The organism is Shimia isoporae, from assembly GCF_004346865.1.
Classification (GTDB): Bacteria; Pseudomonadota; Alphaproteobacteria; order Rhodobacterales; family Rhodobacteraceae; genus Shimia; species Shimia isoporae.
Genome location: NZ_SMGR01000001.1, coordinates 1,481,343 through 1,934,196, shown reverse-complemented (window position 1 = coordinate 1,934,196; position 452,854 = coordinate 1,481,343). Strand labels below are relative to the sequence as shown.

Annotated in this window: 447 protein-coding genes, 11 tRNA genes, 1 other RNA gene and 1 pseudogene (2 of these 460 only partly in view); 243 read left to right on the top strand and 217 right to left on the bottom strand. The window is 56.2% G+C overall.

The features are described from left to right. Positions 1-4,504, top strand: the 3' portion of a protein-coding gene (locus tag BXY66_RS09505; protein ID WP_165929140.1) for a PKD domain-containing protein. It extends 365 nt beyond the left edge of the window; 4,504 of the gene's 4,869 nt are visible here — the last part of the coding sequence; its start codon lies beyond the left edge, outside the window; the stop codon is at positions 4,502-4,504. Then, complete coding sequence (locus tag BXY66_RS09500; protein WP_132859874.1) at positions 4,504-6,237, top strand: adenylate/guanylate cyclase domain-containing protein; 1,734 nt, start codon at positions 4,504-4,506, stop codon at positions 6,235-6,237. The genes BXY66_RS09505 and BXY66_RS09500 overlap by 1 nt, the downstream gene beginning before the upstream one ends. Before the next feature lie 15 nt (positions 6,238-6,252). On the opposite strand, the gene BXY66_RS09495 is transcribed toward BXY66_RS09500, so the two are convergent. Next, positions 6,253-6,549, bottom strand: coding sequence for a DUF6476 family protein (locus BXY66_RS09495; protein ID WP_132859873.1), 297 nt, complete (start codon positions 6,547-6,549; stop codon positions 6,253-6,255). Between BXY66_RS09495 and BXY66_RS09490 the strand changes: the two genes are divergently transcribed. The 4 genes from BXY66_RS09490 (at position 6,548) to BXY66_RS09475 (ending at position 10,678) form a co-directional block, all read left to right on the top strand. Continuing rightward, positions 6,548-7,582 carry an RluA family pseudouridine synthase gene (locus BXY66_RS09490; protein WP_132859872.1) on the top strand — a complete coding sequence of 345 codons (1,035 nt, stop codon included), beginning with the start codon at positions 6,548-6,550 and terminating at the stop codon, positions 7,580-7,582. The genes BXY66_RS09495 and BXY66_RS09490 overlap by 2 nt on opposite strands. 170 nt (positions 7,583-7,752) lie before the next feature. Next, a complete protein-coding gene (gene rpoH, locus BXY66_RS09485; RefSeq protein WP_132859871.1) occupies positions 7,753-8,649 on the top strand; it encodes an RNA polymerase sigma factor RpoH in 897 nt (298 codons plus the stop codon). An 81-nt stretch (positions 8,650-8,730) separates the two neighbouring features. Continuing rightward, positions 8,731-9,705 carry a capsular polysaccharide export protein, LipB/KpsS family gene (locus BXY66_RS09480; RefSeq protein ID WP_132859870.1) on the top strand — a complete coding sequence of 325 codons (975 nt, stop codon included), beginning with the start codon at positions 8,731-8,733 and terminating at the stop codon, positions 9,703-9,705. Between the two features lie 10 nt (positions 9,706-9,715). Then, entirely contained in the window at positions 9,716-10,678 is a 963-nt protein-coding gene (locus BXY66_RS09475) for a Gfo/Idh/MocA family protein (RefSeq protein ID WP_132859869.1), read from the top strand. 17 nt (positions 10,679-10,695) lie between these two features. On the opposite strand, the gene BXY66_RS09470 is transcribed toward BXY66_RS09475, so the two are convergent. Continuing rightward, the gene (locus BXY66_RS09470) at positions 10,696-11,868 is read right to left on the bottom strand and encodes a dipeptidase (RefSeq protein WP_132859868.1); all 1,173 of its coding nucleotides are present in this window, start codon (positions 11,866-11,868) and stop codon (positions 10,696-10,698) included. Positions 11,869-12,006: 138 nt separating this feature from the next. Between BXY66_RS09470 and BXY66_RS09465 the strand changes: the two genes are divergently transcribed. Both BXY66_RS09465 and BXY66_RS09460 read left to right on the top strand, forming a co-directional pair. Continuing rightward, positions 12,007-12,276 carry a DksA/TraR family C4-type zinc finger protein gene (locus BXY66_RS09465; RefSeq protein ID WP_132859867.1) on the top strand — a complete coding sequence of 90 codons (270 nt, stop codon included), beginning with the start codon at positions 12,007-12,009 and terminating at the stop codon, positions 12,274-12,276. After that, complete coding sequence (locus BXY66_RS09460; RefSeq protein WP_132859866.1) at positions 12,273-12,755, top strand: flavodoxin family protein; 483 nt, start codon at positions 12,273-12,275, stop codon at positions 12,753-12,755. The genes BXY66_RS09465 and BXY66_RS09460 overlap by 4 nt, the downstream gene beginning before the upstream one ends. An 18-nt stretch (positions 12,756-12,773) precedes the next feature. On the opposite strand, the gene BXY66_RS09455 is transcribed toward BXY66_RS09460, so the two are convergent. Both BXY66_RS09455 and BXY66_RS09450 read right to left on the bottom strand, forming a co-directional pair. Beyond that, the gene (locus BXY66_RS09455) at positions 12,774-13,214 is read right to left on the bottom strand and encodes a hypothetical protein (RefSeq protein ID WP_132859865.1); all 441 of its coding nucleotides are present in this window, start codon (positions 13,212-13,214) and stop codon (positions 12,774-12,776) included. Between the two features lie 117 nt (positions 13,215-13,331). Next, positions 13,332-15,149: a M3 family oligoendopeptidase gene (locus tag BXY66_RS09450; RefSeq protein WP_132859864.1), complete on the bottom strand. Its 1,818-nt coding sequence runs from the start codon at positions 15,147-15,149 to the stop codon at positions 13,332-13,334. A 124-nt stretch (positions 15,150-15,273) separates the two neighbouring features. Between BXY66_RS09450 and BXY66_RS09445 the strand changes: the two genes are divergently transcribed. From BXY66_RS09445 to BXY66_RS09275, 35 genes are all read left to right on the top strand, one after another. Continuing rightward, on the top strand, positions 15,274-16,104 hold the full coding sequence (locus tag BXY66_RS09445) for a fumarylacetoacetate hydrolase family protein (protein WP_132859863.1): 831 nt from the start codon (positions 15,274-15,276) through the stop codon (positions 16,102-16,104). Between the two features lie 158 nt (positions 16,105-16,262). Further along, positions 16,263-17,426 carry an isovaleryl-CoA dehydrogenase gene (locus BXY66_RS09440; RefSeq protein ID WP_132859862.1) on the top strand — a complete coding sequence of 388 codons (1,164 nt, stop codon included), beginning with the start codon at positions 16,263-16,265 and terminating at the stop codon, positions 17,424-17,426. Between the two features lie 79 nt (positions 17,427-17,505). Beyond that, on the top strand, positions 17,506-18,009 hold the full coding sequence (locus BXY66_RS09435; RefSeq protein ID WP_132859861.1) for a lysozyme inhibitor LprI family protein: 504 nt from the start codon (positions 17,506-17,508) through the stop codon (positions 18,007-18,009). A gap of 4 nt (positions 18,010-18,013) precedes the next feature. Then, on the top strand, positions 18,014-18,490 hold the full coding sequence (locus tag BXY66_RS09430; protein ID WP_165929139.1) for a lysozyme inhibitor LprI family protein: 477 nt from the start codon (positions 18,014-18,016) through the stop codon (positions 18,488-18,490). 16 nt (positions 18,491-18,506) lie between these two features. Next, positions 18,507-20,114, top strand: a complete 1,608-nt coding sequence (locus BXY66_RS09425; protein WP_132859859.1) for a carboxyl transferase domain-containing protein — start codon at positions 18,507-18,509, stop codon at positions 20,112-20,114. A 72-nt stretch (positions 20,115-20,186) separates the two neighbouring features. Continuing rightward, entirely contained in the window at positions 20,187-22,139 is a 1,953-nt protein-coding gene (locus BXY66_RS09420) for an acetyl/propionyl/methylcrotonyl-CoA carboxylase subunit alpha (protein ID WP_132859858.1), read from the top strand. Then, positions 22,139-22,804 (top strand): glutathione S-transferase family protein, encoded by a 666-nt coding sequence (locus BXY66_RS09415; protein ID WP_132859857.1) that lies wholly within the window; start codon positions 22,139-22,141, stop codon positions 22,802-22,804. The genes BXY66_RS09420 and BXY66_RS09415 overlap by 1 nt, the downstream gene beginning before the upstream one ends. A gap of 2 nt (positions 22,805-22,806) precedes the next feature. Next, complete coding sequence (locus BXY66_RS09410; RefSeq protein WP_132859856.1) at positions 22,807-23,676, top strand: hydroxymethylglutaryl-CoA lyase; 870 nt, start codon at positions 22,807-22,809, stop codon at positions 23,674-23,676. Further along, entirely contained in the window at positions 23,669-24,454 is a 786-nt protein-coding gene (locus BXY66_RS09405) for a crotonase/enoyl-CoA hydratase family protein (RefSeq protein ID WP_132860405.1), read from the top strand. The genes BXY66_RS09410 and BXY66_RS09405 overlap by 8 nt, the downstream gene beginning before the upstream one ends. Before the next feature lie 372 nt (positions 24,455-24,826). Beyond that, positions 24,827-25,192: an NADH-quinone oxidoreductase subunit A gene (locus BXY66_RS09400; RefSeq protein WP_093319385.1), complete on the top strand. Its 366-nt coding sequence runs from the start codon at positions 24,827-24,829 to the stop codon at positions 25,190-25,192. After that, complete coding sequence (locus BXY66_RS09395; protein ID WP_170846646.1) at positions 25,183-25,716, top strand: NuoB/complex I 20 kDa subunit family protein; 534 nt, start codon at positions 25,183-25,185, stop codon at positions 25,714-25,716. Before BXY66_RS09400 ends, BXY66_RS09395 begins: the two co-directional genes overlap by 10 nt. Before the next feature lie 16 nt (positions 25,717-25,732). Next, a complete protein-coding gene (locus tag BXY66_RS09390) occupies positions 25,733-26,338 on the top strand; it encodes an NADH-quinone oxidoreductase subunit C (RefSeq protein WP_132859855.1) in 606 nt (201 codons plus the stop codon). Further along, positions 26,338-27,561, top strand: a complete 1,224-nt coding sequence (locus BXY66_RS09385; protein ID WP_207911322.1) for an NADH-quinone oxidoreductase subunit D — start codon at positions 26,338-26,340, stop codon at positions 27,559-27,561. Before BXY66_RS09390 ends, BXY66_RS09385 begins: the two co-directional genes overlap by 1 nt. Beyond that, positions 27,561-27,833 carry a hypothetical protein gene (locus BXY66_RS09380; RefSeq protein ID WP_132859853.1) on the top strand — a complete coding sequence of 91 codons (273 nt, stop codon included), beginning with the start codon at positions 27,561-27,563 and terminating at the stop codon, positions 27,831-27,833. Before BXY66_RS09385 ends, BXY66_RS09380 begins: the two co-directional genes overlap by 1 nt. After that, a complete protein-coding gene (locus BXY66_RS09375) occupies positions 27,833-28,201 on the top strand; it encodes a hypothetical protein (protein ID WP_132859852.1) in 369 nt (122 codons plus the stop codon). The genes BXY66_RS09380 and BXY66_RS09375 overlap by 1 nt, the downstream gene beginning before the upstream one ends. 1 nt (position 28,202) lies before the next feature. Then, on the top strand, positions 28,203-29,384 hold the full coding sequence (locus tag BXY66_RS09370) for an NADH-quinone oxidoreductase subunit E (RefSeq protein WP_132859851.1): 1,182 nt from the start codon (positions 28,203-28,205) through the stop codon (positions 29,382-29,384). Between the two features lie 32 nt (positions 29,385-29,416). Beyond that, a complete protein-coding gene (locus tag BXY66_RS20545; RefSeq protein ID WP_207911298.1) occupies positions 29,417-30,103 on the top strand; it encodes an endonuclease in 687 nt (228 codons plus the stop codon). Positions 30,104-30,106: 3 nt separating this feature from the next. Then, a complete protein-coding gene (locus BXY66_RS09360) occupies positions 30,107-30,334 on the top strand; it encodes a DUF5337 family protein (RefSeq protein WP_132859850.1) in 228 nt (75 codons plus the stop codon). A gap of 4 nt (positions 30,335-30,338) precedes the next feature. Beyond that, a complete protein-coding gene (gene nuoF, locus BXY66_RS09355) occupies positions 30,339-31,637 on the top strand; it encodes an NADH-quinone oxidoreductase subunit NuoF (RefSeq protein WP_132859849.1) in 1,299 nt (432 codons plus the stop codon). 6 nt (positions 31,638-31,643) lie between these two features. Beyond that, the gene (locus BXY66_RS09350; RefSeq protein ID WP_132859848.1) at positions 31,644-31,979 is read left to right on the top strand and encodes a hypothetical protein; all 336 of its coding nucleotides are present in this window, start codon (positions 31,644-31,646) and stop codon (positions 31,977-31,979) included. A gap of 103 nt (positions 31,980-32,082) precedes the next feature. Beyond that, entirely contained in the window at positions 32,083-32,484 is a 402-nt protein-coding gene (locus tag BXY66_RS09345) for a DUF5333 domain-containing protein (RefSeq protein WP_243694334.1), read from the top strand. 3 nt (positions 32,485-32,487) lie between these two features. Continuing rightward, complete coding sequence (gene nuoG, locus BXY66_RS09340; protein WP_132859847.1) at positions 32,488-34,500, top strand: NADH-quinone oxidoreductase subunit NuoG; 2,013 nt, start codon at positions 32,488-32,490, stop codon at positions 34,498-34,500. A gap of 6 nt (positions 34,501-34,506) precedes the next feature. Continuing rightward, positions 34,507-34,923, top strand: coding sequence for a hypothetical protein (locus BXY66_RS09335; protein WP_165929138.1), 417 nt, complete (start codon positions 34,507-34,509; stop codon positions 34,921-34,923). Positions 34,924-34,929: 6 nt separating this feature from the next. Then, entirely contained in the window at positions 34,930-35,970 is a 1,041-nt protein-coding gene (gene nuoH / locus BXY66_RS09330; protein ID WP_132859846.1) for an NADH-quinone oxidoreductase subunit NuoH, read from the top strand. A 1-nt stretch (position 35,971) separates the two neighbouring features. Then, the gene (gene nuoI / locus BXY66_RS09325; RefSeq protein ID WP_132859845.1) at positions 35,972-36,466 is read left to right on the top strand and encodes an NADH-quinone oxidoreductase subunit NuoI; all 495 of its coding nucleotides are present in this window, start codon (positions 35,972-35,974) and stop codon (positions 36,464-36,466) included. Then, the gene (locus BXY66_RS09320; protein ID WP_132859844.1) at positions 36,463-36,870 is read left to right on the top strand and encodes a carboxymuconolactone decarboxylase family protein; all 408 of its coding nucleotides are present in this window, start codon (positions 36,463-36,465) and stop codon (positions 36,868-36,870) included. The genes nuoI and BXY66_RS09320 overlap by 4 nt, the downstream gene beginning before the upstream one ends. Then, positions 36,867-37,481, top strand: coding sequence for an NADH-quinone oxidoreductase subunit J (locus BXY66_RS09315; RefSeq protein ID WP_132859843.1), 615 nt, complete (start codon positions 36,867-36,869; stop codon positions 37,479-37,481). Before BXY66_RS09320 ends, BXY66_RS09315 begins: the two co-directional genes overlap by 4 nt. Positions 37,482-37,518: 37 nt before the next feature. Beyond that, the gene (nuoK, locus tag BXY66_RS09310; RefSeq protein WP_054001749.1) at positions 37,519-37,824 is read left to right on the top strand and encodes an NADH-quinone oxidoreductase subunit NuoK; all 306 of its coding nucleotides are present in this window, start codon (positions 37,519-37,521) and stop codon (positions 37,822-37,824) included. Between the two features lie 7 nt (positions 37,825-37,831). After that, positions 37,832-39,961: an NADH-quinone oxidoreductase subunit L gene (gene nuoL, locus BXY66_RS09305; protein ID WP_132860402.1), complete on the top strand. Its 2,130-nt coding sequence runs from the start codon at positions 37,832-37,834 to the stop codon at positions 39,959-39,961. Further along, entirely contained in the window at positions 39,931-41,508 is a 1,578-nt protein-coding gene (locus BXY66_RS09300; protein ID WP_132859842.1) for an NADH-quinone oxidoreductase subunit M, read from the top strand. The genes nuoL and BXY66_RS09300 overlap by 31 nt, the downstream gene beginning before the upstream one ends. A gap of 14 nt (positions 41,509-41,522) precedes the next feature. Further along, on the top strand, positions 41,523-42,962 hold the full coding sequence (gene nuoN / locus BXY66_RS09295) for an NADH-quinone oxidoreductase subunit NuoN (RefSeq protein WP_132859841.1): 1,440 nt from the start codon (positions 41,523-41,525) through the stop codon (positions 42,960-42,962). A 203-nt stretch (positions 42,963-43,165) separates the two neighbouring features. Next, a complete protein-coding gene (locus tag BXY66_RS09290; protein ID WP_132859840.1) occupies positions 43,166-43,918 on the top strand; it encodes a biotin--[acetyl-CoA-carboxylase] ligase in 753 nt (250 codons plus the stop codon). 23 nt (positions 43,919-43,941) lie between these two features. After that, on the top strand, positions 43,942-44,718 hold the full coding sequence (locus BXY66_RS09285) for a type III pantothenate kinase (protein WP_132859839.1): 777 nt from the start codon (positions 43,942-43,944) through the stop codon (positions 44,716-44,718). Next, positions 44,715-46,379, top strand: coding sequence for a ribonuclease J (locus BXY66_RS09280; RefSeq protein ID WP_132859838.1), 1,665 nt, complete (start codon positions 44,715-44,717; stop codon positions 46,377-46,379). The genes BXY66_RS09285 and BXY66_RS09280 overlap by 4 nt, the downstream gene beginning before the upstream one ends. Positions 46,380-46,483: 104 nt before the next feature. Next, positions 46,484-47,320 carry a HalD/BesD family halogenase gene (locus BXY66_RS09275; RefSeq protein ID WP_132859837.1) on the top strand — a complete coding sequence of 279 codons (837 nt, stop codon included), beginning with the start codon at positions 46,484-46,486 and terminating at the stop codon, positions 47,318-47,320. Positions 47,321-47,323: 3 nt separating this feature from the next. On the opposite strand, the gene BXY66_RS09270 is transcribed toward BXY66_RS09275, so the two are convergent. From BXY66_RS09270 to BXY66_RS09250, 5 genes are all read right to left on the bottom strand, one after another. Further along, a complete protein-coding gene (locus BXY66_RS09270) occupies positions 47,324-48,709 on the bottom strand; it encodes a DEAD/DEAH box helicase (RefSeq protein WP_132859836.1) in 1,386 nt (461 codons plus the stop codon). A 172-nt stretch (positions 48,710-48,881) separates the two neighbouring features. Next, positions 48,882-49,844: a glycosyltransferase family 2 protein gene (locus BXY66_RS09265; protein WP_132859835.1), complete on the bottom strand. Its 963-nt coding sequence runs from the start codon at positions 49,842-49,844 to the stop codon at positions 48,882-48,884. Continuing rightward, positions 49,841-50,596 (bottom strand): hypothetical protein, encoded by a 756-nt coding sequence (locus tag BXY66_RS09260; protein ID WP_132859834.1) that lies wholly within the window; start codon positions 50,594-50,596, stop codon positions 49,841-49,843. Before BXY66_RS09260 ends, BXY66_RS09265 begins: the two co-directional genes overlap by 4 nt. Before the next feature lie 48 nt (positions 50,597-50,644). After that, entirely contained in the window at positions 50,645-52,249 is a 1,605-nt protein-coding gene (locus BXY66_RS09255) for a peptide chain release factor 3 (protein WP_132859833.1), read from the bottom strand. 48 nt (positions 52,250-52,297) lie between these two features. Beyond that, a complete protein-coding gene (locus BXY66_RS09250) occupies positions 52,298-53,317 on the bottom strand; it encodes a Hint domain-containing protein (protein ID WP_132859832.1) in 1,020 nt (339 codons plus the stop codon). Between the two features lie 161 nt (positions 53,318-53,478). On the opposite strand from BXY66_RS09250, the gene BXY66_RS09245 reads away from it, so the two are divergent. From BXY66_RS09245 to BXY66_RS09230, 4 genes are all read left to right on the top strand, one after another. Then, positions 53,479-54,258, top strand: a complete 780-nt coding sequence (locus BXY66_RS09245) for an SDR family oxidoreductase (protein WP_132859831.1) — start codon at positions 53,479-53,481, stop codon at positions 54,256-54,258. Between the two features lie 48 nt (positions 54,259-54,306). Then, positions 54,307-55,425, top strand: coding sequence for a hypothetical protein (locus BXY66_RS09240; RefSeq protein WP_341785799.1), 1,119 nt, complete (start codon positions 54,307-54,309; stop codon positions 55,423-55,425). 92 nt (positions 55,426-55,517) lie between these two features. After that, positions 55,518-56,903: an SLC5/6 family protein gene (locus BXY66_RS09235; protein WP_132859830.1), complete on the top strand. Its 1,386-nt coding sequence runs from the start codon at positions 55,518-55,520 to the stop codon at positions 56,901-56,903. A gap of 84 nt (positions 56,904-56,987) precedes the next feature. Next, a complete protein-coding gene (locus BXY66_RS09230; protein WP_132860400.1) occupies positions 56,988-58,052 on the top strand; it encodes an ABC transporter ATP-binding protein in 1,065 nt (354 codons plus the stop codon). On the opposite strand, the gene BXY66_RS09225 is transcribed toward BXY66_RS09230, so the two are convergent. Then, positions 58,049-58,723 carry a helix-turn-helix transcriptional regulator gene (locus BXY66_RS09225; RefSeq protein WP_132859829.1) on the bottom strand — a complete coding sequence of 225 codons (675 nt, stop codon included), beginning with the start codon at positions 58,721-58,723 and terminating at the stop codon, positions 58,049-58,051. The genes BXY66_RS09230 and BXY66_RS09225 overlap by 4 nt on opposite strands. Positions 58,724-58,905: 182 nt before the next feature. Here BXY66_RS09225 and BXY66_RS09220 point away from each other — a divergent pair, with 182 nt between their 5' ends. The 4 genes from BXY66_RS09220 to BXY66_RS09205 all read left to right on the top strand — a co-directional run bounded on the left by BXY66_RS09220 (position 58,906) and on the right by BXY66_RS09205 (position 61,538). Then, complete coding sequence (locus BXY66_RS09220; RefSeq protein WP_132859828.1) at positions 58,906-59,124, top strand: twin-arginine translocase TatA/TatE family subunit; 219 nt, start codon at positions 58,906-58,908, stop codon at positions 59,122-59,124. A gap of 16 nt (positions 59,125-59,140) precedes the next feature. Continuing rightward, a complete protein-coding gene (gene tatB / locus BXY66_RS09215) occupies positions 59,141-59,644 on the top strand; it encodes a Sec-independent protein translocase protein TatB (RefSeq protein ID WP_132859827.1) in 504 nt (167 codons plus the stop codon). Continuing rightward, on the top strand, positions 59,641-60,582 hold the full coding sequence (tatC, locus tag BXY66_RS09210) for a twin-arginine translocase subunit TatC (RefSeq protein ID WP_132859826.1): 942 nt from the start codon (positions 59,641-59,643) through the stop codon (positions 60,580-60,582). The genes tatB and tatC overlap by 4 nt, the downstream gene beginning before the upstream one ends. Positions 60,583-60,692: 110 nt before the next feature. Next, entirely contained in the window at positions 60,693-61,538 is an 846-nt protein-coding gene (locus BXY66_RS09205) for an ATP-binding protein (RefSeq protein WP_132859825.1), read from the top strand. Positions 61,539-61,548: 10 nt separating this feature from the next. Here the strand turns inward: BXY66_RS09205 and BXY66_RS09200 are convergent, their stop codons facing one another. The 20 genes from BXY66_RS09200 to BXY66_RS09105 all read right to left on the bottom strand — a co-directional run bounded on the left by BXY66_RS09200 (position 61,549) and on the right by BXY66_RS09105 (position 80,160). After that, positions 61,549-62,709, bottom strand: coding sequence for a LysM peptidoglycan-binding domain-containing M23 family metallopeptidase (locus tag BXY66_RS09200; protein ID WP_132859824.1), 1,161 nt, complete (start codon positions 62,707-62,709; stop codon positions 61,549-61,551). 132 nt (positions 62,710-62,841) lie between these two features. Continuing rightward, positions 62,842-63,498, bottom strand: a complete 657-nt coding sequence (locus BXY66_RS09195; RefSeq protein WP_132859823.1) for a protein-L-isoaspartate(D-aspartate) O-methyltransferase — start codon at positions 63,496-63,498, stop codon at positions 62,842-62,844. Next, positions 63,495-64,277 (bottom strand): 5'/3'-nucleotidase SurE, encoded by a 783-nt coding sequence (gene surE, locus BXY66_RS09190; RefSeq protein WP_132859822.1) that lies wholly within the window; start codon positions 64,275-64,277, stop codon positions 63,495-63,497. Before surE ends, BXY66_RS09195 begins: the two co-directional genes overlap by 4 nt. Positions 64,278-64,400: 123 nt before the next feature. Further along, positions 64,401-65,045: an SDR family NAD(P)-dependent oxidoreductase gene (locus BXY66_RS09185; RefSeq protein WP_132859821.1), complete on the bottom strand. Its 645-nt coding sequence runs from the start codon at positions 65,043-65,045 to the stop codon at positions 64,401-64,403. A gap of 57 nt (positions 65,046-65,102) precedes the next feature. Continuing rightward, positions 65,103-65,360 (bottom strand): pilus assembly protein PilZ, encoded by a 258-nt coding sequence (locus BXY66_RS09180; RefSeq protein WP_132859820.1) that lies wholly within the window; start codon positions 65,358-65,360, stop codon positions 65,103-65,105. A gap of 134 nt (positions 65,361-65,494) precedes the next feature. Next, the gene (locus BXY66_RS09175; protein ID WP_132859819.1) at positions 65,495-66,055 is read right to left on the bottom strand and encodes a DUF2199 domain-containing protein; all 561 of its coding nucleotides are present in this window, start codon (positions 66,053-66,055) and stop codon (positions 65,495-65,497) included. Positions 66,056-66,057: 2 nt separating this feature from the next. After that, positions 66,058-67,587: an amidophosphoribosyltransferase gene (gene purF / locus BXY66_RS09170; RefSeq protein WP_132859818.1), complete on the bottom strand. Its 1,530-nt coding sequence runs from the start codon at positions 67,585-67,587 to the stop codon at positions 66,058-66,060. A gap of 385 nt (positions 67,588-67,972) precedes the next feature. Further along, positions 67,973-68,242, bottom strand: coding sequence for a GlsB/YeaQ/YmgE family stress response membrane protein (locus BXY66_RS09165; protein WP_132859817.1), 270 nt, complete (start codon positions 68,240-68,242; stop codon positions 67,973-67,975). Positions 68,243-68,281: 39 nt separating this feature from the next. After that, positions 68,282-69,544 (bottom strand): TAXI family TRAP transporter solute-binding subunit, encoded by a 1,263-nt coding sequence (locus BXY66_RS09160; RefSeq protein ID WP_165929137.1) that lies wholly within the window; start codon positions 69,542-69,544, stop codon positions 68,282-68,284. A 121-nt stretch (positions 69,545-69,665) separates the two neighbouring features. Beyond that, positions 69,666-70,220 carry a CvpA family protein gene (locus tag BXY66_RS09155; RefSeq protein WP_132859815.1) on the bottom strand — a complete coding sequence of 185 codons (555 nt, stop codon included), beginning with the start codon at positions 70,218-70,220 and terminating at the stop codon, positions 69,666-69,668. A 30-nt stretch (positions 70,221-70,250) separates the two neighbouring features. Continuing rightward, a complete protein-coding gene (gene radA / locus BXY66_RS09150; RefSeq protein WP_132859814.1) occupies positions 70,251-71,633 on the bottom strand; it encodes a DNA repair protein RadA in 1,383 nt (460 codons plus the stop codon). 17 nt (positions 71,634-71,650) lie between these two features. After that, entirely contained in the window at positions 71,651-72,085 is a 435-nt protein-coding gene (locus BXY66_RS09145) for a paraquat-inducible protein A (protein WP_132859813.1), read from the bottom strand. 176 nt (positions 72,086-72,261) lie between these two features. After that, positions 72,262-72,651 carry a hypothetical protein gene (locus BXY66_RS09140; protein ID WP_132859812.1) on the bottom strand — a complete coding sequence of 130 codons (390 nt, stop codon included), beginning with the start codon at positions 72,649-72,651 and terminating at the stop codon, positions 72,262-72,264. A 323-nt stretch (positions 72,652-72,974) separates the two neighbouring features. Continuing rightward, positions 72,975-73,721, bottom strand: coding sequence for an ABC transporter ATP-binding protein (locus tag BXY66_RS09135; protein WP_132859811.1), 747 nt, complete (start codon positions 73,719-73,721; stop codon positions 72,975-72,977). Further along, the gene (locus tag BXY66_RS09130; protein WP_132859810.1) at positions 73,718-74,503 is read right to left on the bottom strand and encodes an MlaE family ABC transporter permease; all 786 of its coding nucleotides are present in this window, start codon (positions 74,501-74,503) and stop codon (positions 73,718-73,720) included. Before BXY66_RS09130 ends, BXY66_RS09135 begins: the two co-directional genes overlap by 4 nt. Next, positions 74,500-75,537 (bottom strand): alanine racemase, encoded by a 1,038-nt coding sequence (gene alr / locus BXY66_RS09125; RefSeq protein ID WP_132859809.1) that lies wholly within the window; start codon positions 75,535-75,537, stop codon positions 74,500-74,502. The genes BXY66_RS09130 and alr overlap by 4 nt, the downstream gene beginning before the upstream one ends. A 134-nt stretch (positions 75,538-75,671) precedes the next feature. Beyond that, positions 75,672-77,165 (bottom strand): replicative DNA helicase, encoded by a 1,494-nt coding sequence (locus BXY66_RS09120; protein ID WP_132859808.1) that lies wholly within the window; start codon positions 77,163-77,165, stop codon positions 75,672-75,674. A 239-nt stretch (positions 77,166-77,404) separates the two neighbouring features. Further along, the gene (locus tag BXY66_RS09115) at positions 77,405-78,085 is read right to left on the bottom strand and encodes an orotate phosphoribosyltransferase (RefSeq protein WP_132859807.1); all 681 of its coding nucleotides are present in this window, start codon (positions 78,083-78,085) and stop codon (positions 77,405-77,407) included. A 27-nt stretch (positions 78,086-78,112) separates the two neighbouring features. Next, entirely contained in the window at positions 78,113-79,156 is a 1,044-nt protein-coding gene (gene pyrC, locus BXY66_RS09110) for a dihydroorotase (RefSeq protein ID WP_132859806.1), read from the bottom strand. A gap of 59 nt (positions 79,157-79,215) precedes the next feature. After that, the gene (locus BXY66_RS09105) at positions 79,216-80,160 is read right to left on the bottom strand and encodes a phosphoadenosine phosphosulfate reductase (RefSeq protein ID WP_132859805.1); all 945 of its coding nucleotides are present in this window, start codon (positions 80,158-80,160) and stop codon (positions 79,216-79,218) included. Between the two features lie 189 nt (positions 80,161-80,349). Between BXY66_RS09105 and BXY66_RS09100 the strand changes: the two genes are divergently transcribed. From BXY66_RS09100 to BXY66_RS09070, 7 genes are all read left to right on the top strand, one after another. Beyond that, positions 80,350-81,258, top strand: a complete 909-nt coding sequence (locus BXY66_RS09100; protein ID WP_132859804.1) for an AAA family ATPase — start codon at positions 80,350-80,352, stop codon at positions 81,256-81,258. Between the two features lie 59 nt (positions 81,259-81,317). Then, positions 81,318-82,577: a vWA domain-containing protein gene (locus BXY66_RS09095; protein ID WP_132859803.1), complete on the top strand. Its 1,260-nt coding sequence runs from the start codon at positions 81,318-81,320 to the stop codon at positions 82,575-82,577. A 93-nt stretch (positions 82,578-82,670) separates the two neighbouring features. Continuing rightward, positions 82,671-83,639, top strand: a complete 969-nt coding sequence (locus tag BXY66_RS09090) for an XdhC family protein (protein WP_132859802.1) — start codon at positions 82,671-82,673, stop codon at positions 83,637-83,639. Further along, on the top strand, positions 83,636-84,622 hold the full coding sequence (locus BXY66_RS09085; RefSeq protein WP_132859801.1) for a molybdopterin-binding protein: 987 nt from the start codon (positions 83,636-83,638) through the stop codon (positions 84,620-84,622). Before BXY66_RS09090 ends, BXY66_RS09085 begins: the two co-directional genes overlap by 4 nt. A gap of 166 nt (positions 84,623-84,788) precedes the next feature. Next, complete coding sequence (locus BXY66_RS09080; protein ID WP_132859800.1) at positions 84,789-85,274, top strand: (2Fe-2S)-binding protein; 486 nt, start codon at positions 84,789-84,791, stop codon at positions 85,272-85,274. Between the two features lie 121 nt (positions 85,275-85,395). Beyond that, on the top strand, positions 85,396-87,774 hold the full coding sequence (locus BXY66_RS09075) for a xanthine dehydrogenase family protein molybdopterin-binding subunit (protein WP_132859799.1): 2,379 nt from the start codon (positions 85,396-85,398) through the stop codon (positions 87,772-87,774). 13 nt (positions 87,775-87,787) lie between these two features. Continuing rightward, positions 87,788-88,576: an FAD binding domain-containing protein gene (locus tag BXY66_RS09070; RefSeq protein ID WP_132859798.1), complete on the top strand. Its 789-nt coding sequence runs from the start codon at positions 87,788-87,790 to the stop codon at positions 88,574-88,576. A gap of 86 nt (positions 88,577-88,662) precedes the next feature. Here BXY66_RS09070 and BXY66_RS09065 read toward each other — a convergent pair whose 3' ends face one another. Beyond that, positions 88,663-89,199, bottom strand: coding sequence for a hypothetical protein (locus BXY66_RS09065; protein WP_132859797.1), 537 nt, complete (start codon positions 89,197-89,199; stop codon positions 88,663-88,665). Positions 89,200-89,337: 138 nt separating this feature from the next. Here BXY66_RS09065 and BXY66_RS09060 point away from each other — a divergent pair, with 138 nt between their 5' ends. Beyond that, positions 89,338-89,733, top strand: coding sequence for a hypothetical protein (locus BXY66_RS09060; protein ID WP_132859796.1), 396 nt, complete (start codon positions 89,338-89,340; stop codon positions 89,731-89,733). Between the two features lie 116 nt (positions 89,734-89,849). Here BXY66_RS09060 and BXY66_RS09055 read toward each other — a convergent pair whose 3' ends face one another. Further along, a complete protein-coding gene (locus tag BXY66_RS09055; RefSeq protein WP_132859795.1) occupies positions 89,850-90,452 on the bottom strand; it encodes an SAM-dependent methyltransferase in 603 nt (200 codons plus the stop codon). Positions 90,453-90,517: 65 nt separating this feature from the next. Then, entirely contained in the window at positions 90,518-91,063 is a 546-nt protein-coding gene (infC, locus tag BXY66_RS09050; RefSeq protein ID WP_132859794.1) for a translation initiation factor IF-3, read from the bottom strand. Positions 91,064-91,260: 197 nt separating this feature from the next. Here infC and BXY66_RS09045 point away from each other — a divergent pair, with 197 nt between their 5' ends. Next, the gene (locus tag BXY66_RS09045) at positions 91,261-91,929 is read left to right on the top strand and encodes a hypothetical protein (RefSeq protein WP_132859793.1); all 669 of its coding nucleotides are present in this window, start codon (positions 91,261-91,263) and stop codon (positions 91,927-91,929) included. Between the two features lie 293 nt (positions 91,930-92,222). Here BXY66_RS09045 and BXY66_RS09040 read toward each other — a convergent pair whose 3' ends face one another. The 6 genes from BXY66_RS09040 to BXY66_RS09015 all read right to left on the bottom strand — a co-directional run bounded on the left by BXY66_RS09040 (position 92,223) and on the right by BXY66_RS09015 (position 98,009). After that, on the bottom strand, positions 92,223-93,539 hold the full coding sequence (locus BXY66_RS09040; RefSeq protein ID WP_165929136.1) for a metal-dependent hydrolase family protein: 1,317 nt from the start codon (positions 93,537-93,539) through the stop codon (positions 92,223-92,225). Between the two features lie 209 nt (positions 93,540-93,748). Beyond that, on the bottom strand, positions 93,749-94,597 hold the full coding sequence (locus BXY66_RS09035; RefSeq protein ID WP_132859791.1) for a ferredoxin--NADP reductase: 849 nt from the start codon (positions 94,595-94,597) through the stop codon (positions 93,749-93,751). A gap of 120 nt (positions 94,598-94,717) precedes the next feature. Further along, positions 94,718-95,125, bottom strand: a complete 408-nt coding sequence (locus BXY66_RS09030) for a DUF934 domain-containing protein (protein WP_132859790.1) — start codon at positions 95,123-95,125, stop codon at positions 94,718-94,720. Continuing rightward, positions 95,122-95,916 (bottom strand): phosphoadenylyl-sulfate reductase, encoded by a 795-nt coding sequence (locus BXY66_RS09025; RefSeq protein WP_132859789.1) that lies wholly within the window; start codon positions 95,914-95,916, stop codon positions 95,122-95,124. Before BXY66_RS09025 ends, BXY66_RS09030 begins: the two co-directional genes overlap by 4 nt. A 90-nt stretch (positions 95,917-96,006) precedes the next feature. Then, positions 96,007-97,674: a nitrite/sulfite reductase gene (locus tag BXY66_RS09020; RefSeq protein ID WP_132859788.1), complete on the bottom strand. Its 1,668-nt coding sequence runs from the start codon at positions 97,672-97,674 to the stop codon at positions 96,007-96,009. Between the two features lie 32 nt (positions 97,675-97,706). After that, positions 97,707-98,009 (bottom strand): DUF2849 domain-containing protein, encoded by a 303-nt coding sequence (locus BXY66_RS09015; RefSeq protein ID WP_132859787.1) that lies wholly within the window; start codon positions 98,007-98,009, stop codon positions 97,707-97,709. A gap of 140 nt (positions 98,010-98,149) precedes the next feature. Here BXY66_RS09015 and BXY66_RS09010 point away from each other — a divergent pair, with 140 nt between their 5' ends. Next, positions 98,150-98,611 carry an Lrp/AsnC family transcriptional regulator gene (locus BXY66_RS09010; protein WP_132859786.1) on the top strand — a complete coding sequence of 154 codons (462 nt, stop codon included), beginning with the start codon at positions 98,150-98,152 and terminating at the stop codon, positions 98,609-98,611. A 53-nt stretch (positions 98,612-98,664) separates the two neighbouring features. On the opposite strand, the gene BXY66_RS09005 is transcribed toward BXY66_RS09010, so the two are convergent. Beyond that, a complete protein-coding gene (locus BXY66_RS09005) occupies positions 98,665-99,846 on the bottom strand; it encodes a cytochrome P450 (RefSeq protein WP_132859785.1) in 1,182 nt (393 codons plus the stop codon). Between the two features lie 120 nt (positions 99,847-99,966). Between BXY66_RS09005 and BXY66_RS09000 the strand changes: the two genes are divergently transcribed. From BXY66_RS09000 to BXY66_RS08985, 4 genes are all read left to right on the top strand, one after another. Further along, positions 99,967-101,730, top strand: coding sequence for a sensor histidine kinase (locus BXY66_RS09000; protein WP_132859784.1), 1,764 nt, complete (start codon positions 99,967-99,969; stop codon positions 101,728-101,730). Then, positions 101,727-102,953, top strand: coding sequence for a sigma-54-dependent transcriptional regulator (locus BXY66_RS08995; protein WP_132859783.1), 1,227 nt, complete (start codon positions 101,727-101,729; stop codon positions 102,951-102,953). Before BXY66_RS09000 ends, BXY66_RS08995 begins: the two co-directional genes overlap by 4 nt. A gap of 7 nt (positions 102,954-102,960) precedes the next feature. Next, positions 102,961-103,377, top strand: coding sequence for an ACT domain-containing protein (locus tag BXY66_RS08990; protein ID WP_207911296.1), 417 nt, complete (start codon positions 102,961-102,963; stop codon positions 103,375-103,377). Between the two features lie 91 nt (positions 103,378-103,468). Next, on the top strand, positions 103,469-104,632 hold the full coding sequence (locus tag BXY66_RS08985) for an MFS transporter (RefSeq protein ID WP_243694332.1): 1,164 nt from the start codon (positions 103,469-103,471) through the stop codon (positions 104,630-104,632). Here the strand turns inward: BXY66_RS08985 and BXY66_RS08980 are convergent. Beyond that, positions 104,595-105,713, bottom strand: a complete 1,119-nt coding sequence (locus tag BXY66_RS08980) for a fatty acid desaturase (RefSeq protein ID WP_165929135.1) — start codon at positions 105,711-105,713, stop codon at positions 104,595-104,597. The genes BXY66_RS08985 and BXY66_RS08980 overlap by 38 nt on opposite strands. Positions 105,714-106,068: 355 nt before the next feature. On the opposite strand from BXY66_RS08980, the gene BXY66_RS08975 reads away from it, so the two are divergent. From BXY66_RS08975 to BXY66_RS08960, 4 genes are all read left to right on the top strand, one after another. Further along, complete coding sequence (locus tag BXY66_RS08975) at positions 106,069-107,073, top strand: DctP family TRAP transporter solute-binding subunit (RefSeq protein ID WP_132859781.1); 1,005 nt, start codon at positions 106,069-106,071, stop codon at positions 107,071-107,073. 99 nt (positions 107,074-107,172) lie between these two features. Beyond that, the gene (locus BXY66_RS08970; RefSeq protein ID WP_132859780.1) at positions 107,173-107,838 is read left to right on the top strand and encodes a TRAP transporter small permease; all 666 of its coding nucleotides are present in this window, start codon (positions 107,173-107,175) and stop codon (positions 107,836-107,838) included. Continuing rightward, the gene (locus BXY66_RS08965; protein WP_132859779.1) at positions 107,838-109,217 is read left to right on the top strand and encodes a TRAP transporter large permease; all 1,380 of its coding nucleotides are present in this window, start codon (positions 107,838-107,840) and stop codon (positions 109,215-109,217) included. The genes BXY66_RS08970 and BXY66_RS08965 overlap by 1 nt, the downstream gene beginning before the upstream one ends. 209 nt (positions 109,218-109,426) lie before the next feature. After that, positions 109,427-109,852, top strand: a complete 426-nt coding sequence (locus BXY66_RS08960) for a hypothetical protein (protein ID WP_132859778.1) — start codon at positions 109,427-109,429, stop codon at positions 109,850-109,852. Here the strand turns inward: BXY66_RS08960 and BXY66_RS08955 are convergent. Together BXY66_RS08955 and tpiA are read right to left on the bottom strand one after the other, a co-directional pair. Further along, positions 109,849-110,460, bottom strand: a complete 612-nt coding sequence (locus tag BXY66_RS08955; RefSeq protein ID WP_132859777.1) for a class I SAM-dependent methyltransferase — start codon at positions 110,458-110,460, stop codon at positions 109,849-109,851. The two genes, BXY66_RS08960 and BXY66_RS08955, sit on opposite strands and share 4 nt — an antisense overlap. A 3-nt stretch (positions 110,461-110,463) precedes the next feature. After that, positions 110,464-111,213 (bottom strand): triose-phosphate isomerase, encoded by a 750-nt coding sequence (gene tpiA, locus BXY66_RS08950; RefSeq protein ID WP_132859776.1) that lies wholly within the window; start codon positions 111,211-111,213, stop codon positions 110,464-110,466. A 121-nt stretch (positions 111,214-111,334) separates the two neighbouring features. On the opposite strand from tpiA, the gene BXY66_RS08945 reads away from it, so the two are divergent. Then, positions 111,335-112,243, top strand: a complete 909-nt coding sequence (locus BXY66_RS08945) for an isopenicillin N synthase family dioxygenase (RefSeq protein ID WP_132859775.1) — start codon at positions 111,335-111,337, stop codon at positions 112,241-112,243. Here BXY66_RS08945 and BXY66_RS08940 read toward each other — a convergent pair. From BXY66_RS08940 to BXY66_RS08925, 4 genes are all read right to left on the bottom strand, one after another. Further along, a complete protein-coding gene (locus BXY66_RS08940) occupies positions 112,240-112,635 on the bottom strand; it encodes a HesB/IscA family protein (RefSeq protein ID WP_132860397.1) in 396 nt (131 codons plus the stop codon). The two genes, BXY66_RS08945 and BXY66_RS08940, sit on opposite strands and share 4 nt — an antisense overlap. A gap of 28 nt (positions 112,636-112,663) precedes the next feature. Further along, positions 112,664-113,038, bottom strand: a complete 375-nt coding sequence (locus BXY66_RS08935) for an SUF system Fe-S cluster assembly protein (protein ID WP_132859774.1) — start codon at positions 113,036-113,038, stop codon at positions 112,664-112,666. Between the two features lie 204 nt (positions 113,039-113,242). Further along, positions 113,243-113,518 (bottom strand): NfeD family protein, encoded by a 276-nt coding sequence (locus BXY66_RS08930; RefSeq protein ID WP_132859773.1) that lies wholly within the window; start codon positions 113,516-113,518, stop codon positions 113,243-113,245. Beyond that, the gene (locus BXY66_RS08925) at positions 113,518-114,405 is read right to left on the bottom strand and encodes an SPFH domain-containing protein (RefSeq protein ID WP_132859772.1); all 888 of its coding nucleotides are present in this window, start codon (positions 114,403-114,405) and stop codon (positions 113,518-113,520) included. Before BXY66_RS08925 ends, BXY66_RS08930 begins: the two co-directional genes overlap by 1 nt. A gap of 176 nt (positions 114,406-114,581) precedes the next feature. Here BXY66_RS08925 and tgt point away from each other — a divergent pair, with 176 nt between their 5' ends. Next, complete coding sequence (gene tgt / locus BXY66_RS08920) at positions 114,582-115,712, top strand: tRNA guanosine(34) transglycosylase Tgt (RefSeq protein ID WP_132859771.1); 1,131 nt, start codon at positions 114,582-114,584, stop codon at positions 115,710-115,712. Positions 115,713-116,185: 473 nt separating this feature from the next. Then, the gene (gene lon, locus BXY66_RS08915) at positions 116,186-118,588 is read left to right on the top strand and encodes an endopeptidase La (RefSeq protein ID WP_132859770.1); all 2,403 of its coding nucleotides are present in this window, start codon (positions 116,186-116,188) and stop codon (positions 118,586-118,588) included. Between the two features lie 138 nt (positions 118,589-118,726). Here lon and BXY66_RS08910 read toward each other — a convergent pair whose 3' ends face one another. Beyond that, positions 118,727-119,008 (bottom strand): hypothetical protein, encoded by a 282-nt coding sequence (locus BXY66_RS08910; RefSeq protein WP_132859769.1) that lies wholly within the window; start codon positions 119,006-119,008, stop codon positions 118,727-118,729. On the opposite strand from BXY66_RS08910, the gene BXY66_RS08905 reads away from it, so the two are divergent. The 3 genes from BXY66_RS08905 (at position 119,007) to BXY66_RS08895 (ending at position 119,642) form a co-directional block, all read left to right on the top strand. Further along, entirely contained in the window at positions 119,007-119,309 is a 303-nt protein-coding gene (locus BXY66_RS08905) for an HU family DNA-binding protein (protein WP_243694331.1), read from the top strand. The two genes, BXY66_RS08910 and BXY66_RS08905, sit on opposite strands and share 2 nt — an antisense overlap. A 19-nt stretch (positions 119,310-119,328) precedes the next feature. Next, a tRNA-Val gene (locus BXY66_RS08900) sits at positions 119,329-119,403 on the top strand. A gap of 163 nt (positions 119,404-119,566) precedes the next feature. Then, positions 119,567-119,642, top strand: a tRNA-Val gene (locus tag BXY66_RS08895). Positions 119,643-119,800: 158 nt separating this feature from the next. On the opposite strand, the gene BXY66_RS08890 is transcribed toward BXY66_RS08895, so the two are convergent. Further along, the gene (locus BXY66_RS08890; protein WP_132859768.1) at positions 119,801-119,983 is read right to left on the bottom strand and encodes a hypothetical protein; all 183 of its coding nucleotides are present in this window, start codon (positions 119,981-119,983) and stop codon (positions 119,801-119,803) included. Between the two features lie 222 nt (positions 119,984-120,205). Here BXY66_RS08890 and BXY66_RS08885 point away from each other — a divergent pair. Both BXY66_RS08885 and BXY66_RS08880 read left to right on the top strand, forming a co-directional pair. After that, positions 120,206-120,282: transfer RNA gene (locus BXY66_RS08885), tRNA-Asp, on the top strand. 51 nt (positions 120,283-120,333) lie between these two features. Next, positions 120,334-120,410: transfer RNA gene (locus BXY66_RS08880), tRNA-Asp, on the top strand. Positions 120,411-120,443: 33 nt separating this feature from the next. Here BXY66_RS08880 and BXY66_RS08875 read toward each other — a convergent pair. Both BXY66_RS08875 and BXY66_RS08870 read right to left on the bottom strand, forming a co-directional pair. Beyond that, positions 120,444-121,316, bottom strand: a complete 873-nt coding sequence (locus BXY66_RS08875) for an alpha/beta fold hydrolase (RefSeq protein WP_132859767.1) — start codon at positions 121,314-121,316, stop codon at positions 120,444-120,446. Positions 121,317-121,365: 49 nt separating this feature from the next. Further along, a complete protein-coding gene (locus BXY66_RS08870) occupies positions 121,366-122,739 on the bottom strand; it encodes a M20/M25/M40 family metallo-hydrolase (RefSeq protein WP_132859766.1) in 1,374 nt (457 codons plus the stop codon). 259 nt (positions 122,740-122,998) lie between these two features. Between BXY66_RS08870 and hemA the strand changes: the two genes are divergently transcribed. From hemA to ispG, 3 genes are all read left to right on the top strand, one after another. Beyond that, complete coding sequence (gene hemA, locus BXY66_RS08865; protein WP_132859765.1) at positions 122,999-124,234, top strand: 5-aminolevulinate synthase; 1,236 nt, start codon at positions 122,999-123,001, stop codon at positions 124,232-124,234. Between the two features lie 96 nt (positions 124,235-124,330). Next, positions 124,331-125,539 carry a helix-turn-helix domain-containing protein gene (locus BXY66_RS08860; RefSeq protein WP_341785796.1) on the top strand — a complete coding sequence of 403 codons (1,209 nt, stop codon included), beginning with the start codon at positions 124,331-124,333 and terminating at the stop codon, positions 125,537-125,539. An 83-nt stretch (positions 125,540-125,622) separates the two neighbouring features. Next, a complete protein-coding gene (gene ispG / locus BXY66_RS08855; protein ID WP_132859763.1) occupies positions 125,623-126,753 on the top strand; it encodes a flavodoxin-dependent (E)-4-hydroxy-3-methylbut-2-enyl-diphosphate synthase in 1,131 nt (376 codons plus the stop codon). 151 nt (positions 126,754-126,904) lie between these two features. Here the strand turns inward: ispG and BXY66_RS08850 are convergent, their stop codons facing one another. Both BXY66_RS08850 and BXY66_RS08845 read right to left on the bottom strand, forming a co-directional pair. Beyond that, positions 126,905-127,651: a DsbA family protein gene (locus tag BXY66_RS08850; protein WP_132859762.1), complete on the bottom strand. Its 747-nt coding sequence runs from the start codon at positions 127,649-127,651 to the stop codon at positions 126,905-126,907. 12 nt (positions 127,652-127,663) lie between these two features. Then, the gene (locus BXY66_RS08845) at positions 127,664-128,998 is read right to left on the bottom strand and encodes a M48 family metalloprotease (protein WP_243694330.1); all 1,335 of its coding nucleotides are present in this window, start codon (positions 128,996-128,998) and stop codon (positions 127,664-127,666) included. 56 nt (positions 128,999-129,054) lie between these two features. Between BXY66_RS08845 and BXY66_RS08840 the strand changes: the two genes are divergently transcribed. After that, on the top strand, positions 129,055-130,200 hold the full coding sequence (locus BXY66_RS08840) for a pyridoxal phosphate-dependent aminotransferase (protein ID WP_132859760.1): 1,146 nt from the start codon (positions 129,055-129,057) through the stop codon (positions 130,198-130,200). A 7-nt stretch (positions 130,201-130,207) separates the two neighbouring features. On the opposite strand, the gene BXY66_RS08835 is transcribed toward BXY66_RS08840, so the two are convergent. The 3 genes from BXY66_RS08835 to BXY66_RS08825 all read right to left on the bottom strand — a co-directional run bounded on the left by BXY66_RS08835 (position 130,208) and on the right by BXY66_RS08825 (position 135,866). Further along, on the bottom strand, positions 130,208-132,022 hold the full coding sequence (locus BXY66_RS08835) for a GGDEF domain-containing protein (RefSeq protein ID WP_165929134.1): 1,815 nt from the start codon (positions 132,020-132,022) through the stop codon (positions 130,208-130,210). 85 nt (positions 132,023-132,107) lie between these two features. Next, positions 132,108-133,931: a sensor domain-containing diguanylate cyclase gene (locus BXY66_RS08830; RefSeq protein ID WP_132859758.1), complete on the bottom strand. Its 1,824-nt coding sequence runs from the start codon at positions 133,929-133,931 to the stop codon at positions 132,108-132,110. 93 nt (positions 133,932-134,024) lie between these two features. Beyond that, positions 134,025-135,866, bottom strand: coding sequence for a sensor domain-containing diguanylate cyclase (locus BXY66_RS08825; protein ID WP_132859757.1), 1,842 nt, complete (start codon positions 135,864-135,866; stop codon positions 134,025-134,027). 166 nt (positions 135,867-136,032) lie between these two features. Here BXY66_RS08825 and BXY66_RS08820 point away from each other — a divergent pair, with 166 nt between their 5' ends. The 5 genes from BXY66_RS08820 (at position 136,033) to BXY66_RS08800 (ending at position 141,189) form a co-directional block, all read left to right on the top strand. Next, positions 136,033-137,253 (top strand): N-acetylmuramoyl-L-alanine amidase, encoded by a 1,221-nt coding sequence (locus BXY66_RS08820; RefSeq protein WP_132859756.1) that lies wholly within the window; start codon positions 136,033-136,035, stop codon positions 137,251-137,253. 62 nt (positions 137,254-137,315) lie between these two features. After that, positions 137,316-137,753 carry an NUDIX domain-containing protein gene (locus tag BXY66_RS08815; RefSeq protein ID WP_132859755.1) on the top strand — a complete coding sequence of 146 codons (438 nt, stop codon included), beginning with the start codon at positions 137,316-137,318 and terminating at the stop codon, positions 137,751-137,753. A gap of 54 nt (positions 137,754-137,807) precedes the next feature. Continuing rightward, positions 137,808-138,113 (top strand): hypothetical protein, encoded by a 306-nt coding sequence (locus tag BXY66_RS08810; protein WP_132859754.1) that lies wholly within the window; start codon positions 137,808-137,810, stop codon positions 138,111-138,113. A 105-nt stretch (positions 138,114-138,218) separates the two neighbouring features. Next, a complete protein-coding gene (locus tag BXY66_RS08805; protein ID WP_165929133.1) occupies positions 138,219-138,527 on the top strand; it encodes a hypothetical protein in 309 nt (102 codons plus the stop codon). Positions 138,528-138,639: 112 nt separating this feature from the next. Then, positions 138,640-141,189, top strand: a complete 2,550-nt coding sequence (locus BXY66_RS08800) for a penicillin-binding protein 1A (RefSeq protein ID WP_132859752.1) — start codon at positions 138,640-138,642, stop codon at positions 141,187-141,189. 72 nt (positions 141,190-141,261) lie between these two features. Here BXY66_RS08800 and BXY66_RS08795 read toward each other — a convergent pair whose 3' ends face one another. Beyond that, the gene (locus tag BXY66_RS08795) at positions 141,262-141,507 is read right to left on the bottom strand and encodes a linear amide C-N hydrolase (protein ID WP_132859751.1); all 246 of its coding nucleotides are present in this window, start codon (positions 141,505-141,507) and stop codon (positions 141,262-141,264) included. A gap of 45 nt (positions 141,508-141,552) precedes the next feature. Here BXY66_RS08795 and BXY66_RS08790 point away from each other — a divergent pair, with 45 nt between their 5' ends. From BXY66_RS08790 to BXY66_RS08775, 5 genes are all read left to right on the top strand, one after another. Then, complete coding sequence (locus BXY66_RS08790) at positions 141,553-142,137, top strand: amidohydrolase family protein (RefSeq protein WP_132859750.1); 585 nt, start codon at positions 141,553-141,555, stop codon at positions 142,135-142,137. A gap of 55 nt (positions 142,138-142,192) precedes the next feature. Continuing rightward, on the top strand, positions 142,193-142,363 hold the full coding sequence (locus BXY66_RS20455) for a hypothetical protein (protein WP_165929132.1): 171 nt from the start codon (positions 142,193-142,195) through the stop codon (positions 142,361-142,363). Between the two features lie 22 nt (positions 142,364-142,385). Further along, complete coding sequence (prfB, locus tag BXY66_RS08785; RefSeq protein WP_132859749.1) at positions 142,386-143,510, top strand: peptide chain release factor 2; 1,125 nt, start codon at positions 142,386-142,388, stop codon at positions 143,508-143,510. An 89-nt stretch (positions 143,511-143,599) separates the two neighbouring features. Then, entirely contained in the window at positions 143,600-145,009 is a 1,410-nt protein-coding gene (locus BXY66_RS08780; RefSeq protein WP_132859748.1) for an amidase, read from the top strand. Positions 145,010-145,107: 98 nt separating this feature from the next. Continuing rightward, a complete protein-coding gene (locus tag BXY66_RS08775) occupies positions 145,108-145,920 on the top strand; it encodes a DUF2189 domain-containing protein (RefSeq protein WP_243694329.1) in 813 nt (270 codons plus the stop codon). A 3-nt stretch (positions 145,921-145,923) separates the two neighbouring features. Here BXY66_RS08775 and BXY66_RS08770 read toward each other — a convergent pair whose 3' ends face one another. The 3 genes from BXY66_RS08770 to BXY66_RS08760 form a co-directional block, all read right to left on the bottom strand. Beyond that, positions 145,924-146,136, bottom strand: coding sequence for a hypothetical protein (locus BXY66_RS08770; protein WP_132859747.1), 213 nt, complete (start codon positions 146,134-146,136; stop codon positions 145,924-145,926). Next, on the bottom strand, positions 146,133-147,296 hold the full coding sequence (locus BXY66_RS08765; RefSeq protein ID WP_132859746.1) for an aromatic ring-hydroxylating oxygenase subunit alpha: 1,164 nt from the start codon (positions 147,294-147,296) through the stop codon (positions 146,133-146,135). Before BXY66_RS08765 ends, BXY66_RS08770 begins: the two co-directional genes overlap by 4 nt. Positions 147,297-147,391: 95 nt before the next feature. Continuing rightward, entirely contained in the window at positions 147,392-148,207 is an 816-nt protein-coding gene (locus BXY66_RS08760) for a helix-turn-helix domain-containing protein (protein ID WP_341785795.1), read from the bottom strand. A gap of 225 nt (positions 148,208-148,432) precedes the next feature. Here BXY66_RS08760 and BXY66_RS08755 point away from each other — a divergent pair, with 225 nt between their 5' ends. After that, positions 148,433-148,813 carry a hypothetical protein gene (locus BXY66_RS08755; protein WP_132859745.1) on the top strand — a complete coding sequence of 127 codons (381 nt, stop codon included), beginning with the start codon at positions 148,433-148,435 and terminating at the stop codon, positions 148,811-148,813. Between the two features lie 69 nt (positions 148,814-148,882). On the opposite strand, the gene ilvN is transcribed toward BXY66_RS08755, so the two are convergent. Further along, positions 148,883-149,446 (bottom strand): acetolactate synthase small subunit, encoded by a 564-nt coding sequence (gene ilvN / locus BXY66_RS08750; RefSeq protein WP_132859744.1) that lies wholly within the window; start codon positions 149,444-149,446, stop codon positions 148,883-148,885. 11 nt (positions 149,447-149,457) lie between these two features. Beyond that, complete coding sequence (locus tag BXY66_RS08745; protein ID WP_132859743.1) at positions 149,458-151,212, bottom strand: acetolactate synthase 3 large subunit; 1,755 nt, start codon at positions 151,210-151,212, stop codon at positions 149,458-149,460. A 303-nt stretch (positions 151,213-151,515) separates the two neighbouring features. On the opposite strand from BXY66_RS08745, the gene BXY66_RS08740 reads away from it, so the two are divergent. Continuing rightward, positions 151,516-151,887 (top strand): bleomycin resistance protein, encoded by a 372-nt coding sequence (locus BXY66_RS08740; protein WP_132859742.1) that lies wholly within the window; start codon positions 151,516-151,518, stop codon positions 151,885-151,887. 13 nt (positions 151,888-151,900) lie between these two features. Here BXY66_RS08740 and BXY66_RS08735 read toward each other — a convergent pair whose 3' ends face one another. After that, the gene (locus tag BXY66_RS08735; RefSeq protein WP_132859741.1) at positions 151,901-152,560 is read right to left on the bottom strand and encodes a response regulator transcription factor; all 660 of its coding nucleotides are present in this window, start codon (positions 152,558-152,560) and stop codon (positions 151,901-151,903) included. Next, positions 152,557-153,990: a cache domain-containing protein gene (locus BXY66_RS08730; protein WP_132859740.1), complete on the bottom strand. Its 1,434-nt coding sequence runs from the start codon at positions 153,988-153,990 to the stop codon at positions 152,557-152,559. The genes BXY66_RS08735 and BXY66_RS08730 overlap by 4 nt, the downstream gene beginning before the upstream one ends. A 248-nt stretch (positions 153,991-154,238) precedes the next feature. Here BXY66_RS08730 and BXY66_RS08725 point away from each other — a divergent pair, with 248 nt between their 5' ends. The 3 genes from BXY66_RS08725 (at position 154,239) to BXY66_RS08715 (ending at position 158,728) form a co-directional block, all read left to right on the top strand. Further along, complete coding sequence (locus tag BXY66_RS08725; RefSeq protein ID WP_132859739.1) at positions 154,239-155,321, top strand: TRAP transporter substrate-binding protein; 1,083 nt, start codon at positions 154,239-154,241, stop codon at positions 155,319-155,321. Positions 155,322-155,441: 120 nt separating this feature from the next. After that, a complete protein-coding gene (locus tag BXY66_RS08720; protein ID WP_132859738.1) occupies positions 155,442-156,356 on the top strand; it encodes a TRAP transporter small permease subunit in 915 nt (304 codons plus the stop codon). 17 nt (positions 156,357-156,373) lie between these two features. Beyond that, a complete protein-coding gene (locus tag BXY66_RS08715) occupies positions 156,374-158,728 on the top strand; it encodes a TRAP transporter large permease (RefSeq protein ID WP_132859737.1) in 2,355 nt (784 codons plus the stop codon). 54 nt (positions 158,729-158,782) lie between these two features. Here BXY66_RS08715 and BXY66_RS08710 read toward each other — a convergent pair whose 3' ends face one another. The 4 genes from BXY66_RS08710 to BXY66_RS08695 form a co-directional block, all read right to left on the bottom strand. Beyond that, on the bottom strand, positions 158,783-159,172 hold the full coding sequence (locus tag BXY66_RS08710) for a VOC family protein (protein WP_132859736.1): 390 nt from the start codon (positions 159,170-159,172) through the stop codon (positions 158,783-158,785). A 1-nt stretch (position 159,173) separates the two neighbouring features. Then, positions 159,174-159,995 carry an arginyltransferase gene (locus tag BXY66_RS08705; RefSeq protein WP_132859735.1) on the bottom strand — a complete coding sequence of 274 codons (822 nt, stop codon included), beginning with the start codon at positions 159,993-159,995 and terminating at the stop codon, positions 159,174-159,176. A gap of 107 nt (positions 159,996-160,102) precedes the next feature. Next, entirely contained in the window at positions 160,103-160,552 is a 450-nt protein-coding gene (locus tag BXY66_RS08700) for an RDD family protein (RefSeq protein ID WP_132859734.1), read from the bottom strand. An 80-nt stretch (positions 160,553-160,632) separates the two neighbouring features. Continuing rightward, entirely contained in the window at positions 160,633-161,061 is a 429-nt protein-coding gene (locus tag BXY66_RS08695) for a DUF2852 domain-containing protein (protein ID WP_132859733.1), read from the bottom strand. A 319-nt stretch (positions 161,062-161,380) separates the two neighbouring features. Here BXY66_RS08695 and BXY66_RS08690 point away from each other — a divergent pair, with 319 nt between their 5' ends. The 6 genes from BXY66_RS08690 (at position 161,381) to BXY66_RS08665 (ending at position 167,505) form a co-directional block, all read left to right on the top strand. Beyond that, on the top strand, positions 161,381-161,767 hold the full coding sequence (locus tag BXY66_RS08690) for a nuclear transport factor 2 family protein (RefSeq protein WP_132859732.1): 387 nt from the start codon (positions 161,381-161,383) through the stop codon (positions 161,765-161,767). An 86-nt stretch (positions 161,768-161,853) separates the two neighbouring features. Continuing rightward, positions 161,854-164,640 (top strand): [protein-PII] uridylyltransferase family protein, encoded by a 2,787-nt coding sequence (locus BXY66_RS08685; protein ID WP_132859731.1) that lies wholly within the window; start codon positions 161,854-161,856, stop codon positions 164,638-164,640. A gap of 25 nt (positions 164,641-164,665) precedes the next feature. After that, positions 164,666-164,935, top strand: coding sequence for a hypothetical protein (locus tag BXY66_RS08680; protein WP_132859730.1), 270 nt, complete (start codon positions 164,666-164,668; stop codon positions 164,933-164,935). 135 nt (positions 164,936-165,070) lie between these two features. Next, positions 165,071-165,727: a DUF6778 family protein gene (locus tag BXY66_RS08675; RefSeq protein ID WP_132859729.1), complete on the top strand. Its 657-nt coding sequence runs from the start codon at positions 165,071-165,073 to the stop codon at positions 165,725-165,727. Between the two features lie 42 nt (positions 165,728-165,769). Continuing rightward, positions 165,770-166,969 carry an RSP_2647 family RNA methyltransferase gene (locus BXY66_RS08670; protein WP_132859728.1) on the top strand — a complete coding sequence of 400 codons (1,200 nt, stop codon included), beginning with the start codon at positions 165,770-165,772 and terminating at the stop codon, positions 166,967-166,969. Then, entirely contained in the window at positions 166,966-167,505 is a 540-nt protein-coding gene (locus BXY66_RS08665; protein WP_132859727.1) for an RSP_2648 family PIN domain-containing protein, read from the top strand. The genes BXY66_RS08670 and BXY66_RS08665 overlap by 4 nt, the downstream gene beginning before the upstream one ends. Before the next feature lie 30 nt (positions 167,506-167,535). Here the strand turns inward: BXY66_RS08665 and BXY66_RS08660 are convergent, their stop codons facing one another. Then, positions 167,536-168,228 (bottom strand): M48 family metallopeptidase, encoded by a 693-nt coding sequence (locus BXY66_RS08660; RefSeq protein WP_132859726.1) that lies wholly within the window; start codon positions 168,226-168,228, stop codon positions 167,536-167,538. 176 nt (positions 168,229-168,404) lie between these two features. Here BXY66_RS08660 and BXY66_RS08655 point away from each other — a divergent pair, with 176 nt between their 5' ends. Next, entirely contained in the window at positions 168,405-168,866 is a 462-nt protein-coding gene (locus tag BXY66_RS08655; protein WP_132859725.1) for a hypothetical protein, read from the top strand. Here the strand turns inward: BXY66_RS08655 and BXY66_RS08650 are convergent. The 5 genes from BXY66_RS08650 to BXY66_RS08635 all read right to left on the bottom strand — a co-directional run bounded on the left by BXY66_RS08650 (position 168,863) and on the right by BXY66_RS08635 (position 173,015). Beyond that, positions 168,863-170,047 carry a vWA domain-containing protein gene (locus tag BXY66_RS08650; protein ID WP_132859724.1) on the bottom strand — a complete coding sequence of 395 codons (1,185 nt, stop codon included), beginning with the start codon at positions 170,045-170,047 and terminating at the stop codon, positions 168,863-168,865. The two genes, BXY66_RS08655 and BXY66_RS08650, sit on opposite strands and share 4 nt — an antisense overlap. A gap of 3 nt (positions 170,048-170,050) precedes the next feature. Next, complete coding sequence (locus BXY66_RS20450) at positions 170,051-170,218, bottom strand: hypothetical protein (protein WP_165929131.1); 168 nt, start codon at positions 170,216-170,218, stop codon at positions 170,051-170,053. Between the two features lie 6 nt (positions 170,219-170,224). Then, positions 170,225-171,487: a DUF2927 domain-containing protein gene (locus tag BXY66_RS08645; protein ID WP_341785805.1), complete on the bottom strand. Its 1,263-nt coding sequence runs from the start codon at positions 171,485-171,487 to the stop codon at positions 170,225-170,227. A 101-nt stretch (positions 171,488-171,588) separates the two neighbouring features. After that, a complete protein-coding gene (locus tag BXY66_RS08640; RefSeq protein ID WP_132859723.1) occupies positions 171,589-172,044 on the bottom strand; it encodes a GNAT family N-acetyltransferase in 456 nt (151 codons plus the stop codon). A gap of 131 nt (positions 172,045-172,175) precedes the next feature. Continuing rightward, positions 172,176-173,015, bottom strand: a complete 840-nt coding sequence (locus tag BXY66_RS08635; RefSeq protein ID WP_132859722.1) for an AAA family ATPase — start codon at positions 173,013-173,015, stop codon at positions 172,176-172,178. A 182-nt stretch (positions 173,016-173,197) separates the two neighbouring features. Here BXY66_RS08635 and dksA point away from each other — a divergent pair, with 182 nt between their 5' ends. Both dksA and BXY66_RS08625 read left to right on the top strand, forming a co-directional pair. Beyond that, on the top strand, positions 173,198-173,620 hold the full coding sequence (gene dksA / locus BXY66_RS08630; RefSeq protein ID WP_132860392.1) for an RNA polymerase-binding protein DksA: 423 nt from the start codon (positions 173,198-173,200) through the stop codon (positions 173,618-173,620). 102 nt (positions 173,621-173,722) lie between these two features. After that, a complete protein-coding gene (locus tag BXY66_RS08625) occupies positions 173,723-174,898 on the top strand; it encodes an FAD-dependent monooxygenase (RefSeq protein ID WP_132859721.1) in 1,176 nt (391 codons plus the stop codon). Here the strand turns inward: BXY66_RS08625 and xth are convergent. Then, the gene (gene xth / locus BXY66_RS08620; protein WP_132859720.1) at positions 174,895-175,674 is read right to left on the bottom strand and encodes an exodeoxyribonuclease III; all 780 of its coding nucleotides are present in this window, start codon (positions 175,672-175,674) and stop codon (positions 174,895-174,897) included. The two genes, BXY66_RS08625 and xth, sit on opposite strands and share 4 nt — an antisense overlap. Positions 175,675-176,046: 372 nt before the next feature. On the opposite strand from xth, the gene BXY66_RS08615 reads away from it, so the two are divergent. The 3 genes from BXY66_RS08615 to BXY66_RS08605 are packed head-to-tail and all read left to right on the top strand — an operon-like array spanning position 176,047 to position 178,331. Next, on the top strand, positions 176,047-176,304 hold the full coding sequence (locus BXY66_RS08615) for a DUF6749 family protein (RefSeq protein WP_132859719.1): 258 nt from the start codon (positions 176,047-176,049) through the stop codon (positions 176,302-176,304). 54 nt (positions 176,305-176,358) lie between these two features. Further along, positions 176,359-177,450: a DUF6902 family protein gene (locus BXY66_RS08610; RefSeq protein WP_132859718.1), complete on the top strand. Its 1,092-nt coding sequence runs from the start codon at positions 176,359-176,361 to the stop codon at positions 177,448-177,450. Next, positions 177,450-178,331, top strand: a complete 882-nt coding sequence (locus BXY66_RS08605; protein WP_132859717.1) for a DMT family transporter — start codon at positions 177,450-177,452, stop codon at positions 178,329-178,331. Before BXY66_RS08610 ends, BXY66_RS08605 begins: the two co-directional genes overlap by 1 nt. Here the strand turns inward: BXY66_RS08605 and BXY66_RS08600 are convergent. After that, entirely contained in the window at positions 178,324-178,647 is a 324-nt protein-coding gene (locus BXY66_RS08600; RefSeq protein ID WP_132859716.1) for a HesB/IscA family protein, read from the bottom strand. The genes BXY66_RS08605 and BXY66_RS08600 overlap by 8 nt on opposite strands. A 93-nt stretch (positions 178,648-178,740) precedes the next feature. On the opposite strand from BXY66_RS08600, the gene BXY66_RS08595 reads away from it, so the two are divergent. From BXY66_RS08595 to BXY66_RS08565, 7 genes are all read left to right on the top strand, one after another. Further along, positions 178,741-179,889, top strand: coding sequence for a deoxyguanosinetriphosphate triphosphohydrolase (locus BXY66_RS08595; RefSeq protein WP_132859715.1), 1,149 nt, complete (start codon positions 178,741-178,743; stop codon positions 179,887-179,889). A 62-nt stretch (positions 179,890-179,951) separates the two neighbouring features. After that, positions 179,952-181,694, top strand: a complete 1,743-nt coding sequence (gene argS / locus BXY66_RS08590; RefSeq protein ID WP_132859714.1) for an arginine--tRNA ligase — start codon at positions 179,952-179,954, stop codon at positions 181,692-181,694. Positions 181,695-181,776: 82 nt separating this feature from the next. After that, positions 181,777-182,784 carry an SPOR domain-containing protein gene (locus BXY66_RS08585; protein ID WP_132859713.1) on the top strand — a complete coding sequence of 336 codons (1,008 nt, stop codon included), beginning with the start codon at positions 181,777-181,779 and terminating at the stop codon, positions 182,782-182,784. A 7-nt stretch (positions 182,785-182,791) separates the two neighbouring features. Next, positions 182,792-183,775 carry a beta-N-acetylhexosaminidase gene (nagZ, locus tag BXY66_RS08580; RefSeq protein WP_132859712.1) on the top strand — a complete coding sequence of 328 codons (984 nt, stop codon included), beginning with the start codon at positions 182,792-182,794 and terminating at the stop codon, positions 183,773-183,775. A 12-nt stretch (positions 183,776-183,787) separates the two neighbouring features. Continuing rightward, positions 183,788-184,612: a segregation and condensation protein A gene (locus BXY66_RS08575; protein WP_132859711.1), complete on the top strand. Its 825-nt coding sequence runs from the start codon at positions 183,788-183,790 to the stop codon at positions 184,610-184,612. Continuing rightward, complete coding sequence (gene scpB, locus BXY66_RS08570) at positions 184,605-185,294, top strand: SMC-Scp complex subunit ScpB (RefSeq protein WP_132859710.1); 690 nt, start codon at positions 184,605-184,607, stop codon at positions 185,292-185,294. The genes BXY66_RS08575 and scpB overlap by 8 nt, the downstream gene beginning before the upstream one ends. Before the next feature lie 88 nt (positions 185,295-185,382). Further along, a complete protein-coding gene (locus BXY66_RS08565) occupies positions 185,383-185,601 on the top strand; it encodes a hypothetical protein (protein WP_132859709.1) in 219 nt (72 codons plus the stop codon). 6 nt (positions 185,602-185,607) lie between these two features. Here the strand turns inward: BXY66_RS08565 and BXY66_RS08560 are convergent, their stop codons facing one another. From BXY66_RS08560 to BXY66_RS08525, 8 genes are all read right to left on the bottom strand, one after another. Then, positions 185,608-186,684 (bottom strand): 2'-deoxycytidine 5'-triphosphate deaminase, encoded by a 1,077-nt coding sequence (locus tag BXY66_RS08560; RefSeq protein ID WP_132859708.1) that lies wholly within the window; start codon positions 186,682-186,684, stop codon positions 185,608-185,610. A gap of 58 nt (positions 186,685-186,742) precedes the next feature. Further along, positions 186,743-186,819 (bottom strand) — tRNA-Pro (locus BXY66_RS08555). 59 nt (positions 186,820-186,878) lie between these two features. After that, entirely contained in the window at positions 186,879-187,655 is a 777-nt protein-coding gene (locus BXY66_RS20590; RefSeq protein ID WP_243694328.1) for a MerR family transcriptional regulator, read from the bottom strand. A 27-nt stretch (positions 187,656-187,682) separates the two neighbouring features. Further along, positions 187,683-187,985 carry an integration host factor subunit alpha gene (gene ihfA / locus BXY66_RS08545; protein WP_093319729.1) on the bottom strand — a complete coding sequence of 101 codons (303 nt, stop codon included), beginning with the start codon at positions 187,983-187,985 and terminating at the stop codon, positions 187,683-187,685. A gap of 153 nt (positions 187,986-188,138) precedes the next feature. Further along, the gene (locus tag BXY66_RS08540) at positions 188,139-189,113 is read right to left on the bottom strand and encodes a beta-ketoacyl-ACP synthase III (RefSeq protein WP_132859707.1); all 975 of its coding nucleotides are present in this window, start codon (positions 189,111-189,113) and stop codon (positions 188,139-188,141) included. Positions 189,114-189,134: 21 nt separating this feature from the next. Beyond that, positions 189,135-190,235 carry a phosphate acyltransferase PlsX gene (gene plsX, locus BXY66_RS08535; protein ID WP_132859706.1) on the bottom strand — a complete coding sequence of 367 codons (1,101 nt, stop codon included), beginning with the start codon at positions 190,233-190,235 and terminating at the stop codon, positions 189,135-189,137. A gap of 21 nt (positions 190,236-190,256) precedes the next feature. After that, complete coding sequence (gene rpmF, locus BXY66_RS08530) at positions 190,257-190,463, bottom strand: 50S ribosomal protein L32 (RefSeq protein ID WP_093319737.1); 207 nt, start codon at positions 190,461-190,463, stop codon at positions 190,257-190,259. Between the two features lie 138 nt (positions 190,464-190,601). Further along, on the bottom strand, positions 190,602-191,159 hold the full coding sequence (locus BXY66_RS08525; protein ID WP_132859705.1) for a YceD family protein: 558 nt from the start codon (positions 191,157-191,159) through the stop codon (positions 190,602-190,604). A gap of 79 nt (positions 191,160-191,238) precedes the next feature. On the opposite strand from BXY66_RS08525, the gene BXY66_RS08520 reads away from it, so the two are divergent. The 5 genes from BXY66_RS08520 to BXY66_RS08500 all read left to right on the top strand — a co-directional run bounded on the left by BXY66_RS08520 (position 191,239) and on the right by BXY66_RS08500 (position 197,148). Then, positions 191,239-191,697, top strand: a complete 459-nt coding sequence (locus BXY66_RS08520; RefSeq protein WP_132859704.1) for an outer membrane protein assembly factor BamE — start codon at positions 191,239-191,241, stop codon at positions 191,695-191,697. A gap of 79 nt (positions 191,698-191,776) precedes the next feature. After that, the gene (locus BXY66_RS08515; RefSeq protein WP_243694327.1) at positions 191,777-192,532 is read left to right on the top strand and encodes a GNAT family N-acetyltransferase; all 756 of its coding nucleotides are present in this window, start codon (positions 191,777-191,779) and stop codon (positions 192,530-192,532) included. 50 nt (positions 192,533-192,582) lie between these two features. Then, entirely contained in the window at positions 192,583-194,391 is a 1,809-nt protein-coding gene (locus BXY66_RS08510) for an ABC-F family ATP-binding cassette domain-containing protein (protein ID WP_132859703.1), read from the top strand. A 119-nt stretch (positions 194,392-194,510) separates the two neighbouring features. Further along, on the top strand, positions 194,511-195,485 hold the full coding sequence (locus BXY66_RS08505; RefSeq protein WP_132859702.1) for a DUF808 domain-containing protein: 975 nt from the start codon (positions 194,511-194,513) through the stop codon (positions 195,483-195,485). Between the two features lie 70 nt (positions 195,486-195,555). Continuing rightward, positions 195,556-197,148: a right-handed parallel beta-helix repeat-containing protein gene (locus tag BXY66_RS08500; RefSeq protein WP_132859701.1), complete on the top strand. Its 1,593-nt coding sequence runs from the start codon at positions 195,556-195,558 to the stop codon at positions 197,146-197,148. On the opposite strand, the gene BXY66_RS08495 is transcribed toward BXY66_RS08500, so the two are convergent. From BXY66_RS08495 to tkt, 3 genes are all read right to left on the bottom strand, one after another. Beyond that, a complete protein-coding gene (locus BXY66_RS08495) occupies positions 197,134-197,886 on the bottom strand; it encodes a lysophospholipid acyltransferase family protein (RefSeq protein WP_132859700.1) in 753 nt (250 codons plus the stop codon). The genes BXY66_RS08500 and BXY66_RS08495 overlap by 15 nt on opposite strands. 150 nt (positions 197,887-198,036) lie before the next feature. Beyond that, positions 198,037-199,224, bottom strand: a complete 1,188-nt coding sequence (locus tag BXY66_RS08490; RefSeq protein WP_132859699.1) for a BamA/TamA family outer membrane protein — start codon at positions 199,222-199,224, stop codon at positions 198,037-198,039. 120 nt (positions 199,225-199,344) lie between these two features. Beyond that, positions 199,345-201,366, bottom strand: coding sequence for a transketolase (tkt, locus tag BXY66_RS08485; protein WP_132859698.1), 2,022 nt, complete (start codon positions 201,364-201,366; stop codon positions 199,345-199,347). 268 nt (positions 201,367-201,634) lie between these two features. Here tkt and BXY66_RS08480 point away from each other — a divergent pair, with 268 nt between their 5' ends. From BXY66_RS08480 to BXY66_RS20445, 3 genes are all read left to right on the top strand, one after another. Then, positions 201,635-202,408, top strand: coding sequence for a coiled-coil domain-containing protein (locus tag BXY66_RS08480; protein ID WP_132859697.1), 774 nt, complete (start codon positions 201,635-201,637; stop codon positions 202,406-202,408). Next, a complete protein-coding gene (locus tag BXY66_RS08475; protein ID WP_132859696.1) occupies positions 202,408-202,791 on the top strand; it encodes a cell division protein ZapA in 384 nt (127 codons plus the stop codon). The genes BXY66_RS08480 and BXY66_RS08475 overlap by 1 nt, the downstream gene beginning before the upstream one ends. A gap of 149 nt (positions 202,792-202,940) precedes the next feature. Next, positions 202,941-203,105, top strand: coding sequence for a hypothetical protein (locus BXY66_RS20445; RefSeq protein ID WP_165929130.1), 165 nt, complete (start codon positions 202,941-202,943; stop codon positions 203,103-203,105). A gap of 1 nt (position 203,106) precedes the next feature. Here the strand turns inward: BXY66_RS20445 and grxD are convergent, their stop codons facing one another. From grxD to BXY66_RS08435, 8 genes are all read right to left on the bottom strand, one after another. Next, positions 203,107-203,469 (bottom strand): Grx4 family monothiol glutaredoxin, encoded by a 363-nt coding sequence (gene grxD, locus BXY66_RS08470; RefSeq protein ID WP_132859695.1) that lies wholly within the window; start codon positions 203,467-203,469, stop codon positions 203,107-203,109. Positions 203,470-203,576: 107 nt separating this feature from the next. After that, on the bottom strand, positions 203,577-203,807 hold the full coding sequence (locus BXY66_RS08465; protein ID WP_243694326.1) for a hypothetical protein: 231 nt from the start codon (positions 203,805-203,807) through the stop codon (positions 203,577-203,579). A 114-nt stretch (positions 203,808-203,921) separates the two neighbouring features. Beyond that, complete coding sequence (locus BXY66_RS08460; RefSeq protein ID WP_132859694.1) at positions 203,922-204,158, bottom strand: BolA/IbaG family iron-sulfur metabolism protein; 237 nt, start codon at positions 204,156-204,158, stop codon at positions 203,922-203,924. A gap of 67 nt (positions 204,159-204,225) precedes the next feature. After that, a complete protein-coding gene (locus BXY66_RS08455; RefSeq protein ID WP_132859693.1) occupies positions 204,226-204,759 on the bottom strand; it encodes a hypothetical protein in 534 nt (177 codons plus the stop codon). 3 nt (positions 204,760-204,762) lie between these two features. Then, on the bottom strand, positions 204,763-206,922 hold the full coding sequence (gene purL / locus BXY66_RS08450; RefSeq protein ID WP_132859692.1) for a phosphoribosylformylglycinamidine synthase subunit PurL: 2,160 nt from the start codon (positions 206,920-206,922) through the stop codon (positions 204,763-204,765). Between the two features lie 84 nt (positions 206,923-207,006). Further along, on the bottom strand, positions 207,007-208,128 hold the full coding sequence (locus tag BXY66_RS08445) for a BamA/TamA family outer membrane protein (protein ID WP_132859691.1): 1,122 nt from the start codon (positions 208,126-208,128) through the stop codon (positions 207,007-207,009). Positions 208,129-208,133: 5 nt separating this feature from the next. Next, entirely contained in the window at positions 208,134-210,422 is a 2,289-nt protein-coding gene (locus BXY66_RS08440; protein ID WP_243694325.1) for a mechanosensitive ion channel family protein, read from the bottom strand. A gap of 298 nt (positions 210,423-210,720) precedes the next feature. Further along, on the bottom strand, positions 210,721-211,626 hold the full coding sequence (locus BXY66_RS08435) for a LysR family transcriptional regulator (protein ID WP_132859690.1): 906 nt from the start codon (positions 211,624-211,626) through the stop codon (positions 210,721-210,723). Between the two features lie 183 nt (positions 211,627-211,809). On the opposite strand from BXY66_RS08435, the gene BXY66_RS08430 reads away from it, so the two are divergent. From BXY66_RS08430 to BXY66_RS08385, 10 genes are all read left to right on the top strand, one after another. Continuing rightward, positions 211,810-215,223, top strand: a complete 3,414-nt coding sequence (locus BXY66_RS08430) for an indolepyruvate ferredoxin oxidoreductase family protein (protein WP_132859689.1) — start codon at positions 211,810-211,812, stop codon at positions 215,221-215,223. Positions 215,224-215,391: 168 nt separating this feature from the next. Next, the gene (locus BXY66_RS08425; protein WP_132859688.1) at positions 215,392-216,270 is read left to right on the top strand and encodes a lysophospholipid acyltransferase family protein; all 879 of its coding nucleotides are present in this window, start codon (positions 215,392-215,394) and stop codon (positions 216,268-216,270) included. A gap of 15 nt (positions 216,271-216,285) precedes the next feature. Further along, positions 216,286-217,098: a glutamate racemase gene (locus tag BXY66_RS08420; RefSeq protein WP_132859687.1), complete on the top strand. Its 813-nt coding sequence runs from the start codon at positions 216,286-216,288 to the stop codon at positions 217,096-217,098. A 103-nt stretch (positions 217,099-217,201) separates the two neighbouring features. Beyond that, positions 217,202-218,230: an N-acetyl-gamma-glutamyl-phosphate reductase gene (gene argC / locus BXY66_RS08415; RefSeq protein ID WP_132859686.1), complete on the top strand. Its 1,029-nt coding sequence runs from the start codon at positions 217,202-217,204 to the stop codon at positions 218,228-218,230. Positions 218,231-218,259: 29 nt separating this feature from the next. Beyond that, complete coding sequence (gene ccmE / locus BXY66_RS08410) at positions 218,260-218,709, top strand: cytochrome c maturation protein CcmE (RefSeq protein ID WP_132859685.1); 450 nt, start codon at positions 218,260-218,262, stop codon at positions 218,707-218,709. Positions 218,710-218,847: 138 nt separating this feature from the next. Continuing rightward, the gene (locus tag BXY66_RS08405) at positions 218,848-219,459 is read left to right on the top strand and encodes a holin-associated N-acetylmuramidase (RefSeq protein WP_132859684.1); all 612 of its coding nucleotides are present in this window, start codon (positions 218,848-218,850) and stop codon (positions 219,457-219,459) included. Beyond that, positions 219,450-219,971: a holin family protein gene (locus tag BXY66_RS08400; RefSeq protein ID WP_207911295.1), complete on the top strand. Its 522-nt coding sequence runs from the start codon at positions 219,450-219,452 to the stop codon at positions 219,969-219,971. The genes BXY66_RS08405 and BXY66_RS08400 overlap by 10 nt, the downstream gene beginning before the upstream one ends. Before the next feature lie 79 nt (positions 219,972-220,050). Then, positions 220,051-222,024 (top strand): heme lyase CcmF/NrfE family subunit, encoded by a 1,974-nt coding sequence (locus BXY66_RS08395; RefSeq protein ID WP_132859683.1) that lies wholly within the window; start codon positions 220,051-220,053, stop codon positions 222,022-222,024. Beyond that, entirely contained in the window at positions 222,021-222,485 is a 465-nt protein-coding gene (locus BXY66_RS08390) for a cytochrome c-type biogenesis protein (RefSeq protein WP_132859682.1), read from the top strand. The genes BXY66_RS08395 and BXY66_RS08390 overlap by 4 nt, the downstream gene beginning before the upstream one ends. A gap of 63 nt (positions 222,486-222,548) precedes the next feature. Further along, positions 222,549-223,325 carry an enoyl-CoA hydratase-related protein gene (locus tag BXY66_RS08385; protein WP_132860387.1) on the top strand — a complete coding sequence of 259 codons (777 nt, stop codon included), beginning with the start codon at positions 222,549-222,551 and terminating at the stop codon, positions 223,323-223,325. Positions 223,326-223,332: 7 nt separating this feature from the next. Here the strand turns inward: BXY66_RS08385 and BXY66_RS08380 are convergent, their stop codons facing one another. After that, positions 223,333-223,839: a DUF2087 domain-containing protein gene (locus BXY66_RS08380; protein ID WP_132859681.1), complete on the bottom strand. Its 507-nt coding sequence runs from the start codon at positions 223,837-223,839 to the stop codon at positions 223,333-223,335. Positions 223,840-224,260: 421 nt separating this feature from the next. Continuing rightward, complete coding sequence (gene gltA / locus BXY66_RS08375; RefSeq protein ID WP_132859680.1) at positions 224,261-225,556, bottom strand: citrate synthase; 1,296 nt, start codon at positions 225,554-225,556, stop codon at positions 224,261-224,263. Positions 225,557-226,303: 747 nt separating this feature from the next. Between gltA and BXY66_RS08370 the strand changes: the two genes are divergently transcribed. Next, complete coding sequence (locus BXY66_RS08370; RefSeq protein WP_132859679.1) at positions 226,304-228,352, top strand: ComEC/Rec2 family competence protein; 2,049 nt, start codon at positions 226,304-226,306, stop codon at positions 228,350-228,352. On the opposite strand, the gene lexA is transcribed toward BXY66_RS08370, so the two are convergent. The 7 genes from lexA to BXY66_RS08335 all read right to left on the bottom strand — a co-directional run bounded on the left by lexA (position 228,346) and on the right by BXY66_RS08335 (position 233,987). Then, on the bottom strand, positions 228,346-229,053 hold the full coding sequence (gene lexA / locus BXY66_RS08365; RefSeq protein WP_132859678.1) for a transcriptional repressor LexA: 708 nt from the start codon (positions 229,051-229,053) through the stop codon (positions 228,346-228,348). The two genes, BXY66_RS08370 and lexA, sit on opposite strands and share 7 nt — an antisense overlap. Before the next feature lie 190 nt (positions 229,054-229,243). Continuing rightward, complete coding sequence (locus BXY66_RS08360) at positions 229,244-230,419, bottom strand: molybdopterin molybdotransferase MoeA (protein ID WP_132859677.1); 1,176 nt, start codon at positions 230,417-230,419, stop codon at positions 229,244-229,246. Next, entirely contained in the window at positions 230,416-230,892 is a 477-nt protein-coding gene (gene moaC / locus BXY66_RS08355) for a cyclic pyranopterin monophosphate synthase MoaC (protein ID WP_132859676.1), read from the bottom strand. The genes BXY66_RS08360 and moaC overlap by 4 nt, the downstream gene beginning before the upstream one ends. Beyond that, positions 230,892-231,704, bottom strand: a complete 813-nt coding sequence (gene trpC / locus BXY66_RS08350; protein WP_132859675.1) for an indole-3-glycerol phosphate synthase TrpC — start codon at positions 231,702-231,704, stop codon at positions 230,892-230,894. The genes moaC and trpC overlap by 1 nt, the downstream gene beginning before the upstream one ends. Continuing rightward, complete coding sequence (locus BXY66_RS08345) at positions 231,701-232,381, bottom strand: uracil-DNA glycosylase (RefSeq protein WP_132859674.1); 681 nt, start codon at positions 232,379-232,381, stop codon at positions 231,701-231,703. Before BXY66_RS08345 ends, trpC begins: the two co-directional genes overlap by 4 nt. After that, positions 232,378-233,397 carry an anthranilate phosphoribosyltransferase gene (trpD, locus tag BXY66_RS08340; RefSeq protein WP_132859673.1) on the bottom strand — a complete coding sequence of 340 codons (1,020 nt, stop codon included), beginning with the start codon at positions 233,395-233,397 and terminating at the stop codon, positions 232,378-232,380. The genes BXY66_RS08345 and trpD overlap by 4 nt, the downstream gene beginning before the upstream one ends. Next, on the bottom strand, positions 233,394-233,987 hold the full coding sequence (locus BXY66_RS08335) for an anthranilate synthase component II (RefSeq protein ID WP_132859672.1): 594 nt from the start codon (positions 233,985-233,987) through the stop codon (positions 233,394-233,396). The genes trpD and BXY66_RS08335 overlap by 4 nt, the downstream gene beginning before the upstream one ends. Positions 233,988-234,155: 168 nt before the next feature. Between BXY66_RS08335 and BXY66_RS08330 the strand changes: the two genes are divergently transcribed. Continuing rightward, the gene (locus BXY66_RS08330) at positions 234,156-235,532 is read left to right on the top strand and encodes a divergent polysaccharide deacetylase family protein (RefSeq protein WP_132859671.1); all 1,377 of its coding nucleotides are present in this window, start codon (positions 234,156-234,158) and stop codon (positions 235,530-235,532) included. A 149-nt stretch (positions 235,533-235,681) separates the two neighbouring features. After that, on the top strand, positions 235,682-236,488 hold the full coding sequence (locus BXY66_RS08325) for an alpha/beta fold hydrolase (RefSeq protein WP_132859670.1): 807 nt from the start codon (positions 235,682-235,684) through the stop codon (positions 236,486-236,488). Here BXY66_RS08325 and BXY66_RS08320 read toward each other — a convergent pair. Then, positions 236,485-237,636 (bottom strand): lytic murein transglycosylase, encoded by a 1,152-nt coding sequence (locus tag BXY66_RS08320; protein ID WP_132859669.1) that lies wholly within the window; start codon positions 237,634-237,636, stop codon positions 236,485-236,487. The two genes, BXY66_RS08325 and BXY66_RS08320, sit on opposite strands and share 4 nt — an antisense overlap. Positions 237,637-237,772: 136 nt before the next feature. After that, positions 237,773-239,734 (bottom strand): bifunctional 2',3'-cyclic-nucleotide 2'-phosphodiesterase/3'-nucleotidase, encoded by a 1,962-nt coding sequence (locus tag BXY66_RS08315; RefSeq protein ID WP_132859668.1) that lies wholly within the window; start codon positions 239,732-239,734, stop codon positions 237,773-237,775. Between the two features lie 143 nt (positions 239,735-239,877). Between BXY66_RS08315 and BXY66_RS08310 the strand changes: the two genes are divergently transcribed. Beyond that, positions 239,878-240,120: a hypothetical protein gene (locus BXY66_RS08310; protein WP_341785792.1), complete on the top strand. Its 243-nt coding sequence runs from the start codon at positions 239,878-239,880 to the stop codon at positions 240,118-240,120. A gap of 18 nt (positions 240,121-240,138) precedes the next feature. Here the strand turns inward: BXY66_RS08310 and trpE are convergent, their stop codons facing one another. The 6 genes from trpE to fabI form a co-directional block, all read right to left on the bottom strand. Then, positions 240,139-241,650, bottom strand: coding sequence for an anthranilate synthase component I (gene trpE / locus BXY66_RS08305; RefSeq protein WP_132859666.1), 1,512 nt, complete (start codon positions 241,648-241,650; stop codon positions 240,139-240,141). Positions 241,651-241,665: 15 nt separating this feature from the next. After that, positions 241,666-243,522 carry a peptidylprolyl isomerase gene (locus BXY66_RS08300; RefSeq protein ID WP_132859665.1) on the bottom strand — a complete coding sequence of 619 codons (1,857 nt, stop codon included), beginning with the start codon at positions 243,520-243,522 and terminating at the stop codon, positions 241,666-241,668. 84 nt (positions 243,523-243,606) lie between these two features. Then, positions 243,607-244,794: an aminotransferase gene (locus tag BXY66_RS08295; protein ID WP_132859664.1), complete on the bottom strand. Its 1,188-nt coding sequence runs from the start codon at positions 244,792-244,794 to the stop codon at positions 243,607-243,609. Between the two features lie 149 nt (positions 244,795-244,943). Beyond that, on the bottom strand, positions 244,944-245,462 hold the full coding sequence (gpt, locus tag BXY66_RS08290) for a xanthine phosphoribosyltransferase (RefSeq protein WP_132859663.1): 519 nt from the start codon (positions 245,460-245,462) through the stop codon (positions 244,944-244,946). A gap of 299 nt (positions 245,463-245,761) precedes the next feature. Then, the gene (locus tag BXY66_RS08285; protein ID WP_132859662.1) at positions 245,762-246,376 is read right to left on the bottom strand and encodes a LysE family translocator; all 615 of its coding nucleotides are present in this window, start codon (positions 246,374-246,376) and stop codon (positions 245,762-245,764) included. A 15-nt stretch (positions 246,377-246,391) separates the two neighbouring features. Further along, the gene (gene fabI / locus BXY66_RS08280; RefSeq protein WP_132859661.1) at positions 246,392-247,210 is read right to left on the bottom strand and encodes an enoyl-ACP reductase FabI; all 819 of its coding nucleotides are present in this window, start codon (positions 247,208-247,210) and stop codon (positions 246,392-246,394) included. A gap of 112 nt (positions 247,211-247,322) precedes the next feature. Here fabI and pdxH point away from each other — a divergent pair, with 112 nt between their 5' ends. From pdxH to BXY66_RS08250, 6 genes are all read left to right on the top strand, one after another. Continuing rightward, positions 247,323-247,928 (top strand): pyridoxamine 5'-phosphate oxidase, encoded by a 606-nt coding sequence (pdxH, locus tag BXY66_RS08275; protein WP_132859660.1) that lies wholly within the window; start codon positions 247,323-247,325, stop codon positions 247,926-247,928. Positions 247,929-248,024: 96 nt separating this feature from the next. Further along, a complete protein-coding gene (locus tag BXY66_RS08270) occupies positions 248,025-248,582 on the top strand; it encodes a cold-shock protein (protein WP_132860386.1) in 558 nt (185 codons plus the stop codon). Beyond that, positions 248,552-249,061 (top strand): DUF192 domain-containing protein, encoded by a 510-nt coding sequence (locus tag BXY66_RS08265; RefSeq protein WP_425057063.1) that lies wholly within the window; start codon positions 248,552-248,554, stop codon positions 249,059-249,061. Before BXY66_RS08270 ends, BXY66_RS08265 begins: the two co-directional genes overlap by 31 nt. A gap of 51 nt (positions 249,062-249,112) precedes the next feature. After that, positions 249,113-249,189 (top strand) — tRNA-Pro (locus BXY66_RS08260). A gap of 123 nt (positions 249,190-249,312) precedes the next feature. Next, positions 249,313-249,639: a hypothetical protein gene (locus BXY66_RS08255; protein ID WP_132859659.1), complete on the top strand. Its 327-nt coding sequence runs from the start codon at positions 249,313-249,315 to the stop codon at positions 249,637-249,639. Between the two features lie 925 nt (positions 249,640-250,564). Then, a complete protein-coding gene (locus BXY66_RS08250) occupies positions 250,565-254,245 on the top strand; it encodes a vitamin B12-dependent ribonucleotide reductase (RefSeq protein ID WP_132859658.1) in 3,681 nt (1,226 codons plus the stop codon). A gap of 198 nt (positions 254,246-254,443) precedes the next feature. Here BXY66_RS08250 and BXY66_RS08245 read toward each other — a convergent pair whose 3' ends face one another. The 3 genes from BXY66_RS08245 to soxR form a co-directional block, all read right to left on the bottom strand. Further along, positions 254,444-255,982, bottom strand: a complete 1,539-nt coding sequence (locus BXY66_RS08245) for a trimethylamine methyltransferase family protein (RefSeq protein WP_132859657.1) — start codon at positions 255,980-255,982, stop codon at positions 254,444-254,446. Positions 255,983-256,199: 217 nt separating this feature from the next. Then, positions 256,200-257,375 (bottom strand): pyridoxal phosphate-dependent aminotransferase, encoded by a 1,176-nt coding sequence (locus tag BXY66_RS08240; protein ID WP_132859656.1) that lies wholly within the window; start codon positions 257,373-257,375, stop codon positions 256,200-256,202. Positions 257,376-257,552: 177 nt separating this feature from the next. Further along, entirely contained in the window at positions 257,553-258,023 is a 471-nt protein-coding gene (gene soxR / locus BXY66_RS08235; protein ID WP_132859655.1) for a redox-sensitive transcriptional activator SoxR, read from the bottom strand. Between the two features lie 95 nt (positions 258,024-258,118). Between soxR and BXY66_RS08230 the strand changes: the two genes are divergently transcribed. Together BXY66_RS08230 and BXY66_RS08225 are read left to right on the top strand one after the other, a co-directional pair. Then, on the top strand, positions 258,119-258,493 hold the full coding sequence (locus BXY66_RS08230) for a VOC family protein (protein ID WP_132859654.1): 375 nt from the start codon (positions 258,119-258,121) through the stop codon (positions 258,491-258,493). Beyond that, the gene (locus tag BXY66_RS08225) at positions 258,486-259,514 is read left to right on the top strand and encodes a DMT family transporter (RefSeq protein WP_165929129.1); all 1,029 of its coding nucleotides are present in this window, start codon (positions 258,486-258,488) and stop codon (positions 259,512-259,514) included. Before BXY66_RS08230 ends, BXY66_RS08225 begins: the two co-directional genes overlap by 8 nt. Here the strand turns inward: BXY66_RS08225 and BXY66_RS08220 are convergent. Beyond that, a complete protein-coding gene (locus BXY66_RS08220) occupies positions 259,464-259,811 on the bottom strand; it encodes an MmcQ/YjbR family DNA-binding protein (RefSeq protein ID WP_132859652.1) in 348 nt (115 codons plus the stop codon). The two genes, BXY66_RS08225 and BXY66_RS08220, sit on opposite strands and share 51 nt — an antisense overlap. Before the next feature lie 237 nt (positions 259,812-260,048). Here BXY66_RS08220 and cysS point away from each other — a divergent pair, with 237 nt between their 5' ends. The 5 genes from cysS to BXY66_RS08195 are packed head-to-tail and all read left to right on the top strand — an operon-like array spanning position 260,049 to position 265,519. Next, positions 260,049-261,413, top strand: coding sequence for a cysteine--tRNA ligase (cysS, locus tag BXY66_RS08215; RefSeq protein ID WP_132859651.1), 1,365 nt, complete (start codon positions 260,049-260,051; stop codon positions 261,411-261,413). Beyond that, positions 261,410-263,041: a citramalate synthase gene (gene cimA / locus BXY66_RS08210; protein ID WP_132859650.1), complete on the top strand. Its 1,632-nt coding sequence runs from the start codon at positions 261,410-261,412 to the stop codon at positions 263,039-263,041. The genes cysS and cimA overlap by 4 nt, the downstream gene beginning before the upstream one ends. Next, entirely contained in the window at positions 263,041-263,748 is a 708-nt protein-coding gene (locus BXY66_RS08205; RefSeq protein ID WP_132859649.1) for a class I SAM-dependent methyltransferase, read from the top strand. The genes cimA and BXY66_RS08205 overlap by 1 nt, the downstream gene beginning before the upstream one ends. A gap of 27 nt (positions 263,749-263,775) precedes the next feature. Beyond that, positions 263,776-264,759 (top strand): alpha/beta hydrolase, encoded by a 984-nt coding sequence (locus tag BXY66_RS08200; protein ID WP_132859648.1) that lies wholly within the window; start codon positions 263,776-263,778, stop codon positions 264,757-264,759. Continuing rightward, positions 264,743-265,519, top strand: coding sequence for a squalene/phytoene synthase family protein (locus BXY66_RS08195; RefSeq protein WP_132859647.1), 777 nt, complete (start codon positions 264,743-264,745; stop codon positions 265,517-265,519). Before BXY66_RS08200 ends, BXY66_RS08195 begins: the two co-directional genes overlap by 17 nt. Before the next feature lie 18 nt (positions 265,520-265,537). On the opposite strand, the gene BXY66_RS08190 is transcribed toward BXY66_RS08195, so the two are convergent. Next, on the bottom strand, positions 265,538-266,761 hold the full coding sequence (locus tag BXY66_RS08190) for an MFS transporter (protein WP_132859646.1): 1,224 nt from the start codon (positions 266,759-266,761) through the stop codon (positions 265,538-265,540). A 96-nt stretch (positions 266,762-266,857) separates the two neighbouring features. Here BXY66_RS08190 and BXY66_RS08185 point away from each other — a divergent pair, with 96 nt between their 5' ends. The 6 genes from BXY66_RS08185 (at position 266,858) to BXY66_RS08160 (ending at position 271,801) form a co-directional block, all read left to right on the top strand. After that, entirely contained in the window at positions 266,858-267,496 is a 639-nt protein-coding gene (locus BXY66_RS08185) for a DNA-3-methyladenine glycosylase family protein (RefSeq protein WP_132859645.1), read from the top strand. Between the two features lie 87 nt (positions 267,497-267,583). Further along, positions 267,584-268,051 carry a GNAT family N-acetyltransferase gene (locus BXY66_RS08180; protein WP_132860384.1) on the top strand — a complete coding sequence of 156 codons (468 nt, stop codon included), beginning with the start codon at positions 267,584-267,586 and terminating at the stop codon, positions 268,049-268,051. Positions 268,052-268,064: 13 nt separating this feature from the next. Continuing rightward, positions 268,065-268,481, top strand: coding sequence for a VOC family protein (locus tag BXY66_RS08175; RefSeq protein ID WP_132859644.1), 417 nt, complete (start codon positions 268,065-268,067; stop codon positions 268,479-268,481). A gap of 74 nt (positions 268,482-268,555) precedes the next feature. Beyond that, positions 268,556-269,221, top strand: a complete 666-nt coding sequence (locus BXY66_RS08170) for an alpha/beta hydrolase (RefSeq protein WP_132859643.1) — start codon at positions 268,556-268,558, stop codon at positions 269,219-269,221. Between the two features lie 126 nt (positions 269,222-269,347). After that, on the top strand, positions 269,348-270,970 hold the full coding sequence (locus BXY66_RS08165; protein WP_132859642.1) for a hypothetical protein: 1,623 nt from the start codon (positions 269,348-269,350) through the stop codon (positions 270,968-270,970). A gap of 246 nt (positions 270,971-271,216) precedes the next feature. Next, the gene (locus BXY66_RS08160) at positions 271,217-271,801 is read left to right on the top strand and encodes an HNH endonuclease (protein WP_132859641.1); all 585 of its coding nucleotides are present in this window, start codon (positions 271,217-271,219) and stop codon (positions 271,799-271,801) included. A 44-nt stretch (positions 271,802-271,845) separates the two neighbouring features. Here the strand turns inward: BXY66_RS08160 and BXY66_RS08155 are convergent, their stop codons facing one another. Both BXY66_RS08155 and rocF read right to left on the bottom strand, forming a co-directional pair. Next, positions 271,846-272,892, bottom strand: a complete 1,047-nt coding sequence (locus BXY66_RS08155) for an ornithine cyclodeaminase (RefSeq protein WP_132859640.1) — start codon at positions 272,890-272,892, stop codon at positions 271,846-271,848. Between the two features lie 16 nt (positions 272,893-272,908). After that, positions 272,909-273,832 (bottom strand): arginase, encoded by a 924-nt coding sequence (gene rocF, locus BXY66_RS08150; protein ID WP_132859639.1) that lies wholly within the window; start codon positions 273,830-273,832, stop codon positions 272,909-272,911. Positions 273,833-273,951: 119 nt separating this feature from the next. Here rocF and BXY66_RS08145 point away from each other — a divergent pair, with 119 nt between their 5' ends. Next, positions 273,952-274,377, top strand: a complete 426-nt coding sequence (locus BXY66_RS08145; RefSeq protein WP_132859638.1) for an Lrp/AsnC family transcriptional regulator — start codon at positions 273,952-273,954, stop codon at positions 274,375-274,377. Between the two features lie 25 nt (positions 274,378-274,402). Here BXY66_RS08145 and BXY66_RS08140 read toward each other — a convergent pair whose 3' ends face one another. Both BXY66_RS08140 and BXY66_RS08135 read right to left on the bottom strand, forming a co-directional pair. Continuing rightward, entirely contained in the window at positions 274,403-274,885 is a 483-nt protein-coding gene (locus BXY66_RS08140; RefSeq protein WP_132859637.1) for a disulfide bond formation protein B, read from the bottom strand. Continuing rightward, positions 274,882-275,457 (bottom strand): YqaA family protein, encoded by a 576-nt coding sequence (locus BXY66_RS08135; protein ID WP_132859636.1) that lies wholly within the window; start codon positions 275,455-275,457, stop codon positions 274,882-274,884. Before BXY66_RS08135 ends, BXY66_RS08140 begins: the two co-directional genes overlap by 4 nt. Before the next feature lie 164 nt (positions 275,458-275,621). Between BXY66_RS08135 and BXY66_RS08130 the strand changes: the two genes are divergently transcribed. Beyond that, positions 275,622-275,707, top strand: a tRNA-Leu gene (locus tag BXY66_RS08130). A gap of 57 nt (positions 275,708-275,764) precedes the next feature. Here BXY66_RS08130 and BXY66_RS08125 read toward each other — a convergent pair. The 3 genes from BXY66_RS08125 to BXY66_RS08115 all read right to left on the bottom strand — a co-directional run bounded on the left by BXY66_RS08125 (position 275,765) and on the right by BXY66_RS08115 (position 280,508). Continuing rightward, a complete protein-coding gene (locus BXY66_RS08125) occupies positions 275,765-277,372 on the bottom strand; it encodes a hypothetical protein (protein WP_132859635.1) in 1,608 nt (535 codons plus the stop codon). Positions 277,373-277,458: 86 nt separating this feature from the next. After that, complete coding sequence (locus BXY66_RS08120; protein ID WP_132859634.1) at positions 277,459-278,067, bottom strand: nucleotidyltransferase family protein; 609 nt, start codon at positions 278,065-278,067, stop codon at positions 277,459-277,461. Positions 278,068-278,090: 23 nt separating this feature from the next. After that, positions 278,091-280,508 (bottom strand): GcvT family protein, encoded by a 2,418-nt coding sequence (locus tag BXY66_RS08115; RefSeq protein WP_132859633.1) that lies wholly within the window; start codon positions 280,506-280,508, stop codon positions 278,091-278,093. Between the two features lie 145 nt (positions 280,509-280,653). On the opposite strand from BXY66_RS08115, the gene BXY66_RS08110 reads away from it, so the two are divergent. Further along, positions 280,654-283,074, top strand: a complete 2,421-nt coding sequence (locus tag BXY66_RS08110; RefSeq protein ID WP_132859632.1) for a GcvT family protein — start codon at positions 280,654-280,656, stop codon at positions 283,072-283,074. A 6-nt stretch (positions 283,075-283,080) separates the two neighbouring features. On the opposite strand, the gene BXY66_RS08105 is transcribed toward BXY66_RS08110, so the two are convergent. Continuing rightward, on the bottom strand, positions 283,081-283,491 hold the full coding sequence (locus BXY66_RS08105; RefSeq protein WP_132860383.1) for a Fur family transcriptional regulator: 411 nt from the start codon (positions 283,489-283,491) through the stop codon (positions 283,081-283,083). A 229-nt stretch (positions 283,492-283,720) separates the two neighbouring features. Between BXY66_RS08105 and BXY66_RS08100 the strand changes: the two genes are divergently transcribed. Next, positions 283,721-285,082, top strand: a complete 1,362-nt coding sequence (locus BXY66_RS08100; RefSeq protein WP_132859631.1) for a DEAD/DEAH box helicase — start codon at positions 283,721-283,723, stop codon at positions 285,080-285,082. Positions 285,083-285,092: 10 nt separating this feature from the next. Here the strand turns inward: BXY66_RS08100 and BXY66_RS08095 are convergent, their stop codons facing one another. The 7 genes from BXY66_RS08095 to mazG form a co-directional block, all read right to left on the bottom strand. Further along, the gene (locus BXY66_RS08095; RefSeq protein ID WP_132859630.1) at positions 285,093-285,935 is read right to left on the bottom strand and encodes a PhzF family phenazine biosynthesis protein; all 843 of its coding nucleotides are present in this window, start codon (positions 285,933-285,935) and stop codon (positions 285,093-285,095) included. Further along, positions 285,935-286,639 (bottom strand): endonuclease/exonuclease/phosphatase family protein, encoded by a 705-nt coding sequence (locus BXY66_RS08090; protein ID WP_132859629.1) that lies wholly within the window; start codon positions 286,637-286,639, stop codon positions 285,935-285,937. Before BXY66_RS08090 ends, BXY66_RS08095 begins: the two co-directional genes overlap by 1 nt. 3 nt (positions 286,640-286,642) lie before the next feature. Beyond that, complete coding sequence (locus tag BXY66_RS08085) at positions 286,643-288,049, bottom strand: protein adenylyltransferase SelO (RefSeq protein WP_132859628.1); 1,407 nt, start codon at positions 288,047-288,049, stop codon at positions 286,643-286,645. A gap of 57 nt (positions 288,050-288,106) precedes the next feature. Further along, positions 288,107-288,559 (bottom strand): GNAT family N-acetyltransferase, encoded by a 453-nt coding sequence (locus tag BXY66_RS08080; protein ID WP_132859627.1) that lies wholly within the window; start codon positions 288,557-288,559, stop codon positions 288,107-288,109. Then, the gene (locus BXY66_RS08075; RefSeq protein WP_132859626.1) at positions 288,556-289,497 is read right to left on the bottom strand and encodes a nucleoside hydrolase; all 942 of its coding nucleotides are present in this window, start codon (positions 289,495-289,497) and stop codon (positions 288,556-288,558) included. Before BXY66_RS08075 ends, BXY66_RS08080 begins: the two co-directional genes overlap by 4 nt. Before the next feature lie 238 nt (positions 289,498-289,735). Further along, positions 289,736-290,749: a Fe(3+) ABC transporter substrate-binding protein gene (locus tag BXY66_RS08070; RefSeq protein ID WP_132859625.1), complete on the bottom strand. Its 1,014-nt coding sequence runs from the start codon at positions 290,747-290,749 to the stop codon at positions 289,736-289,738. 114 nt (positions 290,750-290,863) lie between these two features. After that, positions 290,864-291,682: a nucleoside triphosphate pyrophosphohydrolase gene (gene mazG, locus BXY66_RS08065; RefSeq protein ID WP_132859624.1), complete on the bottom strand. Its 819-nt coding sequence runs from the start codon at positions 291,680-291,682 to the stop codon at positions 290,864-290,866. A gap of 64 nt (positions 291,683-291,746) precedes the next feature. Between mazG and BXY66_RS08060 the strand changes: the two genes are divergently transcribed. The 6 genes from BXY66_RS08060 to BXY66_RS08035 all read left to right on the top strand — a co-directional run bounded on the left by BXY66_RS08060 (position 291,747) and on the right by BXY66_RS08035 (position 296,530). Next, the gene (locus BXY66_RS08060) at positions 291,747-292,910 is read left to right on the top strand and encodes a M20 aminoacylase family protein (RefSeq protein ID WP_132859623.1); all 1,164 of its coding nucleotides are present in this window, start codon (positions 291,747-291,749) and stop codon (positions 292,908-292,910) included. Between the two features lie 238 nt (positions 292,911-293,148). Beyond that, positions 293,149-293,553 carry a DUF1499 domain-containing protein gene (locus BXY66_RS08055; RefSeq protein WP_243694324.1) on the top strand — a complete coding sequence of 135 codons (405 nt, stop codon included), beginning with the start codon at positions 293,149-293,151 and terminating at the stop codon, positions 293,551-293,553. A gap of 63 nt (positions 293,554-293,616) precedes the next feature. Further along, positions 293,617-293,754 (top strand): hypothetical protein, encoded by a 138-nt coding sequence (locus BXY66_RS20755; RefSeq protein WP_165929128.1) that lies wholly within the window; start codon positions 293,617-293,619, stop codon positions 293,752-293,754. Positions 293,755-293,845: 91 nt separating this feature from the next. Next, positions 293,846-294,895, top strand: coding sequence for a peptide chain release factor 1 (prfA, locus tag BXY66_RS08045; RefSeq protein ID WP_132859620.1), 1,050 nt, complete (start codon positions 293,846-293,848; stop codon positions 294,893-294,895). Positions 294,896-294,897: 2 nt separating this feature from the next. Continuing rightward, complete coding sequence (gene prmC, locus BXY66_RS08040) at positions 294,898-295,728, top strand: peptide chain release factor N(5)-glutamine methyltransferase (protein ID WP_132860382.1); 831 nt, start codon at positions 294,898-294,900, stop codon at positions 295,726-295,728. A 226-nt stretch (positions 295,729-295,954) separates the two neighbouring features. Beyond that, positions 295,955-296,530, top strand: coding sequence for a DUF4167 domain-containing protein (locus tag BXY66_RS08035; RefSeq protein ID WP_132859619.1), 576 nt, complete (start codon positions 295,955-295,957; stop codon positions 296,528-296,530). A 71-nt stretch (positions 296,531-296,601) separates the two neighbouring features. Here the strand turns inward: BXY66_RS08035 and rsmA are convergent, their stop codons facing one another. Genes rsmA through lptF form a run of 6 tightly spaced genes read right to left on the bottom strand, consistent with a single transcriptional unit; the run spans position 296,602 to position 304,106 of the window. Then, a complete protein-coding gene (gene rsmA / locus BXY66_RS08030; RefSeq protein WP_132859618.1) occupies positions 296,602-297,441 on the bottom strand; it encodes a 16S rRNA (adenine(1518)-N(6)/adenine(1519)-N(6))-dimethyltransferase RsmA in 840 nt (279 codons plus the stop codon). Positions 297,442-297,501: 60 nt separating this feature from the next. Continuing rightward, entirely contained in the window at positions 297,502-298,467 is a 966-nt protein-coding gene (gene pdxA, locus BXY66_RS08025; protein ID WP_132859617.1) for a 4-hydroxythreonine-4-phosphate dehydrogenase PdxA, read from the bottom strand. Continuing rightward, entirely contained in the window at positions 298,464-299,696 is a 1,233-nt protein-coding gene (locus BXY66_RS08020; protein ID WP_132859616.1) for a peptidylprolyl isomerase, read from the bottom strand. The genes pdxA and BXY66_RS08020 overlap by 4 nt, the downstream gene beginning before the upstream one ends. 23 nt (positions 299,697-299,719) lie before the next feature. Beyond that, a complete protein-coding gene (locus tag BXY66_RS08015) occupies positions 299,720-301,900 on the bottom strand; it encodes an LPS-assembly protein LptD (protein WP_132859615.1) in 2,181 nt (726 codons plus the stop codon). Then, the gene (gene lptG, locus BXY66_RS08010; RefSeq protein ID WP_132859614.1) at positions 301,897-302,994 is read right to left on the bottom strand and encodes an LPS export ABC transporter permease LptG; all 1,098 of its coding nucleotides are present in this window, start codon (positions 302,992-302,994) and stop codon (positions 301,897-301,899) included. The genes BXY66_RS08015 and lptG overlap by 4 nt, the downstream gene beginning before the upstream one ends. Beyond that, positions 302,991-304,106 (bottom strand): LPS export ABC transporter permease LptF, encoded by a 1,116-nt coding sequence (lptF, locus tag BXY66_RS08005; RefSeq protein WP_132859613.1) that lies wholly within the window; start codon positions 304,104-304,106, stop codon positions 302,991-302,993. The genes lptG and lptF overlap by 4 nt, the downstream gene beginning before the upstream one ends. Positions 304,107-304,232: 126 nt before the next feature. Between lptF and BXY66_RS08000 the strand changes: the two genes are divergently transcribed. After that, the gene (locus BXY66_RS08000) at positions 304,233-305,714 is read left to right on the top strand and encodes a leucyl aminopeptidase (RefSeq protein WP_132860381.1); all 1,482 of its coding nucleotides are present in this window, start codon (positions 304,233-304,235) and stop codon (positions 305,712-305,714) included. Between the two features lie 5 nt (positions 305,715-305,719). Beyond that, the gene (locus BXY66_RS07995) at positions 305,720-306,187 is read left to right on the top strand and encodes a DNA polymerase III subunit chi (protein WP_132859612.1); all 468 of its coding nucleotides are present in this window, start codon (positions 305,720-305,722) and stop codon (positions 306,185-306,187) included. Positions 306,188-306,256: 69 nt separating this feature from the next. On the opposite strand, the gene BXY66_RS07990 is transcribed toward BXY66_RS07995, so the two are convergent. From BXY66_RS07990 to BXY66_RS07980, 3 genes are read right to left on the bottom strand one after another with little or no spacing between them, the layout of a single operon-like run. Continuing rightward, positions 306,257-306,838 (bottom strand): retropepsin-like aspartic protease family protein, encoded by a 582-nt coding sequence (locus BXY66_RS07990; RefSeq protein ID WP_132859611.1) that lies wholly within the window; start codon positions 306,836-306,838, stop codon positions 306,257-306,259. Between the two features lie 47 nt (positions 306,839-306,885). Further along, positions 306,886-307,515 (bottom strand): MarC family protein, encoded by a 630-nt coding sequence (locus BXY66_RS07985; RefSeq protein ID WP_132859610.1) that lies wholly within the window; start codon positions 307,513-307,515, stop codon positions 306,886-306,888. A 34-nt stretch (positions 307,516-307,549) separates the two neighbouring features. Beyond that, positions 307,550-309,400 (bottom strand): ABC-F family ATP-binding cassette domain-containing protein, encoded by a 1,851-nt coding sequence (locus BXY66_RS07980; RefSeq protein ID WP_132860380.1) that lies wholly within the window; start codon positions 309,398-309,400, stop codon positions 307,550-307,552. Positions 309,401-309,532: 132 nt separating this feature from the next. On the opposite strand from BXY66_RS07980, the gene ndk reads away from it, so the two are divergent. Further along, a complete protein-coding gene (gene ndk / locus BXY66_RS07975) occupies positions 309,533-309,955 on the top strand; it encodes a nucleoside-diphosphate kinase (RefSeq protein ID WP_132859609.1) in 423 nt (140 codons plus the stop codon). Between the two features lie 75 nt (positions 309,956-310,030). Here ndk and BXY66_RS07970 read toward each other — a convergent pair whose 3' ends face one another. Then, on the bottom strand, positions 310,031-310,360 hold the full coding sequence (locus BXY66_RS07970) for a TfoX/Sxy family DNA transformation protein (protein WP_132859608.1): 330 nt from the start codon (positions 310,358-310,360) through the stop codon (positions 310,031-310,033). A 434-nt stretch (positions 310,361-310,794) separates the two neighbouring features. Between BXY66_RS07970 and BXY66_RS07965 the strand changes: the two genes are divergently transcribed. The 3 genes from BXY66_RS07965 to BXY66_RS07955 are packed head-to-tail and all read left to right on the top strand — an operon-like array spanning position 310,795 to position 312,611. Further along, positions 310,795-311,892 (top strand): AI-2E family transporter, encoded by a 1,098-nt coding sequence (locus BXY66_RS07965; protein WP_132859607.1) that lies wholly within the window; start codon positions 310,795-310,797, stop codon positions 311,890-311,892. After that, on the top strand, positions 311,892-312,137 hold the full coding sequence (locus BXY66_RS07960; protein ID WP_132859606.1) for a hypothetical protein: 246 nt from the start codon (positions 311,892-311,894) through the stop codon (positions 312,135-312,137). Before BXY66_RS07965 ends, BXY66_RS07960 begins: the two co-directional genes overlap by 1 nt. A gap of 9 nt (positions 312,138-312,146) precedes the next feature. Further along, a complete protein-coding gene (locus tag BXY66_RS07955) occupies positions 312,147-312,611 on the top strand; it encodes a phage holin family protein (protein ID WP_132859605.1) in 465 nt (154 codons plus the stop codon). Positions 312,612-312,614: 3 nt separating this feature from the next. Here BXY66_RS07955 and rnd read toward each other — a convergent pair whose 3' ends face one another. The 4 genes from rnd to BXY66_RS07935 form a co-directional block, all read right to left on the bottom strand. Beyond that, on the bottom strand, positions 312,615-313,772 hold the full coding sequence (gene rnd, locus BXY66_RS07950) for a ribonuclease D (protein WP_132859604.1): 1,158 nt from the start codon (positions 313,770-313,772) through the stop codon (positions 312,615-312,617). Between the two features lie 84 nt (positions 313,773-313,856). After that, positions 313,857-314,450: a phosphoribosylglycinamide formyltransferase gene (gene purN, locus BXY66_RS07945; protein WP_132859603.1), complete on the bottom strand. Its 594-nt coding sequence runs from the start codon at positions 314,448-314,450 to the stop codon at positions 313,857-313,859. After that, a complete protein-coding gene (gene purM / locus BXY66_RS07940) occupies positions 314,447-315,496 on the bottom strand; it encodes a phosphoribosylformylglycinamidine cyclo-ligase (protein ID WP_132859602.1) in 1,050 nt (349 codons plus the stop codon). Before purM ends, purN begins: the two co-directional genes overlap by 4 nt. Before the next feature lie 110 nt (positions 315,497-315,606). Further along, positions 315,607-316,572, bottom strand: coding sequence for an MBL fold metallo-hydrolase (locus tag BXY66_RS07935; protein WP_132859601.1), 966 nt, complete (start codon positions 316,570-316,572; stop codon positions 315,607-315,609). Positions 316,573-316,697: 125 nt separating this feature from the next. Between BXY66_RS07935 and BXY66_RS07930 the strand changes: the two genes are divergently transcribed. Both BXY66_RS07930 and BXY66_RS07925 read left to right on the top strand, forming a co-directional pair. Beyond that, positions 316,698-317,621 carry a LysR family transcriptional regulator gene (locus BXY66_RS07930; protein WP_132859600.1) on the top strand — a complete coding sequence of 308 codons (924 nt, stop codon included), beginning with the start codon at positions 316,698-316,700 and terminating at the stop codon, positions 317,619-317,621. Between the two features lie 43 nt (positions 317,622-317,664). Beyond that, a tRNA-Ile gene (locus BXY66_RS07925) sits at positions 317,665-317,740 on the top strand. Between the two features lie 22 nt (positions 317,741-317,762). Here BXY66_RS07925 and BXY66_RS07920 read toward each other — a convergent pair. Next, positions 317,763-318,473 (bottom strand): GGDEF domain-containing protein, encoded by a 711-nt coding sequence (locus BXY66_RS07920; protein WP_132859599.1) that lies wholly within the window; start codon positions 318,471-318,473, stop codon positions 317,763-317,765. A 74-nt stretch (positions 318,474-318,547) separates the two neighbouring features. Further along, positions 318,548-319,708: an ATP-binding protein gene (locus BXY66_RS07915; RefSeq protein WP_341785791.1), complete on the bottom strand. Its 1,161-nt coding sequence runs from the start codon at positions 319,706-319,708 to the stop codon at positions 318,548-318,550. 183 nt (positions 319,709-319,891) lie between these two features. On the opposite strand from BXY66_RS07915, the gene BXY66_RS07910 reads away from it, so the two are divergent. Together BXY66_RS07910 and BXY66_RS07905 are read left to right on the top strand one after the other, a co-directional pair. Continuing rightward, positions 319,892-320,806, top strand: coding sequence for an MBL fold metallo-hydrolase (locus BXY66_RS07910; RefSeq protein ID WP_132859597.1), 915 nt, complete (start codon positions 319,892-319,894; stop codon positions 320,804-320,806). Between the two features lie 112 nt (positions 320,807-320,918). Next, positions 320,919-320,993 (top strand) — tRNA-Asn (locus BXY66_RS07905). A gap of 885 nt (positions 320,994-321,878) precedes the next feature. Here BXY66_RS07905 and BXY66_RS07900 read toward each other — a convergent pair. Next, complete coding sequence (locus BXY66_RS07900) at positions 321,879-322,877, bottom strand: helix-turn-helix domain-containing protein (RefSeq protein WP_132859596.1); 999 nt, start codon at positions 322,875-322,877, stop codon at positions 321,879-321,881. A 103-nt stretch (positions 322,878-322,980) separates the two neighbouring features. On the opposite strand from BXY66_RS07900, the gene BXY66_RS07895 reads away from it, so the two are divergent. The 5 genes from BXY66_RS07895 (at position 322,981) to BXY66_RS07875 (ending at position 329,192) form a co-directional block, all read left to right on the top strand. Continuing rightward, positions 322,981-324,468: a DUF1214 domain-containing protein gene (locus BXY66_RS07895; RefSeq protein ID WP_132859595.1), complete on the top strand. Its 1,488-nt coding sequence runs from the start codon at positions 322,981-322,983 to the stop codon at positions 324,466-324,468. Then, positions 324,465-325,985, top strand: a complete 1,521-nt coding sequence (locus BXY66_RS07890; RefSeq protein ID WP_243694323.1) for a DUF1254 domain-containing protein — start codon at positions 324,465-324,467, stop codon at positions 325,983-325,985. Before BXY66_RS07895 ends, BXY66_RS07890 begins: the two co-directional genes overlap by 4 nt. 88 nt (positions 325,986-326,073) lie before the next feature. Then, on the top strand, positions 326,074-326,406 hold the full coding sequence (locus BXY66_RS07885) for a hypothetical protein (RefSeq protein WP_132859593.1): 333 nt from the start codon (positions 326,074-326,076) through the stop codon (positions 326,404-326,406). Further along, on the top strand, positions 326,403-327,617 hold the full coding sequence (locus BXY66_RS07880) for an HlyD family secretion protein (protein WP_132859592.1): 1,215 nt from the start codon (positions 326,403-326,405) through the stop codon (positions 327,615-327,617). Before BXY66_RS07885 ends, BXY66_RS07880 begins: the two co-directional genes overlap by 4 nt. Positions 327,618-328,169: 552 nt before the next feature. Beyond that, complete coding sequence (locus BXY66_RS07875; RefSeq protein ID WP_132859591.1) at positions 328,170-329,192, top strand: patatin-like phospholipase family protein; 1,023 nt, start codon at positions 328,170-328,172, stop codon at positions 329,190-329,192. Positions 329,193-329,241: 49 nt separating this feature from the next. Here BXY66_RS07875 and BXY66_RS07870 read toward each other — a convergent pair whose 3' ends face one another. Further along, positions 329,242-332,310 carry an efflux RND transporter permease subunit gene (locus BXY66_RS07870; protein ID WP_132859590.1) on the bottom strand — a complete coding sequence of 1,023 codons (3,069 nt, stop codon included), beginning with the start codon at positions 332,308-332,310 and terminating at the stop codon, positions 329,242-329,244. A 3-nt stretch (positions 332,311-332,313) separates the two neighbouring features. Beyond that, positions 332,314-333,570 carry an efflux RND transporter periplasmic adaptor subunit gene (locus BXY66_RS07865; RefSeq protein ID WP_132859589.1) on the bottom strand — a complete coding sequence of 419 codons (1,257 nt, stop codon included), beginning with the start codon at positions 333,568-333,570 and terminating at the stop codon, positions 332,314-332,316. Between the two features lie 395 nt (positions 333,571-333,965). Here BXY66_RS07865 and BXY66_RS07860 point away from each other — a divergent pair, with 395 nt between their 5' ends. Further along, on the top strand, positions 333,966-335,225 hold the full coding sequence (locus BXY66_RS07860; RefSeq protein ID WP_132859588.1) for an MFS transporter: 1,260 nt from the start codon (positions 333,966-333,968) through the stop codon (positions 335,223-335,225). Between the two features lie 93 nt (positions 335,226-335,318). Continuing rightward, on the top strand, positions 335,319-337,139 hold the full coding sequence (locus BXY66_RS07855) for an SLC13 family permease (RefSeq protein WP_279432488.1): 1,821 nt from the start codon (positions 335,319-335,321) through the stop codon (positions 337,137-337,139). A gap of 354 nt (positions 337,140-337,493) precedes the next feature. On the opposite strand, the gene BXY66_RS07850 is transcribed toward BXY66_RS07855, so the two are convergent. Further along, positions 337,494-338,126 (bottom strand): tyrosine-type recombinase/integrase, encoded by a 633-nt coding sequence (locus BXY66_RS07850; protein ID WP_132859586.1) that lies wholly within the window; start codon positions 338,124-338,126, stop codon positions 337,494-337,496. A 165-nt stretch (positions 338,127-338,291) separates the two neighbouring features. Next, positions 338,292-339,440 carry an aromatic ring-hydroxylating oxygenase subunit alpha gene (locus BXY66_RS07845; RefSeq protein WP_132859585.1) on the bottom strand — a complete coding sequence of 383 codons (1,149 nt, stop codon included), beginning with the start codon at positions 339,438-339,440 and terminating at the stop codon, positions 338,292-338,294. 65 nt (positions 339,441-339,505) lie between these two features. On the opposite strand from BXY66_RS07845, the gene BXY66_RS07840 reads away from it, so the two are divergent. Then, a complete protein-coding gene (locus BXY66_RS07840) occupies positions 339,506-340,132 on the top strand; it encodes a TetR/AcrR family transcriptional regulator (RefSeq protein WP_132859584.1) in 627 nt (208 codons plus the stop codon). A gap of 487 nt (positions 340,133-340,619) precedes the next feature. Here BXY66_RS07840 and BXY66_RS20435 read toward each other — a convergent pair whose 3' ends face one another. The 12 genes from BXY66_RS20435 to BXY66_RS07790 form a co-directional block, all read right to left on the bottom strand. After that, positions 340,620-340,796 carry a hypothetical protein gene (locus BXY66_RS20435; RefSeq protein WP_165929126.1) on the bottom strand — a complete coding sequence of 59 codons (177 nt, stop codon included), beginning with the start codon at positions 340,794-340,796 and terminating at the stop codon, positions 340,620-340,622. Between the two features lie 52 nt (positions 340,797-340,848). Then, positions 340,849-341,451 (bottom strand): helix-turn-helix domain-containing protein, encoded by a 603-nt coding sequence (locus BXY66_RS07835; RefSeq protein ID WP_132859583.1) that lies wholly within the window; start codon positions 341,449-341,451, stop codon positions 340,849-340,851. Continuing rightward, positions 341,448-341,783 carry a hypothetical protein gene (locus BXY66_RS07830; RefSeq protein ID WP_132859582.1) on the bottom strand — a complete coding sequence of 112 codons (336 nt, stop codon included), beginning with the start codon at positions 341,781-341,783 and terminating at the stop codon, positions 341,448-341,450. The genes BXY66_RS07835 and BXY66_RS07830 overlap by 4 nt, the downstream gene beginning before the upstream one ends. A 107-nt stretch (positions 341,784-341,890) precedes the next feature. Beyond that, on the bottom strand, positions 341,891-342,454 hold the full coding sequence (locus tag BXY66_RS20750; protein WP_425057067.1) for a ProQ/FINO family protein: 564 nt from the start codon (positions 342,452-342,454) through the stop codon (positions 341,891-341,893). A 23-nt stretch (positions 342,455-342,477) separates the two neighbouring features. Further along, positions 342,478-343,083: a TRM11 family methyltransferase gene (locus tag BXY66_RS20425; protein ID WP_165929124.1), complete on the bottom strand. Its 606-nt coding sequence runs from the start codon at positions 343,081-343,083 to the stop codon at positions 342,478-342,480. Next, the gene (locus tag BXY66_RS07820) at positions 343,080-343,406 is read right to left on the bottom strand and encodes a hypothetical protein (RefSeq protein WP_132859580.1); all 327 of its coding nucleotides are present in this window, start codon (positions 343,404-343,406) and stop codon (positions 343,080-343,082) included. Before BXY66_RS07820 ends, BXY66_RS20425 begins: the two co-directional genes overlap by 4 nt. A 319-nt stretch (positions 343,407-343,725) precedes the next feature. Next, positions 343,726-345,066, bottom strand: coding sequence for an AAA family ATPase (locus tag BXY66_RS07815; protein ID WP_165929123.1), 1,341 nt, complete (start codon positions 345,064-345,066; stop codon positions 343,726-343,728). After that, positions 345,063-345,950 carry a DUF7146 domain-containing protein gene (locus tag BXY66_RS07810; protein ID WP_132859578.1) on the bottom strand — a complete coding sequence of 296 codons (888 nt, stop codon included), beginning with the start codon at positions 345,948-345,950 and terminating at the stop codon, positions 345,063-345,065. The genes BXY66_RS07815 and BXY66_RS07810 overlap by 4 nt, the downstream gene beginning before the upstream one ends. Then, complete coding sequence (locus tag BXY66_RS07805; protein WP_132859577.1) at positions 345,950-346,231, bottom strand: hypothetical protein; 282 nt, start codon at positions 346,229-346,231, stop codon at positions 345,950-345,952. Before BXY66_RS07805 ends, BXY66_RS07810 begins: the two co-directional genes overlap by 1 nt. Before the next feature lie 174 nt (positions 346,232-346,405). Beyond that, positions 346,406-346,819, bottom strand: a complete 414-nt coding sequence (locus BXY66_RS07800) for a hypothetical protein (RefSeq protein ID WP_165929122.1) — start codon at positions 346,817-346,819, stop codon at positions 346,406-346,408. A 169-nt stretch (positions 346,820-346,988) separates the two neighbouring features. Next, the gene (locus BXY66_RS07795; RefSeq protein ID WP_132859575.1) at positions 346,989-348,287 is read right to left on the bottom strand and encodes a tyrosine-type recombinase/integrase; all 1,299 of its coding nucleotides are present in this window, start codon (positions 348,285-348,287) and stop codon (positions 346,989-346,991) included. Further along, entirely contained in the window at positions 348,288-348,710 is a 423-nt protein-coding gene (locus BXY66_RS07790; RefSeq protein ID WP_132859574.1) for a DUF6998 domain-containing protein, read from the bottom strand. A gap of 455 nt (positions 348,711-349,165) precedes the next feature. Between BXY66_RS07790 and BXY66_RS07785 the strand changes: the two genes are divergently transcribed. Continuing rightward, entirely contained in the window at positions 349,166-350,941 is a 1,776-nt protein-coding gene (locus BXY66_RS07785) for a carboxyl transferase domain-containing protein (RefSeq protein WP_132859573.1), read from the top strand. A 24-nt stretch (positions 350,942-350,965) separates the two neighbouring features. Here BXY66_RS07785 and BXY66_RS07780 read toward each other — a convergent pair whose 3' ends face one another. Next, the gene (locus BXY66_RS07780; RefSeq protein WP_132859572.1) at positions 350,966-351,487 is read right to left on the bottom strand and encodes a hypothetical protein; all 522 of its coding nucleotides are present in this window, start codon (positions 351,485-351,487) and stop codon (positions 350,966-350,968) included. Positions 351,488-351,612: 125 nt separating this feature from the next. Between BXY66_RS07780 and BXY66_RS07775 the strand changes: the two genes are divergently transcribed. Next, positions 351,613-352,023 (top strand): SufE family protein, encoded by a 411-nt coding sequence (locus BXY66_RS07775; protein WP_132859571.1) that lies wholly within the window; start codon positions 351,613-351,615, stop codon positions 352,021-352,023. A 23-nt stretch (positions 352,024-352,046) separates the two neighbouring features. On the opposite strand, the gene BXY66_RS07770 is transcribed toward BXY66_RS07775, so the two are convergent. From BXY66_RS07770 to BXY66_RS07755, 4 genes are all read right to left on the bottom strand, one after another. Further along, a complete protein-coding gene (locus tag BXY66_RS07770; protein ID WP_132859570.1) occupies positions 352,047-352,271 on the bottom strand; it encodes a ribbon-helix-helix domain-containing protein in 225 nt (74 codons plus the stop codon). Further along, a complete protein-coding gene (locus BXY66_RS07765; RefSeq protein ID WP_132859569.1) occupies positions 352,268-352,438 on the bottom strand; it encodes a DUF4169 family protein in 171 nt (56 codons plus the stop codon). Before BXY66_RS07765 ends, BXY66_RS07770 begins: the two co-directional genes overlap by 4 nt. An 84-nt stretch (positions 352,439-352,522) precedes the next feature. After that, positions 352,523-353,917: a class II fumarate hydratase gene (gene fumC, locus BXY66_RS07760; RefSeq protein ID WP_132859568.1), complete on the bottom strand. Its 1,395-nt coding sequence runs from the start codon at positions 353,915-353,917 to the stop codon at positions 352,523-352,525. Positions 353,918-354,048: 131 nt separating this feature from the next. After that, positions 354,049-354,519 (bottom strand): SRPBCC family protein, encoded by a 471-nt coding sequence (locus BXY66_RS07755; RefSeq protein WP_132859567.1) that lies wholly within the window; start codon positions 354,517-354,519, stop codon positions 354,049-354,051. A gap of 104 nt (positions 354,520-354,623) precedes the next feature. Here BXY66_RS07755 and BXY66_RS07750 point away from each other — a divergent pair, with 104 nt between their 5' ends. Further along, positions 354,624-355,520, top strand: a complete 897-nt coding sequence (locus BXY66_RS07750) for a LysR family transcriptional regulator (RefSeq protein WP_132859566.1) — start codon at positions 354,624-354,626, stop codon at positions 355,518-355,520. Positions 355,521-355,541: 21 nt separating this feature from the next. Here the strand turns inward: BXY66_RS07750 and BXY66_RS07745 are convergent, their stop codons facing one another. From BXY66_RS07745 to BXY66_RS07725, 5 genes are all read right to left on the bottom strand, one after another. Beyond that, positions 355,542-356,015: an SspB family protein gene (locus tag BXY66_RS07745; protein ID WP_132859565.1), complete on the bottom strand. Its 474-nt coding sequence runs from the start codon at positions 356,013-356,015 to the stop codon at positions 355,542-355,544. Positions 356,016-356,094: 79 nt separating this feature from the next. Further along, complete coding sequence (gene chrA, locus BXY66_RS07740) at positions 356,095-357,345, bottom strand: chromate efflux transporter (protein WP_132859564.1); 1,251 nt, start codon at positions 357,343-357,345, stop codon at positions 356,095-356,097. 48 nt (positions 357,346-357,393) lie between these two features. Continuing rightward, positions 357,394-357,825: an ester cyclase gene (locus tag BXY66_RS07735; protein WP_132859563.1), complete on the bottom strand. Its 432-nt coding sequence runs from the start codon at positions 357,823-357,825 to the stop codon at positions 357,394-357,396. A 171-nt stretch (positions 357,826-357,996) separates the two neighbouring features. Beyond that, positions 357,997-358,346, bottom strand: a transfer-messenger RNA (tmRNA) gene (gene ssrA / locus BXY66_RS07730). 241 nt (positions 358,347-358,587) lie between these two features. Next, positions 358,588-359,319, bottom strand: a complete 732-nt coding sequence (locus BXY66_RS07725; protein ID WP_132859562.1) for a FadR/GntR family transcriptional regulator — start codon at positions 359,317-359,319, stop codon at positions 358,588-358,590. A 94-nt stretch (positions 359,320-359,413) separates the two neighbouring features. On the opposite strand from BXY66_RS07725, the gene BXY66_RS07720 reads away from it, so the two are divergent. The 6 genes from BXY66_RS07720 to BXY66_RS07695 all read left to right on the top strand — a co-directional run bounded on the left by BXY66_RS07720 (position 359,414) and on the right by BXY66_RS07695 (position 364,067). Beyond that, the gene (locus tag BXY66_RS07720; RefSeq protein ID WP_132859561.1) at positions 359,414-360,217 is read left to right on the top strand and encodes a DUF2182 domain-containing protein; all 804 of its coding nucleotides are present in this window, start codon (positions 359,414-359,416) and stop codon (positions 360,215-360,217) included. 2 nt (positions 360,218-360,219) lie between these two features. Beyond that, entirely contained in the window at positions 360,220-360,924 is a 705-nt protein-coding gene (locus BXY66_RS07715; protein WP_132859560.1) for a DUF1326 domain-containing protein, read from the top strand. Then, the gene (locus BXY66_RS07710) at positions 360,924-361,442 is read left to right on the top strand and encodes a DinB family protein (protein ID WP_243694321.1); all 519 of its coding nucleotides are present in this window, start codon (positions 360,924-360,926) and stop codon (positions 361,440-361,442) included. The genes BXY66_RS07715 and BXY66_RS07710 overlap by 1 nt, the downstream gene beginning before the upstream one ends. Next, positions 361,433-362,536, top strand: a complete 1,104-nt coding sequence (locus BXY66_RS07705) for a dimethylsulfoniopropionate demethylase (protein ID WP_132859559.1) — start codon at positions 361,433-361,435, stop codon at positions 362,534-362,536. Before BXY66_RS07710 ends, BXY66_RS07705 begins: the two co-directional genes overlap by 10 nt. Before the next feature lie 46 nt (positions 362,537-362,582). Further along, complete coding sequence (gene acuI, locus BXY66_RS07700) at positions 362,583-363,575, top strand: acryloyl-CoA reductase (RefSeq protein WP_132859558.1); 993 nt, start codon at positions 362,583-362,585, stop codon at positions 363,573-363,575. A 75-nt stretch (positions 363,576-363,650) separates the two neighbouring features. Next, positions 363,651-364,067, top strand: a complete 417-nt coding sequence (locus tag BXY66_RS07695; protein ID WP_132859557.1) for an HIT family protein — start codon at positions 363,651-363,653, stop codon at positions 364,065-364,067. A gap of 51 nt (positions 364,068-364,118) precedes the next feature. Here BXY66_RS07695 and BXY66_RS07690 read toward each other — a convergent pair whose 3' ends face one another. After that, complete coding sequence (locus tag BXY66_RS07690) at positions 364,119-364,862, bottom strand: hypothetical protein (RefSeq protein ID WP_132859556.1); 744 nt, start codon at positions 364,860-364,862, stop codon at positions 364,119-364,121. A 201-nt stretch (positions 364,863-365,063) separates the two neighbouring features. Between BXY66_RS07690 and BXY66_RS07685 the strand changes: the two genes are divergently transcribed. The 13 genes from BXY66_RS07685 to BXY66_RS07625 all read left to right on the top strand — a co-directional run bounded on the left by BXY66_RS07685 (position 365,064) and on the right by BXY66_RS07625 (position 378,303). After that, positions 365,064-366,284 (top strand): aminotransferase class V-fold PLP-dependent enzyme, encoded by a 1,221-nt coding sequence (locus tag BXY66_RS07685; RefSeq protein ID WP_132859555.1) that lies wholly within the window; start codon positions 365,064-365,066, stop codon positions 366,282-366,284. Between the two features lie 46 nt (positions 366,285-366,330). Next, positions 366,331-367,752: a cryptochrome/photolyase family protein gene (locus BXY66_RS07680; RefSeq protein ID WP_132859554.1), complete on the top strand. Its 1,422-nt coding sequence runs from the start codon at positions 366,331-366,333 to the stop codon at positions 367,750-367,752. Positions 367,753-367,817: 65 nt separating this feature from the next. Continuing rightward, a complete protein-coding gene (locus BXY66_RS07675; RefSeq protein ID WP_132859553.1) occupies positions 367,818-369,026 on the top strand; it encodes an SAM-dependent methyltransferase in 1,209 nt (402 codons plus the stop codon). After that, positions 369,026-369,460 carry a TrgA family protein gene (locus BXY66_RS07670; protein WP_132859552.1) on the top strand — a complete coding sequence of 145 codons (435 nt, stop codon included), beginning with the start codon at positions 369,026-369,028 and terminating at the stop codon, positions 369,458-369,460. The genes BXY66_RS07675 and BXY66_RS07670 overlap by 1 nt, the downstream gene beginning before the upstream one ends. 3 nt (positions 369,461-369,463) lie before the next feature. Beyond that, complete coding sequence (locus BXY66_RS07665) at positions 369,464-370,588, top strand: NUDIX domain-containing protein (protein ID WP_132859551.1); 1,125 nt, start codon at positions 369,464-369,466, stop codon at positions 370,586-370,588. A 59-nt stretch (positions 370,589-370,647) separates the two neighbouring features. After that, positions 370,648-371,685: a cysteine synthase A gene (locus tag BXY66_RS07660; protein ID WP_132859550.1), complete on the top strand. Its 1,038-nt coding sequence runs from the start codon at positions 370,648-370,650 to the stop codon at positions 371,683-371,685. Positions 371,686-371,699: 14 nt separating this feature from the next. Further along, positions 371,700-374,141, top strand: coding sequence for a DUF3772 domain-containing protein (locus BXY66_RS07655; RefSeq protein ID WP_132859549.1), 2,442 nt, complete (start codon positions 371,700-371,702; stop codon positions 374,139-374,141). After that, positions 374,138-374,857, top strand: a complete 720-nt coding sequence (locus BXY66_RS07650) for an alanyl-tRNA editing protein (RefSeq protein WP_132859548.1) — start codon at positions 374,138-374,140, stop codon at positions 374,855-374,857. The genes BXY66_RS07655 and BXY66_RS07650 overlap by 4 nt, the downstream gene beginning before the upstream one ends. Positions 374,858-374,945: 88 nt before the next feature. Then, positions 374,946-375,035, top strand: a tRNA-Ser gene (locus BXY66_RS07645). A gap of 128 nt (positions 375,036-375,163) precedes the next feature. Then, positions 375,164-375,994, top strand: a complete 831-nt coding sequence (locus BXY66_RS07640) for a type II CAAX endopeptidase family protein (RefSeq protein WP_132859547.1) — start codon at positions 375,164-375,166, stop codon at positions 375,992-375,994. Between the two features lie 155 nt (positions 375,995-376,149). After that, positions 376,150-376,950 carry a hypothetical protein gene (locus BXY66_RS07635; protein ID WP_132859546.1) on the top strand — a complete coding sequence of 267 codons (801 nt, stop codon included), beginning with the start codon at positions 376,150-376,152 and terminating at the stop codon, positions 376,948-376,950. Between the two features lie 55 nt (positions 376,951-377,005). Then, the gene (locus tag BXY66_RS07630) at positions 377,006-377,836 is read left to right on the top strand and encodes an MORN repeat-containing protein (RefSeq protein WP_165929121.1); all 831 of its coding nucleotides are present in this window, start codon (positions 377,006-377,008) and stop codon (positions 377,834-377,836) included. Then, positions 377,833-378,303, top strand: coding sequence for a peptidoglycan-binding domain-containing protein (locus tag BXY66_RS07625; RefSeq protein WP_207911294.1), 471 nt, complete (start codon positions 377,833-377,835; stop codon positions 378,301-378,303). Before BXY66_RS07630 ends, BXY66_RS07625 begins: the two co-directional genes overlap by 4 nt. A 67-nt stretch (positions 378,304-378,370) precedes the next feature. Here BXY66_RS07625 and nqrF read toward each other — a convergent pair whose 3' ends face one another. Genes nqrF through BXY66_RS07595 form a run of 6 tightly spaced genes read right to left on the bottom strand, consistent with a single transcriptional unit; the run spans position 378,371 to position 384,208 of the window. After that, a complete protein-coding gene (gene nqrF, locus BXY66_RS07620) occupies positions 378,371-379,594 on the bottom strand; it encodes an NADH:ubiquinone reductase (Na(+)-transporting) subunit F (protein WP_132859544.1) in 1,224 nt (407 codons plus the stop codon). A gap of 12 nt (positions 379,595-379,606) precedes the next feature. Beyond that, positions 379,607-380,215: an NADH:ubiquinone reductase (Na(+)-transporting) subunit E gene (gene nqrE / locus BXY66_RS07615; protein WP_132859543.1), complete on the bottom strand. Its 609-nt coding sequence runs from the start codon at positions 380,213-380,215 to the stop codon at positions 379,607-379,609. Then, entirely contained in the window at positions 380,215-380,868 is a 654-nt protein-coding gene (locus BXY66_RS07610; protein ID WP_132859542.1) for an NADH:ubiquinone reductase (Na(+)-transporting) subunit D, read from the bottom strand. Before BXY66_RS07610 ends, nqrE begins: the two co-directional genes overlap by 1 nt. Further along, positions 380,868-381,677: a Na(+)-translocating NADH-quinone reductase subunit C gene (locus BXY66_RS07605; RefSeq protein ID WP_132859541.1), complete on the bottom strand. Its 810-nt coding sequence runs from the start codon at positions 381,675-381,677 to the stop codon at positions 380,868-380,870. The genes BXY66_RS07610 and BXY66_RS07605 overlap by 1 nt, the downstream gene beginning before the upstream one ends. Beyond that, complete coding sequence (locus tag BXY66_RS07600) at positions 381,670-382,869, bottom strand: NADH:ubiquinone reductase (Na(+)-transporting) subunit B (protein WP_132859540.1); 1,200 nt, start codon at positions 382,867-382,869, stop codon at positions 381,670-381,672. The genes BXY66_RS07605 and BXY66_RS07600 overlap by 8 nt, the downstream gene beginning before the upstream one ends. Before the next feature lies 1 nt (position 382,870). Further along, positions 382,871-384,208: a Na(+)-translocating NADH-quinone reductase subunit A gene (locus BXY66_RS07595; RefSeq protein WP_132859539.1), complete on the bottom strand. Its 1,338-nt coding sequence runs from the start codon at positions 384,206-384,208 to the stop codon at positions 382,871-382,873. Positions 384,209-384,432: 224 nt separating this feature from the next. Here BXY66_RS07595 and BXY66_RS07590 point away from each other — a divergent pair, with 224 nt between their 5' ends. The 3 genes from BXY66_RS07590 (at position 384,433) to BXY66_RS07575 (ending at position 386,515) form a co-directional block, all read left to right on the top strand. Further along, entirely contained in the window at positions 384,433-385,452 is a 1,020-nt protein-coding gene (locus BXY66_RS07590; RefSeq protein WP_132859538.1) for an FAD:protein FMN transferase, read from the top strand. A gap of 11 nt (positions 385,453-385,463) precedes the next feature. Beyond that, positions 385,464-385,703: a (Na+)-NQR maturation NqrM gene (gene nqrM, locus BXY66_RS07585; RefSeq protein ID WP_132859537.1), complete on the top strand. Its 240-nt coding sequence runs from the start codon at positions 385,464-385,466 to the stop codon at positions 385,701-385,703. Between the two features lie 290 nt (positions 385,704-385,993). Then, on the top strand, positions 385,994-386,515 hold the full coding sequence (locus BXY66_RS07575) for a CBS domain-containing protein (protein WP_132859535.1): 522 nt from the start codon (positions 385,994-385,996) through the stop codon (positions 386,513-386,515). Positions 386,516-386,545: 30 nt separating this feature from the next. Here BXY66_RS07575 and BXY66_RS07570 read toward each other — a convergent pair whose 3' ends face one another. Beyond that, positions 386,546-387,658: a CaiB/BaiF CoA transferase family protein gene (locus tag BXY66_RS07570; RefSeq protein WP_132859534.1), complete on the bottom strand. Its 1,113-nt coding sequence runs from the start codon at positions 387,656-387,658 to the stop codon at positions 386,546-386,548. Between the two features lie 184 nt (positions 387,659-387,842). Here BXY66_RS07570 and BXY66_RS07565 point away from each other — a divergent pair, with 184 nt between their 5' ends. Further along, positions 387,843-389,057 (top strand): acyl-CoA dehydrogenase, encoded by a 1,215-nt coding sequence (locus BXY66_RS07565; protein ID WP_132859533.1) that lies wholly within the window; start codon positions 387,843-387,845, stop codon positions 389,055-389,057. Here the strand turns inward: BXY66_RS07565 and BXY66_RS07560 are convergent. Next, the gene (locus tag BXY66_RS07560) at positions 389,054-389,875 is read right to left on the bottom strand and encodes a copper chaperone PCu(A)C (RefSeq protein WP_165929120.1); all 822 of its coding nucleotides are present in this window, start codon (positions 389,873-389,875) and stop codon (positions 389,054-389,056) included. The two genes, BXY66_RS07565 and BXY66_RS07560, sit on opposite strands and share 4 nt — an antisense overlap. On the opposite strand from BXY66_RS07560, the gene BXY66_RS07555 reads away from it, so the two are divergent. The 6 genes from BXY66_RS07555 (at position 389,779) to BXY66_RS07530 (ending at position 396,060) form a co-directional block, all read left to right on the top strand. Beyond that, the gene (locus tag BXY66_RS07555; protein ID WP_243694320.1) at positions 389,779-391,353 is read left to right on the top strand and encodes a hypothetical protein; all 1,575 of its coding nucleotides are present in this window, start codon (positions 389,779-389,781) and stop codon (positions 391,351-391,353) included. The two genes, BXY66_RS07560 and BXY66_RS07555, sit on opposite strands and share 97 nt — an antisense overlap. A gap of 93 nt (positions 391,354-391,446) precedes the next feature. Then, the gene (locus tag BXY66_RS07550; protein ID WP_132859531.1) at positions 391,447-392,739 is read left to right on the top strand and encodes an ABC transporter substrate-binding protein; all 1,293 of its coding nucleotides are present in this window, start codon (positions 391,447-391,449) and stop codon (positions 392,737-392,739) included. A 50-nt stretch (positions 392,740-392,789) separates the two neighbouring features. Continuing rightward, complete coding sequence (locus BXY66_RS07545) at positions 392,790-393,722, top strand: branched-chain amino acid ABC transporter permease (protein WP_132859530.1); 933 nt, start codon at positions 392,790-392,792, stop codon at positions 393,720-393,722. Next, on the top strand, positions 393,715-394,659 hold the full coding sequence (locus BXY66_RS07540) for a branched-chain amino acid ABC transporter permease (RefSeq protein WP_132859529.1): 945 nt from the start codon (positions 393,715-393,717) through the stop codon (positions 394,657-394,659). The genes BXY66_RS07545 and BXY66_RS07540 overlap by 8 nt, the downstream gene beginning before the upstream one ends. Then, positions 394,656-395,378 (top strand): ABC transporter ATP-binding protein, encoded by a 723-nt coding sequence (locus BXY66_RS07535; protein WP_132859528.1) that lies wholly within the window; start codon positions 394,656-394,658, stop codon positions 395,376-395,378. The genes BXY66_RS07540 and BXY66_RS07535 overlap by 4 nt, the downstream gene beginning before the upstream one ends. Continuing rightward, complete coding sequence (locus BXY66_RS07530) at positions 395,365-396,060, top strand: ABC transporter ATP-binding protein (protein WP_132859527.1); 696 nt, start codon at positions 395,365-395,367, stop codon at positions 396,058-396,060. Before BXY66_RS07535 ends, BXY66_RS07530 begins: the two co-directional genes overlap by 14 nt. A gap of 52 nt (positions 396,061-396,112) precedes the next feature. On the opposite strand, the gene BXY66_RS07525 is transcribed toward BXY66_RS07530, so the two are convergent. Then, positions 396,113-396,538 (bottom strand): MarR family winged helix-turn-helix transcriptional regulator, encoded by a 426-nt coding sequence (locus tag BXY66_RS07525; RefSeq protein ID WP_132859526.1) that lies wholly within the window; start codon positions 396,536-396,538, stop codon positions 396,113-396,115. 107 nt (positions 396,539-396,645) lie between these two features. Here BXY66_RS07525 and BXY66_RS07520 point away from each other — a divergent pair, with 107 nt between their 5' ends. Then, positions 396,646-397,485, top strand: coding sequence for an FAD binding domain-containing protein (locus BXY66_RS07520; RefSeq protein ID WP_132859525.1), 840 nt, complete (start codon positions 396,646-396,648; stop codon positions 397,483-397,485). Next, positions 397,482-400,184 carry a molybdopterin-dependent oxidoreductase gene (locus BXY66_RS07515; RefSeq protein WP_132859524.1) on the top strand — a complete coding sequence of 901 codons (2,703 nt, stop codon included), beginning with the start codon at positions 397,482-397,484 and terminating at the stop codon, positions 400,182-400,184. Before BXY66_RS07520 ends, BXY66_RS07515 begins: the two co-directional genes overlap by 4 nt. Here the strand turns inward: BXY66_RS07515 and BXY66_RS07510 are convergent. Further along, positions 400,181-400,903 (bottom strand): hypothetical protein, encoded by a 723-nt coding sequence (locus BXY66_RS07510; RefSeq protein WP_132859523.1) that lies wholly within the window; start codon positions 400,901-400,903, stop codon positions 400,181-400,183. The genes BXY66_RS07515 and BXY66_RS07510 overlap by 4 nt on opposite strands. 504 nt (positions 400,904-401,407) lie before the next feature. On the opposite strand from BXY66_RS07510, the gene BXY66_RS07505 reads away from it, so the two are divergent. Beyond that, positions 401,408-402,232, top strand: coding sequence for a YihY/virulence factor BrkB family protein (locus BXY66_RS07505; protein WP_165929119.1), 825 nt, complete (start codon positions 401,408-401,410; stop codon positions 402,230-402,232). On the opposite strand, the gene cls is transcribed toward BXY66_RS07505, so the two are convergent. After that, positions 402,229-403,638: a cardiolipin synthase gene (gene cls, locus BXY66_RS07500; protein WP_132859521.1), complete on the bottom strand. Its 1,410-nt coding sequence runs from the start codon at positions 403,636-403,638 to the stop codon at positions 402,229-402,231. The two genes, BXY66_RS07505 and cls, sit on opposite strands and share 4 nt — an antisense overlap. A 99-nt stretch (positions 403,639-403,737) precedes the next feature. Here cls and BXY66_RS07495 point away from each other — a divergent pair, with 99 nt between their 5' ends. Further along, positions 403,738-405,336, top strand: a complete 1,599-nt coding sequence (locus tag BXY66_RS07495; RefSeq protein WP_165929118.1) for an AMP-binding protein — start codon at positions 403,738-403,740, stop codon at positions 405,334-405,336. 273 nt (positions 405,337-405,609) lie between these two features. Continuing rightward, positions 405,610-405,771 (top strand): annotated as a pseudogene (locus tag BXY66_RS07490) (hypothetical protein); the annotation flags it as partial. Between the two features lie 47 nt (positions 405,772-405,818). Here the strand turns inward: BXY66_RS07490 and BXY66_RS07485 are convergent. The 3 genes from BXY66_RS07485 to BXY66_RS07475 are packed head-to-tail and all read right to left on the bottom strand — an operon-like array spanning position 405,819 to position 408,151. Further along, entirely contained in the window at positions 405,819-406,892 is a 1,074-nt protein-coding gene (locus tag BXY66_RS07485; protein ID WP_132859518.1) for a methyltetrahydrofolate cobalamin methyltransferase, read from the bottom strand. A 9-nt stretch (positions 406,893-406,901) separates the two neighbouring features. Continuing rightward, positions 406,902-407,828 (bottom strand): methylenetetrahydrofolate reductase, encoded by a 927-nt coding sequence (locus BXY66_RS07480; RefSeq protein ID WP_132860376.1) that lies wholly within the window; start codon positions 407,826-407,828, stop codon positions 406,902-406,904. Between the two features lie 26 nt (positions 407,829-407,854). Beyond that, entirely contained in the window at positions 407,855-408,151 is a 297-nt protein-coding gene (locus tag BXY66_RS07475) for a virulence factor (RefSeq protein WP_132859517.1), read from the bottom strand. Between the two features lie 247 nt (positions 408,152-408,398). On the opposite strand from BXY66_RS07475, the gene BXY66_RS07470 reads away from it, so the two are divergent. Further along, entirely contained in the window at positions 408,399-409,511 is a 1,113-nt protein-coding gene (locus BXY66_RS07470; RefSeq protein ID WP_132859516.1) for a Ppx/GppA phosphatase family protein, read from the top strand. Between the two features lie 38 nt (positions 409,512-409,549). Further along, entirely contained in the window at positions 409,550-410,266 is a 717-nt protein-coding gene (locus BXY66_RS07465) for an RlmE family RNA methyltransferase (RefSeq protein ID WP_132859515.1), read from the top strand. 10 nt (positions 410,267-410,276) lie between these two features. Here the strand turns inward: BXY66_RS07465 and BXY66_RS07460 are convergent, their stop codons facing one another. Both BXY66_RS07460 and BXY66_RS07455 read right to left on the bottom strand, forming a co-directional pair. Further along, positions 410,277-410,456 carry a hypothetical protein gene (locus BXY66_RS07460; RefSeq protein WP_132859514.1) on the bottom strand — a complete coding sequence of 60 codons (180 nt, stop codon included), beginning with the start codon at positions 410,454-410,456 and terminating at the stop codon, positions 410,277-410,279. Between the two features lie 97 nt (positions 410,457-410,553). Then, positions 410,554-411,534 carry a lysophospholipid acyltransferase family protein gene (locus tag BXY66_RS07455; RefSeq protein ID WP_132859513.1) on the bottom strand — a complete coding sequence of 327 codons (981 nt, stop codon included), beginning with the start codon at positions 411,532-411,534 and terminating at the stop codon, positions 410,554-410,556. 164 nt (positions 411,535-411,698) lie between these two features. On the opposite strand from BXY66_RS07455, the gene BXY66_RS07450 reads away from it, so the two are divergent. The 4 genes from BXY66_RS07450 to BXY66_RS07435 are packed head-to-tail and all read left to right on the top strand — an operon-like array spanning position 411,699 to position 415,037. After that, positions 411,699-412,607 carry a hypothetical protein gene (locus BXY66_RS07450; RefSeq protein ID WP_132859512.1) on the top strand — a complete coding sequence of 303 codons (909 nt, stop codon included), beginning with the start codon at positions 411,699-411,701 and terminating at the stop codon, positions 412,605-412,607. Further along, positions 412,604-413,314, top strand: a complete 711-nt coding sequence (locus BXY66_RS07445) for an acylneuraminate cytidylyltransferase family protein (protein ID WP_132859511.1) — start codon at positions 412,604-412,606, stop codon at positions 413,312-413,314. Before BXY66_RS07450 ends, BXY66_RS07445 begins: the two co-directional genes overlap by 4 nt. Before the next feature lie 2 nt (positions 413,315-413,316). Beyond that, positions 413,317-414,108, top strand: coding sequence for an SDR family NAD(P)-dependent oxidoreductase (locus tag BXY66_RS07440; protein ID WP_132859510.1), 792 nt, complete (start codon positions 413,317-413,319; stop codon positions 414,106-414,108). Then, positions 414,102-415,037 carry a Gfo/Idh/MocA family protein gene (locus tag BXY66_RS07435; RefSeq protein WP_132859509.1) on the top strand — a complete coding sequence of 312 codons (936 nt, stop codon included), beginning with the start codon at positions 414,102-414,104 and terminating at the stop codon, positions 415,035-415,037. Before BXY66_RS07440 ends, BXY66_RS07435 begins: the two co-directional genes overlap by 7 nt. A 3-nt stretch (positions 415,038-415,040) precedes the next feature. Here BXY66_RS07435 and BXY66_RS07430 read toward each other — a convergent pair whose 3' ends face one another. From BXY66_RS07430 to BXY66_RS07390, 9 genes are all read right to left on the bottom strand, one after another. Beyond that, positions 415,041-416,348: a 3-deoxy-D-manno-octulosonic acid transferase gene (locus BXY66_RS07430; protein WP_132859508.1), complete on the bottom strand. Its 1,308-nt coding sequence runs from the start codon at positions 416,346-416,348 to the stop codon at positions 415,041-415,043. After that, positions 416,345-417,598 carry a 3-deoxy-D-manno-octulosonic acid transferase gene (locus BXY66_RS07425; protein ID WP_165929117.1) on the bottom strand — a complete coding sequence of 418 codons (1,254 nt, stop codon included), beginning with the start codon at positions 417,596-417,598 and terminating at the stop codon, positions 416,345-416,347. Before BXY66_RS07425 ends, BXY66_RS07430 begins: the two co-directional genes overlap by 4 nt. Before the next feature lie 16 nt (positions 417,599-417,614). After that, positions 417,615-418,736 (bottom strand): UDP-N-acetylglucosamine 2-epimerase, encoded by a 1,122-nt coding sequence (gene neuC / locus BXY66_RS07420; protein ID WP_132859506.1) that lies wholly within the window; start codon positions 418,734-418,736, stop codon positions 417,615-417,617. A 139-nt stretch (positions 418,737-418,875) separates the two neighbouring features. After that, a complete protein-coding gene (locus BXY66_RS07415) occupies positions 418,876-419,982 on the bottom strand; it encodes a rhamnan synthesis F family protein (RefSeq protein ID WP_132859505.1) in 1,107 nt (368 codons plus the stop codon). A gap of 44 nt (positions 419,983-420,026) precedes the next feature. Beyond that, positions 420,027-420,698 carry a sulfotransferase family 2 domain-containing protein gene (locus BXY66_RS07410; RefSeq protein ID WP_132859504.1) on the bottom strand — a complete coding sequence of 224 codons (672 nt, stop codon included), beginning with the start codon at positions 420,696-420,698 and terminating at the stop codon, positions 420,027-420,029. A 3-nt stretch (positions 420,699-420,701) separates the two neighbouring features. Beyond that, positions 420,702-421,730 carry an N-acetylneuraminate synthase family protein gene (locus tag BXY66_RS07405; RefSeq protein ID WP_132859503.1) on the bottom strand — a complete coding sequence of 343 codons (1,029 nt, stop codon included), beginning with the start codon at positions 421,728-421,730 and terminating at the stop codon, positions 420,702-420,704. Positions 421,731-421,868: 138 nt separating this feature from the next. Continuing rightward, the gene (locus tag BXY66_RS07400) at positions 421,869-422,693 is read right to left on the bottom strand and encodes a hypothetical protein (RefSeq protein ID WP_207911293.1); all 825 of its coding nucleotides are present in this window, start codon (positions 422,691-422,693) and stop codon (positions 421,869-421,871) included. A 135-nt stretch (positions 422,694-422,828) separates the two neighbouring features. After that, positions 422,829-423,779, bottom strand: coding sequence for a DUF5692 family protein (locus BXY66_RS07395; protein WP_132859501.1), 951 nt, complete (start codon positions 423,777-423,779; stop codon positions 422,829-422,831). 328 nt (positions 423,780-424,107) lie between these two features. Further along, positions 424,108-424,197: transfer RNA gene (locus tag BXY66_RS07390), tRNA-Ser, on the bottom strand. A 99-nt stretch (positions 424,198-424,296) separates the two neighbouring features. Between BXY66_RS07390 and BXY66_RS07385 the strand changes: the two genes are divergently transcribed. From BXY66_RS07385 to BXY66_RS07350, 8 genes are all read left to right on the top strand, one after another. Further along, positions 424,297-425,178: a DUF2059 domain-containing protein gene (locus tag BXY66_RS07385; protein WP_243694318.1), complete on the top strand. Its 882-nt coding sequence runs from the start codon at positions 424,297-424,299 to the stop codon at positions 425,176-425,178. A 215-nt stretch (positions 425,179-425,393) separates the two neighbouring features. Then, positions 425,394-426,002 (top strand): 50S ribosomal protein L21, encoded by a 609-nt coding sequence (locus BXY66_RS07380; protein WP_132859500.1) that lies wholly within the window; start codon positions 425,394-425,396, stop codon positions 426,000-426,002. Positions 426,003-426,025: 23 nt separating this feature from the next. Then, entirely contained in the window at positions 426,026-426,295 is a 270-nt protein-coding gene (gene rpmA, locus BXY66_RS07375; RefSeq protein ID WP_132859499.1) for a 50S ribosomal protein L27, read from the top strand. A gap of 83 nt (positions 426,296-426,378) precedes the next feature. Further along, positions 426,379-426,972 (top strand): LysE family translocator, encoded by a 594-nt coding sequence (locus tag BXY66_RS07370; RefSeq protein ID WP_132859498.1) that lies wholly within the window; start codon positions 426,379-426,381, stop codon positions 426,970-426,972. Positions 426,973-426,984: 12 nt separating this feature from the next. Continuing rightward, positions 426,985-427,524, top strand: a complete 540-nt coding sequence (locus tag BXY66_RS07365) for a GNAT family N-acetyltransferase (protein WP_132859497.1) — start codon at positions 426,985-426,987, stop codon at positions 427,522-427,524. A 53-nt stretch (positions 427,525-427,577) separates the two neighbouring features. After that, positions 427,578-428,624, top strand: coding sequence for a GTPase ObgE (gene obgE / locus BXY66_RS07360; protein ID WP_132859496.1), 1,047 nt, complete (start codon positions 427,578-427,580; stop codon positions 428,622-428,624). Then, positions 428,612-429,718 carry a glutamate 5-kinase gene (gene proB / locus BXY66_RS07355; RefSeq protein WP_132859495.1) on the top strand — a complete coding sequence of 369 codons (1,107 nt, stop codon included), beginning with the start codon at positions 428,612-428,614 and terminating at the stop codon, positions 429,716-429,718. Before obgE ends, proB begins: the two co-directional genes overlap by 13 nt. 58 nt (positions 429,719-429,776) lie before the next feature. Next, positions 429,777-431,042, top strand: coding sequence for a glutamate-5-semialdehyde dehydrogenase (locus BXY66_RS07350; protein WP_132859494.1), 1,266 nt, complete (start codon positions 429,777-429,779; stop codon positions 431,040-431,042). Between the two features lie 6 nt (positions 431,043-431,048). Here the strand turns inward: BXY66_RS07350 and BXY66_RS07345 are convergent, their stop codons facing one another. Then, on the bottom strand, positions 431,049-431,645 hold the full coding sequence (locus BXY66_RS07345) for a histidine phosphotransferase family protein (RefSeq protein ID WP_243694317.1): 597 nt from the start codon (positions 431,643-431,645) through the stop codon (positions 431,049-431,051). 29 nt (positions 431,646-431,674) lie between these two features. Between BXY66_RS07345 and BXY66_RS07340 the strand changes: the two genes are divergently transcribed. From BXY66_RS07340 to olsA, 3 genes are all read left to right on the top strand, one after another. Further along, on the top strand, positions 431,675-431,857 hold the full coding sequence (locus BXY66_RS07340) for a DUF3553 domain-containing protein (protein WP_132859492.1): 183 nt from the start codon (positions 431,675-431,677) through the stop codon (positions 431,855-431,857). 134 nt (positions 431,858-431,991) lie between these two features. Further along, the gene (gene olsB / locus BXY66_RS07335) at positions 431,992-432,771 is read left to right on the top strand and encodes an L-ornithine N(alpha)-acyltransferase (protein WP_132859491.1); all 780 of its coding nucleotides are present in this window, start codon (positions 431,992-431,994) and stop codon (positions 432,769-432,771) included. Further along, entirely contained in the window at positions 432,768-433,586 is an 819-nt protein-coding gene (gene olsA, locus BXY66_RS07330; protein WP_132859490.1) for a lyso-ornithine lipid O-acyltransferase, read from the top strand. Before olsB ends, olsA begins: the two co-directional genes overlap by 4 nt. A gap of 4 nt (positions 433,587-433,590) precedes the next feature. Here olsA and BXY66_RS07325 read toward each other — a convergent pair whose 3' ends face one another. Beyond that, positions 433,591-434,199 (bottom strand): glutathione S-transferase family protein, encoded by a 609-nt coding sequence (locus BXY66_RS07325; RefSeq protein WP_132859489.1) that lies wholly within the window; start codon positions 434,197-434,199, stop codon positions 433,591-433,593. Positions 434,200-434,479: 280 nt separating this feature from the next. Between BXY66_RS07325 and rpsB the strand changes: the two genes are divergently transcribed. Next, positions 434,480-435,274 carry a 30S ribosomal protein S2 gene (gene rpsB, locus BXY66_RS07320; protein WP_132859488.1) on the top strand — a complete coding sequence of 265 codons (795 nt, stop codon included), beginning with the start codon at positions 434,480-434,482 and terminating at the stop codon, positions 435,272-435,274. 66 nt (positions 435,275-435,340) lie between these two features. Continuing rightward, positions 435,341-436,216: a translation elongation factor Ts gene (tsf, locus tag BXY66_RS07315; RefSeq protein WP_132859487.1), complete on the top strand. Its 876-nt coding sequence runs from the start codon at positions 435,341-435,343 to the stop codon at positions 436,214-436,216. 364 nt (positions 436,217-436,580) lie between these two features. Here tsf and BXY66_RS07310 read toward each other — a convergent pair whose 3' ends face one another. The 11 genes from BXY66_RS07310 to BXY66_RS07260 all read right to left on the bottom strand — a co-directional run bounded on the left by BXY66_RS07310 (position 436,581) and on the right by BXY66_RS07260 (position 447,029). After that, positions 436,581-437,345, bottom strand: a complete 765-nt coding sequence (locus BXY66_RS07310; protein ID WP_132859486.1) for a LuxR family transcriptional regulator — start codon at positions 437,343-437,345, stop codon at positions 436,581-436,583. Between the two features lie 266 nt (positions 437,346-437,611). Further along, positions 437,612-438,301 (bottom strand): phosphate regulon transcriptional regulator PhoB, encoded by a 690-nt coding sequence (gene phoB / locus BXY66_RS07305; protein ID WP_132859485.1) that lies wholly within the window; start codon positions 438,299-438,301, stop codon positions 437,612-437,614. Positions 438,302-438,319: 18 nt separating this feature from the next. After that, a complete protein-coding gene (phoU, locus tag BXY66_RS07300) occupies positions 438,320-439,018 on the bottom strand; it encodes a phosphate signaling complex protein PhoU (protein WP_132859484.1) in 699 nt (232 codons plus the stop codon). Between the two features lie 14 nt (positions 439,019-439,032). Next, positions 439,033-439,830 (bottom strand): phosphate ABC transporter ATP-binding protein PstB, encoded by a 798-nt coding sequence (gene pstB / locus BXY66_RS07295; protein ID WP_132859483.1) that lies wholly within the window; start codon positions 439,828-439,830, stop codon positions 439,033-439,035. 17 nt (positions 439,831-439,847) lie between these two features. Further along, a complete protein-coding gene (gene pstA, locus BXY66_RS07290; protein WP_132859482.1) occupies positions 439,848-441,176 on the bottom strand; it encodes a phosphate ABC transporter permease PstA in 1,329 nt (442 codons plus the stop codon). Next, on the bottom strand, positions 441,173-442,633 hold the full coding sequence (gene pstC, locus BXY66_RS07285; protein ID WP_132859481.1) for a phosphate ABC transporter permease subunit PstC: 1,461 nt from the start codon (positions 442,631-442,633) through the stop codon (positions 441,173-441,175). The genes pstA and pstC overlap by 4 nt, the downstream gene beginning before the upstream one ends. 79 nt (positions 442,634-442,712) lie before the next feature. Continuing rightward, positions 442,713-443,723: a substrate-binding domain-containing protein gene (locus BXY66_RS07280; RefSeq protein ID WP_132859480.1), complete on the bottom strand. Its 1,011-nt coding sequence runs from the start codon at positions 443,721-443,723 to the stop codon at positions 442,713-442,715. A 126-nt stretch (positions 443,724-443,849) separates the two neighbouring features. Further along, positions 443,850-444,878 carry a sensor histidine kinase gene (locus tag BXY66_RS07275; RefSeq protein ID WP_132859479.1) on the bottom strand — a complete coding sequence of 343 codons (1,029 nt, stop codon included), beginning with the start codon at positions 444,876-444,878 and terminating at the stop codon, positions 443,850-443,852. 75 nt (positions 444,879-444,953) lie between these two features. Continuing rightward, positions 444,954-445,493: a gamma carbonic anhydrase family protein gene (locus BXY66_RS07270; protein WP_132859478.1), complete on the bottom strand. Its 540-nt coding sequence runs from the start codon at positions 445,491-445,493 to the stop codon at positions 444,954-444,956. After that, complete coding sequence (gmk, locus tag BXY66_RS07265) at positions 445,493-446,134, bottom strand: guanylate kinase (protein WP_132859477.1); 642 nt, start codon at positions 446,132-446,134, stop codon at positions 445,493-445,495. Before gmk ends, BXY66_RS07270 begins: the two co-directional genes overlap by 1 nt. A 4-nt stretch (positions 446,135-446,138) precedes the next feature. After that, positions 446,139-447,029 (bottom strand): YicC/YloC family endoribonuclease, encoded by an 891-nt coding sequence (locus BXY66_RS07260; protein WP_132859476.1) that lies wholly within the window; start codon positions 447,027-447,029, stop codon positions 446,139-446,141. A 212-nt stretch (positions 447,030-447,241) separates the two neighbouring features. Between BXY66_RS07260 and BXY66_RS07255 the strand changes: the two genes are divergently transcribed. Beyond that, complete coding sequence (locus BXY66_RS07255) at positions 447,242-447,913, top strand: PAS domain-containing protein (protein WP_132859475.1); 672 nt, start codon at positions 447,242-447,244, stop codon at positions 447,911-447,913. Between the two features lie 148 nt (positions 447,914-448,061). Here BXY66_RS07255 and BXY66_RS07250 read toward each other — a convergent pair whose 3' ends face one another. Then, the gene (locus tag BXY66_RS07250) at positions 448,062-449,429 is read right to left on the bottom strand and encodes a class II 3-deoxy-7-phosphoheptulonate synthase (RefSeq protein WP_132859474.1); all 1,368 of its coding nucleotides are present in this window, start codon (positions 449,427-449,429) and stop codon (positions 448,062-448,064) included. Positions 449,430-449,593: 164 nt separating this feature from the next. Between BXY66_RS07250 and BXY66_RS07245 the strand changes: the two genes are divergently transcribed. Then, entirely contained in the window at positions 449,594-450,595 is a 1,002-nt protein-coding gene (locus tag BXY66_RS07245) for a GlxA family transcriptional regulator (RefSeq protein ID WP_132859473.1), read from the top strand. Here BXY66_RS07245 and BXY66_RS07240 read toward each other — a convergent pair whose 3' ends face one another. Then, positions 450,596-451,015: a hypothetical protein gene (locus BXY66_RS07240; protein WP_132859472.1), complete on the bottom strand. Its 420-nt coding sequence runs from the start codon at positions 451,013-451,015 to the stop codon at positions 450,596-450,598. 34 nt (positions 451,016-451,049) lie between these two features. Next, on the bottom strand, positions 451,050-452,156 hold the full coding sequence (locus BXY66_RS07235; RefSeq protein ID WP_132859471.1) for a PQQ-dependent sugar dehydrogenase: 1,107 nt from the start codon (positions 452,154-452,156) through the stop codon (positions 451,050-451,052). Positions 452,157-452,310: 154 nt separating this feature from the next. Here BXY66_RS07235 and BXY66_RS07230 point away from each other — a divergent pair, with 154 nt between their 5' ends. Further along, positions 452,311-452,854 carry the 5' end (the start) of an ABC transporter substrate-binding protein gene (locus BXY66_RS07230; protein ID WP_132859470.1) on the top strand. The gene runs 644 nt beyond the window's last position, so the window shows 544 of its 1,188 coding nt (coding positions 1-544); it begins with the start codon at positions 452,311-452,313; its stop codon lies beyond the right edge, outside the window.

The window sequence follows — 452,854 nt, the reverse complement described above, 5'->3', positions numbered from 1 at the left end:
GCGGGCAGACGTACTGGCGGCTCGTTCCGGAGAGACCTTGCGAGAAACCACATTTGCGGCCGATCCGCAGACTGACGGGCAGTGGGTTTCGATCGGGGCGGTGCGTGCGCGGCAGGGTGAAATCATCGGAGACCGCGCGTGGTTCCGGCTGGATGTTGTGGGCGCGGACGGGGACGACGGCAACGGCTTCAACGTCGATGTCAGCCTCGCCAGAGATGTGCACAGGCGTCCGGAAGGCTTGGTGATGGAAGCTTACCAACCCACCATTCGCTGGCCGGGAGGATTGATCGGAACGCGTGTCGAATTGCTAAATCCCTCCCAAGGCCCGCTGATCGTTCAAAACTTTGACGGCGCGGCCGGAGATTTGCGGTTGAACCAGATGTATTCGGACATTCGCTTGCAGGCCTCCGGTCAAAACGTCTGGGTCTCTGAAGAGGTGGATACAAAAGAGGCGCTTCTGGCTCTGACCCTCCGCGGAGGTTTTGAAACGCCCAACGATGTGACGCTCTCGGTGTTCGACCAAACGGGGCAGGCCTTGCCGATCCTCATGCCGCCTCGGTTGGCACCCGTCCCCGAGAGGCCTGAGGCGATCCCCCGCGCGCGGGAACTGGCGGACTGTCGTTCGGTCGCATTCGACGGCAGCCACGAAGGCGCGGATGCCCTGTTGGCTTACATGTGGGACTATGGTGACGGAGCTGATGGCGAAGAGCCAGTTAGCGCGCATAGCTATACAATGACCGGGAACCTGGAGGCGCGGTTGCGTGTACTGCTGCCCGGGTCGCGCGCTGCGCGGGGGGCTGAGGCCACTGTGCCCGTGCACATCCGAAACGCACCTGTCGCGGACGCAGGGCTGGACCTGATCGTAGCGCCCGGAGACGTTGTGGCGTTTGATGGCAGTAATTCGGTGCCAAGCGACAGTCCGATCACACGGTATATCTGGTCCTTTGGGGACGGTGAGGCCGAGGAAGGGGCGACCGCCGAACACGTCTACGGTCAACCCGGAGCCTATAGGTCGGTTTTGCGGGTTTCGGATGCAAGCAGCCACCCCTGCAACTTCGGAGTTGCCACGCGTTTGGTGACTGTGAACGCATCGCCCGTGGCAGAAGCAGGCACCGACCAAAGCACAATCGTCGGTCGGGCCATCACTCTGGATGGTGCGGCCAGCTATGATGTGGACGGAGAGATCGGCACACACAGCTGGGACATGGGGGATGGAACTGTTCTTGAGGGTGCGCGTGTCACCCATGTTTATGACGCACCCGGGATTTACGCTGTAGCGCTATCCGTGACCGATGACAGCGGCGTCAGCAATGCCACTTCTTCTGACCGGCTGACCATTCGGGTCAATGCACCGCCAGTGCCTGTGATCGAAGGTCCTGTCGAACCAGTGGCTGTTGGCGAAGCCGTGGTGCTTGATGGCAGCAAGTCTTCGGATGCGGACGGAGTCATCTTGAGCCACTTGTGGGAGTTTGGTGACGGATCAATCGGCGAAGGCGAGATGGCGGAATATGCTTGGGCAAAGCCGGGGGTGTACAACGTTGTCCTGAGCGTGACCGATAATTCCGGAACAACATCCGCCACGCAACGGGTGTCCTATGAGGTGGTGGTCAACACGCGCCCAGTGGCGGATGCCGGTCCGGACCAGTTCGTAACCGCGTCAGACGTTCAGTTTGACGGCAGCGCATCCCGGGACATTGATGGTCAGATATCGGGTTTTGTTTGGGATTTTGGTGACGGGCGGAGCGGCAGCGGACCGCGTCCGATGCACTCTTTTGCCCGCCCCGGAACCTATGAAGTGGCATTGACGGTTCAGGACGACAGCGGAGCCCCCCAATCCACCCACCGCGACACCATGACCGTCGTGGTGAACGCGGCGCCGATCGCCGATGCGGGACCGGCCCTAACGGTCGCGCCGGGGGAACTTTTTCTGTTGGATGCCGGCGCATCGGTAGATCCGGATGGCCGGGTCGTGGACCATGTTTGGACATTTGGCGATGGGGGTCTCAAGTCCGGCGTGCGCGTAGAGCACAGCTTTGATGCACCAGGTTTGTATCGCGTTCAGTTGGCGGTTACCGATGATTTCCAGGGCGGTGGGGCGCAGGATGAGAGTGAGGTGTTGATCACCGTCAACGATCAGCCTGTTGCCGTGGCCGGACCGGACCTTCGCATCGCGCCGGACGAAAGTGCGGTGTTCGACGCTGCTGGATCGTTTGATCGCGACGGTTCCATAGGCAGCTACAGTTGGGAATTTGACGATCTGCAGACACCACTTGAGGCAGCCAGAGTTGAACGGGCATGGCCCACGGCAGGCGTGTACAACGTACGCCTGATTGTGCGCGATGACAGTGGTGTCGCAAACGCCACGGCGCAGGACAGCCTTGTTGTGCAAGTCAATCACCGTCCGGAAGCAGAGGCGGGGGCGGTCATCGATACTGACCGGTTGCTTGTGAAACTCGATGCAGGTGGGTCAAGCGACGCGGACGGAGACAATCTGGTGTACACGTGGGACTTTGGCGACGGGTCTCCGCCGGTCTTCGGGCGGGAGGTGGCGCATGTTTTTCCGAGGGCCGGACAGTTTCCCGTCACCCTTTGGGTTGATGACGGGTCGGGTCTCAGCAATGCGCGCGATGTGGATGCCACAACGGTCATCATCAATGCGCAACCTGTGGCCGACGCGGGCGGCAATCGGGATGTGTGTTCCGGCGAGTCGATCCTGTTTGATGCGTCGGGAAGTTCCGATGCCGACGGTGACCTGCTGCGCTATGTGTGGGACTTCGGGGATGGCAGCCGGTCCGACATCATAAATCCGACGCATACCTACGAAATGCCGGGCACCTATCCTGTGACCCTTTCGGTAGCGGACGAGAGCGGGTCCGCCAGAGGCACGGATCGGGACAGGGTTGCCGTGATCGTGCAGGAAGGCCCGATCGCTGATGCGGGTCCTGACATGACCGTCTGCGTCAATCAGGAAGTGCGCATGGACGGCAGCGGATCAACGGATGCAGACGGATCCGTAAACGGCTTTGAGTGGACATTCGGTGATGGCAGCCGCGCCAGCGGCGCGACACCGGTCAAAAGCTTCGAACGGGCAGGTACCTATTCGGTGACTTTGACGATAACGGGCGATGCGGTTGGACAGTGCAGCCCTCTGGATACGGATACGGTCACTGTGGAGGTTTTGCCGGCCAAAACCCAAGAGATCGTGGCGGTGGAGCGGGCGCCGGTCGGGTCTGCGGTTTCTTTCACCGCACAGCTGGGGGATGAAGCCGGAACGGGAGACCCGGTGGCCTTCGACTGGAGTTTTTCGGACGGAGGAGAGGCCAGCGGCCAGACGGCCAGCTATACTTTTGCCCAACCGGGCGAATACCTCGTGACTCTGACGACAACGCTGGAAGGCGGAACGCAAGATTGCGGGCAACTGCTCAGCCGCCATAAGATTGTTGTGAATGCTGCGCCGGAGCCTCTGATCGACGGGCCGGACAGCGTTGCCACCGGCGCGTTGGTAAGCTTTGATGCGGGGCTTTCGCTTGATGTCGACGGTGTCATCACCAACTATCTTTGGGACTTTGGCGACGGCACGACCACAACGGGTGTGGTCGGCAATCACCGCTACCAGAAGGCGGGAACATATACGCTTCGTCTGGAGGTGACAGATGATGCTGACGTCGCCAATTCAGTGGTCGTTGCCGAACGCCAGATCACTGTTAACCCAGTGCCAATAGCCGGACTGGACACGCCGCCTGCGCTTTGCGTGAATACCCCGCGCAATTGGCAGGTGGCCGCCGCCGAGGGAGTGATTGTGGATTGGGCATTCGGTGATGGGCAAACCGCAAGCGGCCTGGCCGTTGAACACGCCTTTTCGAAACCGGGTTTGTATCCGGTGGCTGTCACGACGGACGACGGCCGAGGGCTGGCGAATTCAGTCTACCGAGAAGAAGTCTACGCGCGCGTTAACGCGGTGCCTCAGGCCGATGCCGGACCCGACCGAACTGTATGTCCCGGCGAAGAAGTTGCTTTCACGGCAGGCGCCTATGACGCGGACGGCGCCATCACGGACTACATCTGGACATTCTCCGACGGTGTGGAGTTGCGTGGCGCAGACGTAGTGCGCGGCTTTGAGGCTTCGGGACCCGTGGAAGTGACCCTGAGTGTGGTCGATGACAGCGGGGCCACCTGCAATACCGGACAGGATACGGCTTTGATACTGGTGAATACTCCGCCATCCGTGGATGCCGGAGCAGATCAGAGCACACCTGTCGGCGCTGCCCACGACGTCTTGCGCTTTGACGCCAGCACCGCCTCGGACCCCGACGGGCAGGGGGTTCTGATTTCATGGGACTTCGGCGACGGTACCAGCTTGTCCGGTGCGGTCGCGCGGCATCGGTATGCCAGTGCCGGAGACTACACCGTGACGGTAACAGCGCGCGACAGTAGCGGGCTGGCCTGCGGCGTTTCTACAGATACCGCGCTGGTGTCGGCCACGGCACGTGAGGGCGGCAATTGATGCGTTTCCCTCTACCGCTCAAATTCTTTCTTTTCGCTGCGCTGGTCGCGGTGGTGCCGTTGGCACTGGTCGGTGACAACCTTGTGCGGATCGCGCGGGATGAACTGAAGAGCGCTGTAAACGAGGACCTGACCGGCGTGGCCGCACAGGTGCGTAGCGAGTTCGACAGTATGTATCAGGGGCGATGGTTGGCGCCGTTGATGGTGATCCGCTCCGGCGTGGACAATCCCGACCTGGACGTTGCGCAAAAAGTCTCCCTGCTGACACAGGGTATGGAGCAGCTTGAGGATGTGGTGGCCCTGCAATTGAGCGTCGAGGGTTCGGACATTCCAGTTCTGGTCAGCGATCAGAGCTTTAGCGAGGCACTCACGTCTGCCGGACTAGATCCTGTGGCAACACTCGCGGCGTCACCCGATCTGATTGCCAATATCAAGGGAACGGGACAGTTCGGTCGTCCTTTGATTAGCCAATTGCCGGAAACCGGTGACTGGCTGGCGACGCTTGCCCTTCCGATGGAAAGCCAGATTGCGGGCCGTTCTTTGACCTTGGCGGCGCGGATCAATCTTGGAACGTTGCGACGCACCGTGTCCCGGCATCCGTTTAACCAGCGCGGAGACATTACGATTGTTGATCACGCCGGACGGACTGCGCTTGTTGATGATCCCGAAGTGATGAACGAACGGGCGATCGTGGCTTCCGCGATGCCATTGATTGTTGCAGGCGCGCGCGCGGATGCGTTGCAGGCCTACACCAGACCCGACGGCAGCGCGATGCTTGGCGCCTATGCCTTTCCGGACTGGTTTCCCTGGGCGGTGATCACCGAGCTGAGTGAAGAGAGCGCCTATGCAGTGATTGCGGAAATGATGCGGCGCATCATCATGGTAGGGGCGCTGGGCTTTGCTGCGGCATCCGTTGCAGCCCTGATTTTTTCCAAACGCCTGACGGGGCCGATCCTGAAAATTGGTCGTGTGGCCGACGCCATTGGCGAAGGTGATTTTGGCGCTCGGGTGGAAAAGGTGCGTAGCCGTGACGAAATCGGCGATTTGGCCGGACGAATTAATGTCATGGCAGGTCAGTTGAGCGAGCGTATGGAATTGATGAAGTTCGTCAGTCAGGAAACGGTCAGCGCCATTCAGGCCCGCGAGGGGGAAGGGATGAAGCGCGGCGGGGAACGGCGGGATGTCACGATGCTGTTTTCCGACATTCGCGGCTACACTGCCTTTTCTGAAACCGTAACGCCCGAGGAGGTGATCGAGGTCCTGAACCGCTATTTCGAAATCCAGTCAGCCATCGTCGAACGCCATGGCGGCGACATCGACAAGTTTGTGGGCGATGAGTTGATGGCGATGTTTGTCGGCGAGGACAAGGAAGACCGAGCGGTGCGTTGTGGTGTGGAAATCAAGGAAGCCCTGGCAGAGAGCTTTGGCGCGCAGACTGGACGGGAGCTTGCGGTCGGCGTTGGCATTGCCTCTGGTGCCGTTGTACTCGGCGCGATGGGCGCAAGAGAACGAATGGATTTTACGGTGCTGGGCTCCACCGTAAACCTTGCAGCGAGGCTTTGCTCCAAAGCAGGGCCGTGGGAAGTTCTGGTCGACAAGGAGACCAGCGAAGTGGTTGATATCGACCTCGACATGGAAGCGCAGCCCGCAGTCATGCTGAAAGGGTATACTGACCCCGTTCCGGTTTACCGCGCGAGCTTTAACGAAGCACGGGAGTCAGAACCAGCGCAGTGAAAATGGTCGTGTAGATCACTGACCCAGGATGACTTCCTGCCGCAGGGCGCCGGTGATGCGGTCATAGATCAGGATACGACCGTCATCGGTCACAAGCGCATACCATCCGTCGCCGGTGGTCACGGCCTGTACGGTGACGCCCTCAGGCAAAGTGATCTCTTCGGGCAGGATCGGGCCATCGTCACGGAAGCGCATGACAATCAGTGCAACCACCGTTACAAGCCCGACAATCATTACCGTCGTCAATCCTGTGACAAGCAGCCTCAGAAACCGAAGGTTGGCTGGCTCGATCGGGTCCGGAGCATCTGTCATGGCTGAAGCCCTTGTTACTTTCGTGATCGCGGAAAACCCGCCCAAGCGCCTTGATAAGGCGCTTTCGCTGAATGTGCCAGTAGAGGCGAGCCTGTCCCGAACCCGTTTGGCCAAATTGCTGGCAGAAGGCGCGGTAAAAGTTGACGGTATCGTCGTGTCTGACCCCAAAGCCAAAGTATCTGGTGGCGAAGCAGTAGAGATTGCTGTGCCTCAGGCTGAAGAGAGCCACATAGGACCGGAAGACATTCCGCTGGACGTGATCTGGGAAGACGACGATCTGATCGTGATCAACAAGCCTGCGGGCATGGTCGTACATCCGGCGCCCGGCACACCAAATGGCACCTTGGTCAACGCGCTGCTGCATCATTGCGGAGATACGCTTTCGGGTGTTGGTGGCATGAAGCGCCCCGGCATCGTGCATCGCATCGACAAGGAAACCAGCGGTTTGCTGGTCGTCGCCAAGTCCGACGCGGCCCACCAGGGTTTGGCTGATCAGTTTGCCGCGCACACCGTCGAACGGTACTACCGCGCGGTCTGTTATGGTGTGCCTGATGCCAACGACCCGCGATTGCGCGGGGTGCGCGGTGTGAACTTCGAACCCGGAAACATTATGAAGATCACGACCCATCTGGCGCGCCACAAAACCGATCGTCAAAAACAGGCAGTCTTGTTTGAGGGCGGGCGTCACGCGGTGACACGGGTGCGCATCGTCGAGCCGTTTGGCTCACCGGCTGTGGCAGCCATGGTGGAATGCTGGTTGGAAACCGGTCGCACCCACCAGATTCGTGTGCATATGGCGCATGCCGGGCATGGGCTGGTCGGCGACCCGGTATATGGCGGCCGCCGGAAGCTTGCCGAAAAAGCCATTGGCGCAGCCGGAATCGAAGCCGCGAAAACCTTCCCGCGTCAGGCGCTTCACGCTGCAGTTTTGGGGTTCGAGCATCCTCTCAGCGGCGAAATGCTGCGGTTTGAGGCCGAAATTCCTGCCGACATGGCTGCGCTGATTGCCGCGCTGGGCAGCAAATCCGGATAACCGGCAACAAACAGCACATGCGCGTGAATGCGCAGAGTTGCCTATGGTGCGCGCGCAGAAAAAATCTTAACGTTTTGAAGAGAAATTGCCTTCGGGGGCATTGAAAGCTCGTTAGCGCTCACTAAATCCATGTTAACGAGATAAACATTGAAGACGGAGGGAGCACAATCATGGCCAATTATGCAAATTTGCCTGCACCGACACCGGAAGGCGGTCTGAACCGCTATCTGCAGGAGATCCGTAAGTTCCCCCTATTGGAGCCGGAAGAAGAGTACATGCTCGCCAAACGTTGGGTGGAGGAGCAAGACGCTGAAGCCGCTCATAAAATGGTGACATCCCACTTGCGACTCGCAGCGAAGATCGCGATGGGGTATCGCGGCTATGGCCTGCCGCAGGCGGAAGTGATCTCAGAAGCCAACGTCGGTTTGATGCAGGCCGTGAAACGGTTTGACCCTGAAAAAGGCTTCCGACTGGCGACCTACGCGATGTGGTGGATCCGGGCGAGCATTCAGGAATACGTCCTACGCAGCTGGTCGATGGTGAAGCTTGGCACCACATCGGCGCAGAAGAAGCTGTTCTTCAACCTGCGCAAGGCCAAGGCCCGCATTGGCGCGCTGGAAGAGGGGGACCTACGTCCTGAAAACGTGGCGCGCATCGCCAACGACCTTGGTGTGACCGAGGAAGAGGTGGTCTCAATGAACCGCCGCATGTCCGGTGGGGATGCCTCGCTGAACGCACAGGTCGGCACCGAGTCCGAAGGCACGATGGAGTGGCAGGACTGGCTTGAGGATGAAGACGCCGATCAGGCTGGCGACTATGAGGCCCGCAACGAACTTGAGGCGCGCCGCGAATTGCTGGCCGAGGCGATGGACGTGCTCAACGACCGCGAAAAGGACATCCTCACGCAGCGCCGTCTGGCGGATCAGGTTGTGACGCTCGAAGACCTGAGCGGGCAATATGACGTCAGCCGCGAACGCATTCGTCAGATCGAAGTACGGGCGTTTGAAAAATTGCAGAAGCGGATGCGCGAATTGGCAGCATCCAAGGGCATGATGGCGTCTCATTGACGCACAAGCTCTTGGCGAGCCAAGCTAAACATATTAACCTCTTCCGTGCGAACGGGAGAGGCTTTTTTATGAGCAGAATCAATGGCTGAGCGCGGAGTTGTCCTGCACGTGCCCGAGGATTGGCTGTCTCCGGACAGCGATGCTGTGCTGCCGTTTTACAGAAAACTCACAGCGGGATTTGACGAAATCGGCGTGGCGTGGCGCATGGAGGCCATAAATCGAGATGCGGCCCAAGAGCGTGTCGCGGAAGACGACTGGTTCCACATCTATAACCACGGTCAGGTGCAACATGAACGCGCGATGAACGCGGGCATTGCCTACGTATATCCGTTCTGGAATGTCGACCCTATGGGGATACGTGCGCAGTCCTCGATTGCCGACAAACGTTTTCTGGCGGGGCAGGTGGATGACGAAAAAGCCCGCAAGTTCTTTGGCAAGTTGCGGCGGCGGCTGATGGATCAACGCACGTCGCGGTATGCCCAGCCCGAAGAACATACAACCATTCCCGATGACTCGATTGCAGTGTTTTTCCAAAGTGAGGAGCATCGCGGCGTCGAGGAGACATGCTACATGGACCGCTGGACCATGCTGGAGACAGTGCTCAAAAACTGGGAAGGCTCGGTTGTGGTCAAGCCACATCCCAAGGACCACGATCCAATGATGGGCGCGCGTCTTGACGAGATGCAGAAGATCAACCCCGACCTGCACGTGGTCACTGGGAATATTCACGATATCATCGCGCAATGTCAGAGAGTTGTCACGATCAACTCGGCAGTGGGGATCGAAGCCTATATGCACCGGAAACCGGTGATCCTATGCGGACAGGCCGACTTCCATCACGTCGCAGATGTGGCAAAAACACCGGAGATGCTCGAGGTTTTGCTCGAGCAGGAACCCCGCGGTCGCGTTTATGCGAAGTATCTCTATTGGTATTTTGGTCTTCAGTGTCTGGACGCAAGCCGCCGCGACAAGGTGCTCGCGCGACAGGTCGTACGTCGTATGGCGGCTCAAGGCTATGATGTGAAAGCGTCCGGCAAAAAGCTGGCCGCGGAATAGGAGGCTCCTCATGAGCATTGTCAAATGGGGCATTTTGGGCGCCTCCAACTTTGCGCTGGATAAGATGGGGCCAGCGATCCACGCCGCCAAAGGGGCAGAATTGGTGGCACTAGGGACTTCCAGCGCGGCCAAAGCCGCGCCTTTTCAGGCCTTCGCGCCAGGAATGCGTGTGCACGAAAACTATGAGGATCTGCTGTCTGATCCCGACATTGATGCGATCTACATTCCGTTGCCCAACCATCTGCACGTTGAGTGGTCGATCAAGGCTCTTGAAGCAGGCAAGGCGGTTCTTTGTGAAAAGCCGGTCGGGATGAATACGGCAGAGATTGACCGGCTTATTGCGGCGCGCGATGCCAGTGGACTGCTTTGTGCCGAGGCTTACATGATCGTACACCACCCTCAGTGGCAGCGTGCGCAGGCGCTCCTGAAGGAAGGCGCGATCGGCGAACTCCGTCATGTGAACGCAGCCTTCTCGTTTTTTAACGATGACATGGGCAACATTCGCAATCAGGCGCAGGCGGGCGGCGGAGGCTTGCGCGACATTGGTGTTTACGTGATGGGCGCAGCCCGGTTTGCAACCGGTCAGGAGCCTCTTCGGCTGGACTATGCGCGGGCCGAGATGGATCAGGGGATCGATCTTTTTGCCGACATGGGATTTGCCTTTGAAGGCTTTTCATATCAGGCCTTTACGTCGATCCGCATGGCTCCGCGACAAGAGGTGCATTTCCACGGTGAACAGGCGGTGATGTCGCTCACCTGTCCGTTCAATGCCGGTATTTTCGATCAGGCCGAAATCCACATCAGCCGACCGGATCAATCGGTCACGATCGAACGCTTCCCGCGCGTCAACCAATACGTCCTGCAAGTAGAAGCCTTTGGCCGCTCACTGAAGGAGGGTGCGCCCTACGACTGGACGCTTGAGGATGCCCGCGGCACGCAGGCGATGATGGATCAGGTGTTTGCAGCGGTATAACCGCAACCTCTTTCGGCCTATGGCAGCCGTTCACGAAGCACGCGCACCATGTTCTCGCCCATGACTTTCCTGATTTGTGCGTCTGTCAGGTCCTCGGCGATGAGCGCCTGCGTCACTGCGGCCAGCTCTGACGTGTCAAACACAGTCGGCACGGATCCGTCAAAATCCGACCCCAAAGACACGTGATCTTCCCCAAGTAGATCAATCGCGGCGCGGATGGTCTTTGCGACGCCTTCGGGGCTGTCGTCGCAGGTTACATCCGCCCAATAACCAATGCCAACGACCCCACCGGTCGCAGCGATTTCACGCATCAGGTCATCCTGAAAGTTACGCACCACAGGGCAGTTGGAATAGATCCCCGTGTGGCTGACAACCAGTGGCATGTCGGTCATCCCAAGTACGTCGCGCGCGACCTGAGGACTGGAATGCGCAAGATCCAATACAAGGTTCCGATCCTGAATGGCCGTGACCACTGCGCGGCCGAAATCGGTGAGCCCCTGATCGCCAATCCCGTGCAGGGAGCCGCCCAGTTCATTGTCGAAGAAATGGTGAAGCCCGATCACGCGATATCCGACGTCCTCCAGTCCCTGCAGATTGTCAAAGTTTCCCTCCAGCGCGTGTGCGCCTTCAATGCCGAGCAAGCCCCCGGATACCCTTTGGCCAGCCGCGCGGTCCGCCAAAAGCTGATCCAGATCTGCCTTGCTGGTAATCACCCGTAACTGGCCATCGGAATTATTGGCGGCCTTGTGAAGACGTTCGGCCTGATACCGTGCGCGTTCATACAGTGAATCCCATGTTGCCACGGGCCAGAGTTGCCCGATGGCCAACAGAGTGATGTTGTCCTGCGCGTCTGCGGAGTTTTCTTCGTAGTTCTGTCCGGCAGGCGATTTGGTGACAGCCGCAAAAACCTGCAAAGCGACGTTGCCTTCTTGCATTCGGGGCACGTCCACATGCCCGCGATCTGCCCGCTTTAGAGGGTCGCGCTTCCACAATAGCGTGTCAGCGTGCCAATCGCCGATGACCAGACTGTCGTGCAGCGTCTGCGCGTCAGGGCTGATATCGAAAGGGGAGTGTTCGGCCACAACATTACGTGATTTTTCTACAAATCCCGGTGCAATCACAAAAAAACCCGCAACCGCCAGAACCACCATGAGCAACAACCGCCCCAGCCATTTCCCGAATGTACGCATGAATTCCCCCATTTTGGTCGCGTTTTGGTTGAGTCGCACGGTAGGCTGCCGTGCTGCGAAATCAAGGGAAACGCTTGGGCCGTTGTGTTCCACGGGGCAGGGCGGTTAAGCTGTTGCTCTGTCCGGCGGAGGAGAACAATGGCAGGCGGTTGGGCGCGCGATGGCGCGGTAAGCGAACAGATTGAAGCCAGCATCAGCGATGAATTGGCCCGCATGAAGGCGCAGCAACAGCCTGTGGGCGAAAGCTTGCGGTTCTGCGCGGAATGCGAAGAGGAAATACCTGAGGCGCGGCGGTTGGCCAGACCCGGCGTGAAACTCTGCATCGACTGCCAGCAAGACCGCGATGGCGCGTTCAAGGCCCGCGCGGGCATCAACCGGCGCGGCAGCAAGGACAGTCAGCTGAAATGAGCCTTCTGATCGTTTGGCATTCCCGCACAGGTGGCAGCCGTCAAATGGCACAGGCCGCTTATGACGGCGCATCATCCGAGGGGCCGGTGGTGATGCTATCAGCTGAGGAGGCGGGGCCGGAGGACGTGCTCGCCGCCAGCGGCTACATCTTCTGCGCGCCTGAAAATCTGGCGTCGCTGTCGGGCATGATGAAAGAGTTCTTCGACCGCTGTTACTATCCGGTTCTAGGCAAACTAAACGGGCGCCCTTATGCGCAAATGATCTGTGCCGGATCTGATGGTGAAGGCGCAGCGCGGCAGGTGGCACGGATAGCAAAAGGCTGGCGGCTCAGGGAAGTGCAGCCGCCGATCATCGTGAACACTTCGTCGCAATCGCCGGAGGCTATTCTCGCTCTCAAAACGATCGAAACGGACGATCTGACGCGCTGCGCCGAACTCGGAGCGGCACTGGGTGCCGGTCTCGCGCTTGGTATGTTCTGATTTTCTGGTCGGCAGACGCTACCTGAAACACGTCAGGCTCTCGCCGTTTGCGCTCATCACCAGTTCCGAATTTGTAAGCCTGTCCACGCGATAGGTTTCTTCGCTACTCATCAGCAAATAGTCCACCAATTCGCGGGCTTCCGGGAGGTCTTTGATGTCGAAACCATCAGCGGTCAGAGACAAAAGCGTGGTGTCCGTCGGCCGGTCTCTCAAAATGCCAGCAGGCAGGTATTCATAGCGGCTGAGGGCCGTCAGTTCCGCAACTATTTCTGCGCCTTCTTCCTCGAATTTCAGGAGCACCTCGGATTTGAGAGTTCCTTCGGGCGAAAACGACATAGACATTTGCATTTCTCCCTCCGGTGATTTGTCTGCGCAGGTCCAGTCGCCGTGAAGCGTTTGGGAATACACACCGGTCGCCCATAGGGCTGTAAAAGCGGCAAAGAAAATAGTGTTACTCACAAATGTACCTCTGCTGGAAGAAAATGCCTTCAAGAATGTAGCCAAGGCCAAAATAGCAAAAAGAAAAAGGGGACCAAAGGACCCCCTTCAAGTGATGTCTCACCAACTAGGAGCTTGTCACTCCATCGCTTCCAACTCGTCGATCATATCGGAGATCATGCTGAGACCTTTGTCCCAGAACTTCGGGTCGGATGCATCCAGCCCAAACGGCGCGAGCAGTTCCTTGTGATGCTTCGATCCACCCGCTTTGAGCATGTCGAAATACTTGTCCTCAAAGCCTTCGCCGCCTTCGGCGTAAACCGCATACAGCGCATTCACCAAGCCGTCGCCAAAGGCATAGGCATAGACATAAAACGGCGAGTGCACGAAGTGCGGGATGTAGGCCCAGAAGGTTTCGTAGCCCTCCATATACTCGAAGGCATCGCCGAGGCTTTCTGCCTGTACCGACATCCAAAGTGCGTTGATATCTTCGGGAGTAAGTTCGCTTTCGCGGCGCGCTGCGTGCAGTTTACACTCAAAATCGTAGAACGCGATCTGACGCACCACGGTGTTGATCATGTCCTCAACTTTGCCCGCCAGCAGAATTTTACGCTGCTCTTGGGTTTCAGCTTTGTCCAGCAAGGCACGGAAAGTCAGCATCTCGCCAAATACGGAAGCGGTTTCTGCCAGCGTGAGCGGTGTGGAGGACAACATTTCGCCCTGCTCGGCTGCCAGCACCTGATGCACACCGTGGCCCAATTCGTGAGCCAGAGTCATGACGTCGCGCGGTTTGCCGAGGTAGTTCAGCATCACATAGGGGTGCACATTGGTGACCGTGGGGTGGGCGAACGCGCCGGGCGCCTTGCCGGGTTTGACACCTGCGTCGATCCAACCCTTTGTGAAGAAGGGTTCCGCGATTTCGCCCATGCGCGGGTCAAAAGCATTATAGGCATCCATCACTGTCTGCTGTGCCGTCGCCCAATCCACGGTGCTCGGGTCTTCCATCGGCAGGGGAGCATTGCGGTCCCAGACCTGCATTTTGTCCAGCCCAAGCCACTTGCGCTTGAGCTCATAGTAGCGGTGGCTGAGTTTCGGATAGGCCGCGACAACTGCATCGCGCAACGCCTCGACCACTTCCGGTTCTACGTCGTTGGACAAGTGCCGTCCGGTTTGGGCTGTCGGCATGTTGCGCCAGCGGTCGATAACCTCTTTTTCCTTGGCTGCGGTGTTATGCACCCGAGAAAAAATCTTGATGTTCTCGTTAAAAACATTCGCCAGCTCTCGCGCTGCCGCCTCACGTTTGCTTCGGTCCGGATCGGTCAGGAAATTCAGCGTGCCTTCGATGTTCAGCTCTTCGCCGTTTACGCTAAAGGTCAGGCCAGCGATGGTTTCGTCAAACAGGCGTTCCCAGGCGTCTCCGACGACGCCAAGATCGTGCAGGAATTTTTCCAGCTCATCCGACAACTGGTGCGGCTTCATTGCGCGAATACGGCGGAAGACAGGCTCATAGCGTGCCAGCTCGGTGTTTTCTGCAAAGGCTGCGGACAGGGCGTCATCGTCGATACGGTTCAGTTCCAGCGTGAAAAACACCAATGGCGTCGAGAAATTCGTCAGCTTTTCCTGCATATTGGCCATGAACTGGGCGCGTTCGGCGTCAGTGGTCAGTTGATAATACCGCAGCCCCGCATACGACATGATGCGGCCCGAAACCTGAGAAATCTTTTCGTTGCGCTGGACGCATTCGAGCAGACCTGCCGCGTCAAGATCGGCCAGTTTACCTTCGTAGTCGGCAGCAAAAGCTGCGCATTCGCCTTCAAGCCAGTCCAGATCTTTCAGCAATTCGGGCGCGTCGTCGCCTGCGTAGAGGTCAGAAAGATCCCATTCGGGCAAGTCCCCGAAATCGCCGGAAGCGGCGCTGGCATTGGCATCAAAAACGGGGAAGGGCAGGTTCAACATCATGCATCCTTTGAACGGTAAATCGTGTTGGGCAACAGATAGGCAGAGAGGGTGGGGGCCTGCAAGGGGCGGTTGCGATTGGCGTCGTGCGCTATAGCATGGTGCCCATAGAAAGAGAGGGACCATGCGGTATCTGAGATTTGGCGAGGTCGGGCAGGAGAAGCCCGGAGTATTGGACAGCGCCGGCGGCATTCGTGACTTGAGCGGTATTGTGGACGACATCGCGGGGGATGTGCTTGGGGCTTTGCCAAGGGTTGATCCGGAGAGCCTGCCGTTGGTGGAGGATCATCCACGTATCGGCGCGCCCGTCGGGCAGGTGGGTAAGATGCTGTGCATCGGGCTGAACTACAGTGATCACGCCGAAGAGGCAGGTATGCCCATTCCTGATGAACCTATCCTTTTTATGAAAGCCACCAGCGCCATTGTGGGTCCGGATGATCCCGTCATCCTGCCGCGCGGCTCCGAAAAGTCCGACTGGGAGGTGGAGCTTGGCGTGATTATCGGCAAGGCCGCGAAATACGTTTCCGAGACCGATGCGCTGTCGCATGTGGCGGGATATTGCGTCGCCAATGACGTAAGCGAACGCGCCTATCAGATTGAACGCGGTGGACAGTGGACCAAAGGCAAAAGCTGCGACACTTTCGGGCCGTTGGGCCCATGGTTGGTGACGCCGGACGAAGTTGGGGATCCACAATCGCTAGACCTGTACCTCGATGTAAATGGCGAGCGGATGCAGACAGGTAACACCGCGTCGATGATCTTTGGCGTTGCGCATGTGATCAGCTATCTCAGCCACATGATGACGCTGCATCCGGGAGATGTGATTGTGACCGGCACGCCTCCGGGTGTGGGCATGGGCATGTCGCCGCAGCGTTTTCTGAAAGCAGGGGACGTGATGGAACTGGGTATCACGGGCCTTGGAAAACAAAGGCAGAGAGTGATGCAGGACGGCTGATTTCTTGCCAAATGCAGAGAGAAAAACGCGCGGTTTCTGCCGCGCGTTTCGCGTTTGACGTCAGTGATGGACCCCGCGTCACAACAATTCATCTTGATCCGTTTCCCGACTCGCCGTAATTATATGAACAACTGTTCAATAACGGGAGGTGCGGACAGATGTTCATGCACTCGATGAATTTCGATCTTGGTGAAGATATCAACGCGCTGCGCGACATGGTGCACCGCTTTGCGCAAGAGCGCATCAAGCCCATGGCGGCGGAGATTGACCAGAAAAACGAATTTCCCAACGAGCTTTGGAAAGAATTCGGCGATCTCGGTATCCTGGGTGTGACGGTTCCCGAGGAATTCGGCGGCGCGGATATGTCTTATCTGGCGCATGTGATTGTCTGCGAAGAAATTGCCCGCGCCTCCGCCTCAGTGGCGCTCTCGTATGGTGCGCACTCCAACCTTTGCGTCAACCAGATCAAGCTGAACGGCAATCAGGCGCAGAAAGAGAAATACCTGCCACGCCTTTTGTCCGGCGAACACGTTGGCGCCTTGGCAATGTCCGAGCCTTCTGCCGGCTCCGACGTTGTGTCGATGAAGCTGCGAGCCGACAAGAAAAACGACCGCTTCGTGCTGAACGGCAACAAATACTGGATCACAAACGGGCCTGACGCCGATACTCTCGTGGTCTATGCCAAGACCGATATGGACGCCGGATCGCGTGGGATCACTGCCTTTCTTATCGAAAAAGAGATGAAGGGCTTCTCCACCAGCCCGCACTTTGACAAACTGGGCATGCGCGGCTCCAACACTGCCGAGCTGATCTTTGAAGACGTCGAGGTGCCGTTTGAAAACGTCCTCGGCGAAGAGGGCAACGGCGTCGCTGTTCTGATGTCGGGCCTCGACTATGAGCGCGTGGTTCTTGCGGGTCTCGGTACCGGCATCATGGCCGCCTGTCTGGACGAAGTCATGCCCTACATGGTGGAGCGCAAACAGTTCGGTCAGCCAATCGGGAACTTCCAGCTGATGCAGGGCAAGATCGCGGACATGTACACTGCGATGAACTCCGCACGCGCCTATGTTTATGAATGTGCCAAAGCCTGCGATCAGGGCCGTATCACCCGTCAGGACGCCGCTGCTTGCTGTCTTTACGCGTCCGAAATCGCCATGACACAGGCGCATCAGGCTGTGCAGGCCTTTGGCGGCGCGGGTTATCTTTCCGACAACCCAGTGGGCCGGATTTTCCGCGATGCCAAATTGATGGAAATCGGTGCGGGCACCAGCGAAATCCGCCGGATGCTGATCGGCCGAGAGCTGATGGTGGCGCAAAGCTGAGTTTGAATTGGTTTTGAGGGTAGGGGCGCGGGTCCCTCGCGTTTAAGCTGCCCTCAAAATTGATTTGGAGCGTTTTGACATGTGGAAATTTCTGACAACATCGATGTTTGTGGCGGCGGGGGCGACGGCCTCTGCACAGGATGTGACGTTTTCGATGGACGCCACGCTCGCCTGCCTGTCCGGCATGTCGGAAAATCAGAACCCGCGCAGCTGTTTCGAAGCCTCCGCCAACGCCTGTATGGAGGCCACGCCGGGCGGCTGGTCCACCGTGGGCATGGGTGCATGTCTCAACAAAGAGTACGAATACTGGGACGCGCGCCTGAACAAAGCCTACGTCAAAGTGCGCGACATGCGCCGTAAGACGGACAAGGAACTCGGCGATATCGGTTCTTCCGCACCGAAACAGGCCGACGCGCTTTTGGCTATGCAACGCGCTTGGATCACCTACCGCGACGCCACATGTGACTACGAGCGCTCTCACTGGGGCGGCGGTACCGGGGGCGGGCCCGCCACGCTCAGTTGTCTTGTCACCCTGACCGCCGAGCAAACGCTCTACCTCGAAGCAGATGCGATTGTGGAGTGACTTGATGCGTTTGTTCCCCATCTTGCTTGCCCTCTGCGTAAGCACAGCAGCATACGCGCAAGACGCCTTTTCGCCTTCTGCGACGGAATCCTGTCTCGCAGGCCTCGATCGCAAAACCGACCGCCGCATCTGTGTTGGCGCATCTGCGCGGGAATGCGGCGAGGAAACCGACGAAGCCATCTGCATGGCCGCCGAAATCACTTATTGGGACACGCGCCTTGACGTGGCCTTTGCATTGGTGCTGGACCGCGCCAAGGGCAAGGACGATGACGCCAAGCATCTGAAGCTCAAGGCCCGTGATCAGGCTGGAGCGTTGGCAAAAGCGCAGGAAAGCTGGCTGCAATACCGCGCAGATGCCTGTGCCTTTGAACAGACGCTCTGGGGCTCCGGTCAACCCGACGCGCCAGAAGTGCAGGCCTGTCACCTCTTTCTGACTGCGGAACAGGTCTTTTACCTCGAAGCTGTCGCTTTGATTGAATGAGAAACGGAAAGTAACGATGAGCAAAATCCAGTCCAAGGTCATCACGGGCTCTGACGATTTCGCGGCCAACCGCGCGGCGCATCTCGGCATGATCGAGACCGTGCGCGAGGCCGCGCAGGCAGCCGCCCAGGGCGGCGGCGAGAAATCCCGAGCGCGTCACCTGAGCCGTGGCAAAATGCTGCCGCGTGACCGCGTGGCTGGCCTGCTCGATCCCGGCTCGCCCTTCCTTGAAGTCGGCGCAACGGCGGCGCATGGCATGTATGAGGGTGCGGCCCCTTGCGCGGGCGCTGTCGCCGGCATCGGTCAGGTGCACGGCCAGGAGGTCATGGTGGTCTGCAACGATGCCACGGTCAAAGGCGGCACCTACTACCCGATGACCGTCAAAAAACACCTGCGGGCGCAAGAGATTGCTGAGGAAAACAACCTGCCTTGCGTCTATCTGGTAGACAGCGGCGGCGCGAACCTGCCGCAGCAGGATGAGGTGTTCCCCGACCGCGATCACTTTGGCCGCATCTTTTATAACCAAGCCAATATGTCCGCCAAAGGCATACCGCAGATTGCCGTGGTCATGGGCTCCTGCACCGCAGGCGGCGCCTATGTGCCCGCCATGTCTGACGTGACCATCATCGTCAAAGAGCAGGGCACCATCTTCCTCGCAGGCCCGCCGTTGGTGAAAGCAGCAACCGGTGAAGTTGTATCCGCCGAAGATCTTGGCGGCGGTGACGTGCACACGCGCCTGTCTGGCGTGGCTGACTATCTCGCGGATGACGATGCCCACGCACTTGCACTGGCCCGTGATGCCCTGCGCCACCTCAACCGCACCAAACCGCAAACCGTGGACTGGCAGTCCCCCGAAGAGCCTGCCTACGACCCCGAGGAAATCCTCGGCGTGGTACCGGGCGGCTTGCGCACGCCTTATGACATCCGCGAGGTCATTGCGCGGGTTGTGGACGGCTCCCGCTTTGATGAATTCAAAAAGCGTTTCGGTGAAACGCTGGTCTGCGGCTTTGCGCACGTCAAAGGCTGCCCCGTCGGCATCATCGCCAACAACGGCGTGCTCTACTCCGAAAGCGCCGCCAAGGGCGCGCATTTCGTAGAACTCTGTTCCCAACGCGGCATCCCGCTGGTGTTCCTGCAAAACATCACCGGCTTCATGGTGGGCCGCAAATACGAGGCCGAGGGCATCGCGCGCCACGGCGCAAAAATGGTGACCGCCGTGGCCACCACCAAAGTGCCGAAAATCACCATGCTGGTCGGCGGCTCATTCGGTGCAGGCAACTACGGCATGGCCGGCCGCGCCTATAGCCCGCGTTTCTTGTGGACATGGCCCAACTCGCGCATCTCCGTGATGGGCGGCGAGCAGGCCGCAGGCGTTCTTGCCACCGTGAAACGCGACGCCATTGAACGCCAGGGCGGCGAATGGTCCGCGGAAGAAGAGGCCGCCTTCAAACAGCCCACGCTGGATATGTTTGAAGAACAAAGTCACCCGCTTTATGCCTCCGCCCGCCTGTGGGACGATGGCATCGTAGACCCGCGCAAAACCCGCGACGTGCTGCACCTGAGCTTGTCTGCCTCGCTGAACGCGCCCATTGAAGAAACCAAGTTTGGTGTCTTCCGGATGTGATTACGTGGGGACTGGCCCCAAAATTCCGGAGCATTTCCGGCAAGATGAATATAAAGGTCGGGAGGCCACGAAATGTTCGAAAAAATCCTGATAGCCAACCGCGGTGAAATCGCCTGCCGTGTGATCGAAAGCGCCCGCGAGATGGGTGTGAAAACCGTCGCCGTCTACTCCGACGCGGACGCCACCGCGAAACACGTTTCGCTCGCGGATCAGGCCGTGCACATCGGCGGCGCGGCCCCTGCCGAAAGCTACCTCAAGGGCGACGTGATCATCCAAGCCGCGCTCGAAACAGGCGCTCAGGGCATCCACCCGGGGTATGGCTTTCTTTCGGAAAATCCCGAGTTTGTGGAAGCGGTCGAGGCCGCTGGCCTGACCTTCATCGGTCCGTCCGCCAAAGCGATCCGCGCCATGGGCCTCAAAGACGCCGCAAAGGCGCTGATGGAAGAGGCCAATGTGCCGGTTGTTCCGGGATATCATGGCGCCAACCAAGACGGGGCGTTCTTGGCCGAACAGGCCGAGCAGATCGGCTATCCCGTGTTGATCAAGGCCGTGGCTGGCGGCGGCGGCAAGGGCATGCGCCTTGTCGAGAAGGCCTCGGATTTCGCTGACGCGCTTGCCAGCGCGCAAGGTGAAGCGACCACGGCTTTCGGCAACCCTGATGTGCTGATCGAGAAATACGTCACCAGCCCGCGCCACATCGAGGTGCAGGTCTTTGGCGACGGCACCAACGCCGTGCATCTCTTTGAGCGCGACTGCTCGCTGCAGCGCCGCCACCAGAAGGTGATCGAAGAAGCCCCAGCGCCGGGCATGACCGCCGAGATGCGCGCCGCCATGGGCGACGCCGCTGTGCGTGCAGCCGAGGCGATCAACTACAAAGGTGCGGGCACCATCGAATTCATCGTGGACGGCTCTGACGGTCTTCGCCCCGACGGGTTCTGGTTTATGGAGATGAACACACGCTTGCAGGTGGAACACCCTGTGACCGAGTTGATCACGGGTGTTGATCTTGTGGAGTGGCAGTTGCGAGTCGCCTCTGGCGAGCCGCTGCCAAAACAGCAGGACGAGCTGACCATCACCGGCCATGCCTTTGAGGCGCGCATTTACGCCGAAGACGTGCCCAAAGGCTTCCTGCCTGCGACCGGCACCCTGTCCCATCTTGAATTCCCCGCCGAGGCCCGCATCGACAGCGGTGTCCGCGCGGGGGACACGATCAGCCCTTGGTACGATCCTATGATTGCGAAGCTGATCGTGCATGGTCCAACCCGCGACGTGGCACTGAAACAGCTGGAACGCGCCCTGCGCTTTACCGATGTGGGCGGCACCGTGACCAACGTGAGCTTCCTGGCGCTTCTGGCCGCACAGCCCGACTTTGTCGCGGGCGACGTTGACACCGGTCTGATCGAACGCCACATCGACGCGCTCGCAGCGCAACCCGTGGCCTGTACCAAAGCGCGTTCCGTGGCAGCGCTGACCGCGATGGGCCTGATGGAGATGGTCAACGGCGCGCCCAAGCCCATTCTGGTGCTCTGGTCGCCCATGACCCACGTAATTGATCTGACCCATAATGATGAGGCGATCACCGCCCGCGTCACTGTTCATGACACGGCAGATTTCACCGTTGATCTCGGCGAGGTGCAGCACCGCGTGACCTACAAAGGTGGCGCATGGTGGGTGGACGCGACCAAAGTGCTCGCCCGCACCGCGCGCAATGGCGATGAGCTGACCGTTTTCTGGGGCAACGGCTACCGCTTCCACGTTGTCGACCCGCTGGTGCGCGAGGACGCCGAAGGGGCAGGGGGCAACGTGATCGCTGCGCCGATGCCGGGGTTGGTCAAAGCCGTGTTTGCGGAGGCTGGACAGGGCGTGAGCAAAGGCGATCGACTGGCCATTCTGGAAGCCATGAAAATGGAACATGCGCTTTTGGCGCCGCGTGATGGTGTCGTGGCCGAAGTTTTGTCCACCGAAGGCGCTCAGGTTGAGGATGGCGCAGCCCTCGTGCGTCTGGAAGACGAGGAAGAGGCCTGATGGCTGCGATCCTGCATTCGATTGCCGGCAGTCGGTCCTTTCGGGTGAACTGGCTGCTCCACGAGCTTGGCGAAAAGGTCGAGATCGTGCCTTACGCCATTATGGACGGGTCGCTGCAGCATCCCGAGTTCAAGGCCAAGTCGCCGGCGCGACGTGTGCCTGCGCTCGAGCTTGATGGCCGTGTGCTCTATGAAAGTGGCGCGATTGTCCAATACCTGTGTGAAACACGCACCGGCCACAGCCTCATGCCTGCAATTGACAGCGATGAACGCTCTGGCTGGCTGCAGTGGATTCACTATGCGGAAACCATCGGTGCCGGGGTGCAGAACCTTAACATGCAGCACCTTTTTCTGCCGAAGGAATGGATGAAATCTCCTACCGTTATGGGGATCGAAACCAAGCGTCTGGCGATTGCGCTAAAGGCTGTAGAAACTGCTTTGCAGGACGGACGCAGCTATTTGCTGGCAAGCGGGTTCTCCGCGGCCGACGTGATGATGGGGTTCACACTGGAGAGCGCGTCACGCTACGTGCGCTTTGACGGGTATCCGCAAACCTCTCAGTACCTCGCGCGCATCAAGGCGCGGGCAGCCTATCAAGCTGCAGAGGCCGCCGAGGGCCCTCAGCAATTCTATACTCAGGACTTTTACGAGTTGCCGGAGGCGTGACCATGTCCAAGTTTGTCGAGATCTTCGAAATGGGGCCGCGTGACGGTCTTCAGAACGAAAAGCGCCAGATTCCGACGTCCGAAAAAATCGCTCTGGTGAACTGTTTGAGCACAGCCGGCTTCAAGCGGATTGAAGTGGCGAGTTTCGTGAGCCCGAAATGGGTTCCGCAAATGGCGGACAGCGCGGAAGTTCTAGCAGGCATTACCCGCGCAGCAGGAGTGCGTTACGCGGCCTTAACGCCGAACATGCGAGGCTTTGAAGGAGCCGTGGCTGCACAAGCCGACGAAATTGCGATTTTCGGTTCCGCGAGCGAGGGCTTTTCCAAGGCGAATATCAACGCAACCATCGCCGAAAGCCTGGAACGTTTCGCGCCTGTCGTGGAGGCGGCAAAAGCGGCCGGGCTGCCAGTGCGTGGCTATGTCAGTTGCGTCACGGATTGCCCCTATGACGGTCCGACGCCACCGGAAAAGGTCGCCGAAGTTGCAAAGCACCTATTTGACGCCGGCTGCTATGAAATCAGCTTGGGCGATACCATCGGACAGGGGACGCCAGAAACGATCACCGCGATGCTGAATGCAGTGCTGGAAACTGTTCCAGCCGAAAAAATCGCGGGCCATTATCACGACACCTCCGGCCGTGCGCTTATCAACATCGAAGCCTCTCTCGATCTTGGCGTTCGCGTTTTTGATGCGGCCGTGGGCGGATTGGGCGGCTGCCCTTATGCACCGGGTGCCAAGGGCAATGTGGCCACCGAGGCCGTTGACTCACGGCTCAAAGAGTTGGGCTACGAGACGGGACTGAACACGAATGTGCTTGTAGAAGCCGCAAGCATGGTGCGGGCAATGCGCGCAGAAGGAAAGAATGATGTTTGAAACGCTGACCATCGAAATTGACGCGCGCGGGGTGGCGACGCTGACGCTGAACCGACCCGAGAAACACAACGCGATGTCTGGCGCAATGATTGCTGAACTCAGGGAAGCCGCCGAAGCTCTCGGCGCGAATGATGATGTGCGCGTCGTTGTCCTGACTGGTGCGGGCAAGAGTTTCTGTGCGGGCGGCGATTTGGGCTGGATGCAAGCGCAAATGGCGGCGGACAGCGAAACCCGCTTTGTGGAGGCGCGCAAGTTGGCAGAAGCTCTTCAGGCCCTCAATACAATGCCCAAACCGTTGATCGGCAAGTTGCAAGGCAATGCCTTTGGTGGCGGCGTCGGCATGGCAAGTGTCTGCGACGTGGCAATTGGGGTGGAAACCCTGACAATGGGGCTGACAGAAACCAAGCTTGGCCTAATCCCCGCCACGATCGGTCCTTACGTTCTGTCACGTATGGGCGAGGCCATGGCTCGCCGTGTCTTTATGTCGGCCCGTTTGTTCAAGGCATCAGAAGCTGTCACGCTTGGGCTGCTCGCAAAGGCCGTTCCCGCTGAAGAACTGGATGCTGCGGTGGAAGCCGAAGTTGCGCCCTATCTTGCTTGTGCGCCAGGTGCGGTGGCTCGCGCAAAAGCACTGACCAGAAAACTCGGGCCAACCATCGATGACGCCGTGATCGACCACACAATTGGTGAACTTGTTGCCTGCTGGGAAGGGCAGGAGGCCAAAGACGGCATTACCGCGTTTTTTGCCAAGGAAAAGGCCCCCTGGGTCAAAGGCTGATTTTTCCACTATCGCGCAATTAGCAGGCCGGCTGTCGCAGTCCGGCCTGTTTTCGTTTGCCTGCCTTATGGGCGGCAGAATTCCTGCATCGGTTTAGTCGAGGGAATCTGTTGGGAAAGCCAATGTTGGAATCAAAGCGCGCAGGGGAGGAACTTCAAGAGGTAGGCCGTAAAAAATCGTCGCAGGCAGATCGGCCCGGACGGGTTCCGAACCTGAAAAAACGCCTGAAAACTAAAGAAAATCGTTGTTTCGACCCGGATCGCGGTAACTCCCCTGCTTATTGACCCCGACATGGCCCAAGGGTAAACCCCGACAGAGACCTAATACAGCCAGCTGACTGCACCACGCTCGCGTGCATGAAAGGAGCTACCATTGGAAGAGATGCTTCGGGAGTACTTCCCCATTATCATCTTTTTGGCCGTCGCAATCGCACTTGGCCTTGTTTTCATTCTTGCCGCAGTTGTTTTGGCCGTACGTAACCCCGATCCCGAGAAGGTGAGTGCGTATGAATGTGGTTTCAACGCCTTTGATGACGCCCGGATGAAGTTTGACGTGCGCTTTTACCTCGTCTCCATCCTGTTCATCATCTTCGATCTGGAAATTGCCTTCCTGTTCCCATGGGCCGTCGGGTTCAAGGACATCTCGATGGTTGGGTTCTGGTCGATGATGGTGTTCCTTGCGGTGCTGACCATTGGCTTTGCCTACGAATGGAAGAAGGGAGCTCTGGAATGGGAGTGATGACAGGCGCGAACACCGCTGGTGTCGATCGTGAAGTGGTCACTCAGGCCATCAATACCGAGCTTCAAGACAAGGGTTTTCTGCTCACAAACGCAGAGGACCTCATCAACTGGGGCCGCACCGGTTCGCTGCACTGGATGACTTTTGGTCTTGCCTGTTGCGCGGTTGAAATGATGCACACCTCCATGCCGCGCTACGACGCCGAACGCTTTGGCATTGCCCCGCGCGCATCTCCGCGCCAGTCCGACGTCATGATCGTTGCCGGCACGTTGACCAACAAGATGGCGCCCGCTTTGCGTAAGGTTTACGACCAGATGCCGGAGCCGCGCTATGTGATTTCTATGGGCTCGTGCGCCAACGGCGGCGGTTATTATCACTACAGCTATTCCGTTGTGCGCGGATGTGATCGCATCGTGCCCGTCGACATCTACGTGCCAGGTTGTCCGCCGACCGCTGAAGCCTTGCTTTACGGTCTGTTGCAGCTGCAACGCAAAATCCGCCGTACCGGCACTATCGAACGCTAACGGGGGCGCGTGAGACATGAGTGACGCACTGAATGAACTGGGCGCCCACATCGAGCTCAAAAGGCCCGATTGTGTGCTGTCTTGGGACGTCGCCTACGGTGAACTCAACATTGATGTCACGCCGACGAACATTGCCGGCTTCATCGAGTTTCTGAAAGCTGATCCCAATTGCCGCTTTTCCACACTCGTGGACGTGACTGCGGTGGATTACCCAGAACGCGCGAAGCGCTTCGACGTGGTCTATCACCTGCTCAGCATGTACCAGAACCAGCGGGTCCGTTTGCGCGTGGCTGTCCGCGAGGATGAAATGGTGCCGTCGATCACCGAGGTTCACCCTTCCGCGAACTGGTTCGAGCGTGAAGTGTTCGACATGTTCGGGATCATCTTCTCCGATCACCCGGACCTGCGTCGCCTGCTGACGGACTATGGCTTCCGTGGCCACCCGCTGCGCAAGGACTTCCCGACAACCGGCTACACCGAGGTTCGGTATGATGAAGCCCAGAAGCGCGTGGTTTACGAGCCTGTGCAGCTGACGCAGGACTACCGCCAGTTTGATTTCATGTCGCCTTGGGAGGGTGCAAATTACATCCTGCCCGGTGACGAGAAGGGGGACGCGAAATGATGGACGGCTCCAAGTTTGACGACGGCAGCGTGGACGCGCTGAGCGGCGAACAGAAAATCCGCAATTTCAACATCAACTTCGGCCCGCAGCACCCTGCGGCCCACGGCGTGCTGCGCCTCGTGCTTGAACTCGACGGCGAGATCGTTGAGCGCTGCGACCCGCATGTGGGTCTCTTGCACCGTGGCACCGAAAAACTGATGGAAAGCCGCACCTACTTGCAGAACCTGCCTTATTTGGACCGCCTCGACTACGTGGCGCCAATGAACCAGGAGCATGCATGGTGCTTGGCCATCGAAAAACTGACTGGCACCGAAGTGCCACGCCGTGCACAGCTGATCCGCGTTTTGTTCTGCGAAATCGGCCGCATCCTGAACCACCTGATGAACATCACCACACAAGCGATGGACGTCGGCGCGCTGACCCCGCCGCTCTGGGGTTTTGAAGAACGTGAAAAACTCATGATCTTCTACGAACGGGCCTGTGGCGCGCGTCTGCATGCGAACTACTTCCGCCCGGGTGGCGTACATCAGGATCTGCCCGACGAGTTGATCGACGACATCGAAGAATGGTGCATAGAGTTCCCGAATGTCATTCAGGACATTGACGACCTGCTGACAGAAAACCGTATTTTCAAACAGCGGAACGTCGATATTGGCGTCGTGAACGAAGAAGAAGTTCTTCAATACGGCATGTCCGGCGTTATGGCCCGTTCGGCTGGCCTCGCTTGGGACCTGCGCCGTGCGCAGCCATACGAGTGTTACGATGAATTCGAATTCCAGATTCCGGTTGGCAAGAATGGCGACTGCTATGATCGTTACCTGATGCGTATGGAAGAGATGCGCCAGTCGCTCTCGATCATGCGTCAGGCGATCCACAAGCTGCGCGAAGCCACCGGTGATGTGCTGTCGCGTGGCAAACTGACCCCGCCGAAACGCGGCGATATGAAGACGTCCATGGAGAGCTTGATCCATCACTTCAAGCTTTATACCGAAGGGTTCCATGTGCCGGCAGGAGAGGTTTATGCCGCCGTTGAAGCCCCAAAGGGGGAGTTTGGCGTTTACATGGTCGCGGACGGCACGAACAAACCTTATCGCGCCAAGCTGCGCGCGCCGGGTTATTTGCACCTTCAGGCGATGGATCACATCGCGACAGGCCATCAACTTGCAGACGTCGCGGCGATCATCGGCACCATGGACATCGTGTTCGGGGAGATCGACCGCTGATGCGCCTTCTTGCCGCCACAGCTGCGCTTGTGATTGCCGCACCCGTTTGGGCTGCGGACGAAGCGCCTGTGTCGCAAGACATGCTCGACCTGATTATTCAGGTGGGAGAGGCCAACGACTGCCTCATCACCCGTGATCTGGCCAAGGCAGAACTGCTGCCGGCGGGCTTTACAGGCCGTACGTTCGAGAAGTCGCTGCGCTACCTGCAAAAGCAGGGCAAAGGCCAGATCGACAGTGGCACCTTCAAACTGGCGACGGAGACCTGCGGCTGATGGATATGGGCACGCTGACCATTCTGCTCTGCCTCGGAGGCACTGTTGTGACTGGCATTCTTGCCTTCACTTTCTGGCGCGATCCGGAAGCCGGTATGAAGTCCGCCACTCATCGCCTTGAACAATTGCCGCAAGTGATGACAGACCGCTATGTCGCGTTCGTTTTTTTGTCTCTCGCAGCGGCCTGGCACGGCGACGCGGGCGTGATCGCCGTGTTGTTCACAGCCTTTGCATTCATGGGTTTCGCGGACGGGGTGATCTATGCCCGCGCGGGACACCCGCATATCAAACACACCGCTGCCGGTGTGGCTGCTGCTCTTGTAGCCGCCGTCGCAGCGTGGACCGAACTAAGTAACGGAGCCGTCTGAGATGCTACGTCGTCTGTATCATGAACAGCCAGAGAGCTTTGCTTTCACCGCCGCGAACGAGACGTGGGCGGAGGCGCAGATCACCAAGTATCCCGAAGGCCGGCAGGCCTCGGCCGTGATCCCGCTGTTGTGGCGCGCGCAGGAACAGGAAGGCTGGCTGTCCAAACCCGCGATTGAATATGTGGCCGATATGCTTGGCATGGCCTATATTCGCGTGCTCGAGGTCGCCTCATTCTATTTCATGTTCCAGCTGCAACCTGTCGGCAAAGTTGCGCACATTCAGATTTGTGGCACGACCTCCTGCATGATCTGCGGCGCGGAAGATCTGATTGCGGTCTGCCGCGAGAAGATCGCGGACAAGCCGCATATGCTGTCCGCCGACGGCAAATTCAGCTGGGAAGAAGTTGAGTGCCTCGGTGCCTGCACAAATGCGCCGATGGCGCAGATCGGCAAGGATTACTACGAAGACCTGACTGCGGAGGGCTTCGCAAAAATGCTTGATGATATGGCTGCGGGCAATTTGCCGCTGCCGGGTCCGCAAAATGGCCGCTATGCGTCAGAACCTCTGAGTGGTCTGACAAGCCTCAAGGAATTTGACAGCGGTCATACGCAATACAATGCGTCGGTGCAGCTTGCTTCGGATCTGGGCGACACAATCAAACGCATCGACGGCAGTGAAGTGCCAATCCTGACACCTTGGGTCGGCAAGGATGGCAAAGTTGCAGGCCGCGAGGCCGAAGCCAACCCGCCTGCACCGGCGCCTGCGCCAAAACCTGCGGTCAAGCAGGCGGAAGATGCGAAGAAAGCCAAGGCTGACGACAAGCCCAAGGCGGAAGAACAGCCCAAGAAGACTGCGAAAAAGGCAGCGGCCAAAGCTGAAAAACCAAAGGCCGAGAAGAAGCCTGCCGCCAAGAAGGCTGCACCTAAAAAGACCGCAAAAGCGGCTGCAGATGATCTCAAACTGCTCAAGGGCGTCGGCCCTGCGCTGGAGAAAAAGCTGCATGACAACGGCATAACCAGCTTTGCTCAGATTGCGGCTTGGGGGTCGGAAGACATCGCGGACATGGATGACAAGCTGTCATTCAAAGGTCGCATCGCTCGTGACAACTGGGTCGAACAGGCAAAACTGTTGGCCGAAGGCGGAGAAACAGAATTCTCCAAACGCGCAAAGGACGCAAAATAAACTAGGAAGACCAACATAGGGAAGAACGCAAAATGTCCACTGAAAACAATAATATGACTTGCACAATTGTGTGCTGGGTGATCGCCGCGATAGTCGGTGTGATCGCCTTTATGGTGCTGAATGGCATCCTGTGGGGCTTTCTTGCGTTCATCCTTGGTGCGGTTGTGGCGGTTCTTCTGGGCATGTGGATGGTGAAAACCTTTTGCGCGGCCGCCGAAGCACCTGCTTCGATCCCGGCGTCGACACCTGCACCAGCGGCGACGACGGCACCCGCAGCGCCTGCAGCTGAAGAGACTGCTGCTGCCGAGGCTGCTGCGGATGAAGCTGCTGCAAACGCGAATGCGGCCATGGCCGATGAAGCGCCCGCAGAGGACAGCGCAGAACCATTGGTCAAGCCGAGCACCGAATTGCCCGGTCAAAAAGAACTGGCCGAGCGCAAAGGCACGTGGAAATACGAAAAGCCCACTGACGATACGGCCGCAGCCCCCGAAGCTGCGCCTGCAGCGCCGGCGGCAGGTGGCGCGGATGATCTCAAAGTGCTGAAGGGCGTCGGACCCGCGCTGGAGAAGAAACTTCACGCCAACGGCGTCACAACCTTCGCACAGATCGCCGCATGGGGACCTGAAGACATCGCCGACATGGACGACAAGCTGTCGTTCAAAGGCCGCATCGAGCGTGACGGATGGGTGGAACAAGCCAAGAAGCTCGCAGAGGGCTGAGGCATGAGTGGAGAGGGCAAGATCCAAAAGCAAAGGCGTCAGGGACGGTTCGCTGCGATAACTATCGCGGGAACGGGCGTCTATTGGATTTTGGCTATCGCCGCTGGCAATTTCTGGGACCTGTCAGACAGGACCAAAGGGTTGCTCGACCTAATCGCCTTGGCGGGCTTCGTGTTCGCCTTGGTGCAAATTTTTAGAATGGCGATGGATCGCCGTGAAACCAAAGGGTAACGGGATGCTCAAGGATCAGGACCGTATCTTTACCAACCTCTATGGCATGCATGACCGCACGCTGGCTGGGGCCAAAGCACGCGGCCATTGGGATGGCACCGCCAAGCTTATCCAGATGGGGCGTGAGCAGATCGTCGAACACATGAAGGCCTCCGGTCTGCGTGGACGCGGCGGTGCAGGCTTTCCGACCGGGCTGAAATGGTCCTTTATGCCCAAAGAGAGCGACGGTCGCCCGGCTTATCTCGTAATCAACGCGGACGAATCCGAACCCGGCACCTGTAAGGACCGCGAGATCATGCGTCATGATCCGCATACCCTGATCGAAGGCGCTCTGATCGCGTCCTTCGCCATGAACGCCCACACATCATACATCTACATCCGAGGCGAATACATCCGGGAGCGGGAAGCGCTACAGGCCGCCATCGACGAATGCTATGACGCTGGCTTGCTTGGCAAAAACGCCGCTGGCTCCGGCTGGGATTTCGACCTCTTCCTGCACCACGGCGCAGGGGCCTATATCTGTGGCGAAGAAACCGCTCTGATCGAAAGCCTCGAGGGCAAAAAGGGCATGCCACGCATGAAACCGCCGTTCCCTGCGGGCGCGGGTCTCTATGGCTGCCCGACGACGGTGAACAACGTGGAATCCATCGCCGTTGTGCCAACAATCCTGCGGCGCGGCGCAGAATGGTTTGCCGGTTTTGGCCGCCCCAACAACGCAGGCACCAAACTCTTTGGTATTTCCGGTCACGTGAACACGCCTTGTGTTGTCGAAGAAGAGATGTCGATCTCTTTCGAGGAACTGATCGAAAAACACTGTGGGGGCATTCGTGGCGGTTGGGACAACCTTCTTGCTGTGATCCCGGGCGGGTCTTCTGTGCCGTGCGTACGTGGCGAAGATATGAAAGACGCCATCATGGACTTTGATTACCTGCGCGGCGAACTCGGCTCTGGCCTTGGCACCGCTGCGGTGATCGTCATGGACAAGCAGACCGACATCATCAAAGCGATCTGGCGTCTGTCCAAGTTCTACAAGCACGAGAGCTGTGGCCAATGCACGCCTTGCCGCGAGGGTACCGGTTGGATGATGCGTGTGATGGACCGCCTTGTGCGCGGAGAAGCTGAAGTCGAAGAAATCGATATGCTGTTTGACGTAACCAAACAGGTGGAAGGCCATACAATTTGTGCTCTTGGCGACGCGGCTGCTTGGCCGATTCAGGGTCTGATCAAGAACTTCCGCGAAGAGATCGAAGACCGGATCAAGGCTCAGAAAACCGGGCGCATGGGCGCCATGGCGGCGGAGTAATTGGCCATGGTAGCTCGCACTCTTACACTTCTGCTGTGTGCGTCTTTTGCGCTGACTGCTTGTGATCGCAGGAAGGACGACCAGTTCGCCTTCAATGGCATCTATTTCAAATCAACATCGGATCAGGTGTCGAAAGAGGTGCGCGAGCATTTTGAGGTCAATGTCAAAGGGGCCAATCAGGATCTGAAGGCCGCCCGCGAGGCCGGCCGGTACGAGGGTACGCGTTACTGCATCAAGGAATACGGCACCTCCCGCATCGATTGGGTTGTGGGTCCGGAAAACGAGGCCGTCGTGCCTGTCGACGACGTGCTGCGTCTCGAAGGGATTTGCCGCCCGACATGATGATGCGTGTCGCATATCCCGGCTGTTCTTGCCTGACTGGTGGCTTTCGCGCCTCCCATTGCCTTGCGGGCACTTCGCTCGCTTGGACGAAGGGAGTGATGGCATGAAACATCTCGCAATGACGACCTTGATAGCGTCACTGGCGGCGGGTGCCGCGTTGGCAAAGCCGCCGCTGCGTGAGGTCAAGGAGATCGACGACCAGATTTTCTGGGGGATACTGGCCTACGAGATTTCCGAGCAGTGCGCGTCGCTTGATGCGCGCAAGTTCAAGGCGGTATCCGACCTCTGGTCGCTGGCCAGCAAGGCGCAATCCATGGGCTACAGCCGCGACGAAATCAAAACCTACATCCGCTCCGACGAGGAAAAGGCCCGCATGCGCACGCGTGGCGAGGCTTATCTGGCGAGCAGGGGGGTGTCTTATGAGACACCTGAAACCTTCTGCACCTTCGGGAAAGCGGAAATCGAACGAAACAGCGCGATCGGCGCGTATCTGAGGGCGAAATAGGCGATGTCTGACCTACGCAAGATCATCATCGACGAGACTGAGGTCGAAGTAGAGGGCGCAATGACCCTCATTCAGGCCTGTGAAGAGGCGGGCGTGGAAATCCCGCGCTTCTGTTATCACGAGCGCCTTTCCATTGCGGGCAACTGTCGCATGTGCCTTGTCGAAGTTGTAGGCGGCCCGCCCAAACCTGCAGCTTCCTGCGCCATGCAGGTGCGCGACCTGCGGCCCGGTCCCGAAGGCCAACCGCCGGTTGTTAAAACAAACTCGCCGATGGTCAAGAAAGCCCGCGAAGGTGTGATGGAGTTTCTGCTCATCAACCACCCGCTGGATTGCCCGATCTGTGATCAGGGGGGGGAATGTGACCTTCAAGACCAGGCTGTCGCCTACGGTGTTGATTTCTCCCGCTTCCGCGAACCCAAACGCGCTGTAGACGACCTGAACCTTGGCCCGCTAGTCGGGACCGCGATGACCCGCTGTATTTCCTGTACCCGTTGTGTGCGCTTTACCACCGAAGTGGCGGGCATCACCCAGATGGGCCAGACCGGTCGTGGCGAGGACGCCGAGATCACCAGCTACCTCAATGAGACCCTCGACAGCAATCTACAGGGCAACATCATTGATTTGTGTCCCGTCGGTGCATTGACGTCTAAGCCTTACAGCTTCACCGCGCGTCCGTGGGAATTGACCAAAACCGAAACCATCGACGTGATGGACGGAATGGGTGCAAGCATCCGTGTGGACACAAAGGGTCGCGAAGTTATGCGCATCATGCCGCGCAACCACGACGGCGTGAACGAAGAATGGATTTCGGACAAAACCCGTTTTGTCTGGGACGGCCTACGTCGCCAGCGTCTCGACAAGCCTTACGTGCGTGTCGATGGCAAGCTCAAGCCTGCAACTTGGGGTGAAGCGCTCGCCGCCGCTGCAGGCGCGATGAAAGGCAAAAAAGTTGCCGCTCTTGTCGGTGATCTGGCTCCGACCGAGGCTGTTTTTGCGCTCAAACAGATCGTTGACGGCCTGGAAGGCAACATCGAATGCCGCACAAACGGCGCAGTGCTTCCGGCTGGCAACCGGTCAGCCTACGTCGGCAACGCCTCGATCGAAGATATTGATACCGCAAAGGAAATCTACCTGATTGGGACGAACCCAAGGCTTGAGGCGCCGGTGTTGAATGCGCGTATCCGCAAGGCTTGGTCCAAAGGCGCGAACGTCACCGTTGCGGGTCCAAAAAACATGGACCTGACCTATGACTTCAACTTCATGGGGCCGGGTCGCCTGATGCTGAACCGTGCCGTGGCTGAAGCCAAGCCCTCGGAGAACGCGATCGTGATCGTGGGGCAGGGTGCCATTGCGGAGGGCGACGGTGTCGCTGTCCTCGGTCAGGCGATGGCGCTGGCCGAAAAGCTCGGCGGCAAGATGATGGTTCTGCACACCGCTGCAAGCCGCGTTGGCGCAATGGACGTGGGTGCCGTCACTGAAGGCGGTGTTGATGCCGCTCTCGAGGGCGCCGAAGTGGTTTTCAATCTCGGCGCGGACGAAGTCGACATCGCCGAAGGCCCGTTTGTGATCTATCAGGGCTCCCACGGCGATCGAGGCGCACACCGCGCGGATGTGATCCTGCCAGCGGCGGCCTATACAGAAGAAAACGGCCTGTTTGTGAACACAGAAGGCCGCCCCCAACTGGCGATGCGCGCCGGTTTCGCTCCTGGTGACGCCAAGGAGAACTGGGCCATACTGCGCGCCCTGAGCGCCGAATTGGAAGCGACGCTTGGATATGACAGCCTAGCGCAACTGCGTCAGGCTCTGGTCGCTGAAGTGCCCCATCTTGCAAAGGTGGATCAGGTCATCGACAACGGCTGGACGCCGCTGGAAGTCAAAGAACTCGGCAAGGGCGCTTTTGGCAATGCCATTTCCGATTTCTATCTGACCAACCCAATTGCCCGCGCGAGCGAGTTGATGGCGGAGCTTTCAGCCAACGCCAAGGAACGCAACAGCAAGAAGATCGCGGCGGAGTAGACGAGAGTGATCACCCGGACACATATCCTTGGCCTTAGTCTGGCGGTCTTCGCCGGGCTCGCGGCTTGCACGCCTCAGACCGACGGGTCTGTGGCGCGTCAGGATGTTGTGTTCGATCCCATCTATGGCGGCGTCGACACGCGCCTTCTGGAGGGGGATCTGGTGAATTTCCACGTCGAGATGGCTGGCGCACGCAATGAACAGGACGTGCACCGCTACGCAGAATGTGCAGCGGCACAATATGCACTGATCCGTGGCTTCGGCTTTGCCCGCCATGTGCGCACAACCACTGACAAATCCGAAGAGAACTGGACCGGTGACGCGGTTTATGTGATCTCCGCAGCCCTGCCGAAAGGGCTAAAGACAATTGACGCAGAGGTCATCGTGGCCGACTGCGAAGACAATGGCATACCGACGGTGTGAGGCCCCATGACTGAATTCTTTACCAACACAAACCTCGGGATTTTACTGACTGTCGTCGGTCAGGTCCTGCTGGTCGTTGTTCCGCTCTTGGTGGCGCTGGCGTTTCTACTTTACGCCGACCGCAAGATCTGGGCGGCCGTGCAGCTGCGCCGCGGCCCCAACGTTGTGGGCGTTTTTGGCCTGCTGCAAAGCTTTGCCGACTTCATCAAATACGCGGTGAAGGAGATCGTTTATCCGGCCGGTGCAGACAAGGCTGTCTTCCTTCTGGCCCCGATGATCACTCTTTGTATGGCGTTGATTGCCTGGGCTGTGATTCCGTTTGGAGACGGCCTGGTTGTGTCCGATCTGAACGTGGCGATCCTCTATGTGTTCGCGGTTTCCTCGCTTGAGGTCTACGGCGTGATTATGGGGGGCTGGGCATCCAACTCGAAATATCCGTTCCTTGGTTCGCTCCGCTCCGCAGCACAGATGATCTCGTATGAGGTGTCGATTGGCCTGATCATCATCGGCATCATCATCTCGACGGGCTCCATGAACTTCGGCGACATCGTGAACGCACAGGACGGAAAGTACGGCATCTTCAGCTGGTACTGGTTGCCCCATTTCCCGATGCTGTTCCTTTTCCTGATCTCTGCACTGGCTGAAACGAACCGTCCGCCATTCGACCTTCCGGAAGCTGAATCCGAACTGGTTGCGGGCTATCAGGTGGAATACAGCTCAACACCATTCCTGCTCTTCATGATCGGCGAATACGTGGCGATCGTGCTGATGTGCGCGCTGGTATCGCTTCTGTTCCTTGGCGGTTGGCTGTCGCCGATCCCGGGGCTGCCAGACGGCATTCTTTGGATGCTTTTGAAAATCTGTTTTGTCTTCTTCATCTTCTCGATGGTGAAGGCGATCACCCCGCGCTACCGCTACGACCAGCTGATGCGCATCGGTTGGAAGGTCTTCCTGCCGCTGTCGCTCTTCTGGGTTGTTCTGGTGGCGTTCCTCGCGAAATTCGAACTCTTCGGCGGTGCCTATGCCCGCTGGGCCATCGGAGGCTGATATGACGGCAATCGACTACAAACGCGCCGCCGGCTATTTCCTGCTGAAAGACTTCATCGGCGGCTTCCGCCTTGGCATGAAGTATTTCTTCAAGCCCAAAGCCACGGTGAACTACCCGCACGAAAAAGGCCCGCTTTCCCCGCGCTTTCGCGGTGAACACGCCCTGCGCCGGTATCCCAACGGCGAAGAGCGCTGCATCGCCTGCAAACTCTGCGAGGCGATCTGCCCTGCGCAGGCAATCACCATCGATGCGGAACCTCGGGAAGACGGCTCGCGCCGTACCACGCGCTATGACATTGACATGACCAAGTGCATCTATTGCGGTTTCTGCCAGGAAGCCTGCCCAGTGGACGCAATTGTCGAAGGCCCGAATTTCGAATTTGCCACCGAGACCCGCGAAGAGCTGTTCTACGACAAGGCAAAACTGCTTGAGAACGGTGAGCGCTGGGAAGCGGAAATCGCCAAAAACCTCGAAATCGACGCGCCGTACCGATGACCGATCCGAAGAACCCATATCAGGCGATGTTCGCCCAGTATCAGGAGATGGCCAAGGCCTTCAATCCTGCGCTGGAGTCATTCACGCCCAAAGGGTTCGAGGCGCTCTGGCCGACAATGCCCAAGGACGTGATGGAAATGTTCTTCGGCAATACGATCAATCAGGGCGGGCTTGATGCCAAGACCCGCCTCTTGCTGACCCTTGGCGCGCTCACAATGCTGGGCGCACAGGCAGACGCGCAAATTCGGCTCACCGTCCGCCATCTGGTGGAAGCAGGAGCCACGAAACAGGAAATTGTGGAGACCATCGGCCAGATGTCGATGTTCGCCGGTATTCCCGCAACCACCCGTGCCATGGAACTGGTGCAAGAGGTGCTCGCGGAACAAGAGGGAAGTGATACATGACCATCGCGGCATTAGCATTCTGGCTGTTTGCGATCTGCGTGATCGCTGGCGGGCTATTCACCGTCATCAGCCGCAATCCGGTGCACTCCGTGCTCTGGCTCATTCTGGCCTTTCTCAGCTCCGCGGGGCTCTTTGTCCTGCTGGGAGCAGAGTTTGTGGCCATGCTGCTGATCATCGTCTACGTGGGCGCGGTTGCCGTGCTCTTCCTCTTTGTGGTGATGATGCTGGACGTGGACTTTGCCGAGCTTAAGGCAGGTATGGCGCAATACATGCCACTTGCCTTGCTGATCGGTGTTGTTCTCCTGATGCAACTTGGCATGGCCTTTGGCGTCTGGCAGTTCGCGGACACAGCCGAGGCAGCCCGCGCAGCCGTGGCACCGGCGCCTGAGGAGATGCACAACACCGCAGCTCTGGGTGTCATCCTCTACGACCAATATTTCCTGCTCTTCCAACTGGCTGGCCTGATCCTGCTGGTTGCCATGATCGGGGCCATCGTACTGACCCTGCGCCACCGCAAGGACATCAAACGCCAGAACGTTCTGGAACAGATGTGGCGCGATCCGGCAGATTCCATGGAACTCAAAGACGTAAAACCGGGGCAGGGGCTTTAAGCCCGCCGGATAAGAAAAAAGAACCGAGGGACCACACATGATTGGTTTGGAACATTATCTGGGCGTGGCGGCGACGCTGTTCGTCATCGGCATCTTCGGCCTCTTCCTGAACCGGAAGAATATCATCATCCTGTTGATGTCGATCGAACTCATTCTGCTGTCGGTCAACATCAACCTGGTGGCATTCTCCAGCTTTTTGGGCGATCTGGTCGGGCAGGTCTTTACGCTCTTCGTGCTGACCGTGGCCGCAGCAGAGGCCGCCATCGGCCTTGCGATCCTCGTATCATTCTTCCGCAACCGCGGCTCGATCGCGGTGGAAGATGTCAACGTGATGAAAGGCTGATCAGATGATCTACAAGACTATCCTGTTTGCGCCTTTGATCGGCGCCATCATCGCAGGCTTCGGCTGGCGCATGATTGGCGAGAAAGCGGCGCAAGTTGTCACCACTTCGCTTTTGTTCCTCGCCTGTCTGCTCAGCTGGATCGTGTTCCTGCAAGGCGCACAGGAAGACGAGGCCGTGCACATCATGACCTTCATCCAGTCGGGCCTTCTGGACACCAGCTGGTCAATTCGTGTGGATCGACTGACGACGATCATGCTGATCGTTGTAACGTCGGTTTCCGCGCTCGTGCACCTGTACAGCTTCGGTTACATGGCGCACGATGAAAACTGGAAAGACGGCGAGCACTACAAGGCACGTTTCTTTGCCTATCTGTCGTTCTTTACCTTTGCCATGCTGATGCTGGTGACCTCTGACAACCTCGTTCAGATGTTCTTCGGCTGGGAAGGTGTGGGCGTGGCCTCCTATCTGTTGATTGGGTTCTACTACAAGAAACCTTCTGCCAATGCCGCAGCCATCAAGGCCTTCGTGGTCAACCGCGTCGGCGATTTCGGCTTTGCCCTCGGGATCTTCGGCCTCTTCATGCTGACTGACAGCATTCAGTTTGACGTGATCTTCGCGCAAGCCCCAGCGCTTGCCGAAACAAACCTGCATTTCCTGTGGCGCGAATGGAACGCGGCGAACTTGCTGGCCTTCCTGTTGTTCGTCGGGGCCATGGGCAAGTCTGCGCAGCTTTTCCTGCACACCTGGTTGCCGGACGCGATGGAAGGTCCGACACCGGTGTCCGCGCTGATCCACGCAGCAACCATGGTGACGGCGGGTGTTTTCCTTGTCTGCCGCATGTCGCCTTTGATGGAATACGCGCCTGAAGCCATGGCATTCGTGGTGTTTATCGGCGCATCGACCGCCTTTGTTGCGGCCACCATCGGCCTCGTGCAGAACGATATTAAACGCGTGATCGCCTATTCGACCATGTCCCAGCTGGGGTATATGTTCGTGGCCGCAGGCGTTGGCGTCTACTCGGCTGCCATGTTCCACCTGTTCACACACGCTTTCTTCAAGGCCATGCTCTTCCTTGGGGCCGGTTCCGTGATCCACGCGATGCATCACGAGCAGGACATGCGCAATTACGGCGGTCTGCGCAAAAAGATCCCTTACACGTTCTGGGCCATGATGATCGGTACGCTGGCCATCACCGGTGTTGGCATTCCGCTGACCCACTACGGGTTCGCAGGCTTCCTTTCCAAAGATGCGATCATCGAAAGCGCATGGGCCGGTACGATGGGTGGCTACGGTTTCTGGATGTTGGTCGTCGCGGCGCTCTTCACCAGTTTCTATAGCTGGCGCCTGATGTTCCTCACCTTCTATGGTGAACCGCGCGGCAACAAACACACGCATGACCACGCGCATGAAAGCCCGACCATCATGCTGATCCCACTGGGCGCGCTGGCTCTTGGCGCGATCTTCGCGGGGATGATCTGGTTCAACGGCTTCTTCGGCGACCACTCCAGCGTGAACAAGTTCTTTGGTATCCCTGATCATCACGCCGAGGCGAGCGAAGGCCATGGCGACCATGCCGACGATCATGCCAAGGACGACCATGGTGATGACCATGCCGACGATCACGCAAAAACCGAAGATGGCGAGGGCGAAGCTCATGCCGACGGTCATGCGATGGCGAAAGCGCCCGAAGGCGCGATCTTCATGCACCCCGACAACCATGTGCTGGACGAGGCGCACCATGCCCCGAAATGGGTGAAAGTCAGCCCGTTCATCGCTATGGTCATCGGTCTTCTGACGGCGCTTTGGTTCTATATCTGGAACCCGTCCATGCCGGCGAAGCTGGCGGCGAGCCAACGACCGCTGTACCTGTTCCTGCTCAACAAGTGGTACTTTGACGAGCTGTATGACGTTGTCTTTGTGCGCCCGGCGAGCGCAATCGGCCGCTTCTTGTGGAAGAAAGGCGACGGCAACGTGATTGACGGCACCATTAATGGGATCGCCATGGGCTTCATCCCGTGGGTCACACGTCTCGCTGGCAAGGCGCAGTCCGGCTACATCTTCACATACGCACTCGCCATGGTGCTCGGCATCGTGGCTCTGATCACATGGATGACGCTCAGCGGAGGAGCGCACTAATGAACGACAGTCTGCTCTCCCTTGTGACCTTCATTCCTGCGCTGGCGGCGGCGATCCTCGCCATCTTCCTGCGTGGTGAAGAGGCCGCGGCGCAACGAAATGCCAAATGGGTGGCACTCGTGGCCACCGTGATCACCTTCCTGGTGTCGTTGTTCATTCTGGCCGGATTTGATCCGTCCGATACAAACATGCAGTTTGTGGAAGAACGCGCTTGGCTGATGGGCCTGAAGTACAAGATGGGTGTCGATGGCATCTCTATCCTGTTTGTCATGCTCACGACCTTCATGATGCCCTTGGTGATCTGGTCCAGCTGGGACGTCACACACCGCGTCAAGGAATACATGATCGCCTTCCTGCTGCTCGAAACGCTGATGCTCGGCGTGTTCATGGCGCTGGATCTGATCCTTTTCTACCTGTTCTTCGAAGCCGGCCTGATCCCGATGTTCCTGATCATCGGAATCTGGGGTGGTGCAAATCGCATCTATGCCAGCTTTAAGTTCTTTCTCTACACCTTCCTCGGCTCGGTGCTGATGCTGGTGGCAATGGTGGCGATGTACTCTCAGGCGCAAACCACAGACATCGTGGCCCTGATGAACTTCGAATTCGGTTCGGAAACCATGTCCGTGCTCGGCATCACCGTTGTTGGCGGTATGCAGACGCTCATGTTCCTTGCCTTCTTCGCCAGCTTCGCCGTGAAGATGCCGATGTGGCCGGTCCACACCTGGTTGCCGGATGCCCACGTTCAGGCTCCGACAGCGGGCTCGGTGGTTCTTGCAGCCATTCTGCTCAAGATGGGCGGGTACGGTTTCCTGCGTTTCTCGCTGCCGATGTTCCCGATCGGTGCCGAGGTCATGACGCCGCTGATCCTGTGGATGTCGGCTATTGCGATTGTCTATACATCGCTGGTCGCGCTTGTGCAGGAAGACATGAAGAAGCTGATCGCTTACTCGTCTGTGGCGCACATGGGCTATGTGACGATGGGTATCTTCGCTGCCAACCAGCAGGGGATTGACGGTGCCATCTTCCAGATGATCAGCCACGGGTTCATTTCCGGTGCGCTCTTCCTCTGCGTTGGCGTAATCTATGACCGCATGCACACTCGAGAGATCGATGCTTATGGTGGCCTCGTGAACCGCATGCCGGCCTACGCGCTGATCTTCATGTTCTTCACGATGGCCAACGTCGGCCTGCCCGGCACCTCGGGTTTTGTCGGTGAGTTCCTGACACTGATGGGTATTTTCAAGGTCAACACATGGGTGGCGCTGGTCGCAACGTCCGGTGTGATCCTTTCTGCGGCTTACGCGCTGTGGCTCTACCGCCGCGTTGTGCTTGGTGATCTGATCAAGGAAAGCCTGAAAACCATCAGCGACATGACCGCCCGCGAGAAGTGGATCTTCGCACCTCTGGTGGCCATGACGCTCATTCTGGGTGTTTGCCCGTGGCTGGTGACCGACATCATCGGCCCGTCGGTCGAGAACCTTGTTTCCAACTATCAAACCGCACTGGGCGCGGGCGCTGACGCCGCCGGCCAGACGGCATCGCATTAAGGAGAGCTTGAGACATGATCCAGGCTGATCTGAATATTATCCTGCCGGAGATCCTGCTGTCGGTTTACGCGATGGTGGCGCTTGTTGCTGCCGTCTACACCGGCAAGGACAAGCTTGCGCCGATGCTCACTTGGCTGACTGCTGCCGTGTTCCTTTTGATCGGAGCATGGATCGGCATGGGCGGTGAGGGGGCCAACGTTGCCTTTGGCGGCATGTTCATCGACGACGCATTTTCGCGCTTTGCCAAAGTCGCGATCTTGCTGTCCGCCGGCGCTGTTCTCGTGATGGGACAGGAGTACATGCAGCGACGGGGTATGCTGCGCTTTGAGTATCCCTTGCTGGTTGCGCTTGCCGCTGTAGGTATGATGATGATGGTTTCCGCAGGTGACCTGATGGCGCTCTACATGGGGCTCGAGCTGCAATCGCTTTCGCTTTATGTGGTGGCATCTATGCGCCGTGACAGCGTCAAGTCGACCGAAGCGGGTATGAAGTACTTTGTACTGGGAGCGCTGAGTTCCGGTTTGCTTCTTTATGGTGCGTCTCTGGTTTACGGTTTCGCGGGTACAACAAAATTTGTTGGTATCATCGAGGCGGCTGGCCATGACCATACTCCGATCGGTCTGTTGATCGGTTTGACCTTTGTAACCGCCGGTCTGGCGTTCAAAGTTTCCGCGGTGCCGTTCCATATGTGGACACCGGATGTTTATGAAGGCGCCCCGACGCCGATAACGGCGTTCTTTGCAACAGCTCCGAAAATTGCGGCAATGGGTCTGTTCGCGCGCGTGCTTCACGACGCGTTTGGTGGAGTGGTCGGCGACTGGCAACAAATTGTCGCGCTTCTGTCGGTGCTTTCCATGTTCCTTGGCGCGGTTGCGGCCATCGGTCAGACCAACATCAAGCGACTGATGGCGTACTCGTCCATTGCTCATATGGGATATGCGCTGATGGGTCTTGCTGCTGGCACGGCGTTTGGCGTCGAGGCGATGCTGGTTTACATGGCGATTTATGTGACCATGAACATCGGTACCTTCGCCTTTATTCTGTCGATGGAGAAAGACGGTCAGCCCGTTGTGGATATTGCCTCGCTCAACATGTTTGCGAAGCGGGATCCGGTGAAAGCGCTGGCAGTGTTGCTGCTGATGTTCTCTCTGGCGGGGGTACCGCCGCTCGTGGGTTTCTTTGGTAAGTTCTACGTTCTGCGTGCTGCTTATGACGCCGGACTTGCTTGGCTCGCGGTTCTGGGCGTGATCGCCTCTGTGATTGGCGCCTTCTACTATCTTCGGATCGTCTACTTCATGTACTTCGGTGAAGAGACTGATGCGCTGGATCGTAACCGCGCGCCGGTCCTGCATGTCTTTGTTGTTGTCGCAGCCGCTGTCATGCTGCTGGGAGTGGTGAACCTCTTTGGTGTGGATGGCGCGGCACAGGCTGCTTCTGCGGCCCTGCTGAACTGATTTGCATCAAGAGCGAAGTGATACAACGGCGCGTCCTATCAGGACGCGCCGTTTCTTTTGGCGGTGCTGCGAACAATACCGACGTTATGCCGACGCGAAGCCGACGCTTTGCAGACAGTAAAAATCGCGGCAAATACTGGCCCTTGCCCGCCCGCCGGACTACAAAACCCATTGACCTGTAGAAGTGAACGAAAGCAGACACCATGACCTCATGGCCCGAAGGATACGGTCGCCGCGTGCTGGCCAAAGTCGACAGCACCAATGCAGAAGCCGCAAGAATTGCCGGGGAATTGGCAGGTCCCGAATGGATTTTGGGTTTGCGTCAAACCGCCGGTCGCGGTCGCAGAGGACGGGCATGGAATGATCCCGTTGGTAATTTTGCCGGTACACTGGTCATGCGCCCCGCAGAAGCTCCAGATCAGGTCGCGCTTCGCTCTTTCGTGGCCTCTCTGGCGCTCTTTGACGCCTTTGTGCAAGCCACCGGGCGCCCGGATGGGTTAAGCCTGAAATGGCCTAACGACGTGTTGCTCAACGGTGGCAAAGTGGCTGGCATTCTTCTGGAAAGCGCTGGGTTTTCAGGTGGTTCCGTAAGCCATATCGCCATCGGAATTGGTGTGAACCTGACCCATGCCCCCGGCTCGGAAAGCGTAGAGGAAGGGGCAACACGACCGGTGTCTCTGTTGTCTGAAACCGGCGCGAACGTCGATCCCGAGACTTTTCTGGACCTCCTTGCCGGCGCATACGCCCACTGGGAGTTGCAATTCGTGACATACGGTTTCGAGCCGATCCGTACTGCATGGCTCGCCCGTGCTGCGCGATTGGGGGACGTGATAACTGCACGCACGACCCGTGACGAAACGACAGGAACCTTCGAGACGGTGGACACGCAAGGCAATCTGGTGTTGAACACCGCGAAAGGCCGCGTGGCAATCCCCGCTGCCGATATTTTTTTCTGACCCTCAAAAGGGGATTGAGGCTCATGCTTCTGGCCATAGACTGCGGCAATACAAATACCGTCTTCTCAATTTGGGATGGCGAGAAATTTCTCTGCACCCTCAGGACATCGACCCACCATGCCCGCACGGCGGATGCCTATTTCACCTGGTACTCCACGCTGATCAATCACTACGGCATCAAGGCTGATATCACCGATGTGATCATCTCCTCCACAGTACCGCGAGTGGTTTTTAACCTGCGTGTTTTTGCTGATCGTTTCTTTGGTTGCCGGCCGCTCGTAGTTGGAAAACCCGAGTGCAAGTTGCCGGTTGCTCCGCGAGTTGACGAAGGAACACAACCGGGACCGGACAGGCTTGCCAATGCAGTTGCTGCGTTTGACCGTCACGGAGGTAACGTTGTTGTTGTGGATTTCGGAACCGCGACCAACTTTGACGTTGTGGCCGAAGACGGCGCCTATGTCGGAGGCGTAATCGCCCCAGGTGTGAATCTTAGCCTCGAGGCTCTTCATTCTGGCGCCGCCGCGCTTCCACATGTCGACATTTCGCAGCCGGAGAAAGTGATCGGGACCAACACCGTAGGCTGCATCCAATCGGGCGTCTTCTGGGGATATACTGGCCTGATCGAAGGCATTATCGCCCGAGTCAAAGCAGAATACGGTTCTCCGATGAAGGTTGTCGGCACCGGCGGCCTCGCGCCGCTGTTTGAACAAGGCGATCATCTGTTTGACACTATCGAAGACGATTTGACGATGCACGGTTTGACCGTCATTCACGACTACAACAAGGAGCAGGGCGCATGAGCGACCGCTTGATCTATCTACCTTTGGGCGGTTCCGGTGAAATCGGCATGAACGCCTACGTTTATGGCTATGGGCCGCAAGACAAGGAGCGCTTGATCCTTGTCGACATTGGCGTCGCCTTTTCCGATATGGACACCAGCCCCGGAGTTGACCTGATCTTCGCGGACATCCGCTGGTTGGAGGAAAACAAGGACCGCCTTGAGGCGGTTTTCATAACCCACGGGCACGAAGATCACATCGGCGCGGTCGGGCATTACTGGGCAAAGCTGGGCGTGCCCGTCTATGCTCGTGCATTCACAGCAAATCTTGCGCGCCATAAGTTGGCGGACAGGGGGCAGCCTGAAGAAGTCGTGCGAACTGTATCAGCATGGCCAGAGGTCACGGAGGCCGGGCCGTTCAACGTCGGTTTTCTTCCTGTCAGCCACTCTATTCCGGAAAGCGCGGCGCTGGTCATCGACAGCCCGGCTGGGCGCGTGATCCACTCTGGTGACTTCAAGCTGGATGAAACGCCTCTCGTGGGCGAACCCTTTGATCCTGAACTTTGGAAGGATGTTTCCAAGGACGGCGTAAAGGCGTTGATCTGTGACAGCACCAACGTGTTTTCGCCGCATGAGGGTCGGTCCGAAGCCTCTGTTGGCCCCGAGATTGAAGCCCTGGTGGCCGCCGCACCTCATATGGTCGTCGCCACAACTTTCGCCTCCAATGTGGCGCGGGTAAAAACATTGGCAGAAGCCGGACAGAGGGCAGGGCGGTCGATCTGCCTCATGGGACGTGCGATGCGCCGCATGATCGAAGCGGCCATCACAACCGGAGTCCTTTCGGATTTCCCCAAGGTCGTCAGCCCGGAAGACGCTGCCACGATCCCTCGCGAAAACCTTATGCTTTTGGTGACCGGCTCGCAGGGTGAGCACCGGGCGGCGAGCGCCCAGCTTGCGCGCGGGAAATACAACGGAATCACATTGAAGGATGGCGATCTTTTTCTGTTCAGTTCCAAAACCATTCCCGGGAACGAAAAGGGCGTCATTCGCATAATCAACCAGTTTTCCGAAATGGGTGTGGATGTTGTCGACGACAGCTCCGGTAAGTACCATGTTTCTGGTCACGCTAACCGTCCGGACCTGCAACGCCTTCATGACATCGTGAACCCACAGATGGTGATTCCAAACCACGGCGAGCACCGTCATTTGCGAGAGCATGCCAAACTGGCAAACGAGAGTGGGCGCGCATCGATAGTCGCGGTGAATGGCACGATGCTCGACCTGACGGGCAATGAGCCCAAGGTGACGGGATACGTTGAAACGGGGCGTGTTTATCTGGACGGGGCGGTACAGATTGGTGCGCTTGACGGGATTGTTCGCGACCGGTTGCGCATGGCGATGAATGGCCATGTGACGGTCAACGTGCTTCTCGATGAAGATGACGAGCCTCTTGGCGACGCTTGGGTGGAACTCAAGGGCTTGCCGGAGATAGGCCGCTCTGACGCCCCGTTGGTTGACGTGCTCGAAGAGGACCTGACTCAGTTCTTAGGCCGAGCGGGCGAAAAGACGTTGCGCGACGATGATAAGATTGAAGGGGAATTGCGCCGCATCGCGCGCAACACAGCGCGTGATGAGATAGGCAAAAAGCCGGAAGTTACAATAATCGTTTCGCGTCTGAGTTGATCAACGCAATTTTGCGACGTTGTCACGGCGGAAACTGAATAGACGAAGACCATGCGACTGGCTCTCTGTGTAGCTGACCTTTGGTTGGCAGATGGGGAGCGTGCATGGCGGGACTGATCAACTACGACGCATATCCGATTGACGAAACGGGTAGTAAGAGGGACAGCATTGTTCAAAGCGTGCGGAAGTCTTTGCGACAAGATGGCTGTGCTGTCCTACGCGGTTTCCTGACGCAAGAGGCTTTGGAAAGCATCACTCAAGAGGTGGATTTGGTAGCCGATCGTGGTCACCGCAGCTTCAACAAAACCAACCCATATTTCACGGCTGACGATCCGTCCCTTCCCGAAAATCACCCAAAACGGCGGTTTTTCGAACGTTCAAACTGTTTCATACCCGCCGACAATTTTCACAAAACCGGCTCACTCCGCCAGGTTCACGACAGTCCGGGATTTGATCGCTTCATTCAGGATTGTCTGGAAGAGCCCGACCATTGCTTTTTCAGATACGCAGACCCGTTGGCGGATGTGATTGTGAATGCGGCGCAAGAAGGTAACGGCTTTCCTTGGCACTTTGATACCAACAATTTCACAGTGACACTGGCTATTCAGAACGCCAACGCGGGCGGTGCTTTCGAGTATGCACCAAATATCCGAAGCATCGACGAAAACTTTGAAGAGGTAGGCCGAGTGCTTGATGGTTCGTCCGACAAGGTCGTGTCATTGGAGTTGCAACCTGGCGACCTGCAGTTGTTCAAAGGGCGCTACAGTCTGCATCGCGTTGCTCCGCTCGTGGGCGAGCGGCCACGTTACGTTGCCATTTTCAGTTACGTGGAAGAGCCCAATATGGTTGGCGCGCCGGAACGTACCAGACAGCTTTACGGCCGCGTTCTGCCCATTCATCTGGAACGGGCAGGCATGCGATCTGACAGTTTTATCGATTAGACTTCAGCCTGCACGCCGTTCGTCAAAGCTTAGCGCAATGAAGCTTGGTAGATGGTCACCCATTCCCACCACTTTGCCGTCGTCATTTCGGTCGTTTCTACCGCGGCCACCGCGCGAACGAGACCGTGACGACTTGGCACGAGGCTCCTCTTTGGGCGGTTCCGCCGTCACCTCAGGAGCCTCTACAGTTTCCGCTGGAGCGTCTTCTTTGGCTTTCGAACGCGTTTTGCGCGGCTCTTTCTTGACCGGGTTTTCGACTCGGGTGATCTCTTTCTGGATCAGCGTTTCAACGGCATCGAAGGCTTTCTCGTCGCGTGGTGAGCAGATGGTAAATGCTTTGCCCTCACGCCCTGCACGACCAGTGCGCCCGATGCGGTGAACGTAGTCCTCGGCGTGGCCGGGGACATCAAAATTGAATACGTGGCTCACGCTTGGCACATCCAAACCACGAGCTGCCACGTCAGACGCCACAAGAATACGCAGTTCGCCGTTACGGAAACTTTCCAGTGTTTTTGTGCGCTGAGACTGATCCAGATCGCCGTGAATGGCCGCCGCGTCATAACCGTATTTTTTCAACGATTTCGCGCAGATATCTACGTCCGTCTTGCGATTGCAGAAAATAATCGCGTTCGTGCAGGCTTCGCCCTCACCATCGATCAGCGCACGCAAAACTCTACGTTTCTCGCTGCCTTCCCGGTCTCGGCGGCTGGCTTTGAACATCACTACGCCTTGCTCGATCGTCTCAGACGCAGTGGCTTGTCGTGCAACTTCGATACGCTCCGGGTTGGACAGGAATGTGTTCGTGATCCGTTCAATTTCCGGAGCCATCGTAGCCGAGAAGAAAAGGGTCTGGCGTGTGAACGGAGTCAAACCGAAAATGCGCTCGATATCAGGAATGAAACCCATATCCAGCATCCGATCGGCTTCGTCCACTACCATGACTTTTACATCCGACAGGATCAGTTTGCCGCGTTCGAAATGGTCCAGAAGTCGGCCCGGAGTCGCAATCAGAACATCAACACCCTTATCGATGATTGCTTCCTGTTCCTTGAAGCTGACACCGCCAATCAACAATGCCTTGGTCAGTTTGAGATACTTTGAGTAGGCGTCGAAGTTTTCGGCAACCTGGGCTGCCAATTCTCGTGTTGGGCAAAGTACAAGACTGCGCGGCATGCGTGCGCGTGCTCGACCACGTGCCAGAAGTGAGAGCATTGGCAGTGTAAAAGACGCAGTTTTGCCAGTGCCTGTTTGTGCAATACCAAGAACATCCCGGCCCTCAAGTGCAGGGGGAATCGCGCCAGCTTGGATCGGAGTGGGCGTTTCATAGCCCGCATCGTTGATGGCTTTCAGCACCTTCGTATTGAGGTTCAGATCAGAAAATTTTGTCATGTGTATCCGTGTTTTACGGACACTCTTGGCCCGTAGCGGCTGATTTAGATCAGGCCCGGATGGCCCCGCACACTGTTGGCGTATTGATCCACGGCGCCTTGTAGCTTACGCGGGCCGACTGGTCAACAAAGCCGAGGTTTCCCGCGAGATTTGTTGCTAGATCAGAAACAATTCAACGGAATGCCGGAAAGTGTTTTTGCCGCTTTTCATCCAATCCGAGGTGAAAAACGCGAAGTAAACCGTGTTTGTTGAGTTTATCTATTAGCTCTGGTCGCGCGAGACAAAGCTCTTCAAAGAACTCTTTCACAGCCTCTTCTCCCCCTTCGGATTGAAGGAAGCTGAAGATTTCGTGCAGAGACATGCCCCCAGCTTCTGCCTTACGCGTCGGTTTGAGTTCCGCTCGGTAAGAGCCCTTTTGCATGCGAAATTCCAAGACGGACTTCAGGTGATCCCAACTGGTTATGTGTCGATGACAAAGTGGAATTGAAGGCAGGACTTTGGTTGGTCGAAGCTCCTCACCGTTTTGGAAAGCCCGGTGGATGCGAAACGATACGTCGCTTATACCTGTGCGCAGGAATAATTTCCCGACATGGTGACTGACAAACCCGCCGCGCAAGTACCCACCGTATTTGGGGTATAAATCTTCCTCTACTGAACGGCGGTCATACCCAGTTTCCATCCATGCCTTGCAGTAGGTCGCGGCCGGGTCCAATCCTGTGATCCCGTCGGTTGAAAGAGCTTCCGCCGGTCGCAATCGGGCGCCTGGATTTTCCAAAGAAATCGATTCAAGTGCATCGCGTATGTCTCTGTCAGGGCAAAGAAATTCGTCAACGTCTATGTGGCAAATCCAATCTAGACCGAGGCCGCTTGCTAAGCCATATGCATGGGTTGCATTAACTGTTTGCCTACCTTGATGTTTTGGAGGTTTTCTCCCGTTTTCGCGCGTCCAGTACTCGCTGTCGGTATGCTGGACCGTCACTTTGGGATGTGGTTGCAAGGCTTCGAGGGCGCGCGGCGTGCGTTGATCAAGATAGATAAATATGTGATCCGCGCCCAGATCCAAATGATAGGCGACGAAGTTGAGCACGTCCAAAGGTTTGGCCTTGATCGTGGCCACAACACCCCAACGCGTCATTTGCGTGTCTCTTGCCGCAGGCGTTTCTGACGCATCCGATCAATCCTTCGGAACACGCCGCCGCTTTCTCGATTGAGTTCTTCCATCAACGCGTTTGCAAGTGGCGCCATGACGGTGTCAGTCAATGCCAAATCCCAGACCGGTGCGAGTAAGTTTATGTCCAAACCACCGGATTTCAGTGCGAATGGTTCCATATCCAGAGGCAAACGCGTGCGCTTTCGCTTCCCGAAACCAAACTCCTGTTTTGGTCCTAACCCGCTGAAGGTGCGTTCAAATTCGTAGAGCTTCATAATCCCGAACAGCATTCGTAATCCTTGCCCTGCTTCGCGTTGAGCCGGGGTATTACCATGCTCAGCAAAGGTTTGGAGAGTACTGACAAGCCATCGCAGCGAAAGGACTTCGATCAGATGACCACTTTCTTCGGCCCAAATACGTTGAAAAAGCTCAGGGGTGTGCGGCGGGAATTCGCGCTTGCGCAAGTTAGAAATAAGTTGCGCATTCAGAAAAGCCAGTTGCGAGTTGCCGACAAACTCTTCTGCGATTTCGCGGCGTTTTCGCGCCCAGCTAGTTTTTGGGTCGTTTGGCGTCTTGACGGCAGCAGAGTTCGGCACAGTTTGCGTCTTGAGGGCTGCTAAATCGGTATCCAAAGGGGGCAAGTTTTCGGGACCAAAGTCAAAGGGCACACGGCGTCCCTCATAGCGGTCCATCATGGCTGCAAGGCCGCCGGGGTACGTTAGGCGCTCATCACTCATGCGGTGCAGTTTGCACGGGCAGTAAGGCCCGTGCAATTGCTGATTGCATCAGACCATCATTTCCTTCGTCGCAGTCAATTTAACATCCGGAAAATCGCGCTCTACACGATCGATGTCCCACTGAAGGCGAGTAAGGTAAACAACGTCTCCATCGTGGTCATAGCTGATGTGCTGTTTGTTGGTTTCTGCAAATTTTTCAACGGCCTGCCTCTCGCCGTTTACCCATCTTGCCGAGGTAAATTGGCTCTGCTCAAAACGCACGGGAAGACCGTATTCCATCTCGATCCGGCTTGCCAGAACTTCGAACTGAAGCTGACCAACAACGCCAACGATGAAGCCTGAACCAATCATCGGTTTGAAGACCTTCGCGGCGCCTTCTTCGGCAAATTGCATCAGAGCTTTCTCAAGATGTTTTGCCTTTAGCGGGTCGCCGGCGCGAATACCCTGGAGAAGTTCAGGTGCAAAACTTGGAATGCCGGTCACACGCAAAGCTTCGCCTTCGGTGAGGGTGTCGCCGATACGAAGCTGACCGTGGTTTGGAATGCCAATAATGTCGCCGGCCCATGCTTCCTCCGCCAACTCGCGATCTGACGCGAGGAACAGGACCGGATTGGAGATTGCCATCGGCTTTTTGGTGCGGACATGCGTCAACTTCATACCGCGTTTGAAATGACCGGAAGCCATGCGAACGAATGCGACGCGATCTCGGTGTTTCGGGTCCATATTTGCCTGAACCTTGAAGACAAAACCCGACACTTTGTTTTCTTCGGGCGCAATTTCTCTGGGTTGCGCCGATTGGACTTGTGGCTCAGGTCCGTAAGAGCCAATTCCGTCCATCAACTCTTTCACTCCGAAAGAGTTGATGGCTGAGCCAAACCAGATTGGCGTCATATGGCCTTCCAGCACGGCCTGCGGGTCCAGGCGCGGCAATAGTTCTTTCGCCATTTCGACTTCTTCGCGCAATTGTTCGAGCAATTCGGCGGGAATCAAGACATCCAATCTCGGATCTTCCAAACCGTCGATTTTTACGCTTTCTGCAACGACGTTCCTGTCGGCCCGGTCCATCAGTTCGAGGCGGTCGTTAAGCATGTCGTAGCATCCAAGGAAGTCCCGACCCATGCCAATCGGCCAACTCGCCGGCGTCACATCGATTGCGAGGTTTTCTTGGATTTCGTCAATAATATCGAAAGTATCGCGGCTATCTCGGTCCATTTTGTTACAAAATGTCAAGATTGGCAGGTCACGCAATCGGCATACTTCGAAGAGTTTCTGGGTTTGACTTTCGACACCTTTTGCTCCGTCGATCACCATCACAGCCGCGTCAACTGCTGTTAGTGTTCGGTACGTATCCTCAGAAAAGTCGCTGTGGCCGGGCGTGTCTACAAGATTGAACCGGAAGTTGTTGAAATCAAAAGACATTGCAGAGGCGGAGACTGAAATGCCGCGATCTTTCTCCATTTGCATGAAATCAGAGCGCGTACGTCGTGCTTCGCCTTTTGCCCGCACCTGTCCCGCCATTTGAATAGCGCCGCCATATAACAGAAATTTTTCCGTCAGCGTCGTTTTGCCGGCGTCGGGATGCGAGATGATCGCAAAGGTCCGGCGGCGGGAAATCTCAGGTGGCAGGTCGGGTCGATTTGTTGTGTCCAGCATAATCGCGCGTATAGGTCGCGGTGGGGAAGATCGCAAGAAAAAGCAGCGCTATTTCGAAGACGCGCGTTTAAGCAGTGCAGCGGCGTCCGGTCGCTTCAGCAAACTTTCGTGGACCTCAAATTGGGAAGCGGCGCTTCGACCTTCACCCCCCGATTCACGCATTTGTTCTTTTACTTCGTCAGGCAGAACAGATTGCGTCCGAGTGTCAATCTGCATGGTCTCAGCAGAAATCCCTTCGGCAAAAATGATTTGGTGATCGTCAAACATGATCTGGAAGTAATCAACAAAGCCGCCTTCCTGAGCATAAACAGTTGTGTCGTTCACCAGATGGCGCGCTTTGATCAAAAGCTCGGAACGGCCTACGCCAAGGCGGTCTTCGCGTTGGTAAATAAACAAGCGGTGATCGGGGCTTACCCGTAGGTCATCGGTGTTGTTCAGCGTTCCTGCCGTGATGACAATTGGCGCAAATTCGCCGGTTGCGCGATGAATGGAGTGTCCGATCCACCGCACGGGCTGTGGGCCATCGTCGCGTGTCAGCACGCGGTCTCCGACGTTAATGTCCTCGATCAACTTTTGTTCACCGGTGGCAAGCGTGATACGCGTTCCTGCAGTGAAACTCACACAAGCAAGCTGGGCCAAACGCACGGCGGCTGTGTCACGGTCGTAGCCAACCAGAACGTAGTCTGTTTTTGGCGTCATTGGCGCAAGCGGCGCGCCAAATATCTCGACAACGCCGCCTTCGTCGTCGACTTCCACAAGAACCAGGACTTCGATGGTGTCGCCGCTTGGAGGCATGAAAGTTGCTACGCAATCAAGGAAAATACGTGCATTAGGCGTGCCAAGGGAACTGTCCTCGGCGACGAAATGTGCACCATCTATATCTGTGCGCAGCGACAGGCTTTGCTCGTCTGCTCTGGCTGAAAGTGTATAAACGTCGTCTGGCACCAGCTCTTCCGAGAAGGAAAGCGCGTCACCCAAATTTGCGCCGTTGCTCACCACAAGAGCTTCTGCCGGATATACCGGAAGACGCTGCGAGGGCAGGGCGTTGTCATAGGGCGACTTAGTCATTTTTTTTTACCTTCTTGCGTGGCCGGCGCGCACTCTACCGCCACATGCTTGCGCTATGGTTAACAAAGAATTGTGGCAGCAGCGCGCCGGCGCTCCGGCAATATACTGGCATCTCCCTGTAAATGTGTATTTGCTGTGCTTCAAACAACGGGGAGAATCAAATGGAACTCGGATTGACCGGCAAGCGCGCTCTGGTTTGCGCATCTTCGAAGGGGCTTGGCTTAGGATGCGCGCGCGCTTTGGCAGAGGCGGGCGTTAACCTTATCATGAACGCGCGCGGTGCTGAGGCGTTAGAAGCCAGTGCAGCGGCAATACGTGAAGAGTTCGGCGTTGAGGTGGTTACTCTGGCTTGTGACGTCACAACAGAGGACGGGCAGGCGAAGCTGATAGAAGCGGCTCAAGGCGTTGATATTCTAGTCAATAACGCTGGCGGGCCTCCGCCCGGTATGTGGACCGACTGGAACCGTGACGACTTTGTTGCAGCCCTCGACGCCAACATGTTGGCGCCGATCGCGCTAATTAAAGCGCTGGTTCCAGGAATGATGGAGCGCGGCTGGGGGCGGGTCGTCAATATTACTTCGGTTTCGGTAAAATCGCCGATTCCGGTGCTGGGGCTTTCAAACGCGGCACGAGCGGGTTTGACCGGGTACGTCGCAGGTACTGCACGACAGGTGGCTGGCTCCGGCGTGACAATTAACAACCTTTTGCCAGGTATTCACGCAACGGACCGCGCTGTCTCTCTGGACAAAGGAATGAGCGAACAACAGGGGATTTCCATGGAGGAAGCTAAAGCGCGCCGGGCAGCGACGATCCCTGCAGGACGCTATGGTACTTCTGACGAGTTCGGCGCGACATGTGCGTTCCTCTGCTCCAAGCATGCTGGTTTCATTGTGGGGCAGAACGTTCTGCTCGACGGGGGCGCCTTTGCCTCCGCCATGTGAGAAATGAGTTAGATGGCAAGGGGTGTTGGTGTGTCTCAAGGGTTTTCATTGAAAGATCAGCTATTTAACGCGGATTCTTTACGTGATTTAGCCAGTGAGTATCAGAGAGGTCTCCCCGACTTTGACGCTGACCAATTCCATACGGAAGCGGTCGCAGGCCTGCCTGGACGAGAGCTCTTGGAGCGACTTGAGTGGATCGCAGACTGTGTTGAAGCTCAATTGGCTCCAGAATTCCCTGAGATGGCGCAGCAGTTGGAGGCAGCAATGCCTCCGGCACTTGATCCAACTCTGTCAGACAACGATTTCGGGCGGTTCATCCACGCCGTTCCGGGTATTCTGGCGGTCCGGCACGGGTTGGACAACCATCGAGAGCGCGCCTTGGTTCTATTGCACAATGCAACCAAGCGATTTTCGATGGAATTCTATATTCGCCCCTTCCTGAATCGGTGGCCGGACGAGACATTTGAAGTTCTGTTGGAATGGGCCGAGGACAGCAATTATCATGTCCGCCGGCTTGTCAGTGAGGGCACGCGCCCAAAGCTTCCTTGGGCCAAAAAAGTTGAAATCGATCCGCTTTCGCCGCTGCCTTTGCTAGAAAAACTACATGCCGATCCGACGAGATACGTGACACGGTCAGTTGCTAACCATTTGAATGACATATCAAAAATTGACACGTCTGTTGTAACGAAAACGTTGAAAGGTTGGCATGATCTTGCGCAACAAGAGCCGAAAGAACTGAATTGGATGACCCGCCATGCCTTGAGGACCGCCGTCAAGAAGGGCGACGCGGACGCGCTGGCTCTACAGGGGTTTCACGCAGATGCACCCGTTCATTTGACGGAGCTTTCGGTGTCTGAAAGCAAGGTGGCTATTGGTGACGCGCTTGAGTTCAACCTTTCCCTGAAAACAGATAGCAAGACGCCAGTTCCAGTTCTTGTGGATTATGAGATGCGCTTCCATCGGCCGAACGGTCGAGAAGGTCGGAAGGTTTTCAAATTGAAGCAAACGGAAATTCCAGCTTTGGGAAGTGTTCGGTTGTCGAAGAGGCATGTTCTCAAGGGCAATGCGACCACGTTTACTTTATATCCAGGGCGTCACACGTTGGCTGTTCAAGTCAACGGGCGCGTGCAAGGCGAGATCTCTTTTGAGCTGGTGAACCCTACGTAACCTACTGACATCGCTTCACGTTTCCGTGCTTGGGGTGTCGTGGCATGTTCTGCATTGCTAAGCGGTCAAAAAACGAAACCGAGGACCCCTCAATGCAAGCCACAGTGATTGCCGCTTTGTTCGGCCTGATCCTGATCGTCAGTTTTCTGGCCGCGCCTCGACGCGTGTCCGTGGGAAGCTTCTTCGAGGGCACAACGTCACATGGCAAGCAGCCCGAACTTTGGACGCTCGTCTTCAGCCAAGTAACGACCTGGATCTTCGCAAGATCGCTGATGAACGCCGCCATACTCGGATTCTACTACGGTTTCGCAGGTGTGTTGGCGTACGCAGCGTACTACGGCAGCTTCCTGACAGGAGCTTTTGTTGTAGGTCGCATGCGGGAAAGCGGAGCCATTTCAGTACAGGACTGGTTGACGGGGCGCTTTGGAGCTGTTGGAACCAGTTGCTACAATGTTGTGATTGTGCTGCGCCTGTTGTCGGAAGTCTTCGCAAACCTGATTGTTGTGGGGCTGATATTCGGAGCAGTCCTGCCGGAATTCGGCCACGCCAAAGAGGTCTCCATAGTTGTGGTCGGCATAGTGGCGCTTGCCTATTCTGCGTGGGGAGGGTTGTCCGCGGCTCTGCGAACAGACGTTGTGCAAATGTCGATCTTCTTGGTCGTTTTTGGCGCAGCTTTTGGAGCTCTTCTGCTTCGGCCCGACTTTGATCTAGCCGCGATTGCGTCAGCAGGTGGGGCATCAGGATCCCATAATGGATGGGTCTTGTTGGTCGTTGCCTGTCTACAGGTGTTTTCCTATCCGGTTCATGATCCGGTAATGATGGACCGTGGTTTTATTGTTGATCGATCAACCACAAAAAAGAGTTTCCTGCATGCATTCTGGATTTCGGTTTTGTGCATTGTCGCGTTTGGAATGTTCGGAGTTCAGGCATCGATTGAAGGCGCCGCATATGAAACCCAATTGATCGGGACGTGGGCCAATATGTTCCCGCCTTGGGTCTTTCTTGCGCTTATGACTTCCCTGCTTGTCTCAGCATTGTCGACATTGGATTCGGCACTGAGCTCGGCCGCCCGTCTCGTAGTCGTGGAATTTGGACTTTTGCCGCAATCCCTGACAGGGGGACGCATAGCAATGCTGGCGTTCGCCGTCATCGGCGGAGTTTTGACCTTTTGGGGCAATCAGACGCTGTTTGATGCTGTTGCTGTTTCCGGCACGGCGTCGATGTTTCTCACGCCTGTATTGGTCGCCACTTTGGTTTTTCGGTGTGACGTCGCGATTTGGGCGTATCTGGTGGCGTTTGGGACGTCGCTCATTGGTGCTTTTTCCTATGCCTTCCGAGACAGCCCGCTTTTGCAAGCCGTGCTCTACGAGGGCCACAAATACGAACAGCTTTTGCAGATTTGCGTAGTTGTTTTGGTTGTCGGGTTCGCTGCGGTGATGATGGGGGCACGCAGGGTTGAAGCACAGGTAGGCGGCTGATACATCTCGCAAAACCCGAGCCTTTCGCTCGGGCTATGAACGAGGCAAGGCGTGCAGCTGCAAACCAACATTGAAAGTCCCAGGTTGGAAATCCGGAGCCTTCGAAAGCGGTTCGGAAACCGACAGGTGGTCGACAACGTATCTCTGTCTGTTCAGCCGGGCCAAGTAACCTGTCTATTGGGGCCTTCAGGTTGCGGAAAATCGACCACGTTGCGCATGATCGCTGGTGTGGAAATGCAGGATAGCGGCGAAATCTACGTGGACGGTGAGCTGATTTGTGACACTGTTTTTCGTATCCCGCCAGAGCGTCGTCAAATCGGCCTGATGTTTCAGGATTTCGCGCTGTTTCCGCATATGAGCGTGGCTGATAACGTGGCTTTCGGCTTAAAGGGAGCAGCAGGGGAAAAAAGGCGGCGGGTCGAAGAGTTGCTTGCCAAAGTGAACCTGAGTTGGGCTATAGACAAATTCCCGCATGTCTTGTCGGGCGGGGAGCAACAGCGGGTGGCGCTGGCGCGTGCTTTGGCGCCTCGTCCGCGCATTATGCTGATGGATGAGCCTTTTTCTGGTCTGGACAATCGTCTTAGGGATGGCATCCGCGACGAGACTTTGGCCGTGCTCAAAGAGGAAGACACCGCGGTTTTACTCGTGACGCATGAGCCTGAGGAAGCCATGCGGATGGCCGATGAAATTGCACTGATGCGTGATGGAGAGATCGTGCAGCAGGGTGCGCCTTACAACATTTACAATGCGCCAGTGGACAAGCAGGCGGTTGCGTTTTTCAGCGACATAAACGTCTTTCGAAGCCGTTCAAATGGCGCCTTGACCGAGACGCCGTTTGGTCAGTTTCTAACGCCAGGCTTCGGCGATGGGGAAGCCGTCGAGATCGTGATCCGACCACAACATATCAAACTCGACTTTGATCGAGAGGGGCGCGGGCCCTTACCGACTCCCACTGATGGCGTCGCGGCGCGTGGAATCGTCAAAAGGGCGCGGTTTATGGGCAATGAGAGCCTTGTGGAATTCGTAATGGATCACGATGGCTCGGAGCTGCATGTCACTGTTCCGAATGTGTTTTTGCCCAAAATAGGAACACCACTTTGGCTGACAATCCGTCGCGATCGTTGTTTTGTTTTCCGCGCGGAAAGTTAGCGGTTCTGAAAGTCCTGCAACCGTTTCCCAGGTTCGTCAACGAACAACCCTGGCAGCAATGCCATGTTTCCGATGCGATCCACCCGGATCTGGGCGAATTCATTGTCTGTTTCGCTCCAAACAAGCAGCGACCAAATCCGCCCCCAATAGTCTATTTTCAAGGGGCGCACATTTAGAGTTCTGTCGTCCTTGAGGTCCAGTGCGAGCTTTTGGCGTGAGCGTATTGCAGAGCGAAGTGGCTCAAGATGTTGCAGACCTGCTGCGGCGTCCGCAAAAGGATAGACTGCAAATCCGAAGCTTTGCCCGATGCTGCTTGCATCTTCTGGAAGTACGGAGTCAATCTTTGCGCTCAGGCTTTCAGCGGCTTCTCTCAACTCACCTTCCATCCCATTACCTACGACTGCAAGACCGATGTGCAGCGCCTCCAGTTCGGCGTTCGTTAAGTTCAGCGGAGGGAGAGATACGTTTGCGGAGGCGCGGTATCCCGCACCACGTTCACCTTCAATCGGGACGCCACTTGCGATGAGGGTTTCCATATCGCGATAGATGGTACGCAATGACACCTCAAGGCGGCTTGCCAAGTCTTCTGCGCGGTGCAGAGCGCCATCTTTGAGTATGTCCACCAGGGAATACAGCCGTTCAGAACGTTTGGAAGGAAGCTTGGTGGGCATGAGTCGCGGCAAATCCTGACAAAATACTGGCAACTGACAGAATAATGACAAATCAGGTGGCGAAAACCTCTATTTTTGCGAATTTCCAATAGGATTGCGGCTTTTTCGGTGGCTGTGCAGGCGGTAGGAATGGGGCAGATCATGAAATCAGGTGCGGACGCATCTTAGACTGGAGAAAACACATGGGTATTGGAAACATCGGCCTTCCGGGCATTCTGCTGATTGCGGTTGTGGTTCTGGTTCTGTTTGGCCGTGGCAAGATCAGCGGTCTGATGGGAGAAGTCGGCAAAGGCATCACTTCGTTCAAAAAGGGCATCAACGAAGGGCAGCAGGAGCTTGAAAACGAAGCTGCTGAGGTCGCAAAAGACGTGACCCCCGAAGATGAAAAAGACAAAGCCTGATTGGGGCTGACGAAACATGTTTGATTTGGGGTTGCCAGAGCTTCTGGTGATTGGCGTTGTTGCGTTGATCGTCGTGGGGCCCAAAGATTTGCCAGTTATGTTCCGCGCCGTTGGCCGTTTCGTGGGCAAGGCAAAGGGTATGGCGCGGGAGTTTTCCAGTGCCATGAACCAAGCGGCGGATCAGGCTGGCGTCAAAGATGTCACTGACGGTCTCAAAAGCGCGACAGACGGATTGAACAAAGTCTCTAATCCGATGAAAGCGGCGTCGGATGCACTGAAGGAAACAACCGACGACTTCAAGAAGTCGATGAGTTTTGATCCTGACAGCGAAACCGGCAAGCTGGCTGCAGAACGCGCCGAAGCTGTTGAAAAAATTCGTAAGCGAACGCAGGAAGTTGGCCAAGCCAAGCTGGATGCAGAGGCAAAGGCGCGGGAAGAAGAGATGCAGGAAGCGGCCAAAGAAGTGCGCGCGAAACGCGAAGCAGAGGCAGTTGACCCTGTGAAAAAGGACGACGCATGAGCCAGACGGACGAGATTGAAGACACTTCCGCACCGCTGATCGAGCACCTCGCTGAATTGCGGACGCGGCTTATCCGGTCCGGTTTGGCCTTCGTCATTGCGATCAGCTTTTTCTTTGTACCGATTGGTGGACAGTTCATCGCAGAGCACGTTTTGCATTTCCTCGTTTCTCCAATTGTGGAAGTGCTGCGTTCTTTGGGCGATCCAGCCCCGACCTTGCAATTTACCTCACCGCAGGAATACCTGTTTACGCTTTTCCGGATTTCGATGGTCGGCGGATTTGCCTTGGCCTTTCCAGTCATCGGGTTCCAGATGTGGCGGTTCGTGGCTCCGGGGCTCTACAAGAATGAGCGGGGCGCGTTCCTGCCATTCATGATTGCCTCCCCGTTCATGTTCTTGCTGGGCGCGACCTTTGCCCAGTTGGTAGTGACGCCACTTGCGATGCAGTTCTTCCTTGGTTTTGCCGATGTGGCGTCTGTGTTCGCCAATTTGCTTGCGCCTGCTGCTGAAAATGTTCCGGGTGATGTTGCACCTGTCGTTCCGCAAACGGAGCAGGGGGTTCAGATCACCTTCTTTGGTAAAGTCAACGAAAGCTTGGATATTACGCTTAAGTTCATCATGGCGTTTGGGCTTTGTTTCCAGCTTCCAGTTTTGTTGACTTTGATGGGCAAGGCTGGGCTGGTCAGTGCAAAAGGGCTTGGATCGGTACGCAAGTATGCGATGGTTGGCATCCTTGTTTTGGCAGCGTTGGTCACCCCTCCGGATGTCGTCACGCAGCTTATTTTGTTTTCAGTTGTGTATGGTCTCTACGAAGTGTCTATCCTTCTTGTTGGCCGAGTGGAAAAGAAGCGCATTGCTCAGATGAAGGCTGACGGCACTTGGTTTGAAGATGATGAAGAAGAGGACGACCTCGCAGAACACGAGGCGGAACAGAAGTAATCTGACTTTTCGTGGAATTGAAAGGCGCGCTCTTTTTGAGCGCGTTTTTTCATGGCTGGTCATTGCAAGACGTTCATGATTTTTTGCGACCTGCACGACAGGAGAGCGCCATGAGCAATACCGAATTGACCCGCATCGCAGAAGCGCTTGAACGCATGGCGCCCGCACCGGCGCCTGCACCAGAGTTTGAAGCTTCAGACGGGTTCGTCTGGCATGTGGAGCCAGACAGGCTTGAACCTGTGGCTGAGATCAGTCGCGTAGAAATTGGTTTGCTAGTCGGTGTGGACCGATCACGCGACACTCTTTTACAAAACACGCGTCAGTTCGCAGCTGGGCTACCAGCCAACAACGCCTTGCTGTGGGGCGCACGTGGGATGGGGAAGTCTTCTTTGGTGAAGGCAGTACACGCGCAGATATTGTCAGAGGGTCTGAACCTGAAAATTGTTGAACTGCAGCGTGAGGATTTGCCGTCCGTAGCGCGATTGCTCAACCTTCTACGTGGTCGGGAAGAGCGTTTTTTGTTGTTCTGTGACGACCTGAGCTTCAGCCACGATGATCAACATTACAAGTCGCTCAAAGCTGTTCTTGATGGTGGGATTGAAGGACGGCCAGAGAACGTGGTGTTTTATGCGACCTCCAACCGTCGTCACCTGATGCCGAGGGACATGATCGAAAACGAGCGGTCGAGTTCCATCAACCCATCCGAGGCGGTTGAGGAGAAAGTTTCTTTGTCAGATCGTTTTGGTCTCTGGCTTGGCTTTCATCCATGCACTCAGGATGAATACCTCGCCATGATCCGAGGCTATTGCAATGCGCATGGCGTGGACATCGATGAAGACACACTTTGGGCGGAGGCGATTGAATGGCAAGCCACCCGCGGCGCTCGCTCAGGGCGCGTGGCCTGGCAGTACTTTGTTGATTTGGCCGGGCGCAGAGGTGTCGCAATAAAAGCCTGAAATCAATAGGCTATTTCAGGTAGGGCATGGGATCAACGCTGTCAAATCCCTTGCGGACCTCGAAGTGTACAAAGCTGTCTTTGGCGGGCAGTGACGCCATTGTTTGTCCGCGTTTTACGCTGGCACCCTTGGCGACTTTCACGTCATCTACGTTGTAATACACAGTCATCAAGTTATCTGGATGACGCACGACAAGAATTTTGACGTTGTCCCCGTCTGTGGTGATTGCCGCCACGGTGCCGCTTGCGGCGGCCTTTACGGGGGCTCCGGCCTTCGCTGCAATGTCGATGCCGTTGTTTTTGCCTTTAGAATACGGGCGCACAATTTTGCCATCCACAGGGAAACTCATCGCGGCTTTCGAAGCGCTCTGCGAGCTGCCGAGATTGTTCTCTGGAGGCTTGGCTGCTGCAGCTGAAGTGTCTTTGGGTAAAGGCTTGGTTGAGCTGGGTGGGGTTGGTGTTGGAGAACCCTGTCCGGGTTGTGTAAACACAGCGCCAGCAGCCACCGCTGCTGCGTTTTTTGAGCTTTCCGGATCGGTTGGCGGGATCAACAGAACCTGGTTCTCACGAATTGTGAAATCGCTGTCCAAACCGTTCCAGTCTGCCAGAGCGCGGACAGAAACGTTGTAAAGCCGTGATATCGTGAAAGCGGTTTCACCGCGCTTGACCTTGTGCTGAATGGGCTCGACGCCGGTTTGGGGAGCTGCTGCAGCCGGAGCGCTCTCCAGTGTTTCGGTTTCAACGTCGGGTTGGGCGCGATCAATGGCTCCGCCAGCCAAAGAGGCAATATCCACACCGCCGTTTGTGGCCGCAGACGGTTCTGCCACGCGGGTTGGCAAAGCCAGAACTTCGCCTGCTCGCAGCGCGGTGTCGGGTTTTATTCCGTTGTAGACGCCCAGCTGGTTTGCATCGACTCCAATCCGCGTGGCGACGTCATTCAGTGTGTCGCCTTGTTTTGCGACGACGACTTGATAGCTTGGGTAAGAGATCACGCCACGAGCGTCCGGTTGCGGGCGCTTGGCTGCGGCTCCTTGGGCTGCGTTGGTGGTGTCTAGCCCCCCTCCCAGATCGCTGCGCAGGTCGATATCAAACCCGTCTGAACAGCCGGCGACTATCGCAAGTGCAAGGCATGCGCCTGTCGTGCGGAATGTCAGCGAAGGAAAGTTGCCCATCTCGATGCCCTCGTAAGCAGCCTGTTTCGTCGGTCTTGCGCCGTAGCTGCGTGTATCGTCTACCCGTTCCGGCCGGGTTTGTTGTCACATGGCCCCTGCGGTGCAGATTGCCAAGGGGATATCCGTGCAAATTTATTCAGTTTCCCGCGCAATGCCTTCAACAAGAGGCACAAATCGCACGGATCGTAATTCGTCGTAGTCAAACCCGGCCTCGGTTCTGCGTACGCGGATCAGGCTTTGAACCGCGTCAGATTGCCCAACGGGCACCACCATGATACCGCCGATCTTGAGTTGCGCCAAGAGGGGGCCCGGAGGATCCTCGGCGGCGGCAGTTACAATGATGCGATCAAACGGCGCTTGATCTGGCAAACCGAAACTGCCGTCTGAAATGAAAGACGTAACATTGACCAACCCAAGCGCGTCGAAGATTTGTTTGGATTCACGTACGAGGCGGCGGTGACGTTCTACCGTGTAAACGCGGCGTGCGAGTTGGCTGAGAATAGCGGCCTGATAACCCGAGCCGGTTCCGACTTCCAGCACGCTGTCGCGCGGCGATATTTCTAGTGCTTGCGTCATAAGGCCGACCACAGAAGGCTGTGAAATCGTCTGACCACACGCGATGGGAAGCGGTGTATCTTCGTAAGCGCGATCAGCAAAAAGCCCGCGAACAAAAGGGCCACGATCGACTTTCTCCATCGCAGTCAAAACTGCCGGATCGGTCACGCCCTTAGAGCGTAGCGCAAAGAGAAACTGCATCTTGCGTTCGGCGAGAGCGTCCTGATCTGTCATTCGATGCCTTTCAGCGCGTCCAGGACATCATGGGCCGTAAAATCGGCCCGCATAGGCGTGACTGAAATATAGCCCTCAAGGTTCAGCGCCGCATCGGAACCGGGTGCGGTGGCGACCTGTTGATTGCCACCTCTGGCCCAAAGGAAGCGACGCCCGGACGGGGAGTTGTGCGGTTCCACAGAAAACCGTGTGCCTTCACGAAGACCTTGAGTTGCGACGCGGATCCCTTTGACATCAGCCGCCAGAACCGGGGGGACATTGACATTATAAAACAAGTGATAGGCTGCGTCGTTGGCCGGGGCGACGTCGAGAATTTTTCGCACCACGTCCGCACCGTAGGCTGCTGAAGCCTCGAATGGATCGTCGGCTGTGTAGTTTGCCGGACCGAGAAATTGAGAGATTGCAATCGAAGGAATGCCTTGAAGCGCACCTTCAATGGCCGCGCCTAAAGTGCCGGAATAAAGCGCGTTCTCGGCTGAATTGTTGCCGCGATTCACGCCGGACAGAATTAGGTCCGGTGGTGTGTCTTTCATCACGTCATGCACGCCGGCAAGAACACAATCTGCGGGGCTTCCTTCGGCGGCAAAGCGGCGCGTGCCCATCTTTGCGATCATTGTCGGGTGCGTGTAGCTGATGCAGTGACCAACACCGGATTGTTCAAAGGCGGGGGCGACAATCCAGACTTCGCCTTCGGGTCCTGCAACGTCATGAGCGATCTGCTCCAGAACCTTGAGTCCAGGGGCGTTGATACCGTCGTCATTGGTCACCAGAATGCGCATGTTTGCCTGCCCTTTTGCCGTCCTGCCTCTGTCTAGTTGAGGCTGCGAGATGGGGCAAGCATTGGCTTCAAACCCTTGGCAAATCTAGGTTCATGTTGCGGATTACGCGCAAGTGGCGAGCGCTTAGAGCCCTAGTTCCTCAAGCAGACGCCTGGCTTCGTCATGTGCGCTAACCAGTGTCTCGCGAGGCTCTCCCGGGAAGAAGCGGGCGCGGGTTCCAGTTGGCATTCCCTGTGGGTTCAGGATGGTCACCCTGGGGCCCGTGGACACTGTCTCGGCCTGCCAACTACGGGCCAGGGCGATCTGCGCCGCTTTTGTAGCACCGTACGACCCGAAGAATTTTTGGCCGCCACGAGGGTCATCGAAGAAAATGGCATGGCCCTCCTCGCCGAGAAGAGGCGTCAGGAACGGGATCAGGCGTCCAGTGGCGTCGAGGTTGATCGAAACGGACTTCGCCCAGTCCTTTGGGTCGATGTGGCCGGTCGGTGTCAGCGGCGCGCCATGAATGGCTGTGTGCACCCAGAGATCAACCTTGCCCCAACGGTCATGAATGGACCGGCACAGTTGCGCCATGGCGTCACCGTTGGTGACATCCATGGGCGCCAATGTGGCTGTACCGCCTTTGGCTTGAATGCGATCATCAAGCTCCTCCAGCGCGCCTGTGGTGCGCGCGACGGCTACGATATGGTGTTTTTGACAAAGGGCTTCTGCGAAAGCGGCGCCAAGGCCACGTGAAGCTCCGGTAATGAGGGCAATCTTCTGTGTCATCCGCCTCATGTGCGGAAATTAGGCCACAAGGTCAAGGGACAAGCGGTCGCGGAACTTCTAGCGCGGTATTTCCAGCGTGGTTGTGCGTCCGCCACCCTGCAGGACAATTGTGTCGGTGCCGATGGCCGCGACTTTGCCGCCCGGTGTGTTGTCCCCCAGCTTGACCTTGATCGTCCTGCCGGAGGTTGTCATCAGAAGGGCGCGTGGCGATGTGGGAGTGCCCATTACGCCAATCAGCGTCAAACGCTGGCGCTGTTTCATTACGCCCTTATGCGTGGCTGTGTCGGCCACATGTTTGGGGGTTTTGTTAGACATCGGGTACTCGCTACTGACGGTTCTCGCCGCTCATCCGTGGAGGCGGCACGGCTGGGTAACTCCCAACTGGGTGATTGCCAAACCGAATGTCATGAATTGGCGAAAAAACGCTTAATTTGTTGGTGAATCAGGCCTTAACCATTCAGGTGCGGACGGACGTCGTTGCCTGTATGCGCATATATGTCGAGCAGTTGGTCAAAGGAAATTCCGTTGCTTTGCGCGGACTTAAGCGGGCCATCCAGCGCAGTGAGGCGAGGGCGCTGACCCTCCGCGCCAGGGATCAATTGGCAAGCGATAGGATCGTCAGACTCGAAGCCAGGAAGGTCATTCATCAAAAATGCAATCCCGCCAACGAATCCCTCCGATGCGCCGGTTGCCACATCGACGTATGCATAAAACAACTCGGCTTCGACTGCAGCCCATGGACCGAAGTTGAAAACCTCGTCGCTACCCTTGATGGCTAGCGGCAGGACGCAATGCACAAAACGAGTGCCATCTAATCGGCAGAGATCGGCTGAAAGCTTGTCGTCCCCAACCTCGACCTCGGACGCATCGGCTTCGCGCGGTACCGCATGTGGCCATATGTCCGGCGCGTCGTATCCGATGTCAAATACACCGGTAAAGCTCTTGCCTGATTGTGAGACATAGTCGGGGTCGTTGAAACGACGCCAGCGGCTATCCAGTGCCAGCAACATGGTCAGGAGGTGGGTTCTGCGAGGCGTGCGCCGTTCCAGCTTGCACCGGGCGTCGGCGCCTCTTCGATCTTTTTGCTGACACGGCTGCTTGTTTCGAGGTTGGCGAGGTATTCGGGTGTCACGCCACCGGTAATGTAGTTGCCGTCAAAGCAGGAACAATCAAACTGCTCGATATCAGGATTGCCTTCCTTGGCTGCCCACACGAGGTCTTCGAGTTTTTGATAAAACAGGGCGTCCGCTCCAAGTTCCTGCCGGATTTCCTCGATAGAAAGGCCGTTGGCAATCAGTTCGTGTTTGGTAGGCATATCAATGCCGTATACGTTCGGATAGGCCACGGGCGGAGATGCAGAAGCGATGTAAACTTTCTTTGCGCCAGCCTCGCGGCACATTTGAACGATCTTTTTGATGGTGTTTCCACGTACAATAGAGTCGTCGATCAGGAGAATGTTCTTGCCATCCATTTCGCGGGGAATAGCGTTGAGTTTTCGCCTGACAGACTTCTGACGTTCAGCCTGTCCTGGCATGATAAAAGTGCGGCCCACATAACGGTTTTTAACAAGAGCCTCTCGGTACCGAATACCGGTGATGTTGGACACTTCCAACGCAACCGGGCGGGCGCTGTCCGGGACAGGGATTACAGCATCGATTTCGAGGCCGCTTTTCTCGATCTGCTTGGCCAGCGTTTTTCCCATGCGGATCTGGGATTGGTAAACGGACACGCCGTCCAACACGCTGTCCGGGCGCGCAAGGTAGACATATTCGAAGATGCAGGGCGTCAATCGACCCTCGACTGCTTGGAATTCATGCAGGTTTCCATCCAGATCGACCAGCAAAGCCTCACCGGGCTTCACGTCGCGGAGTTTGTCGAATCCGTTGATTCCAAATGCAACATCTTCCGATGCAAAAGCGTAATCGTCGCCCTCACCGTCAGCTTGACGTTTGGCGACCGAAAGCGGGCGGATACCGTGCGGGTCTCGGAATGCGAGCATTCCGACGCCTGCAACAAGACAGATGACCGAGTAGGCGCCCTGTACACGTTCCATCGTCATTTTCACGCCAGCAAAAATATTTCGGATTGCATCGCTGCTACCGTTGACCTTGATCGCATCCGCGACCTTGTCAGCTAGCACGTTTAGCAGAATTTCACTGTCCGATGTGGTGCGCAGGTGGCGGCTGTATTTGCCGGTGACCTTCTCGCGTTGCGCTTCGGTATTGGTGATATTTCCGTTGTGTACAAGATAGATGCCATAAGGCGCGTTCACAAAGAAAGGCTGCGCCTCGGAGGCGGACAGCGAGCCTGCCGTAGGATAGCGGACATGTCCCATTCCGACGCGGCCGGTCAGTGTTTCTGCGTCTGTTGGCTGGAATACGTCCTTTACCAGACCGTTGGCTTTGCGTTCGCGGAAGAAGCCGCCGGTGTAGGTCACGACGCCGGATGCGTCCTGGCCACGGTGCTGGAGCATCAAGAGCCCGTCATAAATCTCGGCAAAGACGTCATCATTGCGATTGGCGATCCCCAGAATTCCGCACATCCGCAGGCTCCTTTGTCAGACTAGGCAATATTGTTGGCGTTTCGACATGCACGTTTTTTCGGGCTGCGAAACATTAGTCGCTCGGGATGGGCTGTGCGTGGAGGTTCCGCCGTTGGCGGGTAGAGTCTGGGCATGTTTTGCGCCGCTATCCACGTGGCTGGCTCCGAATCCCTGAGTCGTGCTGCGCCCGTCTTAAGGGCTTGTTCGCAGTATGTCACGAAAGGATCACAAACGACGTAGCGAAGTTGCGCTCAGCTTGAAATTCAAGGCTGAAAGCTGACTTTTCGGTCAAATAAAATACCAGATCTCAATCTGCTTGGGGATGTTGAGTGAGAACCACCCTGTCGGCATTTAGTTAAATCACAAGAAGTGCACCGTGCGGTGCCTAGACTTGTTTGACCAGCCGTATGATGATCAGGACAACAGCCGCACCAAGCATTGCGGAAATCACAGAGCCCAAGAAGCCTGAACCAAAGCCGAGACCAATGAGTGGCAAGGCAAAATTGGCCAAAAAGGCCCCCCCGATTCCAAGAATGACGTTTCCGATGAGCCCAAAGCCGCCTCCACGGACCAGTTTGCCGGCTAGCCAACCCGCAAGGCCACCTATGACGATGGCAGAGAAGAGGCTGGAAAAGAGGGCTGTTTCGGCTTCCATGGCGAGGTCCTTTGGCTACTTTCGTTGTCTGCGTTGGCGTTAGGTGACGTTAACTTGGCGGTCGTGTATGCGCTTGCGGACAAGATCAATGTGCATTCGGGCGTGATATGCAGCCTGACGATAGGCCGCGGGTAGGCCAAGACGCGCAATACGTTCGTCCATTTCAACCAGTTGCCGGTCCATCTCTGCAAGCTCTTCCGGGCTGGGTTGCAGCGCCAGTTCATCTTCAATCTGGCGGATGAGCGGATAGTGCTGCCAGACCCGCCATCCCATAAAGTAGGCATACAGGGAGGGGAGGACACGGAACAGCGGAACTACAAAAAGTAGGATCGGCAGAGTTAGAAGCAGCAAGCGATTGACCTGCGCGGCCATCCAGTAGGGCAGAAGATCATGCCAGGTGGAAGGGCCTTCCTGGATGAGTTGTCGGGATACCGAGTTCACCGACATACCGGTGCCTTCGATTGTCGGGAAAAAATGTCGACCAGTAATGATATCGCGTTTTGCGTGGAGTTCCTTGGCGGCCATGGTCAATCGATTAATCAGTGCAGGGTGCAGATCGGGCACCATAGCTAACCGGGCTTCGAGAGCCAGGACCTTTTGCGGCGCCGGTGGGATGACGCTCTCTAGCGAAATCGCGCCACTGGGGACCGTGGCGATGGTCGTGTAGTCTAGCCGTCGAGAGATGGCATCCAGATAGACCAGAGGCAAGAAGGACAGATCCGGCGCTTTAAACGCCTGTTCCAAATAAGGAGCATCAACCGTGGTTACGAATACGGCGACATCAACGGTGCCTTCGCGCAGTGCGCTCACAGCGTCCGTGTAGGGAAGGGACAAGATTTCGTTGTCGTCCGGGGTTAGTTCAACTGCTTCCTGAAAGTCGGCGAAGGCTGCGGCCGTACCGGAACCCGGTTGACCGGCGGTAATGCGAAGGCCTTTCCAGTGGGCAGGATTCCGCGGTACGTCGGTCTGAGCACGGACCAAAAACAGCATGGGTTCATAAAACAATCCCCCAATTGCTTCGGCGGTGTCTTTGGAAATCGGAATGCCTCCTTGAAGCAGGGCAACGTCGACCTCGCCGTTCTCAAGTAAATCCCTGTTGTCGACGGAGCCATTCGTGTAGCGAATGTCCAACTCAATTCCGTCTCGAGCCAGAATTTCCTTATACAGCGCTGCCACGCGGGCGTAGGCGCCGTTTTCCGGTCCGGCGGCCATTACAAGGGCTTTCGGGGGGAGTAGCAAAAGAAACACCAACCCCAATGCCAAAAGAAATGTTGCCGCGACCAGTGTTAGCCACAAACGCATCGACGTTGTCCTCATTTCTATCCCGATGAAAACGCTAGCCCTGCGGCCTAAGCGGGACAAGAGCGGGAATAAAAAAAGCCCGCCGTCGGGCGGGCTTTTCTGAATCTATCTACCAAGCGGCCTAGTTCGCGCAATGCGCGCTAAGCTCTCCCAGTTTGTCTTCGAGCCAGACCATTGCCTCCGCTGGATCACGGTCATCAACCTGCGCGGTCAGACGGCCGAAAACTTCTGCTGAACGGCTGTCGTCAACCATGGCGAAGCTCTGCGAGGTAAACATGGTTTCGTAAACAAAAAACGCCACAGCAACGAGCAATGCGCCGCGGGCAGCGCCAAACAAAAAGCCAAGCGCCTGATCCACACCGCCAAGTGCAGAGCGTTGCACGATAGAGGAAAACACCGGCGTAAAGAATGAAACAACGATAAGGGCCAAGGCAAAAACACCGAAGAACGCCGCGCCTAGGGCCATTTCGCAGTTGTCACCGATCACGTCTTTCAGGATCGGGATTTCCTTGACCAAAGGCTGCGCTTGCGCAGCAAACATGTAGGCCAGAATCGCGGCCGCGACCCAGCCGGCAATGGCCATCGCTTCGCGGACGATGCCACGGCTATAGGCCAACAAGGCCGAAATGATGATGACGCCGGCCACGACGCCGTCAATGATGGTGAAGCCTTCCATTAGTCCCAGTTCCCTTTCGACCGCCCCCGGTCAATTGTTGGCGTCTCCGCCTGCTCCGAATACGTCTCCCACAAAGCTTGCGAGGTCTCCAACACGGTTCAGGGCGATGCCGTCGACTGTGGGTGCCTTGCCGCCTTTCGGAGCGATTGCCGTTGTGAAACCAAGTTTTTGGGCTTCTTTCAACCTATTTTCGGTCTGGGCGACCGCTCTTAACGCGCCGGAAAGGCTGATTTCGCCAAAAATTACGGTGTCTGCGGGCAGTGCGGCGTCTTCCCGCGCAGATACGAGTGCGGCGGCCACGGCGAGGTCGGCAGCTGGTTCGGAGACTTTCATGCCGCCAGCGACGTTCAGGTAAACGTCCAGACCGGCGAAGGGAACCCCGCAGCGCGACTCAAGGACGGCAAGAATCATCGCCAGACGTCCGCTGTCCCAGCCGACAACCGTGCGGCGGGCTTGCGGATTGGGACTTGGGGCCACCAACGCCTGAAACTCGACGAGAACTGGGCGTGTACCCTCAATACCGGCAAAAACGACGCTGCCAGGACTGGGTTTGCCGCGATCCGAGAGAAAGAGGGCTGATGGATTACCGACTTCGGCTAGACCGCGACCGGTCATTTCGAAGACACCTATTTCGTCCGCTGGACCGAAGCGGTTTTTGACGGCACGCAACACGCGGAATTGGTGCCCGCGTTCTCCCTCGAAATACAGCACTGTGTCGACCATGTGTTCCACAACGCGCGGGCCGGCTATCTGACCTTCCTTGGTGACATGGCCCACAAGAATGATTGCAATACCTTTGCGTTTGGCAAAGGCGGTCAACTCATGTGCGGCTGCACGCACCTGCGACACAGAACCTGGCGCAGACGTCACAGTGTCGGACCACATCGTCTGGATCGAGTCGATGATCGCCAGCTGAGGTCGTTCGGCTTCCAGCGTTGTCAGGATATCACGCAGGTTGGTTTCCGCAGCGAGCATAACCGGAGACTGTGTGAGACCGAGGCGTTGGGCACGCATACGCACTTGGGCCGCCGCCTCTTCGCCGCTCACGTAGATGGTTTTTACACCTTGACGGGCAAAGCGAGCTGCCGCCTGCAAAAGAAGGGTGGACTTGCCGATACCAGGGTCTCCGCCAACCAATATGGCAGAGGCAGGCACTAGTCCGCCGCCGAGAACCCTGTCGAGTTCCTTGACGCCGGAAACCGTGCGAGGTGTCGGGCGATCTTCGGTGCTGAGGTCGCTGAGTTCGATGGTACGGCCCTTGGCAGAACCAAGCGACGATCCTGCGGGGCCCGCGCCGAAAGGAGCCTCTTCGACGATGGTGTTCCATTCGCCGCAAGCTTCGCAACGGCCCGACCATTTGGAGGAGGTTGCACCGCAGGCAGTGCAAGTGAACTGGGTTTTGCTTTTTGCCATGTTCCCGTTTTGGACCACTACCGCTTGCGGGTCAAATGGCTAATTGCGAGCGACGCCAGAATGCAGGCTGTGAAGAGGTAAAGTCCCCATCCGGTTTCAACTTTGACGTAGCCTGCGCCTTTGACGATGACGATATAAAGCGCGATCAGAAAGACATCCGCCATGGCGAGCTTGCCGAGAATCTCCAATGCTGGGAGGACCTTGCGGCGCATCAGGCCAAATTGGATCAAGGCAATTCCGATAACCTTAAGGTAAGGTGCAAAGATCGCGAAGAAGGTCACGAGAAGCGCGAGGGCGACATCAGTTTTCCAGAGCGACTGCAAGCCCGAAATGACGGAAATTTCGGAAAGGCCAAAGATTGGCAATACGCCTGCGCGCATTAGCGGGGCGAACCAAGCGATGGGGAAGAGGATCACAAGCGAGAGGTTGGCGAGGCGCAGGGTGTTGGTCATACGCATAGAGCTATGGCGTTTCGGGTGCGCCCGCAAGTTTTGCAGCCGGATCGAGGTTAACTTTCTGGAATTAAGAGGATTTTGGCTGTCTGCAAAACGTCGGCATCACGTCGGCATTGCGTCGGTGTTGTTTTGGCTTCGGGGAGTTTTTAACGAGGTGTGCGGTGGCAAGGCGATTAGATCGAATAGCTTAGTTGCGACAGAGCCAAGAGCGCTAAAGCCGTGAAGCCCCAAAAAACGGCGGCGGTGATTGTCGTCCATTTCCGGCCCAGACCTTCGGGCCAGCGCAGCCAACTGGAGCTGTGAAGGGCGAACAGCAGGCAGGCAACGATGAGTGTGATCGTTTCGGAGTACGCACCCGAAGGCATCCACGGCAGGTCCGGTAATTCGAGACCCAGATCATATCTGAATTCAAACAGCAGGATTGTGAGCAGACCAACGATCAAGACCAGCATGACGGATGCCAGCACAGGACGCGCTTTGAGCAGAACCAGTGCCGTCAGAAAAGTTGCGAGGGCCGCGATGACCGGGCCCAAAAGGCTAAAGAACGCTATGAGCAGGAACATGATCTCTCCGTTTTCCGGAGGCTAACATGGAGCCTTATTGGATGCGCCCCGTTTGTGTCACTGGAGTGAAGGTCAAGTTGCTTTAACCTTGATGGCCGAAAGTGCGTGCGGCTTCGAACTTCGGGGAGCCTGCCGATCCGTTTGACTTCTTGTTAGCTCGCGATTTTTCGATGTAGGTGAAGATGATCAAAGGATAGAAAACCGGCTGGCGAGGCAGAAGCATTTTGAAGCCGGCTTAAAACGATAACATTCGATCTTGGCAGATGCGCCGCGCATTTGACCGGCTGAGACAGTGCTTACTAGGCATGCGCAATAAACGAGCGTTAGCGCACCGCCTCAATCGGACCGTCGGCGCTGCCGGAGATGAACTGTTCAAGATACGGATCTCCCGAGCGGTCCATTTCCGCCACTGGTCCGGTCCATTGGATCACCCCGCCGTGCAGCATGGCGACGTTGTCGGAAATAGCGCGCACGGACGTCATGTCATGCGTGATTGTCATCGCGGTAGCGCCCATTTCGGTCACGATCTCGCGGATCAGATCGTTGATGACGCCGGACATGATCGGATCAAGGCCGGTTGTGGGTTCGTCAAAGAATATGATCTCGGGCTCGGCCGCAATGGCGCGGGCGAGGCCGACGCGTTTTTGCATGCCGCCCGAAAGCTCGGACGGGAAAAGGTCGGCGACATCCGAGGTCAGACCCACTCGACGGAGTTTCTCTACGGCGATTTCGCGGGCCTCGGCCTTGGGGCGTTTGAGGCTGCCGCGCAGCAGGCGGAAGGCGACATTTTGCCAGACCGGCATTGAGTCAAACAGGGCGCCGCCCTGAAAGAGCATACCAAAGCGCGCAAGAAACGCGTCGTGGTCACCTTGCGTGGCGTCTTTGCCGTCCACAAGGATCGTGCCGCGCTCGGGCGTCACGAGGCCAAGAACGGACTTCAGTAGGACGGATTTGCCAGTACCTGAGCCGCCGATGATCACCATCGACGTGCCCTTCGCGATCTCAAGATTCACGCCTTGCAGCACCTTCTTGGGGCCGAACGATTTATGAACGTTGTCAAAGGTGATCATGAGGCAAAAAACAGCGAAGTGAGCAGGAAGTTTGCAGCCAGGATCAGTACGGCAGCAGCTTGAACCGAGCCCTTAGTTGCCTGGCCGACGCCTTGCGCACCGCGACCTGAGTGCATTCCAAAATAGCACCCCATCAAGGCTGCGATACCGCCGAAGACCGCGCCTTTGACCAATGAAGACAGGATATCGTTGAACTGCAGGAAATCAGCGGTGTTGCGGATATAGGTTGCCGGATTGAAGCCGAGCTGCTCTGTGGCAACTGCAAAGCCACCATAGATCCCGATGATATCCCCGATGCCGACGAGAACGGGCACGACGAGAATGGCGGCGATAAATCGCGGCACTACGAGGTATTTTAGCGGATCCGTCGAGAGCGTGGTCAGCGCGTCGATCTGCTCCGTGACTTTCATCGTGGCGATTTCTGCGGCGATAGAGCTTGTGACGCGGGCGGCAACCATCAGACCCACAAGCACAGGGCCAAGTTCGCGCACCATCCCGATCGCTACAATCTGTGGAACGACGCTTTCAACTGAGAAGCGGGAGGATCCGTCGTAAATCTGGAGCGCGAGCGCACCGCCTGTGAAAATTGCCGTCATGCCCACGACCGGAAGCGAGAGCCAGCCGATGGTGAACATGGCAGTCAAAAACTCGCGCGCGTAGAATGGTGGTCGCACCATATGGCTCAGCGTCTGAGCAAAGAAAATTGAAAAGCGCCCCACCATCGACAGGAGCGCCAGTGTCTGTCGGCCAATCAGTGAAAAGGGGGCGAGGAGCGCGGTCATGCGCTCTTGTAGCGCCTGTAGTAACGCGCGCCAAGCGAGGTCAGGATTTCATATCCGATGGTTCCTGCCGCCTCTGCGACGGTATCGACCGACTGGTGAAGGCCGAGCAGCTCGACAGATTTGGGGTCTTGTTCCACGTCGGTGACGTCCACAGTGATCAGGTCCATGGACACACGGCCAATGACAGGGCAGCGAATTTCGTCGGCAAAGACTGACACGTTGGAGCCCATTGCTCGGATCAGACCATCCGCATAGCCGGCAGAAATCGTCGCGACGCGGCTGTCGCGTTCGGCAATCCATGTGTTGGAGTATCCGACGCTTTCGCCAGCAGCCACTTCACGCACCTGCACAACCGGTATCGACAGGCCTGTGACCGGTGCGGCTTCGACAAACGGCATGCCACCGTAAAGGCCCACGCCTGGTCGAGTGAGATCGAAATGATAGCCGCTGCCGAGCAGAATGCCGCCAGTCGCGGCGAGGCTTCGGGGCACGGAAATTCCGTCGGTCAGGCGTTTGAACGTGGCCAATTGCTGAGGGTTCATCGGGTGTTCGGGTTCGTCCGCGCACGCGAGATGAGACATCACCAGTGTCGGGCTGCGGGTTAGAACGGTTTGGGCCACGGCGGCCCATTCGGCCTCTTCAAGCCCCAACCGGTTCATACCGGTGTCAAGCTGCACACCGAACGGATGGTTTGGCAGTGCTTCGAAATGGCGGACAATCTGGTTTACCGAGTTGAGCATCGGCGTAAGCATCATGTCGGAAATCATGTCGGTGTCGCCAGCCATATGGCCGCCAAAAACGTTGATTTCCGGTTTTGGACCAACGGCTTGTCGCAAGGCGGCGCCTTCCTCGGCGACGGCAACAAAGAAGCGATTTACACCGACGCGCATCAAAGCGCGGGCGACGCGATCAGCGCCAAGGCCGTAGCCGTCGGCCTTTACCACAGCGGCGGTTTGCGCCTCGGTCAGAGCATCAAGAGCGCGCCAGTTCGAAATCAGCGCATCGAGGTCAATCGTTAAAGTCGCAGTAGCCATGGCAGCGTTTTTTGTCGTTCAGGAAAAAAGGGTCAAGGGAAATCGGCGGGGCTCTCTATCGCGACACCCAGTTTCAGCGCAATTTCTCCGGTGGTGCGCAAGGCGAGCGAAATGAGGACATTCAAGATGGCGTTTTAGAACTCGCCGTCCTCACCGTCGTTCTGCCATGGCTGGACAAGGTTGCCAAAGCGTGTGAACCGACCCTCGAAGCTGAGGTCCACGGTTCCGATCGGGCCGTGACGCTGTTTGCCAAGGATGACTTCGGCACGACCGTGCAGGCGTTCCATACGTTCCTGCCACGCGGCCATCTCGTCGAGACGGTCGTCGGAGGGTTTCTCCCGCTCTGCGTAGTATTCCTCGCGGAAAACAAACATTACCACGTCGGCATCCTGTTCGATCGAGCCCGATTCACGCAGGTCCGAAAGCTGAGGGCGTTTGTCGTCTCGGCTTTCGACAGTACGCGAGAGCTGTGACAGGGCGATAACGGGGATGTTGAGTTCTTTTGCGATGGCCTTCATGCCCATCGAGATTTCAGCGATTTCCTGAACGCGGTTATCGGCGGTGCCGCGACAAAGCTGAAGATAGTCGATGATCAGAACATCCAGACCATGTGTCCGCTTCAGGCGGCGAGCGCGAGCGGCGAGCTGGGCGATCGGGAGCGCGGGCGTGTCGTCGATAAAGAGGGGGCAGGCTTCAAGGGATTTCGCGGCTTCGACGAAGCGGCGGAATTCGGCCTCCGTCATGTCACCCTTGCGGATCTGTTCGGAAGGAATCTCGGCCGCCTCGGAAAGAATTCGCGCTGCGAGCTGTTCGGCGCTCATTTCGAGCGAATAGAAACCGACCACGCCGCCTTCGACCGCGCCTTCTGTGCCGTCCGGTTTGGTGCCCTTCTTGTAGGCTTTGGCGACGTTGAACGCGATGTTGGTGGCCAGAGAGGTTTTGCCCATCGAAGGACGACCTGCAAGGATCAAAAGGTCTGACGGGTGCAGGCCCCCGAGTTTCTTGTCGAGATCGATCAGGCCGGTAGAGATGCCGGCAAGACCGCCGTCGCGCTGATAAGCAGCATTGGCGGTGTTGACCGCTTCGGTCACGGCTTTCAGGAAGGACACAAAACCGCGTTCTGTCTGACCTTGCTCGGACAGCTTGTAAAGCGCCTGTTCGGCTTCAACGATCTGCTCTTTTGGCTCCAGCTTCACGTCGGCTTTGCGCGCCTTGGTGGAGATGTTGTCGCCAAGGCCGATGAGCTCCCGACGGATCGCCATATCATAGATCATCTGCGCATAGTCACGAGCAGCGAAGGCCGAGATTGCCGCACCGGCCAGTCGGGCGAGGTAAGCCGGGCCACCGAGTTCCTTTAGGCCTTCGTCGTCCTCCAGAAAGGCTTTGAGCGTGACAGGAGACGCAAGGTTGTTCTTGGCGATGCGGGCGGCGGCTACTTCATAGATCCGCGCGTGAACCGGGTCGTAGAAATGTTCAGATGTGATGACCGAAGCCACGCGGTCGAAGATGTCGTTGTTGGTCAGGATCGCGCCTAGAAGCTGCTGTTCGGCCTCAATGGAATGAGGCATCGGGTCCGCTTCGGCTGCCTCGGGGGCAGGGGCGGCATTCATCGGTGCGATTTCGTTCATGTCTGTCCCTGAGCCGGGCGTTGAAGCGCCCGTGATCTGAATCGGTTCTTGCCTGCAAAGTGATGCAGAGCGTTCTACGACAAGGCCCGCGACGAGGGCAAATTGTATGTTTGTGTGGAACGCCTGTGGATAACTTTGCCCGCCCTGATTTTGTCAGAGCGGGCAGGGATGCGTCAACATCTTGTGTCTATCCGGTCAAACGTACCGGACTAGGCAGGGCAGATTTTTTGCTGGACGGGTCAAGAACCCTTGCGCGCTTCCTGCCATGCCCGCGGGTCGTTGAGGAAGTTTTCCACTTCGGCGAGTGTTTCTGCAGAAAAGGCTTGTTGAGCCTTTGCTTCAGCAAGCACATCCCACCACGTACAAAGGTAGTGCAGGGCAACGCCGTGGTCTCCGAGAGTTTTTTCGGTTTCCGGAAAGATGTCGTAATAGAAAATTACGGCCGTGTTGCCGCAGGTCGCTCCGGTTTCACGGATCGCGTCGACAAAAGACAGTTTTGAACCGCCGTCGGTGGTGAGATCTTCGACCAACAGCACGCGTTCGCCTTCACTCATGGCGCCTTCGATGCGGGCGTTTTTACCATAGCCTTTGGGTTTCTTACGCACATAGGTCATCGGCAGTGCCATGCGTTCTGCCACAAGAGCCGCGAACGGAATGCCTGCGGTTTCACCTCCGGCGATGTTGTCGAACGCCTCAAAGCCCGCTTCGCGCATCACGGTCACGGTCATGAAGTCCATCAGCGTCGCGCGGATGCGCGGGAAGGAGATCAGCTTGCGGCAGTCAATGTAGCTTGGGGAAGGTAGGCCGGAGGCCAGTGTGTAGGGCTCGTCGGTGTTGAAATTCACAGCGCCAATTTCCAGCAGCATACGGGCGGTCAGGCGGGCGATTTCTTCTTTCGGCGGGAAGGCGGTTGGGATCATGAACGTGTCCTTTGAGTAAGAAGGGCGTTAACGGGCGACGGACCAGTGGATCGGGTAGCCCGGATCAAAGACGGTTACGGGGCCGTTTTCGGTGACGATTTTTTCAGGGAACACTGTCGCGACATCCGATTTGACCAGAGTCAGTCGCGTGTCGTTTACGGGCAATTTGTAAAACGCCGGACCATTCAAGGACGCGAACCCCTCGAGTTTGTCGAGTGCGCCGTCTTCTTCAAACACGTGTGCCAGAAGAGGCATGGTGTTTGTGGCGGTGAAACAGCCGGCACATCCGCAGGCGGCGAGCTTGTCACCATCCAGGTGCGGCGCGCTGTCGGTACCAAGGAAAAAGCGCTTGTCGCCTGAGGTCGCAGCAGCGCGCAGGGCGATGCGATGCTCTTCGCGCTTGGCCACTGGCAGGCAGTAGTAGTGCGGTTTGATTCCGCCGACCAGAATGTGGTTGCGGTTGATAATCAGGTGGTGCGTGGTGATTGTCGCAGCAAGGTCATTGTCCTGAGACTTCACATACTCAGCAGCGTTGCCTGTCGTGATGTGTTCCATAACGACGCGGAGGCCGGGCGTTGACCGACGGATCGGGTCAAGCACACGGTCAATAAACACCGCTTCGCGGTCGAAAATGTCGATGTCATGGTCGGTCACTTCGCCATGTGTGCAAAGCGTAAGGCCGATCTCGGCCATTTTTTCCAGGACACCGCGCACTTTGTCGAAGTCAGTAACGCCGGAAGCGGAATTGGTGGTCGCACCCGCCGGATAGAGCTTTACGGCTTTCACAAGACCGGAGGCATGGGCTGCGGCAACATCCTCTGGATCTGTGTCCTCGGTGAGGTAGAGCGTCATCAATGGGACAAAGTCCGCGTCGTCAGGAAGAGCGGTTAGAATGCGATCGCGGTAGGCCGCAGCCTGCGCGCCGGTGACAACCGGTGGCACGAGATTCGGCATGATGATCGCGCGGCCAAAGTCTCGCGCGGTTTCGGGCAGAACAGCGGCCAACATCGCGCCGTCGCGCAGATGCAGGTGCCAATCGTCGGGGCGGGCAATCGTCAGGCTTTGGGTCATAGGGGCCGCTTACACAAAAGCGGCCGCGCAATCCAGCCCTGTCGGGGCTGGAAAACGGATTAGCTGGCCAGTCGTCCGGCGTCCGCGGCCTGAACCAATAGATCGAGCTTCCGCATATAGCGGGGCTCGTGCAGGCGGCGGGCGACGTTCGCACAGAGCAGTGCCTTGATATACGGGCGCTTTTTGGCCTCGATATCGGCCAGAAGACGATTCAGGTAGCGCAGGTGGTTGCGCCGTGCGCGGTAGAGTTTGTAAAACGCCTGCCGATCAAGTTTGCCGGCGCCGGCTTTGGCCAGAATGCGGAAAAGAATTTGCATTTCTAGAAGTTGCGGTTCAAGCAAGCTCCCCATGCGCGGCACCGGAAGCAATTCGACATTGCGGCGGCGATATAGCGCCGCGTGCATAGCATCTAGGTCTTCCAGCGGGTCATAGATGACGAAAGCTTTCTCGGCGCCTCCCAGCATGTCCGGGGCATAGCCGTACCGGCCGGAAAAGGACCGCCGGCGCGCAGCAGGGAAGCGGTGGTCCCAAGAAGCCATGTCGGGTGCCAGTGTGGCCTGTGGCTTGACGGCGATTACGGTTGCGCCCGGGGCCGCCAAAGAGAAAGCTGCTGCCGCGTATCCACAGGTACCGGCCCCATAGAAAATCACCTGATCGAATTCGTCAAAGAAGCCGTCGTCGGTCAAGCGATCGAAATAGGCGATCACCTCGGGTTCGCGATACCACGTATTACCGTCACAGAGGATGCACAAATGTGACCAGCCCAGCTCGCGTACCAGTTCCCAGCCAAGCGGCTGTCCTGTGTCTCCGCGCTTCTGGATGCCCTGCATGGTTTCAAAGGTCACAAGAAGAATAGGCTTGTCTTCGATGAGAGTGGCGCAGTGGCGCTCTCCTAGCGGCTGGAAGTGACCGTGTTCTTCGGCAACTTCTTCCAGTTTGGCCAGCCAGGCGGCCCGTTTCAAACCCAGCATCGGCACGTCAAAGCCGTTTGGGGAATCCTGCATTTGCTCAATCCTTGTACCCTGCGTCGTCCCGATCGGGCGCGCGGTCACTTGTTATTGGTAACGAAGCTAGTGGCCATTTGCGGCAAAAATTGGGAAGCGGGCAGCTTTTCTACAACTTTTGTCGCGGGCGGTGCGTATTGACCTTTGAGAAGCGTCATGTGCAGCCTGACGCCCAAAGGGGAGGTCGCGATGAGCGAAGTGAGCAGCATTGATCATGTGCAGGAACTGCTGGCCGGCGAAGGCTATGTTTGCGGGCGCGATCTTGCGACGGTGACATTTCTGGCATTGCGGCTGGGGCGACCGATTTTCCTCGAAGGGGAAGCTGGCGTCGGCAAGACCGAGATCGCAAAGGCCATCGCAAGCGCCTTGGGGCGCGATCTGATCCGACTGCAATGCTACGAGGGTCTGGACGCGGCGAGCGCTGTCTATGAATGGAATTTCGCGGCGCAGATGGTTGCGATCCGCACGGCAGAGGCCAGTGGCGGAGCTGACAGAGCCGCATTGCAGGAGGAGCTCTTCGGCCCGGACTACCTCGTAGAGCGACCGCTTTTGCAAGCGATGCGCCCGCACAACGGAGGTGCGCCGGTTTTGTTGATCGACGAACTGGACCGCACGGATGAGCCATTTGAAGCCTTCTTGCTTGAAGCCTTGAGCGATTTTCAGGTGACCATTCCGGAAATCGGCACCATCAAGGCTCCGGAGCCGCCAATTGTGATTGTCACCTCTAACCGGACACGCGAGGTCCACGATGCGCTGAAGCGGCGGTGTCTTTACCATTGGGTGGATTACCCCGATTTCGCGCGTGAAATGGAAATCCTTACATCTCGTGCGCCAGAGGCGGCGGAAGCCCTAAGTAGAGAGGTCGTCGCTTTTGTGCAGCGGTTGCGTACCGAAGACCTGTTCAAAAAACCTGGCGTTGCCGAAACGATTGACTGGGCCAAATGCCTGCTCGCGCTGGACGTGCTGACGCTGAGCCCCGAAGTGATTGCGGACACGCTGGGAGCGGTTCTGAAGTATCAGGATGACATTGCCAAACTTCAGGGCTCTGAGGCCAAACGGTTGCTTGATGAGGCGCGGGCGACGCTGGAGCCTGCATGATGCCTCATGCGGCTGTAGAAAACAGGGAAGGGCCCCAAACTGGCCCTTTGTTGCTTTGAATGCCTGAATACCTGCCTCTTGAAATCCCCGATGATCCCAAGCTGACCCAGAACATCACCTGGTTTGCGCGCTCCCTGCGCAAGGCGGGGCTCCCGATTGGTCCCGGGCGCGTGATCGACGCGATCCGGGCAGTCGAAGCGGCGGGCTTTACCTCCAAGCAGGATTTCTTCTGGACGCTGCACGCCTGTTTCGTTTCGCGTCCGGAACACCGCACCGTGTTCGCTCAGGTTTTCCGGCTGTATTGGCGCGACCCGCGATACCTCGAGCACATGATGTCGATGATGTTGCCCGCAGTACGTGGCGTTCAGGAAGAACGCGCGGGGCAAGCCGGCGAAAAGCGCGCGGCGGAGGCCTTGCTGGACGGGGCTAATCAGGATGTGCCTGAAGGGCTGTCCGATGAGGAGGAAGGTACAGAGATAGAAATCGATGCATCGATGACAATCTCGACCGAAGAAAAGCTTCGCACGCTGGATTTTGAACAGATGAGCACCGAGGAGATCGCTCAGGCAAAACGTATGCTGTCTCGCATGGCCTTGCCGGTTCAGCCGATCAAATCGCGGCGGATGAAAGCGGATGCGCTGGGCTGGCGGCCGGACTGGCGCGCTACTATGCGCAATTCCATGCGCCAAGGTGGTGAACTGCAGATGCCGGCGAAGAAAAGCCGCCGAATACGCTGGCCCAATTTGGTGGTGATTTGCGATATTTCAGGGTCTATGAGCCAATACAGCCGGATGGTTTTGCATTTTCTCCACGCCGTTGCGAATACAAAGGGCGCCGGTTGGGCCAAGGTGCATGGCTTTACCTTCGGCACGCGGCTGACAAACATCACCCGTCATCTTGCAACCAAAGACGTTGATGCGGCGTTGGCGGCCGCAGGTGCCGAGGCGCAGGACTGGGAGGGCGGCACGCGTATTGGCGAGTGCCTGCATTCCTTCAATCGGGACTGGTCGCGGCGGGTCATGGGACAAGGTGCGGTGGTTCTTCTGATCTCGGATGGTCTTGATCGCGGGGACCCTGAGGCTTTGGCAATAGAGATGCAGCGACTGCAGCTGTCCAGCAAAAGGCTGATCTGGCTCAATCCGCTGCTGCGCTGGGAAGGTTTTGCGGCCAAGGCGCAAGGGATCAAGGCGATGTTGCCGTATGTGCACAGCTTTCGGGCAGGGCATTCCATTGCCACGCTGGAAGAACTGGCGGAGGCAATCTCGAGGCCGGATGATCTGGGTGAGAAGGCGCGACTGATGGCGGGTATGGATGCGTGACGACGGGTTGGTCCGGAAGATGGCAGTGGCGTAGACGGTTGTCCTCCGGAGCGAAGCGGACCATCGTTGTGGGACTGAAAATGGAGAATGCACATGGCTGAGCTTTTGCAAGGCGCGCCGGAATTGGCACTTGAGTGGCATCGTGCGGGACGCGGAGCGGCTTTGGCCACGGTGGTCCAGACATGGGGTAGCGCGCCAAGGCGCGTTGGTGCGCAGATGGTGGTGTCTGGTGATGGCCAACTTGAGGGGTCTGTTTCGGGTGGCTGCGTCGAAGGTGCCGTAATGCTTGAAGCGATGGACAGTCTCGAGACGGGCAAGGGAATCTTATTAGAGTTCGGCGTCAGCGACGGAGATGCTTTTGCCGTGGGGCTGGCCTGTGGCGGGACGATCAAGGTTCTTGTGGAGCCAGTTGGTTCCGTGCTGAGCGAAGAAGTTCTGGCAGAGCTTGTGTCGGCGCGGGCGGAGCGCAAGGCCGTTGCCTATGTTTGTGATGCCGAGACAGGTGGCGGGAGGCTAACGTCCGATGGCTTCGAGGAACGCTTCCGCATGGACCGTTCCGGTGTCGAGGAAGACGGGCGCTTTGTAGCTATTCACAACCCGCCTTTGCGACTTGCCATTGTCGGGGCCGTACATATTGCTCAGGCCTTGGTTCCAATGGCCCGGATCGCCGGGTTTGATCCTGTGCTAGTTGACCCACGCAGCGCTTTTGGATCCGAGGCACGTTTTCCCGGTGAAACTATCATTGACGAATGGCCCGATGAGGCGATGCAAAGAATTGGTTTGGACGCGCGTACCGCGCTGGTTTTGCTGACGCATGATCCGAAGCTGGATGATCCCGCGTTGCACATAGCGTTGAAGTCGCCAGCTTTCTACGTTGGCGCCTTGGGCAGCTCTCGCACCCACGCGAAACGGGTTGAGAGGTTGAAGGGGGCCGGGTTTTCGGCGGAAGAAATCGATCGCATCCACGGACCTATTGGACTGGATATTGGAGCGGCGTCGCCATCAGAGATTGCCGTTTCAATCATGGGCGAGATGTTGCGTGTATTGAGGAAGGGCGCATGAAGTTCGGGCCCGTTCCGGTCAACGAGGCGGAGGGCGCGGTGCTCGCGCATTCTTTGGTTGCCGATAAGCGAATACCTAAAGGCACTCTGCTGGAAGCAAGCCATGTGCAGGCGTTGAAAGCCGCAGGCTTTGAGACCGTCACCGTGGCGCGTCTGCAAGCAGGTGATGTGGCTGAAGACGCCGCAGCGGCACGATTGGCGGAGGCAGTCCTCGACGGCGCAAACGGCTTGCGTGCCACGGGAGCAGGTGCAGGTCGCGTGAACCTTTACGCGCAAGGCTGCGGTCTGATCCGAATAGATGCAGGTGTCATCCACAAGATAAATGCCGTGGATCCAATGATTACCATAGCAACGGTACCTGACCATCATCGCGTCGACGCAGACGGGATGATCGCGACCATCAAGATCATTTCCTATGCGGTGAGTGACGATGCACTTGAAGCAGCTTGTTCGGTGGCTTCGGGAAGTGTGACCCTGTTGCCCCCGGTTTACAAAACCGCGACGCTGATCGAGACGACCATCGGTAAAGTGCTTCCAGACAAAGGTTGGCGTGCCATGGCCGGTCGGGTGGAACGCATGGGCATGGGTATGACGGAACGGGCACTGGTGAGCCATGAGATTGCACCGCTTGCGCAAGCCATGAAGGACGCGCCGGGGGAAGTCGTGTTCGTTTTGACCGCATCTGCGACTTCAGACGTTCTTGACGTCGCGCCTCAAGCTGTGCGCGCGGCCGGGGGTACAATAGAGCGGTTTGGCATGCCCGTAGACCCTGGAAATCTTTTGTTCCTTGGAACGCTGGGAGAGAAGCCGGTGATCGGTCTCCCGGGATGTGCGCGCTCTCCTGCTCTGAACGGAGCGGACTGGGTTTTGGAGCGGGTGATTTGCGGGCTTGAAGTGACTCACTCGGATATCTCGGGCATGGGTGTGGGCGGATTGCTCAAGGAAATTCCGATCCGACCGATGCCGCGTGAAACGATTGTTTGAGCGGCGCGCGCTCGGCGCCGTCTGCAACTTCGACAACTTCTCTGCGTGCGCAGCTACGACCAATGTCTACACCCCGATATGGAAATGTCACAAAATCCTGCTTCCCCTGTGGCGGAGCGACTGCTTTACTCTTGCCCAATGACAATAGCTAAATCGGGAGGAGCCAATGTCACAGGTCACAATGACCGTGAATGGCAAGGAAATGTCCGGAGACGCCGAAGGACGCACCTTGCTGAGCCAATTTCTACGGGAAACTCTGGGGATGACAGGCACGCACGTCGGCTGTGATACCAGTCAGTGCGGCGCCTGTGTTGTGCATGTGGATGGTGTCGCTGTTAAGTCCTGCACCATGCTGGCCATGGAAGCGGATGGCGCGTCGGTTGACACCATTGAGGGTCAGGCTGCGCCGGACGGCACGCTGAACGCGTTGCAGCAGGCCTTTCAGGACCATCACGGGCTTCAGTGCGGGTTTTGTACCCCAGGTATGATCATGTCCGCTGCGGACCTGCTCAAAACCAACCCAAAGCCGACCGAAGCGGAAGTACGCCATCACCTCGAGGGCAATATCTGTCGCTGCACGGGCTACCACAATATCGTTAAGGCGATCATGGCAGCCAGCGGTCAGGACGTGAGCAGCATCGCGGCGGAGTAACGCCCGAGACTGACAGCAAGCCTGTGCGGAAGAGGAGCCGCGCGGGAGAGCAATTTTCGGACGACCCGGCCATGCGGATGACATCCCGGCCTGTGGAGTCCGACCTAATGGGAGGAAAGACATGCCAAAGGATCTCGAAGAAAAGAGCAGCGGCATCGGCGCCAGCCCCAAGCGGCGCGAAGACGTCCGGTTCCTGAGTGGGACCGGTAATTACACAGACGACATTCAGGTCAATGGACAGGCCTATGTGCATTTCCTGCGCTCGGATGTGGCGCATGCCAACATCAAGGGGATCAACCTTGATGCAGCAAATGCCATGCCGGGTGTGATCCGGATTTTCACTGGTGCCGATTTTGAAGGCGTAGGTGGCATTCCATGCGGCTGGCAGGTGACGGACAAACACGGCGAACCTATGCAGGAACCGGCGCACCCTGTGCTGGCTCAGGGTAAGGTCCGTTATGTGGGTGATCAGATTGCCGCCGTCGTCGCGGAAACTCTGGAGCAGGCGCGGGATGCCGCAGAAGCCATTGAAGTGGACCTTGAAGAACTGCCGGCCGTCGTCGACATGAAGGCAGCTCTGGCTGCGGATGCGCCTAAGGTGCACGACGATCTGACCAGCAACCTTTGCTACGACTGGGGGTTCGTTGAAGAGAACAAACCGGCGGTAGATGCCGCGTTTGAAGCGGCGGCGCATGTGACCACGCTCGAGCTGCGCAACAACCGTTTGGTTGCGAACCCGATGGAGCCGCGCGTCGCCATTGGTGATTTCAACCGCGCCACGGGCGATAGCACCCTTTATACGACAAGCCAGAACCCGCATGTGATCCGCCTTTTGATGGGCGCGTTTGTTTTGGGCATTCCGGAGCACAAGCTGCGGGTTGTCGCGCCGGATGTCGGTGGCGGTTTTGGTGCCAAGATCTTCCACTACGCTGAAGAGGCCTTCTGTACCTTCGCAGCCAAGGCAATCAACCGTCCTGTCAAATGGACGTCGACACGTTCCGAGGCGTTTATCTCGGATGCGCATGGTCGCGACCATGTGACCAAGATCGAACTGGCGCTGGACGCGGACAACAACTTCACCGCGATCCGTACGGACACGCACGCGAACATGGGTGCTTATCTGTCGACCTTTGCGCCGTCGGTGCCGACTTGGTTACATGGCACTCTGATGGCCGGTAACTATAAGACGCCGGTTATCTATGTGAACGTGAAGGCGGTCTTCACCAACACTGTGCCGGTTGACGCATACCGAGGCGCTGGGCGTCCGGAAGCGACTTATCAGCTGGAGCGTGTGATTGACAAAGCTGCGCTGGAACTCGGCGTTGACCCGATTGCGTTGCGTCGACAGAACTTCATCACTGAGTTCCCCTACGAAACTCCGGTGGCCGTTGCCTATGACACGGGTGACTACCACGGCACTATGGACGTGCTGGAGAAGATGGCAGACCTGAGTGGCTTTGAAGCGCGTCGCAAAGAGAGCGAAGCAAAAGGTAAGCTGCGCGGGCTTGGCGTAAACTGCTATATCGAGGCTTGCGGCATCGCGCCGTCCAATCTTGTTGGACAGCTCGGCGCACGTGCCGGTCTTTATGAAAGTGCTACTGTGCGGGTGAATGCCACAGGCGGTGTCGTGGTCATGACGGGTTCGCACAGCCACGGGCAGGGGCACGAGACGTCCTTCCCGCAGGTGATTGCAGAGATGATCGGCATCGACGAAAGCATGGTCGAAATCGAACACGGCGATACCGACAAGACACCGATGGGCATGGGTACTTACGGCTCACGTTCTATCGCGGTTGGTGGCTCTGCTATGGTTCGTGCAACCGAGAAGATCATCGCCAAGGCCAAGAAAATCGCGGCTCACCTGCTTGAAGCGGCTGAGGCCGATATTGAGCTGAAGGATGGCGCGTTCTCTGTGGCTGGCACAGACAAGTCTGTAGCCTGGGGAGATGTGACGCTTGCGGCCTATGTGCCTCACAACTATCCGTTGGAGGATATCGAGCCCGGACTGGAAGAAACCGCGTTCTATGATCCTGCCAACTTCACCTATCCGTCGGGCGCCTATGCCTGCGAGGTGGAAGTGGATCCGGAGACTGGCAAAGTCACTATTGAGCGTTTCAATGCCGCAGATGACTTTGGCAATATCATCAACCCGATGATTGTTGACGGTCAGGTGCATGGCGGTATCGGTCAAGGCATTGGTCAGGCGTTGCTTGAAAACGCGGCCTATGACGAGAACGGTCAGCTCTTGAGCGCGTCCTATATGGATTACGCCATGCCACGAGCCTCTGATGTGCCATTCTACGGCGTGGACCATTCCAGCCAGACGCCATGTACGCATAACCCGTTGGGCGTTAAAGGTTGCGGTGAGGCCGGTGCAATCGGATCTCCGCCCGCTGTTGTGAATGCTGTCGTGAACGCGCTGCGTTCGGGCGGTCACGACATTACTCATATCGACATGCCGGTTTCGCCATCGCGCGTCTGGCAGGCCATGAACGGCTGAGGGAGGAACAGCTATGTACAACTTCGAGTTTGAGAAACCCTCGACCATCGCCGATGCGGTTGCCGCATTGGGAGATGAAGACGCAACTGCGCTGGGCGGGGGGCAAACGCTTCTCCCGACCATGAAACAGCGCCTTGCGAGCCCGTCCAAGGTGGTAAGCCTGAAAGGTATTGCCGAAATGCAGGGCGTCTGCATCGGTGACGACGGCGCGGTTTGTATCGGGGGGGCGACCTCCCACGCAACCGTCGCGTCTGAGGCCGCTGCTAGCTATCCTGCCTTGGCCGCTCTTGCAGGAGGTATCGGCGACCCTGCGGTCCGTGCACGAGGCACCGTCGGCGGTTCGTTGGCCAACAATGATCCGGCAGCGTGTTACCCTGCTGGCGCACTGGGTTCCGGGGCGACCATCGTCACCAATGCGCGCGAAATTGCGGCAGACGACTACTTTCAAGGTATGTTCACCACCGCCCTCGACGAAGGTGAGATCATCACCGAGGTGCGTTTCCCGGTGCCGGAGGCGGCGAATTACCAGAAGTTCGAACAGCCTGCGTCGCGCTTTGCGCTGGTTGGTGTTTATGTTGCCAAATACGCGGACGGTGTGCGCGTGGCGGTGACAGGTGCGTCTGAGGAAGGCGTGCATCGCTGGACGGCGGCGGAAGAGGCGCTGTCGGCGAACTTCTCGCCGGATGCGGTGCCTGCGGCGCCAAGCGCGGACGGCATGATTGCCGATCTGCACGGCACAGCGGCCTACCGCGCGCATCTGGTGGCAGTACTGACCAAACGCGCCGTCGCGGCTGCGGGGTAAGTCTATAGATTGCCTTGAGACAGGCAGTCACAAAAAAGGGCGGCGCCAAGGCGTCGCCCTATTTTTTGCACTAGAAGGAGACCGGTTTAGAAGGTTTCCATGCAGTCCTGTGCTCGGTTGATGGCGTTCTGCGGCGTCTTGAGCTTCACCGTTACCGTGCTGGCTGTGTCGTCAAAGGCAATGAACTCGCGCGCTTCGACCAAGTCCGAAACGAAGCGGGGATTATCAAAGACGATGTATCCGCCCTTCAAGTCGCCGGACAGAGTGCGCGACACAGTAGTGGAACTGCCAACATACATGTTGCCGTTCAACGAGATGGCAATGTCGTGTTCGCCTTCGGCAGGTTCATAGCCTTTCACAAATGCGCCGAGGTAAGCGGAGCCCTGTGTTTGCGTGAGACCGGCTTGGACGACGCTGTTTTCGCTGCGCCATTCAATGAAGCAGGACTGGCGTGAGTTGTTTTTGAAGATCGTCCAAAATTTGGATTTCCAGAAAGTCTCGATGTTGTCGCCCTTGGTTGGAAGAACGTTTTGGTCTGCAGTGAAGCCTGCTGACGCTGCAAAGACCATGGCGCCGACTGCGGCGCCTCTGAGAAGTGACGGAATTAGATTAGTTTTGCTCATTGATGTGACGTGCCTCCGTAATTGTCTGTTTGTCCGACGATTTTGATCGGTTGTGACTTTGGTGGTCGTGGGGGCAGGCTAGGGGATGCGCGGCAGTTAGTCTATTGTGTGCTGTTAATGCGGAAGGTGGAGAGGCCGATGGTTGGAGAGATTTGGCGCAGTTTTCAGCGGCTCCCGCTGTGGGTGCGGCTTTGGATGGTTCTGGTGCTCGCCCCGGTGAACATAGCGCCGGTGTTCTTTCTTGATGCGCATCCGTCTGCGCTCTGGGTGGCGGCGCTGAGCATGGCAGGCATGGCGTTCAATCTGCCGATCTTGCTGCGGGACCGTGGGTTTTCTGCGGCTCTGGCCTTTCCGCATCTGGTGTTCTGGACGCCTTTGGTTGTGTTGCTGATCCTGCGGCCTGCGATGTTTGACGAGGTGCAGGGAAGTTATGCGACTTTGCTTGTGGTTTTGTTGGTTGTGAACGTCGTGTCGCTGGCGTTTGACGGGTTTGAGGCGGTGAAGTGGGTCAAAGGTGAGAGGGGGATTTCTTAGGGTTGGACCTATAGGTTGCTCGCTCACTGTCGTTGGGGGACTTGCTTTCACGATCGGGGCGGAAAGAGCAGGTCTTTAGCAGTTCCACCAAACCGGCCAAGACAGGAGGCACCTCATCAAGTTTTCGGCTTCCTCGCCACAAAATCGATCAGGGCGGACATGCCGGAGTGGCCGCGGCCTTCCTGGACTTCGCGCTCGTAGGCGCGGCACTCAAGGATCTCCCAGCCGACGAAGGCGGCGCGCAGGATGACGTCGGTGTACATGTTTTCGCGGAAAGGCGGTCCGCCGGTGCCGTGGTCGAGCTGTTCTGGCGTGTAGCCGTGCAGCATGACAAGCCCACCTGGTTTTGTGGTCTCTTTCATGCGCTGGAACTGGATGCGTCGTCCGTCAGGGCCGACGAACTGGATGAAGATGCCAGCGACAATATCGTAGGTTTCGTTCGGCCAGTCGTCGCGCAGCACATCTGTTTGCCGGATGTCGAGGGTTACGCCATTGGCTTCGGCCAAGGCATGGGCGCGGGCGATGGCGGTGGGGGCAAATTCGAGTGCCGTGACGCTTAGGCCCTTTTTTGCCATGTGCACTGAATTGCGGCCTTCGCCGTCAGCGACGGCAAGGGCTGTGTGGCCGGAGGTCAGGTATTGGTCGTGGTCCAGAAGAAACCGGGCGGGATCGGTGCCGAAGACGTAATCATCGGACCCGGAATAACGCTCTTCCCACATGGGGGCCTCAAATCAATTCAGACAAAGAAAAACCCCCGCCGAAATGGGCGGGGGCTTGGGAATGTTTATTTCGGAAGCGGGCCGATCATCATAATCATCTGGCGGCCTTCCATCTTGGGCATGTTTTCCACCTTGCCCAATTCCTTGATGTCTTCCGCCACGCGTTCCAGCAGCTCGCGACCCAGGTTCTGGTGGGCCATTTCGCGGCCCCGGAAGCGCAGGGTGACTTTCACCTTGTCGCCATTCTCCAAGAATTTGAACACGTTGCGCATTTTCACGTCGTAGTCGTGCTTGTCCGTGTTTGGGCGGAACTTAACCTCTTTGACCTCGATCGTCTTCTGCTTCTTGCGGGCTTCGGACTCACGCTTCTGCTGTTCGTATTTGAACTTGCCGAAGTCCATGATCTTACAAACGGGCGGTGTCGCGTTCGGAGAAATCTCTACGAGGTCGAGTCCGGCGTCAGCGGCCATGTTCATGGCTTGAGCGGGTGACACGACGCCGACGTTTTCGCCTTCTGCACCGATCAACCGGATTTCCGGGGCGCGGATACGCTCGTTTACTCGAGGGCCGGTATCGCGCTGGGGCGGTGCGTTGTGGGGTCTGCGGGCTATGGTTTTGTTCCTTCGATAGCGGATGTGTATGGGGCGGTAATTTATTCGCGGTTTCCTGCCGTTACAACCGCCGATTTGCGCGAGATTGAGCCATTTATCGCCAATTTCCCCCTAGAGACTCGTCAGAAAGCTGTCGCATGTGAAGACTAGGAAAGCCGGGAAGGTTTAACCGGACAGGAAGCAAGGGAGTTTTGCTTATGAAGAATCTGATTGTTGTAATCGTATTGGTGGCGGCTGCGGCTGTCGGCTACTTTGTTATTTCCGGTCAGGGCGGCGAGGATGCCGCGGCCATGAGGGACGATGCGACGAGCGAGGCTGCGTCCACAACAGAAGCTGCAAAGGACGAAGCTGCGGAAGCGGTAGAAGAGGCGAAAGACGCTGTCTCTGAGGCGATGGAAGCCGTTGGTGCTGCGGCGGAAAGCGTCGTTGAAGAGGCAACCGAGGCCGCGAGCGAAGCTGTAGATGCGGCGACGGAAGCTGCCACAGAGGCTGCAAATCAAGCCGTCGAGGATGTTGCAGACGCGGCAACCGAGGCAGCTGATGCGGCGACGGAAACGGTGACCGAAGCCACCGAAGCGGCTGGCGAGGCCGCGGACGCAGCCACTGAGATGGCATCCGAGGCAGCAGAAAATGCGTCGCAGGTGGCCACCGAAGCTGCGGAAGGCGCCGCAGACAGTGCGTCTGAAATGCTGACCCTGTTGACGCCCGAAGGCTTTGACTTCGACAAAGTCATGGCAATGGTGGATGGCTCCGAACTCGACCCGCTTCAGAAAACAACGCTCAAAACCACGTTGGAGAGCGCAAAAGACAATCCTGAAGTGCTGACAAAGGTTCTTGACCAGATCAAAGCTGCTTTGGGTCTGTAAGTCACATCCATCAAATGAGCGCGCCCCTGACCGAGAGGTTGGGGGCGTTTTTTCGTGGGGCAGGTGTCCTGCGAGAATACGCAATAAATTGAGTTCGGTTTGATTGCGGACGACCGTGTCGGGCCTAACGTCTAAATTAGGGTGGCTGCCTTGCGGAGAGAATGGCGGCTACGAGCCCAATGTGTTCTATGCTGTGCTTGCAACGGAATGCTCAAATGGTTGAGCCGAGGCCAGCCCGGCGCATACCGTGAGTGCGCCAGGCGCGCGCGCACAAACCCAAATCAGCCGAAGCACTAGAGCTCGTTTCGGTAGATCACACCGTCTTTCATGACCAGATCAATCCCCGTCTCCCATTCAGAAAACACCGCAACATCTTGTGTCGGGTCGCCTTCAACAAGGATGATGTCCGCATAGGCACCGGGTTCAATGACCGCGAGAGGCCCATCTTTGTAGGGGTTTCGCTCGCCTGTCATTGCAATCAACTCAGCGTTGTTCGCGAACATTTGCTCAAGGATTTTGTCATTGCTGAAATACTCTTTCCGAACGAGCATAGCGTCGCTGTTGTAGCGATACCCCTCAAGTGAACCGAAACTGTCTACACCATATCCGCTGCGAATGTTTAGATCATTGATGTATCCGAATGACGCAATACCACCTTCTTGAAGGTTACAGGCTTTGGCCTTTGTTGCCGCGGTGTTGAACAGTGGGTTGTCGCAAAGTGTTGGAACCACACCAACTTGCGAACTGACAACGGCACCGATTTCAGCAAGGCGCTCGAAGGTTTCGCGACCCGCGAGGTGCATATGTTCAAACGTCACCATCCCGGCGTCCATTCCAAGGTTCAGACTGACGTCCGTGTATGCATGCGCAGTGACGTAAGTGCCCCATCGTGCAGTCTCATCGACAGCGGCTTCAATTTCTTCTTTCGACATAGTCGTGACGTCGAGTGGGTCGTACCGGCTGGAAAGTCCTCCACCGATCATGATCTTGATGAAGCTGGCCCCCTTGCGCATTTCCTCTCGGATTGCCAGCCGCACTTCATCGGGGCCGTCCGCGATCCGAACCATCCCGATCCGCTCCATGTTCGTCTGCCCTTTGACTGATGTATCCGTCATAAAATCAGCATGGCTTGACCATCCACCAATGCAGGCACCAGCCGAAACAATACGCGGGCCGGGAATGACACCGGCGTTGATGGCCCTCCGCATCCCATGAGTGTTGCCACAAAGGTCGCGGACAGTCGTAAAACCACGCATAAGCATATCTTCCGCAGCAACAGCACCGCGGATGGCCGCCTCCTGACCCGGCATTTGTTCCATGTCGACGGCAGCCGCAACAATATGAAGGTGTGTGTGAGTATCAGTAAGCCCTGGAGTAAGCGTCCTTCCACCGCCGTCTATGACTGTGGCCAACGGAGCATCAATTGCTTCGGTGGACACCTGTTTTATCAGGTTACCCTCTACAAGAACGTTGGCACCCATCATCAACTCTGGTGTCACACCGTCGTAGACATTCACATTTGTAAAAAGAGTTTGTGGTAGTCGATCATCTTCCGCGATTGCAGTGGTTACGGCAAAGGACGCGGCTAAAGCAAAACAAATTAGTTTCATATTTACCTCCCTATTCCTTGCTAAACCTAGATCAACTTCCGGAGCGGACAAAGGAATTGTTCTCATCGGCAGCTCCGTCCCGCAGAGCAGACCTTGTTTTGAGACTTGCAGTGTCGGTTCGGCGCCAACTTGAGCATGCTTCACCGTCTTCCCAAAACAAAACGCCCCCGATCTGGGATCGAGGGCGCTTAAAAAATGTTGTTTAAGCCTCAGTCGAGGAAGGCTTTTTCCACCACGTATTGCGCGGGTTTGGAGTTGGCGCCTTCCTCAAGTCCAGCGGCCTCCAGCATGTCTTTGAGTTCGAGGTTGAACGCCAGATTTCCGCAGATCATTGCGCGGTCGTTGTCAGGGTTGAGTGGTTCCACACCCAGATCCTTGTAGGCTTCGCCCGAGTTGATCAGGTCGGTGATCCGCCCCATTTTGGCGCTCTCCTCGCGCGTGGTGGTTGGGTAGTACTTGATCTTTTTCCAGAAGCCCTCGCCGATCACGTCGTTCAGCAACTCGTCTTCCTTGAGTGACTCGATGATGTTGCGGCCGTAGATCAGTTCGTCTGCCTCGCGGCAAGTATGTGTGATAATGACTTCGTCGTAGTCTTCATAGGTCTGAGGCTCGCGCAGCAGAGACGCAAAAGGGGCAAAGCCGGTGCCGGTTGCGAAGAACCAGATGCGCTTGCCGGGGATCAATGCATCATGCACGAGAGTCCCAACAGGCTTGGGCTTGAGGAAGATCTCGTCGCCCGGTTTGATGTGCTGCAGCTTGGAGGTCAGCGGACCGTCCTGCACCTTGATCGAATAGAATTCCAATTCTTCGTCCCAGCTCGGGGAGGCGATGGAATAGGCGCGCAGCAGTGGTACCTGTTTGCCCGTCTTGGGATTCACGTCGCCCATCAGGCCGATCATGACAAACTCGCCGGACCGGAAACGCAGCGACGCAGGGCGCGTGCATTTGAAGGAGAACAAACGGTCGGTGTAGTGCTTCACCTCTGTCACGGTCTCGGTGTTCGGCAGTTTCGGGGCCTTGGCGGCGGGTGCGGTTGTCACGGGTGTTTGCTCGTTCATGTCACATCTCGGGCGGGATTGACCCTTGCCCCTCATCTAGCAGTTTCAGGTGTTTTTTAAAGGCATATCGGCGATGCGGCTTTGACATAACGCAAGGTCGCATCGCGATTTTTGTATGTGTTAGCCGCGCATTCGCGACTGATAATCGTTGGCCTTCCAGTCGGCGCGGAATTTCCATTCACCTTCCGGTTGGCGCTTGGCCTGTTCATCAGAGATTTCCACCTCGTCAAAGCCGACGCGCCGCGCCATTGCGTATTGGTCCGAGATGACGTGGCCTTTGGCACGCAGTCTGCCGGTGTAGCCATTCAGGCGCAAATGCCGAGCGATCGTGAAGCCACGCCCATCGGCAAAAGAGGGAAAATCGACGCGGATCATCTCGACCCCAGCCAATTTCGTTGCCAGCTCCGCGGGATCGGTGTCTGAAGGCACATCCAGCGCGATCACGTCGTTTGCGGCTTCGTCCAATGGCACAAATCCACCGGTCCAGTCATCTCGGCCAAATCCAGCGTCGGTTACAATTACACTCATTTCGTCTCTCCTGTTCGCACCATTTTTCCGTTCACAAAATGGATGCCACATTCGTCTTTGTCCTCACCCCGCCAGCGGCCGGATCGGGGGTCCTCGCCTTCCGCCACCTTGGATGTGCAGGGCGCACATCCAATGGAGGGATAGCCTTGAGCCACCAAGGGGTGCCTGGGCAGGCGATTTTCAATCATATAGTCGCGCACATTCTCGGGCGTCCAGTGGGCCAAAGGGTTGACCTTGATGCGTCCGGTGAAGTCTTCAACTTCAAAGAAATCAAGGGCGGCACGCGTGCCGGACTGGAACCTTTTTCTGCCGGTGATCCAGCCGTCAAAGCCGCGCAGGGCTTTTTGCAGTGGACGTGTCTTGCGCAGCGAGCAGCAGGCATCTGTATCGCGCTGGTGCAGAGTGCCATCGGCATCTTCTGCTGCAATGCTGGCTTCTGATGCGCGGATCACCTCAACATTCTCAAGATGCAGACGCTCAGCCAGTTCTTGTTGATAAGCCAAGGTTTCGGTAAACAACATTTCCGTATCCACGAAGAGCACCGGTATGGAGCGGTCGACCACCGCGGCCATGTGCAGCAACACGACGGACTCGGCTCCAAATGAGGATACAAGTGCCAGCTTGCCAGCCTGTGGATCCTTCAGCGCGGCCTCCATCACCGAGGTCGCAGAGTGGTGACGGTAGCGGGTGTTGAGAGCATCAACCTTTGCCTGGAGCGGGTCCAGTGGACCGTCCGGGTTCAGCCCCGTGTTTAGCGGGGATTTGAGAAGAGAAAAGCCGTTATGTTGCATATGCCTGTACCTCGTCAGTCCTGACGTGGGGCGGTTGCGGACGCCCGGAATTGGACGCCCATGGCCAGCTTTTGAATGAAGGGTGCGAGATCAGGCCGCATTGGCCTGAGTCTCCGGATACAGATGGGGTTTGAAGGCCGACAATCCAAGACGTTTGTAGGTCTGAAGGAAAGTTTCTTCAGGGCCTTCGCGCATCTCCAGGTAGCCGTTCACCAGCCGTTCGATCGCCGGAACAATTTCGTCATAGGCAAATCCCGGTCCGGCGCGCTCTCCGATGGCCGCATCCCAAGTAGCATCGCCACCAAGCGTGATCTGGTAGTTTTCGACGCCAGCGCGATCCAGTCCCAGAATGCCGATGTGACCGACATGGTGGTGACCACAAGCGTTGATGCATCCGGAAATCTTTATCTGCAGATGTCCGATGTCATGCTCTAGCTTAAGCTCTTCGAAACGCTCGGCAATCTGCTGAGCGACCGGAATGGAACGCGCCGTTGCCAGCGCGCAGTAATCCATGCCGGGGCAGGCGATGATGTCGCTGATCAGGCCGATGTTGGCGGTGTGCAGGTCTGCTTCGCGCAGTGCGGCGTAGACTGCGGGCAGGTCGGATTTGTGCACATGTGGCAGGATCACGTTTTGCTCGTGGCTGATGCGCAGCTCGTCGTAACCGAAGTCCCGTGCAATCTGCGCCAGCACACGCATCTGCTCGGATGTGGCGTCGCCCGGCGTTTCGCCGTGTTTTTTCAACGAAACAGTGACGATGGAGTAACCGTCCACGCGATGCTCAGACAGGTTGGTGTCGGCCCAGCTGCGGAACATCGGGTTGGTGTCATACGCGCTGTCAAACTCTACAACCGGTGCGTTGCGGAAAGCGGGCGGCGCGAAATGGTCTTTGATATCCGCAAACAGGGCCTGATCAACGCCTGTAAAAGTCGGACGGATCTGTGCAAAACGCTCATCTACGCGGGCACGGATGTCTTCTAGACCATGTTCGTGCACGGTGATCTTGATACGCGCTTTATATTTGTTGTCACGGCGGCCGATCTGGTTCCAGACCGAGACCGTCGCTTCAATGAAGGGCAGCAGGTCTTCGCGAGGCAGGAAGTCGTGAAGAATTTTGCCGATCATCGGCGTCCGGCCCAGGCCGCCACCAACAAGCATTTGATAACCGACTTCGCCGGCTTCGTTTTGCACAATGCGCACTGCCAGATCGTGTGCCTTTAGAACCGCGCGATCCTGAGAACCGGCGCTGACAGCGATCTTGAACTTTCGCCCCATGAATTGGAATTCAGGGTGATCGGTAGACCATTGACGGATCAGTTCTGCAACGGGGCGGGGGTCTTCGATCTCGTCGGCAGCCGCCCCCGCGAAGTGATCGGCAGTCACATTTCGGATCGTGTTTCCGGAAGTCTGGATGGCGTGCATGCCAACCTCGCCCAGAGCATCGAGCATGTCCGGAACATCAGTGAGTTTCGGCCAGTTGTATTGGATGTTCTGACGGGTGGTGAAGTGACCGTAGCCTTTGTCCCACTTGTCCGCCAACAGCGCCAGCGTATCCATTTGGGCGGACGACAGGGTGCCATAAGGGATAGCTACACGCAGCATGTAGGCGTGGAGTTGAAGGTAAAGGCCGTTCATCAGGCGAAGCGGCTTGAATTCGTCTTCGGTCAGGTTGCCCGCGACGCGACGTTCCACTTGAGCACGGAACTGGCGATTGCGCTCTGCGAGGAAAGCTTTGTCGAAGTCGTTATAGTGATACATGGGTGCGCTCCTGCGTGCCTTGCGGCTTCGTATTATTGGCCGACGGCCTGTTTGCCGTGGAAATAGTTGGACGGGCCGGTGCGGCGAAAGTCCTCGCGGAAGTGGGTCGGCTCAGGGCCGGCGTTGCCTGCCTGTGCATCTGCGAGGTAAGCGCCAACCACTTCGCCCGGCTGTTGCTCCGCCTCCAGGAGGCGAAGCTGTGCGTGGGCTTCGTCGGTGAGCAGTTCCGCCTCGGCAAGATCACGTGTCCAGCTGTTGTCAGCGGACAAATAGATCACGTCTCCCTCGATCAGGGCGTTGGCAGTGACAACTTTGGGTGTGAATGCGCGTGGCATCGTCTCTCTCCCGGAATAAAACTTGAGAGATATATAGGAAATATTCCCGCATATGCGCCAGATGTGTTGAAAAATAGAAACGCTTGTTCTTGGCGAGTGGGCGTGGTAGGCCGGAATTCCAAAAATACGAAGGAAACGGGATGGCATTGCGCATCGACGACATGGATCGGAAAATTCTTGGCGAATTGCAGCGGGATGCGGCGCAATCGCTGGACGAAATCGCCAAGCGGGTGGGGTCATCCAAAACGCCTGTTTGGAACCGGATTCGCAAGTTGCGCGAGGCAGGTGTGATCAAGCAGCAAACCGTTCTCCTTGATGCCGAAGCGCTTGGTTTTGAAGCTTGTTTCTTTGTTTTGATCCGTACCAGCGAACATGAGGCGGACTGGCAGGCGAAGTTCCTGACCGCGCTGCGGGAGCGTCCTGAAGTGCAAGAAGCACACAGGCTTGCCGGTGACATCGACTACATCCTGAAAGTGCAGGTCCAGAACGCACGGGCCTATGACACTTTTTATCAGGCCCTCATTTCCGAGGTGAAGGTCCACAACGTGACCGCACTGCTGTCGATGGAAGAGATCAAGTCCACGGCGATGCTGCCCCTTTAGGGCTGCATCACGTCGGTTTTACGTCGGTAAAACGCCGGTCTGGCAGTCCGCGTTCAAAGGGTGACTTCGAGTCGCTCCAAACCATGAAAATGATAGGCGTTTGCGTATTTCGGTGTGCCGACGAGGGAGAGATCCGGGCAGCGGTCAAATAGAATCGGCAGGGCGATTTTCATTTCCAGTCGCGCCAAAGGTGCGCCGACGCAAAAATGCAATCCACCGCCAAATGCCGTGTTGGTTTTGATCTTGCGGGTCGGATCAAACCGGTTCGGATTTTCCCATCCCGCGGGATCACGGTTCGCCGCCCCGAGCATGAGGGCAATTTGGTCTCCGCGTTTGAAGGTGTGCCCCGCAACTTCGATGTCTTCGTAGGCATATCGCGTGAACATGTGCAGGGGTGGATCGTAGCGAAGGATTTCTTCAACAGTTTGGTCAATGGCATCAGGTGCAAGCCAGTTGGTTTGCAGTCCGGTTTCGAGCAGGGTTTTCACACCATTGCCCATGCTGTGAACGGTTGCTTCGTGACCGGCGTTCAAAAGCAGAACGCAAGTGGTGATAAGCTCCTCGGTGGAGAGTTTCTCGCCCTCTTCTTCGGCTGCGATCAGGCGAGAAATCAGATCGTCGCTTGGTGTCTGGCGGCGCTGATCAATATAGCCGGTGAGATACTCGATAAATTCACGTGCAGCGGTGTTCGCGGCTTCTTCGTCCGCGCGGGTGCGTCCGGCCGTGTACATGGTGACCATCGCATGCGACCAAGCCAGGAATTGTGGGGCCATTTCATCAGGCACACCAAGCAGCCGCGCGATCGTGATGATCGGTACTTGCGTGCAATATGCCTCGAGCAAGTCAAACGGGCCTTCGGGGAAAGTGTCGATTAGTTCGTGGCAAAGGGCATCAATTTCCTCTTCCAGCGCCGCAATCGAACGGGTCGTGAAAGCCCGCAATACCAGAGAGCGCAGTCGCGTGTGGCGGGGTGGCTCAAGTTCCAGCATGGAATGAGCCTCAACCGCGTAGAAGTCTTTGACATGGTCCGGAATTACCGGCGCCATTTCTTCAGGCACCTCACGCCCAAATTTCCGGTTCTTGAAGATCGCACTCACCAAGTCGAGGGACATTGCCGCTGGCATGTCGTAGTCCTGCCAGAAAACCAGCGGACCAGCGTCGCGAGCGGCTTCGTAAAACGGATAGGGGTTCTGGACAAAGTCCGGAGCGGTGGCGGATTGGGAAAGCGTCTTCATGCCTGAAGCTTTTTACCAATTGGACAGAAATGACAAGATGCCGGATCATGCAAATTGCAGTGACTGGTTGGTATCGCCAGTGACTCGCGGCGTATTTCAAACTTCGCTACGTTGGCGGTCATGACGACTTGGATCAGGCACCGTGCGGCGATTCTGCTGTTTTCCCTGCTGGCGATTTCTGCGGTGGCGGGGGGCGTCTGGCACTATGGCTATGGTCAGGCGCTGGACCAGTTGCAAAGGCGAGGTGAAGCGGACCTTGCGCTCGCGTCGGACCGACTGACAGCACAGTTGCAACGATATCAGGAACTCGCCGTATTCCTGGCTGAGCATCCGGAGCTGCTTGCCCTGGCCGAAGGGCGCGGTGATGCGGCAGCTGCGCAGGCGCTTTTGCTAGAAGCGGCGGACAAAACGACCGCGCTTGATCTGATTTATGCAGACACGGAGGGAACTGTTCTGGCATCGGCGCGAGCCGCTGATGTCACACAGACATCCGTTGCCGGAGCACAGCATTTCGAACGCGCTTTGCATGGTGCTTTGGGTGCGCACCACGCTGTGGATGACACTTATGGGACACGCGCATTCTATTTCGCAGCGCCTACTTTCGGGGCGGATCGTAAGGTGCGCGGCGCGCTTGTTGTCGTGGTCGACGTGGTCGTTGTGGAGGAAAACTGGCGCGGCGATGGGCCGGCCGTGGTGTTTTCCGATGAAGGCGGGTTGGTGTTTATTTCCAACCGGTCGGAGCTGTTGTTCTGGAGCCGCGAGGCAGGTGAGGTGGGGTTGCGTCCACCGGAAGGCGATGCCCCGCCGTTTAGTTCCTATTGGCGGAGCGGATTTGAAATCTGGCGCTTGAACTGGGGGCCGTATCTGCCTGAGCGCGGATTGCATATCGTGCAAGATTTGCCTGTTATCGACATGCTGGGCGAGGCCATTGTGGATGTGGCACCCGCACGCAGATTGGCTGGTTTGCAGGCTGGATTTGTCGCTGCAGTGGCATTGGCTTTCGGCCTGATCTTGTGGCTTGCGATGGAGCGGCGGCGGGTTCTTTCGGAAGCCAATGTCGAACTTGAAGCGCGTGTGGATGCGCGCACCAAGGCCTTGCGTCAGACCAACGCTGCCTTGCGACGTGAGGTCGTTGAACGGGAAGAAGCGGAAGCCGCGTTGAAACAGGCGCAGGCTGATCTTGTTCAGGCGGGTAAACTGAGTGCTTTGGGTCAAATGAGTGCGGGCATCAGTCACGAACTCAACCAGCCATTGATGGCGATCCAGACATTCGCGGACAATGGAGAACGCTTTCTGGCGCGCGGAAATGCCGAAAAGGCAGGCGAGAACCTTGGGCGGATCGGGCAAATGGCAACGCGTATGGCCCGGATTATCAAGAATTTGCGTGCATTTGCCCGCAACGAAAGCGAGCCGATGGGCAAGGTGGACCTTGTGTCTGTTATTGATCAGGCGGTCGAACTGACGGGCTCAAGATTGCGGCAGGATGGGGTGACGCTTGGATGGTCTGGCGGAGCGCCGGTCTATGCGCTTGGCGGCGAGGTGCGTTTGGGGCAGGTGTTTGTAAACCTTATCAATAACGCTGCTGACGCGATGGCAGATCGCGCAGACAAACACATTGAAATCGTGCTGGCAACGGAGCCGAGACTGGCGGTACAGGTGATGGACAGCGGGCCCGGTATTGACGAGCCCGACCGGATTTTTGACCCGTTTTATACCACGAAGGAAGTTGGCAGTTCGGAGGGTATGGGGCTGGGGCTCTCCATCAGCTACGGCCTTGTGCAAAGTTTTGGCGGCAACATCCGTGGCGCCAACCGGCCCGAAGGCGGTGCGGTTTTCACCGTGGAGTTGGATCGCTGGGAAGAGACAGAGGAGAGCGCGGCATGATGGCGCCGGTGTTGGTGGTGGATGACGATCCGGTGGTGCGCGAAGCGCTTGGTCAGACGCTGGAGCTCGAAGAAATCCCCGTCATTTCCACGGGCAGCTTTGTGGAAGCCAAGGACCACATTGCTCCGGGCTTCAGTGGTGTCATCCTTTCGGACATGCGCATGCCGGGACGGGACGGGTTTCACCTGTTGGACTATGCCCGAGGTGTGGACGCGGAATTGCCGGTGATCCTGTTGACGGGTGAGGGCGACATTCCGATGGCAGTAAAAGCAATGGCCCGGGGCGCGTTTGGATTTCTGGAGAAACCCTGCGCACCTGCCGAACTTGTTGCCGTGATCGAGCGCGCGCAAAAAGCGCGCGGAATGGCGTTGGAAAACCGACGGCTGAAGGCGCAGCTTGAAACCGGCGATGCGGCTGCTCGATGGCTGTTTGGCACATCGGAACGCGCGGAAGCACTGCGTCAGCAGGTGCGCCACGTCGCGCGGATCGGGGCCGAAGTGTTGGTCACCGGCGCGCCCGGCACCGGAATTTCCAAGGTGGCGGAGGTGATTCATCTGTGCTCACCATTGAGCGAAGGGCCGTTCGGCAAACACACGGGTGCGGGTATGGATGTGGCGCGCCTTGAGCAGGCGTTGGGTGATGCCAGCGGAGGCAGTCTTTTTCTCGACGAAATACAGTCGATGCCAATGGAGACGCAATTCTCCCTTATGGGGGCAATGGAGCGCGGCGGGCACCCGAGATTGATTTTTGGCAGCGCGGCCAAGCTCGATCAGGCGGTAGAGGCGGGTCAACTGCATGCGGATCTGTTCTACCGCCTTGACGCGTTGCAAGTCCGCATTCCGTCTTTGGCTGAGCGACCGGAGGACATACCGGTGCTGTTTCGTCACTACGTGGCCCAGGCTGCCGAGCAGGCCGGCGTGTCTGCGCCAGACGTCACACCGGATGTTCTGTCAGGTCTGATGGCGCGGGAGTGGCCGGGAAATGCACGGGCCCTGATGAGTGTTGCTATGCGTTTTGCTTTGGGGTTACCCGGCGAAGAGGCGCGAGACGAAGGCTTGGGGCTCGCCGAGCAGATGGCGCAAGTTGAACGAACCTTGCTGAGCGAAGCATTGCGCAAACATGGCGGCAAGGCGGCTGCGGTGGCGGATGCGCTTAAACTGTCGCGACGTACGCTTTACGACAAACTAGAGAAGTATGGGCTGAGGCCCGAAGAGTTCAGGTGAGTGTGCTATGAAGACTTTGGCAACATCCGCAAAAGAGATGATTTCAGGCATGAAACCTCACTTGCAGAGTGACGTCTATGTCTTTGTAACAAAAGCACATCCCTGCATCACGGAAAGATTTGTATCTGACGCGCTATGCATCTTTGAGGAAGACGAGGGCGTGTCGATGATCATGTCTGTCGCTAATGCTGAACGACGTGGTTTTGCAACAGATCAGCGCATGAGGTGCATCACGCTCAAGGTGTTTTCTTCGCTTGAAGGCGTGGGGCTAACGGCGGCGGTTTCGAGTGCGCTGGCGGCGAAGGGCATTGCGTGCAACGTGGTGGCGGCGTTCCATCATGACCACCTGTTTGTGCCAGAGGCGCGCGCGCAAGAGGCCATGGGTATTCTCAAAGAGCTGCAGCGTCAGGCCAACAATGCTTGAGGCGGTTCGTTAGCGATAACATCAAGGGCTGGACTTTGGAGCGGTTTCTGGTGAAAACAAGCGCTGAGCCGAGAGCGACAGGACCAATCCGATGACTCAGGAAATGAAAGAGCCAACCGCGAAAGCGCGCGGCACGCACTGGCGTGCCGTGGCCTCGATGTTTGCGCTTAATGGCGCGTTGTTTGGTGTCTGGGCCTCGCGAATTCCGGCGGTCAAAGACCTTCACAACCTGAGCCACTCGGCACTTGGCGGCCTTCTTCTTTTGATGGCGGCGGGGGCGATTGTCGCCTTTCCGATAGCTGGTTGGCTGAGCGACAAGCGTGGGGCAGCACAGGTGACACGGATCATCGGGGTGTTGAATGCACTGGCTTTGTTTGGTCTGGCGATGGCACCGGGGCCGTTTACCCTGGGGCTGATTTTGTTGGCATTCGGGGCCTTTCACGGCGGCATGGATGTGGCCATGAATGGTTGGGCAGCAGAGGTGGAGCGCTGGTCAAAACGGGCACAGATGTCGACTTACCACGCGATGTGGTCCTTGGGCGCGGGAATTGGCGCAGGTACGGGGTATCTCGCAATCACATTTGGATTTGGGCTGTTTTGGCACTTTCTGCTTGCTGGTGGTGGTCTCTTGTTTGTGGCGCTTTTGTTTTCGCAGGACGGCTGGGTTTCCAAGATCAATACTGAGGCGCGCAACGCAGTATTTTCGCTTCCGAAGGGCGCTTTGGTGCTTGTTGGCTTGTTGGCGATGTGCGCTTCGATGGGCGAAGGCGCGATGGCGGACTGGAGCGCGATATATTTGCGCGACGAAGTGGGGGTTCGGCCCGAATGGGCGCCGATTGGCTTCGCCATCTTTTCGATCGCCATGGTTGCAACGCGCCTGTCGGGGGGATGGATCAACCGCCTGGCCCCACCTCACAAAGTGGCGCGGGTCGCTGGCTTGGTGGGAAGCTCCGGTATGGTGTTGGCAATTTTGAGCCCGGCTGTTCCGGGAACTTTGGCAGGTTTCGTTCTTTTTGGAATGGGGCTGGCTCTGATGTTCCCGTTGGCGTTTAGTCGTGCTGCCAACGATCCGGATATCCCTCAAGGGCAGGCGCTTGCCGGTGTGGCAACTCTCGGATACGGCGGCATTCTACTGGGGCCGCCAATCATGGGGTTCATCGCCTCGGCCACTTCTTTGACGGTGAGTTTTGCCGTGCTGGCAGGAATGGCTTTGATGATTACCGTTCTGTCCGGAGCGCTGAAGGTTCCTGAATAGACAGGTTGCCTTCGCAGCGTGGAAGTTGATCCTCTTTGTGAAGTGCGAGGTTCCGGCTTGGTGTGAAGCCACCGCGCACGTGATCCCACCAAGCGGCGATGTAAGACTTTTCGCATTCGGCGTGAAACACCTCTGGTGCGATTTGGCGCAGTTTCGGCAGTCGGGTCCAGGCAACGTTCGGGAAGCTGTGATGCTCGTTGTGGTAGCCGGTATTAAACAGAATCCAGTTGATCGGCCCGTAGTGGGAGCGGGTGGGATTCACGTCATCATCGCCCGGATGTTCAGTCAGGGATTGGCCAAGATTGGTAATTCCGAGCTTTCCGAGAAACAAGGATAGCGACCAGATGTGGTAGAGCAACGCCCACGGGCCGAGCAACGCCAGCATCAACAGGTTTGAGGCAAGGCTGACCAGGACATAGGGCCGGGCTTCTGCGGCAGATGGGCTTGTCCCGGTGAACCTTGGAACCGGGTCGCGGTTCGGGCGGCCGGAAAGCCGACGGTAGACACGTGGCATAACCTGACCGGCAAGGAAGACAGAGCCGAGGGGCAGGGCGTGGATCAGCAAGGTCAGGGCGGTCAGAGCCGGCTGCCATTTGGGGTGGTCGCGAAAAACGGATTGCCTTGCCTGAAGCGCGCATATGTCTTCGTGTTCGTAGTCATTGTCATAGTCGCCGACAAATGGATGATGACTCGTGATGTGCTGATGCTGGTAGGTCAATTGTTTGCCGTAACTCGTGAGGATGAACTCGAGCGCCAGATCAAAAGCCAGCTTTGGAGCTGCATCCTTGAAGACGAGCTTGTGGCAGGTTTCGTGAATAAGAGAACTGGCAGAGTGATACACCAGCTGGCCGACAAAAAACGCGGCTATGCCGATGACCCAAACGGGTTGATCCGAAACAAGCCACGCGAAGCTCCAGTGAACGGCAAGAAGCAAAGGAAGCGCCAAGGCGGTAAATGGCTGAGGACCGGACAAGGACGCGAGTTCCGGGTGGGTTGCCAACGCTTCCTTGCGCATCTCGTTGTGCCGCCGCGATTGCGGTGAGATGCCTTTGGGGCGCGAAGGGATTTCGGTGTCGGTCATGAAATTCGGTAGGTTTGAACGTGTCGGAGTAAGAGTAGCGCCGTGTGGAAGCGGGTCAATGAGGCGTCGTGTGATTCTTGCGTGGATCAGAAACATGTAACGGAACCAGTTGTGCGAGATTTCGCACAAGCATGTCATGAAGCTGTGCGGGAAATCGCACGAGTTGAGGAAGGTATCATTTCGAGAAAATTAGGCTTGATGGGTATCCCGCTGATTAATTTGATAAAAAACCATTTCATCCATTGCTGTTAACAAAAAGTTGAGCGGCGCGGTCTGGAAAGTCACAATTCTGCACATAAGGCGCTGGGAGGCGTCTGACTGACTATGACTACCAACACTCTGGGAGGAGACATTCATGAAATTCCTGACCACCGCCGCAACCGCGCTGGCGCTGACCGTCACAGGTGCATCTCTGGCATCGGCCGCATGTGACGATGGCGAGATCGTCGTCAAATTCAGCCACGTTACAAACACTGACAAGCACCCCAAGGGCATCGCGGCCACATTGCTTGAGCAGCGCGTAAACGACGAGATGAACGGCACGATGTGCATGGAGGTCTTCCCGAACTCCACGCTCTATAACGACAACAAAGTGCTGGAAGCGATGCTGCAGGGCGACGTGCAGCTGGCAGCGCCGTCTCTGTCAAAATTTGAAAAGTTTACCAAGCAGTTCCGGATCTTCGACCTGCCGTTCATGTTCAAGGACGTCGACGCGGTTGATGCTTTCCAAGCATCCGAGACCGGTCAGGATTTGCTGGACAGCATGCAGCGCCGCGGTTTGCAGGGGCTGGCTTACTGGCACAACGGCATGAAGCAGATGTCTGCCAACGTGCCGCTGGTATCGCCGACCGATGCAAACGGCCTGAAATTCCGGGTTCAGTCCTCTGATGTTCTGGTTGCCCAAATGGAAGCCATCGGTGGCTCTCCGCAGAAGATGGCCTTCTCCGAAGTGTATGGCGCGCTTCAGCAGGGCGTTGTGGACGGACAGGAGAACACCTGGTCCAACATCTATGGCAAGAAATTCTTCGAAGTGCAGGACGGTGTGACCGAAACCAACCACGGCATCATCGACTATCTGGTGGTGACTTCGGTTGACTGGCTCGACAGCCTTGATCCGGCTGTCCGCGACCAGTTCCTGACCATTCTGTCCGAAGTGACCGAGATGCGGAACAAAGAGTCCACTGCGGTGAACGAAGCGGCCAAAGCGTCGATCATCGAAGCTGGCGGTACCATCCGTTCGTTGAGCGCGGAGCAGCGTCAGGAATGGGTCGAAACCATGAAGCCTGTCTGGGACAAGTTCTCGGATGACGTGGGGCAGGAAAACATCGACGCAGCGCAAGCGATCAACGCGAAGATGTAAGGCCAACTGCCTGATCTGAAATACCTATTCAGGACGGGCGCGTCGTGAAGGCGCGCCCGTTTTGCAAGAAAATCACTCAAAACCGGTGGGATGCGGGACATGCAACACAAACACAGTTTTGTGGACCGGATCGAGGAAACGCTGATTGCGCTTCTTCTTGGGCTGATGACGGCAATCACATTTGCCAACGTCATTGCCCGGTTCGGCTTTAACTCAAATATTCTCTGGGCTCTGGAAGCGACCGTATTCCTTTTTGCCTGGCTGGTGCTTCTGGGCGCCTCGTATGCGGTCAAGAAACATAGTCACCTCGGGGTGGACGCGATTATCAACATCCTTCCAGCGCCAGTAACGCGTCTTGTGGGGTTGTTCGCAGCGGGCTGCTGTTTGCTGTTTTCACTTCTGATGTTGAAGGGCGCTTATGACTATTGGGCCGTGTTTGCCGATCTGCCGCCCACATCGGGCCGTTGGTTCCCGACAGGCTTTGCAGAGAAGTTCCGCAGCCAGTCTTTCTACGAAGTGCAGGATATCCCGATGCTGGGTATCTTCGCTTTCCTTGAAGACCTGATCAACTACGGCGACGAGTACGAAAAGCTGCCTAAGGTGGTGCCTTACATCGTGTTGCCGATTTCCATGTTGTTGCTGGTGTACCGCTTTGCGCAAGCATCGTTGGCGATCTGGAAAGGTGACGCGGATCGACTTGTGGCAAGCCACGAGGTTGAGGACGAAATAGAAGAAGTTCGGGCATTGCAGGGGGAGCATGACTGATGGAAGTGGTACTTCTCTTTGCGATGGTGATTGGCCTGTTGCTGATCGGGGTGCCGATTGCGGTATCGCTTGGTCTCAGTTCGATCTTGTTCCTCCTGTTTTTCTCGGACGCCACGTTGGCGTCGGTGGCGGGAACGCTTTTTGAAGCCTTTGAAGGGCACTTTACCCTGCTGGCGATCCCGTTCTTCATTCTCGCATCGTCGTTTATGACAACGGGCGGCGTGGCGCGGCGGATCATTCGGTTCTCGATTGCCTGCGTGGGGCATTTGCCCGGCGGTCTGGCGATTGCGGGCGTGTTTGCCTGTATGATGTTTGCGGCGCTGTCCGGGTCGTCTCCGGCGACGGTTGTGGCCATTGGCTCCATCGTGATCGCAGGCATGCGTCAGGTGGGCTACTCCAAGGAGTTCGCTGCCGGTGTGATCTGTAACGCTGGCACGTTGGGCATCCTGATCCCGCCGTCTATCGTGATGGTGGTCTATGCGGCGGCTGTGGAAGTGTCCGTAGGTCGGATGTTCCTTGCCGGGGTTATTCCGGGCCTGATGGCCGGGCTGATGCTGATGGTCACCATCTATGTGATGGCGAAGGTCAAGAACCTGCCGAAAGGCGAGTGGAAAGGCTTTGGCGAGATCGTGGAAAGCGGAATGGAAGCAGGCTGGGGTCTGTTCCTGATCGTGATTATTCTGGGTGGCATCTATGGCGGGGTGTTCACCCCGACAGAGGCGGCGGCGGTTGCAGCGGTTTATGCGTTCTTCATCGCCTGCTTTGTCTACAAGGACATGGGGCCTCTGTCAGCGGACAACAACGGCGGCGAAAAAATCTCGCTATTCAAGAAGCCACAGGCTTTGTTGACGTCTTTCTTTCATGGCGACACAAAACACACGCTTTTTGAGGCTGGCAAGCTGACCGTAACGCTGCTGTTCGTGATCGCTAATGCCTTGATCCTTAAGCATGTTCTGACCGAACAGCAGGTGCCGCAGCATATTGCGGGCGCGATGCTGAATGCGGGCTTCGGGCCGGTTATGTTCCTGATCGTGGTGAATGTGATCCTGTTGATTGGCGGTCAGTTCATGGAACCCTCGGGCTTGCTGGTGATTGTGGCGCCACTGGTGTTCCCGATTGCCATCGAACTGGGCATTGATCCAATCCATCTGGGCATCATCATGGTGGTGAATATGGAGATCGGGATGATCACGCCGCCGGTTGGGTTGAACCTCTTTGTAACCTCCGGGGTGGCAGGCATGCCGATGATGGGTGTTGTGCGGGCGGCGCTGCCGTTCCTTGCGGTACTTTTCGTCTTCCTGATCATGGTGACCTACATTCCGTGGATTTCAACAGTGCTGCCGAACGCAGTAATGGGACCGGAAATCATAACGAAATAGTAGGTGCATGACGCGCCGATTGAGGTGCAGACCTATCAGCAAAAAGTGGCGACGCTCCAGAAGGGGCGTCGCCAAATTTTTGTCCGTCTGCTGGGACCCGCAGCTCGCTTGACAGTCCGCGGTTCAGCCGATGGAGTTGCCATATATCAAAGCAATGGGCGAGTTTTGAGCCTAGATTTTTAGAAAAGCAGTTTGCGGGAGGTCCGGTCATGTGGACGCGACGGTTATTTCTGGGGGGGGGTGCTGCGGTTTTGGCCGCGAAACAGGGTTGGGCTTTTTCCGGCTCCGAGGCGCGTGAGGGGCCTTTGAAGGACATTAAAATTACGGTCAGCGCCGAGCCAGCGGTCGACGGGCTGGAGCCCATTGTTATCGATAGCGAGCACGGCAAAGCGCTTGTGAAGATGGGGCCGGTGCAGGCCGGGCAGTTCATGGCAAATATCTTGTCGCCGCGCCTTGAACAGATGACGGGAATTGATGCGCGGAGTTGGCATTGGGTTTTGACGGAACATCTGACAGGGCCAGCCGTGCAGCGCGTCTTTGAGGGGGGCGGAACCGGGCTTCAGGGCATGCAGTTTTCGGATGACAACGGACGAGTGACTTGGGGGGTGACGTTGGTCGGAACCCGCAACGATTAGGCGCGGCGGGCTATATAGCCGCAGCTTGTCCGGCTAGGCGGTCCCTTTTCAAACTTCACGGTTTTTATGTCTGTGAATCCGTGATCTTCAAGCATGGATCGCATGGTGTCCGGCGAAAAGGATTTGTGGCCCCACCGCCATCTCACCAACGCAGTGCACCAATGGGGTTTGCTGACTGACAACGCGATCAATCCGCCTGGACGGAGAAGCTGTGCGAACCATTTCAACCCAGCTTGCGGCTCCTCGAGATGTTCAATCACATGTGCCGACAGCAACAGATCGACAGATGCAGAGGACAGCCCTGCGTTTCCGAGAGGCCCGCATTTGAATTCGGTATTTGGAAGGTGGCCGAGCGTGACGCGCGCCTGATCCAGCATCTCAGGGGATTTATCGAGTAAAATCAGGCGCTCATAGGACACATCTCGTGATGCCCAGGCCTGTGCCAGAGCGCCAGAGCCGGTTCCCGCATCCAAGACTGTTTGTGCCGGAGTCTTTGGCAAGGCTGCGCACAGGCGGTCGTAGGCGTCGGGATAGCCAAGCCGCGAGATGTCCCCGTGCCAACGATTGGCGAAGCGCGCGTACAGATTGTCCAGCGCGCTCTCGCTCATCGATCAGGACGCAGCGAGGGCATCGATGATGCCCTGAAAATCTGCCGCCTTCAGGCTGGCGCCGCCGACAAGCGCTCCGTCGACGTTTGACACAGAAAAGATTTCTACGGCGTTGGATGGTTTAACGGAGCCGCCATAGAGGATTGGAACAGTGCGACCGATGCCTTCACCAAACCGGCGCTCAAGGCGCATCCGGACAAAGTCGTGGACATCTCCGATCTGGCTGAGTGTGGGCACTTTTCCGGTGCCGATCGCCCAAACCGGTTCATAGGCAACAACAAGGTTTTCGCCGGTCGCAGCGTCCGGAATTGAACCGGCCAGTTGGCCGCCAATTATGTCGAGCGTGTTTTCGGCTTCGCGTTCGGAGAGAGTTTCGCCCACGCAGATGACGGTAATGAGGCCGGCTTCCCACGCTGTGGCGGCCTTGGTGCGCACAACCTCGTTGGTTTCACCGTGGTCTTCGCGACGTTCAGAATGGCCGAGAATGACATGTGATGCGCCGGCATCGTGCAGCATGTCCGCTGCAACATCACCTGTATGCGCGCCAGAGTTTGCGGCGTGACAGTCCTGGCCTCCGATCTGGATGTGACTGTTTTCGGCAACATGTGATGCGCGGGAGATCAACGTCGCGGGCGGACAAATGAGCACGTCTGTTTCAGCAGGGGGAGCGGCTTTTGCCAGCGTTTCCAACTCGGCCAGCGCTGCCGAAGTTCCGTTCATTTTCCAGTTTCCGGCAGCCAGTTTGCGACGCATCTCATACCTCAGTGTAAATCGTTGGGCCTGTTGTCGACACTCAGCCCCGTAACGTCAAGTCCTGCTTGCCATTGCTGTCTTGGATGCGCATGGAGGGAAGCAGGTATTGGAGACACGATTCATGGTGCCAGTGTTGGATGCGGCGGCAATTGCGCGGCGGGACGTAGACGCCTTGGCGGCGCTTAGAAAGGCCGTTGAGGACGACGGGTTTCTGGTGGTGCAGAACACGGCAATAACACCCGCGCGGGTACTGGAAGTTATCGCGGCCTATCGCGCTTTCTTCCAGTTGCCAGAGAGCGCCAAGGCTGCCGTGGATATGGCCACAACCGGCAGCAACCGCGGTTGGGGCGCTGGCGGGTCGGAGCAGGTCGATCCCAGTGCGAATCCGGATTACAAACAGGTGTTTGACTGTGGCTTTGAACTGGCTGCGGAGGATCCGCTGCGATCCAGTGGGCTATCCGTATATGCTGACAATCTTTGGCCGGATGTGGCTGATTTTCGCGAAACGGTTCAGGCCTATTATGCGGATACGTTGGGTGTTTGCCTGGCGCTTTTGCAAGGAATCGCTGCGGCGATTGGACAGCCGGAAGACTATTTTGAAGCTGCATTTTCGCGGCCAATGGCTCTGTTGCGTGGAAACTATTATCCCGAGCGACCGGACTGGGCGACCGAAAAGGATTTTGGCATCGCCGCGCACACAGACTACGGCTGTCTGACACTTTTGGCGACGGATGGTGTGCCGGGACTTGAGGCTCAGACGCGGAGCGGGGACTGGATACCGGTGCAGGCCGCCCCTGGTGCGTTCATTATCAACTTTGGCGAAATGCTGGAGATGTGGACCGGTGGGGCCGTAAGAGCGACGCCGCACCGCGTGGTCGGATCAAGCAAAGAGCGGATTTCGGTGCCGATGTTCTTTAATCCGAACCACGACACAAATGTTGCTCCGATTGGTTCGGGGCAGGTGATCTTGGCCGGGGACCATCTTAAGAAGCGGTTTGATGAAACCTATCTGCACCTGCAGAACGGTTAGACCAGCTTGGGCGCGCCGTTGGGATGTTCAGCGGCGAGTTCTTCCACATCCTTGAATTTGATCGACTCACCGCAGCCACAAGCGTCGGCCACATTGGGGTTGTTGAACTTGAAGCCGCTCTCGAGGAGCGACACCTCGTAGTCGATCTCTGTGCCGAACAGGAACATCTGCGCCATCGGGGCAATCATTACAACGGCCCCGTCCTGTTCCACCACTTCGTCGTGTTCGTTTGTCTCGTCCACGTAATCCATGGTGTATTCCATGCCTGCGCAGCCGCCTTTTTTGACGCCAATTCGAAGTCCGGTATGGCCCTCGCGCTGCATCAGCTTCGAGATTTGAGCGGCCGCAGCCGGTGTCATGGAGACAGCTTGCTTTCCGGGAATGCCAAACATCAGCTTTCCTTCCCAACCCATTGTGAAATCACATAAAGCCCAGCTCTAGACGGGCCTCATCACTCATCATTTCCATGCCCCAAGGGGGTTCCCAGACCAGAGCTACGTCGATGTTTCTCACACCACCGACCCCGGCAACGGCTTCATGAACCCAGCCTGGCATTTCGCCTGCAACCGGACAACCCGGAGCAGTCAGAGTCATGATCACATTCACGTCGTTCTCAGCGTTTATCTCGATGGTATAGATCAATCCGAGGTCGTAGATATTCACCGGGATTTCCGGGTCATAAACGCTGCGGCAGGCTTCCACGATCTGCTCGTGCAGCGGGTGATCGACGCTGGAGGGCGCGATCAAGGGGGTGCCTTCAACGGGGGCAACGGAGGGATCGGGGGCCTGTGTCATGCTCTGTCCATCAAATTTCCTGAGTTTTTCATATAGGAAAATTGGAAGGCGAGGTCCAGTGGGGGCGATATGACAAAAACATGAGCAATCCCACAGAGTTGGCATTTCTTGCCAGAATCGGCCGTAGAAAAGAAAAGACCCAAACCTGTGACAAGCTTGGGTCTGGACGGCCTGCTTTGCAGGTATGCGATGAAAGCGCGGATATCAGTCGTTGATGTCGTGTTCGAAGGTTTTGACTTGGCCCGTGGGCAGAGCAAATACGCGGCGCAATATTAGCCATGCAACCAAGGACAAGGCGGCGAAGACCAGAAGGATCATCGGAACCGAAAGCAGCTGCATCGGGCCCAGAAGCGCAACCCCTACCACCGCCGCGCCTATGGCAAAGCCGAGAAACACAAAGCCGGGGGCCAGAACTTCGAGGATGGCAAGTACGAGCGCACTGGCCATCCAGACCCACCAAGTTGTTGCAAAGTCGGCCATCACGATCCTCCCTTGAGCATTTTAAAGGCATCACCGAAAGCTTCCAGCGCGGCAGCCGGTACAACAATTGTTTGCTTGCCGTCGCCGTTGCCCAAAGCATTGAGGGCTTCGACCTGCTTGAGCGCGACTTGGTACTGGGCTGCCTGAATGCCGTTTTCACGGATCGCCTTTGCGACGACTTCGGTTGCATAAGCTTCGGCTTCGGCTCCGATCCGGCGCGCCTTGGCGGTTTGTTCTGCCGCATAAAGCTCTGCGTCGGCTGCGAGTTCCACGGCACGGCGTTGGCCTTCGGCCTCGGTCACTTGCGCGCGGCGGGCGCGTTCGGCGTTCAGCTGTTGCAGCATCGCATCGCGGGTCGCCTGATCGAGATTCACATCGAGAATTTCGGCGCGGGTGACTTCGATGCCCCAATCATCAACCGCGGTTTCCACCGAAGCCTGAATGGAGGCGATCAGGTTTGCGCGATTGGATTGAACCTCGTCGAGGTCCATCTTGCCGATTTCGGCGCGCACAATCCCTGCCACGGTCGTCGCAATTGCGCCGTCGACGTCACGGATTCGATACACAGTCTTTTCCGGCTCCAGAATGCGGTAAAACACCGAGGTGTCGATCTGTACCAGCACGTTGTCCTTGGTGATTGCATCCTGAGTCGCATTGGGCAGTTGGCGTTCCAGAATGGAAATCTGGTGGCGTACAACGTCCAGAAACGGCACGACAAAGTTGATGCCCGGCCCGAGCACCGAGTGCAGCCGCCCAAAGCGTTCAACGACGTGCTTTTCTGATTGTGGCACAATGCGCACGCCCTTGAGAATGACGACGACCAGAAAGACGGCCGCCAGAATGAGGACGATGTTTTCCGAAAGGAGTCCGATCACGAGATCTTCCATGTGCTTTCTCTGCTCCCTTTAAAATCTTCTTGTGTTTTCATGGCTTAGAATGTGGTCAATGGCCAGCGTTTTACAAGATCGCATGGGTGGCGTAAGGAGGGGGAAACCTGACCGGAAATCCCCTTGAATGCTGGGTTTTTTCGTTTTTCCGCCCTGAAGAGTTGCAGTTAACGCCGATGACCGAGAGATTTTCCTTTGCCCTGAACGCCACCGACGGAAAGGCCCGCACGGGCGTGATTTCCACGCCGCGGGGCGAAATTCGCACGCCGGCATTCATGCCTGTTGGAACGGCCGCTACGGTAAAGGCAATGATGCCAGAAAGTGTGCGCCAAACAGGCGCCGACATTCTTTTGGGAAACACATATCACCTGATGTTGCGTCCGACCGCTGAACGCATTGACCGGTTGGGCGGATTGCACAAATTCATGAACTGGGAACGTCCGATCCTCACCGACTCGGGTGGTTTTCAGGTGATGAGCTTGGCGGGGTTGCGCAAACTTACCGAGCGGGGCGTGACATTCAAAAGCCACATCGATGGATCCAAGCACGAGTTGACGCCTGAGCGATCGATGGAAATCCAGAAACTTTTGGGCAGCGACATTGTCATGTGTTTTGACGAATGCCCCGCCTTGCCGGCAGATCGTGATCGAATTGCAGAAAGCATGCGCTTGTCGATGCGTTGGGCGGACCGGTCCAAGCAAGCATTCGGGGATCGTCCTGGGCATGCTTTGTTTGGGATTCAACAAGGTGGCCTTGAACAGGATTTTCGCGAAGAGTCGGCGGAAGCGTTGAGAGAGATCGGGTTTGACGGATACGCCGTTGGCGGACTTGCCGTAGGCGAGGGGCAGGAAGCGATGTTCGGGTGTCTCGACTTTGCGCCGGACATGCTTCCCGTCGACAGGCCGCGTTATTTGATGGGCGTGGGTAAACCTGACGACATCGTTGGCGCAGTTAAGCGCGGCATTGACATGATGGACTGCGTTTTGCCGTCTCGCAGTGGACGAACCGGGCAGGTGTTCACACGCCATGGGGTCGTAAACATCAAGAATGCCCGCCATCAGGATGACCCTCGGCCTTTGGATGAACAATGTAGCTGCCCGGCATGTCAGAACTATTCCCGCGCCTATTTGCATCATGTGTTCCGATCAAACGAGATGATTTCAGGGATGCTGCTCACTTGGCACAATCTCCACTACTTTCAGGAGATTATGCAGGGGATGCGTGATGCAATCGCTGCGGGGAGTTTTGACGTTTGGGAAACGGAATTCCATGCGCAGCGCGCGCAAGGGGACATTGAACCCATCTGACTTGAGCACCTGCGTGAGTGTCGACACTGTCGGGAAGCGGAAGCGTTGCCTTTCGGCTGCCAGCAAGCGGAAAATGCAGCTCATGATCTTCGGAGAATCGCACCGCGCAGTTGTCATCGCGGCGCGGGCCGTCGGATCGGGAAGCTGAACCAGTTTCGACAAAACCGCCTCTTTGTTTCGCATCTGGAAACAGTAGAGGCCAGAATATGTTGTTAAAAACATGACTCCGCGGCAGGGATTCCGTTGTATCCGGCTCCAGCGGCGAAATTAAGCAAATCGCTTAAAAGTACGGTTGGATGGTCTTTCTCGCCTTGTGACCCGCGGCGGGTAGGGGCATTGTAGCTGCCAACATAGAAAATGCGGTTGAATCGGTGGGGGCAGGCCCCCATTTCAGTAAGCCGAGGAAACAGAAAGTAGACGAGTGGTTGCCTAGAAGAGGGACCCGGGCTGCTTTGCTAGAACAAGGAAAACTCATGTTAGAGCCTCTTAATCCTTCTTACCCAGTCCTGCCGCTGCGCGACATTGTGGTGTTCCCACATATGATCGTGCCGCTGTTCGTAGGGCGGGACAAATCGGTCCGCGCGCTTGAAGAGGTGATGGCCGACGACAAGCAGATCCTGCTGTCCAGTCAGGTCGACCCCGCCGAGGATGATCCGGGTCACGACGGAATTTACCGCACAGGTGTATTGGCCAACGTATTGCAACTCCTGAAGTTGCCCGACGGAACCGTGAAGGTGCTGGTCGAGGGCCAGAGCCGTGTGAAGATCGTTGATTTCATCGACAACGATGACTTTTTTGAAGCGCGCGCCGAGCGTCTGGAAGAGATGCCTGGTGATCTTGCCACCATCGAAGCGCTGTTGCGTTCTGTTGGAGACGAATTCGAGCGCTATGCGAAGGTCAAAAAGAACATTCCGGAAGAAGCGCTGAGCGCCGTTGAAGATGCGGAAGAACCGGCGCGGCTGGCTGATCTTGTGGCCGGACATCTGGGCATCGAAGTTGATCAGAAGCAGGACCTTCTCGAAACCCTGTCCGTGAGCGAGCGCCTAGAGAAGGTGTTTGGCCTGATGCAGGGCGAAATGAGCGTTCTCCAAGTTGAGAAAAAGATCAAGACGCGTGTCAAAACGCAAATGGAGAAGACACAGCGCGAGTACTATTTGAATGAGCAGATGAAGGCCATTCAGAAGGAACTTGGCGACGGAGAAGAGGGCGAAGGCGAGATTGCCGAGCTTGAGGAAAAGATTTCCAAGACCAAGTTGTCCAAGGAAGCCAAGGAAAAGGCCGAGGGCGAGCTGAAGAAGCTCAAGAACATGAGCCCGATGTCTGCCGAAGCGACCGTCGTGCGCAACTATCTCGACTGGATGCTGTCCATCCCGTGGGGCAAGCGCGGTCGTGTGAAAAAGGACCTGAACGCGGCGCAAGGTGTGCTGGACAAGGACCACTATGGTCTTGAGAAGGTCAAAGAGCGCATCGTCGAGTACCTCGCTGTGCAACAACGTTCGGCCAAGCTCAAAGGGCCGATTCTTTGCCTTGTAGGCCCTCCCGGCGTTGGTAAGACCTCGCTTGGCAAATCCGTTGCAAAGGCGACTGGTCGCGAGTTCATCCGTATTTCGCTCGGCGGCGTGCGCGACGAGAGCGAAATCCGCGGCCACCGCCGGACTTATATCGGCTCCATGCCTGGCAAGATCATTCAGGCTCTGAAGAAGGCAAAGACCACCAACCCGTTGATCCTGCTCGATGAAATCGACAAGATGGGTCAGGATTTCCGAGGTGATCCGGCGTCTGCGATGCTTGAGGTGCTTGATCCGGAGCAAAACGGTACTTTCGTGGATCACTACCTTGAAGTGGAATACGATCTTTCGAACGTGATGTTCCTGACAACCGCGAACTCCTACAACATGCCCGGACCGCTTCTGGACCGGATGGAGATCATTTCGCTGGCGGGTTACACCGAGGACGAGAAGCGCGAAATTGCACGTCAGCACCTGATCGACAAGCAGATCAAGAACCATGGTTTGAAGAGTGGTGAATTCGAAGTGTCGGATGAAGCCATTCAGGAAATCGTGCGCACCTATACCCGTGAAGCGGGTGTGCGGAACCTTGAGCGCGAGTTGGCCAAGCTGACACGAAAGGCTGTCACGAAGATCGTCAAGGGCGATGCCGAAACCGTGTCAGTCACACCTGAAAATCTGGATGATTTCCTTGGTGTGAAGAAGTTCCGTTACGGCTTGGCTGAGGAAGAGAACCAGGTTGGTGTTGTGACCGGACTTGCGTGGACAAGCGTGGGCGGTGACCTGCTGCATATCGAGGGTCTGAAGCTGCCTGGCAAGGGACGCATGAAGACTACCGGTAAGCTTGGCGACGTGATGAAAGAGTCGATCGATGCGGCTTCGTCCTATGTGAGGTCCATCAGCCCGCAAATCGGCGTTAAACCACCGGTCTTCGACAAGATCGACATCCACGTGCACGTGCCCGATGGCGCAACGCCAAAGGACGGCCCGTCTGCTGGTTTGGCAATGGTCACGTCGATCGTGTCGGTGCTGACAGGCATTCCGGTGCGCAAAGATATCGCGATGACAGGTGAGGTGTCCTTGCGCGGCAACGCGATGCCGATTGGCGGCTTAAAGGAGAAACTCCTCGCGGCACTGCGTGGCGGCATCAAGACGGTTCTGATCCCTCAGGAAAACGAGAAGGATCTGGCGGACATCCCAGACAACGTCAAGGACGGACTGGAAATCATCCCGGTCAAGCACGTGTCCGAAGTTCTGAAGCTGGCGCTTGTTGAAGAGCCGGAAGCCATCGAGTGGGATGAAGCAGCGGAAGAAGCCGCCGCGGCCGCACTCAAGGCGGAGCAGGGGGCAAGCGCCACCGCGCACTGATTGTCAGACGGAAAAAGGCACAAACGCGCTCTCTTATCAGGGGGCGCGTTTTCTATTTTGGTTTGGCTTATCTTGTGTCTGAGGTGGGGTGAACCTGCAAGAAATAGTAATTCCTATGGTTTTTTCCGCGGTTGGCTGTTAGGGTCGGGGTGAGCAGTTCAGCGAGGACACAATGGCAAAAACACCCTCCACCAGCAGCACTCGCAAGAGTTCATCCGCTCGGAGTCGGGCCACGACGACGTCCCGATCCAGCAAAACCACCAGTAGCCGGAGCAAAACCACCACTAAGGCGACGGTGTCCGGCAAGACCGCGAGTTCCACCAAGGCGACAGCGACGCCATTGCCGCAGACAACAACGCGGGCAACCACCCGCAAGGTACCGTCAGATGTGGTAGTGACGCCCGAACTAGACAATTCCATGCAGCCGGACTTGCGGAAGAAAGAGTTGGTTGATTTGGCAGTTGATCGTTCCGGCGTGAAGAAACGGGACGCCAAACCCGCGATCGAGGCTGCGCTGGCAATTCTTGGTGAGGCGCTGGAGGCGGGACGCTCTTTGCAACTGCCGCCGCTGGGGCGGGTAAAAGTGCAGAGGTCCAAGGAATTGGACGACGGTCAGGTGATCGTTGCCAAGGTGCGTCGCAAGGGTGTGAGCGATGACGATGAGCCTTCGGAAAGCAATTCAAAAACAGATGGCGAGGGCCTTGCGAAGGCTGCGGAGTGAAGCTAGACAGCGCGACGCCGGGTGATTAGCTCAGTGGTAGAGCGCTTCGTTCACATCGAAGATGTCAGGAGTTCAAATCTCTTATCACCCACCATGTTTTGACGCGGGCGCTCCCTGAAAAAGGTCGAGCGCCCGTTGTTGATTTCGGCCACGGGTTTGGAATTTCCAGTGTGCGTCCAACAAAAATCCGCCGGAACGAATTTTTCTCAAAAAGGCTCTTGCGCTCCCCGTTTGGGAGGTTTAAACGCTGCTCCACCGGGTCGTTAGCTCAGTTGGTAGAGCGCTTCGTTTACACCGAAGATGTCGGGAGTTCGAGCCTCTCACGACCCACCATTCCCCTTCTCAGTACCGGCAAAACGCCTTTGGCTCGATCGTATCTGTCTGCCGTGCGTTGCGTTCGTGTTCAGGCGCTCTCTGAGTTTCTGAAGTGCTGAAAAAGGAAAAGGCGCCCCCAAATAGGGACGCCCAGAAGAATCGAGAGATTCTATGCCTTAGGTTGCAGGCGCACAGGCAACCGAACCGGCTTCTGTTGTTACCAGCGCGTAGCCCGCGTCACAGCTGGCGTTGCCAGCTTTGTCAAAGTTCGGCTGCAGGTAGACTGGCTCGGGCTCAGGCTGGGAGCACGCGGCGAGGGTCAGACCGGCGACGCAGAGGGCAGCATAGAGAGGTTTCATAGTTGAATTTCCTTTGAAAAGTGACTCGTTGCAGTGCCGATATCTAAACACATCATTAACAGTTCGCAAAGCCGTGAGCAGTAGATCGCTGATGTGCGGTAAACGCTTGGCGGGGCTTTGCGAAATTTCTTTGAATTCGGAGCGGATATGCGCTTGACGTGCCAGAGCGGTCAGCATAAACCACGCCTCACGCTGACGGGCACTGCCCTGACGCGGCAGCGAGCGGTTGTAGCTCAGTTGGTTAGAGTACCGGCCTGTCACGCCGGGGGTCGCGGGTTCGAGCCCCGTCAACCGCGCCACCGCTGCCAGCCTTGGTCCCCGGCAAAAGGGACACGCCGAAAGGCAAAAGCGCGGTTGTAGCTCAGTTGGTTAGAGTACCGGCCTGTCACGCCGGGGGTCGCGGGTTCGAGCCCCGTCAACCGCGCCACTTTCTCCTCAATTCCCGATGGAAAATGGTGCCTTAGAGCGCTTTGTTGAGGAACGCCCGCAATGCCGCAACCGTTTCCTGAGGATGCTGGTCAATGAAGAAGTGACCACCAGGCATGGCTTTGGCAGTCATATTCTCAAACCGGTTTTCCCAGGTGGCCGGTACATCATAAAATCTGTCCATAACGCCGTCCTGACCCCAAAGAACCAATGTCGGGCAGGTCACCCTTCGACCGAGGTCGGCAGAGTCGTGCTCATAGTCCAGATTCAGGGTCGCGCGATAGTCGTCGCACATTGCGCGTGTGGTTTCCGGATGCCTCCAGGCCGTGCGGTAAGCCGAGAGTTGGTCGGGATCAAAGTCTTCCGCTGTCGCATGTCCCCAGCCTGTGAGGCAGCTTAGGTAGTAACTGTCGGGGTCGGCTAGAATCATGCGCTCTGGTGCTGGTTCCGGCTGGGTTAGGAAGAACCAATGATAATAGGCAGCGGCCACCTCTTTGCGGAGATTGCTTAAGATATGATGGGTCGGGACGATGTCCATCACCGTCAGGCTTTCAATGCGGTCCGGAGCGTCCAGGGCCATGCGGTGGGCAGCGCGCGCACCACGGTCATGTCCGACCAGATGAAATCGCTCGAACCCCAAGGACGACATAAGGGCCAGTTGATCTTTGCCCATCTCACGAAACGTGTAGTTTTCGTAGCCTTCGGGTTTGGAGCTGTCTCCGTAGCCGCGCAAGTCTGCAAGAACGAGGCTGAATTCCGCCTTGAGCAGGTTGGCGACGTTTTTCCAAAGCGCATGGGTTTGAGGGTAGCCGTGCAGCATCAGGACGGGAGGACCTTCGCCCAGAGTGCGGTAGGCGATGAGCTGTCCATTGACTTCGGCAAATGCGGTTTCTGTGGTGTCGAACATACGCGCGCTCCAAAGAAAAGGGCGCGGGAAGTACCCGCGCCACTTAATGTCAGTTGGAGAGTGCGTCTAGAATGCGCGCCCAGGACCGAATGCCTTTGTGGAAACTCTCAAGATCGTATTTCTCGTTCGGAGAGTGGATTTGATCGTCGTCCTTTCCAAAGCCGATCAACATGGCGTCGACGCCGAGCAGGTCCTTGAAGAAACCTGCGATCGGAATGGAACCGCCGCATCCGACATAGGCTGCCGGACGGGGCCACTCATCGGAAAGCGCTTTGCGAGCTTTCTCGAAGGCCGGGTCTTCTATGGACATCTGCGACGCCGCAGAGCCTTTTTCCGTGCGGTAGTCGACGGTGAAGCCTTCAGGCAGATAGCTTTCGAGGTGATTGCGGAAACTTTCGCGAATCTTGTCGGGGTCCTGTTGCCCAACCAACCGGAAAGATACTTTGGCGGATGCTTCTGAAGGTAAAACGGTTTTAAAGCCGTCGCCGGTGTAGCCACCCCAAATGCCGTTCACATCGCAGGTTGGTCGCGACCAGATTTGCTCGAGAGGCGTGCGATCCTGTTCACCTGCCGGTGATTTCAGGCCCACGTCGCCAAGGTAGGTTTCGTGATCAAAACCGAGACCCTGCCATTGTGCGCGGACTTCGTCCGGCAGTTCAGGCACGTCGTCGTAAAACCCGTCAAGCGTCACTGCGCCGGTTTCATCGTGCAACGCGCCCAAGGCTTTGGTGAGAACACGGATCGGGTTCATAGCGATTCCGCCGTACATGCCGGAATGCAGGTCACGAGACGGACCAGTGATTGTGAAGTCTTCGGCCAGAAGACCACGCAACATAGTGGTGATGGCGGGCACAGCGCTTTCAAATAGGCCGGTGTCGCAGATCAGGGCAATGTCGGTTGTCAGTTCTTCGGCGTTTTCTTTCATGAATGGCACCAGAGAAGGCGACCCGCTTTCCTCTTCGCCCTCAAAGAAAAAGGTGATTTTGCAGGGGAGGGTGCCGTGAATGGCTTTCCACGCGCGACAGGCTTCGACGAAGGTCATCAGCTGGCCTTTGTCATCGGAAGAGCCGCGGGCCCGGATGACTTTGCCGGAAGGCGTGTCTTGCAATTCGGGATCAAACGGGTCGCGGTCCCACAGTTCGATAGGGTCAATCGGCTGAACGTCATAGTGACCGTAGAACAGCAAGTGCGGACCATTGCCTTCGACGTGCCCGACCACCATTGGGTGGCCCGGGGTAACGCGTTTTTCCGCTGTGGCGCCAATGCTTTTCAGATCAGCAACAAGCCAGTCAGCCGCCGCATCGCAGTGATCTTTGTAAGCTGGATCGGTGGAAACGGAGGGAATCCGCAACAGTTCGAACAGGCGGTCGATGGCTTCGGGCATATCCTGATCGATTCTAGCAAGTATTGCGTCAAGCGACATGGCGGTCTCCTTCTGAGGTTTTTTACGCACCGTTAACGCGCTGGTGCGACGATTTGCGGGGAGCCTAGCACCGGTTTTTGGACTGTCCAGCCTCGCAAAACCGCAATTTGATCGATATCAAAGCCGGTAATCAGCGCGTTAATCATTTTGTTGAGAAACAATTGGTGCGTCGCTAGACTGGTGACATTAGCACCAGCAATTTATAACGGCGTCCTAAAGAACGGACACCATCCGTTTAGACAGCGAAGGGGAGCCCTCTGTGGAGCGATCTGTAGATTTTTCGGCGCAGCTGGATAAGGCTTTGAACGACCTTCATGAAGAGGGTCGTTACAGAACCTTTATTGATATCGAGCGCCAGCAGGGCAACTTTCCACATGCGAATTGGACGCGTCCGGATGGCACCCAGCAGCCTATCACCGTTTGGTGCGGCAACGACTATCTTGGCATGGGGCAGCACCCTGTCGTTATGGGAGCGATGCACGACGCTATTGAAGCCGCGGGGGCGGGGTCCGGCGGAACGCGCAATATCTCTGGCACCACTGTGTTTCACAAAAAGCTTGAGGCAGAACTGGCGGATTTGCACGGCAAGGAATCAGCTCTGCTGTTTACCAGCGCTTACATCGCGAATGATGCGACTCTGAGCACGCTGCCGAAATTGTTTCCGGGACTGATCATCTACTCCGACGCACTTAACCATGCGTCGATGATCGAAGGTGTTCGCCGGAACGGCGGCGCCAAGCGCATTTTCCGTCACAATGATGTGGCCCATCTGCGTGAATTGCTGGAAGCAGACGATCCCAAGGCTCCAAAGTTGATCGCGTTTGAATCGGTTTACTCGATGGATGGCGATTTCGGGCCAATCGCGGAGATTTGCGATTTGGCGGATGAATTCGGCGCACTGACATATATCGACGAAGTTCATGCGGTTGGCATGTACGGCCCGCGTGGTGGCGGTGTCACCGAGCGCGACAACCTGGCGCATCGCATCGACATTATTAATGGCACGCTTGCCAAAGCCTATGGCGTGATGGGCGGCTATATCGCTGCATCAGAGAAAATGTGTGATGCTGTAAGGTCTTATGCGCCGGGCTTCATCTTTACGACGTCGCTTCCGCCGGCCATTGCAGCCGGGGCAGCAGCGTCGGTTGCGCATCTCAAAGAAGATCAAGACCTGCGTGACCAGCACCAGACACAGGCGAAGATTCTGAAATTGCGCCTGAAAGGGCTTGGATTGCCCATCATTGACCACGGAAGCCATATTGTTCCCGTGATTGTGGGGGATCCGATCCACACCAAGGTTCTGTCGGACCACCTGCTGTCGGATTATGGAATTTACGTCCAACCCATTAACTTTCCGACCGTCCCAAGGGGCACTGAGCGGCTGAGATTCACCCCGTCGCCCGTGCATGGCCCGGAAGAAATGGACAGGCTTATCAAAGGCATGGACGCCTTGTGGAGCCACTGTGCGCTGAATCGTGCCGATATTGCGGGCTGATTTACCCTAAGCTGTGATTTTCCTTATTTTCTGTTAGGATCGTGATAACAAAAGGGATCGGTCCGAATCGGGGAATGGCAGAGGACCGGCATCACGATGGGGCGAATTGGCATGATCGGGCGCAAGGCGAAGCGCAAATCCGAAGAAGTAGATACACGGCCTAAGGGCTATGACGACTTCGACGTGCGTCTTGGTGATATGATGCGCGGAGAACGTGCAACGATGGGCAAGTCCCTGTTGGATGTTCAGCGAGAGTTGAGAATTCGCGCCGCCTACATCTCCGCCATTGAAAACTGCGACCCCTCAGCATTTGAAACTCCAGGTTTTATTGCCGGATACGTGCGTTCATATGCGCGCTATCTGGAAATGGACCCGGAAATGGCATTCGAGAAATTTTGCGAGGAGAGCGGATTCTCCACCGCGCACGGTATGTCGGCGGAAGCGTCTACCATGCGCAAACGCGATAAGGTTCTGGCTGGAGTGTCCTCCGATCCATTCGCTGCGCCCAATACTCCATTTGCTCCCGCACAAGATTCGATTTTGTCGCGCGTTGAGCCGCGCGCAATTGGCAGTTCGCTGGTTTTGCTAGCGCTGATTGCCGGCATTGGGTACGGCGGCTGGAGTGTTCTCAATGAGATACAGCGTGTCACACTGGCGCCGGTAGAGCAGGCGCCTGTGGTGTTGGCCGATCTTGATCCGGTTAGCTCGGCGATTTCTGTATCTGACGAACCGGAAGATGCCACACAGGCGGCTGGCCTGTTCACGCCGCCGGCTGAGGCTTTGGATCGCCTGTATCGTCCGCAGGCGTTGGATGTTCCAGTTCTGGTGGCGCGCGATGCGCCCATTTCCCAATTGAGCCCCGACAATCTCGGACTGTTCACACCGGATACACCGTTGTTCGCCGAAGCGGCACCTGAGTTGGGCGACCTTCCAGTGCCAAAGGTGATCGAAGACGGTGCACCAGAAGTGGTCATCATGGCAGTACGGCCTGCTTGGGTGCGAGTGCGCTCCTCCGAAGGCACAGTTTTGTTCGAAAAGATCCTCGATGCCGGCGAAGAATACGTCCTTCCAGCAACGGAGGAGGCGCCCACCTTACGCGCCGGTATGTCTGGTTCGGTGTACTTCAAGCTGAACGGTGAAATTTACGGTCCGGCTGGCGAAGGTACCGGGACAGTCAGAGATTTGGCTTTGGACGTCAATGGCTTGCGAGACGGATTTGAAGTTGCGGACCTGGACAGCGATCCCGAGCTCGCCCGTATCGTTGCGCTGGCAGCTGCGCAGAATGTGGTCGTGGAGGACGAGTGACAACAGCGTGACCACCCTACGCATTGCGCCTTTGGGCGCGACGGATTAGACAAGCCCCAAACCTAGCGGTGAGGGGCTTTTTCATGTCCATGAATCACATTCGACCCTGGCGGAACATCGAGCGGCGGAAATCGCGTCAGATCATGGTGGGGAATGTCCCTGTCGGTGGCGATGCGCCGATTGCGGTGCAGACGATGACCAACACGGATAGCGGGGACGTCAAAGCCACGCTGGGGCAAGTTCTAGCGGCGGCAGAAGCCGGTGCGGACATTGTGCGGATCTCGGCGCCCGATGTGGCAGCGACGACTGCGCTGAAGGAAATCTGCAAAGAAAGCCCTGTGCCGATCGTTGCGGACATCCACTTCCACTACAAACGCGCGATTGAAGCCGCAGAGGCGGGGGCGGCCTGTCTGAGGATAAACCCAGGAAACATCGGCGACGAGAAGCGGGTCAAGGAAGTTATCAAGGCGGCACGTGATCACGGATGTTCGATCCGGATCGGTGTAAATGCGGGTTCGCTCGAGAAGCATCTGCTCGAGAAATACGGTGAGCCGTGTCCCGATGCGATGGTTGAAAGCGGTCTTGAGCACATCAAGATATTGCAGGACAACGACTTTCACGAGTTCAAAATCTCGGTGAAGGCCAGCGATGTGTTTATGTCAGCTGCGGCCTACCAGATGCTCGCGGACGCGACTGATGCGCCGATCCACCTAGGTATCACGGAGGCCGGAGGATTTGTCAGTGGAACGATCAAATCCGCGATCGGCCTTGGTCAACTTCTGTGGATGGGGATTGGCGACACACTGCGTGTTAGCTTGAGTGCTGATCCGGTTGAAGAAGTGAAGGTTGGTTTCGAAATTCTGAAGAGTTTGGGGCTGCGTCACCGCGGTGTGAACATAATCAGCTGTCCAAGCTGTGCCCGACAGGGTTTTGACGTGATCAAGACGGTGGAAACACTGGAACAAAGGCTTGCTCACATACACACCCCAATGAGCCTTTCGATCATTGGCTGCGTTGTAAACGGACCGGGTGAGGCGTTGATGACCGACGTTGGTTTCACCGGAGGTGGGGCCGGATCGGGCATGGTGTATCTGGCTGGTAAGCAAAGCCATAAGCTGAGCAACGATGATATGGTTGAACATATCGTGGAGCAGGTTGAGGCCAAGGCGGCCGCGATCGAAGCGGCAAAGGCTGCTGAAGAGGCTGCAGAGTAGTCAGTCAAGTCTGACCGGATTATCTGAAGCCGGCTCTCAGACCGCCTGCCACGCATCGGTATTGCGTCTGTGTCGACCTGTGGATTTTCAATCCACCGTCAAGGCGTTGCCCGGGGCAGCGTTCGCATTTGCCCCGAGCGTTGTCTTGTTGTTAACCGCGCTTGTCTGCGACCATGGATTTCATGGCCTCAAGCGGCAGATATCCGCGCAGCAGTTCGTCTTTCATCACGAATGTCGGTGTGCCTGAAATCTGTAGCGCGCGCGCCAATTGTTGCGTGGCACGCAGTTCGGACGTGACATCTTCGCTTTGCATGCGCGCGAGGATTTCATCGCCGTCATAACCGAAGCTGGAGGCAAGCTTGGACAGCACTTTTTCGCTCGGGTCTTTCCGCATGGTGATCAGGGCGTCGTGGGCCAGCTTGTAGGCTTCGTCGCCGTGAAGCTGTTTTATAGCGATCGCGAAACGGGAAGAGGCAACTGAGGCTTCGCCGAGGATTGGAAATTCTTTGACGATCAGTTTGATGTTGCCGTCCGACTTTACCAGTTCGGCCACTTCGTCATGGGCCTTGCGGCAGTAACCGCAGCGATAGTCTACGAACTCCACCAGGGTGATGTCGCCGTCTGGATTGCCACCAACCCATGAAAATCCGTCGTTAAAGATTGCTTCGGCATGTGCCGCAATCATTGCGTCGTCATTGGCGGCCTGTGCGTTGGCCTGGCGCTCTTCGAGAACGGCGACGGCTTCCATGATAATTTCGGGGTTATCAAGCAAGTAGGCGCGAACCTCAGCACGGAACGCTGCGCGTTCCTCGTCTGACATGCTGTCAAGATCCAGCGCCGAGAGCGGGGCAGTTGTCAGGCTGAGAGCCAGTGCGGAAGTGGCGAGAATGCGTTTCATTGGAAAGCTCCGTTATCGTTTTTTGCGGTTGGCACGCTTTGCGGCGGCCAGAATGTCTTGGGCACGGCGATACGCGCTAGAGCCGCGTGGGAGAAGACCCAAAGCGCGTTGGGCGTGAATTTCGGCGTCTTGGAGCCGACCGGCGAGCGCGTAGCGTTCGGCGGTAGAGACAGAGGCCATGCCGTTGTTGCCCACTTGGGCATAGGCCGAGCCAAGATCGCGCAGTACGCGCATATTTCGAAAATCGAGGCTGCGGGACTTTTCAAGATACTGCAGGGCCTCTTTGGGACGATCAATTGTCAAGAGAGCCCGGCCGAGGTTCCCGAGGATCAAGGGATCGCGCGGCGCGAAGTCGGCGGCGGTTCGGTAGGCCGTCACTGCGCTCTGAAACTGGCGGCCCTGAAGAAGGATCTGGCCCTTGAGATCATAATATTGGGCGTCGTTTGGACGCAGTTCGATGGCTTTGCCGATATGGTCGAGCGCTTTGCTGCGTTCCTGCTGGCGGTGGTGCGCCACGGCCAGTCGCATGTGTTGAACATCCTTGGCGGGACTCTCCCGGTATCGCTGAAAGGTCCATTTGGGAGGGCGTTGAAAAGCCGTCGCTTTGGCACGGGCGCGGTCATACCAGTAGTCGAGTTCCGGTTGCGCGCGCGCACTGCCGGAATAGGCCGAAACAAAGCGTTCCATCGCGCGGATGCGGTCCCGTGTCAGAGGGTGGCTGCGCATGTACGGATCTTGGCGGGTAACGTTGAGATGTTCTTGCCCTTCGAAAAGTTGTTGTACCTCGAGCATACCAACGGGGTCGATTCCAGCCGTTGCCATATATCGCACGCCCGATTGATCAGCGGAGGCTTCTTCTGCCCGCGTATGCGCAAAGAACTGACGTTGGGCGGAGGTTTGTGTGCCAAGTGCAAGTGCTCCCGCAACATCGCCACGGCCGGTGGCAGCAGCGGCTGCGAGAGCCAGCGCGAGGCCAAGGCCTGCGGCGGTCCGAGCGCTGTCAAGATTGGTCATACGGCGGGTGATGTGCCCGTTGGCAATGTGCGCGGCTTCGTGGGCAATCACACCTTGGAGTTTCTCCGGAGTGTCCAACCGCATCAGCAAGCCTGTGTGGATGTAAATATGACCTGAATCGACGACGAATGCGTTGAGGCTGGGATCATCGATCAAGAGAAGGCGGACGGTGCCACCAAGACCCGAAGCCTGCAAAATCGGGGCGGCAAGCCGCGCCAGCGCATTCTCTACATCGCTGTCGCGGATCAGGGTGGCTGCGCGGGCAGGGGCGGTTGCCCAGACCAGAAGAAGGGCAGCAACCAGAAAGGTCCCAAAAGCAGGCAGAGAGCGCATTGACGGCGCCTGATTTTTTCGATGAAACCTCATGTGGGCCAATAGGGAACAAAACGATGCGGAACTCAAGGCGTGGGGCGGTTGATCCCTTCATTGTGATGGATGTAATGGAGGCCGCGCGTCAGGCAGAAGCAGACGGGCGCCACATCATTCACATGGAAGTTGGTCAACCGGGGACCGCGGCGCCAAAGGGCGCACAAGAGGCGCTGGCCAAAGCAATGCAAGAAGATGCGCTCGGGTACACGGTGGCGTTGGGTATTCCGGAGTTGCGCGCCAAAATCGCAGAGCTTTACGGTGAATGGTACAATATCGACCTCGATCCGGGCCGGGTGGTCGTGACCTCAGGCAGCAGCGGGGCGTTCCTTCTGGCTTTCACAACGCTGTTTGAGGCCGGTGAGCGGGTTGCTATCGGTGCCCCCGGGTATCCGAGCTATCGCCAAATCCTCAAGGCCTTGAGCCTTCGGCCACTGGACGTGCCCAGTGCGCCGGAAAATCGCCTCCAACCTGTGCCGGACGATTTGCGAGCGATGGATTTTGAAGGATTGATGGTCGCTTCTCCGGCCAATCCGACGGGTACGATGCTAGATAGGGGCGCGATGAAGGCGCTGATCGACCTTTGTCACGACAAAAACGCCGCATTTATCAGCGATGAGATTTATCACGGCATCGAATACGAGGCGAAAGCCGTGACGGCGTTGGAGCTGACGGACGACTGCTATGTGATCAATTCCTTCAGCAAGTATTTCAGCATGACCGGCTGGAGAGTGGGCTGGATGGTGGTGCCCGAAGATCACGTGCGCAAGGTAGAGCGGTTGGCCCAGAATATGTTCATATGCGCGCCTCACGCCAGTCAGGTCGCTGCGCTGGCGGCGATGGATTGTCGCGATGAGCTTGAGGCGAACATGGCAGTTTACCGGGCGAACCGGAAACTCATGGCAGACGGGTTGCCGAAAGCCGGATTTGACAAGTTTGCGCCGCCTGATGGCGCGTTCTATTTCTATGTTGATGTAAGTGAGCACACGGAAGATAGCCGCGCATTTGCGCGGGAGATTCTGCATGAAGCGGGCGTCGCTGTGACACCCGGATTGGATTTTGACCCGGTGAGAGGCGCGGGAACGCTGCGGTTTTCCTATGCGCGGGCAACTGAGGACATCGCGGAGGGACTCGCGCGGCTTGAGGCCTTTATGGCGAAGCGAGGGTAAGCGGTGCTCAGGCTGCCTGAATGAAGGGTTTGTCCGGCCAGTTTACACGGTTGCGCCCCTGCGATTTTGCGTCGTAAAGCGCTGCATCTGCCGCTGCGAGCAACTCTTCGGGCGTCGCTGCATCGGTCATGTTTGTGGCGCAGACACCAAAGCTACAGGTGATTGACAGGCGCGGGGCGTCCTGCAGGATCGGTGCTTCGGAGATCAGGTTGCACATGTGTTCCGCCAAACCAACGGCTTCGGCCTGTGTTGTGTCCGGCAGGATCAGGGCAAACTCTTCGCCGCCATACCGGCACAGCCGGTCCGGTTCGCGCAGGGAAACTGAAGCGAGACGGTTTGCCAGGCTTTGGAGCACGAGGTCACCAACCGGATGGCCATGGGTGTCGTTGATCGCCTTGAAGTGGTCGATATCGAAAATAACGACGGCGGTCGGGCGGGTTTCCGCCACGCCTTCGGCAAAACTGTTGGCCAATTGCCAGTCGAAAGACTGTCGATTGAGCAGGCCGGTCAGGTGGTCGTGTCGAGACTTGTGCAGCGCGTCGGAGTGTTGTCGGCGCAGTTCAGCGCGTTCGTTTTCTAACTCGCGAGCGCGCGAGAGCGCCGCGGTAGCGCGACGGCTGACAACCTGACCATAGACAGACACGAGAATTATGACGGCGACAGGAACGATATTGAATTCGTATCCTATGGTCTGGGATGAAACCACGTCATGCACAGCAGAGAAGGCGCAGAAACACCCGGCAAGAACGAGCCCGCCTACGCCTTCCACACGGTTTCTCAAGCTGTGGGTGAGGTGCAGGATAGCAGGTGTGAAAGACACAAATACATAGGCCTGTGCCACAATCAGGGCTGAGTAAAGATAGTCCGTTGGCAGCACCAGAATTCCAAGGGTGAGCGATAGACCCAGACCATGGACAGGGCCGTGTACAGGAAAGGGGAACCGACGCGGTAACAGAACCTGGTGAAGGCCGAGCGCGACCGAGCACAAAACCGGGATCAGGCCTATCTCGAGGCGCATGCGCAGGCTGTGCCATTCCGGGCCGAACAGGGTTTCGATCATGTCAGTGGCCGCGAAGGCGCGGAGGGTTGCGCCAAGTGCAAGCAAAGTCAGGAGACGCGCTGCGCGGTCTCGTGGGAAGGCGCGCAGCAAGAGCAGGTTTTTGACGCAAACCAGCAACATAGCGCCAATGGCCATGCCGGTCAGAAGGCTTTCGATCAAAAACGCCGATTTGGCGGCGCGAGCCGTGGTGATGATTGGGGTGAGGTTTATCCCACCCCATGACATCAGTTCTTTGCGCACGTGCACCAGAAGCAAACCTTCCCCAGTGAAGGGCAACGGCAGTGTCAGGTTCTGGACGGCCGGAACAAGGTCGCCTTTCAGCGTGCCTTGCTGGGTCAACAGGCGAGCGTTTTCAGGCTCGTTGAGCGGCACCCAGATCAATCGATATGCGTCGCGGATTACAGGTACTGTCAGTACCAGATCATTGCGTGCCACAGCGGGCAGCGAGATATGTGCGACGTACGTGGCCTTACCATGCGCGAAAGGGTTTTCGCGGGACCTAGGGGCCTTGTCGACCCAATTTCCCGGCACGTCTATCGATTTTAGTTCGCCGTTTTGGAAAGCCTGTATCGCGGCTTCGGGTTCTAGGTGAGTATCGAAGGCAAAGGCCCAGACACCGTCCAGATTGACCGGATCAAAATCACCAGTCTGAGGCGATTGCACATGAAAATGGTCCGCCGAGTTCGCAGAAGCACCTATTGGCGCAAATAAGGCAAAGATCGCACAAAACCAGATTTTCAAAAGTGAGGACAATTGAGACATCCATTGGCTCATTGGGGAGATACTTGCTTAAGCAAGAATGTTTAGGAGGGCGTTAATTTCTGGGTCTGAGCACCGTTTTTCGGGTTTATGCGGCTTCCTCCGAAGCTATGTTGTGTGACGCACGCACACAGTTTCGACCGTGGGCTTTGGCTTGATAGAGAGCTGTGTCAGCGGAAACCAGAAGATGGTCGGCGGAAGGGCTTTGAGTTTGGTCGGATCCCGCGACCCCAAAACTGCAGGTGACACGCAACTCGGTGTTCTCTTCGAGAAGGGGCGTTTCGACTACGGCGGCGCGCAGACGATCAGCAAGCGCTATCGCGTCTGCTTGGGGAGTGTTGGGCAGAATCAGCACGAATTCTTCGCCTCCATATCGGCAAAGGCGATCCGATTTACGCAGGTCAAATTCCGAAAGGCGAACAGCGAGCGATTTCAGGACTTCGTCGCCCGCCACATGACCCAGGGAGTCGTTGATGCGTTTGAAGTGGTCGATGTCAAAGAGCATGATCGACAGAGGCGATTTTTCCTCGCAGTGATCCAACCAACTCTCAGCCCAAAGGTAGTCAAAAGACTGACGGTTGAGCAGGCCTGTAAGGTGATCGTGCCGGGCCATCCGTACGGCATCTGTATGTGCGCGGCTCAGCTGCTCTTTTTCCTGCTCGAGCCGGGCTGCTCGCTGGATGGCTTCCGAGATGCGTTTTGTGATTGTGTGGCTGTAGTAGATCATGATGAGCAGGGTCGCGTACTCGGCGATCATCACGTCATATCCATCAGTGTTTCCGGCCACAACGTCGTGCACCCCTGCGAGCATTGCGCAGAGAGTGACCAGCACAAGCCCGTAAATTCCGGGTTCCCTGCGACGGACAGCCAGGGCGGTGCAGACTCCACTAAGGGCAAAAACGAGTATCATCTGGGTTTGATACAGGGGCACAAGAACAGTGACCCACTCTCGCGATACCAAAAGCGCAAAGGCCAGAACGATTGCTGATGAGAAATAAACCGTCTGCCGCAAGCGTCGCCACATGAATTTGTTGAAAAGCGTCTGGTTGAGCGCCACTAGGAGGGCGCCCAAAAGAGGCATGGTCGCGAGCTCCAGTCGCAAGCGCAATGGGTGGATCGCAGTGCCGAACAAAAGCTCGAAAATTCCGGCAACCGCCACGACGCGAAACAGAACAAGGCAAGTTGCGGCAAAGAGAATAAGGGCGGCGTTGGTTTGTCGTGCCGCGGGCCAGAACGTCAAGAGACGCACGGCGATCAGGAGAAGAACACCGACGATCAGACCGTTCTTGAGATTGTCTTTGCGCACCTGCATGTTGCTGTCTTTTGCACGTTGGATTTCCGGCGCGTTGCGCGGGCCGCCTTCGGAAAAGATCGTCTTTCGGACATGAACGATAAACAATCCGTCGCCAGAAACGGGAAAAGGAAATGTCAAGTTTCGCAGCGCGGATAGTTCGGGACCCGACAGGTTGCCTTCCTCGGCGATCACAACGGCTTGCTCAGGCGTGTTCAATGGCATCCACGTGATGCGATAGGCATCCTGAATTGCTCCGACGACCAGCATCAGATCTGTTGGCGCGTTTTCGGGCAAAGACAGGCGTGCAATGTAGGTCGCTGTTCCGTGGTGATGCGGGTTCTCGTCGAATTTCGGCAGGTAGGTTTCCCAGCGGGCCGGCATCGGGACTTTGGGTAGGGTGCCCTTGTCATAGAGAACTTGAGCCTCCGCGGGGGAAAGAAACTCGTTCCACGCGAAATACCACTCCCCCTCCAGCTTGAAGGAGCGGGTGAAATCCGCGTCATCACCCGCTGGTGCAAAATCCGGTCCGGCGGTCTGGGCCTGTAGCGCGGCGACCTGCAACACCAGCAGGAGCGCGGACAAGGCAGCGCGAAGTAGGGACAGGGAGATTTTGTGCATAGGAAGAGGGCCGAATCTTTGCCGTTTGTTGGTTTCGGATTCCTAAATCAAAGTCTTTAGAAGCCGGTTAATCCTGACCAACGCACTCTCCCATTAGGCTGCAGCTTTCTGAGATGCACCTCGAGGGCTGAAAACGCAGTTCCGTCCGTTTGCCTTGGCGGCATAGAGCGCCTCATCCGCACGGGTCAAAAGGCCCTCGGCGGACTTCTCGTTGCAAAGATCTGTGCTGGCAACGCCGAAGCTGCAGGTCACAGTGATCTCCGGGTCAGAGGCATGCAATGGATTTGCGGCGATGGCTTTGCGCAGACGTTCAGCCATGGCTTCTCCATCCCGTTGGGTGCTGTTTGGCAGGATCAATGCGAATTCTTCGCCGCCGTAACGGCACAAACGGTCCGATTTGCGCAAATTGCAGGACGTAAGGCGCTCTGCCAGCGATTTGAGAACCGCATCGCCAATCGGGTGGCCGTGATTGTCGTTGATTGATTTGAAATGGTCGATGTCAAAAAGGACGACAGTCAGCGGTGTTTGGTTTTCGATCGAGTCGAGCCAGCTTTGTGCCCAGTAATGGTCAAAGGACTGACGGTTCAAAAGACCCGTGAGATGGTCGTGACGGGCCATGTGAACTGCGTCGTCGTGTGCTCGCTCGAGTTGTTCTTTTTCCTGTTCCAGCAGGTCTGACCTCGCGATTGCCAAAGCTGCGCGGTTACCGATGACTTGGCTCAGGAACATGACCAAAACCACAACACTGACCGGAATGAGATGCACGTTGTAGTTATCGCTGTTGGACGCGTAGATGTCGTTCAGCCCCGCTGCCAGACAAAGCGCGGCGGAGATTGCCAGCAGGCGCGCCTCGTTGGAGTGTGTTCGAAGTGCGCTCACGATATGCACACCGCCCGGGATAAAGCTGATCAGGGCGATGATTTGCGCCAGAATGAGCATGTCCGACACGTTGTGTAGCGGCACAAGCAGCGTTGCAAGGCCGATCAAGTGCGCGCCGATGTGAATGGGCAGCCGGACAATTTGCGGCATGGGACGCGGAAAGAGGACTTCGAGCATGCGGAACGTCCAAGAGGACATCACGGCGACCAAGCCGACCTCTATGCGCATCCGGGTCGCATGCCATTGCGTGCCGAAGAGCATTTCAACCATGTTTTCCACGGCAACTGCGCGAACGATGATCATCATGGTGATCATGGCGAGAACACCTGCCGCCACGTCGCGCAGACCGGACAGGTACAACATACCGTTGCGCAGCATGATGAGCAGGAGTGCACCAATGGTGATTCCGCCGATCATGCTTTTGACGTAAAAGGCAAAACCTTCCTTGTCGGCGGTGGCCACATATGGAGCAAGCGTGATCCCACCCCAGTCAAACATAGATTTGCGCACATGGACGAGCAGCAGACCATCGCCGGAAAAGGGCAGGGAGTGACGCAGATTGCGGTGCGCAACCAGTTCTGGTCCCGCTAGGTTTCCGCGGGTTGCAATTTCGACGGCATCTTCGGGGGCATCAAGAGGCACCCAAATCAGGCGATAGGCATCGTGAATTTCGCCAACGTGCAGAACCAGATCGGAATTTGGTATCTCGGGCAGCGTCAGCGGCGCGACATAGGAAGCAATGCCGTGGTCATGGGGATTGTCTTCGGCACTCGGTACAGTGCCAAACCAGTTCGACGGAACGGCTTTGGAAGGCAATGACTGCTCCTTGAAGGCTGTGACGGCTTCTTCAGGTGTCAGGAACCGATCCCACGCAAACATCCAATCGCCCTTCAAAGGGTAGCGGTAGATGTCTTCTTCCAGAATTGCGCCAGCATCAAAGCTGCTGTACTCGGCCTGCGTGGTTTCGGCCCACGACAACAAGGCGCAAAAAAGCGCTGCGCACCAAATCCAAATATGTTTTCCGGTCACTTGCAAAGCCTGAGTCCCAATTGACATTTCGGGCCGGACATAGCGCCCAGAGTTTAGGTGTAGGTTAATGCCAGCAGATTTTTGCCAAACGGTCAGGGATTTTTCGGAGCAACACTTCGTGATGTGGTCTCATTCTGTCAGGTGGTGTAAGGTTCGGCGCAATGACCCCGCTAGAGGGAACGAGAGAGGGAACATGGGCAGGCTTCTTGGATTGATTGCGGCTCTTTTCGTCGCTGGCGCGGCAATGGCGCAGGAATTCACCGCTTTGGCGCGTCTGGATCCCGCAACCAGTGGATTACACGAAGGGCGCCGAGGCGCGGTTGAGTTGCATCTTGATTTGAGTCAGGGCGTTCCTTGGCGTCTGTTCCATTTGGATGAGCCACGGCGTTTGGTGATCGACTTCCGCGAAGTCGATTGGGGTAGTGCGAAGACAGAGGATTTCGGGCGCGTTGATGGTGTGGAGGGGCTGCGGTTCGGTGGATATCGCCAGGGATGGAGCCGGATGGTTCTGGATCTGGCTAAGCCGATGATCGTTGACACCGCCGAAATGTCAGTCGACTCAGGGGCAGGGGCTGCGCGTCTGAAAGTGGTGCTGACACCGGTTGAAGCAGCGGCTTTCGCGGCGTCTTCGGGCGCACCACACGATCCGCGTTGGGATTTGCCGGAACCTGAAGTAATCGGAGTTGCACGCGAACAAAAACCTGAATGGGCGCCGACCGTGGTTCTCCTTGATCCGGGGCATGGCGGTATCGATCCCGGCGCCGAGCGTGGTGATGTTCAAGAAAAACAGCTTATGCTGAGTTTTTCGCGTGAACTGCGCGACACGTTGCGCCGCGCCGGCGGTTTCGAGGTGCATATGACACGGGATGCGGATGTGTTTGTGTCCCTTGAGGGGCGGGTTGCAATGGCGCATCAACTTGGGGCAGATGTGTTCATTTCCTTACATGCGGACAGTTTGAGCCAGGGGCATGCGCAGGGCGCGGCCATATACACGTTGTCTGAAGAAGCATCGGATGCGGCTTCGGCTTTGCTGGCAGAGCGGCACGATCGCGCGGATATTCTGTCCGGCGTGGATCTCTCGGGCGCGGACGACGAAGTCACCGACGTGCTGCTTGATCTGGCGAGGCAGGAAACCGAACCGCGAACAGAGGTGCTCGCCAATGTCATGGTCAATTCCATCCGTGCCGCGACAGGATCTGTGAACAAAAAGCCGCGTCGAGAGGGCGCGTTTTCGGTTCTGAAGGCGGCTGATGTGCCTTCCATCCTGATCGAGCTGGGGTTCATGTCATCGGAGCGTGATCTTGCAAATCTACAGGATGCGGGATGGCGTGCGTCGATGGCTTCCGGCATTCGGGACGGTCTGAACGCTTGGGTGATTGAGGACAAGGCCAACAAAGCTCTTGTGCGCCAGTAGACATCCGTACTGATGACGCCCGAGTTGGAAACGGAGTTCTGATGGAGGCGAGTAAGGGGTAAATGCGCGAGTTCAGCGATTTTGACGGGGCAAAGGTCGCTATCCTCAAAGGGGATCGCGTTGTGACCATTTTGCGTGATGACCGTCCCGACATTGTATTTCCAAATATGTGGGATTTGCCTGGAGGTGGGCGGGAAAACGGCGAATCCGCCGAAGCGTGCGTATTGCGCGAATTGCTTGAGGAGTTGTCGCTGACATTGCTGCCCACGCAACTCAATTGGAAAAGGCGGTATTCCGAAGGGCGACAAGGCGAGCGTGTCACGTGGTTTTTTGTGGCCGAGGTGCCGGACCTTGACGATGGCTGTATGCGTCTTGGCAATGAGGGACAGGCTTGGCGCCTGATCGATGTTGAGCGGTTTTTGCGCATGGACAACGCTGTGCCGCATCTGAAATCGCGGTTGGCGGAGTATCTTGAAATCCGCAAAACAGCCAAGGGTTGATGTTTCGCGCAGAAATATCGCCAAATGGTCGAATATTCTTGAGGAGTATTTGGGATGTGGCGGATTTTTGCCGGTATAGTTGTTTTGCTGGGGGCCTGTACGCCGGTTGATTATGACGCGGTGACTAAGGGCAGTTTTGAAGGTGTCGTGCGTCTTTACTGGATCAGCGGCGGCGCGGGGTCAGCCGTTGGCGATGGCAAATTCCTCTACTATGAGGATGAGTTGCAGCCGCTCAGGTTTTTACGTGATGACGCGAATGCGCCGTCTGGCGAGAGCGGCGTCATAACCCCAAATTCATTCTTCACTGATGGCGGCTCGGTTCCCCGGGTTGTACAAAGCGTGCCTGGCTTCAATGCTTGAGCCTTTGGGCCTGCTTATGTGATCCACGATTGGGTCTTTGTAGCCCGTAGGTGCCTGAATTATGAGAAAGAAACGGGCAAACCGGATAAAGACATCACAGAAGAGATGCGCCGGATTTCCCACATGCGTTTTGGTGAAAGCGCTCGAGTGTTGGCGGAAGGCATCAAAACGCTGTTGAACGACAGCACCTCGGGAGGCCCCGGAGGCGTCATTTCGTCGTTTACAGCTGGACCGATCAGCCACGCGAAATGGGAACAGCGCACCAAGTGCTCAGAGATGTTGCCTCCACGAGAAATGCTGGATGAAATCGCTGGCCGAAGCCGTGAGAAAGGGTTGAGCGATCCCAATGCGCCGCCCGTTACGTTGGATAGTGGTCAACAAATCCGTTTGATCAGTAGCTTCGTTGTTCCCTAGTCCGGTCTCGCGAAATGGACTGCTGAGACTGTGACGCGCGGTATCGTGTTTTGATCCGCGCGTGCCTAAGCTATATAGAGGCTTCAAAGACGCTCTATTGGGGTTCGCGCGCGTGCTGAGATTCATCGCTTCGTTCTTCGGGACGATTTTCACCTTTGTCACAATGGGCCTTTTCGTCATTGCGCTGACGATTGGTGGTATCTTCTGGCTGTATGGTCAGGAGCTTCCGAGTCACGAGAACCTTGCCCAATACAAGCCTCCCACGATCAGCCGGATTTACTCTGGCGAAGGCGAAATTATCGACGAATTTGCCAAAGAGCGGCGCTTGTTCGTGCCTGCGGACGAAATTCCGGATCTAGTGAAGCAGGCGTTCATTTCGGCGGAAGACAAGAACTTCTACGAGCACTCGGGCTTTGATGCGCGAGGTATCGCGGCGGCGGCTTATGAGGCTGTCGCGACACGTGGCGAGAGCGTGCGGGGGGCATCGACGATCACGCAGCAGGTTATGAAAAACTTCCTCTTGTCTGGTGACCGTAAGGTGGAGCGCAAGATCAAGGAAATCATACTGGCGACGCGGGTCGAGGAAACGCTCACCAAGGACCAGATTCTCGAGCTCTACATGAACGAGATTTTCCTCGGTCAGAACTCATATGGTGTAGCTGCTGCTGCGCAAACATATTTCAACAAAAATCTGGACCAGTTGGAGCCCCATGAGGCTGCGACACTGGCTTCAATGCCCAAAGCTCCGGGCCGGTTCCATCCGGTGCGCAACATGGAGAGAGTTCTGGCGCGTCGGAATTTTGTTCTGAAAGAGATGTCGGAAAACGGCTACATCAGCGAGGAGGTGTATCTCTCCGAAAAGGACCTGCCTCTGAAATCCGTGCAGAATGGCGACTACGAAAGCTACAAGACGGCGCTGCCGCCTCGCGATTACTTCACCGATGAAATCCGCCGCCAACTGAGCCGGGATTTTGGCGAAGAAGAGTTCTTCTCTGGGGGTATGACCGTGCGTGCGACAGCCGATCCGGAAATGCAGGAGATTGCGGCAAAGGCTCTGCGTCGTGCCTTAGAGAAATACGACCGCTCTCGCGGCGTTTGGCGCGGCACAAAATTCACCCTGCCAGACGAAGTTCTCGAGGATGAGGTCGCGTGGCGCGAAGCTCTGGCAGCCGTTGAAGTCCCTCGTGATGTAGACCTCGAAGGCCAATGGCATCCGGCTGTGGTTTTGGCGGTTGGCAACAATGACGCTCGCGTTGGCATCGAAGGAATTGACGAGGACGAGGACGGCCATTGGATTCCGGCAAAAGACGCGCAATGGGCGCGCAAGCAGCTTGAAGACGGCTCGCTTGGACGAAAGGCCAAGGTGGCCGGCGATCTGGTCTCCAAGGGCGACGTTGTTCTGGTGCGTGCTATCACCAAAGACGACGGTGGTGAGTTCGTGCGCTGGTCTTTGCGTCAGGTGCCTGAAGTGCAGGGTGGTTTCATGGCGATGGACGTCAACAACGGACGTGTGATCGCCATGCAGGGTGGCTTCAGTTATCAGGACACGGTGTTTAACCGCGCAACACAGGCGAAGCGTCAGCCAGGCTCCAGTTTTAAACCGTTTGTATATGCCTCTGCGTTGGACAGCGGGTATTCGCCTGCAACGATCGTGATCGATGCGCCCATCGAGATCGACACCCCGCAGGGTGTGTGGCGGCCGAAAAATTCGACGAATAAGTTTTATGGTCCGACGCCCATGCGCACCGGCATCGAGATGAGCCGGAACCTGATGACCATCCGTCTCGCGCAGGAAGTCGGTATGAATACCGTCGCCCGTTACGCGGAACGGTTCGGTGTATACGAGAACATGGGTCAGTTCCTCGCCAATTCACTGGGTGCGGACGAAACCACACTTTACCAGATGGTCGCTGCCTATGCGATGTTCGCCAACGGCGGCGAACGGGTTGAGCCGACGCTGGTGGACCGTGTTCAGGATCGCTACGGCAAGACGATCTATCGTCATGATCAACGTGATTGTACCGATTGTGCTGATCCGGCGATTCCGGAGAGCCGCAGCCCGCGTATTGTCACCAACCGCGAACGGGTTATGGACCCTGTAACTGCCTATCAGCTGACTTCGATGATGGAAGGTGTTGTGACACGCGGGACTGCGTCGAGCCAGATCAAGCTGCCTGTTCCGGTTGCTGGCAAGACCGGTACCACGAACGAGGCAAAGGATGTCTGGTTTGTCGGTTTTACCTCCAATATCGCGGCGGGATGCTATATCGGCCACGACCGTCCGCGTCCTCTCGGTCGAGGCGCATATGGTGGCACCACGTGCGGCCCGGTGTTCCAGGAGTTCATGGAAGAAGCGATAAAGAAGTACGGGGGTGGCAAGTTCCGCGTGCCTCCGGGTGGTCATTTTATCAAGATCGACCGCTACACTGGCGCGCGTCTCGACAATGACGCAAGCGGGGCTCATGTGGTTGCCGAGTACTTCCGTGACGGTGAGGAACCGGTCTTTGGTATCACCTATGATGGTGGTTTCGGAATGGGGGCCAACTTGCCACTGTTTGACGAAGTTAGTCAGGGCCGTGAGGTGACGACGTCTTCGGGACGTGAGGTGATTGTGGGACCCAAGGCGGACTTTGGCACAGTCAGTTCGGGCGGGTTGTATTAATCTCATCAGTTGCTGGAGATCTGACAACAAAACTTGCGCTGCGCGCCCGTTTTTGGTTTTTGGCCGGTCGGTTTAGTCGCCGAAGTCAAATTCCTGATACTCTGGTGCTTCAGAGAAGGCGCCAACGCAGACCACGCCCTCGGTGTTGAAGTTTACATCGGACAGGGTGATTTTCTGGATGTTGTAGTTGTCATATGTGCGCACGTAGTAGACGCCATTGTTTACGTCAGCCACCGTCAGGTAAGAGGAGAACTGCGGGTCGTCGTTGACCCAGCGCCAGTACTGGCAACGATGTCCGCCTGACCGGCAATAGACCATGCGCGGGTGACGGCGGCCTCGTCAGTGGGGACGGAGGGCTGCGTCGTGTTGAACGCCCAAATGCAGGTGTTCACTCAAGTCGTGAATGTATCTCCTGAATATACACTGAGTGGCATCGAAGAGTGGTTCCCGCGGTTTGCGGAATTGAACGTGGTTTACGATAGCTCAGGCGCTTGTATGAGCTATGATCCGAACTTGTCTGCGCCTTCTGATTTGCGGTTAGGCAAAGCTCGGGTTCAAGAAATGGTCCCCATGCAAATGATCGCCGAGAAGGGTGGGCGGGTGTCACTCGGTTCGGACTGGCCGGTGTCCGGGTGGATTTCCGAGTACCGCCCCTTGGTTGCCATCGCAACTGCAATGACCCGTACGATTGACGGCCGCAAACACATTGATCCGCTTGGAGGAGCCGGCGCAGGAGTGGATGTCGATGTTGCAATACGGGCAGCAACAATCAATGCCGCCTGGAACCTGAACATGGATGACGAGATTGGAAGCCTGGAGGTCGGGAAAAAAGCCGAAATCGTCGTGCTGGACAAGGATTTGTATGAAATTGACCCTAATGACATTTCCGAAGTCGATGTTCTGTTCACGATGATGGGGGGAGAGGTGGTCTACGACCATCGAGAGTGAGCGCTGTGTAAGACCGTATAGCCACCGGACTGCTTCATCGAGCGCAGGAGAGGCTGTGGCCCGGACTATTGTGAACCTTAACACACGAGCAGGCATCGTTCGCGCGATGCCTGTAAATGAGGATCGCGAAGCGGAAGCGGTGTTTCTAAGGAATGAAAGCGTCGGCAAGGAAATGGGTTGGTCCAACTTGCCCCCTCCTGCCTGCTGGTTTATCACCCATGTCTGAACCGTAAGAAGCAGGATTGACCATGCGCGCTGAAGCACAGAACCTTGTTGCAGATATCGAAAAATCCCTGGAGCTGTTGCGTCAGCGGATGGGATTTGAAACTGCAGCTTTCCGTTTGGAAGAGTTCAACGCGCGGGTGGAGGACCCTGACCTGTGGAATGATCCGGCAGCGGCTCAAAAGCTGATGCGCGAGCGCCAGATGCTTGTTGATGCACTGGATACCGTCAAAGCCATCGAAACCGAGATGCGTGACAATGTCGAACTCATTGAACTGGGCGAGATGGAAGAAGACGAAGAGGTCGTGGAAGAAGCCGAGACAGCCTTGGCCGCGCTCAAAGAAAAGGCGGCGAAGAAGGAGCTTGAAGCGCTTCTGAACGGCGAAACAGATGGGAATGACGCCTTTCTTGAAATCAAATCCGGCGCAGGCGGAACAGAAGCTTGCGACTGGGCCAGCATGCTGGCGCGTATGTATGTGCGATGGGCTGAAAGCCGCGGTTTTTCTGTTGAGTTGCAGGAAGAGCAGGCAGGTACGGAAGCTGGAATCAAATCTGCGACCTATCAGATCAAGGGCCACAATGCTTACGGTTGGTTGAAGTCAGAAAGTGGTACGCACCGTTTGGTGCGGATTTCCCCCTTTGGCAAAGGCACACGGGAGACATCATTTGCAGCCGTTGGCGCTTATCCTGTGATTGACGACAACATCGAGGTGGAAGTGAACCCAGCCGATATTCGGATCGATACCTATCGGTCGTCCGGTGCAGGTGGGCAGCACGTGAACACCACCGACTCGGCGGTGCGGATCACGCACCACCCGACGGGTATCGTTGTTACCAGCTCGGAAAAATCGCAGCACCAGAACCGTGATATCGCGATGAAAGCGCTGAAATCGCGGCTTTACCAACTCGAACTTGATCGCCGTAGCGCTGAGGTGAATGCTCTGCACGAAGCTAAAGGTGATGCTGGTTGGGGCGCGCAAATCCGTTCGTATGTGATGCAGCCATATCAGATGGTCAAAGACCTTCGTACGAACTATGAAACCGCGGATACCAAAGGCGTACTGGACGGCGACCTTGACGGGTTCATGGCGGCGACACTGGCGATGAACGTGGCTGGAAAGAGCCGGGCGGACGCGCAGAGCGAGGAATAACGCGACCGCGCAAATTGCGCTCGTTGTATTCCGGGCCTTGTGTTCCTGCCGCTCTGATGTAGCGTTTCTTCTATTCTGGGGAGACGGACATGAGCGAATTTCTTGATTGGGATGCAGTCGACTTGATTGCGGCGCTGCGGGGCGGGCGCCTGAGTGCGGAAACCGTGATGCAAGCGACATTGGCGCGGATTGCTGAGCGTAATCCGGCAGTGAATGCGATTGTCGATTTGCGGGCAGATGAGGAATTGCTGGCGGAGGCGCGGGCGGCGGACGCGGTGCCTGAGAATGAGCGCGGCAAGCTGCATGGGCTGCCAATTGCGATCAAGGCGTTGGCGGACGTTAAGGGCACGCGCAATACGCAAGGCTCATCTTTGTTTGCCGACAATATCTCCGCCCAAGACAGCCGGTTTGTGGCGCTGATGCGCGAGGAAGGCGCTATTTTTATTGGCAAAACCAATGTGCCGGAGTTCGGGCTGGGCAGCCACAGCTACAACCCTGTGCATGGGGTGACGCGCAATCCGTATGACCATAGCCGCACGGCTGGCGGCAGTTCCGGTGGCGCTGCGGTTGCGCTGGCCACGGGCATGGTGGCGCTGGCGGATGGCAGCGACATGATGGGCAGCCTGCGCAATCCAGCGGCGTGGAACAATGTGTATGGGTTCCGGCCAAGCTGGGGCGTGGTGCCGCGGGAGCCGGGCAGCGAAAGTTTTTGGCAGCAGTTGAGCACAATCGGCCCGATGGCGCGCAGCCCGCGCGATATGGCTGTGATGTTAGACGTTATTGCGCAACCCGAGGGACAAGTGCCTTTCAACATGCCCGCTCAGGATTGGGAATTGCCGGAGGAAGGGGCTGCTTCAGGTCGACGGATCGGCTGGTTAGGTGACTGGGGTGGGGCGATGCCCATGGAAGGCGGAGTGCTGGAGCTCTGCAGGAGAGGGTTCGAAGTCCTTGATGGCCTGGGCGCTGAACTGTGCGATCTGGCCCCGCCGTTCGAAGCCGAAGACATGTTCCAGAGTTGGGCGGATTTGCGGTCTTTTGCGTTGGCTGGCGAATTGGCGCCACTCTATGCGGACGACACCAAGCGAGACCGGCTTAAGCCTGAGGCTCAGTGGGAAGTCAAACGTGGCATGGATATGCCTGCGATGGACCTGCATCGGGCCACCAAAGTTCGTTCCGATTGGTTCGCGGCCGCGGCGAGAATGTTTGACACTGTTGATGCGGTGGTGCTGCCCGTGGCTCAGTGTTGGCCGTTTCCCGCGGAGTGGGATTGGCCAAAGGAAATCTCAGGGGCGGCAATGGATACCTACCACCGCTGGATGCAAGTGATGGTGCCTGCCAGCCTTTTGGGGCTGCCGGTCGTCAGTGTGCCCGTAGGATTTAGCGCGCAGGGCCTGCCGATGGGGATGCAGATCATCGGCGCTAAAGGCGCTGACAGGACGGTTCTGGAGATTGCTCAGGCCTATCACAAGGCAACGAACTGGCCGGAGAAACGACCATAGTTGTGAGCGCCTCGGGAAATACCGGTTTATCAATAGCTTGATTGGGTGTGCGAAAGCGGCTTTGATCCTTTGAGAGGAGACGAAAGGGAGAAGCGCGCATGACGCAGGAGGCGGCAGCACCAACGGACACCGGCATTTCGCCGGAAATGGGAGTTCCGCCTCTGGGTGCGGCCGAATTTCCGATGTTGAAGGAAGCGCTGCGTCGCGGAGCGCGGGATTTCGTCAAAAAGCCACTTTATGGAATCGCCTTCTCTCTGTTTTACGTGATCGGAGGCTGGGCCATGTTGTGGCTGACGTGGGTCAGTGGGCAGAGTTACTGGCTGACCTTTGCGGCGATTGGTTTTCCTTTGATCGGTCCATTTGCCGCCGTTGGTCTTTATGAGGTTAGCCGCCGACTGGAAAACAAAAGTCCAATGACATGGGGAGATATCACCGGCGTGGTGATACGACAAAGCAAACGGCAGCTACCGTCAATCTGTGCGGTTATTATCATCGTGTTCTTGTTCTGGTTTTTCTTGGCACACATGATTTTCGCGCTTTTTTTGGGACTCTCTACAATGACGAACGTGTCGAGCTCGCTCGATATCTATTTTACGATCAACGGATTGCAGATGCTGGCAATGGGGACTGTGGTCGGAGCGGGTTTTGCGCTGCTGCTTTACATGATTACCGTTGTAAGCTTGCCACTGTTGTTGGATCGCGAGGTGGATTTTGTCACCGCGATGATTTCGAGCTTCAAATTCGTGCAAGACAATTTCAAGGTCATGTTCGCTTGGGGCGCATTGCTGGCTGTTGTGACCTTCCTTTCGATGATGCCAGGCTTTTTGGGTCTTTTTGTTTCACTGCCGATTCTGGGCCACGCAAGTTGGCATTTGTATGCGCAGTTGAAGGCTGCAGGCGCTCAAGGATAGGGGTTAGTCTCGCCCCATACCTTTGAGTATTTCGTGCAGCTTGGCTGCACGTTGGTCGCCGGTTTCCAAAGCGAAAACATAGGCGTGGGTGAGATAGAAACCTCTCGTCTTGTCGTCAGCCGCGCTTTCGGCCGCCTCGGCATAGAGCGACACCAAAGCGAATTTGTCGCCTGCCGCATGTGCAGCGAGCAGGCGCGCGTCCAATGTGTCGCTCATTCGGCGGCGTTGGAATTTGACGCGCGGTGCATTTGCAACCGCTGAGCAACCCAATCGTGGAAACAGTGGGTTGGTCCATCCATTGCGGGTGAAAAACGTCCACCGTCAAAGCCCGGCGCATGTCGCCCACGCTGCATGCCTTCGACAACAAATACGTCTTCCTCGAAAACTTCTTTCCATTGCGCAGTGTTTCTGGCGCGCAGTTCTGCGTCGGTTTCTTCGGTCGCGTAATAAAGGTGGATGTGTTCCACCGTGTTTTCCGTATCAACGGGTTCAAGCACAATTGCGAAGGCATGGTCGCGTTGCGCGCCGAGCAACACGTTGGGATAGACGGCAATATATTCGGCACCTTCGTTCCAGAAGTCGGACAGCCCTGCAAAGTCAGGGAAGGTAGCGCCATTTTCGCCTGTGAGTTGCCTGTAAACGTTGGTGCCTTGTCCCGAATAGCGTCCCAATTCATTGATATTGTAGTGGTCTTCGAGACGAGAATAGCTGTTCAGGCCAGGATGGACCCACGGCAGGTGATAGCTTTCGCAGTAATTTTCGACGGCAAGTTTCCAATTGGTTTTGACGCGCAACTCAAATCGGCTGTCCGGCCCACCGTGGTGATGTGGCTGATCGAATTCTTTCCAGCGATCAAGAAGGTCTTCGTGCACATCCTCAAAAGCGGGCGCATCGCCAGAGATATTGACGAAAACAACGTCGCGCCAGATGTGGGTTCGGACCTCAATCAGGCCAAGATCCTCACGCTTCATGGCGTCGTGCTTGTTTTGACCTGGACCGCCAACGTGAGGGGTTGTGACCAGACGACCATCAGTTGCGTAGCACCAAGAATGATAGGGGCAGCGAATTGCGCCTTCGATCTTTCGTGGCTCTTCGACGAGGATCATGCCTCGGTGACGACAAGTGTTGTTGAACACGCGCACGATGCCTTCACGATCCCGGAGAAGCAAAAGCGGCATTCCCAGAAACGAGATTGGCTTTGCGTCGCCGGCTTCCGGAACATCCGCTGCGACGGCGAGACCAGCCCAAGTCGATAGAAGCGCTGCCTGTGTTTCCTCGGCAAAGACGGCTGCGTCCGTGTAGTGCGGGTTTGGCAGGCCTTTGGCCTTTTCAACAGGACGGCGGACGGCGTCGAGGTCGGTCGGGGTGCTGGTCATGGCGATTCTCCGCAGTGGCTTTCAAAAGCCTAGGCGCGGGCAGGGGCGCTTCACTTGTCCAAGAGCGACTTGCAGTGACGCAGAGCGGCATGCCGTCACGCAAAGGGACGGCCCAGTTGCAACAGCTTTCGGTGGTAGGGAGGTAGGTCTTCGGGACGCCGGAACCCGACAGTGCGGGCGACCTTCAAAGCTGTAGAGATGTCCCGTCCCAGATGTTCGTAAACCAGGCGCGCCGCGCGTCGTCCGGTGACTGTTTCGCGCACCGTGCGCGTGGCGTATCCAATCCAGTAGTGGTTTTGGAAGCTGGCCACGCGGCTGAGATAGTTGAAGGACGTCGCCATTGTACGGCGGTGACTCAAAACGGCTGCAACGCCGTCTTCCTGTGGCAGGACAACGCCGCGAAACTCACGGGTCTCCGCATCTGTAGGTAAGCCCTGCTCCTCCATTGCCTTTTTGGCTTCATAGGCGCGGATGAAGCAGTGATTGTCTTTCCGGAATACATAGACAAGCCCAGTGATGATGAGCTCGCTTTCGATGAAACTGCGACGAGAGAAGTGGTAAAATCCGTCCGGAAATACATCCTGCGGAATGTCTGTGGCACCAGATCCCACGTAGTCAGCCAAATAAGGATGATTGAGAATGCCGTTGTCAGGCTCGATGTTGTCGATGGGTTCCAGAAGGATGCGAGCATCTGTGCCGAAAAACTCGCAGATCCGATAAAGCACATCGGGGCGCGGAAAGCTCTCGCCGGCCAAGTAGCGATTGAACTGGGTGCGGTTAATGCCAAGGTCTCGGCACAGTTTAGAAACCGAAGGGTATTCACGGGCAAGCGTGCGCAAATTGTGACCGAACATCTGGCGCAATTCGGCTGGAGATTTGCCATTGCCGTGGGTCCAGAGCGCCTCAGCCAAAATTCACCTCCTCCGAGTAATTCACTTTAATATTTCCCGCTTGGGTTTTGCTTGATCCAAAATAGGTCTTGCATTGACGCTAACTGGCGTCATCGTGACGCAATTTCGCGCCGAAGCCAAGGGTAATCGACACAATTTCGTTGGTTTCCTGATCCAATTAACCATGTTCGACACGAAATACATTTGTGACACTTGGGATACGGGGGAAAAGGAGAGACAGATCAAATGCTTGGTGTCGTTTTGTGGCATGACAAGAAGCGAAACAGGGCGGTGATTTGGTGCGAAGATCACGGAAAACTGGCCTATTTCAACGGAAATGAAGCCTTGCAAGGCTGCGATTCCAACACACTTGGAGAAGGCGATCTGGTGCGCTTTGACGTCAGTGAAGAACGGACTCTGAGATACGCGAGAAATCCCACGACAGTGCAGCGCGGAGTCGGCTACGGTCTGCCCGCGATCGTGCGGGCATCGGGTGTGCAGAACGGAGACCGGCATCAGACAGCGAAATCACCGAAACAACGAAAACCAATCCGCGGGGCCACGCATCAGCACAGCAACGTGCTGAATTTTCGACCCAGATCGGACAAGTTGGCGGTCGTTGAATAGCGTCCTTGGGTGACCAAAAAATGAGGCCGCCGAAGCGACCTCTGACAACATAAATTGTCTGATTTGTAACTACTCTGCGCCGCGCGACAGCGCAGCAACGCCGGTACGGGCTACTTCAATCAGTCCAAGGGGGCGCATAAGATCCGCGAAGGCGTCGATTTTCTCTGGAGCGCCCGTAAGTTCAAACACAAAGCTCTCCAATGTGCTATCAACTGCATTCGCGCGGAAGATATCGGCAAGGCGCAAAGCCTCAACGCGTTTGTCCCCGGTACCGGCCACTTTGAAGAGCGCAAGTTCACGCTCTACAGATGCGCCTTCGACGGTGAGGTCGTGCACAGCATGAACTGGTACGATCCGGCCAAGTTGGGCCTTGATCTGTTCAATGACCTGCGGCGTGCCGGTGGTTACGACGGTGATCCGCGAGAGGTGGCCAGTGTGATCAACTTCGGCCACCGTCAGGCTTTCGATGTTGTAGCCGCGGCCGGAAAACAACCCGATCACGCGGGCCAAGACACCAGGTTCGTTGTCCACCAGCACGGCCAACGTGTGGGTTTCCGGCTCGTCCGAGAAAGTCGGGCGCAGGTTGTAGGCGGAGTGGCTCGTGGAGCCTTTTTTGATTTTTAGAGCAGACATTCTTTCTCTCCTTACACCAATACCGCGCCGCCGGACTGGATGACGCCCTGCGTGTTGGCCTCGCCCAAAAGCATTTCGTTGTGCGGTTTGCCTGACGGGATCATCGGGAAGCAGTTCTCGTGTTTCTCGACCAGACAGTCGAAGATCACCGGGCCATCATGATTGATCATTTCCATGATCGCGTCGTCCAGATCGTCAGGGTCCGAGCAAAGTATGCCTTTGGCGCCAAAGGCCTCGGCGAGTTTCACGAAGTCGGGCAGGGCTTCGGACCAGCTGTGGCTGTAGCGTTCGCCATGCAGCAGTTCCTGCCACTGACGCACCATGCCGAGGCGCTCGTTGTTAAGAATGAACTGTTTCACCGGCAGGCGGAATTGCACTGCGGTGCCCATTTCCTGCATGTTCATCAACCAACTGGCTTCGCCCGCAACGTTGATCACGAGGCTATCGGGATGTGCCATCTGCACACCGATAGACGCAGGAAAACCGTAACCCATAGTGCCGAGACCACCGGAGGTCATCCAACGGTTGGGATCTTCAAAGCCGAGGTATTGTGCGGCCCACATCTGGTGTTGGCCGACTTCGGTGGTGACATAGCGATCCATGTCTTTGGTCAACGCCTCAAGGCGAGCCAGCGCATATTGCGGTTTGATCGTTTTGCCTTCCTGTACATATTTGAGGCATTCGACTTTGCGCCAGTCGTTGATTTGATCGTGCCACTTGGCGATGGCGTCCTTGTTGGTGCGTTTGCCTTGCGCCTTAAAGACTTTCAAGAGATCGGTCAGCACAGAGGTCACGTCGCCAACGATCGGAATATCGGCTTTGATCACTTTGTTGATCGAAGACGGATCAATATCGATGTGCGCCTTCTTAGACCCGGGCGAGAAGGCAGAGATCAGACCGGTGATCCGGTCGTCAAAACGGGCACCAATGTTGATCATCAGATCACAGTCATGCATCGCCATGTTGGCCTCATACAGGCCGTGCATACCCAGCATGCCCAGCCAGTTGGGGCCAGATGCGGGGTAGGCGCCCAGTCCCATCAAGGTAGACGTGATCGGGATGTTGGTTGCCTCAACCAACTCACGCAGCAGTTTGGACGCCTGCGGACCGGAACTGATAACACCGCCGCCTGTGTAGAAAACCGGGCGTTCGGCCACAGCGATGGCCTCGACCAATTCGTTGATGGCTTCGATGTCGCCCTTGGTTTGCGGCTGATAGATTGTGGTGTCCGACTTCTCTGGAGCTGTGTAATTGCCGTTGGCGAACTGTACATCCTTCGGGATGTCGATCAGCACCGGGCCGGGGCGACCTGAGCGGGCCACGTGAAACGCCTGATGCAGTGTTTCCGCAAGTGTATCGGTATCCTTGGCGAGCCAGTTGTGTTTGGTGCACGGGCGAGTGATGCCTACGGTGTCAGCCTCCTGAAAGGCGTCCGAACCGATCATAAAGGTTGGGACCTGACCTGTCAGGACAACGATCGGAATCGAGTCCAGCAGCGCGTCCGTCAGGCCGGTGACAGCGTTTGTCGCACCTGGGCCCGAGGTAACAAGTGCCACACCTACCTTGCCAGTTGATCGAGCATAGCCTTCTGCAGCGTGAACGGCGCCTTGTTCGTGGCGCACCAGAATATGGCGAATGTCGTTCTGCTGAAAGATCTCGTCATAAATTGGAAGGACGGCGCCTCCGGGGTAGCCAAAGACTGTGTCCACACCCTGATCCTTCAGGGCTTGAACCACCATTTTCGCTCCGGTCATTTGACGTGTCATCCGAGTTCTCCGCTTATCGACGTCGTCTATTTCACGTTCCACAAAAAAGCCCCCGCTGTTGGGCGAGGGCGCATGGGGTACCGTAATGGTGTCCGTTACCGGCCCATGCGCCATTTTCCTACAATTACGACTAGCCTGTGCATCGTCGAGGTCCTTTAATGGGTTCGGACCGGACCTTATGGGCGCTGCATCGCGGCGTCAACAGCGAAACCGATGCAAAAGCATGGTTTTGCGCACATTTTCTTTGCGAAAGTTGCGCGACGTGGGGTTGTTTGTGAAATTTGACGAAATATTGAGGGTGAAATGCAGCTTCAACAGATCACGCCATTCGTGCCCTGCAGCAATTTGGAGCGCCAGATCGGGTTCTATCGGGATGTTTTAGGGTTCGAAGTCGGTTTCCAAGCCGACAACTACGCGTTCCTGCGGCGGGATTGCGTTGCTGTACGGTTGGTTGAAGTTTTTCCAGAGGTAGATCTCGGTCATCCAGAACGTGAAGGCAGCTTTTACATCGATGTAGCAGACCTCGACGCGCTTTATGCGGAAATGAAAGCCCAGTTAGACAAGTTGCCCAGGGAGCGGGTGCGTGCTCCATTTAATCAGGACTATGGCCAGCGGGAATTTCACGTCGCGGACGAGGATTGCACTCTGGTGTTTTTTGGTCAGTCGCTGGCTTGATCCTTCGGTGGTCTCAAAGACCAACGCCAGTACCTTGCAGAACGCCGTGTTCCATCGCGTAACGGGTGAGGCCGGCGGTGCTGCTGATGCCCAGCTTTCGCTTGATGTTCTTGCGGTGGGTTTCCACAGTCCGCACGGAGATATCCAGTTCAATAGCCACTTCTTTGTTGGATTTGCCCTGTGCAAGCTGGAGAAGCACGGTTTGCTCGCGACTTGTCAGCGGTTCGCGCTCTCCACCGTCGGTCGGTTCGAGCGAACCTTTGGCGCCGGTACAGAGATATCGGTTGCCCTGCATAACTTCATCGATCGCGGTTTTGATCTCTTCGGTTTGAACGTCCTTGAGGACATATCCCATTGCGCCGTGGCTAAGGGCTGTCGAGATATATTCGGGGCTGTCGTGCATGGACAGGATGAGAACACGCAGATCAGGATCCAGTTCCAGAAGCATTTCGGTCGCCGTCAGGCCGCCGATTTCCGGCATATTCAAATCCATAAGCACAACGTCCGGGCGCAGAACCGGTAGCCGGTCCACGGCTTCGCGACCATTTGTGAGTGTGCCGACCACAGAGATGTCGTCGTAACTTTCCAATATGGATTGGATGCCTTCGGCAACCATGGGGTGGTCGTCAACGATAGCGACCCGAATGGGGGAGGCTTGGGCATCGAGTGTCATGCGCTGGCCTTTCTTGATTTGTCTGAGCCGTCCGACTCGGGCTTCAGTATATGGCTCAGCGGGACTTCTGCCACGATCACTGTGCCACTACGAGAGGAGAATATCCGCAGCGTGCCGTCGAGCTGTTCTACCCGTTCCTGCATGTTGCGCAAACCAAGACCACCAGTGCTTCGACGGCTGTCTTGTGTATCTTGTGGCAGACCCTGTCCATTGTCTGCAATCCGCATGGTCGCGCCCTTTTTGTGGCCGCGCACGTCGATGGTGACCCGCGTCGCCTTTGCGTGACGCTCGATGTTGGTGAGCGCCTCCTGTGCAATGCGATAAAGCGCGATCTTACTTTCCTGATCGAGGCGGTTGCGGAACACGACGGTGTTGAATTCAGTTTCAATACCCGTGCGTTCGCCAAAATCGTCAGTCAGCGCTTTCAGGGCAGGGCCGAGGCCAAGATCATCGAGCACGCCCGGACGCAGATCACGAGAAATACGGCGTACTTCTTGAATGGCTCCGGAAAGGTGGTCGATCCCCTTGTCTAGGCTGTCGAGTCCTCTGGCATCACCTGTTTTCAGGCGGCGGCGCGCGCTGTCTAACGCATAACGCACACCTACCAAAAGCTGCGAGATACCATCGTGTAGTTCTCGGGCAACGCGTCCGCGTTCTTCTTCCTGCGCGTCAAATACACGTTGGGTAAGTGCTTTGAGCTTGGCATCGGCGAGGCGGCGCTCGCGGACCGTGATGACAAAGCCGGACAAAAACACGAGGGTGAGCGCAGCGACTGTGATTACAAGTATGTAGAACGATGTGCGCTGGACACGTTCTTCCACATCGGCGCGCGCGGTGGCGACGGTTTCGAGGACATCATCGATAAATATTCCCGTTCCGACCGCCCATTTCCAATCCTGAAGGCCGACCACGTAAGTCACCATTCGCGCGGTTTCTCGGGTGCTGGGCTTGGTCCAGTCGAAACTGTGATAACCACCGCCTTCGCGGGCGATTTCGATTAAGGGGTCGGTGATTGCCACACCGTTTAGATCGTGCAAACCGCGCCAGTTTTTTCCGATCAAATAGGTCTGCCGTGGGCTAACCAGGTTGTTGCCGTCATAGTCGAAAACAAAGAAGTAGCCATCTTGCCCATAGAGCATCGACGACAGAATCTGAGTGACTGCGAGTTTTGCTTCTTCGTCATCAGGTGCCGCACGCCCGTAGATATTCACGAAAGCGGTTCGCGCGATTGAGATATAGTTTTTGAGCTCGGCCTTCTTGGCTTCGATCAATTGTTCCTCAAGGGCGCGAATTTCCCGATCCGCCAATTGGCGGGACTGATTGGCCACCAGCACGGAGATGGCCGCCACCGCAAGCAAAAGCGGGACGGTGGCCAGCAAAAACAGCTTTTGCCCATAAGACAGGCCCAGATGCGGAAGAAAACGGCGCATAGCGATTCGTTACGTAAGATTTTAGACGAATCAAAGGCTCGAATCGCTAAAACCCGAAATTGTGAGCGCTAACTACGCAGTTCTACGGAGCAAATTGGTCTGATTTTCTACCCAGGTGACGGGTTTCTACGCGGTAGTGGGTATTCCATGACGTCGGGTCGGAAGTTAGGGTTTGGGCACTGAAACGATCCGCCCGGACTCTCTGGAGGGAGAGCCCCGGGCTGAACAATTCTGGGAGGAATACTTTTATGGATCGTCGTTCTTTTCTTAAAACAACTGCACTTGGTGGTTCCGCCGCAGCAGCTACCACTCTGGCAGCTCCGGCATACGCACAGGGCAAGCGCACTCTGACCATGGTGACCTCTTGGGGTCGTGGTCTGGCAGGTGTGTTTGACGCGGCACAGCACGCTGCAGACACCATCAACGCAATGTCTGACGGTCAGCTGACCGTGGACATCAAAGCAGCCGGCGAGCTGGTTGGTGCGTTCGAAGTGTTTGACGCCGTGACCGCAGGTCAGGCCGATATGTATCACGCCGCTGACTACTACTTTGTGAGCCAGCACCCAGGCTATGCCTACTTCACTGCTGTTCCTTTCGGCATGACCGCGCAGGAACTGGTGAACTGGTACTACCATGGTGAAGGCATGGGCCTGCACGACGAGCTGGGCGAAATTTTCGGCTTGAAATCGTTCATTGCAGGTAACACAGGTGCACAGGCTGGTGGCTGGTTCTCCAAAGAAATCAATGGTCCGGAAGACTTCCAAGGTCTGAAGTTCCGTATGCCTGGCCTCGGCGGTCAAGCACTGGGCAAAATGGGCGCGTCCGTTCAGAACCTTCCTGGTTCCGAAGTGTATCAGGCGCTGGCGTCCGGCGCGATCGACGGTACCGAGTGGATCGGTCCGTGGGCAGACGAAAAGGCTGGTTTCCAGGAAATCACCAAGTTCTACTACACCGCTGGTTTCCACGAGCCGGGCGCTGCACTGACCCTCGCGACCAACCGCGAAGTGTTCGACAGCCTGTCTCCTGCACACCAGAAGATCATCGAAACCGCAGCTGCAGCCACCCACCAGTGGAACCTCGCGCAGTTCCTGAACAACAACGGTGCAGCTCTGCAGCGTCTGCAGGCCGGTGGCGTGAAAACTCTGGAATTCCCGGACAGCGTTTGGGACGCAATGGGCGCAGCCGCGAAAGAAACCATGGACGGCTACATGGACGACGAACTGTTCGCCAAGATCCGTGCGTCCGTTGAAGAAAGCATGCGCGCGTCTTCCGGCTGGCTGGTTAAGTCCGAAGGGACCTACCGTGCCCAGCGTGACCGCGTAATGGGCTAAGGCCTTGCGCTGAAAAGAATAATGTGGCCCTCCGGAGATTTCGGGGGGCCATATTCCTAAAGGGAACCAGTGCACGAACGACGCGGTTCCGCAAAAACTCAATAAGGGGATGTGGGGACAATGCTGGACGCAATCGTCTGGTTCTTTTCCAACATCGGCCAGGCTTTCATCAATACAGGGTATGCGATCTCGCACCCGGGCCAATGGCTGAGCTGGATTGGCGGTCTTGAGACCACCGAGGACAAGCAAGCACTCATGCGCTTCGTCTACTATGGCGGCTCGACAGAATTCTTTTTCGTGGTCTTTACGACCTTCCTGATCATCACGGCGATCGGCCTGTGGCGAAACTCCTTCATGTGGGGGTGTGTCCGGGTGCTGGAAGGCTTTGCCAACACGGTTGGACGCTTCTTTGCCTGGGCAGGCCTGCTCATGGTTCTGCAGCAGATCATGATCATTTTCATGCAGCGTATCTTCACCGTGGCGGAGATTTCGCTGATCTTTGGCGTGGATTGGCTCACAAAGGACGTCAGCTGGTGGGCCGAAGAACTGAAGCTCTACAACGCCATGATTGTGAGCCTGTGTGCGACCTACACATTCGTTCAAGGCGGCCACGTTCGAGTGGACCTTGTATATTCAGCCATCAGCTATCGTGCCAAGCGCTCGGTCGACATGTTCGGGGCGCTGGTCTTCATGATGCCTGCTGCTGTACTGACGTGGATGTATGGCTGGTACTTCCTATGGCGTCACCTCGTGACACCGAAGGTATCCGCTTCCGACAAGCTCGAACTGCTTATGAAAAAGGCGCGTATCCTCAAGTGGAACGTGGAAACAATCGGCTTTTCGCCGAACGGGTTCAACGCCTATTTCCTTTTCAAAATCCTACTGGTGGCTTTCGCAGGCATGGTGTTCCTGCAATCCATCGCCTTCTTCTATCGCTCCTATCTCGAGCGCAAGGAAGGTCCGGAGAGCGAGGGCAAGTATCTTGACCGCGACTCGCTGGGCGAAGGCGAAGAAGCCTATGAAGGCACGCACTAATCTAAGGGGCAGAAACAATGCTATTTGGACTTGATGGGGTCGAAATCGGCCTGATTATCGTCTTTCTCTGCCTCTTCGGAGGCATTCTCTCGGGCTTTCCAGTGGCGTTTGCCATCGGTGGCGCAGGTGTAATCTCGTTTGGTATTATTGCCGCGCTCGATAGCGCTGGTATTCTCGTGCACCAGGCCATTGACACGGGCTCGGCCATGTACGCCGATTTGATCGCGCAAGGGATCAAGGCGGATACGATCTCGATATTCAGGTATCCGGATTTGCCGACTTATGCGGAGCCTGTTTTCAAAGGCGGTTGGGAAACCGCCATGGATCGCAACATTTCGTTCATCGTGAACCGTATGAACGAACGTGTGTTGGCGGGTCAGTCAATCGAAACCCTCCTGGCGGTTGTGATGTTTGTCCTTATGGGCATCACACTGGAACGCTCTAAAATTGCAAACGACCTTCTGACAACGATGGCGCGCGTCTTTGGTCCGCTGCCTGGTGGTTTGGCTGTGTCGGTTGTGGTTGTGGGTGCGTTCCTTGCGGCCTCCACGGGTATTGTGGGCGCTACAGTGGTGACCATGGGCCTGCTGTCGCTGCCAACCATGCTTAAGCACGGTTACAACCCTAAGCTGGCAACCGGCGTGATTGCGGCTTCCGGTACGCTGGGCCAGATCATTCCGCCGTCTATCGTGATCGTTCTTTTGGGAACACTGGCGGGCGACCTCTATTCGGCGGCACAGGAAACACGTGCTCAGGTGGCTGGTTGTTCCGACGCGTTGACCTATCTGGGTGAGCCGGCGGTTGTCTCGGTTGGTACGTTGTTCCAGGCGGCTTTGTTGCCGGGTATTATGCTCGCAGTGCTGTATGGCCTCTATGCCTTCGGTTACGCGCTGATTAATCCGAAGGAAGCCCCCGCGGTTGAGTTCGGCGAAAGCAGCGGCGAAGCGGTGACAAAGCGCGAGAGCATGACTTGGTTCCTCTTCGTGCCTGCTGCTCTGATCGGTGGTGTGATCCTGATGGGTCAGGTCAACTTGATTGGCAACCAGCACATCGTTGTGGACAGCTTCTCGGATGCCGGCAAAACAGCGAGCTTGCGTACCAACGTAAGCGAAGAGTGTTCGGCGTCTATGATTGATCTGCATGGTGAAGAGGCGTGGAATACTGCTCTGGCTGAACAAGCCGCAATTGACGAAGCCGGGGGCGTGGCTCAGGCCCGTGCGTTGACCGATGAGGAGCGTCAGGAACGCTTCGCTGAGAAGGTCGCCGCTGCCGCTCCGATTGGTTCCGGAATTGCGATTGGTTTCCTTCTGTTGGGTCTGGTTTTGACCACGGCTCGCGGCGTGGCCCCGAGTAAGGATCCAAAACCGCTCTTGATTGGTGGGGCTGGCGTTCTGCTGGCTATTCTGGTGGACATCCTGTTCATCCGGCCGACCACCACACCGGGCTGGACCCTGATCTATCTGGCGGTGCCGCTGGCGTTGACACTCTATGGGTGTCGTGAGGCGACCCGTCGTCTGGGACAGAACGAACTCTTACGCGTTGTGTTCCCGCCGCTGGTTTTGATTGTTGCCGTGCTTGGTTCCATTTTGGGTGGCATCACCAATCCGACGCCTGCTGCGGCGTTGGGTGCGGGCGGTGCGATCCTGCTGGCGGCCTATCGCAAGCTGCACGATCAAGGCAAATCCGGTGGGCTGATCATCTGGGCGACTTTTGCGATCATCATCATGATCCTTGTCGGGGTGAATTTTGATCTGCGCATCAACCAGGAAGATGTGGCGCTTGAAAACCTGATCGCCTTCGCGGTGGCCAAGATTGCATATCTCTTTGCAATGTTTGGTTTCCTTTATGGCTGTTGGGTTCTGATGCGCGGCAAGGTGCTGACACCTATTGTTCGGGAAACCGCGAAGGTGACCTCGATGGTGTTCACCATCCTGATCGGTTCACAGCTTCTGAACCTTGTTGTGATCAGTTTCGGTGGCGAGCACTACATTCAGCAGTTCCTGCGTTCGTTTGACAACGAATTGACGGTCTTCCTGATTGTGATGCTTGTGCTCTTCATTCTCGGCTTCGTGCTCGACTTCCTTGAGATCATCTACATCGTAATTCCGATCGTTGGTCCGGTGATCTACGGCGGTACATTTGATCCTAAATGGGTGACGATCATGATTGCCGTGAACTTGCAGACGTCGTTCCTGACGCCTCCGTTTGGATTTGCACTCTTCTACCTCAGAGGGGTTGCTCCAAAAGAGGTCACAACCGGCCACATCTACAAGGGCATCATTCCCTTCGTGCTGATCCAGGTCGTTGGTTTGGGGATCCTTTGGTACTTCCCGAGTATCGTGACGATCCTGCCGGCCCTGATCGGGAACTGATCCTAGATATTGAGAAAGAGCGGGGGCCTACGGGCCCCCGTCCCAATTTGTGGACTATGTCAGTTGCAGAAGGTCCCAACGGTTACCAAAGGGATCGCGCCAGACAGCGACCAAGCCGTATTCCTCTTGGCGGGGGGACTCTTCAAACTGCACACCACCATCGAGCATCGCGGCATGATCGCGGGCGAAGTCGTCAGTGTGGAGAAAGAGGCCAACCCGTCCACCAAATTGTCTTCCAACTATGGCGCGCTGCTCACACGTGGCGGCACGTGCCAAAAGAATGGTCGTTTGGCTGCGCGTGTCAGGAGCGATAACAACCCAGCGTTTCTCAGAGGTAACCCGTCGATCCTCGCGCAAGACAAAGCCGAGCTTTCCAACATAGAATGACAGCGCCTCGTCGTAGTCGGGGACAACGATCGCGACAGCGTGCAGGTGGCGCGTCATATTACTTTCGGGTACCGAGAATGTCGGGGAGCTGGATATTGGCAACCTGTTCGGCGATCGGGTCGGCGTTCAGCGGATGCTGTGTATCCTCGAAGCGCGTCGGATCACCGATGGGCTGCCATTCGCCGCCATGATAAACTTCGAGGCCCGAGAACCGGGACTTGTAGTGCATCTTCTCGCTGCCTGGCACCCAATAGCCGAGATATACATAAGGCAGGCCAGCTTCGCGCGCGATTTCGATGTGATCGAGGATCAGATATGTTCCGAGCGACTGCTGTTGACGATCCGGCGTGTAGAACGAGTAGACCATCGACAAGCCGTCCTCCAGCACATCGGTCAGCGATACGCCGATCAGATCCCGACTCTGGCTGTCCGTGTATTCTACGACGCGCGACCGGATCGGTGTCTCTTCGATCATCGCGGCAAACTCGAACACATCCATATCCGCCATGCCGCCATCGGCATGACGCCGATCAAGATATGAGCGGAAAAGCTCGTACTGCTCTTCGGTGGCCCAAGGCGAGGTTGCGCGGCGTTGGAGCCCAAGGTTTCGGCGCATGGTGCGGCGCTGACTTTTGTTGGGCTTGAACTTGGAAACGTCGATCCGCGCCGACAGGCAGGCTGCACAATCGGTGCATGACGGACGGTAGAGCACGTTCTGGGACCGGCGGAAGCCTTGATGGCTGAGGGCGTCGTTCAACGCTCCGGCGCTGTCTCCCTGCAGCGCCGTGAACAGTTTACGTTCCATCCGCCCGGCCAAGTAAGGACAAGGTTGTGGGGCCGTCACGTAAAACTGGGGCGTTAATGGTAAGGTGTGGCGCATTGCGCTCCGGAAAATAGGGTCACTTTCCACGATAGCAATAGGTTGTTGGAGCGCCAAGCCCCGGATTCTGCTCCGTTGGTTAACATCTTTGTGGTTAACGAGGGGCTTCAGTAACGTGCGGCACGGTTGATCGCGACGGTGCCGAGCAGATGATCTGTTAGGCCTTGGGCGCGGGCGGTCGTCATCATCAGAACGATTGAAACAACCTGAATGATAAAGAACGTAAAGCTGATGTGGTAGCCCAGCGTGTGCAGGAACGCCGTTCCCAGATCAAAGCGATTGCCATCCATGCGGCGCATTTCGATGGATGTGAGCCGCATACCCCACGTAGCCGAATTGTTGGCCAGCGTGATGGCGCGGTAAGCGAACCCCACAACGAGAAGCAGGAAACCAAAGAAGAAAATACCTGTGAAGGCTGTGAGCGGAACAATCAGAACACAAACTACCGTGACAAGTATTGTGTCGATGATCCAAGCCATGAAGCGCTTGAATGGAACGTCGGCATAGAACTCCGATTGGAGCTCAGGATCAGGCAGGGTGAAGCTGCGTTGCGACATGGAGTTTTCTTCCTAAGATACTGGAAAACAGAAAAAGGAGCGGCGGTTGCGCCGCTCCAGTCATCATAGCACAGGCGGACTTAGGCGTCCTCGGTCTCCGGTTCTCTCGGTTCGGCGGCCTTTTTGGCGCGCTCGTCCATGAACTGGTCGAATTCGGCTTTGTCCTTGGCCTCGCGCAGACGCTGCAGGAAGTCTTCAAAGCTGCGCTGCTCGTCTTCGAGGCGACGCAGTGTTTCGTCGCGGTAGCTGTCAAAGGCGGTGTTGCCGGACGATTGCATCATATGCATGCGACGGGACCGGCCGCAGCTGCGGTGGCTTTTCTTGAACATTTCCTTGCTCCAGATCATGTAGAACAGAAGGGCCAGACCAACGGGCCAGAAGAAGACAAAACCAAGGACCATGGCAGCGATCCAGGCGCCTTTGCCTTTGCTGTCGAGCCAGGCCTCGGACTTGCCAAGCCAGCTCATGTGCTGGGTGTCGGCATGTTGGGCGGTAGCGGCAGGTGTCATTTGTATCTCCGGTGTTCGGTGTGACGTTGAATGTAAATCGTGTTTACATATCCAAGATTGTCATTGTTTGAGAGCAATGCAAGAGGGTATGTGAATGTTTTTTACATTTTTGTGTTTCGCCTTTTAATAATTGATGTTTTTTAAGGGTTTCCTGGTTCTGTTTTGCGTCGGCAATACGTCGGTATTGCGACTGTGCATGCCGGCGATGATCTCAAAAGTTAAAGCAAAGTTCGTTTCGTGAGCGAATTTTTTGGTGGTTTCGAACGAGGGATTCGGCCTTTGCATTGCCTTTCACGAGGGAAGAGTTGAAGGTTCTCGAATGACTGACCGAGTTCTTGCACTGTCCGAGTTGCTGAAGTTGGAAACCCGCGTTTGGGGCGCACTAGTCACGGGGGACAGCAGCTCTGACGCCGCATTGTTGTCTGAAGATTTCGTCGGCGTTTACCCCGATGGCTTCGCAGGCAAAGACGCGCATGTCGGTCAACTCGACGGCGGCGGTACGGTGGCGCAGTACAAGTTGAGTGATGTGCAAATTCGGTATCTGGGCGAAACGGCCTCGATCTTGATCTATCGGGCGGACTATCTGCGGGTTGGGAACCACGAATGGGAGACGATGCTTGTCAGTTCTTTGTGGGAGCGTCGAGCTGGCGCGTGGATCAATACGTTCAGTCAGGATACGCCTTTGACCGGTGAGACAGTTGTTTAGGCGTCGTGTGCCATGCGCCGTCGTTTTGTGCCAGTGCGGCGGTCGGGCCGATTGACCTCATTGGCAGTCCTGCGCAAAGTCGCGCCATGACATTTGCCAGCCGCATAACCCGCCTCCCAATTGCTTTTGATCCCGACCTAGGTGCAGAGGCTGCCGCTCTGGTACCTGCGCTCTCCGGTGACCTTAAAAAGCTGGTTGCGGGTGCTGCAGGAAGTTCCCCATACCTCAAGGGGTTGGTTGCACGCGAAGCGGACTGGCTACCGTCAGGGCTGCACGCGCCCGAAACGGCGCTGGCCGAGGTGTTTGCTGATTTGAGGGCGGTTGCGCCGGATCAAATGCCTGCGGCTCTGCGACAGGGTAAGCGGCGGATCGCGTTGCTGACTGCATTGGCCGACCTGAGCGGTGTCTGGGCATTGGAAAACGTCACGGGGGCCCTAACCGACTTTGCCGACCTGGCGAGCCAGCTGGCGCTTGAAACCACGATCGGAGCTGAAATCAGGCGCGGCAAGTTGCCGGGCGCGACCGTAGATGACATTCCGAGTGCGGGTGGCATGGTGTCGATTGCGATGGGCAAAATGGGGGCGCATGAACTGAACTACAGTTCTGACATCGATCTCATCTGCCTCTTCGATGAGACGCGCTTTGACCCCGACGACTATCATGACGCGCGCGCTAGTTTCATTCGTGCGACGCGCAAGATGGCGGCGATGCTGAGCGACATTACCGGCGACGGGTATGTGTTCCGTACCGATCTGAGGTTGCGCCCCGATCCGTCCGTGACGCCGGTCTGTATCGCGATGGAGACCGCGGAGCGGTATTACGAAAGTCTAGGGCGTACTTGGGAACGGGCAGCCTACATCAAGGCGCGCCCTTCCGCTGGAGATCTCGCGGCAGGGCAAAAGTTTCTGGATACTTTGAAACCGTTTGTGTGGCGAAAGCATCTGGATTTCGCGGCAATACAGGACGCCCACGACATGCGGCTGCGCATTCGAGAACACAAAGGCCTCGGTGGGCCGATCACGCTTGACGGGCATGACATGAAGCTGGGCCGCGGTGGCATTCGCGAGATCGAGTTTTTCACGCAGACGCGCCAGATCATTGCAGGGGGGCGTGATCGGGACCTGCGAGATCGGCGGACTGTGCCGGCGCTGGGACATCTGGCAGAGAAGGGCTGGGTGCCCGAAGGCGCGGCAGCCACTTTGTCAAATCACTACCGGTTCCACCGCGAGGTCGAGCACAGGGTTCAGATGGTCAACGATGCACAAACGCACCGCTTGCCGAAGACGCCTGATGGATGGGCGCGGGTGGCAGGATTAATGGGGCGAAATGTGGCGGAGCTTCAGGAGGACTTGCAGGAAAGGCTGACTGAAGTGCACGAGTTGACCGAAGGCTTCTTTGCACCAGATGCCGGTACGTCAGAACCTGAGTCCAGCGAGGCTCTGGACCAAGCGGTCATCGACCGCTGGGCCACTTATCCCGCATTGCGCAGTCCACGGGCGGTGGAAATATTCGAGCGTGTGAAGCCGGAAATATTGCGACGCCTCGCAGACACTGCACGACCTGACGAAGCCTTGCTGGCTTTGGACGGGTTTCTGAAGGGGCTACCAGCAGGTGTGCAGTTGTTTTCTCTGTTTGAGGCAAACACGCATCTGATTGACCTTTTGGCTGACATTGTCGGGACGGCTCCCGCCTTGGCGCAGCATCTGTCGCGAAATTCAGGCGTTTTTGATGCTGTGATCGGTGGGGCGTTCTTTACGGACTGGCCGGGTGTTGGCGGATTGTCGGATGAGCTTAACCTACGTTTGCAAGCAGAGGTGGACTATGAGCATTCGCTGGACGCTGCACGGCGGTGGGGCAAGGAGTGGCAGTTCCGTATTGGCGTGCATTTGTTGCGGGGGCTAATCGATGCGCAAGAAGCAGGTGCGCAGTATGCCGATCTTGCACAGGCGGTTGTGGCTGGTGTGTGGCCGTCGGTGGCGGCGCAGTTCGCGGAGAAACATGGCCCACAACCGGGGCGAGGCGCGATGGTGCTCGGGATGGGCAGTTTGGGTGCGCGGAGGCTGAATGCAACGTCAGACCTGGACCTCATAGTGATCTATGATGCGGACGGCGTTGAGTTTTCTGACGGACGACGCCCATTGGCCGCTCGAGCGTATTACGCGCGTCTGACGCAGGCCCTTGTGACGGCATTGTCTGCGCCGATGGCGCAGGGACGGCTTTATGAGGTGGACATGCGGTTGCGACCCTCGGGTACACAGGGGCCGGTCGCAACCTCTTTGGCCTCGTTCAAGAACTATCAGATCAACGAGGCATGGACTTGGGAGCATCTCGCGTTGACGCGTGCGCGGCCTATCGCCGGAGAAGACTCGCTGATGCAAGAAGTCGAGGCATTCCGCTGTGAAGTTCTGGCCAGGCCGCGCGATGAAGCGCAGGTGCGGATCGACGTCTCTGAGATGCGCGCGAGGATTGCGGCTGCGAAACATCCTGACGGGCCCTGGGATGCCAAGATCGGCGCCGGGCGACTGCAAGATATTGAACTTGTTTCCCAGGCGGGGGCACTGTTGGCAGGTCATGCCAGACGCGCTGTTTCCGAGGGGTTACAGGCCGGTGTCGCAATTGAATGGATGAGCGCCGCAGAAGCGGCAGAGCTTGAGGCCGCATACGCGCTTTGCTGGCAGGTACAATTGGCGTCAAAGCTGCTAAGTGGATCGACGATTGATCCAGAAGCGATTGGGGCCGGTGGAACAGCGTTTTTGTTGCGGGAAACAGGTCATGAAGACATTGAAGGGTTGCTCGCCGACATGGACGCGGGGTCGACACGGGCAGCGGAGATCATTTCAGATGCTCTGGCGCGCGCGCCGAGGACAAGCTGAACCGGGGCTGGCGAGGAGACTGAAGTTGGGCAAAGACAGATTTGATCCGAAGGGTTTGATCGCGGAAAGCTACAAGATCGAAGGCATCGGTGCTCCGGAGTGCCGTTCGATTTTCCTGGACTGGGCGTTGAGCCTTGGGGGAGACATTGACCCGAAGGATGCGCTTCCGACGCTGATTTCCGCCTATGCGCGGAGTGAGCCTGACCACCCGATGAGCGCCGTTCTTGAGCAAGGTTTGGTCCAGATGCAGGCGCCCAAGCGTCGTGGAGGATGGCGCGCTCGCCAGCGCAACTAAAAGCAAAACAAGGGTTTTTAGGGTTAACGAAGCGTTAAATTCCCCTGAATCGTCCGGCCAGTGACGCATTCCCGCCCCATTTCAAAGCGATTCTCCTTGCATGACAGCAGAGGCCGAAGGCCCGAGGAGATGGACATGAAACGTGTTCGACTGATTGCAGCGATGGTTTTGGGAATGAGCGCGGCGGCATGCAGCTCGGTAGATACCGCGACCCGGAACGCACCGTATGAAAACACCCCGTCACAAGTGACGGCCCCGGCGCCGTCGTTCCAGCTGGTTGGCATGAACGTGGCTGTGCCCACGACCCTGACTGTGTCCGAGCGCAACAGCTATTACCCGGGCGGGGACATCGTCTGGCGCGGTGACGCTTATGGTAACCGCTACGAGCAAGTCAAAGCGATCTTTGAAGATGCAGTTGAGCTTGGTGGCGGTTTGGCGCAGGGCGAGATCCCGGTTGTGGTGAACATCGAACTCAAGCGCTTCCATGCCCTGACCGAGAAAACCCGCTACAGTGTTGGCGGTATTCACTCGATCGATTTCGTGATGACCATCTCTGATCCGGTCACCGGCGCCGTTCTGCGAGGCCCGAAAGAAATCAATGCGAACCTTGTTGGCTACGGCGGCGAGAAAGCTCTGCAAGCCGAGGCGCGGGGCCTGACCCAGAAGTACCGCATTACACAACACCTCGCTCGCGTCGTTCTGGAAGAGATGACCACTGCGACAGGTTTTGTGCCTCCCAAAGGTGGCGTGACTGCGCAGGTCGTACCGCTGACCGCGGTGAAGCCGCTCTGATCGGACCTTTTCAGCGACAGCATAATTGATTAGGAGGGCGGCATGAATATGCCGTCCTCTTTGCCTGTTGTGCGCCTTAAACCCAAAGCCAATGCCCGCGCGATCCGTCATGGTTTCCCGTGGGTTTATGACAATGAACTGGTGACTGACCGACGTACCAAGGGGTTGGCCCCCGGCACGTTGGCCGTTCTGGAAGACGACAAACGGCAGCCAATGGGCCTCGTCGCGACAAATAGCAAAAGCCGGATTTTCTGCCGAATGCTGGACCGGAACGTCGGTGCGTCGATTGATCAGACTTGGTTTGCCGCGAAATTTACAAAAGCATTGCAAATGCGGGAACGGCTATACGAAACGCCGTTTTATCGGTTGATCCATGCTGAGGCGGATGGGCTGCCTGGGGTGGTTGTGGACCGGTTTGGCGCGACAGCTGTGGTGCAGCCCAACGCGGCATGGGCCGACGCGTTGCTTGAACCGATGGTGGCAGCTCTGGTCGAGGTCACAGGTGTTTCCAATGTGATCAAGAACGGCTCGGGACGTGCGCGGGGATTGGAAGGTCTGGAGGAAGACAGCGCTGTACTGATTGGCACAGCTCCGGCGGCACCTGTGCCGGTTGTGATGAACGGCGCGACCTATATGGCGGATTTGACCGGCGGACAGAAGACCGGGCTGTTCTATGACCAAAGACCAAACCACGGGTTTGCCGCGTCGCTTTGCAAAGATGCAAAGGTGCTCGATGTTTTTAGCCATGTTGGGGGCTTCAGTCTTGCAGCTTTGGCTGGGGGCGCGGCAGAAGCGACCGCGGTAGACGGTTCTGCAGCCGCTTTGGAATTGGCTTTTTCCGGTGCGGCGGCCGCCGGTGTCGAAGATCGGTTCTCCACTCGCAAGGGCGATGCTTTTGATGTTTTGACCGCCTTGAATGAGGAAGGAGCGCGATTTGACGTTGTGATCTGCGACCCTCCCGCGTTCGCACCGAGCAAGCCCGCGTTGGAAAAAGGTCTGCGCGCGTATGAGCGGGTTGCGCGATTGGCGGCGCCCTTGGTGACCGAAGGCGGGTATTTGGGACTTTGTTCCTGTTCCCATGCGGCGGATGTGACGCGGTTCCGCGGCGCAAGCTTGCGCGGCATCGGACGGGCAGGGCGGCAGGCTCAATTGATCCACACCGGTTATGCCGGTCCGGATCATCCGCTGATGCCGCAACTTGCAGAAAGCGGTTATCTCAAGTCGCTGTTTTTCCGGCTGTGAGGCTGTTGCTTGATACCTGTGTTCTGTATCCGACGGTGATGCGGGAAGTTCTGTTGGGCGTGGCCAAGACAGGCGCGTTTGAACCGCAATGGTCGGCACGCATTCTGGAAGAATGGGCGCGGGCAGCACGAAAAATCGGCCCGACTGGAGAAGCGCAGGCACGGGGCGAGATCGCGCTGGTTCAGGCTGCTTGGCCAAAGGCGGAAGTTACCTGGAATCCTTCGCTTGAAGACCGGCTTTACTTGCCAGACGCCAATGACGTACACGTTTTGGCCGCCGCGGTCAGCGGATCAGCCGACGCTATCGTAACGGTGAATGCCAAAGACTTTCCAAGGCATTTGTTGGCCGAAGAAGGGCTCGAGCGGATGGAACCTGACGGCTTGCTTCATAGGATTTGGCTTGAAAACCCGCTTGCTGTGGAATCCGTGTGCGAGAAGGTTCGCCAAGAAGCGGAGCGTCTGAGTGGCCGAGAATGGGCTATGCGAAGTTTGCTAAAGAAAGCGCGATTGCCAAGACTGGCGAAGGCGGTTGGTTAGATGAACCGACCATGACGCCTGAACTTCGACCTAGTTTGATGCAATTCCCCAGTCGTTTTCCAGCTTTTCAATTGCCTTGACCCGCTCCTCAGGTTTCGGGTGGCTCAACAGCCACGCCGGTGTTGTTGCGCCATGCGCCCCCGTGATGTGAGGCAGGCGTTCCAACAGACTCTTCTGGGCGCTGGTTCCGATGCCGGATTTGACAAGCAGGGCGGAGGCGTATGCATCCGCTTCGTATTCGTCCACGCGCGACAGGCGGGCCATGAGCAGACTCATGACGGAATTGGCGATGATCAACCCAACACCGGGTAGGAAACGGTTCAACACCATCGCCAGTGCTGTACGAACCGCATTCTGTCCCGAGAAATCAATCATGCGGCGGCGCGTGTGGCCCAAAGCCACGTGCCCAAGCTCGTGGGCAATGACTGAAGCCAGTTCCGACGGCGTGACCTGACCGGCCTCGTAGCGGTCGATAAAACCGCGAGTTAGGAAAATGCGGCCATCCGGAGCCGCAAGTCCGTTGATCGGCTCAATTTCGTAGACATGGACTTTGATGCGGGGCAGGTCGAGGGCATTCGCCATCTTGTTGATCAGCCTGTTCAGATGCGGATCATCCAACGTGGTTGAGTTGTCGTCCAGCGATCGCGCAGTACGCCACGCCGAAAAGCGGACCATCAGAACACCGTAGAGTAAGGCAATGAGAATAGGCGCGAATTTGATCATGTGATCAATATGGTTGGCTTCAAAAAAAGAACAATACCGGATGCTGTGATAAGACTGGACCTTTTCCCGCGACGGTGGCAGGTATTTTTCCCGATACTGCCCCAGTTCGGACGTAATTGGGCGGAAGATGAAAATTAAGAACTCAATTTCTATTTCTAGTAGATAGGTTAATTAATATGCACTTTTGGATCTATCTCAGCTATCGGGGGATGCTGCGGGCTTTGGGTGGGTTTTCTGCCCTCATGGTTTTGGTCACGATGCCGGGTTTGTTGGCGCGTTTGTCCATCGGGGCGCTGCCTCATGCCACGATTTTTTACCTTTTGCTGACGTTGTCCGGCTGTGCACTTATCTTCAAAGGATTGCGTCCCAAATGGGTTGATCGGCCTCTGGGCTTTCAGCAGGGGTTGCTGATTTTTTTGACTCTTGTGGTTGTCGGTTTCGGTGCGGGCGAACTTTCCGCCAAAGCCGTTATGATGTCAGACATGAAACTCGCGACGGCTCAGAGAATGACAATCGCGCTGTGGTCCGTGGCCATGTCGCTTGGCACAGTAGCGGGGATCACAGGAATTATAGTGTGCTTTTTCAAGGATGTATCCGGGAGTCGCGCCGTATTCGGGCAAAGTTCCCGCGGGATCTAGCGCACCAGCTCTCGCATGCCTTGTTCGAGGCCTGCCAATGTCATTGGCACCATGCGGTTTTCGAAAATCTCGCGGATCATCTGAATCGAATGCGTGTATTGCCAATGGCTCTCTGGTGTTGGGTTGATCCAGAGGTTTGAGCTCCACTGTTCCCGAGCACGTTCGAGCCAAATCTGACCCGGCTCCGCATTCCAGTGTTCGTTGGCGCCGCCCGCATAAGCGATTTCGTAAGGCGACATCGACGCGTCCCCAACAAAGATGCATTTGTAGTCCGGGCCGTAGGTGCGCATCACTTCGTGCGTGGAAGTCTGGTCGTTCCAGCGGCGTTTGTTGTCGCGCCAAACACCTTCATAGAGGCAATTGTGGAAGTAATAATACTCGAGATGTTTAAATTCGGCGCGAGCTGCTGAAAAGAGTTCTTCTACAACTTTAACGTGAGGGTCCATTGAGCCGCCAACATCAAGAAAGAGGAGAACTTTCACAGCATTGTGACGCTCCGGGCGGGTTTTCACGTCAAGATAGCCGTTTTCCGCAGTGGAGCGAATTGTACCGGACAAATCCAGTTCTTCTGCGGCCCCTTCGCGTGCCCAGCGGCGCAAACGTTTGAGGGCGACCTTGATATTGCGGGTGCCGAGCTCCACGCCGTCGTCCAAATTGCGGAATTCCCGTTTGTCCCAGACTTTGGTGGCTTTTTGGTGCCTGCTTTCTTTTTGGCCGATGCGGACACCTTCCGGATTGTAGCCGTAGGCGCCGAACGGAGAGGTGCCGGCGGTGCCGATCCACTTGTTGCCACCCTGGTGACGACCTTCTTGCTCCTTGAGGCGCTCTTTGAGCGTCTCCATCAGCTTGTCAAAGCCTCCAAGCGCTTCGATCTCTGCCATTTCCTCAGCGCTGAGGTGTTTCTCCGCCATTTTGCGAAGCCATTCTTCAGGTATGTCGACCGCGTCCAGCACATCCTGAGCGGAGATTTCCGCGAGGCCGTCAAATGTCATGGCAAATGCGCGATCGTACTTGTCGATATTGCGCTCGTCTTTGACCATGATCGTGCGACCGAGGTAGTAGAAGGCGTCGATGTCATATGTCGACAGACCTGCTTTGAGCGCCTCCAGAAAGCCGAGAAATTCCCGCAGCGAAACGGGCACGCGAGCGGCACGGAGGTTTTCAAAGAAGCGTAGAAACATGGATCAGATAGACAGACGGTGGATCGTGAGCGTTGCGAACAGCCCGAGGATGGCAAAAATCATGGCGTAAATCACTGCATATTGCAGAATATCCAGTCTTTTGCCGCCACGTCTTTTGGCTAGAAAACCGCCAGAGATTGCCCCGACGATGGCTCCCAGAATTACGATCATGGTTTCTTACGAGCTCCCTTTCAGCGGGCTGAGCGAAGAGATGTCGCGCAATTTTTCACGCACGGCCCAGTCCGGTCCGAACCCGTATCGCGCCCAGCCGAGACTGTCCAGTCGCAGCTCTCCGGCCTCTTGCTGGCGTCCTTCGAGTTCCAGCGCTTCTGCTTGAAGAAGCATGAGGTTGGAAAGCAAGACAGCGTTTTCATAGCGCGCGGCAGTCGCAAGATGCGGGGAGGTCAGGTTTATGGCTTCTTGTCCACGGCCCGAGGCAACGGCATGAGCCGCCAGCCGCACGGAAACATGGGCCCGATGTGGGCCATAATTTGGGAAGCGGGCAAAAACCTGATCTGCATACAGAAAGTGAGTGTGCGCCGTATTTACGTCGCTGGGCAGCATTATGCGGCCAAGCGCGTAGTGGGAAAACCCAAGGCGATGATCTTCCCAGCCTTCTTGAAGTGCAATTTGCAGGGCACGGGTGGCGGCGCGGCGCCGGCCATCGGCGCTGGTGCCGGGGCCAAGTGCAACCTGAATTGCGTCGATCCAGGTACGTGGTGTCGCCTTGAGATATCTTGGAGACAAGCGTTCGCCGCGCGGATTGATGCGCGCCAAGATCGCAGGAAGTCGGGCAGCAACTTCTTCGCGCGTCATGCCGCTCTTGAGGGATGGATCGTAGTACGCGCGCAGCACGGTCATGTCGAAACCGGTCAGAACCGCATGAACATCATCGTCGTTAAATACGCTGTCGGGCAGTCGGTAGAGGTCGTTGAGTGGACCAAGCGCTTGTGCCAGTTCTTCATGCAGGCAATCGCGCGTTTCCTGGGGGGTGGTGTCGTTGGGAACGAAAATCGCGATCTTCTCGCGCTTTTGCAGATCCGCCCAGTTGGCGGCGCCGCTGCGCCGTGCGCCTTTGTATTCACGCAGAGCTGTGATGTTGGGAACGACGAAACATGCGGCTTGCGGCAGCGTCCGGCGTATGTCGCGGCGGGTAACTGCCTCGATTGTGATATTGGCGTCCGCGCTGTTGGTCAGTTTGATGTTGATCCGGGCTTCGTTGCGCAGACGGGTAAGAAGGCTGTTCAGATCGGCCATCAAGTTGGCTGGCGGTTTGCCGGTGACACGCACGGTGATGGGGCCCTCAAAGCGCGTGAAATAGGGCAGGGCACGTCCACTTTCGAGGGCGAAACTCAGGTCGAGAAAATCCCGGGTGATTTCGCGGTTTGATCTTGCGGGCGGTGTTGGGCGCGGTGTCGCAAAGCTTTTGACAGGAGGCAGCGTGGTATCGCTGATTGCTGCTCGCGTGGGTGTGCTCGAGTGCTGGACGGGGCCGCAAGCGGACAAGGCTAATGCAATTGGAAGAAGGAACCGGAACATCATTATGGACGCTGATATTTGATAAAGGGTGTTTTGGCTGCAACGCGGTCGTAAAGCTGACGCGCTGTCGTATTGAAATCCTGAGTAAGCCAATAAACTGTAGGTGAACCCGCGGCATCTGCGGCGGCGTATACTGCCTCGATCAGGGCGCGGCCAATGCCCTTGCCCCTGACGTCAGGGTCAGCAAACAGATCTTGCAGGTAGCAGACGTTTTCGACTTTCCACGCATGGCGGTGAAAGAGGTAGTGCGTCAGGCCCACGGGTTTTCCCTCCACCTCGGCAATCAGACAGGTGTAGTCTTGGGGGTCGTCCCCAAGCAGGCGTTCAAATGTGGATCGGTACACTTCTTCCGTTACTGAAGACTCATAGAAAGTGAGATAGTCCGTCCAGAGACGGCGCCAGTCGGTTTCATCCGAGGCGGTCAACGGGCGTACCGTTACAGTCGAGTTCTGCGTCATGCGGCCTCCCTATGGTGCCTCTGCCGGGCGCGGGCCTATACTGGGCTTGGATGCTAGCATTCTGCCCTGTAATTGGGGCAAGAATTCGCAGGCATCAGGCCGGTTTTCAGGTGACCGTGGTTTTTTGGTCTTCAGCGGCCTGAGCGCGCCATGAAGGCCAGCCGTTCAAACAGATGCACGTCCTGCTCGTTCTTCAGAAGTGCTCCGTGCAGTTTCGGGAGCGCGCTAGCGCCGTCGCGCTTGAGGTCTTCTGGTGAGAGGTCTTCTGCGAGAAGCAGTTTCAACCAGTCAATCACTTCGGATGTTGACGGTTTCTTCTTGAGGCCGGGTGTATCGCGGATTTCGTAAAACTGGGTCAACGCGGTGGTGAGAAGCGATTCCTTGATTCCGGGATGGTGGACCTCGACAATCTGTTTCAAAGTGTCGATTTCCGGGAAGCGGATGTAGTGGAAGAAGCAGCGTCGCAGGAAGGCGTCGGGAAGCTCCTTCTCATTGTTCGACGTGATAATGATGATCGGTCGGTGTTTGGCCGAAACGGTCTCACCAGTTTCGTAGACGTGGAACGCCATCTTGTCGAGTTCCTGCAGCAGGTCGTTTGGAAACTCGACATCTGCCTTGTCGATTTCATCAATCAGCAGGACGACACGCTCGTCGGAATCGAAGGCCTCCCAGAGTTTGCCGCGCTTGATGTAGTTGCCGATGTCATGCACGCGTTCGTCGCCCAACTGACTGTCACGTAAGCGAGAAACAGCATCGTATTCGTACAGACCCTGCTGCGCTTTCGTTGTGGATTTGATGTTCCACTCAATCATACGAAGGCCCAGGGACTGCGCCACTTGAAGAGCAAGTTCGGTCTTGCCGGTGCCAGGCTCGCCTTTGACGAGCAGCGGGCGTTCCAGTGCCACGGCGGCGTTGACCGCGACAGTCAGATCGTCTGTGGCGACATAGTCTTTGGTGCCTGCAAATTTCATAAAATTGTCCTGAACGTTCCCTGTTTCGGCGGCGACCCTAGCGTGAACATAATTTGTCCGCAATGCAGTGCTAGGGGTGGTGGACATTACGTCACGAAGGGGTTATCTGCAGGCCAGTAAAGGGGGGTTACATGTCTGACTTAACTACCACGGTGGACGTGACCCACGATAAGGGAGCAGAAATGAAGGCCGAGACTTTCCTGCCCGACGACTACCGTCCCGCAGAAGATGAGCCGTTCATGAATGAGCGGCAGACCGAATACTTCCGACGCAAACTGATCAACTGGAAAAACGAGCTGTTGGCCGAGAGCCGCGACACCATCGAGGGTCTGCAGGACAGCACGCGTAATATTCCGGATGTGGCTGACCGGGCCAGTGAGGAGACTGACCGGGCGCTGGAGCTTCGGACGCGTGATCGCCAGCGCAAGCTGGTGCTCAAGATCGACAGTGCGCTGCGTCGCATTGACGAAGGCGAATATGGATATTGTGAAGTGACCGGCGAACCGATTTCACTCAAACGGCTTGATGCCCGTCCTATCGCAACCATGAGCCTTGAGGCCCAAGAGCGCCATGAGCGCCGTGAAAAGGTCCACCGTGACGATTGATCCCTGTGATCAAGTAACATAGAGACGCCGGGCTGCCACAGCCCGGCGTTTTTTTATGCGTCAACCGTGGGTTTGCCGAAGGCAACGGGATATAGAGACAGAATGGATCTGAACGGATTGAAAGTCACCGTAATTGGCGCGGGGATCGGAGGCCTGACTGCGGCGCTGGTTCTGCGTCAACGCGGCGCCAGCGTAACTGTGCTGGAACAGGCTGAAGCCATCACGGAAGTAGGTGCTGGCCTGCAGGTGTCACCCAACGGGATGGTGGTATTGAGAGCGCTTGGATTGGAGTCCGAGCTGCAGGCCAACGCGGTTCGGGGCACGGCTGTGGAACTGCGGGACTATGCCCGAGGAAGATTGGTCTCACGGCTTGATCTTACAACGCTTGGACCGGATGCGCCTTACCATTTCATTCATAGGGCGGATCTGATCAATGTTCTGGCCGATGCGGTTCGGGCCGCGGGGGTCAAAATCCTGTTGCTGCAAAAAGTAGAAGATATCGAGCCAGGCGAACGCCCCCGGATTGTGCTGGCACACGGACAGAGCGCGAAAGCTGATCTTGTTGTCGGTGCAGACGGGCTCCATTCGCAGCTGAGATCGGTTTTGAATGGCACTGTTGCACCATTTTTCACACGGCAAGTGGCTTGGCGGGCGACAGTGCCAAACACGATCAACCATCCACCTGTGGCAAAGGTTCATATGGGTCCGCACAGGCACGTGGTGAGCTATCCATTGCGAGATGGTAAGTTGGTCAACATCGTGGCGGTTCAAGAGCGCACCGGTTGGCACGAAGAAGGGTGGCATATAGCCGACAACCCAGAAAACCTTCGGTCTTACTTTTCGGATTTTCAAGGTGAAACCAAAGACTTGTTGGCCGAAATTCAGGATGTCCGCAAGTGGGGGCTGTTCCGACATCCTGTGGCACCGACGTGGTACAGAGACAATACTGTCCTGCTCGGTGATGCAGCGCACCCCACGCTTCCATTCATGGCGCAGGGCGCGGTTATGGCGATGGAAGACGCTTGGGTGCTCGGGGATGCACTGGTCAAGGCAGATGACATAAATACCGGCCTCTCGGCCTATCAGGCCCGACGTCATGATCGAGTTAGACGCGTGGTGGATACGGCTTCGAAAAATGCCGGTCGATATCATCTAAGCGCTGCGCCGGTGCGTCTGGCGGCGCACTTCGGGTTGTCTTTGGCCTCGATGCTGGCTCCCAAGTCGATGATGTCTCACTTTGACTGGATATATCGCTACGACGTCACCAAAGAGCTTTAGGCGGCCAGATCGACCCAGATCGGGACATGATCAGAGGGTTTGGAGCGGCCGCGTTCCTCTTTGTCAATTTGTACGTCCTGTAACAGGTCAGCGCACTGCGGGCTAAGGAGGAAGTGGTCGATGCGAATGCCATCGTCTTTGTTCCACGCTCCGGCCTGATAGTCCCAAAAAGTGAATTGGCCAGATGCGGAATTTCTAGCGCGGAAAGCCTCGGTCAGACCAAGGTTGAGCAACCTGCGAAACGCAGCGCGGCTTTCGGGGCGGGCAAGGGCGTCCTCTTGCCAAACTTCCGGTCGTTTCGCGTCTTCGTCCTGCGGAATAACATTGTAGTCGCCTGCCATAAGGAAAGGTTCTTCGGCCGAGAGAAGTTCTACGGCGCGTGATTCAAGCCGTTTCATCCATGCGAGCTTGTAATCATACTTTGGGCCGGGCGTGGGGTTGCCGTTGGGCAGATAGAGGCCGCACACACGGATCGGGACTTCGCCCATGACCGTCGCCTCAATGTATCTGGCTTGTTCGTCTTCGTCGTCGCCGGGAAGGCCTCGGGTGACGTCCTCCAGTGGTAGTTTGGAGAGGATCGCAACGCCGTTGAAACTCTTCTGGCCGTGCGTTTCTACTCTGTATCCTCGTTCTTCGAAAATTTCGCGCGGGAAGTTTTCGTCGACGGACTTAATTTCTTGTAGCAACGCAACATCCGGTTGCGCCTCATCAAGCCAACGCGGCAGGGTTTCGATGCGGGCTTTGACGCCGTTGATGTTGAAACTTGCGATTTTCATGTCTGCCGTCCGATCCAATTGGTGCGGCCATCTAGGCAGCAATTACTCGCAGGAGCAAGCTGCTTTGACCTGAATCGACGCCGAGATTTGCGCGCGTTTGAGCCTTCTTTTCTCTTGGTCTTGAAGAGTTGATTCGCAGTTTTCTGCGCGGTTTTCCCGCTTTTGCGAGACAAGACACACAGAAAATATCAGAAAAATATGTCCTGACCTTTGAATGGGAAAGTTCGCTTTGTTCAGAGAGTTAACGGGCGTTCGGCACTGAACTTAAAGGCGAGTGGCTTGGAGAAAAACACCTATAAGTAGAGTTGAGGTTTAGCAAAACACGTTTTGCGGGTATGCTCTTCGAACTGTAACCTAAAAGGGAGAGACCCAATGTTTGCTTACAAAACCACCGAAACAATTAATGACTTCTTAACCTCCGAGGCGCCTTCAGATCCGTTCGTTGGCGAGGGCGTTGCTCTGTTCTCGTCGGGTCTAGAAGCCCGCAGCACCGATGCGTTCTCGGGCGATGGCGCTGAGCTGTTTTCCAGCGGATTGGTACAGCTGTTTTCAAGCGGCCTTTCTCCAAAAGCCTCTGGCCTTCGCATAGTAGAAGGCGATGGCGTCGAGATGTTCTCCTCCGGCCTCTGATCGAGGCTCGAGAACTGGAGCAGCCGGATGGGCTGCAGTTTCAAGGGGGGGACCATGTCCAACGTCATCACTCTGGCTGCTCCGAAGTGGCGTGCCGCGTATCTCGCGCGCACGTCCTCCGCGACTGAGCGGCTTGCGAATACATTTTCTAACGAACGTCGCGGGATCAATGATGTCTTTTGGCTCAAGGAGAACGCCGAGTTTCTCAACGTCGTGCACACATCGCTGCCGGAAACCTCTGATGTGGCGCCAGCGTATGAGGCTTTTTACGAGACCGTAGAGTCCCGGATCGAGTTTTTTCCGCAGTACTACCGCTTTATTTTGTCAATCTGTCTGGACTTTGAAGACCTGAGCGGGGTCTCGGAAAAGGGAGAGCGCCTCGTCGACTGGGCGCGTCAAAAGGGACTTGCTGAGGCAGAATTGTCGGATTTGCAAAGGCTTGAGGCACTCCGGCTGTTTGCCCGTCGCAGGCGCGTCCGGCAAAAGAGGAATGCCGCATTGCTTGATCGTGTGCGGCGCTTTATGGCCTTGTCTGCGCAGTTTGCTTTGCCAAATAAAAAGATCGCTTACGAACTTACGCATGCGATTTTCTATTTGTCAGATTATGGACGTGTTGATCCGGATCTCGACCGAGGTGCTCGCAAATCTCTCGAATTTTTGGGTCTATGGGCCTTTGTCGAACAGAATGCCGACCTGTTGTCAGAGGTTTGCGTGGCGATGCGCTTTGCGCGGATGCGTCCACCTGAAATTTGGCGACAATGGTTGAGGCGTCACACGGATCGGTTTTCCGTCGAACCTAACTCTATGGGGGTCGCTGCCGATGACTATCATGAGTTTTTGATGTGCCAATGGGCGCGTTTGATCGTCGAGGGGGCGGAGGGAATTGACCGCTTGCCGCCGATGGGGGGCGCGACGACATTTAAGAGACCCAAACCCATGTGCGCGCCGCTGCGCGAGCTTTCAGAAACAATCTACAACATGGCGAGCGCACGCACAGCGAACTGGCGCGACATGCGACCGGCCATTGTGTCGAAAGTGTCTGATGGCGCCAAGGATAAGCTCGCTCTGGCAGAGGCCTCTTCGCCGCGGTTTGGCGAATTCTTCTCGCATTTCGCGCGAGTTGACTTGCGTTGGGAGTGGGCGTGATGAACGGGCGTAGAGAGACCCTTTGGGGTGTCGTTTTGATCGTTGCGTACTCGGCAGCGATTTCTGCGGCAGACGCGATCACCAAACATGTCGCTACAGGTTATGCAGCTCCGCAGCTATTTGGTTTATCCGGCCTTTTGGTCGGAGGTTTCTGCTTTTTGATGTCTCGCCCAGCTGGCGTAGTACCGAAGACGGACTATGTCGGGGTTACAGCGGCGCGATGCGCGTTGGGTATCGCGGGTTCGTTGGCGTTTTTCCTTTCATTCAGGTTGCTGCCGATGGCTGAAGTTTTCTTGTTCATTGCTTTGATGCCAATCCTTTCGGCGGCTTTGTCTGGCAAAGTGCTGGGTGAACCTGTGAAATCGGGAACCTGGGCGGCGTTGGGGCTTGGCTGTGTCGGCTTACTCGTTCTGTTTCCAAACGGTCTGTCAGACGTCGGTTCAGGACACGTTATTGCTCTTGCGGCTGCAGTAATAGGCTCGTTGTCTCTTGTTTTGGCGCGATATTTGTCAAACCGGGGGGAGGGGGCGTTGGGGCAGGTGTTCTATCCCAATTTGTCTCTCGGGATCGTGATGTGTTTGGCTTTGCCATTTGTCTGGCAACCCATGAGTTGGGCGGACATTGCGCTTGTTGTGGCTTATTCGGTGGCCCTGTTTGCCGCACGCTGGTTGTGTATGGCCGCGCTCAGGCTGTTGCCCGTACATGTGGCGACAATGTTCATGAGTTTGCAATTTCTCTGGGCAGTCTGGTTGGGGGGGCATTTCTTTGACGAGACGCCCGTACCACAAGTGTTCGCCGGAGCTGCGATTATGATCGCGGCGAGCTTTGTTCTTGTGTGGCAGCGGATTGCTCCGCGTACCCGGCAAATGGCTGTTACATAGAGAAGCTGGTGCCGCAGCCGCAGGAGCTGGTCGCGTTCGGGTTGTTGATTACAAACCGGGCGCCGATGAGCTCTTCCGTAAAGTCGATTACTGCATCTGCAAGGAAGGGAAGGGAGATGCTGTCGACCAGCACCTTTTCGCCGGCGCCTTCGAGCACGAGGTCGTCGTCCTTTGGAGTGTCCAGTTTGATTTCATACTGGAAACCCGAGCATCCGCCGCCTTCGACCGCAACACGAAGGGCCTGACCATTGTCGGATGCTCCGATTTCGGCAAGACGTTCAAAGGCACGTTCGGTTACTTTTGGAGGCAGTTGCATAGTGTCACCTGAAAAGTCGCTCAATTGGCCGGTTCAATCCGGCGCGTGAGTGCAATATAGAAAGGCAAAGAACAGGCTACAAGGACCATCGCCATGCGAGCGCCCTATGCCTCTGATCCAATGACTGCCAGGGGACGGCTGTTTGCGGAAGAAGAGAGCGGGTTTCGTTCCAGCTTTCAGCGGGACCGGGACCGGATAATTCACGCCAGCGCCTTTAGGCGCTTGAAACACAAAACGCAGGTTTTTGTGGAGCATGAGGGCGACTATTTTCGCACGCGCCTGACACATTCCATTGAAGTCGCGCAGGTTGCGCGCACGATTGCCGGCGCGTTGGGGCTCAATCAGGAACTTACTGAAGGCGTTGCTTTGGCGCATGACCTTGGTCACACGCCTTTCGGGCATACCGGCGAGGATGCTCTGGACTTGTTGATGCAGCCTTATGGTGGCTTTGATCACAATGCGCAGGCGGTTCGGATTGTCACCTCTCTGGAACGACACTACGCCGAGTTTGACGGGTTGAACCTCACTTGGGAAACCCTTGAAGGTATTGCGAAACATAACGGTCCGGTGCTTGGTGAACTGCCTTATGCGCTGGCAGACTACAACGCCGCGCATGATCTGGAACTGCACACTCATGCAAGCGCCGAAGCACAGGTGGCTGCGCTCAGTGATGACATCGCCTACAACAACCATGATTTGCACGACGGTCTTCGCGCCGGGTTGTTTGACGAGGACGCGATTTGTGAATTGCCGATCGTCGGTGACTGCTTTGCGCGCGTAGATGAGAAGTACCCCGGGCTTGATCTGATCCGGCGCCGGCACGAAGCGCTGCGGCGGGTTTTTGGCGTCATGGTCGGTGACGTGATCGATACATCGACTGCTTTGCTGTCGGAGTCAGGAGCGGAGTCTGTAGAAGAAATCCGGCACAATGGCACGCCAGTGATCCGGTTCAGCGATGCAATCTGGGGCGATCTGAAGGTGATACGTGCGTTTCTTTTCACGCGGATGTACCGCGCGCCCTCGGTAGTGGAGATGCGCGAGAAAGTGACAGTCGTGGTAAACGATCTTTTTCCACTATTTATGTCTGATCCGACTCTTTTGCCCGACCGCTGGCACGCAGACCTGGCGGCTTGCCGCGACGAGACTGCTATTGCCCGAATTGTATCGGATTACATTTCGGGCATGACGGATCGCTATGCCCTTCAGGTACACGCGAGACTTCTTGGCAAGGGTTCCGAGTAAGTGTCATTGACGTGGCAGCGATTGGTGGTAAACCCCACTCAAACCTATAAAGGACAGGTCTGATGAACCTATTCACCGAGATGCGCGGGCTGGTGATCGACGCGCTGACAGCGATGCAAGCCGAAGGCGTTCTGCCCGAGGGACTGGATTTCAAAAACGTGGCCGTCGAGCCGCCGCGTGATGCGCTGCACGGTGATATGGCCACCAACGCGGCGATGGTGCTGGCAAAGCCCGCGAAAATGAAGCCGCGGGACATAGCAGACGTACTTGCCGGCAAGCTTGCCGAAGACACCCGTGTGGAAATTGCAGAGGTCGCAGGGCCGGGCTTTTTGAACATGCGGTTGTCGGCAGCTCTTTGGCAGGGCGTAGTCAAAGCGGCTTTGGAAGCGGGCAACGATTTTGGTCGTTCCGATATGGGAACGGGCAAGAAAGTGAATGTGGAATATGTGTCTGCGAACCCGACCGGGCCGCTGCACGTTGGACACACCCGCGGCGCGGTGTTTGGAGATGCGCTCGCGTCTTTGCTGGATTTTGTCGGTTATGATGTGACGCGCGAATATTACATCAATGACGGCGGTGCGCAGGTGGATGTGCTCGCGCGTTCGGTTTATTTGCGGTATCTTGAAGCGCACGGTCAAGATGTTGCATTCGAGGACGGCACTTATCCGGGTGACTATCTGATCCCGGTCGGAGAAGCGCTGAAGGACAAGGTTGGCGAAGCCTATGTCGGGCAGGACGAAAGCGTTTGGCTAGTCGATGTGCGCGAGTTTTCCACCGCGGCTATGATGGACTTGATCCGAGAGGACCTGAAAGCTCTGGGCGTCGAGATGGACCTCTTTTTCTCCGAAAAGTCGCTGTACGGCACCGGTCGGATTGAGAGCGCCCTGGAATCCTTGCAGAGCAAGGGGTTGATTTACGAAGGTGTTCTGGAACCGCCGAAAGGCAAAAAGCCCGAAGACTGGGAACCGCGTGAACAGACCCTATTCCGCTCGACCGATCACGGAGACGACGTGGACCGTCCGGTGAAGAAATCCGATGGAAGCTGGACCTATTTCGCGCCGGACATCGCTTATCATTATGATAAGGTTTCCAGAGGCTTCGACGAGCTTATTGATGTGTTTGGTGCGGACCATGGCGGCTATGTCAAACGTATGAAAGCAGCCGTTTCGGCGCTGTCAGATGGACAGGTCCCGTTGGATATCAAGCTCACGCAGTTGGTGAAGTTGTACAAAAACGGGGAGCCGTTCAAAATGTCCAAACGCGCAGGCACGTTTGTGACTTTGCGCGATGTTGTGGATCAGGTCGGTTCTGATGTGACGCGTTTCGTCATGCTGACCCGGAAAAATGACGCGCCTCTGGATTTCGACTTTGACAAAGTCCTAGAGCAATCGAAGGACAATCCGGTCTTCTACGTGCAATATGCCCATGCGCGTGTGTGCTCGGTGATCCGCAAGGCGGAAGAGGCCGGTATTGCAGCGGCAGACGAGGTTCTGGCACGCGCGGACATTGCGCAGTTGGATCATGACGCGGAAATCACTGTTGCCAGAAAGCTGGCGGAATGGCCGCGTCTGGTGGAAATTGCGGGCCGAACAAATGAACCGCACCGCGTCGCATTCTATCTGTATGAGCTGGCAAGCGAGCTTCACGGTCTCTGGAACAAGGGCAATGAAGACACGTCTCTTCGGTTCATTCAGGACAATGTGGCGACTTCGCAAGCCAAAATTGCGCTCGCGCGGTCCGTGGCCGTTGTTATTTCTGCAGGTCTTGGTATTCTGGGCGTAACTCCGGCGCAGGAGATGCGGTAGTCAAGCTGCACGTCGCCGGTTTTTGAGGAACTAGGCAAGACGACCCCGCCGGCAAAGCATCGGCGTGGGCAGTGAGGCGAACATGGCAGACTATCCCGTGGATGGCATGATCAGGCGCGAAGTTGCGCGGCCTGTTGATGCGGCGTACGAAGCGCCCGCAAGCGGCAATGGTGCGACTAATCTGGTAAACCGGGCCGGTGGCCTTCTTTCAATTGGCCTTGTGGTCGGTGCGTGCGTTTGGGGTTATCAAATCCTGTCGCGAGATGTGAGCGGCGTTCCGGTGGTGCGTGCTTTGGAAGGACCAATGCGCGTTCAGCCTGAAGACCCAGGTGGAAGTCAGGCGGATCACCAAGGTCTCGCTGTCAACGATGTGGCAGCAGTCGGTTCAGCTGCCAAACCGGCCGACAGGCTGGTTGTTGCGCCGCCTCCGATTTCGATTGATAGCGAAACGCCACGTGCGCGCAGTACAGTTGTGCCAAATGTCCGGTCCGATGATCTTCAGGAAGTCGAGGTATCAGCCGCAGCGCCCATTGTCGCTCCGGAACCGATAGACACGAGCAAGCCCTTGAGCGTTGAAGAATTGGCCGCGCAGCTTGCAGCCGGAGCAAAACCTTTGAGCCGGGAAGAGGTTGCGGAAGCAAAGCCAGTCCAAGTGTCTTTGTCTGCCGTGGATGAAGCAGTCAAGGAAGCGGCGCAAGCGCCAAAGCAGGAGATCGTCGGTGGCCTGAAGCGTTCTCTGCGTCCGAAACTGCGTCCTGCGGATCTTTCGACCCGTACGGCCTCGGCTTCGCCGACGATTGACGTGGCTCCAAAGACAATGGATGCAGCGGATATTCCAGCAGGAACCCGTATGGTGCAACTGGGGGCCTTTGCGAGCCCGGAGATTGCTGCAAAGGAATGGGACAAACTGCTGGGACGGTTTGATGCCTATTTGAGCGACAAAACGCGTGTCATCCAGAAAGCCAGCAGCGGCGGTCGCACGTTCTATCGTTTGCGGGCAATGGGGTTTGCTGATGTGTCCGATTCACGCCGCCTGTGTTCTGCTTTGAAGGCGGAAAATGCGGATTGTATTCCGGTGACGACACGGTGACTCAGGCATGAGCCCATTCGGCGCAACGATTTTTGGCTGTGAAGGACTGCGTCTAAGCGCAGGTGAGCGCGCGTTCTTCCGAAACGCGCGCCCATTCGGATTTATTCTTTTCGCGCGTAATATTGAAACCGCAGATCAGGTTCGGGCTTTGTGCGCCGAATTGCGATCCTGTGTTGATCATCACGCCCCGATCCTGATCGATCAGGAGGGCGGGCGGGTGCAACGGTTCCGTGCGCCGTTGGCCACTGAGTTCGTTCCACCACTTGAGGAGGTTGAACGGGCTGGTGCGAATGCATCACGTGCAATGTATCTGCGAGGTCGCATCATCGCGCATGAACTGCATGGCATGGGGGTCGATGCAAATTGCGCGCCGATGCTGGATGTGGCCCGAGACGGCACGCATCCGTTCTTGAAGAACCGGTGCTATGGTACTGATCCAGAAGAAATTTCTTCTATTGGTCGTGCAATGGCAGACGGGTTGTCGGATGGCGGTGTTCTGCCAGTCATGAAGCATATGCCAGGCCATGGCCGCGCCGTGGTGGATAGCCATTTTGACCTGCCGACAGTAACCGCAGCCGAAGCAGAACTGGCTGCAGATTTCGCGCCGTTCAAAGCATTGAATGACCTGCCAATGGGGATGACCGCACATCTGGTCTACACCGCATTCGATAATCGACCTGCAACGACGTCGCCGAAGATGATGCAACTCATTCGAGAGCACATTGGCTTTGACGGTTTGGTCATGACGGACGACATATCCATGAAAGCACTAACGGCGCCTCTGGCAGAAAAATCCGCTGCCAGTATTGCTGCGGGATGTGATGTTGTTTTGCACTGCAACGGCGACCTTGCAGAAATGCGGGAGGTTGCGCAGGCTTGTGGCTTGATGACAGTTGCGGCGCAAGCGCGCGCGGAGGCGGCTCTGGCGGCGCGCAAAACGCCTGATACTGTTGACATTGAAGCGCTCACTGCGGAACTTAAGACGTTCTGAACAGGCGAGCATATGGCCGAAAACCTCTTTGATGACACGGCACCGGAAGGTGCGGACACGCTGGTGGGCGGAGTCTCTGTGGCTGATCGCCTTGCGGCGGAAGCCTTGATCGTTGATGTCGACGGATTTGAGGGGCCTTTGGATCTTTTGTTGACGTTGTCCCGTACGCAAAAGGTGGACCTGCGCAAGATCTCCATTTTACATCTCGCGCAGCAGTATCTGGCGTTTGTCGAGAAAGCGAAGGCGCTCCGACTGGAACTGGCGGCAGACTATCTTGTGATGGCGGCATGGCTGGCGTTTTTGAAATCCAGGTTGCTTCTCCCCCCTGATCCCAGTGAAGAAGGGCCGTCCGGCGAAGAGTTGGCAGCACACCTTGCGTTTCAGTTGGAACGCTTGCAGGCCATGCGCGATGCGGCTGCCAAGTTGATGGCGCGTGACCGATTGGGGCGGGATTTTTTTGCGCGCGGAATTCCGGAGAGCGTTGAACGCGTACGTCGCGTGACCTATTCCGCGACGCTGCTTGATTTAATGCAGGGCTATGCGCGGTTGCGGACACGTGACGAATTCAGGCCTTTCGTGATGGACCGAGAGTCGGTGTTTACCATGGAGGAAGCGCTTGAGCGGATGCGCGGCCTGATTGGTTTTGCTGGCACGTGGACAGACATCATGAGTTATCTGCCGCAAGGATGGGAGAATGATCCCGTGAAACGCCGGTCAGCGACCGCCGCCACCTTTGCTGCCTCGCTTGAGCTCGCCAAGGAAGGCAAGGTGCTTATCCGGCAATCAGACACATTCGCGCCGATCCAAGTGCGACGACGGGAAGACAGAGATGATTGAAGAAAACGACGAAAAGATAGAGGCACAAGTATCTGAAGAAAAAGAAGAAAGCCTGTTCGAGGCGCCGCCAATGGGCGAGCAGGAACGGATGTGCGAAGCCATCCTTTTTGCTTCGGCTGAGCCTGTAACAATCAAGGATATGAACGCGCGGATGCCGCACGGATGCGACGCGGCAGAGGCGTTGGTACACCTAAGAAAGCGTTATGAAGGGCGCGGTGTTCAACTGGTAAAAGTCGGCGACTCCTGGGCGATGCGCACGGCAGGCGATCTTGGCTTTCTTATGCAAAAAGAAACAGTAGAGACGCGGAAACTCTCGCGGGCTGCGATCGAAACATTGGCCATCATTGCCTATCATCAACCGGTCACGCGTGCAGAAATCGAAGAGATCCGCGGCGTAAGTGTTAGCCGAGGCACCGTCGACCAATTGCTGGAAATGGAATGGATCCGGTTCGGGCGACGCAAAATGACTCCAGGTCGTCCTGTGACGTTTGTCGTGACATCCGAATTTCTGGACCACTTCGGTTTGGCCAGTGCGCGAGACTTGCCAGGGCTCAAGGAACTGCGCGCCGCCGGTTTGCTAGAGAACCGCCCACCGCCCGGAACGATGCCGCTGGGTCAGCCAGAGGACGACGAAGAGGACGACGAGGTCATTGAGGGACAGTCGGAAATGTTCGAGGATTGAGAACAATCCTTCGTTTTCCGGCGTGTGAGCCTTAAATTCGGCACAATTGCCACTTATGTTTTCGCATGAGCAGACTGGGAGCGAAGGCATGAACCTCGACCGTATCATCAACATGATTATCCGGCAGATCACGCGCCGTGCGGTAAATGGCGGCATCAACGCCGGCATGAACGCAGTATCTGGCAAAGGTCAGAAGCAGGCGCGCAACGGTAACGGGCAGGGCGGTCAAAGCCGCCCTCAGGGTCAGAACAGCGCGAAACAGGCGAAACAGGCGATGCGCGTGATGCGCCGCATGAACAAATTCTGAGGATTGTCAGGCGCTTTTGAAGTGCTTGGACAATTTCAACCCCTGACCCTGGTAGTTTGACGAAATACCCGCGCCGTAGAGCTGATCGGGCACGTCTGCCATGCGCTCATAGACCAGTCGTCCGACCACCTGACCGTGCTCCAAAACAAAGGGAGCCTCGTGGCACCGTACTTCCAGCACACCGCGTGAACCTGCACCGCCGGCAGCGTCGTGTCCGAAACCGGGATCGAAAAAGCCAGCATAGTGAACACGGAACTCACCCACCATCGCTAAGAACGGCGCCATTTCAGCGGCATAGGCCGGTGGAATGTGAACAGCCTCACGGCTCACCAGGATGTAGAAGGCGCCAGGATCCAGAATGATCTTTCCATCGGCACTGTGCAGTTCTTCCCAGTAGTCAGCAGGGTCATAGTGACCGATGTTGTCGAGATCGATCACGCCAGTGTGTGGCTTTGCCCGATAGCCTACCAACGAGCCAGAAGCGGGTTTCAGATCAACCGAGAAGCCCAGTCCGTCGTCGATAACGGCGTCACCATCCACAAGCGGGCTGCGATCATGCAATGTACGCAGATCCGCATCGGTTAGAATGCTCTGACCTTTTCGGAAGCGAATCTGGTTGAGACGCATTCCCGGACGGACGAGAACCGAAAAGCTGCGAGGGCAAATCTCGGCATACAAAGGACCGCTGTAGCCAGGTGCAATTCGGTCAAACTCTGTACCACCATCAGTGATGGTGCGGGTCAGCAGATCGAGGCGTCCGGTGGAACTTTTGGCATTGGCGACAGCTTGAACACCTTCAGGAAGGTCAAGACTTTCCATCAGAGGCACAACATAGACACATCCCTTTTCAAGAACTGCGCCATTTGTCAGATCAATGCGATGCATTTCGAACTCTGACAGTCGGTCTGCGACGGTGCGGTCCTGTCCGGCAAGGAAAGACGCGCGTACCCGGTAGGCTACCCCACCGAGACGCAGGTCGAGAGAAGCGGGTTGAACCTGTCCTTCTACAACCGGTTGCGAAACCGAAATCTCGCCGGTTGTCAGCATGTTTTCAATGGTTTGGCTGGGCAATACGCCGGTCATTATGGTCCCTCAGGATACAAAAATCGCCCGGGCCTTGCGGCACACGGGCGGTTTTCTATGGTCGGGCTAGCAGGACTCGAACCTGCGACCTTCCGTCCCCCAGACGGACGCGCTACCAGGCTGCGCCATAGCCCGACGATGGGCTGTTCATAACGAAATTGCGGGCGGGGGCAAGTCAAAAAACGCAACTTTGGTCAGGCCTGTTCGCTTTCCTGCGTCGCCTGGAACAGCTTGGCAAAACGGGCAACGAGCGATGAGGCTTCCGCGGCTTGCGCCGGGTGGATATGCGAGACGTGACGAAGGTTTACGAGGAAGTTTTCCAGTACTTCTTCATCGAAGTCTGAGGACGCCGTATCCGGAGTGAAGTCGTCTTCATCGGCGGAAGCTTCGGTCGTGCTGTCTTCTGACGACGTCAAAGCGGGTTCCAATGACGGCTGCTCAAACGCTCCGGTGACAGCGTCTTGCTGTTCCGCAATTCCTTGAGCCGGTACTGGCGCGATTTCCTCGACAGTTTCGGCTGTATCAGCAACGCTTGGTGTCGGCTCCGGTGAAACGTCGTCCGCTTGTGCTTCCAAAGCCTCTGGTTCATTGGCGTTTTCCGAAGCGGTTTCGCCAATCTCCGGCGCGGTCTCAGCAACGTTTTCGTCGGCTGGGGTAGGAATCGCGACGGCGTCGATAATGTCTGCTTCGTCGGAGTCCACAGGCCGAGACAGGGAAGCGACGTATTTGATGCCTTCTTCCCGCAACAGTTTCTGAGCGCCTTTGATGGTCATACCATCGTCATGCAGCAGTTTCTTGATACCACCCAGCAGCAACATATCCTGCCGACGATAATAGCGACGACCGCCGGCGCGTTTGACCGGTTTCACTTGCGTGAATTTGCTTTCCCAGAACCGCAAAACATGCGCTTGGATATCAAGCCACTCGGCGACTTCGCTGATTGTGCGAAACGCATCGCGGGATTTGGCCATAGCTACTGCCGCCTCGGTGTTAACCTGTTACTTCTTGTTGCCGGCTGCCACGCGGTCTTTCATCAGGTGCGAGGGCCGGAATGTCAGAACGCGGCGAGGGTTGATCGGAACCTCTTCGCCGGTTTTCGGGTTTCGACCCACGCGTGCCGCCTTGTCACGGACGCTGAATGTGCCGAAGGAAGAAATTTTGACCTGTTCGCCGCGAACAAGCGCGTCAGACATGTGGTTGAGCACGCTCTCTACAAGCTGGGCCGAGTCATTGCGGGACAGGCCCACTTCGCGAAACACCGCTTCACTGAGATCCATGCGGGTCAATGTCTTGCCGGTCATCTTCTCCCCCTATTTTTCCATCCAATGAGCAAGAATAGGGGCAAGGGAAATTGTGAGTCAATGACCAGAAGGCCGCCGTAAGCGATTATCTGCGCGATTTCACAATGGGTTAGGGGGCGTTATGGGCGTGGCGGTGGTGTTTTTACCAGTGGTTCACCAGCGCAAGACAACGGCACCCCAAGCCAAACCGCCGCCGATCGCCTCAGCCACAAGGAGATCACCCTTCTTGATCTTACCCTCGGAAACGCCAACTGACATCGCAAGAGGGATGGATGCTGCGGACGTGTTGCCGTGGTCCTGAACGGTCACAATGACACGATCCATTGGCACACCGAGTTTCTTTGCGGTGCCCTGGATAATACGAATGTTGGCCTGATGTGGAACGATCCAGTCAACGGCGTCATCGTTGAGGCCAATTTTGGTAAGGGCCGTGTGGGCTGTTGAAGTTAGTTTTTCAACCGCTTGACGGAAAAGGGCATTTCCCTGCATTCGCAGCTTGCCGGAGGAGCCGGTCGAACTGACGCCGCCGTCAACATAGAGCATGTCGCGGTAACGCCCGTCGCTATTGAGGTCGCTGGAAAGAACGCCGCGATCCGCATTGGTGCCGGCTTGATCCTGTGCCTCTAGAATGATCGCGCCAGCGCCGTCACCAAAGAGAACACAAGTTGCGCGGTCTTCCCAATCCATGATCCGGGAGAAAGTTTCTGCACCGATCACCAGAACGCGTTTGGCCTGACCAGACACAACGAGAGCATTCGCGTTGGTCAGAGCGTAGATGAAGCCTGCGCACACAGCTTGAACATCAAAGCCGAAGCCTCGGGTCATGCCGATTTTTTCCTGGATCATCGTCGCAACTGACGGAAAGGTCAGGTCTGGTGTGGAAGTTGCCACAACGATGGCATCGACGTCGTCGGGAGCTAGCCCTGCATTTTCCAAAGCCGATTGGGCAGCTTTAGCGCCGAGCATAGAAGTGGTTTCGTCTTCAGCGGCAAAGTGGCGGCGCTCGATCCCCGATCGGGTCCGAATCCATTCGTCGCTTGTGTCGAGGGTTTTTTCAAATTCCGAGTTGGGAACGACCCGTTCCGGCAAATAGTGGCCAACGCCAATCACTACGGCGCGTGTCGTCATATCGGTGCCTAGCTTTTTTGTTTATTCGTTTTCGTCGGATGCCGACGTAGCGTCATCTTGCGGCAGGGATACAGCGGATGCAACCCGCGCTGCAAGCCTTTCCGAGAAACCCGACTGGCCGAGTTTGAACGCGAGTTTCACCGCTGCGCTGACACCGGTTGCATCTGAAGAACCGTGGGACTTTACCACGGTGCCGTTCAAACCGAGAAACACACCGCCATTAACTCGCCGTGGGTCGATGCGCTTGTTCAGTCGATTGAGGGATGTGTAGGCCATCACAGCGGCGAGTCGTGACAAGGGTGAAAACTTGAACGCCTCGCGCAATAGCGAGCCGATCAGGCTTGCCGTCCCTTCGCCGGTTTTGATGGCGACATTGCCGGTGAATCCATCGGTTACGATGACATCTGCTTTGTTCCCTGGAAGGTCGGTGCCTTCGACAAAGCCGACAAACTCGAAATTGGCGTTTTCTGCGTTCTGTGCCACAAGGTCGTGGGCTGCTTTTAGTTCAGCGCGGCCTTTGAATTCTTCTGTTCCGACGTTGAGTAGGCCGACTCGGGGGCGAACCAGCTCCATACCGTTGCGGGCATAGCTCGCGCCCATCAGTGCATATTGCAGAAGGTCTTGCTCATCGGCGCGGATGTCTGCGCCGACATCGAGCATAATGTTAAAGCCTTGCGGGCTCTTGGAAGGCCAAAGAACCGCGATGGCGGGGCGGTTTACGCCAGGCAATTTCCGCAGGCGCACGACTGACAGCATCATCAGAGCACCGGTGTTGCCGCAGCTCACACAGGCGGCAGCTTCGCCATTGCGCACCGAATCGATGGCGGACCACATCGAGGTGTCTTTGCCATTGCGCATTACCTGCGTGGGTTTATCGTCCATGGAAACGACGTCGGGCATGTCGCGGTATTCGACACGGCCTTCGAGATTGCGGCGTTTGGCAACAAGCCGACGCAGCTTCGCCTCAGGTCCGTGCAAGATAAAGGCAATGTCTGGATTCTTTTTCGCAGACAGCGAAATGCCGGCAACTACTGCTGCCGGCCCGCGATCGCCACCCATGGCGTCAACTGAGATAACCGTACGTCCGGAGTCGGAGTTTGCAGATGGAGTCAAACCTGACATGCGGACGCTAATCTCAGGATATTAAGCTGCGTCTTCGTCCAGGTCGACGTCGTCAACCATGGCAACGACTTCGCGGTCGTCGTAGTGGCCGCAGGATGCGCAAACGTGGTGGGGGCGCTTAAGCTCACCACAGTTGGGGCATTCGTTCGGGTTGCCGGCAACCAGCGCGTCATGTGCACGGCGGTTGTTGCGGCGCGATTTCGATACTTTGTTCTGCTGGACAGCCATTGTCGCAACCTTCGATTTACTGGGGCGTGGTGCCCGTTTCCGTGAGCGTCCCGGGCCAAATCGCGCATCGCGCACCCGAGTCGACATAAATTCCCAATGAGCGCGCGAAAATACTGTTATTTGCGCGCGGCGCAAGCCCTATTCTTCGTCTGCCGGTCCGAGTTTGTCCCGAAGCGCCGCAAGCGAGGCGAAAGGCCGTGCCTCTTCGTCGGTCATGGCCTTTTTTCCCGGCTCAGTAAAGACCGCACTGTCTATTTTTGCGCCCTCAGCCCGTGGAAAAAGCGGAAGGTTCAGTGCAAGAGCCTCGAAAAGAACCGCTGAGACGTCAATTTCACTGCCAAGCTGCTCAGCATTCTCGTCTTCCGGCATTTCGACTTCTTCTTCGTCACCCAGTTCAGGCATCTCCGCCAGGTAGTGACGGGTCACATCCGTCTCGATGCGCGTTGTGACCGGTTCCAGAGTAACCACACACGGTTGCACAACTGTCGCACCAAGGTGTGCAGATAGCGTCCAGTCATTCTTTCCTGCGGCCTTGAGTTGTCCTGAGAACAGAACTTTTCGCACGTCAATCAAATCCAGTTCGGACGCGATCTGCGCCATTTCTGCCTTGGATGGTCGCAGTTCGATGTCGGTCGGTTGGTTTTGAGAGAGCGCGCGTACTTTGAAAATGCGGCCGTATTCTTGCGGGTTTGTCATAATCTTACATTCTTGAACCGATGGCGTTCATTCTGTAAGCGAGATAGAAGGCAGTAAAGGCCAACACAAGAGGGCAGGCATGGCACGAGGAAATAAAGCGATCAAATACGCGGTCTTGGGTGTGCTTTTGGCAACCACAGTCGCGTGTACGACGCGGTATCGCAACCATGGCTACGTCCCAACGCCGGCGGAACTCGAGGAAGTCAAATTGGGTGTAGATACCCGTGATACGATCGCCGAGGCGATCGGCTCGCCTTCTGCAACGGGTATGCTGTCGGACAGTTCGTATGTCTATGTGCGCTCTAAAGTGAAGCACTACGGCGCGCGGGCGCCGGAAGTTGTGGAACGTCAGGTCGTTGCGATTGATTTTGACAGTCGCGGTGTGGCGCGCAACTTGCAGTACTATTCATTGGAAGATGGCCAAGCTGTGCCTTTGACCCGCCGGATTACCGACAATGGTATTCAGTCGAGCGGGTTCCTCCGTCAGCTGTTGTCAAACATCGGGAACTTCGATCCGAGTACAATTACTTCGCAGTAAAATGGACCCAAGCCGGTCGTGGCGGAGCATTTTGTCATTCGGATGTTACCGCCGATTTGGTAATATGTGGCGAAACCTGATGGGTGAGCCGGTTATGCTTATGCTGAAAAAAGGTCGGTATTCCGCGCGTTTGGCGCAAAATGCTGATGATGTTCTGGCGGCGCAGAAGCTGCGCTGTCTCGCGTTTCGCGGCGAAGATGGCCAGGCCTCTTTGGACGCTGACGCGTATGACCGACTGTGTCAGCATATTCTCGTGGAAGACAAATCAACCGGCAAACTGGTGTGTTGCTTCCGATTCATGCGACTGAGTGGTGGTTTCGAAATCGATCGCGCCTATTCTGCCCAGTTTTATGAACTTGACGCGCTGAGGTCTTTTGAGGGGCAGATGATAGAGGTCGGGCGCTTTTGCATCCATCCTGACTGGACCGATCCTGACATTCTGCGTGTCGCTTGGGGTGCGCTAACCGTGTATGTGGACGAAAACAATATTGAAATGCTTTTTGGGTGTTCGTCTTTTGCAGGAACGGACGAGGCACTTTATCTGGATGCATTTGCAATGCTGCGAGACCGGCACATTGCGCCTTCGCGATGGCAACCCAAGGTAAAGGCTCCTGATGTTTTCCGCTTTGCCTCGCGCCTCCGGAAAAAGCCGAATCTCAAGCTGGCTCAACTTCGGATGCCTCCGTTGCTTCGCACTTATCTGATGATGGGTGGCTGGGTCAGCGACCATGCTGTCGTCGACAAGCAGATGAACACGTTGCATGTGTTTACCGGTTTGGAAATAAAGGCGATTCCGCCAGGGAGAAAGCGCTTGTTGCGGGCGATCAGTGCCTGAATTGAACCGTTCCGGTTGACGCTTGGCGCGAGGCGGGCTAGCGCATCGGCATGGCACGTATACCTCTTTTGCAGATGAGCGACATTTCCCTGACGTTTGGCGGGGATCCTGTATTTGACCAGTTGGGCTTGGTTGTGCAACCAGGCGACCGGGTTGCCCTTGTCGGACGGAACGGTTCCGGCAAGTCGACATTGATGAAAGTTATGGCCGGTCTGGTGGAGCCTGATCGGGGAGAAATTGTTGTCCCCGCTGGCGTTTCCGTTGGGTATATGGATCAAGACCCTGATATGTCTGGGTTTTCAACGCTTGGTGAATTCGCATCCGCAGGGCTGGAGCCGGGCGAGATGTACAAAGTCGAAAGAGCCGGTGAGGGTTTGAAATTTGATCCCGCGAGGCCGGTTGAAACCGCTTCCGGCGGTGAGCGACGGAGAGCAGCTTTGGCGCGTCTGATGGCGGAAGCACCGGATTTGATGCTCTTGGACGAACCGACCAACCACCTGGATATTGAGGCAATTGGCTGGCTCGAAGAAGAGCTCAAGGCAACGCGGGCGGGGTTTGTTCTAATCAGTCACGACCGTGCGTTTTTACGCGAGCTTAGCCGTGCAACTCTTTGGATAGACAGGGGAATGGTGCGACGACAGGAGAAGGGTTTTGATGCCTTCGAGGTCTGGCGCGACAAGGTTTGGGAAGAAGAAGACGTCGCCCGGCACAAAATGGATCGCAAAATCAAGGCTGAGGCCCGATGGGCGGTTGAAGGTATTTCAGCGCGACGCAAACGCAACATGGGTCGCGTGCGGGCTCTGAAGGATCTTCGGGCCGAAAGGGCTTCGATGATCAAACGTCAAGGCGCGGCTGCGATGGAATTGTCGGCGGGGCCGAAGTCCGGCAAAAAAGTTATTGATGCCAAAGGGTTGGTGAAGTCTTTTGACGACAAGCCGATTGTTCAGAACTTCTCTCTGACGATACAGAGGGGGGATCGGGTGGCCTTTGTCGGGCCAAATGGCGTTGGCAAAACCACCGTGATCAAAATGCTGATGGGAGAGGAAGCGCCGGACTCAGGCTCGGTAACTTTGGGAACGAATCTTTTGCCAGCCGTGTTCGATCAGGCGCGGGCACAGCTCGATCCTGATATGACCCTTTGGGACAGTTTGACCGGTGATCCCGACATGCGGGTGTCCGGCAAGGCAGATCAGGTGATGGTTCGAGGGCAACCGCGCCATGTCGTTGGGTATCTGAAGGAATTTCTGTTTGACGACCGTCAAGCAAGAGCACCGGTGCGGTCATTGTCAGGAGGCGAAAAAGCGCGCCTGTTGCTGGCAAAATTGATGGCAAAGGAAAGCAACCTTCTGGTTATGGACGAACCGACGAACGATCTTGATGTTGAGACACTCGATCTTCTGCAAGAATTGCTAGACGATTATGACGGCACCGTTCTGTTGGTCAGCCACGATCGCGATTTTCTTGACCGTGTGGCCACAACTACGGTGGCAATGGAAGGCAATGGCAGGGCGACGGTTTATGCCGGTGGATGGTCGGACTACCGTGCTCAGAGACAACCTGATGAATTCAGGGAAAAATCAGAAAAAACAAAGCCTAAGGCTGAGAAGGTAAAGCAAGAGAAAGCTCCGTCAGAGGGTTTGAGCTTTACTGAAAAACACAGGCTTGAAGCGCTTCCGAGCATTATGGAGCGGCTCGAAGCCGAGATCGCGAAGCTCGAAGAATTCATGGCAGATCCGGACCTGTTTACGAAGGAGCCGGTGAAATTTCAGAAGGCGACTGAGGCTCTCGTGGAGCGGCAGACGGCTTTGGCAGATGCCGAAGAAGAGTGGCTCATGCTTGAAGAAAAGGCCGAAGGGTAAGGGTTCTGCAAGATGTCGGCAAAACGTCGGTATTCCGTCGGTATCGTTTGAACGCAATTTCTTGATTGTTCTGTCGCTCCGATGCAGCCTGTTGGTGCGAGAACGGAAAGGATTTTTTGATGGCAGGTGGTTTGCTGGCGTTACTGGACGATGTGGCGTCAATTGCAAAAGTCGCGGCGGCGTCTATTGACGATGTGGCCGCCCAAGCAGCCAAAGCAGGGGCAAAGGCCGCCGGAGCAGTAATTGACGATGCTGCGGTGACGCCAAAATACGTTCAGGGATTTCGCGCCGAGCGTGAACTGCCGATCATCTGGAAGATTGCCAAGGGCTCAATCAAAAACAAGTTGCTGATCCTCTTGCCGGCGGCCCTTTTGCTGGCGAATTTTGCACCATGGCTGATTTCGCCATTGCTGATGATTGGCGGTGCGTACCTGTGTTTTGAGGGCGCCGAAAAGGTCTATCATGTGCTGGTGCCCCATGATGCGCATCATGAAGAGACAGAAGAGGTCCCTGTTGATGCGGCAATTCTGGAGGAGAAGAAAGCAGCTGGCGCCATCAAGACGGACTTTATCCTATCCGCTGAAATCATGACCATCATTCTGAGTGCAATTCCGGAGAGCAATTTCTGGATGGAGGCATCAACGCTGGCGATGGCCGGTGTCGGGATCACAGTCGCGGTTTATGGTTCTGTTGCCTTGATCGTGAAGGCCGATGACTTTGGCCTGATGCTTTATGTGAAGGGGCGTCTCGCGCCGACACGGGCTTTTGGCAAGTGGCTTGTGCGGGCAATGCCGGGGTTTATGAAGCTACTGACCATTGTCGGGACGGCGGCCATGCTGTGGGTTGGCGGGTCAATTGTGATCCACGGCTTGGAAGAGTTGGGTTTCGGCTGGCTCGGGCATCACATTCACGATTGGGCTTATGCTATTGGGCATGCAGTGCCTGAAGGGTGGACCGCGGCGGTGGAGTGGATTTCAAAAGCTGCGATGGATGGCGTTTTCGGTCTGGCACTGGGGATCGTATTGATACCTGTGGCGACCAAAGTGATTGGACCTTTGGTTGCCAAGGTGACAGGCAAGGGAGCTGCGCATTGAGACGCTCTTGATTTTTTTGGTCGCTCGCTGCCCAATACGCGCATAAATTGAGCGTATTTTAGAGGGTGAGATGAGTGAGTGTCAGACCATCTTGGCAGCACCGGTCGAAGGGTATTACGACGATCCGCACGACACCAAGAATCCGAAAGGGCACAAACGGCAAATTTGGATTGACGAGCTTCAGACTGCCATAAATCGCGCAAAGCCGGGCGATGAGGTGCTCCTGCTTGCCGGAAACTACTACGAACCGGTGGTGGTAAATGTATCGGGTACGAGTGGGAAACCGATATGCATTCGGGCGTTTGACGAAACACAGCCACCGTTGCTGGATGGTCGCCGAACACCCGCGGACGGACGGCATGCGGGTATGGAACCGCTGGACGGTGACTTCGCTTTTTTCAAGGTGATCCGTGCAAAGCATATTGTTTTCAAAAACTTGAAACTGGATCGTTGCTGGCCGTCGGCGTTTTTCCTGCGTTCGGCCGAGCATGTCACGATTGCGAAATGTCACGCACTTCGGGGCCGGTTTTTTGTTTATGCGCGTCAATTGGATGATTTTCCAACGCGGGATATTCTGATCGAACGCTGCCAATGGGTGCAGGATCCCGATTTTGACATGTGGGAAGGGCGCGTAACCTGGGAAGAGGTCAAAGCGTGGCCGGGGTATCGCGATCACAGCCATCTCAACGGTGGATTTTTCGGGAGCTACAACATTGAAGGCGGGCTGGTGATCCGTGATTGTGACGTAAGCCACGCATTCAATGTGGTCCGCATGGAAGTGAACAAGACCCATGTGACTGTCAGGCGGCAACGGCCGTCAATAGCGCGAAACAAGGATGTCGCGATTTATCGAAACCGGTTTTCGTTCATTCGCGACAACGCCGTTGAGCCGGAGAAGGGCGCGCAGAACTGGTATGTGTTGGAGAACCGGTTCTACAACAACCACGCAACCTATTCGACCGATCTGGTGGCGATGCGGGACGTGTTCATTATTGGCAACCGAACCCTGAACGACCGTCGACCCGGGCGACCGGGATATCAGGAGTATCAAGGCGGCAAGATTTTCAAATTTCTGAAAAAGGGATCTGACGAGACGCCGCAACCCAGACACAACTTCTACAGTTTGTTCAATTCGGTGCAGTCGCGGACTGCTTACTCCAAAAAAGGCATCAGTTCGCAATGGTTCGACGGCTACACGCTTTTGGGGCTTTATCCTGAACAGTATCCGGAAGATCTAAGCAAACCGCGCATGGCGTTCCACAAGATGAAGTGGCTGGACGGCATGGTCGTGAAGGGCATGGCCTGCACGCAAGATGGATTTCCGGACAAGGGCAACTTTGTTGATTGTGTTGGTGGGTTTGATAAAGCTTTTGAAATCAAATCGTTCAACGCTGTTCCTTATGCACCTTTGGGAGGTTGGGACGGCATGTTGCCAACCTCGGATAGTGTGCCAAAGGTTGTTTCAGAGCGTATCGAGATTGACCGTGCGGCGGGCTCCAACATGATTTTTGAGGCGGGCTTTGGTGTAGGTGCACAGGACATGGCAGCCTTTGGGCTGTCGGGTTGGCCGTTTGAGGATATGGCGGTTTCCAAGGTCGTTATCGAACGGGAAAAGTCCGCCGTCGAGGCCACTGGGGCAGACTGGAAACTACATCTTGTCTAGGTCGGTGGTTTCACCGGTTTGCGCATCGTAGGCCGCTGCCATCGCTGCACGAAGTTTGGCGACGCAGGCATCGGTGTTCTCATCCGCGCCAAAGTGCATCTGGTCCAATACGTCGATGTGGATCGTTCCCTTGAATGGAAAGAATTTGCCGCGAGGAAGGAGTTTATCGGAGTGGCTGATAACAAAGGGGCGGACGGCGCGGCCGGTTTTCTGCGCGATCAGAACCGCGCCAGCCTTGAACGGTGGCAGACCCGGTTTTGTAGCACGGGTGCCTTCCACAAACAGGATCGGCGACCGACGCTGCGGCATCGCATCAACCGCGTCAGTCAGAGAGGCAAGCGCATCCCGGCCCTTGTCGCGGTCAATCTTGAGCAGACCTGCGCCCTCGAAACCGCGTCGGAGCAAGGCAGCTTCGCAAAGCTCTTTTTTGGCACCGAACGTGACCCATTTTTTGTTGGGAATTACGTGCAGCATTGAAAACCCGTCGAGGTGGCTGCGGTGGTTAACCGCAATGACCGAGTTTGTGTCAGTGCGTAGCGCTTCGCGGGCTTCGTCAGAGATTTCAACGTCGACATCAAGAAACCAGAGAAGCCACGTACAGCAGCGCGACACAGTCCGCCAGAACCAGCCGCGAAAGCCGGGGCGCTTGCCGCAAAGCGTAGGGATGAAAGCCACGAAAAGGAAAATGAAGGGACCTAGGAGGACCAAAAGGCAGCGCTTGATAAAGGTGGCGAGCATGGAAGTGGTCCTGTGGCGGGAGGTCTTATGACCTCGAGATAATCAGTCCTTGCCACATAGAGGCTTACGATGCGTAAAGATAGAGGAAATAGGGGTAGGGGATGATCGCAATTTGTTCAGGTTGAAATGCTTGCAGCAAGTTTGAGGTCGCTAGAAACGGCGCCATGCGCGACCGAATTGAAAATAAAAAACCGTTTCTTCGGGGCCGCGTGCAATGTCGAGACCCAGATCAATACCCAGACGCCGTGCGATCCTGTAGCGCACACCCGTGCCATAGGTCGCTTTGATCTTTCTGTCGGCTCCGGCAGTCTGATCGTCAGCCCATCCGATACCGGTAAACCCGACAACGCGCCAGCGGTCGGCGATCCGGTAGGTTGCTTCAAACTCGGCAGAGTAAGCCGCGTCGCCTTGATAACGGATGGCAGGGATTCCGCGCAGGTTGATCGCCGGCAGGACAAAGAATGGCGCGTTTCCGTTCACGGCCTCGGCAACAAATTTGCCGCCCAAAGTGAGACGGTCGGTGGGGCTGCTATAGGTAAAGACCGAGGCGATGCTTTTTGTGTAGTCAAAGTCGCTACCGACGGCGTCATCAAAGCGGATCACGCCAAGACGGGCGCTGGTTCCGGAAGTCGGTGTAAAGGTATTGTCCAGAGAGTAATAGTCGAGAACCAGACCAACGCCGGACAGTGTGGCATTCAACGCCAACGGTAGAGATGCACTGCCGGAGAGCCCTTTAAAACGGACATCGGCGTCGGTGTAGCGCCACGTGCCGCCGGCATACCAGTTGCTTGATCCCAATTGATACGTGGCGGTCGCAGAGGCCATGCCGCCATTTATGTTGTAGCGAAGGCCCGTTGACGATCCGAGGTAGAAATCGAGGTTTATGTCGGTCAGGGCAGCAAAACCGGAGAGCTTCAGCTTGCCGTTGGCATAGGTTCCTTCATGAAACGCTGCATAAACTTCAGAGCCGTTGCCAGTAAAGAGGGCGGCTGCGCCTGTGAAATCCGGAGGAATATCGTTGTCCGGGTCTGTAGGTCCGATAAAGCCGAGCGCTATGCCAAGACCATTGTCAATCGCCGGTTCCGTGATTGCGAGCGGGAGCGGTAGGAAGCCGCCCTTGCTCAGCCATTCCGACGCATCAAGGTTGTTGTCTTCGGGATCTACGAAGTTCTTACGGAACCAGCTTTCTTCTTCAGCTTGCAAAGCGGATGCGCTGAAAAGGAGGCCCAGACATGCGCAAGCTGTCGCAACGAGTCCCGAAATTGGTTTGGCCTGCCTTACGCTCCGCAGCGGATTCGATTTCGATACCAGAACCTCAAGAATTGAATAAAACCTCATCCGAGCAGCCTAAGTTGGAAACGGCGTTTTATTCAAAGACTTTCCTGAATGTGCGTGTGATCCGGGCACAAAAAAGGGCGCTCCTTTTGGAGCGCCCTATGATTTTGTTTTGGCTTCGGATCAAAGCAGGGCTTTGACCTTTTTCACCACGTTCGCCGCGGTGATGCCGAATTTTTCGAACAATTCACCGGCTGGGGCAGATGCGCCGAAGCTGTCCATGCCGACGAAATCAGATTTGCCTGCTCGGGCGCGTTCGCCGAGTAGCCATTGATCCCATCCGCCCGCACGCACGGCGGCCTCGATGCCGACGCGAACTGATTTGCCCGGAGGCAGGATCTTGCGGCGATAGGTTTCGTCCTGAGCCGCGAAGAGTTCCATGCAGGGCATAGAGACAACGCGTGTGCCGATGCCTTCGGCTTCCAGCAACTTCTTGGCTTCCATTGCTACGGAAACCTCCGAACCGGTGGCGATCAGAATGGCCTGACGGTCCCCCTCTGCATCCGCGAGAACATAAGCGCCCTGTGCGGTCAGGTTCTTGAGCTTGTGCTCGGTGCGCAGTGTCGGGAGATTCTGACGTGTCAGAGCCAGAACCGACGGAGTTTCCTTGCTTGTAAGCGCGATTTCCCAGGACTCTGCAGTCTCTACAGAATCAGCCGGGCGGAACACGTATGTGTTCGGGGTCGCACGGCAGATCGCGAGGTGTTCTACTGGCTGGTGCGTTGGCCCGTCTTCACCCACACCGATGGAGTCATGGGTCATGACGAAGACTGTCGGGATCTTGCTGAGCGCGGCAAGGCGCATCGAAGGACGCGCATAGTCCGTGAAGCAGAAGAAGGTGCCGCCATAGGGGCGCATACCGCCATGCAGGGCCATACCGTTCATTGCAGCGGCCATACCGTGCTCGCGGATGCCCCAATAGATGTAGCGGCCTTTGCGGTTGTTTGTATCGAAGATGCCAAGGTCTTCGGTCTTGGTGTTGTTCGAGCCTGTCAGGTCGGCGGAACCACCAACGGTTTCCGGCATGATCGGATTGATCGCGGCCAGAGCCATTTCGGAGGATTTCCGCGTTGCCACGCTCGGCTGTTCTTCGGAAATCTGTTTTTTGAGATTCCTGATGGTGGCCGAAAGTTTGCGCGGCGCTTCCAGAGCATAGGCCCGTTCAAAGCGGGCACGTTTGCCGCTGCCAGCGTCGGCAAAGCGGGCTTCCCAAGCTTCACGTTCGGCTGCACCACGGCTGCCAATGGCTTCCCACTGGGACTTGACGTCGGCAGGCACTTCGTACGCATCGCCCGGCCATCCATAGAGCTCCTTCGCAGCGGCGAGTTGCTCGGCGTCCGTCAGAGCGCCGTGGCCCTTGGAGGTGTCCTGCGCCGCGTGACCGATCGCGATATGTGTTTTGCACGCGATCATGGAGGGGCGTTTGGTTTTCTTGGCGGCCTCGATGGCTTCGTCGATTGCTTCGGGATCGTGGCCGTCGATTTCCTGAACGTGCCAGCCGGAAGCGCGGAAACGATTAACCTGATTGGTGCGGTCGGACAATTCGACGGAACCGTCGATGGTGATGTTGTTGTTGTCCCAGAAGACGATCAAGTTGCCGAGTGAGTGGCGACCTGCAAGGCCGATGGCTTCTTGGGAAATGCCTTCCATCAGGCAGCCATCACCGGCAATCACATATGTTTTGTGATCCACCAGCTTGCGGCCATATTGTGCGCGCTGGATTTCTTCGGCCATTGCAAAACCGACCGCGTTGGCAATGCCCTGTCCCAGTGGACCGGTGGTGGTTTCGACGGCGTCGATCAGGAAGTTTTCCGGGTGGCCTGCGGTCAGCGCGCCCATCTGGCGGAAATTCTTGATCTGATCCAGCGTCACTTGGGAGTCGCCCATCAAGTAAAGCAGCGAATAGATCAGCATGGATCCATGACCGGCAGACAGGATAAACCGGTCGCGATCTGGCCAATTCGGCGCAGACACGTCGAACTTCATGTGCTTTTCAAAGAGTACTGTAGCAACGTCGGCCATGCCCATCGGCATGCCGGAGTGACCGGAGTTGGCACCGGCAACCGCGTCAAGCGCGAGAGCGCGGATTGCGGTAGATTTCATCCAGTGTTCGGGGTTCTTTTCGCGTAGGGCAACGATGTCCATGAGGCAGCTCCAAAAATGCCATTGCGGGGTCGATTTCTGAATAGCAGCGAATAGATAAAGTGCAAGCAGCGAGATTGGCTTGAGGGGGTCAAAACGCACGCTAATGCGCGTTTGAGAGCGCATTTTCGCCATTTAGAGGCATTTTTGGTCATTTCGGTTCCGGTGAAATTCGCACAATTCCTTACAAGGTGTGGCGCGTGCAAAAAGAACGTGGCAAAGTGGCGCTAACGACAATGATCAGAATGATTGACGACAAGGGACGAGGCACATGAGTGATATCACCGACCTGGAAAGCAGACTGAGCGCCGCCATAGAGCGAATTGGCGCTGGAGTTGCGACTTTGGGTGCGGCCCCTGCGGAGCCAGCGGATCGGGCTGAAGACATGACCGCGGAGGTCGAAAGCCTGCGCCGCGCGCTGGAAGGCGAAGCTAGTGCGTCGGCCCAGCTTGAAGAAAGATTGCGAGCGGTGACGCAAAAGCAAGAAGAACTCGAAGCCGAACTGGCCAAGGCACAAGAACAGGCCGAGACGGCCGAGGGGGAAGTTGCCGAACTGCGTGCAAAAGTGGACCAAGACAGCGAGGCCGGAGATGAGGCCGACGCGCGTATCGACGAGTTGACAGCGAAAGTCTCGGAGCTCGAAAGTGCGCTTGAGGCGGAAAAGACGGCGCGGATCACCGCAGAGGCCGACGCGGAAGGAGCGCGCGCCGCGCTGGCGGCTGCAGGCGCGGGAGATGGTGGCGAGGCCCTGTCAGCCAACCGCGAAGCGATGGAGCAGATGGCACAGCGTCTGCGTCGCATGCGCCGGATGAGCAAAGGTGTACGTGAAAATAATGAACGTCTGCGGGCAGTTGCTGAAGAGAAAGTCGTGGACGCGACACTGATCAACGACTCCTTGCGCGTCGAAATTGATAGTCTGAAAGCGCAACGAGAAGCCGAAATGGCCGAAGCAAGCGTGATCTTGACGGGCCTGGCGCCGATGCTGGCGGTTTCGGAAACCGCGACGCTCGAAGCAGCAGGTGAGACCAGCGAGGAGGACGCGTAATGCCAGAAGTTCAGATCGAAGTCGGTGGTCGCATTTTTGAAGTGGCCTGTCAGGAAGGCGAACAGCATTTTCTTGAGTCTGCAGCCAAGATGCTGGATGCGGAGGCGCGGGTGCTTGTCGGGCAGGCGGGTCGTGTGCCGGAAGCCAGAATGCTGTTGATGTCCGGCCTCATGCTGGCGGACAAGACCGCGGGCGTGGAAGACAAGCTGCGGGAAATGGAAGCCAAGCTTGCCGCGGCGGAGAAAGCGCTGGAAGAGGTCAAAGCGGCCGGACCGGAGCAGGTTGAGGTGGCGGTCGTGCCCAGCGAAGTGACAGATAAACTTGCGGAACTTGCTGCACGGGCCGAAGCCGTAGCGGATCTGGTGGAAGAGAAAGCCGGATAAGCAAAAACGCGATTGATTTTGCGGGATGCCGCCTGCGCTTGATGGTGCGGGCGGTTTTTTTGTTTCGCGGCCCGCAAGCGAAAGTTAGGCGCGTGGCGTAGAACACGTCGGCGACGTCTTCTGTAGACCGGAGTGTCATGGAGGCAAGAATGGATGAACAACGTTCGACCTATGATCACGTGGAGCATTTCAATCATTGGCAGGTCGCGCTTTTGATCGATCGGGACCGAACCCAGTCGCGGTGGACACGTGGTGTATCAAGCGAAAAAGCCCTGCCGGATTGGCAGGGCTTTTCAGAGAGTTATGAGGGGTAGCTTAAGCGTTCGCTTCGCGGATTTTGTCCGCCGCATCTTTGTCGTAAGCCACGCCGTTGTCTTCGAACATGGTGTCCAACTCGCTGGAGAGGACCATTTCAGTGATGATGTCGCAGCCGCCAACAAACTCGCCTTTGACGTAAAGCTGAGGGATGGTGGGCCAGTCAGAGTAGTCCTTGATGCCTTGGCGTACAGCGTCATCTGCCAGAACGTTCACGTCGGTGTATTCGACGCCCATATAGTTCAAAACGCCCGCAACGCGTGAGGAGAAGCCGCATTGGGGCATGTCCTTGGTGCCTTTCATGAAGAGCACTACGTCGCTGGCTTTGACGGTTTCGTCGATCTGGTCTTTTACATCGGTCATGTTGCGTTTCCTTGTGACGGCAAGGCCGTGTTTTGGTTGCCCTCCATATAGGGCGAAGTTCTTCGGTTTGCCAATGCGGCCTTAGTTTTATAGTGGGCCGGACGGGGTCACTTTTGCTTGTTTTCCGGTACAAACAGCTTGGCGTAGGCCTGTGGGTCCTTTGGGACTTTCCATGTGGTGACGTTGCCACCGCCCATGCCGGATTGATAATCGGACCGCAAAGTGTGGTTGTCAGGGTCGCTGTCATCCTGTTCGATGGGGTCGCGATTACGGCCGTGGTAGGCAAGAACAGCCCCCATTGCGATGACAGAAATTATGAGAAATCCCAGGAAATCCAACGCGTTACCTCCGCGTCCGGCCGGGGTTGCGTGTTGCCTGGCGATGGGCCTCGAGCACGGTGGCGCTGACCACCAGCAAACTCAGACACCCGATGCCAAGCAGGACATATCCCATCAGTCCGGTGCCCGTGTTGTTAGAGCGAGGGCATGTAGTTCGCCGTCAGGGCCATCCATTTTTCCTTTTAGGGCTGCGTAAACCGCGCGCTGCTGCTGTACGCGGTTTTTGCCGCGAAAGCTTTCATCAACCACCATCGCGGACATATGGACACCGTCCGTTCCGCCGATTTCGATTTCAGCGTTCGGGAAGGTCTCCCGCAGGAGGGTTTCAATCTGTTGCTGGCTCATGGGCATCTTCGTGTGTCCTTGTGTTTGCGTCTTGAGAAAAATGTAGGGCCGCGCGACGGGCTCTGCAAGCCGATTAGCTGCGTGTGACGAAGGGGGCGAGCGAGCGCACGAATTCCGGCATGTCTGCGAGAGCGTCCTGAAGTTCGGGATCTTCGAATGCCCAGATAGATTTTGGGTTTTCGGGACAAAGCGCGGTGACTTTCGCAATCAGCGCTTTACGGACCTCATCGGGCAGGGGTAGTTTTGACGCTTCTTTCAGGATTGTCAGAGCTTCGTGGATTGGGCGCAAAACCCGCAAGGCGTAAGTCATATGTTCCAACAGATCAGGATCGTCACGCCATGTTTCACCGTCGAAGAGATCCTGAGTTACCCGCTGGCCAGCACCGGCGCAGGAGTAGGCGACGCAGCCCCCGAAACCACGTGGTTTGAGATCTGCGTGTATCGTGCAATCAAAACAGCTCTCTGACAGGTTCGGACAAGCGGTGTCCGCGTCTTTGAGGATCGCGAAATCTTCGTTCTCCTCAAAAGGATACGCTGCGCAGCAAAGGGCTGCACAGCGTGAGCAATCATCTGTAAGTGCCGGAAAGTTGGGCACTTTGTCGATCATGGCTTAGGCGACCGCTGCAGCAAAGCTGGAGCGGAACGTTTGCGCAAGTTCCGCTAGTGAAGCTTCCGAGCCGCCGAATTTCACTGTGTCACCTGTGAAGCGGCCAACAGAAGTGATCGGAACGCCGGCCTGTTGTGCGTTGATCATCAGCGCTTCGGCCTGATCAAAGTTACAGGCAACCAAGTACCGGGCCTGATCTTCGCCGAAGAGGGTGGGTGTGTCGTCCATATCCAGATGCACGCCAACGCCTGCAGCCTCTGCAAGTTCGAAGGCCGCGAGTGCGAGACCACCGTCCGCAAGGTCTGTGCAGGCTTTGATCAGGTCGCGGTTTTCGCGGACAAACTCGCCATGCTTGCGTTCTGCATTCAGATCAACGTGTGGCGCATCACCATCTTCCCGGTTGAAGACTTCGCTCAAAAGCGCGGACTGGCCGAGATGACCGTTGGTTTCGCCGATGAGCAGCGCGACATGGCCGTCACGGACTTCGCCCAGAATAGGTTCTTCGCCCGCTGCGATCAGGCCCACGGCGCCAATGGTCGGTGTCGGCAGGATCGCAGAGCCATCGGTTTCATTGTAGAGCGACACGTTGCCCGACACGATTGGCATGTCCAGCGCAGCGACTGCTTCGCCGATGCCTTTGATTGCGCCGACGAACTGGCCCATGATCTCTGGCTTTTCGGGGTTGCCGAAGTTCAGGTTGTCTGTGGTGGCAAGTGGCTTGGCGCCAACCGCAGAGAGATTGCGGAAAGCTTCAGCCACAGCCTGTTTGCCGCCCTCCGTCGGGTTGGCTTTAACGTAGCGCGGTGTCACGTCGGAGGTGAAAGCGAGTTTTTTGTCGGTGCCGTGTACGCGGATCACACCGGACCCCATGCCCGGACGCTGTGCCGTGTCACCCATGACCGTGGTGTCGTACTGCTCGTAGACCCACTGCTTGCCTGCGTAGTTCGGAGAGGCGATCAGGGCTTTCAGGCCATCGATGGCGTCAATTTGCGGTACGTCCGCGAGTTCTTCTGCGGCAGGGGTTTCCACCCAAGGGCGGTCGTATTCCGGCGCGCGACCCGAGAGCGGGGAAAGCGGCAGGTCCGCTTTGACCTCGCCGTTATGCATGATCAGGAAGCGGTCTTCGGCAATGGTTTCGCCAACGATCGCAAAATCAAGGTCCCATTTTTCAAATACGGCGCGCGCTTCGGCTTCAAGTTCCGGTTTGAGAACCATCAACATGCGTTCTTGAGACTCAGACAGCATCATTTCGTATGCGGTCATGTTGTCTTCGCGCTGCGGTACGTCTTCGAGGTTGAGCTTTACGCCCAGTTTGCCTTTGTCGCCCATTTCTACTGCCGAGCAGGTAAGCCCTGCGGCGCCCATGTCTTGGATCGAAATCACGGCGCCGGTTTGCATCAGCTCCAGCGTGGCTTCCATCAGCCGTTTTTCGGTGAAGGGGTCGCCAACCTGAACAGTGGGGCGTTTTTCTTCGATGGTGTCGTCAAATTCCGCAGACGCCATGGTCGCGCCACCAACGCCGTCACGTCCGGTTTTAGCACCGAGATAGACTACGGGCATGCCGATGCCGGACGCAGCGGAATAGAAGATGCTGTCCGTTTTGGCGAGGCCGGCAGCAAATGCGTTTACCAGACAATTGCCGTTGTATGCCGGGTGAAAGCGAACTTCGCCACCGACGGTCGGGACGCCAAAGCAGTTGCCATATCCGCCCACACCCTCGACCACACCGTTGACCAATTGACGGGTCTTGTGGTGGGAGGTTTCGCCAAACGAAAGCGAGTTCATTGCCGCGACGGGGCGTGCACCCATGGTGAACACATCACGCAAAATGCCGCCAACACCGGTGGCGGCACCTTGATAGGGTTCGATATAAGACGGGTGATTGTGGCTTTCCATTTTGAAAACAACAGCGTCGCCGTCGCCGATGTCGACGATCCCTGCGTTTTCACCCGGACCGCAAATGACCTGTGGCCCGTCGGTCGGTAGGGTGCGCAGCCATTTCTTGGATGATTTGTAAGAGCAGTGCTCGTTCCACATCGCCGAAAAAATACCGAGTTCGGTAAAGGTTGGTTCGCGGCCGATGATCTCGAGGATCAGTTCGTATTCGTCAGGTTTCAGTCCATGAGCTTCGATCAGATCGGTGGTGATGGCCGGTTCCTGCATGTCGCGAGAGTCCCCAAAATAAATAGCGTTTGGGGGGCTTTTAGGGCAGGTGGACCAAAAGGGAAAGGGGGTAGGGGAGGAAGCTTAGAACCGCTGGCCAACGTAGACGTACAAAGTGTCCTCACCGGCATCGTTTCGAGCAACATCTACAGAGAACATGGCCTTGAAATTTTTTGAAATCTGGTAACGCGCGCCGATGCCGTAGGCGACGTTTGCACCCGCGTTGTCGAGCTGTTCGAATGTTGGGCCGGAAAAACCCGCGCCTGCGAAGGCGACACCGCTGATGCGGTTTGTGAAGTTGTGACGAACTTCGGCCTGAAAAGATAGAAGTCGCGAATTGAGATATCGGGTGGGGTTAAATCCACGGAACCCGTCCGTTCCCCCAATCGAACATTTGTCAAAGAACGGAGTTTTGTCGGCAGCCACGCAACCCGTGACGCGAAACGCGAGACTGGAACGATCTCCCAATGGCCGATAGCCGGTATAGCGGGCGGTGAACTTGTGATAGTGGCTATCGCTGCGGTTCAGCAGTTCTCCGTACATGGCGTCGAGATCGAGGAAGTAGCCCGAGCGGGCGGAGAAAGTGTCGTCGCGCGTGTCGATTTGGAAAAGTGCAGACAAACTGACCAGTTCTGCAGTTATGAGCGGCAAATTCGGCGCGCTCGAATTGGACCGGACATAGGCCAGCGTCGTGTCCAGATATCGCAGACGCGCCCCAGCAAAGGTGTCGTCGTCTACGGCTCGCAAGCCTTGAGTATTCAGAACAATACCGTCCTGCCGAACTGGAAATCGAAGAGAGCCGATGTAGAGATCGTAGAACATGTCGGCCTCGCCAGCGGTGAGGCTGAGTTTCCATTTGTTCTCGTTGAAGGCAAAATTCGCGCTGAGTGCTGTGGCTGTCGAGCCGTTTTCCGAGCGCAGAGTACCAACGCCGATGATTGACGTGTCGCTGGATTGATCGGTTTTCAGGAGGTAGCCGAAACCCAAAGCGAGTCCCGCACCTACAAGTTCATTTCTGAACGGGATGGGCGCGACAACCACAGAGCCGCTCCGTAATCCCACGTTTTCCTTGTTTGCGAGCTGGTCGATTTGCTCTGTAAGGACTTCGGCCCCAGTGTCGGCAATCGCTGGCACACTCAGAAAGGTTGAGGCGAGGATAGCGCCGGCCTGAGACAGCCGGCGCAATTTGGTCAGTCGGCGCGACATGGGACTTAATCCGGTCCCTTAGCCGGCGCCGCGCCGCCGTCGGCGGCTTGTTCCCGCGCGGCTTCGGTTGCCGCGGCGGTGATGGCCGCCTTGTCAGCGTCGGATAGGTCGTCGGCGGAATCCACGCCCGGGATTGCGACGCGCACTTCGCGGCGGGCGAAGTCGATGCCGTTCTCGGCAAACTCGGCTTTGACGCGGTTGTAGATCTCCTTGCGGATCATGAACTGCTTGCCCGGCTTTGCCATAAACTTGCCGCGGATGATCATGCCAACATCGTCAATGTCAAACACGCCCTGAGATTTGAACGGTTGAAGGAAATCATCCTTGTACAGTTCGTCCTGAAGCATGTCCTGGCCGATCTTTTTGAAGATCTTTTTGACCTTGTTGGGGTCCGTGTCGAAAGGCACGGTGAACTTGAGCTTCATGATCACCCAGTCTCGGGAGTAGTTGGTGAGTTTGGGGATTTCACCATAGGGGATGGTGTGCACGGGACCGCGATGGTGGCGGAGTTGCATTGAGCGGATCGATATCTTTTCTACCGCGCCCATGGTCCCGTCGATCTCTACGTATTCGCCAGTGCGGAAGGCATCATCCACGAGGAAGAACACGCCGGATACAACGTCAGTCACGAGTTTCTGTGCGCCGAAACCAATAGCCAGACCAGCGATACCTGCACCAGCGAGGAGCGGAGTAATGTCGACGCCGAGGTTGCCAATCGCGAGAAGCGCGAAGATCACAATGATTGTGCCTTGTGCCGTGACAAGCGCCAGAGGCAGGACGGTAGAAAGGCGGGAGCCGCCGCCGCCGCCCATTTCGTCCCCGCCCGCGTCCTCTTGGCTCAAGCCAAGGGCGGTGTGCTCAGCCGCCAACCTTCGGTTGATCCAGAGCGAGACGCCTTCGTAAACCACGTAGCCGACGATGACTGTCATTGCGAAGCTGAACAGGTTATCGCCGATTCCGGCACGATCCTGAAGCAAACTGCCGAGAGACAGGTTCCAGGTGCGTGCTATTAGCGAAAGAAGAATTCCGACGGCGATAACGCGACCGATGCGAACGTAGCTGCGTTTTGTTGCCAAGTAGGCTTCCTCGGCGACCTTGCCTTCTCCGATCATGGGCGGAACGAGGTGGCGAACCAATCCCCGGATAGCAGTGTCGATCACAGGCGCCAGAAGCAGCAAGAACATCGTGGAGTAGTGAGCGCCAGCGACCAGAAGCTGTACTTTTCCGAGCCCTACGAGTGTGGAAACGATCACCCACATGACACCGGCAACTGCGATCGCGAAGTAGGGATAGCCGCGCGCCATCATTTCGTCGAACTCGGTGTTGTCTGGATCAGTGCCGCGCATCATGTCGCTGAGACCTTCGCGCGCGGTCCAAGCAATGAACGCAATGTAGACGTAGACCGCACTGTCCAGCCAGAAACCGATGCGGGTTTCGCCTGCTGCCACTCCATTGTTCATGTTGAATTCGACAATAAAGAGCGTGAAGCCGCCCAACAGCATCAGCCCTGTGATGTGGCGATGTATGAACTTGGCCCAGTGGTCAGAAACATTCACAAGGCGCAAATCTGCGCGTTCCGGCGCCATCATGAAACGCGAGAACGCCGCTGCGACACGGGGCATCCAGATTAGGTAGCCGACAAACGGACCGACAAACAGGATGTCATGTTCGCTGAAGAGAGGACGGCCAATAAGCCAAAGCGTGAAGTAAAAAACGATCAGACCGAAGATCTCTCGGAAGAAACGCTTGATCAGGAAGGTCAATGCTTCGCGCAGGCTGTGCTGGGGTTCGTTTGGGTCCGGGTTGCGGATCTTGACGAGATAGGTACGGACCGCAAATTCGACCGCAAACCCAACCGCAAGAATGAAAGCAACCAGCCCAAAAAGCGTAAGGACACCCCCTAAGCCTCCGTAGTCTTTTACAAAATTGGTGATGGCCTCGCCTTGGCGAATAAATAGAACGGGAAGCTTCTTCACGGCATCGACGAGTTGTGAACTGAACGCTGTCCAAAGAGATGTTGCAACATCGATCACGGATTTCGGTTCGGCTTGGACGTTGTCCTGCATGGCCACGGCGTCAAGCCTGTCGAGCAGCAAGGCGCGTACTTCGTCGTCAGACATGCGCGCGACCATGGCGTTGATCGCTTCGGGGGTCATCTCCTCAGGCGCGATTGGCTCAGCCTCGGTGGATGGCGCTGTCGTGGTGGGCATTGGAAGGGTTTGGGCGACAGACGACTGGCCTGTCAGAAAGAAGGTCGCTGCGACAAGCAGCATAACCTGAAAAATACGCGACATGGACTCAACCCGGTTGATGAAAACTTTTTCTTTCACAGTCGGGATTTAGGAGGCATCCGTCAAGCAAACATGCACGCGCGTCGCGGGTGTTTTGTTGGTGCGTTTGCGGGGAGAACCGGCTTTTGGATAAAAAAAGGGCCGAGCGATAAGCCCGGCCTTAGTCCAACAGGGAGGTATGAAGATGATGCGCCGTTAGGCAATCACCGTCTTCTCGAGATGAATTAGTAGTCAGTTTTGAATCGTTCAAGGGATAACCTGTCGCAAGTGCAGCATGCCCGCTATGCGGGTGGTGCATAGCTCAGGGATTCCCTTTTTGACTCAATTGCTTGCGGTGAGAAATGATCTCTTCCTGAACGAAGTCCCTGAAGGCGGAAATGCGCTTGGATTGGCGCATTTCTTCGGGATAGGCCAAGAAAACAGGGATTTCCGCGCTTTCGCTTTCCGGCAAGACGCGTGTCATGTCCGGGAAGTCCTGGATCACATAGTCAGGCAACACACCGATACCGAGGTCGTGCAGTACCGCTTGAAGCACTCCGAAATAGTTGTTCACATAAAGCATCGACGTGATGTTGTTGGCGAGCAGCGTTTGCACATAGGTAGCACCAGCACCAACCTGTTCGGAGTTTATGTTCTGACAGATGAGGCGGTGGTCAGCCAAATCCTCAAGAGTGGCAGGCGTTCCGTGACGTTCCAGATAAGCTTGGGTCGCATAAAGGCGCATCCGAACGCTCATCAGGCGTTTGCGGATCAGGTCCGCCTGACTTGGCTCTTTCATGCGAATGGCGACGTCGGCCTCGCGCATGGGCAGGTCCAGGACTTTTTCCTCGAGCATCAGGTCGATGTTTAGGTCCGGATATTTTTCGTAAAGGTGCGGCAGACGGGGGGCCAGCCAAAGCGTGCCGAAGCCGATCGTGGTTGTCACCCGCAACTCACCGAACACTTCTTCTTCGCTATCGCGGATGCGCGCCGCAGCGGCGTCCAGACGTTTGTTCATTGAAGAGGTGGCGTCAAACAGCAATTCGCCCTGTTCGGTGAGAATCAAACCACGAGCGTGTCGGTGGAACAGGGTGGTGTTGAGAGATTCTTCCAGCGCGCGAATCTGGCGGGACACCGCCGATTGGGACAGATGCAAAACGTCGCCTGCGTGGGTTAGGCTGCCAGCGTCGGCAACGGCGTGAAAGATTCTGAGTTTGTCCCAATCCATCCGGATAACTTTCTTGTTCGTAGGCTTCTTATGTTGAAACGCCTGCAAATATTGCTTGCAAATTCAGACCATAAGCAAAAATCGTGAAAGGTGCATCTCAAAAAATGATTGCATAGGTCAGATATTGTGACCTAATAATCCGCTAATATCGAGAGACGTACCGTCCAGCGAGGGGAGCGCAAGATGAGTATTCAGAAAGTATCGCTTAATGACCGTTTGGATCTAAGCAAACGGAATGTGCTTTTGAACGGCACGCAGGCGCTGGTGCGTCTGATGCTGATGCAAAAGGCGCGCGATACCAAAGCCGGCCTCAACACTGCCGGCTATGTAACCGGTTATCGTGGATCGCCGCTTGGTGCGGTCGACAGCCAGATGATGCGGGCAGAGAAAGAGCTCAAGGCGAACGATGTTCTGTTTATGTCGGGTCTGAACGAAGATCTGGCGGCGACGCAACTTTGGGGCAGCCAACAAGCGGAACTGCGCGGTGAAGGCAAATACGACGGTGTGTTTGGTCTTTGGTACGGCAAGGGGCCGGGCGTCGACCGGACAGGTGACGTCATGCGTCACGCCAACATGGCTGGCACAAGTGCCAATGGCGGTGTGCTTATGGCGATGGGGGATGACCACACGGGTGAAAGCTCCACTGTCTTGCATCAGTCCGAATGGGCGCTCGTGGATGCCTATATGCCGGTGGTGTCTCCTGCGGGCGTTCAGGAGATTATGGATTACGGACTTTATGGGCTTGCTCTTAGCCGTTTCGCAGGCGTTTGGGTCGGCTTGAAGACCATGAAAGATACCATCGAGGCCACTGCAGTTGTTGATGGTGACCCCCATCGTCTCACTTTCGTAACGCCGGAATTCGATATGCCTGAGGGCGGCCTGAACATCCGGCTGAATGACACCCCGCACGCGCAGGAAGCGCGCATGATCGATTACAAACGCTTTGCAGCGGAAGCGTTTTCGCGGGCCAACAAAATGGACAAGCGCATGTGGGGCAAGCCCGGCGCAAAGATCGGTTTTGTTGCAGCGGGGAAAAACTGGCTTGATTTGGTGCATGCGCTGGATCTTCTGGGCATTGATGAGGCCGAGGCAGAGCGTTTGGGTATCACGACCTACAAGGTCGGCCAAACGTTCCCGATGGATATGACCACGTTTAACGAATGGGCCGAAGGGCTTGATTTGATTGTGGTGGTGGAAGAAAAGCGCAAGCTGATCGAAATCCAGATCAAAGAGGCGATCTTTGATACGCGGCAGGGGCGGCGTGTTTATGGATGGTACAAGGGCGGCGCAGGCCTGATGGGTCGAGAGGAGCTTTTCCCGACTCGCGGTGCGCTTGACCCGATTATGATTGCTGAAAAACTCGGCGACATTCTGGTTGAGGAAGGGCGCGGTACCGATGCCGTAAAGGCGGGTATGAACGCTCTGAAAGAGGCGCAGCGGGCAGACAATGCCGAAGACATTGCCGTGCGGACGCCTTGGTTCTGCTCGGGCTGTCCGCACAACACGTCGACCAAGGTGCCTGATGGAAGTCGCGCCTACGCGGGGATCGGCTGTCACTACATGGTGCAATGGATGGACCGGGAGACAACCGGTTTTACCCACATGGGCGGCGAGGGCGCGAACTGGATTGGCGAAGCGCCGTTTTCAAACACCAAGCATGTTTTCCAAAACTTGGGCGACGGCACCTATAACCACAGTGGTGTTCAGGCGATCCGTGCCGCACTCGCAGCGGGTACAAACATCACCTACAAGATCCTGTTCAACGATGCTGTTGCTATGACTGGTGGCCAAGCCAACGATGGCAACCTCAGCCCGCAGAAAATTGCGGATGAAGTCCGCGCAATGGGCGTTGAAAATGTTGCGGTCGTCTATGACGAAAAGGAAGATGTCGACCAGTCAGTTTTCCCGTCCGGCATCACGTTCCATGAGCGTGCCGAGCTTATGAATGTTGAAAAGAAATTTCGTGAAATCAGTGGCGTAAGCTGCATTGTTTATGTTCAAACATGTGCCTCAGAGAAGCGCCGTCGGCGTAAGCGTGGCCAGTTCCCTGATCCGGACCGTCGCGTGTTCATCAATACAGATGTCTGCGAAGGATGCGGCGATTGTGGTGTGCAATCCAACTGTATTTCGATCGAGCCTGTTGAGACGGAGCTTGGCCGTAAGCGCAAAATCAACCAGTCGAGCTGCAACAAGGACTTCAGCTGTCTGAACGGCTTCTGTCCAAGCTTTGTGACTGTTGAGGGCGCAACCATAAAGAAGGCTGCAACGGCAACTCTTGATCTGCCTGAAATGCCTCTGCCCGAAGTCAAAACCATCGACGGGACACATAACGTGGTCATCACCGGCGTTGGCGGGACGGGTGTTGTGACAATTGGGGCGATCCTGTCGCAGGCCGCTCAGATTGACGGCAAGGCGGCCGCGATGATGGAGATGGCGGGACTGGCCCAAAAGGGCGGCGCTGTGCACATCCACTGCCGATTGGCTGAAACACCTGAGGCGATCTCTGCGGTCCGCGTGGCAACCGGCGAGGCCGACGCCCTAATTGGTGGCGATCTGGTAGTCAGTGCCGGAGCCAAGACTCTTGGTCTGACGTCCACAGGTCGCACGGGAGCCGTGGTGAACTCGCATGAGATCATCACTGGTGACTTTACGAAGGACACCGAGTTCAAATTGCCGACAGGCCGCCTGGAAGTCGCGCTGCAAGCGCGTTTGCGCGACGAGTTATCTTTGTTTGATGCGTCCGAATTGGCGCGGGTTGTCATGGGCGACAGCATCTTTTCAAACATGATGGTGTTTGGCGCCTCGTGGCAAAAAGGCTTGGTGCCTTTGAGCCATGAAGCAATTGTTGCTGCTATTGAGTTGAACGGGGCGGCCGTTGAACGCAACTTGCGTGCATTTGAAATAGGCCGTTGGGCAGTTCTGTATCCGGATCAGGCGGCGGGTATGCTTGCGCCGAAAGTGGTTTCCAAGCCAAAGACTTTGGCCGAACAGATTGCCTTCCGTGAGGAACATCTGGTCAAGTTCCAGAACAAGGCTTTGGCGGCAAAGTATCGGAGCCTTGTCGACGGTGTCGGCGATGAGCGTCTGAAGGAGGCCATTGCGAAAGGCTATCACAAGTTGTTGGCCTACAAGGACGAGTATGAAGTTGCCCGTATGCATCTTGAAACCCGCGCCAAAGCGGAAGATGTTTTTGAGGGCGATTTCAAAGTGAAATTTCATCTTTCGCCACCGTTGCTGGCGAAAGAGGGTCCGAACGGGCGTCCACTCAAGACCGAATATGGAGCTGGGATGGCGCGGGCATTCCCTTTGTTGGCCAAACTAAAGTGGCTGCGTGGGACAGCATTTGATCCATTTGGTCGTCATCCGGAACGCAAAATGGAACGTGCGCTGATAGCTCAATATGAGTCCGATATGGCCGACGTCATTGCCAAGTTTGGAAATGCTGCGCCCGAGGCGGCGATAGCACTTGCGGAACTTCCGCTTGATATCCGGGGCTTTGGTCCCGTGAAGGTCGAAAACGAAGCCAAGGCAGCAAAGCGGCGCGAGCAGCTTTTGGCTGAGCTTCGCCAAGGTCCGTTGGCGACTGCTGCGGAATAGCATCCCGATTTGGCCCGGAAATTAGGCAAAATAGTCTGTTCCGGGCCGCTTCTGGACGCGCCCCTTTGCGGAAATCCCACATGTTGCGGGGATTGCTGTTCAAAGGGTTAAAAAACTTTTGCACAACTGTCATACGCTGGGGCGAAACGACCCTTGAGCGCCAGATAGATGACCTACGATCCTCATGTCGCCCGCGACATCAGTTATGCATATTCCGCCCAAACCAAAACCGGTCGCGCGATGATCCGTGCGATGGAGAATGCCACGGGGCGGCTGAGGCTGATCAAGCGCGCTGCAGGCTATGAGAACGAGGTCGCCTCCGGACGCGATTTTTGGGAAGTGATGCGCGAGCGGTACGGCCTGACGCTTGATGTGGTGAGCGGTTCCTTGGACAACATTCCCAAAACCGGCCCATTGATCATGATCGCCAACCACCCGTACGGGATTTTGGACGGTCTGATGATGGGCCATATTCTGAGCGAGACCCGCGGCGATTTCCGAATTCTAGCGCATCAGGTGTTTCGCAAGGCCGAGGACCTGAACCGGATCATCCTGCCGATCAGCTTTGATGAATCCAAAGAGGCAGTGAAGCTAAACCTTCAGACGCGAAAAAAGTCGCTGGATTATCTGGCGGCTGGCGGTGCTATTGGAATTTTTCCGGGCGGAACAGTGAGCACGGCGGAGAAACCTTTCGGACGGCCGATGGACCCCGGCTGGCGCGGGTTCACGGCGCGGATGGTGGCCAAATCAGAGGCTACGGTGGTACCTGTTTTCTTTGATGGGCACACCAGTCGCTTGTTTCAGATCGCGAGCCACCTGCATTATACTTTGCGGATGGGGTTCCTGATCCGCGAATTCAAAAAACGCGTGGACACGCCTGTACGGGTGGTGGTCGGTGAACCGCTTGACGCCGATGCGGTCAAGAGCCGCGCTAAGGACACCAAGGCGCTGATGGACTTCCTGCGGGACAGCACTTATTCTTTGTCTCCAACACCCATCGCAAATCTCGGCTATGGGTTTGAGTTTGAAGAAAAATACCGCGCGTAAGCGCAGAGGTGTAGTGTGGCAGTTGGAATCTTTGATAGTGGGCTGGGCGGGCTGACCGTTTTGGATGCGGTGAGCAAACGCTTGCCAGACGTGCCTTTCGTATATTTCGGGGACAACCAACACGCGCCTTACGGCGTGCGTGATGCAGACGATGTGTATAACTTGACCACTGCGGCTGTTGAGCGGATGTGGGCCGCAGGATGCGATCTTGTGATCCTGGCCTGCAATACTGCGAGCGCGGCCGCATTGCGCCGGATGCAGGAAAATTGGGTGCCTCAGGACAAACGTGTGCTTGGAGTTTTTGTGCCGTTGATTGAAGCGTTGACAGAACGCAGTTGGGGCGACAACAGCCCACCGCGCGAAGTCGAGGTGAAGCATGTTGCGCTTTTTGCGACGCCGGCGACAGTGGCAAGCCGCGCTTTCCAGCGTGAGCTGGCCTTTCGCGCAATTGGCGTCGACGTCGAGGCTCAGGCCTGTGGCGGGGTTGTGGACGCAATCGAAGACGGCGACATGATTTTGGCGGAGGCGCTTGTGCGGTCCCATGTGGATGCGCTGAAACGCAAGATGCCGGATCCTCAAGCAGCCATTCTCGGCTGTACGCACTATCCGATCATGCATGAGACTTTTCAGGACGCGTTGGGGACAGATGTAAAAGTGTATTCGCAGGCCAATCTGGTTGCTGAATCGCTTGCTGATTACCTTGAACGGCATCCCAAGATGATCGGAACGGGCCAGGAAAACCTGTTTTTGACGACAGGTGACGTGCGCAAGGTATCGGATCGCGCAACGCAGTTCTTGCGACGACAAATCACATTCGAAGCGGCGTAAGGGCGCAGGCCCTCGCATTTCTCCCAAATTCTGATTAATTAGCCCTGCAAGACGGGGTGGTCCGCGCGGACGCGCGGGCGTAGCTAAGGAAGAGGTCGAAAAGATGACCCATAAAATCGCAATTCTTGGTGCCAGTGGTTACACAGGTGCCGAATTGGTGCGCTTGATTGCCACCCATCCAAGCATGGAAATCGTCGCGATGTCTGCCGACCGAAAGGCAGGGATGGAGATGGCAGCGGTGTTCCCGCATTTGCGCCACCTTGATTTGCCGACACTTTGTAAGATTGACGAGATTGAGTTCGCCGATGTTGATCTGTGTTTCTGCGCGCTTCCGCATGCCACTTCACAGAAGGTTATCAAAGCCTTGCCGTCCAACGTTAAGGTCGTGGACCTGAGCGCTGACTTCCGATTGAGCGATCCTGAAGAATACGCCAAGTGGTACGGAGGCGAACACGACGCGTTGGAGCTTCAGAAAGAGGCCGTGTACGGTCTGACCGAGTTTTATCGCGATCAGATCAAGACTGCGCGGTTAGTCGCAGGCACGGGCTGCAATGCAGCGACGGGGCAATTTGCATTGCGCCCCTTGATCGAGGCCAACGTGATTGATCTGGATCAGATCATTCTGGATCTGAAGTGTGCAGTATCCGGAGCAGGGCGCTCTCTGAAAGAGAACCTTCTGCATGCGGAGTTGAGCGAGGGGTATCACGGCTACGCTGTTGGTGGCACACATCGTCACCTTGGCGAGTTCGACCAGGAATTTTCCAAGATCGCAGGCCGCCCCGTGACGGTGCAGTTCACGCCGCATCTGGTTCCTGCCAATAGGGGCATCCTAGCGACTGTCTATGTGCAAGGGGATGCGGAGGAAATTCATGCGACTCTGGCTGGGGCATACGGTGAAGAGCCTTTCATCGAAGTCCTGCCATTCGGTGAAACGCCCAGCACGCGTCACGTTCGCGGGTCCAACTTTTGTCACATAGGTGTGACGGGGGACCGCATCGCTGGCCGTGCTATCGTGATTGCAGCGTTGGACAACCTCACGAAAGGGTCCAGCGGGCAGGCGTTGCAAAACGCCAACCTGATGCTTGGGGAAGAGGAAACAGCCGGTTTGATGCTGGCACCTTGCTTCCCGTAAACCGCGCAAAACGCGCAGGAGAGTGAGAGATGAAGAGCCTCAAGAAAACGCGCCGAATTCAGGTGATTGTTCTGTTGTTTGTGGCGCTGGCATTGTCAACGGGCCTGATCGGCTACGCAATGCGCGACGGAATCAATTTCTTCCGTTCACCCAGTCAGGTGGTTGAAGAGCCGCCTGCGGCCAACGAAGTCTTTCGCATCGGTGGGCTGGTAGAAGAAGGCACGTTGGTGCGTGGGCAAGGAGACACCGTGTCGTTTTCGGTGACAGACGGCGGGGCATCGGTCCCGGTGACATTTACCGGTATCTTGCCGGATCTGTTCAAAGAAAACGAGGGAATGGTTGGCACCGGGTCTTATGTGGACGGGGTTTTCGTGGCAACGGAAATTCTTGCAAAACACGACGAGACTTATATGCCGAAAGAGGTCGTAGACGCCTTGAAAGAGCAGGGCGTTTATAAGGAGCCTGATGCGGACTCCTGAGCGTTTCCAATAGGTTGCAATAAGGCTCGCAGAGTTTTCTGCGGGCATTATTTTTTGTGATGCCTGCGTTCGGTGGAGCGGCGCCGAGTTAACCAGCGGCCTTCACCTTGTTCAACATGACAGATTGAGGAGGTCGTCATGTTGGATGTGAGAGCGGTGGCAAGGGAGATTGTGGCGCGAGAAGGGGGGTTCGTGAATGATCCGGACGACCCCGGTGGGGCGACAAAACACGGGGTGACGCTCGCAACTGCGAGAGCCCTGGGGCTGGACAAGGACGGTGATGGTGACGTCGATGTTGCTGACATTCGTGGTTTGACGCGTCGTGACGCGGAGGCGGTCTTTCTGGAGCACTACTACGCCAAACCCGGCATTTCCCACTTGCCGGAAGCACTTCAGGCGACAGTATTTGATATGTACGTCAATGCGGGAGGCAACGCGGTCAAGATTCTTCAGCGTTTGCTGGGACATATGGGGCAGGCGGTGGCTGTGGATGGTCAGATCGGGCCCGAAACCATTGAGGCGGCCAAAGCCGCGGCCACTGTGTCACCGAGTCATCTGAAGGACGCTTACGGGATCGCCCGGCGGAATTACTACCTGAAGTTGGCCGATGCGCGGCCCAGCCTTCGCAAATTCGCCCGTACGCGCAGTGGCGGCAAAGGTGGTTGGATCAAACGTGCAGAAGAGTTCATCTCAACGCGATATCATTTGAGCGAAGCCGAATTTGGCCGGAGGATTTCGAAATGGGGCTGATCGGCAAACTCCTTACTCTGGTTTTTGGCGGGGGACGAAATGTGGTGCAGGAGACCGCAGAGGTTTTTCGAGAAAATGCTGAGGCTGGCGCGCAGCGCGCGCAAGACATCCAGATTGCGGCGATGGAAGGGTTTCAGGCGGAGTTTCTGGCTGGCCAACGGGGGATGTTTGATCGCGTAATGGACGGAATCAATCGGCTTCCGAGGCCTGCAATGGCATTGGGATGCCTGTGTTTGTTCACGGCCGCTATGGTCGATCCGGTTTGGTTTTCAGAGCGTATGGCCGGAATGTCGTTGGTGCCGGAGCCTTTGTGGTGGCTGCTGGGCGTCGTGGTCAGTTTTTATTTTGGCGCGCGCCATCAGGCTAAAGGGCAAGAGTTCCAAAAACAGATCGCGCAATCGATGGTGCGCGAACCGCATGTTCTGCAGGGCATTGAGGGTGTTCGCCGGATTGAGGACGGAGATCAGAACAACCCGGCGCTCGCCGATTGGTTGGCGCAACGTCGGGGGTAGGCAAAAAGCCGCAACATTGTGAACCGATTGGTCGGCGAATCCCGTTGGCCGTGCGCATCGGTCGGCGTATAGTTCCGGTATGATTGTAGAGCTTGGCCATTTCGCACTGATCCTCGCCGCCGTCACCGCAGTGGTGCAGGCAATTGTTCCTCTCATTGGCGCGCAGAAACGCTGGCCTGCTTGGATGGCGGTCGCTGAACCCGCGGCAGGGCTGCAATTCCTGTTTACGGCGTTCAGTTTTGCTGCGCTGACTTACGCCTTTGTGACGTCGGATTTCTCTGTCGGATTGGTGATTTCCAATTCTCACACGCTGAAACCGATGATCTACAAAGTGAGTGGAGTTTGGGGAAACCATGAGGGGTCAATGCTGTTGTGGGTGTTGATTCTGACACTGTTCGGTGCCTGCCTGGCTTGGTTTGGAGGCAGTTTGCCTCCTGGAATACGCGCGCGCGCCTTGGCCGTTCAAAGTGCTGTGGCGGTTGCGTTTTTCGCCTTCATCCTGTTCACCTCAAATCCGTTCGAGCGCGTTCTTATCCCGCCTTTTGACGGACAGGATTTGAACCCACTGTTGCAGGACATCGGCCTCGCACTTCACCCGCCGTTTTTGTACCTCGGTTATGTCGGTCTGAGCATGGCGTTCAGTTTCGCGATTGCCGCACTCATCGAGGGGCGTGTAGACGCAGCATGGGGGCGTTGGGTGCGTCCGTGGACGTTGGCCGCCTGGATATTCCTGACCATAGGCATCGCTTTGGGGTCCTGGTGGGCCTATTACGAGCTCGGTTGGGGTGGATTCTGGTTCTGGGATCCGGTTGAAAACGCCTCTTTTATGCCGTGGCTGCTGGCGGCTGCGCTCTTGCACTCGGCCATAGTGGTGGAGAAACGCGAAAGCCTGAAGAGCTGGACCATCTTGCTTGCGATCATGGCGTTCGGGTTTTCGTTGATCGGAACGTTCCTTGTACGCTCGGGCGTTATTACGTCGGTCCATGCGTTCGCCAACGATCCGGAACGTGGCGTCTTCATTCTCGCAATTCTCGCCGCCTTTATGGGCGGTGGCCTTACACTTTTTGCTGCACGCGCCAATGCAATGGAGGCCAAGGGTGTATTTGGAATGGTCAGCCGAGAAAGCGCTTTGGTGCTGAACAACATCCTTTTGGCGGTGAGTTGTTTCGTCGTATTTGTCGGCACCATTTGGCCGCTGGTTAGCGAAATGGTCTTTGACCGTAAGCTGAGCGTGGGGGCGCCGTTCTTCAACATGGCGTTCACGCCTTTCATGGTGCTGCTTGGGGCAGCGTTGCCAATTGGTGCGATGTTGAGTTGGAAAAGGGCCAACTTGCGAAAGGCAATGAAACCGTTGCTACCGGCCTTTGTTCTGGCGTTGGCGCTCATGGGTTTGGCTTGGGCGATGCAGACAGAGCGGACTCTTTTGGGTCCGCTGGGATTGTTTCTTGGGTCATGGGTGTTCTTCGGTGCGATTATTGACTTGATGTCCCGTACCGGACGAGGAGATTTCGCATCGCGTTTTGGACGGTTGCGCCGGTTGCCCGGAGCCGACTGGGGTAAGGCGATAGCCCATGCCGGATTGGGCGTGACGATGTTCGGGGTTGCTGGTCTGATGGCATGGGAGCAGGAAGACATCCGCGTTGCCTATGAGGGCGAAAGCTATGGCCTTGGCGCTTATGAGTTCACGCTTCTGGACGTGCGCGAAGAGCAGGGACCGAACTTCTACACCACCAAAGCGGATATTCAGGTAACCAAAGACGGGCGCAACGTGGCGCTCCTGCAGCCTGAGAAGCGCGTCTATCCGGTGGCCGGGATGCCGACGACCGAAGCGGCGATTGATTATCGTTTCTTCCGCGATGTCTATCTTGCGCTTGGCGATGCGCAGGACGACGGAGGTCACACGGTGCGCGCTTACATCAAGCCGTTCACCAACTGGATCTGGTTCGGCTGCTTTATGATGGCCTTGGGGGGCACGTTCAGTTTGTTTGACCGTCGCTATCGTGTTGCAGCTGGCGCGCGGAAGGCGCCGAGCGCAGGAGTTCCGGCAGAATGAATACGCTGAAATGGCTTTTTGCGATGCTGGTTGTGACGCTGGCGGTTCCGGTTTGGGCCGTCCAGCCGGAAGAAATGCTTGATGATCCGGTGCTTGAAGAGCGAGCGCGGGAGATTTCGCAGGACTTGCGCTGTCTGGTGTGCCGCAACGAGAACATCGACGACTCCAATGCCGAGTTGGCCAAGGATCTGCGGGTTTTGGTGCGTGAGCGTTTGACGGAAGGCGACACCAATGACGAAGTCATTGACTTTGTTGTGGATCGCTACGGCGAATATGTTCTGTTGCGCCCTCGAACCGGAGGTACAAACATGGTTTTGTATCTTGCCGGACCGATGATGCTCTTGTTGGCGCTCGGTGTTGCGCTTAGCTATTTGCGAGGGCGTTCCAGAGCGCCGGCCAGAACCGAGGCGGGTTTGTCCACCGAGGAGCAGGCGCGTTTGGATGAAATCCTGAAAAAGTGACGCTAGGTCAGACTGGGAGCCGCTGCGTGGCAGTGCGATGACGGGACAGGACCGGAGGGAATGATGCAATATCAAACGATTTCTTATGAGGTAGCGGATGGTGTCGCGGTTGTGACGCTGAACCGACCCGATACTTACAACGCAATGACACAACAGATGCGGGCAGAAATTACCGATGCGGTATTGGCTGCTGGTAAGGACGCGCGAGTGTTGGTTCTGACAGGCGCGGGCAAGGCATTCTGTTCGGGGCAGGATCTTGGAGACGCGTCAGATGCAACGAACTTAAACCTCGAGCGGACACTGCGTGACGAATACATGCCGATGATCCGTGCGATCCGAGATGTGAAAATCCCTACGATTTGTGCCGTGAACGGCGCGGCTGCCGGGGCAGGGGCCAATCTTGCGCTCGCGGCGGACGTGGTGATCGCATCTGAAAGCGCCTATTTCCTTCAGGCATTCTCGCGTATCGGTCTGATGCCTGATGCGGGAGGAACCTATGAATTGCCTCGGTCGATGGGCGCTGCGAAAGCAATGGGTGCAGCGCTTTTTGCGGACAAGATCTCTGCGCGTCAGGCTGACCAGTGGGGGATGATCTGGGAAGCGGTTGCAGACGATGAGTTCGCAGCTGTTTGGAAGGCGCGTGCCAAGCATCTCGCACAGGGGCCGACACTGGCCTATGCCGAGATCAAGGCCGCCATTCAGGAGACCTGGGGCAACGACTGGACCGGACAAATGGAACTGGAAGCCAAACGTCAGGGTAAACTCGGCGGTACGCGCGATTTTCAGGAAGGCGTTGTCGCGTTCTTGGACAAGCGCCCCGCGACTTACGAGGGGCGCTGATCCTTTTTTAGCGTTTTTTCAGACGATCCATGAGGGCCAGCGCTTCAGGCGTTGGCCTTTGCTCTATGCGCCTGTAGACGCGCCCGTCGGTGGTGCGCGTGGCGAGTTTGTGGTCGATCAGGGATCTCCGCAACAAAACATGATCCCCGAAGGTCAGGCCAGGCTTCAGAATCTCGTTGACCTGTTTTTCGGTCAGATCCTGATGGGCCGGCATCAACGCCCAAAAAGGCCAGAGACATAACCCCTGTACCTTGGTCCATTTGGGCCAACGGATCATGCGCCCGTGATCATCGAACACCCGCAATGCGCGTTTGAGAGCCAACTCATCCAGTTCCTGCGCTTTGGGCTGTTCGGCCTTGAGATGTTGATGGTTTCGGAAGCCGGCCGCCTTGGCCACCATGGCAAGCATAGCGGCATGTCCGGGAAAGCTGTCAGCCTCACTCAGGGATTTTCGCAAAGCTTTGGTGAAGGCCGATACGTCGGCCACATAGAGAGGGGTCACGTCATGAGACATGTGTGCATCCTTTGACAGAAGTGCCAACCTCGATGGACGAGGGTCGATGGCCGCCCTTGTCGACGGCACGAAACAAAGGTGCTGTCGAAAGTATCTATCGCAGGTTTAGCTAAGTCATAAGACCGGCGGCGCCTGGGTGAACTGCGGACCCTATCTGGACACTACAGATGCCGAAATCAGGGTGCAACGATCGTAAGGTGCCGACGGTTTGCGCGCGAGTACTCTGAGCCGATTTTGCAACGGTCAAACGGGTGTTTCCCCACCTTCTCGCGTGATGGTCAAGGTCGGCTCTGAGCCTTTACCAGTACAGAGGTTCGGCTTGAGAAGAGCCGCTTTCTCCTTTGGCTTGCCTCCTGCATCGGGACCAAAAAAACGCGCCGATTGCTATCGGCGCGTTCCAAATTCAGTGAACAAAAGAAGCTTAGCGGTCTTCGATGTCCACGTACGTGCGAGTGTCTTCGCCGAGGTACAGCTGACGCGGACGACCGATCTTGTGCGCCGGATCGGACAGTTGCTCTTTCCACTGGGAAATCCAGCCGACCGTACGGGACAGGGCAAAGATCGGTGTGAACATCGATGTTGGGAAGCCCATAGCCTCGAGGATGATGCCGGAGTAGAAGTCAACGTTCGGGAACAGCTTCTTGTCCTTGAAGTACGGATCGTTGAGCGCGATGTGCTCAAGCTCCTTGGCGACCTGCAGGAGCGGGTTGTCCTCCACACCCATCAGTTCGAGGACTTCGTCCGCGGATTGTTTCATCACTGTCGCGCGCGGGTCCATGTTTTTGTAAACACGGTGACCGAAGCCCATTAGGCGGAATGGATCGTTCTTGTCTTTGGCGCGTTCGATGAACTCTGGAATGCGATCAACGGATCCGATTTCCTTGAGCATTTCCAGACATGCCTGGTTGGCGCCGCCGTGAGCAGGGCCCCAAAGACATGCGATGCCTGCTGCGATACACGCGAACGGGTTGGCACCGGAGGACGAAGCCAGACGTACAGTCGATGTAGACGCGTTCTGTTCGTGATCGGCATGAAGAGTGAAGATTCGATCCATTGCGCGAGACAGGATCGGGTTCACTTCGTATTCTTCCGCCGGAACCGCAAAGCACATGCGCAAGAAGTTGGACGCATAGTCCAGATCGTTGCGCGGATACACGAAAGGCTGTCCAATGGTGTATTTGTATGCCATCGCCGCGATGGTCGGCATTTTTGCGATCAGGCGGTGAGACGCGATTTCGCGCTGGCGCGGATCGTTGATGTCAGTGGAGTCGTGATAAAACGCGGACATCGCGCCGACAACTCCGGTCATGATTGCCATTGGGTGCGCGTCACGGCGGAAACCACGGAAGAAGTTCACCATTTGCTCGTGCAGCATGGTGTGATGCGTGATTGTGTGCTCGAATTCTTCCAGTTCCGCAGCAGTCGGCAGGGCACCATAGAGCAGCAGATAGCAGACCTCGAGGTAGTGAGATTTGCTGGCCAAATCGCCGATTGTGTATCCGCGGTGGGTCAGGATACCTGCCTCGCCGTCGATATATGTGATCGTGGACTCACAAGATGCGGTTGAGGTGAAGCCCGGGTCATAAGTGAAAACGCCGGCCTGGCCGTACAGTTTGCGAATATCCAACACGTCCGGACCCGCTGTCGGGGAATAGATCGGCAGATCGTAAGTCGCGCCCTCAATAGAGAGTGTGGCCTTTTTCTGAGTCTCAGACATTGCTGTTTTCCTTCTTTTCTTGCCGTCCACCGGAGTGGTCAAGGCGCTGTCCCTGCCTGTGCCGGGGAGCAAATGCGTGGCCCCTCAGCCCTGGCGTTTTGTTGTCTGGCATGCGTGTCGTGCCGCACATTTGCGCGCACTGGCCCGCCGAAATCATCCCGTGTGAGCATTACATCCCGCCAGCACCCAAGATCCCCAACCGCACGGGTTGCGATTCTAAAATTAGGCTGGCCGAGCGGGGCAAAAACAGACCCGATCTTCCGTGTGAAGCTCCTCGCGCGGAGAGCTATCACTTTGCAACTGCGGCGTCAATTCTTTCAGTATACAAATGAATACCAAATGACATAGACAACATTCTCTGTGCAAGTCTCGTCGTCTGCATTGATTTAGAAATTATTAATTAAAAACAAGTGTTTATGTTGTGACGTTAAATGCGAATTTCACGTGTGCTTGTTCCCTCCGTAGAAATACGGTGCCAAGTTGACGCGACGACGCCTGCCGCAAAATTTGAACAAGTTGAATGGTTTTTTGCAGCAGTGCAGAAAAATTATTGCGGGTGGCACGGCAGACATCATTCGGCTTCGCGAAAAGGCGCTCGTTGGCTGCAGGAAAAGACCTAGGACGAGAGGTAGCACGACGCCCCTTGCTTTCGCCAAATAGGATCTGCACCGCCAAATAAGAAATTTACCCTTTGATAACCATGAAACCTTAGCTTCGCCTTATTAGCCCAATTTTTTGGGGGTTTTTGTGCGTTTGGTCCGAGATTTCAGGATCGCTCTGTTGGAACAGCAGGGTCATCTGTTCAATTGGGTACCCGTGTGTTTTGGCAGCGGTATCGGAGCATATTTCTCGTTGCGATCCGAGCCCACAGGGTTGGCCTTGGCAACGTCGGCCATCGGGGTGCTGCTTCTGCTTTTTTTCGCGCGAAGGAAAGACCTCGAATTTAAGGTGTTTCTCTGTTTGCTGGGTTTGGTTCTTGCCGGATTCGTCTGGGCGGGTGTACGAGCGCACATTGTGAGCGCTCCGGTGCTCGACTATCGATATTATGGAGCAGTTGAAGGGCGTGTTGCCGGACTGGACCGGTCCACGTCCGATGCTTTGCGCGTGACCTTGGTCGATGTGCGGTTGGAAAACATACCGCCATCAAAGACACCGCATAGAGTTCGGATTTCGTTACACAGCGCGGCGGAGGGTAGCCTTCTGCGGCCGGGACAGTTGATCGGAACTACGGCATATTTGTCGCCACCTTCGGGACCCGTGGAGCCGGGAGGTTTTGACTTTCAGAGACACGCCTGGTTTCAGAGACTCGGCGCGATTGGTTACACGCGCGTGCCCATTGTAGCATTGCATCCGGACCCCGTTGGTCAGCCGTTGTTCGTGCTGCGGATGAAACTGTCGAGGGCTATCCAAAGCCGAATGCCCGAAGACGTGTCAGGGTTTGCGGCGGCGGTGACAACAGGTGACCGGTCGGCCATTCCCGCTGAGGTACTCGAATCTCTGCGCATTTCGAACCTTGCGCATCTTCTTGCGATTTCCGGATTACACATGGGGTTATTGGCGGCATTCGTTTTTGGGTGCGTGCGGCTCGGCTTTGCGCTATGGCCAACCGTTGGGCTTCGTTGGAATGGCAAAAAGACAGCGGCTATTGTCGCGTTGATCGCCTCTGCAGTCTATCTGCTTTTGTCGGGCGGGAGCGTGTCGACCCAGCGGGCCTTCGTTATGACGTCGGTTATGTTGACTGCGGTTCTGCTGGATCGCCGCGCCTTGAGTTTGAGAGCTGTCGCATTGGCGGCGATAATTGTTCTTTTGTTGCGACCGGAGTCACTTTTGAGCCCGGGTTTCCAGATGTCGTTTGCCGCCACCACCGCGTTGGTCGCGGTTTTCGGTGCGCTTCGAGATAACGAGATAGGTCTCGGCCCACGATTGTTGCGGCCCGTGAGCGGCTTGGCTATATCGTCTCTCGTAGCGGGGCTGGCAACAGCGCCAATTGCAGCCTTACATTTCAACCATTTGGCGCACTATGGGTTGCCTGCCAACTTACTTTCTGTACCGGTCATGGGGACCATCGTTGTTCCCTCTGCCGTTTTTGCCGCCGTGTTGAGCCCCTTTGGCCTTGAAGAGGCACCGCATTGGGTGATGGCAAAAGGGCTGGCTTGGATACAAGGTGTTGCTGCTTACTTTAGTTCGCTGGGCGGCGCGCGCAGTTATGTCGTCGCACCGTCAGGCGTGGTCCTCCCGTTGGTGTCACTCGGAGCCCTTTGGGTGATCCTTTGGCGGCATTCGGCACGATGGGGCGGTGCCGTTGTGTTTGCTGTGGCGCTTGTTATCTGGGCGAGAACTGATCGGCCAGACATTCTCATTTCGGAAAACGGCGGTCTGGTTGGGATAATGACCATCGATGGGCGCGCACTGTCCAAGGCAAAAGGACAAGGGTTCACAGCGCGGGTTTGGCTTGAGAATGACGGGTTGTTTCCAGACCAGGGTTTCGCGGCAAGTCTTTGGAGTGAAGGCAAAAATACAGCTATGAACGCGTCGGTTGGCGGAGGCATATCCATATTTCATTTGGCGGGAAAACGCGCCATTTCGTCTTTTGACGACTGCAATCCCGGCGATATTCTCGTTTTGGCTCACAGCATCGATAGGCAGTATGACTGCACTGTCTTTGATTCAACCAGTTTGGCAGAAAGCGGGGCGGTTTCCATCACTCTGGGAAAATTGGAGCCCGAAGTCAGGACTGCGCGGAAGATGTCTGGGCAGCGCCTTTGGCACAAGGCGCCGCCGGAAAGCGTTCAATAAGTTCTGATCAAGCCGACGAGCTTGCCTTGTACCTTGACCTTGTCTTCCGGAAAGACGCGAGTCTCATAGGCCGGGTTTGCCGCCTCAAGCGCGATGGAGGTTCCATTATGGTGGAACTTTTTCAACGTGGCCTCCTGATCCTCAACCAAGGCAACGACGATGTCGCCGTTGTCCGCTGTGGACGTCTCGGAGATGATCACAACGTCCCCGTCGTTGATACCGGCCTCGATCATCGAGTCGCCCTTTACTTGAAGCGCGTAGTGGCTTGAACCGCCGGAGAGCATCTGGCCGGGAACTGCCACGTGATGATCGACATGGCTGATTGCCTCGATTGGGACGCCCGCGGCGATTTTTCCCATTACAGGGAGTTCTCGGGCGTGGAGGTCGACACGGTTCGTTCCGAGGTTGGCCGGTTGAGCAGGCGAGGGGTGGGGGCCGTCAATGACCTTTGGTTCGAAACCGGCCGCGGTGGGGGCGCCACCCATGCTTTCAGGCAGTTTAACAATCTCGATTGCACGAGCGCGGTGCGCCAGTCGCCTGATGAAACCGCGTTCTTCGAGCGCGGTGATGAGCCGGTGGATGCCCGATTTGGATCGCAAATCCAACGCGTCTTTCATTTCATCAAAGCTTGGGGGAACGCCGTCCCGCTGAAGACGAACATGAATAAATTCCAGCAGGTCGAGCTGCTTTTTGGTTAACATGGGTCTGCTCCCCCTTGTGTCCATTTTCCGTTCTGAGACTGTGACCGGTTGCCCGAGTCTCCTGTGGATAATTACTTATGTTCTATTCATGTTCTTGTTTTGTGTCAAAACTTTTTGTGAACATAGGGGAAACATACGGCGCACTTTGAAATTGTGAACCCGCTTAAATGATTGAAAAAACGCGTTAACTCTAGATTGGAATATACCGGACTGCTGTGCCTTTTGGCATTGCCTCGGAATTGGGCGGCGCAACCAGAAGCGCATTCGCAGAGCTCAACACAGTCAGCAAACTGCTGTCCTGATTGGCAAAAACACTGATTTTTTCATTGTCGACGCGGGCCCGCATGTAATGCTGGCGCGGCCCGTTCGGCGCCAGATCATGCGCCAGTTCTGCGGTTTGCTGTTCTGGCAAGGCGTCTTTCAAACCAAGCATTGTACGAACAACAGGATTGACGAAGACCTGCCCGCAGACCATCGCTGAAACGGGATTTCCAGGCAGGCCGATCATCATAGCACCGTTGGCGAGTTTTCCGGCCATCAAGGGTTTGCCCGGGCGCATCGCTATTTTGTAGAAACTGCGTTGCATTCCGAGATCTTGTGCTACGTCTCCGACCAGATCGTGGTCTCCAACGGAGGCACCACCGATGGTGATAACCAGATCCGCATCGTCGACCAGCGAAAATGCTGTCTTGAGTGAACTCTTTGAATCGCGTGCAATGGGCAGCAGGCGCGCTTCACAGCCCGCGTCGCGCAACATCGCTTGAAGACCGAATGAGTTCGAAGCAATGATCTGATCGGGCCCGGGCGCTTCTCCCGGCATAACCAGCTCGTCACCCGTCGCCATGATCGCAACTTTGGGTTTGCGGGTTACAGTGACCTCTGCGACGTTCATAGCGGCAAGAAGTGCGATGTCGTTCGGTCTCAAAATTTTCGGTGATTCAATGGTTTGCCCGACTTTGAAGTCGCCACCCGAGGGGCGGATATTCGTGCCGCGGCCAAGTCGATCCGACACGGTGATTATTTGGTCTGTCCGGTCAACGTCTTCCTGTATGACTACATGTCCGGCGCCATTTGGAACCGGCGCGCCTGTAAAGATTCTTACGGCTTCGCCGGCCGAGACCGAGCCATCGAACGCATGTCCTGCTGCTGCCTCGCCGATCACGGTGTATGACGCGCCCGGTACAACACCTTCCGGAGCGACGGCATAGCCATCCATGGCAGATGCCGAGAACGGCGGTTGGTCACGCGTCGCGGCAACGGGGTTTGCAAGAACGCGTCCATTGGCTTCTGACAAGCCAATGGTTTCCGTTGCCAGCGGTTTGGCAAGAGCGAACAAGTGGGCGAGCGCGTCTTCGACAGAAATCATTTTGCTTCGAACCGGCCCGACTTTCCGCCATCTTTCAAGATCACGCGAATGCCGCCGATCTCCATTTCTTTGTCGACGGCTTTACTCATGTCATACACGGTCAGCGCGGCCACATTAACGGCGGTCAGGGCTTCCATCTCCACCCCTGTTTGTCCTGTCGTTTTGACGGTTGCTTCAATGCGCACGCCAGGCAGGTCTGCATCCGGTGTAAGTTCCACAGACACTTTGGTGATCGGTAGAGGATGGCAGAGCGGAATCAGGTCCGAGCATTTTTTTGCACCCATGATCCCCGCAAGCCGAGCCACTCCCAGAACGTCGCCTTTCTTGGCGCGGCCTTCTGCAATTATTTCATAGGTTTGCTGCGCCATCTTCACCCATCCCTCAGCAGTCGCGATGCGGCTGGTGACTGCCTTTTCGGACACGTCAACCATGTGCGCGTCACCCTTGCCGTCGAAGTGAGTCAGGCCGCTCATTACATCGCACCTGCGGTTAGCGGATTCGCCAAGATCTGACGCGTTGCGGCTGTCACATCTTCTTGTCGCATCAGGCTTTCGCCAATGAGGAAAGTGCGCGCACCGTAGCGTGCCATGTCCGCCAGCTCTTCGGACGTGTTCAACCCGCTTTCGCACACGATCAATCGGTCTGCCGGAACCTGTTTCGACAAAACGCGTGTGGTGTCGAGTGTGGTTTCAAACGTTTTTAGGTTGCGATTGTTGATGCCCATCAGAGGCGAATTCAACAGGCTGGCGCGCTCGAGTTCTGCTGCGTCGTGAACTTCCAGCAGAACATCCATCTGCCAGCTGAAAGCGGCGTCTTCGAGTTCTTGGGCCTGAGCATCGCTGACGCTGGCCATAATGATGAGAATACAGTCGGCGCCCAAGGCCCGCGCCTCTGCCACCTGATATGTGTCATACATAAAGTCCTTGCGCAAAGCTGGCAGGCTCGTGGCTTCACGCGCTTGCGTCAGGAAAGACTTGTCACCTTGAAAGCTTGGGGTGTCGGTGAGTACCGAAAGACAGGTTGCACCACCGGCCTCGTAGGCTTGAGCAAGCGCCGGCGGGTTGAAGTCTTCGCGGATCAAGCCTTTGGACGGGCTGGCTTTCTTGACCTCAGCAATCAGGCCGTAACCGGCGCGGGACGCTTTCTTCAGTGCGTCGGCGAAGCCTCGGGTCGGGCTTGCCTCGCGGGCTTCGGCTTCTACTGCCTCGAGAGGTTTGGCCGCCTTGTCTGCTGCAACTTCTTCTAGCTTGTAGGCCTTAATCTTATCCAGAACGGTTTCGGTCATGCGTCTGTCCAGTTGATTGGCGGTTCGCCGCGTTCGGCAAGCCACGTATTAATGCGCGAAAACGGTTTTGACCCGAAGAAACCGCGCCGCGCCGACAGGGGCGAAGGGTGAGCGGTTTCAATCATCAGATGCCCGTTTTCAGGGTTTGTGCCATCTTTAGGCGATGAAATGTAAGGCGCAAGGCTTTGTGCCTGTTTTCCCCATAGGACAAAGGCACAGGGTTTGTCGGACACAGCAGAAAGGACTTGATGGGAAAGTTTCTGCCAACCGAGGTTTTTGTGTCCATTTGCCTCGCCTGACGGCACCGTGAGTACGGTATTGAGGAGCAAAACACCCTGATCGGCCCAGAATCGGAGGTCACCGGTCAAGGGGGCAGACCCTAGATCGTCGATCATTTCCTTGAAGATATTGTTGAGCGAACGTGGCAGCGGTTTAACGTGTGGTTCAACGGAAAATGACAGACCGTGCGCGTGACCAGGTGTCGGGTAAGGGTCTTGACCAAGGATGACAACGCGAACGTTGGCGCGAGGTGTGCGTTTCAGCGCGGCGAAAACGTCGGACCCAGAGGGCAGTATGTCTCGCTCGTCTTTTTCGACGGCCACAGCTATTGCAGGTAGGTCGTCCGAAAAGAACGGGAGGCGCGCCCAATCACCCAGGTTGGCATTTGAGAGGCTCATGCGGCCGATGTGACTGCAGCGAGACTTTCCACTTTGGACTTTGCAGCACCGGAATCGATGCTCTCTTTGGCTTTCTCAACGCCCTCACGAAGATCGTTTGCTGCATCCGCAACAACAAGCGCTGCTGCCGAATTAAGCAAAACTGCATCGCGGTATGCATTCTTCTCGCCGTCCAAAAGTGCGCGGAAGGCATTTGCGTTGTCTTCGGGTGAGCCGCCGACGATGGCTTCGAAGGGATGGACAGGCAGCCCAGCGTCTTCCGGATGAAGCTCCACGTCTTTGACACTGCCGTCGGTCTCTAGGGCCGACACCCAGCTTACACCAGTGATCGTCAATTCATCGGTTCCGTCTGATCCGTGCACGAGCCATGCTCTTTCGGAGCCCAGCTTGCCAAGAGTTTCCGCCATGGGGCGGATCAAGTCGCGGGTGAAGGCGCCGGTCAGTTGTCTTTTAACGCCGGCCGGGTTGGTAAGCGGGCCGAGAATATTGAAAATCGTGCGCGTCCCGAGTTCGGCGCGGGTTGGCATCACGTGTGCAATGGCCGGATGGTGCATCGGGGCCATCATAAAGGCGATGCCGCAACTTTTCAGCGCTTTTTCAACCACTTCCGGTCCGACCATAACATTGATGCCCATTTGTGTTTGAACATCTGCCGTCCCTGATTTGGAGCTGAGATTTCGGTTGCCGTGTTTGGCCACGGGCACTCCTGCGCCGGCGGTTACGAAAGCGGTTGCGGTGGATATGTTCAGCGTATGCTTCCCGTCACCGCCTGTGCCGACAATGTCGATTGCGCCTTCGGGTGCTTTGACCGCGTTGCACTTGGCGCGCATCACGGCGGCGGCAGCTGCGTATTCATCCACGGTTTCGCCCCGTGTGCGCAGCGCCATCAAAAGACCGCCGATCTGACTTGGAGTGGCTTCGCCTTCAAACAGAATCGCAAAGGCTGCTTCTGCTTCGCCGCGGGTCAACGGCCGTTCCGCAGCAGCACCGATAAGGGGTTTAATTGCGTCGCTCATGCTGCAGCACCTTCTTTCTGAGGCATCATGTCGAGGAAATTCTGCAGCATTTTGTGCCCATGTTCCGATGCAATGGACTCGGGATGAAATTGCACACCCTGCATTGGCAGGTCACGGTGTTGGAACCCCATGATGGTGCCGTTGTCGAGTTCCGCCGTGATTTCCAAACATTCTGGCAGCGTGTCGCGGTCCACCACAAGGGAATGATAGCGGGTCGCTTCAAACGGCGTTGGCAGGCCTGCAAAAAGCCCTTTGCCAGTGTGGTGCATTGTCCCCATTTTGCCATGTACGATTTCATCACAGCGCACGACATTTCCGCCAAAAGCCTGTCCAATGGTCTGGTGGCCCAGACAGACGCCCATGAGAGGTGTCCGTGTTTCCGCGGCTGCCTCGGTCAGAGCGAGACAGATGCCGGCCTGATCGGGGTCACAGGGACCGGGCGACAGGAGAATGCCTGCAGGATTCATTCCCATCGCGTCCTGAACAGTCAAAGCGTCATTGCGCCAAACCTGCACGTCAGCACCGAGTTCGCCCAGATAGTGGACGAGATTGTAGGTAAAGCTGTCGTAATTATCGATCAGGAGCAACATTTTGCATCTTCCGTTACTGTTTTGCGAAACAGGGTGGAGGCCGAGGCCTTGGTCGCGGTATACATGTTCAGGCTTGGGCCAGAGGGTCAAGGGGTGCGCAGGCACGAAAACCCCTGAGAGACACAAAGAGCACGAGTCGGACGAAGAACGAGAAAAAGGGCAGCGGGCATGGTGCGCGGAATATTGTCAGGGATCATCTGGGGTGTGGTTGTTGTGGGCGGCGTATTGTCGGTGGCCTCCTTGCTGGCACCTCTGCCAGCGACTGTGAGCCCTCAGACAGAGGCGGCGGCTGGAACAGAAGGCGACACGGATGCTGTGGCGGAAGGAACGCCGTTGCAAAACGAGGCGGACGCGCAGGTCGAGGCGAGAGACAGCGACGATGTCGTGACTTCGACAGAGGAGGCGGCACCGGTTCTAAGCGATACCTCCTCGGCTCCGAAGCCGGATGCGGTTACGGAAGAGGCTAACATCATCGCGCCGAAAGCACCCGAAGGCACCGGAGCGGTGACCGGTACGAGTGACAGCCCGGTCGTCGCGACTGCACCTTCTGCGCCGGAAGGTGGCGCTGCAGTGACTGAGGAGCTCTCAATTTCGACCAGTCCGCCGCAACCGCCCACGCCTAGTGCGACGACTGGCGGTGTGTTTGGGACCGATGACGGCGAAGACAGTGCCGGTTTGAGCGTATCAGAGCCTGCGCCGACACCGACGCCAGAGGACATTAGTCCTGAAGCCGAGGTGCCTGAAGAAGCTGGCGAGACAACGGACAATAGCCTTTTGAAACCCGCGGGATCTCTGCTGGATGGCGACAACAAAGGAAAGTCGGAGCGTCTTCCGAGTGTCGGAGCGGGCGCAGAAACGGCGGAGGTTGAGGTCGCAAAGCCATTTGTTGCCAATGCTCAGCCGTTTGAAAACGTTGATGGTAAGCCGATAATGTCCATCGTTTTGATCGATGAAGGCGCTGGAGTGAACCTTGATGCTTTGGCGGGCTTTCCCTATCCGCTAAGCGTGGCTGTTTCGACGCTTGATCCAGATGTGAAATCCAAGGCAGCGCAGTATCGGGCACAGGGCATGGAAGTGCTTGCTATGGTAGACATGCCGGCGGCCGCAGGGGCGTCAGATGTTGAGGTTGCAATGCAGGCACATTTGTCTGTGTCAGATGATTTCGTCGCGATAATGGAAGGCTTGGGAGACGGTCTTCAGGGAGCCAAGGTTGTGAGCGATCAGGTGGCGGATGTTGCTCTGAACGAAGGCTACGGGCTTGTTTTGTTCGGGCAGGGTCTGAACACCGCACAGAAACTTGCGGCAAAAGACGGCGTGCCTTCCGCAAGCGTGTTCCGGGACTTTGATGGTAAGGGTCAAAGCGCGGTTGTGATCCGCCGTTTCCTGGATCAGGCGGCGTTCAAAGCTCCGCAGGAAAACGGGGTTGTTATGGTTGGTCGTCTGCGCGACGAGACCATTTCCGCACTGGTGCTCTGGGGGCTGCAGGATCGCGCCGGCACGGTTGCTCTAGCACCGGTTTCCGCGGCATTGAACACGATCAACTGAGCCAAAACACCTTGCTGCAAAACGTCGGTATTGCGTCGGCAAAACGTCGGCCCGATGTGACCGGTGCCGACGTTGCGTAACCGGAAGGGTTTTTGCCCACAATTGGCCAGCCGCTGCTAGGCTCTTCCAAAAGGGAGAGGAAAGACGCGATGCCATTTGCCGATCTAAACGGAGCGCATATTCACTACACCGATACGGGCGGTCAGGGCGAGGCCGTCGTGATGAGCCATGGATTGCTGCATCACGGTGGTATGTTCGCTGCACAGGTTGCCCATCTTAAAGAACGATACCGCGTGATCACTTTCGATCATCGCGGGCAAGGTCAGAGTGGTGTCACAGAAAGCGGCTATGACATGGACACGTTGTGTGAGGATGCGGCCGCTCTGATCGAGCATCTTGGAGTCGGTCCTTGTCATTACGTCGGATTATCTATGGGCGGAATGGTCGGCATGCGGCTGGCGGCCCGACGACCCGAATTGCTGAAGACCATGACTCTGTTGAATACTTCGGCTGAGGCAGAACCGGCATCGAACCGCCCCAAATACAAACTGATGAACCTCTGTGCCCGCTGGCTTGGCCTTGGGTCGGTTGTTGGCGGCGCAATGCAGTCGATGTTTGGACAGACTTTTCTGAAAGATCCTGCACGCGCCGAGGAAAGGGCGTTTTGGCGCAAATCCATGAAGTCAGGCGACCGGATTGGTGTGACCCGCGCGGTGGCAGCTGTGTTCTCCCGCGAAGGGTGCGAAGCATTGCTTGGCCAGATTGACCTGCCAGTTGGTATTGGGGCGGGAGAAGAAGATGTTGCGACGGTGCCAGAGAAATCAGAACGGATTGCAGCTGCAATCAGGGGATCGCAGCTGAAGGTGTTCAAGGGAGCGGGACATTCCAGCACGATCGAGACACCCGATCAGGTGAATGCCCTGATCGATGCCACGATTGCCCGCGCAGCGGTTTAGGCCAGTGACTTTAGCAGAGCCTGTGAGGGATCGCCCGTTGGTTCCAAGCCGATGCTGCGTTGATAATCTGCAATCGCGGCGCGGGATTTTGGGCCAAGAACACCATCTGCTCCGCCGGTGTCGAAACCACGGGAGGTCAGGCGTGATTGAAGCGCAATCCGGTCATCCTTTGTCAGACCGTACTTGTCTGGCGGGAAAGGCGTGCGTAGGGGGCCTGCGCCGCCGATGCGGTCGGCGAGGTGACCGACACCAATCGCGTAGCTGTCGGAGTTGTTATAGCGCTTGATGGCGTTGAAATTGCCGGTCACAGCGAAGCGGGGCCCACCGGCTTGCGGCTGAATGACACGGGAGGCGCTTTCTCCGGCTTGCAGCTCGCGGCCCCATTTTGTGCCGCGGGTCCAGCCGTTGCGTTGCAGGTAAGCTGCCGTTGAAGCCAAAGCATCCGACGGGTCGTTGGACCAGATGTCACGTTTGCCGTCGCCAGTGAAATCGACGGCAAAGGCCTGATAGCTTGTTGGAATGAACTGCGTGTGTCCCATCGCGCCAGCCCAGCTTCCGGTCATGCGGTCTACGGTTATGTCGCCGTTTTGCAGGATCTTAAGGGCCGCGATGAGTTGTTTTTCATAAAACGCACCGCGTCGGCCATCAAAAGCCAAAGTAGACGTTGCGGAGATGACAGGAATGTCTCCCTTGCGTTCTCCGTAGTAGCTTTCCAGCCCCCAGATTGCGCAAATGATCTCTGCATCGACTCCATAGGTCTGTTCAAGGCTGTTGAGAGTGCTGCGGTGACGCGAAAAGGCGGCTCGACCCTTGGCAATGCGCTCGTCGCTGGCCGCGATGGAGAGATAGTCTTCGAGTGTTCGCGTGAATTCCGTCTGGTTGCGGTCTCGCGTTATAACGCCGGGCAAGTAGCCGGTGTCGCGAAAAGCGCTGTTGAGCGTCTGTTCGGTTATGCCCTGAGACAGGGCCCGCCCGCGAAAGCTCGCCACCCAAGCGGCATAGTCCCGGTTGAGTTGTGGCCTGAGATCAGGCGGCAGAGTCTTTGGACCAGCAATAGAAGCCGTATTGGTTGTTTGAAGCGTGCTTTGACAGGCTGCGAGGGTCAAGGCGGCGAGACCAAAGGTGACATTGCGACGGGTGATACTCATGAAAACTGCCCTTGTTTGCCAAGTTTGTTGAGCGTCAGTTTGGCAGAGAATTGGGCGCGGGGCGAGGGGTGAAAGCCCACAGAAACAGAAAAGAGGAGCCCGACGGCTCCCCTTTGTGGTGCATGATTTGGTACGATCACAGATCGATGCGGAAGCGCGCAAACCCGTCGGGGCCTTCGCCAGCCGGTGCAATCGAAACGCCTTCGACGCTGTCTGCGTAGTCAGCGGCCTTGGGGCCGGTGTCAAACAGAACAGAGGTGCCCGGCAAGGGAGCAAATGTCCAGTTGGCGTCTGCGCGAGGGCTGATTGTTCCTTTTTCCACGATGTAGCGCACGATGACGTCGCGGTTTGTGTCGGGGCCTTCAAAGACGATGGTGTCGCCCATAGCACCTGGGAACTTGCCACCGCCGCCCGCGCGATAGTTGTTGGTTGCGATGATGAATTCCGCATTCAAATCAAGCGGTTCACCGTCAAACATCAGGTTTACAATTCGGTTGGCATCGGCGTTTACCAAGTTGCCTTTCGGGTCGAATTTGGAGGGCTGCGACAGATCGATCTGATAAGTCACGCCATCCATGACGTCGAAGTTGTAGGACGGGAAGTCGGGGTTCAGCAGAACCTGATCGGCTTTGCCCGTCTCAACCTGGTTATAGATGCCGGCCGAGCGTTCGAGCCAGTCCTTGACCTCTTGTCCGGTCACGCGCACGGCGCGCACTGTGTTCGGATAGAGATAGAGGTCTGAAACGTTCTTGATCGCGACGTCGCCTTTGGCAACATCGGTATAGTACTCGGGGCCGCCGCGACCACCGGCCTTGAAGGGGGCGGCTGCGGAGAGGATCGGCAGACCTTCGTGCTCGGTGCCTTTCATCATTTGCTCGATATACCAGAGCTGCGCGATGGAGACGATTTGCACGGATGGGTCATCGGCGACCAGTGCGAAGTAGCTGTGCAGCGGTGCGTCGGTTTTACCGACGGCGCGGCGGACATAGGCGAGGGTTTCGTCGTGCTCTTTCTGGACAGATGCAAGCACGTCTTGCTGGCTTTCTACCAATGCGGTGATCGAGCGGTCTTCGTTGCGTTTGGAAATCGGTCGGGCTTCGGTGGCATGGCTGACGATCTTCCACTCGTTGCCGGACCGTTCCAGCATCAGGTCGATGAGGCCCATGTGAGAGCCCCAGAAACCGCCCATGGCCGCTGGCTTGCCCATGATGGTGCCGTTTGCCACGTCCACGCCTGCCATGCCGTCATAGGCTGAGGATGGGAACACGCGGTGGTGGTGACCGGTCAGGACGGCGTCGATGCCATCCACCGCTGCAAGTGGCACAGAGGCGTTTTCCATGCCGTCTGAATGATCCGCAGCGCCGATGCCGGAGTGGCTCAGGGCGATGATGATGTCGGCGCCTTCTTCTTTCATTTGCGGCACGAAAGCTTTGGCGGTTTCAACGATGTCGCGGGCTTGTACGTTGCCTTCGAGATGGCGGCGGTCCCAATTCATGACTTGCGGCGGGGTGAAACCGATCACGCCGACCTTAATCATGTGTTTCTCACCTGCGCCGTCGGTGATCTCACGCTCCAGAATGGAGTAGGGCTTGAACAGGGTTTTGTCTTCGCGCGGGGTGCCGCCTTGCTCCAGAGAGATGTTGGACAGCACGGTTTCAAATTCTGCGCCAGCCATGGATTTCATCAGGAAATCAATGCCGTAGTTGAATTCATGGTTGCCAATTGTCGCTGCGTCATAGCCGACGGCGTTCATGGCGGTGATGATCGGGTGGGCGTCGCCTTCTTTCATGCCGCGCTCATAGGCGATGTAGTCGCCCATCGGGTTGCCTTGCAGGAAGTCGCCGTTGTCGATCAACATCGAGTTGGTTGCTTCGTCGCGGATGTTTTTGATCAGCGAGGCAGTGCGGGCGAGGCCAACGGTGTCGCGTGGTTTGTCTGCGTAGTAGTCATAAGGGAAGACGTGCACGTGCAGATCTGTGGTCTCCATGATCCTCAGGTGAGCCTGATTTGTGGTCGCGTTTGCGGAGAACGGGTGCAGCGCGATGAAGCCTGCGGTGGACGCGAGGAAGTGGCGACGGGACAGGGTGAATTGGGACATGGTACCCTCAATTGAGTTGGAAACGATTGACCGCCCTCGGTGAGCCTCGGGCGGAATAGGTCTTGTGGTTAATAGGCCCAGTGTAACACGTGTTTGACTAAATGGAAAAATTTGGATGACGGAGGAAAGGTCGTCAGGTTGTCATGAAACAGGGATTAGCTGCCACCATCAGGTATTTGGAGCAGCGAACAATGAAACACTTGCAGAAACCGATGACGGATGACGACTTAATTCGGCAGTTTTTGGAAAATGGCGGCAAGGTCACCAAGGGTGAGACCAAACCGATGCCTCATGATCTGGGGATCAGCAAAGGCAGCTGGGGCAACAAGCTGACCAAAGAAGAGAAGGCCGCGAAAGAGGCGGATTTGGGGAAGGTGGAGCGCTAGACGCGCTCAGACCTTTTGTCAGCTATTTCCGTTGCCAGTAAACCGGGCAGCGTCAGCGGCGGCCCGGCGAATGGCGTTGGATTTGTGGACCGTCTCCATGTACTCGGCCTCGGGATCGCTGTCATAAACAACGCCGCCGCCAGCCTGAATGTAGAGTTTCTGGTCTTTCACAATTGCGGTTCTCAGGGCGATACAGATATCCATGTCGCCGCCGGAGGAGAAATATCCGACGCCACCGCCATAGATGCCGCGTTTTTCAGGTTCCAGTTCGTCAATGATTTCCATGGCACGTACTTTAGGCGCGCCGGACACTGTGCCTGCGGGCATGCCTGCAAAGAAGGCGTCCAGGGCGTCTTTGTCTTCGGCCAGTTCGCCGACGACATTGGAGACGATGTGCATGACATGGCTGTAGCGCTCGATGATGAACTTCTCGGTCGGACGTACAGTGCCGATTTTTGCGACACGGCCGGTATCGTTGCGGCCCAGATCGAGCAGCATGAGGTGTTCCGCAAGCTCTTTCTTGTCGGCCAGCAGGTCTTCTTCGAGCGCCTTGTCTTCTTCGGGCGTCGCGCCACGGGGACGGGTACCGGCGATCGGACGAATGGTCACTTCGCTGCCAAATACGCGCACCAGAATTTCCGGGCTCGCACCGACGACCTGAAAACCACCGAAATTAAAGTAGAACATAAAGGGCGACGGGTTGGTGCGGCGTAGAGACCGATAAAGCGCGAATGGTGGCTGACGAAATTCTTGCGTCCAGCGTTGTGCCGGGACCACCTGAAAGATGTCGCCTGCGCGAATGTAGTCTTTGGCCTTCTCGACCGCGGCCATATAGCCTTCTTTGGTGAAGTTGCTGACCGGTGGACTGTCTTCGTGCGCCTCACCCAAATCACGAGCAGCTTGCGGCATGGCGCGTTCCAGATCGCGAACGGCATCCATTACGCGCTCTGCTGCTTGCGCGTAGGCCGCTTTGGCGGATTGACCGTCGCTTACCCACGCTGGCGACACCACCGTTACCTCGCCCTTTACGCCGTCCAGAACCGCAACGACGGAAGGACGCATCATGCAGGCATCTGGTAAGCCCAGCGGGTCCGGATTGACGTCAGGCAGGTGCTCGACGAGGCGGATCATGTCATACCCGAGATAGCCAAAAAGACCGGCAGAAGCCTGTGGCAAGTCTTCGGGCAGATCGATACGGCTTTCGGCAATCAGCTTGCGCAGATTGTCCAGCGGGTTGCCGTCCTGATCCTCGAAGGCATCTGCGTCAAAGCGAGCCGTCCGGTTGAGACGGCTTGTTTCTCCACGGCACTGCCAGATCAGGTCGGGTTTCATGCCGATGATAGAGTAGCGACCACGCACTTCTCCACCAGTAACGGACTCGAGCATGAAGGCGTCTTTGTGGGCTCCGGTGAGCTTGAGCATCAACGAAACGGGGGTGTCCAGATCGGCTGCGAGGCGGGCATAGACCACCTGGTTTTCCCCGGCATCGTAGGCTTGGGAAAAGTCGTCAAAGGAGGGGACGAGATCCATGGGATCAAGCCTTTCTTACTGGAACTGTGCGTGCACCGCGTTGAGCGCCTGCTGGTTGATTTGGGGCGGGTACATCACCTGAAGCGACTCGGCGTAGGACTGAAACAAGTCTTGAGAAATGCCGCCACCAAGCTGCTGATTGATCAGGTTGGTCAGACTGGTGATTTCCGGATCGGCGTGATCTGGCGGGGTGATCGCGTCCAGGCGGACAAGCAGCAGACCGCCATCTTCGGCCGCAATCTGGCGCAATTCACCGACTTCCATTTCAAAGACCTGAAGCATGAAGTCGGCAGAGGTGCCATCAACGAAATCAGCGCGATCCATATCGACTTCTTCATTTGCGTCAAAACCGAACGACGTAAAGTGTGTGCCAGATTTCAGCTGGGGTTCCAGTGAGGACACCAGTTTACCGAGCGCCTCGGCAGTGCGCTCTGCCTTCAGAGCCTCCAGTGCGGCGTCTTTGACGTCTTCGAAGGCGGCGGGTGCGCTTTCGGTCTCACCGTCGACGCGCAACGCGAAAATGCCGCCGTCTTCAAGTTCCTCGATGGCGGGGAAGTCGCTTTCGTCTGCTGCGGCCGCTGCGGCGCGGAAACCTTCGTAGCCTGCGATGTCTTCTTCGGAACCCGCGTGCCAGTCGATGGTCGCAAGTACCAAATCGGTTTCGTCGGCCACTTCTTCCAGTGTTGCGCCGCCTGCCAGCAGATCGTCTACGTTGTCAATTTGGGCTTCGATAACGCGGCGGGCACGGTCAAGGGCAAGATCTTCTCGCAGTACCGGCTTGGCGTCCTCAAAGCTTGTGGAGCGCGCCGGCAGAATAGCGTTCACGCGGAAAAGGGCAGGGCCGAGGTTGGTGTCGACCGGACCAGCAATGCCCCCGACGGGTGTGATGAAAACAGCTTCACCAGCGCTGCCCAGCTCTGACTTGGACACATCACCGAGATCAACGTCCGACAGGGCCAGTCCACGGGCCTCGACAAGGCTTTCAAACGTCGCCTGACCATTACGAACCTGTTCAAAGGCTGCTTCTGCCGCTGCGGTGTCGGCAAAGGCCAGACGTTCAACCAATCGACGTTCGGGCTGGTTGAATTCGGCGTTGCGAGCTTCATACAGTTCCTGAATGGCCGCTTCGTCAATCTCGACTGTGTCCAGCAGCATTGCAGGGTTCACCCATGCAAAAGTGATCTGGCGCGTCGCGGGCAGCATGTAGGCGTCGATGTTGGCGTCATAGTAGGCCTTGGCCTCTTCGTCGGTGGGGTCTGCCACCGCAACGGTAAGGTTGTCCGCAGTCAGTTTGGTCCAAGTGAAATCGCGGTCTTCGGCAATAAAGTCTAGCACCGTTTTGGCATAGCTTTCAGGGATGTTGACGCCTGAGACGATGGCGCCCTGAAGCAGCGAACGCGCGGTTTCTTCACGGACGCTGTCCTCGAACTCGGACTCGTTCATGCCCGCCTGATCGATGGCGAAAGCATAAGCTTCGCGGTCAAACTCGCCGTCCAACCCTTGAAAAGCAGGAATATTGAGCAGTTCAAGGCGTAGGTTTTCGTCGCCGATGGACAGACCCATACGTGCGGTTTCCGCGTCGAGCGAACGTGTGGTGACCAGACGGGCCAGCACATTGCGATCAACGCCGAACAATTGCGCCTGTTGAAAGGTCAGCGGTTGGCCAACCTGGGCCGAGTAAGCGTTCATTTCTTCTTGCAGGCCACGATAATAATCGTCGACCGAGATTTCCTTGCTGCCGACTTCGCCAACCGTACGAACGGTGCCCGAGAGGTTGGTTACACCGAAGCCGCCAAGCCCCAGAATGAGCATTGCCATAAGGATCCACACCAGGGTCTTGGACGTTTTGCCCTTTGCTTTTGCCTCGGCCATGTCAGTTCCTTGTATCTTGGTCGGTAAAAGGTCTTCGCGGATGTCTACGCGGTTGATCGGTAGGGGGCAAGCGGTGATGGGGCTTTAGGCCCGTTTGGGATAATCCGCTTGGGCAAGCCGTTCAAAAAGCACTGCGATTTCACCCCTGTCCACATTGGCGAAGGCGATCCGCAGTTGTCGTGCACCATTCGGATCGTCATCGGGCATGAACATCGAGCCTGGCAGGCAGAGCACGTGGTGATCCTGCACCAATGCCTTGGCCAGCGCATCAGACCGCATCTGGAAAGGATGTTCCATGTAGGCAAAGTAGGCTCCGGCGCCCATCAGCTTCCAGCCCTGCGCGGTCAACGTTTCCATGTTGTCTGCAATTGCAGCGCGTCGATCGAGGATTTCGGCGCGTTCTCCGGAAAGCCATTGGGAAAGATTTCGCATACCCCATAGGGCTGCGTGTTGGCCCAGCTGGTTTGGGCAGATGGTGACGGTATCAAGAAACTTCTCTGCCTCCGCGAGGAACTTTTCGTCCGCTACCATGGCGCCGACCCGATGGCCGGTCAGGCGGTATGCCTTCGAGAAAGAGTAGAGTTGGATCAGGGTGTCGCCCCATTCCGGATCGCTGAAAAGATCGTGTGGCGCTTCGGTGCGAATGTCGAAGTCCCGATAGGTTTCATCGACGATCAGTTTGACGCCTTTGTCACGGGCCAGCTCAAAGAACGCACGCACAAGTTCAGCAGGATACTCCACGCCACCCGGGTTGTTTGGCGTAACCAGCACGATAGCGCGGGTGCGGTCGGTAATGAGGTCTGCGGCATCGCCCGGGTCAGGCAGCAGGCTTTCGCCAGTGGTAAGGGCGACAGTAGAGATGCCCTGCATATCCAACCACATTTTGTGGTTGAAATACCAAGGAGTTGGCAAAATGATCTCATCCCCTTCGCCCGCAATGGCAGACAGGGTTGCACAGAATGCCTGATTGCAGCCTGAGGTGATCGCGACTTGAGATGGGGCGATGCCGCCGCCGTAGGCCGCACTCCATTGTGTTGCGACTTCGGCGCGCAGCTCCGGAAGTCCGAGAACGGGGCCGTACAGGTGCGCCTCGGGAACATCCTGAGCAACGCGTGCGATTTCCGCACGCAGGGGCGCGGGCGGCGGATCAACCGGCGCAGCCTGACTGACGTTGATGAGAGGCTTTTCTTCCGTGAAGGTCGCGCTTTCCAACCAGCGGCGGGCTTCCATGACGGGCGGTGCAAAGGTGGCTTGCGTGCGGGACAAAGTCATGTGGTGGCGTCCTGTGCTGTTGGCATGGAGAAGGGTTGGGATGCTTGCGTCAGTGTGAAAACGCTCCGGACCGGCGGCATAGAAAGCGACCGTCGGTCTGTTGGGCGTTGAGCAGTTGAGCGGAACGCAGGCATTACCTTTTTGTCAGATCAGTCGGTGCCGCGATACGGTTCTACGTATTGCAGGGCCATATCCCACGGGAAAAAAATCCATGTGTCCTGGCTGACGCCAGTGATGAACGTGTCGACCATAGGTTCGCCCGCAGGTTTTGCATAAACGGTTGCAAAATGCGCTTTGGGGTACATCTGGCGCACCAGTTCGAGGGTTTTGCCGCTGTCCACCAGATCATCGACGATCAGGATGCCTTCGCCATCGCCCATAAGTTCGGCGTCCGGGCTTTTGAGAACCTGCGCTTCGCGCTGTTTGTCCTGTTTGCCGCCACCGGAGTAGTAGGATTTTACCGAAATCGTATCGACGGTCCGGATGTCGAGTTCCCGGGACACGATCATGGCAGGGGCCATGCCTCCACGGGTGATGGCCACAACGGCTTTCCAAGCGCCTTCATCCGGGCCTTTTCCATCCAGACGCCATGCAAGTGCGCGGCTGTCGCGGTGGATTTGATCCCAGCTGATATGGAAGCCTTTTTCGTGTGGCAGACGCTCGCTCATGTGGACTCACCCCTTTGTCGCAGATTTTGGCTGTTCTAGCAGACGGGGAGGGCCGCGCAAACTGTTTGCGCGCTCACCAAGCGGTGACGCGGTATTTGTCCCCGACTACCGAGACTTGAGGTGGGCGGCCGGATTGGGCAAAGGCGTGATAGGCGGGGCGAGTTGTTTTCGAAAGTCCTCCCATCGGTCACCAGATTGGGTAGGTGCTGGCGCAAGTAAAGCACAGCGATCCCCAAGGCGCTTGAGATGCAGTGCAAAAAGAAAAGACCCTGTAGGACTTTTCGCATCGAAAGCGGCGCTTATGTGGCTGCTATCTTGACGCCCAGAGCTGCCAGAAGGCCGCCAAAGACGCGGTCAATCAGGTGCTTCAGGCCGATGTAGATCTTGCGGGTGCGGTCCAGCGAAAACAGCCGCGCCACGGAGGTGTTCCAAAGGAATTCACCGAGGAAGATACAGGCAAGCAACAGGGAAAGTGCTAACGGGGTTGCGTCGGTAGGCACAGTGCCGACGAAGACCGCGCCGAAGAAAACGGCAGGCTTGGGGTTGGCAAGTTGCGTCCAGAGGCCGAGGCGGAAGGCGGCGAGGGCGCTGCGCGGGGCGGCCGTGGTTGCTGTGTCGTCCAGCGGTTCATCTGCAGCGCGCCACATCTTGATTGCCGTCCAGATCAGAAAGGCCGCGCCGCCTATTTTAAGAGTGGTCAGCAGGAAGGGAGCATATTCAAAAAGCAGTGCGAGGCCGAAAAGAGCGGCCGCGGCCCAGAACACGGCGCCTGCGCCAATGCCCACGGCGAGGGCGGCACCGGTGCGGAGGCCTTCGGAGAGGCCGATGCGGGCGGCCATCAAGACAGCGGGGCCGGGGGAAACGGCGGCCATCAGGCACAGAGATACCGCTGCGAAAAAAGCAGGGAGAGTCATAAAAAGTTCTTTCGGTTATTTCCGTCCGGTGACGAGGTCCACATCCGGACTATCGACGGCCTTCATGCCGACCACATGATAGCCTGCGTCGACGTGCAGATTTTCTCCTGTGGTGCCGCTGCCAAGGTCAGAGAGCAGGAAGAGGGCGGAATTGCCGACGTCTTCGATGCTGACATTCCGGCGCAATGGAGAGTTGAGTTCGTTCCACTTCAAAATATAGCGGAAGTCTCCAATGCCGGATGCGGCAAGTGTTTTGATGGGGCCCGCAGAAATTGCATTCACGCGGATGCCGTCTTTGCCCAGATCTTCGGCGAGGTATTTCACCGACGCTTCGAGCGCGGCTTTGGCGATCCCCATCACGTTGTAATGGGGCATGACCTGTTCGGCACCATAATAGGTGAGCGTGAGCGCCGAGCCGCCATCTTTCATGAGTTTTTCCGCGCGCTGCATTACGGCGGTGAAAGAATAAACCGAGATATCCATGGTCATCAGGAAATTGTCGCGGCTGGTGTCGATATAACGGCCGCGCAATTCATTTTTATCTGAAAATCCAATGGCATGAACGATGAAGTCAATCTTGCCCCACTTGGCTTCGATCTCTGCGAAAGCGGCGTCTATGGAGGCAGGGTCCGACACGTCGCAATCGATTAATGTGTCTACACCGAGTTGTTCGGCAAGCGGTGCAACGCGTTTCTTGAAAGCATCGCCCATGTAAGAAAATGCCAGTTCCGCTCCGGCATTGGCGCAGGCTTGCGCGATGCCCCAGGCGATGGACTTGTCGTTGGCCAGCCCCATGATGAGGCCACGTTTGCCCGCCATCAGTTGATTTGACATCGGATGCTCCCCGTCCCAATTCGGTATTGAAGTCCTTTAGGCGATTGATCCAAATGCATCAAGAGTTTGGCAAATCATGCCAGTGAGTCTGCAAGCGAGAACGGAGAGCGACATGAGCGACAGAACCGGGATTTTTGCGGGAGACGATCCCTTTGCGATTGCGCGCAACTGGCTGGCTGAGGCGGAAAAAAGTGAGCCGAATGATCCGAATGCGATCGCGCTGTCGACGGTCGACGCGGACGGGTTGCCCAACGCGCGCATGGTGCTTCTCAAAGACATCGAGGACGATGCGTTTGTTTTCTACACGAACTACGGCAGCGCGAAGGCGGCTGAAATCGACAGTGCCGGAAAAGCGGCTTTTGTCATGCACTGGAAGTCGCTGCGCCGTCAAATCCGCGTCCGTGGGATCGTGACCAAGGAAGACGGGCCGTCCGCGGATGCATATTTTGAGTCGCGCTCCCTGAAGAGTCGGCTTGGGGCATGGGCGTCTCAGCAATCGCAGCCGCTCGGATCGCGCGCAGAATTGATGGCTAAGGTGGCGAAAATAACAGCTTCGCATGGCCCGATGCCAAAGCGTCCGCCATTTTGGGGCGGCTATCGTATTTCCCCAACGGAAATTGAGTTTTGGGCAGACGGGGCGTTTAGGCTTCACGACCGTTTCCGTTGGGTAAAGGAAGCCCCTGAAAAGGCTTGGGAAATTACGCGACTCAATCCGTAGGAAATAAAGTTGCGAAAAAGCAAGCGGATGAAAAACATACCATTTTAGCGCTTGCTGATTTTTACCGGATGGATCACTCTGCCCGTCATCATGGGGATGATACGGACTAAGGTTAAAGCTTTGACTACTGTGGAGAATGACATCTCGCGCATCTCAGGCGAGGTGAAATGGTTTGATCCGGTTAAGGGATTCGGGTTCATCGTGTCGGACGAAGGGGGTGCCGACATTCTGTTGCACGCCAACGTGCTGCGCAATTTCGGACAGAGTTCGGTAGCCGATGCCTCGCGCATCGATGTGGCGGTACAAGTGACCGCCCGCGGTGCTCAGGCTGTGGAAGTGTTCCAAATCGATCCGCCGGAAACCGGAATGGCTGTGCCGCTTTCGGATTTCGAGGGACTCGATATTGACGAGATCCGGGCAGCGCCGCTTGAACCGGCGCGTGTAAAATGGTTCGACAAAGGCAAAGGGTTTGGCTTTGCCAACGTTTTCGGCCAACCTGAGGACATCTTTTTGCATATTGAAGTGCTGCGCCGTTCCGGCCTCGCTGATTTGCAACCTGGCGAAGCGCTGGCGTTGCGAGTGATCGACGGAAAACGCGGCCGGATGGCGACAGAGGTTCTGGCATGGGAAAACGCGGTTTCGGCCGAACTTTGAACAAGCACAAACTGGCCCTTGGTGGGGTTATGGTGGTCGCGTCGCTTGGCGCGGCCTCTGTTTCTATGGCGGCCTGTTCCCCCGGGTCGCTAGAAATACGCGGTGATTGGGGGCAGGCGCGGTTCTCCGTTGAGGTAGCCGATACCGACGCGGAACGGGCACAGGGCTTGATGCATCGGGAAAGCATGCCGATGAGTGCCGGTATGCTGTTCATCTATGAATATCCTCAAAGGGCATCTTTCTGGATGCGCAATACGCTGATTCCTCTGGATCTGCTGTTCGCGGATTCGGCAGGGGTGATTCAACATGTGCATCACGAAGCAATCCCACTCGACGAAACACCGATTCCCGGGGGGGATGCGGTGCTGTATGTCCTAGAAATCAATGGCGGCTTGGCCAAAGCGATGGGAATTTCGGTCGGTAGCGAGCTTCGGCATGCAGACATGGTGCAGGAAAATGCATCTTGGCGCTGTGAATGACTTCTTAGGGGTTTTCATTCCCGAAATAGCAGGCTAAACGGTGCCTCGGTCCGGGGCGTAGCGCAGTCTGGTAGCGCACCTGTTTTGGGTACAGGGGGTCGCAAGTTCGAATCTTGCCGTCCCGACCATGTTTCACTTCATCGAGATGAAAAGGCGCGATGCTGCGCCTTGATGTGATTTGCCAGACACATCGTGACGTATCGACCTGCGTATATTGATTGATCGATTGTGGACGCCGTTGAGATCTTCCCGTGGCCTCGAACCTTGTGGCAAATCGGTTTACGGGTTTGCGCGGCGCACTGGGAAGCTTGCTTGCCGACCCGGATAAGGGAATCGCTCAGGATAGAGCGTCAAACGCCAACAATCCTTTGGCCAACGTCACTGCGTTCAATCTGCAAAACGACGGCTTTGACGGTTTCACCGGTGCATCGAACGAGACAGGCAATCAGTTTGTCCTGAGGTACGCTCAGCCAATCAGCTTTGGCGGGAGCCAATGGCTCTTGCGGGCGTCGCTGCCTCACAGCGGCTTGCCGGACGGTACTGGCGGTGGCGCTCCGGCAGTGGAATCGGTGATCTAGATGTCTTTGCCGCCTACCAGTTTGATATGCCTGACAGGGTGGCCTTTGGTATCGGCCCTCAGATCGTCGCACCGACGGCATCTGATTCTCCTTTCGAAGCCGACCAGTGCTAAGTCGGACTGGCCAATGTGTTTGTCGAACCGCAATGGTCGGTTGCAAAATGCGGGCCGCGGTAAGCGGAATTCCACAGTTTTCCCGCCATCAAACTTAGTTTTCCGATCGCTAGATATAGTGCTGGTCGTATGCGATGTGCAGAGGCATGACGCATCGAAAGCCGACAATTCCACGGGTTTCTCCTATGAGAACGCCCGCCCGTGGCGCGGTCAATTTCACTTTGCCTTGGGGTATGCGCCCGATTTTTGAGCAATGGCAAGAAGTCGCCGGATTGGTGTCATCGATTCGGAGAAGTTCACAGGTTTGCGGCAAAGTTGTGTAAAATTTGCGCATATGTGGTGTGACAGTTTTGCTGCGCTCTAGATATTGTGTTTTTGAGCAAATGATCAGAAATCGCGAGATTTTCGCTGTTTTTCAGCAGTTTCTTGGGCGACCTGAAAGCGTTCGGTTTTTCTGCATCGCAGAACAACTTTGGAGGAATCGGGGGCAAAGAGTTAACCCCCTAAAACAGATCAATCGGTCAACAGGAAAAATCCGGTTTCAGCGCAAATTTATCCGTTGACCAGATATGGTGATATACGTCACTTTGTGTGGGCGGTTGCTAAACGCTACAACATATAGTGGCGAACGAACCGGTCAGGGACATAAACCACCACAAGATCCGATTATTTTCGGACTTTGATAACGGCTGCATTTGTGCGTGTTGCCGATCGGAGAAGTCTTTGCCCGAGTCTAGCGATCATGCGTTTGCGGGGGCATTTTTTCCGTTGGCGTGCCGCTCAAATTGGAACAGCTGGAACATGAGGCAGCGATGAAAATCGAAAGAAAGTTCACCAAGGCAGGACAAGACGCATACGCGGAGCTGGATTTTGTGACCACCGAGTCGGAAATCCGAAACCCTGACGGGTCGATTGTTTTCCGGTTGGATAACGTGGAAGTTCCGCAAAGCTGGAGCCAGGTAGCCAGCGACGTGATTGCTCAGAAGTATTTCCGCAAAGCAGGCGTTCCAGCCAAGCTGAAGCGTGTGAAAGAGAAGGGTGTCCCCGAATTTCTTTGGCGCTCGGTACCGGCAAACGACGATGTCGAGATCGGTGGCGAAAACAGCGCGAAGCAAGTGTTCGACCGCCTGGCAGGCGCATGGACCTATTGGGGTTGGAAGGGCGGCTATTTCAGCACAGAAGAAGACGCACGCGCCTATTTTGACGAAATGCGCTACATGCTGGCGACACAGCGCGCCGCGCCGAACTCTCCGCAGTGGTTCAACACCGGCCTGCATTGGGCGTATGGCATCGATGGGCCAGGCCAGGGTCACTACTATGTCGACTATAAGACCGGCAAGCTGACCAAATCCAAGTCCGCGTATGAGCATCCGCAACCGCATGCTTGTTTCATCCAATCCGTTGCGGACGATCTGGTCGGAGAGGGCGGCATTATGGACCTTTGGGTGCGCGAAGCGCGCCTGTTCAAATACGGCTCCGGCACCGGCACCAATTTCTCCGGCCTCCGGGCGGATGGTGAGTCGCTGTCTGGCGGCGGCAAATCTTCTGGCCTGATGGGTTTCCTCAAAATCGGTGACCGCGCGGCTGGCGCAATCAAGTCCGGTGGCACCACTCGCCGTGCGGCCAAGATGGTGATTGTTGATGCGGACCACCCGGATGTAGAGGAATACATCAACTGGAAGGTCAAAGAGGAACAGAAAGTCGCGTCTATCGTGGCCGGTTCCAAGATGCACGAAGAGAAGTTGAACGGCATCTTCGCCGCAATCAATGCCTGGGACGGAGCGGAAGCAGACGCCTATGACCCGAAATCGAACCACGGTTTGAAGGCGGCTGTTCGCGAAGCCAAAAAGGTTGCAATTCCAGAGACTTATGTCAAACGCGTGCTGGACTATGCGAAGCAAGGCTATGCCAGCATTGAATTCCCGACCTACGATACCGACTGGGATTCGGAAGCCTATGCATCTGTGTCCGGCCAGAATTCCAATAACTCGATCCGTGTCACCGATGCCTTCTTGAAGGCTGTGGAAAACGATGACGACTGGGAGTTGATCCGTCGCACCGATGGTACGGTCGCCAAGACCATCAAAGCCCGTAAATTGTGGGAAGACGTTGGTCACGCGGCATGGGCTTGTGCCGATCCCGGCATCCAGTATCACGATACAGTCAATGCATGGCACACGTGCCCCGAAGACGGTGAAATCCGCGGGTCAAACCCGTGTTCGGAATACATGTTCCTTGATGATACGGCCTGTAACCTTGCGTCAATGAACTTGCTGACGTTCCTCAAGGACGGCGTGTTTCAGGCAGAGGATTATGTCCACGCGACACGTCTTTGGACCGTCACGCTGGAAATCTCGGTGACCATGGCGCAGTTCCCGTCCAAGGAAATTGCACAGCTGTCCTATGACTTCCGCACTCTGGGTCTGGGGTATGCCAACATTGGCGGTCTGCTGATGAACATGGGCTTCGGGTACGATTCTGACGAAGGACGCGCTTTGGCCGGTTCGCTGACGGCGATTATGACCGGTGTGTCCTATGCGACCTCTGCAGAAATGGCGGGCGAGTTGGGTGCGTTTGACGGGTATGACCGCAACAGCGAGCACATGCTGCGCGTTATCCGCAACCACCGTCGGGCGGCTTACGGCAAAGACCAGGGCTATGAAGAACTCGCTGTTAAGCCGGTGCCGCTGGACCATGCGAACTGTCCTGATCAGGCGCTCGTGAAACTGGCGAAGGCAAGCTGGGACGAGGCTCTGACACTTGGTGAAAAACACGGTTATCGTAACGCGCAGACGTCGGTCATAGCGCCGACCGGCACCATCGGCCTGGTGATGGATTGTGACACGACCGGCATCGAGCCCGACTTTGCGCTGGTAAAGTTCAAGAAACTCGCCGGCGGCGGTTACTTCAAGATCATCAACCGCTCTGTTCCAGCGGCGTTGGAAGGTCTGGGGTATTCCTCCGCACAAATCGAAGAAATGGTCAGTTATGCAGTCGGCCATGGCACGATTGGCAATGCACCGGGCATCAACCACACCTCGCTGGTTGGTCACGGCTTCGGTCAGAACGAAATCGACAAGATCGAAGCTGCGCTCGGGTCGGCGTTCGACATCCGTTTCGTGTTCAACCAGTGGACACTTGGCGAAGAGTTCTGCACCAACGTGCTTGGTATTCCGTCGGAGAAGCTGAATGATCCGGGCTTCGATCTGCTGGCGTCTTTGGGTTACTCAAAAGCCGACATCGAAGCAGCCAACGACCACGTTTGCGGCACGATGACGTTGGAGGGGGCGCCCTTCCTCAAGGAAGAGCACTATCACATATTTGACTGTGCAAACCCTTGTGGCAAAAAGGGAAAGCGCTTCTTGAGCGTGGACAGCCACATCACCATGATGGCCGCGGCGCAATCGTTCATTTCCGGTGCGATCTCCAAGACGATCAACATGCCAAACGACGCGACAATCGAGGATTGTCAGAAGGCTTATGAGTTGTCCTGGTCTCTTGGCATCAAGGCGAACGCGCTTTATCGCGACGGTTCCAAGCTGTCTCAGCCACTGGCGGCAGCGCTTGTCGAGGATGACGACGACGCGGCAGAAATTCTTGAAAGCGGGTCGATGACCGAGAAGGCGCAGGTTCTGGCCGAGAAGATCGTCGAAAAGATCGTTGTGAAAGAAGTGGCCCGTGGCCGCGAAAAAATGCCGGAACGCCGCAAGGGTTATACCCAAAAAGCGGTTGTCGGCGGACACAAGGTCTATCTGCGGACGGGTGAATATTCGGACGGGTCACTGGGTGAGATCTTCATCGATATGCACAAAGAAGGCGCCGGCTTCCGTGCCATGATGAACAACTTTGCCATCGCTGTGTCTGTGGGTCTGCAATACGGTGTGCCGCTGGAAGAGTTCGTGGACGCCTTCACATTCACCAAGTTCGAGCCGGCAGGCATGGTTCAGGGCAACGACAGCATCAAGAATGCAACGTCGATCTTGGACTACATCTTCCGCGAACTGGCCGTGTCCTATCTGGACCGCACTGATTTGGCGCACATCAAGCCGGAAGGCACCACGTTTGACGATATCGGACGCGGTGAAGAGGAAGGCGTGTCCAATGTGTCGGAGCTGAGCGAGAGTGCAGCAACGCGGTCTCTGGAAGTACTGAAGCAGATTTCCTCGACCGGATATTTGCGTAAGCGTTTGCCGCAGGAACTTGTCGTCCTGAACGGCGGCCAGAACACCGGCACCGATCCGGTTGCGACTTTGAATACCCTTGTGCCGGAAACGGCGGGTGCGCCAGCGGTTGCCGCCACGGCAACGGTTGCAGCGGCGACAACCACTGCGGTATCCAGCGGGACCGTCGCCACGGGAATGGATGAACGCACCAAGGCGAAAATGCAGGGCTATGAAGGTGATCCTTGCGGGGATTGCGGCAACTACACGCTGGTGCGCAACGGCACCTGCATGAAGTGCAACACCTGCGGCGCCACCAGCGGGTGCAGCTGATCCCGGGGGGACCTGGGTAGGGGGCCTTTGTGCCCCCGACGAATTTGACGAATTTCCGGGGCCGGTGTCGGCCTTGGAGGAGACACGGAGCGGGTGCGCTTGCTCCGACGACATTCAGGCCGCAGGCAAAAAACATCGAGCGGTATCAAGAGTGAGCCTGAATGGCGAAACTGGGGGGCCTTTGGCCCCCCAATTTTTTTATGCGGGCAAGTGAATATTGAAACGTGAACGCAGCTGTTGATCAAGCATTGGGTCAAAGCGCGCAGCGGCGCGTTCCGCCAAGATTTCCTCTTTGCGACGGACCACTTTCTCGATCAGGTCAGGCTTGTCCAGTTCCGCCCATTCTTTAGGTGAGGTCCGGTCGCCAAATGTTGGATAAACATGATCTTTTTGCATTCTGCTCAGAGTGGCATCAGTGCCGAGGTAATGGCCTGTGCCACCCAGGCAAACCTCTTTTATCTGGTCAAGAGCGAGGGTTTCATCGTCGACCTCGATTCCACGCACGCAACGCAATGCCTGTCCGATGATGTCATCACCCAAAATCAGGGATTCGTGGCAGAACCCTAGCAGGCTGGCGTGCATACCGGCGGCCTCGTAAACCATGTTGAGACCGGACAATCCTGCCATGACGTTTGAACACATTTGTTCCCATCCAGCCTGCATGTCAGGCAATTTGCTGTCCGCGATCCCTGCTGCCGCACCACCGGGAATGCCGTAGAATTTGTGCATCTGGGCGCATCCCGCGGTGAGCAGAGCCTGTTCGCCCGATCCACCGGTCATAGCGCCTGTGCGCAGATCCAATCCAAATGGCCATGTGCCAAAGATCGCGGGATGTCCTGGTTTCACGGCATTCACGTAGACGATACCTGCAAGACATTCTGCGACGGCTTGAACGATGGCGCCCGCGATTGTTGAGGGTGCAGTTGCTCCTGCCATTCCCGCAGAGAGCAGGAGCACGGGCATCCCACCGTGGATGCAGGCCTCCATTACTTCGCAAGACTCGGTTGCAAACTTCATTGGTGGTACGACGAAGCAGTTGGAATTGCTGACAAAAGGCCGCTCGCGCCATTTGTCTTCACCGCCGGCAATCATATGCAGCATCTCCAGCGCGTCGGGCACAAAGGAGGGATCCGTGAAAGAGGTTCCGATGTGCTTTGTCGTTCCCGCGCAACACGCATAGATGGTGTTCAGATCCATTTCTTTGTTGTCGAGAATGTCTCTTGCGACCATGGGACGTTGGAGGAAGTGGATGTTGTCGAGTTGCTGTGTAATGCGGGCAGCGTCATGCAGATCCTGAAGGGTAGAGTCGCGATATTCTTTGCCGTCAACGTCCACCATATGGACAGCCGCACCAGCGGTTCCAAAGTGAACTCGATTTCCGCTCAATCGCAGGTCGAACTGGGGATCGCGGCCAGGCAAAGTGATGTCTTTACAAGCCATTGCCAGGGAATCCTCGACCAAGGCCCGAGGGATTCGAATGCGCCCGTCATTGCCGAATTCAGCGCCGACAGCAGTCATATAGTCGATACCGGATTGTGGCGCGTCAGCGAAACCGATCTGTTCCATGGCGTCGAGCGCGGTTTCGTGAATGCGTTGCATGTCCCGTTCGCTCAACGGCTTGTATGTTCCGCCTTCTAGTCCGGCGCGAACCGGGCGGATGTCTTGCGAAAGGGGCGCTGCGCGTGATGCGCGACGGGCTGCGCGTCCACCAGAGCGGCGGGAAGTAGGTGCGTTCATTTCTGTATAGTCCTGTAATGTCGTTCAAATTTCGGGTTGAACGACATTAGGGACGGCCGCGTGCAGCGCGGCCTCGAACGGCACCTATGGTGATAACCACCAATTGGATTTTGCTGCGTTGACCTTGCATCGGGCCTCCTCTTGTGTCGCCATTTTGCGAAGCGACCGAGACCCTGTCGAACCCGTTTGCGACATTTGTCGCAAACGGAACATGGCATTATTCAGCCAGCGTTTGAGCGTGATCCACCAGCGTTTTCAACGCCTTGGCGAAACGTTCATCATCAACTGTCATTGCGACCCGAACGTGTCCATGAGCGGCGGTACCGAAGCTCTCGCCAGGCATGGTTGCAATCTTGTGCGTGTCGAGGAGGCTGTTGGCAAAATCTTCCCCCGAAAGACCCGTCGCGCGCACATCCAACATCAGGTACATTGCGCCTTGGGCCGGGATCAGCCCGACGGTGTTTTGTTCTGCAAGGATTTCGCGTGCAATCTGGCGGCGTCGGCGGAATGGTTCGGCGATCTTCTCTTCAAGATCAGGACCTTGATCCAAGGCGAATACCGCGGCGTCCTGGATGAAGCCTGCGACGCCATAGGTGGTATGCGTGGCCAAATTGACAAGATGTTCAATTGCGGCCTCGGGACCGCACACCCAACCGACGCGGGACCCTGTCATGGCATGGGATTTGGACATAGAGCCGACGACGAGAGTTCGTTCGCTCATGTCTTGAAGGCTGCGCGGAGAGATGTGTTCTCCCTCCCAGACTTGCGTATCGTAAACTTCGTCCGAGATCAGCCAGAGGTCATGTTCACGACAAACTGCCGCGATTCCTTCAAGTGTTTCCGCGCTGTAGACCGTGCCGGTCGGATTGTTGGGGGAATTGATCAACAAAGAAGCGGCGCCTTTGGCAGCTTCGGCGGCGATGTCTTCAGCGCGTGGCTGAAAGGCGTCTTCGGCGTGAGTGCGCACAACGACAGGTTCGGCGCCAACGCCGCGAATAGTGCCGGGATAGGTTGCGTAATACGGGTCAATATACAGCGCACGGTCGCCAGCATTACAGGTGGCGACATGGCTGGCAAACAGCCCCGCCTGACCTCCTGGAGTGATCAGAATGTTCTTGTAAGTGGTTGGAACGACAGTTCTTTCCTGAATTCGTTCGGCCACTGCTTCGCGCAGATCCTGCGTCCCGGGCACCATTGCATAGCCCGTGTGGCCGCCGCGAGCGGAGTCGTCCATGGCACCGAGAATGATCGGGTCGGTGCGGATGTCATGCTCGCCTATTGTCAATTCAATGACGGCTTCGCCATCGGCGATCATGCGGCGCGCCTTGTAAAAAACATCCCATCCGTCAGAGCCGCCGCCGGTGATGTGGGTGATCCGTTGAGAAAGCTGCATTTTCCGCTCCCTGAAGTCCTGTTTCCGGAGGAGTGACACCTGCGAACAGCCCGCGTCAAATGCAATTCTGTGATAGAAGCCATTTTCCACTGGGCGATGTCGTGGACGGAATTTCAAGCGTCGGTATTGCGTCAGTATTTCGTCGGTTTGAAGTCTGTTTCGTTCTGGAGCCCTGCGTCAGGGATCGGGACTGTCGCCGAGTAGGAAGCGCGGTCCCTGACCGCGGTGCTGAATGCGGTCGTCCTTGTTATAGAGCGCGCAGTTTGTGAGGCTCAGACACCCGCAGCCGATACAACCGTCCAGTTTGTCGCGCAGCGCCTGCATCTGGGTGATGCGCGCATCTAGTTCGTTTCGGAAGATTGCGGACAGATTTTCCCAATCGGATTTTGTTGGCGTGCGCTTGTCTGGAAGGCGCGAAAGGGCGGCTCGAATCTCGGCGATGGAAAAACCCATACCCTGGGTGATCATCACGAAGCTGAGTCGCCGAATGTCGCTTCGGGCATATCGGCGCTGACCAGTATCGGTTCGATCGGGGAAAACGAGCCCTTGTTCTTCGTAGTAACGGATCGCGGAGACCGCGAGTCCCGTGCGGTCAGCTATTTGACCGATTGTAAGTCCAGTAGGGCGAAGTCTGATAGATTTTTTCATTGGTATCTGAATTTGAACGATTATTTGTTATTGAGCTAAAGTTAACTTTAGCAATTAGCCTGTGTCCATCGAAGATTTCTGAAAGGACTGAGGCAATGAAACTTGAGCATGTAAACATTTGTGTACGCGACCCGAAAGCAACAGCGGCAATCCTGTCCGAACTGTTTGGGTGGCACATTCGTTGGGAAGGTGCTGCCAAAGACAACGGTTACACCGTGCATGTTGGTGATGACGACAGTTACCTTGCAATATATGCGCCAGCGGTCGACTTGCGTCCGGAGGCCGCGCGGTACCGGCATGTCGCGGGTTTGAACCACATTGGAGTGGTTGTGGATGACTTGGATGAGGTCGAAGCGCGCGTGAAAGCGGCAGGCTATGTACCGCACAGCCATGGGGACTATGAACCCGGAACACGGTTTTATTTCGACGGCCCTGACGGCATCGAGTACGAGGTGGTCAGCTATGCGTGAGGGACGTGAAGTGGGTCCGGTCGGACTCCTGTTGTGGTGCGGCGTTTTACTGGGGGTATCGTTCCCCTTGGGAAAAGTGGCTGCAGAAGCTGGTGTTTCGCCGGTGATGTGGGCGTTGCTGGTGTCACTTGGTGCAAGCCTGTCGCTGATGCCGTTTCTGGCGGCCAAAGGCCTGCTACGGCTGCCACGGGGAAAGATGCTGCGGTATGTGGTGATTTCCGGCATGGTCAGTTTCGCTGGCATCAACCTGATGATTTTTGGTCTCGTGCCGAAAGTGGGAGCAGGGCAGGTCGGCATGATGTTCGCCTTGTCTCCTGTGGCAACACTGGCTGCGTCGCTTCTCTTTGGGATGAAGGCCCCCAATGCGCTTGGCATAGCGGGGATCATCGTCGGCCTTGTTGGCGCCCTGATGGTGGCGTTCGGGCGCGGCGGAGTTGAGGGTACGTTGATCTGGTCGCTTGTAGCTCTGTCCATTCCAGTGGTGCTTGCTGCCGGCAATGTGTACCGCTCGCTGGACTGGCCAGCAGGTGCGCACCCGATGGCCCTGGCATTTTGGGCGCATCTCGTGGCCGTGGTGTCGCTGATCGCTGTACAATTTGCGCGCGGTGAAGGGGTATCCTTTGAGGCTATCCAAAGGGTTCCCGGCGCGGCAATGGTGCAACTGGTGGCCGCCGCTTTGACCTTCCCGGCCTATTTCAAACTGCAAAAGACAGGCGGCCCCGTTCTTTTGAGCCAAATCGGGTATATCGCGGCGGCGCTGGGGTTGCTGAGTGCTGTCGTCCTGCTCGGGGAACGCTATGGACCGGTGAGCTGGATCGGGGCGGGCATCACGGCAGTTGGCATTGCCATGACAATCGCTGCACAGACCGGTTGGCGGGTGAATATACAGGGGTGGTTTCCGATTGGACGTCTGACCCGCGCCAAGTTGTTCAGCCGCCGTGAATTAGAAAGGGCACCTCAGCAAGGTTACCTACTCTCCGCGCGGCGGCAGGCTGTTCTGAAGCTTCTTCGTCAGGCCTGAGCGGACAATGTCATAGGACACAGTTAGGCGGTGACGGAGTTCTTCTTCGTCACCGTCCAATGGTATGTTGATCCAGCTGCGGTGAAAATACTTGGCTTTGGTTCCGACGCCGGCATCTATCAGCATTTGCGCGGTCTCGATGCTATCCGTTTTCACCGACACACCCGGCGTTACTGAGCCCATAGAAGCGAACATTTTGCCGCAGACTTTCCAAGCGTCGTGGCCGCCGCCCCAAGGGTCGGAGACTTCGGCACCGGGAAAGGTGGCACAGATTTGATTCACGCGATCGCGGCTCATGAAAGGACTGTGGGGGCTTTCTTTTCGTTGGTCAATTGCAACCGGTTGGTCGGGTTGACGGAATGGCGGGCGCGCCATAGTGTGCCTGCATGAACACTGCGAGCATCATCATTATTTGCTGCATTACCCGCTGACATCGTCAGGCGGGCCGTTCTTCTATTCCAATGAGGTATCAGAGTTGCTAAGCCCGCCACGGACGAAGTCCGCGTGCCAACCCCGTGTGCTGAGGAGCCACTGATGACCGAGATCAAACTGCACAACTCGCTGAGCCGCAAAAAGGAAGTATTTGCGCCCATCGATCCTGAAAATGTGCGGATGTACGTCTGTGGGCCGACGGTCTACGACCGTGCACATATCGGGAATGCGCGTCCTGTTGTGGTATTTGATGTGCTGTACCGTCTTCTGCGTGAGGTCTATGGCGCGGATCACGTAACGTATGTGCGCAACTTCACGGACGTGGACGACAAGATCAACGCGCGCGCAGCGGAGAGCGGGCGCGACATTGGCGACATTACAGCCGAGACAACGCAGTGGTATCTGGATGACATGGGCGCGCTTGGCGCAATGGAGCCCAACCACATGCCGCGCGCGACGCAATATATCCGGCAAATGATCTCAATGATCGAAAAGCTCATCTCGGACGGATTTGCCTATGCTCACGACGGCCATGTGCTGTTTCGGGTCCGCAAGTACGACGACTATGGCAAGCTGTCGGGCCGTTCTGTTGATGACATGATCGCAGGCGCTCGGGTCGAAGTCGCGTCCTACAAGGAAGATCCGATGGATTTTGTCTTGTGGAAGCCTTCGGATGACGCAACGCCTGGTTGGGAAAGCCCTTGGGGACGTGGACGTCCGGGTTGGCACATCGAGTGCTCGGCGATGAGTTTTGAATTGCTGGGCGCGCAGTTTGACATTCACGGCGGCGGCAATGACCTGATGTTTCCGCACCACGAAAACGAGATAGCTCAAAGCTGCTGCGCCAATGGTGGGCAGCACATGGCAAACTATTGGCTTCACAACGAGATGTTGCAGGTCGAAGGCAAGAAAATGTCCAAGTCTCTGGGCAATTTCTTCACCGTTCGAGACCTGCTGGACGAAGGTATTCCCGGAGAGGTGGTGCGCTTTGTGTTCCTGAGCACGCACTACGGCAAGCCGATGGACTGGACCGCAAAGAAGGCTGGTGAAGCAGAGGCAACGTTGCGGAAGTGGCGAACGGTGACAGACGGTGTGAACCCGTCGGAGAACGTACCGGGCGACGTTTTGGCATGTGTTGCCGACGACCTGAATACGGCAGGTGCGATCGCTGTGCTGCACGGTCTTGCCAGCGCAGGCGATGCGGCAGGTTTGCTGGCCGGTGCGCGGATGCTCGGGTTGCTGACGGATGATCTTGGCGATTGGGCTCGGGGCAAAGACCTGAGCGCATATGAAGCTTTGCTGGCCGAAGCCAGAGACGCGGCGATGGCGAGCAAGGATTTTGCCGAGGTGGATCGCATCAAGGGGGTGCTGGTTGAGGCTGGTGTCGAGGTTCGCATGAGCAAAGCCGGCGTGGAGTTGTTGCCTGCGGCAGGCTTTGACGCGAGCAAACTGGAGGGGCTGTTGTGACCAAAGAGCGCCTGTACCTTTATGACACGACCCTTCGAGACGGGCAGCAGACGCAGGGTGTTCAGTTTGCCACGTCCGAGAAAGCGCAGATTGCTGCTGTGCTGGACCAACTTGGCGTCGACTATATCGAGGGCGGCTGGCCCGGGGCGAACCCGACGGACAGCGAGTTTTTCGAAACCAAACCCAAACTTGCGGCGACCTTTACGGCGTTTGGCATGACCAAGCGGGCGGGCATGTCGGCGGAAAACGACGATGTGCTTGCTGCAGTGATGAACGCAGGCACACCAGCGGTCTGCCTCGTGGGCAAAACCCATGACTTCCATGTCACCACGGCCCTTGGCATCTCGTTGGAGGAGAACGTGGAAAACGTCTCCAAATCGGTGGCTTATATGGTGGCGCAAGGACGAGAAGCGCTGTTTGATGCGGAGCATTTCTTTGACGGGTACAAAGCCAATCCGGCTTATGCGCTGGAGACCGTTAAGGCCGCATTTGACGCCGGTGCCCGGTGGATTGTCCTGTGTGACACCAACGGCGGAGCGATGCCGCGAGAGGTTTACGAAATCACAAAGGCTGTGATTGCCGCCGGGATCCCGGGCGATCATCTTGGCATTCATACACACAACGACACAGAACATGCCGTGGCCAACTCGCTTGCCGCTGTGGATGCCGGAGCTCGCCAGATACAAGGGACGCTCAACGGTCTTGGGGAGCGATGCGGGAATGCCAATCTGACGACCCTTATTCCGACATTGCTTCTGAAAGAGCCTTACAGGAGCCGGTTCGAGATTGGCGTGAGCCTGACGGCCTTGGAAGGGCTGACGCGGGCGAGCCGGATGCTGGATGACATCCTGAACCGCGTGCCGATGCGTCAGGCGGCTTATGTCGGGGCGAGCGCCTTTGCCCACAAGGCCGGGCTGCATGCGAGTGCGATCCTCAAGGATCCGAGCACATATGAGCACGTCGAACCGTCCGTCGTGGGAAATGTCCGGATCATTCCGATGTCCAATCAGGCTGGCCAATCCAACCTGCGCAAGCGTTTGGCGGACGCAAATCTGAGCGTTGAAAAAGGGGATCCCGCGCTTGGCCGAATTCTGAACCGGATCAAGGAGCGCGAGTCCGAGGGATATTCTTATGACAGCGCGCAGGCGAGTTTCGAGTTGCTGGCGCGCGAGGAAATGGGCCTGACCGAGCGGTTCTTTGATGTGGAGCGGTATCGGGTCATTTCGGAGCGGCGACGCAACGCGCGGGGCAATCTTCTGGTGGAAAGCGAGGCAGTGGTGACGGTGCAGCTGCCCAGTGGGGCCAAGCTGACTAATTACTTCAAGAACGAACACGCTGACGACATGAAAGACGAAGGTCCGGTGAACGCACTTTGGCAGGCGTTGAAGGCGGACCTGGGCCCCTATCAGGGCATCATAGATGACGTGCGGCTTGTGGATTTCAAAGTCCGGATCACCAACGGCGGCACAGAAGCGGTGACCCGCGTAATAATAGACTTCGAGGACGGAACCGGACGTCGCTGGGCCACTGTGGGCGTCTCGGCAAACATAGTTGACGCGAGCTTTGAGGCACTGCTCGAGGCTTTGAACTGGAAGCTCGCGCAAGAAGGCGCCCGGGTAGCAGTCTGATGGATTGGGATAACTTCTTTCTGGTGCATAAGGATTTGCCGCGCGAGGGACCGGGGCATCCGGATGAAGTTGCTTGGGCCTGTGCACTGGCCGGTGTTCCGGACGGGGCGCGCATTCTTGATGCCGGTGGTGGACCTGGTGGCGATGTGCAGGCATTGCTGACGGCCGCGCCGCATGGGCGCATTTTGACGGTGGATACGCATGAGGGGTTCACCGAACAGGCGATGACGCGGTTTGCGGAGGATGTCCGGGTCACGGCGATCACGGGTAACATGATGGCGCAAGATGGGCCGTTTGATTTTATCTGGTGTGCCGGTGCTTTGTATTTTGTCGGAATCGAGGGTGGTCTGGCTGGCTGGCGCTCTAAACTCACAGAAAGCGGTACCGTGGCGTTTTCGGAGCCGTGTTCTTTTGACGGTGACAAAGCGCGGGCAGCTGCGATGTTTGAGGACTATCCCGTTGGCACCGAGGCGGACATCCGTGCGCGCGTCGAAACGGCCGGGTTCGAGGTGCTGGGCACGCGCAAGGTTAGTGACGCGGCTTGGGAAGCTTATTATGGCCCAATGGACAAGCGTGTTGCCATGTTGCGAGACGGCGCAGATGCGGCACTGAGCGCGGTGCTGGATGAGGCGGAAGCCGAGGCGCGGACGTGGCGGGAGAACCGTGAGAGCTGCGGCTATTTACTCTGTGTGACGCGACCTATTTGATTTTTTATTTAGACTTTTGAGGACCTTATGACCCATTTCTTTTGGGCGATCATTTTGACGCCCGTGATCACGCTTTGTATTGCGCTTGGTTTGATTTTTTCTCAGTCGCCAAAAGACACCATTGGTCGCGAGGGGGCGGGGTTGGATTTCAACGCCACTTTGCAACGCGCTCCGGGTGACCCGCTGAATATGGTTCAAACAAAGGCACGCGACGGTGCCACGTTGCGCTCTGGTTTTGCCGCGGGGCCAGAAGGCTCGCCGCTCCTTGTGCTCGTGCACGGCTCGGGCTGGCATGGCGGGCAATTCGACCGGATCGCCGGAAAACTTGCCAGCCGGGCAGATGTTTTAACGGTGAATCTTCGTGGACATTTCAACGGACCTGCGCCGCGTGGCGATGTCTCGTATGTAGGGCAGCTGGAGGATGATCTCTCGGACCTTATCTCGGCTTATCGAAAAGACGGGCAGCGGGTTGTTCTGGGTGGCCACAGCTCTGGTGGCGGATTGGTCGTGCGCTTTGCCGGAGGTGCGCATCGTGAACAGATCGATGGTGCGGTGCTGCTGGCGCCATTCCTAAAATATGACGCGCCGACAACCCGCCCAAATTCCGGTGGCTGGGCTTATCCGCTGACACGCCGCATCATTGGCCTGAGCATGCTCAATATGGTTGGCATCAAGGCCTTGGATCATCTGACGATGATGCAGTTTGCGATGCCTGAGGCTGTGATGCAGGGCCCAAATGCGGAGCAGGCGACATTGGCCTATAGTTGGCGGCTGAACAAAGCGTTTGCACCGCGCAATGCTTATCTTGAGGATGTGGCTGCTCTGCCGGAATTTCTTTTGATAGCGGGTAGTGCCGACGAGAGCTTTGTCGCAGAAGGGTATCAGCCTCTGATGTCTGAAGTGACGTCGCTAGGCCGGTATCATGTGGTGGATGGCGTTGGGCATTTGGATATTGTAGACGCGCCGGAAACAGCGGTGCTGATGGGGGAGTTTCTTGAGCGTTTCCGATGATCTGATGTCCTGCGCCGGATTGGTGCAAAAAGGCGATCCGGACCGGTTCGCTGCTGTGATGGCTGCCAAGCCTGCGGCGCGGGATGTTCTGTTGCCGATTTATGCATTCAATGTTGAGGTTTCGCGCGCACCCTGGGTGACGCAGGAAACGATGATTGCTGAAATGCGCCTGCAATGGTGGCGCGATGCGCTTGACGAAATCCGGGCAGGTGGATTTGTACGCCGCCATGATGTTGTAACACCCTTGGCGCTGGTGATTGACAAGGACGCTGCCGAAACGCTGGAGCGGCTTGTCATTGCGCGACGCTGGGACGTTTATAGCGATCCGTTTGAGGACGAGGCGCATTTTGAAAGCTATTTGCAGGACACAGGCGGCGGTCTGATGCAAGTTGCGGCGCAGTCTCTCGGACCGTGCCCTGCCGAGATCGCGCAAGACTTTGGTTATGCGTTGGCGCTGGCCAACTGGTTGCGCGCGATACCTGCGTTGGAAAAGGCCAAACGCGTGCCCCTATTGGATGGGCGTCCAGAAACGGTTGCCGCGTTGGCGACCGAAGGTCTGGCGCGGATGGAACGTGCCAGAACGCGCAGGGCAGAGGTCTCCAAACACGCGGCGCAGGCGTTGTTGGCTGCATGGGAGGCTTCGGCCATTCTAGGCCAGGCGGCGAAAGAGCCAGAGCGGGTTATTGACGGGGCGCTTGGGCAAAGTGAGTTTGCCAAGCGGTTTGGTCTGATGTTCCGCGCTGTCAGCGGAAGAATCTGAAAAGCCCTCGCTTTTTGATTAAGCGTCTTTGGGGCGCATCACCAGCCAGATCAACGCGCCGCCGGCAAGCATCAGGAACGGTGCCATTGCGATATTGACCGATGTCCAGCCGGTCACTGCGTCGCCTCCGGAACAGTTCATCAACCCTCCGGATGCCAGCGAAGCCACAGTCACGCCGCCGAATACGATCAGGTCATTCATGCCCTGCATACGTCCGCGTTCCTCGACAGTATGGGCACTTGTCAGCATGGTTGTTGCACCGATGAAGCCGAAGTTCCAGCCGAAGCCAAGCAGGATCAGGGCCACAAAGAAATTCTCAAGTTGCACGCCCTGAAGGGCGACCGCGCCTGCGCCCGCAAGGATCAGGATGCCCGCGCCCACGATTTTCTCGACACCGAAACGAGCGATCAAGTGGCCAGTGAAAAAGCTTGGTGCGAACATCGCCAACACGTGGGCCGTGACAACATTGGCGGCGTCGTTTTGTTCAAACCCACAGCCGACAACTGCGAGCGGTGTCGAAGTCATTACAAGGTTCATCAGAGCGTAAGCGACCATCGCGCAGATCACGGAAACGGCGATGCGCGGCGTCGTGATCAGTTCCCAACGGGTGCGGCCTTTGGGTGCGTCTGCCGCCGGTGCCGGAGGTTTCGGGATGTCTATAAAGAAGAATAGCAGCGAGCCGATGACATTGATCGCGATCACCGCAAGATATGCCCCAAGGAACGGGATCACCATGCTGTCTGAGGTTACTTTGACAAGCTGCGGGCCTATGATGGCCGATAGCAAGCCGCCTGCCATGACATAGGAAATTGCTTTCGGGCGGTACTCGTCGGAGGCGGTGTCAGAAGCGGCAAAGCGATAGAAACCCTGTGCCGACATATAGACACCGGTCATGAAAGATCCGATCAGGAACACCGTGAAGCTGTTGAGATACAGACCATAGGCGCCGATTGCGCCTCCGAGGGCACCGCCTGTTGTACCCACCAGAAAACCGAAGCGGCGACCGTATTTCTGCATGATCGCAGACAAAGGCGTGGCTGACACCATGCTGCCCAGGACAATCAGTGAGATCGGCAGGGTTGCAAAACACAGGTTGGAGGCCAGCGATTGCCCCGCGAGACCGCCGATGGTGAAGATCAGCGGCATCTGCGCTCCAAGGAAAGCTTGCGCAAGCACAAGGATCAAAACATTGCGTTTGGCGCGGGAATCGTCGGCGGGCAGGGGGGCTGTGGTCTCACTCATGGCGCAAGCGTTAACTTGTTCATCAAGAGAGGTCCAGAGGTTGGCGTCAGCCAGCTGGAGCGCTAGGGTTCGCAGCAAGGAAATGTGAGGGAACCTATGTCCAGCAGCGTCGGTCGCGTGATCAAAGCGGATGCATGTGTTAGCGAAGGCGCAGCCTGGCTGTCACAGCACGAGCCTCGTTTTGCATACGCGCTTGGCGAGACCGGAGATTTGCCCTTGAGGTTGCGACCTGACGGGTTTGCCCAACTTCTGAGTGCAATTGTCAGCCAACAAGTCAGTGTGGCCTCGGCGCGGGCGATCTGGTCACGCCTTGAGGATTTGGGATTGGTCACGCCTGAGGCAGTGCTTGCGGCGGGCGAAGAAGGTTTGCGGGCCGGAGGGCTTTCGCGCCAGAAGATCAAATACGCGCAAGCTTTGGCGGCTGCCGGAATTGACTACGATGCTTTGAGGGATGCCTCTACGGAAGAGGTTGTGCGTACGTTGACGGCGGTGACTGGCATCGGAGTTTGGACCGCGGAAATTTATGCGATGTTTTCGCTTGGACGTGCCGACGTATTTGCCCCCGGAGATCTGGCGCTGCAAGAAGGTGCGCGCATACTGTTTGATCTTGATACGCGCCCCAAGGAAAAGGAACTGCGGCTAATGGCAGAGGACTGGTCTCCCTGGCGATCGGTAGCCGCGCGGATTTTATGGGCCTATTACCACGTTGAAAAAAATCGAGAAGGCATTGCCTAACGAGGGCGGAATTGTCTGTGCAATTTCAGGGCAAAAGGCATTTGAGGATTGGTTTTGGAAAACAAACTGGAGTTCAGATGGGCACGCATGGACGACGCCGCGCGTTGCTTCGAAATTGAGGCCGCGGCCTATGCTGAAGATGAAGCTGCGACTTTGGCGAAGATCGCCACGCGGATTGAAGGCTACCCTGAGGGGTTTTTGATCCTTGAGCTTGGCGGAACGATCGTCGGGTTCATCAACAGCGGCTGTGCACATGAAGTTGAAATGTCTGACGATGCTTTCAAAGAGCTGATTGGTCATGACGCGGAGGCGCGAGATGTCGTGATCATGTCTGTCGTGCTGGATCCCGATTTTCAAGGACGTGGGCTTGCCACATCTTTGATGACCGAGTTTGTCACGCGGATGAAGGCGGCCGGAAAAGAACAAATTCACCTTATGTGCAAAGAGAATTACCGGCCGCTCTATGAAAGGTTTGGGTATAAGTTCACAAAGCCTTCCCGCTCGACCCACGGTGGGGCGCAATGGTACGAGATGGTCATGAACCTGACGTTTTGAGAGGATCGGTTGCATGATTTCCTATGTCACGGTCGGAGTTGATGACATGGCAGCCGCAGAGCGCTTTTATTCGGCGTTTCTACCTGCGCTTGGCTATGCGGTGGAGCGATATCACGGCGACTTGAGCTATGTGATCCCCGTCGAGGAGGGAAAGGCGCCGGCGTCGCCGGATTTTTACGTGAAACGGCCATTTGATGGTGGCAAGGCGGTGGCAGGCAACGGGAACATGGTTGCCTTTGAAGCGGCAAATCAGGCTCAGGTGCGGACCTTGCATGCAGCGGGCTTGGCAGCGGGTGGGTCGAGTGAGGGCGCGCCCGGTTTTCGTGCGGAATATGGGCCGCGTTTCTTTGTGGGGTACCTGCGCGATCCGCAAGGCAACAAGATCGCTTTGTTTTCCAGTAATCCAGATGAGCCCGGACGGGATGACTGATACGTTGCCGTGTTCTTGCGGTGAGACGCGGGGCGTGACAGACAGGGGCAACGATGGACTGAGAGAGAACCAAGATGACCCGAGTTTTGAAAGCTGGCCGCAAGGAGCCGGTCTCCGGTGAAACCCGCTCGGCGGTGATTTTCCTGCATGGATATGGCGCGAATGGCGCGGATTTGCTGGGTTTGGCTGACCCGCTTGGCGAGCATCTGCCAGATACTCTGTTCCTTGCACCGGATGCGCCGGAAGAAATTCCCGGAATGCCAATGGGGCGTCAGTGGTTCCCGATCCCGTGGATTGATGGGTCGAGCGAAGAGGAAAGCGCACGCGGCATGATGTCCGCTGTGGAGGACCTGAACGCGTTTCTTGATGCGGTGATGGTGGATGAAGACCTGCTGCCGGAACAAGTCGTGCTGTTTGGCTTTTCGCAAGGCACGATGATGAGTTTGCATGTAGCGCCCCGGCGCGAAGATTCTCTGGCGGGCGTTGTCGCGTTTTCCGGACGCCTTTTGCAGCCTGAATTACTGGAAGACGAAGTCGTCAGTCGCCCGCCGGTCTTGCTGGTGCACGGCGACATGGATGACGTTGTGCCGCCTCAGTCTTTGCCGCAAGCAGCGGAGGCTTTGCAAAAGGCCGGTTTCCAGGATGTCTTTGCCCATGTGATGAAAGGCACCGCTCATGGAATCGCGCCAGACGGTCTTTCGGTTGCATTGGCGTTCATGCGAGACAAACTCGGCCTCTGAACGCTGCAAAAGTGATGCAATGAGCACCCTCGTCGTAAAGGCGGGGGTGTTTTTGTTTATTTGCTTTGGCATTGGGCCTGCGCGCGATAGAGAGTTTGAGAAGGGAATTTGGGTTGGGTTTTTTACATGTTTGCAAAGAAGATCGATTTCAAAGTTGGCATCATGACGCGTGTTGTGGCCGGTTTGACCTTGGCCGCGAGTTCTGTACATGCGCAGGAAGGGCAGGTCATTGTTGAACAAATGCCAAGCCGCATTGGTGGTTTTGAAACAGCAAATACCCATCACAAAGGTACGCTTGGCCTGACCATCGGCTGGCACCAGTCCGATCCGCGTAAAAGTGCGGGTACAGGTAACCAGCTTTATTATGGTGGGGGCAGTTTTGCGGTTACCGACCAGCTGACGTTCGGCTTTGATGCACAGACCTATGACGATCCCACAATCGATCCAATTGGAGGCACAAATCCTGCAATTAAAATGAACACGCTGGCTGCGTGGGGCAAATACAACTTCTATCGTGACGACCGTGTGTCTGTGTCCGGATTGCTGTCGGTTGAGAATATGCTGCACGCGCGCTCGCCGATTTGGGGAGGTTCGTCGCGACACGAATTTATCGGCGCATTGAAGCTGCCCGTAAGCTATCAGGTCAGCGACAGTTTTGCGTTGCATTTCACGCCATCTGTCACGGTTATGCCCGACAGTTTGAATGGTGCCCAGTTTTTCGGGACGATCGGCAGCCTTGGTGTTGGCGCTACGATAAAAGCGGGACGTAGATTGAGTTTTGCTGCCGCCGTGGACACGCCAGTGAGTGGTACCAACACAATCTCGAGCAGTGGCGGTTACAAGAAAGCACCGGTCTGGACCGTGTCCGGACAATACAATGTGACCCCGAAAGCCGCGTTGCAGGCGTATTTGACCAATGGCGTTGGCATGACTCCAGCCACCAGCATTTTGACCCATTGGCCGGAAGGGGATGAAATTCTCGCGGGTCTGCAGTTGGTTTACACGCCGGGCGCGGCACGGCCTGAAAGCTATCGCGGTGCACCTGCTCCGGTGACGGCACGGCAGGTATCGCTTCAGCAGGACGGTGTCATTCTTGGAAGCGCGGATGTTGCCGAACCTGGGCATCTGCGCGCGAGCCTTTGGGGAGGGAGTGACAGCGCAGGTGGCGTCGCGCTCGGCTTTTCGCCTGACAGAGATGGCGAAATTCAGGTGATTTTCGAACAATATTCAAAGAATAGTTCTGCGCCCAGCAGTCTCGTGCCCACCAATTCCGTCCGTTACATGTTCGGTCCCAAACTGCGCTTTATGGACCAGAACAACGGTGATCCGTTTTCTCTTGGCGCAAGACTGCTTTACGGCCGCCAGATCGACAGCAGATCCGGTGTGGGCGTGTTCTATTTTGATGCAATGGCCAGCTATAAGACAGGTCGTGTGGCGCTTACGGCGAATCCCAAGCTTGCGGCATTCGGTAATGTCGAGGCGGCAGGCGTGGGCCTTGGTGTGAACTTTGCGGTTTCGGACGCGATTGAGTTGATCGCCGAGGTGACGCCGGTTCTGCTGGATGCGAGCGATGTCACATGGGCGGCTGGAATGCGATACAACGTCGGTTCCTCAGGGCTGTCGGTGGATTTGAATGCGACCAATGCAATCGGACAATACGGTATCGGAACGCTGGTGGCGCAGGACGACGTCCGCTTCAGCCTGATGTTGAGCAAAAGTTTCGATCTGCGAGGTTTGAAATTCTACTGATCCAGCGCTTTGCTGATCTCTGCCGTGCGCTGTGGACAGGTCTGTGGATAAGTTCAGAGGGCTGTCATTTGCATGTCATTTAATCGCTGTAGATATTCGCCAGCCTATACATAGATTGTGAGGCTTGTCAGGAAGATACCACGATATATAGTGGAGGTGAGCCGGGGCGGTGGCGCCCGCCTTGGAGCCAGAAAAACTGGGCAGGGGCTTGCGTGTAACGTGAGCCGAGGCGGAGAGAGAGTCACTATGGATGGCGACTTCAGGACGGAATTTACGAGGCAACCTTCGGGGGTGAAACAGCACCCTGCTTTGGTGTTGAATGCGGATTACAGGCCTTTGTCTTATTATCCGTTGTCGCTTTGGCCGTGGCAGGATGCTGTGAAGGCGGCCTATATGGACAGGGTGGACATTGTGGCGGAATACGACCAGGTGGTTCGAAGCCCGTCCACGGTGATACGTATACCGTCGGTGGTTGTTCTCAAAGACTATGTCAAACCTCAAAAGCGCGTGGCCTTCACGCGCTTTAATTTATTTTTGAGGGACGAATTCTGCTGTCAGTACTGCGGCAGCCGTGGAGATCTGACTTTCGACCACGTTGTACCGCGCGCAGCTGGTGGGGTGACAAGCTGGCAGAATGTGGTTGCAGCCTGTAGCCCATGTAATTTGAAAAAAGGGTCGAAGAGCCTGCGACAGGCGAGAATGAGCCTGAGAAAACCGCCCCGTCAGCCCTGTGCGGAAGAGTTGCGTAATATGGGCAGGAGATTTCCGCCAAACTATCTGCACGAAAGCTGGATGGATTTTCTGTACTGGGACGCAGAGCTCGACCAGTGAAAACGGACGCGCTCTGTGCGGAGCGCGCCCTGCTTTGATTCCGACTAGGCTTTGGCGCGTTGTAGCATGCCAAACAAATCGCGCGGATCGTCAGGATCCGCGAGCATGTCCAGATCTTCTTTGAAAGGCGTTTCCGACACCTTGTCCCGGATGTAGCGAAGTGCGGAGAAGTCTTCGATTGCAAAGCCGACGCTGTCAAACAAGGTTATTTGACGCGGGTCTTTACGGCCTTCCGTTTGGCCGGAGATCACTTGCCAAAGTTCCGTGACAGCAAAGTCCTCATCCATTTGTTGGATTTCGCCTTCGACCCGGGTTTGAGGCGGGAATTCCACAAAAACGTCGGAACGCTCCAGGATGCCTTTGGCGAGTTCGGTCTTGCCCGGGCAATCACCGCCGATCGCGTTGATATGCACGCCTGCGCCAACCATGTTGTCGCTCAGGATCGTCGCGTACTGCTTGTCTGCGGTGCAGGTCGTCAGGATTTGTGCGCCTTCGATGGCTTCCTGTGGCGTGGCGCAGGACACGACGTTGAGGCCGGTACCGGCAAGGTTGGCCGCACATTTTGCTGTGGCCGCGGGATCTTTGTCGTACAAACGCACCGTCTTAAGGCCGAGAATGGCCTTCATTGCCAGAGACTGAAATTCGGACTGCGCACCGTTCCCGATCATGGCCATCGTGTCAGAACCTTTTGGCGCCAGATACTTGGCGGCCATAGCTGATGTAGCAGCTGTGCGCAGAGCTGTCAGAATTGTCATTTCGGTCAGGAGCACCGGATAGCCGGTGTAGACATTTGCCAGAAGCCCGAATGCGGTCACCGTCTGAAGCCCTTCGGAGGTGTTCTTGGGGTGTCCGTTGACGTATTTGAAACCGTAGGCTTCTCCGTCAGACGTTGGCATAAGCTCGATCACACCTACTTCGGAATGGCTGGCGACGCGTGGGGTCTTGTCAAAGAGCTCCCAACGGCGAAAGTCGTCTTCGACGTAAGTGGCGAGGTCGATCAGGACCTGCTCGATACCGATGTGATGCACGAGGCGCATCATGTTGTCGACGGAAACAAAGGGCACGAGGGCCTTGTCGGAGGGTTGAGACATGGTTGGCTCCTCAGGCTTAGAAACTGCGGGTCGGACGGTCAAAGACACGGCGGCCAAGCGCGGAGGCGGCGAGATCCACCATCAGCTTCGCCGTGCGGCCACGTTCATCAAGGAAGGGGTTGAGTTCGACGAGGTCCAAAGACGTCAATAGGCCGCTGTCATGCAGCATTTCCATGACAAGATGAGCCTCGCGTACTGTGGCGCCCCCCGGAACTGTTGTGCCAACGGCTGGGGCGACCGACGGATCTAGGAAGTCGACATCCAGCGAGACATGCAACAGACCGTTTTGGGCAGCCACGTGGTCAAGGAAGGCAGCCAAGGGCTTGGCAATGCCGTTTTCGTCGATTTCCCGCATATCATGTGTGCGGATTGCGGTTGCCTGAAGGGCCTCGCGCTCGGCGGCATCAACAGAACGCAACCCGATCATGCAGACATTTTCCTGCGGAACGGGATTTTGGATCGGCGGGAAGCCTTCAAAGCCTTCTACGCCGGTGAAGTAGGCAACGGGGGTCCCGTGCAGATTGCCGGAATCCGTGGTGTGGGGGGTGTGGTAGTCCGTGTGGGCATCCAACCAGAGTACAAACAAGGGGCGATTCAGAGCGGCAGCATGATTTGCTACCCCAGCGACGGTGCCAGCTGACAAGCTGTGATCACCACCCATGAAAATTGGCAGGCCCGTCTGCATGGCTGCCTCGGCAGCCTTGGTAAGCGCATCTGTCCATGCAATCGTTTCATTCAGAGCATGGGGCAGGGAGCCTGTTTCGTCGGGTGCGAAAGCGGCGGGAGCGACATTGCCAAGATCGCGGACGTCGTGTCCCAGATCAGAAAGGCTTTCCGCCAAGCCCGCGGTACGATAAGCGTCCGGTCCCATAAGGCATCCGCGACGTTTTTTTCCGCTGTCGACAGGCGCGCCCAATAGAAGGCAGCTTTGCTGTGTCATGTGCGTTTCCTGTGTTCGTCCTGTTTTCTGGAAGATGTGATCAAAATGGGTTGATTTTGACCCATCAATTTGCTCAAAGCGAAACGTGATTTAACAGATCGGACGCATGGAGTGCCGAAATGGATGGAATTGATCGAAAGCTAATTTCTGCGCTGAGACACGATGCCAGAGCGTCGCTGTCCGATTTGGCGCTGGAGTTGGGCGTGTCACGTACAACTGTGCGCGGCAGGATCGAACGGCTGCGCCAGCGCGGTGATATCGTCGGGTTTACCGTGGTGCTTCAAGAAGAGACCAAGACCGATCCGGTTCGTGGTTTGATGCTTTTGGGTATCGAAGGACGCGGTACAGACCGAATTATCCGTCAGTTGCACGGTCTCAAGGCGGTGCGTGCGATCCATTCGACCAATGGCCGTTGGGATCTGATCCTTGAACTTGGCACCGAAACCCTGGACGAACTGGACGCGATTCTGGGCTTGATCCGCAAGCTTGACGGTGTTGCTACGAGCGAAACCAACCTGCTTCTTTCTACAAAGAAATCAGGATAAGTTTTGCCCGTGCATATCTGAACTGTCAGGAAGACCTGCGGGCTGCATAAATCCACAGAACAGCCGCAGTGAGCGACATCAGCATATTGTAATTGGCCATCGAAAGACCAAAAAGTTCCCATGGGATCTCGTCGCAGCGCACGAGTGGGGCCGACATGATCTGATCAAACAGGTCGTCAGTAGAGACCTTGTCGAGAGCCATTCCGCCGGAGCAACTTGCCGGTCCATCCCACCAACCGCGTTCGACGCCGGTGTGGAATGCAGCTACAAAGCCAGAGGCTGCGGCGCCCAGTGCTCCAAGGTAGAGCCAAATCTGACCGCCGACGAAAATTGCGAGCACTCCTGCGCCTGCGGCAACCCAATGAGGATAGCGCTGGTAGTAACACAGCTGGCACGGGGGGAGATTTCCTATGAATTCAAAGCCCCAGGCGCCCAGCACCATGAACACAGAAAATGCGGTCAGAAGACCAACCCATTGTTTTTGGGAGAGAAGGTCGAGGTATTTCATAGATAGCTCACCAGAAGATAGCTGCCGAACAGCAGCAAAATAAACACGGTCGCGACAAGGCCGAAACGTTTTTCGATGAAGTCGCGCACGGGCTCACCGAAGTAGAAAAGGAGCCCGGCCACAGCAAAGAAGCGGATGCCACGCGCGAGTACAGATGTCGCCATAAAGGTCGCCACCGGCATTCCAGTCCATCCCGACATGATCGTGATGACTTTGTAAGGGAACGGCGTAACGCCCGCGCCAAGAACAGCCCAAAATCCGAAGTCATTAAATCGGGTGTTGAACTCGGTCATCGCGTCGCCCTTGCCAAGGGAAGCCAGCAAAGGTTGGCCGATTTGTTCGAATGCGAAAGCACCGATGGCATAGCCGAGCAGCCCACCCAATACCGACGAGACCAAGGCCACGGATGCAATCAGCCACGCCTTGCGTGGCGCGGCGAGGATCATGGGGATCATGAGTACATCCGGCGGGATAGGGAAGAAAGAACTCTCGACAAAGCTGACGATCGCCAACGCCCAGAGCGCCCGTGGATGGTCTGCCAGCCGCATCGTCCAATCATAGAGCGCGCGCATACAAGAGGTCCTTCAGAAGTCGTTGGACCTTGCCTAGGGAATACGTCAGCAGTTGCAAGCAAATAATCTGTGAAACGGCGGAACGCGCAGGTTGTGGCCTGTGCGAAAAAACCCGCGTTTTTGTACTGGACGTCGGTGGTCAGGTTGGATAAATCACCCGAAGTGCCCAAGTGGCGGAATGGTAGACGCAGGGGATTCAAAATCCCCCGATGGTAACATCGTGAGAGTTCGAGTCTCTCCTTGGGCACCAAAATCCGCAAAAAATCAGTGACTTCGTGGTGGTTGTTTAAGCTGTTTTGCTTGCGGTTCAATTGCGTCCTGGCAATTCGGAAATCTTTTGCTCCAGATACTGGCGCGCGGGAATGTCGAGTTTTTTGGCGTGGTAGGTCGCGGCGCCAACCAGCGGGACTTGATGCAGCGCTGGATTCGACTGTCGCATGATCTCGTCATAAAGCCGTCCGCGTTTTCGGTCCTGCCAAGGCACCTGCATGGCCACCTCAAAGATGCGGCGGTGGTTGCCGGGTGCAAGGTATGTGTGGCTGGAAAAGCCGTAGAAACTGCCTTGGGCAGGCGCAAGAGTGAGGTCCAAATATGTGAGATCGTGAAGGTGGCGGTCCTCGTCCATTGGCAAGCTTTGGTGCCATTCTTCAAGGCAGGCAAGTTTGCGTGACACATCTGCTTCGTTGCCAAGGGCGACACGGGTGTTTGTAAGCGCGTGTAACCACTCATCCGATTTGGTCAGGTCAAAACGCGGCCAGACACGGGCGGTGATAATCTCCAAAAAATTGCCGCGCAGCCAGAAATCACCCTGCCGGAGCTGTCGAGCATATCCGCGCTGCCACCACCCGTCGCCCAAGTGGGACAGTCCGGAGCCGAGGGCGAAGCGTAAACGATTACGCATCGCGGCTTTCCTATTGGTGAGGAAGGTTCCTTTTGGGCCGGAGTCCGAGACCTGTCCGAAAAACGGCTGCTGAAGAGTTTCTGCCAGCACCTCCGACACCCGCACGTCCAGAGTGCCGATCCAATTTGTGGCGTAGCAATAGAGTTCCATTTCCGTTTCAGACAGATCGGGTGCGCAGGCCAGCAACATGCGGCTGTCGTGGCCGCCGGAAATAGCGAAGTATCCACGGCCAACGTTGCAAAACGCGTTCATCATCGATTGCATGACCGGCACAATCTGTGCCGCGGCGTCCTCTGCCGAAAGGCTTGGCATCTCTGTTTCAGGGCGCCAGAAACGGTGTTCCGTAAAGTTGGTCAGATCAACCGCGCGGTTGGCCATTACGCGGCGCACGTGCCGATCCAGGGTAGTGCCAAACCCGTGGCCGCCGATTGGGGTGTCTGGATCAAATTCGGGCAGAAGTTTCTTGAGCCGCTTGTTGGTCAGTAGTTCATCACCCGGACGCGCGCCTGGATCAGGGTCAATGTCCCGTTCGAGACAGAGTAAAACGGAACTTGCAACGATTCCTGTTTGGGGGTCGTAAACCGCTCCGAGAGATCCGGCGGGGTCGGCATATATTTTGCGCAGCCGTTTTGATCGGACTGTCTTGCCCGGAAGGTCGGTCAAGACTAGAAACCTGCCCCCTAGGTAGCTCAGCCACTTTTCAATTTTCTCTTCAATTTCAGCGCCTTTTCCGGCGAGATCCAAGGCGTGCGTACCGGTCAGGACTTGGCCGTTTTCGTCGACCGCAAAACCAAGGATTAGACCGAGCGGGTTGCCGTCTCGGTCGGTGAACTCGGTGACTGGCAAGTCTTTGTGGGTGTGCAAAGTCCGGTCGGCGAAAGGACGGGTATCAAAACCGGGCAGGTCGCGCTTGGTTTCTGACAGGACAAACTGGAATCGGAAAGTTATTGCAAACCCCAGATCCAGGGCCGCGCAATACGATTGTCCCAGCAATGTCGGCTGTGCTGCGGTCATTTTCCGGTTCTGTATCTGCTCTTTTGAACAGGATGCCATAGAGGTGACCTGGCTGGAAGCGGTTTCGCGACAATGACAGGTCGGTTTTACCTTAGCGAACCTTGGTGTTGACGTGCTCGCCATTCGGCCCATTCGTCGGGCGTGTCGAGATCGGTCAGCGCGTGGTGATCCGGCAATGGAACGAAGGTGATCCGCGTTTTATGATTTGCGAGTACCGACCGTGCGCCTTCGTCGCCGGAAAGCAAACTCAATTCGTCAAAGTAGGCACGGGGAAAGATCACGGGGTGGCCGGGGGTTGCGTCGTGTGCAGTGGCACGCAGGATGCTATTGGAGGCCGCGTTTTTGTGCGCTGCTACCATGGTGGCAATGTCATCAGCAGTGATTTCGGGCATGTCGGCCGGAAGGATCATGGCGGCATCGATCGCGCTAGGCAGAGCCGCTATTCCTGCAATCAGGCTGTGGGCCATGCCCTCGTGCGCGTTTTGGGCGACAACGGTTTGGACATCCAACCCAGTCAGGGCTTTCTCTCGTTCCGGCCTGTCCGGAGGTAGAACCGCGAATACCGGTACGTTATTGATTTGCGCCCTTAGCGCCATCATGCGCAAAAGGGGCGTATCGTTCACCGGTTCAAGAAGCTTGTCTTTCCCGTTCATGCGGGAAGAACGCCCTGCGGCGAGAAGCAAGATGGCAAGCATGGCGGTCCTTGTAGCTGTGGTGCTTACCCTCGCATTCTTGCGCCATCGGGGTCAAACAGCGGCTCAGTGATTACACGCGCCTTGCGCATCTGACCGAGTATTTCAATTTCGACTTCAAGGCCTGCCATGGCTCGTTCTACCGGAAGGAAGCCCTGTGCGATGGATTTGCCAGCATGGTGTGAGTAGCCGCCTGATGTGCAGAAACCAACCACGTTCCCGTCAAGCCAGATGGGTTCATAGGCATTCACATCGGCATCTTCGGCATCTACTTCGAAAGCGCATAGGCGGCGAGACGGTCCGTTGGCCCGTTCGGCCTCGGCTGCAGCTCGGCCGATGAAGTCGCTGTTTTTCTTGAAGGAAATGAAACGGTCCATTCCGGTTTCCGCGGCTGTATAGTCCGGCGAAAACTCAGAAAGCCAACTGCCGAAAAATTTGTCCAGACGCAGACTCATCATGGCCCGCATTCCAAACGGGCGCATACCGTGGGGTTGACCGGCTGCCCATAGCGTGTCCCAAAGTGCGCGTTGCGCCATCGGATCGCAGTAAATCTCGAAACCAAGGTCGCCTGTATAGCTGACACGCTGAACCAGACAGTCGACGACACCTATGGTTAGTTGGCGCACGTCCATGAACTTCATGCTGCTGATGTCGCCGCGCGTGCAGGCTGCCAGAACGTCGCGCGCTTTTGGGCCCGCGATTTGAAACCCTGTCAGACGGTCAGAGACGTTTGCGACCTTAACGCCCTCGGCTTCGTTCTGTTCAAACCAACGCATGTGGTAAGCTTGGGAACCATACGATGCGGTGAGTTGGAAGGCGTGGTCGGACAGGCAGCTAACCGTGAAGTCCCCGATCAAACGACCCTTTGGAGAAAGCATCGGTGTAAGGCTCAGGCGGCCCTGAGCAGGAATGCGCCCGGCCATAATCCGATCAAGCCAAGGACGGGCATTCGGGCCGGTGACGATGTATTTTCCAAAGTTGTGAACTTCATTGATTCCAACGGCTTGTCGAACGGTCTTTACTTCTCTTGCCGTGGCATCAAATGCGTTTGAGCGCCGGAACGACGGAGTTTCAAATCGCGGTTCATCGTTTTCCGCAAAGTAGTTCGCCACCTCGAGCCCGTACTGATGGCCCCAAACGGCGCCAAGCTGGTCAAAGACGTCGTACATTGGCGTTTGTCGGAACGGGCGCGCCGCTGGAAGTTCTTCGTTGGGGTAGGCAACGGAGAACCGTTTTTGATAGTTTTCAATGACTTTTGGGCGGGTGTATCCGGGTGTGATCCAATCGCCAAAACGGGCGCAGTCCATGGCAAAGGTGTCGCGCTCGCATTCGCCCTCGATCATCCATTGCGCCAGCATCAACCCTACACCGCCCCCTTGCGAGAATCCGGCCATAACGGCGCAGGCTGACCAGTAGTTGCGCATGCCCGGGACTGGCCCGACCAACGGGTTGCCGTCTGGAGCAAATGTAAAGGGACCGTGGATGACGGACTTTATGCCGGCGGTTTCGAGGTCGGGGAAGCGTTTGTAAGCGAAATCAATGCTGTCTTCGATCTTGTCAAAGTCGTCGGGAAGCAGTTCGTGTCCGAAGTCCCAGGGTGTGCCGTCCACCGCCCAGGGGCGACATGGCTGTTCATAGAACCCGATGCAGAGTCCTTGGCCTTCTTGCCGCAAGTAGCTTTCGCCTGCAGGGTCCATGACGTGCGGGTGTTCCTTGCCGTCTTTCATCATGTCCACGATCAAGGGCACGTCCTCGGTCACCAGATATTGGTGCTCCATTGGATGGAGCGGGAAATACACGCCCGCCATTGCGCCAACTTCGCGCGCCCAGAGGCCCGCAGCATTGACCACATGTTCTGTGTGGATTGTGCCTTTGTCGGTCACAACATCCCAAGTGCCGTCGGCACGCTGGTTGGTTTCGATGACTTTTGTGTGGGTCTCAATGGTCGCGCCGCCCATGCGCGCGGCCTTGGCGTAGGCGTGAGTGGTGCCGGAAGGATCAAGGTGCCCGTCGAGAGGGTCGTAAAGTGCACCGATGATGCCATCGATGTTCGTGACTGGCGCGATTTTCTTTATTTCTTCGGGGGTTACGACCTCTGTTTCAAGTCCCATGAAGCGGTGTTTCGCGCGTTCGGCAACCAACATATCGAACCGGTCCTGATTGTCCGCGAGGGTCACGCCGCCGACGTGATGAAGGCCACAGGACATTCCGGTTATCTCTTCGAGTTCCTTGTAAAGGCGGATGGTATAGCCTTGAAGGGCGGCCATGTTGGTGTCGCCGTTCAGAGTATGAAAGCCGCCAGCCGCGTGCCATGTGCTGCCGGAGGTCAGTTCAGAGCGCTCCAACAGCATAACGTCTGACCAACCCAGCTTTGTCAGGTGATACAACACGGAACAGCCTACAACGCCGCCTCCGATCACAACTACGCGGGTGGTGGTTTTCATAGGACGCCTCCAAAATTCGTTGGCCCCATGAAACGAGTGTGATGTGGTTCCGGCAAGTGAAAATACGACAGGAATGGTCGCAAAGGGGCAATTGGGCTGTCTCGGCGCGCGTCAGGCTTGAGGGAGTGTACGCAGGGAGAGCAAGATGCGCGAAAGAGCACAAGCGGTTGTGATTGGCGGCGGAGTGATCGGATGTTCGATCCTCTATCACCTGACAAAGCTGGGGTGGTCAGATGTCGTGCTACTTGAACGCGATGAACTGACTTCTGGGTCTACGTGGCATGCGGCTGCCAATATCCACGGTTTGCATGACAGCACCAACATCAGTCGCATTCAGCATTACACGATGAACCTCTACAATGCGCTTGAGGAAGAAACCGGTCAAAGCTGTGGCGTATTTCAGCCGGGTTCGCTGTACCTCGCGCAGACAGAGGAGCGGGAGCATCAACTGCGTTTGCAGGCTGCGAAAGCCAAGCTTTATGGCATGAATTTCCATGAAATCAGCATTGAAGAGGCGCAGCAGTTGCACCCGCTGGTGGATTTTCAGGGCGTGCGCTGTGTGATGTATGAGCCCGACGGGGGCAATGTGGACCCGTCTGGTGTGACCAATGCCTATGCTGTCGGGGCGCGTCAGAGAGGCGCGGAAATCCACCGCTTCACGCCGGTTACGGCAACTGAGCCTCAGGAAGATGGAACCTGGATCGTGCGCACGCCGAAGGGCGACATTCGCACAGATTGGGTTGTGAACGCAGCCGGCTTGTGGGGGCGCGAAGTGGCGGCAATGGCTGGATTGGAGTTGCCGCTTCAACCGACAGAGCACCAGTATTTCGTAACGGAGACCATTGCCGAAATTGACGGAATGGACCGCAGATTGCCTTCTGTCGCAGATCGAGATGGCGAATATTACCTGAGGCAGGAAGGCAAGGGTCTATTGGTTGGCGCCTATGAGCGAGACATGCGGTTCTGGGCAGAAGAAGGCACGCCTTTGGATTTTGGGCATGAACTCTTTGCGGATGACCTTGAGCGGATCGAAGACAATATGATGCGGGCGATTGATCGCGTGCCTGCGGTCGGAGAGGCCGGGATCAAACGCGTCATAAACGGACCTATGATTTGGTCGCCGGACTCAAACGTTTTGTTCGGTCCGGTTCCGGAACTTGACGGGTATTTCTGTTGCAACGGCATTATTCCCGGGTTCTCCCAGTCTGGTGGCATGGGCCTCGCGGCAGCGCAATGGATGATTGAAGGCGAAACCGAGTATGATCTTTTTGGTTGGGACGTCGCGCGGTTTGACACCTGGGCGGACAAGGCGTTCACCAAGGCTCGTGTACAGGATCAATACGCCCACCGTTTTGCGATCCACTTCCCGAACGAAGAACGTGCGGCAGGCCGTCCGGCGCGGAAACGTCCGGCTTACGATCGTCAGGCCAAACTTGGTGCGGTGTTCGGGTTAAACGCGGGGTGGGAGCATCCTTTGTGGTTCGCTGGGACGCCTGGTGCTGAGGACACAAATGGATTCACGCGCCAGAATTGGTGGGGGCCTGTGGGAGAGGAATGCAAGATGTTGCGTGACCGCGCAGGCATCATCGATATCTCGAACTTTGCCAAGTATGAATGCAAGGGAGCTGGGGCCGAAACCTGGTTGAATGCAATTTTTGCCAACGTGATGCCGCGCGAGGTCGGTCGGTCTTGCCTGACGCCGCTGATCGGAAAACGAGGGGGTATCGCAGGTGATTTCACTGTGACCCGCACTGGCGACGAAAGTTTCTGGATTATCGGGTCGGGGATGGCGGAGCGTTATCACAAAAGGTTTTTCAAGCAGGTGCCTTTGCCAGTTGGCACCACGTTTGAGAGTCTTACCGAAGCGGTGTGCGGCTTTAATGTCGCCGGACCGGAGGCAAGGACTTTGTTGCAGCGGATGACAAATGCCTCCCTTGCAACGGAAGACTTTGCCTTTATGCGCTCAAAGCGGATTGAACTGGCTGGCATTGAAGTTCTGGCCTTGCGGGTATCCTTCACCGGAGACCTCGGTTGGGAACTGCACTGCAAGCAGGAAGACCAAGACGCGCTTTATTCGGCGCTTCTTGACGCTGGAAAACCATTGGGAATCGGGCCGGTGGGTAGTCGGGCGTTGATGAGCCTGAGAGTTGAAAAGGGATACGGAAGCTGGAGCCGGGAATACAGTCCCGAGTATTGGCCGCAGGAAGTCGGTTTGGATCGCCTTTGCAAAATGCAGAAGGATTTCCTCAACAAGGACGCAGTGGCAAAGACGCTGGCGAACCGCCCGAGGGAAGAACTTGTGTTGCTGCATCTGGATGAGGCCGCCGTGACGGCCTCCAACGCTGATGCGACGGGAGGCGAGCCGATTTTCAAAGACGGGCAAGGCGTTGGTCGCGTTACCTCAGGGACCTACGGGTACACCGTTGGGATGTCGCTGGCCCTGGGTTATGTCAAAAACGCCAAGCCGGGAGATCAGGTCGAGGTTATGGTGCTGGGGCAACCGCACAAGGCGACGATATTGCACGAGCCTCCTTTTGATCCGAAAGGCGCGCGGTTGCGGGCATAATCCAGGCTATTTCTTGCGAGGAACCCCGTACAATTCAAGCTTGTGACCCTTGAGGGTATAGCCGAGTTTCGCAGCAATTTTTTCCTGCAGAGCTTCGATCTCGGGATCGACAAACTCGATAACCTGTCCCGAGTTTATGTCGATCAGGTGATCGTGGTGCTCGCGTTCCGCATCCTCGTAGCGCGCACGACCATCGCCAAACTCCAGTTTGTCCAGAATGCCAGCCTCCTCGAAAAGCTTCACCGTCCGATAGACCGTTGCCAACGAAATTCCTTCGTCTCGCGCAGAAGCGCGGGCATATAGCTCTTCGACGTCAGGGTGGTCTTGGCTGTCCTGAAGTACCGCTGCAATTACGCGGCGCTGTTCGGTCATGCGCAGCCCTTTGGCTTCGCAGCGGGAAATAATGGTGTCAGTCATGGTGCCCGTGCGGTGGTCCGGTCCTTGGAGTTTCATTCTGTGTAGCCAATGACGGAGGCTGATTCCACCGATTTTGGCGTGGGGCGGGACGGATAGGCGACTTGACAGGGCCTGTCAAAGCGCTCATTGCGGCGCGACGTGGCCACGCTGTGGCCTTAACGGGCATTGGTGACACTAAGGGCGCAGGGGCGTCGACGTTGCGGGTGCCACCCTATTGCCGGAGACGACCTTGGCCGATTTCAAAGAGCTTGGCTTGCCCAAGCAAGTGGTGACGCAGTTGCAAAAGACTGGACTGACCACACCAACACCTATTCAGGAACGCGCAATTCCCCATGCATTGGAGGGTCGCGACGTCATGGGGTTGGCGCAGACCGGCACCGGAAAGACGTTAGCGTTCGGTCTGCCGCTTATTTCGCAGTTGATGAGCTATGGGCGCAAACCCGAAAAACGCGCGGTGCGGGGGCTAGTTCTTGCGCCGACACGCGAGCTGGCGAACCAGATTTGTGCAAGCTTGCGGGAGCAGGTGCAAGGTACGCCGTTTAAGGTTGGGCTCGTGGTAGGCGGTGTCGGGATCAATCCCCAAATCTCGCGACTGGAGCGCGGCACCGACATACTCGTGGCAACGCCCGGGCGGCTTATCGACCTGATTGAACGTGACGCGATGGACCTTGGCACCTGTGACTTTCTGGTGCTGGACGAGGCGGACCAAATGCTCGATCTCGGTTTCATCCACTCGCTTCGCAAGATCGCTGAGCACCTTCCAAGTGACCGGCAGACAATGCTTTTCTCGGCTACGATGCCTAAGCAGATGGCGGAAATTGCCAGTACCTATCTGAAAGATCCGGTGAAAGTTCAGGTCAATCCTCCCGGCAAAGCCGCGGACCAGATTGAACAGTCGGTCCACTTTATCGCCAAGACGGAAAAGACCGGTCTATTGATCGAGCTTTTGGACAAGCACCGCGACGAGGCGGCAATCGTGTTTGCGCGCACCAAACATGGGTCGGAACGTTTGATGAAAGCACTTGTGCGTGCCGGATACGCGGCGGCCAGTGTACACGGCAATAAGAGTCAGGGGCAGCGGGAGCGCGCCATACAGGCGTTTCGGGATGGCGAGACGCTTGTGCTGGTTGCCACAGACGTCGCGGCCCGCGGTTTGGATATTCCTCAAGTGCGCCATGTCTACAACTATGATTTGCCTAATGTTCCGGAGAACTATGTGCACCGGATTGGTCGAACGGCGCGGGCAGGCATGGACGGAGCAGCGGTTGCATTCTGTTCGCCGGACGAAGTTGACGAGCTCAAGGCTATTCAAAAGGTGATGAAATTCACAATTCCCGTGGCATCAGGCCGTCCTTGGGAAGGTGTCGAGGCAAAAGCTGGCGTGAGCTATGCTGGAGGTCGACGGCGAGGTGGTGGCAAACCCAGATCTGCTGGAGGCGAGGGCGCACCAAACGAACGCAAGCCCGGTGGTAAGCCGTTTGGGCAACGTAAAGGCGGTAAGCCAGGTGGGCGCCCTGGCGGGGCCGGCAAACCAGGTGGCAAGCCAGGTGGCGCTCGCCGTGGTGGGCGGCGTAGCGGGCCAAAAAAATAGCAAAGTCGGATCAGTAGACCAGCTCACCCTTCATCGTGAGGACCGCCTGGCCAGAAATGGTCACGGCCGTGCCATTGGTTTGCGCGGATATGACACTCGGTCGTTTCATGTCTTCGCCTTGCAGGATCGATAGCGTCACATCCTGTCCTTCGACCTGTGCAAGCAGCGCGGCGAGTGTTGCGCAAGCGCTGCCGGTCGCAGGGTCCTCAGGAATATTGTCGAGCGGAGCGAACATTCGGGCATCTATGTGATTGCCGGTGCGGACATAGGCAAATTGAGCGAAATCCAGACCGGAAGGATACTCTGCGTTGCCTTCTCTGAAGGCAGCAACGTCGGTTTCCAGACTCGCGAGGGCATCGCGGGTTTTAAGTTCTGTAAGCGTAAAGGCGAGGCCGAGCGATGCCATGGTTGGCACATGGTTTCGGGTTTCTATTTGGTCGGGGGTTACGCCTAAGGCTTTGGCAACAAGCGTAATTTTAGGCTCGTGCAGCGTTTCCAATTCCGCCGAAGTGGTGAATGAAGCTTCGCCGTTTTCAGCGCGCGTTGCGATCGGACCAATGCCCAGTTCAAGCGTCATGTCTGGCCCGTGACCGGCGTCGGCCAATGCCACTGCGGTGCCGATGGTCGGATGCCCTGCAAAAGGCACCTCCATCGTTGGCGTGAAAATTCGGACCCACGCCGTGTGCGCCGAATTAGTGGGCGGATAGACAAACGTGGTCTCGGAAAAATTGAACTCGCGCGCGATCTTCTGAAGGTCTTTCTCCGGGAGCTTTTCTGCATCAGTAATGACTGCTAATTGATTGCCACCAAACGGTTTTCCGGAAAAGACATCATATACGAGGTATGGGTGCATCAGGCTGGCTCCGGTGTGGGTTCACGCAAGGACAGGTCCATCCAGATCGGAAGATGGTCTGATGCGACCGGAGCTGGAATCCGCGTTAGAACACCATGATCGCGGGCTTGCAGATCACGTGTGGTTGCAAAGCCGTCGAGCGCAGCAACAGGGCGGGGTGACGGGAAACTGTGTGCGGTATTCACAAAATCAAAGGCAGGCGTCACAGCGTCAAGCGCATGCTTTGGTCCCCACTCGTTGAAGTCGCCGGCGATCACAGTGGGCATATTCGGCAAACGGTCCAATGTATGTGCGATGTTGTTAAGTTGCATGAGGCGGTGGCGCCGGATGAGACCGAGATGTACGCCGACGACCCGAACCGGCCCCAGCGGCGTTTGCAGGTCGGCGCGGATGGCACCGCGCGGTTCCAGGCCAGGGAGGTCGAACTTGTCCGCTTCCAGAATTTCGATTCCGTCGCGTAACAGCATAGCGTTACCGTGCCACCCAAGTGATCCCTTGGGTTGGCCGAATTCGGCGATGGTATATCCTTTTGTTTCAATGAGATCAAAAGGGAGGGCCGTCGGGCGTGGCGGTAGTCGTTTGTCAGCCTCTTGAAGCACGACCACATCGGCTCGTAAGGCGCGGATAACTACCATTGAGCGGGCCGGATGGCGGCGCATGTCAACACCAACGCATTTCTGCAGGTTGTAGCTCGCGATACGCATGCATCAGGTTCCGCAGAAAGTCTGGCGGACACGTTCGCTGTCGAGCGGTGGTCTTGTCAGATCGGTGAATTGGTCCGAACTTTCATATGGAGACGCCAGTGCTTGCATCAGGCGTTCGAAGGGCGCCATATCCCCATCGATAGCGGCAGTGATCATTTCCTCGATCCGGTGATTGCGCGGAATGATTGCCGGGTTGACCGCGTTCATTGTGGTTTGCGGGTCGTCTTCTGTTTCAAGGCGTTTCATCCAGTTGCTTCGCCACGCGGCGAATGCGTCTTGATCAAGGAACTGATCTTGTGGAGAGTCGCCGCTTAGGGACCTGAAAGTGTTCGTAAAATCGGACCCATCCTTGGACATCAAAGACAACAAGCCGTCGATCAACTCGGCGTCTTCTTCACGCACGTCGGTGATGCCGATCTTGGCGGCAAATAAGCGCGTGCGTTCGTCTCGAATCTTCTCGGGCATTGCGTGAATGAGTTTGGTGAACTCTTCAACAGCAGCATCGCCGTCGGGCATGACAGGCACCAGAGTGGTTGCAAGCTGTGCCATGTTCCAGACGATGATGTCGGGTTGGTTTCCAAAGGCGTATCGGCCCTGACGATCGATGGAGGAAAACACCATCATCGGTTCATAGTCGTCCATATAGGCACAGGGGCCATAATCAAGCGTTTCGCCAGAAACGGCGCAATTGTCAGTGTTCATGACGCCGTGGATAAACCCGACGGACATCCAGCGTGCGATCAATGCAGCCTGCCGATCTATGACGGATGCGAGAAACTCCGTCGGCGACGTTGCATCCGGGTAATGGCGCGCGATGGAGAAATTCATGAGAGTTTCGAGCCCGGCGACGTCTTGTCGGGCGTAGAGCGCCTGAAAAGTCCCGACGCGGATATGCGATGACGCAACGCGGGCCATCACACCGCCTGGCATAGGGCGTTCGCGGAAGACCTCTTCTCCTGTGGCCACAGCAGCGAGCGCGCGTGTCGTAGGGATCCCTAGTGCATGCATCGCTTCACTGACCACATACTCGCGTAGAACCGGACCAAGCCAACTGCGACCGTCGCCGCGGCGCGAAAATGGCGTCGGTCCAGACCCTTTTAGTTGGATGTCGAACCCACACGATTCACCTATCAAAACGGCTCGCCCATCCCCTAATTGCGGGTTCCAGTTTCCAAACTGATGCCCTGCATAAAGCTGGGCAATAGGGGCGGCGCCATCCGGTAGTTTTGAGCCCGAGAAGATTTCAGCAAGCTCCTGTTCGTCACCCGCGTCGGTTATTCCGAGGGATGCGGCCAGCGGCCGATTGAACGCCAATAACTTTGGCGCGCGGACGGGCGTGGGGGCCTGATGCGCAAAGAAGCGATCAGGAAGCTCGGCGTAGGTGTTTTTGAACGGAATGTGCAGCGTCATACCCTCAAGATACGGGCGATTTACCGAATTGCCAGAGGGAGACCAATCACGAGCAGGTTAGCGCAGCCGGCGGGTCATGAGCATGTAGCGCTCTCGGGCTTGGAAACCGGAGCGGAGATAGAGTTTCCGGGCTTTATCGTCGTTGCGATCGACTTCGAGATGCAATGCGCAGACGTCAACATTCTCAAGGGCTTTGGCCAACCCGATCAAGGCTTCTGTCGCCATGCCGCGACCTCTGACTGCGGGACGAATATAGACTTCGTCCACAAACGCATCCATGCCGCCGAACTCGACCGACCAGCCAAACGTTACGACGACATAGCCAACCGGCGCCAACCGCGGTCCGAGAATGTATGCCGCGCCGTATGGGGATCCTTGCAGAAGCGGGAGTATGCCCTTGGCGCGGGTTTCAGCGTCGGAAGGTATTTGCATCTCGGCATGAAAGGCCTCGACAAGCGGATCGAGTTTGGCGAAATCGTTGGTGTCGGCGAGATGCAGAGCGGTCGTCATAGGCGTGCAAGCCGTTCCGTCAAAAGCGAAAAGAAACCGTCGGCGTCAAGGTCACCAATGAAAAGTGCATTCGGTTCGCGGTCGGTGACGCGCCACCAGTCCGCTACAGTCATCCCGAGGGTTAGTTCGGACTGCGTTTCAATCTCGACGTTGATGTGGCGACCGGAGAAGAGTTCCGGTTTGATGAGGTAGGCGGTGACGCATGGGTCATGAAGGGGCGCGCCAGCGGAACCGTATTTTTCCTTGTCGAACCTTTCAAAGAAATCAGTCATTTCCGCCGTGGCAATACCCACTTTTGTACCGAGCGCCCGGAAAGCGTCGTTGCGGGGTTTTGTGACAAGTGCCTTGTGAGTGACATCAAGCGGCATAACAACGATGTGCGCGCCGGATTTGAACACCACATCAGCGGCTTCGGGATCGACGTAAATGTTGAACTCCGCCGCAGGTGTGATGTTGCCAACTTCGAAATAGGCGCCACCCATCAGGACGATTTCCTGAACCCTTTCAACAATATCAGGTGCTTTTTTGAAGGCAGTGGCGATGTTGGTCAAAGGGCCAAGGGGACACAGGGTTACGGTCCCTGTCTCTTCAGTGCGCAGGGTGTCGATGATGAAGTCGACTGCGTGCTGATCCTGAAGAGCCATTGTTGGATCGGGCAATGTTGGGCCATCAAGACCGGTTTTGCCATGTACATGTTCTGCGGTGACCAGTTTTCGGGACAGAGGCGCATCGCAACCCGAGAAAACCTTGGTGTCAGGTTTGCCAGCTAACTCACAGACAATGCGAGCATTTTTTTGAGTCAACGGCAGGGGTACATTGCCGGCGACGGCGGTTATCCCAAGGACGTCAATTTCTTCCGGGCTGGCAAGCGCAAGGAGAATGGCGACCGCGTCGTCCTGTCCTGGGTCGGTGTCGATGATAATCTTGCGCGGGCTCATGGGCCTCTCCTTGGTGCCTGTCGATTTTGTTTTGTGAAGGGGCAGGTTGGCAATGGCAAGAGGCGTTGTCCAGTGGGTCAGCGGCTGTTTGTGCAAATTATTTTAACATACGGTCAAAAAAATGACCGTCTGCAGAACGTCGGTATTACGTCTGCAACCAGACAGTGTTGAAATTCTGCAAAAACGAAAAAGGCAGCCCGATTGGGACTGCCTTTAAATGGTGCTGTTCAAAGTGACCTTAGCCGTCGAAATCAACTTCTTCAGTGATTTTCAATGCGTCGGCGCGATGTCCCGCGAGAGTCATTAGGTTGACGTCGTCTGCGGTGAATTCACCCCAGCCGGTGACCAACGCATCTGCCTGAGTGCCTGGCGCAATCGGATATTCGAAATTGGCTTTGGCGTAGATCTCTTGAGCGGCGGGAGAGGTAAGAAACTCCATCATCTTGATGGCGTTTTCTTTGTTTGGTGCGGATTTTGTCAGCGCAACGCCCGAGATATTTACGTGGGTACCTTTGCCCTCGAATTCGGGGAAGACGATGCGCACGCTGTCGGCCCATTCTCTCTGCTCATCATCAGACAACATTTTGCCCATGTAGTAGGTGTTGCCGATGGAGATGTCGCATTCGCCGGCCCAGATCGCTTTGACCTGTGCGCGGTCGTTGCCTTGCGGTTTGCGGGCGAGGTTGGATTTCACGCCTTCGAGCCAGGATTTTGCGCCTTCGATGCCATGATGCTCGATGACCGCGGAAGTCAGCGCCACGTTGTAGGCGTTCGTGCCGGAACGGGTGCAGATGCGGCCTTCCCATTTGGGATCTGCCAGATCCTCGTAGGTGGTGACTTCGCCGTCGGCCACGCGGTCTTTGGAGGCATATACAATGCGCGCACGGGTGGTGAGGCCGAACCAGTGGTTATCGGGGTCACGGTATTGCGCAGGCACGTTGGCGTTAATGGCGTCAGAGGTGACCGGTTGGGTCAGGCCCGCGTTCACAACGGCGGCAAGGCGGGAGATGTCGACGGTGAGGATCATATCTGCCGGGGAGCGATCACCTTCTGCTTGCAGACGTTCAACCATGCCCTTTTGCAGATAGGCGACGTTGACTTTGATGCCGGTTTCAGCAGTGAACGCATCGGTCAGCGGTTTGATCAGTTCCGGCTGGCGGTAGGAATACACGTTGACCTCGTCAGCGATCACTGGCGCGGCCAGCGAGGCGGCTGCGGTGATAAACAGGGCAGTGGAAATGGGTTTCGTCATGGTCGCGCTCCCAGCGTCAAGTTTTCGTTGCGCGGGTTAAACCTGAGTTTTTTTGTTGGGTCAATACCTGAATAAATCATTCAGGATTAAATTTCGCATTTTTCATGCGTCCTTTTATGGGGATTTCTCTTCCGCTTTTACCGCATCCCAGAGAGCGTCCATTTCTTCCAGATTGCTGTCCTCGGGACGTTTGCCGTCTTGCGCGAGTTTGGCCTCTACACCTTCAAACCGGCGAACAAACTTGGCGTTTGTGGCGCGCAGCGCGGCCTCCGGGTCGATGTTCAAGTGACGTGCGAGGTTGGCTATGACAAAAAGCATGTCACCGAATTCTTCTTCGATTTCGGTTTGGGTCAGCTTTTCGCGAGCCTCGGCCAGTTCGCCGGCTTCTTCCACAATCTTGTCGACGACTTGCGATATATCGGGCCAATCAAAACCCACCCGTGCTGCGCGTTTTTGCAGTTTGACGGCACGCAATAGGGCAGGAAGCCCAAGGGCAACGCCGTCGAGTGTGCCGGATTGAGCCTTGGAGGCACGTTCAGCGGCTTTCACCTCCTCCCAGTCGCGGGTTTGCTGTTCTGCGGATTTGTCCCGGTTCTCGTCGCCAAAGACATGCGGATGGCGGGCGACCATTTTGTCGGACATGGTGTCGGCCACTTGGTCAAAGGTGAAGAGGCCGCGTTCGGAGGCCATTTGCGCGTGGAAGACGGATTGGAACAACAGGTCGCCCAACTCGCCTTTGAGTTCGTCCCAGGCCTCACGCTCAATTGCGTCGGCAACCTCGTAGGCTTCCTCTATGGTGTAGGGGGCAATGGTCGAAAAATCCTGTTCGATGTCCCATGGGCAGCCATTTTCCGGATCGCGCAGGCGGCGCATAATTTCCAGTAGTCGCGGCATTCCGCCTTCGGGATTCAGGATCAAGGGGTCTTCGGCCATTGCAGAGCGCTCCGCTTTTTGGTTTTGGTAGGAGTGAACAGTTATTCAGAGAGGGTGTCCACTCATGCCAGTTGTGAATCGTATTGCCGATTATGCGGACGAAATGAAGGGGTGGCGTCGTCATTTGCACGCGCATCCTGAATTGGAGTTCGAATGCCACGAAACGGCGGCCTTTGTTGTTGCTCGCCTGAAGGACTTCGGCGTGGACGAAATCCACGAGGGAATCGCCAAGACCGGCGTGGTTGCCATCATTAACGGTCAAGGGGAAGGACCGACTGTTGGCTTACGCGCGGACATGGATGCTTTGCCGATGGATGAGACGTCTGGGGTGGAGTACGCCAGTGAAGTAGCAGGACGGATGCATGCCTGTGGCCATGACGGTCATACAACAATGCTGTTGGGCGCCGCAAAATATCTCGCGGAAACCCGCAAGTTTTCCGGACGTGTCGCGCTGATGTTCCAACCTGCTGAGGAAGAAGGCGGCGGCGGCGAGGTGATGGTCAAGGAAGGCGTAATGGACCGTTTCGATGTGAATGAGGTCTATGCATTACACAACGTGCCTGGGTTGCCGTTCGGGGAATTCCACACGACTCCCGGTCCGATCATGGCGGCGGTCGACACGTTCACGATCAACATTCAGGGCACCGGTGGGCACGGGGCTTATCCACAAGATACGGTTGATCCGGTGGTCGCCGCCGTCGCGATGGTCAATGCCATCCAGACCATCGTGAGCCGAAACCACGACACCCGCAACGAAGCGGTCGTATCCGTGACGCAAATCCATGCGGGCTCTGTGAACAACGTGATCCCTGATCTTGGCATGATCAATGGCACCATTCGCACATTCGACAAAGATGTGCAGGCGATGATTCACAAACGGCTCGAGGAAATCACCAAGGGTACGGCTGCGGCTTATGGTCTGTCGGCGGAACTGGAACTGGATATTGGCTATCCGGCGACGGTGAACAGCGAGCGTCAGACTGCTTTTGCAGCCGATGTGGCGCGAGACATCGCAGGCGACGGGGCTGTGAATGACGCGCAGGGTATGGAAATGGGAGCTGAGGATTTCTCCTACATGTTGGAAGCGCGTCCCGGTTCTTATTTATTCCTCGGCGCAGGTGAAGGCGCAGGCCTGCACAACCCGGCGTTCGATTTCAATGACGAGGTCGCGCCCATTGGCGCGTCGTTCTTCGCCAAACTGGTTGAGACCGCACAACCTCTGAAATAATCCACTATTGCGGGCGTGCCCAACAAGGCGCGCCCGCTATCCGATTGTTCCTCGGCGCATTCATTAACACATTATTAACAAAGTGCTTTGCAGGTTGCCTACATAGTGATAGGTGGCGCCGAATTGTGCATAGAAAATGCTTTTTGGCGTTTTGTCGCTCTTGGACCGTAAAGATCATGAAAGGACAGGCATGATCCGCGTAAAGGGGCGGTGTATTGGTGTGTGAGGGATGAAAGTAATGACAATTTTGTTTGTGGTTCTCGTGTTGGCCTTCGGCCTTTTGGCTTATGTTCGTTTGGCGCCGAATGACGCGAGCCGCTGGCATGTTGCCGGTGAGATCACCAAGGACAGCAATGGCCAAAACAGTGTTCGGCGCCTTGTTGAGGCTGGGCCGGATGGCTTGGCGAATTTTGCCGAGGTGGCACTGCGGGATCCGCGCACCGAGGTGCTGGCCGGTTCGGTGAGCGAAGGCATGATCACTGTGGTGACGCGGACGCGAATGGTCGGCTATCCGGATTTCACGACAGCCTGGATGCAGGACGGAAAGCTCGCGATTTACGGCCGCTCACGATTTGGTCGCAAGGATTTCGGCGTCAATGCCCAGCGTGTGGATGGCTGGATTGCGGCTTTGACCGCCGGTTAGGTCGGAACTGAGGCAGCCGGGAGAAATCTCGCGCCACATCGGAACGTTCAATGACATCTGGCATTGGGCCATAAACATCCGGCCATCAACCTGCATGCAGATGGTTTCTCCAAGCTCAATGCGCTGGCCTTGTCGATCCGTACAATAACAATCGACGGGAACGCCGTTGATGAAACCGTCGGCGAGGGCGGGGCTGGCTAGCAGGCATAGGAAGGAAATCAATCGGGTCATACAGCAAGGATACACCAAAGCGTGGCCTTGACCAAACCGGCGGATTGTCCCACTTAGCTGCATGGTTCCTATTGAGCGACTAGAACAGATTAAGCTGCGGTTCGAATTTCTTGAGGCGCAGATGGCAGAGGGCGGCGGTGATATCGCGGCGCTCGCAAAAGAGTATGCTGAAATCAAGCCGGTGGTGGAACAGATTGCGACCTATCGCAAATTGTTGTCCGATATCTCAGAAGCAGAAGAGATGCTGGACGATCCGGATATGAAGGATTTGGCCGAGGAAGAGTTGCCGGATTTGCGGGCAGCGCTTCCTGAGGCCGAGCATGCGCTGCAACTCGCCCTGTTGCCCAAAGACGAGGCGGACGCGCGGCCGGCCATTCTGGAAATTCGACCCGGAACGGGCGGAGACGAAGCGGCCTTGTTCGCGGGCGATTTGCTGCGGATGTATCAGCGCTATTGCGAAACGCGGGGTTGGAAGCTCGAAATTCTTGAGGAAGCGGCAACGGAGCTTGGCGGGATCAAGGAAGTTGTGGCGCATATAAAAGGCGAGAATGTCTTTGCCCGGATGAAATTCGAAAGCGGTGTGCATCGTGTACAACGGGTTCCCGCAACGGAGAGTGGCGGCCGTATTCATACTTCGGCGGCGACGGTGGCAGTGCTGCCGGAGGCGGAAGATGTCGACATTCAGATCGACGCGCAGGATATCAGGATCGATACCATGCGTGCTTCGGGGTCTGGCGGTCAGCACGTGAATACAACAGATTCGGCAGTTCGGATTACGCACTTGCCCACCGGCATCATGGTGGTGAGCTCCGAGAAGTCGCAGCATCGCAACCGTGAAATTGCGATGCAGGTGCTCAAGACCCGCTTGTTTGACCTTGAGCGGCAGAGGATTGCCGATGAGCGTGCGGCGGATCGTGCAGGCCAGGTTGGCTCCGGAGACCGGTCTGAACGCATTCGCACCTACAACTTTCCGCAGGGGCGGATGACAGATCACCGGATCAACCTGACACTCTACAAGCTTGATCAGGTAATGGCGGGCGATCTTGATGAGATCATCGATGCTTTGACGGCGGATGCCCAGGCGACAGCGTTGGCGGAGATGGAGGCGTGAGCCTGACGATTTCCGATCTGGTGGCTCAGGTTGCCGGATCGTTGACTGCGGCAGGAATTGAGGGTGCGCCGCGGGAAGCGCGATTGTTGGTCGCGCATGTGACCGGCGTTCCGACGTCTCGTTTGACGCTGGAGATGGGGCAGGCAGTCAACTCCGAATATCAAGAAAAATTGCTGCCGCTGGTGGCGCGACGCATGTCGCGCGAGCCTTTGTCGCATTTGTTGGGGCGACGCGCGTTCTATGTCCATGAGTTTCGCGTGACCGCGGACACACTGGATCCGAGACCAGAGACGGAAACTCTGGTGACGGAGGCTTTGAGGGAGCCGTTTTGTCGGGTTCTTGATCTGGGCACTGGAACCGGTGCGATCGCGATTTCGTTACTGGCAGAAAGGCCTGCTGCACGGGGCATTGCTACAGATTTGTCTACAGCCGCTCTTGATGTGGCGGCGGACAATGCGGCTGCCATCGGCGTCGGGGACCGCTTGGAGTTTTTGCAAAGCGACTGGTTTAAAACGGTGGAAGGGCGTTTCGATCTGATCGTGTCAAACCCTCCCTATATTGCTCTTGAAGAAATGGATGCTTTGGCCCCGGAACTGCGCCATGAGCCGCGTTTTGCCTTGACTGATGAAGGTGACGGGTTGGCCGCTTATCGCTCCATCTGCGCCGATGTCCTGTCGTATCTGGAGCCAGGCGGGTGGCTAATGGTGGAAATTGGCTGGCAACAGGGGCGGGAAGTCGCAGACCTATTTGAGGCAGCTGGTTTGATCGAAGTGACGGTCATAAACGATTTGGACGGCCGAAATCGAATGGTTCGCGGCAAAAAACAACATTAAGCGTTGCGAGATAGCCGCTTTTTCCATTTTCACGCACTTTAGATGCAGAATAAGTCTTGTGCCGAGCCGCGTGGCGTTCTACCAATATCGCGTCTGATCGGTGGATGCCCAAAATGGGCGGTCCCGACGGACATCAAGCCAGACATCGTCGCACCGGTATTTAGAGCGCAAGAGGCGTGAAACGGAATGAGCGACAGCAATTGACCAAGGCTGGATTGCAAAGAAAATGAGATCTTCGAAGTCACGTTCGCGGAACAAGGGTAACCGCAACCGTCCCTCAGGTAATATCGTCAACCGAGTGTTTGACAGCTCCGGTCCAGAGGGCAAGGTGCGCGGTACTCCGCAGCAAGTTATCGACAAATACAACCAGCTCGCCCGCGACAGCCAGCTGAGCAATGATCGTGTTGCCACGGAAAACTTCCAGCAGCACGCCGAGCATTACCAGCGCATGCTGAACGAGGCCCAGCGAGAGCAGGAAGCCCGTCGTGAAGAGCAGGAACGCCAGAACCGTGAGCGCCAGCAAGAGCGGGATCGCGAGCGCCGGGAACGCATTGAGCGTCAGGAACGCGAAGCCAATGGCAGCGGCGAGAAAGCGGCTGTTGCGTCGGCTGAAGACCCGTCCGAAGCGGAGCAACCCGATGTGATCGGCGAAGTGGCGGACAGCGGTCTGGTGGAGACACCGGAAACTGCATCAGAAGAGCCCAAGCCGAAAAAACCCCGCAAACGCAGCCCTCGTAAGAAGGCAGAGCCAGAGGCGGCGGAGGCGGCACCGGCGTCAGAGGAAAATCCGGCGGCAGAGTGATTTGCTTTAGAGTTTAAGATAGAAAACCCCGGAGCTTGGCTTCGGGTTTTTTTTGCTTTTGTTCGACCGATTTACGCGTCGAAAGTTCGTGCCAAGGCGCAGAACTGCTCCAGGCTGACCTGTTCTGCGCGTTCGGTGGGTTTGATGCCAGCAGAGATCAATCGGTCTTCGATGTCGGGCGCTTGACCCTTCAGCGAACCGCGCAGCATTTTGCGGCGCTGGTTGAAGGCTGCGGCCACGATACGGGACAGGATTGCCGCGTCGGCAGGGTAGCGGGGTTCCGGCAACGCGGTCAGATGCACGACAGCGGAATGGACTTTGGGTGGCGGTGAGAACGCCTCTGGCGGTAGGTGCATGACAATCTTCGCATCCGCGCGCCATTGGGCCAGAAGCGCGAGGCGTCCATAGGCCTTGGAGCCGGGGGCAGCAATGATGCGTTCCGCCACTTCACGTTGGAACATCAGAGTCAGACTTTCCCAGAAGGGAGGCCATTCGGCTGGAGTAAGCCAGCGCACCAGCAATTCGGTTCCGACGTTGTATGGCAAGTTGGCGGCGACGCGGATTGGCGGCGTCAGATGGCTGAGCGGATCAACTTCGAGGGCATCTCCGTTGATAACCTGAAGCTGACCAGGGTAGGCGGCGCCGATTTCGGCAAGGGCAGGCATACAGCGTTCATCTTTTTCAATCGCCAGCACTCTGCGGGCACCTTCGGCGAGAAGGCCGCGGGTCAACCCGCCGGGACCGGGCCCGATTTCAAGAACATCGCACTCCGAAAGGTCACCTGCGCGGCGTGCGATCTTTGCGGTCAGGTTCAAATCCAGCAGGAAGTTCTGGCCGAGTGCCTTGCGCGCGGAAAGGCCATGCGTTGCGATCACATTGCGCAGAGGGGGCAGGTTATCAATGGCGCTCATATCGGGCTCCGGCTGGCGGTGTCTGCTTTGTTGCGGGAGTATGTGGCGCTTTGCGGTGCGTCAAGCGCTTTGGGCCATATGCCAGGCCATACGCAGAGCTTCGATAGTGCTTGTCGGGTTTGCGACACCCTGACCGGCGATGTCAAACGCCGTGCCGTGATCCGGAGATGTCCGAATGAAAGGTAGGCCGAGCGTCACGTTCACACCGCGGTCGAAGTCCAGCGTCTTGATCGGTATCAGGGCTTGATCATGATAGGCACAAATCGCAGCGTCGTATCCCGCGCGAGCGCGGGCGTGAAACATGGTGTCTGCAGGCATCGGACCTGAAAGATCATAGCCTTCGCGGCGCATCTCTTCCAACACAGGTGCAATGATATCAGCGTCTTCTGTCCCCATTGCGCCGCCTTCGCCCGCATGAGGATTAAGTCCTGCGATGGCCAGGCGTGGCGCGGCAACGCCGAACTGAGATTGAAGCCCCTCGGCAGTGATGCGGATGGTATCGCGCAGCAAGTCAGGGGTCAGGTGGGCGGGCACGTCCTTTAGCGGGATGTGAATCGTGGCCGGCACAACACGCAGTTGATCGGAGGCAAGCATCATCACCACGCGGTCCACTTCGCCCAAATACGCAAGAAACTCGGTATGACCAGGGTAGGGGAAGTCCGCCCCGTCTTTGAGGGCTTTCTTGTGGATAGGCAACGTGCAGACCGCAGAAGCTTCGCCGGTCATCGCCAAATCGGTAGCGCGCGAAATGGCCTCGATCACGCCTTCGGCGTTTTCAGGATCAGGGATGCCGGGCGTACGTTTTCCGAAGAAGGGATGAGGCAGGACTGGCAGCGCGTCGGGCATGACTTCTGCGGCTTCGTTGGGTGCCTGAATTTCGATAAATGGCACGCTGGCCGGCAGATGCGCGGGATCGGCGATCAGAAAAAAGCTCAGATCGTTTTTCAGAACGTCCCAAGCCTTTTCGATGATCTCAAGCCCAACACCAGCGGGTTCGCCGCAGCTAACCGCGATCGGCGCTGTCATTGTTCAATTATGTGAGCCTGCGCTCGAAGCTGGCTCAGGTAACTTTCGGCGAAATTGTCGAGACGCTGGTTGCGCAGTGCCGCTGCCACTTCATCGCGGGACAATTCCTCGCCAAATTCTGCAGTTCGGCCGCAGAGCATCAGCATGATCAATGTCTGGCCGTTGGCTGTGGTCAAAGCGGTCGAAATCTCGTTGTCGTCCATCTTTGCCAGTTCAAGTGCGATGTCGCGCGGGATTTCACCAGGAGCCTGTGACTCGCGGAAAAGAACCTCCGGCGGCAAATCTTTGGCAATGCCGTAGAGATCGTCACAGCGGTCAATACGGTTGGCGATGTCGCGTGCCTGAGCCAGTGTTTCAGGCGTCCGACCACCTGCCAGATAGTACATGGCATAGTCAATTTCGGAGTATCTTGGTGCAGGGCGATTGCTTTCCTCTACGCGGCGCATCTGGAAAAGAGCAACTGCGTTCGGCAATTGTACGGGCGCTGTTACTTCTCCGGGCGACAGGGCAGCAATCAGAGGGCGCAGCTGAGGCGGTAGATTGGTCACGGACATCCACTGGATGCGGCCACCGTCGTCTTTCGTCGGGGACTGAGAATACGTGATCGCGGCTTGTTCGAAGTCCTCAAAAGAGCGAATTTCGGACAATTGCTGGGCAAGGCCCATCACCTGGCCCTGTGTTTGCGGCGTCATCGGGATCACGATTTCGGACAATAGAACTCGCAAACCGCCCGCGCCGGTGTTGGATGCTACTGCGCGATCAATTTCTTCCTCGGAAATCTGCACGCTGCCGCCAAATCGGGCCTGCACGAAGCCACGCCAAGTCACACCGGAGGTGATGAAATCCCGCATGGTTTCTTCGTCGATGCCTTCACTGGCCAATGCCTTGAGCATTTCGTCAGGCTGCATGTTTACGCGTTGGGCGAATTCGGCGAGCCCCGCCTGCACACCTTCCTCGGGAACGCTGACGCCGGCGATGCGTGCGGCCTGTACTTTGAGGCGATCATCAATCAGTTGCTTGCGTGCTTCCGAGTATGTGTCGCCCGGCGTGTTCATGATGGTGAGCAGGCGCGCGCGCTGATCAATTTCATAGTTGGTAACGACCTGATCGTTTACCGTTATGGCTGGTGAAAAGGCGCCCTGTGCGGAGACATCCAATGGGCTGGAAAGGCCAACAATCACTGCAAGAGTTGTGGAAAGTGCAAAGCGTTTGGTAAGGCGCGATGTCATGTCGTTTGGTCTTTCCTGTAGTGTCATCCGCAGGTGCGGTCGTAGCTTTTGTCCGGGGCATTGACCGAGAACCCCAGAAGGGTCACGGACAGGCCGAATGACGTATCCGACGCAACCCTAGTAGATGTGGAAAACTTGCGCGAGAGTGAAAGTTCAACTTTCAGACACTCGTTGCGATATTCAAGACCAAGTCCGGCTTCGGCGGTCTCGCCGGAGCCCGCGTCAAAGCGCCAGTCCAGAAGACCGGTCCAGTGACGGCTCATACGGTAGCTACTGTCTATAGCCCATTCTGCCAACAAATCGGGGCGGCTTTGAGCAGGGTCCGCATCCAGCCATATGAAGCTGGCATCAAGCCAGAGTTTTTTGTTGGTCCAACCTAAACGGGCCTCGGCTTTGGACAGTTCACCATCTGTGCCCAGAAGCGTGCGACCGCCGACCGCCAAACCCTTGGCCGTAGAGAACCGGCCAGCGATCAAGTAGTCGGAGGTGTTGCCGTCAAGACCCGAGCTACTTGTGAAGTCGGGCAGGGCAATGTCCCGGTAGACTTGACCCAGTGTAAAGCTTGCGCGCCAGTCGGACTTTGCAATGCGCGACCAATTCAGGCCCACGGCAGACCGAAGACCGCGTTCCCGACGGTCGTAAGAGGCAAAGCGAGACAGCGCGAGCAAGTTGCCTTCGTCGAATTCCGTTCGCGTGCTTTCGTCGTTGGCAACGTCAAGATCATCGCCGCCCGTGTAGGCAATTTGTGCGACAGGCTCGATGATATATGTTGCCCCGTCGTTGCCTACCTTGCTGATTGGGTAGCGCGCCTCTGCGGCCAGGGTTGGGGACACACCGAATTCAAAGCTTGAAACCGTGCTGTCGTTGTAAGTGCGGAACGCATCGAATGCGAGTTCACCTGTGACGGCTGTGCGAATGCCGTTTCGCAAAGTCCAGTTGCGCCGCCAAAGCATCGCTGCATTAGCACGAACGACGTCCCGCCCGATCACGTCGTCAGAGGATTCCCGATAGTGACCGTGGATTTCTGCAGACGTGCGTAATTCGCCGCCGATTGAGGCAGGAAAGAAGCGCCGTTCCGTTTCCGCGACGGCCACCAGAGTCGGAAGTGTCTTGTTGTCTTCGTCGTCCCGAAGGGACTGGAAATGCAGCAATGCAACACGCGTGTTTTCATCGCGCTTTGCGCGGCGCACCGTGATGTTGCTGTTCAGACGGTCAGCGCCCGAGTAGTCATAATCGCTTAGATAGCTGTCGTCTGATGTGGCCTTGAGATCAAAGGTCAGCGCGTATCCCTCGGGAAGCCCGAACCACCCTCTGGCAAAAAGATAGCTGCGGATGTCGTCCGGTCTCAGTGAGTCATCACTGACCGCACCGTTCAGCTCGATTTTTCCCTTTTTGAAGGCCTGACGATACCGCAGTTCCAGAGTTCTGGTTTCGGACGATAGGTAGGGCGTGAGCGTGATATCCTTGCTGCGGCCAATTGGAATGAAATAGGGCGCTTTGACACCATCACCGAGACGCGAGGTCGAGCGCAAAGTCGGGATCAGGAAGCCGCGTGCTCGATCCAGAGTCGGGTCTGGCATTCGCAGGTGCGGGAAGTAGAAAACTGGCAGGCTACGCAAATAGATACGCGCATGGTCGAAGTAGACTTGCTGAGCTTCCTGATCGTGAACCACCCGGCTCGCCCGAATTGACCAAAGCGGCGGTTCATTGTTTTTGCATACATGGCAGGATGACACGGTGGTTTTGGTCAGCACGTTGTAACGGCCATCCACCCGGTCCAATTGCGCTCCCGCGATTTGCGTGCGTTGGCTCAGAACGACGCGGGCCGAACGCAACAGGCCGTTGCGCATGTCCTTGTCCAACTCCGCCTCGGTAGCGAGAATGACCGTATTCGCGCCCTCGAAAATACGAATAGGGCCTTTGACAAATATCTTGTCGGTTTCCCCGTCGTATATGATCTCGTCGGCCAAAAGGCGACGGTTGCCGCTCAAGGCTTCGACGTTGCCCTTTGCGGTGAGTTTGTTGTCACCCGTCACAAAGACGCTGTCTGCAACGAGAACCACGTCATTTTCTTCTTGGGTGGCCTGCGGCGGCTTGGCGGACTGAGCGAGAACAGGCTGTGACGCCGCTGATGCCATCAGCACTACAGCCAGCAGGCGCATGTTGCGCGGCACAAAGGCGAGTCGTCTGAGGGCAGTCTTCATCCGTCTTCCATATGCAAAAGAAGGCCGAACGCCAACAGAACACTGGCCGCAGGCGGACCCCACGCAGCCAGCATAACCGGAATTTGCCCATTCTCGCCAAGGATTTGCGAGAAATTTCGAACGAAATAAAGGCTAAAACCAATCAGAATTGTCACCAGAACGGCGACCCCTGTATTGCCGAAACGGGTGTGTCGCATCGTGAAGGCAGATGCGATCATCACCATTGCGACAAGAAAGAGCGGCTGTGCCAGTTCCATGTTGAGCCAAACAAGATGACGCCGCGCGGAGAAGCCTGCGACCTGCAACTCTTGAATGAATTTGGGCAGGTCCCAGATCGAGATCGCTGAGGGGTTGCCGAAACGGTCTCGAATGCGCTCGGGGGTTAGCGAGCTGTCAACGCGCAAAAGATCATGGGTCACGGCGTTGGATTCGGAATTCACGCCTTCTTCCAGTGGCCAGATTTTGGCTTGTTCCAACTCCCATGCTCCATCAACGAGACGGGCAGAACGTGCCACGATCCTTTGCGTTGGACCGCCGTTTGGGGCGTATGTGACCAAAGACAGATTGTGGAATTCGGTTGCGTCCGCATTGGTGCGATCAGCGTGGATGACAGCCTGACCCTCAGGGCTGCCCTGACGCAGCCAGATACCCTCACCAGAAAGGGAAAGTGCGTTACGGCCTGCGTTTTGCAATGCGTCCGATCTTTCGCCGTACAGGACCGAAGTGCTTGCAACGATCGGGTTGAAGGTCGTCACGCTTAGCAGTCCCAACAGAAGTGCGACAGTCATTGGGGAAATGACTGACACAATGGCGGAGCGGCCAGCTGCACGCACCACAACAAGTTCGGATGTGCGAGAAAGGTTTATGAAAAGGGTTACGGTTGCCAGAATGACAATCAGCGGGATCAACTGGTAGAGCCCTTCGGGCATCCTGAGCAGGGTAAGATACAGAACTGTTTCAAACCCGACAACTTCAACGTCGAACTTGCGCAGTTGTTCCATGAGATCCACGAGAGTCATCAACAGGAACAGGATTCCGGTTATGCCGAGCAACGCCCACAGGAACTTTCTGGCGAAATAGAAATGAACCTTCATGCGGCCACCTCTTTGCGGCGGAAGGGGCCGGCGACGGCGCGCAGGACGCCAAAGGCGATCATCGCACCAATCAGGGTCGGCAAATACACCAGTGGCCAGAGGTCTCCGTCTTTGCGCACGGGATCGACAACGGTGGTCTTCACGCCTTCAAGGAGTATCAGGATCACAAATGCAATCAGGATCTGGCGCCACATGCCAAATCGTGAGTAACCGCCGAGCATAAGCATACCAAATCCAATGACCGCAAAAACTATGCAAATTGTTGCCTGAGCGAAGCGGCTGTGTGCTTCGTACAGAACATCTCCGTGCCGGCGTCCGGTCTCCCGGCCAATGCCATGCGGGTCGGACAGAAGCGTCCCCGTTGGGAGGTGTTTGATATCTTCGAGTACAGGGCCTGTGTCTTCGGACAGCCCGCTTATGTTTTGCGAGAAGTCCGCAAAATTTGTCGTCGAAAGCTTGTTGGTTTCGATGTCGTAGCGCTGCGCAATTCCGTTCACCATGAGCATTTTAGCGACGCCGTTGTCGTCGATAAGATATCCTTCGGCGGCGGTGTACGTGGTGGTTTTGCCTTCTATGCGCCGATCATCGAGGTACACGTCCTGCAAAACACCGTTTTCCGCGATTTCCCGAATGTAGAAAGTGACGCCCTTGGTCGGATGCAAAAAAGTCCCTTCAGTCAGCAAACGGGCGGTGACATTTGCGGACACTTCTTTCTCGCGTTTCTGCAATTCGTCCAGGCTGAGTGGCACAAGGAAATGGGTCAGAATGCTGACCATACCGGCCACACAAAGTCCGAATACGAACACGGGTTTGGCAAGACGCCAAGGGCTGAACCCTGTCGCCTGCATGATCGTCAGCTCGCTTTCGCTCGAAAGCCGATTAGTGGCGTAAACCGTTGCAACGAAGGCTGCAACAGGCAGCATGAGACGGATGACGTTCGGAAGGCTGAGTGCGGAAAGTTCAAGAAAAACGGTAACGCTCTGTCCGCTGGCAATCAGCGTGTCAAATAGCGAGACCGCGCGATTGACCCAATACACGGCGACAAGCACCAGCGCAAAAAAGCCAAACAGCGTCAGAAGCTGTGACAGGATGTATCTGTCAAATCGGCTCACCGCCCAGAATCCCCCTAGATTTTTTCCATCTTGTTTTGGCGGAGTTTAGTGGAATTGGCGCGGTCGTAAAACTGCTATCTGGCCTTCGGGTGAGGTGCAGGTTAGGTCTTGGTGAACCGAATGCAGATGGAGAGCAACGTGGTAGACGTTTTGAAGTTCACTTTTGTCGAGACAGCGCTTGACGAAATCGCCACCGCCGAGGGTCGAGTGGCATTGCTGGTACCAACAGAAGGCAATCTCGGGCAGGAAGCGCGTCGGGTAAATCGCCTCACAAAAGGGGCTGTGGAACGGATGCGGGACGCCAAAGGCGAAACTGCAAAATCCGGATCGGTCGTCACGTTGGAATGGCCGGCCGGAATGGCGGCTGATGCTGTCGATCTTGTGTTCCTGGCACGCCGCTGTTCGGTGGAAGAGGCACGAAAGGCAGGCGCCGCGCTGGCAAAGCGGCGCGGCGCAGCTGATTTGTTGGTCCTTTTGGGGAACCAGACGAAGGCTGCTGAAATTGTCGCTGGACTGGCGATGCGCGATTATGGGTTTGACCAACACAAGACTGCGGAGGCCGTTGAAGATGCCCGCAGCGTCACCGTCATGGCGTCAAAACCGGCAGAGGTCGAGACAGCGGCTGAACCGCTTTTGGCGGTTGCAGAAGGCGTGTTCTTTACCCGTGATCTGGTCAACGAGCCGGCGAATGTTCTGACAACAACAGAATTCGCTGAGAGGCTCGTTGCGCTCAAGTCTTATGGCGTTGATGTCGAAGTTCTGGAGGAAGACAAACTCGCGGAACTGGGCATGGGGGCGCTACTTTCTGTTGGTGAAGGCAGCGACAGCCCGTCCAAAGTGGTTGTCATGCAATGGAACGGCGCCGAGGATGCAAGTGCGCCACTGGCGCTCGTCGGCAAGGGCGTCGTGTTCGACACTGGAGGCATCAGCCTTAAGCCGGCTGCCGGCATGGAAGACATGACCATGGACATGGGCGGTGCCGGTGTTGTTGCCGGAGCAATGAAGGCTCTGGCGTTGCGGAAGGCCAAGGCGAATGTTGTCGGACTTGTGGGTTTGGTCGAAAACATGCCGTCTGGTCGGGCAACACGTCCCGGCGATGTCGTGACCTCGATGAAGGGCGATACAATTGAAGTCATCAATACCGACGCGGAGGGACGCCTGGTTCTGTGTGATGTGATGCACTATGCACAGGAGCGCTTCAGCCCGGCGGCGATGGTGGATCTGGCCACTCTGACCGGTGCGATCATTATCGGTCTGGGCCATGAGAACGCCGGTGTGTTTTCCAACGATGATGCGTTCTGCAATGGCTTCCTGAAAGCTGCCTCTGCCGAGGGTGAGGGCGCTTGGCGCATGCCATTGGGCAAGGCCTACGCGGATCAACTCAAGAGCCGCATTGCCGACCTCAAGAACGTGGGCGGGCGTCCGGCGGGGTCTGTGACCGCAGCCGAATTCCTGCACCGTTTTGTGCAGGACGACGTGCCATGGATACACCTGGATATCGCGGGCGTTGCGAGTGTGAAAGGCGAGACGGCGCTTGCGCCCAAAGGCGCGACCGGATGGGGTGTGATGGCTCTGAGCCGGTTGGTTGCAGATAGGTTCGAGGTCTAAGTACCTTGGGTGCCGCGTATTTTTACCACCTGACACAAAGGCCGATGGACGCGACGTTGCCGATCCTGCTGGAGAAGGCACGGGGCGCGGGTTGGCGGGTTGTGGTGCGCGGCACCAATGCTGACCGCATGATGTGGTTGGACGAGAAGCTTTGGCTACAGGGCGACGAGAGCTTTCTTGCGCATGGGGTTTCCGGTGGACCGCATGATGCGTTGCAGCCGATCCTGCTGACCACTGAAGTCGAGTTACCGAATGCGGCAACCTGCATTATGTCGATCGACGGGGCAGTTGTGTCCGCCCAAGAAGTGAAGGACGCCGAGCGGGTTTGTATCCTGTTTGACGGGCATGACATGGATGCGGTGCAATATGCGCGGACCCAATGGAAAGACCTGACCGACGCTGGTTGCGCCGCGCAATACTGGTCTGAGGAAAGCGGCAACTGGCAGAAGAAGGCGGAGAAGGAAGAGGGGTAAGTCGCGGTTTGCGTCTGTTCACTCTTATCTGATCGGGTTCTTGCTGTTTTCTGACGATGGTGCAGATCTCTACCGCGTCAAAATCAGCTTGTTTCCTGCAATCGTGATTTGGGAAAAGCGGTTCAGGTACGTCATGCCGAGAAGGCTGGTGGACATCTCGCCGTCGTTGACGCTGGCGGGGACATTGCGGTCTGTGTACCCGCCGAAGCGCACCTCATCGAGGCGCACTGGCGCAGTGGCAACGGGACCGTTTGCTGTCATCGCGCGGCCAAAAAACGGCAGGTTGTCCGGATCCAGACCGGCGCGTACTGCGTCTTGTTTGGACAACACGAGATCGCTGGCGCCAGTGTCGACAACAAAGGCAATGGACGCGCCATTCACATCAAGGGTTGCGTGAAAATGCCCGTCGCCGGAACGTGGAAGTTCAATGCGGCCTTCATCCATGAGTACGGTTTGTACCGGTTTCACGGTTGAGCGGATGTCTTCCCAAAGTCCGACCGCGGCAATGGCGCCCAGAAAAATCAACGCCCAGATTGCTGCATATTGAAGTGTTTTGCCGATGCGTTCTCTTTGTGCGCCGACAAACCAGAACCCGACAAACACCAAGAGCAGCATCAGATACGCCATATGGCCGAAATCGTCGCCTGTCATGATACCTCCTGAGTAAGATATAGGTCTGAAAAGTCAGGAAAAAAGAGTTATCCCAACATGCCTACATCACGCAGTCCGTCAAGGATGAACTGAACCGCCAACGCTGCCAGAAGCATCCCGAAGAGGCGCGTGACGACGATGATGCCGGTGCGCCCCAGAGCACGTTCGAAAAACCCTGCGGTCAGGAATAGGACAAAAAGGATCAGGACAACAAAAACCGCAACTCCAAGCATCAGGAGTTTTGACTGGGTGTCGTAATATTGACCGACCAGCAGGATTACCGTGGTGATGGCACCCGGGCCTGCAATTAGTGGCATTGCCAGAGGGAAGACCGAGGGATCTTCGTGATCGGGTTCTTCCTCTGCTTCTTCTGCCTGTCCCTCGCGCCGCTTTGTGCGGCGTTCAAAGAGCATGTCGAAAGCAGTGATGAACAGAAGCAGTCCGCCTGCAATTCGGAAGGCAGGCATGGAGATGCCGACAAAGCCGAGTACGGCCTCACCCATAAAGGCAAACAGGGACAGCAGAACGACGGAAATTACGCAGGCACGGATAGCAATGCTGCGGCGTTGTTTGGCAGGGATGCCCTGGGTCAACGAAATGTAGATCGGCAGGAGGCCGATCGGGTCGATGATCACGAAAAGCGTCACAAAAGCAGTGACAAGCGCGGCGGTTTCCATGCAGGGTCCTGTGTCGTTGAAGTGAGGCTAGCAGTCAGCCTTCGGCTTTTTCAAGCTTTTCAAGCGCGGTCATCCAGAGGTCCTCAGCGCGGTCTTGTGCATCGCGCACTTCGGCATATTTCTTCTGCCAGACCTCCATTTCGCCGAGTTTCGCATCCTCATAAAGCGTTGGGTCGGCAAGTTTGGTGGCCAATTTGTCTGCCATTTCGTTGAGTTTTTCGATGCGGTCTTCGCATTTTCTAACTTCTGCGCGAAGGGCAAGGATGTCGTCACGGCTGGCCTTTTTGGGCGCTGGTTTGTCGGCTTTGGGTTTTCCGGTTGGCTTGTCAGAAGTTAGCAAAAGCTTGCGATAGGCCGGAAGATCGTCCTCATAGGGTTTGACCGTGCCGTCCTTAACAAGCCAAAGCCGATCTGTAACCAGCGTCAGCAGGTGCATGTCGTGGCTGACGAGGATGACCGCGCCAGAGTAGGCAGTGAGGGCTTCGACGAGGGCCTCGCGGCTTTCTATGTCGAGGTGGTTGGTCGGTTCGTCGAGGATCAAAAGATGTGGCGCGTCCAGCGTGGCGAGCAGAAGCGAAAGACGCGCTTTCTGACCGCCCGAAAGTCGGCCCACCTCGGTTTCGGCTTGCGCGGCCATAAGGCCAAAGCCTGCGAGACGTGCCCGCAGTTTGGCCTGACCTTCATCGGGGCGCTCGCGCATTAGGTGTTGGATCGGGGTTTCGTCGACATAGAGTTCGTCCACCTGATGCTGGGCAAAGAAACCGATGCGCAGTTTGGAGGACTTGGTGAATTTGCCGCCCATAGCGTCAAGGCGGGACGACAATAGTTTTGCGAGAGTAGACTTGCCCTGACCGTTTTTGCCCAGCAGGGCGATACGGTCATCCTGGTCGATCCTCAGGTTGAGATTCTTCAGCACGACGGTGTCGCCGTACCCAGTGGATCCGCCTTCAATAGCGATGATTGGCGGGGACAGTTCTTCCGGGGTCGGGAAGGTGAAAACCACTCGTGCTGCGTCTTCCGGCGCTGTGATTGGCGTCATCCTCTCCAGCATTTTGACACGGCTTTGCGCTTGTTTCGCCTTTGACGCCTTTGCCTTGAACCGGTCGACGAATTTTTGCAAATGCGCCCGTTGTGCTTCTTGCTTTTTGGCTGCCGCCGCTTGAACCGCACGTTGCTCTGCCCGTTGGCGGGCAAATTGGTCATAGGGTCCGGTGTAGTAGGTCAGTTTCCGTTCATCCAGGTGCAGGATCGCACCAACGGACCGGTTCAGGAGTTCGCGGTCGTGGGAAATGATCAGTACGGTGTGGGGGTACTTGACGAGATAGTTTTCCAGCCACAGCGCACCTTCAAGGTCGAGGTAGTTTGTGGGTTCATCGAGCAAAAGGTAGTCAGGTTCCGAGAACAGGACAGCGGCGAGGGCCACGCGCATTCGCCAGCCGCCGGAGTAGGCGGAGCAGGGTTTTTGCTGATCCTCGTGGTCAAAGCCAAGGCCTTTGAGGATCGATCCGGCGCGGGCTTCGGCGCTCCATGCGTCGATGTCTGCCAGTCGGGTCTGAATTTCGGCGATGCGCGCGGGGTCAGTGGCGGTTTCGGATTCGGCCAACAGGTCAGCGCGTTCTGTGTCCGCTGCCAATACCGTGTCGATCAGTGAAACCTCGTTTGACGGCACCTCTTGGGCGACACCGCCGATCCGGGCCCGCTGGGGCAGGCTGATGCTTCCGCCCTCCAATGACAGCTCCCCCCGTATCAAACGGAAAAGCGTAGTTTTACCTGCGCCGTTGCGGCCGATCAGGCCCACCTTGTGACCCGGTGGAATGGTGGCGGAGGCCTCCTCAAAGAGAGGGCGGCCTTCGACGGAATAGGAGATGTCAGAAATCTTGAGCATGAGCGCGGTGTGACCCATGCGCGGCGCGGCGTCAATCACTGCTTTTCAAGTTGGATTTGCCGTGCTATCGGGGCGCCAATTTGGAACCGGAAGCGGGCAGGGTGTCCGCGCCACAGTTAGAGGAAAACAGACATGGCTCTGGAACGCACCTTCTCGATCATCAAACCCGACGCAACCCGCCGTAACCTGACCGGCGCGATCAATGCCAAGTTCGAAGAAGCTGGCCTGCGCATCGTTGCTCAAAAGCGCATCCACCTGACCAAAGCACAAGCTGGTGTTTTCTACGCCGTGCACAAAGAACGTCCGTTCTATGACGAACTGTGCGAATTCATGGCGTCTGCGCCGATCGTTGCACAGGTTCTGGAAGGCGAAGGCGCCATCGCGAAAAACCGCGAAGTTATGGGCGCAACCAACCCTGCCGACGCAGCACCGGGCACCATTCGCGCCGAGTTCGCAGAGTCTGTGGGTGAAAACTCCGTTCACGGTTCTGACGCACCGGAAACTGCAGCGGTTGAAATCGCATACTTCTTCTCCGGTCTGGAGCTGGTGGGCTAAGCCAACCGTCCTTCAGATGGATGAATTGAAACGCGGGAGGGAAACCTCTCGCGTTTTTCTTTTGTGGGCAGGCTTTTATCGTTTCTCTATCACGCCAATCGCGTCGAGTGCGGCTTCGAGATCAGATCGCCCTTTGTCATGGGAGGACGCCTTGATTGCGTCAAAGCGCTTGCGCAGGGCCTCTTTTTCCTTGCCCTTGCAGTCGTTCCAAGGTCGGCCTTGAAGGCCCATCACCAGAACATAATAACCTATGAAATGCGGGCGAGTGCCGGTTTTGAGCAGACGGGCGTATGTTTCGTCCGGCCCCAATTCGCGAACTTCTTCGGCCGAACTAATGCCTGCGCGTGCACAGGCCTGCTCGTAAGCTGGACCCAAATTGCGAATGGACGAAATCGGTGTGCTCATGACTGCAGCTTAATCCGCCGCAGATAGAGCGCAACCGTCAGATGGAGGCCCAGTCGGTGAAAATCGGTTTTGGTTTTTCCGGCTTTGGTTGGGACTTGCTCTCAGGCTTTGCAGTCGGCGCGGGCTTTTGGCCAGCGGGTGTGGTCACGTAAGGCATGAAACTGCTCCAATGGTTGCGGGTCTATTGCCCGATTGACGGCTTTTGCCGACTTTGTGTTCTCGGATCATGACACAGGTCTTGGACTTGTGCGTGCCGGAAATGAGGTGATTTCTTGCCGTTGTGTCTTGGAATCCACAGTGTTGACCGGGGCTGACGGCCAAAAAAATTCCTTGCTTACACGGGTTTGGCTCCGCAGAGTTGAAGCCTGAGCGCAGGCCAACGGTGTCTGCGAGGATTTGTTGAACGATTGATCGCAGGCAATTGGGAGGCCGGAATGGCTGGTGGAGTGACCGTGTTACGTCCCTTGATGTACTTTGTGGTCAGCGGTTTCTTTTTGGTAGCAGGATTGGTGTTTGCAGCCGAAGTCCTGGTGCCCTTGTCGATTGCGATTTTGCTTTTTGTCCTCGTGACGGCGATCGTCGACAGGGTCAGAGATCTGCGGATTGGCGGGCGGCATGTTCCAGCAGCGATCGCGCATCTGGCCGCACTTTGTGCCGTGCTTTTTGGCCTGTGGGTCATCGTCACTATTTTTGCGTCCCAGGCTGGGTCGGTGACCGAAGCCGTGCCGCGGTATGAAGCGCGATTTGACAGTATTCTGACCCGAATTGTGGCTCTGGTTGGCGATCAGAATTTTGAGGCAGCCAAGGCGGCTCTTTCCGAGATGGAGATCGCGGGGTTTGCAACAGGTGCGATCAGTTCGGCGGGTGGTTTTTTGAGCGGACTGCTGCTGGTGCTGCTCTATATTCCGTTCATGCTGGTGGAGCGCGGGCCAATGCGGCGCAAGCTCGAAATTGCGTTTCCCGAGCCGGAAGTTTTGGCCCGTGTTCAGAAAATGGGCGAAGGCGTGTCGCTTGGGTTGCAACGATACGTAGGCATCAAAACCTTTGTTAGTATCCTGACGGGGTTAGGTAGTTATTGTTTCATGAAGCCCGTTGGGTTGGACTTCGCAGAAACCTGGGCGGTTCTCATCTTCATGTTGAACTTCATTCCTACTTTGGGGTCTATGATTGGCGTGGCAATCCCCAGTGTGGTTGCGCTGGTTCAGTTTGAAACGTTCACCCCGTTTTTGATAATTCTGGCGGGTTGTGGGGTGGTTCAATTCGGGATTGGAAACGTTGTTGAGCCCGCAATCACTGGACGGTCTCTGAACCTGTCGCCACTTATGGTCATTCTGTCATTGACCTTCTGGACTGCGATCTGGGGCATCGCTGGCGCTTTTCTGAGTGTGCCGATAACGGTTTGCATGCTGATCGTGTTGTCCCATGTCAAAGCAACACGCACGCTTGCCGTGCTGATGTCTGGAGACGGTCGATTGATGGTTGATGATCCACCGGATCCGGCAACCAAGAACGCTAAGGAGGCGCAAAACTAATGGCGACGAAAGCTGAGCTTGAGGCAGAAGTCCTGCGCCTGAAAGCCGAGTTGGAAGACAGGCCAGTTCCCCCTGAGGCAACTGAGGCGCCACCCGAGAAAAATGAGGCGTCACAGGATGAGGATACATGGGACAGCAGCTTGTCCGAGGTGTTGGAGGCTTTGGAGGAAATGCCGCAGAAGCAACCGGTTTTGCTAGCGCTGGGTGCGCTTGTGGTTGGCTATCTTATTGGCCGTGCGCGATAGGAGACGGATATGAGCAACAGAATTGCACGCAATATTTCGATTATTCTTCGGTCAGAACGACTGATCGCGCAGCGCCACATGGCGGTGTTCCGGCGGCAGGGCGGCATGGTAGCCGCCGCCCTGATTGCGGCGGGCGTTGGGCTGGTTATGTTTAACGTCGCCGGATTTTTTGCCTTGTCGGAAGCCATGTCACCCGCCAGTGCGGCTTTGATTGTGGCGCTGGTCAACATGGCGCTCGCGATCGTCTTGCTGGTCGGAGCAAGCAAAGCGACGGTTGGTGAAGAGGTTAATGCAGTGTCTGAAGTGCGCGACATGGCGCTTGAAGATCTCGAGGCAGAGGTCCGCAGTGCCGCGGACGAGGCCAAGGCCGCGACTGATGCTCTGAAAAATATGGCGAAAAACCCGCTTGGTGCGATCACGCCCAGTTTGGCCTCGGCGATTGCCAAGGCTTTGGTGAAGACATCCAAAAAATAGGGTTTAAAGAGAAACGATTTTGACCTGAGCACCTTTGGCTGCAAGGCCGATTTCGCCGTTGCACAGGCGCAGTGCGTCTTCCCCGAATACCTCGTGACGCCAGCCAGACAGCGCTGCTACGTCACGTTGGCCCGCCGCAAGCGCATCCAAATCAGCGGCAGATGCAATCAGCTTGGGGGCCACACCGGAGGTTTCCGTTTTGGCTTTGAGCAGCACTCGCAAAAGATCGGCGAGGGCCGGATTGACTTGCATCTTGTCGTCTTTGCGCGGAACGCGGGGCATCTCGTCAGATGGACAATTCACGCCAGCCGCGATTGCCTTGAGAATTCCATCCGCGATATCGCCTTTGCGGGCCTCACGGAGGAGCAGACGCGATTTTCCGAGGTCTCCGGAATTCCGTGGTTTGGTTGAAGCGAGCTCAACCAGCGCGTCGTCCTTGAACACACGGTTGCGTGGAACGTTCCGATCCTGAGCATAAGCCTCGCGGAATTTGGCAAGCTCCCTGACGATGGCGAGGAACTTGGGAGAAGTGGTGCGTGTCTTGACACGCTTCCATGCATTTTCGGGCTGTATGATATAGGTGTCCGGGTTGGTCAAAATGCCAATTTCTTCCTGAACCCAATGGTTTCTGCCGGTTTTTTCAAGTTGTTCCGCAAGGAATTCATAGATCTTGCGCAGGTGCGTAACGTCGGCAAGTGCATAAGACTTCTGAGCGTCGCTGAGCGGACGACGGGACCAGTCGGTGAAACGGGAACTTTTGTCGACACCGGCTTTCGCGATGCGACGTACAAGGGTTTCATAGCCAACTTGTTCACCAAATCCACAGACCATCGCGGCGACTTGGGTGTCGAAAAGCGGATCGGGGAAGACGCCTGCTTCGACAAAGAAGATTTCGAGATCCTGACGAGCGGCGTGGAAAACCTTTACAACCGATGTATCGCGAAACAGATCAAAAAGAGGGTCGAGCGATATCTCGTCGGCCAAGGGGTCAACGAGGACCGCGTTTTCGTCCGTGTCACCGGGCATGGCTAGCTGTACAAGACATAGCTTGGAGTAATAGGTGCGTTCGCGCAGAAACTCTGTATCGATCGTCACATAAGGGTGCTCTCGCGCCTCTGTGCAAAATTGGGCGAGTTCATCCGTTGTCGTCAGGGTTTTCATGTGCGGCTGTCTTCTTGCTCTGGTCTTTTTCTCTATTGCCACCAGCACTACGCAGAAAAAGCTAAGATTGCAATTACAGCCAGCCTAGAGGTCCACTCTTGTGGTGTCGCCTGCTGCAAAACGGCGCAAACACGCGGGATAAAGCTGGTGTTCTTTCACCAAGACGCGGGCCGCGAGTGTTTCGGCGGTGTCGTCTTTTTCAACGGGCACCCGCGCTTGTCCTAGGATCGGGCCGTCATCCAGAACCGGTGTCACCATATGAACAGTGCAGCCGTGTTCGTTGTCGCCAGCCTCCAGAGCGCGGCTGTGGGTATGCAGCCCCTTGTATTTGGGCAGAAGGGAAGGATGGATGTTCAGCATTCGGCCTTCCCAAGGCGCGACAAAACCTTCGGTTAGAACCCGCATGAAGCCAGCAAGACAAAGAATGTCCGGGCTTACTTTGTCCAGTTCAGCATTGAGCGCGGCTTCGAATGCCGGACGGTCGCCTTTAAACGGGCGATGGTCAACCGATACCACCGGAACACCCAAATCCGATGCTTTCGCCAAGCCTCCAGCATCAGCGGAGTTCGCCAAAACCAGAACTGGTTTTGCAGGATGATCAGGGTCAGCCATATCCTCGACGAGGCTCACCATGTTGGAGCCTCCACCGGAAATGAAAATGGCAACACGCTTTTTCACAGAAGCGAACCCGAATAAGCCACGCCTTCTCCTGAAACCACCGTGCCGAGGCGCGTTACGGTTTCGCCTTCCGCTGTCAACAGATCAGTCAGTGCGTCCGCCTGAGAAGCTTCGACGGAGAGGATCATGCCAATACCGGAGTTGAATGTCTTTAGTATCTCCGCCTGATCCATTCCTCCTGTTTGGGCAAGCCATTGGAAGACAGGTGGAAGTGTCCAGGTGTCCAAATCAATCTTTGCACCCAGGCCATCGGGCAGGACACGGGGCAAGTTTTCGGTCAGGCCGCCGCCTGTGATATGCGCGAGCGCATGAACGCCGCCTGAACGAACTGCCGCCAGTGCTTGCTTCACGTATAGACGCGTTGGCGCAAGCAGGGCGGCGCCGAGAGTCTGTGTATCGTCCCACGGACATGTGTCATCCCATTTGAGACCCGAAACTTCGACGAGTTTGCGAACAAGGCTGTATCCGTTGGAGTGAACACCATTAGAGGCAAGACCGAGCAGCACGTCGCCTTCCTTTACACCTGCGGGAAGGTCGCTGCCACGTTCCATGGCGCCGACCGAGAACCCCGCAAGATCGAAGTCACCTGCCTCGTACATGCCGGGCATTTCAGCCGTTTCCCCACCTATGAGGGCGCACCCGGACTGGAAGCAACCCTCCGCGATGCCTTCGATGATGCGCGCAGCGGTTTCGGTTTCGAGTTTGCCAGTTGCAAAATAATCCAGAAAGAAAAGGGGCTCCGCACCCTGACAGACCAGATCGTTTACACACATCGCGACGAGGTCGATGCCGACACCGTCAACGTTGCCTGTGTCGATAGCGATACGCAGTTTTGTTCCGACGCCGTCAGTTGCGGCCACGAGGATCGGATCGGTGTAGCCTGCGTCTTTGAGGTCGAATAGGGCGCCAAATCCGCCAAGACCAGCCATAACTCCGGAGCGGGACGTGCGCTTTGCAGCCGGTTTGATGCGTTCGACCAGTTCGTTGCCTGCGTCGATGTCCACGCCTGCGTCTGCGTAAGTGATGCCGTTCTTGCCGTCGCTCATGTCCGTGATCCTTGCCGGGTGCGTTTGGCGCATTGCCTTACTGCATCGTTGTCGCAAAGGGAACAGGTCAATGCACCGCTTGCAAAAACAAGCGGTGCAGGGGCGGGGCACTAGGCGCCGTATTGCCAGGGTGTGGCGTGATAACCAAAGCCGTCCGCTGTCTTGCGGACGCGGCCCAACCCCGGGAAATCCAGGTGAGAGCCGGTTACCCAGAGGTTGTCGGAAGCTGCACGATCAAGCATCCTTTGTCGTGTTTCCACCGTTGTCGCCGGATCAGCGTCAAATGCGATGGTCAGTTCCGGATTGGAGAATTGCAGAGCTGTCATGTGAATCAGGTCTCCCCAGAACAGCAGTTGCTCTTCCCCGGATTGCAGGACGTAACCGGCGTGGCCGGGGGTGTGACCCGGTAAAGGCATCGTCATGAGACCGTCTGCAACGTCTTGTTCGTCACTGTGAAGCAAAAGTTGGTCGGCATAAGGAGCAACAGTGTTTCGCGCGATTTGGAAGAATCCGCGCGCGCTTTCCGGTGTCGCCGCCATGATTGCGTCGTTGTGCCAGAAATCGAATTCAGCTTGGGAGACTGCCACTTGAGCGTTCTTGAAGACCGCCGCGCCAGAGCCGTCAATTATCCCGCCTGAGTGGTCAGGGTGCATATGAGTCAGCGCGATCAGATCAATTTGATCCGCATTGACGCCAATGTGTGCGAGTGTTGAGCCGACATTGCCCAGTGTGTCTCCCATCAGGCCGGCGGTGCCTGCGTCGACCAGGGTTTTGGTTTCCCCTTGTTCGATTAGGAAAGCGTTGACGGGAATGCGGATCCCATTTGGCATCAGTTCCTGCTGTGCGGCAGAAAGTGATTTAGTTACGTTTGCCTCATCAAATTCGCTGAGAAGTTGAGGCGCGGCATCGAGGTATCCGTCAAGCAAGGCCGTTACGGTTGCATTGCCGACTTTGAAGCGGAAGGTCGCGGGCATCGCTTCGCTTGCCGGGCCGGAGGCCAGAAGGCCGGTTGGCACGATTGCGAGCGCGGGCACGGCTGCTGCTGTTGAAAGAAAGGTCCTACGGTTCATGGACATAAGGATCTCCAATATCCCTGTTTTAAAAAATTGCCAACAAAGGCTGGCTACTGACAGATAAGACTGGCAAAATTGGAGCAGTAGCACTGTGGTGCTGATACTGGCCATAAGGATTGCTTATACCAATGGACCGACTGGGACTGTATGAAACGTTTCTCGTAGCAGTGAACGAAGGAAGCTTGTCGGCTGCGGCGCAGCAACAGGGTATATCACAGTCCGCAGTGAGCCAGCAGATACGTCAGTTGGAAACCTATCTTGGACAACAGCTGTTACACCGCTCAAGCCAAGGAGTGTCCGCGACGCGGGCAGGGGGCTTGGTTCATTCACATGTGCAAAAGTTGTTGGAGCGACACGATTTGATGCGCGCCGAGGTGGAGGCGCTTGAAAAAGATGTTTCGGGAACCATTCGCGTAAACGTCGGGAACTTTCTTGGGCGCATGGTGTTTGGGCCGGTTTTGATTGAACTTGGAAAGGCGCATCCGGATCTGGACATAGTTCTAAGACTGGAGGACCGTTTGGTTGATGTGGTGCGTGAGGGCTACGATCTTGCAATCCGCACTGGTCGGTTGGGAGATACCGGCGGATACGGGCGCAAAATTGCGTCTCTGGAAACAGTTTTCTTTGCCAGCCCCGAGTATCTTGATGCACATGGGCGCCCGGAAAAGCCGGAAGACCTACTGCGATTGAAGTTCATACTGCACAATGAAGACAAGACACTCGGATATTTTCCGATCCGCAAAGACGGAGTAGAATTTCAGGCGCCAGTTCGGGTCGGATTTACAGCTGACGATGCAGACATCATTCTGAACGCGGTGCAGAAGGGGGCAGGCTACACGCGAGCAGCGCGGATGCTGATTGAAGAAGAGTTGAATTCGGGTGTCTATGAGACGATTCTTCCAGAGTACACAGCACCAAGTAAGGATGTGTTTGCGATCTCGCCGACGCGGCTTGTAAGGGGATCGAAAGTCGAGCTGGTGATCAATGCTTTTGTGGAAAAACTGGAAGAAATGCGACGACAATCGCTGATCACGCGAAGCGCTGCGGAATAGACGACTTGACCTTGCCTGAGGCATTTCATAACCAGCAGGAGGCGGGCCTGTAGCTCAACGGTTAGAGCAGAGCGCTCATAACGCTTTGGTTGCAGGTTCGAATCCTGCCGGGCCTACCAAAACTTCCGCCGAACGTCTGACTTATGCTGCGATTTGAACCTGATCGCGACCAAGTTCTTTTGCCTTGTAGAGCGCGAGATCAGCGGCTTTGAAGATTTCTGATATGTCTTCGCATCCGTGCCTTGGAGCCAAACCAACGCTTATGGTGACAGACAGTATTTGTCCGTCGTGTTCGATGTTTTGTTTGGCAATTGCATCCCGCATGCGCTCCGCCGCGGAGATACTGTTTCCCAAAGCGGCGCCGCGCATCACCAGAGCAAATTCTTCTCCGCCGAAGCGGGCAACCATATCTGTGGCGCGACAGTTTGCTTCAAGCGTCTGCGCTACTTTTTGGATAACCTTGTCCCCGGCAAAGTGGCCGTATGTGTCGTTGATATTCTTGAAGTGATCTATGTCGGCCATAAGAATCACGGTGTCCTCGTCAGGCCGGATACTGTCGAGCAGGGTCATTAGAAACTGTCGATTGTAGATGCCGGTTAGATGATCGCGTTCTAGCGCGTGACGCAGTTCTTCCGAAGTCTGGTGAAGGCGCATCATGAGTGAGCCAAACACCCACGCTCCGGCCGGAGCCATGATTGCAGGGCACAATATTGCGGTGATCAGGAATTTCGGTTCGGCAGGCACGCCTGCGACCGGGAAGCAAATCACATAGCTGAGGAAAACACAGATACCAGTCCACAGCATAGTCATTGCGATCAGCTGCTTGCGAGTTTTGATCGTGCCAAGTGTCATACGGACGCTCCATTCCTTTGAATGGGCTGTAGCGCGATAGTCTCTAAATGAGGTTAATCCCAAGCAAGAATTGGTTAACGGCCAAAAACCAGGTCCGCTCGCAGCCCTCCGAGCCGTTCGCTGTCGCGGAGCCGAAGGACACCGCCATGCGCACGAGCGACGTCGGCCGCAATTGAAAGACCGAGCCCAACACCTGGACCTTTGTTTTGGTTTCGGGCTGGCTCCAGTCTTGCGAAGGGTTTGACGGCTTCTTCACGCTGATCAGCGGGAATTCCCGGCCCGTCGTCCTCCACGCGAATGCGCAGGGACTTTTCCGTTATGCGTACGCTGACTTCTGCATGATTTCCGTACCGCACCGCGTTACCGATCAGGTTCTCGATAGCGCGTCGAACCGAAACAGGGCTGATGGTAACGTTGCCATCGCCTTCTATCTTGTGGACTTTCACATCCTGTCCGGCGCGGGCGCATCCGTCGACGACTTCAGTCACGAATTTGGCGGCGTCCAATTCAGAACGTTCGTCTTCGAAATCGGTGCGGGCAAAGTCAAGAAAAGCATCGATCATACGTTGCATTTCCTCGACATCGCGATCGAGTTCTTCGCGTTCATCGGCATCCAGCATTGAAATGCTGAGTTTCATTCGGGTGAGAGGGGTGCGCAGATCGTGGCTGACGCCGGACAACATAAGTGTGCGTTGCTCAAAGAAACGCTCGATACGATTACGCATGTTCAGAAAGGCATTGCCAGCGGCACGAACCTCAAGCGCTCCTCGCGGCGAATAGGGGACGACACGCCCTCGGCCAAACGCTTCTGCTGCTGTTGCGAGCTTTTTGATAGGTCGGAGTTGGTTTCGCATATATGCGTAGGCAACAAGCGTCAGGAGGAAGCCGAAGAATACCATGGTCACAATCAGCTGATGCGAGTTGGATGCCGACATTCGACGCCGGTCAAATTCGATGACCATTGGAGCGTTGCTACCCTGCAGGAATAGTCGGACGATGCGGTCATCGCGCAACTGAACGTATTGCAGTTCGGGAAGTTCCTCGCGAAGTGTGCGCATTATCACAATGCCGGAAAAGTCATACCACAGACGGGTGTCCTTTGCGTCGATGCGGTTTGGAAACCTGAGGTCAATGTCGAGGCCCTCCAGAACGCGTTCCAGTTCGTCTGCCTTTTCGTGCCGCGCCTCGGCCAGTTCGATCACCAATTGGACTTCCCGCGCAGCTGCGAAGGACATTTGCTCTGTAACTCCTTCGAAATGACGGCTTATCAGCTGAAACGACACGGCAACCTGCAGGAGTACAATTGGCAGGACGATGATTAACGCAGCGCGCGCATAGAGCCCTCGGGGCATATAGAGTTTGAGCCATCTGAAAGACATGGATAAACCTTGCCGTGACTGTTTCGGGAAGGAAAGACCATGGATGCGGAAATTCTCGCTTTTGACCCTACGCCCGGCAAAGCAGAAATGCTTGAGCCGGGGCTGCGGCGTATACTGGCGCCGAACCCGTCGCCGATGACGTTTCGAGGCACGAATACATATATCCTCGGCGATCGTGGTCTTTGCGTGATTGATCCCGGGCCTGACAGCGACGCTCACCTTCAGGCAATTCTGGCGTCCGTTGGCGACGCTCAGCAGATCACGCATGTTGTGGTGACGCATGCCCATATCGACCATTCACCGTTGGCGGGGCGGCTGGCGAAGGAAGTTGGCGCTCAGATTTGGGCTTTCGGCGGGCCGGATGCAGGGCGCAGCGCGGTCATGGCCGAGCTTGCTGATCGTGGCTTGGCAGGCGGAGGCGAAGGAGTTGACGGATCGTTTGTTCCGGATGTGATCGTTGCTGAAGGCGACGTGATTTCGGGTGATGACTGGTCGCTTGAAGTGATTCACACCCCCGGTCACTTCGGTAACCATATCGCGTTGGCGTGGGGAGATGCGTGCTTTGTCGGAGACCACGTTATGGGGTGGGCCAGTTCGCTGGTTTCGCCACCGGATGGGGATTTGACCGATTTTATGAACAGTTGTGCCAAACTTCATGCGCGGCCTTGGCGGGTGTTTCACGCAGGACATGGAGCGCCGATCGAAGCGCCCCACGAACGTCTGGATTGGCTTGTATCCCACAGGTCTGGGCGGGAGGCCGAGATTCTTGACGCCCTCGCAGCCGGATCAAACACAGCCGAGGGGCTGGCGCGGTGTATTTACACGGAAACACCGTCGGCGCTTTTGCCGGCTGCGACCCGCAATGTATTCGCACACCTCGTTGATTTGGTTGGTAAAAACATGGTTTCACCTATTGGGGAATTGCGCGCTGAGGCGGTTTTTGAGCGCCTTTGAAAGTTTTTTTGCCGAAATGTCAAAAACTTGAAAAAAGGCTCTGGACGTCTCTGAATGGCGTGGCTATACACCGCGACATCCTCAGAGACACAGCGGCTCTGAGTGGTAATGTTCCGGCGTAGCTCAGCGGTAGAGCAGTTGACTGTTAATCAATTGGTCGTAGGTTCGATCCCTACCGCCGGAGCCATAAAAAGCCTCTGACCTCAAACGGTTAGAGGCTTTTTTGGTTGTTGGACCTGCCCATCGTGTTCGGTGGAAGGGCTGAGAACGGGCAGTTCCGTCAGGACGGGGTGGGCAGTCCGCGCTGTGGCGTTTTGGAGGCGCTCAGGTTTTTTGATTTTCCGCTGTTTAGAGATTTGTGCCCGCATTCGGTGCTTTTTGGCACAAATAATCTCCCCGCGTTCAGAGTGATTTGGTCCAGAGTTTTCGCTGCGGCACCTGTTCGACGCGGTAGCCCTTCGACCGTGCTTGGTCCGCCGACCATTTGCGTCCGCCATGTCTCAGCCATCGGTCTGAGTGGCAGAGGTGGTGTTCGTGCCATTTGACCTTTGGTAGTTGAACGCGGAAGCGCCCATGCGGTTCACCGTCCTGTTTGAGACCCGCTGCGCTGTAAACGACACCGCGTTCACCTGCGAGCGGGTCGGAGTAGGCGATGCCCTTGGAAAGTCTTTCAGTTTTCAGGTCCTTCAGCGCCTGTCCTGCTGTCCATGTGGCGGCGTGTACGTGGGCTGCGAGTGTTGTACAGCCTCGTCACCACAGCACCGTCCCGTCGTCGCTGTTGTGGCGACGCCAGCGGGTCGCAAAGCCCACCACCGCCATGAAGCGCCCGTCTGACGTGAAGCTGGCAAAGAAGCGATTGGCCCGTCCTGCATCGCCCAGCACTAGTATTGCTCACTTTCGATGTGGGTGGGAAGCGGTTATTCGCCTCGACTGCACTCAATGTTCTCCGACAAAACACGCAACTGCCAAAAAGCTATGAGGCTGGTAAAGGAGAACCTGAGGGACCTTTAGGCGAAAATATGCCGCCCTTTTTTCAAGCCAAAATCTATGCGAAACCGATGCTTTTTAAATCCTATTCAGCCAGAGAAGACGGCGGCATTCCTGTCACCTTGCGGAATGCGCGGCTAAAGTTCTGCGGGGTTTCATACCCGAGTTCAGCCGCAACCTGTTTGACAGAAAGGCTTCCTTCTTGGAGTAGTTCCGTAGCTCGATTTGCTTTCACCTGGTTGGAGAGCGTTCGGAAACTTGTTCCTTCGGTATGTAGTTTTCGCTGAAGCGAACGCGGCCCAATACCCAACATTCGAGCTGCGTTGTCCAGATCTATTCCCTCGCCGGACACCTGCTGCATTAGGACCGAATTCACTACGTTCGAAAATGTTTCTCCGCCCGCCAAACAGCGTTCTCTTTGTATGTCTTGTAGAGTGACTGGGACGACATGTAGCGGCTTCAAAGTGGTCGTCAGAACAGATTTGCGAAACCAAATTTCCAAACGCCTGGCGTTCCAGACAATGGGGCATCCAAACACCGCTTCTACTTGCTCATGCTGGTTTGTCCGAGGAAGATCGCACTCAATGCGTTCCGGTTTCCAATTAGAGCCCAGAAAAGTTTTAAATATACTCAGAACAGAGCCCAATGCGGAAAATGCTACGTTCGAATATGCACGGTGGCCTTTCAGTCCAAAGCTATATTCATACCCAATTAGGTCGCCTTGTGCTCTAAAGTGAGTTCGATCCACTGACGAGTGGTAGGGCATAACCTGTCTGGCGCGCTCTAACGCGGCACCCAAGGTTGGTGCATTGAGTACGTAACCTCCCCAAGCTCCGTAGTCTGCGATGGTCAGGGCGGGTGCCCACATTAATCCGATGTGACGTTCACCCAACTCGACGCTGACCTGGTCGATAAATTCTGCGAGCGCATATTTTGGTATGAATCCTTCACGAGCTTCCAAAAGACCGTAAGGCAGACCCGCTGTTTTCAATGCCCGGTTAAGTGCTTTTTCCCCCACATGCTCGAGTGTGAATTCGGGCATTGCTCCGAGTGCCTTGGCAGAGATCAAGGGAGGCAGCGGCATCACGTTTCCGTCAAAATTTTCAACTGTCGTAAAATGATACGTCGCAACGGACGGAAACCGTTAATCTTTTTTCGATTCCATCTATTTTTGTAGGGACAGATCAATGAAGGCTTCATTACCTTGCTTGGGATTGGCCGTCGCGCTTGCGATACCCGCTCAATTGGCGTTCAGCCAGACTTTCAATGATACAGGGGACATTCTGGCGCGATCAGCTGAGGTGGAAGACATCGAGTATCAGATAATGGTCCAGCGCGCTACGCAGGCCGCCATCTGGGGCATGCCAGCCGCCGGGATGGTGGATTTCTTGAAAGGAATTCGGCGCGACCTTGGTGGTGACTACAACGACATTGTGTATCTGAACAAACCATTCGATTCAAAACACGGGTTTCTCACGGCCAACGATGTGACCGCTTATGCTTGGGCATCAATGACTTCGGAACCGGGGCCTTTGGTGATCGAGGTTCCTGCCGCAACGGAGAGTGTGAGTTACTTTGGCACCATTGTGAATGCTTGGGATCAACCGATTGCGGATGTTGGCCCATCCGGATTTGACGAGGGAAAAGGCGGGAAATACGTCATGATCCCACCGGGCTATGAAGGCGAAATGTCCATGGAAGACATGGCCGCTGCCGGATATATGCCCTTTGAAACAGACACCTATGAGTACGGTTTCTCGTTCCGCCCCCGTCTTTACAATGGCGCTACGGATGCGGATGCGGCCGAATACGCGCAGACAATCAAAGTTTACTATCTATCAGAGGCGGACAACCCTCCGGCCAACACCTATCATGAGGCTTCTGATGTACCGTATGACTCGCTGCCATATTACAACGAGACGTACTTTCAGGACCTGAACGATTATGTTCAAAACAACCCTATCCGCCCACAAGATAAAATCATGGTCAATTTCCTGAAGGATTTGGGCATCGAAAAGGGCAAGCCTTTCGAACCAACGGAACGCCAAATTGCGGCGATGAACGAAGGGTTGGTTTTGGCATATGCCGCGATGCAACGTTACTTCGTTGAGCCAGGTCTTGCGACTGTGCCTTTGTGGGCGAATGAAGATGGTAGCCTCAAGAGCCAATGGCTGGTTTGGGACTTTGCCGAAGGCCAAGCAGAAGCAGGATTTCCCTATGAAACAGACACAGAAATTCTGGTCGATGACCGCGCAGGCGGCAGCTATTTCTGGATCACTTACCTTCCCAAACTGTTGGGCGGAGGCACTTTCTACCTAACTGGTCTGCGCGACAGCGATGGCGAGATGTATGACCACAATGCCACCTACAAACTGAATGTTCCGGCAGATACTCCAGCCAAGGATTTCTGGTCTGTCATTGTCTATTCGATGGAGACCAAGAGCTTCATTCGTGACGTTGACCGCGTAGGTCTGTCGTCCCGTGACGCTGAAACCATGAAGGCCAACGAGGATGGGTCTTACGATATCTATTTCGGTCCGTTTGCCCCCGAAGGTATGGAAGCCAACTGGATTCCGACCACCGAAAGCTACTTCCTTCTCTTCCGCCTGTACGGCCCTGAGGAAGGATGGCTGCAAAGCGGGTGGCAGCTTGGTGATCTTGAAAAATTGAAATGAAGTATTTGGAGGAAACCATGAACTTAAGTCAATTTCTGACCTGCAGTGCAATGGCCTTGGCTGTGGCAACTGCTGTTCAGTCCCAGGAATTTGCAGCAGACGTTCCACAAAATGTGCTGACGCCGGACTCCGTTGAAACCGAGACCCTCGGCACATTGGAGTTTTTCGATGGCATGCCGAGCGCTGATACGGTCGAGAAGGTCTTCGATAACCTCGACCTAATGAGGGCCACTACCGCCTTTTTGGACGGAATGAAAATTGCCTCACTGAGAGGTATGTTCCAAGGGTACGAGAACGTCGGGGCAAAGCCAAATGATGTGGTGATCACCGAGACGCTCATGGATGCACGTTCCATTTGGCTGACACCGAACACAACAACCATCTATATCGGCTCAAACGTGGATATCTCGGATGGGCCTGTCGTCATTGATGTGCCCGCTGGTTTGCTTGGTCTTTTGGATGATGCCGCTTTTGACTACGTGGCGGACATTGGCGTGCTTGGAGCCGACAAAGGCAAAGGTGGCAAGTATCTACTTCTGCACAACGATGACGAAACTCCGGTGCCGGATGGGTATTTTGAGCTTCGTACAAAAACCTACGAGCACTGGCTCCTGTTGCGCCGATCTCCCAACGCCGATGGAAGTACCGAAGGGCCAGTCTCAGAAATCAAAGCTGGTTTAAATGTATATCCGCTGGCCGATGCTGCCAACCCGCCCAATGAGACATTCATCAATGTTTCGGGTGTTCAATACAACACAGTACACGCCAACAATGAGGACTTTTTCGAAGAGATACACGTCGCACTCGAAAACAATCCCGAAGATGCCTTCGCGCCCGAAATCTTGGGTACTTTTGCTTCAATTGGCCTCAAGAAGGGACAGCCGTTTGAACCGGACGCCCGCATGCAAGGCATTATGAAAGAAGCTGCAGCAATCGCAAATGCAACCGCCCGTGCCATCACTTATGCAAGCCGTGATCCGGGTGTCTTCTTTTACGAAGACCGTCAATGGAATTCGCCATTCCAGCGCCAGAGCTATCAGTTCCTAGAGAACAGCGCCCGCATTCTCGACGACCGTACCTACTTCTTTTACATGGCCACCGGCATAACGCCAGCCATGACGTCGCCGCCGGTGGGCTCGGGCTCGGTTTATGCCATGACGGCACGAGACGTGAATGGCGAGTACCTTGATGGTTCTAAAACCTACAAAGTTACCTTGCCCGCGCCAGTGCCCGCGAAAAACTTCTGGTCGTTTATGCTCTACAGCGGTCAGACACGTTCCATTCTTGAGACAGACCAAAAATCTGGAGGCATCGATTCCAATCGTGAAGGCATCAAAGCCAACAACGATGGAAGCTATACCATCTACGTCGGACCTGAAGCGCCTGAAGGTTGGGAAAACAACTGGGCGCAGACTATGCCTGGTAAGAGTTTCAATGTCATGATGCGTCTCTATGGGCCGCTGGAGCCTTGGTTCGATAAGAGTTGGCGACCCGGCGACTTCGAATTGATTGAATGATTACCGAGTACGCTTGTTTTTAGTTGGCATCGGCGCGGATTTTTTACCTGCGCCGATGTGCAAACAGGTTTTTGGGAGGGTTTGACAAATGGCTGAGGGTAATCACGGTGGCGCGCCCGCATGGTGGACGGCACCAGGTGAAACAGACGTTTTTGCTATGGTTGGATTGGTGTTCTTCTTCCTGCTGGTCTACGCGGTCATTCATATGTACGCGCGCTTTGACCGATATGCAGAGCACCGCGCAATCGATACCCCGCTGAGAACAACGATTCCAACCATGTTGACCGTTGCGCTGGCCTACGAAATTTTTCCTCCTCTGTCGCACTTTAGCGTGCTGCTGCCGATTGCATTAATTCTCGCGGCTCTGGCTCGCGACTTCATGCTTTGGTGGGACCCGCATCATGAGGAGCAAGGCAAATGATTGAGCTTGTCCTCACTTCCTTCCCGTTCATTTTGCGTGTCGTTTATCTGAGGTGGCGCGGAATACCGGTAACGCTCTATACAGTTCATTGGGCGCTGTTTTTGTGGCTGGTTTTGGCTTTGGCGGTTTTCTTCACAGTCTTCTATTACTACCCTAAATCCTATACTGGCATTGTCGCCTTTAGAACGATCCCAGTCGTTGCCGAGAATAGCGGGACCGTTACTTCGGTGGCGGTTTCGGCCGGTGACCGAGTTCAGAAAGGTGACCTGCTTTTCACTGTAGACGACGGCGCTGAGAAAGCGGCTGTTCTTGTTGCCGAGCGCAAAATCGTGGAAGCACAGGCAGCAATCGCCGCAGGTAAAGTCGATATACAGACTGCTGAGGCGGCACTGGCAGGAGCGCAGTCACAGTTGGAGCAGATTGAGCTGACTTTGGAGGATCAAGAAGGATTAAGACAACGAGGGTCTGCGGCCTTTCAACAAAGCGAGCTTGAGCGAGCACAAAATACCCGTGAACTACGTTTGGCGGAAGTTGACGCTGCGCAACGCAGATTGGACGCAGCAAAGCTTCAGGTCGCGTCCATTCTTCCGGCTCGGTTGGAAAGCGCAGAGGCAATTCTGGTTCAAGCAAAAGTCGACTTAAACAAAACGCAAGTTTTTGCAGCGTCGAATGGGATAGTTGAGCAACTGACCCTCCACGTGGGTGCGCGGGCTTCTCAATTGGCATTGAACCCATCGATGGTCATTATTCCCGATCGACCTGAAGATGAACCTCCTTTCGTTTCGGCAGGTTTCTCGCAAGTGACAAAAAGCATTTTGCATGAAGGAATGGCTGCGGAGGTCGCATGCGACAGCAGTTTCAACATTTCAATGCGAAATACTGTTTTGCCAGCGCGGGTCGCGCGAATCCAATCTGTGGTGTCGACGGGACAAATGACTCCATCCGGGCGTTTGATCGAACCGGGAGAGCGGGCCATGCGCGGCGATATTGTTGTTCACCTTGAATTGGTTCATCCGGAGCACCAAGCCGTGCTTATGCAGGGGAGCGGATGCATGGTGCAGACCTATACGACGCATGTGACCGGCGCATTGGAAGGAGGCGTTCTGGCTCACGGCATAGAGGCATTGGGGGTACTGAAGGCGGTCCTGCTGCGTATTAAAGTTTGGATTGCATTGGCTGCTGGAATTGGGCTTGGTGGAGGCGCGCACTAAGGCAAACTCATGCGTTGCCTGGTCAAGCGTGATAAGATAGGTCGATTCAACTGGGAATGTCGCGCGAAGCGAGGCCCTTGAGTTATCGAGGATGATGCGTTGCGCTCTGAGGGAAGTCTCCCCCTGTCCGTTCCGAGTTGTTTAAAGTCCCAAGCAGAACGAACGTTTGCTCTGGGCCGGGAGCGGACGTCGCCGAAAAGGGCGGAATGCGGACGTTCGCTGCAATCCGACGCCAATGACTGCTTTGCAGAAAGTGCTGCAGATAAAGCCAACTGCGTGAAGTTTGGGGGCAATGGTGACACGTATTGCTAACCTGCATACCTGATCCCAAGGTTGATCGTTTTGCGTCTCGTAGTAATCTGTTTGAAAGTCCAACAATTCATTCAGGTAGCGATCCAATACGTGACCCAATCCACATTATCCTTTTCGACGAAGGGGCGAACCAGGGCCATCCTTGCGACGATTGTCACTTTGGTTTGTTGTTCCTGCAGTTCCAACATTCATAGAGACCCTATTTCGCTGGCGGACCTAGATGACCCGCAAGTTCCCAATATGCAGGATGTGCGGTTTTGGGGAGACACGCCGCCGGCCAACATATCAGCGCTCAATAGAGACGTTGACGCGCGCCGACGAGCGGCTGGACTGGGCGGTGCATTCAATGTCTTGGCGTTGTCCGGTGGTGCGGAGAATGGGGCTTTTTCGGCCGGGGCACTCAAGGCATGGTCAGAAAGTGGCTCGCGCCCTGAGTTTCTTGTGGTCACAGGCGTTTCGACAGGTGCTCTGGCTGCGCCGTTTGCTTATCTAGGGTCAGACTACGATGACGACTTGCGCCAGTTTTTTGGTGGGTTGGAGCCAGACAGCATCTTTAAGGTCCGGTCATTGTTTGGGGTTCTGCCAAACGCATCCCGTTACAGTTCGGAGCCGCTCCGTGAAACGATTGAAGCCTACATTACACCGGAATTCCTAGCGGCTATCGCAAAACAACACGAACGCGGGCGCCGGCTGTTGGTACAAACCACAAGTCTTGATGCGCAGCGAGCCGTTATCTGGGATCTCGGTGCCATCGCCGCCAGCGGGGCGCCAAACGCGCCAGACCTGTTCCGGGACGTGCTGTTGGCCTCTTCCGCAATGCCGGCGATTTTCCCACCTGTGCTGATCGAAGTGGAAACGCCTGATGGTGTGCGGGACGAATTGCACGTGGATGGCGGCGTTATCTCCCAGTCGACAAGCCTGAACAGCTGGCGACACAGCAGTCAGCTCGCCGGTCGTCCGACGCTATATTTGATCCGCAACGGCAAGATCGCGCCTGAGCCCAACGTGACGGATGCAAACCTGCTCTCAATCGCCGAGCGTTCCCTTACAACGTTGACCAAAAATCAGGGCGCCAGTGAATTGGAGCTTGGCTATAAACTCGCGCGTGCTACCAACGCACGCTACCGGGTTGCGTGGATTGGAGAAGACTTTACCTTGCCGCTCGCCGAACCATTTGATCCGGAATACATGCGTGCGCTCTATAGCTACGGCTATGACAGTTTCAAATCCGGAGATTTCTGGCGAAGTGGCCCGCCCCGATAACGGGAATTCTGCCGGCCCCACCTCTTTCGAGGTGAGGCCAGTGATCTGATCACGCAGGTTCGGGCTCGTCGGTGCCTTTGATTTCATCGTTCTTCACGCCAAAGAAGATGGCGTAGAGTGTCGGCACGATGATCAGCGTCAGGATCGTTGCAAAGCTCAGACCAAAAATAATCACAACTGCGAGCGACTGAAAGAACGGATCCCACAACAGCGGCATCACCCCTAGTACTGTCGTGAGAACACCCAGAGCCACTGGCCGCACACGCGACACAGCGGCATCCACCACGCAGTCCATGCGCTCCTTGCCGCTGGCGATTTGGGTGTCCGTCTCATCAATCAAAACAATGGCATTCTTAATCAGCATCCCAGTGAGCGATAGCATCCCCAAGATTGCCATGAACTCCAACGGGGTTTGAGTGGCAGCGAGGCCCCACACAACACCAATGATGGCCAAGGGGACGGTGAGCCAGATGATCAAAGGCTGACGCACTGCGTTAAACAGCAGGATGACCACAACAATCATCGCGCCAAATCCCAAAGGCATAGTGGAGGCTAGGCCTTCGTTGGCTTCCATGCTGTCTCCGTATTCGCCCTGCCATTCAAGCGCGTAGCCTGGGGGCAAGTCGATGGCTTCGACATGGGGCCTAACCATTTCAAACGTGTCTCCGGACAAGACGCCGGGCGGATTGTCGGCCTGCGCCGTGATGGCAAGTTGGCGGTTGATACGACGCAAATTACCCGCTTCAAAAACAAGATCAAAGCTGTCCACAACTTGTGATATTGGCACATAGGTGCCCGTGACGGTGCTGAACACCTGTAGGTTTTGCAAAGCGCCCACATCGTTGCGATCGCGCTCAAAGGGGCGCATCGTGATGTTGAGGAGCTCGTCGCCCTCCCGATAAAGCCCGAGGATTTCGCCGGAAAGATGGCCGTTGATCGCCTGCGAAATGTCCGCTTGGCTGAGCCCGAGGCGGCGGGCGTTCTCCGTGTTGATCTGCGGCCGGATGACCTGAACTTGCTCCCGCCAGTCGTCCTTGATGGCGATTGCCCCTTGCTCGTCAAAGATAGTCTTGGCCTTTTCAGCCAGCTCTCGAAGGGTCACTGGGTCGGGGCCGGAAAAACGCGCTTCAATCACCGAGCCGCCACCCGGCCCCAAGACAAACTTCCAAACCTTGGAATTGGAGGCCGGGAAGGTTTCCTCAATCCAGGACTGTATTTGGGGTCTCAGAGCGTCGATTTGGCGGTAGTCCTCTACATCAACGAGGATCTGTCCGTAAGCGCTGTTGCTGTCCTCGCTGCTATAGACCAGCATGAAGCGTGTGTGCCCGCCGCCAACGGCAGTGTTGGTTCCGATCACCCCCTCAAGTGTGCGCACATGGGCATCGATGGCGGCAATATCGCTGTTGGTCTGCGAAATGTCCGATCCCTGCGGTAGGAAATAATCAATCACAAATTGCGGTCGGGTGCTGTTCGGGAAGAAACCCGGCGGCACCAGCGCAAAGCCCAGAACCGCCGAGACGAAAAGGCCAAACACCACACCAACCGTGACAAAGCGCATTCGAATTGCGCCTTTAAGAGCGGCTCTGTAGCCCTTCAAAACAGCGTTTTCTTCTGCAACAACCGCAGTCTTACCCGCCTTCATCAGAAGTGTGCAGAAATACGGCGTGAGCCAGATTGCGACCAGCCATGAGAACAGGAGGGCAATAGAAATCGTCCAGAATAGGCTGCCTGCGTATTCGCCGGTATTGTCCGGAGAGAAACCAATCGGGGAGAAAGCCAATAGGCCTACAACCGTACCGCCCAGCAGAGGCCATTTGGTCTGGTTGACCACCGCGATGGAGGCAGAACGGGCGTCCTCGCCCCGTTGGACCCGCACGAGCGTCCCTTCGACGACAACGATCGCGTTGTCCACCAGCATGCCAAGCGCGATGATCAGCGCGCCTAGCGAGATACGTTGCATGTCCAAACCGTAAAGATACATGCCAGCCAGGGTGCCGGCCACGGTCACCAGTAGGATACCGCCCATGAGCACGCCGGAGCGGAGCCCCATGAAAATCAGAAGTGTACCCACCACGATCACCAGCGCCAGAATTACGTTCAGGACGAAGTCATCGACGGAGTCTTTGACCGAAGACGATTGATCGGAGATCGGCAAAAGCTCTATACCAATTGGACGTTCCGACGTCAGCGCTGTCATTTTTGCTTTGACGGCGTCGCCCATTGCAACAACGTTACCGCCCAGAGTGTTGGATATGCCAATGCCAATAGCGGGTTTGCCATCTCGGAACAGCTGAAGACTTGCCGGTTCGGCGAGGCCCCGAGACACAGAGGCTATATCGGACAGTCTGAATGAGGCGCCGGTTTCGGGGTTGGCAATCCGCAGGTTCTCGATAGCCTCGATAGAGTCAACGGCGGACTGAGGGCGCACTTCGATGCGGAAACTACCGGCCAATACTGATCCCGCAGGCAATACAAGGTTTTGCCCTTCAAGCACCTGCGCAATTTGCTGAGGCGAAAGGCCGAGTTCGACGAGGCGAGCAGTGGAGTATTCCACGTAGATGACTTCGTCTTGAACTCCGCTCAGAACCACTTTCGATACTCCGCCGACTGTCAGCAGTTGCCGCTGCAATTGCTTGGCATAATCCCGCAACTCAGAAATCGAGTAACCGTCTCCGACAATTGCGAAATACAAGGCATACACATCGCCGAAGTCGTCATAGACCTGTGTTTCCAGAGCGTTTGGCGGCAGATCTGATTGCGTATCCAGGATCTTGGCCCGCATCTGGGCGAACCGCTGGCGCAAATCGGCATGGGTTTTGGTGGTTTGGATGGTGAATTCGACATTAACCGTGCTGAGACCCGGGGAAGAAACAGATTTGACTTCCTTCACACCTGAAAGTTCCTGCAGGGCGGTCTCAATAACTTCGGTGACCTCTGATGCGACTTCTTCTGCAGTGGCCCCAGGATAGGGTGTGACCACCTGCGCTTGTCGGATGATGAATTCCGGATCCTCAAAGCGCGGCAGCTTGCCATAGGCAAACAGACCAGCAGCTATAATGAGAAGGGTCGCAAGCGCAGAGATAACGCGCTTTTCGACAGCAAAACGAGCGAGATCCATCAGTTATTCTCCCACCTTCTGAATGGGACGAATGATTGTGCCGTCTTGCAGGTCGCCAATGCCGGCAGAGACCACGACGTCACCGGCGGACAGTCCGGAAGTAACGATTGTGCCACTTTCGGTGACATCGCTCACAGTCACGGGGGCGCTCGTTACCGCATTGCTGTTTGCATCAACCTTCCACACGAATGTCGACCCGTCCGGCGCCGCGGCAAGTGCGGATTGAGGCACGGACACGACTGCCGCTTCGTAGCTGCTTCCTCTAATATGCACGCGTGCGACCATGCCTGGAAGCACGACGGCGCCATCTGGAAGTGTGACCAGTAGCCGGCCACGGTATGTTTGGGTGGCGGTGTCAGCTTGGGTTGCAAATTCGACCAGATCGGCTGGAAGTTCCAGGTCTGGCAGAGCGTCGAAGGTCACGGCGTTTTCAAACAGGTCAAATCCCTTGTTGGCCATCGCAACAATATCAGCGCCCGGCAGGTCAAAGCCGACCTCAAGCGTCTTGATGTTTTGCAACAGCGCAATGTCTGCGCCTGCTTGCACGTTGGAAAAGGCCTCGATGGAACGGCGCGCAATCACACCGTCGAAAGGCGCGCGCAGGGTGGCGTCCGAAAGAGTGTCGCGGGCGGCTTGCAACTGCGCCTTGAGGCCGCGAATTCCTGCTTCAGCGGCCAAGACCTCCTCGGGTCGGCCACCAATCAGTCCGATTGTGAGTTGTTCGTTGCGTGACACCAATTCGGCTTCAGCAACGCGTACCGCTGCTTCTTGTTGCTCCACGACGGTGGCGGCAACCACACCGCGCTCCACTAGCTGTTTTGTGCGCTCATATTCGTCGCGTGCCTGCTCAAGTTGCACAGAAGCGGCTTGTACGGCGGCTTTCAGAGCTGCAATTTCCTCAGGACGGGCGCCGGTTTTCAAAATTTGCAACTGCGCTTCGGCTTCATCCAGTCGGGCTTCGAGCTGGGACACATCGGCTTCGAAATCCCGCGTATCCAGCTGCGCGATCAAGTCACCGGCCTTTACAGCCTGCGATGCGCGGATGGGCAGGTCGACGACACGTCCGCCGACGCGGAAGGAAAGCGCCACTTCGCGAGATGGAAACGCAACAGCCGGATAGCTCCGACTTAGAACCGACTCTTGTGCTGTCACTACGTGCACCTTGGCCGGCCGAGGCGGGGCGTCGTTTTCTTGCGCTGTCACTTGGTTGGAAAGAAAAAGAGCTGTGCCGAAAGAAAGAATGGCTGTGAGCAGTTGCATGCAGAGTAGTCCTCGTCAGTAGCTTCGAAATCCCGAGAGAGCGAAGGAAAATGGTCTTTTCTTGTAGTCCTTACGCGGTGCGCGGATCGTTAAGTGCAATCAGTCAAAAACTGTCGGCGCCCGTAAGCACCAAATGTGTGAGATCAGCATGGCACAGTTGCGAACGCTTGCGGTATTAATTTTTCAAGTGCGCCGAAGAACTGATTAAAGCGTTCAAATCCATCGCATTGTTGATCGCAAAGCACGGCATCCATTGCCGCATAGGTGCGACACACTTGCCCCCGAAGTAAGAAACTCAGGGCTCAGAACAGTCCGGATGCCTAACGAGTTGACACAGCCACCGTCAGGCCAGCACACTGACACAACAGATTTTTTTTATTCTTGTGGTCTGTTTGATGTCTCTAAAGGCGCAAGTATCAGCTTTGAAATCCGTATTTGTCGCGATGGCAGCGATCCAGCTTGCAACGTCCGCATCCGGTACGTTTGTCCCTCTGGTTTTTGCTGACATTGGCGCCTCCCAAGAAGCGGCATCTTTTGCAGCATCCGCATATGCAACAGGTTTCCTGCTCGGCTGCTTCGTCGTTTCGCGTTCCATCGCGGACTTTGGACACATTCGCGCGTTTGCGGCATCCGCTGCGGTGGTCACAATCGCCGCCATTCTGTTTTCCGTCGGCTCAAATGCCGCGGTCTTGATCGTGCTGAGGTTTCTGGTTGGCTTGGCCACGGCGTCGCTGTTTGCCATCGGAGACGCATGGATAAACGAGGCGGCAGATGGCCAATCCAGAGGGCGAGTTCTGTCGATCTATGCCGTTGTCATCGGCATTGTGGCTGTGGCCAGTCAGGGAATTATCTTCTTTGCAGAAGGTGATCTGGGGCCGGTGTTTTTGGTCATTGCGCTGCTTTATTGCGCGTCGATTGTCGTCATTACCACCACCAGCATGTCGCCGCCGGATTCCGGAAAAAAGATAAACCTACGTGTTCGCGCCCTGTTTCAAGAAGCGCCAACCGCAGCCATTGGTGCGCTTGCCACCGGGGTCGTCACGACCACAATTCTCAACGTTGTGCCCTACGGCGCAGCCCAATTGGGGGTGCAACCTGTCGACATCGCCATCTCGATTGCGGCGATCTACTTGGGCCGAGTTGTTTTCCAGTTTCCTTTGGGCGGTTTGTCCGATCGCATCGACCGCCGCCGGGTTGTGTTTGGCGTGTCGCTGGTCTGTGCGGTTGTTTTGCTTGCGATGGGCATACTCTCTGACCCGGACTACGCCCCGCAGCGCTTTGACTATGCGTCTGTGGCGTTCTGGTTCTTCATAGTGCTGATGATGCTTTTGGGAGGGAGCCTTTTGACGATCTATTCGCTGATCGTGGCCCATGCGCTAGACAGAACGGTTCCGGTGTATATCTCTTCCACTTCTGTCACGATGCTTTTCGTATGGACAGTAGGCTCTATTGCCGGCCCCTTGGTCGCAAGCGCAGTCACCAGCCTACTGGGAGACAGTGCCCTGAATTGGTTGAACTTTGCCTGCATGGGCGGTTACGCAGCTTTTGTCTATTGGCGACTTGGCCGTTCTTCACCAACCGCCAAAGCTGAGCAGGCAAAACGCGAAAGCACGCTCACCACCAGCGCCGAACTGGCACCTCAATCTAAGCGATGACAAGGCATGCTTGGGCATGTAACCATTGCCACAAGTGTGATTTTTCTGGGTTTTGCACCAGTGCATTAATGTCTTCTGAGGGAATTTGATAAGGTGACTTCCGACGTCTTATTCGTGTTTATTTTGATCGGTATCGCCGGTGCCATGATGGCCAGCAACCGGGTTCGGTTTGATCTCGTCGCGCTTATTGTCGTCGTAGCGCTTATTCTCTCAGGCATTCTGACCGCAGATCAGGCATTGGCTGGGTTTGGCAGCCCCGTCGTGATTATGGTTGCCGCACTTTTGATCATTGGAGAGATGCTGGACCGCACTGGCGTCGCCCATGCCATTGGGAACCTGATCCTGAAACGGGGCGGCCAGAACGAAAACCGTTTGGTTATTTATCTGATGCTGGGCGCTGCCTTTCTCGGCTGCGTTATGAGTTCCACGGCAATCGTTGCGATTTTCATACCGATCATCCTACGCATCACTGCAGAGACCGGCATATCCCAGTCACGACTGTTGTTGCCAATGTCCTACGCCGCATTGATCAGCGGCATGCTCACTCTGATTGCAACGCCACCCAACCTTGTAGTGAGCGATAGCCTGCAGGACGCGGGCTATGCTCCGCTGGGGTTCTTTAGCTTTTTCCCAATCGGCCTTGTGATTTTATTGGCTGCGGTTGTGTATATGCTGGCCTTCGCGCGCCGCCTTTTACCGCAGTCAGAAGAGAGCAGCGCGGCCGGGGCCGCTCCGGCACATGCACAAACGCCCTCGGTGGCCTTGTTGGACGCCTACAATCTGCTGGAGCGCTTCTATGTGTTTGAAGTCGCACAGGCGCCATCGCTTTCGTTCAAAGAGATTTTCAAGGGATTGGATGCCCGTATTCTGGCGCGTCGCCGTCCGTCCAAGGGCCAAAAAGTTGCTGACAGCTTTGTTCCCGAAATGGCTCTTTATGCGCGGGACCGGTTGTTGGTTGTGGGCGAAGAAGCGGAAATTGAGAAACTCAACAGCCGTCCGGAATTCAACATGCTCAACCATGTGCGTGAAGATACGGCAGAATGGCGTGACTCAGTGGGGATTGCCGATGTTCTTGTCCACCCAAACGCTACGATTGTCGGACAATCCATTCGCGATTTTGAGTTTCGCGACGTCTACGGCATCGAAGTGGTCGGGGTTGTGCGTGGTGAAGACGCACTGGAAAACCCCTTTAACACAAAGCTAAAGTCCGGCGACCGCCTTTTGTTGGCAGGAAGTTGGAATGACATCGAGCATCTCACCGATTTGAACCACGACTTTGTGCTCCTCAACATCCCAAAGGAGCGGTTTGGCGAGCCTGTAGCGCGCCACAAGTTCGCAACAGCATTGTTGATTTTGGCGGCGATGGTTTTGTTGAGTATTTCGGGGCTCGTTCCGGTTGTCGTCGCTGTTCTTGTTGCGGCCACCGCAGCGGTTGTGTTCCGCACGCTGACACCCGAGCTTGCCTATGGCTCCATTCATTGGAGCAGCATCGTCCTCGTCGCCGGGATGTTACCGTTGGCGACGGCACTACAACAGACCGGCGGAGCCGATGTCGTGGTAGATGCGCTGTTTGATCTGGTGGGGGATGCCTCACCTCAAGTGATGATGGCAAGCCTGTTTCTGATCACCGCAGCGCTTGGGTTGGTTCTGTCCAATACCGCATCCGCCGTCCTTGTCGCTCCGATTGCGATCGTCGCATCCGAAACGCTCGGCGTCTCGCCTTACCCGATGGCGATTTGTGTACTGATGGCTGCGTCTGCGGCGTTCTCCACCCCGGTCTCGACACCTGTTGTGACACTCGTCGTCGCCCCTGGCGGCTACCGTTTCGCGGATTTTTTGAAGATTGGTTTACCACTCACCGCGCTCGTTGGGGTAATCACGGTTTGGATCACTCCGTGGTTCTTTCCGCTGTAAAATGGACCACTTACTGGCGGCGGTCTAGCGAAGGTGCTCGTCGAGAAGTTTGCACATTGAGCTACGGTCTTCGTGGAAATTGGGCAAATTGTGGGACCGCGAAGCAAAATTGGATGTACTCGTGTCGAACAGTTAATTCCAGCACTCCGATTGCCTAAATGGCATTTGGGAGACTTACCTTCGTGATGTGCACTGAACATGCGCAAGAACGTCCTAAACAAGATCCACGAGCTAATTCACCAAAGCACAACAAAACATTTGGTTGAAATAGCTTCAGAAGCAACAGCCAAGGGTCTTTGAGCAAAAGATCACCAAGGTCGGCTTTGGGCCGTCCGTGAAGACGGCCCATTGCCTTCAAATTTCTACCGCCTCGGCGATCGACAAAGCGTCTTCCAGCTCGACACCGAGGTATCGGACTGTGCTGTCCATCTTGGTGTGTCCAAGCAGGAGCTGAACAGCGCGCAGGTTGCCGGTCTTCCTGTAGATCTGCGCAACCTTCGTCCGCCGCATTGAATGTGTTCCATAAGCGCTCGGCTCCAGACCGATTGATTTCACCCAGTCTCGTACCAATCGCGCATATTGCCTTGTCGAAATGTGCAGCCGTTCATGGAAACGCCCTGGCCATAGGAATTCGGAGCCGATCATTAGCGGCTCTTCCATCCATCTCAATATGGACTTCCGTGTTCCCTCGGTGATCTCAAAGCGGACAGGTTTCTGAGTCTTGCTTTGGATGATTGACGCCCGCTCCTTAACCTGACCCGCGGCGTACACGTCCGCGACTTTCAGTTTGACCAGATCGCAGCCCCGAAGTTTGCTGTCGATGGCAAGATTGAACAACGCGAGGTCGCGGTGATTTTCAGCGATTTCAAGTCGAACTCGAATTGCCCAGACATGCTTAGGCAAAAGCGGACGTTTCTGCCCTATAACGCGGCCTTTGTTCCAGGCAGGGCGACATGCGCGAATGGCGGGTAAGTTTGGTGTTTGCATGATGGATCCTCTGATCCGCCACTCCCTCCCACGGCGACAACCCGACGTTGACCTGGCTACCATATCACGGGATGCTGCACGGCCTCCGAGGTCCGCTGCGAGCCCATCTCAACTGATGCTGCGCTGTGCACCAAAGTCGGCTACTGGCGGACCCACAGGTATAGATCAACTCGCAAGCATTTCTTCGACGGTGAGATTGAACCTGTTCAGCGCACCTTCAAACCGCCCAAAGAGGTGAGAGGGATTGCCGCGTGATGCGAAACCAGCTTGGATCTCCTCGCCAATCTCAAAATCCTCTTTGAGGGCTGTTATCGAGATCCGATGGTTTGTCTGCCAATGCTTTTCCATCTCTTCCGTGCTCGGTGCGCTCTTCGGAACAACGGTCGCCGATCGAAAGAACGTCTTATCGACGGATACTGGCTCAATGTGAAACCACATGAAGTGATCTTGTTGCACAAGCATCTGAGTATTGGGCATGAGCGTGTAAACTAAGTTCGCGTCTTTGCGCAGCGCCCAGTCTTCCTCGGGCGTGTCCCCCAGCTGAGGCATCGCGTTGCGCGGCAGAACGGCGCGCATGTGCGGACCGAATTGCCGATACGTCAAAAGGTTGTCAGGGAAATGTGGGCCAATGGTGGTCTTATGCGCGATGCGAAAGTGATAGGCCTCTAGACCGCCTTCGATCAGAACTTTCCAGTTGGCATTGATCTCGATTGTTTCCATGACCGCGATCCGGTGATCAGAGAGCCCGAGCCAGTCAAAATCCGGCGTCAGGCCGGACAACCATTCGTCGATATCCGGTATGTCTGCGGCGTCCGGGTTTGCGATGATCCAGATAAAGCCGTGCGCCTCGGCGGTCGGGAGGCGGCGCAGGCCACGCTCGGACCGTGGAAGATCAGGAAAGCCCTGCGCCTCCTGTGGAACTGCGCGCAACACGCCTTGGTTCGACCAACTCCACGCGTGGTACGGACACGTGAACACACGCTTGCAGCCAGAGGTTTCGCGCTCGATCTTGGCGCCCCGATGACGGCAAACATTCAGGAAAGCATGGGCTTTGCCCTCTCCATCGCGGGTCAAAAGAAGTGGCAGGCCGAGGAAATCCTTGGAGAGAAATGCATTCTCGCTTTCAAGTTCAGAGCTGTGGGCCGCAACGACGGGCCTCCGACGAAAGACCAGCGCCATCTCACGTTCGAACCGTTCCGGGCTCGAATATCGAGAGATCGGTGAATGTGCGATTTCAGCGTCCAGAAAGGCGGACTTCTGCTCTGCCAGGCCAATAATCTCTCGGATCAGGCCAAGTTCTGTTTCACGATCCATAACGCCCTCCTATGACCCCCTTACCATTCGGTAGGTTACTTGACGATTGGTAAGCAGACAATCCCATGCTACGTAACGTTACGGCGCAACGACAGGTTACTTTCATGACGTCTGATCCTCGCAAAAACTACATAGAGATCGCCACTCGGCTATTCGCCCAAGATGGATTTGACGGGGTCAGCCTTGCCGTCTTAGCCAGAGAGGCAAGTGTTTCCAAACAGGCGGTTTTGCATTTCTTTGGAACCAAAGAACGGCTCTATGCCGAAGTCCTGAGTGCATTGTGCGACCGGCTTTGCGCTGAGATCGAAACAGCCAGGGCCGAAGATGCCAGGACGCATCTTGCCGCTTATTATCGAGCGATAGTGACGAGTGTTCTTGAATCGTCGCAAGATATTCGGCTGGTCATGCGGGCGCTGCTCGACAGTGACCCCAAAGCGCGATCATGGCCACTCACGCCTTATCTGGATCGCCTGATCGATCTTGTAAGAGCATTGCCCAATCAATCTGGCCTATCGCGACCTGCTGCACTCGCGGAGGCCCATAGTTTTATCGGATCTGTCCAATACGTGGTGATCTCGCTGCCCACGGTTGAAGGAATTTACGGTATGGATACGCGAGAGGCCCTAGCCGAGTTCATCCTCGAAAGTGCAGAACATGAAATCGCGCGTCTTTGTAAAAACAGCGAATGCTGACCTTCGACCTCAAACGACGGAAGGCCGCTTCGTCCGCATTGCCGACCTCGGACCCACTAAAATGCTGCATCAATGAGCCAACGGCAGCTTAAGGAAAGCTGCGATGCAGCGCGTAGGGATCCTGCGAACGACCGGTAAGGGCCGGGAGCGGACGTCGTCGAAAAGGGCGGTTTGCTTTGCGATCGTCGCCATCTGCACTTACCGGAAATTGGTTCAGATCGAAGCGACAGCCGCCTTACCGCAGAGTGTTAAGCCCACCTTTAGCCCATTCTAACTTAAGGCAGCGCTGGATCGCTTGTTTTCACGATTGCCCGTTGATTGGACCTCATCTGGTCTGCGTTTGAGTGAGGTGAGGCGGTCGGTGGGTACGGACTGTGAGCGGTTCTTCGCCTTGGGGTGAGGATTGTTTTGCCCACTAATTCTTCGCCCCGCAGTGAAGGATTCTTGTCGTTCGGGACGAGAGGTTTTGCCGATTACCAGTCTGCGTTCAGACGCGGAGATTTGACCTGTCGATGATGGATTGCGCATGGGCCGCATCGCGTACGTCGCCACGATTGAGCCTCTCGCGCAGACCTTCGATCGTGACCGCGAATTCTACCGGCTGCGCCTGTACGCGGATTTCCGACAGGTCGGATGTGGCGAGGTGGTCTGCGAGGGTGGTCATCCTTTGAACTTCTTCTTTTCCGCTTGTTCGCGCAAGGCGCAGGGGCGAAGCTTCACTCTACACTTTCTGCTTTGCCCTCGATTGTATCCGGCTGCGTTTTGATTGTGGCCAACCGCTTCACGAACGCCTCCTTGTCGCCTTTAAACAGGCCCTCGGCTTCGGCGCGGTCGAGTTGCTCCATCCAGAAATCGAAATCCACCGTTCGGTCGAGACGCAGATACGGTTCGAGTTTTCGGTCTGCTTCCTCTTTCAAAGCCTTTAGTTCTTCCTCACGTTCCTCCGGTGTCTGGTTGTTGATATTGACGTTGACCGTCGCGCCGTAGCCGTGGCGGCGTTCGAGGGCCCAGATTGACGCTCGCAAAGCGACGTTGGGGTTGGTTTTGAGTTGGGATAAGGCGTTCACATTGCCGAGGTGCAGACTTTCGTGGTCACCGTCACCAAGGCGCAGGTCTTCGTTGTGATATTTGTACAGCGTTGTTTCGCCGATACCGACCTGATCCGCGATTGATACGCGGGAGAGGCCCTTGGTCGCCAGAGTACGGACCATCTCGCAGTTGGGCTCGGGGTCGTACGCTGGATTACCGCCTTTGTGCTTTTTCGCCTTAGGTGCATTATCCGGCTCCTTTTTCGCAGGGAGTTTTTTCTTCTTGGTCATATGTCCACGTCCTCGTCCTCAAACGGCTCATCGAACGGGTCCGTCATTGGTACGCGATCGGCTTCTGCGGTCGGGGCCTCGAACGTGCCCGCCATGTAAAACCGCTGCCCGCCGTAGCCGTGTTCCGTGACCTGTTGCATCAGATGGTCAATCGCGACTCCTGCCGTGTCTCCCACGCCCTCGAATGACTCTGGCACGCCAGCGAGGTCGGGGAGTTCTATCGCAGCATTGTAGCATTCCTCATGTGTGCCTGCCCAAAGGCGCTTGAGAACGAACTGGTGCGGCTTTTGTCTACCCGCTTTAACGGAGTTTGATCGGTGGTGTCCTGCCATGTGTTTTCCTCCTGCTTTTGACCACCGCGGAGTGGTCTGTATGGTGGCCGCGCGCGCGTCCCTTCGTCATGCTGTTTCGCGCCCAAATCCGAACCGGATTGCGGCTTTCAAAATTTGCCCTCACCGCGCATGGGATGACGGGGAGACTGCCCACTCTCAGCCCATCTATGTCTGCTTTGGGTCATTCTGCGCCTTTTCCTGTTGATTTTGACCTGACCAGTTGATTGACGATCAGCGGGCTTGTTCAGTTTGCTTTTGGCCCATGCCCGTTGATCCTCATCGACCTCGCAAACCGGATTGCCGTTCAGGTCATGCCGCTTCGATTCTGGAGCTCCGGTACTTGCGCTGGTTGGTCCGCTATCCCAATGTCGATCGGATTTTTTCATCGGGACCTCATCGCAAAGATGTTTGGCGATATCCTCGTGGATGCCGAGGGCGAGGGGCAGGGGCGCTGACAACTGGAACACCTTGGGCCATTTTGCCTGCAGTTTGTCGAGGGTTGTTGGCCCATTCTTGCAGGTGCGCTTTTGCACGCTCTGGGGCGCGTCAGAGGTCTTCTGTGTGACCTTGACCGCGGAAACGCCCAGAGCCCTGCTCTGGCGGCGGACAGTGGCGGGTTGGGTCGGTTTGACCAGCTTCTTGCGGAGACGTCGTTCGATGATTGCGGTCATGCGTTCAGTTCTCTTGCTTTCGGTCATGGTTTGTCGAGGAAGTGCAGTTCGGTTGGGCCGTGGTGGTTCCTGTCCCAGACCACCCAGTTGTGGCTTTGTGGTGGGTTTTTGCCTTCTGACCATTGCAGCCGCCACCGGATGGGGTAGATGCGCGACATGGGCATGGTGTCGTGCAGCCACTTGCGGTTTTGGGCGTAAGGCCATTGTGCACCGAGCAGCATGGCGATGTAGGGCACACCGAGTTGCATCAGGTGGGTGAAGAACGGCGCGGTGCCGTCGCGCTTGGACATGAGATTGAAGGGCGGGTTGGTGATCACTGCGTCTGCCGGTCGGGCTTCCCAGTCGAAGATGTCCCGCTGGATGAAGTTCTCCGTTTCTGGCCACCGGGTGTGCAGGTCTGATCCGATCACTGTGAAGCCCATGTTTCGGATGACCTCGGCCATGGCACCGTTGCCGACACATGGCTCCCAGATCACCCACGGTGCATGGTGTCGGATGTCTTTTGCTTCTGCGGCCATGAGTGCGGCGGTGGCTTCTGGCGGCGTCGGGTAGAAGTCATCCTTTTTACGCGCCGTCGTCTGGCGGGACACATTGCCGGTCGATGTGAAGAGGCCGCGGGCTTGGGTCATTGCAGCACCCGTTTTTCCTCGGGGTCATCCTCGTCATGACCGATCCAAAAGTTGACCACTTTGATGCCCCAGTCAGCCTCTTGTCCCTTTTCGAAGCCTGCGATGTAGCTGTGGATGTCGGTGAGTGCCTCGATGAAGACCTTATCGATGCCGTTGCCTTCGCTTTTGCTTTTCCATTCGATCGACAGCGGTATGTCCGGCAGTTCGATCGTCTGCTGTTCGCAGACATTGGCCATCAGGTTGGCGAGGAGTTGCAGCTTGAGTGCGATTTGCTCGACCAGTTGCCGGTGGGTCTCTTGGTCTTCGGCTGTCAGTGTGTTCATGAGTTCAGTTCTCCTGTTTGTTTGTTTTTGGGTGGTGTGGTTTTGCACACCCCCACACCTGAGACCCCCACCTTGCCCCCCACTTGAAAGGGCGTGGTGGCGGTGCCCTCCTGACCATCCTGACCATAAGGTCGGGCGGTGGTCCTGAAGGTCTGCTTCGGGTCCCTTTGGTCGTCGGTTTGGAGGTTTGTCTGTCTGCCTCTTTCAGACAGACAATCCCTCCGAATTGGGGACCTCCTGACCATCATGACCATCCTTAGAGGGGGATGATGATGGTCGGGCGCATTTTCCTTTTTTTTGAAGAGTTTTTCGATGGCCCTCATGCTGTGAACTCCTGACCATGGTCAGCCGCCTCATCATCGGGCTGATTTTGCGTCTGATGGTCAGGATCACCACTCCCGACCACCGCTCGTTTGGCAGGTGATTTCTTCCCTTCAGGCTTGTGATCTTCGATCTCAATCCATTTGGATTTGATCATCGCCTCGGCGACCTTTTTGGCGTCCATTGCCAGACCAGCCGTGTCAGCAATTTCTTGGATGAGTTTGTCGAGCCTTGGTTCAGTTTTGCTTCTGAGTGAACCGTAGATGAAGTCGCTCTGCAGCCGTGACTTGAGTTCCGGCCAGATGCGGGTGTCTGCGTTTTCTGAAACAAACGGCGGCGACCACGGCGAGACGTAGTTCATCTCGTATTCGCCATCGTCGTCGGTGAGCATGGTGGTTTTCTTTTCCCACCACAGTGTCGCGCCCTCGATGCCGATGTTGGTTTTTCGAACTGTGGCTCTGACCAGTTTGCGCATCTCATCTTTGTCGAGACGGAAAGCGGTTGCCTCCTTTTCGGTTATCGGCCTCGCCATGATTACGCACCGCGCGGCGTTCTGTTGCGTTTTGCCTCCGGAAAGGTCTTCTGCGTCATCGTTATTGGAACTGATGCCCTGCTTTTTTCTGGTGTGGGCGACCACGATGATGGCGATGTTTTGCCTGATGGCCATGTCAATGAAGGCGCGCAGCAGTAAGTTCATCACGCCCGGGGTAAACTCGACCGCGCCTGTGAGCCCTGCGATCGGATCGATGATCAGCACATCCGCACCGGACTTTTCGATCAGGTCGGAGAGGCTCTTGAAGAATGAAGTGTTGAGCGTTGGTGCCCTTTCACTCCCCGCGACGGCCATGGGAGCGGTGAGCAGTTTGTCCCGACCGATTGCAACGATCCTGTCGCCTATGTGCGCTTTGGTGATGTCGTTTCCCACGCATGTTGCGTTCAGGGAGCGATCCACTTCTTCGGTGTCATCTTCGGTATTGATGGAGATGACATTCAGTGGACCCTCGGGGCACGGTGTTTTTGTTAGCGCCCCCGCCGATGCCATGTCTGCAGACAAAGCCGAGATCATTGCCGTCTTGCCTATGCCGCTTGTGCCACCGATCACGGTAACTCGCTTTCGAGCGGCAAAGTTGCCGTAGACCAGTTGGCGTCGTTTTGGGAATGGAGGGCCGATTGTGAAGGTGCGCTCCGCAATCAGCGCCTCAGTCCAGCCCTCCCTCTGACCACCGGCGTCGCCTTGGTGGCTTTGACCGTTGTTTTGTTGACCTGTTCCGTTGACCTGGGGTCCTTTGGTCGGCTCATCGTCTGGCACCGGCTCGAAGTTCTCGTTGATGTCGCTCATGCCAGTACCTCGTCTGCGTCCTTGCCGCCGATCGGCAGGAGGACGGACACCTCGACACTGGCGTCCTGCCATCGCCTGCGACACATCTTGGCGGCATTCAGACCGCCTTCATCGGCGTCGCGATCTGCAAAGATGGTCAGGTGTTCGATGCCGTTCAACACCGGCAGTTCGGCGATGTTGTTTTTGTTGAGCATGGCCCACACCGGAGTCTGGTGTTTTCTGATGGCCAGCCCATCTTCGATGCCTTCGCAGATCGACAGTCCGGTTGTGACCGCATCAAACGGGTCCAACATGATGGCTCCGTGGTGAGCGATGCCTTTGACCGTACGGGCATTGGCGTGCTTTGTGCCATCATCGTTCAGAAAGGTGCGATGGACGCCTTGGAATTGGCCTGTGACCACGTTTCTGACCGCGGCGATCATGGCGGGGGCCCACTCGGCTTGGCTGTAGAAGATGCGGGGGTGAAACCGCAGGTCGAGGATGCCGCGACCATCCCGTCCTCTGGTGCGGTTCAGGTAGCGATCGCCCAGCGTGCCATCCAGCCGCTGACTGCCCGCCCATTGCTCTTTGGCCTTGGCGACCCTCTGTGCCTCGTGTTGGGCTTGGCGTCGCCTGTTCTCGGCGCGCTGCGCAGGGCTGGGGGGCGTCCAGTTGTCGTCTGGTTTTCCTGACCACAGTCCGCGGTTGCGGAGTTCGTTTGTGATGTCGCGGAAATCGCAGCCGTGGCTGTGGCAGTACATGACGATGCCGTTGTTGCCATGGCTGATGACGAGGTTGTTGTCCGTGCCGTCGTGGGCTGGACATGGGGCGCGACCGACATTGCCGCGCCACTCTCCGCCGAGGGCTTGGGTCAGTTCCTCTGGGGTTAGGTTCCTGTCACGCATCAGTTGTCCTCTGGCATTCCACCGCCACCGGAGGTTCTTGGTGCGATTGCGTACAGTTGTTTGACCAGTTCGATGGTGTCTTCACTCCGTTTTGTTGCGGCGACCACTTTTCTGGTTCGTCTGGCGACTTCCTCGATGTATCGGGTGCGCTGGTCGCTCATGGGCACCATCGCTGCGATCTTGGCAGATTCTGCCCCTTCGCAGCCCATCTGCGACGGCTGATCCGGTACGGGCCCTTGTTGTGTCGTGTCGGACTGTTGATCCGGTTTCATCTGATCCATTCTCATGGCTCCCTGATGCGGGTGCCGCTGGACCTGACAGGACTGATGCGGTAAGCTAACCTCGGCTTCCTGAAGCCGTAGTTTTCGGTTTTTTGTCCGCGTCTGGTCCTGTCAGGCGCGGTCATTTTTTTGGGGCCTTCTGGCCAGTGATTGCGGGGCGGTTGGAGGCGCACGTCATGCTGCACCCCGTTCAGCGAGCGCATCGGACGCTTTCTTCGCCAGTGCCGCCATTTCTGGGTCCAGACCGTCGACGGGTTCCATGCTATCTAGCAGCGCTTCGATGTAGTGGATCAGGTCTGCTCGGTCGTAGTACAAATTGCGACCGAGGCGTTTGCGCTGGACGTTCTGGCCGAGGCCGTGGCGCATGTCGATTTTGACCAGTCCTTCGGTGCGCGGGACTGCGCGATTTACCGCCATGCAGACATGGTCAATCGAACACCAGAGTGGCAGGTCGTTGAATAGGTACTTGAGTTCGGATGGTTGGGTCATCGTCTCTGCTGTGAGGCGCGGCAAAAGCGGGAGATCGATGCGGTCAGTGCCGCGCCTCGTAGGGCTGTCCGTCGATCTTCCACTTGTGCTATGATGCATCCGGCGAGCATTCTCCCCCATCCGGTGAGAGCAAGGTCGCCGCGGTCATTGGGCCAGCAGGGTCTCCGACCGTTTGTTACGTCAGTGCCGATTTTACGGTTGAGGCGTGGCGGTACGGATGACCCATCGTTGACTATCGTTTCGGTCCTGTCCACCCCTCCAGCAAAGTTTAACCGGCGATTTGGACCACGTTTGACGTATGCCCGTCGATCCAGTTGTCGGTGATATTGCCCCAGCGGTCTGCGGCGGCGTGGCGCTGTGGCAGCAGCTTCGATCGATTGTAAACGCCTTTGACACCGCCGCGGCTCGCGCTGGCCCTGTGGTTCAGCATCATGTCCACAATCTCGCCGCTAATGCCGCGTTCGCCGAGTTCCGTGGCCATCGTGCGTCGCAGGTCATGAAACCGCCACTCCGTCACACCGCTGCGGCTGTCGATTTGCGCTTTGACCTTGCTGCCCAGCCAGACTGGGGCGATCCCGTCGTTCGTGAAGACGAACTCACTGTCCTCGAGCCCGAAGTCCTCTTTCTTCTGCAACGTGTGACGCAGCACCTCGACCGCTCGCTGGGGCAGGCAGAAGACGTGCGGGTCTGCGTTTTTGCTTCGGTCGGTCGGCAGATGCCACTCGGCTCGGTCGAGATGCAGTTCATCGACGCGCATCTCTGCGACCTCTCGGTTCCGTGCGCCTGTCATCATCAGCGTTTTGACCGCGAGGCCTGCGGGTGTGGCGTTTAACAGTTCGGTGCCTGTGGCTGACCAGATGGCTTGCCATTCTACCGGCTGCAGAACGCGCTCTCTCGCGACCGTTTTGACCTTCAAATCTTCGACCAGATCGAGAACGTCTCGCTGGACCCATTCGCGCTTCATCAAGAAGATGAGGGCAGGGCGGACGTACGCGAGCCCTCGGGTGGCGCTGTGCGGTGCTGTGTCTGCTTTCTGTAGGAAAACCCGCTCCAGATCGTACTTGGTGAGTTGCTTCGCGGGTTTGTGCAGCAGGTCTGCGAGGAAGTTACTCGCATGTCGTGCTGCGCCTGCACCTGACTTCAGGTGCTGCCACTTGAGTGTGTCGTAGCTCTTTCGCTGGCCATCATCGACGAACAGCAGGTCGTGCAGGGTGGTTTGGTCGACTGCTGCCTTGGCTGCGGCTTCCTCTGCCTCGCGTTGGGCCTCTCTGGCTGCTGTGCTGGCGCTCACGATGGTCTGACCCTGTCTGGCCTGTTCTCTGGTGGTGATGGCTGCGAGTCGGGCCTCTGTGCCGCTCATCTCGTTCACATCGCCGAGGCTGATACGTTTGGTCTTCCCGTCGATGGTGATGCGGCAGTTCCACTTGCCGATGATTTGCCCGTCGATGCGTCTGACCCGCGCTGTGAGGCCTTTGACCTGCGTGTCGCTGATTTCGAAGGGCTTTCCGTCGTCGTGGGGTTTCAACGCGGCTCTGATCGCGAGCGGTTTTCCGATGTCGAATTTCATTCATTTGTCCCCAATTGCCTTGACGATGTCGCTGACGTAGCAGCGGTTTCCGCGCCCTTTTGGCTGCAAGAGGTTGGTTGGTACTGGCCCGATTATGCGGGTGATCTCTCCATCGTCGGCGACGAATACAATCAGTAAGTCGTCCGCCTTTGTGTCCTTGGGCATGGTGACGTATGTTCCGCTGTCGCGATGCGCTCCAGCGCGTTTTGCCTTCACCTGCAAACGTCGACCGTCCGGTGTTGTTCCGTCGATGTGCTCCGCACCGCGCTCGGCCTTTGTCATACCCAGATTGACCTCTGCCCATAGTTCTCCGACTGCTCCCATCAACGGGCTGTTCGCGTCATAGTCTTCGAGGATTTCGAGGGTTCGCATGCACTGCGCGTGTGTATCTTGGGCAAGTTTAAGTTTGTCTTCTGTCTTCATGAGGAAGTCCTGTGTTTTCGGTTTTGCCCATCCTCCCGATGGGCAGAGGAAGGGCAGTTTTCGGACCTCCGACATGCTCCGACACACTCCGACAGTAAAGGTAAAATCAATTGGTCAGTCATGTTTTAAAGGTGACTTTTTGGTTTTTTCTCCGATGGGCAACCGATGGGAGGGCAGTCGCCCTAGGACTGTTAATCAATTGGTCGTAGGTTCGATCCCTACCGCCGGAGCCATAAAAAGCCCTTAAGTCTCTGACTTGAGGGCTTTTTTGTTTGCCAATCTGACAATAATAATTTGGAAATCTGTTCCGTTTCTGTCGGAACTGGCAGGCAAAATTGATCTCAGGAAGGTTGTTCTTGCCCTTGTGACGTCACGGTAAGGGCTTTGCCACATACCCGCACATTCGCGCATTCTGGGATCGAAAAATGCACGGGCAGGGATTCGGGGAGTGGTAGATGAAGGTTGTTAAGGCAGAGAGTGCTGCAATCGTTTCTGATGTGCGGGTGCGTGAAGGTCAGGCGGTGGCGAAAGGCACGGTACTGATCGTTACCGAATTGATGAAGATGCAACACGAGATCCGCGCCTCCGAAAGCGGCGTCGTGAGAACCGTGCATGTGCAGGCTGGCCAGGAACTCGCTGGGGGAGAACGGCTGATCAGCTATGAACCGAAAGCGGTGGAGACTACTGCGCCATCAAGGAAAGTTGAGGCGCGGACAGATCTGGCAGAGCTAGAAACCCGGATGGCACTTTTGCAAGATTCCGCGCGTCCCGAAGCGGTGGCCAAGCGTAGCAACGCAGGGATGCGAACAGCCCGAAATAATATTGAAGATTTGTTAGATGCAGGCAGCTTTACCGAGTACGGGGCGCTGGCTGTGGCAGCACAGCGCACGCAACGCGGCCTCGCCGAGTTGCAGGCGCGCACTCAGGGTGATGGGATTATCTGCGGTACAGGAACAGTCAACGGTACTGCCGTTGCTGCAATGGCCGTGGACTACACGGTCCTGGCAGGAACGCAAGGTTACAACCACCATCGAAAAATGGACCGGCTGATCGAGGTCGCGGGACGAGACAATCTTCCAATAGTTCTGTTTGCGGAAGGCGGTGGCGGGCGACCAAACGACTATGACGTCGCACATATGATGGTTGCTGGACTGAACGTGACATCGTTCCGCCATTTCGCGGCTCACAAAGGTCCGAAGATAGGGATCGTGACAGGCCTTTGCTTCGCGGGAAATGCGGCGCTCTTTGGCGTTTGCGACGTTCGCATAGCCACGCAAGCCAGTTTCATCGGAATGGGCGGTCCAGCCATGATCGAGGGTGGCGGTCTGGGCGTTGTTGACGCGCGGGACATAGGCCCGTCTGACGTTCAATCCAAAAACGGCGTGATTGACTGCTTGGTTGATGACGAGGCTGCCGCTGTAGTTGCGGCAAAGCAATTGCTTGGGATGTCCGGGCCGGATTTGGAATCCTTGGAAGCTCCCAAAGCGGAACGATTGCGGGATGTTATCCCGACCGACCGAACGCGTGCCTATGACATGCGAGACGCGATTAACAGCCTGGTTGACGAAGCCGGATTTTTAGAGCTCAGGCGCGGTTTCGGCGTTGGGATGGTGACAGGTTTTGCGCGGATCAATGGACGGTCAGTTGGGATTTTGGCGAACAATCCCTTACACTTGGGGGGAGCCATTGATGCGTCGGCGGCCGATAAGGGCGCGCGTTTTTTGCAGCTTTGTGACGCGTGGGGCGTTCCCGTTGTTACATTGTGTGACACTCCCGGATTTATGGTTGGGCCGGAGATCGAAAAGACGGGTCAGGTGGCGCATGTATCGCGCCTGTTCCTCGCAGGAGCGCATTTCACGCAGCCATTGGTGACGATCATTCTAAGAAAGGCTTACGGACTCGGGGCAATGGCCATGGCAGGCGGTGGATTTGACCGACCGCAGTTCTGCTGTGCGTGGCCCACCGGAGAAGTCGGCGCAATGGGCTTGGAAGGCGCGGTTAAGCTGGGGCAAAGGGAACGGCTTGCTGCAATCAGTGATCAGGTAGAACGCGAGAAAGAATACGAGCGGTTGGTCGCGTTGCTTTATGAAAACGGCAAAGCTTTGAATGCGGCCAGTTTGCTGGAGTTCGATGCTGTTATTGATCCGGCGGATAGCCGGGACGCGATTGGCAAGGCATTGTGCGCGGCCGGCCCCTGCGTCCCGTCATTGCGATATGTTGATGCCTGGTAAGGTAAAACTCCGGCTCAAACTTGCTTAGCGGCGGGTTTCCCGTGCGTTCTGAGCCGCCACGACACGTATGGTTCTCACTCCGGAGAGTTGCGCAGACGTCACCACATGGGCGACCGTAACTTCGCGCGACTGTTCCGGGCCGCCGGTGAAGCCGCCTTTGGGATGCACTGCAAGGAAGCTGTAGGTTAGCACGCCGTTGACCGGTTTCCCGTCGTTTTGCGGATCAAGTTTGAGGGAATGGACGCCATGCACGTTCGATACGCCTACTGCTTCGATCAACGCGCCTTCCGTGACGCGCAGGACCTGAACAGATTTCACCTGCGCGATCAATGTACCTGCATAAACGGGAGCGGGTTTTTTGGAGAAGATACCCTTGTTGGTGTTGCTGCTATTGGGAACAAGCGGATTTGCCTCGCCAGCTTCGACAGCATCCTTGACCGCCTGAACTTCGCGGTCGCTGCCAAACCAGTTAAATGGATTCAATCGGGTCTGGCACGCAGTCAAAGTCAACGTGGACAGCAGCAAAACAGTCAGGGCGGTGCGCATCGATTAGGCCTCATTCTTTGATTTCATGGGTTAACCTATCGCAGGCTACTTGAAAAGTGGCTTTGGCAGGGTGGACGTTTCCCGCGGAGCGGCTTAACTCGGTTGGGCAAGAAGGAGACCGGCCTATGGCAACCGAGGCGTTTGAAGAAATCGTTGAGGATTTCGAGTTCATCGAGGACTGGGAAGACCGCTATCGCTATGTGATAGAGCAGGGCAAGGACATGCCCGCGCTGGACGAAGCGTTGCGGGTGCCTGCGACCAAAGTCGACGGCTGCGCCAGCCAGGTTTGGCTTCATCCGAACATCGAAGGTGGAATTTTCTCTTTCGAGGGGGCGTCTGACGCCATGATTGTCAGTGGATTGATTGCCGTTCTGCGCAAGCTCTATAATGGCCTGCCTGTTGCAGATGTACTTCACGTTGATGCCCGCGCTGAAATGGAACGGCTCGGGTTGAACGAACATCTGAGTTCGCAGCGCTCCAACGGACTTCGGGCGATGATCGAACGCATACGTTTGGTGGCGAGCGAAGCGGGCTGAAACGGAGGCCGTTTCAGACAATATCAGCCCATTGCTTTCGAGCGGTAATGATTGAGTACATAGATCCGGATCGCAGTGGCGAGCCCTGCCTCAAAGTCACGAGTTGCATCAATTTCAGCAGCTAACGCGTTGGTTGCAATATTTTTTTCCCGCGCTATTTCCTGAAAAGCACGCCAGAAGTCGTCCTCAAGCGATACGCTGGTCCGGTGTCCGCGCAGCGTCAAAGAGCGTTTGACTGGGCGAGTCATTCGCGTTCCTTGCCATCGAGGTCGCGTTTGTCTTTTTCCGCGCGGGCCTCCTCCAGTGCTTTTTGTGCTTTGGTGCGCCCGAATTTCGCTGCGTTTTCGTCTGCCTGTGCTTTTTGTTCAGCGCGGGCCTTTGCTTTGCGGAATTTGTTGAGGTTAACGACAGTCATGCTGCGAGTTTGGCACAAGGAAAGCTCAAATGAAAAGAGGCGACCCAAAGGTCGCCCCAAGTGTGACGTTCTGTCAGCAAGAGATCAGTCTTTGGGGCCGATCATCTGTTCCGGGCGCACGACCGCATCGAAAGTCGCTTCGTCGACGAAGCCCAATGCGATGGCTTCTTCTTTCAGGGTAGTGCCGTTCTTGTGGGCGGTTTTGGCGACCTTGGTTGCGTTGTCATAACCGATGCTGGGTGCCAGTGCTGTTACCAGCATCAGGCTTTCTTTCATCAGTTTGTCGATCCGTGGCTCGTTTGCTTGAATGCCGTTGAGCATTCGTTCTGTGAAGCTGTCCGCCACGTCGCCTAGCAACTGCATGGATTGCAAAAGGTTGTAGGACATCATCGGGTTGTAAACGTTCAGTTCGAAATGTCCTTGCGAACCGGCAAAGGTCATGGCGGCGTTGTTGCCCATGACGTGCGCGGCAACCTGAGTCATGGCTTCGGCCTGTGTCGGGTTCACCTTGCCTGGCATAATCGAAGACCCGGGTTCGTTCTCAGGCAAGATAAGTTCACCAAGTCCGGAGCGGGGACCGGAGCCGAGGAAGCGAATATCGTTAGCAATTTTGTACATTGCTCCGGCGACGGTGGCGAGGGCACCAGACATGAAGACCATGGCATCGTGTGCGGCCAGAGCTTCAAATTTGTTTGGCGCTGTCACGAATGGCAATCCCGTGATTTCTGCCATGTTGGCCGCCACAGCTTCGCCCCAACCCTTTTGGGTATTAAGACCTGTGCCAACCGCAGTACCACCTTGGGCCAACTCGTAGATGCCTGGCAGCGCAGCTTCAACACGGGCGATGCCTTGGCGGATCTGATGGGCATACCCGCCGAATTCCTGACCCAGCGTGAGAGGGGTTGCATCCTGAGTGTGCGTGCGCCCGATTTTGATGATGTCCTTGAACTCTTCAGACTTTGCTTCAAGGCCTTCTGCCAGCTTGGTCAACCCAGGCAAAAGAACGTCGCGCACTGTCATTGCCGCTGCAATGTGCATTGCGGTCGGAAAGGTATCGTTTGAAGATTGACCCATGTTGCAATGGTCATTCGGGTGCACTGGGTCCTTGGAGCCGATCACGCCGCCGAGGATTTCGATCGCTCGATTCGCGATAACTTCGTTGGAGTTCATGTTGGACTGGGTGCCGGATCCGGTTTGCCAGACAACCAGGGGGAAATTGTCGTCGAACTTCCCTGCGACCACCTCGGAAGCTGCCTGGATAACCGCGTCCGCGATTTTTGGATCCAGCTTTCCTGTCGCTTTGTTCTGCATCGCGCAGGCTTGCTTGATCACCCCAAGGGCGCGGACGATGGCGACCGGCTGTTTCTCCCAACCAATCGGGAAGTTCATGATCGAGCGCTGAGTTTGCGCGCCCCAATACTTGTCGGAAGGAACCTCTAGCGGGCCAAAGCTGTCGGTTTCGGTGCGGGTATCTGCCATCATGACCTCCGGAATAGCGTTCACGCGCTTTCTAGCGTACGGGGCCGGAAGATCAATACTGTATACTATGGGATACCGCTAACACGGACCAAATTCGGGCCGCGAATGGTCGCAGCCCGTGTTCGTTGGGCTTAAGCTGCGCGGGCAACAACTTCACCGCGCTCCACATAAGCCTTGTTTGCGTCGATGAGTTTCCCCAGCAACTTGCGGAATTGCGGCTTCATCATGGGAACCATCAGACGCCCCAATAAGCCGTATTTGGGCACAAACTCCATTTTGAAGTTTAATTCGGTGCGGTTCGGACCGGTTTGGCGCATGTCTATGGTGGCGTAGTTATCCTTGAGCGGAAAAGTTCCGTCAAAGATCTCCACCTTCATTCGCTGATGGGGTTTGTATTCGACAATCCGTTCCTGAATGTAATTCTTACCGTCTGTCAGGGTACACTGACGCTCTGCGCCGAGTCCGGTTGTTTCCGATCCATCCAGCAGAAAAGAACGGCTCAGGTTCGGGTTGAACTTTTCGATATGGGCATAGTCATCCCATGCGCTCCAAACATCCTCGACCGGTGCGTTGATCGTGGTTTGAACTGATACTTCTGGCATATTGATCTCCTCCTGTTGTGACGAAGAGTTAAGTGGTTATATTTCTGTCCGGAACCGTACGTTTTCTGACGCGGTGGATTGAATATGATACAGGAGGTGCGGCTATGGAGTGGTCTGCAATGCCCTATTTTTTGGCGATTGCGAGGGAAGGGAGTTTGCGCGCCGCAGCTTTGTCGTTGGGGGCAACACATGCGACGGTTGACCGTCACGTTAAGGCACTGGAAGCGAGTTATGGGGTGCGCTTGTTTGACAGAACGCGTGGCGGCATGTCGTTGACGCCGGCCGGAGAAAGCCTTTTGCCATTGGCTGAAAATGCGGAAGACGCGATGAATGGGGCAAAGGCGCGGGTACTTGGGTTGGATCAGGAAGCGTACGGAACGGTGAAAGTGTCGGTTCCACCAGTGCTTGGTTTCGATTTGCTTCCAAGGATTTTTCAAGCGTTTTCAGAAGCCTATCCTGATATCAAGCTCGACATTACAGTTACGAACCGGTTTGAGGATCTCAACAGATTGGAAGCTGATGTTTCGATCCGAGTGGCATATGAGGTGACCGATGACGTAGTGGGGCGCAAGGTCGCGCAAACCGCGATCGGGCTGTATTGCAGCCCTTGGTATCTGGAGCACAAGGTCCCGCAGTCGGGCCCGGATGGAGCAGGGCTCGACTGGGTTGCGTGGACAGATTCCGATGACGTTCAAAGGTGGGCTTCGAAGACACCCTATTCAAAGGCAAACGCGCGCCACGTTGCGCGGGAAGTTGTTATGCAGAAAGAAATGATCCGCGCTGGAATGGGGTTTGGATATCTGCCGGTAAGCAGTGTGTTAGGCGATCACGATTTCGTGCAAATGCCGGGAACAAAAGTCGAGTTGAACCGCTGGATCTGGATATTGATGCATGGCGAGCTACGAAAAACCATGCGCGTACGTTTATTTGTCGACTTCATGGCGCAGGAAATCAGGGCGATGCGAAAACTGATCTCGGGGGAAGCACAAAACGCCCTTTGAACAACAAAGAAGTTGTGCGGGTTATTTCCGGAAGCTGTCCAGCGACACAACTTCGGCGTCTTTTCGGGGTTCTTCTTCGACCTCTTCGACGGTAATCTCGTCTTCTACTTCATCAAGCAATTCATCTTCATCGTCTTCGTCATCCTGCGTTTCAAAGCGCAGTCCAAACTCGACCGACGGGTCGACGAATGTTTTGATTGCGTCATAGGGAATGTACAAAGGTTCAGGATTATCGCCAAAGTTCAACGTTACGGCGAAACCTTCGTCCGTAACGCGTAACCCATCATACCAGTGCTGCATCACGACGGTCATTTCGCCCGGATACCGGTCAGACAGCCAAGGCGCGATGTCGACTTCAGGGTGCTGCGTGTCAAAGGTAATAAAGAAGTGGTGGTCGCCCGGCAAACCGTTGGCTTGCACATCCGTCAGCACGTCCTGAATCAACGACCGCATTGCGCGGTGCATGAGGTTTCCATAGTCGATTGTGCGGGACATGGCTCTTCTCTTTGAGTGACTTGCGTTCAGCATAGTAGATTCGGCGCGAAACGAAAGACGACTGGGCGAAAATTAGCTTCTAAAGGAGACCTAATCCCAGACCGGCGGCAGCGCAGATCGCCAAAGTGCTCAAAAGAGAGAGGCGCGCAAAAAATATCAACGCGCAGGCGAGGGCGGTCAACGCGGCTGCGATCCAGTTGGTTGAGGTCACATCTGGCACTTCGCCGACTATGGTCAAAACGGTTTCAGGGAAAAGCAGATTGACCGTGAACCAGAGACCGAGGTTGGCAATCACTCCAACAACGGCTGCGGATATTGCTGTGAGTGCATTGCTTAGCCTTGGAGAGGCAAGAATCCGATCCACATGGGGCGCGCCTGCGAAAATCCAGAGAAAACAGGGCACGAAGGTGCACCACAAAGCGGTCAAACCCGCTGCGAACCCCAACCAGAGACCACCTTGTTGGTATCCTGCGAGTGTCGCGACAAATTGGGTGACCAGAATAAGAGGACCTGGCGTGGTCTCTGCAAGGCCAAGCGCATCCATCATTTGGCCTGTTGTCAGCCAGCCGTAGTCTTGTGATACGGTTTGCACCATATAAGCCAATACAGCGTAAGCGCCCCCGAAGGTGACGACAGCCAGGCGAGAGAAGAAGACAGCGACGTCTTGCAGGAACGGGGCGTCGGCCAGAAACAGAAGCCCAATAGGAACAGCCCATAATGCTCCCCAGATCAATGCGGTGCGCAGCGTGTGACTGCCACTGATTTGCTTGGATTCCGTTGTTGGTTCCGCATTATCTGTTGCGTTTATGATCAGACCCGCAGTCGCGGACAGTGCAATAACTGCGGGAAACGGCAAAATTCCGAAATACAGCGCGGCGAAACTTGCCATGGCGATGATCCGATTGAACCAAGTCGTCAACATTTTGCCGGACAAACGGAGCAAAGCTTGAAGGATTATGGCTACAACCGCCGCTTTGACACCTAGAAAAGCCGCGCTAACCAAGGGTAGATCGCCAAACAGTGCATAAATTGCAACTAGGCCGAAGATCACCGCTGCTCCTGGTAAAACGAACAGGAGGCCTGCGATCAGTCCGCCGAGCGTGCCACGTAATTTCCAGCCGCAAAAGGTCGCAAGTTGCATGGCTTCCGGTCCGGGAAGAAGCATGCAAAACGAAAGCGCTCCCAGAAATTCCTTTTCTTTTAGCCAGGCTTTTTCTTCGACAAGGCTCTGATGCATAAGACTTATTTGCGCGGCTGGTCCGCCGAACGACAAAAGGCCGATGCGTCCGAAGGTTCGGAACAGTTCAGATAGGTTGGTTGCCTGCGTCATGCGACTTGGCTAGAGACGTGGCGTCAAAAAACCAAGTGAATTTTTTTGTCAGGCGATCTTTTGCCCCGTGAGACCCAGCTCTAGCGATTGCGGCGGCAGATACCCCAGTTGTGTGAAGAAAGACAGATAGTCGAACGCATTGTAGGCTTCGACGATCTTGTCCTCTTTGAATCGGCAGAACAGCTGACCATGTGCGGCGAAAGGTTGACCCGTCGTTGGGTTCACTGCGCGCATCGATGTAATAGCCGAGACCCAATTGCCTTCTTCCAGAACCTTATCGACGTGTACTTCAAGGCTTTCGAGTAGCGCTCGACACATCGGCACAAAGACTTTGAAGTCATTGGGACCGATGCCGAAGTCCGGCAAAAGCCCTTCGGCTTCGGTGTCAGGTTCGAAGTATTCGTCAACAGCGTCCAGATCCATGTCAATCCAGACCCTTTGAAACCAGTCTTTGATGATCTGCTTTTTGTCCATTTTCATCCCCAAGTTTCCACCTTAGCGGGTAATCTATGGTGAAAGTGTTATTGAAGTGTTTAACCCGGAACGATCCGATGGTCGGGGATTCCAGACCGGCCAAAGACACCGTTCGATCAATAAATCAAAGGGATCCAGCGTTATCGAAGCTGAAAAAGTAGATACTTCAGAAGGTTAGGTGCAGGTTTCTGTTGCCAGGTACCTGCGAACCCCGCCTGAGGCAGCTAGCGTCAGGGCTTAAAGTTCGGTTTTAGGCACTGCTTACGCAGCGACTGCTACCGGAGCACGATTGTCATTTGCAATTGTACTAGTTTCGCCGATAACGGTGGCAGACAGCCGAGACAAAGCTAACTTCTTTAGACGTCCGTCGATCCTATTTCGTCCCCATGATCCCCAAATGAAGGATGTTTGGTGGAGACGCCGGGTACCGCCCCCGGGTCCGATCCGTTTATTACAAGCGCGTTTATGTCCATAGTCCCCGAAGGAACAGTATTTAGATATGCGGCGCGGGCGCGAGTCGCAAGGGGCGGGTTGTTTGGGAAAAATACCTGTCTGCACAACGTCGGTATTGCGTCGGCAAAACGTCGGTGACGTTTGTGCGTTGAATTGTCCGGGAAACTGGAGCGCATGGTCGTATGTCGTCAAACCAGTGACCAGCCAGATGTGGCGGGCGTTCGGGAGCGAACGGACGCGTCAAGATGTCAGCGTGTTGACAATCGCTCTCAGGGATTGGCGGTGGTCGTATTTTCACCGACCTGCTCGCAATGTTCAGTCGCGTCTGGCGCGTGCTTCCATCGCCTTGCGGCCTAACGTCAACGTGTAGTCGGAAAGTTGGGAGAGGGCGGTGTCGGCCTTTGTACCATCCTGAGCTTCGAGAGCATCCGCGATCTGGGTGTGAAGCGAAATAATTTCGTCTCGATTGCGTTGGGTGAAGGTGATCATATTCATAAGAGGCTGCATGGCTTCGACCGCGCCTGCCAGTTGGTAAGACAGAACGGGGTTTCCGGCGCCGTCCACCAAAGCCCGGTGAAAGGCTACGTCGCTGTCGCAGAAGCGCTCGTCAGACAGGCCAGGCTGAGCCTGTCGATGGATTTCCGCGCGCATCGTCGCCAGATGGTCGGGTGTACGGCGTGTCGCGGACAAAGGGGCGCAGGCGCGCTCCAGCGCAAAGCGGGCCTCGCAGGCCGTTTCAAAATCCACCGCGTTCATCGACAGCAGCAGCGTCGAGGTGGTCACGTGTTGAGACTGCGCTTCGTCATAGCTTAGTCGGCGAACGAAAGCTCCTCCTGTGGCGCCGCGCTGCGTACGGATCAGGTTCTGGGCCGCCAACCGCTTTAGGGCTTCTCGGACGGTGGAACGGGACACATCGAATTGGTCGCAGAGTTCGGTTTCCGAAGGCAGGCGCTCGTCAACGATCATCTGGCCGTTCACAATGGCGTCGCGGATCGCCTTGGCGATTTGAGCAGAAAGATCTGCGGGGCTTTGTGGGTCGATTTTCATTTGTCAGACATTTAGTGTTTGCGGCTGCTTCAATTGTCTGACATTAAAAATGGCAAAGGTCGAGTCGCTAGTGATGGCATCTAAGGGAGGAGATATGACACGTACCGGATTTTTGTCCGTTCGCAGTATTCTGTGGCTGTCGTTCTTCGCGGCTATCCTGATCGCGTGGTGGGTCATGTTTGACATGGCCCGGTCCATGGATGTGGATTTCATTGGTCGCCCGGGCGAGATGGGCAAACGCATGGCGATGATGGATCCTCGCATGCCGATGTACATGCCGATGGCCAATTTTGGCCCGCTTTTTGCGATGTGGGCGATCATGATGGCGGCAATGATGTTGCCCACGATTGTGCCGACCCTGACAAACTATCAAAGGCTGATGGTAAGCGCAGATGGCAGCTGGGGTGGCTGGGTCGGCGTTTTGCTGGGCTACTTTATTGTTTGGGTGGCGTTTGCAGCATTGATCACGGCAGTTCAGCTTGCGCTTTTGTTCGGTGGCGTTGTGGATATGCTTGGTATTGCTAAGAGCCCGTGGGTAGCGGGCGGATTGATGATTGCCGTCGGAGCGTTCCAGTTCACTCGCGCCAAGGAGGTCTGTCACGGCGTGTGTCATAGTCCGATGACCTACTTCCTCGGACATTGGAAAACCGGGTTCGCAGGCGGACTGCGCATGGGGCTTGGCCTTGGCGCATTTTGTGTCGGATGCTGCTGGGGCTTTATGGCTCTGGGTTTTGTGGGCGGCGTTATGAGCCTGTTGTGGATGGGGCTCGCGACGCTCTTTATGGTCTTGGAAAAGTTGCCGCAAATCGGTCACCATGTGACCAAGCCGATGGGCGTGGCATTGATCGTTGGCGGAGGCGTGATCTGCGTCATGCCAAACCTGATTTATGGAGGATAATCATGGCTGTGGAGCGCAAACCTGATGCGGACAAGCTGCCGGTGTCGCAACGGATCGACAACCGGATGACGAACCCAAAGCGTCGCAAGATGACGCCAACGGAATGGGCGATCAAAGGCGAATTGATCCTGAACTGCTCTTGCACAGTGTTTTGTCCCTGCGTTGTGTCGTTGGGTCAGCACCCGCCGACAGAGGGAGATTGTAAGGCCTGGATGGCGATTGCCATTGATGAGGGTCATTACGAAGGTGAGGACCTGTCCGGGCTCAACGTCGGCCTGATGGTGTACATCCCCGGCAAGATGGCGGAAGGCGACTGGCGCGTGGCAGCCTATGTGGATGATCGTGCGAGCGGTAAGGCCTATCAGGGTCTGCTCGAAATCTTCTCGGGCAAGGCGGGCGGCACGACAGGCCTGTTCACAATGCTGGTCAGCGACATTTTCTCGGCAGAGCGTGAGAAGGTGGAGATCGTGCGCGACGGCAAGAAGCGCGGGCTCTATGTCGGGCGCAAGATTCAGGGTGAGGTCGAAATGCTGGACGGTGCCAGTCCCGACCACCCGGTTATGATTTCCAACTCCAAGTACTGGATGGGGCCGGACATTATTGCAGCGGTTGGTACCAAGTCCAAAGTTCGTGACTTCGGCCGCGTCTGGGACTTTGGCGGCAAGTCCGCGGAGATATGCCCGATCGACTGGAAAGGTCCTCGGTAATGACTGTGACGCCTGCATATTGCCAGATGATGGCCCGCTATAACGCGTGGCAGAACGGGCAGGTGCGGGCGGCGTGTGAAAAGCTGACCGAGGCGGAATTACGGGCTGATCGCGGCGCGTTTTTTGGCTCGGTCATGGCAACACTCAATCATATCCTTTGGGGCGATTTCCTGTGGATGAGCCGGCTTGACGGTGGCGAGGGGCCATCGGTTCCGGCCAAAGAGCACATCGATATATGCCCGACATTCGCGGTTTGGTCGCAAGAAAGACTGCGCATGGATCAGCGGATCGGGCAATGGGCGGATCGGGTGAGCGAAGACACTTTGAGCGGCGATTTGCACTGGCACGCGGTGATGCTGGACAGGGAGATGTCCAAACCGCTGGCGGACTGTGTCGTCGGATTGTTTAACCACCAAACCCACCATCGCGGACAGATTCACGCGATGCTGACCAGCCTGGATCGTGATCCGGGAGCAACTGATCTCGTTTTGATGCCGGAGGGTTCGTCATGGCACTGATTTCCCCATCGCGTCGGCTGCGTCGAACGCCGTTTTCGGAAGGCGTGGAGGCAGCAGGCGTAAAGGCTTACACAGTCTACAACCGTATGCTTTTGCCCACAGTATTCCGCTCGGTTGAAGAAGACTACCGGCATCTAAAGTCGGCGGTTCAGGTGTGGGATGTGGCCGTAGAGCGGCAGGTTGAGTTGCGCGGTCCGGACGCTGGCCGCTTGATGCAAATGCTCACACCGCGGGATTTGCGCTCAATGCTGCCCGGGCAGTGTTTTTATGTGCCGATCGTGGACGAAACGGGCGGGATGCTGAATGATCCCGTGGCCGTGAAGCTGGCCGAGGACAGATGGTGGATTTCCATTGCTGACAGCGATTTGCTGTTTTGGGTCAAGGGTATTGCCTATGGTTACCGGCTTGATGTGTTGGTGGATGAGCCGGATGTGAGCCCTCTGGCGGTGCAGGGGCCGCTTGCCGATGAGTTGATGGCGCGGGTGTTTGGAGACAAGGTCCGTGATGTTAAGTTTTTCCGCTTTGGCTGGTTCGAGTTTCAGGGACGTAGCCTTGTCGTGGCGCGTTCCGGGTACTCCAAGCAGGGAGGGTTCGAAATCTACGTTGAAGGCGGCGACATCGGCATGCCGCTTTGGAACGCCTTGATGGAAGCCGGAAAGGATCTTGATGTGCGTGCGGGCTGTCCCAATTTGATCGAACGGATCGAAGGCGGATTGCTCAGCTATGGCAATGACATGACCGATGACAACACGCCGCACGAATGTGGATTGGGTCGGTTTTGCAACACGAATACGGCCATTGGCTGTGTCGGGCGGGATGCCCTGCTGCGCGTGGCGCAAGAGGGGCCCGTGCGACAGATTAGGCCGGTGGAAATTCATGGGGCCCCAGTGGCGGCTTGTGACCGATTGTGGCCGGTGATGGATGGAGAGCACCACGTCGGCAACATAAGCAGCGCGGCATTTTCCCCCGATTTCAATACGAATGTTTCGATTGGGATGATCCGCATGACGCATTGGGATGTGGGAACCGAGTTGGATGTTCTGACTCCGGATGGGGTGCGGCCTGCCACCGTTTACGAGGCCTTCTGGGCATAGCGAAATATTCCGGCGCGAAAGCGCCGCTAGATAGGAGAATGACAAAGTGTTCAATGCATTGGTGATGGACCAGAACGAAGAGGGTCTGGCGAGCGCTTCGATCAAGGAGCTTTCGGTGGCGGATTTGCCTGACGCCGAAGTGACCGTTGCGGTCGAATATTCTACAGTGAACTACAAGGACGGATTGTGCCTGTCTGCCAAAGGCGGTGGACTGGTGCGGAAGTATCCGCATGTGCCGGGCATTGATTTCGCGGGCACTGTCGAGGAAAGCAGCGATGACCGCTACAAGCCGGGCGATAAGGTTGTTCTGACCGGCTGGCGTGTGGGTGAGGCGCATTGGGGCGGCTATTCCCAAAAAGCGCGTGTCAAAGCGGATTGGCTTGTGCCTCTGCCGGAAGGGATCTCCGCTCAGCAGGCCATGGCGGTTGGCACCGCGGGTTTCACGTCGATGTTGTCTGTTATGGCGCTGGAAGATCATGGTCTGACACCCGGCAATGGTCCCGTTCTGGTGACGGGTGCAGCAGGCGGTGTGGGGTCGGTCGCCGTCGCGATCCTGGCCAATCTCGGTTACGAGGTGGCTGGTGTCACAGGGCGTCCGGAAAGCGGCGATTATCTGAAGTCTTTGGGCGCAACGCAGATTGTGGCGCGGGAAGACCTGAACGAAACCGTGAAACGCCCTCTTGAAAGCGAGACATGGTCCGGCTGTGTCGATGCCGTGGGTGGCGAGATGCTGGCGCGGGTTCTGGGGCAGATGAAGTATGGCGCGTCTGTTGCGGCCGTCGGTCTGGCCGGTGGAGCGGCGCTGCCGGCAACCGTTATCCCGTTCCTGCTGCGTGGTGTGAACCTTCTGGGCATCGACTCGGTCATGCAGCCATACGAAAACCGTTTGCGTGCATGGGAACGGATTGCGCGTGACCTGCCGATGGACAAGCTGGAAGCGATGGTGAAGCCCGCAACCCTAACCGATCTGCCCGGTTTGGGCGCGGATATTCTGAAGGGTCAGGTTCAGGGTCGCGTTGTGGTTGACGTCAACGCATAAGCAAGCAACAAATCTCGACAACGGCGGGTGAGGAAACTTGCCCGCCTTTTGTATTGCTGACGGAGACCGCGCGCCATGTCTTATGAAAACGACAACATTTTCGCGAAAATCCTGCGCGGGGAAATCCCGTCGGAGAAACTGTATGAGGATGAAAACACTTTTGTTTTCATGGACATCATGCCGCGTGCAGACGGGCATTGTCTGGTGATCCCGAAGACGCCCTGCCGTAACATGTTGGACGCAAGCCCTGAGCAATTGTCTGCCTGTTTGTTGACGGTGCAAAAAATGGGACACGCGGTGATGCAGGCCTTTGGCGCTGAAGGCGTGACGGTGCAACAATTTAACGAGGCTGCGGGCGGGCAGGAGGTGTTTCACCTGCACTACCATGTTCTGCCACGCCATGCCGGTGTGAAACTGCGCCCACCGGGCACAATGGCGGATTTTGACGTGCTTAAAGAGCAAGCCGACAAGATCCGCGCGGTATTGGATTAAACACTCTGTCGGTGGCCTTCCATCGCGAGAGGCCACCGATATCAACCAGCCTCAGTATTTGTCGCAGTCTCCCGGGCGTGACTGGCCGACAACATCCGCAACGATATCCACGATTTTTTTGTTGTTCCAACACACATGGCGCAGGCTAAATGCAACCGTGCTTCCGTCTGACAGGCTGAACGACGAAGACCTTGAACCTTCACCGGTGACAGTACCAACAACCGAAATTTCATCGGTTGGCTCGACCTCCAAATTGACGCTTCCATCGAACTCGATGTCCATAGAGTCAGTGTATCCGGTGACATAAAGTACGGAAGAAATGACCCGGAAGTCTTTGTTAAAAATAGCACTTCCGTCAGGTTGTGTCGCCGCGAAGTCGTTGAGTTCATTAATTACAGCTGGCCAGTCTTTCACTTCAACAAACAAGCCTTTGTAAGACTTGTTCGTGTCAATTGATGCTTCGGCTTCCACACCAACTTCGGCAACATCGCCGGCGGCAAGGGATACGTTGACGTTTCCGGAGGCCAGCAAGCTGCCGTCGATCTCGAATTCTGTGGCCGGTCGGGTTCCGCCAGCCGATGTGTAGGCATAATGCGCAAATCCGTTTTTGGTGAAGAAACCTAGTAGTCCTTTTCCCGTGATTCTTCCGGTTTGCCCCGGAGCGGCGACGGCTTGTGCTCCTTTGGTCAAAAACTTCGTTCCGTTGTAAACGAAATACTTGCCGTCGGAGCCGACGTCGGACGCCGAGGCGTTGGAAGCCACCAGACAAAGTGCGAGCGAAATTGGACGGAACATTAAGGTCTCCCTGCGAAAGTGAATTGAAAATAAATTGCTTGCACCGAATGAAACTCGTTATGCAACGACTTGATGCGGTTTGGCCCCGCCGGTCAAGAGGCGGCTATGTGCTTGACGGCAATGTGGAATGCTTTTCTTACTAGCTGGAAAATAAACATGCCGGTCTAAGCGCAGCTTGGGCCGGAACCAACGGAGTGCGAGATGTTGGACGTTGAATTTGTAAGGGCGCAGTTCCCGGCGTTTGATGAGCAAAGTTTGCAAGGGCAGGCATTCTTCGAGAATGCCGGTGGTAGCTACACCTGCGGACAAGTGATCGATCGGCTTACGCGTTTTTATCGGGAACGCAAAGTTCAGCCCTATGCGCCATACCGCGCCAGCGAATTGGGCGGAGCGGAGATGGATGAAGCGCGGGCGCGTCTGGCGGCCCTGATGGGTGTTGCCGCGCAAGAAGTGTCCTTTGGCCCATCCACGACGCAAAACACATATGTTCTGGCCCAAGCTTTCCGACAGTGGATGGATCCCGGTGATGCGATTGTGGTCACTAATCAAGATCACGAAGCCAATTCCGGCCCGTGGAGACGCCTAGCTGACGCGGGAATTGACGTACGTGAGTGGGAAATCGATCCGGAGACTGGAGCTCTAGATCCCGAAAAGCTGAATGAGTTGCTGGATGATCGCGTGCGGTTGGTGTGTTTCCCACATTGTTCCAACGTTGTTGGCGAGATCAATCCTGTGGCGAGGATCACGGCGCTCGCGCATGCTGCGGGGGCATTTGTATGCGTTGACGGGGTCAGCTACGCGCCGCACGGTTTGCCGGACGTAGGGGCGCTTGGTGCCGACATTTATCTGTTTTCCAGTTACAAAACCTATGGGCCGCATCAGGGCATAATGGTGATGCGTGAGAGCCTCGGGTGGTTGCTTCCCAATCAAGGGCACCATTTCAACGGCGACACGCTTTACAAGCGATTCACGCCTGCGGGACCGGATCACGCGCAAGTCGCCGCCTGTGCCGGAATGGTGGATTATTTCGAAGCGTTGGCCGCACATCACGGTGTCATCGGTGAGACTCCTGCAGCCACAGGCGCGGCTGTGCACGATTTAATGCGTGACCATGAGGCGGCATTGTTGCAGCCGGTTCTGGACTACGCTGCAAGCAAAAATTCAGTCCGCTTGATTGGTCCCTCGCGTGCCTCTGAGCGGGCGCCAACGGTGGCTTTGGCCGCCAATGTTCACGGTGGCGCATTGGCGGCGCAGCTGGCTGATCACGGTATTATGGCCGGCGGCGGGGATTTTTATGCGGGCAGGGCGCTGGAAGCTTGTGGTGTGGACATGGAGAAGGGCGTTTTGCGACTGAGTTTCGTGCATTACACGTCAAAAGCGGAGATCGACAAGCTTTTGCAATCTTTGGACGCTGTATTGTGATCCACTGCTAAAATCCTCCCGTAAGTCTTTGAAATACGAGAGGACCATGAGTATTTCACCGATTTCCATCTATTGGGTCAGGCGTGATTTCCGCCTGACCGACAATGCGGCTTTGACCGCCGCGATACGTCGTGGTTCGGTTTTGCCGGTATTCATCTGCGACCCTCAGGTTGAGTCATTGGGCGCCGCACCTAAATTCCGGTTGGATTTGGCGTTGGCGGCGTTTGAAGACCGTTTGGGGGCGATGGGAAGCAAGCTGGTGATGCGGCGTGGCAAGGCACTCGATGTTCTGCAGGACCTTGCGCGCGAGTCCGGCGCAACGGCTGTGTATTGGAACCGTTTGTATGATCCGTCCTCAGTGGCGCGTGATACAGACATAAAAGCGAGCCTGAAAGCCGATGGGTTGGAGGTCGAGAGCTTTACCGGTGCGCTGATGTTTGAGCCGTGGACGGTGAAGACCAAAACCGACGGGCCATATCGCGTTTACACACCCTTTTGGAAGGCGGTGCGCGAGGTCGGCGTTCCGGCACCGCTGAAGGCACCGGACCAAATCCCCGCGCCCGAGACTTGGCCTCATGGAGAGGCACGGGAAAACTGGAAGCTTTCGGCGGAAATGCGGCGGGGCGCGGATGTTGTCCGCCAATACGTTCGAGTTGGAGAGCCTGCGGCCCAAGCTCGGTTGGCAGAATTCTGTGAAGACCTGATCGCAGCCTACAAAGCAAAACGGGACTATCTTGATGCTGAGGTCACGTCCGAATTGTCTGACGCCTTGAGCCTTGGAGAGATCAGTCCTGCACAGTGTTGGCACGCGGGGCGCCGACGGATGCAGGAAGGCGCTGCTGGCGCGGAACACTTCCTGAAAGAGGTGGTCTGGCGAGAATTCGCCTGGCATCTGATGTGGCACTATCCCGAGATTGAAACCAAGAATTGGCGGCCCGAGTGGGACGGGTTCAGCTGGATAGACGACGAGGACCATCCGCATTTCCTGCGCTGGTGTCAGGGTCGGACGGGACAGCCACTGGTCGATGCAGCGATGCGTGAACTGTATGTCACCGGCAAAATGCACAACCGGGCGCGGATGATCACCGCAAGTTATCTGACCAAACATCTGGGCATTCATTGGCGGCTCGGAATGCGCTGGTTTGAAGACTGTCTGGTAGACTGGGATCCGGCATCAAATGCCATGGGATGGCAATGGGTGGCTGGTTCCGGCCCGGATGCGGCGCCGTATTTTCGCATTTACAACCCGCAAACCCAGTCGGACAAATTTGATCCCGAAGCGCGGTATCTGACCCGCTGGCTGCCCGACGAGATGTCGTGCGCAAGTGAATCTGCGATCCAGTTTTTTGACGCAATTCCAGTGTCTTGGGGTTTGAAGTTGACTGACAAATCGGTCGAGCCTTTGGTGGACCTCGCAGAAGGGCGCGCGCGGGCGCTTGCGGCCTACGAAACCTTCAAAACCCAATAATTTCTTGCCCTAGGCGGTTTTGACCGCCTAGCCTTAACAACAACCACAACGATGGGGAGATGTGGATGGTCCTGACGACGACGCAAAATGAACAAGACCTGCCGAGGTATTTTCCTGCGGTTTTTCAAATCGCAAAGAAGGTGAACGAGGGGCGGATTGATTTTGTCATGTCGGACGGGCGCGTGTTTCGCGCTCAGGGGGGCAAGCCCGGACCGGTTTGTGAGATGCACGTCCACAACGGTGAGACCTTTGCCCGTTTGATGCGCGAAGGCGAGTTGGGTTTTTGTGAAGCCTACCTGGATGGATGGTGGAGCACGCCTGATCTTCAGGCGTTCTGTGATTTTCTGAGGTCGGACAACGACGACGTTTATGACGGGTTCCCTGGCATGGCGTTTGTGAGATTCTACGAGCGGATGCGCCACTGGATGAATCGGAACTCCCGAAAGCAGGCGCGGAAGAACATCTCCTATCACTATGATCTCGGAAACGAATTTTACGGTCTGTGGCTTGACGATACGATGACATACTCTTCGGCCATCTTTGAAACCGGCCAAGAAAGTATGGAGGCAGCTCAAACCGCAAAGTATGCCTCCATGGTGGATCAGATGGGGGTTAAACCCGGTGATCATGTTCTAGAGATCGGATGTGGTTGGGGCGGCTTCGCGGAATACGCTGCGAAGGAGCGCGGGTTGCGTGTCACGGGGCTGACGATCTCTGAAGAACAGCTTAAGTATGCGCAGGAACGTATTGAAAAGGCTGGATTGTCCGACTTGGTTGAGTTCAAGCTTCAGGACTATCGAGACGAAACGGCAACCTACGACGGGATTGCAAGTATCGAGATGTTCGAAGCGGTCGGAGAAAAGTACTGGCCAGTGTACTTCGAAACGGTACGGGAGCGTTTGAAGCCCGGAAAGAACGCGACACTTCAGATCATCACCATCGCCAACAAGCGGTTTGAGGGCTATCGGAAAGAAGTTGATTTTATACAGAAATACATCTTCCCCGGTGGCATGTTGCCAAGCCCGGAAGTCTTGCGGCGCGAGGTTGAAAAAGCCGGAATGCTGGTGGAGCGGAGCGTTGAATTTGGCGAGAGCTACAGCCAGACGCTGCGCCGTTGGTTCGATACATTCAACGCCAAGTGGGACCAGATCCAGCCGCTGGGATTTGATGTCAGGTTTCGCAGGATGTGGAATTTTTATCTCACCTCTTGTGCTGCGGCGTTTCACAGTGGAAGCTGCGACGTGACTCAAATCACGATCTCAAGACCCAACTGATGCCCACTGCAAACAATCTGGTCGCCGCCATCTGTCTCGCCTTTCTCGGCGCGATTGTGGCTGAACTTGTCAAACCACAACTGCCCGAGGGATTTGATCCCGGGTATATGACATTGGTTTCCGCAGGCGTCGGGATGTTTGTCGGATGGAAGATTGTCGGGCCAAAGGCCGTGCGGGCAGGGCCGGTAAACAACGGGATCACCGGTGTGATCATTCTCGTGGTTGTCGGGCTTTTGGTGTTTGGCGGCTACGAGATGCTGCAACGTGCAATGAAGCGCTATTACACCGAACCTGTTGAAGCGTTGGAGCAAATCGTTGCGATCGGGCTGGAGTACGGGCTTTATCTTGCGCATCCCGTTGTGCTTGTTGTTTTGGCTGTTGGCGGCCTGATCTCCGGTTTTCTGATCGATTACGCCTACCGTCGCTGGGGATGAGGCATGGCTGATCTGTTTGTGTATGGCACGTTGAGACACGTGCCGCTTTTGGCAGCTGTACTTGATCGTCCTGCGGACAAGATTGATATGGTGATCGGCACTTTGCCCGGACACCGTGTCAACGGGGTTGTTGGTGAGGACTTTCCCATCCTGTCTGTTGGTGAAGGTACTGCCGAAGGTCTGCTGCTTCGGAACCTGAGCCAAACGGACGTCGACCGACTAGATTTCTATGAAGGCGGGTATGATTACGCACTAAAGCCGGTGGATGTTGTTGTGGGCGGCGCTGTGACATCCGCGCAGGTATATTTCAGCGAAAGTGCTGTCTGGCAGCCGGAGGGCGATTGGTCTCTAAAAGACTGGAGCGAGCGGCATGGATCATTTACGGTCCATAAGGCTATGGAAGAAATGAGTTATTTCGGTAGCAGATCGCGACGTGAAGTTGACCGGATGTTGCCGACGATCAAGGCCAGAGCCAGTGCTAAAGTTTTGGCCGAGAGTGGGCCAATTCGTCATAATCCCAGCGGATTTGATGTGACGGACATCGAGATCCACCGGCTGGAACGACCCTATGCCAACTTTTTTGCAATTGAAGAAGTAGATGTCAGTTTCCGTCGATATGACGGCAGCATGTCCCAACCTGTCAATCGCGCCGTGTTCATGGGCACGGATGCGGCACTTGTCCTGCCTTACGATCCTGTCAGGGACAAGGTTTTGCTGGTTGAGCAATTCAGGTTGGGACCAACCGCACGCGGGGACAGAAAGGTCTGGCAACTAGAGCCCATTGCAGGCCGTGTTGACGGTGGAGAAACGCCAGAGGCCACCGCGCATCGGGAGGCCCAGGAGGAAGCCGGACTTACATTGCAGCGTCTCGAGGAAGTGGGAAGTTCTTATGCGTCTCCGGGAGGTTGTACGGAATACTTCCACCTTTACGTCGGCATCACAAATTTGCCTGACGACGTTATTGGGGTGTCTGGTCTGGAAGATGAGGCGGAGGACATTCGGTCTTACCTTTACAGCTATGACGCACTGATGGAACTCGTGGACAGGCGGGAATTGGACAACGCACCTCTCATCCTTATGGCATTATGGTTGTCACGACATCGGGAGCGGCTGCGCGCTGGTGCTTGAGTTTGTCAACGCGCGGTCCTACACAGAAGAGCGAACAAAAAAGAAAAAGGACGTCATCGATGCACATTGCGCGCGATCTGGCCCAAGCGATTGGCAATACCCCTCTGATCCGGCTCAACAAAGTGAGCGAGGCGACGGGCTGTGACATCTATGGCAAGGCCGAGTTCATGAATCCCGGGCAGTCGGTCAAGGACCGCGCGGCGCTTTATATTATCAAAGATGCAATTGCGCGCGGTGCATTGAAGCCGGGCGGAACAATCGTCGAAGGCACTGCGGGCAATACCGGTATCGGATTGGCTCTTGTTGGCGCGTCAATGGGTTTCAAGACCGTGATCGTGATCCCGGAAACGCAGTCGCAGGAAAAGAAAGACATGCTGCGTCTGGCCGGCGCGGAGTTGGTGCAGGTGCCTGCAGCGCCCTACAAGAACCCGAACAACTACGTTCGCTATTCAGGGCGTTTGGCCGAGGAGCTGGCGAAGACGGAACCGAACGGAGCAATCTGGGCAAACCAGTTCGACAACGTGGCAAACCGCCAGGCGCATGTGGAAACCACGGGTCCTGAAATCTGGGAACAGACCGGCGGCAAAGTGGATGGATTTACCTGCGCGGTTGGGTCGGGGGGCACGTTGGCCGGTGTCGCAGAAGCTCTTCAAGGCAAGGGTGTGAAGATTGGCCTTGCTGATCCAATGGGGGCGGCGCTTTACAATTTCTACGAAAACGGGGAGCTGAAATCCGAGGGTGGATCGATCACCGAGGGTATCGGGCAGGGCCGCATTACAGCCAACCTCGAAGGGTTCAAACCCGACATGAATTTCCAGATCTCCGATGAAGAGGCACTGCCTTATGTCTTTGATCTTTTGGCCGAAGAAGGCCTGTGTCTTGGCGGATCTTCCGGCATCAACGTTGCCGGTGCGGTTCGCATGGCCAAAGAGATGGGGCCAGGGCACACCATTGTGACGATCCTGTGCGATTACGGCACGCGGTATCAGTCGAAATTGTTCAACCCGGCGTTCCTCAAGGAGAAGGGTTTGCCTACGCCAGAGTGGCTTGGTGAAACCGGACCGAGCAGCATTCCCGGCGTTTTTGAGGACGTCTGACACGCGAGGGGCTTATGCAAGCCATAGTGCGTCTGGTCGCCATATGCGCGACCCTCATGCTTTGGTCGGTGACAGCGGGCTTTGCGCAGACGTCACCGCCGGACTACGAAGAATGGAACCGCGTGGTGCAGCGGGCGGGAGAGGCGATTGACAACAATCGCGCCTCTGAAGCGGCTATGGATGCATTGCGCAACCAGCTGGATCTTTGGCGGGATGTGTTTGGAGAGGAAAGCTCCAAGAGCCGCGTCTCGGTCAGCACCATTCAGGCTCAGCTTCAAAGCCTTGGGCCAGTGCCGGAGGGCGGTGATCCAGAGGATGTCGCTGCGGAACGGGACACACTGGAGAAACAGCTGGCATTTGCCCGGGCGCCTGCGCGGCGCGCGGAGTTGGCACAGGCGGAGGCCTCGGAGCTAATCCGCGCAATTGACGTCCTGATGCGCGATCGGCAGACGCAACTTTTGATCGAGCCGGGGCCAATTCCGGTAAACCCTGCAATTTGGTTGCCTGCATGGAAGGATGTTCAGCGGTCCTTGCTTTTGATGGGGCTCGAGTTTTCGACCAGTTGGGTGCATGAAAAACGCAGCAACAGCCTTGGCAAAACTCTTCCGATCATTCTGTTTTACCTCGCGGTCGGAGGGCTCCTAATCTTGCGGGGCGGGCGCTGGGTCCGTTCGGGTCTGGAACATATGCTAACGCGCGAAGGCAAGATCTCTGCCGCGCGTTGGGTGATGCTTTTCCTGTTGTCATTCGGGCAGGTGATCCTGCCAATGTTCGGCGTCTTTGCTTTGACGAAAGCAGTCTACGCCACTGATCTGGCGGGGCTTCGCGGGGACATCGTTTTGTCCAACCTTCCACTTTTGACCTTCCAGGTTTTGGTGGCGCGCTGGCTGGGGGAGCGGATTTTCTCCCGCTATGAAGATCCGTTGCTGCCGATCCAATTGAGCAATGTCGAAAAGGTACAAGGGCGACATGCATCGGCGGCTCTGGGTGTTTTCCTTGCCGTGAACACCCTGTTTTCGGAATTGGCACGGTATGACAACTGGCAACTGGAAGCGCAGGCCGTTGTCTTCTTTACGACGACGATGTTTGCCGCGATCTGTATGGGCGTCTTGAGCCGTCTTGTTGCCCGTCAAGGGGCGCAGATGGTGGTACCGGACGAAAGCCGTCGAAGTGCCACGGGTTTGATCGTCGTTTTCGTTTCGCGATTTATGTTGGCAGCGGCCATTGTGAGCGTAACGTTGGGGATTTTCGGCCTGACGCGGGCGGGCGGATTTCTTGTTTTTGCCGCCACCAAGACGGTTTTGTTGATCGCCTTCATCCTCGTAATTCAACGTCTGGTGCAAAAGATATTTGCCGCACTGGAAGGTCGCGATGATGACGATTCCTCTCTGGCGGCGGTTCTGATTGGCGCGATGCTGGTGATCGCAACGATGCCGATTCTGGCGCTTTTCTGGGGCGCGAGGGTCGCTGATCTTCAAGAGATATGGAGCCAGTTGGCGTCCGGACTACGGTTCGGAGACATGACGCTCTCTCCCCGAACTATCTTTATCTTCCTGTTGGTTTATTCGGTCGGCCACATGTTGACGCGGCTTTCCCAAAGCATGCTGCGCGACAACATCCTGCCAAAGACGAAGCTTGATCCAGGCGGACAGAACGCCATCGTGGTCGGTTCCGGCTACGTCGGGATATTCCTGGCCGCTCTTGTGGCGCTCACGATTGCCGGAATTGACCTGAGCAATGTAGCTTTGTTTGCTGGCGCTTTGTCGGTCGGGATCGGCTTTGGACTGCAGACCATTGTGAGCAACTTTGTCAGTGGCATCATTCTGTTGATTGAGCGCCCGATCACAGAGGGAGACTGGATCGAAGTCGGCGGGCAGATGGGGTATGTGCGGGATATTTCGGTTCGGGCCACACGGATCGAAACATTTGATCGTACGGATGTCGTGGTCCCGAATTCGGATTTCATTTCCGGTACGGTGACGAATTACACACGCGGGAACACCGTCGGGCGGATCATTGTACCGGTTGGTGTGGCCTATGGCACTGACACCCGCCGTGTCGAGGGCATCCTTCGCGAGATTGCCGAGGCACATCCGATGGTGCTTGCGAACCCGGCGCCCGGGATCGTTTTTCAAGGCTTCGGCGCGGATAGTCTGGATTTTGAAATCCGTGCCATTCTTCGGGACGTTAACTGGTCATTGTCGGTGCGCTCCGAAATCAACCATGAAATCGCCAAACGATTTGTGGAAGAAGGTATCGAAATACCCTACGCCCAGCGTGATATCTGGATCCGGAACCCCGAAGCTCTTGGCGGTGTGGCTGCGGATGATGGCGCGCAGGACGCTGCAAACACCCCTCAGGAGCCTGTACAACTGGCTCAAAAAAGGGAACCGGTCGAACCGGATCTGGAAGACATGCCCGGTAGCGAGGGTGACGGTGATGGAGACGCCAGATGACAGAACTGTTGTTTCGTGAAGATGCATATCTGAAAGAGACCGACGCAGCCGTGGTTGGACATACGGCCGAAGGAGGCGTCATTCTCGACCAAACGGTGTTTTATGCGACCGGTGGAGGTCAGCCCGGAGACAGCGGAATTCTGGCCTGGGGGGATCAGTCGCTCGAGATCGCGACCACGGTGAAAACGCCCGAGGGTGAGATCGTATTGGTGCCTGCAGAACCGCAGGCGTTGCCGCCGGTGGGACAGTTGGTGGTTCAACGTTTGGACTGGGGGCGGCGCTATGGGCACATGCGGATCCATACCGCGCTGCATCTGCTTTCTGTGGTTGTCCCGCTTCCGGTTACGGGCGGTTCTATTTCAGCCGAAAAAGGCCGACTGGATTTTGATATGCCGGAAGCGCCCGAAGACAAAGAGGCGCTTGCAGAGGCTCTGAACGCTTTGATTGCACGCGATTTGCCGGTTGGAGAGCAGTGGATTACCGATGCGGAGTTGGAAGCGAATCCGGGGCTTGTGAAAACCATGTCCGTGCAACCGCCCGTAGGGGCAGGGCACGTGCGATTGGTGCGGATCGGCGAAGGTGAAGATCAGATCGACTTACAGCCATGCGGAGGCACGCATGTGGCCAGCACCGCTGAGATTGGCCCTGTAAGGCTCGGAAAGATCGAGAAAAAAGGCAAACAGAACCGTCGCGTGTACCTGCATCTGGACAGCTGAAGAAAGTGTGCAAAAAATCGCTTCAATAAAGTGCTTTTGCCTCTTGCAGGCGGAACGGGTTTGGCTGTAAACAGCGCGGACAAAGCGCGGAGAGGTGGCCGAGTGGTCGAAGGCGCACGCCTGGAAAGTGTGTAGGCGGGAAACCGTCTCCAGGGTTCGAATCCCTGTCTCTCCGCCACTTTCATCTTGAAAATCAGATACTTGATGAGGTTGCGCGTGAAGCGCTGGCCGTAAAATCTTTGTCGTGTGTCGTGCCCAGTTCTTCGTTAGTTTTGATTTGTGGACACATCTGACGAGAAACCAGCATTGCGCGAGATCGTTGTCAAACATCCGGCTCTGTGCCTGACAGTTTTGGCGATGGTGTTTGGAATTGTCCCGTTGTGGGCTGTGTCCGCTGGATTTCTGCCAAAAGAAGCGAGCCAGTTGGGGGCACTGAGTGCGTCTTTGGCCGGGTTTGTCCTGGCGTTTCTCACCGGTGGCGCCAAGGGATTTTACAACCTGCTGAAACGCGGACTTAAATGGCGTGTTGGATTGGGCTGGTGGGCATTCGCGCTTGTGTTTCCCGTGATACCCTCGGTCGCCGCTCTCTATCTTTATAGCGTCATTGGCGGACCGCAGGTCACATGGGACGGGCTCGATCCGATTTGGAAAGTTGTACCGCTCATTTTGTTGCTCACTCTCCTTGCCGGCTTCGGAGAAGAATTCGGGTGGCGCGGGTTTGCTATGCCGAGGTTGCAAGCGCGGTTTGGGGCACTGGCGTCCTGTCTTTGCATCGGGTGTCTATGGGGATTGTGGCACCTGCCATTGTTTATGGTTGAAGGAACGGTCCAGAACGACTGGCTACAGGACGCAGGGTGGATCGTTGCTATCGGTGGGTACGTCGTTTTTTGCATGGCATGGTCTGTTCAATTCGGTTGGGTATTTAACAACACTGGCGGCAGTGTTTTGGTGGCTGCCGTGATGCATGGCGCCGGAAACGCTTGGTTTGGTGGATATGTCGATGTGTACCGTGGGGACTTTGGTGGCGTTTTGGTGTTTACCGTCGTTATGGCGGTCGTGTCCGGCGCATTGGTCGCGGTCAGTGGTGCCGAGAACCTGTCCCGTAAAGAAACGCGGGTCGCGGACGATGGCCGCTGACAAACACGGCAAAGCCCATTTGTCTGCCAAGTGCCGGCTTTTCTCCAAACGCTTCTGTCATCACCTGAAAGTCACATGGTCGGCATTGAACGGTTGACCAAACGGTGTACGATCAGTTGGACGGCGTTACGCGTGTAATTTGAACAGGTGATTTCATGAGACGTATCATCAAGCCCCTGATGGCCACATGTCTTTCAGTTGCAGCCTCTGTAGTTTCATTTGCTGTGGCAGCAGAGGAGGCCTGTGATGCGGCTTGTCTTGCTGCCCGCAAGGCACAGGACCCTTTGGCGCCGGTGACTGCTGTCTTTACAGACAACACTTTCACCTTTGACAATTCGGGCGGAAATCAAACGGCGAATTACCAGATTCAACCGGTGTATTCGATCGATTTCGGCGAGACGGGGCATCTGATTTTGCGCGGTGTGATCAACTACAACAGCGTGCCTTCTACGCCGAGCGACATTACAGGCTTTTCAGACACGATCCTGCAGGCGTTCTGGGTACCGAACACCAAATTAGGTCCGCTCAGTATCGGGTTCGGACCTCAAGTCTCGGTGCAGACCCGTGAAAACCCTGCGCTCGCGGGACTGGGAGACGGGCTTGGGCTGGCAGCGGTTGCTTTTGGTTTTGCGGGTGATTTGTCCTACGGCGGCATCATCGGACACATCCGCGGGGAAAACGATGTGAACGTCACTACGATCCAACCGATCGTGTTTTATAACACCGAGTTTTTGGGCGGGTCGTATTTTGGCTATAACAACACAATTGCCTATAATGATGCGGCGCCTTCGGGCTCTCAATGGACAGTGCCAATTGGTCTGACAGCCGGCAAGACCTGGGCGCAGCCGAACGGCGGTGCGATAGATTTTAACATTGGTTATTATTATCTGGTCGAGGCCGCAGCTGGCGCGAACAAACAACAGTTCAAATTCGGACTGAGCTACATTTTCCCATGAAAAGTCCGTTTGGATTCGTGGATCAATTGCAATCCGACAGACAAGGGAGATGATCATGCAGTTCGGCCAAATGGTTTTGAGTCTGGGTGTTGGCGTTGTTTTTGCGCTGCCGTTAACGGCGGAAGAGTTTTTTGCGTCCGATCCGATTAGTGGCTGCAAAGTTGTTTTTGACAGCTCTCCCAAACCTACGGAGACAGTGCATTGGGTCGGACCATGCAAAGACGGGATGGCATCAGGCGAAGGCTCGCTTGTTTGGATGGACGGGGGCGATCTTATGGCGAGCTATGAAGGGCAAATGGCGCGCGGGATGCTCAACGGAGAGGGTGTACTCAATTTGTCAAGCAACGGCGACTTTGTGCGCCATGTCGGCAGTTTTGAAGACGGATATCTGAATGGCTCAGGCGAAGTCGTTTTCGCCAATGGGGATCGGAAAACCGGTGAATTCAAGCAGGGCAAGTTGCACGGCGAAGGCGAGTTCCTTGGCGCAGACGGCGCACGCTACAGCGGTTTCTTTGTGGATGATCTTCCGCATGGTTTCGGGCAGAGCAGCTCCGCAAATGGCGAAGTATACATTGGCGGATTTGACAAGGGGGAACGACATGGCGATGGCATTCTCGAGCTTGTGGACGGCGACTTTTATTCCGGCGAGTTTCAAAATGGATTTGCAACGGGGCAGGGGTTTTATCTGACCGCTGAGGGGGATCACTATTCTGGTCAATTCCAAGCAGGAATTCCTGACGGCATTGGCACACTGACAACTGTTGATGGCACTGTTGTGCAGGGGCGGTTTGTCAAAGGCGAGCTTCAGGGCACAGTTCTGGTGTTTCGCGGCGCGGATGCGGAGGCTGTTGTAGAGGTGTGGAAAAACGGGGAGCCGACGCAATGAGACTGGCATCCGTGATTTTATTGACTGGAGTGGCTTTTGGCGGTGCTGCGCAAGCCGACATGTGGGGCGGATTTATTGATGGCGCAATAGATGGTGCCATTATCGGCGGTATCATTGACGGCGAAGACGGCGCCATTGACGGTGCCGTTATCGGGGGTACGATTGGCGCGATAGACGGCGCGGCGCGTGAAATTGACCGAGAACGCCGATATTATGAATACCGGCGCTGGGATCGATACAGGGCACAGCAGCCGGTTCAACGGCCCAAGCCCAAAAGCGCAGTCAACCTCGTTTATGAAGTGCAATTGGCGCTTCGTCGACTTGGATATGATCCCGGACCGGCGGACGGCAAGGCCGGTCCAGCAACGGGCCGAGCGATCGCAGCATATCAACGTGATCACGGGCTGCCGCAGGACAATCGCATCACCCAGAATCTGTTACAGCACATGCGCCGCATGGGCGGTTAAGACAACAACGCCTTGGAACAAAAAAGCCCCGCCGGTTGGCGGGGCTTTTTGATTTGTTTTCTATCGATCAGCCGCCGAAGTCGTCGAGCATGATGTCTTCGCGATCCACGCCGAGTTCCAGCAGCATGTTGATCACGGACTGGTTCATGATGGGTGGACCACACATGTAGAACTCACAGTCTTCCGGTGCCGGGTGGTTCTTGAGGTATTCCTCATAAAGAACGTTGTGGATGAAGCCGGTGTAGCCGTCCCAATCGTCTTCGGGCAGGGCGTCGGACAATGCCACATGCCAATCGAAATTGTCGAACTCCTTGGCGAGACCGTCAAAGTCTTCGACAAAGAACATTTCACGTTTGGACCGTGCGCCGTACCAGAAGGTAATCTTGCGGTCACGGTTCTCCAGACGCTTCAGCTGGTCGAAGATGTGCGAGCGCATCGGTGCCATACCGGCACCACCACCAATGAAGACCATCTCTTTTTGAGTGTCGCGGGCAAAGAATTCCCCGAACGGGCCGGAAATGGTGACCTTGTCGCCAGGTTTCAGGTTGAAGATGTATGAGGACATCTGACCCGGCGGGATACCTTGCGAGCCCGGAGGCGGAGATGCCACACGGACGTTCAGCATGATCAGGCCTTTTTCGTCCGGATAGTTCGCCATCGAGTAGGCACGTTCGATGGGTTCGGACACAGTGGATTCATACTGCCACAAGTTAAACTTGTCCCAGTCCTCGTGATATTCTTCCTCGACCGCGAAATCCTTGTAGCTCAGCTTGTGGGCCGGGGCCTCGATCTGGATGTAACCGCCGGCGCGGAAGTTCACGTCTTCGCCTTCAGGCAATTCCAGCACGAGGTTCTTGATGAAGGTCGCGACGTTTTCGTTGGAGCGCACGGTGCACTCCCACTTTTTGACGCCGAAGACTTCTTCGGGAACTTCGATGTTCATGTCCTGCTTCACGGCCACCTGACAGGAAAGACGGTCGCCGCAAGCGGCTTCGCGCTTGGTGATGTGGCTTTCTTCGGTTGGCAGGATTGAGCCGCCGCCGGAGTGAATACGCACACGGCACTGGGCACATGTACCGCCGCCGCCACAGGCAGAAGGTACGAAGAGTTTCTGCTCTGCCAGAGTCTGCAGGAGTTTACCGCCTGCGGGAACCGATACGGTTTTCTCACCGTTGATGGTGATGTTGACATTGCCGGTCGAAACCAGTTTGGAGCGCGCCAGAAGAATGATCGTCACAAGTGCCAGAACGATCAGAGTGAAAAGCACCACGCCAAGAGTAAATGTTTCCATCTGTTTGACCTCTTAGAGTTTGACGCCGGAGAAGGACATGAAGGCCAGTGCCATCAAACCCGCGGTGATGAAGGTGATACCGAGCCCCTGCAAACCATCAGGAATGTCGGAGTACTTCAGCTTTTCGCGAACGCCGGCCATCGCAGTGATTGCCAGCGCCCAGCCGAAGCCGGAGCTGAGGCCGTAGGTCATGCTTTCCGCGAAGTTGTAGTCGCGCTCCACCATGAAGAGGGAACCACCGAGGATGGCGCAGTTCACGGTGATGAGCGGCAGAAACACACCCAGAGCGTTGTAGAGCGGCGGGAAGAACTTATCGAGCACCATCTCGAGGATCTGCACCATCGCCGCAATCACACCGATGTAACAGATCAGACCAAGGAAGGTGAGATCGACATTGGGAAAGCCAGCCCAGGCCAGCGCACCCGGCGCCAGAAGGTATGACAGCAAAAGGTTGTTGGTAGGTACCGTGATGGCCTGCACCAGCATAACCGATATGCCGAGACCCAGCGCCGTCGAAATCTTCTTGGAAACGGCGATGAACGTACACATGCCAAGGAAGAACGAGAGCGCGAGGTTCTCAACAAAGACGGCCTTTACGGCCAAAGAGAGAAGCCCTTCCATCAGTGGCCCTCCACGACTTGAATTTTATATTCGCGTTCTTCGACCTGACCAGGTTTCCAAGTGCGGACAGCCCAGATCAGAAGACCGATAATGAAGAAGGCAGACGGTGGCAGCAGCAGCATCCCGTTAGGGACGTACCAGCCGCCGTTGTTCACAGTTGGCAGGACGGTGACACCGAAAAGGCTTCCTGCGCCAAACAGTTCACGAATAAAGCCGACTACGAGAAGCAGAGCGCCATATCCAAGGCCGTTGCCGACGCCGTCGATGAAACTGTCAATCGGCGGGTTCTTCATGGCGAAGGCTTCTGCGCGGCCCATGACGATACAGTTCGTGATGATCAGTCCGACAAAGACCGACAATGTCTTGGAGACATCATAGGCGTAAGCCTTGAGAACCTGATCCACGATGATCACCAGCGAGGCGATGATCACCATTTGAACGATGATCCGGATGGAGCCAGGGATCTGGTTGCGCAGTACCGAAATGAACATCGAACTGAAGCCGGTCACGGCTGTCACGGCCATGGCCATGACAAAAGCAACTTGCAAAGAGGACGTTACCGCGAGGGCGGAACAGATTCCGAGCACTTGAAGCGTGATCGGGTTGTTGTCGACAAGAGGATCGACCAGAAGGTCTCTTTTGGTCTGCGCCATCAGATGTCTCCCGATTTCAGGTTTTCAAGGAAAGGAGCGTAGCCGGCTTCGCCCATCCAGAAACGGACGAGGTTGTCCACGCCGACAGAGGTCAGCGTTGCACCAGCGAGTGCATCGACATGGAAGTCTGCACCGGCGGGCGGAACGGATTTGGCTACGGTGATCTGAAGTTCGCCACTTTCGTCAGCGAGTTTTTTGCCGTTCCAAAGCGCCTTCCAGCGTGGGTTGTCGATTTCGGCCCCCAATCCCGGAGTTTCGCCATGGGCGTAGAACTGCAGGCCGAAGATGTCGTTTCCGTTCTCTTCCAACGCGATGAAGCCGTACAGCGTTGACCAGAGACCATAGCCGTGAATTGGCAAGATCACCTTGTCCAGAGAACCGTCATCGTTGCGAAGCAAATAGACAGTCACGTACCGGGATTGGCGGCCAATGCCGGCGGGGTCTTCGGTGAGGCGAACAGAGAGTTCCGGATCCGCCGCTGCGGCACGGTCATCGAATGTTGCCGCGTCACCCAAAGCATCGGTGAACTCGCCGGTTGCCAGTTCAAGAACCTGCGGTTCAAAGACCGAGAAACCTTCGATCACGTCCATGCCGTCTTCGTAAAGACCAGCGACTTGCAGAACATTGGCCTGCTTGTCTTTGAGTTTGTTCTGTTCTTGCAGCGGACGCAGCGCGACGGAAGTCGCGGACACGATCATGGAAGCCACAAGGCAAAGCGCGACCGCGATGAAGACCGTTTTGCCTACGCTATCGGGCGGTGCGGCCAGAAAGCGGGCAATGGGCCCTTTGTTTTGGGAGCTATCAGGCATTGCGACGCGCCCTCCGTTTGATGTTGGCCTGCACGACAAAATAGTCGATCAGCGGCGCAAAGACGTTGCCGAAAAGGATCGCGAGCATCATGCCTTCGGGGAAGGCCGGGTTCACGACACGGATCATCACAACCATGAAACCGATCAGTGCACCGTAGATGTAGCGTCCTGCGTTTGTGTGAGAAGCGGATACCGGCTCGGTGACCATGAAGACGAGGCCAAACGCGAAGCCGCCAACCACAAAGTGCCAGTACCACGGCATGGCAAACATCGGGTTTGTATCGGAGCCGATCAGGTTCAACAGCAGGGAGAAGCCGATCATTCCACCCATACAGCCTACGACGAGACGCCAGTTGGCAATTTTAGTGATCAGCAGGAAGGCCAAACCGATGAGGCAGGCCAGCGCGGAAACTTCGCCGATAGAGCCTTGGACGGTGCCGATAAAGGCATCCATCCATGTCATGCCGTTGGCGGGCAGTTCCTGATAGCCCTGCGAGGCACCTACGGAAAGCGCTGTCGCACCGGAGAAGCCGTCTACCGGAGTCCAGATCGTGTCACCGGACATATCGGCCGGATAAGCGAAATACAGGAATGCACGGCCCGTAAGCGCCGGGTTCAAGAAGTTTTTGCCTGTGCCGCCAAAGACTTCTTTTCCGATCACAACCCCGAAGCTGATGCCCAGTGCGACCTGCCAAAGAGGCGCAGCGGGCGGCATAATGAGGGCGAAAAGCATGGAGGTAACGAGGAAGCCCTCGTTCACTTCGTGCCCGCGGACGGTAGCGAAGAGCACTTCCCAAATGCCGCCCACGACGAGCGTGGTGATGTAAATAGGCAGGAAGTACAGCAGGCCATGTGCAAAGTTGGCGAGCGGGTTTGCGGCATTGAAGCCGATGCCCAGTGTGGAAATGATCCAAGCCCGCCAGCCGGTGGGATCGATCGTTTCATAGGCAGAGTTGACCTGAAGACCGACGTTATAGAGCCCCATGATGATACAGGGGATCGTCGCGATCACGACGTAAGTCATGATACGTTTCATGTCGACGTAGGACCGCGCGTGAGGCGCGGCTGTGGTCACGGTCTTGGGCGTGTAGATGAAGCTTTCGACCATCTCGTAGATGGGGAACAGCTTTTCGTACTTACCGCCTTTGACGAAATTCGGCTCGATGCGGTCAAAGAAATTGCGCAACCCCATGTCAGCCCTCCCGTTCAATCTTGGTGAGGCTGTCGCGCAGGGCGATGCCGTATTCATACTTGGCCGGGCACGCGAAGCCTACGAGACCCAGATCTTCTTCATCCAGTTCCAACGCGCCGAGTTTCTGTGCCTCGTCGGTGTCCATCACCAGAAGCGCGCGCAACAACTGCGTTGGCAGGAAATCCTGCGGCATCAGTTCTTCGAAGGTACCGAGCGGAACCATTGCACGTCGGCCCCCGTTGAGGTTGGACGTAAGCGGGTAAAGCTTCTTGGAAAACGCGGACCCCAGAACCGGCAAGAAAGAGTATTTTGACGGCATCGGGCGGATCCAGCCCATCGGGATCTGCTTGGGATCCTCTTCGATGACCGTTAGCTGCCGGGCGTAGCGCCCAAGATAAGCTTCGACCGGTTCGCCAGCTTTGCCGCTGAGAATAGATCCGGATATGAGGCGTACAGGCGCGTCACCCGAAATTTCGCCTTCGGTAAGGTCGACCATCGAGGCGCCGGTAAGGGTGCGGACCAGACGCGGGTTGGCGCTCAAGGGGCCGCACACTGCGATGACGCGTTCCGCGCTCACGTTTCCGGATTCGAGCAGTCGACCAATGGCGATCACATCCTGATAGGAAATCGTCCAGACAAACTTGGATGCCGTGGGCGGCTCGAGGAAATGCATGTGTGTGCCGGACAGACCGGCCGGATGTGGGCCTTCGAATGTGGCGACATCGATGCCATTAGTCGTCGGGATGTTGGCGCCTTTGGCGTGACACAGATACGCCTTGCCATCTGTGAGCTTCGCAATGGCCGCAAGACCGATGACAAAAGCTTCGGCCGCTTCCGCGATAATCGGCTCGGGATCGCCGGAGAGTGGCTCGGTGTCCATTGCGTTAATGTAGATGGCCGAGGGAATCTCGTCAGTTGCCGGCACTTTAGAGTAGGGGCGGGTGCGGAATGCGCCCCACTGACCAGCGGCGCAAAGTCGTTCCACAAGGCCGTTTCGTGTGTTGGTGTCTCCTACCGAGGAAAAGTCGACAGGTTCGGCGGCACTTGCGTCGACTTCAATCTCTATGGAGAGAAGCTTGCGCCGCGCGCCTCTGTTGATTGCTTTGACGCGGCCGGAAACCGGAGAAACGATAACCGCCTCGGGCGAATCCTTGTGTGCCATAACTGGCGTGCCTGCGGCGACGACATCGCCTTCGGCCACGGAGATTCGCGGTTTCAATCCAATATAGTCAGAGCCGAGGATCGCCACGGTCTTGACTGCTGGACCTTCATGTATTCCTTCGCCGGGAGCCCCGGTGACTGGAAGAGTCAGGCCTTTTCGTAGCACGAAATGCTGCACGCCAATGTCATCCTGTCGTTAGCTTAGTGGGTATGTGAATTTGATTTTGAGTGCGTATACGCCGGATTTCCCAGATCAACCAGTCTTTATCGTACGTTTTTGCTATTGTTTCTTGCAAGCGGTAGAAATAGGGTGCGCGCGAATTCAGAACGCGCATCAAATGTGTCCGGACATAGGGTCCGGGACCAACTTGTGATGCCTCAACCTTCAGTGACGTGCCTGCCATGACATCTATCTCCCGACGCAGCTTTATCTTTATGACTCTCGCACTGGCGGCCTGCAAACGCGGCGCTGCGGACATGCTCCTGAGCGGCGAGACAATGGGTACCACGTATAACGTCGTGGCGGTCGATTCTGCGAAAAAAGTCAGCCAGGAAGCTCTGCAAGCTGCGATCAACGCATCACTTGCACAGACAGACATCCAGATGTCGAACTGGAATGCTGCGTCCGAGATTTCCAAGATCAACGCATCGCGCTCTACCGCTCCGATTGCTGTTTCGGCGGAGATGGCAGAACTTCTGGACGCTGCAAACGCTGTACATGAAGCAACAGAGGGTCAGTTTGACCTGACTGTAGGTCCTTTGATCGATGTTTGGGGCTTTGGCGCCAACGGCAAGCCCGGTGTCGTTCCGACTGAGGCGCAAATCGCAGCGGCGATGGACAAAGTAGGGCAGGGTTCTTCCCTGCGTTTGACGAACGCCGGCTTGGAGAAACTGAACCCAGACGCCGAAATGTACTTGTCCGCCATCGGCAAAGGGTATGGCGTCGACAAGGTTGGAGAAACGCTGGAACGTTTCGGCATCGAGAACTACATGGTCGAAATCGGTGGCGACATCCTGACCAAAGGCAAAAATGCTGAGGGCATGGCCTGGCAGGTTGCCATCGAGACACCCGACGCGCTGTCGGGCGGTATCCAGAAGGTGGTGGGCGTGTCAAACTTTGGCATGGCGACCTCCGGCGACTATCGCAACTATTTTGAAGAAGATGGCGTGCGATACTCCCACATCATCGATGCGACCACCGGCAAGCCGGTGACCCATACCACGGCGTCGGTAACTGTTTTGGCGGAGAACGCCATGTTGGCAGACGCTTGGGCGACCGGACTTCTGGCTATGGGACGTGAACGCGGGATGGCTGTGGCAGAAACCCATGACCTCGCGGTTTTGTTCATTGAACGTGACGCCAGCAAATCCGAAAAAGCCTTTGTGACGTCCGCATCTTCCAAGTTTGCGGCAATTTCCTAAGAGGACGACGCGTGGAAACCTTTATTCTGGCTTTCTTCTTTCTTTTGATCGTGACGCTGGGCATGGCTGTCGGCGTCATTTTCAAGGGACGCACGATCAAAGGAAGCTGTGGCGGTTTAAACGCGATTTCCGGCTCGGACAAATGTGTTGTCTGCTCGAAGGATATTGATCCGGACAGCCCGCTCAGAGAACGCTTGCAATGCCCGAGGGCTCGCAAGATGCTGGAGCAGATGGAAGCCGAAAACGCCTGATTATTCAGGCGTTTTTCTTTTGCAGGCGCTTTAGGAATTTAGCGGAAGAAGTGCGACCGTAAGCAAGCAAACGGCCGCCAGAAGACCCGTCACCCAAAGTTGCCAGCGGGGGCCTTCGTCTTTCCAAATGCGCCGGAACCTGTGACCCGCAAGCACCGCAACCACAAAAATCAACGTGGCTGTAGCGGGTGAGAGTGTGAAGTCGGCCAAAAGAAAAATCCCCAAACGGCAAAACTGCGGTTAAGCTGGAGGCATACTTGTTGATTTCACGCCACGCAAGGAGCCGATTGATGCCAGCATCCTACCAAGCCCCCAACCGGAATTCTGAAGAGAAAACCAAGACCATGAGCCAGTCCACGGAGACGAATGTTTCGGCGGCAACGGTTCCGGTGCAGCGGGTTCTGGATGCAAAAGGTGGCGACCTCTTTGCGATCCGGCCACAAGACACTCTTGGCGAAGCTGTCAAAGTTCTGCGTGACAAACGGATTGGTGCATTGGTGGTTACCGATGCCACCGGTGCTTTGCAGGGCATCCTTTCGGAGCGTGACATCGTGCGCAAACTTGCGGACACACCTGGTCAAACCCTTCCGCAGAAGGTTGAAGATGTCATGACAAGCAAGGTGGAAACCTGTTCGCCCGAGGAGGCTCTGGTGTCTGTGTTGCGGCGCATGACCGAAGGGCGATTCCGCCACATGCCGGTTGTAGATTCCACCGGTCTGGTCGGAATGGTGACCATCGGCGATATGGTGAATTATCGTCTCAATGAACTGGAGCACGAAGCGCTTCAGCTCAAGCAGTTGATCGTTGGATAATAATTGATAACAATTGGTTAGGGTGCGAACCTAAGCTTCTTTTGAGGGGAGTTTGGGGGCGGCTTTCTCGAGCGCCAGCTCCGCGTCAGAGAAGGACCAGGGCCCGCGCACACCCTTTACGCCCTCGGCTTCGTAAACCATCCCGCGTGCCTGAATTTGAGGATTCGTAAGCGCGTCTTCAACGGAATTGATCGGACCGGCCGGAACGGTTGCGGCCTCCAACGCTTCCAGCAGATCGGACGATGTCCATGCTCGAGTTGCGGCCTCCAGCTGTGCCGTCAGGGCGGCCCTGTTGGAGACACGAGACTGGTTAGTCGCGTATTCGGGGGCGGCAGCGAGATTCGGCAGCTTCAAAACTCTGCAAGCTCGTTGAAACTGTCCGTCGTTGCCAACGGCTAGGATGATATGGCCATCCTTTGTCGGCACCACCTGATAAGGCGCAATGTTCGGATGCGCGTTCCCCTGACGGGTCGGGCTTTCGCCTGTCGCGAGATAATTCATTGCCTGGTTTGCCAATAGCGCGGTCGCACAATCCAGCAAAGACATGTCAATGTGTTGTCCTTTCCCGGTTCGGTGTCGTTGCTCGACAGCCGCGAGAATTCCGATGGTGCTGTAGAGGCCGGTGACGACGTCGGTGACGGCTACTCCGACTTTCTGAGGCTGACGTTCAGGCTCGCCTGTGATCGACATCAGGCCGGACATGCCCTGAATCATGAAGTCGTAACCCGCGCGGTTGGCATAGGGGCCGTCCTGACCAAAACCGGTGATTGAGCAGTAGATCAGCCGAGGGTTAAGTGCGCTCAGTGCAGCAAAGTCCAAGCCATATTTTGCCAAGCCGCCGACCTTGAAGTTTTCAATAAGAATGTCCGCGTCTGCGACGAGATCTTTGACGGTTTTCTGACCTTCCGCGGTACGAAAGTCTGCCGTGACTGACGTTTTTCCCCGATTGGCAGCAAAAAAGTAAGCTGCGGTGTGGTCGTCGTCCCGATCTATGAACGGAGGACCCCATCGGCGGGTGTCGTCACCTTCGATCGCCTCGACCTTGATGACTTCCGCGCCCAGATCAGCAAGTGATTGACCAACCCATGGACCCGCCAAAATGCGTGCAAGTTCAACGACTTTGAGGCCTTGGAGCGGTTTCATTTTGGGGTGTCCTGTTAGTGAGTGTGGTGGCGACAAGTGGTATGCAGGTTTACGGACCAAGGCAAGTCGCCAGAAAGGACGCGACGACGCAGATCAGCGGAAAGGCTTGACGTTGGGACATGGGCGGGGGAAGGAAGGGGGAAATCTGATCAAATTACGTCGAGGCTCGGCGAAGGAGGACACCATGGCCAAGGATCTGGCGCCACAATCCAAACCCGATCTTGGAAGCTTCAACTGGGAAGATCCATTTCTGATCGAGAGCCAATTGGAAGAAGACGAGCGCATGGTGCGAGACGCTGCCCGAGCTTATTGCGATGAGAAGCTTGCTCCGCGCGTGACGTCAGCGTTTGAAAAAGAAGAAACCGATCCTGCAATTTTTGCGGAAATGGGCGAGATGGGCCTTCTTGGAACGACAATCCCGGAAGAGTACGGCGGGATCGGCGCCGGCTATGTAACCTATGGGCTGGTCGCGCGCGAAGTTGAGCGCGTCGACAGTGGCTATCGTTCGATGATGTCCGTGCAGAGTTCGCTGGTGATGTATCCGATTTATGCCTACGGGTCAGAAGAACAGCGTCAGAAATATTTGCCGAAGTTGGCTTCTGGCGAGTGGATCGGATGCTTCGGATTGACCGAACCTGATGCTGGCTCTGATCCGGGAAGCATGAAAACCACTGCGAAGAAGACTGACGGCGGTTACGTATTGAACGGCGCAAAGATGTGGATTTCGAATGCGCCGATCGCTGATGTATTTGTGGTCTGGGCGAAATCCGAAGCGCATGGCGGCAAAATCCGTGGCTTTGTTCTGGACAAGGGTGCCAAAGGACTTTCTGCACCCAAAATCATGCATAAGGCTTCACTCCGTGCCTCGATCACCGGTGAGATCGTCATGGACAACGTAGAGGTGTCCGAAGACGCGCTTTTGCCTAATGTCGAAGGTCTTAAGGGGCCGTTTGGCTGCTTGAATCGGGCGCGGTATGGCATCGCATGGGGCGCGATGGGAGCGGCGGAGTACTGTTGGCACGCGGCTCGTCAGTATGGGTTGGACCGAAAGCAATTCGGCAAACCGCTTGCGCAGACGCAGTTGTTTCAACTGAAACTTGCCAACATGCAGACTGAAATTTCGCTTGGGCTCCAGGCCGCGCTGCGCGTTGGGCGGCTGATGGACGAAGCTCAGGCTGCGCCGGAAATGGTGTCGATCATCAAGCGCAACAACTGTGGCAAGGCGTTGGAGATAGCGCGGCATGCGCGCGACATGCATGGCGGCAATGGTATTTCCCTGGAATTTGGCGTGATCCGGCACATGGTGAACCTTGAGACGGTTAACACCTACGAGGGAACACATGATGTGCATGCGCTAATTCTTGGGCGTGCTCAAACCGGACTACAGGCGTTTTTCTAATCCATCGGCTGAGGTTCAATCATTGGTGCACAAACAGATTCAGGGCCATAATCGCATTCTGCACGAATCGCGATTCTGGCCCTGACCGCACTTTTACCGACCACGTATGCGCGGTGATCATTGGTGTTCAGCGTAACTTCGACCACGTGTTCACCTTTGGGAAGACTTCGGATCAGGTGAGACGGCGAATAAAGCCGTCCAAGTTTCAGGCCGTTCAGATAGATGTGCCCGTGCCCTGTGCCGGGCACATGAGGTCCGTCAACGAGTTCAGGCGTAAACTCGAAATCTTTGGACAGCACAGAGATCAACAAGCCATCGCCGTTCAAGGTCGCGGTTAAGCTGATCTGCGGAGCGGGCTCTCCGTCACCGACCTGACATATGTCCCCAATTCCATAAAGTCCCAAGCTTGGAGCAGAGCCAGTGGACGTCGGAGCGACAAGACGCGCACGCGCAGTCACCTCGCCGGCTTCTCGGAAAGTAAAAGTCAGGGGAATCGTTCTGCCGTCTGACAGGTCACCTTTGACATTGGTCAGACGGGCATGAACGGAATCTGCAGCCATTGAAACGGTCGTGTTTTGCGGGATGGCGAGCGTGTTCAAATTCTTTTGGAGAGAGGTTTTTTCCGCGACTGCGGAGGAAATGGAAATCAACTCTTCGTGCCTTATTCCATTTTGAATTTTTGCAAAAATAACAACATCCTGAGGTGCGTTGTTAATTGGCGATGCGGTCACGTTTTCAAGCAGGATGGAAGGTTGGTTTGGTGCAAAAGCCGACCACAGCACAAAGGCGAAAATCGCTGTCGCGAGACCTACCAGCATTGGCTTTGGATTTCCCGGTTTCATCTGATTTTTCCCTGCCTATGATCGCGCGGATGAACATGTCCCAAGCCTCGAACTCCTGCAACCGGTCGCGAATTTTTCGCTTTTTCACGGCAATTCTATTGCTGGTACTGCCGAACACGGCGGCCACGCATACCTCGGAAGGCGGTTTTGTTCTTTTGCTTCCGACGGACGTCTATATCGTTGCTGGCGGGCTATCGGTTGCATTGACGGTCCTCGCCTTGTTTGCAGTTCCGGCCAAAACATCAGTCGCATTTTTCAGGCCCGTTGGGGCCATGCCGGTCAAGACGACAAGCTTGCCAATAGCATCGTCATGCGGTTCGGCCGTGATCCTGTTTTGCCTGTTTTGGGTTGGCATCGAAGGGCCACGTGATCCATTGGCCAACCCTCTGCCGCTTGCGATCTGGACGGTTTGGTGGATCGGATTGGTGGTTATCCAGGGAACGATTGGAAATGTTTGGACTTGGATTGATCCATGGAGCGGTCCGTTGTTTCTGGCGCGAAGGTTTTGTGGAATGTCCCCGATCGCTCGGCTTCCTACAAAATTGGGAAAATTTCCAGCCATTGCTCTGTTTTTGTGTTTCTCCGGCTTTCTTCTGGCCGATATTGCGCCTTCTGATCCGGCAAGGTTGGCGCGGTTGGTGGGCCTCTATTGGGGACTAACGCTTTTTGGTGCCTTGATTTTCGGAGATCGGTGGCGCGTGCAGGGCGACCCAATAGGGCTTTTGATGCGAAGCTACGGGCGAATGGCGATACTGGGACGCAGATCACGCAGTTTAGCCTTCGGCTTCCCAGGTTGGCAGGTTTTCCTGAGACGCAATGCCGATCTCGGTACCGCAGTTTTTGTGATTGTCTTGCTGGGTAGCGGAAGCTTTGACGGGTTGAACGAGACCTTCTGGTGGCTGAGTTTACTGGGGCTCAATCCGCTCGAGTTTCCGGGGCGGTCCGCTGTTGTGTGGCAGACCATGACAGGGCTTTTGATCAGCAACGGCCTTTTGCTGATCGTGTTCGGAGGCTGTGTCTGGCTTGGGCTGAACTTGGCCAAATCGCAATTGAAACTGCGGGTTGCTGTATGTCTTTTTGCGCCGACGCTTTTGCCAATCGCGCTGGCTTACCATTTCGCTCACTACTTTACCGTTTTTCTGGTCGAGGCTCAGTATGCGCTGGCGGCAGCGTCCGATCCTTGGGCAACGGGGAGAGATCTGCTTGGGCTTGGTACCTACTACGTGACAACGGGATTTTTTAACACGCCTGACAGTGTGCGCGTTTTGTGGCTAACGCAGGCGGGTTCTGTTGTATTCGGACACATTGTGGCGATCGCGCTGGCACATGCCGTCGCCGTTCGTGCATTTGGATCAGGGGTACGCGCAACCCTGTCACAGGTGCCTTTGGCGGTCTTTATGGTCGGCTTCACGATCTTTGGACTTTGGCTGCTTGCATCCCCCCGCGGGCTTTGACAAACACAGTGCCCTCTAAACGAAATCCGGTTCTGTTTGCCTACCAACAAACGAATTTACCGATGGTTTCGAAGCAGTCACAGGGGGCCGGATATGTCCGAGGCCAAAAAAACAAACTCGAAACTAACGCGCCGGGAAGCGTTGAAAACACTTGGACTAGGCGCGGCCAGCGCAAGTCTGCCGCTCTGGGCGCGGTATGCATCTGCGCAAACGGCCGAGCCGATCAAGATTGGCTTTCAGGTCCACCGCACGGGTATCGGCGCTGCTTATGGTCGCTGGTACGAGCGAACGACCTCCGCAGCTGCAGCATTGATCAACGAACAAGGCGGCATCAATGGCCGTCCGGTGGAAATCATCGCGGAGGATGACGGCACTGACCCCAAACGCGGAGCAGAAGTGGTCGAAAAGTTTGCGACGCAGCACAACTGCGACATCGGCTTTGGAACTCTGTTTTCTCACGTTGTGATCGGCTCCGCCCCGCGCGCCGGCGAACTGAAACTGCCATACTTCGTCGTGTCCGAAGGCCATCACGTGGCCAGTGGCATGTTGAACCGATATACGCTCCAGCCTGGTATTACCGATGTGAAAAGCCAGGTGCAGGCGATGGCACCGTTTGTATCCGAAAATCTGGGCAAGAAAGTCACAATGATCTTTCCGGATTTTGCATTCGGTCACGACCATCGCGACTTTTTCACGGCTGCTATCGAAGCGCAGGGAGGGGAAGTGCTGGAGCACATTGCCATTCCCCCAACAGAGACGTCATTTACAAAGTATTTCCCGAAAATTCCCCGCGACACAGAGGTGATCTATCACGTGATGGTGGGACCGGCGGTGCTGACTTTTGTCAAGGAGTTGGGGGAGTTTTTTGGGCCGCGGCGCCCAGAGATTTTTGGGTTCATCGATAGCCTTGAGGCCGTCGATATTGCCAGCCCGGGCCTCGAATTTCTTGAAGGGACGTATTTTTGGGAAGGCAATCCGCGGTATGCACAAGAAAATCAGTCCGACTTTGACCGCTTCTTTCGTGAACGCGTAGGTGTGGATCAAAACGGCGCGTCTGTGAGTGACCCCAAAGATGTGTCAACTTACTCGCATATGTTCGGGTGCTGGGAAACACTGCACGTCGCCAAAGCCGGAATGGAGGCTGCCGGCTATCAGGGAGCGCAGGATCGAGCCAAGTTGATTGAAGCAGTGGAAGCAATGAAGGACATGCCACATTCGATTGCTCATCCTCAGGGCGCGAAGGTGTTTAACGGCAAAACGCACCAAGTGTTTGGGCACCAGTACATCACGAAGGTCGTCGACGGAAAACTCTTACTGGTGCACACCACTTCGATCGAGGACACGTTCTATCCGGATGAAGTGGATTACACGCTTCAGACCCTTTGATCAGTTGGCCGGCTTTCGAGGCCGGCCTTCGTATATGTACGGAGAAGCGGATGGAACTTGGTCCATACTTGATGTTGGCCACGTTGGAGGGTGCGGTGGGCGCGGCCGTGCTGGCATTGATCGCGTCCGGTTTGGCGTTGGTTTTTGGAGTGATGCGCGTTGTGAATGTGGCGCACGGAGAATTTTTCATGCTGGGCGCCGTTTTGGCATGGTTTGTCGCATCCCACGTACCCGGTGGTAATTCGGCGGTCGGGTTTTTTGCCGCTTTGCTGATTGTTCCGGTTCTTGTTGGCGTGGTGGCTGCTTTGGCGGACTTCGCGATACTGCGGAGGATCAATCACAATCCAGAACGAACAATTGTCGCGACAATTGGTATACTGTATATTTTTCAGCAAGTTACGCTGATGACTTACGGCCCAGAGGCACGTCCTGTGGCGCCGCCTTTCAACAGCAGAATTGCTTTGCCCTGGATTGAAGTTGTCGAGGGGCGTCCGCAATTCTATTGGCCGTGGGGATTAAGCATCACAAGCTACAAGTTGGCTGTGATATTCGCTTCGTTGTCGGTCCTCGGGGGACTTTGGCTTTTTTTGACGAATACGCGCATGGGCTTGATTATGCGGGCGACGCAATTGGATCGTGAGATGGCGCAGGCGTTCGGAATTCCAATTGCAAGGGTATATGCCGGCGTGTTCGGGCTGGGGGCTGCACTGGCTGCGTTGGCAGCTGTGCTTGTCGTTCCAATTCAGCAGGCGCATTACCTGATGGGCGGCGATCCGTTATTGCTCAGCTTTATTGTGGTCATAATCGGCGGGCTAGGCAGCCTCCCCGGCGCGCTTCTGGCCGCATTGCTGATCGGGTTGAGCGACGGGATCATCTCGGTGTTTTTCTCGCCAACGCTGGCAAAAATTCTTGCGACATTTCTCGTGGCGATGATTTTGGTTTTCCGACCACAAGGGCTGTTCGGAGCGCGTCAACATGGATGATTTGCGCAAGTCCTGGTTGCTACATTTGGGGGTGTTGGCGTTGTTGTTGGCATTGCACTTTGTGCTGCCCGCCTATCATCAAGGCAACCTGGCAAGGATCATGGTGCTGGCAACCTTTGCGATGGGGTACAACATTCTCTTTGGCTATACGGGTCTGCTGAGCCTGGGTCATGCACTCTTCTTTGCTGCGGGTATGTACGGAATGGGTTTATCGATGGTCCATCTGGGCGTACCGGCGGGCGTGTCGGTCGGTTTCGGACTGATTGCGGGATTGGTTGTGGCCGCGACACTTGGAAGCCTCGCACTTCGCACCGAAGGAGTGGGGTTCATGATTGTCACGTTGATGTTCGCCCAGGCGGGTTATTTGACGATCTTGTATTTTGGGCAGCTTACCCGCGGGGATGAGGGGTTTGTCATTCATCAGGCCGAAAGGGTGTTTTTGTGGCTTGACCTTAGCGATCCTTCGACGCGGTATTTCGGCGCATTTTCAGTATTTTCCGTGACCTTCTTGACGCTTTTTGTCGTGGCAAGATCTTCCTTTGGACAAGTTCTGGTTGCCATTCGGGAGAACGAAGAACGCACTGTAATGTTGGGCTACAATGTTCGTCGATACAAGCTTGTGGCCTTGTTGTTGTCTGCCGGAATTTCGGCTGTAGCCGGTGCAGTATATGGCGTTTTGTTTGGCTACGTTGGAGCGACATTTGCGTCGGTCCAATACTCCATTTTTCCTTTGCTTTGGGTGCTCCTCGGGGGAGCCGGAACAGTGCTGGGGCCCTTTATTGGCACGCTCTTTATGTTCTACCTCATAGATCTGAGTTCCGGCTTCACTTCCGCTTACATGCTCATAGCAGGTGTTGTGCTTGTCGTACTCACTTTGTTTGCACCACGAGGCATTGTCGGAACAATGCGGCAGCGGTTCTGGAAGTGGATCCCATGAGCATTTTGCGTACCGAAAACCTTTCGAAGGAGTTCGATGGACTGGTTTCTGTTGATGATGTGTCGATCGAGATCCCCAATGGGCAAATTCGAGCCTTGATTGGCCCGAATGGTGCAGGAAAAACTACTTTTGTCAGCATGTTATGTGGCCGACTAAAAGCGACAAGCGGACGCGTGATTTTTGATAGCTGCAACGTCAGTGATTGGCCAGCGCATAGGCGGATTGCAACGGGTATGGGCTACACTTTCCAAATCACGTCCATTTTTCCGGACATGACAGTCCAACAGGCGGTGGCTTTGGCTGCGCGTCGAAACGCGAAGGACAAAAGGTGTGCGGTTCGCCGTGTGGCGAATGTATTGCAGCGAGTCGGGCTTGCCGATTTGCGCGACATTACTGCCGGCGACTTGAGCTATGGTCATCAAAGGTTGTTGGAGCTTGCTATGGGAATAGTCCAACAACCGAAGCTTCTTATTTTGGATGAACCAACACAGGGTTTATCGGATGACGAGATCGAGAACTTTAAAAGTCTGATCCGGGATATCGCTGGGGACACAACGGTTCTGTTGATTGAGCACAACATGAGTGTTGTCATGGAACTAGCGGATTTCATTACGGTAATGGACGCAGGTCGTGTGTTGTTTGAGGGCGTGCCACAAGCTGTTAAAGAAGATGCGGGCGTTCAAAAAGCTTACCTCGGAGCTGCCTATGTTGCGGCTTGAGAATGTAAGAGCAGGATATGACCGCGTTCAGGTCCTGAGGCATGTTTCTCTCTCGGTCAACGCAGGCGAAATCCTATGTCTGATGGGGCGAAACGGTGCAGGAAAAACCACCACCATGCGCGCAATTATGGGACTGGTGCCCGTGTCGGGGGGTAAGGTTTTCTTGCGGGAACGGGTAGTTTCAGACCTGCCGGCACATGAGGTGCCCAAACTGGGGATCGGTTATGTACCGCAAGGGCGTCGATTGTTCGGTGAACTCACTGTAGCGCAAAACCTTGAAATTGGATTGGCAGCACGCGGTTCAGGCACAGAGGTTCTTGAAGACATTGTGACGTTGTTTCCGCGACTTAAGGAGCGCTACAGGCAAAGAGCGCAGACGCTTTCCGGTGGCGAGCAACAGATGTTGGCAACCGCGCGGGCGTTGTGTTTGCGTCCAGATGTCCTTCTTCTGGATGAGCCAACAGAAGGGCTTCAGCCATCGATGATTGACGCCATCAAGGATGTGACCATCGAGATGAGAAACCGCGGTGTGTCTGTTTTGTTGGTGGAGCAGCGAGTCGATGCTGTTCTGGAAATCGCGGATCAGGTCGCATTTATGGAGCATGGTGAGGTTGTTCTGACCATGGCGGCGGAACACGTGGTCGCAGATCGCAGCGCAATCAAGCGTCATGTCGGCGTCTGAAAGGTCGTCTGTAAAGCGTCTGTATCGCGTCGGTAAAACGTCGGCGTCTCAACTAGACTAGTTTGTTGAGAAGAAGCTGAAAAATTGTCCGCTCGGCATCGTTCAGTGGTTCAAGAGTTTCGGCGGTAATTTGGCGCGCAAGTGGCTCGATCCGGTCAAACAGTTCCCAGCCCTGTGGCGTCACTTTGACATTGACACGACGGAGGTCGTCCGGAGACGGGCTGGTAGACACAAAACCCTTGTCGCGCAGGCGGTCAACGACGCCCTTTATCGTCGCTGCGTCCATGGCTGTGGCCCGTCCAAGGGCATTCTGTGACGTTTCGCCGACCTCGCACAGCCTGGCAAGTGCCGCAAATTGGGTCGGAGTCAGGTCCGGAATGTGCTTTGCAAAAATAGCCAAGTGCCGCTGATTGGCCCGACGCATGATGAACCCTATCTGGTCATCCAATCGATAGGGTGCAGACGTGTCTTTGGTCATGAAAAATCCATGCTTGTGTCGCGTGTTGACAGGTTCTTCGGGCTGACGCAGGATTTTGCTTTCTCAGCAACCTCATGCGGCCAATGCCGCGAAGCAGAAACGGCATAATGAGCAACTATCACCGTCCCGACAACCTGAAAGACGCACTGACTTTGTTGTCGGAAGACGCGCCGTTGATTGCGGCCGGGTGCACTGACCTTTTTGCCGTCACAGAAAAGCAGGAACTTGTGGGGGATATCCTCGATTTGACCGCCATTCCGGAGTTGAAGGGCATCAATCGGTCCCAAGAAGGCTGGCGAATTGGCGCTTCTACGACTTGGTCGGAAATTGCGAATGCCCGATTACCCGAGGCATTTGGCGCGCTCCAGCAAGCAGCGGTTGAAGTGGGCGGCATCCAGATTCAAAACGCTGGCACAGTTGGGGGCAACATCTGTAACGCATCTCCTGCGGCGGATGGCGTTCCTCCGTTGTTGGCGCTGAACGCCCAAGTGGAAGTCGCTTCCAAACAACGGAGACGGCGTTTGCCTTTGGGTGAGTTCTTGACCGGCGCGCGTCAGAAGGATCTTTCGCCAAGGGAAATTGTCACGGCGGTGTACATTCCCAGCGCCAGTGCACGAGGGAGAAGCGCTTTTCTCAAGCTTGGCGCACGGGCGCACCTGGTGATTTCAATGGTTATGGTCGCCGCACGCATTGCAACAAACCGCGGCGTTATCGAGGATGTATCTGTCGCTGTAGGGGCTTGTAGCCCTGTTGCCCAAAGGTTGAGAGAGCTTGAGACGGCTTTGTTGGGAAGAACCCTTCAGGAAAGTGACGCGGTTGTTGCAGACCATTTTGGAGACCGATTGACGCCTATTGACGATATCCGTGCTAATGCTGTCTATCGCAGCGAAGCAGCACGTGAATTGGTTGTCCGAGTTTTGCACATGATCGGGGAGGCCGATCAGTGAGGCTGGAAAAGTCTATTACTGTCAATGGCGTACGACGCGTAGTGAAGTCTCACCCGGGACGGCGGTTGTCCGATGTTTTGCGGGAGGAGTTGGGCCTTAAGGGGACCAAGGTCGGTTGTGACGCCGGCGATTGCGGAGCTTGTACTGTCCTTGTGAATGGCAATCCGGTGTGTGCCTGCCTGACACCAGTGGGTCAGGTTGGCGACGCCAGCGTAGAAACAATTGAAGCACTTTCCCAGCATGAGCCGAGTGCCCTACAACAGGCTTTTCATCGGCATGGCGCAGCGCAATGCGGGATATGTACTCCAGGCATGGTAATTGCTGCTGAAGGCCTTCTTCGTCGGGTCCCAAATCCGTCTCGCAAGGAAGTAGAAGATGCATTGGGTGGGGTCCTATGCCGATGCACAGGGTATGCGAAGATCATCGATGCGGTTCTGGATGTTCGGTCTGACGACAATAGGAGCGCAGAGGCACCATCTGCTGTCGGCGCGCCTTTGGCTCGCGTGGACGGCCTGTCCAAGATGGTCGGGCAAGACCTTTTTGGAGCAGATCTTGTTCCTGATGAAGCGATGTATCTGCGTGTGATACGGGCGCCAATAGTGGCTGGGACGTTCGAATTTGGCGATGTAGCGGGTTGGGAGAAACGCCATCAGGTCCGCGTTTTTTCGGCTTCGGACTTAACCGGTCGGAACAGGTTTGGTGTTTTGGAAGAATTTGCCGACCAACCTGTTCTGGCTGAACAGACTGTGCGCATGAAGGGCGATCCCGTCGCGATTGTAGCTGGCCCGAAAGAAATTGTAGAAGCATTGGATTTGAACACGTTTCCAATTGCTTGGGGCAACCACGAAGCAACGGTTGGGATTTCCTCGGGGCAACCGGTGAAAAACATCCATGATGACCGGGAAGGAAACATCCTTGTGTCGGGTCGTGTTGAAACAGGCGATGTCGCTGAGGCACTGAAGAATGCAGATTGCGTCGTAGAGGGTGAACTTCAGACCGCGCACGTTGAACATGCCTATATTGAGCCTGAGGCCGGTGCGGCGTGGATGGATGGAGACGTACTGGTCGTTCGAGCCTGCACTCAATCGCCGGGGATGGATCGCGAGAGCCTTGCTGTGGTTCTCGGCTTGGCCGAAGAGCGGGTCAAGATCGTGCCAGCAGTCACAGGTGGCGGTTTTGGCGGCAAGCTTGACCTTTCCGTGCAGCCCTTTCTGGGATTGGTGACTCTGTTGACAGGCGAGCCGACCAGAATGGTCTTCAGCCGCCGGGAAAGCATGATGACCAGCCCCAAGCGACACCCCGGGCGTTTGCGGGCAAAGATAGGTGCAAACCGTGACGGGAAGCTTGTCGGGATGCAATTTGACGCGGTTTTTGACACGGGTGCTTACAGCAGCTGGGGGCCAACAGTGGCAGTGAGGGTGCCGGTGCATGCCTCCGGGCCTTACGCCGTTCCTGCCTATCACGCGACGGCGAAAGCGTTGCATACAAACGGTCCCATTGGGGGAGCGTTTCGAGGATTCGGCGTCCCGCAGGCCGCGGCGTTGCAAGAGACGTTACTCGATGAAGTTGCGTTAAAGATTGGCATGGATCCCATTGAATTCAGGATTAAAAATGCTCTCCTAGATGGTGAGAAAAGCGTGTGTGGTCAGGTTCTGAACGGAGTTGGCATCACCGAGTGCTTGACCGCATTGAAGCCTCGTTGGGAGGCGGCGTTGAGTGAGGCCAAGTCGCTTAACGCACAATCGGATGTGGTGAAACGCGGGGTTGGTATAGCTTGTGGCTGGTATGGTTGCGGGAACACCGGCATGTCAAACCCGTCGACCATGCGTGTTGGAGTGACTCGGGCCGGACAGGTGATGCTGCACCAAGGCGCGGTCGACATCGGGCAGGGGTCCAATACTGTTATGGCACAGATGTTGGCAGAGGCACTGGGCGTGCCCGTCGGAGAGATCGAATTGGTAGGCGCGGACACCGACGTCACGCCGGATGCAGGGAAAACGTCTGCCAGTCGCCAAACCTTTGTTAGCGGACAGGCCGTCAAAACGGCAGGCGAGATATTACGCAGCAAAGTCCTGGCGCTTTGCAACGCGGGTAGTGGCGCCAAGTTGGGCTTCGGCGATGGTCGGATCACCATTGAGGATGGTGCGGAAAGCTGGTCGGTGAATCTCACTGAATTGCAAACTGACGAGCATGGATATGTTCTGAGTGCGGAGGCAACCTACGACCCGCCGACCAGCCCCTTGGACGAAAACGGGCAGGGCGCTCCCTATGCAGTTTATGGGTATGCGGCGCAGCTTGCAGAAGTGGATGTCGATTTGCGGTTGGGCACGGTGAAGGTGGTGCGCATGGAGGCCTCACACGACGTTGGACGCGTGATCAATCCGATGTTGGCCGAGGGGCAGGTGCAGGGGGGAATTGCGCAGGGCTTGGGCATGGCCCTGATGGAAGAATACGTGTCGGGTAAGACCGATAACCTGCACGATTACCTCATACCGACCACGGGTGATATGCCTGAAATCAAAACCCATTTTGTCGAATGCGCTGATCCTGAGGGTCCCTATGGTGCCAAAGGTCTGGGTGAACACGCGCTGATCCCGACGACGCCGGCAATTCTCAATGCGATCCGCCACGCAACTGGTGTGCGCATGACGCAGTTGCCCGCGAGACCGGACCGTGTGCGCGCCGCGCTAAGGCGCTAGGCCAGTTCTGCGACACGGGCGCGATGAAGCCAGTCGGCCCAGCTGAGACGCCAATCGCCCTCAAAAGTGGCCGCATCCGAGTCGGCGCGGGAGTTTCTGGAGCCAAGATCACTTATGCTGAAGCGCTGGTGGCCCTCGGCCAATGCAAATTGGGTTGTTCCCGGAAGCTTGGTGGCAATCGCTCTGGACGAATGCCAGTCTTGCGAGGCGTCTGCGATCAGGCAGCTGTTTGCTGGTGTGCCGCGCAAAGGAGTACGCGGCTGTCGGTCGAAGATATGCAACTCGGGTGCGATCAGTGTCAGGCTTTGGACGCTGTGTATTGGATCACCGCCTAAATCCACCAGGGCAGCCAACCATTTCATCGCAACCAGAGCGCCGTTTCCGATGGCAGCGAGATGCAGGGATTGTCCGGAAGAGCCCAACGCCGTGACAAGGGCATCCAGATCCTTTACCCGAGGCGCGAACCGTTCCTTTCCGCTTTGAGTCCAGAATTGGCGCCATGACACCGTCAAAACCTGATGCCCGGCAGCGTGAAGGGCTGCATAGGTGCGGGTTTCATCAGCAAATGCACGGGGCTGGCTGTGCGACGTCAATGGCATGACAACAACCACTGGCGTACCTGCAACAGTGACCGAATTTGTTGGGTGTGTCAGGACGGCATGGCGGGTTTCGGCGGCGATCAAAGATGTGCCGGCGTGCGGAAAGGAAGTTTCTGGCATAACTTTCAGTCTTGGCGCTCGGTTTATGGCTCTGCGACGGACAGGGCGGTGAAAACGAAAGCGCCGACCGTTGTGGTCGGCGCCGGCCTTGATTTCCGTGAGTGTTCAGGCGCGCAGCCTGCGATCCGCTGTCCCGCCAAGGCTAACGGGTGCGGTGATCAAGGTCGCCCTGGAGGGAGGGAGGGAGGAGGGAAAAGGCGCCCCTGATCAGTGTGGCAATGGACATCGCGTCGTCCTTGCTTGATGCTGATTTAGGGTGTTCTGGAAATTTTGAAATGTGAATTTCTCCCCAATCCTTTGGAATACCTGCCATTGGGCAATTGGCTGCACGAATTGGGGATGACGGGCGCATTTCCGCCTATGAAAAATAGGGCTTTCGGTTGCCTCATCTGGAAATTTTTCCGGCCGTACCCAGATTGCAGCCAGAGCCGCTTAACGAAATTCCTTCGGGTTGACCTCGGCGCGGGACTCATAGCTAATCTGGCGAAGGCTATGAGGGCGCGTATGCGACGTTATCTGACTGTGTTTTGGGCGGCTCTGGACCATTTCCAGCGCAAAGGCGGTTTCGTGCGAAGCTCGCACCTTGCGCTGTCGTTTATGCTGGCCCTTTTCCCGTTCTGTATCTTTGCCCTGTCCCTTGCGGCAGCTTTGAGCGCGGATGCGGATGTAGATACGGTCATCAATTTCGTTCTGGGATACTGGCCACCGGAAATCGTTGGGCCGGTGGAACAGGAATTGCGTGCGGTTTTGCAATCCGGAGCGGGATCACTGACCTTTGGAGCGGTTCTGTCGATTGTGTTTGCCACCAACGGAGTTGACGCAATTCGTGTTGTGGTCACGGAAGCCTATCGAGATGAAGATCCGCGCCCGTTCTGGCGCACCCGACTTTTGGCGCTTTTGTTTGTGGTGGTCGGTACAATTCTAATCCTGTCGACCGGTATTCTGAGCGTTGCCATCCCGTTGGTGCTGCATTTCTTTGACGATCTGGTTCCTTGGCTTGACCAGTCAATTCTGAGTAACGACCAATTTCGTCGGCTTATCACCGTCGTTTTGCTGTTGTTTTTTCTGTACGCCTGTCACCGTTGGCTGCCTGGTGTGAAACATCGGTTCCGCGACGTTGCACCAGGCGTCGTCCTGACAGTGTTTCTATGGATGGTCGCGTCCAACGGTTTTGCCTACTACATCAGCAATTTCTCCACTTATTCAGTGACTTATGCAGGGTTAGCCGGCATTATCACCGCGCTGATGTATCTTTACGTCATGAGCGCGGTTTTCGTGCTCGGGGCAGAGTTCAACGGTCAGCTTATGGCAGAGCGGAAATCGCGCTAGAGAACGGGCGCGAATAGGCGGGCGACGGGGGCAAAAATGCGTACCCAGAGCGGTTGGTGATGCAGCGGCTTGGTCAGGATCGCAGCGCGTGCGAAGTCTTCCTCAAACATGATTTCAAGGTCTTTGGCAGCACGTTCGTCAAACAGAATGGCGGTCTGTTCAAAATTCAACCGGCACGACCGGCTGTCGAGATTGAAGGTACCAACGGAAGCGATTTGGTCATCTACGAGCACGCATTTCTGGTGCATGAAGCCTTCGTTGTATTTGTAAAACCGAACGCCCGCGTCGCGCAGTTCGTCGAAATAGGCGAATGCGGCAAGCCATGTGATCCAATGATCGGCCTCTGCCGGTAAAAGTATCCGCACATCGAGACCTTTGAGTGCGGCCAATTGTAATGCGGTAATGATGTCGGGGTCGGGCACGAAGTAGGGAGAAGCGATCCAGATACGGTTCTCTGCGGCGGAAATACAGGCATTGAAGTAAAGGTTGCCGGTGTCCATTGGATCAGCGGGACCACCTGCAAGGATTAAGGCATCCTGATCTGCGTCCTGAATGTCCATGATCCAGTTCAGGTCGTCTATCAGATTTTCCTGAGTGGCCCAGTGCCAGTCTTCGGTGAAGATCAGCTGGAGTTGTTGTACCAGCGGGCCGTGGAACTGGCAGTGGGTATCGCGCCAGGCGCCAAACTTGGGGTCGCGGCCCATATACTCTTCGCCGACGTTGAGACCTCCGGTAAATCCGACATGACCATCGACGACCAAGGTTTTGCGGTGATTTCGAAAATTGACTTGAAACCGTTTGGTCGGCCCGCGCAGCGCGTTTGTATCGAGGATACGGATGCCTGCGTTGGTGAGGTCGGAGATATAGCTCCGGGAGAGTCTGGAACAGCCAACGGAGTCATAGAGAAATCGAACCGAAACGCCGCGCTTGGCGGCCGCAATCAAATGGTCGGCAAGGGCACGTCCCGTGGGGTCGTCTCGAACGATGTAGAACTGAATGAGAATGTAATCTCTTGCTGAATCAATAGCTTTGAAGATCGCATCAAAGGTTTCTTCTCCATCAACAAGCAATTCGAATTTGTTGCCTGCCAGAACCGGACTGGCAGCGACGGTTTCAAACAACTTCGCATCACGCGTTTGTCCGGTCGGTTTTGGCGGCAGTGCGAGGCGGGCGGAATTGATCGCTGTTACAACGTCCTGACTGTCTCGGCGTGCGGACACGTATCCGCGGACCTTTGAGTGACCCAGAAAGAGGTAGGAGACCACCGCAAAGTACGGCGCGGCCACCAGGAAAACTACCCAAGCAACGGCCCCCTGAGGGGTGCGGGAATGGGTCAAGGCGCGGAAGGCAAAAATCACCGCAAGCACCTCGAGAAGAACAACAAAAAGAAGGGGGAGAGTGAACACGTCTGGTCAGCCTATGTTGCGGGACGGCGCGGTCGGTTCCGTTTGACAGTGCCGCTGGTCCGGCTAGTTTGGCGTGAAATTGAGGGGGAGGAAAGCGTTATGGAAACCATCAGCGCCTTGTTTGCGGCACGCGTTGCGGAATTTGAGACGTTTCCTTTACTCGTGGTACCGGCAGATGCATCACGTAGCTATCACCCCGAAGGCGTATGCTGGAGCTATGGAGAGGTCGGCCAAAAGGTAGATGCACTTGCTCGCGCTTTGGCCAACGCAGGCTACGGTCATGGCCACAGGATTGCCGTTCTTCTTGGCAACCGTCCCGAAATGATGGTTTGGAAGTTGGCGCTTGCCCGCTTGGGGATCAGTTGGGTTCCGGTCAATCCGGATTACAGACCCGCAGAGGTCGCCTATCTCTTGCAAGACAGCAGCGCAGTTTTGGCCGTGACCACTGGTGATTTGCTGGATTTGATGCAGGAGGGGCTGACACAGAGCGGTCGGGAAATCCCCTTGGTGGAACTTTCGGAAAATACGCCTGAGTTCCCTCAGTCCGCCACATCTGTGCCGCGACAGAATGCCGTGTCCGGCGAAACCGAAGCCAGTTTGATCTACACCTCCGGCACGACTGGCCGGCCGAAAGGGTGCATGTTGAGCCATGACTACGAAGTTCAGATGGGAACATGGTATGCGGGTCGGGGTGGGTTGATCCGGTTCGAAGCCGGCGAAACGCGGGTGTATTGCCCGTTGCCGTTGTTTCATGTGAACGCCGCGATCCTTTTGTTCTTTGCGGTTATGGAAACAGGCAGCGCGCAGATTATGCCTGAACGCTTTAGCGCGAGTTCTTGGTGGCGGGAGATCGTGGAAACCGAGGCGACGGCCGCGCACTACCTTGGAATTGTGATCCCGGCTTTGATGAACCGCGCTCCGGATGAGTTTGAAAGTAAACACAAAATAGAGTTCGCCGTCGGTGCAGGCGTGGAGCCAACGCTGCACCGTCCATTTGAAGAGCGCTTTGGATTTCCCCTGATAGAAGTCTGGGGCATGTCAGAAATGTGCCGCTTGCTGGGAGACTACGAAAACCCTCGCAGCATTGATACGCGCGCGATTGGCAGACCGCAGGCTGGTCTTGAGGTGCGGGTGGTCGACGACCAAGACAACGAGGTGCCTCGTGGAACGGCTGGTGAGATGGTTTTGCGTCACAGTGCGGCGACACCTCGCAAGGGTGCGTTTTCGGGGTACCTGAACCTGCCTGAAGAAACTGAAAAAGCCTGGCGCGGGGGATGGTTTCACACCGGAGACACGGTCACGATGGACGAAAACGACATGATTTACTTTGTCGATCGCAAGAAAAACATCATCCGTCGGTCAGGCGAAAACATTGCTGCCGCCGAGATCGAAGCTTGCCTGCAGGACCACCCGAATGTTGAGCGAGTTGCCGTTATAGCGGTCTCGGACGACATGCGGGATGAAGAGGTTATGGCTTGCGTTCAGAGTATTTCTCGTGACGACGAAGTCGCGGCCAAAGAACTCTTTGATCATTGCTTTGAGAGATTGGCCTATTTTAAGGCGCCCGGTTGGCTACGGTTTGTACCAGAAGTGCCTGTCACGGGTACGCAGAAGGTTCAGAAACACGCAATGTTTGCCGAAGGTGAGAATCCGACAGAGAGTGCATACGATTTTCGCTCATTGAAGAAGCGCGGATAAGAGGCTGATTTAGAACGGAAAAGATATCAGTTCTGAGGGCCTATTTTACCGAGCGCAACGCTGGCGGACTTGAGGGCCACTGACGAAGCAAAGTGGTCGATCAGGGAACCTGCAAATTTGCTCTACACACTGATGCCGAGTTGCCAGCTTTTGGTTCAGTAGGACCATGTCATTTGGATTCAGGGCACACCGAAGGACGAGGGGCTTACAACATTGCGGCTGGTAACCTTGGCGCCAGAGTAAGCGGAGCAACCGGAGGACTATTGGGAGAAAAACCATCAAATTACGATGGTGACTTTGATGGAAGATTTCGAGTTGGGCGAGGAAATCCAGGCTGGATTTGCAAGTCGAGGCAACCGGAGCCATCTCTTTGGACGGTTTGAAGATGCGCTCAACCGGTTCAATTTGTCGGTTGAGGAATTGATCAGCGGATAGAAAAAAGGCGGGCGCCAAGCCCGCCTTTCATCTGGTTCACTGAAAGATCAAGCCCGACGGCGCCGGCGACGACCGCCGCGACCGCCTTCTTCACCTGCTGCGGCGGGCGGCTTGTTGAAGCGGATCCATTCTGCACCGCCATCGTCGTTATTGGTCAGGAAGTTGGCGGCGCGGATGGCCTCCATTTCCTTGCCTGCCTTTGGCTTGGTGGAGCCGAGGCCGAACATGGCGCAGAAGGCTTCGTCATCCATATCTGCTGGAAGGATGATGCCTGCCGCTTCCACTTCGGCTTTCTTTTCTGCGAGCTTTTTGGGGCCAACGGGTAGGGCGATCGGGTTCATGATCGCCGACGTCATGCCTGTTGCCATCGCCATGGGCAGGAAGGCGTTGTTGATGCCGTGACGGTTTGGCAGCCCGAAGGAAATGTTGGACGCACCGCAAGTGGTGTTCACGCCCAATTCGTTACGCAGTCGGCGGTTCAGTTCGAAAACCTGCAGGCCGGCAGTGCCCATCGCCCCGATCGGCATCACAAGCGGGTCGACGACGATATCATGCGCCGGAATGCCGAAATCGGCGGCGCGTTCGACGATTTTCTTTGCCACGGCAAAGCGGACTTCCGGGTCTTCTGAGATACCGGTGTCATCGTTCGAGATGGCAACCACGGGCACGTTGTATTTCTTCACGAGCGGAAGGACCATTTCGAGGCGCTCTTCCTCGCCAGTTACTGAATTCAGCAACGGGCGGCCTTTGGCGGCTTCAAGGCCAGCTTCGAGGGCGCCGGGTACGGAGCTGTCGATACAGAGCGGGCAATCGGTCACTTCCTGCACTTTTTCGACCAGCTGGCGCATCAGGTCCGGCTCGACGAAGTTGTTGTCAGCGTAACGTGGGTCTTCGGCCATTTTATTGGAGAAGACGGCTCCGGAATTGATGTCCAGAACTGTGGCGCCAGCTGCGACCTGTGCAAGTGCGTCAGACTGAACGCGGGAAAAATCACCGGCCTCGAGCTCGGCGTTCAGGATCTTGCGGCCCGTCGGGTTGATGCGCTCTCCAATAACCGTGAAGGGCTGGTCAAAACCCATGATCGCGGTTTTGGTTTCGGATTCGATAATTGTGCGGGTCATGCGCTGTCCTTAATTCGCGTTTGCAGGCTGCGTTGCAGCGCCGCCATTTTCGATGGCCCAGTTGGCATTGGTCTTGATGCCGCCGAGGGGGAAGAAGTGCACCGACTCAATGTTGAAGTCGGGGTTTGCTGCCTTGTGGGCGGCGAGTTCGGTGAGAACGTCGGTCGGTTCGTAGGGCAAAAGCAATTTGGAGACGTCCATCGCGCGCTTCTGCAGCACTTTGAGAGACGGGCCCACGCCGCAAGCGATAGCAAATTTGATCAATGTTTGCAGTTTCGCCGGACCTGCAATGCCGATGTGGATCGGGATATCGACGCCAGAGGCCTTTACACCGTTGGCCCATTCGATGATCGGACCGGCCTCGAACGCGAACTGGGTCGCAAGGGCCATTTGGGCGTCTGTACGCTGGGAAAACTCCTGTTTCCACTGAAGCGCCGCGTCCACATTTGCGGACCCGCCCGATGGATCGATGTCCTTGTTTCCCTCTGGGTGACCGGCCACGTGCAGGCGGGTAAAGCCCGCCTTGTCAAACAAGCCGGTGTCAAGAAGCTGCATGGAGTCGGAAAACTCACCGTGTGGTTCTGCGACGCCACCTGCGAGCATCAGAGCCTGTTTCACGCCGGCTTCGCCCTGATACATGGCGATCCAGTTTTCCAGTGTGGCCTTGTCCTTGATGATGCGCGCCGGGAAGTGGGGCATGACATCATATCCCTCGTTCGCGATACGCTTGGCGGTGGCGACCATGTCCTCGATCGGGGTGCCTTCGATGTGGGCGATGTACACGCGGGTACCAGCAGGCAAAAGCGCGCGGAAGTCTTCGACCTTGGCGGCGGTGCGAGGCATCACTTCAATGGAATACCCCTGAAGGAAGGCCTCCATTTCAGGTGTCGAGGTGGTGGTCTCGTCGCTCTTGCGCTTGAAATTCAACAAAGCCATTGCGGCCTCCCAGATGGAGGGGCGTGTCATGCCCAGCCTTCATTTGCGATCAGCGCTTTGATGCGCTCCTGATCGAACTCTGCTTCGAGCCGGGCCACTTCGCTATCGCAAACCGCCTGCGCCTCTCCCTCTACCGGATAAGGATCCCCCTTGCGCCACTCTGCCAGATAGGCGTCGGTGTCTGATGCTCCGATCTTCATCGCCGCGCGGTCGATCGCCTGTTCAAAGCGTTCGGCCAACGGTTTCTTGGCGCCGCGACGGCCTTTGCCCACGATGACCTGGGCTGGAATGTCGCGCCAATAGACGATGGTGACGTCGGGCATTTCGGTGATTCCTCCGATGTTGGTAGGATTATTCGTAAGTCAGACGCGCCGACCGGTTTGGCTTATTTTCGACAAGGTGATCGCTTTCCGCGACCTCTCGCCCTTGTAGCGCTGAGGTGGCGGGCTGCACAGGGACCGGCGCTTGAAACTTTTGCATGAAGAAGTTGAGGCGCTGCCGGCGGGCGGGGATTGCGCGTGGCCAGCGGAGATACTACGTTGATCTCAACACGATATGGAGGGCGTAAAAATGGCGCCCAAGCGTCCCGAAGGTGCGGGCGCGTTCCCGAAACCGGTTGAGAGCCCCGCGCCGAAACCGCCTGATCCCAGCACGCTCTATGCGGCGCTTGATTTGGGCACGAACAGTTGCCGCATGCTGATTGCCCAGCCGAAGGGCAGCCAGATCCATGTGGTGGACAGCTTTAGCAAGTCTGTCCAGCTTGGCTCCGGCCTTGAGACCACGGGACGGTTGTCGCGCGGCTCCATGCGGCGGACGATTCAGGCGCTTCGTATCTGCCAGCAAAAACTCAAGCGACATAAGGTCAAGCGCATGCGCCTCGTTGCGACTGAAGCTTGCCGTCGTGCCAAGAACAGTCGGGACTTTATCCGTCAGGTGCGTCGCGAAACGGGTCTTGCGCTTGAGATTATTCCACCTGAGGAAGAAGCGCGGCTTGCCGTTATTTCCTGTGCGCCGCTGGTTAGCACCAAAACCGAGCAGCTTTTGGTTGTTGATATCGGTGGGGGATCGACCGAATTGGTTTGGATCGATCTGACGTCCGTGCCAAGGCGCGACCGCCCAAGCGCGATCATGCGGTTACGCAGCGGGTTCCGAAATGATGACAGCCCGTTCCCGGGGGCAAAGGTTGTTGATTGGATTTCCGTGCCGCTCGGGGTGGCAACTTTGCGCGACCAGTTTCGTGATGTGGAAGATGACGCTGCACGCTTTGCCCTGATGAGCTGGTTCTTTGAGGAAAACCTTGAAGAGTTCGCGCCGTATAAAGATGCGCCTCCCAGTGAAGGGTTTCAGATTGTCGGTACCAGTGGCACGGTGACCACTGTGGCGGCCAGCCACCTTGGGTTGCGGAGATATGACCGCACCAAAGTGGATGGATTGCGGATGACCAGCGATCAGATAGACAAGGTCATTCGCGGATACCTGGAGCTTGGCCCCAAAGGTCGTCGGAATGATCCACGGATTGGACAGGATCGACACGCGTTGATCATGTCAGGGTCTGCGATTTTGCAAGCGCTGTTGCGATGCTGGCCGACGACACGCCTTTCGGTGGCGGATCGGGGACTGCGCGAAGGGCTGCTTTATGCCCAAATGAGTGCAGATGGCGTGTTGGAAGACGGTCCATATTGATATAGACGACGGCGTCCGAGACCTCTTGAGGTGAAATGATGGCTAAGAAACCAACTGGCAAAAATACAAGTGGGCGCGGTATGCGCGATCTGACCGTGAAGGTGAAAACCGCTCGCGGCCGCAAATTGAGCTCCACCCGTTGGTTGCAACGGCAGTTGAACGATCCCTATGTGCAGCGCGCGAAGGCGGAAGGTTATCGCGGGCGTGCGGCGTTCAAGATCATGGAGATCGATGACAAGTACCGGTTCTTGGTACCAGGCGCGCGGGTCGTCGACCTTGGCTGTGCACCGGGAGGCTGGATGCAGGTTGCGGTGCCGCGTGTGAACGCTTTGGGCGAAAAATCCGGCAAGAAAGTCGGCACCATTCTGGGAATCGACTTGCAAGAAGTGGAGCCGCTTGCGGGATGTGACATTCACCAGCTGGATTTCATGGAAGACGAAGCCGACGTCAAAGTGAAAGAATGGCTGGGCGGCAAAGCCGATGTGGTGATGAGCGACATGGCGGCGGCCAGTTCCGGACACAAGCAGACGGACCATCTGAGGATTATCTCGCTCTGCGAAGCGGCTGCCTATTTCGCCTTTGACGTGCTGGAAGACGGCGGCACTTTTGTCGCAAAGGTTTTGGCAGGCGGCGCTGAAGGTGAGCTGCAGAAGCTGTTGAAACAGAAGTTCACAAAAGTCGCCAACTATAAGCCGCCAAGCAGTCGTTCTGACAGTTCGGAAAAATTTGTTGTAGCAACAGGGTTTAGAGGGTGAACCTAACCCTTTACGCTGCGCGGTGAAGCGAGGCTTGAGCAGATTTCATCAGGAAATCGTTGACGAAGTCTCGTTGGTCTTCGACGCGGGGCGCTTCTTGCTGGTCGCGTAGGTTTTCCTGACGGATCAATTCAAACAGTCGTGCAAAACGGGACGACTGCACCAAAGCGGCGGCAGACACGTGTCTCAAGGCTATTCTCCATTGGCAGCGTGACCGCGAGCAGGCGGATCACTGGCAGAGTTGCCTTTTTTCAGAAGTGAATGGCCAAATTGGCCCCTAATTGGGGCTATTTCTTGGTCACGCCTTCCGCGTCGATTTTGGCTTTCTTTTTAGCCCTTTGTGCCGCGATGATTTCGGCTTCGACTTGTTTGCGTTTACGGTCGGCTGTTGTGTCGTTGCCCGCTCCGAGCCAGCGGTTGTGCGTCCACATCCATTGCCCGGGGTTGGCCCGTATTTGTGCTTCGAGGCTTTCGTTGAGTGCTTTGGTCATTTCTTCCGCGTTGGTGTGCGGGATTGGGGCCTCGGTTATGACCATGTAGTTGCCATCTTCCTGTCGCACGCCATAGCAGGGGACGAGGTCGACCTTGTATTTCAACGCCAGTTCCGCAGCGGATTCCGCTGTTTGGGCCGGCTTGCCCATAAATTCGTAGAGCGGTGCACCATGGATGCGCTGGTCATGCACAATTCCGACAAAGCCGCCTTTGCGCAAGTGCTTGATCATATTAGACATTCCGCGGCGTCCGCGCTCAAACATAGGTTCCCCGAAGTCCGCCATCGCTGAAACATAATGCTCGTTGAAGTAGGGGTTGGACATGGGTTTGTAGAGCACGCCGATTGGAATGCCACGAGACAGGAAAGAGCCTCGGACGGCCAAGTAGTTTCCAAAGTGCCCCGTGACCAAGAGCGCGCCACGGCCTTCTGCGTGGGCCTTTTCCAGTATTTCGTTACCCGGACCGACCACGGGCGCTTTGCCAACACGTTCGAGGAATTCGTCACTGGCGTAGGTTTCCATGAGCATGCGACCCATTGTGTCCGGAGACTGGATCACGATCTTTTCACGCTCCTCAGCGGTCAGCTCCGGCATAACAAGCGCGAGGTTTTCGCGGATGCGTTTGCGGTTTCCGCTGATGGGGGCAACGATGCGCGTTGCGAACCAGCCACCGAAGCTGATACGCTTGTCGTATGGCAAAAGGCGCGCCAGCCCAAGAAAGCCACGGATTATCCGGTCGCTGATTTTGTGGCGAAGGTCGTCCAACTTGGCGCTCATTTGTGTGGTTCCTGCGCGGAATTCTTTGGGTTAAACTAAGGACGGTTATTTAGTGCTCTGTATGAACCTTCGCAAGGTGTCATGTGGAATGTGGTTGCAAGACTGTGGGTGCGTTCGTATTTGAAACCGCAGTATTTTTTTGATTTGTCGACTGGACTTAACTTATGGCGCAACCGATTGAACAGCCGCTTCCGACATGGCAACTGGTGATTGTTCTTTGGGGCACGAAATACTCTGTGCGCGAGGTCAACCGGCTGATAGACACGGTGCGGGAAAAGGCCAGTCAGCCATTTCGTCCCGTTTTGATAACCGATAGGGACAGGCCCGGACTGGCCGAAGATGTCGTCGTTAAGACCTTTCCCGAGGGATTTATCAAACCGGAAATGATCGGTCCCGGCTGCCACGCGAAACTTTCGATGTTTGAGGCGGGTGTCGTGCCGCGCGACCTTCCCGCTGTGTATGTGGATATCGACACTGTTGTTCTTGGTGATCTTGCGCGGCTGCTGAGCTTGCCGAAAACCGATCAAGCGGTGATTTTGTTCCAGAGCGCGGTGATACCGATTGGAAAAATCGGGCGGTTCATTTTCAAGATAACCAATGGCCGAAAGTATGCTCGCGGGAATTCATCAATCGTCGTCTACCATCCGAGGGAGTGCGGTTACATCGCCGAGAAATGGCACGAGATGTTCACACGGCTCGGTGGCATCAAAGCACGGCCGATGATTGCTGATGAACGGTTTATGAGTTGGTGCGCGCAGGAGCATCTTCAGCGCATTCCAAGGGACGTTGCAGTCAAATTCCCGACCGAATTCATGTTGCCCTGGCGCTGGTTGATCCTTACCCGTGCAAGCTTGCCTTGGGTGCGGCGTCGGTGGGCCGGTCTGCTTGCCGTGACCTTGCCCGGCATCGAAGTCAAAGGAGACGCTTTGCTGGCTATGGAAGAAGGCACCGAAGTGGTGGATAAGAAGGGCCGACGGCTCATCTGGTCGGAAAAAGCCATTGGTCCGATGAAATCACGGCTGTTGGGGTACTACCGCGCGCTAGACGCGGGACGGAAGGAGACAGGGGCATGATCCTTGGACATATCGGGGCGCGCAAAGGCTCCAAAGGTGTGGTGCGCAAAAACTTTCGCGAACTGAACGGCAAACCTTTGATCGATTGGTCGTTGGATCAACTGTTTGCCCATCCAATGGTCGATGAGGTCGTTGTTTCGACCGATGACGAGGAAATCTATGAACATGCCGTGGCCAAGGGCGCTTTGAAGATTGGGTTGCGTCCTGCGCATCTGGCCACCGACACGGCGCCCAAATGGGGAGTTTGGCAACATGCCATGCAGTCGGGACAGGATGCATGCGGACAGGAAGTGACCGCTTTTCTCGATTTGGACTGCACATCGCCGTTGCGGCTTGCGGAAGACATCACAGGTGCGCTGACTCTTTTCGAGAGCGAAAGACCAGACATGGTGATGAGTGTTTGTGAGGCTCGCAAGAATCCGTATTTCAATCTGGTCGAACCGGATGAGACCGGGGCTTTGCATGTTTCAAAACCATTGCCCGGCGGTGTCTGGGCGCGTCAAGCGGCGCCGACGGTCTATGAACATGCCGCCAGCACGTATGTGGTTGCGCCAGATTACCTGCGGACCGCCGAGACAATCTATGAGGGGCGGGTGATCCCGTTTGAAATGCCGGCTGAGCGTTGTATCGACATCGACTCGCCATTGGATTTCGCCATGGTCGAGTTTTTGCTGGCCGACTTCCTAAAACGAGACGAGGACGAATAAACATGGGCAATCAACTGAACGGACGCACGGTTTTTATCACCGGTTCAGGGGGGGTCTTGGGCAGTACATATGTCCGCCGGATGCTGGACGAAGGTGCAAAGGTCGTTGCGACCGATTTGGAAGGGGCGCGTGCGGACGCACTGGTTGAAGCGCATGGCGACAATCCTGACTTTGGCTTCTATCACCTTGATGTGGGTGATGAAGATGCGGTCACCGGTATTTTCCAGAAGGTCATGGCGGATGGGTGGCAACCCAATGTTGTTCTCAATAACGCAGCCATCACCGGCGAAATGTTAATGGGGGCAGGGCAACCGTTCCCAGACTTCGCCGACACGTCGGTCAGTGATTTTGAACGCACCATGCGCACCAACCTAACAGGTGCCTTCATGATCGCGCGCCAGATGGACCGCGATATCATCGGAAAATACCCGGCGAGCCTTATTAATGTGGCATCGATGTATGCTTTGAATGGTGCGCACCACCCCATTTACGATGGCATGCCGTTCAAGAACTTCTCGGCCTATGGTGTTTCTAAGGCCGGTATTCATGGGCTGACAGTCTGGCTTGCGGGATATTGGGCACAACGCGATGCGACCGTGAACACGATCTCGCCCGGAGCCGTTTTCAATGGCCACAGCGAAGAGTTCCAGCGTCGCGTCGGTGAACTGATCATGCAAAACCGTATGGCTCAGCCTGACGAGATTGCGGATGTGATGCTGTTTCTTGCCAGCGCTCAGGCCGGCCATATGACTGGCCAGATGGTCAATGTGGACGGCGGTTTTTCGGCATGGTGATTGCCGTAATCGGTGCAGGATCGATCGGCAAGCGACATGCTAGCAACCTTGAAGGGCTTGGTGAAACCGCGGAACTGATCGGTTGGCGTGGATTTGACCGGAGCGTTTTTGAGGCGCGGACGGACATAGAGGCGGTGGTCATCGCGACTTCAACGCCGATCAGGCTTGAACTGATTGAAATGTGCGCGAGAAATAACTGGCCTTTTTATGCAGAAAAGCCGCTGGCTTGGCGCGTTGATCAGGTTGAGGCGATCCACGATGCAGGAGCGCCTGTGGCGGATCGGTCAATGGTAGGCTTTATGATGCGCTATCATCCGGCGGTGCGCGATTTGGCGGCGCGGGATCTATCGCAAGTTTATGCCTTTCAATTCGAAATCGGGCACGATGTTCGCCAATGGCGTGAAAACTGGTCGTTTGCAGGGAGTTACGCTGCCGACCCGGAAGGCGGTGGCGTGTTGATGGATTTGAGCCATGAGGCGGATCTCGCCCTGGCCTTGTTTCCCGGTTTGACTCTGGAGTCCGTCGATTGTGTGGGTCACAAGGATTTTCCGGGTGTAGATTTTGCGACACGTTTGTACCTGTCAGGAACACAAGGCGTGGTTGGCTCTGTCACTATGGACTACATCAGCCCGCATTCGCTACGTCGGGCGGGATTGAGAGGTCGGGACGAAGTGCTCGACCTTGATTTTTTGGTGCCAGAGGTGCGGATTGCAGATGGAAACGACACGAAGTCCGTTTCCTATGCTTTTGATCGCAATGATATGTTCGTCGAAATGATGGTGGATTTTCTTGCTCTTGTGCGCGGGAAAAACACATCGGAAAATCCCTTGATGCCCAGGTTTGACCGTATGTTTGAAAGCAGTTTGATGCTGGCGCGTGCATGGGAAAACCGGAAATTTTCCGGTGTTATCGAAATGGACATGTCCTAACGGTCAAATCGCGTTCTTCAGAGCCATTGGCAATGCATTCAGGAATTTTTGGGTTCCGCCTGCGTGAGCGGCAAAGAAATCATCAATGTTCTCTCTGGACGGATTAAATGCGCCGCTCAGCCCGTTTGCCAGGTCACCAGCATCTGATGCGGTGCGCGCAACACCTGCGGCTTTGGCTTCTTCGAAAGGATACTCGATCGTCCAGGTTTGTGGGCCAGTGATGACTGGTTTTTTCATCGCGAGGGGCTCGATGATGTTGTGGGCTCCTTGAGGCATGAAACCGCCACCGACCACGGCGCGGTCGGCCATTGACAGGTAAAAGTACATTTCGCCAAGGCTGTCGCCCAATAGTATTTCGGGCGTGGTCGGGTTATCGGGCCAAGTTTCGACCGTCAGGTCATTCGGTAGGGCCTGAGAGCGGCGAAGAACGGAAAACCCTTCGGATTCAAGCATATCTCCAATCTCGGAGAATAGTTCTGGACGGCGCGGGACATAGACAACCAAGGGTTTCGGGTCTTGCTGTCCAAGTTGGCGGATCGTGTCAATGTACAGCGCATCTTCGCCTTCAACGGTTGATGCAAAGGTAACAACAAGCCGGTCAACCGCACCAATCCAGTGACGCGCGCGGCGGCCTGCGACGGGCAAGTGCGCAGGCACCGGTTGATCAAAGCGTAATTCGCCGGTCACATGGATGTTGCGGACGCCAACCGAAGAAAATCGATCCCGCTGCAGGTCTGACTTGACGAATGCGCCGGCATAATGGGTCATCACTTCGGACCGAAGACCGAAGGCTTTTGCATCTTTGGTCATCGACTTGGTCGGGTATTGCGCATTGCACATGAACAGCGGCACGCGTGCACGTTCCGACGCAAGAACCATGCGCGGCCAAATTTCGATTTCCATTACCAAGCCGAACTTTGGCAGGAAAGACTTGAAAAAACGGCGATAAGCCCATGAAGTTTCAATCGGAATCCACACGGACTGAAGCGTGCCAGCTGCAATTTCGTCGGCAAAGACTTTCTCGGTTTCTCGCCGTCCAGCTGGTGTGAACTGTGTCACGACGATCTTTTCACCTTGATCCAGAAGAGCGCGGATCATTGGGACAGCGGAACGCAGCTCTCCCAATGACACGGCGTGTACCCACACCGCGTTTTGCATTGGCCGGTCGTATTTGCCAAAGCGTTCCGAGAGATGCTCTGCGTAAAGAGGGTCTTTTTTTGCGCGTTTTCGCAGATAGAGCAAAACCAGCGGCAGGCCGAGATTCCAGAGAGTCGTCCAAAACGCGAGGAACAGTCGAAGTTTCGGGCTCATGTCTTTGGCCTTTCCAGGAGCGCGCAGAGGTCATTTGCCAACGGTGCAAGCGAATTGCGTGCGTCGTCCGAAAGAGCTTTGGCATTTTCTGCAAAATTTCTAAGGTCGCCACGCATTAGATCCGCTGGCAGGTTGTCAGCGGTGGTAGCTAAAGCTGCACGTGCCTCGTCAAGCTGAGTGTAGTCCGTTGCAAAGTTCAGCGTGTCGGGGCCGTGCAAAATGGCGCAGTCAAGCGAAGCTGCTTCCCATGGATTGTGGCCGCCTATGTCATCAAATCCACCGCCAATAAGGGCACGGTCACATAACCGATACCAGAGCCCCAGTTCGCCATAGGTGTCGGCAATGTACACGTCTGTTTCGTCCTTGACGGTTTCATTCAGGCTTCTCACAGATGCAGAAAGAGACATGTTTTCAAAGTTTTGCATGATGCTTCTCATGCGGCTTGAATCTCTCGGAACAAGTACGAGAAGTTGCGAAGGGTCTTTTCTCCTCAGCACGTTCTGGGCCGCAAGTGCTGCCGCTTCGTCGCCTGCGTGCGTTGACGCGGCAACCCAGACTTTGCGTCCTTGAAGCAAGTTTTGCGCCGCTTTCAATTCGTGAGAGTCGAAGGCAAGCGGAGGGGCGGCAGATTTCAGAGAGCCGGTGACACGCACGTTTTTGGCTCCGAGCGCTTGGAGATTTCGAGCAGTTCGGTCTTCCTGTGCTGCGATGAGCGACATGCGGCAGAACATGGCCGAGTAGAGTGCGCGTCCTAAACGGCGTTTGTCCAAACTTGTGTCGGTGATACGAGCGTTGATCAAAGCAACGGGGATGCCGCGTTTGTGAGCTAGCGATACGGCGTTGGGCCAGAGGTCCTGCTCGGACCAGACGGACAGATCAGGCTGCCAGTGGTCAAGAAATTGATGGAGGTATCGCGGCGCGTCGAGTGGCAGAAACTGGTGTGTGGATTTTGGGGGGAGGTTACCGCCCATGACTTGTGCAGACGAGCGCGCAGTACTGGTCACCAGAAAGTGCAGATCAGGATTTTGCGCAGACATCGCGTCGATCAAACCCCTGAGAGCCAGCACTTCACCGAGACCAACAGCGTGAAGCCAAACAAGTCGCCCTTCAGGGCGGGGAGCGGTTGGTTCTCCAAGTTTTTCCCGCCATCGGGATGCGTCTTCCTTGCCGTGTTTGAGGCGTTTGCGCAAAAGAGACGGCGCGACCAGCGGAAGGGCGCGAGTGGCACAGCGATAAACAAGCAGTGCCATTCCTCCTGGCCGGGGCTTAGCCGATGTCATGGAAGGCTTTTTGCAGGCCCTGATCCCAGAAGTCAGGGTCTTGCAGGACTTCGACAAACCGGTCTGCGGCCCGGCCTTCGCCAAAGCCCTTGTGTGGCGGGTGTTTATGACCCCATTGGGTTTTCAGGAAAGTTTCAATGGCGTCTTGATTGTCCGCAGAGCAACTAAAGACGGAACCCGCCTGAGCACGGTTCGTCTGGCGGGTACCAACATCGAGCGAAGGCAGGCCGAAGAACGGAGCTTCTCGTACGCCTGCGGAAGAATTTCCAATCATACAAGCGGCATTCTTCATCAATTCGGAGAAATGGTTGAACCGCATCGACGGGAATTGACGAAAGCGTTCTGCGGGGAGGGAATCGAGTACCGCGAAAATGTCTTCGGAGCCGGGATCGTTGTTCGGTGCGATCACGACGAAATTTTTGCCGCTCGCATCGAGTTCGGTAAAGAGCGACTTCGCTTGAGCGCCCATCGTGTCCTGCTCGGATGTGACCGGATGGAAAGTAACGAGGCCAAAGTCGTCAAATGGGATTTCGTAGTGCTTTTTCACGTCTTGAAGGGACACCCCTGAAGGGCCGGCATGGAAATCGAGTTCCGGTGACCCGATGACATGGATCGCGCCTTCCGGCTCTCCCATTGCCATGACCCTGCGTTTGGCTGCGTCGGAGCTGACAAAATGGTGGCTGGAGAGCTTGGTGTTACAGTGGCGGAAAATTTCGTCGATCGTTCCCGAGACTTCGCCCCCTTCGATGTGGGCGCAGGGTATATAGTTTGTCGCCGCAACCAGGGCACCGGCCAGCGCCTCGATGCGGTCGCCATGCACAACAACCAAGTCCGGTCGGGTTTCAGTTATGTAGTCAGAAAAACCGACCACGGTTTTGGCGAGAATGATGTCCTGCGGATCACCAGCGCGTTGGTTCAGGTATTCGTGCACAGTTGCGCCGGGTTGGCGGTGAACTTCAATCTTGGTGAGACCATACTGGTCAAGCATATGCATGCCGGTCACAAAGTAAGTCACACCAAAACCAGCCTTTTGCAAAGCGGCCGCAAGCGGTTCAAGTTTGCCGAAGTCAGCGCGGGTGCCGGTGAGGAAAAGGATATTGCGGGTCAATTCAGCGCTTTCTTCAGGAGGAACCCGCCGGATGCGGAGTTAGAAATATAGGCTCTCGATAAAACCACGGTCTTGGTCATTTCCCACCCGGATCCTTGGAGTTTAACTGCGGCTTTTCTCTGCATGAGTTGTAGGGGTTTTACAACTCGTCCTCGGAAATTTCGAGAACTCTTGCACGAATTTCGTTGAGAACCAAATCCTTGGGCATTGGGAGGTCTCCTGCGTCGATCGCGCGTAATACGGCTGCTCTTGAACGCAGAGACACGCGATCCACGCTTTTCTTGAGCATCGGATAGTCAAAGAGCTTGATAACCGCGTAGGGGAAGGCGCTGTAGATTTGACCGGCGTTGAGTGAGGTCCGGACATATTCCAGAAGTTTTTGGCGTTTCGAGGACGAAGCTGGCAACGCCATCACCTCCGCGCGCATTTTCTCAAATCGTTCCTTGTTGTGGGTGGCATAAAGAACGGTTTTGTCCAGAAATTCGTCACTCTGTTGCGAGAGCAAGTGCAGAAAAAGAGCCTTGTCGTATAGGCCGCTCAGCGTGCGCCCTTGTGCCAGCATTGCATGGCTAAAACCACGTTCGCCCCGTCTTATGACCTTGTATTTATTGGAGGTGATCCTGAGTTCGTCAGTCCACCAGCGACGAAAGACCGGGTCATGAAATGTCGGGCCATCAAATGAGAACAGATAGCTTTCCAAGAAAATCGACCGGTCATCACGACGCAGAATGGAGCCGGTGATGTTGGCGCGACTGGATTCCAGTTGCTCGATCAGAGTGTCGTTGTCGCGCACAGGGTACCAAACGCTGTCGTTGAGGATCACAACGCGGTGAAGGTCGATTTCCAATTGAAACAGCAGCTTTAGAGCGTCGCGGTATCCGCCAAAATCGTACCCGAAATTCGGACGCGTGAGAATTTTCCAGCTGACGGGTTCTAAGAGGTCGATATCAGATTGGGGAAGCGCCACGTTGGACACAACCAAGGGCGCATATCCGGCCGAAAGAAACCGGCGGGCACATTCCAAGGTGCTTTCAGCGATGCCGTTTGGTTGATAACACAAAAGGACAACGACTTTTTCACGCGCTGGCACATCGCCGTCAGTCAGCGGAAAACCGGCGTCAAATGCCTGATCATGTTTTCGCCGTTGAAACGGTTCATAAAACGCTTCCGGTATGGCCTGAAGCTGCATCTTGAAGCGCTTCAATTCCTTTCGGATTTTCCATTTCGGTGGCGTTTCCTTGATCAAGTGTCAGGTCCTCAAGATCCAGTTGCTCAGAGCGCCGCTGGTGCTCAGTCTATCGTTTTTGCGTAGCCGAATGCGTCAAAGTCTTGCGCGTATAAGTCTTCGGCCAATGCTTTGGATTCTTCGTCGAAATAGCTTTGCCAAGGGCGTTTGTCTGTGCGGCTGATCGTTTGGTTTTCGCGCTTGAGCGTTACACCTTCCATGCCCAGATCCGACGCCATCGCGTTGAAGTCGTCTGCGAGCGTTTCAAAACGCAAAAGCCGGTGAACCAACAAGGTGCCGTCTTTGTCGGCCAGAAAATAGCTTTGATTTGGCAAACGCGCAAAAAACGTGTCGTTCCAGAACGGTGGTTTCATACGGTAACGCAGGTATTCCGAAAAACTCATGTTCGCGACTTTTTCCGCGATCTTTGGGATGCGGAACTGTTTCATGAACTCGTAGTGGCTGACGGCATGATCGTAAGGATTGCGCACAACTGCAAAGCGGTGAAACTGATCAAAAACGTCCGAGCCGAGTTTGCGGCGAACGCCAGCAGCGGTTTCGTGTTTGCGGAGATAAACCGAGTCCGGAGACTCCTGAATGGGCAGTCGACGTACAAAAGAGCGCCAAAGAGTACGCGGCGGATAAACACCGAACGGCTCAAGAGCCGACGTCATCGCTGTGCCCGCGGTTTTTGGCACGTGCACGAAGATAAATTTGTGGGACTGCGACAGGATCATATCTTATTCCAGATCTTGCCATTTGAGTTGTGTGTTGCGCGTTACAGCTTTGTTCAGAGTCTTGCCGACGACATTGTCAAATTCGTAGCCAGGGATTTCGCCCGAACCGGGACGGCGCGCCCAGATGTCCTGCTCGGTAATCACGTGTCCTGCTGGCAGGTCTTTGTCGGCCACAACGGACGCGCGAGCGAAGGCATAGACGGGTTCTTCAGCCTCGGTGCGTTGTTTCGGGTTGTTTGCGGCGATCCAGATCTCGCGGCTCCGTTCGATCAGGAACCTCAGTTCAGACGGGTCCATGGAGTTGATGATGTCAGGGCCCTGGCGGTAGCGGGTGTCGGTGTAGTGACGCTCCAGAATGGTCGCGCCCAGCGCAACCGACGCCAATGCCATCTCTGGCCCAATTGAGTGGTCGGAAAAACCGACCATCGCATTGGGGAAAGCTTCTTTGAGGTCCGTCACGCCCCGTAGAGACACGATCTCTGGCGGAGATGGGTAGAGGTTCGTGCATTCCAGCAAGGCATAATCCACACCGGCCTCTTCGAGTATGGCAACAGATCGGCGCATGGTTTCGATCGTTTGCATCCCGGTGGACATGATCACCGGTTTTCCAAAGGAGGCAATATGACGGATGAGCGGCAGGTTGTCTGCTTCCCCGGATCCGATCTTGAAAGCGGGAACGCCGGCATCCGCAAGAAAGTCCGCGGCTTTGCGGGAAAACGGCGTGGAGATGAAAATCATTCCAAGGTCTTGCGTGTACCGCATGAGCTCGAGCTCGTCCTCTGCGGAGAGGGCGCACTGCTCCATCACTTCCCAGATTGACACGTCGGCGTTGGGAGGAAAGATCTCCTTGGCTTCGTCTGTCATCTCGTCTTCGACAAAGTGCGTCTGGTGTTTGACCATTTCACAGCCCGACAGCGCGGCGAGGCGCACCATTTCTTTTGCTACAGCAAGGTCCCCGCCATGGTTGATGCCGATTTCGGCGATCACAAGCGGCGGGTGGTCGGGGCCGATCTCGCGGTTGGCAATTTTCATGGCCGATCCTTTCGTCAGGCGGAAATGCTTTTTCTGACTGCTAACGTTAAGGACGCGGGGTGTAAAGTTGGCCAGCATGTTGTTGCCGCAAAGAAAAACGCCCCACCAATAAGGAGGGGCGTTCTAAAAGGCGATAGATTAGGCAGCTTGCGCGCGCAACGGCGGTTCGTTGTGACCGAACGGAGCCTCTTTGGCCGCGCGCTGTTTGCGGAAGTACCAGATCACGAACGGTACATGGAGCACGAGGTTGATTGCCCCCCAGATCATTAGCGCGTTCTCGTTAAAGATCGGCTCGGAGTTCATGACCGGAGTGAAGACGTCGTAGATGCCGCGGATCAATACATGCGCCGCGAGAGTGTAGATACGGGCAATAATGTAGAGTTCTGGACGGTTTTTCAGCACCGGATAGAGCTCGGCTGCAACCAGAATACAGGCCGAAGAGAAGAAAAACGCCGGGCTTTCCCCATATACGAAACACATGTTCCATGTTGTGTAGAGGAAGTTCCACGCGTGTGTGGAATAGAACAGCAGATCGTTTGGGCGTTTCGGGTCAAACAGCCAATACTGGTGGGTTCCATTCTTGTAGGAAGGCCAAGGTATCGTGGCGCAAAGGATCACACCGCAAATGGCGTTCATGTAGTTTGCTGTCTGGAAGTCCTTGAGAGTGGCTTCGGCTATGTTCAGAAAGAGAACACCGTACAGCACGAAGAGAACCCAGTTTCCGCGATAGAATTTGGCGATCGCCGACTGGTTGTCCTTATAATACCAGGCCAGACGGGCAGGGCCGACAACAAAGGCCATCGGGACCAACACACTGAGGATTTTGGCCCAGCGAAACCAACCTTCGACCTCGTTCCAGAAGGGAAAGGATAGTACCGCAAAAACCACGGCCACAAAGGCCAGGCGGGTGTGTTTTCGCATCACGTCAATGAGGACGAGCAAAAAGACCAAATAGGCGGTCATTGAGGCAATGTAATGCCAGAGAGGGATGTCCATTGGATGTTCCGTTCAATTTTGCGCCCGCTGTCGGGCGTCTATTTTCAGCGTCCTGCACCCGCCTTCTGACGGACGCAGGCCAATTCGGGATGGCCGGTTTTCTCAGGCCAAAACAGGATGCTGGCGGTCTGCCGACGTTTCGGCATGTTCCTTGGTGCCTGCATAGATTTCATCGCGAAGCGGATTGCGTTTGTATTTGACGATCCGATAGCCGTGCCACGCGACCAGAGCGATGTTGGCCATCAGCGCGACGAAGCTGACCCAGAAGAAGGCGCGGGGATCGTGTGTTGTCTGCACCGGCGCAATCTTGTCTGCGAACATCGGGAAGGTCATGACGAACATGGTCCATAGGCCAAGAGTGTGGGCGCGGTACTGTAGCCAAGCGCCCTTCTTGATCAGGAAAGCAGGGATTGTGCAGGCCAGAAGAAGGACGGCCCCTGCATAGATCGAATGGTCTGCGATGCAGTTGTATACATAAGCAAAATTCCAGAGATCATAGGCGAGAATCCAGGCCCAAATCTGATCCGGCCAGATCATGTCCTTGTTTACGTCCCGGGTGACGTAAATTCCAAGCCAGCCAGAGATCGCAACGATGTTCAGAAGGCCGGCGATGCCGTTCATGATGTTCCAGGGACCGGACATCATCCAAAGGTGATCGACATATCCACCTTCCCAAAGACCGAACGAGTAAACCTCGAAATCTCGGATGCAGGCCTCTAGAATATTCACGGCGAGAATGATGGCGGGTAGGGCGAGAGCCCACTTTTTGTCCTGCAGGTAGGGTATGTAGCGGATCGCCATGAACCAGAGGCACCCCGCCAGTGCGGAGTAGGTTTTGACCCAGACAAACCACGTTCCGGTTCCGTGTTCATTGCCCAGCGCGGCGGTGGTAGGCCAAACAAGTGCCGTCAGACCTATAGGCAGTGCGAGGAAAAGAAAAAGGCCACCCCATTTAGAGGTTCGCCCCAGTTCGCTGAAGGCCATAAGGCCGAGGAGGACGGCTGCCAGTATCCCCCATGTTTGGAGAGAGATCGGTTCGTATAGAATACCCATATCGGGCTCCGTGAATCAGTGTGAGTGGCGCGCGTTTCGCCCACTGATAGGAGTGCCGTGGTTGCTATTTTGTTGATCAAAATCAGCTAATTTTGTCTATCGGCCAGATTTACCGGGGTAGACCTTACGTCAACGTAAGGGTGCCGTTGCGTAAGGTGGATTCCTATATCACGGCCGACGGTTTTTGCAGGTTCTTAGGGTGGCGCGGTTTAATGACATCGGAACTCGACTGTTTCAATTCTTCGTCTACGAAATTGAAAAACAGCAAGACAGCGCGATGATGCCGACAAGCGAAGCACGGTCGTTATTAGCTAAGTTATTGAAATTATGGCGGAGAGACAGGGATTCGAACCCTGGGTCCCCGTGAAGGGACAACGGTTTTCGAGACCGCCCCGTTCGACCACTCCGGCACCTCTCCGCGGTAGGGTCTTGGTGAGGGCGTCGTTTAATCAACTTCGTGATCGCCTGCAAGCGGCTTTTGCATTGTCTTGGCGGGCAAATGCTCTAGCTTTGACGCATGTCTAGTTTCACGCGTGCCGATATGGCCCCGTTTCACCGCCAAAGTCCTATCTTCCAGCTTTTGCGTGGCCTGAGTTTCGCAGTCATTGCGCTTGTTTTGTTGAGTGCAGTTCAGACGCGGGCGGCGGACCGCGACAAGGTCGCCGCTTTTTTGCAGGTCACCGGGTTTGACGTCGCCATCGACTCGATTGCCCTGTCAGCTGGTTCTGCGCCGTTGATGCTCGGGCTTGAAGAAGATGCATTTGGTCTTGAGTGGAAACTTCTGGCAGAAAAGGTGTTTGACATCGAATTGATGCAAGAGCGTGCAACGGACATCCTTGAGGCCACTCTGAGCGATGAAGTGTTGGCACATGGCGCTGCCTTCTATGCGTCCGATCTCGGACAGCGCCTCGTCGAGGTTGAAAACGCCTCGCATCTCGCTGACGACGAAGAGAAAGCCGCCGAGGGCGAAAGGTTGCTTGAAGTGGGCGGCGAAGAAGCCGAGGAGCGGATTGCACTGTTTAAGCGAATGAACCATGCGATCGATCCGAAGGACATCGGTATGCAGGCGGTGACCGAAATTCAGGTACGCTTCATCCTTGCGGCTACTTATGCTGGCGTAGTCGAACTTCGGACGGATGAGGACGGTTTGCGCGCTACGTTGCGGGAAAATGCGGAAGAATTTGCCGAGGAGCGAGAGATGAATTCGCTGCGCAATGCAGCGTATACATACCAATCGTTTTCACTGGATGAATTGACTGCGTACACCGAAGCATTGGAAGACCCTATGATGATGCAGCTTTATGAGTTGATGAACGCAGTGCATTTCGAGGTCATGTCGAACCGGTTCGAGGCATTGGCCATCGCAATGGGCCAAATCCAACCGCAACAAGAGCTTTGACGCCTTTCTGCCAAGGCGAAAACCTGCGTATTAGCGCTTGACTTACCCTGAATTCCAAAGGATAAGCGCACATCCGGCGTGAAGATCGTTCTTTGCGCCGTGTTTTTGTTGACACACAGCCCGTAAAGGGCGCGCTGTTCGAGGCGGCTTAGCCGAAACACCGGATGCCACGTGCAAAAGGGGCCATAGAACGCGACAGATCGAAGGAATAGGACATGTTCGCAGTCCTCAAGACCGGCGGCAAACAGTATAAAGTACAGGCAGGTGACATCCTGCGTGTCGAGAAACTGGCTGCAGACGCTGGCGAAAAAATCCAATTCAACGATGTGCTGATGGTTGGCGGTGACAAGACCGTTGTTGGCGCACCTTTCGTTGAAGGCGCTGCCGTGCAGGCCGACGTGATCGACCAGATCAAAGGCGAAAAGCTCATCAAGTTCGTGAAGCGTCGTCGTAAGCACAGCTCCAAGCGCACCGTGGGCCACCGTCAGAAACTGACTTTGGTTCGCATCACCGACATTCTGGCGTCCGGTGCTGAAAAGTCCGGCGTTAAAGCGGCCATCGGTTCTGGTTCCGTTTCTGCACCTGCGGAAGCAGCTCCAGCGAAGCCAGCTAAAAAAGCGGCCAAGGCAGCCGAAGCGCCTGCAGCTGCAACAGCGTCTGATGACCTTACCGCTATCACTGGCGTGGGTCCGGCGGCAGCCAAGAAACTGGCTGATGCTGGCATCACCTCTTTTGCGGCGCTGGCAGCAGTTGACGTAGAGAGCTTTGACGCGGTTAAAGTGAAGCCTGAGTGGGTTGCGCAAGCAGCCGAGCTGGCGAAGTAAGCGAAGTATAGGAGACTAACGATATGGCACATAAAAAAGCTGGTGGTAGTTCCCGTAACGGTCGCGACTCCGCAGGTCGTCGCCTAGGCGTGAAGAAATACGGTGGCGAAAGCGTTATCGCAGGCAACATCATCATGCGTCAGCGTGGCACCAAGATGTGGCCGGGCGAAGGCGTTGGCATGGGCAAAGATCACACCATCTTTGCAACCGTCGACGGCAACGTGAAATTCCACAAAGGCCTGAAAGGCCGCACCTTTATTTCGGTTCTCCCAGTGGCGGAGGCCGCTGAATAAGCCGAACCCGAAAAGGTTAAGACACAAACAGGGGGCCGGCTGACTTAGCCGGCCCCTTTTCTTTTTTATCTATGAGGTGCGACATGACTGTCGCCATTGCTCAATTTGCTGTTTTTGCCGCGAGCCAGGTGGGCACACCCGGACCCGCGAATATGGCATTGCTAGCAACCGGAGCCCGTTTCGGCTTTCGGGCGGCACTGCCGTTTGTTGCCGGTGTTGCGCTTGGCAAGCAATTGATCATCTGGCCAATAGGGTTTGGCTTGATGGGGTTGGCGGAAACCATGCCCTGGCTGTTTGTCGCGCTAAAATGGATAAGCGCTGCGTACATCTGTTGGTTGGCATGGAAAGTGGCAAACCTGCGATTGTCTCCGCAAAGCGGTGTTTCCGAACACCCCCCCGGTTTCATAGCGGGCTTGTGGGTTCACCCGCTCAACCCGAAGGCCTGGGCGATGATTGTCACGGGATTTACCAGTTTCGTGAAACCCGACACACCGGCGTTGCAAGCCACGGCTACAATCGCCATCTGCCTGTTAGTGACACAGGCCGTATTTCACCCGATCTGGACATATGGGGGAGACCGGATCGCACAGCTTGTCGCGGGAAAACCCGCAGAGCGATATTTGATGTTGACCTTGGCCGCTTTGACAGTGGGCTCGGTTCTCGTCGTTCTTTTCTGAGGAGGAAGAGGTATGAAGCTTGATACCATCGTCAATCAGCCGGTGATCGAAGCGGAACGGTTTGTTCTGCGCCCGCTGCGGCGATCCGATCAGGGCTTGATCGATATGTACGCTGGTCTGGAGGAGGTCGCGCGCATGACTGCGTCGATCCCACATCCTCTGCCGCCTGGTGCGACCGAGGCTTTTATCCTGCGTTCCCAAGCGGACGATCGCCTCGAGGATGTCTGGGCAATTGACGGCAGTCAGGATGGCCAACCTGAAGTTATGGGGTTGATTGGGCTGACACGTGTGGATCAGGGGCAAGTCGAGATAGGCTATTGGGTCGGTCCCGGTTTCTGGAACACTGGGCTGGCTTCGGAGGCTGTTCGCGCACTCATTTCCGCGAACCCGCTGGACAGCAAAACCATTTTTGCCAGTGTTTTTCAGGACAATCCGGCTTCTGCACGTGTCCTGACGAATTGTGGATTCCAGTATCTGGGAGATGCAGAGGATTTCTCCGTGTCGCGTGATGCAAACGTACCGACATGGACCTATTCGCTGAAACTGGATTGAGCCTTCGGGCTTGTCACGCTATCAGGCTCAAAGCCGTATAAGGACCTAATGATATGAAATTCCTCGACCTTGCCAAAGTATACATCCGCTCAGGCGGTGGCGGGTCGGGCTGTGTCTCGTTCCGGCGTGAGAAGTATATCGAATACGGTGGGCCGGATGGCGGCGACGGTGGTAACGGCGGATCGGTTTATGCCGAAGCGGTTGAGGGTCTCAACACGCTGATAGACTTTCGCTACCAGCAGCACTTTTTTGCTAAGTCCGGCCAGCAGGGCATGGGCAACCAGCGGACAGGCAAGACGGGCGAGGACATTGTTCTTCGTGTGCCCGTCGGGACTGAAATTCTGGACGAGGATCAGGAAACGGTTGTGGCCGACCTGACCGAAGTCGGACAGCGTGTTTTGCTTGCCAAAGGCGGCAATGGAGGCTGGGGCAACCTACACTTCAAGTCGGCTACCAACCAGGCACCCCGGCGGGCAAATCCGGGTCAAGCGGGGATTGAGCGCACGATCTGGCTGCGCCTGAAACTGATCGCGGACGTTGGGCTTCTTGGCTTGCCAAACGCCGGTAAGTCGACGTTTCTTGCCGCAACTTCAAACGCGCGCCCCAAAATCGCTGACTATCCCTTTACAACATTGCACCCCAACCTTGGTGTTGTTGGCGTGGATGGTGTCGAATTTGTTGTCGCCGACATTCCTGGCTTGATCGAAGGCGCCTCGGAGGGCAGGGGGCTCGGGGACCTTTTCCTTGGCCACGTGGAGCGTTGTGCAGTCCTGTTACATCTGGTGGATGGATCTTCCGGCACTTTGCTTGAAGACTACAGAACGATTGTTCAGGAGATCGGAAACTACGCCGACGTATTGGCTGAGAAGCCCAGAGTTACGGTTCTCAACAAGATCGACACTCTGGATGATGAAGAGCGAGCGTTCCTCAAGGAAGAACTCGAGGCTGTAGCTGGCGGGCCAGTGATGTTGATGTCAGGCATCAGCCATGAAGGCACCACCGAGGTTCTGCGAGCTTTACGCGCGGAGATCGATGATGATCGTGTCCGCCAGAAGATTGCCGAAGGTGGCGACGAGGACGAAGCGCCTTGGCAACCCTGACCGACGCTAAACGGGTAGTGATCAAAATCGGGTCTGCCTTGCTGGTGGATCGCGACAGGAGTGCGTTGCGCGGCGAATGGCTGCGAGGACTGGCGGAAGACGTGGCCATGCTGAAGGCCAGAGGCACAGATGTGATCCTCGTTTCTTCCGGTTCCATTGCCTTGGGACGCGGGGCTCTCGGGCTTCCTGCAACGGAGCTCTCTCTGGATCAGTCACAGGCTGCCGCTGCGGTGGGGCAAATCCGGTTGGCACGGGCCTACGAAGAGGCATTGGCGCCGCATGGGATAACCACGGCCCAAGTTCTCGTAACGCTGGAAGACAGTGCTAACCGGCGCCGGTATCTGAACTCGCGGGCGACGTTGGAACAGTTGATTTCACTGGGTGTTGTGCCGATCGTGAACGAAAATGATACCGTTGCTACGGACGAAATTCGTTATGGCGACAACGATCGTTTGGCGGCGCAGATCGCGTTGACAACAGGTGCTGACCGGTTGGTATTGTTGTCTGATGTCGACGGTTTCTATTCTTCCAACCCGATGGAAAACCCGAGCGCGCAGCGTTTCGACATTATTGATGAGATTACCGCCGAAATCGAAGATATGGCTGGCGAGGGTGTATCTGGCCTGTCTAAGGGCGGCATGATCACCAAACTGATGGCGGCAAAAACCGCAACTGCCGGAGGCTGCGCTATGGCCATTACAGAAGGGTCGGTTAGCCGCCCTATCTCGGCGTTGGAAAATGGTGCAAATGCCACATGGTTCACGGCACAGGGCACACCGCATTTGGCGCGTAAACGTTGGATCGGATCAATGAAGCCGCAAGGCACTCTGGTGGTAGACGCCGGCGCCGCGCGCGCATTGGGGCAGGGCAAAAGCCTCTTGCCTGCGGGCGTGACGAATGTGACTGGTGATTTCGAGCGCGGCGACCCGGTGATCATTTCCGATGCTGACGGTCACAAGCTCGGGCAGGGGCTGACTGCCTACAAGGCCAGCGATGCGGACAAAATCAAGGGACATCACAGCCGAGACATAGAACCCCTGCTGGGGTATCCGGGACGTGCCGCGTTGATCCACAGGGATGACATGGCACTTTGACCGGCAAATTGATAAACGAGTTGAAATAAACAAACCTGAAACGCAAAGGACTGATCTGATGAAAGACATCGCAGATATCCCCGCCCTGATGACCGAGCTTGGCCAGAATGCCAAAGCCGCAGCTGCGGAATTGGCCTTTGCACCAGCTCCAGCAAAGCGAAAGGCGCTGGAGGCGGCAGCGGACAGCGTTTGGGAGCGGCGCGCAGAAATCATCGAGGCCAACAAGAAGGACCTTGATTTCGGGCGGGATAAGGGTCTCTCGGATGCGATGATGGACCGGCTCATGCTGGACGAAGACCGCATTCAGGGGATCGTCGGTGGTTTGCGCGCTGTGGCGGCGCAAGACGATCCGGTCGGCGAAGTGTTGGCAGAGTGGGATCGCCCAACGGGCCTGACAATCAAGCGGGTCAGAACGCCTCTTGGTGTCGTTGGTGTGATTTATGAAAGCCGCCCGAATGTGACGGCAGATGCCGGTGCGCTTTGCCTTAAGTCAGGTAACGCAGTGATCCTGCGCGGTGGATCGGAGAGCTTTCACAGTTCCGGTGCGATCCACGCCTGTTTGGTCGAAGGGTTGAGGATGGCTGGTCTGCCAGAAACGGCCATTCAATTGGTACCTACCCGTGATCGCGCGGCGGTTCAGGAATTGCTCACCATGGTGGATACTGTGGACGTAATCGTGCCGCGCGGGGGTAAAGGTCTTGTTGGGCTGGTACAGCGGGAAGCCCGTGTTCCCGTCTTTGCCCACTTGGAAGGCATTGTGCATATCTATCTCGACAAGTTTGCGGACCCCAAGAAGGCAATGGATGTAATCCTCAACGCCAAGACACGGCGCACGGGAATTTGCGGTGCCGCTGAATGTCTGTTGATCCATGAAGACCTCGTAGATGGTCTGGGCAAGGACGTCATTGCAATGCTTTTGGATGCCGGTGTCCGCGTTCACGCTGATGCTACCCTCCAAGCGATTTCCGGGACCACCGCGGCAACAGAAGACGATTGGGGCAAGGAATACCTGGATATGGATATTGCGGCCAAAGTTGTTAGTGATGTGGACGGAGCCATCGCACACATCAATGCCTACAGTTCGAACCACACTGATTGTGTAATCACTGAGGATGCAGCTGTGGCCGGGCGGTTCTTTGAACGTCTGGACAGCGCGATCCTTATGCACAATGCGTCCACGCAGTTTGCGGATGGGGGCGAGTTTGGAATGGGCGCGGAAATCGGAATTGCGACCGGTAAGATGCACGCACGCGGCCCGGTGGGGGCCGCGCAGCTCACCAGCTTCAAATACCTGGTTGTGGGGGACGGGACGACCCGCGCCTGATCTCGATTAGAAGGATAGTTCCAGCCGGGTTTCGGTCTGGCTGGTGCTGACTTTGCGACCCAATTGGGCGGCCGCATGTGGCAAGAGCCCAAACTGCACCTTGTTTGGCGCCAGATCTTCCGGTGGATTTCCGCTTTCGAGGGCTGACCACAGCGTTTCATCAACGCGCAGCTTTTCGCTTTCGCCGATCAATTGCCATTTGCCGTTTTCATGCTGAACGCTGACGACTCCGCCAAAGGGCAGGGCGCTTTCAAAGCAGAGTATTGCAAGGAAAGCCATCCGCAGTTCGGCTCTTTCGACATGACCCTGAACAGTCCAGTCCACCATCATTCGGGCACCAATCGCGACGTTGTCCAGGATGGTGAGGATTTCTTGCTCTCCCACTTGTTGGTTCGCCGACGCCTGCCCAAAAGCTACCCGAAAGAAACGGATTTTCGCGTTGGCGTTTTGCACACTCTCGCTGATCAGGCTCAGCTCTGGGGCGCTTGCTGCTCCTGACAACTCAATCAGTTCCATGCCATTGGAGATGGCACCGACTGGGCTGATCAGATCGTGGCAAATGCGGGAACCTACCAAAGCGGCCAGATCCGGTTTATGTGTCATGCTCATCACTCCTGACGCGTGGATTCTCTATGGACGACCTGAACGCCTTTCTTGAGCCCGGTGCGCTTGTAACCCATCCCGAACAACCTGATTGGGGTGTGGGGCAGGTGCAATCCAATATCGGTGGGAAAATCACCGTGAATTTTCGCGAGACCGGCAAAGTCGTTATCGATGGACGCCGCGTAATGCTTGTTTGGGTTGATGCAGAGTAACTGGTTAAAATTTAGTTCATGACCTTTGAGCTGCGTCAACAGTTGGCCGGAATATTCCTGTTTTTGGCGGCTTGGTTGATTTCGTTGGTCCGCCTGCCTAAAACCGCGTCAACCGGAGGCGCAGTAGCAGCAGAATGACCGCACAAACCCCTGATTTTGAAGTAAGGCTTGCCCGTGACACGGATGATCTCCGGGCGGCGCAGCGATTGCGGTATAGAGTTTTCGTTGAAGAACTTGGCGGTGGTGGTGTGATGGTCGACCATGATGCGCGCCTAGAACAGGATCGTTTTGATCCGTTTTTTGACCATATGATCCTGATCGACCGAACTCTTGATTGCGATGAAATCGATCGCGTGGTTGGGGTATATCGCCTTTTGCGTCAGGACATGGCGGAACGAGTTGGACAGTTCTACTCGGAAGACGAATACGACCTAGGCAAACTCAAAGCGTCAGGGCGCAAGCTGTTGGAGTTGGGCCGATCGTGCCTCTTGCCAGACTACCGCGGCGGAGTTGCAATGTTTCATTTGTGGAACGCCCTTGCAGGCTACGTTGCCGAGCATGAGATAGAGATCCTTTTTGGTGTTGCGAGTTTTCATGGCACCGATGTCGAGGCCTTGGCACAACCACTCTCATTGTTGCACCACAGGCATCTGGCTCCGGAAGACATTCGCCTCACAACCCAACCCGCGCATTTTCAGCGCATGGACCTGGTTGCCGAAGATAAAATCGACAGACGGACCGCTATGTTGCAGGTGCCGGCACTGATCAAGGCGTACCTCCGTCTTGGCGGATTTGTTGGTGAGGGGGCATTTGTAGATCATGCGTTCAATACAACGGACGTGTCGCTGATCCTTGACACTGCGCGCATGAACGAAAAGAACCGTGCGCTCTATACAAAGGAGCGTAACGCGTGAGCACTTGGGAAGGTCAAGACGGCTATCTTCCGTTTGCGCCACTCGGCGCAGGCGGCTGGATTAGAGCGGTTTTACGCGGGCTTCCTCTGGCCCTATTGGTCTTTGGGTGTCTGATGCTGCTTTTGCTGGTGCGACTGGTTGAAGCTCCACTCTTTGGCCTGCGCCGTCCCTGGACGCCATACATCACTCGTTTTGTTTGTCGGAATGCGTTTCGCATTCTTGGCATCGGCTACTCTATCGAGGGGCAACCAATGACCCATCGCGGAGCCGTCGTGGCCAATCACTCGTCCTGGTTAGACATTTTCACTCTGAATGCGCGCAAAAATGTCTATTTCGTCTCCAAAGCCGAGGTTGCAAGTTGGCCTGGGATCGGATGGCTTGCGCGGGCCACGGGAACTGTTTTCATAAACAGGGATCGACGTGAGGCCGCAGCGCAAAAGAAAGTTTTTGAAGACCGGCTGCTGGCGGGGCACAAGCTGCTGTTTTTTCCGGAAGGAACCAGCACAGATGGACGCCGTGTTTTGCCATTTAAATCAACACTTTTTGCCGCGTTCTTTGACCAAAGGCTGCACGATGAAATGCATATCCAGCCTGTTACCGTGCGTTACGTCGCGCCAGAGGGTGAAGACGCGCGGTTTTACGGATGGTGGGGCGACATGGACTTTGGTCCGCACCTTTTGCAAACCCTTGGAGCACGTCGGCAAGGCCGCGTTGAAGTGGTTTACCATCCGGAACTGATCGTTGCAGATTTTGGCAGTCGAAAGGCATTAGCTGAGGCCGCGGAACGAGCCGTCCGCGGCGCTCTGGTTTCATAAAGATTCAACCGTCGTCGCGGTTCTTGGCCCTCTGAAAAGCCGGGCGTGCGTGGATTTCTTCCACGAAACTTGCCAAAGCCGGATAGTGTTTGGCACCGTCGCCTCGGACAGCTATTTCGGCCGGGAATATCATCATGACGTCAACCGCAGACAGGCGATCGAGGACGTAATGACCCGACGGTCGCAGCAGGCTGTCCATATATGAAAAATGATTATGCATTTCTGAGGTGATCCGAGGCTGGAGCGGTGCGGCTGCATCGCCCAAAATGGACGTGTAGAGCCCCAGAAGAGGAGGCAGCATTGCGGAACCTTCGGCGAAATGCATGAGTTCGACGTGCCGGACAAAGGAAGCGGTTCCGGTTTTCGGAATCATCTCCGGAGCATGTTTGGCACAGACCATTTCGACGATTGCTGCGGTTTCGGCGATGATGCGTCCGTCCATTTCAATCACTGGTGATTTTCCGAGTGGATGAACTTCCGCCAGCTCGGGAGGCGCTAGCCGAGTTTGTTTGTCGCGATGATAAGCGATGAGCTCGTACTCGACGCCAATTTCTTCCAGGAGCCACATGATGCGCAGACTGCGCGATTTGTTGAGGTGATGCAGTCGGATCATGTTCGCTCCTTGATTTCGGGTTGTTTCAAGCATACGAGCAATGCGCCACGATGGGTGGTATTTCGCCAATTTCGTACGCGGCGTCATCTGTCACTGCAAAACTGTGCCTAATGTGAACATTGAGGGTTGCACAGCACCTAAACCTCATGTAAACGCGCGCCATTCAAACCCGCAGGCGGGGTTTGGGTTGGGCAGGGGAGACATCCCTGTCAGTCCGCCGGTTGGAGCAAATGCTCTCACTTCTCCCCGCCAAGGCGTAAACCGGAAAAGGAAAACAAGCATGGCTCTTCCCGAGTTCACCATGCGTCAGCTGTTGGAAGCTGGCGTTCACTTTGGCCACCAAACGCAGCGCTGGAACCCCCGTATGGGCGAGTTCATCTATGGTTCGCGCAATGGCATCCACATTTTCGACCTGACCCAGACCGTTCCGATGCTGGACGCGGGTCTGAATGCAATCCGCGAAACCGTTGCCAAAGGCGGCCGTGTTCTGTTCGTGGGCACCAAGCGTCAGGCCGCTGGCCCGATTGCAGACGCAGCTGACAAATCTGCTCAGTACTTCATGAACCACCGTTGGCTCGGCGGCACGCTGACCAACTGGAAAACCGTATCCCAGTCCATCAACCGTCTGAAAGAGATCGACGAGAAGATGGCATCTGGTGCCGAAGGCCTGACCAAGAAAGAGCGTTTGGGCATGGAGCGTGACCAGGAGAAGCTGCAGGCATCTCTCGGTGGTATCCGCGACATGGGCGGCGTGCCGGACCTGCTGTTCGTCATCGACGTGAAGAAAGAAGCGCTGGCAATCGCAGAAGCCAACAAGCTGGGCATTCCGGTTGTGGCTGTTGTCGACACCAACTGCTCTCCTGATGGCGTTGACTACATCATCCCGGGCAACGACGACGCGGCACGTGCTATTGCACTGTACTGTGATCTGGCGGCGCGTGCTGCTCTGGACGGTATGACCGCGCAGATGGGCGCGGCGGGCGTAGACCTCGGCGAATTCGAAGAAGCTCCGGCTGAAGAAGTTGTTGCTGAAGAAGCTCCGGCTGAGGAAGCCGCAGCAGACGCCAACGCGTAATAAATCTGACACGGGGGCAGGGTAAGCCCGCCCCCGGATATCCAATTCTGACGAGGAGAGCCTAAGATGGCGATCACAGCAGCTATGGTCAAAGAACTGCGCGAGATGACCGGCGCAGGTATGATGGACGCAAAAAAAGCGTTGACCGAAACTGACGGCGACCAGGAAGCAGCAATCGATTGGCTGCGCACCAAAGGTCTGGCAAAAGCCGCAAAGAAATCCGGTCGCACCGCAGCCGAGGGCCTCGTGGCCGTTAAGGTTGAAGGCGGTAAAGGCGTTGCCGTTGAGGTTAACTCCGAAACTGACTTCGTTGGCAAAAACGCTGACTTCCAGGCGATGGTCGCAAAGATTGCTGGCGCAGCCGTGAATGTTGCAGACGTTGATGCGCTGAAAGCAGCGGATCTGGGCGGCAAGACCGTCGAGGAAACTGTAACCGACGCAGTTGCAACCATCGGTGAAAACATGTCCGTGCGTCGTATGGCGTCCGTCGAAGGCGACGTTGTGACCTCTTACGTGCACAACCCGGCCGTAGATGGCATGGGCAAAATCGGTGTTCTTGTTGCTCTGAAAGGCGGCGACGAAGCATTCGGCAAGCAGGTTGCCATGCACATCGCAGCAGCATCTCCTCAGGCTCTGGGTGAAGCAGACCTTGATCCGGCAGTTGTTGAAAAAGAGCGCAACGTCCAGATCGAGATCGCACGTGAATCCGGCAAGCCGGAGCAGGTGATCGAAAAGATGATCGTAGGTCGCATGAAGAAATTCATGTCCGAAGTGACCCTTCTTGGCCAAAACTTCGTCATCAACCCGGATCTGACAGTGGAAGCAGCGGCTAAGGAAGCCGGTGCTGAAATCGTTGGCTACGTCCGCATGGAAGTTGGCGAAGGTATCGAGAAAAAAGAAGAAGATTTTGCTGCTGAAGTGGCAAAAGCCGCGCAAGGCTAATCGCTTCTTGATAAGCTATGAAAGGCCGTTCCATTTGGAGCGGCCTTTTTTGTTGGTTTGCTAAGTGGCGAGGCAATGAAAAACGGCGCCATCCGAGGGGATGACGCCGCCTTTTTCTCGGTCTCCATTACATGGGGATGGGGAGACCTCCGAAAAGTGCCAACCTGAAAATCAAAATAAACCTCCAGGCTGACGTCCGGGTTTTACCGGTCAAAACAGAGAGCTTCGATATTGCGAAGATCCGCTCTGAACTGTTCCTTAGGCCAAAGCCACCACTCACGGAACAACCCTATATTGGCACTGTACTCGTTAACTATACAAGTCAGGGTTCCCATACTAAGGGATAAGTAGCTAATACTTTTGGTTATTTTGGTCCTTCAAGCAGGTAAATCTGCTTCATAAATGACGCTTTGAGCAAAGCTTGCGCAGTCGTTTCAACATTCATCGCGTCGCGTGCGAGTCGCAAATGCTTTTCAACTGTGGCTGGTGTGCGCTCGATCAGTAAAGCAATGTCTTGAATGGTTTTCCCGTCACCGACCCATTCCAGCACTTCGCGCTGGCGGCTGGTCAATTCTCGCTCGGGGTTTGAGTAGGGGAGAGACTGAACTTTCAAGTGGGCAACATTGTTGATCAGTTCGATCTCACGTCCATGAGCTGCCCAGATTTTGTCGACTTCGGCCTGAGACAGATCACTGCGGGCTGCTAGCGAAATGGCCCCCTTGGTACGCGAAGAAACCGTTGGGAAGCTCACCGTATAACCGGCGTGGATGCCAAAGCTGTTGTTGACGTCCAGCACGTTGCGCTGATGCTCGTTCAAGTCGCCTTTGGCAAGAGCTGCCGCTGCCATGGCCCAACTGGCAGAGCCAGCGTTGTTCAGAGTCCACTGAAACATTGGACCGTGGAAATAGAGGCCGCCATCAAGAAACATGTTCAAGTATTCGGGGGCGTGGTTTGAGAGGATGAAAAAGTCGTCTACATCACCGACCATCATCCCGCTACGGTAGTTCGTGTAGCCGTAGATAATTCGGTCAAACCCGAACTTGGCCATTTCCACACAGTGTGCTTCCCAGAGTTCCTCTAGACGTGTGTGTTTGGTGAGTCTTTCGATGTAGTCCAGAGGGTCAGTCATAGTTCGGGTCTTTCTAGATCCCGTAATGGAATCTTTTGGGCGGTAATTGCCAGTCAGGTAATGTCTCAGGACCACAAAAAATCTGGTTCCTGTGCGAGACTTTAGTGTTTTGGTTGTGCGGCTGTCCAGCCCAGAGGTCGGGCAAAATTCGATACAAGAAAAATTACATAATACATATTATGCGCTAACGATAACTAGGTTAGGAAGTGCCTCCCTAACCGAAGGATTTACATCAGGTGTCGCGTGTACATCTTTGAATTTAAACGCTATCCCAAAGCGTAACCTGCACCGCGGACTGTCCTTAAAGGATCCTCTCCACCGTGTACGCAAAGAGCTTTCCGCAATCGGCCGATGTGGACATCAACCGTTCGACTGTCGACATAAATGTCACGGCCCCAAACACGATCCAAAAGCTGTTCGCGGCTCCAGACACGGCCAGGCTTTTCCATAAAGGTTGTGAGCAGCCGAAATTCGGTTGGCCCCAGTTTCAGTGGCTTTTCCTGACGGGTCACACGATGGGTTTCGGCATCCAGGATGATGTCTTCGTATTTCAGACGTTGTCCGACGGCCGCTGGACGAACTCTGCGAATTTGATTTCGAACGCGTGCCATAAGCTCGAGTACCGAGTATGGCTTGATGACATAGTCGTCCGCACCGGTTTCAAGCCCCCTCACCCGATCAACTTCCTCCGAGCGTGCCGACAACATAATTATCGGTATGCCGTTTGTTTCCGCGCGCGTTTTCAAGCGACGACAGACTTCGATCCCGGACGTGCCCGGAAGCATCCAATCGAGGACGATGATGTCTGGTAGAAGTTCATCTACAATGATCAACGCCTCGTCACCGTCCGGAGCGGTCTCGACGTGGAAACCTTCGGCCTGAAGGTTATAGGCCAGTACTTCGCGTTGGGCGGGTTCGTCTTCGACAACCAGAACTGTGGGGTGATCTTTGCTCATGACACATAACCTGAGGGTTTATTCGGCTTCGTAGCGCGTTGCTTTTGGGCGATTTTCTTCGGGCAGGCTGCCGGACACCAGATAGATAACCTGTTCCGCAATGGACGTGACGTGATCGCCCATCCGTTCCGTATTCTTGGCGATGAAATGAAGGTGCATGCACGGGGTGATATGACGCGGATCTTCCATCATGAAAGTCAGGAACTCGCGAAACAGAGCGTTATACATCTGATCGACATCGCGATCCCGTTCCAGAACGTCCTGCGCCTTATCCAAATCTCGCTCGATGAAAGCGTCCAATACATCCTTGAGCATGAGCTGAACTTCGCGGGCCATGCGCTGCAGCGCGCCACGAGCGCCTTCAATCGGCGTCATATGGACCAGAACCGCATTGCGCTTTGCCATGTTCTTGGCGTAGTCACCAATCCGCTCGAGGTTGCCTGCGATTTTCATCACGGACAGGACGACCCGCAAATCGACAGCGGCGGGCGCCCGCAGAGCGATCAGGTTGGCGCATTCTTCGTTGATCAGCGTGTCCAGGTCGTCGATTGCCTGATCACGCTTGATAACCTCGGCGGAAAGTTCTTCGTCCTGATTGAGAAGGGATTGAGACGCATCCACAATGGCAGCCTCAACCAATCCGCCCATTTTCATGACGTGCGCCTGAATGCCTTCCAAGTCGCGGTCGAATGCGGAAACGATATGTTGATCAGACATTTAGAGGTCTCTCCTTAACCGATCCGGCCGGTAATGTAGTTTTGTGTGCGTTCGTCCTGCGGGTTGGTGAAAATCTGGGAGGTTTCCCCATATTCAACCAAGTTTCCAAGGTGGAAGAAGGCCGTTTTCTGGCTGACGCGGGCGGCCTGTTGCATCGAGTGGGTCACGATAACCACAGAGAACTGGCTGCGCAGTTCGTCGATCAGTTCCTCAACTTGAGCTGTGGCAATCGGGTCAAGCGCAGAACAAGGTTCATCCATAAGAAGCACTTCAGGCTCGGTTGCGACGGCGCGAGCAATGCAAAGGCGCTGCTGCTGACCGCCGGAAAGACCCGTTCCGGGAGCGTCCAGGCGGTCTTTTACTTCGTCCCAAATCGCGCCTCGGCGCAAGGATTTCTCAACGATTTCATCGAGTTCTGCCTTGTTTTTGGCAAGTCCGTGAATTCGCGGACCATATGCGATGTTGTCGTAGATGGACTTTGGGAAGGGGTTCGGTTTTTGAAAAACCATTCCCACTTTCGCGCGCAATTGAACAGGGTCGACACGCTTGTCGTAAATATCTTCGCCATCAATCAGGATGTCACCTTCGACACGGCAAATGTCGATCGTATCGTTCATCCGGTTGATGCAGCGCAGAAAAGTAGATTTGCCGCAGCCCGATGGGCCAATGAATGCAGTCACGGTTTTTGCGTCGATTTCGACATTCACGTCTTTGATAGCGTGGTTTTCGCCGTAATAGACCTGAACATTGCGGGCGGAGATTTTTGTTGTTGTCTGGTCCACGGCTTCCCCCAGTTTAGGTGCGTCGTACATGGGTGTGTTTCCTTTGCTTACCAGCGGCGTTCAAAGCGGCGGCGCAAGATGATGGCGATGGCGTTCATGATCAAGAGGAACACCAGCAGAACAATGATAGCGCCCGAGGCGCGCTCGACAAAGGCTGGGTCCGCACGCTGGGTCCAATTGTAAACTTGAACTGGGAGCGCGGCGGCTGGGTCAAAGAACCCTTCAGGCGGCGCAGCCGGATATTCCCGAACAAAGGCAACCATGCCGATGAGCAAAAGCGGTGCTGTTTCCCCGAGGGCCTGCGCAAGCCCGATAATTGTGCCTGTCAAAATACCGGGTGCGGCAAGCGGAAGAACATGGTGGAACACCGCTTGCATTTTCGAGGCCCCTACCCCCAATGCCGCGTCGCGGATGGACGGCGGGACTGCTTTGAGCGAGGCGCGGGTCGCGATGATGATCGTTGGCAGTGTCATCAGGGTCAGTACGAGACCACCCACGATGGGCGCTGATTGCGGCAGGCCGGCAAAGTTGATGAAAATCGCTAGGCCGAGGATACCGAAAACGATGGATGGGACCGCTGCGAGGTTAGAGATGTTGACCTCCACCAGATCGGTGAACCAGTTCTTCGGCGCGAATTCCTCAAGATAGATCGAGGCCGCGACACCGATGGGCAAAGTAAGACAAAGCACCACGATCATCATGTAGAACGAGCCGAGGATGGCAACGCCGAGGCCCGCTGCCTCCGGGCGGTTTTCGGATGCGTCCGCACGGGTCAGGAAGCCCCAGTTGAACGACGTTTTCAGCAGGCCTGCGTCTTTCAGTTTGTCTGCGAACTGCAACTGTTCCGGCGAAACGTTTTTGTCGAGTTCAGCGCTCTCCATCGTCACTCGGCCTTTGTAGTAGCCGTCGATGCGGCCCGAGGCGAGGAACTTGAAGCTCACAGTTTCGCCAATCATGGCGGGGTTCGCGAGAACGAAACGGCGCATCTCGGCGGCGCCCTCTTTCGAAATCATCGCTGCAGCCTGTTTTGCAGTCAGACCGTCCACGGCCATTTCGGGGTTGGCCATGTGCTCTTCAAGCGACTTCTTGATCAGAGGCGCGTAGCCAAAAGTGGACACCTTGCGGATTTTTTCCAGATCCCCGGATCCGTCTTTGTCGAGTTTGGCGGGATCCAGATACACGTCCAGAGTGATGAATGTCTGTTTGAACGCAGGTAGCCCGCCTGAAATGATCGAGGTCATCAAGCCGACAAGCGCCAGCATGGCTACGACAATCGCCGCAACACCATACATGCGGAACCGCTTTTCGGCAGAATTCCGGCGCCGGGTGCGGTCGTCGATGGTGAGGATCGACGTGGTTGGGGTAACGTCGGTCATTCGTATTGCTCCCGGTATTTACGGACGATGTAGAGCGCCAAAACGTTCAGCCCGAGTGTGATGACAAAAAGAGAGAGACCAAGCGCGAAAGCCACAAGCGTTTCCGGGCTGGCAAACTCGGTGTCCCCTGTGAGCTGGCTCACAATTTTCACTGTTATTGTCGTCATGGCCTCAAAGGGGTTCAGGCTAAGCTTTGCGGCGGCCCCTGCCCCCATGACCACGATCATGGTTTCTCCGATTGCGCGGGACGCGGCAAGCAGGATCGCTCCGACAATACCAGGCAGAGCAGCGGGAAGGATGACCTGTTTGACTGTTTCAGATTGCGTTGCGCCAAGACCGTAAGATCCGTCGCGCATGGCCTGTGGTACAGCGTTGATCACGTCGTCGGAAAGCGAAGACACAAACGGAATGAGCATGATGCCCATCACAAGACCCGCCGTCAGAACCGAGGAGGACGACTGCCCTAGGCCGAGTGGTTGTGCAAAGTAGTCGCGCAACAAGGGACCAACAGTGATCAGAGCAAAAAGACCATAAACAATGGTCGGAATTCCCGCCAGTACTTCAACCGCCGGTTTCACAATCGAACGCACTTTGGATGAAGCGTATTCAGATAGATAAATGGCAACGAAAAGGCCGATCGGAACAGCAAACACAAGCGCCACAAAAGACACATAAAGCGTGCCCCACAGAAGCGGGATAATGCCAAGGTCCGAGCCGCCGGTGAATTGCGGGTTCCATGTCAGATTGAAGAAGAAATCTTTGGCTGGATACATCCGGAAGAAGTTCGAGGTTTCGAAAATCAGGGACGTGATAATGCCTATGGTCGTCAGGATTGCGACAAAGGACGACAGAATAAGCAGCGACTTGATGGCCGTTTCCGACACGTTGCGCGCGCGGTATTCGGGTTTGGTCAACGAGAGTGCGAAAGCAAAGCCTGCGAGTGCAAGTGCAACTGCGACAATCGCCATGTACCCACGAGCGGACTTCGTTTTCGCGCGATATTCAATCGAAGCCGCCAGGACATTGGGTTTGATGTCAGAGGCAACGGCGACGCCGACTCCCGCCAAAACGGCGCGTACGTCGGTGTTTTCCGTAGTGACTGTCTGGATGTCGGGTTCTGTCATCGCCCCCGCAACAACAGCCGTGTCCAGTCCGTTCGAAATGCGGCGCACGTCAGCCATCACCAATTCGAGCGAACTGCCTTCGTCGATGTCAGAGGGCTGGATCATGTCCGAGATCCGGCCTTCTATCAGCATCGGCTGAATGAGCAACCAGGCAAACGTGACCAGTAATGCTGGCACTGCTGTGAACAAGAACACTGCTTGCCCGTAGTAACTGGGAAGGGAGTGGAGTTGGCGAATATCGCCGCCTGCCGCGCTGAGAGCTTTGGTTCTCCCAACAAAAAAACCGACGATCGCGATTGCGACGACGGCGAGGATTACGAGACCGGCGCTCATATTAACTCCATGCGCAGAAGGATGGTTCAGGGTGACAGCGCCCCCTTACTGCGAGGGCGCTGTCGAAGTCAAAGGCTGATTAGTTCAGCGGACCCATCGGGGTGCCGGAAGCAACCATTTCCTGAGTCTTAGCCAGTTCCGGATCGGAAACGAGGCCGTATTCAGCCAGCGGGCCATCAGGACCTGCCATGTCATCGGATACGAAGAACTCGACGTATTCCTGAAGGCCAGGGATCACACCCAAGTGTGCTTTCTTGATGTAGAAGAACAGCGGGCGGGATACCGGGTATTCGCCGGACGCGACGGTCTCAGTCGACGGGGTCACGTTGTCCATTGTCGCAACAACCAGTTTGTCGGTGTTGTTCTGGTAGAAGGACAGGCCGAAGACGCCGATGGCGTTCTTGTTGGCGTCCAGACGGGCCAGAGTTTCGGTGTAGTCGCCGTCGATGTCGACAGACAGACCGTCGGTGCGCAGTGCGTGGCAGGCTTTCTTGTCGCCCAGCAATTCCAGAGCGCCAGTTGCTTTACAGCCAGCTTCCAGAACTTTCTTGTCGAACACTTCGCGGGTGCCGTGCTTGGTGCCCGGGATGAAGGCCAGAATGTCCTGTGCCGGCAGGTCGGCGTTTGCGTCTGCCCAGGTTTTGTTCGGGTTCGCAACCAGCTTGCCGTCTACGACAACTTCTTTTGCGATTGCGTTGAACCAATCAGCTGGAGTGAAAGCAAAAGAAGGACCGTTGATGTCGGACGCAAAAACGATGCCGTCATAACCGAAGCGAACTTCCATGATCTCGTTTACACCGTTGGTGCCGCAAAGATCGATGTCAGACTGCTTGATGCGCGAGGAAGAGTTCGCGATGTCGATGGTGTTCGGACCAACGCCTTCGCACATCTTTTTGCGGCCAGCGCCGGAACCACCACCTTCAACAACCGGAGTCGGGAAATCAAAGTTTTCGCCAAACGCTTCGGCGACGATGGTTGCGTAAGGCAGAACGGTGGATGAACCAGCGATCTGAACTTGATCACGTGCGGATGCAGTGGTTGCTGCGATGGCTGCTACGGCGATGGCCGAGGCGGTCAGTTTGACGGACATTTGTAACTCCATTTGTTCCGTACTGTCGGGCGACAGTCTCGGAGCCCGATCTAGGTGGCTTACTCAAAGCTTTTGTGACGCCTATGTAACAGGAGTATGACAGTTCCCGCGGCGCGCGGAATTTTGTCAGTTTTTCGGCAAAATCACACTTATCGAGGTGCCTTTTCCGAGAGCACTTTCAATCTCAAGGCGGCCCCGGTGGCGGTTGATGATGTGCTTCACAATCGCAAGACCTAGTCCTGTACCACCCATTTCACGCGATCTATGGGAATCAATTCTGTAAAAACGCTCTGTCAGACGCGGAATGTGAACGTCGTCGATACCGGGGCCATTGTCGGAGATCGTTAGGTTCAGCGCTTCGCCTTTGACGCCGGTCGCCCGGTCGATTTCAGAAAGGGAAAGAACCGCTTCAGTGCCTTCCCCCCCATATTTCAGGGCATTCTCAATGAGATTTGTGACAACTTGAAGAAGCTGGTCCGAATCTCCGGGCACGATCATTTCTGAAGCTTCGCGGTCAAAGACAATTTGTGATTCACTCTCTTCGGCCAAGGGAGAAAGATTACGTATCGCCGATCGGATCAGTCCGTCCACATCGACAGGGTCTGTCGGACGCATACGTGACACTTCTTCAACGCGACTGAGAGAAAGCAAATCACCTACCAGGCGGTTCATTCGGCTTGCTTCGGCTGCCATTGTCCCCAGGAACCGCTCCTGAGCGTTCGGGTCCCCTTTGGCTGGTCCCTGGAGGGTCTCGATAAAGCCGAGGATCGCAGTCAGAGGCGTTCGCAATTCGTGACTGACGTTGGCGACAAAGTCCCGCCGCATCTGGTCAAGCTGTCGTTCTTCGGTGATATCGCGAAAACACACGAGCGCGCCGCCTTCCGCAGGCGTGATTGATACATCGTATCTATGTTCCTGACGCCCATCGTTATGCAGATAGACCGTCCGTTGCTGCTGTCTTGACCGAAGACATTTCTCTACAGCGTCGTTCAACGCGGGCTGACGAAAAACCAGAATCAGGGGAAGGCTTTCGCTGGCCTTTGGTTGAAGTTCAACGACCCGCGCGTTGGAGGCGACCAAACGTGCCCGCCCGTCTACGAAAAATGCGGGCAAAGGAATGCCCTCAAGAATAGCAGGGTCGAAACTGTCAGTCATCGTGTGTTCCATTGAATTGCATGTTCAAACGCTGGAAAGAACATGCGGTAGATGACAGGATTATGACACTTTTGTTTAACAGCAGGAGGTGCCACCTACCGGACGCAGTCCTGTCGCAAACCTTTTTGCGTTTTGCTGGTAGTGCTGCGCGGACATTTGCAATCCCATGATCGCCGCTTCATCAAGTTGGCGTACGACTTTTCCTGGTGCCCCCATTACAAGGGATCCGTCGGGGATCTCTTTGCCTTCGGTGATCAAAGCCCCTGCCCCGATCAGACAGTTCCTTCCGATCTTTGCGCCGTTTAAAACGGTCGCTCCCATGCCGATCAGGCTGCCATCCCCAATTGTGCAGCCATGCAGCATGGCTTTGTGACCAATCGTGCAGTTCGTGCCGATCGTCAGGGCATAGCCGGGATCGGTATGCATGACCGTATTTTCCTGAACGTTAGACCCCGCTCCTATGGTAATGGTCTCATTGTCGCCGCGCAGCGTACAGCCGAACCAGATCGAGGTGTCCGGTTCCAACACCACATTTCCAATTACGTTCGCGTCAGGTGCGATCCAAGCGCTGTCATCTTTTTGCGGGGACACGCCGTCAAGTTCATAAAGGGGCATTAAGACATCTCCTGAAATTCATCTTGAAGCGTGCGAACGTGGTTCTGAAGTGCGGGCTGCTGTTCACGGCGCATACGCTCTGCGGTGATGATGGTTTTCAATTCTGCCTCGGTTGCGTCCAGATCGTCGTTGATCAGCACATAGTCATAGGCGCCCCAGTGACTGATCTCGTCCCAGCTTTTTTGCATGCGCTTGGCAATCACCTCATCGCTATCTTGCGCGCGGGTCACTAGGCGGCGATGAAGTTCCTTGATCGACGGCGGCAAAATGAAAATGGACAGTGCATGTTTGCCGAGGTCGGAATTTCGGATCTGCTGTTCCCCCTGCCAATCAACATCAAAAAGAACATCGTTTCCGGCGTCTATTGTATCTTTGACAGGACCAGCGGGAGATCCGTAAAAATTGCCGAACACGTGGGCGTGCTCAAGCATCTGGTTTTCGGCGACCTGCCCTTTGAATTCATCTTCCGTCAAAAAGAAATATTCTCGTCCGTGCTCCTCTCCCGGTCGGGGCGCGCGCGTTGTGGCCGAGATTGAAAAGCTCAGACCCGGATCCCAGGTCATCAGGCGTTTCGCCAACGTCGATTTTCCTGCACCTGATGGTGAAGAAAGGATGATGAGAAGACCGCGTCGCTGTGTCATGAGGTTATTCCACGTTTTGAACCTGTTCACGCATCTGATCGATCACGGCTTTGAGGTCCAGACCAATTCGCGTCAAATCCACGGATTGCGCCTTTGAGCAAAGCGTATTCGCTTCGCGATTGAATTCTTGCATCAGGAAGTCGAGCTTGCGGCCAACTGGTCCATCCGTCTTTAGGAGCTCGCGCGCCGCACCGACGTGAGCATTCAGCCGATCCAGTTCTTCCATGATGTCGGATTTGACGGCGATCATTGCCAGCTCTTGAGCGACTCGGGCTTCATCGGCGCCTTCGGTATTCTCCATCACCTGCGCAAGATTGTCGCGTAGAGTTTGTGCGGTGGCTTCACGGCGGGCTTCGGCGAGGTCTGACGCTGATTTCGTTAAAGTCTCAATTTGAGAGATCTGTTCTGACAAAACCTCAAGAAGCGCCTGACCTTCTGTTTTGCGCATTGCGAGGAGTGCCTCGATGAGGTCGGGTAATTGCGCCAACAGAGCTTCTTTCAGAAGCGTGTCGCCGTTTTCCGCCACAGCGGTTTCCAATACGCCACGCACGCTCATCAAATCAGTTGCTCGTGATGGCTGAAGCGCGATGCCCTGCTCCATAGCCGTAGACTCAACAACTTGCAGTGCATCGATTGCGGCTTGCAACTGCGCTTGATTGACAGCCAACGCGCCTTGTTCTTCGCCTTTGTTTACACGTAGATTCAGGTTTACAGAACCGCGGCCGAGCGCTTTGGACAATGCGCTTCGCACTGTTGGTTCCAGACCTTCGATCCAATCGGGAACCCGCAAGCGAATGTCGAGCCCCTTGGCATTTACGCTGCGCAAATCCCAGGCCCAGGTGTAGTTATCCGCCTCGCCTTTAAGGGCAGCAAAACCGGTCATCGAGTGCAACACACGGCTCTCCTTTGGTCCATTGGTGTCCAGACACCTAAAGCCATTGGCACCTCAAGAGCAACGCTGCAACCGATCGGTTAACCATTCCATCGGCTTTTTATCGCAAATTGGGAAAAATCTGATTAAACAGAAGATGCATCGGGGGATGCCTCGCGGAGAAACGAGTCGCTTTAAGTGATTGCCGCGTTGAGCAGTTGGTTGGGACTTTCGTCATGGACAAGTTTGTAAACGAAAATATGAGCGAAGACCGTTTGGACGGCGCATTGGTGCTGGACCGGATGGAGGATTACTGGGGAAGTCTGCGCCGTGGCGCGACCGTTCCTTACCGTTCGGACGTGGACCCGCGCTCCGTACAGCGTATGTTGCGCCACTCTTTCATTCTGGAGCGGATTGCACCCGGCATGGCGAAGTTGCGGGTGTCGTGCAACACACTTGCGGATTTGCAAGGTATGGACATGCGCGGAATGCCGATCGCGTCGATCATTTCCGAAGAAAGCCGCGAAGAGTTCCGCGAAATTCTTGAGCAGGTTTTCTCGGGCCCGGCAACGGCTCGGCTCGATCTGTCCACCTCTGGTGGGTTCCGCCGGGACGGCAAAAGCGCATCGATGTTGCTTCTGCCTTTGCGCAGCGACTCCGGAGCCATCAACAGAATTCTGGGCGCTATCACTGTGGACGGTGCCGGTCGAAAAGGTCCGACCCGCTTTGATTTAACGGAAAGCCTGATCCGCGAAGTCAGCGTGCGGGATGACGGACTCGCCGAACGTTTGTCGGTGCGCCCCGTTACGCTTGCCGATCGCCAAAACGCTCTGCAGCCAGAAGATATTCGGGCAAATACTGTGCCCACCAAACACGCACACCTGCGATTGGTCGTGTCAGACGCCTGACGCCAGAAGGCTTTAAGTGTCATAAAGAAAAGGGCGGGGCCACTGGACATGGCACCCCGCCCTTTTTCTTTTCTATCACTACTTTAATGGTGTTTTCTAAAGAAAAAGGCGCCCCTGATGGAGCGCCTTTGCTATTGTTTTATCTTGTTTATACCGCAGCGGCTTGACGCTCATCATTCATTGCGGAGAGCTCTTCGGCAACGAGGAATGCCAGCTCCAGAGACTGCGACGCGTTCAAACGTGGATCACATGCAGTATGATAACGTGCGGAGAGATCCTCTTCGGTCACAGCACGTACACCACCGGTGCATTCGGTCACATCTTGACCAGTCATTTCGAAATGAACACCGCCTGGAATAGTGCCTTCCGCTTTGTGCACGCCAAAGAACTCACGTACTTCGCGCAAAACACTGTCGAACGGTCGGGTTTTATACCCAGTGGCCGATTTAATCGTGTTTCCGTGCATTGCGTCACACGTCCAGAGAACGTTGGCGCCTTCTTCCTTCACCGCTTTAATAAGCCGCGGAAGATGCTCACCAACAGAGCCTGCACCAAAACGCGCGATCAAAGTCAAGCGACCGGCCTCGTTTTCCGGATTCAGCTTTTCCATCAGCACTTTCAGATCGTCGGCAGTGGTTGTCGGACCACATTTCAGGCCAATCGGGTTCTGAACCCCACGCGCGAATTCCACGTGCGCACCGTCAGGCTGACGGGTGCGGTCACCAATCCAGATCATGTGACCGGAACCTGCAAGCCATTTTCCTGAAGTTGAGTCCAGACGTGTCAGCGCTTCTTCATACTCGAGAAGAAGCGACTCGTGACTGGTGTAGAAATCGACAGTTTGCAGCGAGTGCATCTTGTCTGAGGTCACACCTGCGGCCTTCATAAAGTCGAGCGTGTCGCTAATGCGATTGGCGAGATCGCGATACTTCTCCGCCTTCTCGCTTTCAGTGAAACCCAATGTCCATGCATGCACCTGATGCACATCAGCGTAACCGCCGGTCGAGAACGCGCGCAGAAGGTTCAAGGTTGCTGCTGCCTGCGTGTAGGCCTGCAGCATCTTGTTGGGATCCGGTATCCGCGCTTCAGGTGTGAAGGCGAGTTCGTTGATGATATCGCCACGATAGCTTGGCAATTCCAAACCATCGACGGTTTCGGTCGGTGCGGACCGCGGTTTGGCGAACTGGCCTGCCATGCGCCCTACTTTGACCACTGGAACCTTGGCCCCATAGGTGAGCACCATCGCCATTTGCAACATCACTTTGAATGTGTCGCGAATACCATCAGCAGAGAATTGTTCGAAACTCTCGGCGCAATCCCCACCTTGCAACAAAAAGGCCTCGCCGCGGGACGCGGCACCAAGCTGGGCTTTCAGGCGGCGCGCCTCTCCGGCAAAGACCAATGGCGGATAGGTTGCGAGCTTGGCTTCGACAGCCTTCAGCTCTGCTTCATCCGTATATTCAGGCATCTGAATCCGGGGCTTAGAGCGCCAGTCAGATTTGTGCCATTCAGCCATTGTCTTTACTCCAATTAGACAGTTAGAGCCCGCGTTATACATGCGCGATAATGATAGCGCTATACGCTAAATTCCGCTCTTGACGCCCCCCATCTTTTCAGCGCTAAAGTCGTTCTCTAAAGTGGGTTGAGGGACCCGCGTGCCTTGAAGGGGAAAAGGCTTAAATGTCAGATACTTCGACACCCATGCAGGACGCATCCTTTAGCAAGGCCAAGCGCTTTGTTTTTGTGTTGCTGGATAACTTCACCCTTCTGAGCTTTGCCTCAGCGGTGGATTGTCTGCGCCTAGCCAACAGGAGATTGGGGCGTCCGCACTACACCTGGGTGCTTGCCGGTGAAGAAGGTGACTCGGTTTCATCTTCAACCGACACCGAATTCAAACTGGACGAAGACCTTGGGGAATTGCGCCGCGATGACACCATCGTTTTGTGCGGTGGTATCGACATCCAGAAGGCCACAACAAAGAAACTTCTGAACTGGCTGCGGCGAGAAGCGCGAAAAGGTCCGGCCATCGCCGGGCTTTGCACGGCCTCATACACTATGGCGAAAGCGGGATTGCTCGATGGAAAGCGTGCGACGATCCACTGGGAAAACCAAGACAGTTTTTCGGAGGAGTTCGAGGAAGTAGAGCTGTCTAAGTCGGTGTTTACCATTGACGGAAATCGCATGACAACGGCTGGAGGAACATCCTCTATCGATCTGTTTTTGCAGATAATTGCAGCGGACCTTGGTGAAGAGATTGCCAATTGGGTCGCGGACCAGCAGATTTACAGCTCGATCCGAACGGACCAGGATACGCAGCGCCTTTCGGTACCCACACGTATTGGCGTGCGGCACCCAAAGCTAAGCATGGTCATCCAGATGATGGAAACCAATATCGAGGAACCGATCAGCCCGTCTTTGCTGGCCAAAGAAGTGGGCATGTCGACACGTCAGTTGGAACGGTTGTTTCGGCGGTATCTCAATCGCTCGCCGAAACGCTACTATATGGAACTGCGCCTCCAGAAAGCACGGAACCTTCTGATGCAAACGGATATGAGCGTAATCAATGTTGCTCTTGCGTGTGGCTTTGCTTCGCCAAGTCACTTTTCCAAGTGTTACCGCGCACATTACGAAACAACGCCCTATCGAGAGCGCGGCACCCAGGCGGCGAGATTGTCGATTTGATTAGAAGAAGCTGTTAAGCTTCTCAAACTCGCGGCTGTAGTCGACATTGATCAGTTTGATGCCGTTGTCGGTGGAGTGAGACATCAAATATACATAGAAGTAACGATAGTCTTCATCCCAGTAGGCGAGTATTTCCTGACGAAAACCGTTCTTCAGGGCCTCGCTCCTGACGGTCCCGAACGCGACGAAGTTCTTCGGATAGTTTTCCCAAAACTGGTTGTCGATCCTTACAATATCTTCGTCTGTCAGTTCGACCTCTGGCCGGATCAATTGAAGAGCGTCCCCGAGGCGTTGCTCCATGACGAGCTGATTGAATTCTGCCATGCCCTGGTTGAATTGTGTGCGCAGGTTTGTCTGAGCGTCCGCCACCTGTGTTGTTGCCAAAGTTACTGCTAGCGATAAAGCCAATAATCTGAACATCTAACGATCCATTTTTTCGAGTACTTGTAGGAGCCTAGTTGTTGGGGGTGATCCGGTAAAGAGTTCCTCTGTCTTCGGATAGGAACCAGATGCCACCAAGCGGTCCTTCCCGAACATCACGGACGCGCCTGGTTTCGGGAGTTCCTATTTTACCTGTTTCTCTCAGGCGGTTGCCGGACAGTATTGAGATGTAGTCAAACTTGAGGCTCCCAACAAAAAACGCCCCCTTCCATTCGGGCCAAAGCTTTCCCGAGTAGATGGCGAGACCAGACGGCGCAATTGAAGGATCCCAGTAAACGACCGGCTGCTTCATACCTGCTTTTGATGTGCCTTCGCCAATTTTTTGCCCGGAATAATGGCGTCCGAAAGCGATCACAGGCCAACCATAATTGTTGCCTTTCCCAATTTTGTTCAATTCATCTCCGCCTTTGGCACCATGTTCCACCGACCAGAGTTGGCCATTGAGATCAAAGGCCAAACCTTGAGGATTTCGGTGCCCGTAGGACCAGATTTCAGGTTGGGCGTCGGATTGATTTACAAACGGATTGGATTTCGCAGGCTTTCCATTACGGGTTATGCGCAAGACCGCGCCGTTATGCACAGCAAGATTTTGCGCGGAAGGTCGGTCGCCGCGATCCCCGATCGTAAAAAACAATGTTCCGTCTTTGGCTTCCGCTAGTCGACTTCCGTAGTGACGTGATCCTTTGCTTCCTTGAGACATTTGAAAAATGGTTTTTACATCTGCCAAGCGAGACCCATCAGCGCTTAGTTTTCCTCGCGCGACGGCAGTTCCCGTTCCGCCCGACTGCTTTTGAACAAAAGTCAGGAATATCTCGCGTTTGCTGCTGAAATCGCGGGGAATCAGAACATCCAAAAGACCACCCTGCCCGTCTGACTGAATTCTTGGCAGGCCTGAGACCGTATTTCGCCGTCCGTTCGCGCTAACATGCAGGAGCTTTCCACCGCGTTCGGTTATCAAGAGCCCACCGTCTGGCAAAAAACCGAAACTCCACGGTGTCTTGAGTTTTTCGACGACCGGTTCAATCCGCAGGTTTGCGGCGTTGCTTGCCGCTACGTAATGAACGCTCGCCAGTAAAACAGTTATAACGGCAAGAATAGGTAATACTTTGAAATATTTCATGTTTTTTAAAGCCTGAGTTTTTCGGTACACCTTGGAAAATTCATACCATCAAACGCAGTTTTTGTGTGATCAAGTTTTGGGCACTTGCCCCTTTTCTTTTGAAATCTCCCCGCATAGGCTCGGCCATACAAAAATACCAATAGGGAGTGTAACAATGAAAAAACTGCTTCTAGCGACCGCTGCAGGCGCGCTGCTCGCAGGTGCCGCATCGGCCGAAGACATCAAACTAGGCATCATTCTGGGCTTCACCGGTCCGATCGAATCCCTGACGCCTTCCATGGCAGACGGTGCTGAACTGGCAATGAAGGAAGTCACCGACAGCGGCAAGCTTCTGGATGGCTCTTCCGTGATGCCGGTGCGCGCTGATTCCACTTGCGTCGACGCAGCCGCGGCATCGGCCGCCGCAGAGCGTTTGATCACTGCAGATGGCGTTAAAGGTATCATGGGTGCTGACTGTTCCGGCGTAACCGGCGCGATCCTCAACAACGTTGCTCTGGCAAACGGTGTTGTCATGATTTCCCCGTCAGCGACGTCACCTGGCCTGAGCCACAACAACAACGAAGACAACGGCCTGTTCTTCCGCACCGCTCCATCTGACGCACGTCAGGGCGTTGTGATGACGGAAGTTCTGATGGAAGAAGGCATCAAAGAAGTCGCGGTGACTTACACCAACAACGACTACGGTAAAGGTCTCGCAG

Bases quoted from the DNA above. Each gene is read 5' to 3' on its own strand.
- BXY66_RS09500 (WP_132859874.1), top strand. From the start codon at position 4,504: ATGCGTTTCCCTCTACCGCTCAAATTCTTTCTTTTCGCTGCGCTGGTC.
- BXY66_RS09490 (WP_132859872.1), top strand. From the start codon at position 6,548: ATGGCTGAAGCCCTTGTTACTTTCGTGATCGCGGAAAACCCGCCCAAG.
- BXY66_RS09495 (WP_132859873.1), bottom strand. From the start codon at position 6,549: ATGACAGATGCTCCGGACCCGATCGAGCCAGCCAACCTTCGGTTTCTG.
- rpoH (WP_132859871.1), top strand. From the start codon at position 7,753: ATGGCCAATTATGCAAATTTGCCTGCACCGACACCGGAAGGCGGTCTG.
- BXY66_RS09480 (WP_132859870.1), top strand. From the start codon at position 8,731: ATGGCTGAGCGCGGAGTTGTCCTGCACGTGCCCGAGGATTGGCTGTCT.
- BXY66_RS09475 (WP_132859869.1), top strand. From the start codon at position 9,716: ATGAGCATTGTCAAATGGGGCATTTTGGGCGCCTCCAACTTTGCGCTG.
- BXY66_RS09470 (WP_132859868.1), bottom strand. From the start codon at position 11,868: ATGCGTACATTCGGGAAATGGCTGGGGCGGTTGTTGCTCATGGTGGTT.
- BXY66_RS09465 (WP_132859867.1), top strand. From the start codon at position 12,007: ATGGCAGGCGGTTGGGCGCGCGATGGCGCGGTAAGCGAACAGATTGAA.
- BXY66_RS09460 (WP_132859866.1), top strand. From the start codon at position 12,273: ATGAGCCTTCTGATCGTTTGGCATTCCCGCACAGGTGGCAGCCGTCAA.
- BXY66_RS09450 (WP_132859864.1), bottom strand. From the start codon at position 15,149: ATGTTGAACCTGCCCTTCCCCGTTTTTGATGCCAATGCCAGCGCCGCT.
- BXY66_RS09445 (WP_132859863.1), top strand. From the start codon at position 15,274: ATGCGGTATCTGAGATTTGGCGAGGTCGGGCAGGAGAAGCCCGGAGTA.
- BXY66_RS09440 (WP_132859862.1), top strand. From the start codon at position 16,263: ATGTTCATGCACTCGATGAATTTCGATCTTGGTGAAGATATCAACGCG.
- BXY66_RS09435 (WP_132859861.1), top strand. From the start codon at position 17,506: ATGTGGAAATTTCTGACAACATCGATGTTTGTGGCGGCGGGGGCGACG.
- BXY66_RS09430 (WP_165929139.1), top strand. From the start codon at position 18,014: ATGCGTTTGTTCCCCATCTTGCTTGCCCTCTGCGTAAGCACAGCAGCA.
- BXY66_RS09425 (WP_132859859.1), top strand. From the start codon at position 18,507: ATGAGCAAAATCCAGTCCAAGGTCATCACGGGCTCTGACGATTTCGCG.
- BXY66_RS09420 (WP_132859858.1), top strand. From the start codon at position 20,187: ATGTTCGAAAAAATCCTGATAGCCAACCGCGGTGAAATCGCCTGCCGT.
- BXY66_RS09415 (WP_132859857.1), top strand. From the start codon at position 22,139: ATGGCTGCGATCCTGCATTCGATTGCCGGCAGTCGGTCCTTTCGGGTG.
- BXY66_RS09410 (WP_132859856.1), top strand. From the start codon at position 22,807: ATGTCCAAGTTTGTCGAGATCTTCGAAATGGGGCCGCGTGACGGTCTT.
- BXY66_RS09405 (WP_132860405.1), top strand. From the start codon at position 23,669: ATGTTTGAAACGCTGACCATCGAAATTGACGCGCGCGGGGTGGCGACG.
- BXY66_RS09395 (WP_170846646.1), top strand. From the start codon at position 25,183: ATGGGAGTGATGACAGGCGCGAACACCGCTGGTGTCGATCGTGAAGTG.
- BXY66_RS09390 (WP_132859855.1), top strand. From the start codon at position 25,733: ATGAGTGACGCACTGAATGAACTGGGCGCCCACATCGAGCTCAAAAGG.
- BXY66_RS09385 (WP_207911322.1), top strand. From the start codon at position 26,338: ATGGACGGCTCCAAGTTTGACGACGGCAGCGTGGACGCGCTGAGCGGC.
- BXY66_RS09380 (WP_132859853.1), top strand. From the start codon at position 27,561: ATGCGCCTTCTTGCCGCCACAGCTGCGCTTGTGATTGCCGCACCCGTT.
- BXY66_RS09375 (WP_132859852.1), top strand. From the start codon at position 27,833: ATGGATATGGGCACGCTGACCATTCTGCTCTGCCTCGGAGGCACTGTT.
- BXY66_RS09370 (WP_132859851.1), top strand. From the start codon at position 28,203: ATGCTACGTCGTCTGTATCATGAACAGCCAGAGAGCTTTGCTTTCACC.
- BXY66_RS20545 (WP_207911298.1), top strand. From the start codon at position 29,417: ATGTCCACTGAAAACAATAATATGACTTGCACAATTGTGTGCTGGGTG.
- BXY66_RS09360 (WP_132859850.1), top strand. From the start codon at position 30,107: ATGAGTGGAGAGGGCAAGATCCAAAAGCAAAGGCGTCAGGGACGGTTC.
- nuoF (WP_132859849.1), top strand. From the start codon at position 30,339: ATGCTCAAGGATCAGGACCGTATCTTTACCAACCTCTATGGCATGCAT.
- BXY66_RS09350 (WP_132859848.1), top strand. From the start codon at position 31,644: ATGGTAGCTCGCACTCTTACACTTCTGCTGTGTGCGTCTTTTGCGCTG.
- BXY66_RS09345 (WP_243694334.1), top strand. From the start codon at position 32,083: ATGAAACATCTCGCAATGACGACCTTGATAGCGTCACTGGCGGCGGGT.
- nuoG (WP_132859847.1), top strand. From the start codon at position 32,488: ATGTCTGACCTACGCAAGATCATCATCGACGAGACTGAGGTCGAAGTA.
- nuoH (WP_132859846.1), top strand. From the start codon at position 34,930: ATGACTGAATTCTTTACCAACACAAACCTCGGGATTTTACTGACTGTC.
- nuoI (WP_132859845.1), top strand. From the start codon at position 35,972: ATGACGGCAATCGACTACAAACGCGCCGCCGGCTATTTCCTGCTGAAA.
- BXY66_RS09320 (WP_132859844.1), top strand. From the start codon at position 36,463: ATGACCGATCCGAAGAACCCATATCAGGCGATGTTCGCCCAGTATCAG.
- BXY66_RS09315 (WP_132859843.1), top strand. From the start codon at position 36,867: ATGACCATCGCGGCATTAGCATTCTGGCTGTTTGCGATCTGCGTGATC.
- nuoK (WP_054001749.1), top strand. From the start codon at position 37,519: ATGATTGGTTTGGAACATTATCTGGGCGTGGCGGCGACGCTGTTCGTC.
- BXY66_RS09300 (WP_132859842.1), top strand. From the start codon at position 39,931: ATGGATGACGCTCAGCGGAGGAGCGCACTAATGAACGACAGTCTGCTC.
- nuoN (WP_132859841.1), top strand. From the start codon at position 41,523: ATGATCCAGGCTGATCTGAATATTATCCTGCCGGAGATCCTGCTGTCG.
- BXY66_RS09290 (WP_132859840.1), top strand. From the start codon at position 43,166: ATGACCTCATGGCCCGAAGGATACGGTCGCCGCGTGCTGGCCAAAGTC.
- BXY66_RS09285 (WP_132859839.1), top strand. From the start codon at position 43,942: ATGCTTCTGGCCATAGACTGCGGCAATACAAATACCGTCTTCTCAATT.
- BXY66_RS09280 (WP_132859838.1), top strand. From the start codon at position 44,715: ATGAGCGACCGCTTGATCTATCTACCTTTGGGCGGTTCCGGTGAAATC.
- BXY66_RS09275 (WP_132859837.1), top strand. From the start codon at position 46,484: ATGGCGGGACTGATCAACTACGACGCATATCCGATTGACGAAACGGGT.
- BXY66_RS09270 (WP_132859836.1), bottom strand. From the start codon at position 48,709: ATGACAAAATTTTCTGATCTGAACCTCAATACGAAGGTGCTGAAAGCC.
- BXY66_RS09265 (WP_132859835.1), bottom strand. From the start codon at position 49,844: ATGACGCGTTGGGGTGTTGTGGCCACGATCAAGGCCAAACCTTTGGAC.
- BXY66_RS09260 (WP_132859834.1), bottom strand. From the start codon at position 50,596: ATGAGTGATGAGCGCCTAACGTACCCCGGCGGCCTTGCAGCCATGATG.
- BXY66_RS09255 (WP_132859833.1), bottom strand. From the start codon at position 52,249: ATGCTGGACACAACAAATCGACCCGACCTGCCACCTGAGATTTCCCGC.
- BXY66_RS09250 (WP_132859832.1), bottom strand. From the start codon at position 53,317: ATGACTAAGTCGCCCTATGACAACGCCCTGCCCTCGCAGCGTCTTCCG.
- BXY66_RS09245 (WP_132859831.1), top strand. From the start codon at position 53,479: ATGGAACTCGGATTGACCGGCAAGCGCGCTCTGGTTTGCGCATCTTCG.
- BXY66_RS09235 (WP_132859830.1), top strand. From the start codon at position 55,518: ATGCAAGCCACAGTGATTGCCGCTTTGTTCGGCCTGATCCTGATCGTC.
- BXY66_RS09225 (WP_132859829.1), bottom strand. From the start codon at position 58,723: ATGCCCACCAAGCTTCCTTCCAAACGTTCTGAACGGCTGTATTCCCTG.
- BXY66_RS09220 (WP_132859828.1), top strand. From the start codon at position 58,906: ATGGGTATTGGAAACATCGGCCTTCCGGGCATTCTGCTGATTGCGGTT.
- tatB (WP_132859827.1), top strand. From the start codon at position 59,141: ATGTTTGATTTGGGGTTGCCAGAGCTTCTGGTGATTGGCGTTGTTGCG.
- tatC (WP_132859826.1), top strand. From the start codon at position 59,641: ATGAGCCAGACGGACGAGATTGAAGACACTTCCGCACCGCTGATCGAG.
- BXY66_RS09205 (WP_132859825.1), top strand. From the start codon at position 60,693: ATGAGCAATACCGAATTGACCCGCATCGCAGAAGCGCTTGAACGCATG.
- BXY66_RS09200 (WP_132859824.1), bottom strand. From the start codon at position 62,709: ATGGGCAACTTTCCTTCGCTGACATTCCGCACGACAGGCGCATGCCTT.
- BXY66_RS09195 (WP_132859823.1), bottom strand. From the start codon at position 63,498: ATGACAGATCAGGACGCTCTCGCCGAACGCAAGATGCAGTTTCTCTTT.
- surE (WP_132859822.1), bottom strand. From the start codon at position 64,277: ATGCGCATTCTGGTGACCAATGACGACGGTATCAACGCCCCTGGACTC.
- BXY66_RS09185 (WP_132859821.1), bottom strand. From the start codon at position 65,045: ATGACACAGAAGATTGCCCTCATTACCGGAGCTTCACGTGGCCTTGGC.
- BXY66_RS09180 (WP_132859820.1), bottom strand. From the start codon at position 65,360: ATGTCTAACAAAACCCCCAAACATGTGGCCGACACAGCCACGCATAAG.
- BXY66_RS09175 (WP_132859819.1), bottom strand. From the start codon at position 66,055: ATGTTGCTGGCACTGGATAGCCGCTGGCGTCGTTTCAACGACCCCGAC.
- purF (WP_132859818.1), bottom strand. From the start codon at position 67,587: ATGTGCGGAATTCTGGGGATCGCCAATCGCAATGATGACGTCTTTGCC.
- BXY66_RS09165 (WP_132859817.1), bottom strand. From the start codon at position 68,242: ATGGAAGCCGAAACAGCCCTCTTTTCCAGCCTCTTCTCTGCCATCGTC.
- BXY66_RS09160 (WP_165929137.1), bottom strand. From the start codon at position 69,544: ATGCGTTTGTGGCTAACACTGGTCGCGGCAACATTTCTTTTGGCATTG.
- BXY66_RS09155 (WP_132859815.1), bottom strand. From the start codon at position 70,220: ATGGAAGGCTTCACCATCATTGACGGCGTCGTGGCCGGCGTCATCATC.
- radA (WP_132859814.1), bottom strand. From the start codon at position 71,633: ATGGCAAAAAGCAAAACCCAGTTCACTTGCACTGCCTGCGGTGCAACC.
- BXY66_RS09145 (WP_132859813.1), bottom strand. From the start codon at position 72,085: ATGACCAACACCCTGCGCCTCGCCAACCTCTCGCTTGTGATCCTCTTC.
- BXY66_RS09140 (WP_132859812.1), bottom strand. From the start codon at position 72,651: ATGTTCCTGCTCATAGCGTTCTTTAGCCTTTTGGGCCCGGTCATCGCG.
- BXY66_RS09135 (WP_132859811.1), bottom strand. From the start codon at position 73,721: ATGATCACCTTTGACAACGTTCATAAATCGTTCGGCCCCAAGAAGGTG.
- BXY66_RS09130 (WP_132859810.1), bottom strand. From the start codon at position 74,503: ATGACCGCGCTCCTCGCCCCCTTTTCACTGATTGGCCGACAGACACTG.
- alr (WP_132859809.1), bottom strand. From the start codon at position 75,537: ATGGCTACTGCGACTTTAACGATTGACCTCGATGCGCTGATTTCGAAC.
- BXY66_RS09120 (WP_132859808.1), bottom strand. From the start codon at position 77,165: ATGAACGAAATCGCACCGATGAATGCCGCCCCTGCCCCCGAGGCAGCC.
- BXY66_RS09115 (WP_132859807.1), bottom strand. From the start codon at position 78,085: ATGATCCCAACCGCCTTCCCGCCGAAAGAAGAAATCGCCCGCCTGACC.
- pyrC (WP_132859806.1), bottom strand. From the start codon at position 79,156: ATGACCCAAAGCCTGACGATTGCCCGCCCCGACGATTGGCACCTGCAT.
- BXY66_RS09105 (WP_132859805.1), bottom strand. From the start codon at position 80,160: ATGCAGGATTCCCCAAACGGCTTTGACGTGCCGATGCTGGGTTTGAAA.
- BXY66_RS09100 (WP_132859804.1), top strand. From the start codon at position 80,350: ATGAGCGAAGTGAGCAGCATTGATCATGTGCAGGAACTGCTGGCCGGC.
- BXY66_RS09095 (WP_132859803.1), top strand. From the start codon at position 81,318: ATGCCTGAATACCTGCCTCTTGAAATCCCCGATGATCCCAAGCTGACC.
- BXY66_RS09090 (WP_132859802.1), top strand. From the start codon at position 82,671: ATGGCTGAGCTTTTGCAAGGCGCGCCGGAATTGGCACTTGAGTGGCAT.
- BXY66_RS09085 (WP_132859801.1), top strand. From the start codon at position 83,636: ATGAAGTTCGGGCCCGTTCCGGTCAACGAGGCGGAGGGCGCGGTGCTC.
- BXY66_RS09080 (WP_132859800.1), top strand. From the start codon at position 84,789: ATGTCACAGGTCACAATGACCGTGAATGGCAAGGAAATGTCCGGAGAC.
- BXY66_RS09075 (WP_132859799.1), top strand. From the start codon at position 85,396: ATGCCAAAGGATCTCGAAGAAAAGAGCAGCGGCATCGGCGCCAGCCCC.
- BXY66_RS09070 (WP_132859798.1), top strand. From the start codon at position 87,788: ATGTACAACTTCGAGTTTGAGAAACCCTCGACCATCGCCGATGCGGTT.
- BXY66_RS09065 (WP_132859797.1), bottom strand. From the start codon at position 89,199: ATGAGCAAAACTAATCTAATTCCGTCACTTCTCAGAGGCGCCGCAGTC.
- BXY66_RS09060 (WP_132859796.1), top strand. From the start codon at position 89,338: ATGGTTGGAGAGATTTGGCGCAGTTTTCAGCGGCTCCCGCTGTGGGTG.
- BXY66_RS09055 (WP_132859795.1), bottom strand. From the start codon at position 90,452: ATGTGGGAAGAGCGTTATTCCGGGTCCGATGATTACGTCTTCGGCACC.
- BXY66_RS09045 (WP_132859793.1), top strand. From the start codon at position 91,261: ATGAAGAATCTGATTGTTGTAATCGTATTGGTGGCGGCTGCGGCTGTC.
- BXY66_RS09040 (WP_165929136.1), bottom strand. From the start codon at position 93,539: ATGAAACTAATTTGTTTTGCTTTAGCCGCGTCCTTTGCCGTAACCACT.
- BXY66_RS09035 (WP_132859791.1), bottom strand. From the start codon at position 94,597: ATGAACGAGCAAACACCCGTGACAACCGCACCCGCCGCCAAGGCCCCG.
- BXY66_RS09030 (WP_132859790.1), bottom strand. From the start codon at position 95,125: ATGAGTGTAATTGTAACCGACGCTGGATTTGGCCGAGATGACTGGACC.
- BXY66_RS09025 (WP_132859789.1), bottom strand. From the start codon at position 95,916: ATGCAACATAACGGCTTTTCTCTTCTCAAATCCCCGCTAAACACGGGG.
- BXY66_RS09020 (WP_132859788.1), bottom strand. From the start codon at position 97,674: ATGTATCACTATAACGACTTCGACAAAGCTTTCCTCGCAGAGCGCAAT.
- BXY66_RS09015 (WP_132859787.1), bottom strand. From the start codon at position 98,009: ATGCCACGCGCATTCACACCCAAAGTTGTCACTGCCAACGCCCTGATC.
- BXY66_RS09010 (WP_132859786.1), top strand. From the start codon at position 98,150: ATGGCATTGCGCATCGACGACATGGATCGGAAAATTCTTGGCGAATTG.
- BXY66_RS09005 (WP_132859785.1), bottom strand. From the start codon at position 99,846: ATGAAGACGCTTTCCCAATCCGCCACCGCTCCGGACTTTGTCCAGAAC.
- BXY66_RS09000 (WP_132859784.1), top strand. From the start codon at position 99,967: ATGACGACTTGGATCAGGCACCGTGCGGCGATTCTGCTGTTTTCCCTG.
- BXY66_RS08995 (WP_132859783.1), top strand. From the start codon at position 101,727: ATGATGGCGCCGGTGTTGGTGGTGGATGACGATCCGGTGGTGCGCGAA.
- BXY66_RS08990 (WP_207911296.1), top strand. From the start codon at position 102,961: ATGAAGACTTTGGCAACATCCGCAAAAGAGATGATTTCAGGCATGAAA.
- BXY66_RS08985 (WP_243694332.1), top strand. From the start codon at position 103,469: ATGACTCAGGAAATGAAAGAGCCAACCGCGAAAGCGCGCGGCACGCAC.
- BXY66_RS08980 (WP_165929135.1), bottom strand. From the start codon at position 105,713: ATGACCGACACCGAAATCCCTTCGCGCCCCAAAGGCATCTCACCGCAA.
- BXY66_RS08975 (WP_132859781.1), top strand. From the start codon at position 106,069: ATGAAATTCCTGACCACCGCCGCAACCGCGCTGGCGCTGACCGTCACA.
- BXY66_RS08970 (WP_132859780.1), top strand. From the start codon at position 107,173: ATGCAACACAAACACAGTTTTGTGGACCGGATCGAGGAAACGCTGATT.
- BXY66_RS08965 (WP_132859779.1), top strand. From the start codon at position 107,838: ATGGAAGTGGTACTTCTCTTTGCGATGGTGATTGGCCTGTTGCTGATC.
- BXY66_RS08960 (WP_132859778.1), top strand. From the start codon at position 109,427: ATGTGGACGCGACGGTTATTTCTGGGGGGGGGTGCTGCGGTTTTGGCC.
- BXY66_RS08955 (WP_132859777.1), bottom strand. From the start codon at position 110,460: ATGAGCGAGAGCGCGCTGGACAATCTGTACGCGCGCTTCGCCAATCGT.
- tpiA (WP_132859776.1), bottom strand. From the start codon at position 111,213: ATGCGTCGCAAACTGGCTGCCGGAAACTGGAAAATGAACGGAACTTCG.
- BXY66_RS08945 (WP_132859775.1), top strand. From the start codon at position 111,335: ATGGTGCCAGTGTTGGATGCGGCGGCAATTGCGCGGCGGGACGTAGAC.
- BXY66_RS08940 (WP_132860397.1), bottom strand. From the start codon at position 112,635: ATGTTTGGCATTCCCGGAAAGCAAGCTGTCTCCATGACACCGGCTGCG.
- BXY66_RS08935 (WP_132859774.1), bottom strand. From the start codon at position 113,038: ATGACACAGGCCCCCGATCCCTCCGTTGCCCCCGTTGAAGGCACCCCC.
- BXY66_RS08930 (WP_132859773.1), bottom strand. From the start codon at position 113,518: ATGGCCGACTTTGCAACAACTTGGTGGGTCTGGATGGCCAGTGCGCTC.
- BXY66_RS08925 (WP_132859772.1), bottom strand. From the start codon at position 114,405: ATGGAAGATCTCGTGATCGGACTCCTTTCGGAAAACATCGTCCTCATT.
- tgt (WP_132859771.1), top strand. From the start codon at position 114,582: ATGACCGAGAGATTTTCCTTTGCCCTGAACGCCACCGACGGAAAGGCC.
- lon (WP_132859770.1), top strand. From the start codon at position 116,186: ATGTTAGAGCCTCTTAATCCTTCTTACCCAGTCCTGCCGCTGCGCGAC.
- BXY66_RS08905 (WP_243694331.1), top strand. From the start codon at position 119,007: ATGCAGCCGGACTTGCGGAAGAAAGAGTTGGTTGATTTGGCAGTTGAT.
- BXY66_RS08910 (WP_132859769.1), bottom strand. From the start codon at position 119,008: ATGGAATTGTCTAGTTCGGGCGTCACTACCACATCTGACGGTACCTTG.
- BXY66_RS08890 (WP_132859768.1), bottom strand. From the start codon at position 119,983: ATGAAACCTCTCTATGCTGCCCTCTGCGTCGCCGGTCTGACCCTCGCC.
- BXY66_RS08875 (WP_132859767.1), bottom strand. From the start codon at position 121,316: ATGTTCGACACCACAGAAACCGCATTTGCCGAAGTCAATGGACAGCTC.
- BXY66_RS08870 (WP_132859766.1), bottom strand. From the start codon at position 122,739: ATGTCGCTTGACGCAATACTTGCTAGAATCGATCAGGATATGCCCGAA.
- BXY66_RS08860 (WP_341785796.1), top strand. From the start codon at position 124,331: ATGGGGCGAATTGGCATGATCGGGCGCAAGGCGAAGCGCAAATCCGAA.
- ispG (WP_132859763.1), top strand. From the start codon at position 125,623: ATGTCCATGAATCACATTCGACCCTGGCGGAACATCGAGCGGCGGAAA.
- BXY66_RS08850 (WP_132859762.1), bottom strand. From the start codon at position 127,651: ATGAAACGCATTCTCGCCACTTCCGCACTGGCTCTCAGCCTGACAACT.
- BXY66_RS08845 (WP_243694330.1), bottom strand. From the start codon at position 128,998: ATGCGCTCTCTGCCTGCTTTTGGGACCTTTCTGGTTGCTGCCCTTCTT.
- BXY66_RS08840 (WP_132859760.1), top strand. From the start codon at position 129,055: ATGCGGAACTCAAGGCGTGGGGCGGTTGATCCCTTCATTGTGATGGAT.
- BXY66_RS08835 (WP_165929134.1), bottom strand. From the start codon at position 132,022: ATGTCTCAATTGTCCTCACTTTTGAAAATCTGGTTTTGTGCGATCTTT.
- BXY66_RS08830 (WP_132859758.1), bottom strand. From the start codon at position 133,931: ATGCACAAAATCTCCCTGTCCCTACTTCGCGCTGCCTTGTCCGCGCTC.
- BXY66_RS08825 (WP_132859757.1), bottom strand. From the start codon at position 135,866: ATGTCAATTGGGACTCAGGCTTTGCAAGTGACCGGAAAACATATTTGG.
- BXY66_RS08820 (WP_132859756.1), top strand. From the start codon at position 136,033: ATGGGCAGGCTTCTTGGATTGATTGCGGCTCTTTTCGTCGCTGGCGCG.
- BXY66_RS08815 (WP_132859755.1), top strand. From the start codon at position 137,316: ATGCGCGAGTTCAGCGATTTTGACGGGGCAAAGGTCGCTATCCTCAAA.
- BXY66_RS08810 (WP_132859754.1), top strand. From the start codon at position 137,808: ATGTGGCGGATTTTTGCCGGTATAGTTGTTTTGCTGGGGGCCTGTACG.
- BXY66_RS08805 (WP_165929133.1), top strand. From the start codon at position 138,219: ATGCGCCGGATTTCCCACATGCGTTTTGGTGAAAGCGCTCGAGTGTTG.
- BXY66_RS08795 (WP_132859751.1), bottom strand. From the start codon at position 141,507: ATGGTCTATTGCCGGTCAGGCGGACATCGTTGCCAGTACTGGCGCTGG.
- prfB (WP_132859749.1), top strand. From the start codon at position 142,386: ATGCGCGCTGAAGCACAGAACCTTGTTGCAGATATCGAAAAATCCCTG.
- BXY66_RS08780 (WP_132859748.1), top strand. From the start codon at position 143,600: ATGAGCGAATTTCTTGATTGGGATGCAGTCGACTTGATTGCGGCGCTG.
- BXY66_RS08775 (WP_243694329.1), top strand. From the start codon at position 145,108: ATGACGCAGGAGGCGGCAGCACCAACGGACACCGGCATTTCGCCGGAA.
- BXY66_RS08770 (WP_132859747.1), bottom strand. From the start codon at position 146,136: ATGAGCGACACATTGGACGCGCGCCTGCTCGCTGCACATGCGGCAGGC.
- BXY66_RS08765 (WP_132859746.1), bottom strand. From the start codon at position 147,296: ATGACCAGCACCCCGACCGACCTCGACGCCGTCCGCCGTCCTGTTGAA.
- BXY66_RS08755 (WP_132859745.1), top strand. From the start codon at position 148,433: ATGCTTGGTGTCGTTTTGTGGCATGACAAGAAGCGAAACAGGGCGGTG.
- ilvN (WP_132859744.1), bottom strand. From the start codon at position 149,446: ATGTCTGCTCTAAAAATCAAAAAAGGCTCCACGAGCCACTCCGCCTAC.
- BXY66_RS08745 (WP_132859743.1), bottom strand. From the start codon at position 151,212: ATGACACGTCAAATGACCGGAGCGAAAATGGTGGTTCAAGCCCTGAAG.
- BXY66_RS08740 (WP_132859742.1), top strand. From the start codon at position 151,516: ATGCAGCTTCAACAGATCACGCCATTCGTGCCCTGCAGCAATTTGGAG.
- BXY66_RS08735 (WP_132859741.1), bottom strand. From the start codon at position 152,560: ATGACACTCGATGCCCAAGCCTCCCCCATTCGGGTCGCTATCGTTGAC.
- BXY66_RS08730 (WP_132859740.1), bottom strand. From the start codon at position 153,990: ATGCGCCGTTTTCTTCCGCATCTGGGCCTGTCTTATGGGCAAAAGCTG.
- BXY66_RS08725 (WP_132859739.1), top strand. From the start codon at position 154,239: ATGGATCGTCGTTCTTTTCTTAAAACAACTGCACTTGGTGGTTCCGCC.
- BXY66_RS08720 (WP_132859738.1), top strand. From the start codon at position 155,442: ATGCTGGACGCAATCGTCTGGTTCTTTTCCAACATCGGCCAGGCTTTC.
- BXY66_RS08715 (WP_132859737.1), top strand. From the start codon at position 156,374: ATGCTATTTGGACTTGATGGGGTCGAAATCGGCCTGATTATCGTCTTT.
- BXY66_RS08710 (WP_132859736.1), bottom strand. From the start codon at position 159,172: ATGACGCGCCACCTGCACGCTGTCGCGATCGTTGTCCCCGACTACGAC.
- BXY66_RS08705 (WP_132859735.1), bottom strand. From the start codon at position 159,995: ATGCGCCACACCTTACCATTAACGCCCCAGTTTTACGTGACGGCCCCA.
- BXY66_RS08700 (WP_132859734.1), bottom strand. From the start codon at position 160,552: ATGTCGCAACGCAGCTTCACCCTGCCTGATCCTGAGCTCCAATCGGAG.
- BXY66_RS08695 (WP_132859733.1), bottom strand. From the start codon at position 161,061: ATGACACCTGCCGCTACCGCCCAACATGCCGACACCCAGCACATGAGC.
- BXY66_RS08690 (WP_132859732.1), top strand. From the start codon at position 161,381: ATGACTGACCGAGTTCTTGCACTGTCCGAGTTGCTGAAGTTGGAAACC.
- BXY66_RS08685 (WP_132859731.1), top strand. From the start codon at position 161,854: ATGACATTTGCCAGCCGCATAACCCGCCTCCCAATTGCTTTTGATCCC.
- BXY66_RS08675 (WP_132859729.1), top strand. From the start codon at position 165,071: ATGAAACGTGTTCGACTGATTGCAGCGATGGTTTTGGGAATGAGCGCG.
- BXY66_RS08670 (WP_132859728.1), top strand. From the start codon at position 165,770: ATGAATATGCCGTCCTCTTTGCCTGTTGTGCGCCTTAAACCCAAAGCC.
- BXY66_RS08660 (WP_132859726.1), bottom strand. From the start codon at position 168,228: ATGATCAAATTCGCGCCTATTCTCATTGCCTTACTCTACGGTGTTCTG.
- BXY66_RS08655 (WP_132859725.1), top strand. From the start codon at position 168,405: ATGCACTTTTGGATCTATCTCAGCTATCGGGGGATGCTGCGGGCTTTG.
- BXY66_RS08650 (WP_132859724.1), bottom strand. From the start codon at position 170,047: ATGTTTCTACGCTTCTTTGAAAACCTCCGTGCCGCTCGCGTGCCCGTT.
- BXY66_RS20450 (WP_165929131.1), bottom strand. From the start codon at position 170,218: ATGATCGTAATTCTGGGAGCCATCGTCGGGGCAATCTCTGGCGGTTTT.
- BXY66_RS08640 (WP_132859723.1), bottom strand. From the start codon at position 172,044: ATGACGCAGAACTCGACTGTAACGGTACGCCCGTTGACCGCCTCGGAT.
- BXY66_RS08635 (WP_132859722.1), bottom strand. From the start codon at position 173,015: ATGAAATTTGCAGGCACCAAAGACTATGTCGCCACAGACGATCTGACT.
- dksA (WP_132860392.1), top strand. From the start codon at position 173,198: ATGAAGGCCGAGACTTTCCTGCCCGACGACTACCGTCCCGCAGAAGAT.
- BXY66_RS08625 (WP_132859721.1), top strand. From the start codon at position 173,723: ATGGATCTGAACGGATTGAAAGTCACCGTAATTGGCGCGGGGATCGGA.
- xth (WP_132859720.1), bottom strand. From the start codon at position 175,674: ATGAAAATCGCAAGTTTCAACATCAACGGCGTCAAAGCCCGCATCGAA.
- BXY66_RS08615 (WP_132859719.1), top strand. From the start codon at position 176,047: ATGTTTGCTTACAAAACCACCGAAACAATTAATGACTTCTTAACCTCC.
- BXY66_RS08610 (WP_132859718.1), top strand. From the start codon at position 176,359: ATGTCCAACGTCATCACTCTGGCTGCTCCGAAGTGGCGTGCCGCGTAT.
- BXY66_RS08605 (WP_132859717.1), top strand. From the start codon at position 177,450: ATGAACGGGCGTAGAGAGACCCTTTGGGGTGTCGTTTTGATCGTTGCG.
- BXY66_RS08600 (WP_132859716.1), bottom strand. From the start codon at position 178,647: ATGCAACTGCCTCCAAAAGTAACCGAACGTGCCTTTGAACGTCTTGCC.
- BXY66_RS08595 (WP_132859715.1), top strand. From the start codon at position 178,741: ATGCGAGCGCCCTATGCCTCTGATCCAATGACTGCCAGGGGACGGCTG.
- argS (WP_132859714.1), top strand. From the start codon at position 179,952: ATGAACCTATTCACCGAGATGCGCGGGCTGGTGATCGACGCGCTGACA.
- BXY66_RS08585 (WP_132859713.1), top strand. From the start codon at position 181,777: ATGGCAGACTATCCCGTGGATGGCATGATCAGGCGCGAAGTTGCGCGG.
- nagZ (WP_132859712.1), top strand. From the start codon at position 182,792: ATGAGCCCATTCGGCGCAACGATTTTTGGCTGTGAAGGACTGCGTCTA.
- BXY66_RS08575 (WP_132859711.1), top strand. From the start codon at position 183,788: ATGGCCGAAAACCTCTTTGATGACACGGCACCGGAAGGTGCGGACACG.
- scpB (WP_132859710.1), top strand. From the start codon at position 184,605: ATGATTGAAGAAAACGACGAAAAGATAGAGGCACAAGTATCTGAAGAA.
- BXY66_RS08565 (WP_132859709.1), top strand. From the start codon at position 185,383: ATGAACCTCGACCGTATCATCAACATGATTATCCGGCAGATCACGCGC.
- BXY66_RS08560 (WP_132859708.1), bottom strand. From the start codon at position 186,684: ATGACCGGCGTATTGCCCAGCCAAACCATTGAAAACATGCTGACAACC.
- BXY66_RS20590 (WP_243694328.1), bottom strand. From the start codon at position 187,655: ATGGCCAAATCCCGCGATGCGTTTCGCACAATCAGCGAAGTCGCCGAG.
- ihfA (WP_093319729.1), bottom strand. From the start codon at position 187,985: ATGACCGGCAAGACATTGACCCGCATGGATCTCAGTGAAGCGGTGTTT.
- BXY66_RS08540 (WP_132859707.1), bottom strand. From the start codon at position 189,113: ATGACGACACGCGCCGTAGTGATTGGCGTTGGCCACTATTTGCCGGAA.
- plsX (WP_132859706.1), bottom strand. From the start codon at position 190,235: ATGTCAGGTTTGACTCCATCTGCAAACTCCGACTCCGGACGTACGGTT.
- rpmF (WP_093319737.1), bottom strand. From the start codon at position 190,463: ATGGCTGTCCAGCAGAACAAAGTATCGAAATCGCGCCGCAACAACCGC.
- BXY66_RS08525 (WP_132859705.1), bottom strand. From the start codon at position 191,159: ATGACAAACCCGCAAGAATACGGCCGCATTTTCAAAGTACGCGCGCTC.
- BXY66_RS08520 (WP_132859704.1), top strand. From the start codon at position 191,239: ATGGCACGAGGAAATAAAGCGATCAAATACGCGGTCTTGGGTGTGCTT.
- BXY66_RS08515 (WP_243694327.1), top strand. From the start codon at position 191,777: ATGGGTGAGCCGGTTATGCTTATGCTGAAAAAAGGTCGGTATTCCGCG.
- BXY66_RS08510 (WP_132859703.1), top strand. From the start codon at position 192,583: ATGGCACGTATACCTCTTTTGCAGATGAGCGACATTTCCCTGACGTTT.
- BXY66_RS08505 (WP_132859702.1), top strand. From the start codon at position 194,511: ATGGCAGGTGGTTTGCTGGCGTTACTGGACGATGTGGCGTCAATTGCA.
- BXY66_RS08500 (WP_132859701.1), top strand. From the start codon at position 195,556: ATGAGTGAGTGTCAGACCATCTTGGCAGCACCGGTCGAAGGGTATTAC.
- BXY66_RS08495 (WP_132859700.1), bottom strand. From the start codon at position 197,886: ATGCTCGCCACCTTTATCAAGCGCTGCCTTTTGGTCCTCCTAGGTCCC.
- BXY66_RS08490 (WP_132859699.1), bottom strand. From the start codon at position 199,224: ATGAGGTTTTATTCAATTCTTGAGGTTCTGGTATCGAAATCGAATCCG.
- tkt (WP_132859698.1), bottom strand. From the start codon at position 201,366: ATGGACATCGTTGCCCTACGCGAAAAGAACCCCGAACACTGGATGAAA.
- BXY66_RS08480 (WP_132859697.1), top strand. From the start codon at position 201,635: ATGAGTGATATCACCGACCTGGAAAGCAGACTGAGCGCCGCCATAGAG.
- BXY66_RS08475 (WP_132859696.1), top strand. From the start codon at position 202,408: ATGCCAGAAGTTCAGATCGAAGTCGGTGGTCGCATTTTTGAAGTGGCC.
- BXY66_RS20445 (WP_165929130.1), top strand. From the start codon at position 202,941: ATGGATGAACAACGTTCGACCTATGATCACGTGGAGCATTTCAATCAT.
- grxD (WP_132859695.1), bottom strand. From the start codon at position 203,469: ATGACCGATGTAAAAGACCAGATCGACGAAACCGTCAAAGCCAGCGAC.
- BXY66_RS08460 (WP_132859694.1), bottom strand. From the start codon at position 204,158: ATGCCCATGAGCCAGCAACAGATTGAAACCCTCCTGCGGGAGACCTTC.
- BXY66_RS08455 (WP_132859693.1), bottom strand. From the start codon at position 204,759: ATGATCGACAAAGTGCCCAACTTTCCGGCACTTACAGATGATTGCTCA.
- purL (WP_132859692.1), bottom strand. From the start codon at position 206,922: ATGCAGGAACCGGCCATCACCACCGATCTGATCGAAGCTCATGGACTG.
- BXY66_RS08445 (WP_132859691.1), bottom strand. From the start codon at position 208,128: ATGTCGCGCCGACTGACCAAATTGCGCCGGCTGTCTCAGGCCGGCGCT.
- BXY66_RS08440 (WP_243694325.1), bottom strand. From the start codon at position 210,422: ATGTCGCGTATTTTTCAGGTTATGCTGCTTGTCGCAGCGACCTTCTTT.
- BXY66_RS08435 (WP_132859690.1), bottom strand. From the start codon at position 211,626: ATGGATTGGGACAAACTCAGAATCTTTCACGCCGTTGCCGACGCTGGC.
- BXY66_RS08430 (WP_132859689.1), top strand. From the start codon at position 211,810: ATGAGTATTCAGAAAGTATCGCTTAATGACCGTTTGGATCTAAGCAAA.
- BXY66_RS08425 (WP_132859688.1), top strand. From the start codon at position 215,392: ATGACCTACGATCCTCATGTCGCCCGCGACATCAGTTATGCATATTCC.
- argC (WP_132859686.1), top strand. From the start codon at position 217,202: ATGACCCATAAAATCGCAATTCTTGGTGCCAGTGGTTACACAGGTGCC.
- ccmE (WP_132859685.1), top strand. From the start codon at position 218,260: ATGAAGAGCCTCAAGAAAACGCGCCGAATTCAGGTGATTGTTCTGTTG.
- BXY66_RS08405 (WP_132859684.1), top strand. From the start codon at position 218,848: ATGTTGGATGTGAGAGCGGTGGCAAGGGAGATTGTGGCGCGAGAAGGG.
- BXY66_RS08400 (WP_207911295.1), top strand. From the start codon at position 219,450: ATGGGGCTGATCGGCAAACTCCTTACTCTGGTTTTTGGCGGGGGACGA.
- BXY66_RS08395 (WP_132859683.1), top strand. From the start codon at position 220,051: ATGATTGTAGAGCTTGGCCATTTCGCACTGATCCTCGCCGCCGTCACC.
- BXY66_RS08390 (WP_132859682.1), top strand. From the start codon at position 222,021: ATGAATACGCTGAAATGGCTTTTTGCGATGCTGGTTGTGACGCTGGCG.
- BXY66_RS08385 (WP_132860387.1), top strand. From the start codon at position 222,549: ATGCAATATCAAACGATTTCTTATGAGGTAGCGGATGGTGTCGCGGTT.
- BXY66_RS08380 (WP_132859681.1), bottom strand. From the start codon at position 223,839: ATGTCTCATGACGTGACCCCTCTCTATGTGGCCGACGTATCGGCCTTC.
- gltA (WP_132859680.1), bottom strand. From the start codon at position 225,556: ATGTCTGAGACTCAGAAAAAGGCCACACTCTCTATTGAGGGCGCGACT.
- lexA (WP_132859678.1), bottom strand. From the start codon at position 229,053: ATGTTAACCAAAAAGCAGCTCGACCTGCTGGAATTTATTCATGTTCGT.
- BXY66_RS08360 (WP_132859677.1), bottom strand. From the start codon at position 230,419: ATGATTTCTGTCGAAGACGCGCTCGCCCACTTGTTCGCTCTTGCCAAA.
- moaC (WP_132859676.1), bottom strand. From the start codon at position 230,892: ATGAGCGGCCTGACTCACTTCGACGGCAAGGGTGACGCGCACATGGTT.
- trpC (WP_132859675.1), bottom strand. From the start codon at position 231,704: ATGACCGAAACCGTTCTGGATAAGATTAAGGCCTACAAGCTAGAAGAA.
- BXY66_RS08345 (WP_132859674.1), bottom strand. From the start codon at position 232,381: ATGAGCCTCTCAAATGCCAACCTGGGTGATTGGGCGCGCCTCCCGTTC.
- trpD (WP_132859673.1), bottom strand. From the start codon at position 233,397: ATGAGCGACGCAATTAAACCCCTTATCGGTGCTGCTGCGGAACGGCCG.
- BXY66_RS08335 (WP_132859672.1), bottom strand. From the start codon at position 233,987: ATGTTGCTCCTGATCGATAATTACGACAGCTTTACCTACAATCTCGTC.
- BXY66_RS08330 (WP_132859671.1), top strand. From the start codon at position 234,156: ATGGTGCGCGGAATATTGTCAGGGATCATCTGGGGTGTGGTTGTTGTG.
- BXY66_RS08325 (WP_132859670.1), top strand. From the start codon at position 235,682: ATGCCATTTGCCGATCTAAACGGAGCGCATATTCACTACACCGATACG.
- BXY66_RS08320 (WP_132859669.1), bottom strand. From the start codon at position 237,636: ATGAGTATCACCCGTCGCAATGTCACCTTTGGTCTCGCCGCCTTGACC.
- BXY66_RS08315 (WP_132859668.1), bottom strand. From the start codon at position 239,734: ATGTCCCAATTCACCCTGTCCCGTCGCCACTTCCTCGCGTCCACCGCA.
- BXY66_RS08310 (WP_341785792.1), top strand. From the start codon at position 239,878: ATGAAACAGGGATTAGCTGCCACCATCAGGTATTTGGAGCAGCGAACA.
- trpE (WP_132859666.1), bottom strand. From the start codon at position 241,650: ATGGATCTCGTCCCCTCCTTTGACGACTTTTCCCAAGCCTACGATGCC.
- BXY66_RS08300 (WP_132859665.1), bottom strand. From the start codon at position 243,522: ATGGCCGAGGCAAAAGCAAAGGGCAAAACGTCCAAGACCCTGGTGTGG.
- BXY66_RS08295 (WP_132859664.1), bottom strand. From the start codon at position 244,794: ATGACTTTGTCCCGCACGCAAGCCACCTTTGCACCGCCCGTCATGGAA.
- gpt (WP_132859663.1), bottom strand. From the start codon at position 245,462: ATGAGCGAGCGTCTGCCACACGAAAAAGGCTTCCATATCAGCTGGGAT.
- BXY66_RS08285 (WP_132859662.1), bottom strand. From the start codon at position 246,376: ATGACTCTCCCTGCTTTTTTCGCAGCGGTATCTCTGTGCCTGATGGCC.
- fabI (WP_132859661.1), bottom strand. From the start codon at position 247,210: ATGTCAAATCAACTGATGGCGGGCAAACGTGGCCTCATCATGGGGCTG.
- pdxH (WP_132859660.1), top strand. From the start codon at position 247,323: ATGAGCGACAGAACCGGGATTTTTGCGGGAGACGATCCCTTTGCGATT.
- BXY66_RS08270 (WP_132860386.1), top strand. From the start codon at position 248,025: ATGATACGGACTAAGGTTAAAGCTTTGACTACTGTGGAGAATGACATC.
- BXY66_RS08265 (WP_425057063.1), top strand. From the start codon at position 248,552: ATGGGAAAACGCGGTTTCGGCCGAACTTTGAACAAGCACAAACTGGCC.
- BXY66_RS08250 (WP_132859658.1), top strand. From the start codon at position 250,565: ATGAAAATCGAAAGAAAGTTCACCAAGGCAGGACAAGACGCATACGCG.
- BXY66_RS08245 (WP_132859657.1), bottom strand. From the start codon at position 255,982: ATGAACGCACCTACTTCCCGCCGCTCTGGTGGACGCGCAGCCCGTCGC.
- BXY66_RS08240 (WP_132859656.1), bottom strand. From the start codon at position 257,375: ATGCAGCTTTCTCAACGGATCACCCACATCACCGGCGGCGGCTCTGAC.
- soxR (WP_132859655.1), bottom strand. From the start codon at position 258,023: ATGAAAAAATCTATCAGACTTCGCCCTACTGGACTTACAATCGGTCAA.
- BXY66_RS08230 (WP_132859654.1), top strand. From the start codon at position 258,119: ATGAAACTTGAGCATGTAAACATTTGTGTACGCGACCCGAAAGCAACA.
- BXY66_RS08225 (WP_165929129.1), top strand. From the start codon at position 258,486: ATGCGTGAGGGACGTGAAGTGGGTCCGGTCGGACTCCTGTTGTGGTGC.
- BXY66_RS08220 (WP_132859652.1), bottom strand. From the start codon at position 259,811: ATGAGCCGCGATCGCGTGAATCAAATCTGTGCCACCTTTCCCGGTGCC.
- cysS (WP_132859651.1), top strand. From the start codon at position 260,049: ATGACCGAGATCAAACTGCACAACTCGCTGAGCCGCAAAAAGGAAGTA.
- BXY66_RS08205 (WP_132859649.1), top strand. From the start codon at position 263,041: ATGGATTGGGATAACTTCTTTCTGGTGCATAAGGATTTGCCGCGCGAG.
- BXY66_RS08200 (WP_132859648.1), top strand. From the start codon at position 263,776: ATGACCCATTTCTTTTGGGCGATCATTTTGACGCCCGTGATCACGCTT.
- BXY66_RS08190 (WP_132859646.1), bottom strand. From the start codon at position 266,761: ATGAGTGAGACCACAGCCCCCCTGCCCGCCGACGATTCCCGCGCCAAA.
- BXY66_RS08185 (WP_132859645.1), top strand. From the start codon at position 266,858: ATGTCCAGCAGCGTCGGTCGCGTGATCAAAGCGGATGCATGTGTTAGC.
- BXY66_RS08180 (WP_132860384.1), top strand. From the start codon at position 267,584: ATGGACGACGCCGCGCGTTGCTTCGAAATTGAGGCCGCGGCCTATGCT.
- BXY66_RS08175 (WP_132859644.1), top strand. From the start codon at position 268,065: ATGATTTCCTATGTCACGGTCGGAGTTGATGACATGGCAGCCGCAGAG.
- BXY66_RS08170 (WP_132859643.1), top strand. From the start codon at position 268,556: ATGACCCGAGTTTTGAAAGCTGGCCGCAAGGAGCCGGTCTCCGGTGAA.
- BXY66_RS08165 (WP_132859642.1), top strand. From the start codon at position 269,348: ATGTTTGCAAAGAAGATCGATTTCAAAGTTGGCATCATGACGCGTGTT.
- BXY66_RS08160 (WP_132859641.1), top strand. From the start codon at position 271,217: ATGGATGGCGACTTCAGGACGGAATTTACGAGGCAACCTTCGGGGGTG.
- BXY66_RS08155 (WP_132859640.1), bottom strand. From the start codon at position 272,892: ATGTCTCAACCCTCCGACAAGGCCCTCGTGCCCTTTGTTTCCGTCGAC.
- rocF (WP_132859639.1), bottom strand. From the start codon at position 273,832: ATGACACAGCAAAGCTGCCTTCTATTGGGCGCGCCTGTCGACAGCGGA.
- BXY66_RS08145 (WP_132859638.1), top strand. From the start codon at position 273,952: ATGGATGGAATTGATCGAAAGCTAATTTCTGCGCTGAGACACGATGCC.
- BXY66_RS08140 (WP_132859637.1), bottom strand. From the start codon at position 274,885: ATGAAATACCTCGACCTTCTCTCCCAAAAACAATGGGTTGGTCTTCTG.
- BXY66_RS08135 (WP_132859636.1), bottom strand. From the start codon at position 275,457: ATGCGCGCGCTCTATGATTGGACGATGCGGCTGGCAGACCATCCACGG.
- BXY66_RS08125 (WP_132859635.1), bottom strand. From the start codon at position 277,372: ATGACCGCAGCACAGCCGACATTGCTGGGACAATCGTATTGCGCGGCC.
- BXY66_RS08120 (WP_132859634.1), bottom strand. From the start codon at position 278,067: ATGCTTGCCATCTTGCTTCTCGCCGCAGGGCGTTCTTCCCGCATGAAC.
- BXY66_RS08115 (WP_132859633.1), bottom strand. From the start codon at position 280,508: ATGAAAACCACCACCCGCGTAGTTGTGATCGGAGGCGGCGTTGTAGGC.
- BXY66_RS08110 (WP_132859632.1), top strand. From the start codon at position 280,654: ATGCGCGAAAGAGCACAAGCGGTTGTGATTGGCGGCGGAGTGATCGGA.
- BXY66_RS08105 (WP_132860383.1), bottom strand. From the start codon at position 283,491: ATGACTGACACCATTATTTCCCGCTGCGAAGCCAAAGGGCTGCGCATG.
- BXY66_RS08095 (WP_132859630.1), bottom strand. From the start codon at position 285,935: ATGCACCCATACCTCGTATATGATGTCTTTTCCGGAAAACCGTTTGGT.
- BXY66_RS08090 (WP_132859629.1), bottom strand. From the start codon at position 286,639: ATGCGTATCGCGAGCTACAACCTGCAGAAATGCGTTGGTGTTGACATG.
- BXY66_RS08085 (WP_132859628.1), bottom strand. From the start codon at position 288,049: ATGACGCTGCACATTCCGTTCAAAAACACCTACGCCGAGCTTCCTGAT.
- BXY66_RS08080 (WP_132859627.1), bottom strand. From the start codon at position 288,559: ATGACGACCGCTCTGCATCTCGCCGACACCAACGATTTCGCCAAACTC.
- BXY66_RS08075 (WP_132859626.1), bottom strand. From the start codon at position 289,497: ATGAGCCCGCGCAAGATTATCATCGACACCGACCCAGGACAGGACGAC.
- BXY66_RS08070 (WP_132859625.1), bottom strand. From the start codon at position 290,749: ATGACGAAACCCATTTCCACTGCCCTGTTTATCACCGCAGCCGCCTCG.
- mazG (WP_132859624.1), bottom strand. From the start codon at position 291,682: ATGGCCGAAGACCCCTTGATCCTGAATCCCGAAGGCGGAATGCCGCGA.
- BXY66_RS08060 (WP_132859623.1), top strand. From the start codon at position 291,747: ATGCCAGTTGTGAATCGTATTGCCGATTATGCGGACGAAATGAAGGGG.
- BXY66_RS08055 (WP_243694324.1), top strand. From the start codon at position 293,149: ATGACAATTTTGTTTGTGGTTCTCGTGTTGGCCTTCGGCCTTTTGGCT.
- prfA (WP_132859620.1), top strand. From the start codon at position 293,846: ATGGTTCCTATTGAGCGACTAGAACAGATTAAGCTGCGGTTCGAATTT.
- BXY66_RS08035 (WP_132859619.1), top strand. From the start codon at position 295,955: ATGAGATCTTCGAAGTCACGTTCGCGGAACAAGGGTAACCGCAACCGT.
- rsmA (WP_132859618.1), bottom strand. From the start codon at position 297,441: ATGAGCGCCATTGATAACCTGCCCCCTCTGCGCAATGTGATCGCAACG.
- pdxA (WP_132859617.1), bottom strand. From the start codon at position 298,467: ATGACAGCGCCGATCGCGGTTAGCTGCGGCGAACCCGCTGGTGTTGGG.
- BXY66_RS08020 (WP_132859616.1), bottom strand. From the start codon at position 299,696: ATGACATCGCGCCTTACCAAACGCTTTGCACTTTCCACAACTCTTGCA.
- BXY66_RS08015 (WP_132859615.1), bottom strand. From the start codon at position 301,900: ATGAAGACTGCCCTCAGACGACTCGCCTTTGTGCCGCGCAACATGCGC.
- lptG (WP_132859614.1), bottom strand. From the start codon at position 302,994: ATGAAGGTTCATTTCTATTTCGCCAGAAAGTTCCTGTGGGCGTTGCTC.
- BXY66_RS08000 (WP_132860381.1), top strand. From the start codon at position 304,233: ATGGAGAGCAACGTGGTAGACGTTTTGAAGTTCACTTTTGTCGAGACA.
- BXY66_RS07990 (WP_132859611.1), bottom strand. From the start codon at position 306,838: ATGACAGGCGACGATTTCGGCCATATGGCGTATCTGATGCTGCTCTTG.
- BXY66_RS07985 (WP_132859610.1), bottom strand. From the start codon at position 307,515: ATGGAAACCGCCGCGCTTGTCACTGCTTTTGTGACGCTTTTCGTGATC.
- BXY66_RS07980 (WP_132860380.1), bottom strand. From the start codon at position 309,400: ATGCTCAAGATTTCTGACATCTCCTATTCCGTCGAAGGCCGCCCTCTC.
- ndk (WP_132859609.1), top strand. From the start codon at position 309,533: ATGGCTCTGGAACGCACCTTCTCGATCATCAAACCCGACGCAACCCGC.
- BXY66_RS07970 (WP_132859608.1), bottom strand. From the start codon at position 310,360: ATGAGCACACCGATTTCGTCCATTCGCAATTTGGGTCCAGCTTACGAG.
- BXY66_RS07965 (WP_132859607.1), top strand. From the start codon at position 310,795: ATGGCTGGTGGAGTGACCGTGTTACGTCCCTTGATGTACTTTGTGGTC.
- BXY66_RS07960 (WP_132859606.1), top strand. From the start codon at position 311,892: ATGGCGACGAAAGCTGAGCTTGAGGCAGAAGTCCTGCGCCTGAAAGCC.
- BXY66_RS07955 (WP_132859605.1), top strand. From the start codon at position 312,147: ATGAGCAACAGAATTGCACGCAATATTTCGATTATTCTTCGGTCAGAA.
- rnd (WP_132859604.1), bottom strand. From the start codon at position 313,772: ATGAAAACCCTGACGACAACGGATGAACTCGCCCAATTTTGCACAGAG.
- purM (WP_132859602.1), bottom strand. From the start codon at position 315,496: ATGAGCGACGGCAAGAACGGCATCACTTACGCAGACGCAGGCGTGGAC.
- BXY66_RS07935 (WP_132859601.1), bottom strand. From the start codon at position 316,572: ATGTCCATGAACCGTAGGACCTTTCTTTCAACAGCAGCAGCCGTGCCC.
- BXY66_RS07930 (WP_132859600.1), top strand. From the start codon at position 316,698: ATGGACCGACTGGGACTGTATGAAACGTTTCTCGTAGCAGTGAACGAA.
- BXY66_RS07920 (WP_132859599.1), bottom strand. From the start codon at position 318,473: ATGACACTTGGCACGATCAAAACTCGCAAGCAGCTGATCGCAATGACT.
- BXY66_RS07915 (WP_341785791.1), bottom strand. From the start codon at position 319,708: ATGTCCTTCGCAGCTGCGCGGGAAGTCCAATTGGTGATCGAACTGGCC.
- BXY66_RS07910 (WP_132859597.1), top strand. From the start codon at position 319,892: ATGGATGCGGAAATTCTCGCTTTTGACCCTACGCCCGGCAAAGCAGAA.
- BXY66_RS07900 (WP_132859596.1), bottom strand. From the start codon at position 322,877: ATGCCGCTGCCTCCCTTGATCTCTGCCAAGGCACTCGGAGCAATGCCC.
- BXY66_RS07895 (WP_132859595.1), top strand. From the start codon at position 322,981: ATGAAGGCTTCATTACCTTGCTTGGGATTGGCCGTCGCGCTTGCGATA.
- BXY66_RS07890 (WP_243694323.1), top strand. From the start codon at position 324,465: ATGAAGTATTTGGAGGAAACCATGAACTTAAGTCAATTTCTGACCTGC.
- BXY66_RS07885 (WP_132859593.1), top strand. From the start codon at position 326,074: ATGGCTGAGGGTAATCACGGTGGCGCGCCCGCATGGTGGACGGCACCA.
- BXY66_RS07880 (WP_132859592.1), top strand. From the start codon at position 326,403: ATGATTGAGCTTGTCCTCACTTCCTTCCCGTTCATTTTGCGTGTCGTT.
- BXY66_RS07875 (WP_132859591.1), top strand. From the start codon at position 328,170: ATGCAGGATGTGCGGTTTTGGGGAGACACGCCGCCGGCCAACATATCA.
- BXY66_RS07870 (WP_132859590.1), bottom strand. From the start codon at position 332,310: ATGGATCTCGCTCGTTTTGCTGTCGAAAAGCGCGTTATCTCTGCGCTT.
- BXY66_RS07865 (WP_132859589.1), bottom strand. From the start codon at position 333,570: ATGCAACTGCTCACAGCCATTCTTTCTTTCGGCACAGCTCTTTTTCTT.
- BXY66_RS07860 (WP_132859588.1), top strand. From the start codon at position 333,966: ATGTCTCTAAAGGCGCAAGTATCAGCTTTGAAATCCGTATTTGTCGCG.
- BXY66_RS07850 (WP_132859586.1), bottom strand. From the start codon at position 338,126: ATGCAAACACCAAACTTACCCGCCATTCGCGCATGTCGCCCTGCCTGG.
- BXY66_RS07845 (WP_132859585.1), bottom strand. From the start codon at position 339,440: ATGGATCGTGAAACAGAACTTGGCCTGATCCGAGAGATTATTGGCCTG.
- BXY66_RS07840 (WP_132859584.1), top strand. From the start codon at position 339,506: ATGCTACGTAACGTTACGGCGCAACGACAGGTTACTTTCATGACGTCT.
- BXY66_RS20435 (WP_165929126.1), bottom strand. From the start codon at position 340,796: ATGACCACCCTCGCAGACCACCTCGCCACATCCGACCTGTCGGAAATC.
- BXY66_RS07835 (WP_132859583.1), bottom strand. From the start codon at position 341,451: ATGACCAAGAAGAAAAAACTCCCTGCGAAAAAGGAGCCGGATAATGCA.
- BXY66_RS07830 (WP_132859582.1), bottom strand. From the start codon at position 341,783: ATGGCAGGACACCACCGATCAAACTCCGTTAAAGCGGGTAGACAAAAG.
- BXY66_RS20750 (WP_425057067.1), bottom strand. From the start codon at position 342,454: ATGACCGCAATCATCGAACGACGTCTCCGCAAGAAGCTGGTCAAACCG.
- BXY66_RS20425 (WP_165929124.1), bottom strand. From the start codon at position 343,083: ATGACCCAAGCCCGCGGCCTCTTCACATCGACCGGCAATGTGTCCCGC.
- BXY66_RS07820 (WP_132859580.1), bottom strand. From the start codon at position 343,406: ATGAACACACTGACAGCCGAAGACCAAGAGACCCACCGGCAACTGGTC.
- BXY66_RS07815 (WP_165929123.1), bottom strand. From the start codon at position 345,066: ATGAGCGACATCAACGAGAACTTCGAGCCGGTGCCAGACGATGAGCCG.
- BXY66_RS07810 (WP_132859578.1), bottom strand. From the start codon at position 345,950: ATGCGTGACAGGAACCTAACCCCAGAGGAACTGACCCAAGCCCTCGGC.
- BXY66_RS07805 (WP_132859577.1), bottom strand. From the start codon at position 346,231: ATGGATCAGATGAAACCGGATCAACAGTCCGACACGACACAACAAGGG.
- BXY66_RS07800 (WP_165929122.1), bottom strand. From the start codon at position 346,819: ATGCATCATAGCACAAGTGGAAGATCGACGGACAGCCCTACGAGGCGC.
- BXY66_RS07795 (WP_132859575.1), bottom strand. From the start codon at position 348,287: ATGAAATTCGACATCGGAAAACCGCTCGCGATCAGAGCCGCGTTGAAA.
- BXY66_RS07790 (WP_132859574.1), bottom strand. From the start codon at position 348,710: ATGAAGACAGAAGACAAACTTAAACTTGCCCAAGATACACACGCGCAG.
- BXY66_RS07785 (WP_132859573.1), top strand. From the start codon at position 349,166: ATGAAGGTTGTTAAGGCAGAGAGTGCTGCAATCGTTTCTGATGTGCGG.
- BXY66_RS07780 (WP_132859572.1), bottom strand. From the start codon at position 351,487: ATGCGCACCGCCCTGACTGTTTTGCTGCTGTCCACGTTGACTTTGACT.
- BXY66_RS07775 (WP_132859571.1), top strand. From the start codon at position 351,613: ATGGCAACCGAGGCGTTTGAAGAAATCGTTGAGGATTTCGAGTTCATC.
- BXY66_RS07770 (WP_132859570.1), bottom strand. From the start codon at position 352,271: ATGACTCGCCCAGTCAAACGCTCTTTGACGCTGCGCGGACACCGGACC.
- BXY66_RS07765 (WP_132859569.1), bottom strand. From the start codon at position 352,438: ATGACTGTCGTTAACCTCAACAAATTCCGCAAAGCAAAGGCCCGCGCT.
- fumC (WP_132859568.1), bottom strand. From the start codon at position 353,917: ATGGCAGATACCCGCACCGAAACCGACAGCTTTGGCCCGCTAGAGGTT.
- BXY66_RS07755 (WP_132859567.1), bottom strand. From the start codon at position 354,519: ATGCCAGAAGTATCAGTTCAAACCACGATCAACGCACCGGTCGAGGAT.
- BXY66_RS07750 (WP_132859566.1), top strand. From the start codon at position 354,624: ATGGAGTGGTCTGCAATGCCCTATTTTTTGGCGATTGCGAGGGAAGGG.
- BXY66_RS07745 (WP_132859565.1), bottom strand. From the start codon at position 356,015: ATGTCCCGCACAATCGACTATGGAAACCTCATGCACCGCGCAATGCGG.
- chrA (WP_132859564.1), bottom strand. From the start codon at position 357,345: ATGACGCAGGCAACCAACCTATCTGAACTGTTCCGAACCTTCGGACGC.
- BXY66_RS07735 (WP_132859563.1), bottom strand. From the start codon at position 357,825: ATGAAAATGGACAAAAAGCAGATCATCAAAGACTGGTTTCAAAGGGTC.
- BXY66_RS07725 (WP_132859562.1), bottom strand. From the start codon at position 359,319: ATGAAAATCGACCCACAAAGCCCCGCAGATCTTTCTGCTCAAATCGCC.
- BXY66_RS07720 (WP_132859561.1), top strand. From the start codon at position 359,414: ATGACACGTACCGGATTTTTGTCCGTTCGCAGTATTCTGTGGCTGTCG.
- BXY66_RS07715 (WP_132859560.1), top strand. From the start codon at position 360,220: ATGGCTGTGGAGCGCAAACCTGATGCGGACAAGCTGCCGGTGTCGCAA.
- BXY66_RS07710 (WP_243694321.1), top strand. From the start codon at position 360,924: ATGACTGTGACGCCTGCATATTGCCAGATGATGGCCCGCTATAACGCG.
- BXY66_RS07705 (WP_132859559.1), top strand. From the start codon at position 361,433: ATGGCACTGATTTCCCCATCGCGTCGGCTGCGTCGAACGCCGTTTTCG.
- BXY66_RS07695 (WP_132859557.1), top strand. From the start codon at position 363,651: ATGTCTTATGAAAACGACAACATTTTCGCGAAAATCCTGCGCGGGGAA.
- BXY66_RS07690 (WP_132859556.1), bottom strand. From the start codon at position 364,862: ATGTTCCGTCCAATTTCGCTCGCACTTTGTCTGGTGGCTTCCAACGCC.
- BXY66_RS07685 (WP_132859555.1), top strand. From the start codon at position 365,064: ATGTTGGACGTTGAATTTGTAAGGGCGCAGTTCCCGGCGTTTGATGAG.
- BXY66_RS07680 (WP_132859554.1), top strand. From the start codon at position 366,331: ATGAGTATTTCACCGATTTCCATCTATTGGGTCAGGCGTGATTTCCGC.
- BXY66_RS07675 (WP_132859553.1), top strand. From the start codon at position 367,818: ATGGTCCTGACGACGACGCAAAATGAACAAGACCTGCCGAGGTATTTT.
- BXY66_RS07670 (WP_132859552.1), top strand. From the start codon at position 369,026: ATGCCCACTGCAAACAATCTGGTCGCCGCCATCTGTCTCGCCTTTCTC.
- BXY66_RS07665 (WP_132859551.1), top strand. From the start codon at position 369,464: ATGGCTGATCTGTTTGTGTATGGCACGTTGAGACACGTGCCGCTTTTG.
- BXY66_RS07660 (WP_132859550.1), top strand. From the start codon at position 370,648: ATGCACATTGCGCGCGATCTGGCCCAAGCGATTGGCAATACCCCTCTG.
- BXY66_RS07655 (WP_132859549.1), top strand. From the start codon at position 371,700: ATGCAAGCCATAGTGCGTCTGGTCGCCATATGCGCGACCCTCATGCTT.
- BXY66_RS07650 (WP_132859548.1), top strand. From the start codon at position 374,138: ATGACAGAACTGTTGTTTCGTGAAGATGCATATCTGAAAGAGACCGAC.
- BXY66_RS07635 (WP_132859546.1), top strand. From the start codon at position 376,150: ATGAGACGTATCATCAAGCCCCTGATGGCCACATGTCTTTCAGTTGCA.
- BXY66_RS07630 (WP_165929121.1), top strand. From the start codon at position 377,006: ATGCAGTTCGGCCAAATGGTTTTGAGTCTGGGTGTTGGCGTTGTTTTT.
- BXY66_RS07625 (WP_207911294.1), top strand. From the start codon at position 377,833: ATGAGACTGGCATCCGTGATTTTATTGACTGGAGTGGCTTTTGGCGGT.
- nqrF (WP_132859544.1), bottom strand. From the start codon at position 379,594: ATGGAAACATTTACTCTTGGCGTGGTGCTTTTCACTCTGATCGTTCTG.
- nqrE (WP_132859543.1), bottom strand. From the start codon at position 380,215: ATGGAAGGGCTTCTCTCTTTGGCCGTAAAGGCCGTCTTTGTTGAGAAC.
- BXY66_RS07610 (WP_132859542.1), bottom strand. From the start codon at position 380,868: ATGGCGCAGACCAAAAGAGACCTTCTGGTCGATCCTCTTGTCGACAAC.
- BXY66_RS07605 (WP_132859541.1), bottom strand. From the start codon at position 381,677: ATGCCTGATAGCTCCCAAAACAAAGGGCCCATTGCCCGCTTTCTGGCC.
- BXY66_RS07600 (WP_132859540.1), bottom strand. From the start codon at position 382,869: ATGGGGTTGCGCAATTTCTTTGACCGCATCGAGCCGAATTTCGTCAAA.
- BXY66_RS07590 (WP_132859538.1), top strand. From the start codon at position 384,433: ATGACATCTATCTCCCGACGCAGCTTTATCTTTATGACTCTCGCACTG.
- BXY66_RS07575 (WP_132859535.1), top strand. From the start codon at position 385,994: ATGCCAGCATCCTACCAAGCCCCCAACCGGAATTCTGAAGAGAAAACC.
- BXY66_RS07570 (WP_132859534.1), bottom strand. From the start codon at position 387,658: ATGAAACCGCTCCAAGGCCTCAAAGTCGTTGAACTTGCACGCATTTTG.
- BXY66_RS07565 (WP_132859533.1), top strand. From the start codon at position 387,843: ATGGCCAAGGATCTGGCGCCACAATCCAAACCCGATCTTGGAAGCTTC.
- BXY66_RS07555 (WP_243694320.1), top strand. From the start codon at position 389,779: ATGCGGTCACGTTTTCAAGCAGGATGGAAGGTTGGTTTGGTGCAAAAG.
- BXY66_RS07560 (WP_165929120.1), bottom strand. From the start codon at position 389,875: ATGCTGGTAGGTCTCGCGACAGCGATTTTCGCCTTTGTGCTGTGGTCG.
- BXY66_RS07550 (WP_132859531.1), top strand. From the start codon at position 391,447: ATGTCCGAGGCCAAAAAAACAAACTCGAAACTAACGCGCCGGGAAGCG.
- BXY66_RS07545 (WP_132859530.1), top strand. From the start codon at position 392,790: ATGGAACTTGGTCCATACTTGATGTTGGCCACGTTGGAGGGTGCGGTG.
- BXY66_RS07540 (WP_132859529.1), top strand. From the start codon at position 393,715: ATGGATGATTTGCGCAAGTCCTGGTTGCTACATTTGGGGGTGTTGGCG.
- BXY66_RS07535 (WP_132859528.1), top strand. From the start codon at position 394,656: ATGAGCATTTTGCGTACCGAAAACCTTTCGAAGGAGTTCGATGGACTG.
- BXY66_RS07530 (WP_132859527.1), top strand. From the start codon at position 395,365: ATGTTGCGGCTTGAGAATGTAAGAGCAGGATATGACCGCGTTCAGGTC.
- BXY66_RS07525 (WP_132859526.1), bottom strand. From the start codon at position 396,538: ATGACCAAAGACACGTCTGCACCCTATCGATTGGATGACCAGATAGGG.
- BXY66_RS07520 (WP_132859525.1), top strand. From the start codon at position 396,646: ATGAGCAACTATCACCGTCCCGACAACCTGAAAGACGCACTGACTTTG.
- BXY66_RS07510 (WP_132859523.1), bottom strand. From the start codon at position 400,903: ATGCCAGAAACTTCCTTTCCGCACGCCGGCACATCTTTGATCGCCGCC.
- BXY66_RS07505 (WP_165929119.1), top strand. From the start codon at position 401,408: ATGCGACGTTATCTGACTGTGTTTTGGGCGGCTCTGGACCATTTCCAG.
- BXY66_RS07495 (WP_165929118.1), top strand. From the start codon at position 403,738: ATGGAAACCATCAGCGCCTTGTTTGCGGCACGCGTTGCGGAATTTGAG.
- BXY66_RS07485 (WP_132859518.1), bottom strand. From the start codon at position 406,892: ATGACCCGCACAATTATCGAATCCGAAACCAAAACCGCGATCATGGGT.
- BXY66_RS07480 (WP_132860376.1), bottom strand. From the start codon at position 407,828: ATGGCTTTGTTGAATTTCAAGCGCAAGAGCGACGAGACCACCACCTCG.
- BXY66_RS07475 (WP_132859517.1), bottom strand. From the start codon at position 408,151: ATGCCCGACGTCACCATCGTCTATTGGCGCGACATTCCAGCCCAGGTC.
- BXY66_RS07470 (WP_132859516.1), top strand. From the start codon at position 408,399: ATGGCGCCCAAGCGTCCCGAAGGTGCGGGCGCGTTCCCGAAACCGGTT.
- BXY66_RS07465 (WP_132859515.1), top strand. From the start codon at position 409,550: ATGGCTAAGAAACCAACTGGCAAAAATACAAGTGGGCGCGGTATGCGC.
- BXY66_RS07455 (WP_132859513.1), bottom strand. From the start codon at position 411,534: ATGAGCGCCAAGTTGGACGACCTTCGCCACAAAATCAGCGACCGGATA.
- BXY66_RS07450 (WP_132859512.1), top strand. From the start codon at position 411,699: ATGGCGCAACCGATTGAACAGCCGCTTCCGACATGGCAACTGGTGATT.
- BXY66_RS07445 (WP_132859511.1), top strand. From the start codon at position 412,604: ATGATCCTTGGACATATCGGGGCGCGCAAAGGCTCCAAAGGTGTGGTG.
- BXY66_RS07440 (WP_132859510.1), top strand. From the start codon at position 413,317: ATGGGCAATCAACTGAACGGACGCACGGTTTTTATCACCGGTTCAGGG.
- BXY66_RS07435 (WP_132859509.1), top strand. From the start codon at position 414,102: ATGGTGATTGCCGTAATCGGTGCAGGATCGATCGGCAAGCGACATGCT.
- BXY66_RS07430 (WP_132859508.1), bottom strand. From the start codon at position 416,348: ATGAGCCCGAAACTTCGACTGTTCCTCGCGTTTTGGACGACTCTCTGG.
- BXY66_RS07425 (WP_165929117.1), bottom strand. From the start codon at position 417,598: ATGGCACTGCTTGTTTATCGCTGTGCCACTCGCGCCCTTCCGCTGGTC.
- BXY66_RS07410 (WP_132859504.1), bottom strand. From the start codon at position 420,698: ATGATCCTGTCGCAGTCCCACAAATTTATCTTCGTGCACGTGCCAAAA.
- BXY66_RS07405 (WP_132859503.1), bottom strand. From the start codon at position 421,730: ATGAAAATTGCCAACCGCGAGATCGGCCCCGACCACCCGCCGCTTGTG.
- BXY66_RS07400 (WP_207911293.1), bottom strand. From the start codon at position 422,693: ATGACCGCCTATTTGGTCTTTTTGCTCGTCCTCATTGACGTGATGCGA.
- BXY66_RS07395 (WP_132859501.1), bottom strand. From the start codon at position 423,779: ATGGGTATTCTATACGAACCGATCTCTCTCCAAACATGGGGGATACTG.
- BXY66_RS07385 (WP_243694318.1), top strand. From the start codon at position 424,297: ATGTCTAGTTTCACGCGTGCCGATATGGCCCCGTTTCACCGCCAAAGT.
- BXY66_RS07380 (WP_132859500.1), top strand. From the start codon at position 425,394: ATGTTCGCAGTCCTCAAGACCGGCGGCAAACAGTATAAAGTACAGGCA.
- rpmA (WP_132859499.1), top strand. From the start codon at position 426,026: ATGGCACATAAAAAAGCTGGTGGTAGTTCCCGTAACGGTCGCGACTCC.
- BXY66_RS07370 (WP_132859498.1), top strand. From the start codon at position 426,379: ATGACTGTCGCCATTGCTCAATTTGCTGTTTTTGCCGCGAGCCAGGTG.
- BXY66_RS07365 (WP_132859497.1), top strand. From the start codon at position 426,985: ATGAAGCTTGATACCATCGTCAATCAGCCGGTGATCGAAGCGGAACGG.
- obgE (WP_132859496.1), top strand. From the start codon at position 427,578: ATGAAATTCCTCGACCTTGCCAAAGTATACATCCGCTCAGGCGGTGGC.
- BXY66_RS07350 (WP_132859494.1), top strand. From the start codon at position 429,777: ATGAAAGACATCGCAGATATCCCCGCCCTGATGACCGAGCTTGGCCAG.
- BXY66_RS07345 (WP_243694317.1), bottom strand. From the start codon at position 431,645: ATGACACATAAACCGGATCTGGCCGCTTTGGTAGGTTCCCGCATTTGC.
- BXY66_RS07340 (WP_132859492.1), top strand. From the start codon at position 431,675: ATGGACGACCTGAACGCCTTTCTTGAGCCCGGTGCGCTTGTAACCCAT.
- olsB (WP_132859491.1), top strand. From the start codon at position 431,992: ATGACCGCACAAACCCCTGATTTTGAAGTAAGGCTTGCCCGTGACACG.
- BXY66_RS07325 (WP_132859489.1), bottom strand. From the start codon at position 434,199: ATGATCCGACTGCATCACCTCAACAAATCGCGCAGTCTGCGCATCATG.
- rpsB (WP_132859488.1), top strand. From the start codon at position 434,480: ATGGCTCTTCCCGAGTTCACCATGCGTCAGCTGTTGGAAGCTGGCGTT.
- tsf (WP_132859487.1), top strand. From the start codon at position 435,341: ATGGCGATCACAGCAGCTATGGTCAAAGAACTGCGCGAGATGACCGGC.
- BXY66_RS07310 (WP_132859486.1), bottom strand. From the start codon at position 437,345: ATGACTGACCCTCTGGACTACATCGAAAGACTCACCAAACACACACGT.
- phoB (WP_132859485.1), bottom strand. From the start codon at position 438,301: ATGAGCAAAGATCACCCCACAGTTCTGGTTGTCGAAGACGAACCCGCC.
- phoU (WP_132859484.1), bottom strand. From the start codon at position 439,018: ATGTCTGATCAACATATCGTTTCCGCATTCGACCGCGACTTGGAAGGC.
- pstB (WP_132859483.1), bottom strand. From the start codon at position 439,830: ATGTACGACGCACCTAAACTGGGGGAAGCCGTGGACCAGACAACAACA.
- pstA (WP_132859482.1), bottom strand. From the start codon at position 441,176: ATGACCGACGTTACCCCAACCACGTCGATCCTCACCATCGACGACCGC.
- pstC (WP_132859481.1), bottom strand. From the start codon at position 442,633: ATGAGCGCCGGTCTCGTAATCCTCGCCGTCGTCGCAATCGCGATCGTC.
- BXY66_RS07280 (WP_132859480.1), bottom strand. From the start codon at position 443,723: ATGTCCGTCAAACTGACCGCCTCGGCCATCGCCGTAGCAGCCATCGCA.
- BXY66_RS07275 (WP_132859479.1), bottom strand. From the start codon at position 444,878: ATGACTGACAGTTTCGACCCTGCTATTCTTGAGGGCATTCCTTTGCCC.
- BXY66_RS07270 (WP_132859478.1), bottom strand. From the start codon at position 445,493: ATGCCCCTTTATGAACTTGACGGCGTGTCCCCGCAAAAAGATGACAGC.
- gmk (WP_132859477.1), bottom strand. From the start codon at position 446,134: ATGACACAGCGACGCGGTCTTCTCATCATCCTTTCTTCACCATCAGGT.
- BXY66_RS07255 (WP_132859475.1), top strand. From the start codon at position 447,242: ATGGACAAGTTTGTAAACGAAAATATGAGCGAAGACCGTTTGGACGGC.
- BXY66_RS07250 (WP_132859474.1), bottom strand. From the start codon at position 449,429: ATGGCTGAATGGCACAAATCTGACTGGCGCTCTAAGCCCCGGATTCAG.
- BXY66_RS07245 (WP_132859473.1), top strand. From the start codon at position 449,594: ATGTCAGATACTTCGACACCCATGCAGGACGCATCCTTTAGCAAGGCC.
- BXY66_RS07240 (WP_132859472.1), bottom strand. From the start codon at position 451,015: ATGTTCAGATTATTGGCTTTATCGCTAGCAGTAACTTTGGCAACAACA.
- BXY66_RS07235 (WP_132859471.1), bottom strand. From the start codon at position 452,156: ATGAAATATTTCAAAGTATTACCTATTCTTGCCGTTATAACTGTTTTA.